The sequence below is a fragment of the Thiomicrorhabdus sp. zzn3 genome (genome assembly GCF_029767755.1).
In the GTDB taxonomy this organism is placed as follows: Bacteria; Pseudomonadota; Gammaproteobacteria; order Thiomicrospirales; family Thiomicrospiraceae; genus Thiomicrorhabdus.
On the sequence record NZ_JARUQS010000001.1, the window covers coordinates 864,411 to 1,325,783 of the forward strand.

At 48.0% G+C, this 461,373-nt stretch carries 435 protein-coding genes, 16 tRNA genes, 1 other RNA gene and 1 riboswitch (2 of these 453 running past the window's edge); of the genes, 190 read left to right on the top strand and 262 right to left on the bottom strand.

From position 1 onward, the window contains the following. The 5 genes from hflK to QCB44_RS03955 form a co-directional block, all read left to right on the top strand. Positions 1–1,134, top strand: the 3' portion of a protein-coding gene (hflK, locus tag QCB44_RS03935; protein WP_279408031.1) for an FtsH protease activity modulator HflK. The gene continues 102 nt to the left of window position 1, outside the view; 1,134 of the gene's 1,236 nt are visible here — the last part of the coding sequence; the start codon falls outside the window, past its left edge; it ends in the stop codon at positions 1,132–1,134. Next, positions 1,134–1,991 (top strand): protease modulator HflC, encoded by an 858-nt coding sequence (gene hflC, locus QCB44_RS03940; RefSeq protein WP_279408032.1) that lies wholly within the window; start codon positions 1,134–1,136, stop codon positions 1,989–1,991. The genes hflK and hflC overlap by 1 nt, the downstream gene beginning before the upstream one ends. Before the next feature lie 56 nt (positions 1,992–2,047). Beyond that, positions 2,048–2,236 (top strand): DUF2065 domain-containing protein, encoded by a 189-nt coding sequence (locus tag QCB44_RS03945; protein WP_279408033.1) that lies wholly within the window; start codon positions 2,048–2,050, stop codon positions 2,234–2,236. A 98-nt stretch (positions 2,237–2,334) separates the two neighbouring features. Beyond that, on the top strand, positions 2,335–3,504 hold the full coding sequence (locus tag QCB44_RS03950; RefSeq protein ID WP_279408034.1) for an ATP phosphoribosyltransferase regulatory subunit: 1,170 nt from the start codon (positions 2,335–2,337) through the stop codon (positions 3,502–3,504). A gap of 53 nt (positions 3,505–3,557) precedes the next feature. After that, positions 3,558–4,877, top strand: a complete 1,320-nt coding sequence (locus QCB44_RS03955) for an adenylosuccinate synthase (RefSeq protein ID WP_279408035.1) — start codon at positions 3,558–3,560, stop codon at positions 4,875–4,877. A gap of 178 nt (positions 4,878–5,055) precedes the next feature. Here the strand turns inward: QCB44_RS03955 and QCB44_RS03960 are convergent, their stop codons facing one another. After that, complete coding sequence (locus tag QCB44_RS03960; protein WP_279408036.1) at positions 5,056–5,418, bottom strand: response regulator; 363 nt, start codon at positions 5,416–5,418, stop codon at positions 5,056–5,058. A gap of 199 nt (positions 5,419–5,617) precedes the next feature. Between QCB44_RS03960 and QCB44_RS03965 the strand changes: the two genes are divergently transcribed. After that, the gene (locus QCB44_RS03965) at positions 5,618–7,522 is read left to right on the top strand and encodes a SurA N-terminal domain-containing protein (RefSeq protein ID WP_279408037.1); all 1,905 of its coding nucleotides are present in this window, start codon (positions 5,618–5,620) and stop codon (positions 7,520–7,522) included. A 165-nt stretch (positions 7,523–7,687) separates the two neighbouring features. On the opposite strand, the gene QCB44_RS03970 is transcribed toward QCB44_RS03965, so the two are convergent. The 4 genes from QCB44_RS03970 to QCB44_RS03985 all read right to left on the bottom strand — a co-directional run bounded on the left by QCB44_RS03970 (position 7,688) and on the right by QCB44_RS03985 (position 10,456). Then, a complete protein-coding gene (locus QCB44_RS03970) occupies positions 7,688–7,960 on the bottom strand; it encodes a cupin domain-containing protein (protein WP_279408038.1) in 273 nt (90 codons plus the stop codon). 41 nt (positions 7,961–8,001) lie between these two features. Next, complete coding sequence (gene hflD, locus QCB44_RS03975) at positions 8,002–8,679, bottom strand: high frequency lysogenization protein HflD (protein WP_279408039.1); 678 nt, start codon at positions 8,677–8,679, stop codon at positions 8,002–8,004. 25 nt (positions 8,680–8,704) lie between these two features. Next, on the bottom strand, positions 8,705–9,835 hold the full coding sequence (gene mnmA / locus QCB44_RS03980; RefSeq protein WP_279408040.1) for a tRNA 2-thiouridine(34) synthase MnmA: 1,131 nt from the start codon (positions 9,833–9,835) through the stop codon (positions 8,705–8,707). Positions 9,836–9,901: 66 nt separating this feature from the next. Further along, the gene (locus QCB44_RS03985; protein WP_279408041.1) at positions 9,902–10,456 is read right to left on the bottom strand and encodes an rRNA large subunit pseudouridine synthase E; all 555 of its coding nucleotides are present in this window, start codon (positions 10,454–10,456) and stop codon (positions 9,902–9,904) included. A 214-nt stretch (positions 10,457–10,670) separates the two neighbouring features. On the opposite strand from QCB44_RS03985, the gene QCB44_RS03990 reads away from it, so the two are divergent. The 3 genes from QCB44_RS03990 (at position 10,671) to QCB44_RS04000 (ending at position 15,051) form a co-directional block, all read left to right on the top strand. Further along, positions 10,671–12,896 carry an NADP-dependent isocitrate dehydrogenase gene (locus tag QCB44_RS03990; protein WP_279408042.1) on the top strand — a complete coding sequence of 742 codons (2,226 nt, stop codon included), beginning with the start codon at positions 10,671–10,673 and terminating at the stop codon, positions 12,894–12,896. 165 nt (positions 12,897–13,061) lie between these two features. Beyond that, positions 13,062–14,402: a diguanylate cyclase gene (locus QCB44_RS03995; RefSeq protein ID WP_279408043.1), complete on the top strand. Its 1,341-nt coding sequence runs from the start codon at positions 13,062–13,064 to the stop codon at positions 14,400–14,402. A 205-nt stretch (positions 14,403–14,607) separates the two neighbouring features. Then, on the top strand, positions 14,608–15,051 hold the full coding sequence (locus tag QCB44_RS04000) for a host attachment protein (RefSeq protein ID WP_279408044.1): 444 nt from the start codon (positions 14,608–14,610) through the stop codon (positions 15,049–15,051). A gap of 66 nt (positions 15,052–15,117) precedes the next feature. Here QCB44_RS04000 and QCB44_RS04005 read toward each other — a convergent pair whose 3' ends face one another. Continuing rightward, positions 15,118–15,690 carry an alkylphosphonate utilization protein gene (locus QCB44_RS04005; protein WP_279408045.1) on the bottom strand — a complete coding sequence of 191 codons (573 nt, stop codon included), beginning with the start codon at positions 15,688–15,690 and terminating at the stop codon, positions 15,118–15,120. Between the two features lie 326 nt (positions 15,691–16,016). Here QCB44_RS04005 and QCB44_RS04010 point away from each other — a divergent pair, with 326 nt between their 5' ends. The 3 genes from QCB44_RS04010 to clpA all read left to right on the top strand — a co-directional run bounded on the left by QCB44_RS04010 (position 16,017) and on the right by clpA (position 19,585). After that, a complete protein-coding gene (locus QCB44_RS04010) occupies positions 16,017–16,829 on the top strand; it encodes a DnaJ domain-containing protein (RefSeq protein WP_279408046.1) in 813 nt (270 codons plus the stop codon). A 195-nt stretch (positions 16,830–17,024) separates the two neighbouring features. Further along, complete coding sequence (gene clpS / locus QCB44_RS04015) at positions 17,025–17,342, top strand: ATP-dependent Clp protease adapter ClpS (RefSeq protein ID WP_279408047.1); 318 nt, start codon at positions 17,025–17,027, stop codon at positions 17,340–17,342. A 2-nt stretch (positions 17,343–17,344) separates the two neighbouring features. Further along, on the top strand, positions 17,345–19,585 hold the full coding sequence (gene clpA, locus QCB44_RS04020; RefSeq protein WP_279408048.1) for an ATP-dependent Clp protease ATP-binding subunit ClpA: 2,241 nt from the start codon (positions 17,345–17,347) through the stop codon (positions 19,583–19,585). A 188-nt stretch (positions 19,586–19,773) separates the two neighbouring features. Here the strand turns inward: clpA and infA are convergent, their stop codons facing one another. From infA to aat, 7 genes are all read right to left on the bottom strand, one after another. Beyond that, positions 19,774–19,992 carry a translation initiation factor IF-1 gene (infA, locus tag QCB44_RS04025; protein ID WP_279408049.1) on the bottom strand — a complete coding sequence of 73 codons (219 nt, stop codon included), beginning with the start codon at positions 19,990–19,992 and terminating at the stop codon, positions 19,774–19,776. A gap of 47 nt (positions 19,993–20,039) precedes the next feature. Then, a complete protein-coding gene (locus tag QCB44_RS04030) occupies positions 20,040–20,351 on the bottom strand; it encodes a succinate dehydrogenase assembly factor 2 (protein WP_279408050.1) in 312 nt (103 codons plus the stop codon). An 11-nt stretch (positions 20,352–20,362) separates the two neighbouring features. Further along, complete coding sequence (locus QCB44_RS04035; RefSeq protein WP_279408051.1) at positions 20,363–21,070, bottom strand: succinate dehydrogenase iron-sulfur subunit; 708 nt, start codon at positions 21,068–21,070, stop codon at positions 20,363–20,365. A gap of 18 nt (positions 21,071–21,088) precedes the next feature. Beyond that, the gene (sdhA, locus tag QCB44_RS04040; RefSeq protein WP_279408052.1) at positions 21,089–22,906 is read right to left on the bottom strand and encodes a succinate dehydrogenase flavoprotein subunit; all 1,818 of its coding nucleotides are present in this window, start codon (positions 22,904–22,906) and stop codon (positions 21,089–21,091) included. A gap of 41 nt (positions 22,907–22,947) precedes the next feature. Beyond that, positions 22,948–23,310: a succinate dehydrogenase, hydrophobic membrane anchor protein gene (sdhD, locus tag QCB44_RS04045; protein ID WP_279408053.1), complete on the bottom strand. Its 363-nt coding sequence runs from the start codon at positions 23,308–23,310 to the stop codon at positions 22,948–22,950. Further along, on the bottom strand, positions 23,307–23,699 hold the full coding sequence (gene sdhC, locus QCB44_RS04050; RefSeq protein ID WP_279408054.1) for a succinate dehydrogenase, cytochrome b556 subunit: 393 nt from the start codon (positions 23,697–23,699) through the stop codon (positions 23,307–23,309). The genes sdhD and sdhC overlap by 4 nt, the downstream gene beginning before the upstream one ends. A gap of 173 nt (positions 23,700–23,872) precedes the next feature. After that, positions 23,873–24,646 (bottom strand): leucyl/phenylalanyl-tRNA--protein transferase, encoded by a 774-nt coding sequence (gene aat / locus QCB44_RS04055; protein WP_279408055.1) that lies wholly within the window; start codon positions 24,644–24,646, stop codon positions 23,873–23,875. A 307-nt stretch (positions 24,647–24,953) separates the two neighbouring features. On the opposite strand from aat, the gene dnaE reads away from it, so the two are divergent. Next, positions 24,954–28,430, top strand: a complete 3,477-nt coding sequence (gene dnaE / locus QCB44_RS04060) for a DNA polymerase III subunit alpha (protein ID WP_279408056.1) — start codon at positions 24,954–24,956, stop codon at positions 28,428–28,430. A gap of 103 nt (positions 28,431–28,533) precedes the next feature. On the opposite strand, the gene thpR is transcribed toward dnaE, so the two are convergent. Beyond that, on the bottom strand, positions 28,534–29,106 hold the full coding sequence (gene thpR / locus QCB44_RS04065; RefSeq protein WP_279408057.1) for an RNA 2',3'-cyclic phosphodiesterase: 573 nt from the start codon (positions 29,104–29,106) through the stop codon (positions 28,534–28,536). Between the two features lie 359 nt (positions 29,107–29,465). Between thpR and acs the strand changes: the two genes are divergently transcribed. The 16 genes from acs (at position 29,466) to QCB44_RS04145 (ending at position 50,376) form a co-directional block, all read left to right on the top strand. Next, entirely contained in the window at positions 29,466–31,424 is a 1,959-nt protein-coding gene (gene acs, locus QCB44_RS04070) for an acetate--CoA ligase (RefSeq protein ID WP_279408058.1), read from the top strand. 349 nt (positions 31,425–31,773) lie between these two features. Continuing rightward, on the top strand, positions 31,774–32,085 hold the full coding sequence (locus tag QCB44_RS04075) for a DUF485 domain-containing protein (protein WP_279408059.1): 312 nt from the start codon (positions 31,774–31,776) through the stop codon (positions 32,083–32,085). An 8-nt stretch (positions 32,086–32,093) separates the two neighbouring features. Beyond that, on the top strand, positions 32,094–33,740 hold the full coding sequence (locus QCB44_RS04080) for a cation acetate symporter (RefSeq protein WP_347710091.1): 1,647 nt from the start codon (positions 32,094–32,096) through the stop codon (positions 33,738–33,740). Positions 33,741–33,894: 154 nt separating this feature from the next. Then, on the top strand, positions 33,895–35,763 hold the full coding sequence (locus QCB44_RS04085; RefSeq protein ID WP_279408061.1) for a putative nucleotidyltransferase substrate binding domain-containing protein: 1,869 nt from the start codon (positions 33,895–33,897) through the stop codon (positions 35,761–35,763). 25 nt (positions 35,764–35,788) lie between these two features. Continuing rightward, positions 35,789–36,463: a 3'-5' exonuclease gene (locus QCB44_RS04090; RefSeq protein WP_279408062.1), complete on the top strand. Its 675-nt coding sequence runs from the start codon at positions 35,789–35,791 to the stop codon at positions 36,461–36,463. A gap of 218 nt (positions 36,464–36,681) precedes the next feature. Beyond that, positions 36,682–37,134, top strand: a complete 453-nt coding sequence (gene rimP / locus QCB44_RS04095) for a ribosome maturation factor RimP (protein WP_279408063.1) — start codon at positions 36,682–36,684, stop codon at positions 37,132–37,134. Between the two features lie 88 nt (positions 37,135–37,222). Further along, complete coding sequence (nusA, locus tag QCB44_RS04100; RefSeq protein ID WP_279408064.1) at positions 37,223–38,710, top strand: transcription termination factor NusA; 1,488 nt, start codon at positions 37,223–37,225, stop codon at positions 38,708–38,710. Positions 38,711–38,732: 22 nt separating this feature from the next. Next, positions 38,733–41,213, top strand: coding sequence for a translation initiation factor IF-2 (gene infB / locus QCB44_RS04105; RefSeq protein WP_279408065.1), 2,481 nt, complete (start codon positions 38,733–38,735; stop codon positions 41,211–41,213). Between the two features lie 125 nt (positions 41,214–41,338). After that, complete coding sequence (gene rbfA, locus QCB44_RS04110) at positions 41,339–41,701, top strand: 30S ribosome-binding factor RbfA (protein WP_279408066.1); 363 nt, start codon at positions 41,339–41,341, stop codon at positions 41,699–41,701. Next, positions 41,702–42,622, top strand: a complete 921-nt coding sequence (gene truB / locus QCB44_RS04115) for a tRNA pseudouridine(55) synthase TruB (RefSeq protein ID WP_279408067.1) — start codon at positions 41,702–41,704, stop codon at positions 42,620–42,622. Continuing rightward, positions 42,622–43,485 carry a methyltransferase domain-containing protein gene (locus tag QCB44_RS04120; protein WP_279408068.1) on the top strand — a complete coding sequence of 288 codons (864 nt, stop codon included), beginning with the start codon at positions 42,622–42,624 and terminating at the stop codon, positions 43,483–43,485. The genes truB and QCB44_RS04120 overlap by 1 nt, the downstream gene beginning before the upstream one ends. A 55-nt stretch (positions 43,486–43,540) precedes the next feature. Then, positions 43,541–44,032 carry a cyclic nucleotide-binding domain-containing protein gene (locus QCB44_RS04125; RefSeq protein ID WP_279408069.1) on the top strand — a complete coding sequence of 164 codons (492 nt, stop codon included), beginning with the start codon at positions 43,541–43,543 and terminating at the stop codon, positions 44,030–44,032. Positions 44,033–44,157: 125 nt separating this feature from the next. Next, positions 44,158–44,424: a 30S ribosomal protein S15 gene (gene rpsO, locus QCB44_RS04130; protein WP_279408070.1), complete on the top strand. Its 267-nt coding sequence runs from the start codon at positions 44,158–44,160 to the stop codon at positions 44,422–44,424. A gap of 302 nt (positions 44,425–44,726) precedes the next feature. Then, complete coding sequence (pnp, locus tag QCB44_RS04135; protein WP_279408071.1) at positions 44,727–46,817, top strand: polyribonucleotide nucleotidyltransferase; 2,091 nt, start codon at positions 44,727–44,729, stop codon at positions 46,815–46,817. A gap of 205 nt (positions 46,818–47,022) precedes the next feature. Beyond that, entirely contained in the window at positions 47,023–49,941 is a 2,919-nt protein-coding gene (locus tag QCB44_RS04140) for an insulinase family protein (RefSeq protein ID WP_279408072.1), read from the top strand. Positions 49,942–50,028: 87 nt separating this feature from the next. Continuing rightward, positions 50,029–50,376, top strand: coding sequence for a hypothetical protein (locus QCB44_RS04145; RefSeq protein WP_279408073.1), 348 nt, complete (start codon positions 50,029–50,031; stop codon positions 50,374–50,376). Between the two features lie 82 nt (positions 50,377–50,458). On the opposite strand, the gene trxA is transcribed toward QCB44_RS04145, so the two are convergent. Beyond that, positions 50,459–51,322 (bottom strand): thioredoxin, encoded by an 864-nt coding sequence (gene trxA / locus QCB44_RS04150; RefSeq protein WP_279408074.1) that lies wholly within the window; start codon positions 51,320–51,322, stop codon positions 50,459–50,461. 146 nt (positions 51,323–51,468) lie between these two features. Next, positions 51,469–51,897 carry a DUF1810 domain-containing protein gene (locus QCB44_RS04155; protein ID WP_279408075.1) on the bottom strand — a complete coding sequence of 143 codons (429 nt, stop codon included), beginning with the start codon at positions 51,895–51,897 and terminating at the stop codon, positions 51,469–51,471. Between the two features lie 115 nt (positions 51,898–52,012). On the opposite strand from QCB44_RS04155, the gene QCB44_RS04160 reads away from it, so the two are divergent. Further along, positions 52,013–52,609: a hypothetical protein gene (locus QCB44_RS04160; RefSeq protein WP_279408076.1), complete on the top strand. Its 597-nt coding sequence runs from the start codon at positions 52,013–52,015 to the stop codon at positions 52,607–52,609. Between the two features lie 101 nt (positions 52,610–52,710). Here QCB44_RS04160 and QCB44_RS04165 read toward each other — a convergent pair whose 3' ends face one another. Next, positions 52,711–53,880 carry a cupin domain-containing protein gene (locus tag QCB44_RS04165; RefSeq protein WP_279408077.1) on the bottom strand — a complete coding sequence of 390 codons (1,170 nt, stop codon included), beginning with the start codon at positions 53,878–53,880 and terminating at the stop codon, positions 52,711–52,713. Between the two features lie 208 nt (positions 53,881–54,088). Then, on the bottom strand, positions 54,089–55,489 hold the full coding sequence (purB, locus tag QCB44_RS04170; RefSeq protein WP_279408078.1) for an adenylosuccinate lyase: 1,401 nt from the start codon (positions 55,487–55,489) through the stop codon (positions 54,089–54,091). A gap of 86 nt (positions 55,490–55,575) precedes the next feature. On the opposite strand from purB, the gene acnB reads away from it, so the two are divergent. Beyond that, positions 55,576–58,149: a bifunctional aconitate hydratase 2/2-methylisocitrate dehydratase gene (gene acnB, locus QCB44_RS04175; protein WP_279408079.1), complete on the top strand. Its 2,574-nt coding sequence runs from the start codon at positions 55,576–55,578 to the stop codon at positions 58,147–58,149. A 169-nt stretch (positions 58,150–58,318) separates the two neighbouring features. Here the strand turns inward: acnB and QCB44_RS04180 are convergent, their stop codons facing one another. Continuing rightward, positions 58,319–59,284: a S49 family peptidase gene (locus QCB44_RS04180; RefSeq protein WP_279408080.1), complete on the bottom strand. Its 966-nt coding sequence runs from the start codon at positions 59,282–59,284 to the stop codon at positions 58,319–58,321. Between the two features lie 60 nt (positions 59,285–59,344). On the opposite strand from QCB44_RS04180, the gene uvrC reads away from it, so the two are divergent. From uvrC to QCB44_RS04205, 5 genes are all read left to right on the top strand, one after another. Beyond that, a complete protein-coding gene (gene uvrC, locus QCB44_RS04185) occupies positions 59,345–61,288 on the top strand; it encodes an excinuclease ABC subunit UvrC (protein ID WP_279408081.1) in 1,944 nt (647 codons plus the stop codon). Positions 61,289–61,426: 138 nt separating this feature from the next. Further along, complete coding sequence (pgsA, locus tag QCB44_RS04190; protein ID WP_279408082.1) at positions 61,427–62,005, top strand: CDP-diacylglycerol--glycerol-3-phosphate 3-phosphatidyltransferase; 579 nt, start codon at positions 61,427–61,429, stop codon at positions 62,003–62,005. Positions 62,006–62,179: 174 nt separating this feature from the next. After that, positions 62,180–62,255: transfer RNA gene (locus QCB44_RS04195), tRNA-Gly, on the top strand. Between the two features lie 5 nt (positions 62,256–62,260). Continuing rightward, positions 62,261–62,334 (top strand) — tRNA-Cys (locus QCB44_RS04200). Positions 62,335–62,418: 84 nt separating this feature from the next. Continuing rightward, positions 62,419–62,505 (top strand) — tRNA-Leu (locus QCB44_RS04205). A 99-nt stretch (positions 62,506–62,604) separates the two neighbouring features. Here the strand turns inward: QCB44_RS04205 and QCB44_RS04210 are convergent. Then, positions 62,605–63,627 carry a diguanylate cyclase gene (locus QCB44_RS04210; protein ID WP_279408083.1) on the bottom strand — a complete coding sequence of 341 codons (1,023 nt, stop codon included), beginning with the start codon at positions 63,625–63,627 and terminating at the stop codon, positions 62,605–62,607. Between the two features lie 234 nt (positions 63,628–63,861). Between QCB44_RS04210 and QCB44_RS04215 the strand changes: the two genes are divergently transcribed. Then, positions 63,862–64,209 carry a hypothetical protein gene (locus QCB44_RS04215; RefSeq protein ID WP_279408084.1) on the top strand — a complete coding sequence of 116 codons (348 nt, stop codon included), beginning with the start codon at positions 63,862–63,864 and terminating at the stop codon, positions 64,207–64,209. A 68-nt stretch (positions 64,210–64,277) separates the two neighbouring features. Here QCB44_RS04215 and QCB44_RS04220 read toward each other — a convergent pair whose 3' ends face one another. Further along, positions 64,278–65,042: a helix-turn-helix transcriptional regulator gene (locus QCB44_RS04220; protein WP_279408085.1), complete on the bottom strand. Its 765-nt coding sequence runs from the start codon at positions 65,040–65,042 to the stop codon at positions 64,278–64,280. 371 nt (positions 65,043–65,413) lie between these two features. On the opposite strand from QCB44_RS04220, the gene QCB44_RS04225 reads away from it, so the two are divergent. The 6 genes from QCB44_RS04225 (at position 65,414) to QCB44_RS04250 (ending at position 71,737) form a co-directional block, all read left to right on the top strand. Further along, entirely contained in the window at positions 65,414–66,934 is a 1,521-nt protein-coding gene (locus QCB44_RS04225; protein ID WP_279408086.1) for a choice-of-anchor F family protein, read from the top strand. Positions 66,935–67,090: 156 nt separating this feature from the next. Beyond that, positions 67,091–67,498 (top strand): exosortase/archaeosortase family protein, encoded by a 408-nt coding sequence (locus tag QCB44_RS04230; RefSeq protein ID WP_279408087.1) that lies wholly within the window; start codon positions 67,091–67,093, stop codon positions 67,496–67,498. Between the two features lie 147 nt (positions 67,499–67,645). After that, the gene (gene minC, locus QCB44_RS04235) at positions 67,646–68,338 is read left to right on the top strand and encodes a septum site-determining protein MinC (protein ID WP_279408088.1); all 693 of its coding nucleotides are present in this window, start codon (positions 67,646–67,648) and stop codon (positions 68,336–68,338) included. 96 nt (positions 68,339–68,434) lie between these two features. Beyond that, a complete protein-coding gene (gene minD / locus QCB44_RS04240; protein WP_279408089.1) occupies positions 68,435–69,247 on the top strand; it encodes a septum site-determining protein MinD in 813 nt (270 codons plus the stop codon). 13 nt (positions 69,248–69,260) lie between these two features. Beyond that, the gene (gene minE, locus QCB44_RS04245; RefSeq protein ID WP_279408090.1) at positions 69,261–69,518 is read left to right on the top strand and encodes a cell division topological specificity factor MinE; all 258 of its coding nucleotides are present in this window, start codon (positions 69,261–69,263) and stop codon (positions 69,516–69,518) included. A gap of 212 nt (positions 69,519–69,730) precedes the next feature. Continuing rightward, on the top strand, positions 69,731–71,737 hold the full coding sequence (locus QCB44_RS04250; protein ID WP_279408091.1) for a hypothetical protein: 2,007 nt from the start codon (positions 69,731–69,733) through the stop codon (positions 71,735–71,737). A gap of 75 nt (positions 71,738–71,812) precedes the next feature. Here the strand turns inward: QCB44_RS04250 and QCB44_RS04255 are convergent, their stop codons facing one another. The 3 genes from QCB44_RS04255 to QCB44_RS04265 form a co-directional block, all read right to left on the bottom strand. After that, positions 71,813–72,970, bottom strand: a complete 1,158-nt coding sequence (locus QCB44_RS04255; RefSeq protein WP_279408092.1) for a GNAT family N-acetyltransferase — start codon at positions 72,968–72,970, stop codon at positions 71,813–71,815. Between the two features lie 4 nt (positions 72,971–72,974). Beyond that, positions 72,975–74,822, bottom strand: coding sequence for a cyclic nucleotide-binding domain-containing protein (locus QCB44_RS04260; RefSeq protein WP_279408093.1), 1,848 nt, complete (start codon positions 74,820–74,822; stop codon positions 72,975–72,977). 172 nt (positions 74,823–74,994) lie between these two features. Continuing rightward, positions 74,995–75,441: a hypothetical protein gene (locus QCB44_RS04265; protein ID WP_279408094.1), complete on the bottom strand. Its 447-nt coding sequence runs from the start codon at positions 75,439–75,441 to the stop codon at positions 74,995–74,997. A gap of 147 nt (positions 75,442–75,588) precedes the next feature. On the opposite strand from QCB44_RS04265, the gene QCB44_RS04270 reads away from it, so the two are divergent. The 4 genes from QCB44_RS04270 to QCB44_RS04285 all read left to right on the top strand — a co-directional run bounded on the left by QCB44_RS04270 (position 75,589) and on the right by QCB44_RS04285 (position 78,825). Then, positions 75,589–76,680 carry a DNA alkylation repair protein gene (locus QCB44_RS04270; protein WP_279408095.1) on the top strand — a complete coding sequence of 364 codons (1,092 nt, stop codon included), beginning with the start codon at positions 75,589–75,591 and terminating at the stop codon, positions 76,678–76,680. 75 nt (positions 76,681–76,755) lie between these two features. After that, positions 76,756–77,430 carry a TIGR01621 family pseudouridine synthase gene (locus tag QCB44_RS04275; RefSeq protein WP_279408096.1) on the top strand — a complete coding sequence of 225 codons (675 nt, stop codon included), beginning with the start codon at positions 76,756–76,758 and terminating at the stop codon, positions 77,428–77,430. Positions 77,431–77,462: 32 nt separating this feature from the next. Beyond that, on the top strand, positions 77,463–77,906 hold the full coding sequence (locus QCB44_RS04280; protein ID WP_279408097.1) for a YcgN family cysteine cluster protein: 444 nt from the start codon (positions 77,463–77,465) through the stop codon (positions 77,904–77,906). Positions 77,907–78,063: 157 nt separating this feature from the next. Further along, complete coding sequence (locus QCB44_RS04285) at positions 78,064–78,825, top strand: elongation factor-1 alpha (RefSeq protein WP_279408098.1); 762 nt, start codon at positions 78,064–78,066, stop codon at positions 78,823–78,825. A gap of 133 nt (positions 78,826–78,958) precedes the next feature. Here QCB44_RS04285 and slyD read toward each other — a convergent pair whose 3' ends face one another. Next, entirely contained in the window at positions 78,959–79,438 is a 480-nt protein-coding gene (gene slyD / locus QCB44_RS04290) for a peptidylprolyl isomerase (protein ID WP_279408099.1), read from the bottom strand. 101 nt (positions 79,439–79,539) lie between these two features. On the opposite strand from slyD, the gene QCB44_RS04295 reads away from it, so the two are divergent. Together QCB44_RS04295 and QCB44_RS04300 are read left to right on the top strand one after the other, a co-directional pair. Further along, positions 79,540–79,971 carry a CopD family protein gene (locus QCB44_RS04295; protein WP_279408100.1) on the top strand — a complete coding sequence of 144 codons (432 nt, stop codon included), beginning with the start codon at positions 79,540–79,542 and terminating at the stop codon, positions 79,969–79,971. A gap of 11 nt (positions 79,972–79,982) precedes the next feature. Continuing rightward, entirely contained in the window at positions 79,983–81,062 is a 1,080-nt protein-coding gene (locus QCB44_RS04300) for a sialidase family protein (RefSeq protein WP_279408101.1), read from the top strand. On the opposite strand, the gene QCB44_RS04305 is transcribed toward QCB44_RS04300, so the two are convergent. Beyond that, positions 81,051–81,566 (bottom strand): hypothetical protein, encoded by a 516-nt coding sequence (locus tag QCB44_RS04305; protein WP_279408102.1) that lies wholly within the window; start codon positions 81,564–81,566, stop codon positions 81,051–81,053. The genes QCB44_RS04300 and QCB44_RS04305 overlap by 12 nt on opposite strands. A 277-nt stretch (positions 81,567–81,843) precedes the next feature. Here QCB44_RS04305 and QCB44_RS04310 point away from each other — a divergent pair, with 277 nt between their 5' ends. The 3 genes from QCB44_RS04310 to QCB44_RS04320 are packed head-to-tail and all read left to right on the top strand — an operon-like array spanning position 81,844 to position 84,247. Continuing rightward, positions 81,844–82,275, top strand: a complete 432-nt coding sequence (locus tag QCB44_RS04310) for a RimK/LysX family protein (RefSeq protein WP_279408103.1) — start codon at positions 81,844–81,846, stop codon at positions 82,273–82,275. Beyond that, positions 82,272–83,183 carry a 30S ribosomal protein S6--L-glutamate ligase gene (gene rimK / locus QCB44_RS04315; RefSeq protein ID WP_279408104.1) on the top strand — a complete coding sequence of 304 codons (912 nt, stop codon included), beginning with the start codon at positions 82,272–82,274 and terminating at the stop codon, positions 83,181–83,183. The genes QCB44_RS04310 and rimK overlap by 4 nt, the downstream gene beginning before the upstream one ends. Then, positions 83,183–84,247 carry a succinylglutamate desuccinylase/aspartoacylase family protein gene (locus QCB44_RS04320; RefSeq protein WP_279408105.1) on the top strand — a complete coding sequence of 355 codons (1,065 nt, stop codon included), beginning with the start codon at positions 83,183–83,185 and terminating at the stop codon, positions 84,245–84,247. The genes rimK and QCB44_RS04320 overlap by 1 nt, the downstream gene beginning before the upstream one ends. A gap of 10 nt (positions 84,248–84,257) precedes the next feature. Here the strand turns inward: QCB44_RS04320 and QCB44_RS04325 are convergent, their stop codons facing one another. From QCB44_RS04325 to QCB44_RS04365, 9 genes are all read right to left on the bottom strand, one after another. Beyond that, positions 84,258–84,998, bottom strand: a complete 741-nt coding sequence (locus tag QCB44_RS04325; protein ID WP_279408106.1) for a glucosaminidase domain-containing protein — start codon at positions 84,996–84,998, stop codon at positions 84,258–84,260. A gap of 4 nt (positions 84,999–85,002) precedes the next feature. Next, positions 85,003–85,152, bottom strand: coding sequence for a hypothetical protein (locus QCB44_RS04330; RefSeq protein WP_279408107.1), 150 nt, complete (start codon positions 85,150–85,152; stop codon positions 85,003–85,005). Next, positions 85,139–85,966, bottom strand: coding sequence for a TonB family protein (locus QCB44_RS04335; protein ID WP_279408108.1), 828 nt, complete (start codon positions 85,964–85,966; stop codon positions 85,139–85,141). The genes QCB44_RS04330 and QCB44_RS04335 overlap by 14 nt, the downstream gene beginning before the upstream one ends. Before the next feature lie 3 nt (positions 85,967–85,969). Beyond that, positions 85,970–86,359: a biopolymer transporter ExbD gene (locus tag QCB44_RS04340; protein WP_279408109.1), complete on the bottom strand. Its 390-nt coding sequence runs from the start codon at positions 86,357–86,359 to the stop codon at positions 85,970–85,972. A 14-nt stretch (positions 86,360–86,373) separates the two neighbouring features. Further along, on the bottom strand, positions 86,374–86,799 hold the full coding sequence (exbB, locus tag QCB44_RS04345; protein WP_279408110.1) for a TonB-system energizer ExbB: 426 nt from the start codon (positions 86,797–86,799) through the stop codon (positions 86,374–86,376). A gap of 130 nt (positions 86,800–86,929) precedes the next feature. Then, on the bottom strand, positions 86,930–87,391 hold the full coding sequence (locus QCB44_RS04350; protein ID WP_279408111.1) for a hypothetical protein: 462 nt from the start codon (positions 87,389–87,391) through the stop codon (positions 86,930–86,932). Positions 87,392–87,473: 82 nt separating this feature from the next. Next, a complete protein-coding gene (locus QCB44_RS04355; RefSeq protein WP_279408112.1) occupies positions 87,474–88,262 on the bottom strand; it encodes an FAD:protein FMN transferase in 789 nt (262 codons plus the stop codon). A 28-nt stretch (positions 88,263–88,290) separates the two neighbouring features. Then, entirely contained in the window at positions 88,291–88,833 is a 543-nt protein-coding gene (locus QCB44_RS04360; protein WP_279408113.1) for an FMN-binding protein, read from the bottom strand. Positions 88,834–88,900: 67 nt separating this feature from the next. Continuing rightward, positions 88,901–89,740, bottom strand: coding sequence for a DUF6662 family protein (locus QCB44_RS04365; RefSeq protein ID WP_279408114.1), 840 nt, complete (start codon positions 89,738–89,740; stop codon positions 88,901–88,903). 206 nt (positions 89,741–89,946) lie between these two features. Between QCB44_RS04365 and QCB44_RS04370 the strand changes: the two genes are divergently transcribed. From QCB44_RS04370 to QCB44_RS04400, 7 genes are all read left to right on the top strand, one after another. Then, positions 89,947–90,201, top strand: coding sequence for a hypothetical protein (locus QCB44_RS04370; RefSeq protein WP_279408115.1), 255 nt, complete (start codon positions 89,947–89,949; stop codon positions 90,199–90,201). Positions 90,202–90,271: 70 nt separating this feature from the next. Then, positions 90,272–91,645 carry a 30S ribosomal protein S12 methylthiotransferase RimO gene (rimO, locus tag QCB44_RS04375; RefSeq protein WP_279408116.1) on the top strand — a complete coding sequence of 458 codons (1,374 nt, stop codon included), beginning with the start codon at positions 90,272–90,274 and terminating at the stop codon, positions 91,643–91,645. Positions 91,646–91,992: 347 nt separating this feature from the next. Continuing rightward, complete coding sequence (locus QCB44_RS04380; protein ID WP_279408117.1) at positions 91,993–92,646, top strand: peroxiredoxin; 654 nt, start codon at positions 91,993–91,995, stop codon at positions 92,644–92,646. A gap of 93 nt (positions 92,647–92,739) precedes the next feature. Next, positions 92,740–93,198, top strand: coding sequence for a hypothetical protein (locus QCB44_RS04385; RefSeq protein WP_279408118.1), 459 nt, complete (start codon positions 92,740–92,742; stop codon positions 93,196–93,198). Positions 93,199–93,316: 118 nt separating this feature from the next. Beyond that, positions 93,317–93,817: a DNA-deoxyinosine glycosylase gene (locus QCB44_RS04390; RefSeq protein ID WP_279408119.1), complete on the top strand. Its 501-nt coding sequence runs from the start codon at positions 93,317–93,319 to the stop codon at positions 93,815–93,817. A gap of 71 nt (positions 93,818–93,888) precedes the next feature. Beyond that, positions 93,889–95,403, top strand: a complete 1,515-nt coding sequence (gene yegQ, locus QCB44_RS04395) for a tRNA 5-hydroxyuridine modification protein YegQ (RefSeq protein WP_279408120.1) — start codon at positions 93,889–93,891, stop codon at positions 95,401–95,403. 17 nt (positions 95,404–95,420) lie between these two features. Next, positions 95,421–95,678 (top strand): YfhL family 4Fe-4S dicluster ferredoxin, encoded by a 258-nt coding sequence (locus QCB44_RS04400; RefSeq protein ID WP_279408121.1) that lies wholly within the window; start codon positions 95,421–95,423, stop codon positions 95,676–95,678. 218 nt (positions 95,679–95,896) lie between these two features. Here the strand turns inward: QCB44_RS04400 and QCB44_RS04405 are convergent, their stop codons facing one another. From QCB44_RS04405 to QCB44_RS04415, 3 genes are all read right to left on the bottom strand, one after another. Then, complete coding sequence (locus tag QCB44_RS04405) at positions 95,897–96,967, bottom strand: hypothetical protein (protein ID WP_279408122.1); 1,071 nt, start codon at positions 96,965–96,967, stop codon at positions 95,897–95,899. A 122-nt stretch (positions 96,968–97,089) separates the two neighbouring features. Continuing rightward, positions 97,090–97,905 (bottom strand): nucleotide-binding protein, encoded by an 816-nt coding sequence (locus QCB44_RS04410; protein ID WP_279408123.1) that lies wholly within the window; start codon positions 97,903–97,905, stop codon positions 97,090–97,092. 79 nt (positions 97,906–97,984) lie between these two features. After that, the gene (locus QCB44_RS04415; RefSeq protein WP_279408124.1) at positions 97,985–98,374 is read right to left on the bottom strand and encodes a hypothetical protein; all 390 of its coding nucleotides are present in this window, start codon (positions 98,372–98,374) and stop codon (positions 97,985–97,987) included. A gap of 334 nt (positions 98,375–98,708) precedes the next feature. Here QCB44_RS04415 and QCB44_RS04420 point away from each other — a divergent pair, with 334 nt between their 5' ends. Genes QCB44_RS04420 through QCB44_RS04450 form a run of 7 tightly spaced genes read left to right on the top strand, consistent with a single transcriptional unit; the run spans position 98,709 to position 105,675 of the window. Next, positions 98,709–99,389, top strand: coding sequence for a glutathione S-transferase family protein (locus QCB44_RS04420; RefSeq protein ID WP_279408125.1), 681 nt, complete (start codon positions 98,709–98,711; stop codon positions 99,387–99,389). Next, complete coding sequence (locus tag QCB44_RS04425) at positions 99,386–100,297, top strand: hypothetical protein (RefSeq protein ID WP_279408126.1); 912 nt, start codon at positions 99,386–99,388, stop codon at positions 100,295–100,297. The genes QCB44_RS04420 and QCB44_RS04425 overlap by 4 nt, the downstream gene beginning before the upstream one ends. Continuing rightward, positions 100,290–101,246, top strand: a complete 957-nt coding sequence (locus QCB44_RS04430; protein ID WP_279408127.1) for a prenyltransferase — start codon at positions 100,290–100,292, stop codon at positions 101,244–101,246. The genes QCB44_RS04425 and QCB44_RS04430 overlap by 8 nt, the downstream gene beginning before the upstream one ends. 43 nt (positions 101,247–101,289) lie before the next feature. Beyond that, positions 101,290–102,180 (top strand): cysteine synthase CysM, encoded by an 891-nt coding sequence (gene cysM / locus QCB44_RS04435; RefSeq protein ID WP_279408128.1) that lies wholly within the window; start codon positions 101,290–101,292, stop codon positions 102,178–102,180. Positions 102,181–102,228: 48 nt separating this feature from the next. After that, positions 102,229–102,726, top strand: coding sequence for a CYTH domain-containing protein (locus QCB44_RS04440; protein WP_279408129.1), 498 nt, complete (start codon positions 102,229–102,231; stop codon positions 102,724–102,726). Further along, positions 102,713–104,086 carry a TolC family outer membrane protein gene (locus tag QCB44_RS04445; protein WP_279408130.1) on the top strand — a complete coding sequence of 458 codons (1,374 nt, stop codon included), beginning with the start codon at positions 102,713–102,715 and terminating at the stop codon, positions 104,084–104,086. Before QCB44_RS04440 ends, QCB44_RS04445 begins: the two co-directional genes overlap by 14 nt. Positions 104,087–104,142: 56 nt before the next feature. Next, positions 104,143–105,675 carry an ABC transporter substrate-binding protein gene (locus QCB44_RS04450; RefSeq protein ID WP_279408131.1) on the top strand — a complete coding sequence of 511 codons (1,533 nt, stop codon included), beginning with the start codon at positions 104,143–104,145 and terminating at the stop codon, positions 105,673–105,675. A 69-nt stretch (positions 105,676–105,744) separates the two neighbouring features. Here QCB44_RS04450 and QCB44_RS04455 read toward each other — a convergent pair whose 3' ends face one another. Beyond that, positions 105,745–106,431, bottom strand: coding sequence for a DUF2202 domain-containing protein (locus QCB44_RS04455; protein WP_279408132.1), 687 nt, complete (start codon positions 106,429–106,431; stop codon positions 105,745–105,747). A gap of 92 nt (positions 106,432–106,523) precedes the next feature. Further along, a riboswitch (cyclic di-GMP riboswitch) is annotated at positions 106,524–106,610 on the bottom strand. Between the two features lie 186 nt (positions 106,611–106,796). After that, the gene (amrS, locus tag QCB44_RS04460) at positions 106,797–107,891 is read right to left on the bottom strand and encodes an AmmeMemoRadiSam system radical SAM enzyme (protein ID WP_279408133.1); all 1,095 of its coding nucleotides are present in this window, start codon (positions 107,889–107,891) and stop codon (positions 106,797–106,799) included. 75 nt (positions 107,892–107,966) lie between these two features. On the opposite strand from amrS, the gene amrB reads away from it, so the two are divergent. The 5 genes from amrB to QCB44_RS04485 all read left to right on the top strand — a co-directional run bounded on the left by amrB (position 107,967) and on the right by QCB44_RS04485 (position 111,753). Beyond that, positions 107,967–108,791 (top strand): AmmeMemoRadiSam system protein B, encoded by an 825-nt coding sequence (gene amrB, locus QCB44_RS04465; RefSeq protein WP_279408134.1) that lies wholly within the window; start codon positions 107,967–107,969, stop codon positions 108,789–108,791. Beyond that, on the top strand, positions 108,782–109,357 hold the full coding sequence (gene amrA, locus QCB44_RS04470; RefSeq protein WP_279408135.1) for an AmmeMemoRadiSam system protein A: 576 nt from the start codon (positions 108,782–108,784) through the stop codon (positions 109,355–109,357). The genes amrB and amrA overlap by 10 nt, the downstream gene beginning before the upstream one ends. Before the next feature lie 172 nt (positions 109,358–109,529). Then, on the top strand, positions 109,530–110,030 hold the full coding sequence (locus QCB44_RS04475; RefSeq protein ID WP_279408136.1) for a L,D-transpeptidase: 501 nt from the start codon (positions 109,530–109,532) through the stop codon (positions 110,028–110,030). Next, on the top strand, positions 110,027–110,950 hold the full coding sequence (gene nikB, locus QCB44_RS04480) for a nickel ABC transporter permease (protein ID WP_279408137.1): 924 nt from the start codon (positions 110,027–110,029) through the stop codon (positions 110,948–110,950). The genes QCB44_RS04475 and nikB overlap by 4 nt, the downstream gene beginning before the upstream one ends. Further along, positions 110,950–111,753, top strand: coding sequence for an ABC transporter permease (locus QCB44_RS04485; protein ID WP_279408138.1), 804 nt, complete (start codon positions 110,950–110,952; stop codon positions 111,751–111,753). Before nikB ends, QCB44_RS04485 begins: the two co-directional genes overlap by 1 nt. A 38-nt stretch (positions 111,754–111,791) precedes the next feature. On the opposite strand, the gene QCB44_RS04490 is transcribed toward QCB44_RS04485, so the two are convergent. Next, a complete protein-coding gene (locus QCB44_RS04490; protein WP_279408139.1) occupies positions 111,792–112,241 on the bottom strand; it encodes an MOSC domain-containing protein in 450 nt (149 codons plus the stop codon). Between the two features lie 142 nt (positions 112,242–112,383). Here QCB44_RS04490 and nagZ point away from each other — a divergent pair, with 142 nt between their 5' ends. Both nagZ and QCB44_RS04500 read left to right on the top strand, forming a co-directional pair. Then, the gene (gene nagZ / locus QCB44_RS04495) at positions 112,384–113,454 is read left to right on the top strand and encodes a beta-N-acetylhexosaminidase (protein WP_279408140.1); all 1,071 of its coding nucleotides are present in this window, start codon (positions 112,384–112,386) and stop codon (positions 113,452–113,454) included. Then, complete coding sequence (locus QCB44_RS04500) at positions 113,454–114,584, top strand: mechanosensitive ion channel family protein (RefSeq protein WP_279408141.1); 1,131 nt, start codon at positions 113,454–113,456, stop codon at positions 114,582–114,584. The genes nagZ and QCB44_RS04500 overlap by 1 nt, the downstream gene beginning before the upstream one ends. A gap of 61 nt (positions 114,585–114,645) precedes the next feature. Here the strand turns inward: QCB44_RS04500 and QCB44_RS04505 are convergent, their stop codons facing one another. Together QCB44_RS04505 and murB are read right to left on the bottom strand one after the other, a co-directional pair. Next, positions 114,646–115,302, bottom strand: a complete 657-nt coding sequence (locus tag QCB44_RS04505; protein WP_279408142.1) for an START domain-containing protein — start codon at positions 115,300–115,302, stop codon at positions 114,646–114,648. Between the two features lie 22 nt (positions 115,303–115,324). Continuing rightward, entirely contained in the window at positions 115,325–116,347 is a 1,023-nt protein-coding gene (gene murB / locus QCB44_RS04510; protein WP_279408143.1) for a UDP-N-acetylmuramate dehydrogenase, read from the bottom strand. 157 nt (positions 116,348–116,504) lie between these two features. On the opposite strand from murB, the gene QCB44_RS04515 reads away from it, so the two are divergent. Continuing rightward, on the top strand, positions 116,505–117,947 hold the full coding sequence (locus QCB44_RS04515) for a sodium-dependent transporter (protein WP_279408144.1): 1,443 nt from the start codon (positions 116,505–116,507) through the stop codon (positions 117,945–117,947). 79 nt (positions 117,948–118,026) lie between these two features. On the opposite strand, the gene QCB44_RS04520 is transcribed toward QCB44_RS04515, so the two are convergent. From QCB44_RS04520 to QCB44_RS04535, 4 genes are all read right to left on the bottom strand, one after another. Next, entirely contained in the window at positions 118,027–118,506 is a 480-nt protein-coding gene (locus tag QCB44_RS04520) for a cyclic nucleotide-binding domain-containing protein (protein WP_279408145.1), read from the bottom strand. 149 nt (positions 118,507–118,655) lie between these two features. Continuing rightward, positions 118,656–118,919, bottom strand: a complete 264-nt coding sequence (locus QCB44_RS04525) for a hypothetical protein (RefSeq protein WP_279408146.1) — start codon at positions 118,917–118,919, stop codon at positions 118,656–118,658. A 13-nt stretch (positions 118,920–118,932) separates the two neighbouring features. Next, positions 118,933–120,069 carry a succinyl-diaminopimelate desuccinylase gene (dapE, locus tag QCB44_RS04530; RefSeq protein ID WP_279408147.1) on the bottom strand — a complete coding sequence of 379 codons (1,137 nt, stop codon included), beginning with the start codon at positions 120,067–120,069 and terminating at the stop codon, positions 118,933–118,935. 91 nt (positions 120,070–120,160) lie between these two features. Further along, on the bottom strand, positions 120,161–120,502 hold the full coding sequence (locus QCB44_RS04535; protein WP_279408148.1) for an arsenate reductase: 342 nt from the start codon (positions 120,500–120,502) through the stop codon (positions 120,161–120,163). 176 nt (positions 120,503–120,678) lie between these two features. Between QCB44_RS04535 and QCB44_RS04540 the strand changes: the two genes are divergently transcribed. After that, the gene (locus QCB44_RS04540) at positions 120,679–121,578 is read left to right on the top strand and encodes a DapH/DapD/GlmU-related protein (protein WP_279408149.1); all 900 of its coding nucleotides are present in this window, start codon (positions 120,679–120,681) and stop codon (positions 121,576–121,578) included. Between the two features lie 192 nt (positions 121,579–121,770). Continuing rightward, entirely contained in the window at positions 121,771–122,136 is a 366-nt protein-coding gene (locus QCB44_RS04545; RefSeq protein WP_279408150.1) for a VOC family protein, read from the top strand. A 40-nt stretch (positions 122,137–122,176) separates the two neighbouring features. On the opposite strand, the gene glnD is transcribed toward QCB44_RS04545, so the two are convergent. Further along, a complete protein-coding gene (gene glnD, locus QCB44_RS04550; RefSeq protein WP_279408151.1) occupies positions 122,177–124,822 on the bottom strand; it encodes a [protein-PII] uridylyltransferase in 2,646 nt (881 codons plus the stop codon). A gap of 39 nt (positions 124,823–124,861) precedes the next feature. Beyond that, a complete protein-coding gene (gene map / locus QCB44_RS04555) occupies positions 124,862–125,650 on the bottom strand; it encodes a type I methionyl aminopeptidase (protein ID WP_279408152.1) in 789 nt (262 codons plus the stop codon). A gap of 238 nt (positions 125,651–125,888) precedes the next feature. On the opposite strand from map, the gene rpsB reads away from it, so the two are divergent. The 15 genes from rpsB (at position 125,889) to QCB44_RS04630 (ending at position 140,072) form a co-directional block, all read left to right on the top strand. Beyond that, entirely contained in the window at positions 125,889–126,629 is a 741-nt protein-coding gene (gene rpsB / locus QCB44_RS04560) for a 30S ribosomal protein S2 (protein WP_279408153.1), read from the top strand. A gap of 76 nt (positions 126,630–126,705) precedes the next feature. After that, positions 126,706–127,590 carry a translation elongation factor Ts gene (gene tsf, locus QCB44_RS04565; RefSeq protein WP_279408154.1) on the top strand — a complete coding sequence of 295 codons (885 nt, stop codon included), beginning with the start codon at positions 126,706–126,708 and terminating at the stop codon, positions 127,588–127,590. Positions 127,591–127,699: 109 nt separating this feature from the next. Continuing rightward, the gene (pyrH, locus tag QCB44_RS04570; protein ID WP_279408155.1) at positions 127,700–128,410 is read left to right on the top strand and encodes a UMP kinase; all 711 of its coding nucleotides are present in this window, start codon (positions 127,700–127,702) and stop codon (positions 128,408–128,410) included. 11 nt (positions 128,411–128,421) lie between these two features. Further along, positions 128,422–128,979, top strand: coding sequence for a ribosome recycling factor (gene frr, locus QCB44_RS04575; protein WP_279408156.1), 558 nt, complete (start codon positions 128,422–128,424; stop codon positions 128,977–128,979). Positions 128,980–129,155: 176 nt separating this feature from the next. Continuing rightward, positions 129,156–129,839 (top strand): polyprenyl diphosphate synthase, encoded by a 684-nt coding sequence (gene uppS / locus QCB44_RS04580; protein WP_279409185.1) that lies wholly within the window; start codon positions 129,156–129,158, stop codon positions 129,837–129,839. Beyond that, the gene (locus QCB44_RS04585) at positions 129,833–130,648 is read left to right on the top strand and encodes a phosphatidate cytidylyltransferase (protein ID WP_279408157.1); all 816 of its coding nucleotides are present in this window, start codon (positions 129,833–129,835) and stop codon (positions 130,646–130,648) included. The genes uppS and QCB44_RS04585 overlap by 7 nt, the downstream gene beginning before the upstream one ends. Next, positions 130,645–132,021, top strand: coding sequence for an RIP metalloprotease RseP (gene rseP / locus QCB44_RS04590; RefSeq protein WP_279408158.1), 1,377 nt, complete (start codon positions 130,645–130,647; stop codon positions 132,019–132,021). Before QCB44_RS04585 ends, rseP begins: the two co-directional genes overlap by 4 nt. A 58-nt stretch (positions 132,022–132,079) precedes the next feature. Then, on the top strand, positions 132,080–134,317 hold the full coding sequence (bamA, locus tag QCB44_RS04595; RefSeq protein WP_279408159.1) for an outer membrane protein assembly factor BamA: 2,238 nt from the start codon (positions 132,080–132,082) through the stop codon (positions 134,315–134,317). 58 nt (positions 134,318–134,375) lie between these two features. After that, positions 134,376–134,915, top strand: a complete 540-nt coding sequence (locus tag QCB44_RS04600; protein WP_279408160.1) for an OmpH family outer membrane protein — start codon at positions 134,376–134,378, stop codon at positions 134,913–134,915. An 11-nt stretch (positions 134,916–134,926) separates the two neighbouring features. After that, positions 134,927–135,967 (top strand): UDP-3-O-(3-hydroxymyristoyl)glucosamine N-acyltransferase, encoded by a 1,041-nt coding sequence (gene lpxD / locus QCB44_RS04605; RefSeq protein ID WP_279408161.1) that lies wholly within the window; start codon positions 134,927–134,929, stop codon positions 135,965–135,967. 44 nt (positions 135,968–136,011) lie between these two features. Then, entirely contained in the window at positions 136,012–136,449 is a 438-nt protein-coding gene (gene fabZ / locus QCB44_RS04610; protein WP_279408162.1) for a 3-hydroxyacyl-ACP dehydratase FabZ, read from the top strand. Between the two features lie 3 nt (positions 136,450–136,452). Continuing rightward, the gene (gene lpxA, locus QCB44_RS04615) at positions 136,453–137,223 is read left to right on the top strand and encodes an acyl-ACP--UDP-N-acetylglucosamine O-acyltransferase (protein WP_279408163.1); all 771 of its coding nucleotides are present in this window, start codon (positions 136,453–136,455) and stop codon (positions 137,221–137,223) included. After that, positions 137,207–138,367 (top strand): lipid-A-disaccharide synthase, encoded by a 1,161-nt coding sequence (gene lpxB, locus QCB44_RS04620; RefSeq protein WP_279408164.1) that lies wholly within the window; start codon positions 137,207–137,209, stop codon positions 138,365–138,367. Before lpxA ends, lpxB begins: the two co-directional genes overlap by 17 nt. Continuing rightward, complete coding sequence (gene rnhB, locus QCB44_RS04625) at positions 138,364–139,023, top strand: ribonuclease HII (protein WP_279408165.1); 660 nt, start codon at positions 138,364–138,366, stop codon at positions 139,021–139,023. The genes lpxB and rnhB overlap by 4 nt, the downstream gene beginning before the upstream one ends. A gap of 68 nt (positions 139,024–139,091) precedes the next feature. Next, the gene (locus QCB44_RS04630) at positions 139,092–140,072 is read left to right on the top strand and encodes a chemotaxis protein (protein ID WP_279408166.1); all 981 of its coding nucleotides are present in this window, start codon (positions 139,092–139,094) and stop codon (positions 140,070–140,072) included. 91 nt (positions 140,073–140,163) lie between these two features. On the opposite strand, the gene ykgO is transcribed toward QCB44_RS04630, so the two are convergent. Then, positions 140,164–140,289: a type B 50S ribosomal protein L36 gene (gene ykgO, locus QCB44_RS04635; protein ID WP_084205718.1), complete on the bottom strand. Its 126-nt coding sequence runs from the start codon at positions 140,287–140,289 to the stop codon at positions 140,164–140,166. 353 nt (positions 140,290–140,642) lie between these two features. On the opposite strand from ykgO, the gene QCB44_RS04640 reads away from it, so the two are divergent. The 4 genes from QCB44_RS04640 (at position 140,643) to QCB44_RS04655 (ending at position 144,891) form a co-directional block, all read left to right on the top strand. Then, positions 140,643–142,580 (top strand): ATP-dependent DNA helicase, encoded by a 1,938-nt coding sequence (locus QCB44_RS04640; RefSeq protein WP_279408169.1) that lies wholly within the window; start codon positions 140,643–140,645, stop codon positions 142,578–142,580. Positions 142,581–142,654: 74 nt separating this feature from the next. Continuing rightward, complete coding sequence (tsaB, locus tag QCB44_RS04645) at positions 142,655–143,368, top strand: tRNA (adenosine(37)-N6)-threonylcarbamoyltransferase complex dimerization subunit type 1 TsaB (RefSeq protein ID WP_279408170.1); 714 nt, start codon at positions 142,655–142,657, stop codon at positions 143,366–143,368. Positions 143,369–143,558: 190 nt separating this feature from the next. Beyond that, positions 143,559–144,017 carry a universal stress protein gene (locus tag QCB44_RS04650; protein WP_279408172.1) on the top strand — a complete coding sequence of 153 codons (459 nt, stop codon included), beginning with the start codon at positions 143,559–143,561 and terminating at the stop codon, positions 144,015–144,017. Positions 144,018–144,027: 10 nt separating this feature from the next. After that, a complete protein-coding gene (locus tag QCB44_RS04655; protein ID WP_279408174.1) occupies positions 144,028–144,891 on the top strand; it encodes a hypothetical protein in 864 nt (287 codons plus the stop codon). Positions 144,892–144,950: 59 nt separating this feature from the next. Here QCB44_RS04655 and QCB44_RS04660 read toward each other — a convergent pair whose 3' ends face one another. Continuing rightward, positions 144,951–145,238, bottom strand: a complete 288-nt coding sequence (locus QCB44_RS04660; RefSeq protein WP_279408175.1) for a hypothetical protein — start codon at positions 145,236–145,238, stop codon at positions 144,951–144,953. 199 nt (positions 145,239–145,437) lie between these two features. Between QCB44_RS04660 and ycaO the strand changes: the two genes are divergently transcribed. Continuing rightward, the gene (gene ycaO / locus QCB44_RS04665) at positions 145,438–147,159 is read left to right on the top strand and encodes a 30S ribosomal protein S12 methylthiotransferase accessory factor YcaO (protein WP_279408177.1); all 1,722 of its coding nucleotides are present in this window, start codon (positions 145,438–145,440) and stop codon (positions 147,157–147,159) included. A 124-nt stretch (positions 147,160–147,283) separates the two neighbouring features. Here the strand turns inward: ycaO and QCB44_RS04670 are convergent, their stop codons facing one another. Beyond that, complete coding sequence (locus QCB44_RS04670) at positions 147,284–148,012, bottom strand: DUF481 domain-containing protein (RefSeq protein ID WP_279408179.1); 729 nt, start codon at positions 148,010–148,012, stop codon at positions 147,284–147,286. 312 nt (positions 148,013–148,324) lie between these two features. Between QCB44_RS04670 and accA the strand changes: the two genes are divergently transcribed. The 6 genes from accA to QCB44_RS04700 all read left to right on the top strand — a co-directional run bounded on the left by accA (position 148,325) and on the right by QCB44_RS04700 (position 155,224). Continuing rightward, positions 148,325–149,281, top strand: coding sequence for an acetyl-CoA carboxylase carboxyl transferase subunit alpha (accA, locus tag QCB44_RS04675; RefSeq protein ID WP_279408182.1), 957 nt, complete (start codon positions 148,325–148,327; stop codon positions 149,279–149,281). A gap of 101 nt (positions 149,282–149,382) precedes the next feature. Continuing rightward, positions 149,383–150,894, top strand: a complete 1,512-nt coding sequence (gene tilS / locus QCB44_RS04680; RefSeq protein WP_279408184.1) for a tRNA lysidine(34) synthetase TilS — start codon at positions 149,383–149,385, stop codon at positions 150,892–150,894. 63 nt (positions 150,895–150,957) lie between these two features. Next, positions 150,958–152,583, top strand: coding sequence for a CTP synthase (locus tag QCB44_RS04685; RefSeq protein ID WP_279408185.1), 1,626 nt, complete (start codon positions 150,958–150,960; stop codon positions 152,581–152,583). Positions 152,584–152,600: 17 nt separating this feature from the next. Then, positions 152,601–153,434 (top strand): 3-deoxy-8-phosphooctulonate synthase, encoded by an 834-nt coding sequence (kdsA, locus tag QCB44_RS04690; RefSeq protein WP_279408187.1) that lies wholly within the window; start codon positions 152,601–152,603, stop codon positions 153,432–153,434. Between the two features lie 79 nt (positions 153,435–153,513). Continuing rightward, positions 153,514–154,797: a phosphopyruvate hydratase gene (gene eno, locus QCB44_RS04695; protein ID WP_279408189.1), complete on the top strand. Its 1,284-nt coding sequence runs from the start codon at positions 153,514–153,516 to the stop codon at positions 154,795–154,797. A gap of 91 nt (positions 154,798–154,888) precedes the next feature. Then, positions 154,889–155,224, top strand: coding sequence for a septum formation initiator family protein (locus QCB44_RS04700; protein ID WP_279408191.1), 336 nt, complete (start codon positions 154,889–154,891; stop codon positions 155,222–155,224). A 96-nt stretch (positions 155,225–155,320) separates the two neighbouring features. Here the strand turns inward: QCB44_RS04700 and QCB44_RS04705 are convergent, their stop codons facing one another. Further along, the gene (locus tag QCB44_RS04705; RefSeq protein WP_279408192.1) at positions 155,321–155,878 is read right to left on the bottom strand and encodes a Smr/MutS family protein; all 558 of its coding nucleotides are present in this window, start codon (positions 155,876–155,878) and stop codon (positions 155,321–155,323) included. 53 nt (positions 155,879–155,931) lie between these two features. Here QCB44_RS04705 and surE point away from each other — a divergent pair, with 53 nt between their 5' ends. From surE to QCB44_RS04725, 4 genes are read left to right on the top strand one after another with little or no spacing between them, the layout of a single operon-like run. After that, positions 155,932–156,696 (top strand): 5'/3'-nucleotidase SurE, encoded by a 765-nt coding sequence (gene surE, locus QCB44_RS04710; protein WP_279408193.1) that lies wholly within the window; start codon positions 155,932–155,934, stop codon positions 156,694–156,696. Continuing rightward, complete coding sequence (locus QCB44_RS04715) at positions 156,678–157,427, top strand: protein-L-isoaspartate(D-aspartate) O-methyltransferase (protein ID WP_279408195.1); 750 nt, start codon at positions 156,678–156,680, stop codon at positions 157,425–157,427. The genes surE and QCB44_RS04715 overlap by 19 nt, the downstream gene beginning before the upstream one ends. Beyond that, the gene (locus QCB44_RS04720) at positions 157,424–158,002 is read left to right on the top strand and encodes a DedA family protein (protein WP_279408197.1); all 579 of its coding nucleotides are present in this window, start codon (positions 157,424–157,426) and stop codon (positions 158,000–158,002) included. Before QCB44_RS04715 ends, QCB44_RS04720 begins: the two co-directional genes overlap by 4 nt. A 35-nt stretch (positions 158,003–158,037) precedes the next feature. Beyond that, positions 158,038–158,790 (top strand): peptidoglycan DD-metalloendopeptidase family protein, encoded by a 753-nt coding sequence (locus tag QCB44_RS04725; RefSeq protein ID WP_279408198.1) that lies wholly within the window; start codon positions 158,038–158,040, stop codon positions 158,788–158,790. Here QCB44_RS04725 and QCB44_RS04730 read toward each other — a convergent pair. Next, positions 158,777–159,151, bottom strand: a complete 375-nt coding sequence (locus QCB44_RS04730; protein ID WP_279408199.1) for an Mth938-like domain-containing protein — start codon at positions 159,149–159,151, stop codon at positions 158,777–158,779. The genes QCB44_RS04725 and QCB44_RS04730 overlap by 14 nt on opposite strands. A gap of 215 nt (positions 159,152–159,366) precedes the next feature. Between QCB44_RS04730 and alaC the strand changes: the two genes are divergently transcribed. The 4 genes from alaC to QCB44_RS04750 all read left to right on the top strand — a co-directional run bounded on the left by alaC (position 159,367) and on the right by QCB44_RS04750 (position 164,727). Beyond that, entirely contained in the window at positions 159,367–160,563 is a 1,197-nt protein-coding gene (alaC, locus tag QCB44_RS04735; RefSeq protein ID WP_279408200.1) for an alanine transaminase, read from the top strand. Positions 160,564–160,636: 73 nt separating this feature from the next. Beyond that, a complete protein-coding gene (locus tag QCB44_RS04740) occupies positions 160,637–161,950 on the top strand; it encodes a homoserine dehydrogenase (protein ID WP_279408202.1) in 1,314 nt (437 codons plus the stop codon). A 120-nt stretch (positions 161,951–162,070) separates the two neighbouring features. Continuing rightward, positions 162,071–163,546 (top strand): threonine synthase, encoded by a 1,476-nt coding sequence (gene thrC, locus QCB44_RS04745; protein WP_279408204.1) that lies wholly within the window; start codon positions 162,071–162,073, stop codon positions 163,544–163,546. Positions 163,547–163,662: 116 nt separating this feature from the next. Further along, the gene (locus QCB44_RS04750; RefSeq protein ID WP_279408205.1) at positions 163,663–164,727 is read left to right on the top strand and encodes a hypothetical protein; all 1,065 of its coding nucleotides are present in this window, start codon (positions 163,663–163,665) and stop codon (positions 164,725–164,727) included. 82 nt (positions 164,728–164,809) lie between these two features. Here the strand turns inward: QCB44_RS04750 and QCB44_RS04755 are convergent, their stop codons facing one another. Both QCB44_RS04755 and QCB44_RS04760 read right to left on the bottom strand, forming a co-directional pair. Next, positions 164,810–165,787 carry an SLAC1 anion channel family protein gene (locus QCB44_RS04755; RefSeq protein WP_279408206.1) on the bottom strand — a complete coding sequence of 326 codons (978 nt, stop codon included), beginning with the start codon at positions 165,785–165,787 and terminating at the stop codon, positions 164,810–164,812. A 132-nt stretch (positions 165,788–165,919) separates the two neighbouring features. Further along, on the bottom strand, positions 165,920–167,686 hold the full coding sequence (locus tag QCB44_RS04760) for a DHH family phosphoesterase (protein ID WP_279408207.1): 1,767 nt from the start codon (positions 167,684–167,686) through the stop codon (positions 165,920–165,922). 17 nt (positions 167,687–167,703) lie between these two features. Between QCB44_RS04760 and QCB44_RS04765 the strand changes: the two genes are divergently transcribed. After that, positions 167,704–168,330, top strand: a complete 627-nt coding sequence (locus tag QCB44_RS04765) for a YqiA/YcfP family alpha/beta fold hydrolase (protein ID WP_279408209.1) — start codon at positions 167,704–167,706, stop codon at positions 168,328–168,330. A gap of 73 nt (positions 168,331–168,403) precedes the next feature. On the opposite strand, the gene QCB44_RS04770 is transcribed toward QCB44_RS04765, so the two are convergent. The 4 genes from QCB44_RS04770 to dksA all read right to left on the bottom strand — a co-directional run bounded on the left by QCB44_RS04770 (position 168,404) and on the right by dksA (position 171,587). Further along, a complete protein-coding gene (locus QCB44_RS04770; RefSeq protein WP_279408210.1) occupies positions 168,404–168,625 on the bottom strand; it encodes a hypothetical protein in 222 nt (73 codons plus the stop codon). Positions 168,626–168,701: 76 nt separating this feature from the next. Next, positions 168,702–169,301 (bottom strand): hypothetical protein, encoded by a 600-nt coding sequence (locus QCB44_RS04775; protein ID WP_279408211.1) that lies wholly within the window; start codon positions 169,299–169,301, stop codon positions 168,702–168,704. A 94-nt stretch (positions 169,302–169,395) separates the two neighbouring features. Continuing rightward, positions 169,396–171,003: a bifunctional aminoglycoside phosphotransferase/ATP-binding protein gene (locus tag QCB44_RS04780; RefSeq protein ID WP_279408213.1), complete on the bottom strand. Its 1,608-nt coding sequence runs from the start codon at positions 171,001–171,003 to the stop codon at positions 169,396–169,398. A gap of 155 nt (positions 171,004–171,158) precedes the next feature. Continuing rightward, positions 171,159–171,587, bottom strand: a complete 429-nt coding sequence (gene dksA, locus QCB44_RS04785) for an RNA polymerase-binding protein DksA (protein ID WP_279408214.1) — start codon at positions 171,585–171,587, stop codon at positions 171,159–171,161. A gap of 306 nt (positions 171,588–171,893) precedes the next feature. Between dksA and QCB44_RS04790 the strand changes: the two genes are divergently transcribed. Next, positions 171,894–172,655 carry an HAD family hydrolase gene (locus QCB44_RS04790; protein ID WP_279408216.1) on the top strand — a complete coding sequence of 254 codons (762 nt, stop codon included), beginning with the start codon at positions 171,894–171,896 and terminating at the stop codon, positions 172,653–172,655. A gap of 105 nt (positions 172,656–172,760) precedes the next feature. Here the strand turns inward: QCB44_RS04790 and QCB44_RS04795 are convergent, their stop codons facing one another. Together QCB44_RS04795 and QCB44_RS04800 are read right to left on the bottom strand one after the other, a co-directional pair. Continuing rightward, complete coding sequence (locus tag QCB44_RS04795) at positions 172,761–173,111, bottom strand: HopJ type III effector protein (RefSeq protein WP_279408218.1); 351 nt, start codon at positions 173,109–173,111, stop codon at positions 172,761–172,763. 108 nt (positions 173,112–173,219) lie between these two features. After that, complete coding sequence (locus tag QCB44_RS04800) at positions 173,220–174,713, bottom strand: FGGY-family carbohydrate kinase (protein WP_279408219.1); 1,494 nt, start codon at positions 174,711–174,713, stop codon at positions 173,220–173,222. Between the two features lie 336 nt (positions 174,714–175,049). Here QCB44_RS04800 and QCB44_RS04805 point away from each other — a divergent pair, with 336 nt between their 5' ends. The 3 genes from QCB44_RS04805 (at position 175,050) to yjgA (ending at position 178,701) form a co-directional block, all read left to right on the top strand. Further along, positions 175,050–176,024: a cell division protein ZipA C-terminal FtsZ-binding domain-containing protein gene (locus QCB44_RS04805; protein ID WP_279408220.1), complete on the top strand. Its 975-nt coding sequence runs from the start codon at positions 175,050–175,052 to the stop codon at positions 176,022–176,024. A 114-nt stretch (positions 176,025–176,138) separates the two neighbouring features. Then, positions 176,139–178,163 (top strand): NAD-dependent DNA ligase LigA, encoded by a 2,025-nt coding sequence (gene ligA, locus QCB44_RS04810; RefSeq protein ID WP_279408221.1) that lies wholly within the window; start codon positions 176,139–176,141, stop codon positions 178,161–178,163. Then, positions 178,156–178,701 (top strand): ribosome biogenesis factor YjgA, encoded by a 546-nt coding sequence (gene yjgA, locus QCB44_RS04815; RefSeq protein WP_279408222.1) that lies wholly within the window; start codon positions 178,156–178,158, stop codon positions 178,699–178,701. Before ligA ends, yjgA begins: the two co-directional genes overlap by 8 nt. 139 nt (positions 178,702–178,840) lie before the next feature. Here the strand turns inward: yjgA and QCB44_RS04820 are convergent, their stop codons facing one another. The 5 genes from QCB44_RS04820 to QCB44_RS04840 form a co-directional block, all read right to left on the bottom strand. Then, positions 178,841–179,743 (bottom strand): DMT family transporter, encoded by a 903-nt coding sequence (locus tag QCB44_RS04820; RefSeq protein ID WP_279408223.1) that lies wholly within the window; start codon positions 179,741–179,743, stop codon positions 178,841–178,843. 86 nt (positions 179,744–179,829) lie between these two features. After that, the gene (locus QCB44_RS04825; protein WP_279408226.1) at positions 179,830–180,369 is read right to left on the bottom strand and encodes an asparaginase domain-containing protein; all 540 of its coding nucleotides are present in this window, start codon (positions 180,367–180,369) and stop codon (positions 179,830–179,832) included. Then, positions 180,366–180,827 (bottom strand): transcriptional repressor LexA, encoded by a 462-nt coding sequence (gene lexA / locus QCB44_RS04830; RefSeq protein WP_279408227.1) that lies wholly within the window; start codon positions 180,825–180,827, stop codon positions 180,366–180,368. Before lexA ends, QCB44_RS04825 begins: the two co-directional genes overlap by 4 nt. An 84-nt stretch (positions 180,828–180,911) precedes the next feature. Continuing rightward, positions 180,912–181,211: a YciI family protein gene (locus tag QCB44_RS04835; RefSeq protein ID WP_279408229.1), complete on the bottom strand. Its 300-nt coding sequence runs from the start codon at positions 181,209–181,211 to the stop codon at positions 180,912–180,914. Between the two features lie 16 nt (positions 181,212–181,227). Beyond that, a complete protein-coding gene (locus tag QCB44_RS04840; RefSeq protein ID WP_279408230.1) occupies positions 181,228–181,881 on the bottom strand; it encodes a septation protein A in 654 nt (217 codons plus the stop codon). Positions 181,882–182,176: 295 nt separating this feature from the next. Between QCB44_RS04840 and QCB44_RS04845 the strand changes: the two genes are divergently transcribed. The 4 genes from QCB44_RS04845 (at position 182,177) to rluB (ending at position 185,485) form a co-directional block, all read left to right on the top strand. Next, a complete protein-coding gene (locus QCB44_RS04845; protein WP_279408231.1) occupies positions 182,177–183,046 on the top strand; it encodes a PHP domain-containing protein in 870 nt (289 codons plus the stop codon). Positions 183,047–183,223: 177 nt separating this feature from the next. After that, positions 183,224–183,847, top strand: coding sequence for an L-threonylcarbamoyladenylate synthase (locus tag QCB44_RS04850; protein ID WP_279408232.1), 624 nt, complete (start codon positions 183,224–183,226; stop codon positions 183,845–183,847). Further along, complete coding sequence (locus QCB44_RS04855) at positions 183,844–184,500, top strand: site-2 protease family protein (protein ID WP_279408233.1); 657 nt, start codon at positions 183,844–183,846, stop codon at positions 184,498–184,500. Before QCB44_RS04850 ends, QCB44_RS04855 begins: the two co-directional genes overlap by 4 nt. Before the next feature lie 94 nt (positions 184,501–184,594). After that, complete coding sequence (gene rluB, locus QCB44_RS04860; protein WP_279408234.1) at positions 184,595–185,485, top strand: 23S rRNA pseudouridine(2605) synthase RluB; 891 nt, start codon at positions 184,595–184,597, stop codon at positions 185,483–185,485. A gap of 23 nt (positions 185,486–185,508) precedes the next feature. Here the strand turns inward: rluB and QCB44_RS04865 are convergent, their stop codons facing one another. Further along, positions 185,509–186,144 (bottom strand): hypothetical protein, encoded by a 636-nt coding sequence (locus tag QCB44_RS04865; protein ID WP_279408236.1) that lies wholly within the window; start codon positions 186,142–186,144, stop codon positions 185,509–185,511. 114 nt (positions 186,145–186,258) lie between these two features. On the opposite strand from QCB44_RS04865, the gene QCB44_RS04870 reads away from it, so the two are divergent. Beyond that, on the top strand, positions 186,259–186,747 hold the full coding sequence (locus QCB44_RS04870; RefSeq protein WP_279408237.1) for a ribonuclease HI: 489 nt from the start codon (positions 186,259–186,261) through the stop codon (positions 186,745–186,747). Between the two features lie 19 nt (positions 186,748–186,766). Here the strand turns inward: QCB44_RS04870 and QCB44_RS04875 are convergent, their stop codons facing one another. Together QCB44_RS04875 and QCB44_RS04880 are read right to left on the bottom strand one after the other, a co-directional pair. Next, a complete protein-coding gene (locus QCB44_RS04875) occupies positions 186,767–186,976 on the bottom strand; it encodes a SlyX family protein (RefSeq protein WP_279408239.1) in 210 nt (69 codons plus the stop codon). A gap of 29 nt (positions 186,977–187,005) precedes the next feature. Next, the gene (locus QCB44_RS04880; protein ID WP_279408240.1) at positions 187,006–188,844 is read right to left on the bottom strand and encodes a PDZ domain-containing protein; all 1,839 of its coding nucleotides are present in this window, start codon (positions 188,842–188,844) and stop codon (positions 187,006–187,008) included. A gap of 305 nt (positions 188,845–189,149) precedes the next feature. Here QCB44_RS04880 and gltX point away from each other — a divergent pair, with 305 nt between their 5' ends. The 8 genes from gltX to pgl all read left to right on the top strand — a co-directional run bounded on the left by gltX (position 189,150) and on the right by pgl (position 195,293). Beyond that, positions 189,150–190,562 (top strand): glutamate--tRNA ligase, encoded by a 1,413-nt coding sequence (gene gltX, locus QCB44_RS04885; protein ID WP_279408241.1) that lies wholly within the window; start codon positions 189,150–189,152, stop codon positions 190,560–190,562. Positions 190,563–190,827: 265 nt separating this feature from the next. Beyond that, positions 190,828–190,903, top strand: a tRNA-Ala gene (locus tag QCB44_RS04890). Positions 190,904–190,949: 46 nt separating this feature from the next. Beyond that, positions 190,950–191,025: transfer RNA gene (locus tag QCB44_RS04895), tRNA-Glu, on the top strand. Between the two features lie 2 nt (positions 191,026–191,027). Further along, positions 191,028–191,103, top strand: a tRNA-Gly gene (locus tag QCB44_RS04900). 185 nt (positions 191,104–191,288) lie between these two features. Next, positions 191,289–191,364: transfer RNA gene (locus QCB44_RS04905), tRNA-Glu, on the top strand. 248 nt (positions 191,365–191,612) lie between these two features. Beyond that, positions 191,613–193,064, top strand: coding sequence for a decarboxylating NADP(+)-dependent phosphogluconate dehydrogenase (gene gnd, locus QCB44_RS04910; RefSeq protein ID WP_279408242.1), 1,452 nt, complete (start codon positions 191,613–191,615; stop codon positions 193,062–193,064). 2 nt (positions 193,065–193,066) lie between these two features. Next, positions 193,067–194,569, top strand: coding sequence for a glucose-6-phosphate dehydrogenase (gene zwf / locus QCB44_RS04915; RefSeq protein WP_279409187.1), 1,503 nt, complete (start codon positions 193,067–193,069; stop codon positions 194,567–194,569). Next, positions 194,562–195,293, top strand: a complete 732-nt coding sequence (pgl, locus tag QCB44_RS04920) for a 6-phosphogluconolactonase (RefSeq protein ID WP_279408243.1) — start codon at positions 194,562–194,564, stop codon at positions 195,291–195,293. The genes zwf and pgl overlap by 8 nt, the downstream gene beginning before the upstream one ends. Positions 195,294–195,343: 50 nt before the next feature. Here pgl and QCB44_RS04925 read toward each other — a convergent pair whose 3' ends face one another. Next, positions 195,344–197,485, bottom strand: coding sequence for a bifunctional (p)ppGpp synthetase/guanosine-3',5'-bis(diphosphate) 3'-pyrophosphohydrolase (locus QCB44_RS04925; protein WP_279408244.1), 2,142 nt, complete (start codon positions 197,483–197,485; stop codon positions 195,344–195,346). Between the two features lie 169 nt (positions 197,486–197,654). Here QCB44_RS04925 and dusA point away from each other — a divergent pair, with 169 nt between their 5' ends. The 4 genes from dusA to arsC all read left to right on the top strand — a co-directional run bounded on the left by dusA (position 197,655) and on the right by arsC (position 201,056). After that, positions 197,655–198,716 (top strand): tRNA dihydrouridine(20/20a) synthase DusA, encoded by a 1,062-nt coding sequence (gene dusA, locus QCB44_RS04930; protein ID WP_279408245.1) that lies wholly within the window; start codon positions 197,655–197,657, stop codon positions 198,714–198,716. Continuing rightward, the gene (xseA, locus tag QCB44_RS04935; RefSeq protein WP_279408246.1) at positions 198,713–200,353 is read left to right on the top strand and encodes an exodeoxyribonuclease VII large subunit; all 1,641 of its coding nucleotides are present in this window, start codon (positions 198,713–198,715) and stop codon (positions 200,351–200,353) included. The genes dusA and xseA overlap by 4 nt, the downstream gene beginning before the upstream one ends. A 48-nt stretch (positions 200,354–200,401) precedes the next feature. Then, entirely contained in the window at positions 200,402–200,632 is a 231-nt protein-coding gene (gene xseB / locus QCB44_RS04940) for an exodeoxyribonuclease VII small subunit (RefSeq protein ID WP_279408247.1), read from the top strand. A 61-nt stretch (positions 200,633–200,693) separates the two neighbouring features. Continuing rightward, positions 200,694–201,056: an arsenate reductase (glutaredoxin) gene (arsC, locus tag QCB44_RS04945; RefSeq protein ID WP_279408249.1), complete on the top strand. Its 363-nt coding sequence runs from the start codon at positions 200,694–200,696 to the stop codon at positions 201,054–201,056. A gap of 304 nt (positions 201,057–201,360) precedes the next feature. On the opposite strand, the gene QCB44_RS04950 is transcribed toward arsC, so the two are convergent. Next, positions 201,361–201,807, bottom strand: a complete 447-nt coding sequence (locus tag QCB44_RS04950; protein WP_279408251.1) for a hypothetical protein — start codon at positions 201,805–201,807, stop codon at positions 201,361–201,363. 334 nt (positions 201,808–202,141) lie between these two features. On the opposite strand from QCB44_RS04950, the gene QCB44_RS04955 reads away from it, so the two are divergent. The 4 genes from QCB44_RS04955 to QCB44_RS04970 all read left to right on the top strand — a co-directional run bounded on the left by QCB44_RS04955 (position 202,142) and on the right by QCB44_RS04970 (position 207,050). Next, positions 202,142–203,635: an RNA polymerase factor sigma-54 gene (locus QCB44_RS04955; protein ID WP_279408252.1), complete on the top strand. Its 1,494-nt coding sequence runs from the start codon at positions 202,142–202,144 to the stop codon at positions 203,633–203,635. A 128-nt stretch (positions 203,636–203,763) separates the two neighbouring features. Then, positions 203,764–204,684: a hypothetical protein gene (locus QCB44_RS04960; RefSeq protein WP_279408253.1), complete on the top strand. Its 921-nt coding sequence runs from the start codon at positions 203,764–203,766 to the stop codon at positions 204,682–204,684. Positions 204,685–204,710: 26 nt separating this feature from the next. Beyond that, positions 204,711–205,424, top strand: a complete 714-nt coding sequence (locus tag QCB44_RS04965) for a response regulator transcription factor (protein ID WP_279408255.1) — start codon at positions 204,711–204,713, stop codon at positions 205,422–205,424. Positions 205,425–205,496: 72 nt separating this feature from the next. Then, positions 205,497–207,050 (top strand): ATP-binding protein, encoded by a 1,554-nt coding sequence (locus QCB44_RS04970; RefSeq protein WP_279408257.1) that lies wholly within the window; start codon positions 205,497–205,499, stop codon positions 207,048–207,050. A 188-nt stretch (positions 207,051–207,238) separates the two neighbouring features. Here QCB44_RS04970 and QCB44_RS04975 read toward each other — a convergent pair whose 3' ends face one another. Continuing rightward, a complete protein-coding gene (locus QCB44_RS04975; RefSeq protein ID WP_279408258.1) occupies positions 207,239–208,486 on the bottom strand; it encodes an SPOR domain-containing protein in 1,248 nt (415 codons plus the stop codon). Positions 208,487–208,577: 91 nt separating this feature from the next. On the opposite strand from QCB44_RS04975, the gene QCB44_RS04980 reads away from it, so the two are divergent. After that, positions 208,578–208,721: a hypothetical protein gene (locus tag QCB44_RS04980; RefSeq protein ID WP_279408260.1), complete on the top strand. Its 144-nt coding sequence runs from the start codon at positions 208,578–208,580 to the stop codon at positions 208,719–208,721. A 63-nt stretch (positions 208,722–208,784) separates the two neighbouring features. Here QCB44_RS04980 and QCB44_RS04985 read toward each other — a convergent pair whose 3' ends face one another. The 21 genes from QCB44_RS04985 to gyrA form a co-directional block, all read right to left on the bottom strand. Continuing rightward, positions 208,785–209,192: a YchJ family metal-binding protein gene (locus tag QCB44_RS04985; RefSeq protein ID WP_279408261.1), complete on the bottom strand. Its 408-nt coding sequence runs from the start codon at positions 209,190–209,192 to the stop codon at positions 208,785–208,787. After that, positions 209,189–210,571, bottom strand: a complete 1,383-nt coding sequence (locus tag QCB44_RS04990; RefSeq protein WP_279408262.1) for an MATE family efflux transporter — start codon at positions 210,569–210,571, stop codon at positions 209,189–209,191. Before QCB44_RS04990 ends, QCB44_RS04985 begins: the two co-directional genes overlap by 4 nt. Further along, complete coding sequence (locus tag QCB44_RS04995; protein ID WP_279408263.1) at positions 210,568–211,014, bottom strand: hypothetical protein; 447 nt, start codon at positions 211,012–211,014, stop codon at positions 210,568–210,570. The genes QCB44_RS04990 and QCB44_RS04995 overlap by 4 nt, the downstream gene beginning before the upstream one ends. Positions 211,015–211,145: 131 nt before the next feature. After that, positions 211,146–211,763 (bottom strand): NUDIX domain-containing protein, encoded by a 618-nt coding sequence (locus tag QCB44_RS05000; protein ID WP_279408264.1) that lies wholly within the window; start codon positions 211,761–211,763, stop codon positions 211,146–211,148. Between the two features lie 43 nt (positions 211,764–211,806). Further along, entirely contained in the window at positions 211,807–212,889 is a 1,083-nt protein-coding gene (alr, locus tag QCB44_RS05005) for an alanine racemase (protein WP_279408265.1), read from the bottom strand. Between the two features lie 7 nt (positions 212,890–212,896). Beyond that, on the bottom strand, positions 212,897–214,330 hold the full coding sequence (dnaB, locus tag QCB44_RS05010) for a replicative DNA helicase (protein ID WP_279408266.1): 1,434 nt from the start codon (positions 214,328–214,330) through the stop codon (positions 212,897–212,899). A gap of 199 nt (positions 214,331–214,529) precedes the next feature. Beyond that, positions 214,530–214,982, bottom strand: a complete 453-nt coding sequence (gene rplI / locus QCB44_RS05015; protein ID WP_279408268.1) for a 50S ribosomal protein L9 — start codon at positions 214,980–214,982, stop codon at positions 214,530–214,532. 16 nt (positions 214,983–214,998) lie between these two features. After that, positions 214,999–215,889, bottom strand: coding sequence for a DUF2232 domain-containing protein (locus tag QCB44_RS05020; protein WP_279408269.1), 891 nt, complete (start codon positions 215,887–215,889; stop codon positions 214,999–215,001). 28 nt (positions 215,890–215,917) lie between these two features. Further along, positions 215,918–216,145: a 30S ribosomal protein S18 gene (gene rpsR / locus QCB44_RS05025; RefSeq protein ID WP_279408270.1), complete on the bottom strand. Its 228-nt coding sequence runs from the start codon at positions 216,143–216,145 to the stop codon at positions 215,918–215,920. A gap of 3 nt (positions 216,146–216,148) precedes the next feature. Beyond that, positions 216,149–216,481, bottom strand: a complete 333-nt coding sequence (gene rpsF / locus QCB44_RS05030) for a 30S ribosomal protein S6 (protein ID WP_279408272.1) — start codon at positions 216,479–216,481, stop codon at positions 216,149–216,151. 182 nt (positions 216,482–216,663) lie between these two features. Continuing rightward, complete coding sequence (gene pyrF / locus QCB44_RS05035) at positions 216,664–217,380, bottom strand: orotidine-5'-phosphate decarboxylase (RefSeq protein ID WP_279408274.1); 717 nt, start codon at positions 217,378–217,380, stop codon at positions 216,664–216,666. A gap of 14 nt (positions 217,381–217,394) precedes the next feature. Then, positions 217,395–217,736: a LapA family protein gene (locus QCB44_RS05040; protein ID WP_279408276.1), complete on the bottom strand. Its 342-nt coding sequence runs from the start codon at positions 217,734–217,736 to the stop codon at positions 217,395–217,397. A gap of 87 nt (positions 217,737–217,823) precedes the next feature. After that, positions 217,824–218,129, bottom strand: coding sequence for an integration host factor subunit beta (locus tag QCB44_RS05045; RefSeq protein WP_279409189.1), 306 nt, complete (start codon positions 218,127–218,129; stop codon positions 217,824–217,826). 199 nt (positions 218,130–218,328) lie between these two features. Beyond that, positions 218,329–219,990 carry a 30S ribosomal protein S1 gene (gene rpsA / locus QCB44_RS05050; RefSeq protein WP_279408278.1) on the bottom strand — a complete coding sequence of 554 codons (1,662 nt, stop codon included), beginning with the start codon at positions 219,988–219,990 and terminating at the stop codon, positions 218,329–218,331. 225 nt (positions 219,991–220,215) lie between these two features. Then, the gene (gene cmk, locus QCB44_RS05055; protein ID WP_279408280.1) at positions 220,216–220,893 is read right to left on the bottom strand and encodes a (d)CMP kinase; all 678 of its coding nucleotides are present in this window, start codon (positions 220,891–220,893) and stop codon (positions 220,216–220,218) included. 2 nt (positions 220,894–220,895) lie between these two features. Further along, complete coding sequence (gene aroA / locus QCB44_RS05060) at positions 220,896–222,233, bottom strand: 3-phosphoshikimate 1-carboxyvinyltransferase (protein ID WP_279408281.1); 1,338 nt, start codon at positions 222,231–222,233, stop codon at positions 220,896–220,898. A gap of 39 nt (positions 222,234–222,272) precedes the next feature. Then, entirely contained in the window at positions 222,273–223,145 is an 873-nt protein-coding gene (locus QCB44_RS05065) for a prephenate dehydrogenase/arogenate dehydrogenase family protein (RefSeq protein ID WP_279408282.1), read from the bottom strand. A gap of 25 nt (positions 223,146–223,170) precedes the next feature. After that, positions 223,171–224,301: a histidinol-phosphate transaminase gene (gene hisC / locus QCB44_RS05070; protein ID WP_279408283.1), complete on the bottom strand. Its 1,131-nt coding sequence runs from the start codon at positions 224,299–224,301 to the stop codon at positions 223,171–223,173. Positions 224,302–224,347: 46 nt separating this feature from the next. Further along, positions 224,348–225,460, bottom strand: coding sequence for a prephenate dehydratase (gene pheA / locus QCB44_RS05075; protein ID WP_279408284.1), 1,113 nt, complete (start codon positions 225,458–225,460; stop codon positions 224,348–224,350). A 52-nt stretch (positions 225,461–225,512) separates the two neighbouring features. Next, positions 225,513–226,607: a 3-phosphoserine/phosphohydroxythreonine transaminase gene (gene serC / locus QCB44_RS05080; protein WP_279408286.1), complete on the bottom strand. Its 1,095-nt coding sequence runs from the start codon at positions 226,605–226,607 to the stop codon at positions 225,513–225,515. Positions 226,608–226,717: 110 nt separating this feature from the next. Continuing rightward, positions 226,718–229,348 (bottom strand): DNA gyrase subunit A, encoded by a 2,631-nt coding sequence (gyrA, locus tag QCB44_RS05085; protein WP_279408288.1) that lies wholly within the window; start codon positions 229,346–229,348, stop codon positions 226,718–226,720. A 445-nt stretch (positions 229,349–229,793) separates the two neighbouring features. Between gyrA and ubiG the strand changes: the two genes are divergently transcribed. The 3 genes from ubiG to QCB44_RS05100 are packed head-to-tail and all read left to right on the top strand — an operon-like array spanning position 229,794 to position 231,912. Beyond that, positions 229,794–230,513 carry a bifunctional 2-polyprenyl-6-hydroxyphenol methylase/3-demethylubiquinol 3-O-methyltransferase UbiG gene (gene ubiG, locus QCB44_RS05090; RefSeq protein WP_279408290.1) on the top strand — a complete coding sequence of 240 codons (720 nt, stop codon included), beginning with the start codon at positions 229,794–229,796 and terminating at the stop codon, positions 230,511–230,513. A 3-nt stretch (positions 230,514–230,516) separates the two neighbouring features. Continuing rightward, positions 230,517–231,191: an HAD-IA family hydrolase gene (locus tag QCB44_RS05095; RefSeq protein WP_279408292.1), complete on the top strand. Its 675-nt coding sequence runs from the start codon at positions 230,517–230,519 to the stop codon at positions 231,189–231,191. Positions 231,192–231,225: 34 nt separating this feature from the next. Next, positions 231,226–231,912 carry an SDR family NAD(P)-dependent oxidoreductase gene (locus QCB44_RS05100; RefSeq protein ID WP_279408294.1) on the top strand — a complete coding sequence of 229 codons (687 nt, stop codon included), beginning with the start codon at positions 231,226–231,228 and terminating at the stop codon, positions 231,910–231,912. A 50-nt stretch (positions 231,913–231,962) separates the two neighbouring features. Here QCB44_RS05100 and QCB44_RS05105 read toward each other — a convergent pair whose 3' ends face one another. The 7 genes from QCB44_RS05105 to QCB44_RS05135 are packed head-to-tail and all read right to left on the bottom strand — an operon-like array spanning position 231,963 to position 239,874. Continuing rightward, positions 231,963–232,490: a hypothetical protein gene (locus QCB44_RS05105; protein WP_279408295.1), complete on the bottom strand. Its 528-nt coding sequence runs from the start codon at positions 232,488–232,490 to the stop codon at positions 231,963–231,965. Beyond that, positions 232,483–233,151, bottom strand: coding sequence for a DUF502 domain-containing protein (locus QCB44_RS05110; RefSeq protein ID WP_279408297.1), 669 nt, complete (start codon positions 233,149–233,151; stop codon positions 232,483–232,485). The genes QCB44_RS05105 and QCB44_RS05110 overlap by 8 nt, the downstream gene beginning before the upstream one ends. 54 nt (positions 233,152–233,205) lie before the next feature. Next, complete coding sequence (locus QCB44_RS05115; protein WP_279408298.1) at positions 233,206–233,586, bottom strand: hypothetical protein; 381 nt, start codon at positions 233,584–233,586, stop codon at positions 233,206–233,208. A gap of 29 nt (positions 233,587–233,615) precedes the next feature. Then, the gene (locus tag QCB44_RS05120; protein WP_279408299.1) at positions 233,616–235,259 is read right to left on the bottom strand and encodes a dipeptide ABC transporter ATP-binding protein; all 1,644 of its coding nucleotides are present in this window, start codon (positions 235,257–235,259) and stop codon (positions 233,616–233,618) included. Positions 235,260–235,307: 48 nt separating this feature from the next. Continuing rightward, positions 235,308–236,651, bottom strand: a complete 1,344-nt coding sequence (locus QCB44_RS05125; protein WP_279408300.1) for an ABC transporter permease — start codon at positions 236,649–236,651, stop codon at positions 235,308–235,310. Continuing rightward, on the bottom strand, positions 236,648–237,628 hold the full coding sequence (locus QCB44_RS05130; RefSeq protein ID WP_279408301.1) for an ABC transporter permease: 981 nt from the start codon (positions 237,626–237,628) through the stop codon (positions 236,648–236,650). The genes QCB44_RS05125 and QCB44_RS05130 overlap by 4 nt, the downstream gene beginning before the upstream one ends. Further along, positions 237,628–239,874 carry an ABC transporter substrate-binding protein gene (locus tag QCB44_RS05135; protein WP_279408304.1) on the bottom strand — a complete coding sequence of 749 codons (2,247 nt, stop codon included), beginning with the start codon at positions 239,872–239,874 and terminating at the stop codon, positions 237,628–237,630. The genes QCB44_RS05130 and QCB44_RS05135 overlap by 1 nt, the downstream gene beginning before the upstream one ends. A 149-nt stretch (positions 239,875–240,023) precedes the next feature. Here QCB44_RS05135 and QCB44_RS05140 point away from each other — a divergent pair, with 149 nt between their 5' ends. After that, positions 240,024–240,803, top strand: a complete 780-nt coding sequence (locus QCB44_RS05140) for an enoyl-ACP reductase (RefSeq protein ID WP_279408305.1) — start codon at positions 240,024–240,026, stop codon at positions 240,801–240,803. A gap of 172 nt (positions 240,804–240,975) precedes the next feature. On the opposite strand, the gene QCB44_RS05145 is transcribed toward QCB44_RS05140, so the two are convergent. The 9 genes from QCB44_RS05145 to tig form a co-directional block, all read right to left on the bottom strand. Further along, positions 240,976–241,052, bottom strand: a tRNA-Asp gene (locus QCB44_RS05145). Positions 241,053–241,060: 8 nt separating this feature from the next. Then, a tRNA-Val gene (locus QCB44_RS05150) sits at positions 241,061–241,136 on the bottom strand. A gap of 102 nt (positions 241,137–241,238) precedes the next feature. Continuing rightward, positions 241,239–241,315, bottom strand: a tRNA-Asp gene (locus tag QCB44_RS05155). Between the two features lies 1 nt (position 241,316). Continuing rightward, a tRNA-Val gene (locus QCB44_RS05160) sits at positions 241,317–241,392 on the bottom strand. A gap of 149 nt (positions 241,393–241,541) precedes the next feature. Continuing rightward, positions 241,542–241,814 carry an HU family DNA-binding protein gene (locus tag QCB44_RS05165; RefSeq protein WP_279408322.1) on the bottom strand — a complete coding sequence of 91 codons (273 nt, stop codon included), beginning with the start codon at positions 241,812–241,814 and terminating at the stop codon, positions 241,542–241,544. Positions 241,815–241,931: 117 nt separating this feature from the next. Then, complete coding sequence (gene lon, locus QCB44_RS05170; RefSeq protein ID WP_279408323.1) at positions 241,932–244,349, bottom strand: endopeptidase La; 2,418 nt, start codon at positions 244,347–244,349, stop codon at positions 241,932–241,934. Positions 244,350–244,451: 102 nt separating this feature from the next. After that, complete coding sequence (gene clpX / locus QCB44_RS05175; RefSeq protein WP_279408324.1) at positions 244,452–245,711, bottom strand: ATP-dependent Clp protease ATP-binding subunit ClpX; 1,260 nt, start codon at positions 245,709–245,711, stop codon at positions 244,452–244,454. Positions 245,712–245,721: 10 nt separating this feature from the next. After that, a complete protein-coding gene (gene clpP / locus QCB44_RS05180; RefSeq protein WP_279408326.1) occupies positions 245,722–246,324 on the bottom strand; it encodes an ATP-dependent Clp endopeptidase proteolytic subunit ClpP in 603 nt (200 codons plus the stop codon). 184 nt (positions 246,325–246,508) lie between these two features. After that, positions 246,509–247,822 carry a trigger factor gene (gene tig, locus QCB44_RS05185; RefSeq protein ID WP_279408327.1) on the bottom strand — a complete coding sequence of 438 codons (1,314 nt, stop codon included), beginning with the start codon at positions 247,820–247,822 and terminating at the stop codon, positions 246,509–246,511. Between the two features lie 261 nt (positions 247,823–248,083). Between tig and QCB44_RS05190 the strand changes: the two genes are divergently transcribed. Then, positions 248,084–248,287, top strand: a complete 204-nt coding sequence (locus QCB44_RS05190) for a DUF2892 domain-containing protein (protein ID WP_279408328.1) — start codon at positions 248,084–248,086, stop codon at positions 248,285–248,287. Positions 248,288–248,383: 96 nt separating this feature from the next. Here the strand turns inward: QCB44_RS05190 and QCB44_RS05195 are convergent, their stop codons facing one another. The 6 genes from QCB44_RS05195 to QCB44_RS05220 form a co-directional block, all read right to left on the bottom strand. Continuing rightward, on the bottom strand, positions 248,384–250,360 hold the full coding sequence (locus QCB44_RS05195) for an ATP-binding cassette domain-containing protein (protein WP_279408330.1): 1,977 nt from the start codon (positions 250,358–250,360) through the stop codon (positions 248,384–248,386). 39 nt (positions 250,361–250,399) lie between these two features. Then, positions 250,400–251,086 (bottom strand): lipoprotein-releasing ABC transporter ATP-binding protein LolD, encoded by a 687-nt coding sequence (lolD, locus tag QCB44_RS05200; RefSeq protein ID WP_279408332.1) that lies wholly within the window; start codon positions 251,084–251,086, stop codon positions 250,400–250,402. Further along, on the bottom strand, positions 251,079–252,329 hold the full coding sequence (locus tag QCB44_RS05205; RefSeq protein WP_279408333.1) for a lipoprotein-releasing ABC transporter permease subunit: 1,251 nt from the start codon (positions 252,327–252,329) through the stop codon (positions 251,079–251,081). Before QCB44_RS05205 ends, lolD begins: the two co-directional genes overlap by 8 nt. Positions 252,330–252,340: 11 nt before the next feature. Further along, positions 252,341–253,009 (bottom strand): trimeric intracellular cation channel family protein, encoded by a 669-nt coding sequence (locus QCB44_RS05210; protein WP_279408335.1) that lies wholly within the window; start codon positions 253,007–253,009, stop codon positions 252,341–252,343. A gap of 143 nt (positions 253,010–253,152) precedes the next feature. Next, entirely contained in the window at positions 253,153–254,475 is a 1,323-nt protein-coding gene (locus tag QCB44_RS05215) for an FAD-dependent oxidoreductase (protein WP_279408336.1), read from the bottom strand. 237 nt (positions 254,476–254,712) lie between these two features. Next, positions 254,713–255,924: a hypothetical protein gene (locus tag QCB44_RS05220; protein WP_279408337.1), complete on the bottom strand. Its 1,212-nt coding sequence runs from the start codon at positions 255,922–255,924 to the stop codon at positions 254,713–254,715. Positions 255,925–256,124: 200 nt separating this feature from the next. On the opposite strand from QCB44_RS05220, the gene mfd reads away from it, so the two are divergent. Both mfd and QCB44_RS05230 read left to right on the top strand, forming a co-directional pair. Continuing rightward, complete coding sequence (gene mfd / locus QCB44_RS05225) at positions 256,125–259,580, top strand: transcription-repair coupling factor (protein WP_279408338.1); 3,456 nt, start codon at positions 256,125–256,127, stop codon at positions 259,578–259,580. A gap of 18 nt (positions 259,581–259,598) precedes the next feature. Then, positions 259,599–260,441 carry a CsiV family protein gene (locus QCB44_RS05230; protein WP_279408340.1) on the top strand — a complete coding sequence of 281 codons (843 nt, stop codon included), beginning with the start codon at positions 259,599–259,601 and terminating at the stop codon, positions 260,439–260,441. Between the two features lie 101 nt (positions 260,442–260,542). Here the strand turns inward: QCB44_RS05230 and QCB44_RS05235 are convergent, their stop codons facing one another. Both QCB44_RS05235 and QCB44_RS05240 read right to left on the bottom strand, forming a co-directional pair. Further along, complete coding sequence (locus tag QCB44_RS05235) at positions 260,543–261,052, bottom strand: heme-binding protein (protein WP_279408342.1); 510 nt, start codon at positions 261,050–261,052, stop codon at positions 260,543–260,545. A gap of 54 nt (positions 261,053–261,106) precedes the next feature. Further along, positions 261,107–261,445: a DUF4156 domain-containing protein gene (locus QCB44_RS05240; RefSeq protein WP_279408344.1), complete on the bottom strand. Its 339-nt coding sequence runs from the start codon at positions 261,443–261,445 to the stop codon at positions 261,107–261,109. Positions 261,446–261,599: 154 nt separating this feature from the next. Between QCB44_RS05240 and QCB44_RS05245 the strand changes: the two genes are divergently transcribed. Further along, positions 261,600–261,806 carry a DUF2905 domain-containing protein gene (locus tag QCB44_RS05245; RefSeq protein ID WP_279408346.1) on the top strand — a complete coding sequence of 69 codons (207 nt, stop codon included), beginning with the start codon at positions 261,600–261,602 and terminating at the stop codon, positions 261,804–261,806. Between the two features lie 7 nt (positions 261,807–261,813). Here the strand turns inward: QCB44_RS05245 and QCB44_RS05250 are convergent, their stop codons facing one another. Continuing rightward, positions 261,814–262,449, bottom strand: a complete 636-nt coding sequence (locus QCB44_RS05250) for a hypothetical protein (RefSeq protein ID WP_279408348.1) — start codon at positions 262,447–262,449, stop codon at positions 261,814–261,816. A gap of 34 nt (positions 262,450–262,483) precedes the next feature. Further along, positions 262,484–263,200 (bottom strand): MBL fold metallo-hydrolase, encoded by a 717-nt coding sequence (locus tag QCB44_RS05255; protein ID WP_279408349.1) that lies wholly within the window; start codon positions 263,198–263,200, stop codon positions 262,484–262,486. A gap of 291 nt (positions 263,201–263,491) precedes the next feature. Between QCB44_RS05255 and QCB44_RS05260 the strand changes: the two genes are divergently transcribed. The 3 genes from QCB44_RS05260 to QCB44_RS05270 all read left to right on the top strand — a co-directional run bounded on the left by QCB44_RS05260 (position 263,492) and on the right by QCB44_RS05270 (position 265,538). After that, positions 263,492–263,875: a CidA/LrgA family protein gene (locus QCB44_RS05260; RefSeq protein ID WP_279408351.1), complete on the top strand. Its 384-nt coding sequence runs from the start codon at positions 263,492–263,494 to the stop codon at positions 263,873–263,875. Continuing rightward, the gene (locus QCB44_RS05265) at positions 263,872–264,591 is read left to right on the top strand and encodes an LrgB family protein (RefSeq protein WP_279408353.1); all 720 of its coding nucleotides are present in this window, start codon (positions 263,872–263,874) and stop codon (positions 264,589–264,591) included. Before QCB44_RS05260 ends, QCB44_RS05265 begins: the two co-directional genes overlap by 4 nt. Before the next feature lie 158 nt (positions 264,592–264,749). After that, the gene (locus QCB44_RS05270) at positions 264,750–265,538 is read left to right on the top strand and encodes a TIGR01458 family HAD-type hydrolase (RefSeq protein ID WP_279408354.1); all 789 of its coding nucleotides are present in this window, start codon (positions 264,750–264,752) and stop codon (positions 265,536–265,538) included. Between the two features lie 69 nt (positions 265,539–265,607). Here QCB44_RS05270 and QCB44_RS05275 read toward each other — a convergent pair whose 3' ends face one another. The 8 genes from QCB44_RS05275 to QCB44_RS05310 form a co-directional block, all read right to left on the bottom strand. Next, complete coding sequence (locus QCB44_RS05275; RefSeq protein WP_279408356.1) at positions 265,608–266,900, bottom strand: APC family permease; 1,293 nt, start codon at positions 266,898–266,900, stop codon at positions 265,608–265,610. Positions 266,901–266,941: 41 nt separating this feature from the next. Then, positions 266,942–267,589 (bottom strand): hypothetical protein, encoded by a 648-nt coding sequence (locus QCB44_RS05280; protein WP_279408357.1) that lies wholly within the window; start codon positions 267,587–267,589, stop codon positions 266,942–266,944. A 73-nt stretch (positions 267,590–267,662) separates the two neighbouring features. Beyond that, positions 267,663–268,373: a DUF4386 domain-containing protein gene (locus QCB44_RS05285; protein ID WP_279408359.1), complete on the bottom strand. Its 711-nt coding sequence runs from the start codon at positions 268,371–268,373 to the stop codon at positions 267,663–267,665. Between the two features lie 7 nt (positions 268,374–268,380). Continuing rightward, positions 268,381–269,901 (bottom strand): diguanylate cyclase, encoded by a 1,521-nt coding sequence (locus QCB44_RS05290; RefSeq protein ID WP_279408361.1) that lies wholly within the window; start codon positions 269,899–269,901, stop codon positions 268,381–268,383. Positions 269,902–270,078: 177 nt separating this feature from the next. Then, positions 270,079–271,221 carry a peptidase M42 gene (locus tag QCB44_RS05295; RefSeq protein WP_279408363.1) on the bottom strand — a complete coding sequence of 381 codons (1,143 nt, stop codon included), beginning with the start codon at positions 271,219–271,221 and terminating at the stop codon, positions 270,079–270,081. 225 nt (positions 271,222–271,446) lie between these two features. Next, entirely contained in the window at positions 271,447–271,932 is a 486-nt protein-coding gene (locus tag QCB44_RS05300; RefSeq protein WP_279408365.1) for a hypothetical protein, read from the bottom strand. A 46-nt stretch (positions 271,933–271,978) separates the two neighbouring features. After that, on the bottom strand, positions 271,979–272,167 hold the full coding sequence (locus tag QCB44_RS05305) for a DUF1737 domain-containing protein (RefSeq protein WP_279408366.1): 189 nt from the start codon (positions 272,165–272,167) through the stop codon (positions 271,979–271,981). Positions 272,168–272,205: 38 nt separating this feature from the next. Continuing rightward, the gene (locus QCB44_RS05310; RefSeq protein ID WP_279408368.1) at positions 272,206–272,619 is read right to left on the bottom strand and encodes a hypothetical protein; all 414 of its coding nucleotides are present in this window, start codon (positions 272,617–272,619) and stop codon (positions 272,206–272,208) included. 192 nt (positions 272,620–272,811) lie between these two features. Between QCB44_RS05310 and QCB44_RS05315 the strand changes: the two genes are divergently transcribed. Continuing rightward, complete coding sequence (locus QCB44_RS05315) at positions 272,812–273,432, top strand: FKBP-type peptidyl-prolyl cis-trans isomerase (protein WP_279408369.1); 621 nt, start codon at positions 272,812–272,814, stop codon at positions 273,430–273,432. Positions 273,433–273,589: 157 nt separating this feature from the next. Here the strand turns inward: QCB44_RS05315 and QCB44_RS05320 are convergent, their stop codons facing one another. The 4 genes from QCB44_RS05320 to QCB44_RS05335 all read right to left on the bottom strand — a co-directional run bounded on the left by QCB44_RS05320 (position 273,590) and on the right by QCB44_RS05335 (position 276,196). Next, positions 273,590–274,039 (bottom strand): YaiI/YqxD family protein, encoded by a 450-nt coding sequence (locus QCB44_RS05320; protein WP_279408370.1) that lies wholly within the window; start codon positions 274,037–274,039, stop codon positions 273,590–273,592. Positions 274,040–274,076: 37 nt separating this feature from the next. Continuing rightward, the gene (locus QCB44_RS05325) at positions 274,077–275,177 is read right to left on the bottom strand and encodes a PQQ-dependent sugar dehydrogenase (RefSeq protein ID WP_279408371.1); all 1,101 of its coding nucleotides are present in this window, start codon (positions 275,175–275,177) and stop codon (positions 274,077–274,079) included. A gap of 63 nt (positions 275,178–275,240) precedes the next feature. Beyond that, positions 275,241–275,528, bottom strand: coding sequence for a hypothetical protein (locus tag QCB44_RS05330; RefSeq protein WP_279408374.1), 288 nt, complete (start codon positions 275,526–275,528; stop codon positions 275,241–275,243). Between the two features lie 74 nt (positions 275,529–275,602). Next, positions 275,603–276,196 carry a uracil-DNA glycosylase family protein gene (locus QCB44_RS05335; protein ID WP_279408377.1) on the bottom strand — a complete coding sequence of 198 codons (594 nt, stop codon included), beginning with the start codon at positions 276,194–276,196 and terminating at the stop codon, positions 275,603–275,605. A gap of 98 nt (positions 276,197–276,294) precedes the next feature. Here QCB44_RS05335 and QCB44_RS05340 point away from each other — a divergent pair, with 98 nt between their 5' ends. After that, complete coding sequence (locus QCB44_RS05340; protein ID WP_279408379.1) at positions 276,295–276,903, top strand: DUF938 domain-containing protein; 609 nt, start codon at positions 276,295–276,297, stop codon at positions 276,901–276,903. A gap of 24 nt (positions 276,904–276,927) precedes the next feature. Here the strand turns inward: QCB44_RS05340 and nfsB are convergent, their stop codons facing one another. From nfsB to QCB44_RS05385, 9 genes are all read right to left on the bottom strand, one after another. Then, complete coding sequence (gene nfsB, locus QCB44_RS05345; RefSeq protein WP_279408380.1) at positions 276,928–277,584, bottom strand: oxygen-insensitive NAD(P)H nitroreductase; 657 nt, start codon at positions 277,582–277,584, stop codon at positions 276,928–276,930. Positions 277,585–277,771: 187 nt separating this feature from the next. After that, positions 277,772–279,697, bottom strand: coding sequence for a diguanylate cyclase (locus tag QCB44_RS05350; RefSeq protein ID WP_279409192.1), 1,926 nt, complete (start codon positions 279,695–279,697; stop codon positions 277,772–277,774). Then, on the bottom strand, positions 279,684–280,157 hold the full coding sequence (locus QCB44_RS05355) for a nucleoside deaminase (protein ID WP_279408382.1): 474 nt from the start codon (positions 280,155–280,157) through the stop codon (positions 279,684–279,686). Before QCB44_RS05355 ends, QCB44_RS05350 begins: the two co-directional genes overlap by 14 nt. Positions 280,158–280,436: 279 nt before the next feature. Next, positions 280,437–280,853: a gamma-glutamylcyclotransferase gene (locus tag QCB44_RS05360; protein WP_279408384.1), complete on the bottom strand. Its 417-nt coding sequence runs from the start codon at positions 280,851–280,853 to the stop codon at positions 280,437–280,439. Positions 280,854–280,957: 104 nt separating this feature from the next. Beyond that, positions 280,958–281,257: a hypothetical protein gene (locus QCB44_RS05365; RefSeq protein WP_279408385.1), complete on the bottom strand. Its 300-nt coding sequence runs from the start codon at positions 281,255–281,257 to the stop codon at positions 280,958–280,960. Between the two features lie 187 nt (positions 281,258–281,444). Then, positions 281,445–281,639 carry a hypothetical protein gene (locus QCB44_RS05370; protein ID WP_279408386.1) on the bottom strand — a complete coding sequence of 65 codons (195 nt, stop codon included), beginning with the start codon at positions 281,637–281,639 and terminating at the stop codon, positions 281,445–281,447. Then, positions 281,636–282,268 carry a ParA family partition ATPase gene (gene parA / locus QCB44_RS05375; protein WP_279408388.1) on the bottom strand — a complete coding sequence of 211 codons (633 nt, stop codon included), beginning with the start codon at positions 282,266–282,268 and terminating at the stop codon, positions 281,636–281,638. Before parA ends, QCB44_RS05370 begins: the two co-directional genes overlap by 4 nt. 339 nt (positions 282,269–282,607) lie before the next feature. Continuing rightward, a complete protein-coding gene (locus tag QCB44_RS05380) occupies positions 282,608–284,734 on the bottom strand; it encodes a methyl-accepting chemotaxis protein (RefSeq protein ID WP_279408390.1) in 2,127 nt (708 codons plus the stop codon). A gap of 253 nt (positions 284,735–284,987) precedes the next feature. Further along, positions 284,988–286,616, bottom strand: a complete 1,629-nt coding sequence (locus tag QCB44_RS05385; protein WP_279408392.1) for a GGDEF domain-containing protein — start codon at positions 286,614–286,616, stop codon at positions 284,988–284,990. Positions 286,617–287,072: 456 nt separating this feature from the next. Between QCB44_RS05385 and QCB44_RS05390 the strand changes: the two genes are divergently transcribed. Next, complete coding sequence (locus QCB44_RS05390) at positions 287,073–288,440, top strand: DEAD/DEAH box helicase (RefSeq protein ID WP_279408393.1); 1,368 nt, start codon at positions 287,073–287,075, stop codon at positions 288,438–288,440. Positions 288,441–288,644: 204 nt separating this feature from the next. Next, positions 288,645–289,721: an alkene reductase gene (locus QCB44_RS05395; protein ID WP_279408396.1), complete on the top strand. Its 1,077-nt coding sequence runs from the start codon at positions 288,645–288,647 to the stop codon at positions 289,719–289,721. A gap of 120 nt (positions 289,722–289,841) precedes the next feature. On the opposite strand, the gene QCB44_RS05400 is transcribed toward QCB44_RS05395, so the two are convergent. The 4 genes from QCB44_RS05400 to aceE all read right to left on the bottom strand — a co-directional run bounded on the left by QCB44_RS05400 (position 289,842) and on the right by aceE (position 296,415). After that, complete coding sequence (locus tag QCB44_RS05400; protein ID WP_279408397.1) at positions 289,842–290,303, bottom strand: hypothetical protein; 462 nt, start codon at positions 290,301–290,303, stop codon at positions 289,842–289,844. Positions 290,304–290,503: 200 nt separating this feature from the next. Then, the gene (gene lpdA, locus QCB44_RS05405; RefSeq protein ID WP_279408399.1) at positions 290,504–292,276 is read right to left on the bottom strand and encodes a dihydrolipoyl dehydrogenase; all 1,773 of its coding nucleotides are present in this window, start codon (positions 292,274–292,276) and stop codon (positions 290,504–290,506) included. A 15-nt stretch (positions 292,277–292,291) separates the two neighbouring features. Beyond that, positions 292,292–293,617 (bottom strand): dihydrolipoyllysine-residue acetyltransferase, encoded by a 1,326-nt coding sequence (gene aceF / locus QCB44_RS05410; RefSeq protein WP_279408401.1) that lies wholly within the window; start codon positions 293,615–293,617, stop codon positions 292,292–292,294. Between the two features lie 137 nt (positions 293,618–293,754). After that, positions 293,755–296,415 (bottom strand): pyruvate dehydrogenase (acetyl-transferring), homodimeric type, encoded by a 2,661-nt coding sequence (gene aceE / locus QCB44_RS05415; protein ID WP_279408403.1) that lies wholly within the window; start codon positions 296,413–296,415, stop codon positions 293,755–293,757. 651 nt (positions 296,416–297,066) lie between these two features. On the opposite strand from aceE, the gene QCB44_RS05420 reads away from it, so the two are divergent. Next, positions 297,067–297,360 carry a helix-hairpin-helix domain-containing protein gene (locus QCB44_RS05420; RefSeq protein WP_279408404.1) on the top strand — a complete coding sequence of 98 codons (294 nt, stop codon included), beginning with the start codon at positions 297,067–297,069 and terminating at the stop codon, positions 297,358–297,360. Between the two features lie 158 nt (positions 297,361–297,518). Here the strand turns inward: QCB44_RS05420 and QCB44_RS05425 are convergent, their stop codons facing one another. Further along, on the bottom strand, positions 297,519–298,007 hold the full coding sequence (locus tag QCB44_RS05425) for an RNA pyrophosphohydrolase (RefSeq protein WP_279408408.1): 489 nt from the start codon (positions 298,005–298,007) through the stop codon (positions 297,519–297,521). Positions 298,008–298,192: 185 nt separating this feature from the next. On the opposite strand from QCB44_RS05425, the gene QCB44_RS05430 reads away from it, so the two are divergent. Then, positions 298,193–298,849 carry an HAD-IB family hydrolase gene (locus QCB44_RS05430; RefSeq protein WP_279408411.1) on the top strand — a complete coding sequence of 219 codons (657 nt, stop codon included), beginning with the start codon at positions 298,193–298,195 and terminating at the stop codon, positions 298,847–298,849. 114 nt (positions 298,850–298,963) lie between these two features. On the opposite strand, the gene QCB44_RS05435 is transcribed toward QCB44_RS05430, so the two are convergent. Both QCB44_RS05435 and ampD read right to left on the bottom strand, forming a co-directional pair. After that, a complete protein-coding gene (locus QCB44_RS05435) occupies positions 298,964–299,479 on the bottom strand; it encodes a flavodoxin (RefSeq protein ID WP_279408413.1) in 516 nt (171 codons plus the stop codon). 470 nt (positions 299,480–299,949) lie between these two features. Beyond that, the gene (gene ampD / locus QCB44_RS05440; RefSeq protein ID WP_279408416.1) at positions 299,950–300,501 is read right to left on the bottom strand and encodes a 1,6-anhydro-N-acetylmuramyl-L-alanine amidase AmpD; all 552 of its coding nucleotides are present in this window, start codon (positions 300,499–300,501) and stop codon (positions 299,950–299,952) included. A gap of 165 nt (positions 300,502–300,666) precedes the next feature. Between ampD and nadC the strand changes: the two genes are divergently transcribed. After that, positions 300,667–301,509 (top strand): carboxylating nicotinate-nucleotide diphosphorylase, encoded by an 843-nt coding sequence (gene nadC, locus QCB44_RS05445; protein ID WP_279408418.1) that lies wholly within the window; start codon positions 300,667–300,669, stop codon positions 301,507–301,509. Between the two features lie 140 nt (positions 301,510–301,649). Then, a complete protein-coding gene (locus QCB44_RS05450; RefSeq protein ID WP_279408421.1) occupies positions 301,650–303,638 on the top strand; it encodes a monovalent cation:proton antiporter-2 (CPA2) family protein in 1,989 nt (662 codons plus the stop codon). 18 nt (positions 303,639–303,656) lie between these two features. On the opposite strand, the gene pgeF is transcribed toward QCB44_RS05450, so the two are convergent. Next, a complete protein-coding gene (gene pgeF / locus QCB44_RS05455; RefSeq protein ID WP_279408423.1) occupies positions 303,657–304,442 on the bottom strand; it encodes a peptidoglycan editing factor PgeF in 786 nt (261 codons plus the stop codon). A gap of 70 nt (positions 304,443–304,512) precedes the next feature. Next, on the bottom strand, positions 304,513–305,556 hold the full coding sequence (gene rluD / locus QCB44_RS05460; RefSeq protein ID WP_279408425.1) for a 23S rRNA pseudouridine(1911/1915/1917) synthase RluD: 1,044 nt from the start codon (positions 305,554–305,556) through the stop codon (positions 304,513–304,515). Between the two features lie 287 nt (positions 305,557–305,843). Here rluD and QCB44_RS05465 point away from each other — a divergent pair, with 287 nt between their 5' ends. Then, a complete protein-coding gene (locus tag QCB44_RS05465; protein ID WP_279408427.1) occupies positions 305,844–306,698 on the top strand; it encodes an outer membrane protein assembly factor BamD in 855 nt (284 codons plus the stop codon). Positions 306,699–306,777: 79 nt separating this feature from the next. Here QCB44_RS05465 and QCB44_RS05470 read toward each other — a convergent pair whose 3' ends face one another. The 3 genes from QCB44_RS05470 to sucC are packed head-to-tail and all read right to left on the bottom strand — an operon-like array spanning position 306,778 to position 310,508. Further along, entirely contained in the window at positions 306,778–308,409 is a 1,632-nt protein-coding gene (locus QCB44_RS05470; RefSeq protein WP_279408429.1) for an NAD+ synthase, read from the bottom strand. 48 nt (positions 308,410–308,457) lie between these two features. Then, positions 308,458–309,339, bottom strand: a complete 882-nt coding sequence (sucD, locus tag QCB44_RS05475) for a succinate--CoA ligase subunit alpha (protein WP_279408431.1) — start codon at positions 309,337–309,339, stop codon at positions 308,458–308,460. Then, positions 309,339–310,508 (bottom strand): ADP-forming succinate--CoA ligase subunit beta, encoded by a 1,170-nt coding sequence (gene sucC / locus QCB44_RS05480; RefSeq protein ID WP_279408433.1) that lies wholly within the window; start codon positions 310,506–310,508, stop codon positions 309,339–309,341. Before sucC ends, sucD begins: the two co-directional genes overlap by 1 nt. Before the next feature lie 293 nt (positions 310,509–310,801). On the opposite strand from sucC, the gene QCB44_RS05485 reads away from it, so the two are divergent. Further along, a complete protein-coding gene (locus tag QCB44_RS05485) occupies positions 310,802–311,101 on the top strand; it encodes a PP0621 family protein (protein WP_279408434.1) in 300 nt (99 codons plus the stop codon). A 36-nt stretch (positions 311,102–311,137) separates the two neighbouring features. Here the strand turns inward: QCB44_RS05485 and QCB44_RS05490 are convergent, their stop codons facing one another. The 5 genes from QCB44_RS05490 to QCB44_RS05510 all read right to left on the bottom strand — a co-directional run bounded on the left by QCB44_RS05490 (position 311,138) and on the right by QCB44_RS05510 (position 314,063). Next, positions 311,138–311,623 carry a peptidylprolyl isomerase gene (locus QCB44_RS05490; protein WP_279408435.1) on the bottom strand — a complete coding sequence of 162 codons (486 nt, stop codon included), beginning with the start codon at positions 311,621–311,623 and terminating at the stop codon, positions 311,138–311,140. Further along, positions 311,592–312,833 carry a GGDEF domain-containing protein gene (locus QCB44_RS05495; protein ID WP_279408438.1) on the bottom strand — a complete coding sequence of 414 codons (1,242 nt, stop codon included), beginning with the start codon at positions 312,831–312,833 and terminating at the stop codon, positions 311,592–311,594. Before QCB44_RS05495 ends, QCB44_RS05490 begins: the two co-directional genes overlap by 32 nt. Positions 312,834–312,956: 123 nt before the next feature. Beyond that, on the bottom strand, positions 312,957–313,310 hold the full coding sequence (locus QCB44_RS05500; RefSeq protein ID WP_279408439.1) for a hypothetical protein: 354 nt from the start codon (positions 313,308–313,310) through the stop codon (positions 312,957–312,959). 64 nt (positions 313,311–313,374) lie between these two features. Then, positions 313,375–313,704, bottom strand: coding sequence for a hypothetical protein (locus tag QCB44_RS05505; RefSeq protein ID WP_279408442.1), 330 nt, complete (start codon positions 313,702–313,704; stop codon positions 313,375–313,377). A 50-nt stretch (positions 313,705–313,754) separates the two neighbouring features. Then, complete coding sequence (locus QCB44_RS05510; protein WP_279408443.1) at positions 313,755–314,063, bottom strand: hypothetical protein; 309 nt, start codon at positions 314,061–314,063, stop codon at positions 313,755–313,757. Positions 314,064–314,273: 210 nt separating this feature from the next. On the opposite strand from QCB44_RS05510, the gene QCB44_RS05515 reads away from it, so the two are divergent. After that, a complete protein-coding gene (locus QCB44_RS05515; protein ID WP_279408444.1) occupies positions 314,274–315,620 on the top strand; it encodes a glycosyltransferase in 1,347 nt (448 codons plus the stop codon). Then, complete coding sequence (locus QCB44_RS05520; protein WP_279408446.1) at positions 315,613–315,912, top strand: VF530 family protein; 300 nt, start codon at positions 315,613–315,615, stop codon at positions 315,910–315,912. The genes QCB44_RS05515 and QCB44_RS05520 overlap by 8 nt, the downstream gene beginning before the upstream one ends. Positions 315,913–315,992: 80 nt before the next feature. On the opposite strand, the gene QCB44_RS05525 is transcribed toward QCB44_RS05520, so the two are convergent. The 4 genes from QCB44_RS05525 to hrpA all read right to left on the bottom strand — a co-directional run bounded on the left by QCB44_RS05525 (position 315,993) and on the right by hrpA (position 323,879). After that, positions 315,993–316,574, bottom strand: a complete 582-nt coding sequence (locus QCB44_RS05525) for a c-type cytochrome (protein ID WP_279408449.1) — start codon at positions 316,572–316,574, stop codon at positions 315,993–315,995. Positions 316,575–316,803: 229 nt separating this feature from the next. Then, positions 316,804–317,121 (bottom strand): hypothetical protein, encoded by a 318-nt coding sequence (locus tag QCB44_RS05530; RefSeq protein WP_279408451.1) that lies wholly within the window; start codon positions 317,119–317,121, stop codon positions 316,804–316,806. 71 nt (positions 317,122–317,192) lie between these two features. Continuing rightward, positions 317,193–319,820: an ATP-dependent helicase HrpB gene (hrpB, locus tag QCB44_RS05535; protein ID WP_279408453.1), complete on the bottom strand. Its 2,628-nt coding sequence runs from the start codon at positions 319,818–319,820 to the stop codon at positions 317,193–317,195. A 12-nt stretch (positions 319,821–319,832) separates the two neighbouring features. Further along, complete coding sequence (hrpA, locus tag QCB44_RS05540) at positions 319,833–323,879, bottom strand: ATP-dependent RNA helicase HrpA (protein ID WP_279408454.1); 4,047 nt, start codon at positions 323,877–323,879, stop codon at positions 319,833–319,835. A gap of 166 nt (positions 323,880–324,045) precedes the next feature. Between hrpA and QCB44_RS05545 the strand changes: the two genes are divergently transcribed. Further along, on the top strand, positions 324,046–324,738 hold the full coding sequence (locus tag QCB44_RS05545; protein ID WP_279408455.1) for an MBL fold metallo-hydrolase: 693 nt from the start codon (positions 324,046–324,048) through the stop codon (positions 324,736–324,738). A gap of 212 nt (positions 324,739–324,950) precedes the next feature. Here the strand turns inward: QCB44_RS05545 and QCB44_RS05550 are convergent, their stop codons facing one another. Next, positions 324,951–325,133 (bottom strand): hypothetical protein, encoded by a 183-nt coding sequence (locus QCB44_RS05550; protein WP_279408458.1) that lies wholly within the window; start codon positions 325,131–325,133, stop codon positions 324,951–324,953. Between the two features lie 269 nt (positions 325,134–325,402). Then, positions 325,403–325,879, bottom strand: coding sequence for a GNAT family N-acetyltransferase (locus tag QCB44_RS05555; protein ID WP_279408459.1), 477 nt, complete (start codon positions 325,877–325,879; stop codon positions 325,403–325,405). 323 nt (positions 325,880–326,202) lie between these two features. Here QCB44_RS05555 and QCB44_RS05560 point away from each other — a divergent pair, with 323 nt between their 5' ends. Then, a complete protein-coding gene (locus QCB44_RS05560; RefSeq protein ID WP_279408460.1) occupies positions 326,203–326,709 on the top strand; it encodes a tyrosine-type recombinase/integrase in 507 nt (168 codons plus the stop codon). Between the two features lie 95 nt (positions 326,710–326,804). Here the strand turns inward: QCB44_RS05560 and QCB44_RS05565 are convergent, their stop codons facing one another. After that, complete coding sequence (locus QCB44_RS05565; RefSeq protein WP_279408461.1) at positions 326,805–327,230, bottom strand: peptidylprolyl isomerase; 426 nt, start codon at positions 327,228–327,230, stop codon at positions 326,805–326,807. Positions 327,231–327,296: 66 nt separating this feature from the next. On the opposite strand from QCB44_RS05565, the gene dnaQ reads away from it, so the two are divergent. Continuing rightward, positions 327,297–327,995 (top strand): DNA polymerase III subunit epsilon, encoded by a 699-nt coding sequence (dnaQ, locus tag QCB44_RS05570; RefSeq protein ID WP_279408462.1) that lies wholly within the window; start codon positions 327,297–327,299, stop codon positions 327,993–327,995. A gap of 77 nt (positions 327,996–328,072) precedes the next feature. Here the strand turns inward: dnaQ and rnhA are convergent, their stop codons facing one another. Together rnhA and QCB44_RS05580 are read right to left on the bottom strand one after the other, a co-directional pair. Further along, complete coding sequence (rnhA, locus tag QCB44_RS05575; RefSeq protein ID WP_279408463.1) at positions 328,073–328,516, bottom strand: ribonuclease HI; 444 nt, start codon at positions 328,514–328,516, stop codon at positions 328,073–328,075. Positions 328,517–328,554: 38 nt separating this feature from the next. After that, a complete protein-coding gene (locus QCB44_RS05580) occupies positions 328,555–329,397 on the bottom strand; it encodes a methyltransferase domain-containing protein (protein ID WP_279408464.1) in 843 nt (280 codons plus the stop codon). Between the two features lie 216 nt (positions 329,398–329,613). Between QCB44_RS05580 and gloB the strand changes: the two genes are divergently transcribed. From gloB to QCB44_RS05595, 3 genes are read left to right on the top strand one after another with little or no spacing between them, the layout of a single operon-like run. Then, a complete protein-coding gene (gene gloB / locus QCB44_RS05585) occupies positions 329,614–330,471 on the top strand; it encodes a hydroxyacylglutathione hydrolase (protein WP_279408465.1) in 858 nt (285 codons plus the stop codon). Between the two features lie 22 nt (positions 330,472–330,493). Next, a complete protein-coding gene (locus tag QCB44_RS05590) occupies positions 330,494–332,389 on the top strand; it encodes a LysM peptidoglycan-binding domain-containing protein (RefSeq protein WP_279408466.1) in 1,896 nt (631 codons plus the stop codon). After that, a complete protein-coding gene (locus QCB44_RS05595) occupies positions 332,379–334,472 on the top strand; it encodes a transglycosylase SLT domain-containing protein (protein ID WP_279408467.1) in 2,094 nt (697 codons plus the stop codon). Before QCB44_RS05590 ends, QCB44_RS05595 begins: the two co-directional genes overlap by 11 nt. Before the next feature lie 412 nt (positions 334,473–334,884). Here QCB44_RS05595 and cysS read toward each other — a convergent pair whose 3' ends face one another. Then, entirely contained in the window at positions 334,885–336,255 is a 1,371-nt protein-coding gene (gene cysS / locus QCB44_RS05600; protein WP_279408470.1) for a cysteine--tRNA ligase, read from the bottom strand. A 292-nt stretch (positions 336,256–336,547) separates the two neighbouring features. On the opposite strand from cysS, the gene QCB44_RS05605 reads away from it, so the two are divergent. From QCB44_RS05605 to QCB44_RS05615, 3 genes are all read left to right on the top strand, one after another. Beyond that, a complete protein-coding gene (locus QCB44_RS05605) occupies positions 336,548–337,147 on the top strand; it encodes a peptidylprolyl isomerase (RefSeq protein WP_279408472.1) in 600 nt (199 codons plus the stop codon). Positions 337,148–337,253: 106 nt separating this feature from the next. Continuing rightward, positions 337,254–337,757: a peptidylprolyl isomerase gene (locus QCB44_RS05610; RefSeq protein ID WP_279408473.1), complete on the top strand. Its 504-nt coding sequence runs from the start codon at positions 337,254–337,256 to the stop codon at positions 337,755–337,757. A 121-nt stretch (positions 337,758–337,878) separates the two neighbouring features. After that, complete coding sequence (locus QCB44_RS05615) at positions 337,879–338,655, top strand: UDP-2,3-diacylglucosamine diphosphatase (protein WP_279408475.1); 777 nt, start codon at positions 337,879–337,881, stop codon at positions 338,653–338,655. 8 nt (positions 338,656–338,663) lie between these two features. On the opposite strand, the gene QCB44_RS05620 is transcribed toward QCB44_RS05615, so the two are convergent. The 5 genes from QCB44_RS05620 to QCB44_RS05640 all read right to left on the bottom strand — a co-directional run bounded on the left by QCB44_RS05620 (position 338,664) and on the right by QCB44_RS05640 (position 342,587). Continuing rightward, positions 338,664–339,008: a hypothetical protein gene (locus QCB44_RS05620; RefSeq protein ID WP_279408477.1), complete on the bottom strand. Its 345-nt coding sequence runs from the start codon at positions 339,006–339,008 to the stop codon at positions 338,664–338,666. A 78-nt stretch (positions 339,009–339,086) separates the two neighbouring features. Next, the gene (locus QCB44_RS05625; protein WP_279408479.1) at positions 339,087–340,349 is read right to left on the bottom strand and encodes a dicarboxylate/amino acid:cation symporter; all 1,263 of its coding nucleotides are present in this window, start codon (positions 340,347–340,349) and stop codon (positions 339,087–339,089) included. Positions 340,350–340,434: 85 nt separating this feature from the next. Continuing rightward, the gene (locus QCB44_RS05630) at positions 340,435–340,731 is read right to left on the bottom strand and encodes a rhodanese-like domain-containing protein (RefSeq protein ID WP_279408480.1); all 297 of its coding nucleotides are present in this window, start codon (positions 340,729–340,731) and stop codon (positions 340,435–340,437) included. A gap of 134 nt (positions 340,732–340,865) precedes the next feature. Then, positions 340,866–341,363, bottom strand: a complete 498-nt coding sequence (locus tag QCB44_RS05635; RefSeq protein WP_279408482.1) for a phosphatidylglycerophosphatase A — start codon at positions 341,361–341,363, stop codon at positions 340,866–340,868. Between the two features lie 15 nt (positions 341,364–341,378). Then, positions 341,379–342,587: an argininosuccinate synthase gene (locus QCB44_RS05640; protein WP_279408483.1), complete on the bottom strand. Its 1,209-nt coding sequence runs from the start codon at positions 342,585–342,587 to the stop codon at positions 341,379–341,381. Between the two features lie 102 nt (positions 342,588–342,689). Here QCB44_RS05640 and asd point away from each other — a divergent pair, with 102 nt between their 5' ends. Both asd and QCB44_RS05650 read left to right on the top strand, forming a co-directional pair. Next, on the top strand, positions 342,690–343,667 hold the full coding sequence (gene asd / locus QCB44_RS05645; protein WP_279408484.1) for an archaetidylserine decarboxylase: 978 nt from the start codon (positions 342,690–342,692) through the stop codon (positions 343,665–343,667). Between the two features lie 2 nt (positions 343,668–343,669). Continuing rightward, positions 343,670–344,008: a P-II family nitrogen regulator gene (locus QCB44_RS05650; RefSeq protein WP_279408486.1), complete on the top strand. Its 339-nt coding sequence runs from the start codon at positions 343,670–343,672 to the stop codon at positions 344,006–344,008. Between the two features lie 161 nt (positions 344,009–344,169). On the opposite strand, the gene QCB44_RS05655 is transcribed toward QCB44_RS05650, so the two are convergent. The 4 genes from QCB44_RS05655 to QCB44_RS05670 all read right to left on the bottom strand — a co-directional run bounded on the left by QCB44_RS05655 (position 344,170) and on the right by QCB44_RS05670 (position 350,889). Continuing rightward, a complete protein-coding gene (locus QCB44_RS05655; protein ID WP_279408488.1) occupies positions 344,170–346,656 on the bottom strand; it encodes an AAA family ATPase in 2,487 nt (828 codons plus the stop codon). Between the two features lie 167 nt (positions 346,657–346,823). After that, positions 346,824–347,963, bottom strand: a complete 1,140-nt coding sequence (locus QCB44_RS05660) for a CapA family protein (protein ID WP_279408490.1) — start codon at positions 347,961–347,963, stop codon at positions 346,824–346,826. A gap of 29 nt (positions 347,964–347,992) precedes the next feature. After that, positions 347,993–349,900, bottom strand: coding sequence for an EAL domain-containing protein (locus tag QCB44_RS05665; RefSeq protein WP_279408492.1), 1,908 nt, complete (start codon positions 349,898–349,900; stop codon positions 347,993–347,995). A 77-nt stretch (positions 349,901–349,977) separates the two neighbouring features. Then, positions 349,978–350,889 carry a rhodanese-like domain-containing protein gene (locus tag QCB44_RS05670; protein ID WP_279408494.1) on the bottom strand — a complete coding sequence of 304 codons (912 nt, stop codon included), beginning with the start codon at positions 350,887–350,889 and terminating at the stop codon, positions 349,978–349,980. A gap of 313 nt (positions 350,890–351,202) precedes the next feature. On the opposite strand from QCB44_RS05670, the gene QCB44_RS05675 reads away from it, so the two are divergent. Next, the gene (locus tag QCB44_RS05675; RefSeq protein WP_279408495.1) at positions 351,203–352,072 is read left to right on the top strand and encodes an HDOD domain-containing protein; all 870 of its coding nucleotides are present in this window, start codon (positions 351,203–351,205) and stop codon (positions 352,070–352,072) included. A gap of 190 nt (positions 352,073–352,262) precedes the next feature. Continuing rightward, positions 352,263–352,955, top strand: a complete 693-nt coding sequence (locus tag QCB44_RS05680) for a hypothetical protein (RefSeq protein WP_279408496.1) — start codon at positions 352,263–352,265, stop codon at positions 352,953–352,955. An 18-nt stretch (positions 352,956–352,973) separates the two neighbouring features. On the opposite strand, the gene QCB44_RS05685 is transcribed toward QCB44_RS05680, so the two are convergent. The 5 genes from QCB44_RS05685 to QCB44_RS05705 all read right to left on the bottom strand — a co-directional run bounded on the left by QCB44_RS05685 (position 352,974) and on the right by QCB44_RS05705 (position 357,267). Next, on the bottom strand, positions 352,974–353,753 hold the full coding sequence (locus QCB44_RS05685; protein ID WP_279408497.1) for a hypothetical protein: 780 nt from the start codon (positions 353,751–353,753) through the stop codon (positions 352,974–352,976). A gap of 27 nt (positions 353,754–353,780) precedes the next feature. Beyond that, complete coding sequence (gene ntrC / locus QCB44_RS05690; RefSeq protein WP_279409194.1) at positions 353,781–355,196, bottom strand: nitrogen regulation protein NR(I); 1,416 nt, start codon at positions 355,194–355,196, stop codon at positions 353,781–353,783. A 104-nt stretch (positions 355,197–355,300) separates the two neighbouring features. Next, the gene (gene glnL / locus QCB44_RS05695) at positions 355,301–356,341 is read right to left on the bottom strand and encodes a nitrogen regulation protein NR(II) (RefSeq protein WP_279408498.1); all 1,041 of its coding nucleotides are present in this window, start codon (positions 356,339–356,341) and stop codon (positions 355,301–355,303) included. Next, positions 356,334–357,005 (bottom strand): metal-dependent transcriptional regulator, encoded by a 672-nt coding sequence (locus QCB44_RS05700; protein WP_279408500.1) that lies wholly within the window; start codon positions 357,003–357,005, stop codon positions 356,334–356,336. The genes glnL and QCB44_RS05700 overlap by 8 nt, the downstream gene beginning before the upstream one ends. A gap of 13 nt (positions 357,006–357,018) precedes the next feature. Beyond that, positions 357,019–357,267, bottom strand: coding sequence for a hypothetical protein (locus tag QCB44_RS05705; RefSeq protein ID WP_279408501.1), 249 nt, complete (start codon positions 357,265–357,267; stop codon positions 357,019–357,021). A gap of 132 nt (positions 357,268–357,399) precedes the next feature. Between QCB44_RS05705 and QCB44_RS05710 the strand changes: the two genes are divergently transcribed. Continuing rightward, positions 357,400–358,170, top strand: a complete 771-nt coding sequence (locus QCB44_RS05710) for a hypothetical protein (RefSeq protein ID WP_279408502.1) — start codon at positions 357,400–357,402, stop codon at positions 358,168–358,170. A 154-nt stretch (positions 358,171–358,324) separates the two neighbouring features. Here QCB44_RS05710 and QCB44_RS05715 read toward each other — a convergent pair. The 17 genes from QCB44_RS05715 to QCB44_RS05795 all read right to left on the bottom strand — a co-directional run bounded on the left by QCB44_RS05715 (position 358,325) and on the right by QCB44_RS05795 (position 372,815). Next, a tRNA-Lys gene (locus tag QCB44_RS05715) sits at positions 358,325–358,400 on the bottom strand. 82 nt (positions 358,401–358,482) lie between these two features. Then, positions 358,483–358,558, bottom strand: a tRNA-Lys gene (locus QCB44_RS05720). A 96-nt stretch (positions 358,559–358,654) separates the two neighbouring features. After that, positions 358,655–359,356 carry a 7-cyano-7-deazaguanine synthase QueC gene (gene queC, locus QCB44_RS05725; protein WP_279408503.1) on the bottom strand — a complete coding sequence of 234 codons (702 nt, stop codon included), beginning with the start codon at positions 359,354–359,356 and terminating at the stop codon, positions 358,655–358,657. Between the two features lie 36 nt (positions 359,357–359,392). Continuing rightward, positions 359,393–360,277, bottom strand: a complete 885-nt coding sequence (ybgF, locus tag QCB44_RS05730) for a tol-pal system protein YbgF (protein ID WP_279408505.1) — start codon at positions 360,275–360,277, stop codon at positions 359,393–359,395. A 53-nt stretch (positions 360,278–360,330) separates the two neighbouring features. Continuing rightward, the gene (gene pal / locus QCB44_RS05735) at positions 360,331–360,972 is read right to left on the bottom strand and encodes a peptidoglycan-associated lipoprotein Pal (RefSeq protein ID WP_279408507.1); all 642 of its coding nucleotides are present in this window, start codon (positions 360,970–360,972) and stop codon (positions 360,331–360,333) included. Positions 360,973–361,068: 96 nt separating this feature from the next. Then, a complete protein-coding gene (gene tolB / locus QCB44_RS05740) occupies positions 361,069–362,403 on the bottom strand; it encodes a Tol-Pal system beta propeller repeat protein TolB (RefSeq protein ID WP_279408509.1) in 1,335 nt (444 codons plus the stop codon). A 55-nt stretch (positions 362,404–362,458) separates the two neighbouring features. After that, entirely contained in the window at positions 362,459–363,502 is a 1,044-nt protein-coding gene (tolA, locus tag QCB44_RS05745; RefSeq protein ID WP_279408510.1) for a cell envelope integrity protein TolA, read from the bottom strand. Then, a complete protein-coding gene (locus QCB44_RS05750) occupies positions 363,499–363,927 on the bottom strand; it encodes an ExbD/TolR family protein (protein ID WP_279408511.1) in 429 nt (142 codons plus the stop codon). Before QCB44_RS05750 ends, tolA begins: the two co-directional genes overlap by 4 nt. A 112-nt stretch (positions 363,928–364,039) precedes the next feature. Beyond that, positions 364,040–364,732 carry a protein TolQ gene (gene tolQ, locus QCB44_RS05755; RefSeq protein WP_279408512.1) on the bottom strand — a complete coding sequence of 231 codons (693 nt, stop codon included), beginning with the start codon at positions 364,730–364,732 and terminating at the stop codon, positions 364,040–364,042. Further along, positions 364,722–365,747 carry a Holliday junction branch migration DNA helicase RuvB gene (gene ruvB, locus QCB44_RS05760; protein WP_279408513.1) on the bottom strand — a complete coding sequence of 342 codons (1,026 nt, stop codon included), beginning with the start codon at positions 365,745–365,747 and terminating at the stop codon, positions 364,722–364,724. Before ruvB ends, tolQ begins: the two co-directional genes overlap by 11 nt. After that, entirely contained in the window at positions 365,748–366,374 is a 627-nt protein-coding gene (gene ruvA / locus QCB44_RS05765) for a Holliday junction branch migration protein RuvA (protein WP_279408514.1), read from the bottom strand. A gap of 44 nt (positions 366,375–366,418) precedes the next feature. After that, positions 366,419–366,937, bottom strand: coding sequence for a crossover junction endodeoxyribonuclease RuvC (gene ruvC, locus QCB44_RS05770; protein ID WP_279408515.1), 519 nt, complete (start codon positions 366,935–366,937; stop codon positions 366,419–366,421). Between the two features lie 101 nt (positions 366,938–367,038). Continuing rightward, entirely contained in the window at positions 367,039–367,785 is a 747-nt protein-coding gene (locus QCB44_RS05775; RefSeq protein WP_279408517.1) for a YebC/PmpR family DNA-binding transcriptional regulator, read from the bottom strand. Positions 367,786–367,850: 65 nt separating this feature from the next. Continuing rightward, positions 367,851–368,927 (bottom strand): quinolinate synthase NadA, encoded by a 1,077-nt coding sequence (gene nadA, locus QCB44_RS05780; protein ID WP_279408518.1) that lies wholly within the window; start codon positions 368,925–368,927, stop codon positions 367,851–367,853. 48 nt (positions 368,928–368,975) lie between these two features. Then, complete coding sequence (gene aspS / locus QCB44_RS05785) at positions 368,976–370,757, bottom strand: aspartate--tRNA ligase (RefSeq protein ID WP_279408519.1); 1,782 nt, start codon at positions 370,755–370,757, stop codon at positions 368,976–368,978. Between the two features lie 56 nt (positions 370,758–370,813). Further along, positions 370,814–371,491: a DUF502 domain-containing protein gene (locus QCB44_RS05790; RefSeq protein ID WP_279408521.1), complete on the bottom strand. Its 678-nt coding sequence runs from the start codon at positions 371,489–371,491 to the stop codon at positions 370,814–370,816. A gap of 262 nt (positions 371,492–371,753) precedes the next feature. After that, positions 371,754–372,815 carry a hypothetical protein gene (locus QCB44_RS05795; RefSeq protein ID WP_279408523.1) on the bottom strand — a complete coding sequence of 354 codons (1,062 nt, stop codon included), beginning with the start codon at positions 372,813–372,815 and terminating at the stop codon, positions 371,754–371,756. Positions 372,816–372,969: 154 nt separating this feature from the next. On the opposite strand from QCB44_RS05795, the gene QCB44_RS05800 reads away from it, so the two are divergent. Next, entirely contained in the window at positions 372,970–373,836 is an 867-nt protein-coding gene (locus QCB44_RS05800) for an SDR family NAD(P)-dependent oxidoreductase (RefSeq protein ID WP_279408526.1), read from the top strand. Positions 373,837–373,900: 64 nt separating this feature from the next. Here QCB44_RS05800 and QCB44_RS05805 read toward each other — a convergent pair whose 3' ends face one another. Further along, positions 373,901–374,233 carry a thioredoxin family protein gene (locus tag QCB44_RS05805; protein WP_279408529.1) on the bottom strand — a complete coding sequence of 111 codons (333 nt, stop codon included), beginning with the start codon at positions 374,231–374,233 and terminating at the stop codon, positions 373,901–373,903. Positions 374,234–374,414: 181 nt separating this feature from the next. Between QCB44_RS05805 and zntB the strand changes: the two genes are divergently transcribed. Then, positions 374,415–375,395, top strand: a complete 981-nt coding sequence (gene zntB, locus QCB44_RS05810) for a zinc transporter ZntB (RefSeq protein ID WP_279408531.1) — start codon at positions 374,415–374,417, stop codon at positions 375,393–375,395. 37 nt (positions 375,396–375,432) lie between these two features. Here zntB and QCB44_RS05815 read toward each other — a convergent pair whose 3' ends face one another. The 13 genes from QCB44_RS05815 to hrcA all read right to left on the bottom strand — a co-directional run bounded on the left by QCB44_RS05815 (position 375,433) and on the right by hrcA (position 390,362). Further along, on the bottom strand, positions 375,433–376,317 hold the full coding sequence (locus QCB44_RS05815; protein WP_279408532.1) for an ROK family protein: 885 nt from the start codon (positions 376,315–376,317) through the stop codon (positions 375,433–375,435). A 17-nt stretch (positions 376,318–376,334) separates the two neighbouring features. Then, positions 376,335–377,006 carry a class I SAM-dependent methyltransferase gene (locus QCB44_RS05820; protein ID WP_279408534.1) on the bottom strand — a complete coding sequence of 224 codons (672 nt, stop codon included), beginning with the start codon at positions 377,004–377,006 and terminating at the stop codon, positions 376,335–376,337. A 5-nt stretch (positions 377,007–377,011) separates the two neighbouring features. Continuing rightward, complete coding sequence (locus QCB44_RS05825) at positions 377,012–377,812, bottom strand: ferritin-like domain-containing protein (protein ID WP_279408535.1); 801 nt, start codon at positions 377,810–377,812, stop codon at positions 377,012–377,014. 105 nt (positions 377,813–377,917) lie between these two features. After that, a complete protein-coding gene (locus tag QCB44_RS05830; RefSeq protein WP_279408536.1) occupies positions 377,918–378,271 on the bottom strand; it encodes a hypothetical protein in 354 nt (117 codons plus the stop codon). A gap of 139 nt (positions 378,272–378,410) precedes the next feature. After that, the gene (locus tag QCB44_RS05835; RefSeq protein WP_279408538.1) at positions 378,411–378,890 is read right to left on the bottom strand and encodes a DUF4149 domain-containing protein; all 480 of its coding nucleotides are present in this window, start codon (positions 378,888–378,890) and stop codon (positions 378,411–378,413) included. Between the two features lie 71 nt (positions 378,891–378,961). After that, entirely contained in the window at positions 378,962–379,438 is a 477-nt protein-coding gene (gene greA, locus QCB44_RS05840) for a transcription elongation factor GreA (protein WP_279408541.1), read from the bottom strand. Positions 379,439–379,536: 98 nt separating this feature from the next. Beyond that, on the bottom strand, positions 379,537–382,752 hold the full coding sequence (gene carB / locus QCB44_RS05845) for a carbamoyl-phosphate synthase large subunit (RefSeq protein WP_279408542.1): 3,216 nt from the start codon (positions 382,750–382,752) through the stop codon (positions 379,537–379,539). Between the two features lie 24 nt (positions 382,753–382,776). Next, complete coding sequence (gene carA / locus QCB44_RS05850) at positions 382,777–383,910, bottom strand: glutamine-hydrolyzing carbamoyl-phosphate synthase small subunit (protein WP_279408545.1); 1,134 nt, start codon at positions 383,908–383,910, stop codon at positions 382,777–382,779. A 305-nt stretch (positions 383,911–384,215) separates the two neighbouring features. Beyond that, positions 384,216–385,025, bottom strand: coding sequence for a 4-hydroxy-tetrahydrodipicolinate reductase (gene dapB / locus QCB44_RS05855; protein WP_279408547.1), 810 nt, complete (start codon positions 385,023–385,025; stop codon positions 384,216–384,218). A 58-nt stretch (positions 385,026–385,083) separates the two neighbouring features. Then, positions 385,084–386,256, bottom strand: coding sequence for a molecular chaperone DnaJ (dnaJ, locus tag QCB44_RS05860; RefSeq protein ID WP_279408549.1), 1,173 nt, complete (start codon positions 386,254–386,256; stop codon positions 385,084–385,086). A 311-nt stretch (positions 386,257–386,567) separates the two neighbouring features. Continuing rightward, complete coding sequence (gene dnaK / locus QCB44_RS05865; RefSeq protein WP_279408551.1) at positions 386,568–388,484, bottom strand: molecular chaperone DnaK; 1,917 nt, start codon at positions 388,482–388,484, stop codon at positions 386,568–386,570. A gap of 144 nt (positions 388,485–388,628) precedes the next feature. Next, complete coding sequence (gene grpE / locus QCB44_RS05870; protein WP_279408553.1) at positions 388,629–389,201, bottom strand: nucleotide exchange factor GrpE; 573 nt, start codon at positions 389,199–389,201, stop codon at positions 388,629–388,631. Between the two features lie 135 nt (positions 389,202–389,336). Beyond that, entirely contained in the window at positions 389,337–390,362 is a 1,026-nt protein-coding gene (gene hrcA, locus QCB44_RS05875; protein ID WP_279408554.1) for a heat-inducible transcriptional repressor HrcA, read from the bottom strand. 94 nt (positions 390,363–390,456) lie between these two features. Here hrcA and QCB44_RS05880 point away from each other — a divergent pair, with 94 nt between their 5' ends. Both QCB44_RS05880 and recN read left to right on the top strand, forming a co-directional pair. Beyond that, a complete protein-coding gene (locus QCB44_RS05880; RefSeq protein WP_279408556.1) occupies positions 390,457–391,332 on the top strand; it encodes an NAD(+) kinase in 876 nt (291 codons plus the stop codon). Between the two features lie 60 nt (positions 391,333–391,392). After that, on the top strand, positions 391,393–393,060 hold the full coding sequence (gene recN / locus QCB44_RS05885) for a DNA repair protein RecN (protein WP_279408559.1): 1,668 nt from the start codon (positions 391,393–391,395) through the stop codon (positions 393,058–393,060). A 371-nt stretch (positions 393,061–393,431) separates the two neighbouring features. Here recN and QCB44_RS05890 read toward each other — a convergent pair whose 3' ends face one another. The 4 genes from QCB44_RS05890 to QCB44_RS05905 form a co-directional block, all read right to left on the bottom strand. After that, the gene (locus tag QCB44_RS05890) at positions 393,432–395,108 is read right to left on the bottom strand and encodes a formate--tetrahydrofolate ligase (protein ID WP_279408562.1); all 1,677 of its coding nucleotides are present in this window, start codon (positions 395,106–395,108) and stop codon (positions 393,432–393,434) included. 102 nt (positions 395,109–395,210) lie between these two features. Then, complete coding sequence (gene glcF / locus QCB44_RS05895; protein ID WP_279408563.1) at positions 395,211–396,395, bottom strand: glycolate oxidase subunit GlcF; 1,185 nt, start codon at positions 396,393–396,395, stop codon at positions 395,211–395,213. A gap of 14 nt (positions 396,396–396,409) precedes the next feature. Further along, a complete protein-coding gene (locus QCB44_RS05900; RefSeq protein ID WP_279408565.1) occupies positions 396,410–397,369 on the bottom strand; it encodes an FAD-binding protein in 960 nt (319 codons plus the stop codon). Continuing rightward, positions 397,369–398,805 carry an FAD-linked oxidase C-terminal domain-containing protein gene (locus tag QCB44_RS05905; RefSeq protein WP_279408566.1) on the bottom strand — a complete coding sequence of 479 codons (1,437 nt, stop codon included), beginning with the start codon at positions 398,803–398,805 and terminating at the stop codon, positions 397,369–397,371. Before QCB44_RS05905 ends, QCB44_RS05900 begins: the two co-directional genes overlap by 1 nt. Before the next feature lie 90 nt (positions 398,806–398,895). Between QCB44_RS05905 and QCB44_RS05910 the strand changes: the two genes are divergently transcribed. Further along, complete coding sequence (locus QCB44_RS05910; protein ID WP_279408568.1) at positions 398,896–400,011, top strand: alanine--glyoxylate aminotransferase family protein; 1,116 nt, start codon at positions 398,896–398,898, stop codon at positions 400,009–400,011. Between the two features lie 148 nt (positions 400,012–400,159). Here the strand turns inward: QCB44_RS05910 and fur are convergent, their stop codons facing one another. Beyond that, entirely contained in the window at positions 400,160–400,567 is a 408-nt protein-coding gene (gene fur / locus QCB44_RS05915) for a ferric iron uptake transcriptional regulator (protein ID WP_279408570.1), read from the bottom strand. Between the two features lie 105 nt (positions 400,568–400,672). Between fur and QCB44_RS05920 the strand changes: the two genes are divergently transcribed. Beyond that, positions 400,673–401,083: an outer membrane protein assembly factor BamE gene (locus tag QCB44_RS05920; RefSeq protein WP_279408573.1), complete on the top strand. Its 411-nt coding sequence runs from the start codon at positions 400,673–400,675 to the stop codon at positions 401,081–401,083. A 74-nt stretch (positions 401,084–401,157) separates the two neighbouring features. Here the strand turns inward: QCB44_RS05920 and QCB44_RS05925 are convergent, their stop codons facing one another. Both QCB44_RS05925 and QCB44_RS05930 read right to left on the bottom strand, forming a co-directional pair. After that, on the bottom strand, positions 401,158–401,439 hold the full coding sequence (locus QCB44_RS05925; protein WP_279408575.1) for an RnfH family protein: 282 nt from the start codon (positions 401,437–401,439) through the stop codon (positions 401,158–401,160). Between the two features lie 179 nt (positions 401,440–401,618). Then, entirely contained in the window at positions 401,619–402,047 is a 429-nt protein-coding gene (locus QCB44_RS05930) for a type II toxin-antitoxin system RatA family toxin (protein WP_279409195.1), read from the bottom strand. Between the two features lie 208 nt (positions 402,048–402,255). Here QCB44_RS05930 and QCB44_RS05935 point away from each other — a divergent pair, with 208 nt between their 5' ends. The 3 genes from QCB44_RS05935 (at position 402,256) to ssrA (ending at position 404,156) form a co-directional block, all read left to right on the top strand. Further along, the gene (locus QCB44_RS05935) at positions 402,256–402,990 is read left to right on the top strand and encodes a hypothetical protein (protein WP_279408578.1); all 735 of its coding nucleotides are present in this window, start codon (positions 402,256–402,258) and stop codon (positions 402,988–402,990) included. An 89-nt stretch (positions 402,991–403,079) separates the two neighbouring features. Continuing rightward, positions 403,080–403,562, top strand: coding sequence for an SsrA-binding protein SmpB (gene smpB, locus QCB44_RS05940; RefSeq protein ID WP_279408581.1), 483 nt, complete (start codon positions 403,080–403,082; stop codon positions 403,560–403,562). Positions 403,563–403,801: 239 nt separating this feature from the next. Next, positions 403,802–404,156: a transfer-messenger RNA gene (ssrA, locus tag QCB44_RS05945) on the top strand. 159 nt (positions 404,157–404,315) lie between these two features. On the opposite strand, the gene QCB44_RS05950 is transcribed toward ssrA, so the two are convergent. The 5 genes from QCB44_RS05950 to QCB44_RS05970 all read right to left on the bottom strand — a co-directional run bounded on the left by QCB44_RS05950 (position 404,316) and on the right by QCB44_RS05970 (position 410,429). After that, entirely contained in the window at positions 404,316–404,852 is a 537-nt protein-coding gene (locus QCB44_RS05950; RefSeq protein ID WP_279408583.1) for a hypothetical protein, read from the bottom strand. A gap of 223 nt (positions 404,853–405,075) precedes the next feature. Then, the gene (locus tag QCB44_RS05955) at positions 405,076–407,409 is read right to left on the bottom strand and encodes a VWA domain-containing protein (protein ID WP_279408586.1); all 2,334 of its coding nucleotides are present in this window, start codon (positions 407,407–407,409) and stop codon (positions 405,076–405,078) included. 119 nt (positions 407,410–407,528) lie between these two features. Beyond that, a complete protein-coding gene (locus QCB44_RS05960; protein ID WP_279408587.1) occupies positions 407,529–408,347 on the bottom strand; it encodes a CbbQ/NirQ/NorQ/GpvN family protein in 819 nt (272 codons plus the stop codon). 290 nt (positions 408,348–408,637) lie between these two features. After that, positions 408,638–408,988, bottom strand: coding sequence for a ribulose bisphosphate carboxylase small subunit (locus QCB44_RS05965; protein ID WP_279408588.1), 351 nt, complete (start codon positions 408,986–408,988; stop codon positions 408,638–408,640). Between the two features lie 22 nt (positions 408,989–409,010). After that, positions 409,011–410,429 (bottom strand): form I ribulose bisphosphate carboxylase large subunit, encoded by a 1,419-nt coding sequence (locus QCB44_RS05970; RefSeq protein ID WP_279408591.1) that lies wholly within the window; start codon positions 410,427–410,429, stop codon positions 409,011–409,013. Positions 410,430–410,647: 218 nt separating this feature from the next. On the opposite strand from QCB44_RS05970, the gene QCB44_RS05975 reads away from it, so the two are divergent. From QCB44_RS05975 to QCB44_RS05995, 5 genes are all read left to right on the top strand, one after another. Further along, the gene (locus QCB44_RS05975; protein ID WP_279408593.1) at positions 410,648–411,574 is read left to right on the top strand and encodes a LysR family transcriptional regulator; all 927 of its coding nucleotides are present in this window, start codon (positions 410,648–410,650) and stop codon (positions 411,572–411,574) included. Positions 411,575–411,599: 25 nt separating this feature from the next. After that, complete coding sequence (locus QCB44_RS05980; protein ID WP_279408595.1) at positions 411,600–411,833, top strand: (2Fe-2S)-binding protein; 234 nt, start codon at positions 411,600–411,602, stop codon at positions 411,831–411,833. 142 nt (positions 411,834–411,975) lie between these two features. Further along, positions 411,976–412,572: a helix-turn-helix domain-containing protein gene (locus QCB44_RS05985; RefSeq protein WP_279408596.1), complete on the top strand. Its 597-nt coding sequence runs from the start codon at positions 411,976–411,978 to the stop codon at positions 412,570–412,572. A 225-nt stretch (positions 412,573–412,797) separates the two neighbouring features. Then, entirely contained in the window at positions 412,798–413,136 is a 339-nt protein-coding gene (locus QCB44_RS05990; RefSeq protein ID WP_279408599.1) for a P-II family nitrogen regulator, read from the top strand. A gap of 22 nt (positions 413,137–413,158) precedes the next feature. Further along, the gene (locus tag QCB44_RS05995; RefSeq protein WP_279408602.1) at positions 413,159–414,409 is read left to right on the top strand and encodes an ammonium transporter; all 1,251 of its coding nucleotides are present in this window, start codon (positions 413,159–413,161) and stop codon (positions 414,407–414,409) included. A gap of 82 nt (positions 414,410–414,491) precedes the next feature. On the opposite strand, the gene QCB44_RS06000 is transcribed toward QCB44_RS05995, so the two are convergent. The 12 genes from QCB44_RS06000 to purU form a co-directional block, all read right to left on the bottom strand. Beyond that, entirely contained in the window at positions 414,492–414,932 is a 441-nt protein-coding gene (locus tag QCB44_RS06000; protein ID WP_279408604.1) for a GNAT family N-acetyltransferase, read from the bottom strand. Between the two features lie 11 nt (positions 414,933–414,943). Then, complete coding sequence (locus QCB44_RS06005; RefSeq protein ID WP_279408606.1) at positions 414,944–415,627, bottom strand: type 1 glutamine amidotransferase; 684 nt, start codon at positions 415,625–415,627, stop codon at positions 414,944–414,946. A 141-nt stretch (positions 415,628–415,768) separates the two neighbouring features. Continuing rightward, positions 415,769–417,838, bottom strand: coding sequence for a methyl-accepting chemotaxis protein (locus QCB44_RS06010; RefSeq protein WP_279408607.1), 2,070 nt, complete (start codon positions 417,836–417,838; stop codon positions 415,769–415,771). Positions 417,839–418,085: 247 nt separating this feature from the next. Then, entirely contained in the window at positions 418,086–419,408 is a 1,323-nt protein-coding gene (locus QCB44_RS06015) for an FMN-binding glutamate synthase family protein (protein WP_279408609.1), read from the bottom strand. A gap of 21 nt (positions 419,409–419,429) precedes the next feature. Beyond that, a complete protein-coding gene (locus QCB44_RS06020) occupies positions 419,430–420,113 on the bottom strand; it encodes a protein glxC (RefSeq protein ID WP_279408611.1) in 684 nt (227 codons plus the stop codon). Between the two features lie 19 nt (positions 420,114–420,132). Next, on the bottom strand, positions 420,133–421,032 hold the full coding sequence (locus tag QCB44_RS06025) for a glutamine amidotransferase family protein (protein ID WP_279408612.1): 900 nt from the start codon (positions 421,030–421,032) through the stop codon (positions 420,133–420,135). An 11-nt stretch (positions 421,033–421,043) separates the two neighbouring features. Continuing rightward, a complete protein-coding gene (glnT, locus tag QCB44_RS06030) occupies positions 421,044–422,375 on the bottom strand; it encodes a type III glutamate--ammonia ligase (protein WP_279408614.1) in 1,332 nt (443 codons plus the stop codon). 3 nt (positions 422,376–422,378) lie between these two features. After that, positions 422,379–422,852: a hypothetical protein gene (locus QCB44_RS06035; RefSeq protein WP_279408615.1), complete on the bottom strand. Its 474-nt coding sequence runs from the start codon at positions 422,850–422,852 to the stop codon at positions 422,379–422,381. After that, positions 422,849–425,755, bottom strand: a complete 2,907-nt coding sequence (locus QCB44_RS06040; RefSeq protein WP_279408616.1) for a glycine cleavage T C-terminal barrel domain-containing protein — start codon at positions 425,753–425,755, stop codon at positions 422,849–422,851. The genes QCB44_RS06035 and QCB44_RS06040 overlap by 4 nt, the downstream gene beginning before the upstream one ends. Beyond that, on the bottom strand, positions 425,745–426,014 hold the full coding sequence (locus tag QCB44_RS06045) for a sarcosine oxidase subunit delta (protein WP_279408617.1): 270 nt from the start codon (positions 426,012–426,014) through the stop codon (positions 425,745–425,747). The genes QCB44_RS06040 and QCB44_RS06045 overlap by 11 nt, the downstream gene beginning before the upstream one ends. A gap of 20 nt (positions 426,015–426,034) precedes the next feature. After that, positions 426,035–427,276, bottom strand: a complete 1,242-nt coding sequence (locus tag QCB44_RS06050; protein WP_279408619.1) for an FAD-dependent oxidoreductase — start codon at positions 427,274–427,276, stop codon at positions 426,035–426,037. Positions 427,277–427,285: 9 nt separating this feature from the next. Beyond that, positions 427,286–428,137: a formyltetrahydrofolate deformylase gene (gene purU, locus QCB44_RS06055; protein ID WP_279408620.1), complete on the bottom strand. Its 852-nt coding sequence runs from the start codon at positions 428,135–428,137 to the stop codon at positions 427,286–427,288. A gap of 424 nt (positions 428,138–428,561) precedes the next feature. Between purU and QCB44_RS06060 the strand changes: the two genes are divergently transcribed. Beyond that, positions 428,562–428,852: a peptidylprolyl isomerase gene (locus QCB44_RS06060; protein WP_279408622.1), complete on the top strand. Its 291-nt coding sequence runs from the start codon at positions 428,562–428,564 to the stop codon at positions 428,850–428,852. A 74-nt stretch (positions 428,853–428,926) separates the two neighbouring features. Here the strand turns inward: QCB44_RS06060 and QCB44_RS06065 are convergent, their stop codons facing one another. The 12 genes from QCB44_RS06065 to QCB44_RS06120 all read right to left on the bottom strand — a co-directional run bounded on the left by QCB44_RS06065 (position 428,927) and on the right by QCB44_RS06120 (position 447,302). Continuing rightward, positions 428,927–430,882, bottom strand: a complete 1,956-nt coding sequence (locus QCB44_RS06065; protein ID WP_279408623.1) for an alpha-amylase family glycosyl hydrolase — start codon at positions 430,880–430,882, stop codon at positions 428,927–428,929. A gap of 75 nt (positions 430,883–430,957) precedes the next feature. After that, positions 430,958–431,860 (bottom strand): PfkB family carbohydrate kinase, encoded by a 903-nt coding sequence (locus tag QCB44_RS06070; protein ID WP_279408626.1) that lies wholly within the window; start codon positions 431,858–431,860, stop codon positions 430,958–430,960. 18 nt (positions 431,861–431,878) lie between these two features. Further along, positions 431,879–432,721: an HAD-IIB family hydrolase gene (locus QCB44_RS06075; protein ID WP_279408628.1), complete on the bottom strand. Its 843-nt coding sequence runs from the start codon at positions 432,719–432,721 to the stop codon at positions 431,879–431,881. Further along, positions 432,718–434,904 carry an HAD-IIB family hydrolase gene (locus tag QCB44_RS06080; RefSeq protein WP_279408630.1) on the bottom strand — a complete coding sequence of 729 codons (2,187 nt, stop codon included), beginning with the start codon at positions 434,902–434,904 and terminating at the stop codon, positions 432,718–432,720. Before QCB44_RS06080 ends, QCB44_RS06075 begins: the two co-directional genes overlap by 4 nt. Before the next feature lie 459 nt (positions 434,905–435,363). Beyond that, the gene (locus tag QCB44_RS06085; protein ID WP_279408631.1) at positions 435,364–438,678 is read right to left on the bottom strand and encodes a DEAD/DEAH box helicase family protein; all 3,315 of its coding nucleotides are present in this window, start codon (positions 438,676–438,678) and stop codon (positions 435,364–435,366) included. Position 438,679: 1 nt separating this feature from the next. Further along, positions 438,680–442,039 (bottom strand): DNA methyltransferase, encoded by a 3,360-nt coding sequence (locus tag QCB44_RS06090; protein WP_279408633.1) that lies wholly within the window; start codon positions 442,037–442,039, stop codon positions 438,680–438,682. 44 nt (positions 442,040–442,083) lie between these two features. Continuing rightward, positions 442,084–442,989 (bottom strand): nucleotidyl transferase AbiEii/AbiGii toxin family protein, encoded by a 906-nt coding sequence (locus tag QCB44_RS06095; RefSeq protein WP_279408635.1) that lies wholly within the window; start codon positions 442,987–442,989, stop codon positions 442,084–442,086. Continuing rightward, complete coding sequence (locus QCB44_RS06100) at positions 442,964–443,785, bottom strand: type IV toxin-antitoxin system AbiEi family antitoxin domain-containing protein (RefSeq protein ID WP_279408637.1); 822 nt, start codon at positions 443,783–443,785, stop codon at positions 442,964–442,966. Before QCB44_RS06100 ends, QCB44_RS06095 begins: the two co-directional genes overlap by 26 nt. Before the next feature lie 86 nt (positions 443,786–443,871). Further along, complete coding sequence (locus tag QCB44_RS06105) at positions 443,872–446,715, bottom strand: SNF2-related protein (protein WP_279408640.1); 2,844 nt, start codon at positions 446,713–446,715, stop codon at positions 443,872–443,874. A 274-nt stretch (positions 446,716–446,989) separates the two neighbouring features. After that, positions 446,990–447,065 (bottom strand) — tRNA-His (locus QCB44_RS06110). 31 nt (positions 447,066–447,096) lie between these two features. Continuing rightward, a tRNA-Arg gene (locus QCB44_RS06115) sits at positions 447,097–447,173 on the bottom strand. Positions 447,174–447,225: 52 nt separating this feature from the next. Then, positions 447,226–447,302, bottom strand: a tRNA-Pro gene (locus tag QCB44_RS06120). A gap of 267 nt (positions 447,303–447,569) precedes the next feature. Here QCB44_RS06120 and folD point away from each other — a divergent pair. Then, positions 447,570–448,430, top strand: a complete 861-nt coding sequence (gene folD, locus QCB44_RS06125) for a bifunctional methylenetetrahydrofolate dehydrogenase/methenyltetrahydrofolate cyclohydrolase FolD (protein ID WP_279408643.1) — start codon at positions 447,570–447,572, stop codon at positions 448,428–448,430. 75 nt (positions 448,431–448,505) lie between these two features. Here the strand turns inward: folD and QCB44_RS06130 are convergent, their stop codons facing one another. From QCB44_RS06130 to plsX, 13 genes are all read right to left on the bottom strand, one after another. After that, positions 448,506–450,329 carry an ABC transporter ATP-binding protein gene (locus tag QCB44_RS06130; RefSeq protein WP_279408645.1) on the bottom strand — a complete coding sequence of 608 codons (1,824 nt, stop codon included), beginning with the start codon at positions 450,327–450,329 and terminating at the stop codon, positions 448,506–448,508. Positions 450,330–450,331: 2 nt separating this feature from the next. After that, positions 450,332–451,114: a TatD family hydrolase gene (locus tag QCB44_RS06135; protein ID WP_279408646.1), complete on the bottom strand. Its 783-nt coding sequence runs from the start codon at positions 451,112–451,114 to the stop codon at positions 450,332–450,334. Positions 451,115–451,175: 61 nt separating this feature from the next. Further along, complete coding sequence (gene holB / locus QCB44_RS06140) at positions 451,176–452,165, bottom strand: DNA polymerase III subunit delta' (protein ID WP_279408647.1); 990 nt, start codon at positions 452,163–452,165, stop codon at positions 451,176–451,178. A gap of 3 nt (positions 452,166–452,168) precedes the next feature. Beyond that, a complete protein-coding gene (gene tmk / locus QCB44_RS06145) occupies positions 452,169–452,828 on the bottom strand; it encodes a dTMP kinase (protein WP_279408649.1) in 660 nt (219 codons plus the stop codon). A 76-nt stretch (positions 452,829–452,904) separates the two neighbouring features. Further along, a complete protein-coding gene (mltG, locus tag QCB44_RS06150; protein WP_279408650.1) occupies positions 452,905–453,957 on the bottom strand; it encodes an endolytic transglycosylase MltG in 1,053 nt (350 codons plus the stop codon). Next, on the bottom strand, positions 453,954–454,862 hold the full coding sequence (pabC, locus tag QCB44_RS06155) for an aminodeoxychorismate lyase (protein ID WP_279408651.1): 909 nt from the start codon (positions 454,860–454,862) through the stop codon (positions 453,954–453,956). The genes mltG and pabC overlap by 4 nt, the downstream gene beginning before the upstream one ends. Further along, complete coding sequence (locus tag QCB44_RS06160; protein ID WP_279408653.1) at positions 454,862–456,319, bottom strand: aminodeoxychorismate synthase component I; 1,458 nt, start codon at positions 456,317–456,319, stop codon at positions 454,862–454,864. Before QCB44_RS06160 ends, pabC begins: the two co-directional genes overlap by 1 nt. A 32-nt stretch (positions 456,320–456,351) precedes the next feature. Beyond that, positions 456,352–457,590, bottom strand: coding sequence for a beta-ketoacyl-ACP synthase II (gene fabF / locus QCB44_RS06165; protein ID WP_279408656.1), 1,239 nt, complete (start codon positions 457,588–457,590; stop codon positions 456,352–456,354). A gap of 132 nt (positions 457,591–457,722) precedes the next feature. Further along, entirely contained in the window at positions 457,723–457,959 is a 237-nt protein-coding gene (acpP, locus tag QCB44_RS06170; RefSeq protein WP_279408657.1) for an acyl carrier protein, read from the bottom strand. A 163-nt stretch (positions 457,960–458,122) separates the two neighbouring features. Then, the gene (fabG, locus tag QCB44_RS06175; protein ID WP_279408659.1) at positions 458,123–458,863 is read right to left on the bottom strand and encodes a 3-oxoacyl-ACP reductase FabG; all 741 of its coding nucleotides are present in this window, start codon (positions 458,861–458,863) and stop codon (positions 458,123–458,125) included. 46 nt (positions 458,864–458,909) lie between these two features. Continuing rightward, entirely contained in the window at positions 458,910–459,833 is a 924-nt protein-coding gene (gene fabD, locus QCB44_RS06180) for an ACP S-malonyltransferase (RefSeq protein WP_279408660.1), read from the bottom strand. Positions 459,834–459,895: 62 nt separating this feature from the next. After that, positions 459,896–460,873: a ketoacyl-ACP synthase III gene (locus QCB44_RS06185; protein WP_279408662.1), complete on the bottom strand. Its 978-nt coding sequence runs from the start codon at positions 460,871–460,873 to the stop codon at positions 459,896–459,898. Between the two features lie 68 nt (positions 460,874–460,941). Then, positions 460,942–461,373, bottom strand: the final stretch of a protein-coding gene (plsX, locus tag QCB44_RS06190) for a phosphate acyltransferase PlsX (protein WP_279408664.1). Its footprint extends 597 nt past the window's final position; 432 of the gene's 1,029 nt are visible here — the last part of the coding sequence; the start codon falls outside the window, past its right edge; it ends in the stop codon at positions 460,942–460,944.

Below are 461,373 nucleotides of genomic sequence, written 5' to 3' on the forward strand. Positions count from 1 at the left end.
GATTCTGACATTGATGCCTTGTTAAAGAAAGCCCAGAGCATGCTTGGAGGCGCCGGTGATAAATTTGGCGGTGGCGGCAGTGGTTTTGGAAGCATTGGCGGCGGTATCATCGTTGCTGTAGTTGTCGTAATTTGGCTGCTCTCCGGTATTTATATCGTTGATCCTGCCGAACGTGGTGTTGTCACCCGCTTTGGTGCTTTTGTTGAAGAGACTAAAGCCGGACCTCACTGGCATCTTCCATACCCGATTGAAACGGTTCGTATTGTTAATGTAGATCAGATCCGTACCGCTGAAATCGGCTATCGTTCCGATACGCGAAACCGTGCCGGAACCGTGCCGAATGAATCCTTAATGTTGACTAAGGACGAGAATATTGTTGACCTCAAGATCGCGGTTCAATACAAAATCGAGAGTGCCAACCAATATCTGTTTGAAGTGACGGATCCTGATTTGACTTTGAGAGCGGTAGTGGAAAGTGCACTGCGTGAAGTGGTCGGTCAGAACCGAATGGACTTTGTGTTGACGGAAGGTCGAAATGAAGTCGTTTCTAAAGTTCAGCAACTGGCCCAGGCGAATTTGAATGATTATCGAACAGGCCTGGTTATTACCAGTGTGAACCTTCAGGATGCGCAACCGCCCGAGCAGGTTCAAGATGCCTTTGCGGATGTGGTTAAAGCTCGAGAAGACCGCGAACGTTTGATTAATGAAGCGGAAGCTTACGCCAATGATATTTTGCCGAAAGCACGTGGTAAAGCGGCTCGTGAACTGGAAGAAGCCAGTGCTTACCATGATCGCGTCATTGCTCAGGCAAAAGGGGAGGCGGCCCGCTTTACCAGTATCGTGAAAGAGTACCAAAAAGCACCTAAGGTCACGCGTAGCCGTTTGTACATAGATGCGGTTTCCAATGTGATGGAAAACAGCAGTAAAGTCTTTGTCGGTTCAGAAAGTAGTAATAACCTGCTGTACTTGCCTCTGGACAAAATGGTCGGTGGACAAGCAACCGTGCCGTTTAAAGCGGTAGAGCCTGCAACCAGCAGTACGCCGGCTTCAAATGCCAATGCAACACGCACTAATAATAGCGCTTCGCAAAGAACCAGTATTCGTGACTATCTGAAAAACAGGGAGCTACGTTAATGAAATCCGTATTATCCATATTCGTTGCCGCAGTTTTGTTTGTGGGCAGTAGCTCGGTATTTGTGGTTAACCAGTGGGAGACGGCGGTTGTCTTGCGACTGGGGGAAATTGTTAAAGCGGATGTGCCCCCAGGCCTGCATTTTAAGACGCCGTTTATTAACAATGTACGTAAGTTTGATGCGCGTATTCAGACGCTGGACTCCGCTCCAGAGCGTTTCTTAACCAGTGAAAAGAAAAACCTTGAGGTGGATTCGTTTGTTAAGTGGCGCATCAAGGACGTTGAAAAATTCTATACCACTATGAATGGCGATAACCGCTTGGCGGGTATGCGTTTAGGGCAAATCGTTAAGGATGGTTTACGTGCCGAATTCGGTAACCGTACAGTTAAGGAAGTAATTTCCGGTGAGCGTGTCGAAATTGCACAAAAAATTAAAGACACAACGGCTGATGCAGCAAGCTCTTTCGGTATTGAGATTGCCGATGTGCGTATTAAACGTATCGATCTGCCTAAAGATGTGAGTGATTCGGTTTATCGTCGTATGGAAGCGGAACGTAACCGTGTTGCCAAGGACTTGCGCTCCAAAGGGGCGGAAGCGGCTGAGAAAATCCGTGCCGATGCCGATCGCCAGCGTGTCGTTATTTTGGCTGAAGCCTACAGTGAAGCTGAAATTCTTCGCGGTCAAGGGGATGCGAAGGCTGCTGAGATTTACGCAAAAGCCTACAACCAGGATGCGGAGTTCTATGCCTTTTATCACAGCCTGAATGCCTATCAGAAAACCTTTAAAGATAAGTCTGACATTTTGTTGGTAGATCCAAAATCAGACTTTTTCATGTACTTTAATGATGCCGTTAAATAAAACGCTGACAGGATAGGAGTTAAGAAGGTGGGGCAACCCACCTTTTTTATGGAAGCATGTTAGAAAACACTCTTTTTGCTGCAATCGCCTTGGTATTTATTCTGGAGGGCTTGTTACCGTTTGCTTTTCCTGAATTGTGGCGCAGGATGATGAGTGAAGCCGTCACCCTGTCAGAAAAGCAACTTCGGTTAATGGGGCTTTTTAGTGTGGCAATTGGGCTTGGCATGTTATTAATTTTTAATTGAATTTTTTATGGGCGTTAAGGAATTGATTTAAAATAAAACGTTTCTTACCCCCAGTTTCGTTATCCCGCTTTATAGAAATAAGTAGAAAGAAGTCAAAGATGCAACAATCTACGTGGTTTACTCCGGAAGGTTTAGAAGACCTTCTCCCGCCTCAGGCCAATAAGCTTGAATTTTATCGTCGTAAATTGATCGATGGATTTCACCTTTCTGGTTACGATTTGGTTTTGCCGCCTATTGCCGAATTTACCGATTCTCTGTTGACAGGAACAGGGCGGCATATGGCGATTGATACCTGTCGTTTTACCGACCAGGAGAGCGGGCGCATGATGGGAGTCCGCGCGGATATGACACCGCAGGTTGCGCGTATTGTCAGTAATCGCCTTAAGGCGGCTGATAGCATTTCACGTCTATGCTATGTTGGAGAAGTGCTTAAAACGCGTAATAACAAGGCGAAGGGGTCTAGAAGTCCACTTCAGGTGGGAGCCGAACTGTTTGGTCATGCTGGCGTGGAAAGTGATATCGAAGTCATCGAGCTCATGCTCGAAAGTCTGAAGTCACTCGAGTTGCCACAATTGCAGCTCAGTCTGGGGCATGTCGGCATTGTCGATGAGTTGATGCGTCAGGCAAGCCTAAGCGAAACCCAGAGCGCAGACCTTTTGGACATTTTAAAGCGTAAAGCGGTGCCTGAATATAACGATTGGCTTCAAACCGCGAATTTAAATGAACAGCTTAAACCGGCATTCAAGGCGTTGATCAATTTGGCCGGTGAGGCGCAAAACGTCATTGATCAGGCTAAAAACCAATTTGATGGCTTAGGTCCTGTGGTGGATGCTGCATTAGAGCGACTGCAGACCATTGTGTCGCACTTAAACATTACCCAGTCGGTTCAGATTCATTTGGATTTGGCGGATATTCGCGGCTATCACTATCACACCGGGGTCATCTTTGGCTGTTACAGCGGTGGACGCCAACTTCAGTTGATTGCCAAAGGCGGCCGCTACGATGGCATTGGCGCTGATTTTGGTCTGTCCTTGCCGGCTACTGGGTTCAGTATGGATCTGCGTACCGCTTTGGATCTGTTGGCCCCAGTTGAAGATGTGATTAAGGGAACCGTTTATGCGCCAGCTAAGGCCGATCAGGCTTTAAAAGAAAAGATTGCAGAATTAAAAGCACAAGGTTATCAGGTGGTTTTCGTGTATGAAGCGGATACCGCTCCTGAGTCGGGAGCCAGGCTGATCGAAGTGAATGGCGAGTGGACGTTGCAATAACCCCCTTGTGAATGTAGAGATTGTTTTAAGACGTTGAGCGTTAAGAAGTAGTTATGACAAAACGAAATATTGTTGTTGTGGGCACCCAGTGGGGCGATGAAGGTAAAGGTAAGATCGTTGATCTTCTGACTGATCGAGTGGCGGCAGTCGTCCGTTTCCAGGGCGGCCATAATGCAGGCCATACCTTGGTTATTGATGGCAAGAAAACGGTTTTGCATTTGATTCCTTCGGGTATCCTGCGCGAAGAAGTTGAATGTTTTATCGGTAATGGCGTGGTGTTGGCGCCGGATGCGCTTGAAAAAGAAGTGGCCGAACTGGAATCGACCGGCCTGGAAGTAAAAAGCCGGCTAAAAATCAGCGACGCTTGCCCGTTGATTTTGGATTACCACGTCGCTTTAGATCAGGCACGTGAATTGGCGCGAGGAAATAAAGCGATCGGGACGACAGGGCGTGGAATTGGTCCGGCCTACGAAGATAAGGTGGCGCGCCGCGGTTTACGTGCGGGTGATATGAAGAACATGTCTCAGTTTAAAGAGAAGTTGGCGGAGACATTGAGTTATCACAACTACATGCTGGAAAACTTTTATAAGGTCGAACCGGTTTCTTTCGATGAGCTATGGGCAAAGTGTGAACGCTATAGCAAAATGATTGTGCCGATGTTGGCGGATATTCCGAACCTGATCGACAGCTATAATCGTGAAGGTAAGAACTTGATGTTCGAAGGTGCCCAAGGAACGCTGCTGGACATTGATCAAGGAACCTATCCTTATGTTACCTCTTCCAATACCACCGCCGGAGGTGCGGCTTCAGGTGCCGGTATTGGACCAACTCAGTTCGATTATGTATTGGGTATTACCAAAGCCTATGCGACACGTGTGGGGGGAGGGCCTTTCCCGACGGAATTGTGTTATGACGTAGCTTCTGATGAAGGTGATCCAGTCGGTAAAGAACTTGGTACGCGCGGCCATGAATTTGGTGCCACAACCGGCCGCCAACGTCGTTGCGGCTGGTTTGATGCAGTGGCATTGCGTCGTTCGGCACAGATCAACGGGATGACCGGGATGTGTCTGACCAAATTAGATGTCATGGATGAACTGGATGAGGTTAAAGTCTGTGTCTCCTATTCTAAAGAAGGGCAAACCCTGACATTACCGCCATGCAGTGCTGAAGAGTACGAATTGTGTGAACCAAACTATGTGACCTTGCCGGGCTGGAAAACCTCGACGGTGGGTATTGATTCTTGGGACGCGCTTCCTAAGGAAGCAAAAGAATATATCCAATTCCTTGAGAAGGAAGTGGGGGTTCCGGTTTCGATTCTGTCAACCGGTCCGGATCGTGCAGAAACGTTGGTATTACAAGACCCGTTTAAATAACCGCTCATATCCGTTGCGCATGAATCTGAATAAATATCATGCTCAACGGTGATTGGTTATCTAAACCCTAAAGTGGAATAGGCTTTAGGGTTTTTTTATGACCTGAGAAAAGAAAGGGCGAACCTAACGCTCAAAACTGACCAGGCCTGATCAGTTTTGAAATGCTATTGCTGGGGGGTTAAGAGCCGAGAAGAAATTCAATGGTATCGACTAATTTATCGGGATCGAAGGGTTTGGTAATCCAACCATTGGCGCCGAGCGCTTTGCCTTTTTGTTTCATTTCCAGATCGGCTTCAGTGGTCATCATTAAAATGGGAAGTTCTTGATAGGCGGGTTGCAGTCGCACTTGCTGAAGAAACTCGAAACCGTTCATGTTTGGCATATTAATATCGGAGATAATCAGGTCAAACTGAGCTGTTTCCATGGCTTTGAGTCCTGCAATGCCATCTTCTGCCAGCGTTACTGCAAACTGCTTGTTGAGAATCAAGTCCACTAGGCTGCGCATCGAGCGCGCATCATCTACATACAGTATCGACTTCATGACGGTTCTCCGAAGCGCATAGGGTTCATTCCATTCTAGCGCAAACATCAGAACCACTACATTTTTATTTATGGCGTTTTCTGGGAATAAATGATCGACCAGATAATACATAAAACTGCGATAAATCAGATGAAACCCTAAGGGGAGATTGGTATCATAGACGCTATTTTGAAAAGTTTAATCAGTTAAAGGAAAAATCATGCTTCAAGCCATTCGAGATAATGCACAGGGTTGGATTGCCTGGGTAATTGTCGGTCTGATTATCTTAACCTTTGCGCTATTTGGAATTGATCAATACGCGCGCGGTGACAAAGCGGTTGTCGTGGCCGAAGTAAACGGGGAAGATATCACTGCGACTGAGTTTCTAACACTTTACAACCGTCAGAAATCTCGTTTGGAACAGCAGTTTGGTGACATGTATGACCAGGTGGTCAAAGATGAAGATCTTCGTGAGCAGGTGCTGGATGCATTGATCGAATCCGAAGTGATTCGCCAATGGGCTAATCAGAATCATATGATGATCAGCGATCAGCAGTTGGCCGCAACCATCCATGGTGCAGAGGTGTTTCAACAGGACGGAAAATTCTCTGAAAAAGTGTATGAAGACATTTTGATGCGTAACGGCTTAAATGTCGCACGTTTTGAATACGAACAGCGCCAATTCTTGCTGGAAAACCAATACCGTGCCTTGACGCAGTCATCCAGTTTTGCAACCGCTTCAGAAGTGGCCCAGCTGGCCGCGTTGCAAGGCCAGCAACGTGACGTGAACTATTTACGTGTTGACCAGCGCCCGTTCCTGAAAACAGTGACCGTCACCCCGGAAGAGGTGGCGGCTTATTATGAGAAGAATAAGCCTGCGTACATCACGCCTGAACAGGTGACGTTAGAGTATCTAGAGTTGTCTCAGGCAGATCTGGCGAAGCAAGTGCCCGTTACCGATGAGTTGCTAAAAGCCTACTACGACGATAACAAGTTACTGTTTACGTTGCCTGAAAAACGCCATGCCAAGCACATTCTGATCGCAGTCGAAGGCGATAGCGACGAAGCGGAGGCTAAGGCAAAAGAAAAGATTGCCGAGATTCAGAAAAAACTGGCGGCAGGCGAGTCTTTTGAAGAGCTGGCCAAAACGTATTCCCAAGATCCAGGGTCAGCCCCTTCCGGTGGCGATCTAGGCAGTTTCGAACAAGGCATGATGGTGCCGGCGTTTGATGAAGCGGTGTTTTCTATGCAGGTGGGGCAAGTCAGTGAGCCGGTTAAGACCGACTTTGGCTATCACCTGATCAAGCTCGAATCGATCGAAGCCAAGCAGACACAACCTTTTGACGAGGTTAAGGAGCAGGTTACTCAGCAATATCAGATGCAAGAAGCCGAAAAGCAGTATTTCGACGTGCTTGAAAAGCTGAATACCATTGCTTACGAACAGCCTGATTCTTTGGAACCAGCCGCGGAAGCGACCGGTTTAACCATAAAAACCTCTGAGCCGTTCAGTCGTGATGGTGGTTTAGGACCGGTTTTGTCAAACAGCAAGGTGATTAATGCCGCTTTTTCTGATGAGGTGTTAAAGTCGAGATTAAACAGTGCTTCGATTGAGTTGGCGCCTAACCACTCAGTAGTGGTGCGCGTAAAAGACTTTACCGAAGCGCGTCAAAAAACCCTTAAAGAAGTTGAAGCCAGTATTCAAGAGCACTTGAAGCGCCAGGCTGCGATTGCTGAGGCGGCAAAGCTTGCAGAAAGCTTGTTGGCCAAGGTCAATGAAGGTGAAAATCCGGAATCCTTGATGGGTGACGGGGTTGAGTGGCATACGGTTGGCTGGATTGACCGAAATAACCAGCGTATTCTGCCGGAAATGACGGCTGCGGCCTTTAAAGCGCCTAAGCCTCAAGCCGATGGGGCAACCTGGCAGGCACATCAGTTGATGACTGGCGATACGGTTCTGATTCAGGTGAAAGGGGTCAAAGCCGCTGAGATTAGTGAACAGCAGAACGCACAGCTGGCCTCTGCGATGAGCGAGATGATGGCGACCAGCGAACTGGATGCACGCCTTAAAGCCATCGTTGCTCAGGCTGAGATTGTCAAAAAGACAAACTATAAAACGCTTAAGTAACGCTTTAAGAGCGAATCAAAACTCCTGTATAAATCGGGGATTTTAAGAAAACCGTTTCCATAAACTGAACAGGCCTGTTCAGTTTGGAAGCGGTTTTTTTTATGTCTTTAATTTGGGATATTGGGGATGTATGCAAACAGAGAAGCTGCTTGCTTGCAGAGCCGTTTAGCGAAATTGATAATGTTTCTTGACCGCTTGATGAATGTGCCAGCGGCACGCCATGCCTTTGGGGAAAGTGACTAGGTCTCCGGCTTTGATGTCCACGGCTTCCCCGTTTTCAGGAGTGACGGTGACTTTGCCTTCCAATAAAAAGCAGACTTCTTCGGCATCATAAAACCAGGGAAACTCGGAAGCTTGCTTTTCCCAGATGGGCCATTGACGAACTTGCAGCTGTTGCAACGTACTTTCAGAAGGGTTGGATTCGATTGTGATTTTCATCAGTTCACCTTGCTTAAAGACTCTGTCTGGCTAAAAACGAATTATTCGTCGGGGTTGAAAAACTTAGGCGGCTCTTGGTCATCGGGCTGGAATCGCGCTAGAGATTGAGCAGCACGCAGATATTTTTTTCGTGACCAGATCAGAGCCCAGCGCGAACCGCCTACTTGACGCCATAGCGTGGCGGCGCGGATGCCGGCCAGCAGTAGGGCGCGGATTTTATTGGCAACCAGAGGGTTTTGCAGGTGGCCGTGTTTACCGTTTACCATCACACGCGGATGAACGTCACTGACGTTTTCCGTATAGGTTCTTGCCAGGGAAGCTATGACATTTTCATGCAGTTCGCCAAAATGCTGCTGTTGGCTCTTAGCCGTATCCAGCATGGAATAAATGCGCTGCATTTTAGCTTCGTCACGCCCCAGTTTTTTTTCAAGAATGATCATGCTCAATACATAACGCGTGATTTCGACGTTACGATTGAGCACGGCTTGATCGGAACTCATCTGTGCGAGCAGAGTGTTGACGCCGAGCTGGATGTTTTCAACTTTGCCGCCAAACACATCCAAGGTGCTTTCAGGGTTTTCGATAAACAGAGAGCGCAAACTCGATTCAAATGCGGTTTGATTCGTTTTTCCTGTGGTCGCCAGGTCATAGACCATTTTGGCGCATTGGTAGATTCCAATCAGGCCTATCGCACGATCTTGATCCGAGTACTGAGACATGTGTTCTCCCGATAATGGTTTCTATTTAAACAGAAGGGTGTGTGACTTCATCAAGACGATGTAAGCGTTGATCGATGATTCCGCCTCCCAAACAGTCGTCGTCCAGGTAGAAAACAATCGATTGCCCAGGGGCGACGGCGGTTTGTGGCTCGTCAAACAGCACGACGATTCGATCATCATTGTGCTCGACAATTCGGCATGGCTGTTCTGCTTGGCGATAACGAATTTTGGCTTTCAGAGGCTGATTGATCGGAGGACACTCTCCGGAAACCCAGTCCAGCGTATTGGCCACGACCACAGCGTGTTGCAACAAAGGGTGTTGTTTGCCTTGCACGGCAATCAATTGATTGTTTTGCAAGTTTTTATCTGCCGCAAACCACGGGGAATTGTCTTGGCCGTGACCGCCGCCGATGCCGAGTCCTTTACGTTGTCCGATGGTGTAGTACATCAATCCATCGTGACGGCCAATAACCTTGCCCTGATCATCGACGATATCGCCGGGCTGTGCCGGAATAAAGCGCTGTAAAAATTCTTTAAACTTGCGCTCCCCAATAAAACAGATACCGGTGCTGTCCTTTTTATCGTGGGTGATTAAGTCGGCTTTTTCGGCTAATTCACGTACGTAGGGCTTTTCAAGTTCGCCAATCGGAAACATGGATTTTTGCAACTGATGCTGTTGTAACGTGTACAAAAAATAACTCTGGTCTTTATTCTCATCCAATCCTTTTAACAGGTGGCAGGTACCGTCCTCATCACGTTGAATGCGGGCATAGTGTCCGGTGGCGATGAAATCCGCACCCAAATTGAGGGCGTGGTCCAAGAAGGCTTTAAATTTGACTTCTTTGTTGCACAGAATATCCGGATTGGGTGTTCGGCCGGCTTTATATTCGGCCAGAAAGTGTTCGAAAACCCGATCCCAATATTCGTTGGAGAAGTTTTCGATATGCAAAGGAATGTCCAGCTTTTCACAGATAGAGATGACATCCTTCAAATCTTCTGCAGCTGGGCAATAATCTTCGGTGTCATCACCTTCCCAGTTTTTCATAAAAAGGCCTTCAACATCGTACCCTTGCTGCTTGAGCAGCAAGGCGGTGACTGATGAATCGACGCCTCCGGACAGGCCGACAATAACTTTGGTTTTGGAATTATTTTTCATGGGAGTATTTTAGCAAACCAGATATAAAAAGGGGCTAGCAGGCCAGCTTAATTTATGTGTAGTGGATTACACATCGATTAATAATGACTCTCCGGGTTTGAGGTGCTTTAACTGATAATCGCCTATGCGGGTACGGATCAGTCTAAGGGTAGGAAAACCAACCGCAGCTGTCATGCGTCTGACCTGGCGGTTTTTGCCTTCAGTAATCGTAAGTTCTATCCAGCTTGTAGGAATGTGTTTGCGTTCACGAATAGGAGGGTTTCTTGCCCAGATCCATTTGGGTTCGGCGACTTTGCGTGCTTTGGCCGGGCGGGTTTTGCCATCCTTGAGTTCAACGCCATCTTGTAGTTGGCGGATGGCTTGGCGGGAAATATTCCCTTCCACCTGAACCAAATAAGTTTTGGCTTGCTTGTGTTTCGGATCGCTGATGCGGTGTTGCAGCTTGCCGTCATCGGTTAACAAAAGCAACCCTTCCGAATCACGATCTAGACGGCCGGCCGCATAAAAGCCGGGGAGGTCGATGTAGTTGGCCAAGGTTTCCCTCTGCTCCGCATATTGCGGTTCATCGGTAAACTGACAGAGCACATTAAAGGGTTTGTTAAACAGTAAGATTTTACTCATAAGGGGCGGTGTTTGGATCTTTTTGACCACTTAACGCTGAAAAAGCGGTTTTTTTTGGTGTAATTTTGAGACTTCTGTAATGAGTGCGTTAAAATAACCCATATTTTAACATTTTTACGATTTATTACGCGTTTTGATCTGATCCGTTCGCTGTGAATGGTCCCTTTGGAAGGCGTATTACCCAGTTTAATTCAGGATACATCAGGACTCCCTCATGACAGAACAAGCTAAAATCATTTATACCCTGACAGATGAAGCTCCAGCGCTGGCCACTTATTCGTTATTGCCTATTATCCAATCTTTTACAGGCGTGGCAGATGTCAAAGTCGAAACACGCGATATCTCTTTGGCAGGACGGATCATTGCAAACTTTCCGGAGTACCTAAGCGAAGAGCAAAGAATTGGCGATGCTTTGAGTGAATTGGGTGAATTGGCCAAAACGCCAGAAGCCAACATCATTAAATTACCGAATATCAGTGCTTCCATTCCACAGCTAAATGCGGCGATTAAAGAGCTTCAGGCCCATGGATATGCGATACCAGACTATCCGGCTGAGGCGAATACGGATGAGGAAAAGGAGATTCAAGCTCGTTACGCTAAAGTCCTGGGAAGTGCGGTCAATCCGGTATTGCGTGAAGGGAATTCGGACCGTCGCGCGCCGGCTTCGGTGAAAAATTATGCGCGCAACAATCCGCATTCCATGGGAGCCTGGTCGGCCGACTCTAAATCGCATGTGGCGCATATGACCCATGGCGATTTTTACGGTTCTGAAAAATCTATGACGATGCAGCAAGCGGATCAATTCAAGATCGAACTGGTTAAAGAAGATGGTTCGGTAGAAATGTTAAAAGACTACGCACCACTGCAAGAGGGTGAAGTCATTGATGCTGCGGTGATGAGTCAGAAAGCGTTACGTGCCTTTTTGGCAGAAGCGATCTCCGAAGCCAAATACCAGGGTATTTTGTTCTCGATCCATATGAAAGCCACTATGATGAAGGTTTCTGATCCGATCATTTTCGGTCAAGCGGTCGCGGTCTTTTTTGAAGATGTATTCAACAAGCATGCAGAGACCTTTGCCGAGCTGGGGATCAATCCGAATAATGGCCTAGGTGATTTGTACAATAAAATCCAGACTCTGCCGGCTGAAAAACAGGCTGAAATTGAGGCGGATCTGCAAGCGGTTTATGCTAAACAGCCGGACTTGGCCATGGTGGATTCAGACAAAGGAATCACCAATCTGCACGTACCAAGTGATGTGATTATCGACGCTTCCATGCCGGCAATGATCCGTAGCTCTGGGCAAATGTGGAATAAAGAAGGGAAACAGCAGGATACCTTGGCGGTGATTCCAGATCGCTGCTATGCGGGTGTTTATGAAGAAACGATTAAGTTCTGTAAGCATCACGGTGCTTTCGATCCTACTACCATGGGAACGGTTCCAAATGTGGGCTTAATGGCACAGAAAGCCGAAGAGTATGGTTCACATGATAAAACGTTCCAAGTAAAGTCGGCCGGTACGGTGCGCGTGGTTAACGCCGACGGAGAGGCTTTGCTCGAACAGGCTGTGGAAGCAAATGATATTTTCCGTATGTGTCAGACTAAAGATGCGCCCATTCGTGATTGGGTCAAATTGGCGGTGACGCGCGCGCGCGCAACCAACACGCCGGCCGTTTTCTGGCTAGATACCAACCGTGCACATGACCACCAGTTGATTGAAAAGGTCAATCATTATCTTACCGAGCATGATCTGACGGGGCTTGAGTTGCATATAATGTCACCGGAAGAAGCGACGCGTTTTACGCTGCGTCACGTCAAAGAAGGCAAGGATGTGATTTCGGTGACCGGAAATGTGTTGCGTGATTATCTGACGGATCTGTTCCCGATTTTGGAGTTGGGAACCAGTGCGAAAATGCTGTCGATCGTTCCGCTGATGAATGGAGGAGGCCTGTTCGAAACCGGTGCAGGTGGTTCGGCTCCTAAACATGTGCAGCAGTTTATGACTGAAAATCACCTGCGTTGGGATTCGCTGGGAGAGTTTTTGGCTCTGGCGGTTTCATTGGAACACTTGGCGACAAACTTCAACAACCCGAGAGCACAGGTGCTGGCTGATACGTTGGACCGTGCAACCGGTTCGTTCTTGGAAAACAATAAGTCGCCTTCACGTAAGGCGGGTGAGCTTGATAACCGCGGTAGCCATTTTTACCTGGCGATGTATTGGGCGCAAGAATTGGCGCAACAAACTGAGGATGCTGGATTACAAACGCACTTTAAACCGATTGCCGAACAATTGGCGGCTAATGAAGCCAAGATCGTCGAAGAGTTGAACGGTGTTCAAGGTCAGGCCGTGGATATTGGCGGCTATTATCAGCCGGATTCACAGTTGGCTTCGGCTGCAATGCGTCCAAGTGCCACATTAAATCAGATCATTGCTTCGATTTGATTTTAGCTTTCAACTCTTGTGATAGAGAAATGAGTTGATCCCTAACCAAAACAGGAACCCCTGTTTTGGTTTTTTTTTGAGGCGTTAAGACGTTGGTAACTTCATCAAAATGAGTTGGTGAGAGTCAAGTGGATAAACGTCTTAAGTTGAAAAGAGTTTTCTTAAATGGATATTCTGGTAGTTGAACCCTCTGTAAGTTATCGGGCAATCGTCAAAGAGTTAATGAACCATAACGATATTCTGATTCATGAAGCGGCTTCCGGCGAGGAGGCTTTGGCGTATTTGAAACAAAATAAACCAAGCGCGATCAGTCTGGCTCATGAATTAGGCGATATGGACAGCTTTACGTTGTTAGAGAAGTTGCAAGATTTGGAGCATTTAAGTGGTGTTCCTAAGTTTTTGATTACTTCCAACATGACCAAGGATTTTAAGCGCGCGGCTTATGATGCCGGATTTACGGAAATTTTTCAGAAATCCGATATGGCAAATTTAAAACGTGCGATGAAAAGCCTGCTGCTCTACACGACGGTTAGGATTTCAGCCAACATCCTGTACATCGAAGATACCCAAAGCACGGCAGATTACACGCGATATATTATGGAAAATGCCGGTTGGGCCGTGACTCATGTTAAAAGTGGTGAGGAAGCCGCTGAGTTGCTGGAGCAGCAAGAATTTGACCTGGTGGTAACCGATTTGATTTTGGAAGGAAAAATCAGTGGTATCGGTCTGATCCACCTGATTCGTCAGGGGCGTGAAGAGATTCGCAACATGCCGATTCTGGCGGTTTCTGGATGGAATGATTTGTTGCGTCAAGTCTATGTCCTAAAACATGGAGCAGGGGATTTTATTGCCAAGCCGTTTCATGAGACAGATTTTCTGGCACGGGCGATTAATTTGATTTTAAATAAACGCCAGCTTGACGAGTCAATCGCATCTCAACGGGCCTTATATCAAAAAGCCAATCTGGATTCGGTTTCAGGGTTGAATAATCGCCACTATATAGATGAGTACGGTGAACAGTTGGTGCAGTACTCCAAAAAACGCAATGAAGCGATTTCACTGTGTGTGATGGATATTGATTATTTTAAAGAGGTTAATGATCAGCACGGCCATGCGTTAGGAGATGAGGTGCTCAGGCAGATTGGCCAGTTGGTACGTGATCGACTCCACCCACGGGATGTGGCCGTGCGCTATGGTGGAGATGAAATCATTCTCTTAATGCCGGACTGCAATAAGCAGCAAGCTCAGCAGAAAATGGAAATGTTGAGATCACGTGTTGAATCGCTGCATCCGCAAGGAGTTGCTATCACGGCAACCATTGGCGTCGCTTCCCTTGAGCGAGTAACCGGCAGCCATTTGATGGATTTAATCGAAAGCGACTCCATTGAAACCGACGAAGATATGCCGGTTAGTTTTGCGAGCTTATTTGAGGCGGCTGATCAATCTCTCTATTTGGCAAAAAATGCGGGACGTAACCGTGTCTGTGTCAATCGGAAACTGGCTTAAAAGACAGCGATAAAAAAGGTTTTTAGTTGTTTTTTAAGCTTGATTCGCCTCAATTTTCTTTATTAATTTTACTTTTTTGTGCGTAAATCACTGTATTTTTTGATCCTCTTAGGCGTAGAATGGAATTTCAGCCCAAACGTTTTGTGGAGTGAGAGTTTGAACTCCTAACGTTTTGAATAATCTATGAATTTAAGGGGTGGTAATAATGAAATCAGCATGGATTCTAGTCGCAGACAGCAGTCGTGCACGTATTTTTGAAGCTGAAAACTCTGTTGCAGAGTTGATAGAGATCGAAACCTTAGCGCATCCAGCCGGACGTCTTCATGAGCAGGAGTTAGACAGCGACTTGCCTGGAAAGGATATGGGAGGGCAAGGTGCCGGCGGACATGCTTACAGTGATGAAGTAAGCCCAAAAGAGCAAGAAGAAATTGGTTTTGCTAAAAGTGTTGCCAGCCATCTTTGTGACGAGCTGAATCAAAATAAGTTTGATCGATTATTTGTGGTTGCAGCCCCTTCATTTTTGGGGGATTTACGCAATGCTTTCTCGACGCGATTGACGAAACATGTCGTTTTCACCTTAGATAAAAATGTCGTTAGCCTTTCGCCTAAGGAAATTCGTGGCTATCTGCCGCATTCCCTGGCGTTATGAATTAGCTATTAATAGACATAAAAAAACCGCCATCGGGCGGTTTTTTTATGGGGTGCTGCAAGCGATTTAATTGGCTTTTTTCAAGTAAGCGGTCACCAAAACAATTTGCACGCCGTTCACTTTACCTTCAATGTGCTCCGGGTTGTCGGTTAGGTGGATGCCTCTAACCATTGTGCCGCGTTTGGCGGTGAATCCCGCTCCTTTGACATCAAGGTCTTTGATAAGGGTGACATTGTCGCCTTCTTGTAGGATGTTGCCATTACTGTCTCGATGTACGACAGTGTCTTCGTTATCGTTGCTCATACCCGCTTCGGCCCAAGCACGAACATCATCTTCAAGGTACATCATATCAAGCAGGTCTTGAGGCCAACCCTCAGAACGCAAGCGGTTAAGCATTCTGTAGGCCATGACTTGAACCGCCGGAACTGGTGACCACATGCTGTCGTTTAAGCAGCGCCAGTGGTTAGGGTCGGCTTGCTCAGGGTTTTCAATCTGCTGGTGACAAGTTTCGCAGATTAAAATCGCTTGATCCGCACTCCCGTCACTTGGAGCAACGTCATAAACACTTAAATTTTCTTCAGATCCGCAAAGCTCGCATTTTGAGCCGCTGCGTTCGTGCAATGCTTGTTCAATACTCATTGGTCATGTCCTTTTTTCGAGTGGGGTATTATCGCTTATATGGCGCCTTTTTTGGCAGATATTTTGATAAAACACATCAATTGATAATGATTATTTGGGTTTATGAGTGTGGCTGAATGGCTTATTGGTTTGAGTTGGTTTTGATCCTTTGGCTCTATTAGTAAAAGTTGGTCTGAACCAGGGAATTTTTATGCCTTGATCGCTTTTTTTTTGTGGGGCTTGGCGCTAGAATGAATTTCAACAAATTGAACTTAATTGAGTAAATATAATTAGATCCGCAAAGTGTCAACGCGTATTTTCGGATTTGAGTAGACTAAAATTTCTGAATGGCTTCTTATTCTCAATATTTTGATCCCACCATTGATTATTTCTCTGTTCTTGGAGTTCATCAAAACGCATGCTCGAAAACGATCAAAATAGCCTATCGGAAGCTGGCGAGACGCTATCATCCTGACGTATCAAAAATTCATGATGCCACTAAAAAATTTCAGCAAGTTGCGGAAGCTTATGAAATTTTGAGTAAACATCGTGACGCTTATTGGCAAGAGTTTATGTTGCGTAAGCGCAAGCCTACTCACAGCAAGCCGAATAGAACGGCCGCACGCAATGCCAAAGCATCAAACACCCGTTCTCAATCCTCTAATCAAGGTAGCACCGATTTCACCAGAAACTGCGGACATAAGCCGATTAACGGTAAAAATCGTGCTGTCACCTATCCGTTAACGTTACGCTATGCGATCCGCCTGCTTAGAATCGGTTATTTTTATATTCCGGGACTTAAGGTGAAAATGAAATTTACCCGTCAGGCGTTGCAGGGTAAAACCTTTCGCCTCAAGGGCAAGGGGTATAGCGGGCTTTACGGTGGCAAAGCCGGCGATTATCTGGTGCGTTTCGAGATTAAAAACGAAAATCTCCAATGGAAGCTCAAGGACGGGGATATCTATGCCACCTATGAGGTGGCGGGTAGTATGCTGACAGCCGGCAATCAATTGCACCTCTATGCACCCAGCGGCGGGTTTTCACTTAAAGTTCCGCACAACTATTCATCAGAACGTTTTATCTGCATTGAAAATATGGGGCTGCCTCCTGATGAGGAGACTGAGGCGGGCCATCTTTATGCACGCCTAATTGCGGCCTGATCACGGATTACGGTTTTCTAAACGACTTCCTGTATTTTTTACGCTCAAGCTTTTCCAAAGTCCTGGCATTTCGTATTGCCCTTGAAAAGGCTACAATAGAACCTATTAACGAATCATGCGCAAATATTTTTTAAGCAGGCCTGGTTCCATCTGTTTTTTTACGTTTAACCGACAATAATTTTATAGATTTCCACTATGCCACATTCTCAGGATTACGATGACGGAAACCTGCTGTTGGATACAGCTCGCCCTAAAGTCAAACCTCCAAAACGCTATCAGGTTGTACTGTTAAATGACGATTACACACCGATGGATTTTGTGGTGGAAGTGCTAATGAAATTTTTTGCTATGGATGAAGCGCGTGCCAATGCAGTGATGCTGGCTGTACACCATGACGGAAAAGGCATCTGCGGTGTCTACAGTCGAGAGGTGGCGGAGATGAAGGTGCATCAGGTCAATCGTTATTCGCGCCAACATCAACATCCATTAATGTGCCAATTAGAGGTAGCCTGATAGTGCTGAGTAAAGCCTTACAAATGACCTTGAGTAACGCGTTTAGCGTTGCTCACGAATATGAACATGAGTTTGTCACTCTAGAGCATTTGCTGCTGGAGTTGCTTGGCTTGCCTGAAGTTCAGGAGGTGGTGCGCGCTTGCGGTGCGGAAGTGGGTGCGATCGAAGAAGGATTGGAACGTTTTCTCGAGTCGGAAATGGTCACGCATAAGCCGGATGAGCTACAGCCGACGATGGGGTTTCAACGCGTAATTGAGCGCGCTATTTATTTAGTGCAATCAAACGGTTACCCGGAAGTTACAGGTTTGCATGTGCTGGCTTCTCTGTATTCGGAGCAGGATTCGCAAGCGGTTTATCTGCTGGAAAGTCACGGCGTTAATCGAGTCGATGTACTCAGTTATATTTCGCACGGTGTCACCACCGGTGACAATGAGGGCTATTCCGAACCGAATCAAGGGGCTGAGGCCGAAGAAGGTGCAGATGAGGAGCAGTCCGCTTCGTCGCCGTTATTGAAATATGCCACCAATTTGAATCAAGAGGTTGAAGCGGGGCGTATTGACCCGATTATCGGCCGTCAGTGGGAGCTTAACCGGACACTCGAAGTGTTGAGTCGCCGACGTAAAAACAACCCGCTATTGGTAGGCGAGCCAGGTGTGGGGAAAACGGCTGTGGCAGAAGGGTTGGCGTATCAAATCGTTCATCATAAAGTGCCTCAGTCATTGGAAGATGCGGTGGTGTATAGCTTGGATATGGGCGCACTGTTGGCTGGAACCCGCTACCGTGGGGATTTTGAAAAACGGTTTAAGGCGTTGTTGAAGGAGCTCGAACAGCAGCCGCATGCGATCCTGTTTATCGACGAAATTCATACCATTATCGGTGCCGGAGCGGTTCAGGGCGGAGCGATGGATGCGTCCAATCTGATGAAACCGGCACTTTCTTCCGGTAAGTTGCGTTGCATCGGTGCCACCACCTACGAAGAACATCGCGGTATTTTTGAAAAAGACCGAGCTTTGGCGCGTCGCTTCCAGAAAGTGGATGTTAAGGAACCGAGCAATCAGGAAACCTTTGAAATTCTAAAAGGTCTCAAAGATAAATACGAAGCGCATCACAAGGTGAAATATACCCTGCCAGCCTTAAAAGAGGCCGTTGCCTTGTCATCGCGCTATATTACTGACCGTCACCTGCCAGATAAAGCGATTGATGTGATTGATGAAGCCGGCGCCAAGCAAGGGTTGCTGCCGGCCAGTAAACGCCGTAAGCAGATTGGGGTGCATGAAATTCAATCGGTTGTGGCGAGTATTGCGCGCATTCCGGTATCGCAAATCACGCAAAAAGAGAAAGACAAGCTGCAAGATTTGGGTGAAAATCTGAAGCGTGTGGTGTTTGGTCAGGATCATGCCGTGGAACAGCTGGCGGCTGCGATTAAGTTGGCACGTTCGGGTTTGAGTGACCCGAATAAGCCGACCGCCAGTTTCCTGTTTGCCGGTCCGACCGGGGTAGGGAAGACCGAATTGACCCAGCAGTTGGCGAGACATCTTGGTGTAGAGATGGTGCGTTTTGATATGTCGGAATATATGGAACGTCATACCGTTTCACGTTTGATCGGTGCGCCTCCGGGTTATGTTGGTTATGATCAGGGAGGCTTGCTGACCGAAGCGGTCAATCGTCAACCGCATGCAGTGATTTTATTGGATGAGATCGAAAAAGCGCATCCGGATGTGTTTAACCTGCTGTTGCAAGTTATGGATCACGGTACCTTGACCGACAATAATGGCCGCAAAGCCGATTTTCGTAATGTGATTTTGATCATGACTTCCAATGTCGGCGCCGAGCAGATGTCGCGTGCCAGCATGGGCTTTACCGTCCAGGATCACACGATGGATTTTGAAGCTGAGCTGAAAAAAGTCTTTACCCCAGAATTCCGTAACCGGTTGGATGGCATTATTCAGTTTAACCGTCTGTCTGAAGCCTCAATGGAATCGGTGGTGAACAAATTCCTATATGCGCTTGAGCAGACACTGAGTGAGAAAAAGGTTTCGCTGAAAGTAACGGAAGCGGCGCGTCACTGGTTGGCTAAGCGCGGATACGATCCATTAATGGGCGCGCGTCCAATGGGGCGCCTGATCCAGGAAAAAGTTAAACAACCTTTGGCGGAAAAGTTGCTGTTCGGAGAGTTGCAGAATGGCGGTCAATTGGAAATTGATTGCCAGAATGACGAGTTGGTTTTTAATATTAACGCTTAAATTTACCCGCTATTCCCAAAACTGAGCAAACCTGCTCAGTTGAAAACCGAGTTCGCAAAACAAAAAAACCACCTGGTTCTGAAGAAGCAGGTGGTTTTTTTATGCAGACTTAGACAGCCTATTTAGGCTAACGTGCTAGCGAGTCCGCTTACTTTAAATAAGCGACGAGCACACGGTTACAATCGCGCTTATTTTCCGCGGTAAGTGATACGACCTTTAGTGAGGTCGTAAGGCGTTAATTCTACTTTTACAGGGTCGCCAGCCAGGATGCGGATGTAGTTCTTACGCATGCGTCCAGAAATGTGGGCCAACACTTGGTGCCCATTTTCCAGTTCAACACGAAACATCGTGTTAGGCAGGGTTTCGATAACGACACCGTCAAATTCAATAACGTCTTGTTTTGCCATAGGTCTAGGTAAATTCCTTAGAAAAAATTTGCGCGGATTATATCAGTTTATTTTGATGAATTCAAGTAATGGTTGCGGATGGAGTCGATTAAGGCCTGGTAATCGCTCGATGTTTTTAGGGGAGTTGGTGCGAATCGGGATGCGGAATCCGGAAAAAACCAGTTATAGAGGCTCTGGTCATTCTCCCTTAGCAAGCGTTCAAACAGTTGTTGTTGCTGTTTGGATTGCTGAAGTACGAGTGGCAGATAGTTGGTTAGCAGCAGTTCCAGCTCCAGTAAGCCGCGTTTGCATTGAAAGTGCATGCGCTTTAACCAGGCCTGTTCTGCTTGGTAAGCGGATTCAGGTGTTTCATGTGCCATTCGCCAGCTCCTTATTTATCCGTCTTGTGATGCGTGATCATGGATTTCAGTGACTGAATCGCTCGGCTCGGGTTGAGCCCTTTGGGACAGGACGCAGTACAGTTTTGGATATGGCGGCAGCGGAAGGTTTTCAGCGGATCGTCTAATTCTTTAAGGCGTTCAACCGGCTTGATGTCGCGACTGTCAATGATGAAGCGGTGTGCCGCTAACAGGGCAGCAGGCCCGAGAAACTGATCTGGATTCCACCAGAAGGACGGGCAGCTGGTACTGCAACAGGCGCAAAGAATACATTCGTAGCCTCCATCCAGTTGGCTGCGTTGCTCGGGGGCTTGCAGATGTTCTTTTTCCAGATTCAGCTCTTGGGTCTGCAATACGGGGTGAATTTCCCTGTAGTGCTGGTAAAACAGGCTCAGATCCACGATCAGGTCCTTGATTATGGGGAGACCAGGAAGCGGTTGGATCCGAATCGGGGATGTCAAGGTGTTGACGGGGGTGATACAGCTCAATACATTGCGCCCGTTGACATTGATAGCATCAGAGCCGCAGACCCCTTCCTGGCAGGAGAAACGAAAACTCAGACTTGGGTCTTGCGCGCGTACTCTGTGCAAAAGATCCAGCAGCATCAGGTCAGACGCAATTGAACCGTCTTCCAGTTCGAATTCTTGATCGTAAGGCTGATGGTCTTTCTGGGGGTCGTAACGGCTGATAAACAGTTTCATAAAAACTCCGGCATGATATCAGTAAACACGCGGTTTAGGGGGGAAGGGTGGGTGCTGTTTCGGTTGAAGGTTAACCGGCTTGTAGGCAATGCGGTTCTGCTGTTGAAAATAGAGCGTGTGTTTAAGCCAGTTTTCATCATCGCGTTCAGGGTAGTCTACGCGGGAATGGGCTCCACGACTTTCAGTACGGGATAGGGACGAGTGCACAGTGGCGAAGGCGATGGCCATCAGGTTTTCCAACTCGTAAGCCTGCAGACGATCGAGGTTGAAAACGGCGCCGTGATCGTCAAGGGTTACAGTCTGCAGGCGTCGATTGAGCGTCTCTAAGGCCTTCAAGGTCGCTTGCATGCTATCGGCATTGCGGAAAACCCCGCACCCGGTTTCCATGGTTGTTTGCAAATCGTGTTTGATGGACGCAAGCGAATCCTCACTTGGTTGCGGGGTTTGCCAGCGCTGAATGCGCTCGAGAACCGGTTTTAGAATTAAGTCGCTAGGCCTTGATTTAGAAGGAATGTCTGTTTGTAATTGGCGGTGGATGTAATCGGCCGCCTGGCGGCCAAAAACGATAATATCGAGCAGGGAGTTGCCGCCTAAGCGGTTGGCGCCGTGAACGGAAACGCAGGCGCACTCTCCTATGGCATAGAGGCCGTTGACCGGCTGCAGTTGATTGTGGTCGTTGAGCGTGATCACTTGGCCGTTGAGGTCGGTAGGAATGCCGCCCATCATATAGTGGCAGGTTGGAAAGACAGCAATCGGGGCTTCAACCGGATCAATGCCAAGAAACGTTTTGCTGATATCGCGTATTCCCGGAAGGCGTTTTTCAACCGTTTCAGCAGGTAAATGGGTTAAATCGAGCAACACATGATCCTGGTTCGGACCGCAACCCCGGCCTTGCTGTACTTCTATGGCAATCGCTCTCGCCACCACATCACGGGAAGCTAAATCCTTAACATGCGGTGCGTAACGGTGCATAAAAGCCTCACCGTCTGCATTTCTCAGTACGCCGCCTTCACCACGGGCGGCTTCGGATATAAGCATGCCTTTGCCGGCCACCCCGGTCGGATGAAACTGCCAGAACTCCATATCCTGTAAAGGCAAGCCGGCTCGCAACACCATACCTAATCCGTCACCGGTATTAATGCTGGCATTGGTGTTGGTCCGATAGAGTTGGCCGGCGCCTCCGGTGGCAATCAAAATGTGAGGGCTTTGCAGGATTTCATATTCGCCATTATGAATATTCATCACGCACAAGCCGTTGATCTCGCCTTGCTGGTTTTTGATCAGGTCGAGGGCATAGTATTCATCAAACATCTGCACGCCGGTTGCAAGCAGCTGCTGGTAGAGCGAATGGAGGATAGCATGCCCGGTGCGGTCGGCTGCGGCACAGGTGCGATGTGCCTGTTTTTCACCAAAGGATTGACTCTGGCCGCCAAAGGCGCGCTGGTAGATTTTACCGTTGTTGAGACGAGAAAAAGGAACACCAAAATGTTCGAGTTCACGGACAATATGGGCGGCCTCTGAACACATGAACTCAATGGCGTCCTGGTCCCCGAGATAATCACTGCCTTTGATGGTGTCGTACATGTGCCAGTGCCACTGATCGGGCGAGATATTACCCAGTGCAGCGTTGATGCCTCCCTGGGCCGCCACCGTATGCGAGCGGGTTGGAAAGACCTTGGAAACCATCGCTACCTTATGCCCTTTTTTACTCAGAGCCAGGGCTGCGCGCATGCCGGCACCGCCAGCCCCCAATACAATGGCATCAAACGTCTCTATCGGCAGGGAGTCATGGGGCGGGTTGCTGGGTAGTGAAAGTGGGGGTTGGGAAAGGGTCATTATTTATTGTGCCGTCATGAAATCGTTGCTATTCGAAAGCGCTATAAAGTGTCGGTAAGGCGTAAGCATAGCCAAATGACATTTAAAACGGCCAGAGCTAATAACCATTGCAAGCTCAGCAGCCAAAATCGCGTTCGTGTTCTCGGTGTATAGTCAATCAAGATATCGCGAAGCCCGATCCAGCTGTGAATCACGACTAGGCAAAAGGCCGTCAGAATCGGCAGCAGGTAGAATGGGGGTATTAGATACTGGGTCAACTCATACAGGTTGTTGAAGTTAGGGAGTTTAAGTGTGAGCCAAGCCAGGTAGGGGGTGAAAAACAGCAGATACAGTGCGCTGATACGCTGCCAGATATGGGCACGGCGCCCGCTGAGCGCATTGGGCTTGAGCACATTCAGCTTCATGATGACCAGACCTGTCGAATAATGATGATGGAAAGTACCAGCCAGGCACTGAGCATCAACCAAGCGACGCTTTGGTGGTTGATTCGGCGGTAGAGGTTTGGGTCAATAAAGTGTTCTGCCAACAAATGTCGAAGGCCGTTAAGCCAATGATAACTGAGGCTGATCCAGAAAACGGTGTGCAACAGGCGGACAAAACAGTGGTCACGAATATTAGCCAACGAAACGGCATCGTGCCAGATCAATAGATTGGCCAGAGCCAGGTAAGCGATTAGGCTGCAAAATAGGAGTATGCCGCTGAGGCGGTGTGCAATCGAAAGCCAAGCGTTGAGCGGAAAGTGAAATTTCCACAAATTTAAGAATACAGGCCGATTGCCAGGATGTTGATACATGCCGTCACCTTTTCAACCTTTCGGTTAATCGCGTCTCATGATGATTCCATTGTACTGAAAACTCAGTAGAGTGCGACCTTGACGGCAGAAAATGACTTAAAAGTTTTTAATTGCCCGTTAAGTAGCGACGAATAGTCGGTTGCTTCTAGCATTAGGCTAGTGCTTCATGAGTGCTACTCTGCGTTGTCCAGGGCGTTCTGGTAATAGCTGTGCTCAATAGCAGCTTCGAGCCAATCCATTTCCATCTGCCATTTTCTCGGAGGGAACGCATGCTGGGTCTGTTGGGCTATTAGGGATTCAAACACCTTGCGCGAAATCAAGGTCGCGCCCATGCTTTTTAAATGGGCCGTTTCCACTTGGGTATCCAGCAGTTTGAATCCCCAGGCCTTCAGTTGCATGCTTAACGCAACTAAAGCGATTTTAGAGGCGTCGGAAACTTTCGAGAACATGGATTCGCCGTAGAACATCTTGCCAATAGCCACGCCATAGAGGCCCCCGACCAGCTCTCCATCCAGCCATACTTCGACCGAGTGGGCGTGTCCGGATTGGTGTAATTGTAAATAAGCCTGGGCCATCTCCTGGGTAATCCAAGTGCCGTCCTGGTCCTTGCGCTCCATGATTGCGCACTGTTGGATGACGTCTGCAAAAGCCTGATCCAGAGTAACCTCAAAATTGGGGGTGTTATCAAGTTTTTTCAGGGTCTTACGCAGGCTACGGCGAATTTTAAGGTCTTCAATAAACAAGACGCTGCGAGGGTCAGGTGTCCACCATAAAATGGGTTCTCCCGGGTTAAACCAAGGAAAAATGCCTTTGGAGTAGGCAAGCAGTAACCACTCTTGCGTTAATGCTCCTCCCATCGCCAGCAAACCGATCGGTTCTTTGAGTGCGAGTTCGGTAGGGGGAAAGGTAACCGGAGTAGGGTCAAGCCAAAAGGGCATTTCTTGCATAGGAATGAATTTGAATTAATTAACACGGTTGAATTGTTATAAAAAATAATGGCTTATTGACAGGAGTTGAAAGCATTTTGCAGACAGATATTCCAGATTGCCATATCATTTTTGTCACACTCGAGTGCGGAGCCGTTAGAATAACATAATTGAAAATTGTTTCTTGGATTGACGATTGGCTTTTCATCCTCTCAGCAAGCCTGCAGGTGAAAAATGAACAGGCCTGTTTCCATACTGTCAGGGCCAAGGCCATGCACGTTAATCACTTTGTTTTTCGACCCTATTATCGAGTACACCTTAAACCTTTATGACCGCTTTCGTTCATCTACACGTCCATTCTGAATATTCCGTCATTGACAGTACCTTACGGGTCAAGCCGATGGTGTCGCTTGCTCAACAGAGCCAACAGCCCGCTTTGGCCTTAACGGACCATTCAAACCTGTTTGCACTGGTCAAGTTTTATACCGCCGCGATCGGCGCGGGCATCAAGCCGATTATCGGTTCTGAAGTACTGATAGAGGATCCTGATGAATCGGTTTTTAAATGCGTGTTATTGTGTCAGGATGAGCAAGGGTATCTGAATCTTTCCCATTTAATTTCATTGGGTTATTTAAAGAACCAGAAGCTGTTTCAAAACCAGATGATGCCGCTGATCAGACGTGAGTGGCTGGCTGAACATGCAGCAGGCCTGTTGGTTTTATCCGGCGGGAGAGAGGGCGATGTCGGTCAGGCTATTCTGGCCGAAAAACCGAATTTGGTCGCCAAGCGCATGAATTGGTGGCAAGCGCATTTTAAGGATCACTTCTATCTGGAATTGATCAGAACCGGTCGAGAGGGAGAAGAGACTTATATCGCCGGAGCGGTTGAGGTCGCTGCGCGTTACGAAGTGCCGGTCGTCGCTACCAACGACGTGCGTTTTGCCGCACCGGAGGATTTCGAAGCGCATGAGGTTCGAGTCTGTATTCACGACGGTTATGTACTGGAAGATCCGAACCGTCCCAAACGCTATTCGGAACAGCAGTATTTCCGCACCAGCGAGGAGATGATCGAGCTGTTTGACGATCTGCCCGAGGCGATCGAAAACACTCTTGAGGTCGCGAAACGCTGTTCACTTAACCTAACGCTGGGGACCTACTTCCTGCCGGACTTCCCGATTCCGGACGGCATGACCATGGATCAATTCTTCGTTGAAGAGAGTCATAAAGGCTTGGACGAGCGTCTGGATTTTCTATTCGGTCATCTGGATGCCGAAGCCTTTGCAAAAAAACGCGAGGAATATTATGCGCGGATTAAGTTCGAGCTCGACATTATTCTGCAGATGGGATTCCCGGGCTATTTCCTGATCGTTGCCGACTTCATTCAGTGGGCGAAAAACCATCAGATTCCGGTTGGCCCCGGACGGGGGTCGGGGGCGGGCTCCTTAGTGGCCTATGCGCTTAAAATCACCGATCTGGATCCAATCGAATACGACCTGCTGTTTGAGCGTTTCCTCAACCCGGAACGTGTTTCCATGCCTGACTTTGACGTCGACTTCTGTATGGATCGCCGTGATGAGGTGATCGATTATGTTTCCCGACATTACGGTCGTGACCACGTGTCGCAGATTGTAACTTTCGGGACCATGGCGGCGAAAGCGGTGGTACGCGACGTGGGGCGTGTGCTTGGGTTGGGTTACGGTGTGGTGGACGGCATCGCCAAGCTGATTCCGAATGAACTGGGGATTAAGCTTAAAGACGCCATTGAAAAAGAAGAAGACCTGCAGGCCAAACGCGACAATGACGAAGACGCGCGGCAGTTGCTTGAGTTGGCGCTCAAGCTCGAAGGTACCGTGCGTAATACCGGTAAGCACGCCGGTGGGGTAGTAATCGGGCCGAAGCCGTTGGATCACTTCTGTCCGGTGTTGTGTGAACCCGACGGTTCCAGCGTGGTCACTCAGCTCGACAAAAACGACGTGGAAACCGCCGGTCTCGTCAAGTTCGACTTCCTGGGGTTGCGTACCCTCACCATTATCGATTGGGCGCTGCAGTCGATCAACGGTAACAAGCAGCCCGGCGATGAAGGGTTTGTCGACATCGCCCGCATTCCGCTGGACGATGAGCCGACTTTCGATTTGATTAAAACCGGGAAAACCACCGGGGTATTCCAGTTGGAATCAAGCGGGATGCAGAGCTTGATCGTGCGTCTGCGTCCCGACTGTTTTGAAGATATTATCGCTTTGGTGGCGCTGTTCCGTCCCGGTCCGTTGGAATCGGGCATGGTAGACAACTTTATCGCCCGTAAGCACGGTAAGGAAGTGGTTTCTTACCCGGATCCGCAGTATCAGCATGAGTCATTGCAGCCGATTCTCGAGCCGACCTACGGGGTCATTCTTTACCAAGAGCAGGTAATGCAGATTGCCCAGGTGCTGGCCGGCTACACGCTCGGTGGTGCGGATATGCTGCGCCGCGCCATGGGTAAAAAGAAACCGGAAGAGATGGCCAAGCAGCGCTCCGTGTTTGAAGAGGGGGCGATCAAAAACGGCATTGACGGCGATCTGGCGATGAAAATCTTCGATCTGGTGGAAAAGTTCGCCGGCTACGGTTTCAACAAATCCCACTCCGCCGCCTATGCGCTGGTTTCCTATCAGTCCGCTTGGTTGAAAACCCATTATCCGGCCGAATTCATGGCGGCGCAGATCTCCTCTGATATGGACAACACCGACAAGGTGGTGCACATGGTCAACGAGTGTTACGCCATGGGGCTGGAGGTGGAAGCGCCGAATATCAACCAAGGTGAAATTCACTTTAAGCCGAGCGGAGCGCGCAGTATTTACTACGGTCTGGGGGCGATCAAAGGCGTCGGTGAATCGGCGCTGGAAGGTGTGATTGACGACCGCCGCCACAACGGGCCGTTTAAAGATCTGTTCGATTTTACCCTGCGTGTCGGTAAAAAGGTCAACCGCCGTGTCCTGGAGGCGTTGATTCGCAGTGGGGCGTTGGACTGTCTGCACGATAATCGCAATGCCATGCTCGAAAGTGTGCCGATGGCTCTGAAACAGGCCGAGCAGCAGCAGAAAAATGACGAACTGGGACAGAACGATCTGTTTGGCGAGATGCTTTCCGTCGAGGAAAGCGGTTCTACGCAACTGCTGAACGTGGCGGAAATGCCGGAAAAATTGCGCTTAAAAGGCGAAAAAGAGACCTTGGGGCTGTATGTCACCGGTCACCCCATCGATATTTATCGCGCGGAACTGGATGAACTGGTTGGTGTGAACCTCTCCAGCCTCAAGCCGGAGAAATGGCAGAAAAAATGGGCGGCCGGTCTGGTCGTCGGCTTGCGCGCCAAAATCACCAAGCGCGGCGATCGCATGGGCTTTATGGCGATTGACGACAAAACCGCACGTCTGGAAGTGGTGATGCGCCCGGCGGTGTATGAGGCGATTCGCGATACTATCAAGGAAGATATGGTGGTGATGGTGCATGGAGAAGTTAGTGAAGACACCTTTAACGGCGGTATCAAAATCGATGCCGAACAGGTGGTGAGTCTAGCCGAAGCACGGGTGGAAAAAGCGCGTGCGCTTAAATTGACTGTAGAATCCACCGCGCTCACTCCAAATCGCATTCAGGAACTGAAAGTGCTGTTAAGTGCTTATCATGCCGAACAAGGGCTGCCGGTGGTGGTGGACTATGCCAATGACCAAGCGCGTGTGCAAATGAAAACCCCGGAAAGCGATCTTTACTTCCCGGATGACGAACTCATCGAAGTCTTGCAAAGCGAAGGCTGGTCACCGCAGGTGGTCATCTAAGCCCTATCCAACCTCAACCACGGTTTTAACATGCTCAACGGGCCAGGTAAAAATCCTTTCTACCAGGCCTGTTGAGTTTTTATTCGGCGTTTAGCTTCTGTTTTTAGTCGTAGGTTTCCAACTGGCAGTGCGCCAGTGAGGTGTAGATCGGTGAGTTGTCGGTCAGCTCGCTTTCATAGAGTGTAATGCGATCGACTTCAAGCCAGACATCTTGCAAGTGCGCGGCAAACTCGGGCAGGTGAATCGATTCTGGTTCCAGGTCGCCGGGTATGCGCCCCAGGCTGATGTGAGGTCGAAAGGCCTTTTTTGAAGGGGTAAAGCCGAAAGGTTTGATCTGTTCTTCGATTTCCCGTACCAGAGACTGCATTAATAAAGTCGCATCCAATGCGGCGACCAGCGTATGCGGTTTTTGCGGAGTTGGGAAAAGTCGGATTCCGAGTACGTCGGCTTCGAAATGACTCATGCCTTCGGCAAACCAGTTAGGCATGCTGTCGGCAATTTTCTGAATTTTGACAGGATCGACTTTGCCGCCAATAAAATGCAGAGTCAGATGGTAGTTTTGCGGCGGAAACCAGATGATTCGTTTTCCCCATTCGGTCTGTTGAAGCTGTTCGGCTATGTGGCTCAGCGTGTTTGTAGTTTCAGTGTCGACGGGTACGGCTAAAAAAGCGCGCATGGTTACCTCCAATCTGTGTGCGTTCAGTTTAACCAGAGCGCTTGGCAAAACTCAACAGGCCTGTTGAGTTTGTTGGCAAGGTGGTTAAACTTGCTTGGTATGCTTCAGTCGCTAACTCTCTGTGAGACATCAAATTTCTGTGTTTAGGGCCATATCATTGGCTTATTGATTGTCGCGAGCATGATTTCTTTAAGAATTTCCCAAGAAATTTTCTCAGGCGCTTTAACTTTGTAGCTCAGAAGAGTAAACTTTGGGGCATTCAGGCCGACCCGGCCAAAATGCGATGTGATGAGCATTGCAATCATAGAATAATAGATATATTTGTTTGTGTGACTAATTGCTAAATAGAGAGTGTATCCATGTCTAATATCGAGTCGATCTTAACGGAAAATCGAGTATTCCAGCCGAGTGAAGCGACTAAATCCAGTGTTTCGATCAGTGAAGAAAAACTGGCGCAAATGCGAGCTGAAGCGGAACAAGATTATGTTGGTTTCTGGTCTAAACTGGCTAAAGAAAAATTAGAATGGACAAAGCCTTTCACGATTGGCGTGGATGAGTCACAAGCTCCGCATTACAAATGGTTCAGTGATGGTGAGCTAAACGTCTCCTATAACTGTATTGATCGTCATCTAGCGGATAAGAGCGACAAGTTAGCGATTATTTTTGAAGGGGACCAGGGCGATGTGGAACACCACACCTATAAAGAGTTGCACGATCAAGTCTGTCGCTTCGCTAACACTTTAACGGCTCAGGGCGTTCAAAAGGGCGATCGCGTCATTATTTATATGCCGATGATTCCGCAAGCGGTGATTGCGATGCAGGCCTGTGCGCGTATCGGTGCGATTCACTCGGTGGTTTTTGGCGGCTTCTCGGCGGAAGCGTTGCGTGACCGTATCGTCGATGCGGGGGCAAAACTGGTGATTACGACCAACGGCAGCCTGCGTGGCGGTAAATCGATTCCACTGAAATCCGCGGTCGATAAAGCACTGGAGCATGACTGTGAGCATGTTAAAAAGGTGATCGTTTACAAGCGCACCAATGATGAAGTGCCAATGCAGGAAGGGCGTGACATCGATTGGATGGATGCCGAAGCGGGCATGAGCAACTATCATGAACCGGTTGCAGTTAACGCTGAGCACCCCCTGTTTCTTTTATATACGTCCGGTTCAACCGGGAAGCCAAAAGGGGTGCAGCACAGCTCGGGCGGTTACCTGTTGAATGCTCACCTGACCAACGAGTGGATGTTTGACCTCAAAGATGATGATGTCTTCTGGTGTACTGCGGATGTGGGCTGGATTACCGGTCACTCTTATGTGGCTTACGGTCCGCTTTCTGTCGGGGCGACCATGGTGATGTTTGAAGGGGTTCCGACTTATCCGGATGCCGGGCGTTTCTGGCAAGTGTGTCAGGATCATGGGGTGACGGTATTCTATACCGCTCCGACGGCGATTCGCGCTTTGATGAAGTTCGGTGCGGATCTGCCTAAGCAGTATGATCTTTCCAAACTGCGTATTTTGGGGACGGTTGGTGAGCCAATCAACCCTGAGGCTTGGATGTGGTACCACGAAGTGATTGGACGTGGTGAGTGTCCAATTATTGATACCTGGTGGCAAACTGAAACCGGTGCGCATATGATAGCACCGTTCCCGGTTACCCCGCTAAAACCAGGTTCGTGTACTTTGCCTCTGCCGGGAATTGATGCGGCGATTCTGGATGAAGAAGGAAACGAGCTGCAAAACAATGACGGTGGTTTATTGGTGATCAAGAAGCCTTGGCCGTCGATGATTCGTACCATTTGGGGTGACGATCAGCGTTACCGTGATACCTACTTCCCGCTTAACGGCGATCAAAACAAACATTACTATGTAGTAGGGGACAGCGCCCATAAAGACGCTGATGGGTACTTCTGGATTTTAGGTCGTGTGGACGATGTACTAAACGTTTCCGGTCATCGCTTGGGGACGATGGAAATCGAATCCGCGTTGGTGTCACACGCTAAAGTGGCAGAAGCTGCGGTGGTGGGACGTCCTCATGACGTGAAAGGGGAGGCGGTTGCGGCCTTTGTGGTGCTGAATGTGGATATTCCGGAAGGTGATGAGCGTGCCGCACTGATTCAGGAGCTGCGTAACTGGGTGGCTGAGGAAATTGGGCCAATTGCTAAACCGGATGATATTCGCTTTGGGACCAACCTGCCGAAAACCCGTTCCGGTAAGATCATGCGCCGTTTGTTGAGAACCATCGCCAAAGGCGAAGAGATCACCCAAGACACTTCTACGCTGGAAGATCCGTCTATTTTGGAGCAATTCCAAAATAAATAAAGCGTTTAAAACCAAGCTGAAGCGAATACTTGAAACCCGGACTGAACAGGCCTGTTCAGTCCGGGTTTTTTTATGTATGTCATTAAGTATTTGTGACATGCATTGTTATCGGTAAATTTAATCGAAAAATGGTGTTAAAATGCGCGTCCGAAGCGGCTGCTTGTGCCGGTTTCAAGTCTGTCAGTACTCATTTGAGTAACAAAAAGAATGCTGATGAAAGCTCTCATGGCTTCGATAAAGAATTCTTATTGTTAGTTTGAATGGAATACCGACATAATAGGGTGGTTTTTTGCGGCGCCTATTGCTGTAAAACACGTAATCTATAAATACAATTATCTCGAAGAGGAGAATGGTTTTGGATCAGTCTAAGGTCGAGAAGATTAAAAGTCTTCCACAATATCATCAGCTGGTTAAAGAACGTTCCGGGTTAGCTTGGGGGCTGTCGATCGCAATGTTGGTTGTCTATTACGGCTACATTTTGCTGTTGGCATTTGATCCGGCGTTTTTTACGACAATTGTCGGTGGTGAACACATTTCAATCGGTTTCCCTGTCGGGGTTGCGATTATCGTGTTTGCGTTCTTGTTAACGGGTTACTACGTTAGAAAAGCGAATGCAGATTTTGATGAATTAACCGCACAGATCAAGAAAGAGGTTGAATAATGACGACAATGACTAAAACATTATTTGCCCTAATGGGTCTGCTATTTGCACCATTGGCATTTGCCGCTGGAATTGACATGGAAGCGCCTGCTGAGAAGGTGACCAACTGGTCGGCGATCTCAATGTTCATCATTTTCGTTGGTGCGACTTTGTATATTACCTACTGGGCCGCTAAGCGTACTAAGTCTGCTAAAGACTTCTATGCTGCCGGTGGGGGAATCACAGGTTTGCAAAACGGTTTGGCGATTGCGGGTGACTACATGTCAGCGGCTTCTTTCCTGGGAATTACCGGGATGGTTTACCTGAAAGGGTACGATGGTCTGATTTTTGCCATCGGTTTCTTGGTAGGTTGGCCGATCATTCTATTCTTGATGTCTGAACGTCTGCGTAACCTGGGTAAATATACGTTTGCTGATGTTGCCGCTTACCGCTTCCAGCAGAAGCCAATCCGTGTATTGGCGGCTTTCGGTGGGATTGCCGTGGTTATCCTTTACCTGATCGCACAGATGGTAGGTGCCGGTAAACTGATCGAATTGCTGTTTGGTCTGGACTTCAACTATGCGGTTGTATTGGTTGGTGTATTGATCATTGCATATGTGTCTTTCGGTGGAATGTTGGCGACGACCTGGGTACAGATCATCAAGGCCGTTTTGCTTTTGTCAGGTTCTACCTTTATCGCGTTGGCGGTTATGTACCAAATGGGCTTCAGTTTTGAAACGCTGTTCAAAACAGCGGTTGAAAACCGCGGTGGTGATATGAACATTCTGTACTCAGGTGGTTTCGTTTCTGATCCAATCAATGCGATCTCACTGGGTATTGCTCTGATGTTCGGTACTGCTGGTTTGCCACACATCCTGATGAGATTCTTCACGGTTCCAGATGCAAAAGAAGCGCGTAAGTCGGTTTTCTATGCAACTGGTTTCATCGGTTACTTCTATATCCTGGCGTTCATCATCGGGTTCGGTGCAATCGCGCTGGTCGTTGCGTCTGAATATATGGACGGCGCGAAGCTGATCGGTGGTAACAACATGGCGGCGATTCACTTGTCACATGTGATCGGTGGTGACTTCTTCTTAGGATTTATCTCGGCGGTCGCTTTCGCAACGATCTTAGCGGTGGTTTCCGGTCTGACGTTGGCGGGTGCTTCAGCACTGTCGCATGATATTTATGCAAACGTGATCAACCCTAACGCGACTGAACAGCAAGAAACTAAGATTGCGAAAATTGCGACTTTGGTGATTGGTGGCTTGGCGATTCTGTTCGGTATCGGCTTTAAGGATCAGAACATTGCGTTCGTGGTTGCATTGGCCTTTACGATTGCCGCTTCTGCCAACTTCCCTGTGTTGATCATGTCCATGTTCTGGAGCAAGATGACCACACGTGGTGCCGTTATCGGTGGCTGGTTAGGTCTGATCTCTGCCGTAGTCATGGTTATTTTGGGGCCAGTGGTTTGGACTCAAATCCTAGGTATGGGCGATGCAATCGTGCCATATAAGTTCCCTGCGCTATTCACGGTTGTGATTGCATTTGTGGGTATTTGGTTCTTCTCAATTACCGATAAATCTGCTCGTGCGAAAGAGGATATCGATGGCTTTGAAGCCCAGTTTATCCGCTCTCAAACGGGTATTGGTGCAGAAGGTGCAGCTAACCACTAACTGGTTGCGCTAAACCTGACAGGCCTGGTCAAACTATCCGTTTTGATCGGGTCTTCGAGTTAGGAAAAAACACTTAAAGGGGCTATGATGATATAGCCCCTTTTTTGTTTGTTTTATATTGGTTGCTTACCTATTAGTCTTTTAAGGAAAAAGTATGGCCATTCAGCAGCAAGCGGAATTTCTACAACATATCTTGCCGTTTAATGAACTCACGGATGCAGAGCGCAATTATTTGGCTGAGCAAATGGATGTGGTCTATTTTCCTGTCGGTTCTGTGATGACACCGAATCGACAGGAAAGTCATGATCTCTATTTTATTATCAAAGGGCGGGTGGCAGAGTACCAGCAGGAACAGTTGGTCGCTAATTACGGGGTGCGCGGTTTCTTCGGTGAAAAAGCGCTGCTTTCTGAGTCTTCAGAAAACGAGGGGCTGTATTTTAAAGTGGTGGAAGAGGCCATTCTTTACCGACTTTCTGGCGATATCTTTATTCCATTCTTGAACGAGCATGCCGCCTTTCGCCATCATTTTGAAGCGGGTATTGTGGAGAAGTTGAATGCCTGGCATCGATCACAGCAAGTGGCGGCCTCTACCGAGGTGATGATGGATACGGTGTGTTCTGCCCCGATCCGTCCACTGGTTGAAGTGTCGGAGGCCGCGACCCTTCAGGAAGTGGCACAGGCGCTGGTCAGTAATGAAGCCGATGCTTGCGTGGTCAAGCTGGAGACGCCGCAAGCGCAAACGGTAGAATACGGTTTGTTGACCTCGACCGATTTGGTCAAAATCATGGCGCAGCCAGAGATGCACGCCCGCTTTCCGGTTAAAGAGTATGTCAGTCAGCCATTGATTACGGTGCATGAATTTGATTATCTGTTTAATGCCCTGTTAAAGCTGACGCGTTATCAAATTGATCGCTTGGTGGTGCGTTCCGATCACGGTTTAAAAGGGTTTCTTACCCAGAAAGATCTCATGGGACTGTTTGCCAATCAGTCCGGGCTGGCGCTACTGCAAATCGAGCAGGCCTGTTCACAATCCGAGTTGCAACAAGTGGCCGAGCATGTCGATGAACTGGTCAAAAATCTACACCATAAAGGGATTAAAACGCACTACATTGCCAAGTTAGTGAATGAGCTGCACCGCAAGCTGATCAATAAACTTTTTGAATTGGTTATGCCGGAGGCTTTGCTGGATCGTGTTGCCTTGTTGGTTATGGGAAGTGAAGGGCGTTCCGAACAAGTGTTGCGTACTGACCAGGATAACGCGATTTTGTATGATCATTTGCAGCCGGCAGAAATCGGCCAGTTGCAACATGCGGCGGAACGTTTCAGCAGGGCGATGTTGGCCATCGGTTTCCCAGCATGTCCGGGAAACATTATGGTGTCCAATCCGATGTGGCGGGCCTCTTTGCGTGATTTTAAGAACCAGCTAAAAGCGTGGTTTGATCGTCCAAGTGCGGACAGCTTTATGAATTTGGCGATTTTTTATGATGCCCATACTGTTTACGGCCAAGAAGGTTATTTGCAACAGATGCGTCAGCTTCTGTTTTCGCGTTTAGACGACAATGAGATGTTTCTGCGCCATTTTGCCAAGGCTGCTCTGCAGTTTGAAACGCCGATCGGCTTCTTGGGTGGCTTTATTTCCGAGCAACAGGGCGGCAGTGACAAGATTGATCTGAAAAAGGGCGGGATTTTCCCTATCGTTCACGGGGTACGCTGTTACGCTTTGGAGGCTCGTTTGCAGCAAACGAACACCCACTGGCGAATTAAAGCGTTAATGGATTTAAATGTATTTGATGAGGAGTTTGGGATTGAGTTAGGGGAGACCTTAAACTTTTTCAATACCTTGCGCCTGCAATCAATGCTGGAACAAAAGGCACAGGGCCGCGGAGAAGGTCAGCTTGACAATAAGGTCGCTTTGCAGAGTCTGTCTCACCTTCAGCAAGATTTGCTGAAACAGGCGTTTGCTGTGGTTGATCGATTTAAAAAGCGATTGCAACGCCATTTTAAGCTACATGAAGTTGGGTAGTGTTGTGGGGAAGTGGTTGTCAAGTATGTTAGACCGTTGGCGTCGCCGCTATGGGGTAAGACGACTTAAGGAATCGGAATTTGCGTTTCTGTATGAACGGTCAGAAGCAGCCGACGGCTTCGTTTGTTTTGATTGTGAAACCACCGGGCTGGATCCGCAAAAAGATCGGATTATTACGCTGTCCGCCGTCAAGATCAAAGGTAACCAAGTGTTAGCCAGCCAGGCTTTGAATCTGACTATTGAACAGTTTCAACCGATTTCGGCCGAAAGTATTGTGGTGCATCATATTCGTAATCAGGATGTGCAACAGGCCAGTGAGCGAGTGGTTAATGAGCGAGAAGCGATGCGACGCTTTCTTCACTTTATCGGTTCCGCACCATTGGTGGGTTATTATTTGGAGTTTGATGTGGCGATGGTGAACCAAATTATTGAGCCTTGGCTTGGAATTAAACTGCCTAATCCGAAAATAGAAGTGTCTGAGCTCTATTATCAGCGTCGTCTGCAAGAGGTGAAGCATTCGATCACGCAGCCAAACATTGATCTAAGCTTTGATGTTATTTTGGAGCGCTTGGGAATTCCTAATTTTGGCCAGCATGATGCCTATAGCGATGCCATCATGACGGCACTGATTTTTCTTAAATTACAATATCCTAGACAGGATTCAAATACGGTTATTAATCATTTGGATAATGCTCAATAAAACAATGAAATAATTGATAATTTTCTTGACAAAATGGTGTTGTGGCCGTATTATTTGCGCAGATTTTTTAAAAATATTGATTAAACGTCGGCAGAACAGAGTGTCAGCAGGCGTTTAAATTTTAAAAAACCCCGTTTTTACGGGGTTTTTTGTTATTTAAACTGGGTAAATTCCAAGCTCGTTGGAATGCGGGCAGGTTAAATAGAACGGAACATTACGTGGTATTAGAGAAAAAAATAGAAGAGTTGTTAACGCCGACGATCGAAAGTATGGGGTTTGAGTTATGGGCAGTTGAGTTTATCTCGGCAGGTCGTCACTCGACCTTACGCTTGTTTGTCGATAAGGAAGGCGGGATTACGGTGGATGACTGTGCTGACATCAGTCGTCAGGTGAGTGCCGTACTGGATGTTGAAGACCCGATTGAGAATGCTTATACCCTAGAAGTGTCTTCTCCTGGGTTAGACCGTCCCCTGATGAAACCGGAACACTTTAAACGCTATGAAGGCAAGAGTGTTCGAGTAAGATCCGCGGCCCCGGTTTTGGGTCGGAAAAAATTCAAAGGGCCAATGCTGCACGTATTGGATGATGCGATTGTCGTAGAGGTAGACGGAGAAGAATATGAAATTCCGTTTAACCTGATTGATAAAGCTAACCTTGAAATAGAATTTTAATTAAAGTCTTGCATTTCTTTTGTATCTTATTGAAAAGTAATGGAAGTGCGTTGAAACGGATATCCAAATTATTTAGAGCGAGTGAATAATGAGTAAAGAAGTTTTAGCCGTTGTTGAAATCATGGCAAATGAAAAAGGTGTAGATAAAGAAATCATTTTTGATGCCATCGAAACAGCGTTGGCCACCGCGACTCGTAGAAGCCATGATGATGAACTGGATGCACGTGTTGAAATTGACCGTGTTACAGGAGATTACAAAACTTTCCGTCGTTGGGAAGTGATTGAAGACGATACGCTAATCGAAGATCACGTCGGTTGGTATATCCGTCAGATGGATGCCGTGGATATTGATCCGCACATTGAAGTGGGTGAATACATTGAAGAACCAATGGAGTCGATCGATTTTGGTCGTATCGGCGCACAGACGGCAAAGCAGGTCATTATTCAGAAAGTCCGTGAAGCCGAGCGTAAAAAAGTTGTAGAAGAGTACAGCAAGCGTGTGGGCGAGATCCTTACAGGACAAGTGAAACGCATCGATCGTGGCGATGTGATTTTGGATATGGGCGATAACGTTGATGCCGTGATTCCTCGTTCAGAGTTGATTAACCGTGAGGCGTTCCGTATTGGTGATCGCGTTCGCGCTTACTTGCAAGAAGTCACTTATCGTCCACGTGGTGCGCAGTTATTTATGTCTCGAGCCTGTAAAGAGATGCTGATTGAACTGTTCAAAATCGAAGTGCCTGAAATCAGCGATGACTTGATTGATGTCATGAGTGCGGCACGCGATGTTGGTTTCCGCGCTAAGGTTGCAGTCCGCGCCAATGATCCGCGTTTAGACCCAATCGGTGCCTGCGTGGGGATGCGAGGCGGTCGTGTTCAGGCGGTGACTAATGAATTGAACGGTGAACGCATTGATATCGTGCTGTGGGACGCAAACGATGCGCAATACGTTATCAACGCGATGGCACCGGCCGAAATCACTTCCATCATGGTTGATGAAGATAAGCACGTCATGGATTTGGCGGTAGCGGATGACCAGCTTTCTCAGGCCATCGGTAAGAACGGTCAAAATATCCGCTTGGCGTCAGAACTAACCGGTTGGGAGTTGAATGTCATGACCGAAAGCGACATGGCAGCTAAGCATGAAACCGAGTCGCGTGATCAGATCGATACCTTTATCAACGCTTTGGATGTGGACGAAGAGTTGGCGGAAGTGCTGGTTTCCGAAGGGTTCACCTCTCTGGAAGAAGTGGCCTATGTTCCAGCCGCTGAAATGCTGGAAATTGAAGGGTTTGACGAGGATATCGTTTCAGAATTAAAACAGCGCGCTAAAGATGCGTTGTTGACACAAGCTATTGCAGAAGAAGAACGTGCTGCTTTGGCAGAGCCGGCGGAAGATCTGCTGGCGTTGGAAGGCATGACCGCAGAGATGGCAAAAACATTGGCCTTAAATGGTGTGATCACTCAAGAAGACCTGGCGGAACTGGGCACAGACGAACTGCTTGAGTATTTGGATATTGATGAAGCCGAAGCCGGTGAGTTGATTCTGAAAGCACGTGCACCATGGTTCGAATAAGAAGATTAAAGGGAGAGTTTCAATGGCAGAAGTATCAATTAAAAAGTTTTCGGAAACACTCAACCTTTCTGTAGAAAAATTACTTTCACAACTGGATGCGTCTGGGGTTAAAGGTAAAAATGCAGACGATACCATTACCGAAGAAGAGAAGCGTACGCTGTTAGCGTATTTGAAAAGCTTGCATGGTGAGAGTGCTGAGGAGGCGCCCAAAAAAGTGACGCTTCGTCGTAAGCAGACGTTGAATCTTTCTTCGGGTTCCGGTGCTGGCAAACGCACGGTGAATGTTGAAGTGCGTAAGAAACGCACTTACGTTAAAAAACCAGAAGCCGAACAAGTAGAGGCGGTTGAAGAGGAAGCGGTACCGGTTCATGCTGACGCGGAACCCGCGATTGAAGCCACCAAGCAAGCGCCTAAGGCCGAAGAGACTGCGGTGACCCAAGAGCCGGTGGCGGCTGAAACTGCGCAACCGGTTGAAGAAGAAACCGTTGCCGAAAACCTGGATGTGGTCGCCCCACCGCCGGTTAAGGAAGACCACTCCAAGGCTGCGAAAAAAGGCAAGAAAACCCGCCATAAAGAGGAAGCAAAAGAAGACGACGAGAAGCCAAAAGGCAAAAAAGGACTAAAAGAGAAAAAATCTTCTCTAAGTGAAGACAATCTGCGTCGTCTGAAAAAGCGTAAAAGTCAACAGCCTGCGGCTAAGAAGCCTGTTCAATCTGAGCACGGTTTCCAGAAGCCGACAGCACCGGTTGTACGTGAAGTGAAAGTTCCAGAAAGCATTAAACTTTCTGAATTGGCTGAGCAGATGGCGGTTAAAGCGGGTGAAGTCATCAAGTTCATGATGATGAACTTGGGGACGATGGCTACGATTAACCAGGTGCTTGATCAAGAAACAGCGATGCTGATTGTTGAGGAGATGGGGCATAAGCCGGTTGCCTACAACGAAGTCACGATCGAAGACGAAGTGACCAGCCAAGAGTATCATGGTGAAACGGTACACCGTTCTCCCGTTGTGACCATTATGGGACACGTTGACCACGGTAAAACCTCTTTGTTGGACTACATTCGTGAAGCCAAAGTCGCTCACGGTGAGGCCGGTGGAATTACCCAGCACATCGGTGCTTACCATGTCGATACGGACAAGGGTGGGGTTACCTTTATCGATACTCCGGGTCACGCCGCCTTTACCGCGATGCGTGCCCGTGGTGCGAAAGTCACCGACGTAGTGGTCATAGTGGTGGCCGCCGATGACGGTGTTATGCCGCAAACCAAAGAAGCGATTCAGCACGCCAGAGCCTCTGGCGTTGGCATTGTGGTTGCGGTAAACAAAATGGATAAAGAAACCGCTAACCCAGAACGCGTTAAGCAGGAAATGGTCGCCGAAGAAGTTGTACCAGAAGACTGGGGTGGCGACGTGCAGTTTGTGCCGGTATCTGCCAAGACGGGGATGGGAATCGATGAACTGTTGGATGCGATCTCTCTAGAAGCGGAAATGTTAGAACTGGAAGCACCAACCGAAGGTCACGCCAAAGGGGTCGTGATTGAATCACGTCTGGATAAGGGGCGTGGACCGGTAGCGACGGTTCTGGTACAGAGCGGCACCCTGAAAAAAGGTGATATTGCGCTGTGCGGTATGGAGTACGGCCGTGTCCGTGCTTTGGTCAGTGACTCCGGAGAGCTAGTGGATTCGGCCGGGCCGTCGATTCCGGTTGAGATTCTGGGACTTTCTGGTGTTCCGGCCGCCGGTGACGAGATGATTACGGTCGACAACGAGCGTAAAGCGCGTGAAGCAGCGACTTTCCGACAAGGTAAGTTCAAAGAGCTTAAAATTGCGCGTCAGCAAAAAGCCAAACTGGACAATATGTTCAATAAGATGGCGGAAGGGGATGTTAAGAGTATTAATATCGTCTTGAAAGCCGACGTACAAGGGTCGATAGAAGCGATTGCAGATGCGTTGACTAAGCTGTCTACCGATGAAGTGAAAGTCAATATCGTTTCTACCGGTGTGGGTGGAATTTCTGAAACCGATGCGAACCTGGCGATTGCTTCCGATGCACTGGTGGTTGGTTTCAACGTGCGTGCAGATGCCACGGCAAAACGCTTGATTGACAGCGAAGGCATCGGCTTGAAATATTACAGCGTCATCTATGAGATCGTGGATGAAGTGAAACGTGCGATTGAAGGTAAAATGGCACCGGACTTCAAAGAAGAGATCGTGGGTGTGGCCGAGGTGCGTGATGTGTTCAAGGCGCCTAAGATCGGCATGATCGCTGGTTGTATTGTCAGTGAAGGAACGGTGAAGCGTAATAACCCGATTCGTGTTCTGCGTGACAATGTGGTGATTTACGAAGGTGTTCTGGAGTCGCTGCGTCGCTTCAAAGACGACGTTATGGAGGTTAACAAAGGTATCGAATGTGGTATCGGTGTGAAAGACTATAATGACGTTAAGGTTGGCGACCAGATCGAGTGTTACGAGCGCGTTGAGGTCAAACGTACGCTGGATTAATTGATGACACCTTAACAACCTGCCAGGCCTGACCAGTTTGAAACGCCGATTTTAGGCTTGGGAAATAGTTAGAATGTCACTAAAAATGCTCCAAACGGGGCATTTTTACGTTTAGAGAAAAAGAGATGAGTCAACAAACTGTAAGTCGCCCGACGCGGGTGGCACAAGAGATTAAGAAAACCTTAGCGGAGTTGCTGCTAAGAGAAGCGAAGGATCCGCGTTTTCAGAAAATCAATCTGACCGATTGTAAAGTGACCAAAGATTTGAGCATTGCAAAAGTGCATTTTGCTTTAATCGGTCATAATCAGGAGGATCCTGAGGTGCAAAACGTCCAGCAGGCATTGGACAAAGCCAAGGGCTATCTGCGCAGTGAACTCGGTAATCGTTTGCGCTTGCGCATTGTGCCTGATTTGCGTTTTTACTATGATTCGGTGCCTGAGCACGCCGCGTATATCGAAGATTTGATCAATAAAGCATTAAACAAATAAATGGCGCAGTATCGACGACCACCCCGCGACAATGTCAACGGCATTGTTCTGCTCAATAAGCCGGCAGGCGTGTCTTCCAATGGCATCCTGCAGAAAGTTATTCGGATTTTTAACGCTAAAAAGGGCGGGCATACCGGGGCCTTAGACCCCTTTGCTACGGGATTGCTGCCTGTCTGTTTAGGGGAAGCGACCAAGGTGTCTGGACTGTTGCTGGATGCTGATAAAGGTTATATTGCGACTCTCAAGCTCGGAGAGCAGAGTGATACCGGGGATACCGAAGGCGAGATCATTCAAACGCTTCCGATTCCAGAATTGAACGAAGAGCAAATAGAAACGGTTTTCAGTCAATTTAAGGGAGCGATTGAGCAAGTCCCTCCCATGTATTCCGCGCTCAAGCATCAGGGTAAGCCGCTTTATTACTATGCGCGCCAGGGGATTGAAATCGAGCGCCCGGCAAGACCGATTCAGATCAAGGAATTGGCGCTGATTTCGTTTGCGCCTAATCAAATCGTGTTTCGCGTCCTCTGCTCCAAAGGTACCTATGTGCGTACCTTGGGTGAGGACATTGCTAAGGCCTTGGGAACGGTTGGTCATCTGACGGCGTTGCATCGCATTCAAACCGGCAGCCTGAAAGGCGATGATATGCTGACACTTGAAGAGATTGAACAGCAGAAATTTGCTTGTCTGCAACCTTTAGATATTGCCCTGCAGCATTTGGATCGGATTGATCTGGATGCAGAACAAACCTCTTTGATCAAACATGGGCAGGCGTTGAAATTGAAGCAGCCGCCTACGGAGCTGGTGCGTTTCTACGATGATCAGGGGGTGTTTTTTGCCGTGGGGGAATGGGTTGAAAAATATCAGCTTCTGAAGCCAAAGCGCGTGTTTAATCTCGAAAGCAGCGTGAAGGAGAGCGCATAGTGAAACCGGCAGGCCTGTTTAAAGGGGACGGTATTTTGGATTTGCGCCCGTTTAATGAATTTAAGCAGGCGCATGTTCAAGAGTCCACCTCGATGCCTTGGCAAGAACTTCCGGAAAGACTCAATGAATTGCCGGCGGCGCCAGCGCAACTGTTCCTGGTTGGCGATGAACAGGCCATTGAAGAGGCGTCAGCGTTTTTAGACTATAAAGGCTATGCAATCAGTGGTTCGCTGTTGATTGACTCCTTTGAAAGTCTGCAAAAATGGGAGTCACAACTACCAGGCCTGTTTACTTCTGGCAGTCAGTCCAAACGCCTGTGGAAGCCAAATGAATTAGTCGTGCAGTTTGTGGAAACGGTTTGGTCTGCGCAACGGTCAGGGCCGAATCCGGGTAAACCGACTGCGATTGACCTTGGTTGTGGCGGTGGTCGCGATGCGGTCTATTTGGCCAAATCGGGTTGGCAGGTGATCGGTATCGATCATGAAAATCGTGTCATCAAACGTGCAAAGCAACTGGCGCAAAACAGTGGTGCCAGTGTGAAATGGAAATGTTGCGATCTTAAAAAGGAGGGTTGCCTCCCTGATAGCCAGTTCGATTTGGTGATGGTGATGCGTTTTTTGAACCGTGCGCTGTTTACCCAAATTGATGCGATGATTAAGCCGGGCGGTTTTGTGGTGTTTCAAACCTTTACCGAGGGCGCTGAAGCCTACGGTTCCCCTAAAAACCCCAACTTCCTGCTGAAAGAGGGGGAGCTTAGTGAAGTTTTTGCCGACTATCGAATCATTACTGATAAAATAGAGAAATTGCCTGACGGGCGGCCAGTGGCCTCATTTATTGCGCAGAAGCCTGTAAACAGAGACTAAAATAATTCTAATTTCATAATGACAAATAGCCCGTTGAATTTGCTTGGAGAATAATATGATTAGCATGAGCGCCAAAGAACTATTTAACTTTTTTCAGACCCATTTTATCTGTGAATCTTTAACTAAAGCCGATGTGGAAAAGTTGATCACCTACTTGCAGGAAAAAGATTATGCCGGTGGTGAAGTGATTTCGGATACAGGTGAAATTGGCGATTCGCTAGGCTTTATCATTGAAGGAAAGGTAAGGCTTTCGAGCGGTGAAGGGTCTGAAGAGGCTGAAGTCGGTAAACAGGGCGATGGTACCCTGGTTGGTGAGATGTCTTTCTTTGACCGTAAACCGCGTAATTTGAAAATGAGTGCCTGTAAGAAAGGTGTAAAAATGTTGGTGCTGACACGTCCGATGTATGACCGCTTGAAGGTGGAAGAGCCATACATTGCGGTAAACATTCTGGAAAACGCAATTGTCAGTCTGGACAACCTGATTCGTCATATGGGTGACGATATCAATGCACTGGAAAATTACGTTCACGGTTACGGTAAGCGTTAATCGGATGGTAAGTGCTTAAAACACTTGCAGTTATTGGTTAAATCCGTAAAATACTGCGTTTCAGCCCCTGTCATCGGTTGCGGAGGTTGGAATTTTGATTCAAACCGATCCTATGGAGAAAAAATATGTTTGACGCTGAAGCTAAAGCGAAAATCATTGCCGAATACGCTACGTGTGAAGGTGATACTGGTTCACCAGAAGTTCAAGTTGCTTTGTTGACACACCGCATTAAGCACTTGACTGAACACTTTAAAGAGCACAAGCAAGACAACCATTCACGTACTGGTTTGTTGCGTTTGGTTAGCCGTCGTCGTAAGTTGTTGGATTACCTTCACAAGAAAGACGGTGAGCGTTACTTGAGCCTGATCAAACGTCTTGGTCTGCGTAAGTAATAGCGCGTTCAAGTCTCTAAAAACCCTGCTTTGCAGGGTTTTTTTTTGCCTGAATATTCTTATGAACCGGGATAAACGAATACAAGTCGTTTCTGTATGCAAATTAAGCGTAATTAGCGTCGATTAAGGGTTCGCTAAAACGACAATAAAGAGTAGAATGGAGCGGATTTATGTTATTTTTCTTATCCGGCTCTGTATGGATACGTAAACCAATAGCCTGAATCCCTAAGCAAGTCATTGATTAGAAATGTGTTTAGGGATTCAGGTTTCGATCGATTGGAGCCAATATCAAAGAGGTTTTCATGGCTAAAATTACCCAGTCATTCCAATATGGCCAACATGAAGTTACATTAGAAACCGGTGAAATCGCGCGTCAGGCTGACGCAGCGGTAATGATTGGAATGGGAGATACCCGTATTCTGGTCACGGTTGTGGCATCCAAAACGGTAAAAGAGGGACAAGATTTCTTTCCGTTAACGGTTAACTATCAAGAGAAAGCTTATGCGGCAGGTCGTATTCCAGGTGGTTTTCTGAAGCGTGAAGGGCGCCCATCGGAAAATGAAACGCTGACGTCTCGTCTGATTGACCGTCCGATTCGCCCCCTGTTTCCAAAAGGATTCTTGAACGAAGTGCAGGTTATTGCAACCGTTGTGGCTTTGGACCCGGAAGTGGGGACTGAAGTGCCTGCAATGTTAGGAACCTCTGCGGCACTGTCTATTTCTGGGATTCCGTTTAATGGCCCAATCGGTGCCGCTATTATCGGTTACCGCGATGGAGAATACCTGTTGAATCCTAGCCCGGAAGCCCTGGAAACTTCTGACCTGGAGTTGAGTGTGGCCGGTACTTCCGATGCGGTGTTGATGGTCGAGTCGGAAGCGGCGGAACTGCCTGAAGATGTTATGCTTGGCGCCGTGATGTACGGTCATTTGCAGATGCAGGTGGCGATCAAGGCGATCGAGGAATTCGCCGCCAAAGTCGATAAGCCGATGATGGAATGGCAGGCGCCGGAAGAAAACACCGCTCTGAAAACGGCGGTGTTTGAGTTGATTCGTGCCGATGTTGAGGCGGCTTATCTAATCTCCGATAAAATGGAACGTTACGCGGCGTTGGATGCGGCTAAGAGCAAAGCGCTTGAAAACCTGGCTGTCAGCGATGTGAATCCAGATGGGTTTGATGCCGGCGAAATCGAAGGGATGTTCGGTAAGCTGCAAAAAGAGATTGTACGTGGACGCATTCTGGCTGGTGAACCGCGTATTGACGGTCGAGATACGCAAACGGTTCGTCCGATTGAATGTAAAGTCGGCGTGCTGCCGCAGGTACACGGCTCAGCGCTGTTTACTCGTGGTGAAACACAAGCCTTGGTGGTGACCACTCTGGGTACCGAGAAGGACGCTAAAATCGTTGATGAATTGACGGGGTCTTACCATGACCGCTTTATGCTGCACTATAACTTCCCGCCATTCTCAGTCGGTGAATGTGGTCGTGTTGGTAGCCCGGGGCGCCGCGAAATTGGTCACGGTATGTTGGCGCGTCGCGGAGTAGCGGCACTGTTGCCTACTGAAGACGAATTTCCTTACACCATCCGTGTGGTTTCGGAAATTACCGAATCTAACGGTTCCAGCTCAATGGCGTCTGTCTGTGGTACGTCCATGTCATTGATGCATGCGGGCGTGCCGATTGCTGCACCTGTTGCGGGTATTGCGATGGGGCTGATCAAAGAAGAGAGCGGTTTTGCCGTACTGTCCGATATCTTGGGCGATGAAGATCACCTGGGCGATATGGACTTTAAAGTGGCGGGTACCGACCAAGGGGTCACCGCTTTGCAAATGGATATTAAGATCAACGGAATCACAGAAGAGATTATGCGCATCGCTTTGGATCAAGCGAAAGCAGGACGTTTGCATATCTTGGGCGAAATGGCTAAAGCCATTACCTCTTCAAACGCTGAGGTGGCCGGCACGGCACCGCGCTTCTTCAATGTAAAAGTGAAGCCAGAGAAAGTGCGTGAGATCATCGGTAAAGGTGGTGCGACCATTCGTGCGTTAACCGAAGAAACCGGGTGTACGATTGAAATCGACGATGACGGTAATGTGAAGATTGCCGCGGTGGATGAAGACGCTGCCAATCTTGCGAAAGCGCGTATTGCTGAGATTACGGCAGAACCGGAAATTGGTAAAACCTACGATGCCGTGGTTAAGAAAATCGTCGATTTCGGTGCATTTGTGGCCTACATGCCTGGTCGTGAAGGTTTAGTCCATGTGTCTCAAATCGCCGAAGAGCGGGTTGAGAATGTCGAGGATTACCTGAAAGAGGGGCAAGAGATTCGCGTAAAACTGACGGACATCGACAAGCAAGGTCGTGTGAAGCTGTCTATGAAAGACGCCGATAAATAACAGCTTGGCAACAGCAGGTTGCTTTTGGGCAGGCCTGTTCAAATTGAGGCCGTTCAGTGATTCTGAATGGCCTTTTTTATAGGCTTTTTATTGTCTTTGGCGATTGAAAATTCAGTCGGCATGCCTATAAAAACTGAATACAACCTGACGTTATTCAGGCCCCCTAAACATTCATTCTGAAGAGAACTTTACGGAAAATAAAATTATGTCAAAACATCATCCGGCATTCGAATTTATTGGTCACCACACGATTGAAACCTTGAATTTAACGGTTGAGCACTACCGGCATAAGGTCACCGGCGCCGAACATTATCACATGGCGGCAGACGACCCCCAGAATGTATTTTTAGTGGCATTGAGAACCGTGCCGATGGACTCGACCGGTGTGGCGCATATTCTGGAACATACCGTGTTATGTGGGAGTGAAAAATACCCGGTACGTGATCCTTTCTTTATGATGATTCGCCGTTCGTTGAATACCTTTATGAACGCCTTTACTTCCAGTGATTGGACGGCCTACCCGTTTGCCACGGAAAACAGAAAAGATTTTCAGAACTTGTTGCAAGTCTATATGGATGCAGTATTTTTTCCAAATTTGGATCCATTGGATTTTGCCCAGGAAGGGCACCGTCTGGAATTTGAAGAGATGGATAATCCGGCGTCACCATTGACCTTTAAAGGGGTGGTGTTTAATGAAATGAAAGGGGCGATGAGTTCACCGATTTCACGTCTGTGGCAAACCTTAACCAGAGAGCTTTATCCGACCTCTACTTATCACTATAACAGTGGCGGTGAGCCGGTCGACATTCCCAACCTGAGCTATCAGCAACTGGTCGATTTCCATCAGGCTCACTACCATCCCTCCAACTCGGTGTTTATGACTTACGGGGATATCAGTGCAGAAGCCCATCAAACTCAGTTTGAAGAATTGGCATTGAAGCGTTTTGATTCGCCGGTGCCTCAAGTACATGTTGGGCTGGAAGAGCGCTTCACAGAACCGAAAAACATTGAAGCGCTGTACGCTCTGGATGAAGAAGACACCCAAAGAAAAACCCATATTGAGCTGGCTTGGTTGCTGGGACAGAACCAGGATCCGAAAGAGGTGCTCAAAGGGCAGCTGCTCTCGGCGGTGTTGTTGGATAACAGTGCCTCCCCGCTGCGCAAAGTATTGGAAGGAACCGAACTGGCTTCAGCGCCGTCGCCGTTATGCGGTTTGGAGGAGTCAAACAAAGAGATGGTCTTTGCGGTGGGGGTACAGGGTTCCGATCCGGAACATGCCGATGCGATTGAAGCACTGATTATCAATGAACTGGAACGCGTTGCCAAAGAGGGCGTGGCCCAAAATCAGGTGGAAGCGATGCTGCATCAATTGGAACTTTCCCAGCGTGAAGTGGGAGGAGACAGTTATCCATACGGTCTGCAGCTGATTCTGCATGCGTTGCCGGGAGCCTTGCATGATGGCGATCCGATCGCACTACTGGACATTGATGAGGCTTTACAGGAACTGGAAGAAGCGATTAAAGATCCGGAGTTTATACCCGGCCTGGTCAAACACTGGTTGCTTGATAACCCGCACCGTGTGCGCTTGGTCATGAAGCCAGACAGCGAGCTGGCAAAGCGTGAAGCCGAAGCGGAAAAAGCGCGATTGCAACAGATTCAAGCAGGCCTGTCGGAAGCCGAAAAACAGCAAATCATCGAGCAGGCATTTGCTCTGGAAGCACGCCAGCAACAGGTGGATGATCCAAGCATTTTGCCGGAGGTCACGAAAGAGGATATTCCTGCGGAGCTTAAAACCGTCACCGGCGTAAAAACGGCGATTGGTTCACTTCCGGTCAGCGGTTATCAATGCGGTACCAATGGTTTGGTGTACGAACAGGTATTGATGGAATTGCCGGACCTGAGCGAGCATGAAAAAGCCATTTTACCGCTGTTTAACAGCTGCTTGACCGAAGTGGGCAGTGCCGGGCGTAACTATATTGAAACCCAGGAGCATCAAGCGGCCGTGACTGGTGGGCTTTCAGCACGCTCTGCACTGCACAGTCGCGTGGGCGATAAAGAAGGCTTCCACAGTCACTTTATTTTGTCCTCTAAGGCGCTTGCGCGTAATCAGCATGCCATGGCTGAGCTGATGGAGCAGACCTTGTTTGAGGCGCGCTTTGACGAGTATGCGCGTATTAAAGATCTGATCGGGCAGATCCGCGCCAGCGTCGATCACGGCATTACCGGAAACGGACATGGCCTGGCGATGATGGCGGCGACGCAAACCTTTACCCCGATTGCAAAATGGAAGTTTGATCGCAGCGGCTTCGCCGGTATTCAGTTTGTAAAACAGTTTAACGATAAACTCAAAGAGCCGACGGCTTTGGAAGAGTTTGCATCGCAGCTGCAAACGATCCAGAAAAAACTCCAACAAGCGCCAAAGCAGGCATTGCTGGTGGCGGACGAACACAGTTATGATGAGGCGCTGAGCGGCATGCAACAGCATTGGTCGCGCATTCAGCAAGGCGTGTCGGACGACGCTCTGTTCCGTCTGGAAAGTTCGGCCAAGCAAATCAAGCAGGCCTGGGTCACCAGTACTCAGGTAAACTTCTGCGCGCAAGCCTATCCGGCGGTAGCGGCGGATCATGCCGATGCACCGAAACTGGCGGTATTGGGGGCCTGTCTGCGCAATGGCTTCTTGCATTCTGCCGTGCGCGAAAAAGGCGGGGCTTATGGGGGCGGCGCCACTTTTAATGCCGAAGCGGCAGCGTTTGTGTTCTACTCCTACCGCGATCCGCGTTTGCTGGAAACTTATGCCGACTTTGAAAAAGCCAAAGACTGGCTGATGAGCAGCGAAGCGACCCAAGCCAAGGTGGATGAAGCGATATTGAATGTAATCAGCGCCATGGATAAACCGGGGTCTCCGGCGGGTGAAGCGAAAAAAGCGTTCTATCAGCAGCTGTATGGTCGTACGCATGACGTGCGTATGGCTTATCGTGAAGGCGTTATTTCTACCACTATCGAAGAGTTGCGCGAAGTAGCCGAGCGTTATCTGAAACCGGAAAATGCGTCTTCGGCGGTGCTGACCCACAGCGGTATGAGCGATATTGTTAAAGATAATGGCTTTGAACTGTTGACGCTTTAAGAGTAAGCTTTTGGCTAGGGCTTGTTCGATGTTTCAAACAGAGAGTGCTGCGGACAGGCCGTATACATTGACTCAAAGGACACGTTTATGCCGCATATCATTATTGAGTACAGTCAAACCTCTCTGTGCGAAGAGGAACTGGCCGGTTTTATGGCTGAAGCCTATGAAGCGGTGAACTCGACTCAACTGTTTGAGGAAGAAAACATTAAGCTTCGACTGCACCCAGTGACGCATTTTCAGTTAGGGTTGCCGGATTGCGGCTTTATTCATGCGATGTGTCGCATCCATATCGGTAAAACCGAAGCGGAAAAGAAACACCTCAGCAAAACTTTGCTGGCTGCGATAAAACGCTGTGTGAAAGGGCGGATGGTGATTACCGTAGAGGTGATGGATATGGATCGATTATGTTATGCCAAAACCATTACCGCCGATTAGTAAATGGAAAGCTTACCTGGCGTATAAATAAAAAACCGGCTTGGGAATCATTCTTAGCCGGTTTTTTATCTTATGCTTTAGGTTAAAACATTAAATTTTGTAGTTTTCTGCGGTACTGCATCACCATTTCCGGCTGATCGTCTTTAAGCATCTCAAAGATTTCCAGCAGGGTCTTTTTGGCAACGCCATCCTGAAAATCACGGTCGACCATAAACAGTTTCAGTAAAGTCTGAAGTGCTTTCTCAGGGTGATTGTGTAGCATCAGATAGCCCGATAGAGCATACAGTGAATCCGGATCATTCGGATTCTCTGCCAATGTACTTTGCACCTCTTCAATCGGTGGCGCACTGGCGACAATTTCGGTGAATTTGAACAGGCCGAGCAGACCACGGCCTTCAGCCGATTCTTTGGCTTCATCCGGCAGTTTTTCCAGCAAGGCCTTGGCTTGATCCAAATGCCCACGTTGAAAATACATTTTCGCCAAATCCAAATGCACGCGGAAATTGTTTGGATTCGCTTCCGCCGCTTTTTTTAGCAGTTCCAGTGCCTTCTCATAATCATCCTCGGCAAACGCCTGATGCGCGGCCTGACGCAACTCTTCGGATTCATCCGCAGGCATATACTTTTCCAGTGCGTTCACAAAGGCTGAAGAGGGCTGGGCGCCTTGCAGTTCTTCCACCACCTGGCCCTGATGAAAAATCTTGAAACTGGGGATGCTGCGGATCTGAAACTGGTCTGCCAATTCCTTCTGTTCTTCGGTGTTGACTTTAGCCAGGATAAAACGTCCGGCCAGATCAGCGGCCAGCTTTTCCAGCATCGGCATGACTTGCTTGCACGGCCCGCACCACGGAGCCCAAAAATCCACTAACACTGGAACATGAAACGAGTTCTGGACGACCATTTCCTGAAAATTTTCGGCCGTAATGTCAATAATCATCGGTTGCATCGATTCAATCCTTGTTTTCAAACACTTCAAAATGAGACTGTATTAATTGATAGTGAATTATAGTGTAAGTGACCAATCCAACTGAGCTTATCTAGAGGCAGTGGTACATTTTTTCAAGACTGTCCGTGCCAGATTGGTAAAGAGGGCTAAGATAGGGGGTGCAAAATATCCATGGTTTTCTGGCTGCGTTCAGCGTTGCAGAATTGCTGGATGGCGGAGTTAAACAAGGTTTTGTTTTCGGCAACAGATTCAAACAGGGTCATACAGGCACAAAACTTCTTATTGTCCGGTTTGCCGAAAATCTCCATTAGTGTCGAATCCGGGTGGGCCAATACTGCTTGGGTACATTCGAGTAAACGCGGGCCTAACAATGGATGGTTTAGATAGGCCTGAGCCTCTTTAAGACTTTTGATCGAGTAAAAGCGCGTGGTTTCACTGTGCCCTAAACCGTCGATCTGCGGAAATACAAACCACATCCAGTGGGAACGCTTACGTCCTGCTTTCAGTTCCGAAAGGGCCGTAGCATAGATGTTTTCTTGGGCTTGAACAAAGCGTTCCAGGTGATAGGTCTTCATAAGAGCATACATATTTTCAACGAGAAGAAGTATAAGCAACCTCTATACGATTTAAAAAATAACGAACAGTGTTATATTGGTATTTCATTGCGTTGTAGACAAAAGTGAATTGCTTATGTTTTTCATAGAACCACAAGCTGAAAAGTTTCATATCAAGCACGAAACCCATAAAGAAACGCTTCTCAAGTTTATCGCTCTTGCGTTGATTCTGGTAGCTTATTTTTTATATGTTAGCTGGAAATATGGGAGCTCTGCGGGGTTGGCGGTCACCTTGCTGACCTGGAGTTTTTTTGTTCTATGTACCCCTATTGCCGATGGCGGCTTTATTCTGGCGTTTCCAATTCGCCTTTTGTTCAACATTAAGATGTCAATCACGCAGGTTGTGCTCTGGTTTGTAGCCGTTGGCCTTAATGCATTTATGTTGATTACGACCCCGGATTCCTACGACTTAACCTTTTTAACCCGCTTGCTTAAGCATATTCTGACGTCACCTTATCCCTATTGGAGCATTTTAATTTTAAGCGCGCTAGGCACACTTCTATCAATCTATTTTGGTGATGAAATGATGGATGTCACTTCCCATAAGGACCGGATTCAGCACCATCGTCATGGATTGAAATACCGCACCATTCTGATTGCCGGACTAGGAGTATTAACCGTGGTTGCCTACTATTATTTATTAAGCGGCTTAGGCATCTCATTACCTGCATAATGAGAAATGGCCGAAACCAGACATGCCTCGTTTCGATTGGTTGATCTCTGAAACTCAACAGGCCTGCTCAGTTTTAGAATGGGATGAATTAATGGTTTTATTTATTCAATAAACACCAAATATTGCAGTTTCCACAGATCAAACAGCAACGCTAAATTGCCTTGATGTTGAACGAGGCTGGCGAGTTCATCCTGGGTTAAAAACGACTGATTGGCGAGTTTGCGGGTCATCTCCGGCTGAGCACCGAAATCGTTCCAAATGGCACCGTTAATATACAGTGCCGGTTGGTCAGTTGTTTCAGTGTAAGCAAAGCGGCACACCGGGTCTTTGATCAGGCCGTGTTCAACCAGCAACGCGCCGGCAAAGTCTTCAATGGTTGGCGTTTCCTCTTCGCTCAGGGGTTCCGGCAGTTGCTGTGCCGCGACCTGATCGAGTTGGGTGGCAAAGCGTCCGAACCAGGTTTTGAGCAGGCCTCTGTCTTGCAGAATGGATTGCAACAGTGCCTGGGCCTGATCGACCGCCGCTTCGGTGACTTCGCCCGGATTGAGACCAGCCTGCCACTGAGGATCGACATACAGTTGTTTGAAACGCTCCATTTCCGAAAGATGATCGCCGAAACTGTCCCACAGCTCCTGGCCGCGATAGGTGCGGTAGCCGATGGAGTAGGTCATGCATTCGTCATCTAAGGCGATGCCGTGATGCCCCCATTTGGGCGGCAGGTAGAGAATATCACCGGCTGCAAACTCGTAGTCCTCTTCCACCTTGAAGGTTTTCATTAGACGCAGGTCCACGCCTTCGATGTAGTTGGTTTCGTCGCAGTCTTGAGAGGTCAATTGCCAGCGGCGTTTTCCGGCGGCTTGCAGCAGAAACACGTCGTAATGGTCGAAATGCGGGCCGACATTGCCGCCGGTGGTGGCGTAGCTGACCATAATGTCGTCAATGCGCCAGCGCGGCAGAAAATCGAAGTCGTTGAGAATGTCGGTGACGTCCGGAATCAAACGATCCATGCCTTGAATCAGCAGGGTCCAGTTCTGTTCCGGCAGTTGCGCATAGGTGGCTTCGTCGAACGGGCCTTTTAACAGTTCGTAATCCTGTTCGCCATGCTGAATGACAATTCGGCTTTCCACCTCTTCTTCCAGAGACAGTCCGGCCAATTCTTCGGCGGACACCGGCGCTTCAAACCCGGGCAGGGCATTACGAATCACCAAAGGTTTCTTTTGCCAGTACTCTTTTAAAAAAGTGGGTAAATCAATATCCTGGAACTGAATCATAAACCGGACTCACCTATTTTGATCAAATAAAAAACCCACCAGGCCTGGTGGGTTTAAAGTGGCTTTAGTTGAATCGTTCAATACTAATCACGATACTGGTCGCACTTAAAATGGCGAAGTTTCAAGGCGGAGAAAAGGGAGTGTGCAATTTGCACATGACTGTTCTCCAACACAGAAGCTTCTCATTTAAGGCGTGAACGGTGCGTGATTAGCGGCCCTTGACCATAGTCAATGCCAATTCAATGTTCGCCGCTTGCTGCGCCGCGTTACCAATATAGGTGGCCGGCGTCAGGTTACGCAGATACTCTTTGGCTTCCGCAGGCAGGCCTTCCAAACCGTCAACGAAGTTCTGCATAATCTCTTTGTTTACGCGCTGACCCCGAGTCAGGTCTTTAAGACGCTCGTAAGGTTTTTCAAAACCGTGGCGACGCATGACGGTTTGAATGGCTTCAGCCAACACTTCCCAGTTGCTGTCCAAGTCGTCCGCCATCGCTTGAGCGTTCACTTCCAGTTTGCCCAGACCTTTCATGGTGGCTTGCAATGAGATCAGTGTGTGCGCCACACCGACCCCCAAGTTACGCAATACGGTCGAGTCGGTCAGGTCACGCTGCCAGCGGGAAATGGGCAGTTTTTGGCCCAGGTGGTCAAAGATCGCGTTGGCGATTCCCAGGTTCCCTTCGGAGTTTTCGAAGTCGATTGGGTTCACCTTGTGCGGCATCGCCGAAGAGCCGATTTCACCGGCCACAGTCTTCTGCTTGAAGAAACCAAGCGCAATATAACCCCACACATCACGATCGAAATCGATCAAAATCGTGTTGTAACGCTGGATGGCGTGGAAGTATTCGGCAATGTAGTCGTGCGGTTCAATCTGAATCGTGTAGGGGTTCCAACCCAGTCCCAGGCTTTGCACAAACTGTTCGGACAGTTCGTACCAGTTGACTTGCGGATACGCGGCCAAATGGGCATTGTAGTTACCGGTCGCACCATTGATCTTACCGAGAATCTGCACATTCATGAGCTGCTTGGCCTGACGCTGCAAACGATAGGCGACGTTGGCGAACTCTTTACCGGCGGTGGTCGGTGAGGCTGGCTGACCGTGAGTGCGCGACATCATTGGAATGTCCGCCATTTCCGTAGCCATTTCCGCAATCTTGGCGATCACTTTATCCATTTCAGGAATGATGACGTTTTCACGGGCATCCTTCAGCATTAAGGCGTAAGCCAGATTGTTGATGTCTTCAGAGGTACAGGCAAAGTGGACAAACTCACTGATCGCGCTCAGTTCCGCATTGTCGGCGAAATGTTCTTTAATCAGGTATTCCACCGCCTTCACGTCGTGGTTGGTGGTTTTTTCAATCTCTTTAACGCGTTGCGCCATTTCGAGAGTGAATTCATCCACCATTTTCATTAAATGGGTTTCCGCTTCGCTGCTTAATTTTGGAACCTCGCCGATGCCCGGATGGTTGGCTAACATGCGCAGCCACAGGATTTCTACCTTAACGCGGTTTTTGATCAGGCCGTATTCACTGAAAATCTCTTTGAGGTTACCCAAGCGGGCTCCGTAACGACCGTCAACAGGTGAAATAGCGGTTAATTCCGAAAGTAACATTTTAGCTAACCCTTTTTATCTGAAATTAATGGTGTGGTATTATATCGCAATTCATTTTCTATTTTTGTTTTTAGGAGAGACCCCCTATGTTAGAAGCCTATCGTAGCCATGTCGCCGAACGTGAAGCGGAAGGAATTCCTCCGCTGCCACTGGATGCTGAACAGACTGCACAGCTGGTTGAGTTGATTAAGAATCCACCAGCCGGAGAAGAAGCGTTTGTTTTGGAGCTGTTAAGCAACCGCGTTCCGCCAGGCGTGGACGAAGCTTCTTACGTTAAGGCGAGTTTCTTGGCGGATGTCGCCAAGGGGAATGTCGCGGTGGATCTGATCTCTGCGGAAAAAGCGACCTTCCTTCTGGGAACCATGTTAGGCGGTTATAACGTTCAGCCGTTGATTGAGCTGTTGGACAGCGACAACGCGGCGGTGGCTGAAGAGGCGGTGAAAGCGCTTTCTAAAACGCTATTGGTTTACGATGCGTATCACGATGTGGCGGAAAAATCGAAAACCAATGATTATGCGATGCAGGTCATGAAGTCCTGGGCGGAAGGCGAGTGGTTTACCAATAAACCGAAGATGCCGGAAAGCATCACCGTGACCGTATTTAAAGTAGACGGTGAAACCAATACCGATGACTTGTCTCCGGCCACCGCGGCGTGGTCCCGTCCTGACATTCCATTGCATGCCAAGGAGATGCTGGCGGCACGTATGGACGATGTTCAAGGAACGATTGAGTCTTTGAAAGCCAAAGGCCATCCTGTGGCTTATGTGGGTGACGTGGTCGGAACCGGTTCTTCACGTAAGTCAGCGATGAACTCGGTGATGTGGTATTTCGGTGACGATATTCCGTTTGTGCCTAACAAGCGCCAAGGCGGGGTGGTACTTGGCGGTAAGATTGCGCCGATTTTCTTCAATACGGCCGAAGACTCCGGTTCTTTGCCGATTGAATGTGACGTCTCTGAAATGAATATGGGCGATGTGATTACGATCTACCCCTACGAAGGCAAGATTACCAATGAATCGGGTGACACGATTTCTACCTTTGAATTGGCCCCTGACACCATGCCGGATGAAGTCCGTGCTGGTGGGCGCGTGCCTTTGATTATCGGTCGTGGTTTGACTGATAAAGCGCGCAAAGCATTGGGGATGGATCCTTCTGATCTGTTTATCCGTCCGCAGGACAAGTCTGAAGCGGATCACGGTTATACCCTGGCGCAAAAAATGGTGGGTAAGGCGTGCGGTATTGAGGGTGTTCGACCAGGAATGTTTTGCGAACCGCATATGACCACCGTTGGTTCTCAAGACACCACTGGAGCGATGACGCGTGATGAGATGAAAGAGCTGGCCTGTTTGGGCTTCTCTGCCGATTTGGTGATGCAGTCGTTCTGTCACACCGCCGCTTATCCTAAGCCGGTGGATATCAAGCTGCAGCATACGCTGCCTGACTTTATGACCAGCCGTGGTGGGGTGGCATTGCGTCCGGGAGATGGGGTGATCCACTCGTGGTTAAACCGTCTGTTATTGCCGGATACCGTGGGTACCGGTGGGGACTCACACACGCGTTTCCCGATCGGGATCTCTTTCCCGGCCGGTTCCGGTTTAGTCGCTTTTGCGGCGGCACTAGGGGTCATGCCGTTGAATATGCCGGAATCGGTATTGGTGCGTTTCAAAGGTAAAATGCAGCCGGGCATCACCTTGCGCGATCTGGTCAATGCCATTCCGTATGCCGCGATTCAGCAAGGCCTGTTGACGGTTGAGAAGAAAGGTAAGATCAACTGCTTCAACGGCCGCGTGCTGGAAATTGAAGGTCTTGAGCACTTGAAAGTGGAGCAGGCGTTTGAGCTGTCTGACGCGTCTGCCGAGCGTTCTGCCAACGGCTGTGTGGTCAAGCTTGGCAAAGAACCGATCATCGAGTATTTGAAGTCGAACATGGCGTTGATCGACTGGATGGTCGAGAACGGTTACCAGGATGCGCGTACCTTGTTGCGCCGTCGTGACGAAATGCAGAAGTGGATCGACCATCCAGAGTTGTTGGAAGCGGACGCCGACGCACAATATGCGGAAGTGATTGAAATCGACCTGAACGAAATTAAGGAACCCATTGTAGCCTGCCCGAACGATCCAGACGACGTGAAACTGCTGTCTGAAGTGGCGGGGGAGAAGATCGACGAAGTCTTCATCGGTTCTTGTATGACCAATATCGGTCACTACCGTGCCGCCGGTAAAGTACTGGATGGCATGAGCAATGTGCCGACCCGTCTGTGGATTGCGCCGCCGACCAAAATGGATGAGCGTCAATTGATCGAAGAGGGCTACTACAGCACGTTCGGTAAAGTGGGGGCACGTACCGAAATGCCTGGCTGTTCATTGTGTATGGGGAACCAGGCACGTGTAGCGGATGGCGCAACGGTGTTCTCGACATCAACACGTAACTTCCCGAACCGCTTAGGTAACGGCGCTAACGTTTATCTGGGGTCTGCCGAGCTGGCGGCTGTTTGTGCGGCAAAAGGTAAGCTACCAAATGTTTCAGAGTATATGGAAGCGGTGGCGATGCTGGATACTATGGCAGATGACATTTACCGTTACCTGCAGTTCGATGAGATGGCGGATTATGAAGTCGAATCCCCTAAATCCTTGGCGGATATTGGGGTGGCGGTAGCCTAACGTTACGGTCTGTAATCTGCCACTTGGCAATAAAAACCCGCTTGGAGATCATCTCCAAGCGGGTTTTTTTATGGGCTGAAATTCAGTCACAGGAAGAGGATTAATTTTGAACAGGCCTGGTTGAATGTTAAAACCTAAAACGGATCAGGCCTGATTGTTTTCATCACGCTCAGTGAAGCGTAGTGAAGTAGAGCGCCAGCTTGCTTGAGGTTTCCGAGCTGATGTCGCCCATCAGCTCTTCAATAAAGGATTTTTCGGATTCATACACTCTGCGGTGTTTGACGCCTACGATTTCGCGCTGAACATAGCCGATGTCACCCAAACCATCGATCATGCCGTTTTCAACCGCTTCGTCACCCAACCAAACCAGGCCGGTATAGGTCAGCTCGTTCTCCTTGATGCGATCGCCGCGTCCGGCACGCACAGTTTCAATAAACTGCTGGTGAGTGCGCTCCAGAATACGCTCTTTGAAAAATTTGCGGCCTTCTTCGTCTTTGGGGGCAAACGGGTTGATGAAGGTTTTGTGCTCGCCAGCGTGCATCGAGCGGTTTTCAATCCCCATTTTGTCCATCAATTCGGTGAACCCGAAGCTGTCCATGCGTACGCCGATGGAACCGACCATCGAACCGCGGTTGGCATAGATTTTATCCGCAGCGACCGCGACGTAATAACAGCCTGATGCACACAGATCTTCAACGACAACATACACCGGTTTGTTGTACTGGTTTTTCAAACGGGTGATTTCGTCGTTGATCATGGCGGATTGAACCGGGCTTCCGCCAGGCGAGTTCGCCTGAATAATCACCGCCTTGCTGGTTGGGTTGGCAAAGGCTTTCTGTAAAAGCGGGTTCAATGTCTCGGCACTCATTTTGGAGCCGGGCATGATCGGACCTTCCAACTTGATCACCGCGACGTGCTCTTTGCCGTTAGCCAGTTCTTCCAGCTCTTCAATATTGTTCATATTGTCAATGGCGATGAAAATGAAAAACACAATATAGGCCGCAACGGCAAGTTTGAGCAAGTTGGCAAAACGCCGCGACCACCGTTCTTGCTTGACGAGAGATTCAACGGCTCCGGCGAGACGTTTAAAGCCTTGCGGGTCTTGGTCTGGGTTGTTTTGAGGACCGTATTCCATTCTGTATCCTTTATAATGTATTAATTATTCATTTTCAGGCATTTTAACTCGTTAAAACTCATGACCCAAGTCAATCACAAAGAGAAACGCCTTAATTCCGATGTGCAGGAAACCGATCTGATCAGCGCAGAGAGTCAGCATACGCTGGATGACACTAAGCGTAAAGCGATTGAAGCGTTCGATATTAACGCTTATTTGAAGCAACTGACCGAGCGTCCCGGCGTTTATCGCATGTACAACGCCGAGGGTAAGATCATCTATGTAGGGAAGGCCAAAAACCTTAAGCGCCGGGTATCGAGTTATTTTAAAAAGTCGCATGATGAGATCAAGACGTCGCGTATGGTCACACAGATCGCCTATATCGAGGTAACCATCACCGATACTGAAAGCGAAGCACTGATTCTCGAAAACACCCTGATCAAGCGTTACAAGCCGAAATACAACATTCTTTTTAGGGATGATAAGTCCTATCCTTATATCTTTGTTTCTACAGCCAAAGCCTTTCCTTCATTAAGTTACCATCGCGGCGCCAAACGTCGGGTAGGCAAATATTATGGGCCGTTTCCCAATGCGGCGGCGGTCCATCAAACCTTGCAGGCCTTGCAGAAAATCTTTCCGGTGCGTCAGTGTGCGGAAAGTGTCTTTAACCATCGCTCGCGCCCCTGTTTGCAGTATCAAATCAAGCGTTGCTCCGGCCCTTGTGTTGACGGACTGGTGACCAAACAGGAATACGACGAGGATGTACGTCATACTCTGATGTTTCTGGAAGGTAAGAGTTTTGATGTGATTGAAGAGTTGGGACATAAAATGGAACAGGCCTCGGAAGCGCTGGAATTTGAACTGGCTGCTGCTTATCGAGACAAGATTTCTGCATTGCGCGCGATTCAGAGCCAGCACCTTATTAATCAGCCCGGCTCCAAAGACATGGATGTGCTGGCGATTTCTGAGCAGGCCTCCCAGGTTTGTGTCTGCTTGATGATGTATCGCGGCGGCAATTTATGGGGAAGTGAGCATTTCTTTCCCAAACAGGTTGAACGTTTGGGCGAGTCGGCGGATGCTGATGCCGTGTTGAGCGCGTTTATTGCTCAGCATTATGAAGCGCATCCGGTACCCGCGATTCTTCTGCTGCCCATGAAATTATCCGAGCACTCGTTGCTACAGAAATGGCTTACCGATAAACGCGGCAGCCAAGTTAAGCTGCAACATCCGGTACAGCAGACCGCCAAAGGTCTGGTTCAGCTGGCCGAAACCAATGCGATTACATCGTTGAAGCAGCATTTAGGGCAAAAAGCGACGCAACAAGAACGTCTTGTCGCATTGCAGGAGGCACTTGCCTTGTCCAGGATGCCGGAACATATGGAGTGTTTCGACATCAGCCATACTCAAGGGGCCCATACGGTTGCCAGCTGCGTGGTGTTTACTGACGGAGTGCCGAATACCCAGCTCTATCGTAAATTCAATATCGAAGGCATTCAGCCGGGGGACGATTACGCTGCAATGCACCAGGCGTTAAGCCGCCGCTATAGTCGAATCAAAAAAGAGGGTGGGGCTTTGCCCGATTTGATTGTGGTGGACGGCGGAAAAGGGCAGCTGAATCAAGCGATTGAGGTATTGAAAACCCTGGAGCTGGAATCGGTACCGTTGGTGTCGGTCGCCAAGGGAGAGGGACGTAAGGCAGGTCTGGAAATTCTCTATACTCCCTACAATGAGGAGGGTATTGACCTTGAAGCGGACGATATCGCGTTGCATTTGATTAACCATATTCGCGATGAAGCACACCGTTTCGCGATCACCTCTCACAGAACGCGTCGCGGCAAGGCACAAACCAAATCAGCCTTGGAGGAGATTGAGGGGATCGGTCCTAAAACGCGTAAAAGTTTACTGCTGCATTTTGGTGGATTGAACGAAGTCAAAGATGCATCGGTGAATGAACTATCAAAGGTTAAGGGGGTCAGCCTGGACAAGGCACAAAAGATCTATGATTTCTTTCACGGCAGTGCGTAAGCCTTTAGGCGTAATCTTTCCTTTAACCGAAATAAACATGGTAGTATTAACGCGCAATTTTACAATTGTTAAAAATGAATATTAATGTCAGTAGGCCTCCAGGCCTGAGAAATCCTATAAATAGAGTAATTCAGTTCGATGAATCTTAAATCCATTCCCATGATCATGACGTGGAGCCGCGTGGTTCTGATTCCGGTTTTTCTAATCTGTTATTATGCCCCGATTGAAGATGCGCGTTTTTGGGCAGGCCTGGCTTTTATGATTGCCGCAATTACCGACTGGCTGGATGGTTATTTGGCGCGCAAGCTAGGATCGGACAGCAAACTCGGAGCCTTTTTGGATCCCGTAGCGGACAAGTTGATTGTCGCGGCAGCATTGATTGTCGTGGCCGCCGAATACCATGATAACTTGTGGGTAGTGCTCTCGGCGATCGTAATCATGATGCGTGAAGTCGGGATTTCCGCACTGCGTGAATGGATGGCTGAGAATAATGCCCGTGAAGTGGTGGCGGTGTCTAAATTGGGTAAAGTGAAGACGGCTTCACAATTAGCGGCGTTAACCTGGCTGCTTTATGGAGGGGAGCTTTGGGGGGTAAATTGGGGCGAACTCGGTTTTCCAATGCTTTATTTTGCGGCGCTATTGACTGTGATTACCTGGGTGCAATACACCAAAGCGGCATTACCCGAGATTGTGCGCTCAACCCAATCCGGTTCGTGATGGAGCCGTTTTTTTTAAGCGTAAAATGACGAAAAAGCAGGGGCTTAGCCATCCTCTAAGCCATCCAATAAATACTTGGGAATTGCGTATTTGTCACAATAAAGCCAATTTTGTAAAATTACTGCAAAATTGCTTGACCTTCAGCGTCAAAGCCCTATAATACGCCCTCATCAAGCGGGAATAGCTCAGTTGGTAGAGCGCAACCTTGCCAAGGTTGAGGTCGCGAGTTCGAGCCTCGTTTCCCGCTCCAAATATGGCGGAATGGCAGAGTGGCTATGCAGCGGATTGCAAATCCGTGGACCTCGGTTCGACTCCGGGTTCCGCCTCCATTTTTATCACCCTTTATAATCCTGTTTGGATAATCCTATTTGGTGATTCGATTTTTTATAAGTGTTTTGCACTTATATCTGTATGCCCAGGTGGCGAAATTGGTAGACGCAGGGGACTTAAAATCCCCCGGTGGAAACACTGTGCCGGTTCGACTCCGGCCCTGGGCACCATTCTTTTTTTACATCATTTATTCTGGTTTGCTGTTTTGATTGGCTCAAAATGAGCTGAGTGCTATTTCATTCTCTAAACTGGAGAAAGTAAGCGTTAAGTTAGGCTATTTGCACGTTATTCCGGTTAAGGTGCTTGGCTTGATAGAGGGCTTTATCGGTTCTTTGAAAAATCTGGTCGTAAGTATCGGTACTTTTATATTCCGTTACCCCAAAACTGCAAGTGATCTTGGCCTGATCCATCAGCGTTTGGTTTTCAATGCCCAGCCTAAGCCGTTCCGCTTTATCGAAAGCCTGCTGCAAGTTAGTATTCGGCATAATGATAATGAATTCTTCACCTCCCCAGCGCGCGATGAGGTCATATTCACGAGTATGCTCATTGAGAAAGAGGGCGAGTGCTTTTAGGATTTGATCTCCGGCACTGTGTCCAAAATCATCGTTAATTAGCTTAAAGTCATCAATATCCAATAACACCACACTCATCGGTTGGGAATAACGTTTAGCTCGGTTGATTTCGGCCTCGAGTTTTTCTTCAAAGCAGCGGCGGTTATAAAGTCCAGTTAAGGGGTCATGTCGCGCACCGTATTCCGCCAGTTTAATTTTTTCTTCAAGCTCATGATTGAGGTGCTCGAGCTCGAGAGTACGTTTTTGAATTACTTTTTCTAAATTGGCATTATCCGAGGCTAAAATCAGGTTTTTTTGCTCGAGTTCTTGTTGCGCAGTTTTGGCTTTATGGATATCGGTATGGGCTCCGATCATGCGCTTTACCTGGCCTGAATCATCGCGCTCGACAATTTTGCCGGAATCTTCAATCCAAAGATAGGAACCGTCTGCTTTTTTGCATCGGTATTGAATCTGATATTGATCCGTTTTGCCCTGGATGTAGTTTTCGAAATGGGCCATTACCGCAGGGTAATCCTCGGGATGGATAGCATCTTCCCAAGTCATCACGTTTTCTTCCAGGCTGTGGACGTCATACCCCAACATCCGATACCAGCCCGGACTCCGCTTTACTTCTCCGGTTTCCGCATTCCAATCCCAAATGCCTTCCGAAACAATATCCAAAATAAAGGAAAGGGTTTTTTCGGCTTCCGGGAGAGAAGGGTGTTTATATCGACTATCCATGTCTCAGCCTTGTAGAGCTACAGGACGCTTGTTTGCACTCCTGTCAGAATTTAATTAAAAATCCACTTGATCGATAAATCAAGTATTTGTTCACAATGTCAATGCCCTGTCTTTATATTGCTAAGTATTTATTCTCATTTTTTAGAGACAGTGCTTGACATGGGAAAAAATACCATTTCTAATATGGTCTGAGTTCTGATAAAGCTTTACTGATTATTTTTAGGAGTAAATCATATGAAAATGATAAAACCATTGGCTGCGTTAATTTTAGGGGTGGCGGGTTATGCCACAGGCGTTCATGCAGCAGATGCCGTTCAAAATCAGACCCAAATTCAATCGCAACAGCGTATTCAGGAAACGATGGGGCCTGCTGTTCCAAAAACAACACAGGCGATACAAAACCAAAACCGTCATGAATATACCTATGAAAAGCGTTATCAAATTAAAGAAAACGCTGATGCAAACGGGCGTTCTGCAATGCAGAACAATCGAACTGAACAGGGAGCTATGCACTCTCAGGGCTTTGGTTCTATGGGAGGGGGTAATAAAGGCGGTGGCAATAAAGGCGGTGGCAAACGTTAATCGCACTGCCTAGAACTTTTTGTCACTAAACAGGCCTGGTTTGACCAGGCCTGTTACTTTATAAGTCTTTAAACGTTGTTATTGATTTTATTGAATAAAGCCAGTTTCGAATTGACATGATATTTGGCAAAAATGTTTTTCATGTGTGTTTTTACCGTATTCAGACTGATATTAAGTTCGTCTGCCGTTGCCTGATAGGTTTTTGCGTGGCTAAGCAGTTTGATAATCCGTTTTTCTGTCTCTGTCAGGAGTGGCATATCGGTACAGACACGGGTGCATTTTGAATAAAAGGTTTTACTATCAATATCATACAGAGGCTGAATTAGGCTCTGAAACAAGGTGTGAATTTGATTTAACTGATCCAGTTTGGGCTGTTGGCCTTTTTGAAAGACAAACATGCTATAACCGATCTTATTTCCTTCATAGCAGAAAATAGGCAAGATATAGGCGGACTCAAATTTAATCTGCTTTTCCAGTGCCTGGCATTGTATGGAGTTAAGTTGACCTTCAAAAAAACCTTGTAAGCTCTCCAGCTTTTTATAGCTTCCCGGTTTTGTCAGAGAATCTTGAAAGCTGGCAGAAAAGTTTTTTAAATCAATGTGGTAGGGTTTTGATTTAAAACGCTTTAACCCTTTTAAAAACGTTTTATTGCTATCGAGGACAAATTCGAAATTGAGATGATTCTGTTGGGTGAGTGCAATCGCCATAATATTGCAATTTGTCACTGCTTTAATGAAAGGCACTTCTGTTTGCAATATTGCCTGCAAACTGTGTCCGTAGATCAAACATGACTGAATATGGGCAAGCTTTTTTAGAATTTCGACTTCATTCAAACTGTCAGAAAAGTCGACAGATTTCGAACAAGGCGAGTTGTGTAATTGCGTTAAGTGCGACGGCATAAAAGTCATGTTCCTAAGTAAGCGTACAATTTAAAACTAAAAACAACATAGCAAAAAAAACCGGTTTTTTCTTGAGATAAGTCAAAATTGCTCTCATCACAATGTAATTATTTTCTAATTTCCCCCAAAAGGGGGATGTTGTTTAATACGCATTATTTTATACTTAAATTGAACGACTAAAAATGAATCCATGAAATCTATTATTTATTGATTAGGTTGTCGTGAATCAATTGACTAAGAGGTACGAGATGAAGAAACAAAAGCTATTTAAATTAAGTATGATCGCGGCAGCCTGCGTGACTGCCATGAGTTCTGCCCAAGCGGATAGGATTAGTGGGATTCAGGAGACGAATGTCGGTACTCAGAGTTCCGTTGTACAGGCTTATGACTTTGATTCTTTAGTTCAATTTGGATTTGGTGGTTGGGATCATTCAAATGTCTCCGTTAAAATTGTAAATGCTGAAACGGGCGAAGAGATCACCACTAAAAGTTTTGATCCTGATACAGGCACTTACTCCGCAATGGTTGAAGGGGAATCTTTTGCCAGCTTTATTCATGACGGTACCAATGTGGATACGTCAACGGCGAAATTGACCGGTAAAGATTGGCCGGTTGGTGAACCTTCCGGGGTTAAGGTTCTTACAGATACGGATACGGTCTATATGGCTAATGGCAAGCCTGCGAGCTGTATTTTAAGCACGTCGTTTCATCCTTTTTCGGATGATGAAAAATATGTTGACGGCACTAAGACCTTGCCAGATGGAGCAACGTTGGATGACGGATTGTTAAATTCAAATGTTGTAAACCCAACCATGTGTGACAGTGCGTTCCAAACCCATAAACGCTTTAAAGTCAGTGCATTGCCAGGTTCTATTGCTGATAACGGCTCAGGTAGTCCTGTCGCTATCGATATGGTTTTCAATGTTGAAGATGCTGCGAACCCCGAGGGGGGCGACGCTACCCGTTATATGGTTTTGCAAAAGCTGAACAACTACACTGATAAACACTTGAAAGGCTTTACCCTGCAGGTGGGCAGCGGTGTCGGTACGAGCTTTGTTGCGAATACAACATCTACAGTAGAATTGTCTGATGGTGTTGGTGAAAAACCTGAAGGTGGCGATATCTGGGATGCAAATGATATGGCTACGTTCTCTGCTGGTCTGTTTGGACCAGGTGACGACAAGCATGATCCGGGCTTCTTTGATAACACAACCAGAGCCGGTTTTTATGCGGCAGAAACAGCAGTCGCGCCCAAAAATGAAATTACATCCGGTGCCGTCCTGTCGGACACCTATGAGAACCTGTTTGGCAGTAAGTGGTTGCCAAGTATTTACGAACCAAAAGGGATTTTCTACGACTTCGATAACAATCCGGCGACCGATGACCGCTTGGTTGCATGGTGGGGGGACAATCCGAATACCGCAGCAGAAGATTATATGTGGCTGAAAGGCGCGGCTGATGATTACGCTCCTGCCACTGCCGAAGAGTTGGAAGCGTGGGCCACCAGCGAGGAGCCCTATTATATTGGCGGCATTGAGGATGTACTGAACCTTGGGTTGAGCTATATCATCGATGTGGGTGATGTCACTGCTGACAATGGAACTTTTACCTTGAGAATGATTCCTTTGGTGGATGAAACCAAAACGGATTATGTACCTGGCTTTACTGAGGATGAAAACCAGCCTCCGGCTGATTTGGAGGGGTACATCTCTGACAGCGACAGTAAAGGCATTTTCAGCGCATATGACAATACCAGTTTACTGGCAACGGTTTTAGGCTTCTTGGGTCTGGGTGCTTTGGTGGCTCGACGCAAACTGTCTAAGTGATTTCTCGCTAGCGCTGCTTAGCAACAATTAAAAGGGCACACCATTCAGATGTTACGGTTTTCAATAAGCTATTTCATCTGGATGGGATTGCTCTTTTTTTTATTCTTTTTTTCCGATATCAGCCCTTTTTTTGTTATCAATGAGCTGCAAACGCAGTTGACTATATCAATTACCCAGAGCTGGGTATCCCTATTTAACCTACCTGTTTTGATTCAAGCAGATACACTGATTCTGCAGAATGGCGTGCATTTGCAAATATTGCATGAATGCAACGGTCTGACACCGTTTTTACTCTATGCGGCTGCAATACTGGCTTATCCTGCTTATACTCGGGCAAAAGTGAAGTGGCTGTTTTTCGGTTACATTTTGCTCGTGGGGATCAATACCTTAAGAATGCTTTTTATTACTTTAGTGGTGATGGATTACCCAGAACAGTTTTATCTGGTGCACGATTGGATCGGTCGTTATGCGGTGGCCATACTTACTGTTGCATTGTTTTTTTGGTTTACTGAACGTGTTCAGGTTAGAGGCGTTAATCACAATAAAAATGAGATCGTAACCTGAACAGGCCTGCTGAAAAGAGTTTTTCCCAGGGCCTTGAAAGTTTGTTTAGCACTTTTGCGTGCCTTGAATTGACAGCCTATACCCCCTCCAGTAAACTGCGTGCATTCCTCTCTTATTTGATGCGTTTCAGGTAATTTACAAAACACTATGAATAAAATTATTGACCTGAAAGGGTCTATCCTTTCCTTAACCGTTCTTAAACTATACAGCAACGATATCGAGCAAACCAAACAAGCGCTCTCCGATAAAATTAATCAGGCTCCAGACTTTTTTGTCGGTATTCCCGTGGTGTTGGAACCCCAAGTTGACAATTTGGATCCGACTTTTTTGGCGTTAATGGTAGAGTTTTTACATCAAAAACAGATGCTGCCAATCGGTATCCGTACACAAGATGAAACCTTAAAAGAGCACGCCAATTACGCCGGTTTAGCGGTGTTCGGGGAAGAGAGCCAGGTCAAGAAACGCCCTCAACAGCAAGAGTCAAAAGAGTGTGCAGAGGCACCAAGCCTTAAAACGGCGCTGGTGGTGCAAAATGCAGTACGTTCCGGCCAACAGGTCTATGCAAAGGATCGAGATTTAATTGTTCTAGGTTCGGTGAATCCGGGGGCAGAAGTTATTGCCGACGGGAACGTTCATGTTTATGGAACCATTCGCGGTAAGGTCTTTGCCGGATCTCAAGGTGAAACCAGCGCCCGTATCTTTGCCCAGAAGTTAGATCCGGAACTGGTCTGTATTGCCGGGCTTTATCAGTTAGCGGAAGATATTGAGCCAGCCCACAAAAACGGTTTTATTGAAGTTTCATTGCGTAACGATCAGTTAAATTTCAAATTGCTCGACTGATCTTACGATTATTTGTTTTATCTTTGGTATATTTGGATTTTGTTTTGAAGGTAAAGCGTGGCTTTACGGTTCAGTCAAAGAGATAAAGGAGTCAGAGTGTCTCGTGTAGTAGTTGTCACCTCCGGGAAAGGGGGCGTAGGAAAAACCACCACCAGTGCTAGTTTTTCAACCGGGTTGGCCCTTAAAGGCTATAAAGTGGCCGTCATCGATTTTGATGTCGGCTTGCGTAACTTGGATTTGATTATGGGGTGCGAACGCCGTGTTGTTTACGATTTTGTCAATGTGGTACAGGGTGAAGCGACCTTGCAGCAGGCTTTAATCAAAGACAAGCGGGTTGATAATTTATATATTCTGGCCGCGTCCCAAACTCGTGATAAAGATGCCTTGACCCAGGAAGGCGTTGAGCGTGTGATTGAAGAATTGAAAGAAGCCGGGTTTGATTACATTGTGTGTGATTCACCCGCGGGCATCGAAAAAGGGGCGCAGCTGGCTCTTTACTTTGCCGATGAAGCCTTGATTGTTACCAACCCGGAAGTCTCATCGGTGCGTGACTCAGACCGTATTCTTGGGATTTTGCAGGCTAAATCCAAGCGTGCTGAAAGCGGCGAAGGTCCCATTGTCGAACATCTGGTGCTGACGCGTTACAACCCGGCGCGTGTGGAAACAGGAGAGATGCTGTCGGTTGAAGACGTGATTGATCTGTTGAGCGTCAATCTGCTCGGGGCGATTCCGGAATCAGAAGATGTGTTGAATGCCTCCAATGCGGGTTCTCCGGTAATCATGGAGGAAAAATCCCAGGCGGCGCAGGCCTATAAAGATATTGTAGATCGTTTCTTGGGTGAGGAAATCGAGCACCGTTTCCTGACAGCTGAGAAGAAAGGGCTGTTCCAAAAGCTCTTCGGCAAGTAAGAAGGAGGGCAGCATGGCTTTACTGAATTACTTACTCGGACAGCGAAAGAAGAAATCGGCAACCGTTGCTAAAGATCGTTTACAGATTTTATTGGCTCATGAACGCTCGGAGCGTAATGCACCGGATTACCTGCCGAAAATGCGTGAAGAAATCTTGGCGGTGATTGCCAAGTATGTCGATATTGATGATGAAAAGTTGCAGATTTCAGTGGATGAAGCGGATGGTTTTGAGGTATTGGAATTAAATCTGGTATTACCTGATCATCACTGATTGAAAACGATTTTCTTATCTTTTTAAAACCCGGCTTTTGCCGGGTTTTTACGTATATAAATGTGACAGCTTCGTTACAATTTCCCTGTAAATAAAATTTACTCTTTCCTTATTGGTTTTGCTCTAGTAGTCTTTCCTCTAATTAAATTTACTTTTTAAGTTTAATAAAGTTTATTTTTAATCATCAATGTATGAGGGGATGCTTAATGCGTTTGAGCAAGAAAATTCTTTGGACATCTATGTTTTCTGCGTCACTGGGACTGACGGCATGCGGTGGCGGTTCTGGTAGTGGTACTATTGAAAATACAGCTACTCCTAGCACTGTGTCGGGTATTGTTGCTGATGGTTATCTTATTGGTGCGGAAGTTTGCCTAGATCTAAACCTTAACAAAAAGTGTGATACAGACGAACCAAGCGCCACAACCGGAGCAGGTGGTGCCTATTCATTTGAAGCGACTCAAGAGCAATTGGCGAGTGCACCGATTATCGCAAAGGTCATTCCTAATGTGACTGTGGATACTGATATTGGAGGTGTTGTAACCAAAGAGTTTATTTTATCTGCTCCAGCCGGAAAACCGGAATTTGTCAGCCCCTTAACCACAATGGTTCAGTCCAAACTGGAACTTAACCCTTCAATGACGCCTGAACAGGCTGAATCTACAGTAAAAACTGAGCTTGGGCTATCCGCCAATAGTACAGTTGATTTGTATGAAGACTTTATCGAAGCAGGCCAAGGTAATGAAGCCGATGCGGATGAATACAAAGTATTACACCAAACCGCGCAAATCGTAGCGCGCGTTTTAGCCACCTTCACTGAAACCCTAACAACTACCTTGCAAGCCGCGAATGTCACTATTAGCGATGATGATGTTAAAGAGATTCAGTTGATTGTAGCCAATGCACTTACAGCTCAACTTCCAACGATCTATTCCTCAGCCAAAACGCAAATTGAAGAAAATGGTGAAGTGGATACGGACTTTGCTGATGCAGCGTCCGCTTATGCTGATGATTCCGAACTCGAAAATATGACTGCAGATGATTTTGAGGATTCTAAAAAAGAATTCAGTTTGCTAGCCGAGTCGGAAACGATCAGTGCTGTTGATGCTTTAACAAGTGGTGGTGCAGTTTTTATGTCTGTGAATACGGATCACGACTACGATGAAACCCTACAGCAAGAAATTACCAAAGAATTTGTTGAAGTGATGGCAATGTTAGAGAGCGGTTTCTATCAAGCTAAAATCGGCTTGGAAGACGCGTTGTCTCTTGAAAGTGAGAGTTATATTGCTACACGTCTAGAGGCTCAGGATCCAGCGGATGAAATCATGCATTCTGTAGTTACGCAAAACGCTGATGGTTCTTTAAGTTTCACAACACCAGATGGTTACAATTTGCAAGTACACACTGTGGCTAAGATGTCTTTAGCCGGCAAAGAGTTTAAACTCGATGACATCATTGACGACTTTGATGGTGATGAGAATGCAACGGTGACCTTTGCAGAAGGAGACTATGCTTATCAGTTTGCATACAGTGAAACGCCACAACTTCACCTAGGCAATATCGAAAGCTTGAGCGGTTTCTCTGCCTTGTGCCCAACGGTTGAAACCAGTTCTGTCGATTCTGATGGAGAATATGCTTGTGAATTGACGTATCAATATGAGTTTGGCGGTTATGACGATGGCCAAGGTGGTTATATTGCAAATACATTCAGTGATTTTTACCTCGACGCTTCGGTGCGTGCGGATGCGGTCAACCAGATGTATTGGAATGAAGATCAGTTGAATTTCTATATCAAGAATACTGAAACCGAACAGGTTGCCGCTTGTAAATATGAAGCAGACTCTTATGGCGAACCAGTTAGAGATATGAATGGTACGATCCAGTGTCAAGCGAATACCGAAGTGTTGCTAGGGAATATTGTTACTGGAACCTTAGGGGATCAAACGCCTTATGTAGCGGTCCCTTTTGGTTTCTACGATGACGGCAAACTGGATATTGAATATCAGGTGTATACCACTGATGGCAGCAATGCATACCGTTTGGATGAAAGTTTTGAAAAAGACGACTCCATCGAAACTGGTGTTTTTAAGCCATTTAACTTGAGTGCAACCAAACGCATTATCGAAGCGAGGAGTGGAATAACTTCATCCTCAACATCTGTTGATGAAGGAACAACGACAGAAGAACCATATATCAGTGGCGCCAGCGGCGGTGAGATGTAAGTTAATTTGTCCAAAATAAAAAAGGGGCCATTATTGGCCCTTTTTTATTTTATATTGTCATATTTGATGTGCCATTTATTTATAAGGGACATGCTGAGAACATTCTTCACAGTATGCTTGAGTAGCTTCTTTCTCAGCGGTTAAAAAGTTTTGCAACGACTTAGTAAACGGATTCACCGTTAGCCAATGTGCTGAGCGAGTTTTAACCGGAACGAATCCTCGTGCGATTTTATGTTCTCCCCCCGCGCCGGGTTCGAACAGCGCTAATCCATGTTTAATGGCGTATTCGATTCCCTGGTAGTAACAGGCCTCGAAATGTAAGTTTTTAACCTCTTTAAAGCAACCCCAGTGGCGCCCGAATAGAGTGTTATCACTTCGATACATCAAGGCTCCAGCAACGGATTGGCCGCTGGTATCCTCTGCCATAATCAAAACTGTTTGATCGGGCAGGGCTTGAGCCACCTCTTTAAAAAATCCTTCGTTCAGTGTTGGGGTGCTCCATTTATCAGTAAAGGTTTTAACATAGAGTTCGCTGAAGATTGTCCAGTCTTCAGCGGTGGCGGTATGGCCATTAAGTGTGCGAATCTGCATACCCGACTGTTGGATACTGCGCCGTTCCTGAAGAATGTTTTTACGCTTTTTCGCGGTCAGTGTGGCCAGGAAGTCATCAAAGTTTCGGTAGTCCTGATTAAACCAATGAAAATGGCAATCGTGACGAACCAGAATATCTGTCTGTGATTCCAACCAGGCCTGTTGATTTTTTTCTGCAAACAAGCAGTGCCAACCACTCATGCCGTGCTGGCTGGCAAAGACTTCAATCTGCTCCAGCATCTCTGTCAGCAAGGTTACACAATCGTTTTCGGATAGATCGGGATGAGTTAAAAATCGCTGGCCAGTGACTGGGCTGTAGGGCACGGAGGTGACCAATTTAGGGTAATAGGGCAAGCCAACCTGTTGCCAGGCTTGCGCCCACGTATGGTCAAAGACGAACTCCCCATAGGAGTTGTATTTAATATACAGCGGTACTGCACCGATCAGTTTATCGTCTTGATAAACGGCTAGGTGGCTGGGGAGCCAGCCAAAGGTTTCGCCGACACACTCATGCACCTCTAATGCATGTAGGAAATGATGATTAAGAAACGGGTCGTTTTCTTTGACCAACTGATTCCACGCGATTGCATCAATCTCACCGATTCGCTGATGGAATTCAAAATGCCAATGATGGGTCGCCATGTGATTACATCATCCCTGTATCCAAAGTCTTAAACAAAACTGCCGTTAAGAATCCGATCAAGGTGACAAACCCTATAATTGATCCGCCTTTAAGATAGGCTTCAGGCAGCATGGTTTCCGCAATTACCGTCAGCATTGCGCCTGCCGCCATTCCGCTAATGACGGCAAAACTGATAAGATTGGCGCCGTTTAACAGCAAACTGCCTAGTGCCGCACCGATGCCGGTCATCAGCATAAGAAAAAACCATGCGCTGAAGACCTTGTTGAACGAGATGCCTTGCTCCCGCATACTGGCGGAGCTGGAAAGAGCCTCGGGATAGTTGGATAAAAACAGTGCAGCAATCAAACTCATGCTGATCATGTGGCCGTCGGTCATATGGGCGCCAATCATAAAGGATTCGGGGATACCGTCGAGCATAATCCCCAACCAAATGGCCAGATAGGCGGCTTTGTGCTGCCTAAAACTATGTGACAAGGCCTCGAGTGAGGGAAGTTGTCCCGGAAGCAGACGGGTAAGTGAACGTTTTAGCCATTCCTGCGCCTGACTTTCCGGAAGCTTCTGCTCCTGAATCAGGTACTGTTTGATATCAGAGGTTTTAAAATAGTTTTTAAGGTGGGTGTAAAGGGGGTCAAGCTGGCGCAAAAGGTATAAAAAATCGCTTTTGTTCAACACCCAGAATCGAACATCGGCTTTAGCGATGGCGCTGTTACTGTGCTTGCCGCCAACCACGAACGCCTTGGCACCGAAAAAATCGCCGGGCTTTAACATCTCAAAACCAAAACGTTGTAGATTGGGATCAATTAATTCAACCTCTCCCGATTCTAAAAGATAGAGGCGGTCAGCCTTGCTGCGATTGCTGAAAATGGTTTGCCCGGCATAAAGTGTTCTGAGTTCAAGCTTGCCGGCAATCAGCTCTTTTAGAGCTGCATCGCAGTGCTCAAAAAGCTCAAAACGTCGGGCGTGCATTAACCGCTTCCAAGCCAGCTCAATATCCATCGCCTCCAACTCAGGTTCGGGCAGACAACGCCTATGGAGCAGGCTGTCACAGATTGTTTGCAGGTGACTATTGGCTTGAACTTCATTCATACGATGACGGCTCAGCAGATAAGTACGCAGTTCACTATTGTACTGGACATAATTTGCAAGGATCTCAGGAAGCGTGTCCGTTTTTGAGAGAATAGTGTTGAAGGTTTGACGATCCAGCCTCCAGACCATCAGATCCGATGCCGCCTGAGCCAGCGTCGCGTTGCGTAAACTGCTAAAGAACGCCATTCGTCCAAAGGCTTCGCCATGAGACAGTGCCCGAAAGGTTTTCAGTCCGAGATCGGGGTCACGAAGTTTTACAGTGCCATGTTCAATGATATAAAACGCATTTTTGCAGTCGCTATGGTGATACAAGATGTCATTTTCAGCATAGTACTCACTTTGCAGGGCTTCTAAGAAGAGTGCTTGTTCGTGATCGGGCAGCTCCTTAAAAAACGGCAGATTATCCAATGAGTTCTGCAGGCGTTGACGTCTTTTTTTGTGGCGGTTGCGGAAATACTGAATCGTAGTGGCGGTTTTTCTTAAAAAGCCGCCTTGTTCGTTCAGTTGGTGGTTCAGAAACAGGTAGAACAGACTGCCGGTAATGGCGCCGATGGCCGATGCAAAGAAGTAGCCGTTATGAATCGCTGGGGCAAACAGATCAATGGTCACAGCCGAAAGTAGCGCCCCGGCACCAAAGGCCATAAGCCAAGCAATCGCCCGGTCACCCGGTCTCCAGATCAGGGTGGTTAAGGCGCCCAAAGGCAGAGAGGCGGCACTCAGGAGGCCGATGAAAAATGCGATGTAGACGAGTTGTTCAACAGACACGCACAGGCCTTTGTATTAATAAGATCGATTTATTGTATGGGTGAGTCGAGTAATGCGTGCCAACGCAATGAAAAGGGGCATACAGAGTATGGCGAGTTTACTTCCAAAAAACAACCAGGCCTGGTCATTTTTTGGAAGTGATTGAGTAAGGGAAAACGGGGAGGAGAGCCTGTTAGTGAGTGCGTGTATATTCAAACAGACTGGTCTGGCCCATTAATTGATCCATTTCCTGCTGACTAATACTCTTCTTTAAAGAATAAGGCGTATTCGATAGGGCTCTAGGCACCTCAAAATCAATGCGTTTAACCGCATTTTGGTTCAAGTTGTTGACAAAATTCTGCAAGGCCGAGATGACCTGAACATTAATATCACGATCAGACTGATCCAGAATCATCTCATGCAACTGAGTTACCCAGTTCATTTGGGTTTGACGCACTCGTTCCAGGTGTTCCTTTAGCTGACCGTTTTTAAGTGCGACCGGATAGGCACGGGTTAATTCTTTAATGTCTTCAATAATCACTTCCGCAATACGAATCGTCTGTTCGGAATGATTTTCCAGGCGGTCGTCGATAAATTCCAGACAACTCTGAACTTTTTGTTGCGTATTCATCTGTGGCATCATCGCCTCCTTTCAATTAAACTGCAAACTGTCACAATATTGACAGTTTACGCGGTAAAACATGTATTCAGCTTCTCTATATCAAGCGGTGTGCCAAACGGATCCGGATTATTAAAGTATTATTTAACTGATTGAAATTATTGAGATATGGCAGAAGAGTTAAAATTGGTGTTTAACCGGGAAAGTGTTGAAAAACTGGCAAGTTGTTTAGCCCAGGCCTGCCCGGATTTTGCGCCTGAACACTTTGTAAGCGCAGTGTTTGATCGTGAATGGCCACGGCGACCTTTAATGAGGAGGGTTCGGCATATCAGCGAGCAAATGCAGGTTCATCTGTCCATGCCATACCTTGAAGCCTTATCCGTCATAAAATCGGTTTCAGTGCACTTTAGTGGCCTGTTTCATTTAGTGTTTCCGGATTACGTCGCGCGTTTCGGACAGGCCTGCTATAAAGAGTCGATACAAGTGCTGGGTATGTTGACGCGCGGCTATACTTCCGAATACGCCATTCGCGTGTTCTTAAAGCAGTCTCCAAAAGAGACGTTAAAACAGATGCAGGTTTGGGCACACAGTGAAGATTTGCATTTACGGCGTTTGGCCAGCGAGGGAATTCGTCCCCGGCTTCCGTGGGCCGAACAGCTTGATTGGATTGCCGAACACCCACAGCAACTGCTGCCGATTATTGAACCGCTAAAAGCGGATGACAGTCTTTATGTTCGTAAAAGTGTTGCCAACCTGCTCAACGATCTCTCTAAAAGCAACCCACGGTGGGTGGTGGATTTGTGCCGTGGTTGGCAGGGGGAGTCCATTCATCCTCACACACAATGGATTATTAAGCACGCTTTACGGACACTTACCAAGCAGGGCAATATTGACGCTCTGGATTTACTTGGACTTAAACCGCTGGCACCAGAATGCCTGACCGAGTGGCAATGTGACTCTGAAGTCAGGTTGAATGAGACGTTGTGCTTTCGCTTCTGTTTACAAAATCTAACCCCATTGGAAAATATTAGGCTAGAGTATGCGATCTCTTTTGTGACGAAACAGTCACGTTGGTCACGTAAAGTCTATAAAATAGCCGACACTCATTGCGCTACAGACCAGCAAGGGTTTGAATGTCATCACATGTTTAAGCCGCTTAAAACTCGCCGTTATTACCCGGGGGCGCATCAGATTGAGTTGATCGTCAATGGCCGAGTGATGATGCAAAGTGAATTCTTGCTGCTGGCGGATAATCGGTAAATTATTTTTATTTCACTCAGCTTTAAGGGAGACGGATCCAAAAGGCATGACAGTTATCAACCTTGGGGCACTCAGTTGATCCCTGTAATTTACCGATGTGATCATTTTCTGGTGATCGACAAACCACCCGGACTAGGTATGCACTCTGAAATTGAAGCGGGCCTGGTGGTGCAACTTCAAAAGCAGTTGCAAGTGGATCAGCTTTATCCTGTACATCGTCTGGACAAAATGACTTCAGGCTTGCTGGTTTTTGCGCTGAACAAACCTACGGCGCAGGCTTTTCAAGCACTGTTTGCTCAGCATAAGATGCAAAAGTTTTATCTGGCAATTTCGGATCATAAGCCAAAGAAGAAACAGGGCTGGGTGAAAGGGGATATGCAACCGGCCCGTCGCGGCAGTTGGAAATTAAGTAAAACGCTGCAAAATCCAGCAGTTACGCGCTTTATTTCGACACCGCTTAATCCGGGAGAACGCCTGTTTCTGCTGATGCCATTGACCGGAAAAACCCATCAATTACGGGTCGCTTTAAAAAGCCTGGCGGCACCGATTTGTGGAGATGCACGCTACGCTCAAGCGGATGAGGCAAAGCAAGAGGATCGTGGTTATCTCCACGCTTATGCGCTGCAATTTTCTCTGTTTGGACAGGACTATGAATTTGTCTGTCCACCGAGTGTGGGGGAACGCTTTTTAACGGCTGTCTGTCAAACAGCGATAGCAACCTGGTCACAACCCTGGAACCAGTTTCGTTAAAATAGAATGAATAATAAGCTCAAATAATCAATATGAAACAAAGCCAAGCCCCGTTTTGGGAAAGTAAAACTTTGGATGAAATGACCCAACAAGAGTGGGAGTCATTATGTGACGGTTGCGGACTGTGCTGCTTGAACAAACTGCAGGACGAGGACACCGAAGAGATCGTTTATACTCGAGTGATCTGTCCTTATTCTGATGTACAAACCGGGCAGTGCAAGGACTATGCAAACCGTTCGGTCAACGTGCCCAGTTGTGTTCAGTTGACGCGTGAGAGAGTAGCCGAATTTGATTGGCTGCCGGATAGCTGTGCCTACCGCTTGCTTTATCGCGGTCAGCCACTACCGGACTGGCATCCCTTGGTTTCCGGTGATGCCGATTCACTCAAAAAAGCCAAAGTTGGGATTACGGCGATACCAGTGGTGGTGGACACAGGGGATTTGGATTACGAAGAGTACTTGATTGAGAAGCCCTAATCGAGCGTTAAAATCTCCTAACCATTTTGGGTTGATTTACCCGAGTATCTGATTCAAAATCCTATAAAGAGTACGTAGTTTTTTATAGGCCTTTCTAAGGGCACGTACTGCAATCACTGACGATTTTCCTGACAACGCCTACTCTAGGGGAATTCCCATGCAGACTCACTCTCCCTGGCTCAATCTTCCGAGCCTATCTCTATCGGTAAAAGCATTATTTACAGGCTATATTTTGGTAGTTGGCCTTGGCCTGCTCATGGCTGGGGCGCAAATCATGCTCACGCACGGTATGGCAGACGGCAAGTTTGGATTGTCGGTCGATGACATTGTTTACAGTTATTACGGCAACCGTAAGGGCTCCAAACTGGAAAGCAAGCTGTACGGCTCCATGAAAGATAAAGCCACTCCTCAGGAGAATCTCATCTTAATCAAATGGGCGCGGGAAGGAGCGCCGGAGTCCGAGTGGGAACCAACGATTAAACCGATTGTTGATGCCAAGTGCGCAATGTGCCATGCGCATATCCCGTCTTTGCCGAATATTACCCAACTGCCAACCATGAAGCAGGTGGCCGAAGTCGATCAAGGGGCAGAGGTAAGCTCATTGACACGTGTTTCGCATATTCACCTGTTTGGCATTGCCTTTATTTTCTTTTTCATCGGCCTGATCTTTTCGATGGCCGTCGGTTTTCATCCGTGGTTAAAGGCGCTGCTGATCTTTACCCCATTTGCGTTTTTGATCGTGGATATCGCCTCTTGGTGGCTGACCAAGCTTAATCCGAATTTTGCCTATTTAGTCATCGTTGGCGGGGTGGGTTACAGCTTAGCGTCAACGGTCATGTTATTTACTTCGCTGTATCAGATGTGGGTGATGCCGTGGCAAGGCAAAAAATCGAGTGAAAATACGTGGCAGGACGAGTAGAAACTATACTGGTTGGTTAGGAAAGAATGGGGGCTTACCGGAAATGCTTTTCCATGCTTCCGCTAAGACCCTGCAAGGTGATCTAAATGGATGTGTTCAGGCCCCATAAAAAGCGCTAAACCACCCAGTTAGATTAATGCTGATGACCACCTTCGCCGTGCGCATGTCCGTGATCCAACTCTTCTTCAGTTGCATCACGGACACCAACGACTTCCACGTCAAATGTTAACGGCATGCCGGCTAGCGGGTGATTGCCGTCAACCGTAATCTGGTCGCCGTCGATCGCGGTGATTTCTACCGAATGCGTACCTTGTTCTGATTGTGCCTGAAAACGCATACCGACTTCCAACTCTTCCACCCCTTGAAACATATCTTTTGATACGGTTTGGGTCAGTTCCGGATGGCGTTCACCATAAGCGTCTGCTGCAGCAATGGTGGTGGTAAATTTATCACCGACCTTTTTGCCTTCCAACTCTTTTTCCAAACCTGGAATCAGGTTGTGGTGACCGTGAAGGTAGGCTAAGGGATTACCGTTTGATGCATCCAGAGTTTCACCAGCTTCATTCGTCAAGGTGTACTCAATTAAGCCAACCTTATCTTTTGCAATAGTCATGATTTATTCCTAAGTTTTACGTTTTAATTGTTTGCAATTCCCGTATCATACAGATTGAAAATAGAAACTGCGAACGATTGCGTTAAATTGAAGGATTTTTTATGGAATTTTTCCCTTGGCTAAAAACACTGCATATCTTATTTATGATGTCGTGGATGGCAGGTATTTTTTATCTGCCACGCATTTTTGTGCACTTTGTCGAAGGTAAAGAAGCGGGTGAGGACGTTCGCCGCTTGGCGGTTATGGCGAAAAAACTGTATGGCTTTATGACCATTATGATGATGCTGGCCATTGGTACCGGGCTTTGGTTGTGGCTCGCCTATTTCCCATTGGCGCAAGGCATGGGCTGGTTGCATGCCAAAATCGTTTTTGTCATTTTATTGCTGGTCTATCACATGTGGACCAAAGCGCGCATGAAAGAGATGCAAGAGGGCCATTTGGATCACAGCGGTGTCTACTACCGTTGGGCGAATGAGATTCCATTGCTGCTGGCGATCGCAATTTTGATTTTCGTTGTGGTTAAGCCATTTTAAATGCCTTGATTATGATTCGTTACGACGAGATTCCACTCAACTTTCAACTGGCACCGAAGACGGAATCTGCGGTATTTCTGCACCCCAAGGTGACGCCGCTCGAAATTGAACCCTTGGGGCCGTTTGCGCGTAATGCAAGCGGCGAATTGGTCGGAATTCATGATGAACAGGCCTGGATTTCCGCCGATGACGGTAAAACCTGGCAGGCCTACCCCATTTTCCGATCATCCAACTTCTCCTGCAGTAATTCGCGCTCGCTGGTATGTTTGCAATCCGGTGTTTTGCTGCTGTCTTTTGCCAATACCGCCCAGTACCATTTTAACTGGCGACGAAAAGTCAATCGTCCGACTAAAAACGCCTATCTGCATCATTGGGTGGTGCGCAGTTTAGATGGAGGCCGCAGTTGGCAGGAACCGATTCCGGTTTTAAAGGGGTATGCCGCGGCGATGACCACAGCCATACAGCTCAGTAGCGGTGAAGTCGTTTTGACCACTCAGAATATGGATTACGATAACGGCCGACACTATGCCTTGTCGCTGGTGTCTCAGGATGAAGGGCTGACGTGGCAGGCCAGCAACCATTTGGATATTGGCGGGAGAGGGCATCATGGCGGCTGTTATGAGGGTACATTGACCGAATTGAAGGACGGACGCCTCTGGTATTGCATTCGCACCAATCACGGCTGGTTTTGGGATGCTTATTCGAGTGACAAGGGGCTGAGTTGGACAACCGTGCAGCCCGGGCTGCCGGCTTCAAGCTCACCGGGGATGCTGACCCGTCTGCAATCGGGCAGGTTGATGTTGACCTATAATCCGCTGACTCCGCTGCTCAGCGATCGAGCCCTGGATGCGAGACACTTTCGTGACGGGCTTTTCTCCGAAGTCAAGGCCTCCTGGTTCCGTGAAGAACTGGCCGTACGTTTCTCCAATGATGACGGACGAAACTGGTCTGACCCGGTAGTGGTGGCTCAATGTGAAGGGGCTTGGTTATCTTATCCCTATGTGTGTGAAGTCCGTCCCGGCGAGCTCTGGATGACCACCATGCAGAGTGAGCTGAAAATTACGTTTAAAGAAGATCAGTTACTTGGGTAGCTTGACTTCAATTTCAATATGCTGCACTTCGGTTTCGTCGTCGCCTTTTTTAATTTGGGTTTTGATCGTCACATCGTCTTTTTGCACTCCTAGCATCAGCTGGTGCTCTTCTTCAGGTGTTTTGCCTTCATAGCCATACAGTAATTTTTGTGAAGCGTCTTTATCTTTTAGCGAAGTGACTGGGTCATTGGGATTGGGGTCATTATTCTCTGGATTTTGAGGTTTGACAGGGCCAATCTCCTGGGAATAAGATGGTTCCGAGAGCTGCAAATTCTCCAGATTGAGAATAAGCGGTTTCTGAAGCGGGGCGTTTTCCTTTGAAGCTTTATCGGTAAGAGTGGCGGCGGATTTATCTGCTTCAGATTCGATCCCATTTTTTAAATCAATTGTTTCTTGTCCAGTTTTCTCTGACGCAGACTGTTTTGAAACGCTGAACCAAGATAACAGCAAGGCTGCGAATAGCAGGCTTAATAGCAGGCCTGTCCAGATTTGAAACGGTTTCATCTTGTTGGGTTACTCACGGTTGTAATGGGCAGTTTACAGAGTGCGTAAAGTGGTTAAAAATCGATTACGCTTATCAATAAAATACTTTAAACTTGCGCTTTTTAAAATGTCAGAAAATGCGCACCAACGCATCCGTTGAGAGAATGGGATTCGCGCAGCATTCTAAGACAGTGTGTACCGACTGCTAACCATTGTAAAGTCATTGGTAGAGTTTGTATGAATGAATTTGAACAGAAGTCGAGTCTCGAGTAACCTTATTGGAAGGGGCGTCTAATTTATGAGTGAATATGTCGGCTGGCGTGAATGGGTGGCATTGCCGGAATTAGGTATCCGGCGCTTAAAGTGCAAAGTGGATACCGGGGCAAAAAATTCGGCGCTGCATGCCTTTGAGCTGGATGCCTTTGATCGTGATGGTCAAGAGTGGGTGCGATTTTCTATTCATATTGATGAGCATGATCTGTCGAAAATCCAAACCTGTGAAGCGTTGGTTCAGGATCGCCGTAATGTAACCGATTCAGGCGGCAATGTGACCCATCGCTATTTCATCGAGACTCTATTGGAAATCGGAGAACATCATTATCGAATTCCCATTTCACTGACAAGCCGGGATACCATGGCTTTTAAAATGTTATTGGGTCGCACGGCACTGCGTAAAGGCCATTTTATTGTCAATCCGCGCAAATCATTTTTACAAGGAAATTCACTATGAAAATTGCGATTCTATCCAGAGGCCCTAATTTGTATTCTACTCGCCGTTTGGTTGAATCGGCGCAGGCGCGCGGACACGAAGTGCAGATCATTGATGTATTACGTTGCTATATGAACATCAATTCGGTCAACCCTGAAATTCACTACAAGGGCAAAATTCTCGAAGGTTTTGATGCCGTTATCCCGAGAATTGGTGCCTCAGTCACTTTTTACGGTACCGCGGTTTTGCGTCAATTTGAAATGATGGATGTATTTCCGTTAAATGAGTCGGTGGCGATCACGCGCTCGCGCGATAAGTTACGCAGTTTGCAACTGTTGTCACGTAAAGGCGTAGGGTTGCCGGTCACCGGTTTTGCACACTCGCCGGATGATGTTGACGACCTGCTGAAAACCGTGGGGGGTGCACCGGTTGTCATCAAGTTGCTGGAAGGGACTCAAGGCGTGGGGGTGGTTCTGGCCGAGACGCATTCGGCGGCCACCAGCGTTATTCAGGCGTTCAATGGACTGAAAGCCAATATTCTGGTGCAGGAATTTATTAAGGAAGCCGGTGGGGCGGATATCCGTTGTTTTGTTGTCGGTGGCAAAGTGATTGCCGCTATGAAGCGTCAGGGCAAAGAAGGGGAGTTCCGTTCCAATCTGCATCAAGGCGGCAGCGCGAGACTGATTAAAATCAGTGCAGCGGAAAGAGCGACAGCGGTTAACGCCGCAAAAATCATGGGCTTGAATGTGTGCGGGGTGGACTTACTCCGCTCCAATCACGGTCCAGTGGTGATGGAAGTGAACTCTTCTCCCGGTTTGGAGGGAATTGAAGGGGCCACTGGAAAAGACATTGCCGGGATGATCATTGATTTCATCGAAAAGAACGCCCATAAAAAACGCAATCGCACCCGCACCCGAGGAACCGGGTGATGCCAAAGCGTAATCAACCCATTACAATCGGCGGCATTGAAGTGGCTCCTGGTGAGCGCAAAACCATCGATCTGGCTATTGGCAAGCTTTACACCCACAGTGAGTTGATTATGCCGGTTCAGGTGTGGTGTGGGCGCCAAAGTGGCCCGACGTTATTCATTAGCGCTGCGATCCATGGCGATGAACTCAATGGGGTCGAAATCATTCGCAGGTTACTTAAGGTCAAGTCATTACAGCGTCTTAAGGGGACTTTGATTACGGTTCCCATCGTCAATTTGCATGGCTTTATTAACCATAGCCGCTATCTTCCTGATCGGCGGGATCTCAATCGCAGCTTTCCCGGTTCGAGTTCAGGCTCCATCGCCGGGCGACTAGCCAATATTTTTCTTAAGGAGATCGTTAAGAAATCGACGCACGGCATTGATCTTCATACCGGTGCGATTAATCGCAGCAATCTTCCGCAAATTCGGGCGGATCTCGATCATCCTGAAACCCGAAAAATGGCAGAAGCTTTTGGTGCGCCACTCATGCTTAACTCTACTCTGCGAGATGGCTCCTTAAGAGCGGCTGCGGTCAAAAAAGGCATCCCGATTTTGTTGTATGAAGCTGGTGAAGCACTGCGTTTTGACGAAGTAGGGATTCGTGCCGGTGTTCGCGGCATTATTAATGTCATGCGAGAGTTGGGTATGTTATCCAAATCGCGTAGAAAACAGGAACGTAAAATTCAACCGGTGCTGGCACGTTCCAGTTTCTGGGTCAGAGCGCCACACAGCGGTATTTTCCGTTCATTGGTGAATGATGGGTCGCGGGTTCATGCCAATAAAACGCTGATTGGCGTCATATCGGATCCGTTTGGTGAGAGTGAAGTGGAAATATACTCTCCTAACAGCGGCATTGTGATCGGTCAGATGAAAATGCCCTTAGTCAATGAAGGGGAAGCGCTCTATCATATTGCGCGTTTTGCGCGCAGTGATATTGCCGAGGGCAAAGTAGAAGAATTTCATGAGGAAATTCTCGATGAATCGATGCTTCCTTATCCGACTGAAGACATCCCTGCACTTTAAAGATCGGCCTTTAGCTGTCTAACAGTACCAGTTGATTGGTACGGATCATGGAAGCAATAGCATTGACGTAATCGTGCTTCATCGCTGAATAGGGCAGCAACCCATGCACCAGCATGAGTCCGTTAGGCAAACGCTGTTCTCTGCGTGCACTTAAACGCGCGTCGCGCAGCGGCTTAAAGGCCGGATGACTGTTTAGCATCAGCATATAGCTTTTGATCGATTCCAGTGCCGATTTAAACTTCTTTACTTCGTGGTTATCTCCCGGTTTTCGGCGTAAAGGTACCAGGCCACAACCTTTGGTAAAACACCACTGACCAAAATAATTGTTGGCCTGACGGGCAAAGCGCGAAGTGCCCCACGATGACTCGTTCGCTGCTTGAGCCAATGCTAGAGAGGGCGGAATAATGTCTACTTTTTTCAGCAATGTTTTCTGCGTTTGCGGGGTGATTTCCGTGTATTTCAGACGGTATTTCTTCACCAGTTGAGCCACATTGAGACGTTGGCGAGCATTAAGGTGTTTAAAGTCTAAACTTTGAATATAGCGGCGCTCTTCCAGAATCGCCTGGTTGGCTTGTTCGACAAACGGCGATAAATACTCGAAAAAAGCCTGTTTTTTCTGTTTAACATCCTTCATGCTGGCAAAGTCAGGAGTGGATTTAGGGTGTGAAGACTCAGCCCACGCATAGGTGATGGCCGCAAGTCCAAACAGTATAGAACCGATTAAACCGAGTTTTTTCCCGATTATTTTCATTTCCTTACATCCCTAAACTAAAGTCGAGCATTATAACTGTTTTAGGCAGGAAATAACGATAAGAGTCGAGTTCTAATGCACGTGTCGTGTTTGAAACCTGGCAGGCCTGTTGATTATTGGTGTGTGAGAAAGGCGATCCGTTATCTAAGTTCATAACGGATGGGCACCTGGATTGGCCAATGACTGCGTGTGACTTCTTTAGGAAACGGTTTAAAACGCGCGTGCATTTTATCGACAATGATTTCTAAAGCGGCTTCGTCAAGAATGACTCTGCCAGATGATTCCAAAACCGCAGCATCACTGATCCGCCCATTGGGAAACAGCGTGAACGAGAGGGTGACAGTGCCTTCCCAGCGGCGACGTTTGGCGCGTTTAGGGTAGGAGTCTTGAGCAAGCTTCGCCAATTGGGTTGCCAGCGCACTCAAATAAGCTTGTTCAGCGGCTTCGATTTGCTGATCCGAATAAGTGGGGTTTGCAGGCTTAACCGGTTCGCTCACCGCTGGTTTTGGTGGCGCCGCTACCGTTTTTGTTTCTGCCTGTTTGACAGGCTCAAGAACAGGCTCTTTTTTAACCTTTTTAGGCTCTACTTTGGGTTCAGTCTTAGGGGTAACTTTTGGCTCGACTTTTTTAGGCTCTTTTTTCGGTACCGGTTTAACTTCTTTTTTTGGCAAAGGCTTCGGCTTCGGTTTTGGTTCGGGAATCGGTTTAGGTTCGACGATCTCTTGCGGAATAGGTCCTTCTATCGGTTGCTTGATTTCGACCGGTGGTTGAGGAGCCGCTTGAACTTCCGGTTGCGGCTTCGGCACTTCAAACATAGATAGGGTAACCGGAACACTTTTGACAGGCGCAACGGTCTTGTCCGGAGTGGAATTCATCAAGAGGAAAATCCCCAATCCCAAGCCGGCATAGATCAAAATGGTTATGAAAAAACTGGTTGCATAGCGCATCATGTCAGAAATGGAGCTCAAGAGTTATTCAGCCTTGGTCAGAATGCTGAGATTATTCAGTTCATGGGCTTTGAGTGCGTCGATCAATTTTACAAAATATTCAAATTGCGCTTTTTTATCGACTTGAATCACAATCGGCTGGTCTTTGTCTAAGGGACTTAATTTCTGAGAAAGGGCGGCATATTCAAAAGGGGTTTCGTCCAAGAAAAGCTGGTTTTGGCCATCAATGTTAAATGTCATTGGCGGCTTGTCTTTTGGCGGCACATAGGTTTGCGTGTTTTGCGTTTCCGGCAGATCAATCTGTAAGTTGTCCTTAACGATGAAACTCGCAGTGGTGAGGACAATCGCCAATAAAACCAGCATGACGTCAATCAGGGGAATGACATTGATGGTGTCAAAACGCTTCATTTGCATGGGTTGGGCTGCCTTTATTGATCCTGCTGTGCTCGGTATTGGGCACTGATAACATCGACTTTACGCATCAATCCGTTATACGCCATAATGCTTGGAATCGCTAAAGCAATCCCGGCCGCCGTGGCTTTCAGCGCCAAGGCTAAACCAGTCATAATCGCACCGGTGTCAATGGTTTCCAACTGGCCTAGCTCGTAAAAAGTGATCAAAATCCCGAGCACCGTTCCCAACAGGCCTATATAAGGCGCATTAGAACCAATGATGGAGATCGGGGTCAGGTTTTTGGTCAAATCCACCTGAAGCAGTTCAAGATGCGCATAGTGTTCAATTTGGACTTTACGATAGAAAAGGATGCGTTCAAGGGTAAACCACAGTGCAATAAAGGCCATCAGCCCCAGCAAACTGAAAACGGTCAGATCTAAATAGGTTTTCAAAAGCTCCACAATCGTAAATCCTGTATAAAAAAACTGGCCACTATTTTAAAGGGTTTGCAGATAGTTTTGCAGGCAAACCCTGACTAAAGCCTTAAGACGATTAAACTGTAAGCTGGGGACAACTGAACTAATGTAAAGTTCAAGATTTAGCCAAGGCATGCTGCCCGCCCAACCGGTGCAGCCAAACGCCAAACGGAAGCATCAAGCCAAGACCGGTGTGAACCATGCCGCTGTAAAACGACCAATCCGGGTCACCAAAATAATAGATCCCTAAGCTGCTGACGATCAGCATAAACCAAAACAGAGTGAAGATCGCCCCATTCATTCGATTTTCATTTCTGCGCCAGTGTGTACGCATATGAATGGTCCAGAGTGTGCCGATGAACCAAACCGTTATCCAACCTGCGATCGCGTGAGTCACGGTTACAGCATGGCGCAAGCCGCCTTGTGCAAGTTGGGATAAAGGACCATCAAACAGCCAGTTGTATTCCATTTCAAGACGGAAAAGCAGTACGGATGGCGTTAATAATATGCCGCTGGCAAACAGTAAAAACGCCAAAAAAATGAGGAGATAAATGAAATGTTTTGGATAGCCGGCCATAGTGTTTCGTGAGTAGTATCTTCTAAATTTGATAAAAAACTGGGACTGGGTTTCTTAATGGTTTTGTTAACTGGGTGTTATTTCACACCTTAAGATAATTCGCGCCAAACTTTTTCGCAATCGCCTCTCTGTCGTTTTCCGGTGTGAGTGCCAGAACCTTAGTTAAAGCGTCGGCGATCCAAGCGCTCGGAGCGGTAACACTGATCGTTCCCGCCTCAGGCGTTTGGCCTTTATGATTGACAATCACTCCTGGAAAACTCGGGTCAGCATAACGGTTTGCCCGTGACGTCGCAAGGGCTTGATCTTTCAGCTTGGTTAAACTTTGATAGCCGTGTTCGTTGCGTTGATGAATAGGCATTTCAAGATTGCCAAAGACTCTCAGGTCGCCGCCCGCATTGACCCAGCCGGATTCAACCTTTTCTTCGATCAAATAATTAATGGCTTGGTCAACGGCGAATCCTTTCGCAATACCGTCCAGAGTAATTAATATCGGTCTGTTTATGCGCGCAGAAAGGCCATTCACTTCAAAATCATCACCGCTGCCGATGGGCTTGTAATCATGACTGAAATGAGTGGGGAGAATGTTTTGATCCACCAAGTGGCCTCCAACCGTGCAATTGAAGAGGCCATTACTTTCAAAATAAAGGGATTGTGCTAAATGAAGCAGATGAATAGTTTCACTGGGCAGATCCACCCATTCACCGGGCGTTTTATTGAGCCTTGAAAGATCGCTGTTCGGGTTGTGAAAACTCATTTGAGATTGAATGTTTTCAATCTCGGAAAAGGCTTGTTCGATTCGCCGCTGATCCATTTCTGAATCGCCAGAAGCGTTAAAGCCGATTTCTACAAAAGTGCCCAAAAGGGGACGCATGCGCTTGATCATAGTGTTATTAAAACGGTTAATTGTCTGCTTGTAGCACAGTATTATGCAAAGCCAGTAGGCGTTTAACGCCATTGGTGACATTGCGGCATGAAAGGGTGGCACCACTGATGTTTTGAATGTCTTGGTTAAGTTTGAGTGGACTCTTCAAATCGACGCCTACAAATTGTTTGCGCCAGTTTTCCTGGCCAACTTCACCGCCATAGGTTTCCCGATAATCCATGATTTCAATGCCGATGACATCGCCATTCATATCGATCGCGGCGGCATAAGTGATAAATTCATGCTTGCCGATCACCTTGTCGACAATAAACCAGCCAACCTGTTGATCAGCCTGCATCGCTTTCCAAACTTTTTGTTTTTTCCAGCGTTGACGAACATCGCTTAATGCTTCGATCTGATCGCGTTGATCATCATTCAATTGCACGAAATTTTCTGCAAATGCGCTGGCTTGTGGAAATAAGGCCTGCTGTGCCTGTTCCACTGTCATATATTGAATCCCATAGGCCGGTGACGTAATGGCGGCTACGGGAATGGCAAATAAAGGAAGATAGGATTTCATAGTCTCTCCAAGTTGGAATGACAGGCCTGATAAACAAACCTGCCACTTGAAAATTCAAGAATGAGTTTTAAAAGTTGTAGCCTACTTTTAAGCGAGCTTCATATTTTTCATGGTCAGCCAAGTGTAGACCGTTTGTGTTGTCATCGCTCTCATCCGTACCGGAAATCTGTTGTGCATAGGTAAGGGTCCACCACCAGTGTTTTGAACCGTAGTGTACGCTTGGTCCAGCAAATACATCCCAATGGTCAAACTCCCAAGAACCGTCAGCAGGATCTAACATTTCCTGATCTACCCAGCCTTCAGCACCGATAGACCAGTTTGGTGCTACGCGATAAGAAACCCCAGTTCTTAATCGTGGAGCAATAGCGTATTCTGTTCCTGATTCACCGTCGGCTTTCCAGCTTTCAGCTTCAAGTTCCAAGTTGGTCATCCATTGCAGTTGGCCGTCCATATAAGGTTTTTGCAAGATGACCTTACCTTCGATAGCCCAGCCGGTTCCATTTTCGCCTGTGATACTGTCAACAGTGTCGTAAGTCACTTCCCCGTATACGGCTACACCAATATCTGCACTGTAAGGGGAGGCGATCATGTGCAGAGCTTCTAGAGAAACCCCGCTGAATTGAATATCAGATTTTTTTCCCGAAATTTCTTCATCCCCGACCGGTCCGGCGCAACCAGCACCACAGTCATAATCATGGCGGTAGCCATTAAGATAGGCAGCAACGGTAGTACGGTCGGTCAACCCATACTCAAATTCCGCACGAATTTGTTGAGCTTGGTAGTCTCCACGACGTTTATCACCTTTATGCGTAATCCAGAGATAAGCTTCTTTAGCGCCTTTTGGTAAAGATTCCGCTCCAAGGGTGTAGCCTAACAAGCTTTCACCAGCCGCGGCATTGGTAGTCATTGATAGCGCGGCTACGCCTAAGATCGCAGAGGTTAGCAGGGCATTGTTTTTATTCATTTCGTGCAGTCCTTTTAAATTTAAAATCAAAACGTATCTCTAAATACAAATAGAAATAATTAACATTTGCGGTATAATACCTTCTTAAAGGATATTGTCAATGCAAATGGTAATAAATATTATTTAGAATAATGTATGAGGTGGCGGTTATGACAATGAAAGTAGAAATGGATGCACGCGTACTCGAAGTCTTGTTTAAATCTGGTTTGGTTCATCCGAGCGATGTGCGCTGTCTAGATCATGAAACTAAAGATGCCGTAAAGCAGATGTGTCTTGAGTTGTGCCAGCCCAGCCGTTGTCATCAATGTGACCGCAGAATGCAGTGCGCTCACGTTGTATTTGATGGAGTGCAACCGCAGCGAGGCCTATCTTCAAACCAGGTTGAGTATTCAGCTTTGAAATAATCCTTTGAGCCCTTTGGTGCGGTTTGATAATCAGTTAAAATAGTGTGATTTTAATTCTGAGAGTCAAATCATGTCTAAAGAGCAGCCAACGGTCGGTGTTGTCAGTTTAGGGTGTCCTAAAGCAACGGTTGATAGCGAACGCATTCTTACGCAACTGAGAACGGAAGGGTATCACCTGACCAATTCCTACGAAGACGCGGATGCGGTGATCGTTAATACTTGCGGCTTTATCGACAGTGCGGTACAGGAATCGCTGGATACCATTGGCGAAGCACTGGAAGAGAATGGCCGTGTGATCGTCACCGGCTGCTTGGGGGCAAAAGAAGATCAGATTCTTGAAGTTCACCCTAAGGTGATGGCGGTCTCCGGACCGGCTGCTTACGAAGAAGTGGTTAAGGCCGTGCATCAGGCCGTGGCACCGCCACGCCATAATCCTTATGTGGATTTGGTACCGCCCCAAGGCATTAAACTCACCCCGAAACACTACGCTTATCTAAAAATCTCCGAAGGCTGTAACCACCGCTGTACCTTCTGTATTATTCCATCCATGCGCGGCGATCTGGTCAGCCGCCCGGTGTCCGACGTTTTGGCCGAAGCTAAGCGCCTTAAGGACGCCGGTGTTAAGGAATTGCTGGTGGTTTCTCAAGATACGGCCGCTTATGGTGTGGACGTTAAATACAAAATGGAATTTGCCGACGGCCGCCCAACCAAAACCTCTATGATCGGACTTTGCGAAGCCCTGGGAGAGTTAGGTGGCGTGGATGAATTCTGGGTGCGCCTGCATTATGTCTATCCGTATCCGAATGTCGAAGAAGTGATTCCATTAATGGCACAAGGCAAAATTCTGCCGTATCTGGATATGCCACTACAGCATGCCAATCCACGTATCCTCAAGGCAATGAAACGTCCTGGCAACATTGAAAAGACCTTAGAGCGCATTAAGAAGTGGCGCGAGCAGGTGCCGAACCTGACGATCCGCTCGACTTTTATTGTCGGCTTTCCGGGAGAAACCGAAGAGGAGTTCCAGGATTTGTTGGACTTCCTTGAAGAAGCGCAGCTGGATCGTGTCGGCTGCTTCCAGTACTCGCCGGTGGAAGGTGCGGTCGCCAATGAATTGGCGCCGCCGGTTCCCGACGAAATCAAGCAGGATCGCTGGGAACGCTTTATGGAAACCCAACAACGCATCAGTCGCGACAAGATGCAGGCCAAGGTTGGACAGGTCATGCAGGTGTTGGTAGACGAGATTGACGAGCAGGGTGCGGTGGCACGTTCCATGGCCGATGCCCCCGAGATTGACGGTTTGGTGTTCATTGAAGACGGGCATCATCTGGAAGCCGGTCAATTCGTCAAAGTCGAAATTGTGGCCGCAGATGAATACGACCTGTGGGCTCGTCCGGTTGAAGAGTTTGTGGAGCAGGAAACCGCTTATATTGAACTGGGGTGATTGATCCTTAACACAATCATTTTCCAAAGGCCGCAATGCGGCCTTTTGCTTTTTATTAACGCGCCACCCGTTTAGATTTTTTAACCCACATCAACTTTTCCACCTTTAATTTACTTTGTCATCGATTTGTCATTGATACCGATAACGACAAGAGTAAGATCAAATACTTAGTTTAATCGTCAGGTTTAAACGCCAACCGCAGCATTGAATAATAGAAAAAAACTATTGGTTAGTTGAAAATAATCAATTGGATTAAAGAGTCCGTGATCGATATAGTTACACCCAAGCATTAAATATGCTTGTGTATGAACAAATAATATTTATTAATACTCATTAGGAGAATTAAGATGGAAAACCAAGAAGCACAAGTCATCTCTTTACCACGTTTGAATGAACCAGCACCTGCGTTCGATGCCGTGACTACTCACGGTCGTAAGACGCTTGAAGACTACAAAGGTAAGTGGTTGATCCTTTTCTCTCACCCTGCGGACTTTACTCCGGTTTGTACTACTGAGTTTATGGCGTTCCAGGCGCGTAAGCCTCAGTTTGACGAGTTGAACTGTGAGCTTTTGGGGCTTTCTATCGACTCTCACCACTCACACAACGCTTGGGTATTGAACATTAAAGAAAAGTTCGGCGTAGACATCGAATTCCCGATCATCGCTGACCTGGATATGAAAGTGGCGACCACTTACGGTATGGTTCACCCGGGTGCGGCCGATACGTCTGCCGTACGTGCAACGTTCATCATTGATGACAAAGGTGTTCTTCGTGCGATGATGTACTACCCAATGAGCAACGGTCGTTCCATGGATGAGTTCGTCCGTTTGGTGAAAGCGATGCAAACTTCTGACGCACACGCATGTGCCACTCCAGAAGCCTGGCAGCCAGGTGACAAGGTCATCGTTCCACCGCCAGCAGACATCGAAGAAGCCAAACGTCGCATGACTTCTGGTGAATATGAGTGTGTTGATTTCTACTTCTGTAAAAAATCAATCTAATACTCAGCTAAGTTAATGCAAAAAAGCCATTTGAAAAAATGGCTTTTTTTATGCATGCAATTTATTAAATCCCTTAATAGGAGGTGATTAATCATGTTAAAAAAATGGCTGTTATCTGCGTTACTGATGAGCTTCAGTCTGCTGGCTCATGCGCAAACCCTGCAAGCACACACGTTTGAAGACCAATGGAAAAAACCGCAAGTGCTCAATGCACAAACCCAGTGGGTCATTTTTTCCAGCCACAAAGCCGGCGGAGAGTGGGTTAAAAACGCTTTAAGCACTTTGGAAACTACCGATCTCGCACAGAAAAACTGGTTGTATGTGGCGGATATTTCCGCCATGCCAAGCCTGATCAGTAAATTTGTGGCGATTCCAAAGATGCAAGATTACAAATTTGCCATTGCGCTTGAAAAAGAAGGCGAGGCCACGAAAGACTGGCCCAAACAGGATGATAAGGTCAGTGTCTATAAACTGAATGCTTTAGAGGTAGTGGATACCACTTTTCTGGATTCCGAAGAAGCGGTAATCGATTTCTTAAAATCGATTCAATAATCCGCTTCACGTCCTTTCCTACCAGGCCTGTTCATTTTCAACAGGCCTGCTTACTTTAAAAGCAATTCCCTCCAGCTCTGTTAAAATAACGCCATATTTTTCTCTGCCGTGATTATTTATGTCTGTCTGTAGCGGTTTTGCACCGATCGAACCCGAATCTGCGCACCTTTTAATTCTGGGCACCATGCCGAGCGTGGAATCCTTGAACCAAGCGTTTTATTACGCCCATCCGCGCAATGCCTTCTGGCCGATTATGGCAGAGTTGCTGAATCGTCCGCTGCAAACTGTTGAACAGAAAACCCAAGCGCTGCAACAAGCGGGGATTCTGTTGTGGGACGTGCTCGCTGCCTGCCAGCGCGAAGGCAGTCTGGACAGTGCCATTCAATCGCCACAAGCCAATGACTTTACTTGGATTTTTAAAAAACATCCCCATTTAAAAACCGTCGTATTCAATGGCAAATCGGCGGAAGCCTTGTTTAAACGTCATGTGCTCAAACAGCAAGATCTGCCAAAGGATCTCACTTTTTTGAGTCTGCCATCCACCAGTCCGGCCAACGCCCGTTTAAGTCTGCAAGATAAATGCTTGTTATGGCAAGAAAAACTGGCTGATCTGGTGTAAAATAAGCGATTAACTTTTTTTCATCAAACTTATCGAGTCCTTTGCGGACTCTACACTTTAGGAGATTTGCCTTGGAAGCAGATAAGCTAAAGACACCTGTTGTCTCGGAACTTTTGTCCCCGGCGGGGACGCTTAAAAACATGGAATACGCCTTTGCGTACGGTGCCGATGCGGTTTACGCCGGCCAACCTCGTTATAGTCTGCGTGTGCGCAATAATGAGTTTGATGAAGAAAATCTGGCGAAAGGGATTGCCCGCGCCCACGAACTGGGCAAGAAATTCTACGTGGTGTCCAATATTGCCGCGCACAACGCCAAGGTCAACACCTACATGAAGGACATTGCGCCGATCATCGCCATGAAGCCGGACGCCTTGATCATGTCCGATCCCGGCCTGATTGCCATGGTGCATGAGCAATATCCGGAGCAGGAGATTCACCTTTCCGTTCAGTCCAATGCGGTCAACTGGGCCACGGTCAAATTCTGGTACCAGAACGGCGTGCGCCGAGTGGTGTTGTCGCGTGAGCTGTCTATTGCCGAAATCCGTGAAATCCGTGAAAAAGTCCCGGAAATGGAACTGGAAGTCTTTGTTCACGGCGCACTGTGTATCGCCTATTCGGGCCGTTGCCTGTTGTCCGGTTACATCAACAAGCGTGACGCCAACCAGGGTACCTGCACCAACGCCTGCCGCTGGAACTACAACACCTACGCCGCCAAAGAGGACGAATCCGGTGACGTAGTCGGCATTCAGGCGGAAAACATTACCGACCTGACCGGCACCACAAACCGCGCAGCACCGGAGAAGAATATTTATAACCCAACACTGGGCGAAGGCGAAACCACCGATCAGATGATGCTGCTGGAGGAAGAAGGGCGTCCGGGTGAACTGATGCCGGCGTTTGAAGACGAGCACGGCACCTATATTATGAACTCTAAAGACCTGCGTGCGGTTGAGCTGATTCCGGAACTGGTCGATATGGGCGTGCACTCGTTGAAGATCGAAGGGCGCACCAAATCGCACTACTATGTAGCGCGTACCGCTCAGGTTTACCGCAAGGCAATCGACGATGCTTTGGCCGGCAAGCCGTTTGACCGTTCGTTACTGGATGATTTGGAAAGCTTGGCCAGCCGCGGTTATACCGAAGGGTTCCTGCGTCGTCACGTGCATTCCGAATACCAGAACTACGAATACGGCGTGTCCAAATCCGAACGTCAGCGTTTCGTCGGTGAAGTGGTGGATATTGTCGAACGTGACGGCCGTTCCATGCTGGAAATCGACGTTAAAAACAAATTCTGTGTCGGTGATTCCATCGAGATTATGACTCCTGCGGGTAATGTCTCCATGGTGTTGGATCACATGCAAACCCATCACGACGAAGTGGTCGATTGCGCCAAAGGTTCCGGTTGGTTGGTTCGTATTCCGAATCCGTTCAAAGACATTGACGAGTCGGTATTGCAATACGGTTTGATCATGCGTAACGAATCCTGGGGTGGTGACGTCAAACGCGATGCCGCAGCGCGTAAGGTCAAAGAACAGCAAAACGAAATCGATGCGGCTAATCGCGCCAAAGCGAAAGCCACGGCGTAAGCGGGTAAGGAACGCTTATGGCATTAAAAATCGTCAAAGGCTGCATTAACTGCGACATGTGCGAGCCGGAGTGCCCCAACAAGGCAATCTACATGGGTGACAAAATCTATGAGATCAATCCGGACCTGTGTACCGAATGCGTCGGTTACTACGACCAGCCTACCTGCATTAGCGTCTGCCCGTTGGATTGCATTATCACCGATCCGGATCGGGTAGAAGACCAGGAAACCCTTTACGAAAAGTTCAAAGAACTGGTGAAAGCCGACAAGATTTGAACTTTCAATAAATTAAAGCGCCCAAACTTATGTTCGGGCGCTTTTTTTATGCCTGTAAACTGAACAGGTCTGCTAAAACAAAATGGCTAAAGGGGGGGGCTACTGAATTAGTGGTGATATTCAGGATTTCCTTAGAGTCATAACGCCTCAATAACCGGCGCAGCTTTGCTGCGTCCGGCGCCGAAGGCGCGAAGTTGATTGATTTGTTACATGCGGCCTCATGATCTAGTTGATTTTATTAGCTTTACAATTTGTTCTACACCATCGTAAGTTGATGGCAAGTTACCATCTTCGGTTACAATTCCAGAAAATATAATGTTTTCAAACTTCGCCAAGGATTCTGAGTCTTGTTTCTTAATTTCACTAGAGTACTCAGAATAATGCTGAATAAACCTACAAAGAGTCTTTCGTAAATCAATTTGCAATAGCTGCGATTTTACTGATTTATAGTTAAAGAGTAGGACCCTAAAATAGTAAATTGCAATGGCAACCAAGGATAGCGCTGGGAATATTGAAACGATTAAACCATCTTTAATGGCTGATATGTTGTCAATATTTTTATAAATTACCACGAGCTCTGCTAACAAAGGTGAAACTATAAGCACAGACAATACTTTAAGCCAAAAGAGTATATTGTCACGTTCTTTCGATTTTTCCGTAGCTAGATCATCGAACCCTTGAAAAAGACCAACAAAATTGAATCCATTTTCATACTCTGATAAAGATTCCTTTAGTTTATTTACTCTGTCTTCTCTAGCTGATAGATCTTTTTCCCACTCTTCTTTTAACTTCTCTGCCTTTGTTGAAATAGCGTTAAAATCCTTGATACTTTCTATCGAGTCACTGTTGGATATTGCCTTAAATATATTAATTGGCATATCACGTATAGCGTATTCAATCTGTTCTTTAGCATGATGTTCAAAGGAATCAACATTATTAACTACAAAGCGTCTTGCTGCTTCAAACTCCATTGAAAGGTTATTTTTCGTCGACAGGTATAGCTCAAATAAAAATCTAAAGCACATTGAACAAATATCATCGAGGCGTTCTTTATCAAGCTCTTTTTCTTCATCTGAAAGCCTACTTATAAATTGATCGCCAATCCATTCGATATTTATTTGACAGAGGCTATCCCATTCTCCAGGCCTATTTTCCATTGCACCAACAACTAACCGAATCAAACTGTTCCTTTGCTTTTCAAAATCGTCAGAAGGAACTAGTCCATCAATTTTGTGTTTGAATTTGATAAGAACAGTTTTGCTCTGATTTGTATCAAAAAGTACTTTCATTTGATTTCCATGTTGTACGTTTTAGGCATGTAACGGGTTGGCGATAACCTGCTGCCGCTGGTATTTAAAAATTTCAATTTTTGAATATTGGGTAGGTCTGGTTTAGCGCATTGTTAGGCGAATTATATTAACGATCGAATGTTATAACCGCATGCCTTTAGTTCCCTAGAGACTTCATTTTTCCATGCCCCTAATTCATCTAAGGGGACATAAACAACACCACTAATATCATTGGGGGTTTCAATATCTCCTTTGACTAATGAACAGACATTTTCTCTACCCAGTTTAGCCATTAAATAACCATGCTCAAAAATAACGTTTTGCCTAGCTCTGTTTTTTGGAGGTATATTGGATTCGTGAACACCCCGACCATGATCGCATGCTGTATATAAAACCAACGCAAAATCTGCATCATTTGAATAATGTTCAATTTTTTCAATAATCGTCATTCCTGAGCTAGCTTGTTCATGCAATATAATTGCTTCAAGACCAAGGTTTTCGATAAACCGACTTACTTCCTGTTTGGCAGAGTTGTCTCGACCGTGAACGATAAAAACCTTTCTTTTGTTTCGTGTGACTGGGCTATTTGGTGTTTGTATTTGGGGTGGGGGGCCTGATGATATGTGCTGTTGTGGTGTTACGAATGTCTCTTCAAATTCCAACGCGTCTAATGCTGCTGTAAATTCTTCTGAGATGAATGTCCTACGTTCTGCATATGTGGGGAACTTCGGTTGAATAAAGCCCCAGAAAGAATCAAGGCTTCTATGTTGTCGTAACCATTGTGGGAGCATTTGAGCTACTTGCGGGTTGCTAAGCAGTTCTTGTCTCAGTTCAATGAATTCATTGTCATCAGCGACTAAGCCAGTAGCTCGTGCGGTAAGAAGGTTTGCAAGATAATTAACTTTATCAAAGTCTGTTTGAAGAAATTCAGTGCTCAAGTTTGAATCCTTTTGAATAATTTGCCTAACGACCAAGCTAAGCGAGCTGCGCGTGAGCGCAGTCCGCTTGAGTGCTTTGTTAGGCATCATCTTCTAAAATGCAAATATCAAATTTACTTGAATCTAGTAGTTCACAATCTATGCTTTCTAGAGTCAAGTTGCTAGGTATTTCAAAACCTAATTCTTGAAAATAATCTGCATGTCTTTTAGGTATTTCAAAACCTGAGAACCCATCATGACCTGAACCATCAATATTTACTGAATACAATTCCTTACCTTTTCCATGAGGTTTTGCATAAACATGGGCATGTTTTTGTGTTTGTGAATTTGTATTTTGTGAATCAAGGCGATATGAATTTCTTGTACCGGGTATTTGTTTATACGTTTGGTGTTCTAATGCTAAAGATAAAGTTTCTAAATTATCAGTTCGTTTTTTTTCTTTATTAAAAAATGTCTTAAATGAATCCATTATTCAGTTCTTCCAACTTATTAATACCTAACATTTAGTATAAGGCAGTTATGCCTTGGTATCCGCTATCTGTATTTAAAACGGGTATTTTCGCTTGGTTATCGGTTTTATCTGTCAATTTGCACATTTAAACGCTATTACCAAGCACTTCCTGTTAAAAATACGTATCAATTGTTTTCTATGCTACTTTAAAAAAACGGTGAGGGCTAGGTGAAATGAACAAACCGTTCCTTTTGTTTGAAATCAATTTTTTATGAAATAAACGGAGAGGGCGTTGCAGTTGTTTTCTGAGTCAGTATGATGAAATCTTCGTACTAAATCAGAGGAGTTCGCCATGCAGCCTAAACTGGAACTGATCAGCTTTAAACTCTGTCCGTTTGTGCAAAGAGCGGTGATTGTGCTGAAAAAGAAAGCGGTCGATTTCGACATCACTTATATCGACCTCAACAATCCGCCGGAGTGGTTTAAGGAGATTTCCCCGCTTGGACAGGTGCCGGTGTTGAAGGTCACGACCGATCAGGGCACGGAAGTGTTGTTCGAGTCGTCGGTGATTCAGGAATATGTCGATGAAATCACGCCGCCGAGCCTGCAACCGGACGATCCTCTGATCAAGGCCAAAAACCGTGCCTGGATCAGCTTTGGTGCTGACATTCTGTTTGCCATGCACGGCTTTATCACCCATCCCGATCAACTGGTCTGCGAGGAGAAAGAGGGCGTGATTCGCCAGAAGCTGAAACAGCTAGAGTCGGCTCACTCGGGCGGCGACTACTTTAATGGCGAGACCTTTAACCTGATTGATGCGGCCTATGCGCCGATGCTGATGCGTATGAGCTTTATTAAACAGTTGTGCGGTTCCGATCTGCTGTCGGACACGCCCAAACTGGCGCATTGGTCGGAGTGCTTAATGGCGTTGCCTTGCGTCAAAGAATCGGTGGTCGATAACCTGCAACAGATGTATGCCGGTATGGTGAAAAACATGAACGGCCACATGGCTAAACAGTTTAGCGATTCGTGATTCCGCCGTTCAACCGCCTCTTTCACTACCCATTTACACAGGCCTGTCTGTTTTCAGCAGGCCTGTTGCTTTTGCCGTTTCCGGCACCTTCCGCACAGGTGGATTCAGTTTCCGATTCCGGTTCCGGTTCTCTCATTTCAATTGCATCGCTTTCGACGGACGATTATCAATGGATCGGCCAACGCATTTACCAGAACGAATGTGCCGGACAACCGCGTTATCTGACCCACTGGGGCAAGGGCGAGGAATTTCCATCACTGGGAATCGGCCACTTTATCTGGTTGCCCAAAGGCGTTGAAGTGCCGTTTGAGCAAACCTTTCCCAAACTGTTCGATTTTGTTTCCGCATCAAAGCCGGCACCGGCTTGGCTTGAAGTCTTACGTAAACAGAGTGGTTCTTCCGCCGACTTCTACGCGCCTTGGTCGAATCGCCAGCAATTTGAACAGGCCTGGTCAAGTTCCGAGCTCAGTTCTTTACGTGACTGGCTGTTGCAAACCCAAGAGCTGCAGGCGCGTTTTATTGTGCAGAGTTTTGAGGCGCGTTGGGATAAGGCACTGCAATCTCTCGATAGCCATGAGCAACAGATTTTGACTCAAGAATTATCGAAGCTAACCGCTTTTAAACAAGGACAGTTTGCAGTAATTGATTACTTTAATTTCAAAGGGATAGGCGGTAATTCTAAAGAGCAATACCAGGGCGAAGGCTGGGGGTTGATTGAGGTATTACACAACCTCAATCGGAACTATGATTCCGCCAGTTTAAACGAGACACAACGTCTTCAAGCCTTTGTAGACAGCGCCAAACAGCGTCTTGAATTACGGGTTAAATTGGCACCGAAAGAGCGCAAGGAATCACGCTGGATTACCGGCTGGTTTAAACGTCTGGACGGGTATTTGATGAATGAATAAAACCGCACAACACACATTGGAATCGAATATGCAGAGTACCGCGTTGACGGTATTCCACACCATGCGCCCGAATTTTTTACTGTTAACCCTGTCGGTCGTGGTACTGGGCAGTGCCTTGGCGCTGTATGACGGCGCGGCTTGGTCCACCTCTTTGTTTGGATTGATTTTAGTCACCGCTCTGGCCGGGCACGCGTTGGTGAATATGCTCAATGAATATCAGGATTACCATTCCGGTTTGGACGCCATCACCCAGCGCACGCCGTTTAGCGGCGGCAGCGGCGCTTTGGTGAATAACCCGCAAGCGGCTAAAGCGGTGTGGCGCACGCTGATTGTTCTGTTAGGGCTAACGATTGTGCTCGGCAGTTATCTGCTTTATTTAAAAGGGCTTTGGCTGCTATTGCTCGGTGCAGCCGGCCTGCTGTTGGCGCTGTTTTATACTTCGCACATTACCCGCTGGCCGTGGCTCTGTTTGCTGGCACCCGGCACCGCGTTTGGCCCGATTATGGTGTTGGGAACCTATGCGGTTTGGAGCGGTGAACTCACCTGGCAGGCCTGTATGGTTTCACTGGTGCCATTTTTTCTGGTGAATAATCTGTTGTTACTGAATCAGTTTCCGGATGTGCAGGCGGACCGGCAGATCGGGCGAAACAACGTCATTATCCGTTACGGCAAATCCTTTTCAGCAGGCCTGTTCAGCTTGATGGCGTTGGGCGCGTTATTTGTTGCGGCGGTAGCTGTTGTTGTGGCGAACTTGCCGATTCAGACGCTGCTTGGGTTTGTTTTACTGCCGCTGTTTATTAAAATGCTGCTGATTGTTTGGCATCAGTCGGCGGATAGTGAACAAAATGTCGAGAAACTGCTGCCGGCCTTGGCAATGAATGTCATAATTAACCTTTCCATGCCGCTGCTGATTTCAGCAGGCCTGCTGTGGGCGCTGTGGACGGCATGAACCGATTTTTAAAAAAACATAACTAACTAAAGCGGATACTTGCATGTCTTACCCGACTTTAATGGATTTTGTCGGCAATACGCCGTTGGTACGTTTGCAGAGAATGGTCAACCCGAACACCAACAGCGTGGTATTGGCCAAGCTGGAAGGGAATAACCCGGCGGGTTCGGTCAAAGACCGTCCGGCGATCAATATGATCAAGCAGGCCGAAAAACGCGGCGACATTAAACCCGGTGACACTTTGATCGAAGCCACCAGCGGCAATACCGGGATTGCCCTGGCGATGGCCGCAGCACTGATGGGCTATAAAATGAAGCTGATCATGCCGGACAATATGAGCATGGAGCGTAAAGCCTCCATGGCGGCCTATGGCGCGGAACTGGTTACGGTCACGCCGGAACAGGGTATGGAAGGCGCCCGCGATTTGGCGGATGCCATGCAACAAGCCGGTGAAGGCATTGTCTTGGATCAGTTTTCAAATCCGGACAACCCGTTGTCTCATTATTACTCTACCGGCCCGGAAATCTGGCGCGATACCCAAGGGAAGGTGACGCACTTTGTCAGCGCCATGGGCACCACCGGAACCATTATGGGCACCTCGATGTATCTTAAGGAACAGAGTGCCGAGGTGCAGATTGTGGGCGTGCAGCCGGAAGAGGGCGCGTCCATTCCCGGCATTCGCCGCTGGCCGACCGAGTATATGCCGAAAATTTATGAGTCAACCCGCGTCGACCGCATTATCGATATGTCGCAACAGCGCGCCGAAGAAACCATGCGCCAGCTTGCCAAGCAGGAAGGCATTTTCGGCGGCGTCTCCTCGGGCGGTGCCTTAGCGGCCGCGTTACAAGTCGCAGAAGAGAGCGAAAACGCGGTGATTGTCACCATTGTCTGTGACCGCGGTGACCGTTACCTTTCCACCGGTGTTTACAATTAATATTGAACCCCTTCATGGTTGATGAACCAGGCCTAACAGGAAATCGCGATGGCAAGAGAGATTGAACGAAAATTTTTAATGAAAGGCGATGCTTGGAAAGCCTTGGCGTTTCAGCAGACCCATTTTGCCCAAGGTTATCTGAATGACATTTCCGATAAAACCGCCAAAAGTTCGGTGCGCGTGCGTATTGAAGGTGAGCAGGCCAATCTGAATATTAAAAGTCTGGAAATCGGTCTGAGTCGTGACGAATATGAAGTTCACCTGCCGCTTGAAGACGCCAAAAAAATTCTCGCCACGCTGACCGTCGGCCCGGTGATTGAGAAAATCCGTTACCTGGTGCGTTATGCCGATCATATTTGGGAAATCGACGAGTTTCTGGGTGACAATGCCGGCCTGATCATTGGCGAAGTGGAAATGGAAACCGAAGAAGACCATGTGGTTTTACCGGAATGGGCCGGTCGTGAAGTGACAAACGAAGCCCGTTTTTATAATATCAGTTTGAGTAAATATCCGTTTAAGGAGTGGAGTGCCGATGAAAAACAATAAACGCCCAATATTCTCTCCAAGTTCCACTTTGGCTTCAGCTTTATTGGTGGTTTGCGTCGCTTCCGCTTCGGTTGCCAATGCCAGCAGCCCAGGCCTGTTGGATATTTATCAGATGGCGGTACTGCATGATGCCCAGCTCGCGCAGCAGAAAGCGGTATATGAAGCCAGCAAACAGGGAGTCGCTCAAGCTCGCTCGGCTCTGTTACCGCAAATTCAAGCCGATGCCTCATACAGCATTAACGATAGCGATCTTCCTGCCGACAGAGGAGACGTCAAGACTCGTCAACTTTCATTAACACTGAATCAATCACTGTACGACCATGCTTCATGGGCGCGCTACACCCAATCGGAGCAATCGCTGCAACAGGCGGAATACACCTTTAACAGCGCGGAACAAGATCTGATTACCCGCACCGCCGACCAGTACTTTAAAGTGCTGCTGGCGCAGGAAGATGTGGCGCTTTCAGAGGCTCAGGAAGAAGCCGATCGCGTACAGTGGGAACGTGCCAAGGCGTCTGCCGAAGTCGGCTTGGCGAGCATGACCGACGTGCTGCAGGCCAAATCGAGTTACGACCTGTCGAAATCCAACCGTATCAGTGCGGAAAATGCGCTGGATGTCGCTTATGAAGAACTGATGAAATTGACCGGCAAGCCGGTAAAGCAATTAAAGACATTGATGCTGCAGGTGAAACTGCCTGAAGAGTCGCTGGATTTAAGCGAATGGGAACAGCGAGCGCAGAAAAACAACCTCTCCGTTCTCCAACTTGAAATGCAAAGCCAAGTGGCGGCGGAAGAGATTGAAGTGCAAAAATCCGGCCATTGGTTTACCGCTGGCTTGCAGGCCAAAATCGTAGATACCGACTATTCCGATTACGCGGCCGGAAGCATTACCTATAACGACAATCGATCAAATAGCATCGGTGTCAGTGTGAGCCTGCCTCTGTATTCCGGTGGCGGCACCTCCGCTAAGGTGACCGAAGCGCGCTATAACTATCAATCCGTGAATGAAGCACTGCGTGACAGCCGAGAACAGGCGCGTCTGAATGCGCGTGTGCAGGTGCGTAGCATTGAACGCGGCCAAAGCTTGATTGCCGCGCTACGCGAAGCGGTCAAATCCAATCGCGCCTTTTTGGAAGCGGCCGAAGAGGGCTACAAAGTCGGTTTGAAAAGCTTGTTGGAAGTGTTGACGGCCCGTTCCAATTTTTACAATGCACGTCGTAATCTGGTCGAAGCCTTACATGCGCAAATTCTCAACCGCTTGGCGTTGGAAGCGACCGCCGGGGACCTGAAAGCGGACGACCTCGTTACTTATGATGCGCTGTTAAGCGAACCTGAAATGAACGATGCAACAAACTCTTAAGTTCTTATCCATTCATTTAGAGCCTTTCATTCTTATGGCTCTAACTACCTGAATCCATGACGATACCCGCTACCAAGTTTACTCCCCGCATCAGTCGGCGCAGACTGTTACAAAGCTCGGCGCTGCTTTCTCTGCCGGTGCTGTCGGCGTGTTCCCCTCAACAAGCCACCGAGACGATTCGGATGGGGGTCAACGGACGCCCGCGCATGTTAGACCCGCGCAAGGCGACCGATGCCCTATCGAGCCGGGTCAACCGCTTGATTTATCGCCAATTGATCGATTTCGATGCGAGTTTCAAGCCCGTCGCAGACCTTGCCAGCTGGGAGCAGATTAATCCAACGCACTATCGTTTTAGCTTGCGCGAGCAGGCTGTGTTTCATCACGGCAAGCCGCTAACGGCAGATGATGTGGCGGCGACCTATCAAAGTGTTTTGGATCCTGCGACCGGCTCTGCACACCGCGGATCACTGAAAGCGATTCAATCGGTAGAAGCGATCAATACTCAGCAAGTGGATTTTAAGCTCTCCGAACCCGACCCGTTATTTGTCGGCCGCTTGGTGATCGGCATTTTGCCCAAAGATTTAATCGAAGACAGCCATCCATTTCATACCCAGCCGATCGGCAGTGGGCCATGCCGTTTTGTCGCTTTAAGTGAACAAAAGCTCACGCTGCAGCGCCCGGATAAAGCGTTAATCGAATTTATACCGGTCAAGGATGCCACAGTGCGGGTTTTGAAACTGCGTAAGGGCGAATTGGATCTGGTGCAGAACGACCTTTCGCCGGAACTGGTGCACTATTGCAGCCAACAGCCTGATCTGCAGGTGGATTGGCATGGAGGCAGTAGCTTTGGTTATATCGGTTTTAACTTTGAAGATTCATTGCTCTCGCAGCTGCCTATGCGTCAGGCGATTGCTTATGGAATTGACCGCCAGGCGGTGATTGATGCGATGTTTGACGGCCATGCGCGTTTGGCAGGCGGCCTGCTGATTCCGGAACATTGGTGTGGGGTGAAAAAGATTGATGGCTATCCTTACGATCCTGAAAAAGCCCGTGAACTGCTCAAATCGGTTGACATCCCATCAGGCCTGCTCAATTCCGAAGGCTTGATTGAGTTGAGCTACAAGACTTCTAACGATCCGACACGGATTCGCTTGGCGACGATCTACCAGTCTCAGCTGAAAAAAATCGGGATTCAGCTCAAGATTCAAAGCTATGACTGGGGAACCTTTTACAGCGACATTAAAAAGGGTCGCTTTCAGCTCTACAGCTTGGCGTGGGTTGGCGTTAAAAGCCCGGACATTTTCCAATATGTGTTTGCCAGCAGTGCGATTCCCCCCAAAGGGGCCAATCGCGGCCGTTATCGGGATGCCACGGCAGATGCATTAATCGAGCAGGCGGCTACAGAAAGCTCATTGGAGGAACAAGCGAGAATTTACCGAGAGTTGCAAATTCATCTACAGAACAGTCTGGCGGCGCTGCCGTTATGGTATGAAGACCAGTATGCGGTGAGTCGTAAAGCGATTTCCCATTACCGACTGTTTGCCGATGGGCGCTATGACGCGCTGGTGAATGTGCAAAAGAGTGCATAGAGTTTCAAAATAAAAAAGCCGGTCTAAAACCGGCTTTTCCATTATGAGACCCTGTGAACCGGATACGACTCAGTTGATATTTCCAGTTTCCATCTCCGAGTTCACAATCGCATCAAACTCTTCCTGTGTGATATGCTTAGGTGTATATTCGAATCCGCCTTCGACCACCAGGCTGTAAAAGCTACGCAAGTGGTTTCTTGAACCTTTCAATAAGTTATTGTATGCGTTAACAATATCTTGCTTGTTAATTACATTAATCTGCTCATTCAGATCAGCGATATCCAACTCTTCAATTTCGGTTCCCACCATCAGGGCCGCTTCGTAACTTTGCGATCCAAGGTTAACCAGTGCCGTAAATAGTTCGCTAAAGGCCGGATCGGTAAAGGCGCCAACTGAATCGTCTTTTACCGGATCTTCAATGCCGTATTTTGCCAGCAGCGCGGCGATGGTATTGGTATGCTGCTGTTCCGATTCAGCAATGTTGGCAAAAATTGGCACTCCCCACCGCTCATACAGAGTCAGATAGACATCTCGCGCCAGCTTTTCTTCTTCACGCATGAATTTAAGGCTGGTGGATTCAAAGACAGTTAACTGACTACTGGTTTCAGTTACCGTCTGAGTTTGTGAGCTATTGCTTCCTGAATTTCCACCATTACCCAATTTACCGCCTTTTCCACCGGCTTCAACCGGCGCAGCGACAGCGAACGAAAATGCAGCAAGTGTAACAGCAGTGGTTTTGAGAATTGTATTGATCATTTTAAACCTTCCTTTTCAAAGCTTGAAACAAACTAAAATGAAGGCACAAAAATGAGCGAAGAGGGCATATTAGAACCGATAAGGTTCTATTATTTGGCAACCGGCTATCTTGTCGATTTGAATCTTCAAGACCCTTGGCTTTCCGTCCTTGCTTCACAACAAGTTTGGCACAACAAATAAACAGTTAAAGAACAAAATTGGAGTAAGCAACCAGAGTGTTTATGCTGTTTGCTTCGTCCTTGGTTTCTATTTTATGGTCCTGATAGATCACTTTCATCACCCGTTAGTGTGATTTTTTACCATTTTGCCCATAAGTTTTTTATGCTTACAAATATGGTATTTTTATTGATTTGAAAATATCAGGTTCAAAAGCTGTTTAATCGCACCGGTAGACGACGATTTCCCCAGGTTCCTGGGCGATCGGCAAAAATTCCGTCAATTTTACAGCCACAGTGTTCGCAATGCCCCTGATGCAGATGCCATTCACTGATTTCATAATGGCGGCGGCCAATCAGTTTACGCTGACAGCATGGGCAATAGGTAGCTTGACCTTCCGGGTCGACGACATTTCCGGTGAAAACGTATTTAAGGCCGGCACTCATGGCGATTTCTCGGGCCTTTTCCAGGGTGGAGGCCGGGGTAGGCGGGTTATTCATCATCCGGTAATCCGGGTGATAGGCGGTAAAATGCAACGGAACTGATTCTCCACAATGCGCCAAAATCCATTCGCTCATTTTGCCAATTTCCGTTTCCGAATCGTTCTCTCCGGGTATAAGCAGTGTGGTCAGCTCCACCCAGCAGTCGGTTTCATTCACCGCATATTCGATCGTCTCCAGCACGGGTTGCAGTTTGGCTCCGGTCAACTTTTCATAGAAGCGTTCATTAAACGCCTTTAAATCAATATTGGCGGCATCCATCGATTTAAAAAAAGCTTCACGCGGCTGCTCACTGATGTAACCGGCGGTCACGGCGACATTTTTAACCCCTTGCTCGCGGCAGGCCTGGGCGGTATCCAGGGCGTATTCGTAAAAAATAACCGGATCGTTGTAGGTGTAGGCCACAGAGGCGCAGCCATTCTGCTTGGCGGCTTGCGCCAACGCTTCCGGAGCCGCCTGATCCAGCAATCGATCCATATCTCGCGCTTTGGACATATCCCAGTTTTGACAGAATTTACAGGCCAGGTTACAGCCGGCGGTGCCGAATGAGAGTACCGAAGAACCGGGAAGGAAATGATTGAGCGGTTTCTTTTCGATCGGATCAATACAAAATCCGCTGGAGCGTCCATAGGAGGTCAGCCACATTTGATTGTCTTTACGTCCACGCACAAAACAGAATCCGCGTTGTCCTTCATGAAGTTTGCACTCCCGGGGACACAGGTCACATTGAATTAGACCATTATCCAGCGCATGCCAGTGCTCCACGGGAATGACTGAATCTTCTTGAAGATTAACGTTTTTCACTTTGGTTACCTTGAAATCTTAATAGGTTATCTCCATATATGGTTGTAACTTAATCCTTTTTCAAGGTTGATCATCATGTTTGAAACCGGCAATAACATCAAGCAGGCGGCCGTAGCCGGTTCGTTTTATCCTGAACAAGCTGAACAACTGCAAGGGATGTTTGCTGAATGGATGAACCATAACCAGACAAACAGAACCGATATTCCCAGAGCGTTGATTGTGCCGCACGCCGGTTATATTTATTCCGGAGAGACCGCCGCGAAAGGTTTTGCTTTGTGGCGCGATGCGATGGGGCCTATCAAAACCATTGTCGTCATCGGTCCGGCGCATCGTGTGCCGTTTAATGGCATGACCACCATTGATCATGATGCGGTGGCTACTCCGCTAGGCAGCTTAAACATCGATACCGATTTACGTGAGCACCTGCTTGAGCAGTTTGATTTTCTAAAAGTATTCAATGCCGCTCAGGCACAGGAACACAGCTTGGAAGTGGAATTTCCCTTTATTAAGCATCTTCTGCCGAAGGTCAAAGTACTGCCGCTGCTGAACGGTCGCATTGATCCCCACGCGGTTAGACAAGTGTTTGAAGCGCTTTGGCACCAGGAAGGGGTTTATTTTGTCATCAGCAGTGATTTAAGCCATTTTCACGATTATGCTACGGCTAATTTCATTGACAATGAAACGGCCCAGATGATCCAGTTGGGTCAATGGCAGTCGTTAAGCGGGGAACGGGCCTGTGGTTATAAAGGCATTCAGGGTCTGTTGGCATGGGCGGAGTCTTATCCATTGCATATTGAACCGATCGAACGCATCAATTCCGGTGACACCGCCGGAGATAAACATCGCGTGGTTGGCTACGGCACCTGGGCGTTTTATGAGGAGAAAGTGCAATGCGTTTAAATGACCAGCAACAAGGGCACCTGCTACAGATTGCGAAACACAGTATCCGATCCGGATTAGCAAATGACTCGGTCAAACAGATCGAATCGACGGATACAAAACTTAATCGGCAAGGGGCGAGCTTTGTCACGATTAATCAAAAGGGACAACTGCGCGGTTGTATTGGCACGCTTGAGGCCCAGCGTCCACTGATCGAAGACGTCGCTGCTAACGCCTATTCTGCGGCCTTTCGTGATCCGCGTTTTTCTCCGCTTAATATCGAGGAAGTCGTTAATGTAGAGCTGCATATATCGGTGCTGTCACAGCCAGAATTAATGCATGGCTGTGAACGTCAAGCCGACTTGCTTGATCAGCTGGTCGCTTATGAAGACGGGCTGATCATTTCACAGGGTATGCGCCGCGCGACCTTCTTGCCTTCGGTTTGGGAGCAGCTTCCGGATAAACAAGCGTTTGTCAGTCATCTGATGCGTAAAGCGGGTATTGTTCACTGGGACAAGGTTGTCTGTGAACGTTATCGTTCGTTTTCATTTGGCGCGCACTGGCAGGCGATTGCAGAAACGCAATGACACTGATTTTCAACAGGCCTGGTCATTCTGAAGGAATTGATGCCAAGCATATACTTGCCCATGAGAAATCGCATGGATAAAACCTGAAATCCTCCGGAAACGGGGTTAGAATAGTGGCTAATTTGATCTGTATTTAATCACTTTATTTAGCACTATTAGCCCCGAATTCATTTTGTCACAGCCAAGCAGCCACACTCTGTCCATTCGTATTTCTGTCGCCGAACAGCGTTTACAGTTGTTAAACGGTTCTGCGCAACTGATGAGCTGTCCGATCAGCACGGCGGCCAATGGCATTGGTAGCGAAAAAAACTCCGGTAAAACCCCGTTGGGAAAACATATCGTCCGCGCCAAAATCGGAACTGGTCTGCCCATTAACGCGGTATTGGTCGGCCGGCGTCCTACCGGTGAAATATACGATGAAAACCTCGCAGCTCAATACCCAAGTCGAGATTGGATCCTAAGTCGCATTCTCTGGCTTTCCGGACTGGAAAGGGGACGCAACCGTCTGGGGAATGTCGATACTATGCAGCGCTATATCTATTTACATGGTACGCCCGACAGCGAACCGATGGGGATTCCTAGATCCCATGGCTGTATCCGTATGCGTAACGCTGATATTATCGAACTGTTTGACCGCGTACCCGTAGGCACACCGGTGGAGATCGTAGCATGATTGGTTATCTGTTGCGGCTGTTAGGATCGGTCCTGTTTGTTTCCTGGATCGTCGGCACTTTGGTATTCTTTCTGATTCATTTGGTACCGGGGGACCCGGTGGCCGTTATGCTTGGTGATTGGGCCAGTCCGGCGGATGAAACCGCACTTCGCCAACAGCTGGGGCTCGATCAGCCTATTTATGTGCAATATTGGCACTATCTGCAAGGTGTTTTTATCGGGGATTTTGGTCAGTCGCTGTTTTTTCAGCAGCCGGTCAGCCAGCTCATCGCCGAACGTTTTCCCATGACCTTACAGCTGGCATTGATGGCACTCGCGGTCGCCGTATTGCTTGCGTTTCCACTCGGACTCTGGGCCGCGTTAAAAAGAGGGCAGTGGCCGGACCAGCTCTCAATGACGGTCTCTCTCATCGGTGTTTCCATTCCCAATTTCTGGCTGGGGCCGATGCTGATTTTGCTGTTTTCACTGACCCTGGGCTGGTTTCCGGTAAGCGGCGCTGAACAGCCGTTTTCTTGGTTCTTGCCCGCCATTACTCTAGGGACGGCACTGGCCGCGATTTTAGCGCGTATGCTGCGCGCTTCGTTACTGGAAGTACTGCATGAAGATTACATTCGCACCGCTCAGGCCAAAGGGTTGTCCGGTTTTAGAGTGTACGGACAGCATGCACTAGCTAACGCCCTGCTGCCGGTGGTGACTATATTGGGGCTGCAACTGGGTACCCTTCTGGGAGGGGCGGTGATTACCGAGGTTGTGTTTGACTGGCCCGGTCTGGGACAGCTGCTGGTGGAATCGATCCAGCGCCGCGATTATCCGGTGGTGCAAGGTTGTATTTTGGTCATCAGTGTCGCCTACATTTCCATTAATGGTCTCACCGAACTGGTGTACGCTTGGCTGGATCCGCGTATCAGGGTGGCCAGCTAATGTTACGTTATTTCAGTTACCTCATCGTCTCGCTGTGGTTGATCATGGCTATCGCCGGGTTTTGGATCGGTCCGCAGGCCAATGAAGTTCAATTGGATCGACTGCTGTCACCGCCAGGCGGAAGCTTGATGTTCGGGGCAGACGAGCTTGGACGCCCGCTTCTGGAAAGGGTGGTGTTAGGAGCGCAAACCTCACTGTTTGTGGCCGTCGGTGTCGTGTTTTTTTCGTTTGTAATCGGTACCGCTATCGGTATCTACAGCGGTTATATGGGTGGTTGGACGGATCGTATTATCACCAAGGTAATCGATGTCTTCCTGGCTTTTCCCGGTTTGCTTCTGGCGATTGCCTTAGCGGCCATATTAGGGCCGGGCATTGAAAACGTTATTTTCGCTTTGGTGGTTGTCGGCTGGGTCGGTTATGCGCGGCTGGCACGAGCACAAACCTTGAGTTTGCGCAGCCGTGAGCATATCTTGGCCGCACGTGCGCTCGCGGTGCCGACCTGGCGTATTTTGCTGCGTCACCTGCTGCCGCTGTCCTTGGCTCCGCTTGGCGTTGAAGCGACCTTTGGCGTTGCCGGCGCGGTGATTTCCGAGGCCGGCCTGTCCTTTTTAGGGCTGGGCGTCCAGCCACCGGATGCGTCTTGGGGGAACATGATCAAAGAGGGGACACGCTATCTGCTGGTCGCGCCTCATTTGGTACTCGTGCCCGGTATGGCACTCATGCTGGTGGTGCTGGCGGTAAATCTTATTGGTGATCAATGGCGCGATTACTTGGATGTGCGTTCACGCCAATCGAATCGCTGAATTTATGCGAGAAGCCTTAATAACGCCTGAAAAGCGTTTTAGAAGCGTTTTAGAAGCTGAACCTTGTCGCCTAGCTGAATTTCGCCTTCGCGTAACACCTTACAACGCGCGCCACCGCGCCAATTTGGAGTCAGGGCGCCTTTCAGACCGGGTTGCAGAGCCTCCATGCGTTTACAAGGATCGGTTTCGCAGGTAATCTCCAACAGCACCGAACCGATTTGGACTTGTTGGCCGATCATGCTCTCGTCAAAATTCATGTCGTCCACCAACAGATTGGCACGGCGCTCTGTCCAATCAATCTCGGCATTCACTTCTGAGCAGGCCTGCTGCCAGCTTTTCTGTGACAGTATCGTCACCTGTTTGCTGCGATTTTTAGCCCCTTGGAAGTCGCCTTGCAAACCGCTTTCACGACTGACCCAGATACGTTCGTGAGTGGTAATAGGGCCTTTGGATTCTTGATGCGTTGCAATTCCAATTAACTTAGCCACGCGCTTTTCTCTCATCTCTGTGTATTCCAGTAAAGTGTAATCGCCAAGTATGACAACTATTTGAAACTGTCACATACCATTTCAGCCTGTTTTTTGGTTATCATAGCGTCAACTTGAAATAAATGCAGAAAAGGAACCGAGCATGAATCAATCGGCTGGCGAAGCCATGTCACTGGGAAGCCTGATGATCGATGTTGAGGGTACAGAGCTTCAGCCCCATGAAATAGAACGACTGATGGATCCTCTCGTTGCCGGTGTCATTCTGTTCTCACGTAACTTCGAATCGGTTGAACAACTTCAGCGCCTAACCAAATCGATTCATGCCTTGCGTCATCCACGCCTGCTGATTGCCGTGGATCATGAAGGGGGCCGGGTTCAACGTTTTAAAAACGGCTTTACCCGTATACCGCCGATGCGTCTGTTTGGCCAGCTCTATCAGGAAGATGCCAAAGCCGCCTTGGATGCCGCAGAAAAAGCCGGATGGCTATTGGCATCGGAACTGCTCTCGGTTGGCGTCGACTTCAGTTTTGCGCCGGTAGTGGATCTGGATTATGGTGGCAGCAAGGTCATCGGCGATCGTGCTTTTGCGATGAATCCGGTCACAGTCAGCAAATTGGCCTTCCAATTAATGAAAGGGATGCGCAGAGCGGGTATGGCATCGGTGGCCAAACACTTTCCAGGCCACGGTTTTATTGAGGCCGACAGCCATTATGAAGTGGCGGTAGACGAGCGTCCTTACGCAGAAATCGAGCAGAAAGACATGCAGCCGTTTATCAGTTTGATCGAAAACGGCGTAGATGCGGTGATGCCTGCCCATGTGATTTATTCAAAAGTCGATTCGTTGCCGGCCGGCTTGTCAAGTCATTGGCTGCAAACCGTTTTGCGTCAGCAATGCCATTTTGAAGGCGCGATTATCAGCGATGATATGAGCATGCAAGCAGCGGCGGCTTACGGCAGTGCTCCAGAGCGCGTTTTGAAAGCCTTACAAGCCGGCTGTGATTTGGTGCTGGTGTGCAATGATCCTGTGGCGGCAGACGAAGTGCTTTCTATAATACAGTGGCATGCCGGGCCTTTATCACATGCCCGTTTGATTCGACTGCACGCGCATGAAAAAGTGGAGTATGCAAAGTTGCCTTATCATCCGTTATGGCAGGCGGCGACAGAGACGCTTAAACGACTTAATCAAAGACACGATCAACAGGAGTTAATTTAATGGCGTGGATCGCTCAAGGTTGGGCCGATTTGGTGGCCCTGTTTGGAGGCAATGTTTGGATATTGATGGTCAGTGGCATTTTACTGGTCACGACTACGATCGATATCATTCAGCGCTGGCTGCTGAGAGCCATTCATGAGCGCTTAATAAAAAGAAACAAAGTCTGGTTGGACAGTTTTGTGGATGCCGCCAGATCACCGGCGTCATTCTTTATCTGGGTCAACGGCTCGGTATTGGCGCTGATTACCGTGATTACCCACTTTGAAGTCTATAGCGGCATGGTGCCGTTTATTCAGTCGTTTAAATCGACCATCCTCACGCTTTCATTCGGTTGGTATGTAATCCGTTTGGTGCAACGTTTGGAATTGCATTTAAAAGAGTACGCCAAAGAGAACGACAACCTGGATGAAGTCACGGTGGAAGCTCTGGCTAAGATCATCAAATTGCTGGCGTTTGTGTTTACCGGCCTGTTCTTCCTGAATGCGTTTGGCGTGAACTTAACAGGCCTGCTCGCTTTCGGTGGTGTCGGCGGGATTGCTGTCGGTTTTGCTGCGAAAGACCTGCTGGGCAACGTATTTGGCGGTTTAATGCTATATATGGACAAGCCGTTTACGGTGGGGGATTGGATTCGTTCACCGGATAAGGACATCGAAGGCACGGTGGAAAACATCGGTTGGCGCATGACCACGGTGCGCACGTTTGACAAGCGTCCGCTCTACATTCCGAACGGTATTTTTTCCAATATCGCCATTGAAAACCCGTCGCGCATGACCAACCGCCGAATTAAGGAGACGATGGGCATTCGCTATGCGGACGTACATCAAATGCGTTCGATCACCGCTGCGGTCAAAGAGATGCTGCGGGCCCACCCGGAGATTGATCAAAACCAGACCATGATTGTGAACTTTAATCAGTTCGGCGCGTCTTCACTGGATTTTTTTATTTATACTTTCACCAAAACTACGGATTGGGTACGCTTCCATGAAATCAAAGAGGATGTGCTGCTGAAGATCAGTGACATTGTCGAAGCACATCAGGCAGAGATGGCCTTCCCAAGCCGTACTCTGTATTTCGATACTCAGGAAGCCCCCATTCAGATTGAACGCCGTTTAAAAAACGACAGCGAGTGATTGGGCTGATAGCAAACTGAACAGGCCTGTTGCGTTTGTCAGCTCGATCATTCAAATGTATTTACGGCGAAGGGTAGATGGATTCAACGCGTGTTTTTAAGCGGGTCAAGCTGTAGTAGGGCATCTCCACAACCATCACATTCGCCAGCCAGCTGGGAATTTGTCCACCCGGTTCGGTGGCTATCTGCAGTATAACCTGAGTTTGCCCCTCTGAGATCGGGCGTAACTGCCAAAAGCCGTCGAGTCTTGGAATCCGAATGCGGTTTGGCTGTTTGGGATACGCATCGGGGCGCGCTTCAAGCTCAATGGTTACAATGCCATCCTCACTTTTGTGTACCGTAGCCAACGTCACCGAATCCCGGTCGCTCACCGGCCAGGGAGCGGAGGTAACGGCATAATTTAACGCCTGGTGTTTGTTTAGGCGTTTGAGTTGACGCGCCTCCAGAGTTCGGTAATACCATTTAGGCACGTTTTGGGTATCGCGAATCACGGAAAGAATTTGATCGATGGAGGCATTAATCACGACTTCACCTTTAAAGGCGTCAAAATCACTTCCGGGAACCTTTTGCGTCCAGACGCGCACCGGTTCCTTCTCTTCGCCGATCCAGACTTCATCCCAAGCGGCCGCCGAGATGGGGTAGAGGACAGCGTTTAGGGTAAGTAGCAGCTCAAACAGCGCCTGAAGCGGCCTGCTTGGTAGATTAAGAATGCGCACCATGCTCCTCCTGCTAGCAGAGGATTTAAAGAATAATCACCTCAGGATCCAGGTGAATGCCGAATTTATGATCAACCGCTTCTTGAACCATATTGGAGAGTTCCACGATGTCTTGGCCGCTGGCACCTCCACGGTTCTCCAGCACCAAAGCATGTTTTTCGGAAACACCGGCACGCCCATGTCTTTGACCCTTCCAGTTAGCCTGTTCAATCAACCAGGCGGCCGGAATTTTATATTGGCCATCCAGAGTACGATGGTGGGGGATATCCGGATATACCGCCTTCATTTCTTCAAAGTACTCTTGATCCACTACCGGGTTCTTAAAGAAACTTCCGGCATTGCCAAATACCGCCGGATCTGGAATACGCGACTTGCGCAAAGCGATCACGGCGTCGTAAATCATTTTTGGAGTAAGTTCAGATTTGTGAATGTCGGATAAGGCGTCTTTAAGCGGTTCGTAAACCAGGTTAGGATTTCCGGCGTGCAATTTTCTTAAGCGAAAGGTGACGCGGTGTACCAAAAGTTTGTCGGCATACTCCTGTTTAAAAATGCTGGTACGATAGCCAAAATTGCATTCTGCATTACGAAACTCGATGCGCTGTCCGGTATAAAGGTTAAGCGCTTGAACTCGAGTGATTGCATCTCGTGCTTCCGCTCCGTAAGCCCCGACATTTTGTACTGGGGCGGCGCCAACCGTGCCTGGAATTAAGGCCAGGTTTTCAAGTCCCCACAGGTCGTTTTCTACCGTATAGGTCACCAGGTCATGCCACTTCATACCGGCACCAACGGAAAGCCAAATGTTATCCGCATCTTCTTTAACCACCTTAAGCGCCTTATAGCTGCAATGTACCATCACACCTTCAAAGTCGTGGGTAAACAACATATTGCTGCCGCCACCGACAATACGCCAAGGTAGAGAGGCCAAAGTCAGATCAGAGCGTAGAATGTTGATATCACTCTGCCGGAAAATCTCCACATAGTATTGCGTTTTGACATCAATCTGAAATGTATTGTGGTCTTTAAGCGAATAGTTGGCCTGAATGTGCATTTTTGTCTTTGCTATAATGAGTCTAAATAACAGTGGAATCGGCTAAATTAGGATACTCATACGGATTACTTATAAACATTACAACCAATCCGTCAGCCGTTCCAAACAAACTGTAAAAAGTAATCAGCATTATATAGGAAGATACAAAGGAAGATACATGAGTCAGTTAAAACTTTCTACTGAAGGTTGGTCAAATCAGTCACTGTTTATTCTGGCTGCTGTCGGTTCCGCTGTAGGATTGGGAAATATTTGGAAGTTTCCCTATATCACTGGAGAAAATGGCGGCGGCGCTTTTGTTTTAGTTTATCTGGCTTGTGTTCTGTTAATCGGCATACCTGTCCTGCTTTCCGAAATTGCACTGGGCAGAGCCGGCAAGGCCAATCCGGTTCAAGCCATGGCCAACCTCTCCCGCGAGCACTCTGCAAGCTCTTTGTGGTTTCTCTTGGGCTTAAACGGGGTTCTGGCCGGAGCACTGATTCTTTCGTTCTATACGGTGATTGCCGGCTGGGGAGTCTCTTACTTTTTTGAAAGTATGAAAGGGGCTTTTATCAACATCGACTCCGCAGGGGCCAGCCAACACTTTAATATGCTGGTATCCAATCCTTATGAGCTGTTGTTTTGGCACAGTGTGGTCTCACTGTTTACGGTAATCGTAGTGGCCAAAGGGGTTAAAAGCGGTATTGAACGTGCCATCAGTTACATGATGCCGGGATTACTGCTGATTCTCCTGATCCTACTCGGCTATGCCACCACAACCGGAGCGTTTGGACAGAGTTTTAGTTTTTTGTTTTCCCCGAATTTTTCTAAACTCAGCTGGGAAGCGGTCTTAATCGCCATGGGGCACGCCTTTTTTACCTTGAGTATCGGTTTGGGAACGATGATGGTTTACGGTTCTTATCTCTCTCAAAAACACTCCATTGTTAAGGCAGGGTTATGGATTGCCGCGGCCGATACGCTGATCGCGCTGTTAGCCGGCCTGGTCATTTTTTCGGTGGTGTTTGCCAATGGCTTAGAGCCGGGGGCTGGCCCTGGGTTGTTATTTCAAACACTTCCGATTGCGTTTGGACAGATGAGTGGCGGCTGGTTTTTTGGCACCTTGTTCTTTGCCTTAGTGGTCATGGCCGCATTGAGTTCGACCATCTCCTTAATTGAACCTGCAGTCAGTTGGTTTGACCAAAACTGGGGGATTAAACGTTTGCATGCAGCCTGGATTTTGGGTGCATTGATTTGGTTAATCGGTATCGGTACGGTGCTTTCTTTTAATGCCTGGTCAGATGTGCACTTTTTAGGTGAGCGAACCTTCTTTGACAGTGTTGACTTTATTACGGCCAATATCATGTTGCCGATGGGTGGATTGCTCATGTCGATGTTCGTTGCTTGGGTGATGACGAAAGAGCAACGCCAACAAGAAATTGAACTGAGTTCAAATTGGATGAAGTGGTATCTGCTTGACTTGAAATGGTTTGCACCGGTAGCGATTTTGATCGTATTTGCGACCAATCTGGTTGAAGCTGACAGTGTTTGGATGATGGTGGCCGTGGCGCTGATCGCCTATGCTGTCTATGTGATTAATGCGATTCGCAATGGTCGCAGCCTATGAACCTGAATCAATAATCTCTGCTACATAAAAAAGAAGGCCATGCCTTCTTTTTTATGTAGCCCATCCACCAACGCGTTTGTTAATATTGAGCGGTATATTGGTTCTGAATCATGCGATGCATCTCGAGGTATTTTGCATTCATTTTACGCTGCAGGGTATGCGAATACCGTAAAATTGAACGCATCACGTGAAAGGTTACTAAAGGGTGGCTCTCAACCAGAGATTCGAATTTATCGCGACGCAACATCAGTACCTCGCTCTGATTTTTTGCAATCAGTCGCAAAGAGTGGGGGACGCCGTCCAAAAAGCTGAGTTCTCCCGTCATGCTTCCGGTTTTCAGGGAGTCGATTGAAATCGATTTGTCCGGTGTTAACATCTTCAGGACTTCCAATTTGCCGGTAATCAGAATGTACAAGGTGTCATCTTGTGATCCTTCATAAAACAGTACCTCGCCTGGTTCAAGTTGGCGGTGTTCAACCGCAGATGCAAGAATTTCACACTCCTCTTCGGTGACATCTTGGCCCAGAACGGAATTGGCAATCTTTTTGGCAACGGACATAGTTAAACCCTTTAGCTGAATGGATAATCTTTACGATAAGGTGAAGGCTTATTCTCAATTCTACGCATTAAGAAAGGGGATTTCTATATGCTTGCGCTATTTGTGCAAGATATCAACTCCACGATCCTTGGCTCGATTGCAATATCGGTTTAGGGGATTGAAGGAGGCTTAGGTCCGTCGATACGCTCTACAGGGAAAAAAGCATCAAAGAAACTGCTTAGGCCGAGAACAAACAATAGGATCAAAACAAACACCACTAAAATAGATAAGGCTTGTTTATTTTCGACAAACTTGGCTTTCCAGCGTTCCCCTTTAATCTGCGGCCAAATAAAGTACAAAAACACGCCAACAGCCACTAACTGCAGTGCAATCAGCAAATATTGAAGAGTAGGGGGTAGGTCGCTCTCAACCATAGATCAGGCCTGCTTATTTTTGTATCAACAAATTAACCAAAATTTGATAGTAAATCTCGGTTAGGTGGTTTAAATCCGTCACACTGACACATTCATTGACTTTATGGATCGTAGCATTGAGCGGACCGAGCTCAATAACTTGTGCTCCGGTGGTTGCGATAAAACGTCCGTCAGAGGTTCCTCCCCCAGTAGAAAGTTTAGGTTCATAGCCCATGACAGATTGTGTTGCCTGCTTCACCGCCTGAATCAACTCACCTTCTGCAGGAGTAATAAACGGCAGTCCGGAGAGATTCCATTGCAAATCATAATTTAAATTGTGATGGTCTAAAATGGCATGTACCCCTTCTTTCAGGGTTTCCGGGGTGTGCTCGGTTGAAAATCTGAAATTAAACTGCACTTCGACATGACCGGGTATCACATTAGTCGCCCCAGTACCGCCATTAATATTAGAAATTTGCAAAGAGGTCGGAGGGAAATACTCATTGCCGTGATCCCACTGTACATGCACTAACTGTTCGAGCGCTGGTGCGAGTGTATGAATTGGATTTTCCGCCAGCTCGGGATAGGCGATATGCCCCTGAATACCTTGGACGGTGAGCGTACCGCTCAACGAGCCTCGGCGTCCGTTTTTGATGGAGTCGCCTAATTTTTGGTCGCTGGACGGTTCCCCAACCAAACAGTAGTCAAATTTTTCTTGGCGTGCTTCCAGCGCTTCGATCACTTTGACGGTCCCGTCAACCGCAGGACCTTCTTCATCACTGGTAATCAAATAACCAATCGAACCAGCGTGATCTGGAAACTTTTCAATAAAACGTTTAGACGCGACCATAAAACAAGCAATGCTGCTTTTCATGTCCGCTGCGCCACGGGCATAGAGCATGTCACCATCTATCTGGGCGGAAAAGGGAGGGTATTTCCACTCGTTTTCAGGGCCAGTTGGCACCACATCGGTATGCCCGGCGAAAACAATAAAAGGACCTTCAGATCCTTTACGCGCCCAGAGGTTGCTAACGTCACCAAAAGGCATATGTTCTATGCTGAACCCAAGCGGTTCAAGGTAGTTGCCAATAAGTTGTTGGCAACCTTTATCGTTTGGTGTCACCGAATCAATCCGAAGCAGTTGTTGGGCAAGCTGAATGGTTTCGCTCATGGGCACGAAATTCCTATTGGTTAAAGAATGACAATGAAAAAATGACCTTACGGTGTTGTTTACTACTCAAGGTAAATGATTTGACAAGCAATTACTCTATCAATGATTGGTACGTTTTCTCGTCAAACCCGACCAGCACGTGGTTATTCACCTCTAAAACCGGACGTTTTATCAGAGTTGGCCTATCCTGCAAAATCGTTAAATCACCGGCGGCCATCAAGGCCTGTTTTTGCCCCTCATCCAACTGCTTCCAGCTGGTACTACGCTTGTTAACGAGTTTTTCGAGTGGTTGTACTTGCAGCCAGGATTCAAGTAATGGCATGTCCAGACCTTGCTTTTTGAAGTCATGGAACTCATAACCGATTTGGTGCGCATCTAAAAATTTTCGGGCTTTTTTAACCGTATCACAATTCGGGATGCCGTACATTTTCATAGATTTTTAATATCCAGTTAGACCTAAGAAGCTTAATTATATCGATAAACTGGATGCATTTGTTCAGAAGAGCTTTAGCCAGCCTAAAAACCACTCAGGAGTTTTGTATCTGCCATGCCAAGAAGGTATACTTCTCGGTTTACTTATTCTTAACACTTTTCAACGAGAATGAAATTATGACGATTAAGCGAATTGGACACCGTTATAGTGATGCTAAAACCGGTGTAACCCTAGATGTATGGTTTCCCCGTTCTAATAAAGAAATTGCCCGTAGCTGCTTGGCTTTAAAAGCAGGCCTGATTAAAAGTGATTTCGTTACGGTAGAAATCGCTTCGGTTGATGATGCGCCGAAATCTGCTGAAGATGCTTATCTTCGACTGCATTTGCTATCTGAATGCGCTTACAAGCCTCATGATGTCAATTTGGACGGTGTATTCGGACTGTTAACCAATGTTGCCTGGACGAGTGCGGGTCCGGTGTTGCCATCAGAGGTTGAGAATCTGCGTGAAGCGATTGCCGGAGAAGATGTTCAGTTTAACGTCACTTCGATTGATAAGTTCCCGCGTATGACGGATTATGTAATTCCTGAAGGCGTGCGTATCGGGGATGCGGATCGTGTAAGACTGGGGGCCCACTTAGCTCCGGGGACAACCGTTATGCATGAAGGCTTTGTCAATTTTAATGCTGGTACGCTTGGTAATTCAATGGTTGAAGGCCGTATCAGTGCCGGTGTGGTCGTCGGAAACAACAGTGACATCGGCGGTGGCGCTTCGATTATGGGCACACTTTCCGGCGGCGGTAAACAGGTCATTTCAATGGGTGAGAGAAACCTGTTGGGTGCCAATGCGGGCCTTGGTATTTCACTAGGGGATGACTGTATTGTTGAGTCAGGCCTCTATTTGACCGCCGGTACAAAAGTCAAAATGCCGGACGGTTCGGTTATTTCTGCACGTGAACTGTCAGGGCAGTCTAAACTATTGTTCAGACGCCACAGTCAAACAGGTCAAGTGGAGGCTATTGTTACAGATGGCTCTGTATGGGGTGGTCTAAACACTATGCTGCATAGCAACGACTGATCACCACCGTTCACGGCTAAATTACCCAGCGTGCCTGGCTGGGTAATCTCATTTCTGATCTTTTCTTCTTTTATGTTTTTATTTAAGGGTTTTCCCCTACGTCCCCTTTATTTACCGTTGATTGCCGTTAAAATATTGGATTTAATTTCGATCACTTTTAGGGCATAAATTCAAATGGGAAAAGTTTTAGGAATGGATCACGTCAGCATTATCGTGAGCGATGCTGAACGTTCTTTAAAGTTTTATCGGACACTTCTTGGTCTTACCGTTTTACCGCGACCGCACTTGGGATTTCCTGGTTATTGGCTAGACCTGCATAACGGTCAAAGCCTACACATCATGCAACTGGACAATCCAAATAAAAACACTCAACGCCCTGAGCACGGCGGCCGCGACTATCATTTTGCGTTACGTATCGATTCAGTTTTGGATTTTGCCAGTAAGCTCGACCGAATGAATATCCGTTATACATTAAGTCGTTCTGGAAGAAAGGCGTTGTTTGTCAGAGACCCAGACCAAAATGCCTTTGAGTTATTTGAATATTCAACGCACCATTGAAAAAGCCTAAATGGCTTTAGTTGCCTACGCAGGGAGAAACTCACGCATCCTTCTCAATTAAAGTGAGTAAGGCCTGGGTTAACTCTTCCTTTTTATGTGAATCGGTAATGGCGTGATTTTCTGTATCACTGATTAGGAAAACATCTTCTGCTTTTTCACCCACCGTATTGATTTTGGCATCGTGCAGACGGATATTGCAGGTTTTCAGCGCATAACCAATTCGTGACAGCAAACCGGGAATATCCCTGGTATGGATAGTCAGTTCCGTCAAGTGTTTATTCAACTTGTGATAAGTAATTTCAGTCGGCGTTTCAAAACAACGAATACGGCGATTTGCAATCATCATCTGCACCTCCGCAGGCTCCATCTCCGGCTGTTTAAGCTGCGCTCGAATTTTTTCAATAATCGCATTAACGATTTGATCGTCGGAAACGCGGTGTAGATCATTATCTAAAATATAAAGCACGACCAGGGTCATCCTTAATGAGGTGGAATAAATGCGCGCTTCCATAACATTGAGATGCAACTTATCTAATGCATGCGTAATATGCGCAAACAGGAAATCACGGTCCGGCATATAGAGCACCAATTCGGTCGCCCCTTTTTGCGGCAGGTTATGCAAATAGATATGCGTCTCTGAGAGGTCGGCTTGATAACACAGCTGGGTAATCCGCGCGACATCTGCCGGGGTTTGACGGCTGAAGAACTCCGTTTTTAACAAACTGTCCCACAAGGGTTGATAGCGGGCCGAATTCAAGCCGTGTTTACTTAACAAGTCTTTAGCACGCTCCTGGGTTTGCAATGCTTTTTTGGCGCGATTTTTCGGCATACTGGATTTTTCATCCAATACCTTGCTGGTTTCGTTGTAGAGCTCCAGGAAGAGCGCATTCTTCCAGTCATTCCAGACATCGTCTGAGGTCGCACAAACATCTGCAACCGTCAACAGATAGAGATAATCAAGATGCTGCTGATTTTTTACCAACTCGGCAAATTGATGAATTACCGCAGGATCACTTAAATCTTTCTTTTGCGCCACTCCGGAAAAATCTAAATGGTGACGTACCAACCAGCTGATCATTTGGACATCGGTTTCCGGTAGATTGTGATTTATACCGAATTCAACCGCATCTTCCGCCCCTAAGACTTCATGATCGCCACCCCGACCTTTGGCGATATCATGAAACAGTCCAGCTAAAAACAGGACTTCGGGTTTGCAGACCTGCTTGGCAATTTGATGTGCCGTTGGGTATTCATAAGCGTACTCTTCAACAAAGAAGCGGCGTAAATTGCGAATAACCAGGATAGTATGGTCGTCCACCGTGTACGCGTGAAAGATATTGAATTGCATCAAACCGGTTATGCTTCTAAATACGGGGAGGTAGGCACTTAAAATGCCATAGCTATGCATGCGACGCAGCGCCGCATTAACCCCTTTAGGCTGTCGGAAAATTTCGATAAACAGCGCCTTGTTGATGGGATCATTGCGAAAATCTTCGTCAATCAAGCCCAAGTTATCACGAATGGAACGAATCGTATTGGAGCGGATTCCTTCGATTTGCGGGTAGTGCTGCAAAATCAGAAAAACCTCGAGCAGAGCCGTCGGAAAAACTTCAAAGACATTGTCTTGTGCAATATCCAGATAATTATCCACGAGTTTGAAACGGCTGTTTAAGCGTTCGATAATCGGCTGATTCGTGTTGAAAATCTCTTCACGAAAATGTTGCAATAAAATCTCATTAAGCTTAACCACGCTTTGAACATTTCGATAGTAGCTGTTCATGAACTGCTCAACCGCCATCTTTTCCGGAGTATCTTGATAGCCAAACTGTTCAGCAAGAAACTGTTGATGATCAAATTGCAGACGGTCTTCACGGCGTTTCTTCATGCGATGCAATGCAAAACGTACGCGATTTAAATACTTGTAAGCGGCTTCCATTTCCCGAAACTCTTCCGGAGTCAAGAAATGTTTTTGCACCAGTTGGTTAATCGAAGAGGCCTTAAAATGGCGCTTAGCCACCCAGTAAATAGTCTGGATGTCACGCAAACCGCCCGGACTTTCTTTGACATTGGGCTCTAATTGATAGGTGGTGTCGTGGAAACGGTGATGACGTGCAACCTGTTCATCGTATTTGGCTTGAAAAAAAGCCTGACTCGGCCAAAACGTTTTATTGTCCCAAAAAAGAGTAAGACGTTGATAAAGTTCATAGTTTCCGGTAATCCAGCGTGCCTCCAGAAGGTTGGTGGCAGTGGAAACATCTTCCAAACCAGCGTCAAAACATTCTTGTACCGTGCGTACCGCGTGACCTACATCAAACCCCAAATCCCACAAAAAAGTAATGAACTGCGAAAAGGCCTCTTCATTCTGATTATTCTCATCAACCAATATCAAAACATCAATATCGGAATAGGGGTGCAGCTCCCCTCGACCGTAGCCGCCAACCGCCAACAAGGCGGCTGAATTAGAGTCGGGAATAAAGCGTTGCCAAATCTTTTTGATGATTTGATCGATAAAGGTCGCGCGTTCTTTTACCAGTTCGGCGACGGCCGTTCCCTGATCAAATTGCTGAAATTGATAGTCACGAAACTGGTTCAGTGTTTCTCGGCCGGCTTTGATTGCGTCCAAAGGTCGCTCGGCATGATCCAGAGCCTCGACAAAGCAAGGAGGGGAAACACTCTCAGAGTTCATATCAATAAGGCCTTTTGTCAAACTGTTTAAAGGGAGGCTTTAGGATTTGGGCAGCATAGGCATTTCATCTTTACGCAATGTAAAGATCTCATAACCGGATTCCGTGACAACCAAGGTATGCTCCCATTGAGCTGAAAGCTTACGGTCTTTTGTTACAACCGTCCAGTTATCGCCCAACAATTTCACCTCTTTTCTACCCAGATTGATCATAGGCTCAATCGTGAACACCATACCTGGCTGTAAAACAATCTCTTTTAACTCCGGAGCAGCATAGTGCAGTACCTGAGGCTCTTCATGAAAATCGGCACCAATGCCATGTCCGCAATATTCCCGAACCACTGAAAAATTATGTTTTTCAGCGTGCTCTTGAATAGCCAAGGCAACATCAAATAAAGTGGCTCCAGGTTTCACCTGTTCAATACCCAGCCACAAACACTCACGCGCCACTTCGCATAGACGGTGGGCAAACGGCTTAACCTCACCAACCTCAAACATCATGCTGGTATCGCCGTGATAGCCATCCTTGATCACCGTTACATCAATATTGACGATGTCGCCTTTCTTCAGTTTTTTGCCGTAATCCGGGATGCCGTGACAAACCACATGGTTAATAGAGATGCAGCTTGAAGCCGGGAAACCGTGGTAATTCAAGGTGGCCGGAATAGTTCCCTGTTGTTCTACCATAAAATTATGCATGCGCTCATTAAGCTCACCAGTGGAAACACCGGGAACAACATAAGGTGTAATCATATCCAGTACTTCAGCCGCCAAACGGCCTGCTACTCTCATTTTCTCGATTTCGTCTGCGGTTTTGATTTTAATTGCCATGTAGAGATCACTTTTTGAAATGCACTTGAAAAGTACGTTTTTTTGCTTTTTTACCGATTTAAATTGTGAAGTTTTATGAAATATGGTATAAATGCGGCGCCTTTCGAATGAGAGGAATTTTAACAGAAAATCCACACGTTTACCGAGACATAAAACGGGGTGCTTGAAACAGTGAACAGTGTTTTAAGTTCGTTTTATATGGGTAAGCGGAGGCTTAACCCAAAATGGAGAAAAAACCATGGCTAAAGTGACTATGCGTCAAATGTTGGAAGCCGGTGTTCACTTCGGACACCAAACTCGCTACTGGAACCCTAAGATGTCTGAGTACATCTTTGGAGCGCGTAACAAAATCCACATCGTTAACTTAGAAAAAACACTACCGATGTTCAATGATGCGTTGAACATGATGGGAAGCATTGCTGCAAACAAGGGAAAAGTAATGTTTGTAGGAACTAAGCGTGCTGCACGTGATATCGTTGCTCAAGAAGCGCAACGTTGCGGTATGCCTTACGTAAATCACCGCTGGTTAGGTGGTATGCTGACCAACTTCAAAACCATCAAACAATCTATCAAGCGCCTAAAAGAGCTTGAAGCAATGGAACAAGATGGAACTTTTGAAAAAATCACTAAAAAAGAAGCGCTAATGCTTAGCCGTCAGAAAGACAAACTGGAGTTGTCTTTGGGCGGTATCAAAGATATGCGTGCCATGCCTGACGCAATCTTTGTGATCGATACTGGAAATGAATCTATTGCAATCCAAGAAGCAAAAAACCTTGGTATTCCAGTGATTGGTGTTGTTGATACCAACAATGATCCACGCAATGTTGACTACGTTATTCCTGGTAACGATGATGCTATCCGTGCTATCAGCCTATACCTGAGCTCTGCTGCTGATGCAATCATCGAAGGTAAAAACACAATTACAACCGCTGTTGAAGGCGATGATTTCGTAGAAGCTGAAGAGAAAGCTGCGGAATAATTTGAACAGGCCTGGTTACAAGCGGGCCTTTTCATTCATCACAGATCAAACAACGTAATTAATTAAGGATTTAAACATGGCAATTACAGCTGGAATGGTAAAAGAACTGCGTGAAATCACTGGCGCAGGGATGATGGATTGTAAAAAAGCATTGTCTGAATCAGATGGTGACATGGATGCAGCGATTGAATTCCTACGTAAAAAAGGGATGGCCGGTGCAGACAAGAAGGCTGGACGTGTCGCAGCAGAAGGTGTGATTGCGATCGCCGTTTCTGATGACAAGAAAAAAGCCGCCATCGCAGAAGTTAACTGTGAAACAGACTTCGTGGCCAAAGGTGACGAATTCAAGGACTTCGCAAATGAAATCGCACAAATTGCTTTGAATACAGGAACCACTGACATTGAAGCATTGATGGGCGAAAAAATGGCAAACGGCCAAACCATCGATGAAAAACGTCGTGAATTGATTGCAAAAATCGGTGAAAACATGGCGGTTCGTCGTTTAGAGCAAATTGAAACGACTGGTCAAATCGGTCAATACCAGCACGGTGAAAAAATCGGTGTGGTTGTTGACATGACAGGTGGTGACGATGCATTGGCTCGTGATGTCGCTATGCACATTGCTGCATTAAAGCCAACTGCGGTTTCTGCCGATGACGTTGACCAAGAAGTCGTTGAAAAAGAGCGCAAGTTCCAAATTGAACAAGCTCAAGAAAGCGGCAAACCAATGGAAATCATCGAGAAGATGATCGAAGGGCGTATGCGTAAATTCTTGCAAGAGATCACTCTTCTAGGGCAATCTTTTGTAAAAGATCCAGACCTGTCTGTTGAAAAACTTCTTAAAAACAATGATGCGACTGTAAGCAACTTCATTCGTTTGGAAGTTGGTGAAGGGATCGAGATCGAAGAAACAAACTTCGCGGATGAAGTAGCGGCGGCAGCTAAAGCTGTAACTGGCTAATCTCACTCTGAGTCCACGAAGCCATAGCCTATTTGGCCTTCCTTGCTTGAAGGTCAATGGCTATGGCTTTTTTGTATGTAAGCGTTAATTGAATAAAAGGGGAAAGAGTATGGCACTGCAATATAAACGTATATTATTAAAATTCAGTGGCGAAGCTCTTATGGGACAAGGTGAGTTTGGCCTCGACGCTGAAACTCTTCGAAATGTGGTTTCTCAAGTTAAATCTCTACGCGATCTAGGGGTTCAGGTTGGTATTGTTGTTGGCGGTGGCAACATTTTACGTGGCGCGCAAATTCAAGGTGCCGGTATTCAACGTACCACGGGTGACCACATGGGTATGATGGCTACGGTGATCAATGCCTTGGCGCTACGAGATGTCATCGAGAGCATGGGAATGCGCTCTCAAGTACTTTCAGCCATGGCGATTGAAGGGATTTCCAGCGGTTTTAACGCCAACCAAGTCAAAAAACAGCTTGAAGAGGGTGAAGTGATTGTCTTTGCCGCCGGAACTGGCAGCCCTTTCTTTACCACGGATACCGCCGCGGCCTTGCGTGGCATAGAAATTGATGCGGATATTGTGCTCAAGGCGACCAAAGTAGACGGTATTTATACAGCCGATCCAGTCAAAGACCCAAGCGCAACACGATACCAGTCTCTTTCTTATGAGGAAGTGATTCAAAAGAACCTGCAAGTCATGGATCAAACTGCGTTTGTATTGTGTCGTGATCACAAAATGCCGATTCGAGTTTTTGATATGTTTAAAGATAATGCCGTTGTTCGCATTGTCCAGGGTGAAGACGAAGGCACCTTGGTAAGTTAAGGAGAAAGAGTATGATTAATGAAATTCGTGCCGACGCTGAACAGCGTATGTTGAAATCTTATGAGAATCTGGAAACCAACTTTGCCAAGATTCGCACCGGGCGTGCACACCCGAGCATTTTGGATTCCATTACTGTTGAGTATTACGGTTCTGAAGTGCCAATCAGCCAGGTGGCCAACATCAATGTGGAAGATGCCCGTACCTTAACCGTTCAGCCTTGGGAGCAGCCTATGGTCGCAGTCGTTGAAAAGGCGATTATGACCTCTGACTTAGGGGTTAATCCGGTGACAACAGGCAATCTAATGCGTATCCCAATGCCTCCTTTGACTGAAGAGCGTCGGCGTGATTTAACTAAAGTCGCACGTTCTGAAGCCGAGCAGGCACGCGTTGCGATCCGAAATATTCGTCGTGACGCCAACGGTGACATTAAAGCATTATTGAAGGATAAAGAGATCACGGAAGACGAATCTCGTCAGGCTGAAGATCAAATTCAAAAAATCACCGATCAGTATGTCTCTAAAGTAGACGCATTGCTTGCTGAGAAAGAAGCGAGCTTAATGGAAATTTAAGTCGATATTTACGCCGTTTTACGGCATAATTTACTGGTTTTTCCAATAAAACGGCCAAAACATAACGGGAAAGCTCTCGTTATTATCGGCCGTTTTTTATATCGCAATTTCCGGGGTTTGGTTTGGTTCAGAAACAAAATCAACAGCTTAAGAGGCCAAAACACATTGCCATTATTATGGACGGCAATGGTCGCTGGGCGAAAAAGCGCCTACTTCCCCGCTTCATTGGTCACCAAAAGGGCTTAAACGCCGTTAAGCGAATTGTCGCTCACTGTGCTGAACAGGGTATAGAGGCATTGACCCTGTTTGCATTTAGTACTGAAAACTGGCGACGTCCGGAAGAAGAAGTGACCAAACTGATGGGGCTGTTTCTTAAGGCCCTGAAAAAAGAGATTCACAAACTTGACGAAAACAATGTTCGTTTACAGATTGTAGGTGAGCGCTCAGCTTTCAGCGAAGAAATTCAGCATTACATCGAGGAGGCAGAGCGCAAAACCGCCTCTAATTCCGGCCTTACGCTAAATATAGCCGCCAATTACGGTGGGCGCTGGGATATCATTCAAGCGGTAAAACAGTGGCAAGCGGACAATCCTCGACTATCAATTTCCGATCTTAATGAAGACGCCATCAATGCTTATATCAGTTTATCGAATCTGCCTGAACCTGATTTATTGATTCGTACTGGTGGTGAACAACGTATCAGCAACTTCCTAATCTGGCAAATGGCGTACACGGAGTTCTATTTTACGGATACCCTATGGCCTGACTTTGACGAAAAAGCCCTAGAACGTGCGCTCGACTCTTTTGGTTCTCGTGAACGCCGTTTTGGACAAACCGGAGATCAAGTCAAGCCATGCTAAAGCAAAGAATTATTACCGCATTCATTCTTGCGATTGGGGCCATTGTGGCTCTTTACGCCGCATCCAACACAGCATGGATGCTTCTCATCATGGGCCTGACGCTACTTGCCGCCTGGGAATGGAGTGGCTTTGCGGAAATCTCAAACCGGGCCATTAAGGGCGGTTACGCTTTGGCCACCGCACTCAGTGTTTATCTTGGCCTGTCTGTTTTAGAAACCTCACACATTATCCTGCTTACACTTGTGGAACTGGCCATCACATTTGGGGTCGTAGGTCGCTATCAAGCCTCACACTCCACTTCAGGAGTTCACTCCAAGTGGCTTATTTTACTGAGCGGCTGGTTGCTCATTGGTCTGTTTGCACTCACGATGATTCGTTTCCGCGAAGAGCTATCAGCCGGTTGGCTATTACTGAGTTTACTAATGGTTTGGGTAATGGACAGTGGCGCCTATTTTAGTGGGCGCCGTTTTGGTAAGCGTAAACTCGCACAGTTTGTCAGTCCGGGAAAAACCTGGGAGGGCGTATGGGGCGGCGCACTTTTTGTATTGATCGCTGCCTTGGTAAGTCTCTCTCTTTTAACGCCAGATTTAAACATGCCATTATGGCTATTTGCTCTGTCACTTTCCGCTATAGCACTCTATTCAGTTGTTGGAGATTTGTTTGAAAGCGTGCTTAAACGCCAAGCGAATTTAAAGGACAGCGGAACAATCCTTCCTGGTCATGGTGGCGTTTTAGATCGTATTGACAGTCTGTTAGTCGCCGTGCCTGTATTTTATTTACTTTGGTGGTTCGGGAGCTTGCACGCGTGACAGTTCTTTGGTCAATTCTCGGTTTTATCATCGCCATTGGGGTACTCGTTACGATTCATGAGTGGGGGCACTATCAAGCCGCACGTTGGTTCAATATTAAAATCACCCACTTTTCAATCGGCTTTGGCCGCCCAATCTGGGTTAAGCAGGGCAAAGAGACGCGCTTTCAAATCGCAATGCTTCCGCTTGGCGGCTACGTTAGGTTTGCCGATGAAGCAGAGGGGCCTGTCGATGAGGCCGACCTGCCCAGAGCTTTTAATCGCCAATCAGTTTACAAGCGTTTTATCGTAGTAGCCGCAGGGCCACTGATTAATATTGTCTTTGCATGGGCACTGTTTAGCCTCATTTACATGATCGGTGTTAGTGGTTTAAAACCGATTTTCGAACACGCACAACCTGATAGTGCACTTGAACAGGTTTTACCGAAAAAGGAACAGGCCTGGTTGATTACCGAAATAGATCACCATCCTGTTCATACCTGGCGTTCAGTACATGAACGTTTGCTAAAGGCTTTAGTTGCCGACCAAACCACTATTCATTTGACACTCGAGAGTCTTCAAAGTGGTGAACACTATCAAATTCGAGAATTGTCACTTAACGCCTTGGATTTAAACAATCACAAGCAAAGCTGGCTTTCCGCTCTTGGGTTTCAACCCTATGCGATTCCTATCGCGCCCGTTATCGGCACCGTGTCCGAGAACAGTCCTGCGCATCAGGCTGGACTCAAAGCCGGCGACAAAATACTCGCTATCAACCAGAGTGCAATTGCCGAGTGGCAGCAACTGGTTGAAATGGTTCGTCAACACCCCGGTCAAACCATCGAACTATCATTTGAACGTAACGGTCAACCATTAACCAAGTCTGTTACCTTAAACCAAATTACGTTGAAAAACGGCCAAACCGTTGGTCAATTAGGGGTTGGCGCTCAACGCGACTCCGAGGCAATGGCCCCTTTTATCTCGACTGAACGCTATGACTTTCTCAGCGCACTTGAGCTTGGCGCTTTAAAAACCCTGGAATTGTCCGAAATGAGCATGGTTATGCTTAAAAAAATTGTGTTCGGTGAGGCGGCACTTGAAAACCTATCAGGCCCGGTCAGTATCGCTCAGTTTTCAGGCCAAGCGTTGCAAACTGGCCTCATCTCATTTTTAAGCTTATTAGCTCTTTTAAGTCTTAGTTTGGGGATTTTGAACTTATTGCCAATTCCTGTTTTGGACGGCGGGCACTTGGTTTATTATATGGTCGAAGCGGTTAAAGGCTCACCGGTCAGTGAGGGCACTATGCTGGTAGGGCAGAAAATCGGGTTATTCCTTATCGTCGGTTTAACGATACTGGCGCTGACAAACGATATTTTAAGAATTGCAAATGGTTAATATGAAAAACAGACAGTCTAAATACGGTGTAATGAGTGGCTTACTTCTAGGTATGGCAATGCACGCCACATCGGCGCACGCTTTCACGGTTGAAAAAATCGAAATCGAGGGCGCTCAACGTATTGGCTTTGAGACCATTAACAGCTACTTACCGGTCAGCGTTGGTCAGGAGATCGATAGAGCTCAGGTTCAGCAAGGGATTCAAAAGCTTTATCAAACCGGTTTCTTTCAGGATGTCTCATTCTATGAGCGTGACTCGGGGACCCTGGTGATTAAAGTTGTCGAACGGCCCTCTATTACCGAGATTGAAATCAAAGGTAACGAACTGATTGATACAGATGATTTCATGCAAGCCTTAGGGTCGCTTGGGATTAAAAAAGGGCGTATCTACAACGAGGTTGAACTGGATCGAGTCATCGTCGACTTAAAACGACGTTATCAAAACCAGGGTTACTATGCCGCAGAAGTAAAAATCATCTCCGAATCGCTGCCAAGAAACCGTGTGATTCTCAAAATTGAAGTAGAAGAAGGGGAACCGGCAACCATCGGTGCCATTAACCTGGTCGGCAACCAAACCTATACCGATGATCGCTTAAAACCCCTGCTTGCACTAAACGAATCCCCGTTATTCGGCTCTGGAGATAAGTATTCCAAGCCCAAGCTTCAGTCCGACCTAGAAACCTTAAAATCTTATTACATGGACCGTGGTTTCGCAGAATTCAAAGTGCGCTCTTCGCAGGTCAGCCTTTCGGCTGATAAAACCAAGGTGTTTATTACGATCAACCTCACAGAAGGGCCCCAGTATACGATTGAGAAGGTGCATTACACAGGGGATAAAAAATTAACCGATGAGGAGTTAGCCCAACTCCAGAAGGTCCAGACAGGCGAACTGTTTTCCAGAGGAGACATCATTGCCACCCTTAATGCGATTCGCGACCGTTTAAGTGAGGAGGGCTATGCCTATGCAGAAGTTAAACCGGATACGGAATTAAACAAACAAGCACGGACTGTTGCGGTTAAATTTGACATTGAGCCCAAAGAACGCGTGTATGTCCGCCGGATTGAAATTGAAGGTAATACACGAACTCGTGATGATGTTATCCGTCGTGAAATGCGTCAATTAGAGAGTGCCCCTTATTCTCTTCAACAGGTTCGCCGTTCGACGACTCGCTTAAACCGACTTGGCTTTTTCACCAAAGTGGATATTGATACCCAAAGAGTGTCTGCTGACGAAGTCGACTTGATCGTTAAAGTGGAAGAACAATCTACCGGCTCCTTTACCGCCGGGGTGGGTTACTCGCAAATTGACGGGGTAAGTTTTAATATCGGGGTTTCGGAAAGAAACTTTATTGGGAGCGGTAATCAGCTTGATTTTAAAGTGAACACCTCAAGTGCACGCAAAACCGCTGATGTTGGACTCACCAACCCTTACTTTACTCCGGACGGGGTAAGCTTTGGTGCCGGTTTTTATCTAAGTGAAATTGACGCTAATGAACTCGGGGTCTCGGACTACACCACCAATAATATGGGGGTTCGTTTATCACTAGGGTATCCTTTGAGTGAATACAGTCGAATCAACTATGGTTTAAAATTTAATAACCAAAAATTGGTTTGTGCGGATACGTTTAATGTCTGTTCTGACTACATAGTCGACAACGAAGAAGAATACAATTCCGCCATTTTAAGCATGGGGTGGAGTTACGACACAAAAAATGCTTTCTATTTCCCGACCGAAGGCCAACGGTTTTCCGTATCCGGTCAATTGGTCGCACCGATTTCGTCTGATGTCTCTTTTTACAAGCTATTTATGGACGAAAAGTGGTATTATCCGTTATCGGACAACTTTACCTTTAAGTTTAATCTGGGAATGGCATATGGTGATGGACTCGGTTCTAACGATGATCTGCCTTTCTTCGAGAAATTTTATGCAGGCGGTATAAGTTCAGTACGAGGTTATGAACCAAACTCACTGGGTGATAACTATGATTATGTTACTGATGGAAGTGATCGCCCGATTGGTGGTTCAGCCAGATTGCTGACCTCGGGTGAGCTGGTTTTTCCAATGCCATTCATTGAAGACTCAAGCAATATGCGCTTGAGCGTATTCTTTGATGCAGGTAACGTGTTCCCAGACATTGAATCGGTTGAGCTTGGTGAGCTCAGAACCTCAGCGGGCTTAGGACTTTCTTGGATCACGCCAGTTGGTCCTCTATCGTTCAGTTTTGCTAAGCCGATTACTTATACGGATGATGATGAACTGCAAAGCTTCCAGTTCAACTTAGGTATTCCAATGTAAAGGCTTAAACGTTCAATAACAAAAACACCGACAGAATAATACAACTCAGGATAGCTTCATGTTTCGAATGACAAAAATTGTTTTAGCCACTTTTTTAATGTGTTTTACATTGATCAGTTCTGCAGAGGAAACACCGGTTAAATTAGGTGTGGTCAATGTTGGTCTATTGTTAGAACAAGCCCCCCAAGCCAAAGATGCCAGTGCAAATTTAGAAAAAGAATTTGCCCCGCAGCAAAATGAACTAAAGGCACTGGCCAGCAATTTAGAAAAGAAACAAAACGACTATCAAAAAAACAAAGCCGTGATGAGTGAAGCTCAAAAGGTTACCAAAGAGCGTGAGCTGTCGATGATGACCCGAGAGATTCAGCGTCGTCGTAATGATATTCAGGAGCTGTTAAACCTTCGCCGCAATGAAGAGCTGGCTAAATTGCAAACCCTGGTTAACGAGGCGATTAAAACCATTGGTAAGCAGCAGGGATTCGACCTTATCCTATATGAAGGGATTGCTTACACCAACAACCGTGTCGATGTTACCCAAGATGTTTTAAAGTACTTGCAACAGGTAAGCAAAAAGCAACGTTCAGACTTCAATAAATAAGACACCCTGACATGCTGCTTCAAGAAATCATCCAACATTTACGTGAATCGGGTATTGAGGTTACATTTCAAGGGAATGAACAAACCGAAATAGAACAAGTATCGAGTCTGGTAAATGCGACTGATCGGAGTATTAGCTTTTTTTCCGATCGTAAACGCCTGCCTGAGTTGCAAAAAACCCAGGCAGCAGCCGTGATCGTTAATCAGGAGTTTGCAGAGGCCTGTCCTAAAAACGGCTTGATAGTACAAAACCCCTATCACGTGTATGCACTTGTCGCGCAATTACTTAACCCACCGGAGCAATTTCCAGTAGGCATCCATCCTACCGCTATTGTTGACGACAGTGCCCAAATTGGTGAAAACGTCGTGATTATGGGACATGCCGTCATTGGTAAAGAGTGCCAAATCGGTGACAATACGGTGATTATGGCCGGTACAGTGATTGGAGACTACAGCACTATTGGACATGATTGCCGTATCGCACCAAATGTCGTGATCATGCATGATTGTCACCTGGGTAACAACACGACAATTGAAGCGGGGACAGTAATCGGCGGCGATGGCTTTGGTTGGGCAAACCACCAAGGAAAATGGATTAAAATCCCACAAATTGGCCGAGTGATAATTGGCAGTTACGTATCTGTCGGTAATAACTGTGCGATCGACAGGGGAGCCATTGAGGACACAATTATCGAAGATCATTGTATTATCGATAACTTAGTTCAGATTGCCCATAATGTTCATATTGGCCGCGGCAGCGCGATTGCAGGGCAAGCAGGCTTTGCCGGTAGCACGATTTTAGGTAAAAACTGCACAGTAGCAGGGCAAGCAGGTTTTGCCGGGCACCTTACTGTCACAGATAAAACCCATATTATGGCAAAAGCAGGTGTCACTCATGACCTTAACGAGCCAGGTGCCTATGCAGGTTTTCCAGCCATTTCAGCGAGTGAGTGGCACAAGCAAAGTGTTCGCAGCAGACAGCTTGACAAGATGGCTCGAAAAATGAAAGAACTCGAAAGAGAACTGGCAGAAATCAAGGACTTAGCCAATTAATTTAATCAAACATTTAGAATCATAAACCTTGGATAATAATAAAGATGATGGAAGTTAAAGACATTTTTGACTATTTACCGCACCGCTACCCGTTTTTATTGGTAGATCGTGTTACTGACTATGTTCCTGGTGAATCCCTTAAAGCTTACAAAAACGTTACCTTTAATGAACCCCAATTCACCGGTCACTTCCCAAATAATCCTATCATGCCAGGGGTTATGATCATTGAAGCCATGGCTCAATGCACTGGGATATTGGCCTTCCGCAGCCAAGGTGTTAAGCCGGATGGTACCTCCATGTACTATCTTGCGGCTGTCGATAATTGCCGATTCCGTCAACCCGCTGTTCCAGGTGATCGTCTCGATTTCGAAGTCAAAACTATGGGCAATAAACGCGGTATTTGGAAGTTTGAGTGTGTAACGAAAGTAGATGGTAAGGTGATTGCTTCTGCCGACTTATTGTGTGCTGAAAGAAAGGTATAAACATTGATTCATCCAACAGCCATTATTGACCCTGCTGCTAAAATCGCCGAGGGCGTCAAGATTGGACCTTACTGCATTATTGAAGGTGACGTGTCCATTGATGAAGGAACTATTCTGGATTCCCATGTCGTTATTCAAGGGCCGACTCAAATCGGTAAAGGCAACCGTTTTTACCCTTTTGGGAGTATTGGCGCGGCTCCGCAAGATAAGAAATACGCTGGTGAAGAGACCCGTTTAATTATAGGTGACAACAATACCTTCAGAGAAAACGTCACCATTAACCGGGGCACCATTCAGGACTTAAAAGAAACCCGTATCGGTAACGATAACTGGATCATGGCGGGCGTTCATATCGCGCACGACTGTATCGTCGGCAACCACTGCATTTTTGCGAATGCAACCGCCTTGGCGGGGCACGTTACCGTTAATGATTGGGCCATTCTCGGTGGCTATACCCTGGTGCATCAATTTTGCCAGATTGGTGCACATAGCTTTTGCGGTATGGGCAGCGTGATTAACCAGGACGTACCCGACTTTGTCGTAGTCTCGGGTAATTTAGCCATTCCTCGCGGCATCAATTTAGAAGGGTTAAAACGCCGTGGCTTTACCTCAGAACAGATCAACCTAATTAAAAAAGCCTACCGTTCACTTTACAGAACCGGGAATAAATTGTCAGATGCCATTGAGCAACTGCAAGCGTTTAACGACCCTTCCAACACACTCAGCTCACTTATTCAATTTTTGAAAAACTCAAATCGTGGTATCGTTAGATAAGCAATCACCGGTCATCGCTATGGTGGCCGGTGAAGCCTCCGGAGACATTCTAGGAGCAAGCCTGATTTCCAGTCTAAAACAGCGTTATCCCAATGCGCGCTTTATTGGCATAGGCGGCCCAAAAATGCAATCATCGGGCCTTGAAAGCTGGTATCCAATGGAATCACTTTCGGTCATGGGGTTCTTTGAAGTCCTTAAACACCTAAGGGAATTACTTCACTTGCGAAAAGAGCTCATCCGGCGCTTGCTTGAACTCCGTCCCGATGTTTTTATCGGAATCGACGCCCCTGACTTCAACTTTACGGTTGAGCGCACTTTAAAACAGCACAAGATCCCAACCGTGCATTACGTCGGTCCTTCTGTCTGGGCCTGGCGCGAAAAACGTTTAGAAAAAATCAAGAAGTCAACCGACGGCGTTTTAGTATTGTTCCCATTCGAACCACCTTATTATGATCGATATGACATCCCCGTCCGTTTTGTAGGCCATCCGTTAGCGCATCGCTTTCCTGAACAGCCTGACAAGCAAAGTGCTCGCTTACAGTTAAAACTGCCTTTAGATGCCCCGATTACAGCCATTCTTCCCGGTTCGCGTATGAGTGAAATAGAGCGCATGATCGATCCTTATTTACAAGCAGCTGCCATTATGGCTCAGGATTATCCGCAAATGCAGTTCGTTATTCCCTGCGTACATGCAAAAGCGAGACAGCGCATTGAACTGGCCGTAGAGCGATTCGGAGACGCTCTGGCTATTCACCTTATCGATCAACACTCGCAGCAAGTGCTTGAGGCCTGCGATCAGGTCATGGTCACCTCCGGAACCGCCACTCTGGAATGTGCACTCATGAAGAAACCGATGGTGATTTCGATCAAACTACACCCGGTCTCTTACTGGATTATGAAGCGATTGGCCACCACCCAATGGATCGGGTTGCCCAATATTTTAGCCGGCAAGTCTCTTGTCAAAGAGCTCATTCAGGAGGAGGCTTCGCCTGAAAACATTGCGAATGCAATGCTTCAAGTCATTAGCGACAGTAACTTGAGACAGAAACAAATTGCTGCTTTTGAGGAGCAGCACCAACAGCTCAAGCTCAATGCATCTGAATTGGCGGCTGATGCCATTCAAAAATGGGCAGGCCTGTCATGAAGATAAACAGACAATCTTCACTGTTCGAACTTTCTGAGCTAGATGCTTTGCAGCCGGACGGTGCCATCATTGGTGTGGATGAAGTCGGAAGAGGGCCCTTGATCGGAGAAGTCGTGGCGGCCGCAGTTGTGCTGCCGGATTCATGCACATTGCCTCTTGCCGACTCAAAAAAACTCAACGAGTCACGCCGCATAGAACTGGCGGAACAAATCAAAAATGAAGCCATCGCCTATTCCATCGCCAGTGCCACTCCCGAAGAAATTGATCACTTAAATATTCTTAATGCCACGATGCTGGCCATGCAGCGTGCGATACGAGCCGTTGCATGTCAAGTTGAAAGCGTAAAAGAGATTCTTGTGGATGGGAATCGATGCCCCAAAACCACGTCTCCATGCCGTGCCATTGTCAAAGGCGACGATAAGGTCGCTCAAATCAGCGCCGCTTCCATTCTAGCCAAGGTGTATCGTGATCAACAGATGATGGAGATGGATCAACGCTACCCTCAATATGGATTTGCCCAGCATAAAGGCTACCCCACCAGCAAACATCTCGAAGCGATTCAAGAACATGGTCTTATAAGCGGCTATCGCAAATCATTTAAACCGATTAAACGCCTGTTGGAATCGACTCACATAGCCCCACGAAATCGCCCATAAATAAAGTGGGCATCCCTAACATTAGGCTTTATAATCTCAATAATTTCCTTCCTTAGACGGACGCCGACATGAGTACGACCTTAGAACAAGTCGAAAAAACCGCACAACTAAGTAAAAACAACCAACTGAGCTTAATGATCTTTCAAGTCCAGTTCCCATATGACGACTATCAGCCGCCATATTACGGTATTAACGTCTTTAAAGTGCGAGAAGTCCTTGAGGCACGCCTATTCGATATTTCGCCTATTCCTGATGCCAACCCTCTGGTTGAAGGTATGATCGAACTTCGAGGGGAGTATCTTCCCGTCATTGACCTCCCCAAATGGATGGGCTTGGAAATGACAGAGGAGCAACGTGAAAAATCAATCATCATTGTGGCCGATTTCAGCCGTAATTATGTCGGTTTACGCGTTTCACATATTCACGGTGTTGAAGAAAAAAACTGGACCGACATTCATCCGGCTGGAAACTATAAAGTTAACGTCAATACCAATCAGATCGTCAATCATACCTATCTCGACAACAGCGAAACACTCTGCTTTATTTTAGATATCGAAAAACTGCTTATTGAAGCCATGCCCTCTATGGCGCAAAAAATCTTTTCATCGGCCAAATCGATCGATAAGGAAGCTCATGAATTGTCGCCACAAATGTATGCGAAAACCATTCTTTTTGCGGAAGACAGCCAGTCCATTCAAAAATACATGGGCATGGTGTTTGATCAGCTCAATCTGAAGCATATTGGCTTTGACAACGGCCGACTGTTGCTTGACTACATCCAAGGCTTAGATACATTGGATGACGTTGCGATGGTCTTCACTGATTTGGAAATGCCAGTTGCATCGGGCCATACGGTAATCAAAGAACTTAAAGAGGACCCTAGAACACGTACTTTGCCTATCGTGGTTCACACTTCCATGACCAGCGACAATAACAGTCGTGAAGTATTAGCTATGGGTGCGGATTATTTTATTGGTAAAGTGGATACCGATCTGATTTTAGAAACCGTGTGCAAAGTCGATCAAGCACGCTTTTCGGCGGGTGTTTAAGAGATTTTAAAGAAAAAAGGGCACGCCTATTTTTTGGCAATAAAAAAGGCGCATGATCAGTGCGCCTTTTTCACTCCAAACACAAACTCGATTAACGTTGACGAGCTTTGAATTTTGGGTTTGTTTTATTGATTACGTAAACCTTACCGCGACGCTTAACAACCTGACAGTCTTTATGACGCGTTTTAGCAGATTTTAAAGAAGATAAAATTTTCATTTTTTCAATTCCATAATTATGGTGGTATATAAAAGCCAGCTAACGGCTTTAGCTCAAATTTGAAGCGCCGTATGTTACATCTTTATCCGTCTATTGTCTAGGGCTAAATCCACTAAAACCCAATTATTACGCCAATTAAGCCTGTTTTTCTAAGGTTAGATTTAACGATCTTCCCGTCTTACATAAAAAAACCTTAAACGAGCTAATCATAGACATACCGAAGCAGCCTTTATTTTAACGATCAGAAAATTAACAGGCCTGATACCTCCGCAAAACCGATGTGATAAGCCACACTTAAAACAGCCACTTCCAGTATAATCTGACTATTTAATCCGCAGGGAAGCAACCCACTTATGGCAAGCCAAGTTGACGCTAAAACCATTCTGACCATTGACCAAGTAATGGGAGAGAAGGGCAGCTTGTCTGAAGCCGTTGAAGGCTACCACCCTCGACAATCTCAATTGGATATGGCTTATGAAGTCGAAAACCTGATTGAAAGTGATGATACGCTGCTTGCCGAGGCCGGAACAGGGACCGGGAAAACCTTCGCCTATCTCGTTCCTGCACTGCTGTCCGGCAAAAAGGTCATTATTTCTACTGCTACCAAAACCCTGCAAGAGCAACTCATACAGAAAGACCTGCCGATTCTGTTAAAAGCCTGCAATATCAAAGGCAAAGCGCGCCTTCTTAAAGGACGGGATAACTACCTGTGTCCGCAACGTCTGGAATTGACCGAAACCACCGAACAACATAGCAAGGAAGACTGGCAAAAACTGGCACAAATCCGCGACTGGTCAGAAAAAACGCTGCACGGCGACCGAGCCGAATTAGAGCTGATTAGCGAAACCGATCCGATTTGGCGCAAGGTCACGGCTCGACTGGAATTCTGCCAAGCCGCATCGGACTGCACGCGTGAAAACGGTTGCTTCTATCCTCACGTCAAAGAACTCGCAAACGAAGCGCAAGTACTGGTGGTGAACCACCATTTATTCTGCGCCGATCTGGCCCTTAGAGAGCAAGGCTTTGGCGAACTGCTGCCAGAAGCGGAAATTTACGTGTTTGACGAAGCCCACCAGCTACCGGATATTGCCGCCCAATTTCTTGGCTTCTCCATCAGCCGTACTCAACTCGAAGAACTCGCTCGAGATGTTCGCCACGCGCAGAAAATTGAATCACCGGACAGCAAAGAGATCAGTGATGCGGCTCTGCTGTTTGACGAACAGATCAAACAGCTCAACAGTGCTTTGGGAAAATGGGAAAAACGCTGGACTTGGGAACAGCTCGAAAATGAACAAGCTTTCCAAAAATCGATCATTCGCCTGCATAATCAGCTTGAGCAGTTGATCGATAAAATCAAACCGGTTACAGAACGCGGCAAACAGCTCAGTGCCGTGTATAAGCGGGCAAAGGAATACCAGGCTCAATTGAAAGAATGGAGCAGTCATCACCCTGAAAACAAAATTCGCTGGATAGAATCTTCTCAAGCGCGATTTAAATTTAACCTGACGCCGCTCAGCGTAGCCAGTGCTTTTAGCCGGCAACGCGAAGACATCGGCGGTGCCTGGCTGTTTACCTCCGCCACTTTAAGCGTTAGAGGGCAGTTCGACTATTTTGCAAACCGTCTCGGCTTAAACGACGCTAAGACGGTTTGCTGGCCCAGTCCATTTGATTATGCTCAGCAGGGCGTTATATATCATCCAATTGGCTTGCCGGATCCAAAAGATCCCAATTACATTAAAATTTGTCTGCGTGCCGCTTGGCCCCTGCTTCAAGCCAGCCGGGGACGGGCTTTTATGCTGTTCACCAGTCACCGTGCCATGCAGGAAGCCCATGCGATTCTCAAGCAGCACTGGCCAGGGCAACTCTTGCTGCAAGGGGAGAAACCGAAACTCACATTGCTAAATGAATTTAAAGCGGGGAACCAAGTCATTTTGCTTGGGACCAGCAGTTTTTGGGAAGGTGTTGATGTTAAGGGTGAGGCCTTAAAACTGGTCATGATTGATCGAATTCCGTTTGCCCCGCCTGATGATCCAATCGTACGGGCACGAGAGGCCTACTTAAAAGAAAAAGGCTTAAATGGATTTACCCATTTTCAACTGCCTGAAGCGGTTATTGCCATGAAGCAGGGTGCCGGTCGACTGATTCGTGACATTCACGATCATGGTGTGTTGATGCTGTGTGATCCGCGCCTAAGCGGTAAAGCCTACGGCAAGACGATTCGTGACAGCCTTCCAGCCTTTCCATGGGTGTATGAGCCGCAGAGTGCAATTGAAAAATTACAAAGTGAATGAAGCACAATTCAAGCAACGAATCATTTATAGGCTGTAACAGAAGTAGTAAGATATTTTAAAAAAGTATTTAGATTATGAATAAAACCATTTTAGCGGTCGAAACCGCAACGGCAGCCTGCTCTGTGGCCCTGTTGCACCAGGGAACACTTGTTGAGCGCTTTGAAATTCTCCCGCAGAAACATGCGCAACGCATTCTGCCAATGGTGGATGAAGTGCTTAATGAAGCACAAATCCTCCCGCAGCAGATCGATATTTTGGCCTACGCAGAAGGGCCGGGGGCTTTTACCGGTGTTCGTATTGCTTCTGGAGTCATACAAGGGCTTGCTCTTGGCTGGCAAAAACCGGTTATTGGCATCTCATCACTGGAAGCCATGGCTTTTTCTTACTTAAAAAGTCGCCAACACAACGAAGATAAGGCTGTTCACTGGATCGCGTTAATGGATGCGCGCATGGGCGAAATTTATTTTCAAGCCGGATGTTTTCAAAATGATCACTGGCACGTGGACAGCCCTCTGCTCTTATCACCTCAGGAGGTTGAGAAGCGTTATCGAGAAATAACCGAAGAACAGCCAATAATCGTGGTCGGGGATATTGAGAACAGCTACCCAAACCTGATAGAGAAATTTACTATTTGGCAGCCAAGCTTACCCACTGCAGTGGCGGTCGCCAAACTGGCTCAACGTAAAAACGATCAAGCCAAATTGATCAGTGAATCGCTACCACAACCCCTATATTTGAGAAACCATGTGGCGGATACGATTGAAGAACGCAAGGCCAAACAGCGTTAATCGATCGTTAAAACGATCGTCAAGAAGCGCGGTTAAGGACAACTGCTTACAAAATAGGCAAGTTAACAAAAGTTTAAGACTTTATTACATTTTTTTGATTTGAACATGGTTTACACACATTTTTATCCACAGTATTTGTGAATAAAATAACAGGCCGACTTTATCCCAAACTGGTCATTAGGAGCGAACGATGCACAACTACCAAACCATACTGGTTGCCACTGATTTCTCGGCACACAGTGCAGAAGCCTTAGCGAGAGGGTTGCAGTTGTCGCAAGTTTATCATGCCGCATTACATGTGCTCCATGTAGTCGAAATCCCAACCTATCCGGTGCTGGAGGATATCGCCGTGACAGGCCTGCCAGGAATCTGGGATCCGGAACTGAGTGTCCAAATCACGGAAGAATCCAATAAACAGCTGCATCGGTTATTGGAACAGGCTGGATTATCCCAAAAACACGGGCATATCCTTCAGGGCATCGCCAGCGAAGAGATTGTTACTTACGCCAACCACATTCATGCCGAATTGATTGTCATGGGTAAATACGGGGTCAGCGGTTGGAAACGGCTACTCGGCTCCACCACTGACAGCGTTCTGCACCATGCAGACTGTGACGTATTAGCCATTAAACTGGAAAATGAAAAATAAGGATTTATTCATGCTCAAAGCCTTCCTCTGTCGCACCTTAACCAAACAACTCGTCTTGTTGGCTTCGATATTTACCCTCAGTGTATCGACCACCGTGATGGCCTCCCAATTTAGTGTCGGTGAAACGGTCTTTGTTGCTTTTCCAGCAGGCAACATCAAAGACGATGCTTTTATCGTCGGCAAAGTCACCAAACAGACCGAAAAAGGGGACTACCAAATTGCGGTTTTAGATTATGTGGAAGGCCATGATTACGGCTCTTCCTGTGTTCCAATCAGCAAACACACTCAGGATCAGGGACTAGGAAGCGGCTGGGAACTTTGGCAGGACACCACTAAGCTGGACACTCAACAGCTGGAATACATCGTTTCTAAGAAATCGGTGATGCCGCTGGATGTCGGTAAACACTACTTTGTTGAACGCAATAACGTCTATATCGTATTTGGTCGCTGGAAATCAGATGCGCCAATGCTGACCGTCGACCGCATCGACCGCGTCATTCGCGAAGCTAAAAACGCAGGATTAAAGGAGATGATTCCGGCGTTTGAATTGGTTAAGCTTCATCGCGAGAGCTATTATGGCGAGTATGGCCGCCCACTGATGGCATTTGAAACCATTGAACCACTTAATCGCACCTTGGAAGGCGTGCTTAAGGTATTTGCTCAAGATCCTAAACTGGAAACCATCTGGCGTAGCAAGCAACGTGATTGGCAGGCGATCTCCAACTCCACACACGATTATTTTTTAATCGAGGCAATTGATAAAATCGTTGCCGATGCCAAGGATCAACTGTACGAAGACGGAATTGAGAACGCTGACCCTCAAAGTCTCGAAAGCTTTAAGCAAAAAATTGAAAAGCTTCAACGCAGTAACTAATCCCAGCCCAATAAAAAAGGAGGCGAAAGCCTCCTTTTCAAAAGCGTTTAGTCAATTATTTACGGCTTTTCAAACTTGTAATATTGGCTGTTCAGGTAATCTGCAATCTGCTCAACCTCATCCTCCCAATAGCCGGTATTTAAGTTGTCATTGCAAAACTGCACCGCTTTTACCAGTTTTGGATAGCTTGTCGTTTTTTGTGGGTTATAAGGTTTTTCGGCGTGACACTTCATGCAATTTGCTTTATCGTGCAGCACCTTACCTGGATGGGGTTCGGCACTGGCACTAAACGGCGCCAAAAGCATTCCGGCACTTAATGTCCAAGGAACTACGGGTAGACGATTCATATTAAGCCCTCTCGCTGGGTTGAAATAAGTATCAACCATTTCATTTTACTGAGACTAGGCCTGTAGAGAACCTAAAATAATTTATTGAAATATCAGAATTTTATATTCTTAAAGCGATTCATAACTTGCACAATAAGCGCTTTAAGACGACGTGTTTACACTTTAGCAAAAACACGCCACCAACAGGAGACCTATTGAAATGAGTGAATTGACTTTCATCAAGGGCAAGGATGCCTGCCTTGAAACGTCCATCGAGAATATGCAGACCATCCTCAAAAAAGCGGGGTTTGACATAGTTGAGGCCTCCTGGCTCAATCCGGTACCCAATGTGTATTCATTGCATATTTATGACCAAAACTGCCCAGGCCTGTTTACCAACGGTAAAGGAACCAGTCGAAAAGCCACTTTGGCCAGTGCGCTGGGCGAGTTTTTGGAGCGCCTCTCCACCAATTACTTTTTCTCGGATTATTGGCTGGAATCAGACCAGACCAAGTCTGTGGACTGGCTTTACTACCCTGAAGAACAGGCGTTTGAACTGCAGGATTACCAAAACGTACTTTCCGAGTCGCTTTGGCAGCTCTACGATTCAGAGCAGGCCTACCAGCCTGAAGACCTGCTCAGTTTCAACGACAGCTCAATGAAAATCCGCTGCTTACCACTGGAAGAAGTCCGTAGCGGCAAAACCGTCTATTTCCCAATGAACTTGCTCAGCAATCTCTATGCGAGCAATGGCCTTTCAGCGGGCAACACCATGCTGGAAGCCAAGGTGCAAGGGCTATCGGAGGTGTTTGAACGCTGGGCTAAAAACCGAATTATGCGTGAAAACATCTGTCTACCGCAAATTCCTGATGTGGTCGTCGAGCGTTACCACAGCGTTGTTGAAGCGCGTGATGCGTTGATCCAACAAGGCATCGAGCTTTCGATCCGCGATGCATCGTTGGGTGGCCATTTTCCGGTTGTCAATGTTACGCTGTTTGAGCGCAAAACCGGACGCTGTTTTGCCTCATTTGGCGCTCACCCTATTTTTGAGGTCGCTCTGGAGCGCACTCTGACCGAATCACTCCAAGGCAGACAGCTGAATGATCTAGACGGTTTCCAAACCCCGGTATTCGATGAACAAGCCGTCGCAGACGACGAAAACATTGAAAACCACTTTATCGACTCCAGCGGTCTGATTCATGCGCGCTTCATCCGCTATGAGCCGGATTATGAATTTGCTGAATGGGACTTTTCCGGCACGACTGAGTTTCAATGGCAGCAATTGGTTTCTCTGGTTCACCAGCAAGGAACGGATGTGTACGTAGGTCATTATGAGCATTATGGTTTCCCTGCGTGCCGTATCATCGTACCAGGCATGTCAGAAATCTATCCGTGTGACGAATTGGTTGAAAGCAATCAGAATATCGGTCGCGTGCTGCGCGAACTGTTGTTCAGCATCGATACAGAGACCGACTTCGCATCGCTTTTGGAGGAAGTGGAATCCCTAGGTTTAAGTGAACACCAAGGCATTGCCTCTTTGATTGGTTTAATGCCCGATCCGGGAAGTTTTTGGGCACAACAGAAAGTCAGCGACTTGAAATTATGGTTAGCCCTGGCTTCAGGCGATCACGATCTCGCTCTGGAAATGGTACAGGAGGCCCTCTACTTTGTAGATCCACTAAGCGAGTGGGGCACACGCTATCGCGCCATCGATTACTGTTTGCAAATGACGTTGGAAAACCAACTATGCATTAAATCGGCACAACTGCTTTTTGGTGAGCCACTCATCGAGCAAATTATGCGCCATCTAAATGGTACTGAACGCTTCTGGTCTGCGCCGATGGGTCAAGACATTTTCAAGTGTTCTGCCAGACATCAGGCCATGCTTGAAATTTACCGCCAAACCCAAAGGGTAAAGCAGAGCCATGCAAGCCAAGCATAAATTCATTAAGCGAAACAAACAGGCCTGTTCAGATCTGTACCTCCTAATCTGCATCTTTCAGGCGACATAAAAAAACCGGTCCAGAAGTGATTCTAGACCGGTTTTTTTATATGTACGATTTCCATTAGAAGTCGTACATCAAGGTGATAATCGTTTGTGTATCCACTTCTTCAACCCCAGGTGCAGGATCACTGTTGCTACGATACTGGTAAGCGGCTTTCAGGCTTAGGTTCCCATTCATCTTAACCTTAACCCCCGTATTACTTTCCAGCTTGGTCTGCTCGCTACCGCTGTAAACAACGAGGTCCTGAGTGAATTTAACGTTTTCATTAAACTGATAACCGAATTCACCCTTAACGCGTGCGATCACCTGATCCTGATCTTCCGCTTCCACGTAGTTAATGGACTGGTAACCCAAACCGGCTTCGCCTTTCAGAGTTGTTTTGTCATCTTTAATGAAGGTTTTACCCAGACCAACGGTATAGAGAGAGTCCAGATCTAAATCGGCAAAATGATCCTGCTCGAAACGTGCCTGCACGAAGCTGTAATAATTTCTGTCTTTAGCATAAAAGCGATTATATTGAAGATCGCCCACGTAACGTTCTTGGGTTTGATCACCCTCTTCAGACTTGTTGCTGATTTCAAATGCGGATTTAAACTCATCCTTAAGACGCAAGTAATCTACTTTCAAAGCACCGTAAATGGTAGTGCTTTCCGTATTACCGGTAGAATTGCTGTACCCCAATTCACCTGCACCTTGCAACCCGAGCTTATCTTCAGCCCAAGCCGATTGACTTAACAGAACCGCTCCAACTAAGGCACTTGTGCTTAAGATTTTTTTCTTAGAATTCATGTTTCTCTCTCTTTCACTGTTAGTTTTTAACCAGCCAAGCGATACCGCTATCAAACCTAATCAAACCAGGTCCAACTCAATGATCCGAACGTCGCAACCATATCACTTGCTGCCGTCACTCTTGCATAGCCATTTATGACTATCAAATCAGAAACGTCAAAAAGGCCGGATTATAACAGACTCAGAGAGCCAAGTAATTGAATCCAGAAAATCTAAGAAAACCCGATAAAAGCGATTAGATAACGCTTTATAGAAAATAGAACTTTGTTAGAATAGGCGATTATTTATCAGAACATTAACGAGAATTTAAGAATGAAGTTAGATTTTTTAGATTTTGAACAGCCGATTGCCGAACTTGAGGCCAAAATTGACGAATTACGTCATCTTGACAATGGAGACATGGATCTTCTTCAAGAGGTTGCGGCCCTGGAAACCAAAAGTAAAAATCTAACAGAATCTATTTTCAAAAACCTCACTGATGTACAGGTTGCGCAATTGGCACGCCACTCGCAAAGACCTTACACTCTCGATTACATCAAAGAAATCTTCACCGATTTCAAAGAACTGCATGGTGACCGTGCCTTTGCGGATGATCTGGCGATTGTTGCTGGTCTAGCCCGCTTAGACGGTCAACCGGTCATGGTCATCGGCCAAGAGAAGGGGCGCGACACCAAAGAGAAAATCCGCCGCAACTTTGGAATGCCTCGCCCAGAAGGGTATCGTAAAGCATTGCGTCTGATGAAAATGGCAGAACGTTTTAACCTGCCAATCATTACTTTCATTGATACTCCAGGGGCCTACCCGGGAATTGATGCCGAGGAGCGCGGACAAAGTGAAGCGATTGCACGTAACCTGATTGAAATGGCTGAATTGGAAGTGCCTATCATCTGTACCGTCATCGGCGAGGGGGGATCCGGTGGTGCCTTGGCAATTGGTGTTGGCGATGTCACCATGATGATGCAGTACAGTACCTATTCGGTGATCTCTCCGGAAGGGTGCGCGTCGATTCTATGGAAAAATGCCGCTAACGCCAAAGAAGCGGCTGAAGCACTGGGGATTACGGCACCACGTTTGAAATCCTTAGGCCTGATTGATCATATCATCCCGGAACCACTTGGTGGGGCGCATCGTGATCCGAAAACGGCTGCGGCTAATCTCAAACAGGCGTTGAATATCCAGCTATCTCAGCTCACGCAAACCCCAATCAACGAGTTGCTTGAAAAGCGCTACCAGCGCTACATGGACTATGGCAACTTTGAAGTCGCTTAAACGTCAAAACAGACTCCGAGATTAAAATATAGCAATCACTGTCAGGCACTCGTTTGACGGTGATTTTTTATTTTATCCATACCAAAAAGAGGCCTGACAGGGTGGCTGACAGAAAATCACAATCGGATTCGTCTTACCAATCCACTATCGATTCCGCAATCGAAGTCTGTCGTGTGCAATTTGACGCTGCGCCTCGCATCATTGTCGCTTATAGTGGCGGGCTCGATTCTTCTGTGCTCCTCCATCGTTTGGCATCGGAAGTGGCCTGGAAAGCCAAGTTGCTGGCGATTCATATTGACCATCAATTACAGGCCGAATCCACTCAATGGGCCTTGCACTGTGACAAGCAGTGTCAACACCTTAACGTAGCCTTTAAAAGCATTAAGGTTGAGATCCAACCTCAAACTCGAACAGGGACTGAAGCGCTCGCCAGGAATGCGCGTTATAACGCGCTGCACCACAGTTTGGAGAATGGCGATCTGCTCCTGACCGCTCACCACCAGCGGGATCAGGCCGAAACCTTTCTTCTCAACCTCGCGCGTGGCAGCGGGGTTAAGGGTTTGAGCGCCATGCCCGCGAGTAAACACATTCGTCTGCCCATGCAAGTCCAAACTAAACCCCAAAGGGCATTGCACTTAAGACCGTTTCTAAGCGTTCCTTATGCGGATCTCGTCGCCTACGCCCAACAGCACCAATTGCAATGGATCGAAGACCCGTCCAACCAAGACACCAACTTACGCAGAAACTTCATTCGCCATCAAGTGTTGCCCGCATTCAAACAGGCCTGGCCGCATATCGAAAGGCACATCGCACGTTCTGCACACTATATGAGCGAAGCAGAATTACTGTTAAAACGCATGGCGCAGCAACAGCTTAAAACGTATGGTTTTCTCAGTTTTGCGCTTGACCTGAACCGTTATTCTCATCTTGACTGGCTGGAATTAAAGAACGTCCTGCGCCACTGGTCAGAAGATTCAGCACAATTCACACTAGGCCACTCCCGGCTTGAATGGATCAAACAGCACACCCATGAAAAGGAGTGCCCCCAGGCCTGCTTAAAACTGAATCGCGGCGAGATCAGGCTTGATCGTAAAAAAATTTACTACATTCAAGCGCCTTATCTGCCTTATCAAATCGACTACAGCATCCTGCAAGATCGGCTGGCAGAGCTAGCTCAAAATAACTGGGCAAAACGCTACCAACTGGATTTGCCATTCACACTGAACGAACCTGATCTTAATCATTTGCACATCCGCTGTCTGCAACCTCAAGATCCCGTGAACCGTACCAGCTTGAAAAAATGGTTCCAAACGCAGAACATTCCGGCCTGGCAACGAGCCTTCTGGCCGGTAATCAGTCTCAAGCAACAGTTTGTAGGCGTATTAGGGTGGCCCAAAAGTCTTGTAATTCCTGGCGACCTCGTTGAAACCTCAGAGTCGGAAAAAAACGCATCCGCACCAGGCCTGTCTATTTCATTGGACGAAGAAACCATTCATATGCTCGCCAGCGGACAATTTTCAAGCCAAGCCATTGAGGCAAAACAAAAGCCAAGCATGAATTTAAGGAGCATCGAACCTGTAATTAACATTGATGAAAAGCCGCATTTAAGCTAAAATACGGTTCCATTCTGAAATATCAAATTCTTGATTTCCAACCTTTCAAAAAAGTGTGCATAAATGACTAAATTTATTTTTGTGACAGGTGGGGTAGTATCGTCCTTAGGTAAGGGGATTGCCGCTGCTTCATTAGGTGCCTTGTTAGAGGCGCGCGGACTCAAAGTCAGCATGTTAAAAATGGATCCGTATATCAATGTTGACCCAGGAACCATGAGCCCGTTCCAACACGGTGAAGTATTCGTCACCGACGATGGTGCCGAAACGGATTTGGATTTAGGTCATTATGAACGTTTTGTTCAGCGACACTTTACCAAGCGTAACAGTTTTTCTACCGGACAAGTCTATGAGCGCGTGATTCGCAAAGAGCGCCGCGGAGACTATCTTGGCGGAACGGTGCAGGTGATTCCGCATGTTACCGATGAAATTAAAAACCGTATCCAAGCTGCAGCGGCCGGTTATGATGTCGCATTGGTCGAAGTCGGAGGTACCGTCGGTGACATCGAATCCTTGCCGTTTCTGGAGGCGATCCGCCAGTTGAGCATTGAAGTAGGGCGTGACCGCGCGCTGTTTATGCACTTGACGCTGCTGCCGTATATTGCGGTTGCCGGCGAGGTGAAAACCAAGCCAACTCAGCACTCGGTTAAGGAACTGCGCTCTATCGGGATTCAACCCGATATCTTGATCTGCCGTTCCGAAATCCCGCTGGCGGAAACTGAAAAACGCAAAATCGCCTTGTTTACCAATGTGGAAGAGAAGGCGGTTATCAACTCTTTGGATGCACGCACCATCTATGAAGTACCGCGCATGCTCCATGAGCAAGGGTTAGATAATTTGGTGGTCAACCGTTTCCGCCTTGACGTACCGGCGGCCAACCTTTCCGATTGGGATGCCGTCGTAGAAGCGCAATTGAATCCGGAAAAAACGGTTGAAATTGCCATGGTTGGAAAATACGTGGATCTGACCGAAGCTTATAAATCTCTGATCGAGGCTTTGGTTCACGCCGGTATCCATACAAAAACTCAAGTTAATATTCACTACATTGATTCTGAAGAGATTGAAAAGAGCGATACCTCCTGCCTTGAAAAAATGGATGCGGTTTTGGTTCCGGGTGGATTCGGTGAACGCGGTGTAGAAGGAAAGATTGCCGCCATTCAATATGCCCGTGAGAACAAAGTGCCATATCTGGGCATCTGCTTGGGCATGCAAATGGCGGTAGTTGAATACGCACGTCATGTTGCCGGTTTGGAAGGGGCGCACAGTACGGAACTAAACGCACAAACGCCTCATCCGGTTGTGGCGCTGATCACCGAATGGACCGATGAAAACGGCCAGACAATCGAGCGTAACGAAGAGACCGACCTGGGGGGAACCATGCGTCTAGGCGGACAACAATGCCGTCTAAATGCAGGATCTAAAATCGCGGAAATTTACGGAAACACCGTGATCAATGAACGCCATCGCCACCGCTACGAAGTCAACGACGGTTATGTTGCCAAACTGGAAGCGGCCGGGTTGATTTTTGCAGGCCGTTCGGATGATGGAAGCCTGGTGGAAACGATTGAAATCGCCGATCATCCATGGTTTGTAGCCTGTCAGTTCCACCCGGAATTTACTTCAACACCACGTAACGGTCATCCGCTATTCTCCGCTTTTGTAAAAGCAGCGTATGAGCACAAACAAGCTTAATATTGAGAAGACACTGAATGAAACTTTGCCACTTTGAAGCCGGTATCGACCAACCTTTATTTCTGATTGCGGGCCCCTGTGTCATCGAATCAGAGCAGCTGGCGATCGATACCGCGGGACAACTTAAAGAGATGACCTCCGAATTGGGCATCCCTTTTATTTTTAAATCCTCCTATGATAAGGCTAACCGAACCTCTACCAATAGCTTTCGCGGTTTAGGGATTGAAGAAGGGCTGCGCATTCTACAAAAAGTCAAAGACGAAGTGGGCGTACCCGTGCTAACGGATGTCCATGAAGATACACCATTGAATGAGGTCGCCTCGGTGGTTGACGTACTGCAAACCCCGGCCTTTTTAGTCCGTCAAACCAACTTTATTCAGAATGTCTGCCGTCAGGGCTTGCCGGTCAACATTAAAAAGGGCCAATTTCAAGCGCCATGGGACATGGATCAAGTGGTTGCCAAAGCCAAAGAAGTTGGTAACGACAATATTATGGTCTGCGACCGCGGTACCTCTTTCGGTTACAACACGCTGATCTCAGATATGCGTGGACTGGCAAGTATGCGCCGTACCGGCTGTCCGGTGGTATTCGATGCGACCCACTCGGTCCAGCAGCCTGGTGGGCAAGGAAGCTCTTCAGGCGGACAGAGAGAAATGGTTCCCGTCTTGGCGCGCGCCGCTGCGGCCGTAGGGATTTCCGGTCTGTTTATGGAAACCCATCCAGACCCACAAAACGCCTTAAGCGATGGACCCAATATGTGGCCGCTGGCTAAATTAAAACCGCTACTTAGCACATTAAAACAACTGGATGATTTGGTTAAGAAAGAAGGCTTCATTGAGACCTTGGATTAAATGTAAAGTGTCATCCACTTGTTATATAACCGATTTATAATTCAACCGTTTTAAATTTTAAGAGTAAATAGGAAAAACAATGTCATTGATTAAAGATATTAAAGCGCGCCAAGTGATCGATTCACGTGGTAACCCGACTGTTGAAGCCGATGTCTATCTAGAAGACGGTTCATTTGGTCGTGGTATTTCACCTTCTGGAGCCTCTACCGGTTCACGCGAAGCCATTGAGCTTCGCGATGGCGACAAATCAAAGTTTGGTGGAAAGGGCGTTTTAACTGCGGTTAATAACATTAACACTGAAATCAAAGCAAAATTGATCGGCATGGATGCAACGGATCAAGCAGCGATTGATAACGCCATGATCGCTCTTGACGGTACGGATAATAAGGGTCGTTTAGGTGCCAATGCCATCCTTGCGGTCTCTATTGCCACCGCTCAAGCCGCGGCCGCTTCTAAAGGGTTGCCTTTGTATGCCTACTTGAAAACCGATGACTACAAAATGCCGGTGCCGATGATGAACATCATCAACGGTGGTGAGCACGCAGACAACTCTGTGGATTTCCAGGAATTCATGATTATGCCGGTTGGCGCACCTTCTATGTCAGAAGCGATTCGCTACGGTGCGGAAGTCTTCCATGCTCTGAAAAAAGTATTGCACGACAAAGGCTACAACACTGCGGTAGGTGATGAAGGTGGGTTCGCACCAGACCTTAAGTCAAACGAAGAAGCGATTACCGTTATCCTTGAAGCGATTGAAGCGGCAGGTTACAAAGCCGGCGAAGACATTATGATTGCGATGGATGCCGCCTCTTCTGAACTGTACAAGGATGGGAACTACTACCTGGCTTCTGAAGACAAAACTCTGACTTCTGCCGAAATGGTCGACTTCCTAGGGGAGTGGGTCAACAAATACCCAATCATCTCGATTGAAGATGGCTTGGATGAATCTGATTGGGACGGCTTCAAATTGCAAACTGAAAAATACGGTGACCGCCTACAAATCGTCGGGGATGACTTGTTCGTCACCAACCCTAAGATCTTGAAAGAAGGGATTGAAAAAGGCATTGCTAACTCTATCCTGATCAAAATCAACCAGATCGGTACTTTGACAGAAACATTTGAAGCGATCGCTATGGCGAAGAAAGCGGGTTACACGGCCGTCGTTTCTCACCGTTCCGGTGAAACCGAAGATACCGTCATCGCCGACATCGCGGTCGCAACCGGTGCAGGCCAGATCAAAACCGGTTCTCTATCGCGTACCGACCGTATCGCCAAGTACAACCAGTTAATTCGCATTGAAGAAGCTTTGGGGTCTGAAGCGGTATATCCTGGTAAAGACGCGTTCTACAACCTAAAAAAATAATTACTTAAAATAATTACTTTAAGTACGCCGGCTTCATCTCTAGGTGAACCGGCAGTCAACGGGAAATTCAAAAGGGAATCTTGAGCAGTTTATGAAAATCCTTTTTATTATTCTCGGAGTAGTTATTTTTATTTTTCAAGCTCGCTTGCTCTCCTCGGAAGGGGGGATCGGCGAGCTTTTTGCGTTACAGAACAAGCTCGACACCTTGCAATCCGAACTCAGTGAACAGCAGCAGAAAAATGCTCTACTCAAACAGCAGGTTCAGGATCTACAAACCCGTGACAGCGCCGTGGAAACCCTCGCCAGACAAACGCTGGGAATGATCGGCAAAGATGAGGTGTTTATCGAGGTGATTGAGTTAAAACCAACTCGCCAACCTGCTGAGTTTGATGACAATACGCCTTCACCCCCCATCCCGGCCGAGTAGTTTCATCCATTTTAGGTAAATACAAACGCCACTCTTTTAACCGTCGTTTTTTTGAACAGGCCTGCTGTTCCGTTTCAAACTATTCTTAAAACGTTTCTATCGGCTTTTCAGCAACACATAGACACTGCCAGTGCCGCCATCTTTTGGCAGGGTACTACAAAATGCCAGTACGCTCTTGAGTTGGCGCAACCGCCTATTTACCAGGTTTTTCAGTACCGGAGCTGAAGTCTCCGAGTTATACCCTTTGCCATGCACCACAATCAAACAGCGTTTACCGCTCTGATAACTGCGTTCGACAAATAACTGCAACGCTTGATCCGCTTTATCTTCAGTCATGCCATGCAGATCCAGCTGCCCATCAACCGGATATTCGCCTTTTTTCAAGCGGCTTAAATCCTGGAGTCGAATGCCTTTGCGATGATAAAGCATGGACTCAAACGCACCGACTGGAGAAAGCGAGTCGGCTAGGCGTAGTTCAGGCAATTCGAGTTGCGGGTCGTACTGCTTATTACGCAGCTGCCTCAAGGTCTCGCGTGAACGTTTTTTGACCTGTTCCGGCTGGTATGCGGTTACGCGCTCGGTCCCCTTTAAAGGTTTTACGCCCTGCATTGCATCCGCAAATAAGGATTTCTCTTCTTCTGACAGCTTAGACACTATATAATCTTTTGATAACTTTTATTAAAAATGCTTAACCGCTATTTTAACCGATGAAAATCTTACTCTCCAATGATGACGGTTACCTGGCTCCAGGAATCCGCACCCTTTATGCGGCATTGCAGGAACACATCCCGTACCAAACATTAATGATGCTGGCACCGGATCGTAACCGCAGTGCCGCGAGCAATTCACTGACACTGCTGGATCCGTTGAGAATTCAAGACCATACCCCTCAGGACAGCCCTGAAAACGAACGGATTTATGCCATTAACGGCACCCCAACTGACTGTGTGCATTTAGGCGTTAATGGTGCGCTGGACTTCCAGCCTGACATGGTGCTTTCCGGAATTAATGAAGGGGCCAATATGGGCGACGATGTTCTTTACTCCGGCACCGTGGCTGCAGCAACAGAAGGTCGCTTTTTGGGCAAACCGTCCATCGCGATCTCCCTCTGCGGCGATACTCACTTTGCAACCGCCGCCCATGTTCTGGTCACCTTTTTAAAAGAACTGCCACCGATTTCTTCCGACACCATCATCAATATCAATGTGCCGGATGTGCCATTAGCGGAATTAAAAGGCCTTAAAATTACTCGACTGGGCAAGCGCCACTGTTCGGAACCGGTGGTCAAGCAGATTGATCCGCGCGGCAAGCCCATTTATTGGATCGGTCCGGCAGGAGAAGCCGCTGATGCAGGCGAAGGTACAGATTTCCATGCGGTAGAACACGGCTACGCTTCGATTACCCCTCTTAAAATCGACTTAAGCCACTATGAAATGATGGCCACGTTAAATGAATGGGTACAGCAACATTGAAATCATTTTTCATCACCTCGCCATTTGATCTTCTGGATACCCCCGCTGAATACCCGAACAATGCGTTTTTTAAAAGCCAGGGGGTCGGCATGACTTCACAACGCACGCGTGACCGTATGATTCGTACACTGATCGAGTCCGGCATTCACGACACCAGGGTATTAAAGGCGATGCGCGTTGTTCCTCGGCACTGCTTTCTTGACGAAGCTATGGGAACTCGTTCTTATGAGAACACCGCGTTACCGATCGGTTACGGACAGACCATCTCCCAACCTTTAGTGGTTGCCACCATGATTCAATGGCTGCTTTCCGGTCAAGACGCCCCCCAACTCAATCGGGTGTTAGAGATTGGCACCGGATCAGGCTATCAGACGGCCATTCTTTCCCTGCTCTCAAAACAGCTGTACAGCGTTGAGCGTATTACGCCATTAATGATACGTGCCCAGTCCGCCATCGAAGCGCTGGAACTGAATAATATCCACTTTGAAATCAGCGACGGTCACTGGGGACTGCAACATCAAGCGCCGTTCGATGCGATTATTTCTGCGGCCGCTCCAGATGAACTCCCTGAAGAACTACTGGGGCAATTAAAGACAGGAGGGCGCCTAATCTTGCCGATCGGAGACCAAAAACAACGGCTTTACGGCTACGAAAAAACGGCCAATGGCATTCAAGAAACCTGTCTAGGAGAAGTCCTGTTTGTCCCCATGAAACAAGGGATTGAACCATGAGCCTATTTTCCTCTTTGTATCAAAAGACCTTGCAATGGGCCCAACACCCCAAAGCGCCATGGTATTTAGGTGGAATCAGCTTTGCGGAATCCTCATTTTTCCCAATTCCTCCTGACGTCATGCTGATGCCAATGGCTTTAGCCAAACCGCAACAAGCATTCCGCTATGCCTGGATTACCACACTGTTTTCACTCTTGGGGGGATTACTGGGTTACGCCATCGGTTATTGGTTGCTTGATGTCATCTGGCCTCTGATTGAATCCCTGAATTACGTCGACAAGTTCCGCCAAGTAGAAGACTTTTTTGCGAAATATGGTGTCTGGATCGTATTTGCGGCCGGTTTCAGCCCCATTCCCTATAAGCTGTTTACCATTAGCGCCGGGGCAACGGGCATGGCGCTATTACCCTTTATCGTTGCCTCTTTCGTGGGGCGTGGGGCGCGGTTCTTCCTGGTCGCCTGGATCATGAAAATCGGCGGCGAACGCTACGAAGACAAAATCCGCCAGTGGATCGATTGGCTAGGCTGGCTTGTGGTGGCTTTGATTGTGATGTATCTCGCGGTTAAACTGTTATAAGCACACTACCGGAGATTGAAAGGGCATTCTGAACAATGAAGACAAGCATCCTATCTCAGATATTCCGTGTTACGCCTTTAGCCGCAGGGCTGACTGCATACATCGTTCTTTCAGGCTGCTCCTCCACACCGCAGAATACGTCCAGCGATTTACAGCTCATCCACGGCGATGATCCGTCAGCCGATTCTCGATCGCAGATAAAGACAGCAGGGCGCTGCCGCAACCCATACCGGGTGCACAGTGGCGATACCTTGAGTGGCATCGCCGTCAAATGCAACGTCAATATGGATCAGCTGGCCTATGCCAACAACCTGTTGCCCCCCTATACAATTTATGCCAAACAAAAGCTTATCCTGCCTGGCAGTCATCAAGCGGCACGGGACGCTTTTGAAAAACAAAACCAAAAACGTAAACAGGCCTCGTGGCAATGGCCGAGTGATCCCAAGCTTCAATATCGTTTTATTACCGACCCTAACGGACTGAATGCGCTGGAAATTTATGGTTTACCAGGTATTGAAATTACTTCGGTCGAAGAGGGTGAGGTTGTCTATGCCGGCAATGGCATCGCCCATTACGGTTTACTGGTGATGATCAAGCACACCAGCGGTTATATCAGCACCTACGCCCACAACAGCCGCCTCTTAGTCAGGGAAGGCCAGAAAGTGAAAGCGGGTGACCCTGTGGCCACCCTAGGGGCGAGCGGCGATACGCCACGCCCTAAGCTCTATCTCGAAGCACGCTACCGTGGCCGTAAAGTCGACGTCAAAAAACTGCTTAAACATCCATAATTAACGCCAAAACAACTTCGCGATCCTCTGTGGTCAGAACATTGTATGTGCGGCATGCCGCTGAGTTGTTCATCACTTCAAGGCCGATCCCTTTTTGAGCGCAATAAGCGAACAGTTTCGGCTCAGGAAACACCTGCTGTTCACCCGTACCTAAAATAATCACTTCAGGATTAAGGGCAAACAAAGCATCCAGGCGTTGGCTATCAAGCTGCCCGATATGATCACAAGGCCAGTGCTCAACCAGTTGTTTCTGGTTGAGAAAGCAACTGTTTTGCAACTGACGATCGTTAATTTTGACCAGGCCTGGTTCATAATGTTTCACCACCAATACGTTGGAATCACGGTGTTCGGTAAATTTCATAAATCACTGTCTCATTTTTCATCGCGGCCATGCCTTGAAAATCTGCCATAAAACGGAAAACATAAACAAGCTGCAAATCGCCAAATAATGGGCTATTAAAGCGGATTTACTCAACTTTTTCAATTGACGAATTTTTTTGTTTCTGTATCATTAGTCGTTTATAAAAAAATTCTATTTTACGCTGTTTTTGCGTGTCTTACAGAAGGCTGAATTTTGTGATCGAAGATTTCCAGAGAATTAAACGACTTCCCCCTTATGTCTTTAATATTGTTGGCGAATTAAAAGCGGAAGCGCGTCGCCTCGGGGAAGATATTATTGATTTTGGGATGGGGAACCCCGACCAGGATACTCCAAAACACATTGTCGACAAACTGATTGAGGTCGTACAGCGTGAGGGGACCCATCGCTACTCCGTTTCCCAGGGGATTCCTCGTTTAAGAAAAGCCATCTGTAACTGGTATAAAACGAACTTTGACGTGGATCTTGATCCGGATACTGAAGCCGTGGTCACCATCGGTTCCAAGGAAGGCTTGGCCCACTTGGCATTAGCGACCGTAGATAAGGGCGATACTGTATTGGTGCCCAACCCGGCTTATCCGATCCACCCCTACGGGTTTGTGATTGCCGGTGCGGACATTCGTCACGTACGCATGACGCCAGACGTCGATTTCTTTGAAGAGCTCGAAAAAGCGATTAAAGATTCCTGGCCGAAACCCAAAATGCTGGTTTTGAACTTCCCTGGCAATCCGACCACACAAACAGTGGAGTTGGACTTCTTCGAAAAAGTCGTTGCCATAGCTAAAGAACACAACATCTGGGTGATTCACGATTTGGCCTATGCCGACATCGTATTTGACGACTATAAGGCTCCGTCCATTATGGAAGTGGAAGGTGCCAAAGACATTGCCGTCGAATTTTACACGCTATCAAAGAGTTACAACATGCCGGGTTGGCGGGTTGGTTTTATGGTTGGCAATCCAACCTTGGTCAATGCACTCAAGCGCATGAAATCTTACCTGGATTACGGCACCTTTACGCCAATCCAGGTGGCAGCGATCGCAGCCCTTGAAGGGCCACAGGAGTGCGTTCAAGAAATTTGCGACATGTACAAATCGCGTCGTGACGTCCTGTGCCAAGGCCTTAACTCGATCGGCTGGAAGGTCACTCCACCTAAAGCCACCATGTTTGTCTGGGCGCCGATTCCTGAAGAGTACAAGGCGATGGGATCGATTGAGTTTTCCAAAAAACTGCTCGCCGACGCTAAAGTCGCGGTTTCACCGGGAATCGGCTTTGGGGACTACGGCGATGACCATGTGCGCTTTGGTTTGATAGAAAACGAGCATCGTACCCGTCAAGCGATCCGCGGTATTCGTGACATGTTCCGCAAAGATGGACTGATTAAACAAGATTAATTAACCAGAGACATTCCGCTATCGCTTTCCGGCAGCCGTCTCTGCATAACCAACAAACAGGATTAACAACCATATGAAAGCAGTCAAAGTAGGTCTATTGGGATTAGGAACCGTCGGCGGGGGCACCGTTGAAATTTTGCAAAACACGCTTCCTGAGATCCAACGCCGCCTGGGACAGACGATTGAAATTTCAATCATTGCGGTTCGTGACTTGAACCGACCTCGCGCAGTGGACACCAATGGCATCGAACTGACCGATCAGCCTGAAAAGGTTGTCAACCATCCGGATGTCGATATCGTGGTCGAACTGATGGGCGGGACCGGACTCGCTAGAGAGTTGCTGGAAACCGCCATCCGCAACGGTAAGCACATCGTCACCGCTAACAAGGCCTTGATCGCAGAACACGGAAACTTCCTGTTTGCTTTGGCGAAAGAGCACAATGTTATTGTCACCTATGAGGCGGCTGTTGCCGGCGGAATTCCCGTAATCAAAGCGTTGCGAGAAGGCTTGGCCGCCAACCGCATTGAATGGGTCGCGGGGATTATTAACGGGACAGGAAACTACATCCTGACCGAAATGAAACAGCCCGGCGCTGACTTTGACAAGGTGCTTAAGGTGGCCCAGGAATTAGGCTACGCGGAAGCCGATCCAACGTTTGATGTTGAAGGCATTGACGCGGCCCATAAACTAACCATTTTGGCCTCGATCGCTTTTGGCATAGAACTGCAATTTAACAAAGTTTATACCGAAGGCATCAGCAAAGTCTCTGCCGATGACATCCGTTTTGCCCAACAACTCGGCTACGAAATCAAACACCTTGGAATTGCCAGCCGCACTGAAAACGGTTTCTCACTGCGTGTTCACCCGACACTTGTCCCTCAATCAGTACTGATTGCCAATGTAAGCGGGGTTATGAATGCAGTCATGGCCTATGGCAATCATGTTGGACCAACTATGTACTACGGACCTGGAGCCGGCGCCGGCCCCACTGCAAGCGCCGTCGTTGCAGACATTATTGACGTGATTCGCTGGCAGAATCAGCCACAAGCTGATCGCGTACCGGAATTGGCTTTCCATACAGATCAATTGCAGAGTGCCCCGGTAGTCTCCATTGATGAAATCGAAAGTGCCTACTATATTCGCTTCTTTGCTCAGGATCATGCCGGTGTTTTAGCCAAGATCACCACCATTCTGGCCGACTGCAATATCAGCGTCGAACATATGCTGCAAGAACCCAGCAAAAACAACAGTGACGATGCCACCTTGGTGATGATCACGAATGTCGTTAAGGAAGTCGATTTGAACAAAGCCCTAAAGGCTCTTCAAGGACTGAACGAAGTAGACGGCGAAATCATGCGCATTCGTGTGGATGCACTCGGCGCCTGATTTTCGAATACTTCCCCTGAAATCAGCCGGCCTGTACCAATGACTGCAAACAGGCCGCGTAATACAGAAATCTAATAAAAATCAAATAGACGCACCATTTTTCTAAAATTTGGAACAGTTATGAACTTTATCGAAACCCGTGGCAACGACGGCCAATATCCACTTGAAATCACCTTTTCCCAGGCTATTTTGAGCCCAATGTCTTCCTTCGGCGGCCTATACTCACCAAAAACACTGCCTAATTTGGGTCAGGCTTTCCTGGACAAGCATCTACACTCTGATTACAAGGCCCTGGCAACAGCTATCCTTGCGGAGTTTGAAGTGGATATCGATCAGTCTATTATTGACGAGGCCTTAAGCCTATACGACCAGTTTGATGATCCGTCTAACCCGGTGCCCGTGGTAAAAGTAAAGGACGATCTGTATGTCAGCGAACTGTATCATGGACCGACTCGTGCTTTTAAAGACATGGCCCTGCAACCCTTTGGAACGGTACTCTCCGCCGTTGCACAGGCTAGAAATGAAAAATATTTGATCTTGGCGGCCACCAGTGGCGATACCGGCCCAGCCGCGCTCGACACTTTCCGCAACAAAGAAAATGTGCAAGTGGCTTGCCTCTATCCTCAAGGCGGCACCTCTGATGTACAACGCCTGCAAATGGTCACGGAAAGCGCTGACAATCTCAAGGTCATTGGCATCAAAGGGGATTTTGATGATGCCCAAAGCGCACTGAAAACCTTGCTAACCTCCGATTCGTTCAAAGCGAAGCTCAAAGAGAACCATATCCAGCTTTCTGCCGCCAACTCGGTGAACTTCGGGCGTATTATTTTCCAAACCATCTATCATGTGCATAGTTACCTGGAACTGGTGCGTCAGGGCGCGATCGAGATGGGAGAAAAGGTTTATCTGAATGTACCAAGCGGTAACTTCGGAAACGCCTTAGGCGGTTACTACGCATACAAAATGGGCTTGCCGGTTGAGCAGATTCTGATCGCCTCCAACCAGAATAATGTCTTAACCAAATTCATCAATACAGGGGAATACGACCTACGCGACTTGGCCGTAACGCCAACGACGTCACCGGCCATGGACATTTTAAAATCCTCCAATATTGAGCGTATTCTGTTTGACCTGTTTGGAGCCGAACGTACCAAGGAATTAATGTTTGCCCTGGATAATGAACGTCATTACGCCCTGAATGCGGAAGAGCTAGCGGAACTGCAAACCATTTTCGCAGCCGACTTCTGTACCGATGAAGAGGGCGAAGCGTATATCAAACAGGCCTTTGAAAGCGGCTATCTGATGGACCCACATACCGCCACCTGTTTTAAAGCCTATGAAACCTGCCGCAAGCATCCGCAATTGAAAACGATTGTTTATTCCACTGCGGAATGGACGAAGTTCTCACCGGTCATTGCTTATGCGATCACAGGTAAAGACGGGCTGCACGACCTGGAAGCGCTGAAAATTATTTCCGAAACGGCAAACACGCCAATTCCAGAAAAAATCAATGCGTTGTTCGAACAGAAGATTGCTCAGGACACCGTGATTGATAAAACCGAAATTGAGCAAGAAATCCTGTCCTTCTTAGGATAAAAACCCTTTAAATCCAACAAGATAAAAATGACAGTAAATAAAACCGGGCCCAGCCCGGTTTTTATTTCCCGCTAAGAGCTATTCATTAGGTCCGAAATAACCAATGCGAGGCAACCATGAGCAAAGCAGTGACTTTCTGGCTACCAGGCCTGCTGAATCCGCAACGTTTAAATGAAGCCGCTGACGCTTTTGAACAAGTTTCGTTACCCAACCTGCAAACCCTGCTTAAAAAGGCCGACCGTTTCCCGCTTATGGAGGTTAACGGTCAAAACAAGCGCGACTTTTATGCTACGGCCAGCCAACTGTTCCACCAAACCGGTACCTTGCCAGTTGCCGCATGCACGGCTGCAACCTGTTTAACCGATTTTGATGCCTCTGCCTTTTGGATTAAACTCGATCCGGTGCAACTGATTCCCGATCGCGATACCTTGGTACTCTTTCCGGCCAATGAGCTGGCGATTGAAGAGTCGGAAGCCAAAGCATTGATCCAGACCTTTAACCACCACTTCGAACAGGATCGAATCGAAATTGAATACGGCACCCCCTCAGACTGGTTCATGCGTATTCGCCAGCCGGTAGACATCCACAGCCATACGATCGATCAAGTCGCTTATCAATCGATAGAGGGTTTTTATCCTAGCGGTCATGCCGCCCAACAATGGCGTCAACTCCTCAATGAAGCTTCCATGCTGTTCTTCAATCATGAAGTCAATGAGAAACGCCGCCTGCAAGGCTTGCCTGAAATCAACGGGCTTTGGCTGTGGGGAGAAGGGCAGTTGCGTTTGAACGAGATCATCCAGCGTCCTCAAGCGGTGATCTGGTCGGAAAACCCCTATCTACAAGGGATGGCAAAGCTTTGTAACTCAACAGCTCAACCATTCCCACACACTGAACAGGCCTGGTCAGAAGCCGGATTAAAAGAATGGCTTGCTAGCGGTGACCACCATCTGTTTATGCCAGAATCTCTGCACCAAACATTACACCAGCAGACCCAGCAAGAGTGGCTTGAAAGCTTGCAGTGGTTAGAGAAATACTGGATGACGGCTTTACTGAATATGGTTAAAAGCGGCGCGATCAGTTCGCTTCTCCTCGAAGTAGGTGATGGGTATCGCTATCATCTGAAGCCTGCCCATCTTAAACGCTTTTGGCGCATTCGCAACCGAATTAAAGCCAACCTTTAAACCGCTCTGCTTACAGTGTGCTAGTAAATAAAAAAGCCTGTCCAATGACAGGCTTTTTTGATCTTATCGGAAGATTTTCAAATCAGTGCTCGGGCGTACATACCTTCTGCGCCATGACCGCTTTCATGGTTTTGAAAAATAGCCACGTAATAAGGATACCCAAGAGAGTAAGAATAGTCATGCCCAACCAGGCGTACCCCATACTGTCCGTCAACTTTGCCATGAGCAGTGACGCGATGGAAATGGCGGCCAACGGGAAGGTATAGGCCCACCACGAAAGCGCAAAGCTAGTTCCACGAAAGCGGTTTATTGAAAACACTAAAAACACGGTAAAAAACAGCGCAAAGAAATACAAAATCTTAGCAAAGGCATCAATTTCACCGTAATTCAACGCCACATAAGAGATAAAGCCGACCGCCGGTGGGGCTATGAAAATAAACAGGGTCGGTACCAGCTTATCGGGTAACGGCGGATGGAAAATAATGCGATAGAGCAAGACGGTTTTAATCATCGGCCAGAAGACAATGCCGATGGCAAAGAAAAACCAGCTGATGTCGGCCGGTGCATGATGCACCCCCGCAATTGGAACGATAATGTTCCCCACAATGGGAATAAACCAAGCCGGATTAGAGTGCTCGATCTTAAAGAAGTCGTGGTGAATCCAGTGATACAGTACCCACAGAGTAAAAATAAATTGCAGAGAAGTTCCTAACAGCCATAAATTAAAGGACGTTTTAACCTGTTCCAACTCCCAGAAGGCAATGCTCAACAGCAGCAAGGAGATAGCAATCGTTGCCATAAAGTTCATCTTTAAAGGATGCCGCATGTCCTCCCAAAAAGCAGACTTGAAACGCACCATTTTATAAAGGTAGCTGGCCAACAGGACAAGAAACATCACAATCACGGCCATCAGCAATCCGCCGCCAATTTGAACCGGCCAGCCAAACAGGGATTCCACTTTCAATAAAGCAATACAAAAACCGAGCATCCCCATAATCATGCCAAAAAAGCCGATTGGGAAATACTGCAGTTTAGCCAACCTAGACTCTGAGTGACTCATCGTTTTTCCTCTCAATAAAAACTTGCAAATACGCGTAATAGGGCAGTAAAGATCATTACTCAGATATTATAGAAGAAGCCCGAATACAACAAACGCTTTTGATTCAAAAAGACCATCAAACCTTTTAATTGTCTAATTGATATTCTGTTTATGCATCCACTGAATTTTCAACTGCAGCTGCGTGCGGCCAGCAAAGTGATTCAATCCTGGCTGATAAACGCAATAGACTCTCTCCCCGGCTTGAAACGGGGTAGGGGCCCCTTCCTGCTTGGCATTGAAATAGATGGCTTGAATCGGTTTACCTCGTAAACTGCGCAGGCGCATAGAAAAATGATTACGCTGTTGCCCCACCTCTTTCAAATGAACGATCTCGAACTCGCCGCTGAACGTGGCCTGGGGCCATTCACGCCCAAACGGCTCCAGCACGGACAAATGCTCAATTAATTCCGGCACTAATTGATGGTCTTCCAGTTCGCCATCTGTTTCTAGAGTGGGAGTCGGCGGCGCGTCTCCCAACTGTAACTGCACGGCCTGCTCAAACAGAGATTCGAAAATTTCAAATTTTCCGATCGGAATCATGCAACCGGCGGCGCCTTTATGTCCTCCCATCGAACGGAAAAGATCCGCATCTTGTTCAGACATCCATTGAAAGGCTTGGCGCAGGTCCACATCCGGCACAATACCACGCCCGCTTCCGGCGAGGAAGCCATCTTCCAGGTCGGTTAAGGCCACCGTGGGCAATCCAAACTTTTCGCCGATACGCGTGGCAATAATGCCTTGAATCCCGGCATTACCCTGTAAAGGAATGGCTAAGCTGAATTTCTGATCATGGTAACGCTGCTTGGCCAATTGCAATGCATCTTGCAGCATCGATTGCTGTTGGGCACGGCGCTCCTGATTATCGGCATCTAATTGATTGAGATAGCCCAGCGCAGTGTCTGGGTCCGCCGCATTCAAAAAATGGAACGCGGTGGTCACATCGCTGACACGGCTGGCGGCATTGATGCGTGTCGCCACTTGAAAGGCGAGGTATTCGGCATTAAACGCCTCCCCCTGATTATCGTTTAACACTTTCATCGCCTGCCATGCCGGGTTATCAAACTGGTTAATTAGCTGCAAACCCGCGCGGACAATGGCGCGGTTATTGGGACTTTGCAGGCTAACACTGTCGGCAATGGTTCCTAAGGCGACATTCAGTGCCAGGGTTTTTAAAGAGGGGCTGTTTGCGTCCAGATAGCCCCGTTCAATTAGAACCTGCCTGACTTGCGTCATAACCAGAAAAATAACGAAGCAGCCGGCCACGGTTTTATCGTATTCGCACCCCGTCTGCTGAGGGTTTACCGTGCATTCCGCGCTTTCTGGTGCGCCTTCAACCGGCATCTGATGGTGGTCGGTGACACACACTTTGATCCCGGCCTCTTTTAAACGACGGATCCGCGGTTCGTCACTCGACCCCTGGTCGGCGGAGATCACCAGAGAGACCGGGTTGGGGATCGCCAAAATGCGCTCACACACCTCATCGGTAATGCCGTAACCGGATTTACGCTCTCCAATCACATGTTCCACACGGGATGACGGCACCTTAAAGAAATCCACCAGGGCGGTCATCGCTACCCACGCCGAGGTCACGCCGTCGGTATCGTAATCGGTTGCCAAGACTAAGACGCCATCCGACTGAATCGCATCGGCAATCAGTTCGGCCGCCTGACGCGAGTTTTTTAAAGCGTCCGGATGCTGAATATGCTTTAATTGAGGGAACACCGTTTCGGTGAGCGATTCCGTTGTCTGCTTGCGTTGTGCAACCAAACGTGCCTGAAGATCGGATAACCCGAGTTGTTTGCAGGCATCAAAAACGGGTTGGGAAAAAGGACGGGGAACAATATTAGGCGTTTTAATCATAAGGGAATTTTAGCAGAATGACGCTCTGGCAGTGCACCTATCTCCACGGCTTTTTAAGCAGTGGCCACAGTGTGAAGGCAAATTGGTTTGAAGACAAATTTACGGCCCTTTCCAAGGATGCACATCCGTTGGAAACCCGCTATGAGTTGCTACGTCCAACCTATCCGCAACTTCATCCGCAACTAAGCATCGATTTTCTCAGACGCTTTCTGGATGAAACCCTGAAGCAAACAGAACAGGCCTGTCTGATCGGCTCATCGCTTGGCGGCTTTTATGCCCGTTTTCTGGCGCAAGAGTATCAGCTGCCTTATATCCTGATTAATCCTGCGCTGGACCCGGTTAGATTGCTGTCTGATTTTCAGGGCGAATACACCAACCCCAATACCGGTGAGACGCTGAATGTCGATATGAGCTACGCAAATGATTTAAAACGACTCTATATCGAGAGTGGTGAAACCGCACCCGGCTTATTGCTACTGGATCGCGGGGACGAAGTCATCTCTTACGAAGAGACATTGACACGGTTTAACACCGATGAGAATCATCCGGTTCGTCTGTTTGACGGTGGGGATCATGCGTTTCAGCATCTTGACCAGGCCTGGTCAGACATTGAGGGGTTTCTGCATCAGCACAGAAAAGATTAATCTCAAAAGAGAGAGCGGCAAAAGAAACAACTAAAAAATAGCTCTGCAAAATCTAAGCTATTGCAATGAGAGTTTATGCGGTCACATCCAGCAGGGTACCGATCATATCGTCATAGGTTTTAAGTGCTTTGGTCGAGGCTTGAACCTGTTTCTCAACCAGAGTATTGTCCACCAAAGCCTGCAGCTGCTCCCCGCTGTTTGGATTGGCAATTTTTTCACTGTTTTGCCCCAAGCGTTCAAACCCTTGGTTAATGCCGTAGAGGGAGGCCGAGACGGCAGAATGAGTGACATTCATGACTTGTTTCCGTTTCCTTTACAGACCACTTCAATCTCAACAGGACTGGTCCGTTTTTTGGGGGGTCTACTTCTAACTAAGGGGCTGCTTGAGCCACATCATACTCAGACTGAGTTTTCACCTGATATTCAACAAAGACGTTACCCAGCAACTCACTGCCTTCACGATCAACTGTTATTTTCATCTTATCATCTTCCCAGATAAAGCTGGAATACGATAAGGTGCCACCCCAGCCCTTACGCATCACTTGATGCGGCTGACCGAGTTCTGCAATCAGCCCTAGCGCGACTTCTCGAGTCGAAATCGCCGTACGCCGGTTGCTGGCCTCAATGGAATAAGGGCGATACAAACGTTTCGCCGAGGTCACTTTCCCAGCATGGTTATAACGAAACTCGACATAATAGCTGTCACGCAGCCGTGACCAGGTAAAAAACTTATCGATATTACGCTGCCGTACCGTAGACCGCGCTTGTTGAAACCCGCCAATATCCCACAGGTGCTGGCGTACTTGATTCAATCCCGCGTCAGAAAGCTTGATTCCAAGCAACTTTACCTCATTCAAATCCAGCGTTTTGCCGGGCGCAGTTTGTCCTTGGGCGTTGAGCGGCAACCACAAGATCAGTAGCCCAGAAAGCGATAACCAGAATTTCAAAAGCGCGTGTACTCGATCCATCATGCGTTAAAACAACACTCAATAAAGTAAAGCCTATCGTCCGAATAAATAAGCATCACTGTGCGATCTGACTCTAGCTCCGCCAAGCGCACCACAATTATTCGTACCCATTAACTGGCTTATCGGCCACAACAGGTGATAACTTTAGAAAAGCTTGCAGTGTTTCTCGCGGAAACACCTTTCGTAACTGATCGGCCTGAAGCGTCAAGGCCGGTTCGTTGTCAAGCGGCGCCTCCAGCCACTGCATCTGATTGCGCATCACCTCGACATCCGCGTCGGAAGGACTGTTGCCATCCAGTAAACGCTGATGAATGGCTCGTTCAGCCGTCTCAAGGTTGGTTTCAACATAGATTAAATACGCATCGACCTTTCTGCGCTCAGCGACCTTCCAGAAGGCTTGACGGTGCTGTGCTTTCAGAAATGTTGCATCCACAATCACTGATTGACGCTGACGCAGTAGCTGCTCGGCCAAATGGCGCAGGTGTTCATAGGTTTTTCGGCTCATTTCGGATGAATAAAGCTGCTGTTTCGCATCCTCATCCACTCGTTCGGTAGGGGCGATACCAAACAGTCTTTTTCGCTCAATATCCGAACTGATGACAATCGCATCCAGTTCATCCAAAAGCTGCTGTGCCAGGTGGCTTTTGCCGGAACCTGAAACGCCTTGAAGCAGAATCAGCTTGGGCACAGAATCTTCATAAGCATAATTTTCAGCCTGTTGAATATAGCTTAAAGTCATTAATCTATATTTTTGATATTCCAGTGAGTTTTTATCCAACTGCTGCAATCTCAGCGCCGAAATTTTGGCACGCACCATCGAGCGGTAAACCTGATAAAAACGCAACAAATCCAGTGCCTCATACTCTGCGGTAATACTGAGGTAGTGATTCAAAATACGACGGCGCAACGCGACTCTTTGCTGATAATCGAGATCAATTAACAAAAAAGCGAGATCGCTGATGACATCAATCCAACGAAACTCGTCATTGAATTCAATACCATCAAACAGGGTCGGAACTTCATCAATCAATGCAATATTATCCAGATGTAAGTCGCCATGACACTCACGCACATGCCCATGTTGTTTGCGCTGAGCCAAGGCCTCATAATGGGTTTCATACTGTAACCAGGTCCATTCCAAGAGTTTGCGTAATCGAGGTTGGTAGGGATGCTGACACCACTTAAACAGAGTAGGGAAGTTATCCAGCATCGGCTGCAAAATGGTTCGAGGCTCCCCAAGATGGCTCTGCTTATCGACCACAGCCGCATTCTGATGCAAATCGGCAATGCGCTCCGCCAAAAGCTGCTCTTGCCGTTGATCAATCATGTGCTCAGCCAGGTAACGCCCCAGTACCTGATTAGGGTCAAACTGGTTCATCCTCAAAAGGTAATCCAGTGGCGATTGATCCTTGTCGGCATGAAAAGTGACTGTGCCGTCTGCAGCGCAGTAAATCGGCACAACTTCAAGATAAAGGCTCGGCGCTGTTCTCCGGTTCAAACGCAGCTCTTGCTCACAAAAGTGCCTTCTGGATTCCCGCTTTGTAAAATCTAAAAATCCGAAATCCACCGGTTTTTTGAGTTTATAGGCATAATGCCCCGTCAAAAATACAACCGAAATATGCGTTTCTATCGTAGTAATCACTTCGACGGGGTGAGGATAGGTGTCCGGCTGACAAAGAAAGTCTATAAGCTGTTCTGTATTCAAAACGACATCCAAAGGGGAAGGGCGGTTAAATAAACGAAACAAAAAAGCCAAGTCGGATAACTTGGCTTTAAAAGGTTGCGGTTTGATGCGCTAAGGTTAAGCCATCAGCCAAACACTCACTTCATCAAATATTGAAAACAAGCGGATTATGCAACTTAAGCTACGCCTTGTTTTTCGCGGATCTCTTGCTTACGCTTCATTTCAACCGTTAAGGTCGCCGTTGGACGCGCTTCCATACGCGCTAAACCAATCTCTTCGCCACTCATTTTGCAGTAACCGTATTCACCGCTTTCAATGTCACGTAATGATTTATCGATTTTGGAAATCAACTTACGCTCACGGTCTCGGGTACGCAACTCTAGAGCAAACTCTTCTTCTTGAGAAGCACGATCATTAGGATCGGCCGGCGTTTCCGAATCCTGCTTAAGATGGCTAACCGTTGAATTAGCCTCTTCCAACAATTGCTTTTTCCATGCCAGCAGCTTGTTTTTAAAATGTTCCAACATACGTGGACTCATGTACTCTTCACCCTCTTCAGGAACATAGGCAGGGTAGTCCTCAATAAAATCAGAATGAATATCCATGATTATTCTCCTAAGACAATGGGCCTTTATTATTAATGTTATCCATTATTGTTTATTGGCCCTTAAAACAACACCGCAAACAGGCGTAGCGCCTATCAACCATGTCAGTAAAAATTTCTTAACCGCAATTTATAGCAGTTTTCATTATGGGCAACAAGCAATTTTTTTTGATCGATCAATCATATAAATTTTTTTAATGGAACAAGGTTGAATTTCTTGCTATTTGCCCCCATATCCATCAGAATTCCCTACTAATTTAATCAAGTAATCAAATTTAATTATAAAAGATAAAAGAGGAAACACCCTATGGCAGAGCTAAAAGCCCTCCTGTTTGATGTTGACGGAACCCTGGCCGATACCGAGAAAGACGGCCATCGTGTCGCGTTTAATTTAGCCTTTGAAAAAGCAGGGCTTGACTGGCACTGGGATGAGGCCTTATACGGCGAACTGCTGGCTGTCACCGGCGGTAAAGAACGCATCAAATACTATTTGGATAAATTCAATACCGATTTTGAAAAACCGGACGGTTTTGATGAGTTTGTTAAAGGTCTGCATGCGTCAAAGACCGAGTTTTACACTAAACTGTTAGCCGAAGGGGCGATTCCATTACGCCCTGGTGTAGAGCGCCTAATCAATGAGGCACGTGAAAAAGGGATGCGTATGGCCGTAGTGACCACGACTACGCCGGCTAACGTCACCGCTTTGCTCGAAAGCACTTTGGGACCCGACTCCGAGAGCTGGTTTGAAGTCATTGCCGCCGGGGATATCGTTCCAGCCAAAAAACCGGCTCCAGACATTTACCACTGGGCGCTTGAACAGATGAACCTAAAACCGGAAGAGACCATTGCGTTCGAAGACTCGTCTAACGGCATTCTGTCTTCAACCGGCGCGAACGTGAAAACCATCATTACCATCAATGATTACACCCAGGAAGACGACTTTTCAGCCGCCGCCCTGGTACTCGATCATCTGGGTGAAGCAGACCAGACTTTCAGCGTGATTGCCGGTAATGATCACGGTCATACCTTCCTTGATCTGGAACTGGTTGAAAAAGTTCACGCCAATTAATCAATACCCAGTTAAAAGCGCACATCCACTTTTAACCTTATAAAAAGCCTTTGTATCTTTTGGATTCAAGGGCTTTTTTATTTTCATAATGCGGTTTTAGCCTTATTACGATTTTGCCGCCAAGGCGTCACGGTCAAACTGAATTCCCTGCCAGCCGTACTGCATGAAGTTGCGGATATTCTGATGATCTTCCGCCTCCGGATGCTGCAAGACATCCACAGTATAAAAATCTCCAAAAGCATTTAAAGTAGCCTGCTCTGAAAGCTGATTAAGCTTGGCAAATGCGAAAATTTTGCACGAACCGTTGTTACTGCCAGCTTCATTCACCGTGTCACCGTTTACAAAACGGGCTGGAGAAAATTCATAATATTGATCAATTACTTGCATCACTTGATCAAAATCGACAGCACCTTGGTTTAAGGCTGTGATCAATTCAGAAACAGACATAACACTCATCACTTTTCCTTCTTATATTTTGCAAAACGAAAAAACCAACCAGGCCTGTTCGGTTTAAATCAGGCCTCAAACAGTCACTACAATAGATGGGCTTGATTGCAACAGCAATCAAGCCACGGATGAATTCTGAAACTCATCAACCAACCGGGTGACGCCGTATGACGCATCCAGCGAGTCCGGCTGCGCCATCTCCACACCTAAATAGAGTTGTCGCAAACTCTGCCAGGCCGGGTTTTGCGTGCCACCGCCAACCGCATAAACTCGACGTAAGCGGGGCGCACCCAACTCTTTCAAACGTTGATAGCCCAACTGTTCGATATGACTCAACCCCTGCAACAAAGCCAGCATCAACGCCTGATTCGCCTCATCTTGATGGCCGCCAGACGGAGGGTTGCTTTGCGGCAATTTAGGCGGGAGATTTGGATCACAAACTGGAAAACGCTCCCCGCTATGCAACAGCGGATAATATTGGTCACTCACCGGGTTTTCTATTTGGCCACTCTGAAGGCGTTCAGCCAAGGCGTTCGCGGATCGCTGCAACACCTCCAGCTCAAAATATTTCAATAACACCGCGCCGCCGGTATTAGAAGCACCGCCTACTAGCCAAAAAGAACCGAGTTTATGACTGTAAATGCCGTATTCGGGACTAAAAAGCGGGGTAGTGGAAATCAACTTAATCGCAATCGTCGAACCGAGTGATGTTACTCCATCTCCCTGCTGACTGGCGCCGGAAGCCAAGAAACCTGCCATACTATCAGTTGTGCCTGCGTGGACCCGGATCTTGGACGATAGCCCCCAGCGCACGGCCAGTTCATTCGCCAAACCACCTAAACAACTACCAGGCCTGACCACTTTTGGCAATTCAATCTCCACGCCAGCGCGATTCGCGGCTTGCTGTAACATCTCCTCAACCCAGCCAGGCCAGTTTTGATTAACACTGTCATATCCCAGTTTGAGGGCATTGTTTTCATCCGTCGGGCAGGGGAGGACAGCGAAATTTCTGGAGCCTCCATGCATAAGCCAATGGTTAACAAAATCGATTTGATGGTAGATTTGAACCCGGCTGTTTGGCGGTTTTATTGTTTGAAGTGTCGACCCTGTTGGCTGTTCATCTCCAGACAACTGCTTTAACATAAACAGAACTTTTGCCAAGGTGCTGCTTGGACCCTGAGCACCGCTATAAAGGCCTTCTTGCTGCAATCGCGAATCAATTTGTTGCGCTTCGACTACGGCCTGACGATCATCGTACATCATCGCATTGGGTAAAATTGACTGACCAGAGGCGTCACACAGTAACACCGTCGAAGAGGTCGCATCCACAATAATGTGCTCTACAGATGCCCAGTCAGCATGTGCAGACAATTTGCCAACCAGAGATTCGATCGCTTCGATCCACAGGGCAGGGGATTGCACACTTTTACCGATCACCGGATCGCGTACCGGCCCCTCTAAGGAGACCTTTTTACTGGCCAACACGACTCGCTGCGGGGCGCTTTCAGGTAACCGTCCTTCTGAAGCAGGCAAACAACAGGGGACCTTCACCAGGGTTCCGCGAACCCCACTGGTACCAACATCAATCCCTAAAATTACTTTTGCATCCATAACCGCAGCCGTTTTATTTTGAATTACTGTGATTCTTTACAGCCGCGTAGTTTAGCAAAATCTCAATAAAACCCCACAAAACCATTCAGAACCCGATTTTTCATTAATAAATAACACGTAAATTTCACGCTCAATGACTGGAAATTTTAAACCTATAAAAGGTACAATCATTCTTATTTTGTCAAACTCCTGCTCAAGCCTAGTTGAGCTGAAAACAGTCTGTTATAAACAAGATATACGCCGTAAAACTGATTCGGTTAAACCAACCGATAACCATAAAAAGACAGGCACGTATATCGCAGATTGTTCTAATCAAGTGCAATTTGGAGCCGTTTCATGAATGAACTACAGCAAGTCTTGCTGGTATTTGCAGTCATCGTTATTGCCGTTCTCTATTTTTTAAGCAAAAAAAGATCCCAAGCAAAATCTAAAACGGATACTTCCAAAGCCTCTGCCGACACGCCAAAAACCGCTCAGGCAAACGGGTCTGAACCCTCAATTTCAAAACAGCATGCTTCAGAAGCGTTAAACAACCTTGGCGACGAACATCAGCCATTGTCCCCCCAAACCCAATCTCGTCTGACCATGGAGCAATCTGACCTCGCCAGCGAGGAAACATTGGAACAACCTCAAATTCCAGAAGGCCAAGCGTCCTTACCGTTCGGTGACGAGTTTGAAATCGCCAAACCAGAAGCAGCGCCGGCCACTTCAACCGTTTCTGAAGGCGACGCCATCAAAGCGCAAAATGGTCCCAAGCACCATATTTTAGAAGTCGAAGAACTGCTCACCATTGAAGAGGTCGGAATGCCGATGGATAAAGAACCGACGGTGAATTTCGGCATTCCAGAAGAAGAGAAGGGAGCCCCTCCTGGAATGACTCAAGGCGAGAAAACCGAACCGCAAATTTTTGCGCTATTGGTGTTGAGCACAGGCGGTTCCGCTCAAGAATTCACGATGGATGCGGTCAATCAGGCGTTATTGGGCGTCGGACTTCGCTATTCGCCTAAAAACATCTATGTCACCACCGATTCTAAAGGCAATGAAATCATTCGCGTTGCCAACATCCTTGAACCGGGCACCTTCCCAAGTGAAAACCTGGCTTCCCACGCAACGCCGGGAATTGCACTCATATTACAACTGCCCACAACCGTGCGCGCGCCGGCAGCCATGCATGATCTGATCATGATGGCGCGTAAGGTGTCTCAGCGTTTAAATGGGCGGTTGTATAACATCGAACGCCACTTGATTAAAGAATCAGACCTTCAGGCGATGCGTGACGCAGCGGTCGAATACGAGTCCAAACCGTTATAGTCACAACAGACGCAAACCGCATAATCGTACCCGGCCTGTTGATTTCACAAGAGAGTCCGTCCTCCAAACTGTTTTTTTGCATGGACTCTATTCGGATAACAAAAATTAAAAACTATGAATTCCGTTGAACAAAAAATCCTGGCGCTGCGCGAAGAAATCGCACGCCATAACTACGCTTATTACGTCCTTGACGATCCACAAATCAGCGATCCGCAATACGATGCGCTCTATTTCGAACTGGTGAAACTTGAGAAAGCGCACCCAGAATTAATTACCCCCGACTCACCGACACAACGGGTAGGTGATCAACCCCTTAGTGGCTTTAAGTCGATCACGCACGCCGTTCCTATGTTTTCTTTGGAAAATGCTTTCAGTCAAGATGACTTGGCAAGTTTTCAAAAACGCATCCAGGAGCGATTGCCCAAGCTGGATCACATCGAATACGCGGCCGAACCCAAAATGGATGGGCTCGCCATCAATTTGCGTTACGAACACGGTCTTTTGGTTCAAGCGGCCACCCGTGGCGATGGCACCGTCGGCGAAGACGTCACTCACAATGTGCGCACGATTCAATCCATTCCTTTAAAACTACTGGGGCAAGGCTGGCCGGCTGTACTCGAAGTGCGCGGCGAAGTGTTTATGTCCAAACAGGCCTTTAACCGTTTAAACCAGCAACAACTTGAGAAGGGCGATAAAGCCTTCGCCAATCCGCGCAATGCCGCCGCCGGCACACTGCGCCAACTGGATCCCAAAATTACCGCCAGCCGCCACTTGAGCTTTTATGTTTATGGCTGGGGAAAAACCAGTACAGAATGGCAACGTCCGAATCAATATGCCGAGGTGATGCATCAGCTCCGTGCGTGGGGCTTGCCGACCAATCCCGATGCGCAAGTGGTCTCAGGCATTAAGGGGATGGAAGAGTACTACGAAACCTTGCTGGCAAAACGCCCTCAACTGCCCTATGAAATAGACGGTATCGTCTACAAGCTCAATGCCATCAACTATTATGAGGAGTTGGGCTTCACAGCAAAATTTCCACGCTGGGCGATTGCACGCAAATTTCCCGCAGAAGAAGTCTGGACCGAGCTGCTCGGCATTGACGTGCAGGTAGGACGCACCGGCGCCTTAACTCCAGTAGCGAGACTCAAGCCGGTTGCGGTTGGTGGCGTCGTGGTTTCCAATGCCACACTGCACAACCAGGATGAAATTGTCCGTAAAGATGTCCGCATTGGCGACACGGTCATTGTCCGTCGTGCAGGGGATGTCATTCCTGAAGTGGTGGGGCCGGTGCTGAGCAAGCGTCCCAACGAAACTCAACTATTCAGCATGCCGACAAACTGTCCCGAATGTGGTTCCGAAGTGATTAAGGAACACGACAAAGCGGTCTACCGTTGCAGTGGCGGTTTATTCTGCCCGGCACAGCGCAAGCGCGCTTTACAGCATTTTGTGTCACGCAAAGCCTTTGACATTCAGGGATTGGGAGACAAGCTGATTGAGCAGTTGACACAAAAGGACTGGGTGAAGCATCCCGACGACCTGTTCCACTTAACAGTCGAACAGTTAGCGGGACTGGAACGCATGGCGGAAAAATCGGCGCAAAACGTAATTGATGCGCTGGACAAAGCCAAACAAACCACCTTACCGCGTTTTATCTACGCCTTGGGCATCCCGGAAGTAGGGGAAGTCACTGCCAAACACCTGGCGCAACATTTTCAATCTCTGGATGCCTTAATGGCTGCGGACGAAACCCAACTGTTAGAAGTATCGGATGTTGGCGAGATTGTTGCAGAACAGATCCAAACCTTTTTTAACCAGCCGCATAACCGGGAAGTCATTCAAGGACTCCTCGATGCCGGCGTGCACTGGCCTCAGCCGGAGGACAAGGATCCGGTTTCTGATTCACCGTTTAATGGTAAAGTAGTCGTGCTAACCGGCACTTTGCAGCAGATGGGACGCAGTGAAGCCAAACAAAAACTCGAAGCCTTGGGCGCTAAAGTCACCGGCAGTGTATCCGCAAAAACGGATTTTGTGATCGCTGGTGAAAAAGCGGGCTCAAAACTGACCAAGGCGGAATCGTTGGGCGTTGCCGTATTGGATGAAGCTCAATGGATTGAAATGATGGGAGAAGACCATGGTTAGACCACGTAATGTCAACCGCACTAAAGCGACACTGGAGGTTCCTGACTGGGAACAGGAAGAGTTTGAAAGCCGCACACAGATCAAAAAGGCGGCTCAAGCGGTGACCGAATTAGGTGAGCAACTCGCTGAATCAACCGAGTCCGAAATTCAAAAGATGCAGCTTCCGGCAGAACTGGAAAAGGCGATCTTGCTGTTGAAAAGTCTCGACAAAGGTCCGGCTATTAAGCGCCAGCGTGCTTTTGTAGGCAAACTGTTGCGCCAGAATGAAGAGTGGATTATCGACATTAAGCAGAAATTGGCGGAAAAAGAAGCCAAAATCAAACAGCAAAATGCCCATTTTCATAAACTGGAACAGTGGCGAGATCGCATGCTGGAAGAGGGCGATGAAGCGATGAATGCATTTATGGTGCAGTTTCCGCACGCCGATCGTCAACAGTTACGCCAATGGATTCGCAATGCGCAAAAGGAGAAAACGGACAACAAACCGCCTAAATCCGCACGCTTGTTGTTTAAGTATCTGCGCAGTCTCGAGTGGTAAGCGCCACGTTCATGAAATCAATACCAAATTGAACAGGCCTGGTCAAAAAAGATGATGAAATCCCTTTCAGGATTTGATTAAAAAGCCGCCCCCGTTTAACAGGCCTGTTCCGCGCTTTTAGCCGCTTTAAAACAGTGGCTTACCGTCGTTTCCCACCCCACAAGGTTTGCAAACGCCATTCAAACAGTACCAATCCAAACAACACCAGTCCAGCTCCAGACCAGATCGCGGCATTTAACGGCTCCTCATTCAGAAAATGCCCTAACAACAACCCAAATACCGGGGTGATCACCGGAATCAGCGATACCTTAACCGCATCAATATTTTTCAACAGATAGAAATAGAGCAAAAAACCTACCACCGAACCGATGCTGGCCGCATACACAATCGCTGCCGCTTCACGAGAAGTAAGTGCCGGCCAAGACAAAAGCGCCGTTGGCGACAACATCAGATGCCCCAGAACCGACACCCATAAAGCACCCACCACGACATGCACCGGCGATACCGAATCGTTCACACGTTTTACCAACACCGAACCATAAGAGTGGAAAAAAACCGAAATCAGCGCCGCACCGATAGCCAGAAGTTGCATTTCAGTCTGCTGTGCCGACATATTAGGCACAAAAATAATCAACAGGCCTGTCAGGCTGATTAACACCCCTAGGATTTTCCTGACACTCAAACGGCTGTTAGGTAAGCAGAAATGCGCCAAAATACCGGTCATAACCGGATTCAAAGCAAACAAAATCGCAATCCACCCCGACGGCAGATATTGCGCCGCCCAGTACATGAAAGTCATGGCCCCCAATATCGGCAGGCTGGCCGCCAAATAGACGCGAACAGCAGGCCAATCCAACGAAAAACGGGCTGCCGTTTGCCTGCGCCAAACCAGCCACCAGGCAACAGGAAGAATGAGCAACGCCCCCAGAGCCGTGCGAGCAGCCACACCAAAAAACCAATCGGTTTCACCACTCCATTTAATCGCCAACGGCGTGGTCGCCCAAATGGCGACCACGCCCAAATAGGCCAGTACGATGTTCATTCAATGATCCATAAAGAGAGAAAAGCGTGCTAAAGAATTTGCAAGAATAGGAAGCTGAAGCGGTTGAATAAAAGTAAATAAAGGTATTATTCCAACGCTTCGAAAACACCCAGCTGGCGGTTCTTGCGCACCGAACCGGCATGAAACAAACGTCCGTTCATGCAGAGATAAACACCAGGAGCGGCCAACTGAACGGCCATGAATGCCGCGCCGACATTAAACGCGGCATCGGAACCGCCTAATCGATAAGGACGCATCGCCCCCACCAAAACAATTTTTTTACCTTTAAGGCCATCACAATTTTGCAGAACCTGCGCCGTTTCCACCATGGTATCGGTGCCGTGGGTGATCACAATGTGATTTTGCCTTGCCTTGAGACAGGCCTGTTCAATCTGCTGACGATCTTGATCCGTCATGTGCAAACTGTCCTTTTGCATCAGCACCTTGTGCTCAATCGGCAGAGTGGAACGTGCCTCATTCAACAAGTCAGGCAGGGCCGACGAAGGAAAACCAAGCTCTCCGCGGATCGGATCATACTCTTTATCGAGCGTACCGCCAGTAATCAGCAAAAGAATCGGAGATAACCCTGCTGAGCTGGAAGCGTCCAATGCGATCGACACACTCATGGCTGACGCAGAATACCGGTAACGATCCCCAGGATCTCAATCTCTTCGTTTTTCAGAAAGATCGGTTCCATCTCGGCATTCGCAGGTTGCAGACGTACACCGCCTTTTTCGATGTAGAACTTTTTCATGGTCACTTCTTCATTATTGATGCGCACCACGACCGACTCCCCGTTTTCAGCGGTAGAGCGGCGCTCAATAATGACGATATCCCCATCCTCAATGTTCTCATCGATCATCGAGTGACCTTTAACACGCAAGGCAAAGGTCTCTTTTTTGACCATTGAGCCCGGCACCGAAACCGTATCGTAATCCAATTCCATCTGAATCGGTTCACCCGCCGAAGTCCAGCCGAGAAGCGGAATCTCTACAAACTCTTCTTCCAAATCCTGTAATGGATCCGTCGGATGAAGATGCAATTTTTGATTGCGTGTTGGGATCAAATAGGCGAGGTTACTCATGATTTACTATCCTTACGCTCAAGACGCCTGACTGAGTTAACCTAAAAGGCACTCAGGCCAGGTTGTAGATACTTATAGGTGTGTTTAAGGTAGCACTTTTTTAAAGGGTTTGACAATCACTTTTTCATACACGCCGGCATGCAGATATGGGTCGTCATTCGCCCAAGCCTGTGCGGCGTCCAAGGAGTCAAACTCGGCAACAATCAAACTGCCGCTGAAGCCGGCTTCTCCGGGCTCATTAGAATCCACGGCCGGATTAGGCCCGGCCAGAACCAGCTTCCCTTGCTCAGCCAAGGCATTCAAACGGGCAATATGGTCAGGGCGGGCTTGGGCGCGCAATGGCAAACTGTTGGCAACATCAAACGCATAAATGGAATAAAGCATATCAACTCCTTTTCAATTATCGTTCTGAGGATCTGGTTGGACTCTCAGCGGCGATCCCTTTGCTATCAGTCATCTTTTGCTCTTCAGCTGAATGGATAATTTCGCCGCCATCCATCAATTTGTCGGCTTCCGCTTCAGAGTCGGACTCTTGGATATAGCGGCTGATATAAACCCCCTGCAGCACAATAAAGACCAACGTCATGCCCATCAAACCGAATAGTTTGAAGTCAACCCAGGTATCCGTGTCATAGTTAAAGGCCACATACAGATTCACAATACCCGAAATGACAAAAAAGGCGATCCACATGGCGCTCAAACGCACCCATACCGGTTCGGGAAGATGGATGGCCTGCGCCATCATACGCTGAATGATCGGCTTGTTGCCAATAAAGTGGCTACCTAAAAAGACCAGGGCAAAGCCCCAGTTAACAATCGTCGGCTTCCACTTAATAAAATCTTCATCTTGCAAAATCAGCGTAAGCCCACCCAATACCAGGATTAAAGCCAATGTAATCAAGTGTATTTTTTCTACACGTTTATGCTTTAAGTAAACATAGCCGACTTGAACCACAGTCGCAGCGATAATCACCGCCGTGGCCACATAGATGTCGTAAAGCTTATAGGCAATAAAAAATAGAACGACTGGAAAAAGATCAAATAGTAATTTCATTAAACTGACTTTAAATTAAATAGGTAATCAATTGTTTTAATTAAATTAAATAGCAAAAAATCAAAAGGCTCGACCGACCAGGCCTGTACAAACACACATGTCATTTAAGCTTCTGCGTTGACGACTTTCTCGCCATTTACTGGAAACGCTGTGAATGCGACTCTTCTGCCGGCTAAAGCCACAGATGGTACAATGTTATTTTCGGATCGGGCATTTCTTTTCTAACGAATCAGGGATTCTAGCCCCGATTGACGAAGATTTAAAGCGTGATTCAGCAAAACCCGGTTAAAACCTTATGACCTCAACACCTAAAGTCGACTTTCATTGCCACACGACAGCCTCAGACGGCGCACTTTCTCCACAGCAACTGATTGAACTGGCCCATACCCACCAAATCACTCACCTGGCAATCACCGACCACGATACCACGGCAGGTTACCAGCAAGCGCTCAAGCATGCGCAACAAAAGGGGATTCGCTTAACCAGTGGCGTAGAAATTTCCTGTGAATGGCAGAAGCAGACGATTCATATAGTGGGCCTCGACTTTGATGCAACGCATCCAAAGCTGCAACAAGGCTTGGCTGACATTCGCGCATTGCGTTGGAAACGGGCTAATGAAATCATCGAAAAACTCTCTGCTCGTCCTAACCTGGCCAAGCTGGATATAAAAACGCGGTTAATGGAACAGGTTGGCGAAGGCGTTGTGGGGCGGGGTCACTTTGCCCAACTATTGATTGAAAGCGGTTATGTGAAAAATACCCAACAAGCATTCGATAAATACCTCAAAAAAGGACGCGTCGGCTTTGTTAAAAGTGAATGGCCGCCGTTAGAGGAAGTGGTTCAATGGATCGTTGAAGCCGGTGGGATCGCCGTTCTTGCGCACCCGGGCTTGTACAAATTGACCAGTGGAAAATTAAACCGGCTGATCGAAGCGTTTATTGAGGCGGGGGGACGCGCAATTGAAGTGGTCAACAAACCGCGTCACAGCGCAGAAATTATTGGCATGGCACAACGTGCCGAACGTTTTGGTCTGCTGGCCTCTATGGGGTCTGACTTTCATCGTCCGGAGCATACTTGGCGAGGTCTCGGCTGGCTCGCCCCCATGCCGGAAGAGTGCCATCCCGTCTGGCAGCATTTCAAAGCGCTCGTGCCAGCTTCCTCCTGACCACACAAAACTCATGTCTACTAGCCTTGTTGCCTGCCAACAAGTGCTATAATTAATTTTATTCAATACAACTCATGTTTTAAACGTTGCAACTGCAGCAAATGAAAAAATTAATTTCTGTTTGAAACTCCTATTGAATGAACCATTATATTAAGCAAATAGAGTTTACAAATCATCGTGCGTAAAGAGTGCCAATACATTTCAGTCCATCCCGACAACCCTCAATCACGCCTGCTAGAACAGGTGGTTGATATCCTGCATAAGGGCGGGGTGATTGCTTACCCGACCGAATCAGGGTATGCGCTTGGCTGTCTGTTAGACAATAGTGAAGGGGCTAAACGCATCCGAGCGATTCGCAAACTGGATGAAACACACAGCCTGACTCTGGTTTGCCGCGATCTGAGCAATCTTTCCGAATATGCCAAGGTCGGCAACACGCAATTCCGATACTTAAAAAGTCATTTACCCGGCCCCTATACCTTTATTTTGCCGGCCAGCCGCGAAGTGCCGCGTCGCTTGCAGAATCCTAAGAAAAAGACCATCGGCTTGCGCGTCACCCCAAATGTGGTTACCAATGCGCTGTTAAGCTATTTTGACAAGCCGTTATTAAGTTCGACACTGATTCTACCCGGTGAAGACCATCCCATGACCGATGGCTGGAGCATTCGTGAGGAGTTAGGTCACGCCCTGGATGCAGTTTTGGATGGCGGATTCAGCGGATTTGAGCCCACGACGATCATTGATTTCACTGACGACGAACCTATTCTTATCCGCCAAGGACAAGGGACATTTGCAGAATGAATGAATTGACTTTGATTCAAAAAATTTCTGTGTGGGCCATTCCGGTCTTGCTCGCCATTACCGTACACGAAGTAGCCCACGGCTGGGCCGCGTCTAAACTGGGCGATCAAACCGCTAAAATGCTGGGGCGCTTGACGCTTAACCCATTAAAGCATATCGACCCGATTGGCACCGTCATTGTACCTCTGGCTCTGCTGTTATTAGGCGGCTTTATTTTTGGATGGGCCAAAGCGGTTCCGGTGACCGCCAAAAACTTTAAAAACCCGCGCCGTGATATGGCATGGGTTGCCATGGCAGGTCCCGCTTCCAATCTGATTATGGCTGTCGGCTGGGCGTTGATTGCGAAACTGGGTGTCATACTGCAAGCCAGCTCACCCGATATCGGCCTGTTTCTGCTTTACAGCGGGCTCGCAGGAATCAGCATCAACTTGATCCTGCTGGTTTTAAACCTGTTGCCAATCCCACCTCTGGACGGTAGCCATGTGCTCTCTGCATTACTACCGCCAGCACTGGCGTGGCAATATAACCGTATTGCGCCATTTGGCTTTGTAATTCTGCTGGTCTTACTGATTTCCGGCTTCTTAACCCCAATACTGATCGGGCCATACAGCTATCTACAACACGGCCTGTATGCGCTGGTCGGCATTCAGTAACACAGCCAGTTTATGAAATACATACAAAACCATTCATCCGTTATACATTCAAAGCGGATCACTAATAAACAACCTAGATAATAGAACAGATACTATGAGCGACACACAGTCACCGCATGGCGAAAAACTTCAAAAAATCCTGGCCCGAGCTGGATTTGGCTCCCGACGTTCCGTCGAATCTTTGATCTCCGAAGGCCGAGTTAAACTGAATGGGCGCACCGCTCAGCTTGGTGACCGCGCCACCGAGAACGATCAAATCAAAGTCAATGACCAACCGGTCAAACAAACCCGACTCTCCAAGCAGCCGACTCAAGTTATTCTTTACAACAAGCCAGAAGGGCGGGTCTGTTCTCGGCGCGATGAAAAGGGGCGCGATACGATCTTTACCCAACTGCCACGTATTTATAATGGTCGTTGGATCAGCATTGGCCGCCTGGATTTGAATACCAGTGGTTTATTGATCTTGACCAATAACGGTGAACTGGCAAATCGCCTGGCCCACCCTTCCTACGAGGTGGAGCGTGAATACTTAGTGCGCGTCTTTGGAGAAGTCTCTGACGAAGTCGTCAATCAATTACGAAAAGGAGTCATGCTCGAAGATGGCCCGGCTAAATTCGACAAAATCAGTCGCATGCCATCGGACGATGAATCCATGAACAGCTGGTTCCGCGTGGTTATTAAAGAGGGGCGCAACCGTGAGGTACGTCGTATCTGGGAATCACAAGGCGTGCAAGTCAGCCGTTTGCAACGGGTGCGTTACGGCGAATTCCAGTTGCCTCGAAATCTCAGAAAAGGCAAAACCCAGCCACTCACCTGGAAACAGGTCAATCAGCTACTTAAAAGTGTCGATTTGCCGGAAGAAGCGCGGCCAGATCAACGTGCCGCACCCGCTGGAAAGAAAGGCTATGTTAAAAACTCCAAAACCGCCCAGCGTGCGCTTTACGGCCGTAAGAAAAAGACGATTCACAATCTAAAAGAAAGATAGTAATCGCTTACGACAACATCAGGTTAAGCCGGCTCCGCTAACAGCGGAGCGGTTTTGATGACATCAAATTCCTCTATCCAGAAAACTTCGGATGAATTATCTCCACTGTCCATCAGAGACATTGATGTTTTCCAGACCCAGCCATCCTCTCCTTTGACATTTACCAGCTTTCCGTGCAAATAAATAATCTCGCCATTGCGTATCGCTTTTAATCGCTCAGCAAGCGCTTCTGTCGAAGGCACCAAATGCAAGTTTTCACTCTGACCGAGTATTTCAATCCGTCTCATAGGCAGCCGGTGACCGGCGCTAGGCCCCCAGGCATACCAACGCAAACTTTGACGAAACTCAAACTGATCCACCACCTCTTGATCTGAAAGGGCTTTCCAACCCAATACGATATCCACTGGCGAAATTTTGGCGCCACGATCAAAATAATAGGGCTCCTGCGCCAACACTTTACCGGTAATCTCCATCTCCGCAACAGGTGTCAATTGATGTTGCTTGAATTCAAACGGTTCGGCATAAGGCGTCACATAAATCTGCGGTGGCGAAAACACTTCCACGCCCGGCTCAAAACGAACCGCTTCCGGCGGATGAAAATAATCCCAGACTAAATAGGCCGCGACGGCGAGTATGACAAGTTTTATCAGCTTTTTCATAATGCCATTCTAGCACCGGAAAACGGGGAAACAAACCGATTTTACGTAAAAATATCCCATTAAAACAGACGCTTCCTTTGATAAAATCAGCAAGACTTTATCTGCTCGGATACTATGACGGACTCATCTTACTTACATATTTACACTGACGGTGGCTATGTCGCAAAAGACGACATGGGCGGCTGGGGTGTCATCATCACTGAATACGTACAAAACTGCAAAACCATCCATCAGTACAGTGGCCGTCAACGCCATACCTCCAGCCTGGAAATGGAATTAATGGCGGCCGTCCAGGGATTAGAACAAATTATTGAAAAGTGGAAGGGACAACAGCCAGCTATAAAAGGTGAACCGTTTAACATCACCTTATATACCGACTCCAAAATTCTTCTTGAAGGATTGGAGGGGAAAATCGAACGCTACCGCCAGCAAAACTGGATGCATAAATCCGGAAGACCTGTGGCCTCTCGTCGCCTCTGGGAACGTCTACAAGAACTGACCCAGACATTGAATGTGCAAGTGAAATGGATCAAAGGCCACAGCCGTCATGAAGGCAATCTACAAGCCGATGCTTTGGCAAGATCGGCCATTCGACAAGCCTGATTAACCCATGGGGCTAACATCAATAATGGGGCGGGGGGACCTCATGACTTGGATCACGTACAAATTCTTCACGCAGTGTTTTCAGGTATTCCGACAATACTTTTAACTGATGACGCAACTCCTGAATTTCTTGATGCTGTTCCACAACAGTTTTTTGCAATGCTTCCAGGGCATCGTCCTGAAAGGCCTGCGTAACTTCAATGGCGTGCAATTTTTCTTCGATATTCATAAATATAATTCTGTCTTTTACGATTTAATTCAGGCCTTCACAGGAGAGTTCAGCGTTAACCATTCTGAACAGGCCTGTCCACTTTGAACAAGCTGAACCCGATCTTTTACCGCAGGATTCAATTGAATAACGGTTTCGCGCAACTCATCACGCCGGAAATAGTGACAGCGCCAAACAACCGTCTCCTCGGCAGCTGGATTCATCCGCTTTAATTGCTTTTCAATGGCTGACGCACTCCCTGTTTTCAGACCGTTGATTGCCACTATTTCATCGCCAGCCGCCAAGCCTGCTTGATACGCTGGCTGACCATGCCAAACATGCGTTAGCTTGACAGTTTGATGTTCACTGTCAGCCAAATTTGCTCCCAAGTGGCTTGCCAATGGCGGCGTTGCGTTTTCTCCACCCAGATCCTTTAAACCGACTGCGGGGCGCAATTCAAATTCAATATTTTCCCCGTCAAACAATTCAGCAAACGGCAGGTCTTCGGTGCCGTACAAATAGCGTTCAAAAAAGTGATCTAATTCAACACCGGTGACCTGAGAACAAAGACGTTCAATTTCGTATTCCTCAAGGCCCTGTCCAGTCTGGCCGTAATGATGCCACAGGTGCAGTAGCACATCATCCAAAGAGTGCTGATGGCCCGTTTGCTGACGAATGGTTAAATCCAAGGCCAAGGCGATCAGGCTTCCCTTGGTGTAATAACTGATAATCGCGTTCGGCGCGTTTTCGTCCTGCTGGTAAAACTTGGTCCACGCCAACCAGCTTGATTCCGCAACCGACTGTTTGAAACGTCCCGGCATGCGATAGACACGCGTCATCTGCTGGGCGAGCAACTGCAAATATTTTTTCTGATCAATCAATCCTGCTCTGAGCAAGATCAACGCGTCATAATAAGAAGTCACCCCCTCAAACCACCACAACTGGTTGCTGTAAGCCGGTTCCCGAAGGTCACTCTGTTGAAATACCTTAGGCTGAATGCGTTTTACATTCCATAAATGGAAATATTCGTGGCTACACAACTCCAAAAACTGAATATACTCATCCGTCGCTTCCGTCATGCCATGATAGGGCAAATCATCACGTGAACAGATCAGCGCAGTTGAGTTTCGGTGTTCCAACCCACCATAATCACTCCCCGTCACCATCACTTGAAACAGGTAATTGTCCATCGGTGCCGGCTCGCCAAACAGCTTGATCTCGGTTTCACAGATTTTGATTAAATCCTGCTTAAGGCGTTCAACATCACACTCAAACTGACCGCTTAACACCATGGTATGGGGCACGCCACACGCATCAAAATGAATCTCTTGATAGGTTCCCATTTCGACCGGATAATCGATTAAAGCGTCATAGTCTTCCGCGCAATAGAGACCGAACCCGAATTCATCCGTATCCACTTTAGGCAGACCCGTCGCCACTTTCCAGGCCTGCTTACGGCAGAACGCATTCGCCTCAATCGACACAAAACAGGGCAGGTCGCGCAGACCATCCACCGCCAGAAAGACCGATGTGCCGTTAAAAAAGCCATGGGTTTCATCAAAGTGCGCCCCGCGCACGGACAGATCCCAGGCGTAAACCTGATAGCACACCTCTACGGGCTGGCCATTACTTTCAAATTCCCACGTCGATTTATCAACCGCATTGACAGGGACCCGCTCTTCAAGCTGCTCACCGTTCAGATTAAACACTTCGACACTAATGACATGTTTGGCGAAATCCCGAATCAAGTAACTTCCGGGAATCCAATTTGGCAGTGACAAGCTTTGTACTGGCTGCTTAGGCTGAGGGATCCGTAAACGAACTTCATAGAGATGCCCTTTAGGATCAGCAGGTGTTAAGGTATAACGAATGGAAGGGGAACTATGCATCATTGAACTCATAAATAACCACTATGATTTGAATTAGATGTAACAACATTTTCTTTTATCAGATTCATTTAATCGGGTATTAAATCACAGCTGTAAGCCGAGTTCACGAACACCGCCGAGCTTTTGTCAGCAACCCGTGTGATTTAAGGCTCGAACGTTTATAATATCCCTCTTTAATGGATGGTGTCTCGAAATCCCAACATAATAGCTGCATATAATGGCTGAATAATGGCTTCGAGTTCATCACCATATTGCTCACATTAATCAGCAACTTGCACAGAACCTAAACGAATAAGGAAACTTTTGTGATTCGTACTCGATTTGCGCCCAGCCCAACAGGCTACCTCCACATTGGTGGCGTTAGAACCGCCTTGTTTTCCTGGCTATACGCTAAAAAACTCGGTGGTGAATTCATTCTCAGAATTGAAGACACTGACCTGGAACGTTCCACCGAAGAATCAGTCAATGCCATTCTGGAAGGCATGAGCTGGCTGGGGCTCGATTACGATGACGGACCGTTTTATCAGACCCATCGCTTCGAACGCTACAAAGAAGTCATCGACCTTCTGTTTGAAAAAGGCCTGGCTTATTACTGCTATGCCACACCGGAAGAACTGGATGCCATGCGCGAGGCGCAAAAAGCCGCCGGCGAAAAACCGCGTTACGACGGACGCTATCGTGATTTTGACGGCGAGCCGCCGGAAGGGGTCAAACCGGTTATTCGCTTTAAAAATCCCACCGATGGTGAAGTTGTGATTGAAGATATGGTCAAAGGCCGTGTTGTCATCGCCAACCGTGAACTGGATGATCTGATCATTGCGCGTTCAGATGGCACCCCGACCTATAACCTAACGGTTGTGGTAGACGACTGGGATATGGGCATTACCCACGTTATCCGTGGTGATGACCACCTCAACAACACCCCGCGTCAAATCAACCTGTATAAAGCTATTGGCGCTGAAGTGCCTAAATTTGCCCACATTCCAATGGTATTGGGAGAAGATGGCAGCCGCCTTTCCAAGCGTCACGGAGCGGTCAGCGTGCTGCAATATAAAGAAGAAGGCTATCTTCCGGAAGCGCTGCTGAACTACCTGGTGCGCCTAGGGTGGTCTTATAAAGATCAGGAAATCTTCAGTATTGACCAAATGATTGAATTCTTCGACTTGGATGCCGTCAACAGCGCGCCATCGACGTTTAACGCGCCTAAGCTGACCTGGATTAACGAACAACACATCAAGTCTGCACCAGCAGAACACCTGTCACGCCACCTTGCGCCGTTTATGACCGAACGAGGCTGCGATCTTTCTCAGGGTCCAGATTTAGCTCTAGTCGCCAACCTGCTGCGTGAACGTGCCAAAACCTTTATCGAGATGGCGGATGCAGCAGGCTATTTCTATCAAGACTTTGAAGAGTTTGAAGCCGGGGCCGCCAAAAAGCATCTGCGTCCAGTGGCAGAAGACCCCCTGAAACTCTTATTAACCAAGCTTGAAGCGCTGGATGAGTGGAATGCCCAGGCGATCCACCATGAAATCAATGCCACCGCTGAAGAACTTGAAGTCGGTATGGGTAAGGTAGGCATGCCGCTACGCGTGGCCATCACTGGAGGTGGGCATTCACCGGCCATTGACGCCACTGCGGAGTTAATCGGCAAACCGCGTTGTCTGAAACGCATTCAGATGGCATTGGACTTTATTGAAACCCGTAAGGAAAATCCGTAAGGCTCGATTAAGTTTTTTACCTGAACGCTATATCAATTCATAAAAGAGGACCTTGCGTCCTCTTTTTTATGTTCAGACTTAAGCCATTTTTAAATTTGTAATCGGTCAAAAATGATTGGCGTGCCGTTTGATTTTTAACCTGGCTTGCCAAAAATCAAATGCTTAGCGAGCAAACACACAAAATGTCAAAAAAGTATCATATTTTTTCATCTAAAGGCTTGACCGCGCCAACCATATCTATATAATACGCATCCATCAGCTCAGGGGGGCTATAGCTCAGCTGGGAGAGCGCAACACTGGCAGTGTTGAGGTCAGCGGTTCGATCCCGCTTAGCTCCACCAAAAGTTGATAAAAAAGTCCTTGAAAAAGGCAACGCATAACAAATGCGTCCCGTTCGTCTAGAGGCCTAGGACACGGCCCTTTCACGGCTGTAACAGGGGTTCGACTCCCCTACGGGACGCCACCGCGGGAATAGCTCAGTTGGTAGAGCGCAACCTTGCCAAGGTTGAGGTCGCGAGTTCGAGCCTCGTTTCCCGCTCCAAATTCCTGTTGGATGATTAGAAACAATCGAGTCATCCAATTAAAGTTAGAAGACAGCTAACTTATAAAACGGATTTCGATTTGATTTTACTTAAGGTCAAGGCGGAGCAAGGGAGTGTATAAACCATACACGACCGAACGACAACGCAGAGATTAAGTCAAAGCAAACGAAAGCGTCTAAAATTTGTCCCGTTCGTCTAGAGGCCTAGGACACGGCCCTTTCACGGCTGTAACAGGGGTTCGACTCCCCTACGGGACGCCATCTACAAAAGCCTGCGACTCTGCAGGCTTTTTTTATTTCTAGCCTTTCTTATTTCTGCTTGGTAAACTGAAAACAGTTTAATTTTATACATTCCTGCCTACAACGAAGTAGCTGGCCGGCTGATGTTTAAAACAACATCTCATTCGTCATCTTACTTATATCCTGACACTTTCCGGTCATAATCATTAGATACAATGCAGTCTCATAGCCTAACTTTAGTCATTCATTCTCAATTTCAGGGGGGAATCATGTCACAAGCGGATATCGGTCTCATCGGCCTGGCAGTCATGGGTCAAAATCTGGTCCTTAATATGGCTGACCATGGATTTACGGTCGCGGTTTACAACCGCTCACCCGACAAAACCAGAGCCTTTTTAAACGGTGAAGCGGCGAGCAAGAGCATTATTGGCACCGAATCACTTGAAGAGCTGGTTAGCAGTCTAAAATCCCCGCGAAAAGTGATGCTGATGGTCAAGGCCGGAGAAGTGGTTGACCATTTTATTGAGCAGTTGATTCCACTGCTGGATGAGGGCGATATCATCATTGATGGCGGCAATTCACTTTACACCGACTCTACGCGTCGCACCCATGAACTGAAAGAAAAGGGGCTGCTGTTTATTGGCACAGGCGTCTCCGGAGGCGAAGAGGGCGCCCGCCACGGCCCGTCCATTATGCCGGGTGGAAATCCACAGGCCTGGCCGGCGGTCAAACCGATCTTCCAGGCAATTTCCGCGAAAGCAGGTGAGGAACCCTGTTGCGACTGGGTTGGCGACGCAGGTGCAGGACACTACGTTAAAATGGTGCACAATGGCATTGAATACGGCGACATGCAGCTGATAGCCGAATCCTATCAGTTGATGCGCGAAGGACTCGGCATGAGCGCCGATGAATGCCATCAAGTCTTTGCCGAATGGAATAAAGGCGTACTGGATTCCTATCTGATCGAAATCACCGCCGATATTCTGACCTTCAAGGATGCAGACGGCGCGCCTCTGATTGATAAGATATTGGATGCCGCAGGACAGAAGGGGACAGGGAAATGGACCGGCATCAGCTCTCTGGAAATGGGAGTGCCTTTAACCCTGATTACTGAATCTGTTTATGCACGTTGCCTGTCTGCACTCAAAGACGAAAGGCTAACCGCCTCCAAGCGCTTTCCAAGGGATGTTGGAACCGCCATGAGCGCAGACAGAGAAACGGTTTTGACCGCCATCCACGACGCACTGTACGCGTCCAAAATCATCTCCTATACCCAAGGCTACATGCTGATGCAGGAAGCGGCCAAGCACTTTTCATGGGATCTCAACTATGGCGGAATCGCCCTGATGTGGCGAGGAGGATGCATTATTCGCAGCACCTTCCTGGGCGAAATCAAACGCGCCTTTGATGAGCAACCGGACCTGAACAATCTGCTCATGGATAACTTTTTTGAACAAGCCATTAAAGCGACCGAAGCAAACTGGCGCAAAGCCATCATCTTCGGGATTGAACAGAAAATTCCAACCCCTGCGCTGAGTTCGGCACTGGCCTTCTTTGACGGTTATCGCAGTGAAACGGTCTCCGCCAATATGTTGCAAGCGCAGCGTGATTACTTTGGCGCCCACACTTATGAACGCGTGGATGCCCCACGGGGCGAACGCTTCCATACCGACTGGATCCAATCCGGAGGTAACATCAGCTCAACCAGTTACGAGGTGTAATGATGTCCAACAGCCACACTCCTTGTACCTATGTTATCTTTGGAGCCACCGGCAATTTGTCACTGACCAAGCTTATGCCGGCGTTTTATCATCTCGAAACAGAAGGCCGCCTTGACGAGGCCGTCAAAATCGTCGCCATCGGACGTCGCGACTGGGATGACGAGCATTGGAAAGGCGTCATTCACGAAGCGATGCAAAAAGCGGCGCGCGGAGGATTATGCGAAGAGACCTTCAGCCACTTCGCCCAACGCCTGTGTTATTTCAGAATGGATATTAACGACAAAAAAGCCTATCCTCAACTAAGGGAAATGATTTCCGAAAAGGGGTGGCCGAGTAACATGGCATTCTACCTCTCCATGAGCCCTTCGGATTTCGGCCCCGTCGTCAAGCATCTCGGCGACAGCGATTTACTGGATGAAAGTCTCGGCTGGAAACGCGTGGTTTTGGAAAAACCCTTTGGCTATGACAGCGAATCCGCCAAGGCATTGCAATATCAATTGAATCACTATCTAAAAGAAGAACAGACCTACCGCATTGATCATTACCTGGGCAAGGGCATGGTGCAGAACCTGATGGTTTTCCGTTTTGCAAACCTCCTCATGGAACCCTTGTGGAATCGAAACTACATCGACCATATTCAAATCTCCCATTCCGAAGACCGTCCAGTTGGCAGCCGCGCAGGGTATTACGACAACAGCGGTGCCATGCGCGACATGATTCAAAGCCACCTATTACAGCTTTTGGCGTTGATTGCCATGGAACCACCTGCCTCAATGGAAGCCGAAGCGTTGCGGGATGAAAAGGTTAAGCTGCTCAAATCAATCCGCCCGATTCATAAAAACAGCATTAATGCCCAAGCCTACCGTGCCCAGTACAGTGAAGGCAGCGTCAACGGCCAGCCGGTTAAATCCTATCTGCAAGAAGAGGGGGTTGCCGAAAACAGCGTCACCGAGACCTATGCGGCCTTAAAACTGTATATCGACAACTGGCGCTGGGAAGGGGTACCTTTCTACTTGCAGACCGGAAAAAACCTGGCTAAAAGCCAGACCTTGATCTCCATCTGCTTCAAACACCCCCCGCAGCAGTTCTTTAAAGACTCTCAAGTCAAAAAAATGGAGCCGAACTGGATTGTCTTCAGCATTCAGCCAGAAGAAGCCATTAAGGTGGAAATGACTGCCAAACAACCCGGATTGGAGATTAAAACCCGCCAAATCAGCCTGGATGCGAGCCTGTGCGATTCTGACGGGGACTACAATGACGCCTATGAAGAATTGCTTTTGGACGTGATTAAAGGCGACCGTTCCCTGTTTTTGCGCTATGACGAGGTCAAGGCTGCCTGGAGCGTGGTGGATCCGGTGATTCAAGCTTGGGCGGCTAATACCAGCTATATCGATACCTACCCATCCGGCAGCTGGGGACCGCACGATTCCAATAAACTGTTTGACCAGCCCGGACAAGAGTGGCGTCACAGCGTCGCGCCTGCGGAGGGCAGTCATCTTGAATAGCGCACCGAAAATACTGAAGAACGGTTGGCTCTGTTTTGATAACCCTTCAGAATTAGCCAGCTATGCTGTGCAAACCATTGTCGACACGGCCAAACTGGCCATTCAATCCCGCCACGCATTTCATTTCGTCACCGCTGGAGGAACGACTCCCCTGCATATATACAAAAAGCTGGCAGAAATCGAAGCAAACGCCGCATGCACGGATATGGCATGGGAAGCCTGGCATGTTTATATGGGAGACGAACGCTGTTTACCCGCAGATGACCCTGAATTGAACCGAACCGCTTTAGAGGAGGCCTGGTTAAACCACAGCGCCATTCCGCTACAGAACCGGCATCTTATGAAAGGGGAGTTAGGCGCCATACAAGCTGCTCAAGATTATGAAAACTGCGTCAAAGACACATGGTTTGACATAACACTCCTTGGCATGGGAGAAGATGGGCATACCGCCAGCCTGTTTCCCGGCCACTCTCATGCCCATGAAGCAGACCGTCTGGTGCAGACAGAGTTTAGCTCTCCTAAACCTCCAGCGGAAAGAATTACCCTTTCAGCAAAGTGTTTAGGGCACAGCCGTCAAGTCATTAAAATCGTCACCGGAAGTGGCAAAAAGGAGGCCGTGAAAGCTTGGCTAAACGGAACCGATTTACCGATCGCACAGATTCACGGGGAAAACACTCAAGTCTGGATCAGCCGTGAAAGCTGGCCCAGTGAAAATGACCTCTAAAAATGGCATTTACATTCTAAACAGGCCTGGTTAAACCTAGCGTAGCGGGGTCAGATTTTAGTGATCGAAGCGGATTCAATATTCTGAATACGCTCAATGTTATCCAAAACCTGGCCCAAATGGGTATCCGCATCCACCTCAAGGGTCAATTTCATGGAGACGGTACGATCTTCGCTGTCGGTATGTGTCTGGGAGTCGATCAGGTTAACATCCAAATCCGTCAAAACCCCCATCACATCACGCAACAAGCCTTTGCGGTCAAAGGCCGTAACCGACAATTCAGCGGTAAAGCTGGCTTTATCCGCTTCTGCATAGTTCCATGAGACCTCAATAATACGCTGCAACTCTTCGTGGGTTAAATTGAGAATATTGGGACAATCGCTTCGATGTACGGTAATCCCGCGTCCACGTGTCACATAACCGACGATGTCATCGCCTTTTTGCGGATGACAGCAGGGCGCCAACTGAGTACGCAGTTTCGGCGCACCCACCACATAAACCGTTTGGTCCTCTGGAACCGTTTCCTGTTTGACAGCACTTTTAAATCCAAAAGACTTCTGCTGAGGTCGCAATTTCTCCTGAATGGCATTAGCCAGCTGGCGTTCGTTGACCTGCCCTTTACCCAAGGCCTCAAACAGTTCGGTATCCGATTCCAACTTGAAGCGTTCGACAATATCCGCCACCTTGACCTGAGCGGCATGCAAACGCCTTATTTCGCGATTGAAAAGGGCTTCACCCGCCTGAATATTTTGTGCCCGATTCTGCTTATTAAACCAACTCTTAATTTTAGTACGTGTGCTACTGCTGTTGATATAACCTAAGTTAGGATTCAACCAATTGCGGCTTGGGGCACCGTTTTTGACCGCCAACACCTCAACCTTGTCTCCGGTTTTAAGTAGTGTTGACAAAGGTTGAATCCGTCCATTGATCTTAGCGCCGCGGCAGCCGTGACCAAGCTCAGTATGAATGTTATAAGCAAAATCCAATGGCGTCGCGCCCTGGCGCAAGGTCACGATCTCATTTTGTGGTGTCAGCACGTAAATATGCTGGCTCAACAGCTCCGTACTGATCTCTTTGAAGATCTCCGGATCATCGCCGTTTTCCAAAAGCTGGCGTACATTGGCGATGCTTTTTTCCAGGTTTTGGTCAATGCCTTTACCACCTTCTTTATATCGCCAGTGTGCGGCCACACCATATTCGGCATGATGATGCATTTCATAGGTTCGAATCTGAATTTCAACCGTTTTACCTTCCGGACCAATAATCACGGTATGAATCGACTGATAACCGTTGTCTTTTGGAGTCGTAATATAGTCGTCAAATTCGTCTTTAATGTAACTCCAGTGGCTGTGAATCAATCCCAGCACCTCATAACAGTCTTTTACCGTATCCACATAAATACGCACGGCACGCAGGTCATACAGCTCATCAATTGGCAGGTTTTTACGCTTCATTTTACGCCATATGCTGTAGATGTGCTTAGGGCGACCGGTGATTTTGCCTTCGATATTCTGCGAAGCCAGTAGCGTTTTTAAAATTTCAATGACCGACTCAATATACGCCTCGCGCTGGCCGCGCTTGGACGCTAACTGACTGGCAATATCTTTATAATCATCCGGATGAAGATATCGGAACGAGAGGTCTTCCAGCTCCCACTTCAATTGAGCAATCCCTAAGCGGTTAGCAAGAGGTGAGAAAATAAGTTGCGTTTCTTCAGCAATCTGCTGACGAACGGAAGGCTCTTCAAATTTGAGATGACGTAAACGAGCCACTCGATAAGCCAACTTGACAATCATGATGCGAATGTCGGAAGTCATCGCCAACAGCATCTGGCGTAAACGTTCGTTTTGCACATCGGAACGATGGCTGAGGTCAAAATCTTTAAATTTGTTTAAACGCCGAATGCCGTCAACCAGTTCTGCCATAGGCGCGCCAAATCGCTCCTCGATAAACGCACGATCGTAAAACTCTTCAATATTGGCATCACTTAACAGGGTGGCCACCAAGGTTTCATGATCCACCTTAATCGCGGCAAGGATCTCGGCCACATCCACACTGCGTATCAAACTCTTTTCTGGTAGATTCAGCGCTTCAAGGGCAATAGTACAGGCCAGCTGGCATTTTTCCAGCTCAGGGCCGTCCAATTCTTCGGAACGAAACAGTTGTTTAAACAATTCTACGGGGGTGGTCATCGGTCTTAGTCAGCTATTTTTCTTACCTCAAGCGACTATTTTATAGTCTTGGTCAGGATAATCCATAGTTTTACGCGCTTTTACTCCATCACCGAAGCAAACATGACCTCAACAAAACAGTAATACAAGGTAAAATAACGCAAAAATGCCACCTTTATAATAAAAAACAATGTCAGAAACAATACAAGCTAGCAAGCACCCCCTATCAAGTGCCTCACAATTCAGTGTCGCTCCTATGCTCGACTGGACGGACAGGCACTGCCGATATTTTCACCGTCAACTTTCCCAACAGGCCTGGTTGTACTCCGAAATGGTTACTACCGGAGCATTGATTTACGGTAACAACTTGCCGCGCTTTCTTGGCCACCATCCGGATGAAGCCCCTGTGGTACTCCAACTGGGCGGCAGTGCACCGAAAGAGCTGGCTCAATGCGCGCAACTTGGCGAAGAGTGGGGGTATACGGAGATCAATTTGAATGTTGGCTGCCCCAGCGATCGGGTACAAAATAACATGATCGGTGCCTGTTTAATGGGGCATCCGGAACTGGTGGCTGAAAACGTCAATGAAATGAAAGCGGCCACCAAACTGCCCGTCACAGTGAAATGCCGTATCGGCATTGATGACCAGGAATCGTTTGATTCCCTCTATCAGTTTTCCGCAGGGCTGGTTGAAGCCGGTGTCGACGGTTTAATCATTCATGCCCGCAAAGCGTGGCTGCAAGGACTTTCACCCAAAGAAAACCGTGAAATCCCACCATTACATTATGACTGGGTGCATCGTATTAAAGCTGAATTTCCGGATCTTCCGATTGCCGTCAATGGCGGTATCACCTCACCGCAAGAAGGTTTGCGCCACCGTCAAACCTATGAAGGCCTTCCGGCCGTCGATGGGGTCATGCTTGGCCGCGCCATCTATGAAAGGCCTTATCTGCTCAGCGAAGTGGATGCGCTCTACTACAACCGCCCCACAACAGTGCCGAGTCGAGAAGAGATCGTTGCCAAAATGCTGCCGTACATTGAGAATCATTTATCCTCTGGTGGTAAGTTGATTCAGGTCACCCGTCATATGTTAGGATTATTTCACGGACTGCCCGGCGGGCGCATGTGGCGCAGACATCTGTCGCAAAACGCCTTTAAAGCCACTGCGGGTATCGATGTAGTAGAGCAAGCCTTAAAACTGGTTGAGGATGAACTTCAACGCATGCAGGAACGACAGGCACAGGAAGAATGACAGCCACCATGACTTTTTTAGACGTTCCCTTTAAAGAGAAAGACCAAGCGAAAGCACTTGGTGCTCGCTGGGATAATATCAGTCGAAAATGGTATGTGCCGTCCGAGCTGCATGAGCAACTTGATCAATTTGCACGCTGGCTGCCACAAAGCCAGACAGGCACTGCACCGCAACCCCTCCCTGCCAATCCAAGCTCATTGAATCTGAACTTGAATCCGGATAATGAAGAAGAGAAGGGGACGCGACTTTCGATTGTGCTCCGACGCATCCAGAATGCTCTGCGTTCACAATTTCCCGGAGCCATTTGGGTCATTGCCGAAATTGCCAATCTCAACCAGAATCGCGGCCATATCTATTTGGAGCTGAGTGAAACCAATGAGCAGGGACAAACCCTAGCGAGCTGTCGTGCCATGATCTGGCAAAGCCAGGTACAACGTTTACTGGAACGTTTCCAACAAGAAACCGGTTCGCAACTGGCTGTAGGACAAAAAGTTCTGCTTTTGGCCGAAGTCAACTTTCACGAACAATACGGCTTCTCGCTGGTCATTCAAGATATTGATCCCAGCTTTACTCTTGGAGAGCTGGAAGCCAATCTGAACGCGATTCGCAAGCAGCTAATTGCAGAGCAACTTTACAATCTCAACAAACAATTTAGCCTGCCGGATGATTTTTTTCGGATTGCGGTCATTGCGCCTCCCGCAGCAGCGGGCCTAGGTGATTTTCGGGCGGATGCAGACGCACTGCAAAAAGCTGGCGTGTGTGAGTTCAAATACTTCTACAGCGCCTTTCAGGGCGAACAGGTTGAAGCCGAATTCCTTGCGGCGTTTGACGCCATTGCTGCATTGCATGCTACCAATCCGTTTGACGCACTGGTGATTATCCGCGGAGGCGGCGCCAAACTGGATTTAAACATGCTCAATCTGTATGCCGTCGCACGCCGGGTTTGTGAAGCTAAACTACCAGTGATGACAGGTATCGGTCATGAGCGAGATCACACTATTTTGGATGAAGTGGCGAGCTGTCGCTACGACACCCCCAGTAAAGTCATCGCCGATATTCGTCATCATATTTTCCAACAAGCGCAGTCTGGCAAACAACACTGGAAACAGATTGAACAGGCCAGTCAGCTTTTGGTCAAACGCTATCTGCATCAACTGGACCAACTGGACCACACCATTCAACAAAACAGCCGCTCCAGCCTTTACCTGTGGAAAGACAAACTCACTTCGCTGAAATACCAGTTACAACAGCAGGGACAACGCAAACTGCAGACCACCGAACAGAAACTGCAACAGCTGCAACAAACCCTAGAAAATCAAATCAGCAATCAGCTTAACCAGTTTAAAAACGTGATTGAACAACAGCAAGAAAGAGTCCATCAGGAAGCAAAGAGGGCGCTAAAACACAATCACAACCAGATCATTCAATGGATCGCCTTTGTGCTCAGCTCAGGCCCTAAAACACAACTTAACCGTGGTTTCGCAATTGTTAAAAACCCTGAGGGCACCCCGATCAAGACCGCCCACGAAGCCAAAAAATCGCAACATCTCGAGCTGCAATTTATTGACGGCAACATACACGCAGTAGTACCTAAAGACGCTGAAGTGCAGCCCAATAAAAACGATCTGAAAAGTTAGATACAATTAAAATTCAAACAGTTAACCATGAAACCTAAAGAGGATTATATGAGCGAAACAAGTCCATCAGCCGAAAGCTTCAAAGCTAATTACGCCAAGCTCCAGGAAATTGCACAAAAACTCTCCAATACTGAAGAGGTCGATATTGACGAACTCGTCCCCATGGTCGATGAAGCAACACGCGCCTATCAACTGTGCAAATCGCGGATCGAAGCGGTTGAAAGCGCACTGAGCAAACGTCTGGAATCCAGTAGCGAGAATTCAGACACCAAAGACTAACGACCCTATATATAAATATTGATATAAGCAAACACATACGAAAACAACAAGAAGCGCAAAGATGACCACTGCAACTATCTACCACAATCCTCGCTGCTCAAAAAGCCGCAACAGCCTAAAACTGCTTCAGGAACACGGAATTGAAGTCAATGAAGTGCGCTATCTGGAGTCGCCGCCAAACAAGAAAGAACTTAAGGAACTGTGCGACATGATGCAAGTCAAACCGCTTGACATCACTCGTAGCGGAGAAAGCCTATTTAAAGAACTCGGCTTAAGCAAAAGTGATGATCGCACTGACGATGAATGGCTGGAGATTCTGGTTCAAAACCCGAAACTGATTGAACGCCCGATCGTGCGCATGGCTGACCGAGCTGTTATGGGCAGACCACCCGAAAACATTTTAAAATTGCTTAAAATTAATTAACCCATATCGTCGACAAACACACCGGATTCTCTCTATATCAGCAGGCCAGCCCAATCCTTCAATTTTCAAATCTGAACAGGCCTGCAAGCAACAATCATAAACTCTCGAAATCGCTCGAACACCAAAACCGACAAAAGCAGTAGAGGTGCTGTGCACACCACATAAACCACACTCAATACAATTTAACATAATATATATTATGCGAACATATATTCAGACTAGCATTTCAAACCAGGGGATATTTTAGGCATAAAAAAACCGGGATCGACGCTCCCGGTTTTGATTAACGCAATCTCTGCTTAACTTAAGCGCCACTGACTGGCAATGCAACGAACAAAATCAGCTCAATCACACCAACTACCACTGGATACCATGCTTTTTCAACATGCTGGCTCATCGCCTTCAACCCTAAAGCGATCCCACCAATCGCCAAAACATAAGCCACCGGCGCCAGTAGAATGGATATAAATAACAATGGTGCCAAGGCAACTAACACCCAGCTTGCAGTCACACTATTATTTGGATTATAGGTTTTGGTATTACGCATATCATCAGGCGTAGAACTTGATGACTGCAAACGGGCAAAGATCGTATTCACGTCCGCATCACTTAATTCATCCTGAACCACTTCAATATCTGTCATCCCAGTAGTAATTTTTTTATTTTTATACAAGGACTTAACCAGATCATCCCACACTGCATCGTCGGGCAATTGATCAACCAGTTGATGCGCTTCTTCTTTAATAGACATTGTGCTCCTCCAAGCGATTTAACTAAGGTTCAGGCAAAAGTTTATGTGCGTTACTACCGGCACAATCTATGCCAGATAGCACTATAATATTCATTAAACAGGTTTTGCATCGACTTTTTCTGATATTAAATATCACAATAAAGCCATTGAAACGCCCGATAACATTACCTTTTAAGCCATTTTCGATTATTATATCTTTATACTTTAAATTTACCAGATGGCGATCATTATGATGCTATAAGTTATAAACTTAGTCATTTTAAATTAATAGTCTCGCCCTCTTTCTCTAACTCAGACGTACCTTAAGGATGTGTGTAATTAGGAGTTTCTCTGCATGGCACTGATGCCGGGTTTACAAATCAATGTTGGCCAACAGCTCAAGCTAACACCACAGCTGCAGCAATCCATTAAAATCCTTCAATACTCTGCGCTTGAAGTTCAGCAGACGATTGAAGCGACGCTGGAAACCAACTATATGCTGGAGGTGGATGAAGACACACTTTCTGAAGATGATTTACTGGGCACAGAAGACAAGCCTGAAACGGAGTCCACAGACACCAGTAGCGATGAACAACCGTTAGATATCAATAATGACAACAACCTTTCTGAAGATTTGGAGATCGATTGCAACTGGGATGAAGTTTACAGTGATTTCAGCTCAGCAAAACCCACCACTTCAAGCGAAGAATTTGTCAGCGCGGAAAACTACACCTCGGAAGAAACCTCTCTTCACGACCACCTTTATTGGCAATCTGACATCTACCCTTGGAATGAACCAGAAGACGTCATCGCAGACTTTATCATCGACGACATTAATGATGAAGGCTACCTGAGCACTCCGCTTCCTGAGTTACTTGAGGCGATTCAAGCACAATACTCAGGCACTGAATTTACGCTTGAAATGCTGGAAAAGGTTCTGCAGGTTATTCAACAATTTGAACCGACCGGCGTTGGTGCGCGTGATGTACAGGAGTCTCTGCTTTTACAACTGGCAAATATGGCACAAACCCCCTATGTTGTGACCGCCAGACAGCTCATTAGAGAGCATTTCGACTGGCTGTCATTCCATGACCACAAACGTATTAAGAAAATGTACGGCCTTAACGATGATGAGCTCACACAACTGCTTAAACTCATCCAGTCGTTAAATCCGCGTCCCGGGCGTGATTTCTCTCCTGAAAGCTCAGAAATCATCATTCCAGATCTGCGCCTTAAACGCACCAAAGAAGGCTGGTTGGTTGAACTGAACAGCGATGCCTTTCCGCGCCTAAAGGTTAACAGCACCTACATTGATTTGACCAATAATTTGGATGACAGCGAGCAATCTAAAAAGATTAAAGAGCAGTTGCTCGAGGCCAAAGGGTTAATTAAAAGTATCCACAGCCGTGGTGAGACCCTGCTTAAAGTGGGCAGTTTCATTGTTGAACGACAGCAGGCGTTTTTTGAAGAAGGCGAACAAGCGATGCAACCGCTGGTGTTACGCGACGTTGCTGAACATCTTAATCTGCACGAATCGACCATTTCACGTGCCACCAACCAAAAATATATTCAAACCCCGCGTGGCACCTTTGAATTGAAATATTTCTTCTCATCCGGTGTCAGCCAATATGGCAGCGCTGATCAATCCGCTACCGCGATTAAAGCGCACATTAAGTCACTGATCGACCAGGAAGACCCTAAAAAACCGTTAAGTGACAGCAAATTAATGCAGCTTTTAGAAAGTGAAAAAGACATCAGTGTCGCGCGTCGCACCATTGCCAAGTACCGAGAAGCATTGGGAATTCCATCCTCAAGCGAACGCAAAAAACTTAATAAGTTCAAGCTCTAATCCCGAGTGTTTTACTTGGAAATAGAGTGAATTTTTCTTACTTTCACTCTATAATCTAGGGCATTCAATCAAGATTAATATTAACAACCAAACTGTTTAGTTTTAAGGGGTTCAGCCGAATGAATCGCATGAATGTAGAACAAATTCAACAAGCCGCTCAACAGCAGTGGGAACAACAAGCCGACTTCAAAGAATACATGTCGGCGGTCAACCCGCCAATGCCAAAGATCGATGTTGTTAGTTACGCGAGCAGCCTGCATGAACAGGGTGACACACGCATTATTCCTTTCGATCTGTCAAAACAGTTAGAGTGCAACTACCCTGCAACCTCTCCCAACCTGTTGGCCAATTTTATCCGTATTTGCGATGGTGATTCCATAAAGACCGCAGCCAAAGCCACCTCGCAAATGTTTTACGTGATTCGCGGCAACGGTAAAACGCAAACCAAATTCGGAACCATTGAATGGAAAACGGGTGACCTCTTTACCCTGCCTGCCGTTCCAGACGCTTTACACCATGCATCAAGTGACACGGCTATCTACTGGGTAACTGACACGCCATTGCTTAGCTATCTGGGTGTTCAACCTACCGAAGAACGTTTTACTCCGGTTCTTTACACCAAAGAACGCTTAGATAATGAGCTGGCAGAAGTTCGTAAAGAAGGCTTGGGGCGTAACCGTACCGGCGTTCTCCTTGCCAACCCAAACTTTCCATTAACGATGACGCTAACTCATACCCTATGGTCTCTCTATAACGCACTCCCGGCCGGCGTAAATCAAAAGCCACACCGCCACAACTCAATCGCTCTGGATTACTGCGTAGCCGCAGGACCAAATACCTATACACTGATAGGTAAAGAATTGGATGAAGACGGCAATATTGTGGATCCGATTAAAGCCATGTGGACCCCAGGCTCTGTTTTTATCACCCCTCCTGGCTGGTGGCACTCTCACCACAACGAGTCTGATGAAGACGCGATTGTATTGCCTATCCAAGATGCGGGGCTTATCATGAACATGCAAGTTCTGGATTTCCAATACGTACGTTAACCCAAACAACGTCAGGCAGGTTGCAAATGCAAAATACCGATTACACTATTGCTGTTATTGAAGACGATGCCATTCAACGTGAAACCTTAGTGACCGCTTTGGAACAGCAAGGTTTTCATGTCCAAGCTTTTGCCGACAGAGTATCGGCTGAAACTTATTTTGACCAAACTCTGCCTGATTTAGTCATTTCAGACATCATTTTGGGACAAGAGATGGACGGTGGGTTTGACCTTGCAAAGCACCTGCTTAGCTTTAATCAACCCATCCCGATTATCTTCCTCTCAGAAAGACAATCTGAATTTGACATCTATACCGGTCACGCATTAGGCGCCATCGACTATCTGCCCAAGCCAATCAGCCTCAATGTGCTGATCGTGAAGGTCAAAAACCTGCTTCGAATCACCACCCCTTCCAAAGACAATGCCGCAAACCATGAAAAATCGGCGATTGAGAATTTGGAAATTGAACCCAATCAGTTCAAAGCCTATTGGCACGGAAAGCAACTCGATCTGACCGCTACCGAATTTGAAATGCTAAAGCAGTTTGCTGTGGCAGGAGAAGGCGGTGTTGTCACTTACGACACCTTACAATCATCAACCCAAGGCGTGGTAGAACGCAACACCATCAACACCCATATCTGCCGAATTCGTAATGCTTTTAAAAAGATCACGCCAGACTTTAATTTGATTCACAACGAATATGGCCGAGGTTATAGCTGGGAAAACAAACAAGAAAATTAAAGCCTTAACTTTATTTTATCTTGCTACTTCTACCAGCTCCGCCACCCTGCTGATTCAAACAAGGGACATGCAATGCCCGATTTAGGCTTAAGACTCTCGATCAGGACACGCTTTTTTCTGCTCCTGCTGATTCTCACCATTCTGCCGTTCTTAGCCTACCGCTTTGCGATTGACCTACACCGCCTGCTGCTCAACAATCAAGCCATAGTTCAAAAACAGACCGTTGAAAACCTCGCATTGATTTTGCAAAATCGTACCGACTTATGGGCATTGCAGATTCAATCTGGCGACCCGACCCGCCTTTCACACCTTAATCTCAAAAACTCAGTACTTTGGATTGTCAATGAATCTGGACGCACTACCTATGTGGTTGGCAACCTGCCCTCTGGAGAAATGCACCTGCCAAACTCGGATGTTTTCACTGGCATTGGACGCACCTTGATTAAAACCCTAGCAACCTTCCTCCCCTACTCTCTGCCATACCCCTACCCGCAGAGCCAGACACCAGAACTGAGTTTAATTCGCGGAGCCTTGGGCGGAGCGACCATCCAGCAATATCGGATGGATGAGAACCAGCAACCGATCTCTCTGATGTCGGCAACCCCACTGGTGTTCAAAAACAATATAATTGGCGGCTTGGTGCTTGAAGAGAAAATGGAAACGCTCTTCAGTGAAGACTTGAATTATTTCTACCGCTTGATCGGGATCGGCGCCATGATTTTCTTGATTGTAACGATTGGCGCCATTGTCCATACCGCCTCTTTATCCAATAGAATCATAAGATTAGATAATGATGTTAAACGCACATTCAACCTTCAAGGTCGCTTAAAGTCGCTCGATTTTCCAGATCGAAAACAGCGCTATTACTATGATGAACTTTCCGATCTACGTCATCACATTCACGAAATGTTGAGCCAACTTTCGGCCTACGAACGCTACCTCAAACAACTGCCCAAAACCCTGCGCCATGAGTTGCACAACCCTCTTAACCGCTTAGCAATGGCGCTGACTCTACTTGAAGAGGAGACTCAACATACCCAGCTTCAATACGCGCAACATGCGGTACAACAGCTGCGGCAAATCATCGCTTCGCTCTCCGAAGCCAATAGCATTGAGGACAGCCTGAACCAGCATGAACCGGAGGCCTTTCCTATCGGCATCATGCTCACTCACTATCTGCAGAACAGTCAAACCCTGCACCCTGATTACCATTTACAATTTGATAACCGCATTCCCGACTCTATTCAGGTATTGGGTGACGGTTTTATGATCGAACAACTCATGGATAAACTGCTAAGCAATGCCAAAGATTTCAGCGACGGTAGAAAACCAATTGAAGTCTTCTGTGAAGTGTTCGGAAACCATGTCAAAATCAGCGTGCAGAACAGCGGCCCACCTCTGCCTGCCGGTCATGAAAAACAGATTTTTGACGGCATGACGTCGATACGAACCCTTAACCAGGATGAGCAAGCCCACTTAGGGTTAGGTCTGTATATTGTCCGCCTGATTACCGACTACCATCATGGAAATGTCAAAGCGGACAATGTCGTCATCGATCCAGTCAACAATATCTCTGGAGTGCGTATCACTGTCGAACTGCCAATCCTTTCTGGAAAAATAACCTGACATACTTAATCGATACAGCAGATTCTTAAACTTAAACGAGAAAAGAACAGGCCTGTTCCGTTTTTTGAACGCCTTATCAAGCGACGGCCTCATAGAGTGAGTCAAAAAGCATGGCAAAAGCACGAAATAAAAAAGCCGAGTTTTATCACTCGGCTTATTTTTAAATTGTTTCACTTTCTTAGAAAAGCTTAAGGAAGCTTAGGCGTTAAATCCTTAGCTTTGCGAATCCAAGGAGAGATTCCGAACTCGTCTTTAATCTGCTTTGCCTTTTGATCCGCCTCTTTGCGACTTGCGTAGCTACCGGTCAATAGCACATAGCGCTGATCATCGCCACGCTTCTGCATGACAATTTTAGTATCTGCCAATCCTTTGCGTTTGACCATATTCATCAAGGCCTGCTGATCCGCCATGCTCGCCAACTGTAAGATATAGTGTTGCGCCGGCTGATCCAATAGCCATTTAGCATCCGCACTAAGTGCAACATGTGGTTCTACTGTGACTTCCGGTTCAATCGGCTTTTTAACCTCTTCTACCAACTTGACCAGTGGCTGCTCAACACGTGGCGCTTCAACCTCAACTACTTCTGGCTCTGCTGGGGTTGCCACTTCGGCTTCCGGCTGTTGCATACCCTTGACAGTTTCCCCGTCGGAATCGCCATTAAGCAAGACTTCTGACTTCAAAGCTTCATCCGCCTTGCCATGCGTCAAATACTGGAGAATTTTTTCCAGCTTCTCATCAATACGTTTTTCAAGCTGTGAGGTATAAGCCTTTAATTTTTCATCTAAAATCGATTCAGTGACCACTTGATCAGCAGAACTTGCCACTGATGCGGAGTGGACCTCTGTTGCTGGCATGTTTTCAGCCGCCTTAACAGCAGATTCTGCCGCCACTTGACCTGAAGCTTGAATAGGAGACTGCTCCAATCGCGCTAACAGGCGTTTTTGCTGCTCCTGAATGGCACTTAACTGACCTTCCAGATCAAGAACACGCTGCTCAAGCTGAGTAAACGCTTCAGGCTGACCACCGGAAGCCAGATTCTTTTGCAGCTCATCCATCGATTGCTGCAACTTAAGCATTTCTTGTTTTGAGCTTTCGCGCACCTCAGCCACTTGCTGAAGTTCTTTATTGATCGTGGTGTAAGCAATATAGAGGACGCCCAGAATGGTAAACAGCAGGGTCAACAGAATGACCACACCAAAAAAGGAGGTTTTATTGGCATTCGGCTTATTGTTTTTATCGCCTGACTGAGGCGCAGATGACGTTGTCTTGGTTTTCTGTGGGGTTGGCATGACTTCCTCAGCGGCATTTAACCAATCTTTTAAAGAGTGTTCTTTTTCTTCACCGTTTCGATTGGCCGACATTTGTTGGGCCTGGGCCTCAATCGCCTTGAGCAGTTCGGCGCGTTCTTTTTCAAGATCTGAAATTGTTTGGGCCATAAATTAAGACAATATCCGGGGCAAAATTAAAAAATATTGTAAAATGCTTTTGCTTAAAAAGATACATCAGATAGAAAAGGATTCGTAAAAAATGCCCGATTTAGACAGTATCAGTTCCGCACTCTTACTCACCTTAGGATTGTTGGGCGCATCGATCCTTATTGTCGCTCTGCTTATGTGGTGGCTCTATCGTGTTTTCCATAATCGCGATGAAAACCAAGGACACGATTCGTAAATGCGTTTCGCCAAAATCTGAAATGGAACAGGCCTGGTCAAAAGCCTTACCCCACCCCTTCAACTAAATAAATTCGCCATCCACATACAGCCAGCGCCCTTGTGCATCTTTTCGGAAACGACTCTTTTCAACGAATTTAAAACGCTGCAAACCGGCCTGGTATTCAGCACAAAAAGTCACCCACCCTTTCTGATCCCTGACACGACCTTTTTTCTTTTCAAGAATCGTGAGTTTTTGCCAGCTCATGGCAGGATCAAACGCCACATCTTGTGGGCGGGTCTCAGGTGCCCAAGTTTGTAACAGATAGCCTTGCAACTGCAGAACAAATGCACTGTAACGGGAACGCATTAACTGCTCGGCCGTTTGTGCAAATTCGACACCTTGATGCAAAGGCTGACAACACAAGCTATAGGGCTTGCCTGAACCGCAGGGACAGGTCTGTTCAGTTTTTCGAGTCGTCTGCTCTGTCACTGAAAGCCTCCTGATTCACTCATACGCACGCGATATTGCTGCTTTAGACGCCATAGCAATAAGATGGCTGCAAGACTTAACCCAAGCACAATCCCCAACCAAAAACCGGCAACCCCCATCGGAGCTTCAGTAAACCAGTCGGTATAAGCCAATGCATAACCACCCGCCAAACCAAACATCCAGTAACTGATAAAGGTCACCACCATAGTGACTCGAGTATCATGAAAGCCTCGTAAAGCACCTGCTGCCGCGACTTGAACTGCATCAAACACCTGGTAATAAGCGGCAAATACCAAGAGTGCCGATGCCAATACCAAGACTTCGGAATCACGGCTATAAAGCGCCACGATGTAATCACGTAACAGAAAGGTGAAAACAGACAGGCCTGCTCCAATTGACAGCGCGATACCGAGTCCTACATACAAGCTTAATTTGACGGCAGCGGCGTCTTGAGCTCCGTAACCACGACTGACCCGAACCGTAATGGCCATCGCCAAACTCAGCGGTAACATAAAAGCCAAAGAGGTAAAACTAATCGCGATCTGATGGCCCGCGATCACCACCGAACCCAATTGAGCGATAAACAGGGCAATAAAACTGAACAGACTGACCTCAAAAAGCAACGCTAAGGAGTTTGGAAAACCGATATGCAAAATATCTGCCATACCCCCATGCCATTGCGGCCATCCCAAACGAGATAGCGCAACAAACGGTCGACTAAGCGGAGAGCGATAGACATACAGCAACCCTAAAACAAACATTAACCACATGACCAGCGCACTGGCCACCCCGCAACCAGCGGCCCCTAATGGCTCAACCCACCCCTCAAAGCCATAGATAAACAGCGCATTTAAAGGCACATTCACCATCAAAGCCACAAAGCTGATCCACATGGTTGGCAAGGTTGTGCCCAACCCCTCCCAGAAAAAACGCAACACCTGATAAAAAGCCACGCCCGGCAAGCCCCAGGCAATATAAAAGAGGTAATCTTCGGTTAATTGATAGACTTGCGGTGACAGCTCCAATTGAACCAGCAAATATTGCAGGTTCATCAGCAAGACCATGGAAAACACGCCTAAAGGCAGTGCTAGCCACATTCCTTGATTCAAATAAAGAGGAAGCTTATCCAGCTGTTTGGCCGCATATTGTTTTGACACGAGAGGGGTCAAGGCCAACAGAATGCCGGTTCCGAAAATAAAGACCGGCAACATAATATTGGAACCGAGGCCGATCGCGGCGAGATCATCCGTACCGACCCAACCGGACATAATTGTATCGATGACGCCCAGAGCTGTCAGCGCCAACTGAGCCAAGAAGATCGGCAGCGCCAACCGAAACAGCTGCCGGATTTCATGGCGTGCAACAGCGGCAGAAGTCATGACCGCTCTGAATCGACCGAAACAGAGCTAGAGGGTTTTTGACTGTCTTCGGAGTTATCTAAGGTGCTATCAGCACTTTGCCGCTGGGCGCCTCCCACTCGACGTGTCACTGAAGAGCGTTTGGAGTCTGGAACATCAGCCTGATCCAAATTTTCCCAATAACGCTCGCCATAAGTCTCCTCCAGCGCTTTATGATTTTCGTCCAACTGGGCATCATGCTCAGACTCTGCTGGAACAATGGCTTGAGGAAGAAACACCACCACGAGCAGTTTCAACAGCCAGTACAGGGTCGCATACACCACGACGGCGAGCATCAAAACCAGTGGCAACCCCAACAGCAAATCAACCAATAAGGCTTCACCACTGAATAACTTGCTCCAAAGGGCCTTCTCGATAAACGCAAAATAGAGCCAAGCGGCTACAGCTAGCCACGATATCACCATCAAATAGCGATTTAAACGGGGGTGAACATGGCTATTTTTAAACAGACACAACATATATAAAAAACTTTAACAAATTGAAAAAACGGGATTTCACCTTTAATGCAGGCAAGATGACAACCGCACCGGCTCTCTCAGCCCTTTACCGCCTTATGCATAAACAGCCACTGCAAAGCGATAATCGTGCTGGCCACATTAAATTGCCCGGCCTGCAGTTTGCGGCTCGCTTCATCAAACGGCAATGGCACGATTTTAATATCTTCACCATCTTCATCCAGCCCCGCATAATCAGGTAAATCTTCGGCATTCACTTCAGCAGCAAACAAATGCAAAATTTCATCACTGCCACCTGGACTGGGATAAAACTGACAGACATATTCCAAAGAGAGCGCTTCTACACCGGCCTCTTCTTTCGCTTCGCGATGAGCGGCCTCTTCAGCGGTTTCACCAGCATCAATCATTCCCGCCACCGGTTCAAGCAACCAGGCCTGTTCAGTTTTGCCGGAATCGAGAGCATGGCGCAAGGCACCCGCTCGACACTGCTCGACCAACACCACAATCTGTTTTTGGAGATCATAAAGCAACACCACCACAGCCTGACCACGACCAAAAAGCTCGCGCTGAATTGAATGTGACCAGCCTCCTTGATACAGGGTGTGCTTAAAATCAAGCAGTTCTATCTTAAAAAAGCCATCATATCCGCTTTCTATGTGATTGATTTTAATGTCTTTGCAACTGCCAGTACTGCCCATAAAGCTCCTTAAAACAAGGTGTCCATCGCATTTCATTTCAAATCTATTGAACTTCAATCATCGGAACCCGCTTAGTGACTCCACAGAGCAGTTCATAACCGATGGTACCGGCAAATTTAGCGACCTCATCAACACTGAGAAGATCCGTTCCCCATAAAATCGCCTCATCACCAATAGCAACCTGATCCGCCAGATCGGTTAAATCGACGCAGACCATATCCATAGAAACGCGACCAATCAGAGGAACGCGTTGGCCACCCACTACCACTGGCGTGCCGCTCGGAGCGTGCCTAGGATAACCGTCTCCATAGCCGATGGCGACCACCCCAACAAAAGTGTCTCTTTGTGCCTGCCAGGTATTGCCGTAGCCGACATACTCGCCCTGTTTGACCCACTTTAAAGAGGTGATTTCCGATGCCAACTTCATCACCGGTTTTAAATCGGCCTTACAACTTGGACAGTGACCGGCTCCGTACAACATAATCCCTGGACGCACCCAGTCGTAATGCGTTTCTGGATAAAGTTGCAGAGCGGCTGAATTCGCCAGGCTGGCTGGAAAAGAGTGTGCCTTCACTATTGGGTCAAAGCACCCGATCTGCTGTTGGGTAAAGGCATCGGATTCATCCGCTGACGCTAAATGCGACATCACATGTATTTGCAAGGCTTTATCGCTACTTTGCAAACGGTTTATAACCTGGGGAACAACTTCCGGGTCAAAGCCAAGACGATGCATACCGCTATCGACTTTAATCCAAACATTCAATGGTCCGGTATAAGGTGACTCCAGCAGCCAGTTCAATTGAAGTTCCGAGTGCACTACCAGATCAAGACGATGCTGATAAACAAGAGGAATTTCCGCTTCGGAAAAAAGTCCTTCCAGTAGAAGGATACGATGCAAAAACCCCTTTTGACGAAGGACAATAGCCTCATCAATACACGCCACACCGAAACCGTCGGCGCAATTCAGCTGGTGTGCCACACGATTGATCCCATGCCCATATCCATTCGCCTTAATCACCGCTAACACCTTACTTTTCGGCGCCAACCTTTTGACTTCCTGCAAATTATGGCGTAGTGCTGGCAAGTGGATAAAGGCTTTGGCAGGTCGGTACATGGATTTTCTCATAAGAAACTTAGTAGTGCGCTTCTTCAGGTGCATAAGCAGCATGGTTTTCAAAACGAGTGTATTCACCGATAAAGGTCAAACGTACCGTCCCTAAAGCCCCGTTACGATGTTTACCAAGTATGATTTCAGCAATCCCTTTATCTTCACTTTCCTTGTTATACACCTCATCACGATAGATAAAGATGATCAAGTCCGCATCCTGCTCAATCGCTCCGGACTCACGCAAATCGGACATGACAGGACGTTTATTCGGACGCTGCTCCAAACTACGGTTAAGCTGAGACAAAGCAATAACAGGGATTTCCAACTCTTTAGCCAAAGCCTTAAGCCCTCGGGAAATTTCTGAAATTTCATTAACCCGGTTTTCGGCTCCGGCAGAACCGCGCATAAGTTGAAGATAATCGACCACAATCAGTCCGAGCCCCGTCACTTTGGAGTCTGGATCTTCCACTCCAGCCTGAATCGCCTCCTTACGTTGCAGGTCACGAATATCTTTATCGATACGTCGCGCACGCGCACGAAGCTCGGTGATCATCAATGCTGGCGTGTCATCAATATAAACCTTGGCTTGAGAAAGAATATTGATGGCTTTATTAAGCTTTGGCCAATCTTCTTGCTGAAGCTTACCGGTACGCATCCGTCCAGCATCAATCCGTCCGATCGAACTGATCATACGCATAGCCAGTGCTTCACCCGGCATCTCCATACTGAAAACGGCTACGGGAGTATTGTTCTTAGTCGCAATATTCTCGGCCATATTCATCGAAAAGGTGGTTTTCCCCATCGACGGACGTCCAGCAACAATGATCAAATCGCCACGTTGCAAGCCGGAAGTAATTTCATCGAATTCAGTCAGGTGTGTCGCTTCACCGGTAATCGTACCCTCGGTATTAAAAAGCTCGTCGATTTTATTGATGGCCGCTTCAAGCAACACATCCATAGTTTTATACTGGCGCTCTTTGCCCTCACCATGTTCCGCAATGGACATGATTTTGGATTCAGCAATATCCAATACTTCACGGATATCCTTTCCTTGTGGAAAATAGGCGGTTTCCACCACCTCGTTTCCGGCTTGAATCAGGCTGCGTAAAATGGATTTGTCACGGACAATTTTAGCGTAATACAGAATATTGGCTGAACCTGGGGTGTTCTTAACCAAATCGGCCAAATACGCCTTGTCACCAGCTTGCTCAAGCTGACCCACCGACGCCAAATGCTCGACAACGGTCACCAGATCAAAAGGCCTGTTATTACGACTCAACTCAACGATACTAGAAAAGATCGAGCGGTGTTGCTGGGTATAAAAATCGCTTTCATTAATGATGACAATCACATCTTCGAGAGCGTCATTCGAGAGCATTAAGCCCCCCAACACCGATTGCTCAGCCTCAATGGAGTGCGGAGGAACTTTAAATAAAGTTTCTACATTTTTTTCTGACATAGAGCTCTTTTGTGATGGGCGTTCAGCTAGGTTCATATAAAGCGTAATAAAGTGACATGATAGAGCAAATTATTATAACGAAATGTAAAACGGTTGTGACTTGAAGTACACAGAGAATCCAAGTTACCTCAGGAACAAAAAAAGCGACGCACCCCTAAATGGAATACGCCGCTTTTGTAAAAGTTAAACGCTTAAGAAATTATTCTTGAGTCGCTTTAACTTCAACAGTAATTGAAGCTACTACATCAGTATGCAACTGAACGTCGATCTCGTAAGTACCTACGAAACGTAGCGCGCCTTCTGGCATACGTACATTACGACGCTCGACTTCAAAGCCAGCTGCAGCCAGTGCATCAGCGATATCTTGTGTTCCAACAGAACCAAACAATTTACCTTCATCACCCGCAACAGATTCAATCGTAATGACCTGACCGTTCAAGTTCTCATAGATACCCTGTGCAACTGCCAATTGTGCAGCCGCCGCTTTTTCAAGCTCAGCGCGCATTGCTTCAAACTCAGCAATATTTTCTTTTGTAGCTGGCTTTGCTTTACCTTGTGGAATCAAGTAGTTACGTGCATAACCTGCTTTCACTGAAACCTGATCACCCAATGTTCCTAAGTTTTGTACTTTTTCAAGCAGAATAACATTCATAGCTTAAACCTCTTGTTTATTCTTGCGACCATCGGTCTCTAAAGTTAGCCCATGCGTCCAACAGACCAATCGTCGCCAGTATCAGCATTGCTTGAGGAAACAGAAATAACATTACATAAAGTGTCACAAGCCATGCTTTATGAAGCTGCTTAATTGCTACAGTCTGGTGCGCAATCGCCAATCCCTGAAACATCAGTCCGGCTACCAATACGCCGGAAAGATCGTAAACAATTCCGGATTCTGTACCGGCTAGTAAACCAGCTATAGCCAATATAATCGCGACATAAGCAGTCGACTTAGGCAATGCCATCTGATAAAAATCAGTCTGGAACTGTCCCGGATGGAATAAAGCTCCCTGCCACCAGCGCGCAATAACCACAATGGAAAACCAAAGTATGACTGCAAACATGGCGAGTAACATGGTGACCATTTTCACCAGTGCTTCAACACCTTCCGCCTGATACTCCACGCCGGAGTTCTCAAGCAAAGGTTTGACCTGTTCATTAAACAGGTGCATCCACCACTCCGCTGGATTAGGTACGGCCAAATGTAATAACACCACACCCAATCCCGCGATCATCATCGCTGTCTGTAACGACAGGGCCAATGAATTAGTATTTCTCAATACCACAGACATCAGCCATACTGGCACCATGTATTCAATAACCGCAATGATCGCTGGCAGATAACTGCCGCTCAACATCATGGTTAGACCGACTTGCGCCAGCACACTCCATACAAGCACTTTCAAGCCTTCGGCTACACCTACTCTTAGGGTAACCAGGCCGATTACCGCTCCGACAACTAAGCCAAAAGGGGCAATCCATACACTTAATGCCGAAAACAGAACCGCGGCTATCAGAGCCTGCATCGGCCCTTTTAGAACATAATTCGCGATTCCCAGCATCGTTCTGTTAATTCTGAATCTTCAAAAATTATTTGTGTTGATCAGTATAAGGCAACAACGCGATGTAACGTGCACGCTTGATCGCAGTTGCCAATTGGCGCTGGTACTTAGCACTTGTTCCCGTAATACGGCTAGGAACGATCTTGCCAGTCTCAGTGATATATGATTTCAAAGTATCCAAATCTTTGTAATCAATCTCTTTAACGCCTTCTACTGTAAAACGACAGAATTTTTTTCTACCAAATCCTCTAGCCATCTCTTACTCCTTAGACTCTTTTTTACCAACCATAACAGAAGGCTCAGTGATTGCTTCTTTACGCTTGATAAACATGCTACGAAGAACCGCATCGTTGTAGTAAAAAGCATTATCCAACTCATCAAGAGCTTCTTGATTACATTCGATATTCATCAGGATATAGTGTGCCTTGTGTACCTTGTTGATGAGGTAAGCAAGTTGACGACGACCCCAGTCTTCTAGACGGTGGATTTGACCACCAGACTGCTCGATGATCGCGCGATAACGTTCTAGCATTGCAGGAACCTGCTCAGATTGATCAGGGTGCACTAGAAACACGACTTCATAATGACGCATTCATATTCTCCTTATGGATGTTTAAACAGTCTCCCAAAACATTTCATGCCTGGTGAGACAAGGAAATTCAAACACTTAGTCTGAAAGGCGCGAATTATAACCGAATAACAGTTCCAATTCAAACTGTTATATCTCCTTGGTAGCACTTGTATTTCAAACCAGTCTGAGTAACAAGCAAATGCTTAAGCCAGGCTTTGATTAATAGCCTGCAAAACACATTTGGGGCTTTCAGCCTGAGTAATAGGGCGCCCCACCACCAAATAACTGGAGCCGGCTTTAATCGCCTCTTGCGGTGTCATAATACGTTTTTGATCATTAACAGCGGCCCCTTCAGGGCGAATACCAGGCGTGACTAAATAAAAGTCTTTACCCACCTCTTGACGCAGCTCACTTGCTTCCTGAGCAGAACACACAACCCCATCCATACCGGAAGACGCTGCCAACTTAGCCAGCCTTATCACATTCTCTTTTGGCGAGCCAGACAAACCCACTTCCTGCAGATCCCCCTGCTCCATACTGGTTAACACGGTCACTGCAATCAGAATCGGTTTTCTTGGCATATCCAATTCTTTCAATGCCTGCTTAGCTGCCTGCATCATTTTTCGGCCACCTAAAGCATGGACATTCACCATCCAAACCCCCATGCGAGCCGCCGCCTGAACGGCTTTTGCGACTGTGTTTGGAATATCGTGATACTTTAAGTCCAAAAAAACATCAAAACCCTTTTCGACCAAGGATTTGACAAATTCAGGCCCAGCTACTGCAAACAGCTCTTTCCCAACCTTCAAGCGACACTCAACAGGTTCTAGCTGAGACACAAACGACAAAGCCGCATCTGCATCCGCATAATCGAGAGCAACTAATACTTTTGGGTCAGGCATATTAATATTATTTTCCATTCATTCAACCTGCTTTATTCGGCATTCTCTTTTTTAATTAATAAGTTACGATTACCTTCCAATGTGGTTAACGAGCTTACATATTGTTTTTTTAACTCCACTACTTCATTGGCCTGCTTTTGAACCTGGCGTTTTTGACGCACGAGCTGCCATTTTAAACGGGTAACCTGCACCAACATAATCGAAGCACCAATTAGCATGCCTGCAATAAAGACAATCGCCATGACAACACTTAGCGCAACATTAAACTGCCACCAGAAAAGATCAATTTGAATCGGCTGGGGATTTAAGACCCCGAGTGTTACTCCCGCTACAAGAAACAGGGCAGTAAACAACAATGAAATGAGCTTCAACATAAGACACGTCTCAAAAGACAATAGAAGAAGAAAATTATAGAAGATAAATAAAAAAGGGGCCAGCATATGCTGGCCCCTTTTCTTGGTTTAACCAATGATATCGGTCGAATCCTTTGATGCGTCTACCCGCTCTCTTAAAGACTTTCCAGGCTTAAAGTGTGGCACACGTTTATCAGATAATTTTACCGTTTCACCTGTTTTAGGATTACGCCCAATACGAGCTTTTCTATGATGCAAACTAAAACTCCCAAAACCGCGTATTTCGATTCGCTCGCCCTGAGAAAGAGTATGAATCATAGAATCCAGAATTTTATTTACTGCAATTTCAACATCCTTCTGACTAAACTGAGTCTGTTTTCTTGCAATAAGTTCAATAAGTTCTGACTTGGTCATAGGAACTAGCTCTATATCTTTTTTATTCTCGAAAAGAGATATTTCAAACAAAAACTGACCGCACCCCCAACCTAACTCAGGCTTGATATAAAACATGTATTCAGGATAAGGACGGGGTCAGAAAGACCAAAATGCGATGCCAAGACAACATCACAAACGCAATGGCCCAATCAACTTTGCTGGGCCATTGCTAGTCAGATTACATTTTGTCTTTGAAAAGATCACCCAAAGTGCTTGAAGCAGATGGCTGCTGATCCGTGTAGTCACGAATAGCATTCGCTTCTTCTTGAGCTTCTTTAGCCTTAACAGACAAAGAAACAGAACGGTTTTTACGATCAATATTCGTAATCTTCGCAGAAACCGTATCACCTTCTTTCAATACTGACGAAGCATCACGGGTATCTTCAAGCAACTCAGAAGCACGCAGGTAACCCTCTACTTCTGGAGCCAACTCAATCACAGCACCTTTTTCGTCTACTGATTTCACAGTTCCTTCAACAATACTGTTTTTACCGTGATCAGCAACATATTGACCGAATGGATCTTGCTCCAACTGCTTCAAACCAAGAGAGATACGCTCGCGCTCTGGATCAATAGAAAGGATAACCGTTTCAAGCTCATCACCTTTTTTGAAGTCACGAATGGCTTCTTCACCAGGCTGATTCCAAGAAATATCGGTTAAGTGAACCAAACCGTCAATACCACCTTCTAGACCGATAAAGATACCGAAGTCAGTAATAGACTTGATGCTACCGCTGATTTTGTCACCTTTCGCGTGAGTCGCAGAGAAGCTTTCCCATGGGTTAACTGTGCACTGCTTGATCGATAGAGAGATACGGCGACGCTCTTGATCAACATCCAGAATCTTAACACGCACTTCTTGACCCAAGTGAACCACTTTAGATGGGTGAATGTTACGGTTTGTCCAATCCAATTCAGAAGTGTGGACCAGACCTTCAATACCATCTTCGATCTCGATGAAGGCACCGTAGTCCGTGATGTTAGCCACTTTACCTGCTGTCTCAGCACCAATTGGGTAACGAGCAACCATATCTGCCCATGGATCTTCTTCCAACTGCTTAAGACCCAGTGATACACGGTTACGCTCTTTGTCGAACTTAAGAACCTTAACTTCGATTTCATCACCAACCTGAACGATTTCAGATGGGTGGTTAACACGACGCCAAGCCATATCCGTGATGTGAAGAAGACCGTCAACACCGCCAAGATCAATAAACGCACCGTAGTCAGTCAAGTTCTTAACAATACCTTTCAGTACAGAACCTTCTTCCATGTTCGCCAATAGTGCTTCACGTTCAGCCGAGCTTTCTTGCTCAATCACCGCACGACGAGAAACAACCACGTTGTTACGCTTACGATCCAGTTTAACTAGCTTAGTCTCAACTTCTTTACCTTCCAAGAAGCCGAAATCACGGATAGGACGTACATCCACAAGTGAACCAGGCAAGAAACCACGAACACCGTCAACATCAACCGTCAGACCACCTTTTACCTTACCGGTAACCATGGCGGTAACCACTTCACCTTTCTCCATAGCCGCTTCCAACTTATCCCAAGTTTTAGCGCGCTTAGCTTTTTCACGAGAAAGACGTGTTTCCCCCATTCCGTCTTCCAAAGACTCAAGGAAAACTTCAACCTCATCACCAACAGAAACCTCTAACTCACCGTTAGCGTTCATAAATTGGCTCTTAGGAATTGCTGACTCAGATTTCATACCTGCGTCAACCAATACAGTCTCTTTGTCGATGCCGACAACAGTCCCGATAATCAGAGAACCTGTGTTAAATTTGTCTTGCTGTAAAGACTCTTCAAATAATTCAGCGAAAGATAATTCACTCATGGATAAAGTACCATTCATCGTTGTACATAGCCGACTGTCACTTTCAAATTGGGATTTCAAACGACAACCGGGTCAGTTAGTAATGTGCCAACCCCCCAAACGGTCAGCAGAAAAAAACAAAATCCCTGCCCCGAATCGCAGGGCAAGGATCAATAATTTTAACTAATTCAACATGTTAGCAAAAACAACTAATTCATTAAAGAAGTTTTTTATGATGAGTTAAGATTACATCAATAATCCTCGCTCCCACAGTAAAGACTCGGCTTTACGACAGACTTGCTCAACATCCAAATCACTGGTGTCAATCACAATAGCGTCATCGGCCGGTTTCAAAGGCGCGGTCGTTCGATTCGAATCCCGCTCATCCCTTTCTTTAATGTCTTGAATAATTTGATCAATATTAGCATTAACCCCTTGGTTTTTCAACTGCTTAACCCGTCTTTCTGCACGAACTTCAGCTGAGGCGGTTAAATACAACTTTAAATTCGCTTGTGGAAATACCACTGTCCCCATATCTCGTCCATCAGCCACCAGTCCTGGTGATTTTGCAAATGCTTTCTGGCGGGCTAATAATGCCGCCCTAACCTCGGGAATCGCCGCTACTTTTGAAGCTACTGCAGCCACCTCTTCGGTACGCACACTCGAGGTCACATCATCACCTTCAAACAAAATACTGGTTGCAACAAATTCAACCGGTAGAGATTCCGCCAATTTAACCAGGCCTGCAACGTCTGACAGATCAACGGCATGCTTAATCGCACCAAACGCCAGAGCACGATAAATAGCACCACTGTCCAACAGGTGAAAACGCGTTTTACAGGTTAAATATTGCGCCAATGTTCCTTTTCCAACGCCGCTCGGCCCATCGATCGTAACCACCGGAACTGTTTGCGAAGTACTCATACTCACTCCTTAACCGATTCAACATTCATCCCAACCGCATTGATCAACTCAATAAAAGTCGGGAAGGAAGTGTTTACGTTCGCACAGTCGTCAATCACCAGTTCGGAAGCCGCATTCAAACCGGCCACGGTCATCGCCATAGAGATACGATGGTCGTGATGACTCTGAATTTCAGCATTTTGCGGCTGCTGCTGCCCCCCATTAATAATCATGCCGTCCTCAGTCGGCTGGGCATCAATTCCAACGGCCTGCAAAGCATCCGCCATTACCTGAATACGATCCGACTCCTTAACACGCAACTCTTCCGCGCCTGTCAATACCGTCTGACCTTCTGCACAGGACGCAGCGACAAACAACACCGGAAACTCATCAATCGCCAATGGCACCAATTCCTCAGGAATCTGGATGCCTTTAAGCGGTGCATAACGCACACGCACATCCGCAACAGGCTCACCGCCAACTTCATGAGGATTTTCCAAGGTAATGTCCGCCCCCATCAGCTTCAGAATATCCACCACACCGGTACGTGTTGGATTCATGCCGACATGTTCAATAACCAGATCGGAGCCTTTGGAAATGGCTGCAGCCACCATAAAAAAGGCCGCTGAAGAAATATCCGAAGGCACATCGATATGACGCGCCGTTAACTTACCGCCACCACGCAAACAGGCTTTAGTGCGCAAAGCATCGAGCTTTTCAGAGTGCACCTCATAACCAAAACCATTTAACATGCGTTCAGTATGATCCCGGGTTGGAGCCGGTTCCAAAGCACAAGTCTGCCCTTCAGCATAAAGCCCTGCCAATAAAACACATGACTTCACCTGTGCGCTGGCCATCGGCAAAACATAATCCATCGCTTTTAACGGCTCACCGGTGCCAAATATTTTCATCGGCAAAGTACCGCCTTCAGCGGTTTCAATCTTAGCCCCCATTAAAGCAAGAGGATCTGTGACTCGCTTCATAGGGCGTTTAGATAAAGAAGCATCACCAACCAGCTCACAATCAAAATTTTGCCCCGCCAAAATCCCCGCCAATAGACGGGTGGACGTTCCGGAATTCCCCATATCCATTGGTTTTTGAGGTTTTTTTAATCCGAGTAGACCTACACCATGAATGGTGACATTGCCGTTTTCAGGCCCCTCAATTTCAACCCCCATGTCTTTAAACGCCTGGAGAGTTGCTAATGCATCGGCCCCTTCCAGAAAACCGGTGACGGTTGTGGTTCCTTCTGCAATCGCACCCAGCATAATACTACGATGAGAAATCGACTTGTCGCCTGGTACACGTACACGACCTTTAATGGTTCCCCCGGGCTGAACTATAAACTTTACATTTGCCATAAACTTAATCTTTAACTTATTGAATTCAATAGAAACTTATCAACTTTGCTTGTTGACAATATGTTTGTCGCGCGCAGTTTTAGCTTCATGAAACAACGCATACAAACCCTCACCATCTTGTTGCTCTACCAAATCGATCAAATGCCCAATCGATTGTTGGTAGTACTTAAGCCACTTCGCAATAGCGATCGAATTATTGACTGCAATATCGCGCCACATGACGGCATCACTGGACGCAATGCGGGTAAAGTCACGGAAACCGCCCGCAGTATACTGAAAGACGTTGCCCAACTCTGGGTGCTCATTCAGCATTTCCACCAGAGTAAATGCCAGCATATGGGGTAAATGACTCGTTGCTGCCAACACTTCATCATGATAATCCGGCGCCATATTGACTACTTCCGCACCAAGCGCTTGCCACAATTCGGTTACTGTCTGCAACGCTTCGCAATCCGTTTCTGCTGTAGGCGTTAAAATCACACGGTGATCGACAAACAGTTTTTCACAAGCCGCAGTGACACCGCTTTGTTCTTTTCCTGCAATTGGATGCCCAGCAACAAAATGTGCAGGCAACTCACCAAAAACCGATTTTACCGCCTCAATCACACTCATTTTAGCGCTGCCACCATCGGTAATGATGGCACCTTCCTTCAAAAACGGACGCATGGCGTGTAAAACTTCTTGCATAGCCCCCAAGGGAACACCCAGCATAATAAGGTCACTGTCAGCCACCGCTTCTGCCATGTCGGTTGTAAAATCGTCCACCACGCCAAGCTCAACGGCTTTTTTAAGATTTGACTCATTGTGGCCATAACCGGTTACTTGATCAACCAAGCCGCTTTGTTTCAACCCTTTGGCAAAAGAGCCTCCAATAAGCCCCACACCAATAACTGTTACTTTTTTTAACTTCATTTTTTTTCATTATTCTATTTAAGTATTAAAGCACCGCCTCGAGTGCTTCAATCAAATGAGTATTCTCTTCCTTGGTGCCGATCGAGATGCGAAGGTATTCAGCCATACCATAATTGGCGACCGGACGGACAATCACTCCTTGCTGCAGCAATGCATGATTCACTTTCGCGGCGAGATCTGCTTGACCGCCACCGCAGCGATCTTCAAAACGCACACAAACAAAATTACCGGCGGAAGGAATGTAACTCAACCCCAGCGCATCTAATGCTGAACAAATTTGCAACATTCCTTTGCGGTTCACCTCAACAGCTTGTTGAACAAACTCTTGATCTTCAATGGCAGCGATCGCTGCCACCTGGGCGTAATAATTGACATTAAAAGGGGCTCTCAACTGATTGATATACTGAATAATTTCTTCACATCCAGCCATATATCCAATCCGTAGCGACGCTAGACCGTAAGCTTTTGAGAAGGTTCTGGACACCAATAAATTTGGGTAATCATCAAGATAGTTCAAACCATTTGGATAATCCGCATCTTCACAAAATTCCAAATAAGCCTCATCCAGTACCACAACCACATTCTGTGGAACTTGCTCAATAAAAGCTTCCCATTCCATCCTGCCAAATACAGTCCCGGTCGGGTTATTCGGATTCGCAATATACACCAGTTTTGTTTTATCGGTAATGGCACCCAACATGGCTTGTAAATCATGACCGAATCCGTCTGCCGGCACTTCCACTCCGGTCGCTCCTACCACCTGGGCCGAAATCGGATAAACTGCAAACCCGTATTGCGAATAGACAATTTCATCACCAGGCCCGGCAAAAACGCGTGCAGCAAGCTCTAATAGCTCATTGGAACCATTACCGATCACCAGTTGCGCCTCTTTTACCCGCAGAAAATTCGCCAACACCTGCTTTAAGGCGTAGGCACTGCCGTCGGGATAACGCGCAATCTCTTTGAGTTCGTTATGAATCGCTTCAGTCACTTTCGGGCTGGCGCCCAACGGATTTTCATTGGAAGCCAGCTTTGAGATTCGGGTCAAGCCAAGCTCACGCTGAAGCTCTGTGATCGGTTTTCCCGGAATATAAGGAGAAATATTGAGTATTTGTGGCTGCACACGGTCACAAAAAAGTTGGGAATGGAATGTCATTATCACACTCACGAAAACATTAAAAACAGCAATCAGCTAGAAAGCATCAAGCATCAAATGGGGAAACAGGGAACGAACCTAACAACTTAAAGAAAGCCGCTTTTTCTTCCACCTCTTGCAAGGCTTCACGCACATTCTCATCCTCCCGGTGCCCTAAAACGTCAATAAAAAAGAGGTAATCCCATTTTTTATCCGTAGCCGGCCGAGAAACAATGCGCGTCATACTGATATCTCGCTTGGAGAAACAAGATAGCAACTCCAATAAAGCACCCGCTTTATTGGCAATCGATACAATCATCGCCGTCTTATCTTGCCCGCTCGGTTGAGTCATCTCACGGCCAATCACCCAGAACTTGGTGGTATTATCACGACGATCTTCGATATTCGATTCCAAAATATTCAAACTATAAAGTTGCGCCGCCTGTTCGGAAGCAATTGCCGCTAAACCGGATTCCTCTTGCGCCATCTTAGCAGCCAGCGCATTGGAATCCACCGCCTCTAATTCTGCCCACGGCATATTGTTTTTCAACCACTGCTGACACTGCCCCAACGCCTGACTATGCGCCACCACCTTGCGCACTGACTCAACTTCCGAACTTTTCGAAAGCAAGCAATGATGAATCGCCAGATCCACTTCACCAGAAACCGTCAGTTTAGTATGAATTAACTCATTTTCAGTGGCTTTCACCACACCTTCGGAAGAGTTTTCAACCGGAACGATGCCGTAATTAGCATCCCCCTTCTCAACTGTCGCAAACACTTCTTCAATCGACGAAACCGCTAATGGATGAGCAGAAGAACCAAATTGTTTAATGACACTGGCATGCGAATAACTGCCCTCGGGACCTAAATAAGCGACAGAAATCGGCTGCTCTAACGCCAGACAGGCGGACATAATTTCTCTAAACAAACGTGCCATTTCATTATCCGGAAGCAAACTGTGATTACGTTCCTTTACCGCACGGAGCACCTGTGCTTCGCGTTCTGGACGATAAAAAACCGCTTCCACTTTTCCGCCTTTAGTTTTAATATCGGCCACTTTCTGTGCGCACGCCGCCCGTTGACCGATCAACTCCTGAATTTGCGCATCAATGGCATCAATCTGGTTACGAATTTCGGTCAACTGCTGCTGTTCGTCTGTCTGTTTCGTGTCTGTCATCAGTTCAATAGTTCTTTTATCGATTAGGTGGCAAAGGAAAGTCGCTTTTAAATTAAGCGTGTTGTGCCTCAAACTTGCGCATAAACTCAATTAACGCATCCACACCGGCTTCTGGCATGGCGTTGTAGATGCTGGCACGCATACCGCCAAAAGCCTTATGCCCTTTCAAACTGAGCAGGCCTGCCGACTTCGTCTCTTCCAAAAATACGCTATCCAATTCGCTTTTTGCCAAACGAAATGTCACATTCATCCAGGAACGGTTTTTTGGCTCAATACGGTTGGAATAAAAATCGGAGGCATCGATAAAATCGTACAGTTTTTGTGCTTTAGACTGGTTGATCTTGGCAATTTCGGACACGCCGCCGATCTCCTTCAACCACTCAAATACCAACCCGGCCAAATACCAGGCAAACGTCGCCGGAGTGTTAAACATCGACTCATTATTAGCGTAAGTTTCCCAATTCAACAGGGTTGGAGTGATCTCGCGCGCTTGACCGATCAAATCTTCTCTAACAATGACGATGGCCAGCCCAGCCGGCCCGATATTTTTCTGTGCACCGGCATAGATCATACCGTATTTACTGACATCAACCGGACGACACATAATATTGGACGACATATCCGCAATGACCGGTTTGCCTTGGGCAAAAATGGGCTCCAGATCTTCTTCTTTAAATTCAAGGCCAGTGATCGTTTCGTTGGAACAGATATGAATGTATTTAGCGTCTTCACTGAAACGCCATTCAGATTGTGGCGGTAATGCGGTTGGATTTGTTTCATCGCCTCCGGCGACTGTATTCACATTCACATATCGACTGGCTTCTTTAATCGCCTTGGTTGACCAGACGCCGGTATTGAAATAATCCACGGTATCTCCGGCCTGAGTCAGGTTAAGCGGAATCGCCGCAAACTGCAAAGAAGCGCCACCGTGAATAAACAGCACTTTATAATTATCCGGAATTTCCATGACATCGCGCAAATCTGCTTCCATTTTTTGGGCAACCTCCATGTACTCTTTACTGCGATGACTCATCTCCATCACCGACATCCCGGTCTGATTCCAATTTAAAAACTCAGCAGACGCTTTACGCATGACGGCCTCAGGCAACATGGCTGGCCCAGCACTGAAATTAAAAGCACGTGTCATTCTTTTCTGGCTTCCTTAAGCTTGTTAATACTTTGCATAAAAAACAGGGCGACCCGATCCATTGACCGCGATCACCCTTGATCATTTCAGGATGTTAAAAACAACTGAACTTATTCAGACTCATCTGCACTCGTTGAGTCAGCAGCCTGTTCAGAATCTTGAACAGTCTCCGGATTAGATGATTCTTCCGACATCTCTGCCGGCTCATCATCTTCCTCTTCGATATCGACCACGGCCAAGCCTACAACCTGCTCGCCTTTGCCGACATTGATCAGTTTTACCCCTTGGGTATTTCGACCGACCACTGAGACTTCTGCGACACGGGTGCGCACCAAAGTCCCCTTATTGGTAATCAACACAATTTCTTGCTCTGGCGTCACCGAAACCGACGAGACCACATCGCCATTTCGTTCAGTGGTTTTAATCGAAATCACACCTTGACCACCACGATTGATCGTTGAATAATCTTCAACCGGCGTACACTTACCGAAACCGTTAGCGGTCGCAGTCAAAATCAACGAGTCAGGCTGAGCGATCTGCATACTGATCACATGCGCGCCTTCCGGTAACTTCATACCACGAACACCACGCGCCGTTCGCCCCATGACTCGGACATCACTTTCTTTGAAACGGATCGCTTTTCCGACATTGCTAAACAGCATCACATCTTGATTACCGTCGGTTAAGGCGGTCCCGACCAGTTCATCATCGTCCAACAGATCCACCGCAATAATCCCATTGGCACGTGGGCGAGAGAAGTCTTTCAGTGCAACACGTTTAACCACTGAATTACGTGTTGCCATAAAGACCACACGCTGTTCATCAAACTCATCGACAGGCAATACCGAAGTAATGTATTCGCCCTCTTCCAAAGGCAGCACATTCACGATCGGTTTACCCCGGCTGCCACGGCTCGCCAGTGGTAACTGCCAGGTTTTTTGCCAATAGAGCTTACCGCGGTTAGAAAAACACAGCAGCATATCGTGCGTACTGGCAACAAAAATTTGCCCGACTTCGTCTTCTTCTTTCATTGCCGTGGCCGACTTACCGCGCCCGCCGCGTTTCTGAGCACGATAATCGCTCAATGGCTGCGTTTTGATGTAACCGTCTTGCGACAGAGTCACAATACGGTCTTCAACTGCAATCAAATCTTCGGCATCCAGGTCCTGGTAACTGTAATCGATCTCAGTGCGACGTCCGTCACCGAACGATTCGATCACTTCCTGTAACTCTTCTTTAACCACTTCAGTCAAACGATCCGGGTTGCGCAGAATTTCCAGGAATTCCGTAATCTTCTCGATCAGACCTTTGTATTCTTCAACAATTTTGTCCTGCTCCAGACCGGTCAAACGGTGTAGACGCATCTCCAGAATCGCTTGCGCCTGTGCCGGCGACAACTTGTAAACATCGCCTTCCGATCCAAAACCTTCCGGCAAATCTTCCGGGCGAATGTCACTCATGTCGACACGTTCCAGATAATCCAGAACGGAACCGATGGTCCAGGATTTCTCCAGCATGCGCTCTTTCGCCACAGCTGGACTTGGAGAAGCTTTAATCAGCTCGATCATTTCGTCGATGTTGTTCAACGCGATGGTCAAACCTTCTAAGATATGTGCTTTCTCGCGAGCCTTACGCAGATCGAAAATCGTGCGCCGCGTCACCACTTCACGACGATGCTTCACAAAAGCTTCAATCACTTCTTTTAAGTTCAGAAGCTTAGGCTGACCATCAATCAACGCCACCATGTTAATACCGAAAACGGTTTGCATCGCAGTCTGCTTGTAAAGGTTATTGATAATGACCTCCGGTACCTCACCTCTGCGCAGTTCAATGACGATGCGCATACCGTCTTTATCCGACTCGTCACGCAGACCGGTAATGCCTTCGATTTTCTTCTCCTTAACCAGTTCGGCAATACGCTCAATCAAGCGGGCCTTATTCACCTGATAAGGAATTTCATTGACGACAATCTGGCTCTTGCCACTTTTATCGGTCTCAACACTGGTTTTAGCGCGAATTTGCACGCGACCGCGCCCGGTTTCGTAGGCTTCGCGAATCCCCTTGGTGCCGTTAATAATACCGTGCGTCGGAAAATCCGGACCAGGAAGATGTTCCATCAACCCAGCAATATCAATTTGAGGATTATCGATATAAGCGAGACAGGCATTAACCGTTTCAGTGAGGTTATGTGGCGGAATATTTGTTGCCATCCCCACCGCAATCCCGGAAGAACCGTTTACCAGAAGATTAGGAATGCGAGTTGGCAGAACAACCGGTTCGCTTTCAGAACCGTCATAGTTCTCAGCAAAGTTAACCGTTTCTTTATCCAAGTCGGCCAATAGATGGTGAGCGATTTTCGCCATACGGATTTCGGTATAACGCATCGCGGCCGGCGAATCTCCGTCCACCGAACCGAAGTTACCCTGTCCATCAACCAACATATAACGCAGCGAGAAAGGCTGTGCCATACGGACGATTGTGTCATAAACGGCCGTGTCACCGTGCGGGTGGTATTTACCGATGACATCCCCGACGATACGCGCCGATTTTTTATACGGTTTATTGTAATCGTTGCTCAATTCGTTCATCGCGTATAAAACACGACGGTGTACCGGCTTTAAACCGTCTCTTACATCGGGAAGTGCCCGCCCCACAATTACGCTCATGGCATAACTGAGATAGGATTGCTCCATTTCCTCTTCTAACGAAATGGGAATAATTTCACGTGCGAACTCAGACATCAATCATCCAATCTATTTTTAACTCATAATAAAGCCAACATTATAACCAAACTCTTCGTTTAAAGCGACATTATTCATCATCCCGCTTAAGGCGCCACAAGCGGTTTACAAGGCTTATTTCCCTCATTCCACCAGTGGATTAATCTGTCTTATAACCACTTAAAAAATATTCGTAAAAAAGCGAAGCCGGAATCTTTTAAAAAACCTGCCCGGCTACATAGAAATTAAGACCACAGAAAACACCTTAAAAAGGTATAATTTCCGACCATATTTGATTGTGCCTTCCCTTTTATATAAGGGACTTAGCCTGCGGGATTCCAGTCCTTTGCATTGTGAAACTCGCAACAAACTTAACAGGCCTGCTACGTACTGAAATGCGGATCATCGGGTCTAGGGTTTAGGGCCTAGCTGCACAATACATCCAAACACCTTAAAGAGTTTTCCTATGAGTGAATCCACGTTTAAAGCCGGCAATGCCGATCAGGCTGAATTAGACAACTTCAACCGCCTGTCTAACACCTGGTGGGATATGGAAGGCGATTTTGCCGCCCTGCATAAGATCAATCCATTTCGCTTGGAATTTATTGAGCGCTTTACCGCCATCAAAAACAACAGTTGTTTGGACATCGGTTGTGGCGGTGGCATTCTCTCGGAAGCACTGGCACAAAGTGGTGCAACCGTCACCGGGATCGATCTGGCCGAAGAGGTATTGACGGTGGCCAAATTGCACGGTTTGGATTCCGGTATTAAGGTCGATTACCAGCTGATCTCGGCGGAAGCCTATGCGCATGACCATGCGGAAAAACACGATATTGTGACCTGCATGGAGATGCTTGAACACGTTCCTGACCCCGCCTCGATCGTTCAAGCGGCGGCAGACAGTGTCAAACCCGGTGGCTGGGTCTTTTTCTCGACCTTGAATCGTAATTATAAAGCCTATCTGCTCGCTATCCTCGCTGCAGAAAAGGTGCTAAAAGTGGTACCGGAAGGCACTCATACTTACGACAAATTCATCACTCCGGCCGAACTGGACGCCATGGCGCGCCACGCCAACCTCTATCTTCGTGGCAGTGCGGGAATTGAATTCAACCCTCTGTTAAACCGATATGGTTTATCCGAAGACGTAGAGATTAACTACCTGCTAGCCTACCAAAAGGGACTCTAACGAATGAGTGTACAATGCATTCTGTTTGATCTGGACGGCACTTTGCTGGACACCTCTTATGATTTTGCCTATGCGCTTAACCAAACATTGCAAGACTTCGCTCGGCCGCCGTTACGCTATCAGGATATCCGTAAAACGGTTTCCCAAGGCGGACTAGCCATGACGCAACTGGGCTTTCCGGATTTGAGCGGTGAAGCACTCGAGGAGAAGCGCCAGCATTTCCTTAAAATCTACTTTGAAAATATCGCCAACCACACGCAAATTTTTCCAGGCCTGCTCAATGGCTTGCAGATTTTGGCAGAGCGTCGGATTCCCTGGGGCATCGTCACCAACAAACCGGCCTGGCTAACGGAAAAACTGCTGGAACACATTGTGTTTCCATCCGCGCCATTAAGCGTTGTCAGCGGTGACACGCTAGCGGTTCGTAAACCCAACCCGGAACCGATGCACTTGGCTGCAGAACAGTGTGGCATGAAACCGGAACACTGTCTTTACATCGGTGACCATCCGCGTGACATTGAAGCCGGCATTAATGCCGGCATGCAGACCGGCGCCGCCCTGTTTGGCTATCTTCCGGAACATGAAACGGATCAGGCCTGGCCGGCGGACCTGTTCTTTCATACTCCAGTCGAAATCAGCCGCTATATCAATCAGCTGGAAATACCTTCAGCCAATTAACCCGATCCCCCCCATCATTCAAACGAGTAAAACCATGAGCATCTATCTAATCACCGGAGCCGCCAAAGGACTTGGCAAAGCGTTAAGCACCCAGTTGGTTGCCGCAGGACATGAAGTGATCCTGCTAGACAAGGACCAAAAAGCCCTGAATGCACTCTATGATGAACTCAATTCCGAATTGGTGGCGCTCTACCCTATAGATCTGCTTGGTGCCAACATCGACCACTACAAAGAGATGCAGCGCATTTTGCATGACCAGTATGGTCACCTGGATGGTGTGTTTCTTAACGCCGCACTGCTACCGGCCTTCACCCCCATCGCGCATTTTGACTACCAGCAGTGGTACGAAGTCTTGCACACCAACCTCAACGCCAATTTCCACCTGATTCAAAACACTCTGCCATTACTGGCAGAATCAAAACAGGGGAAACTGGCTGCCATCAGCGATGTCAATTTTGATCAAAACCCGGCTTTCTACGGTGCTTATGGCGTGGCCAAGGCGGGACTGGAACAAATGATGAAAAGCTTGGCGGCGGAAAACCCGGCCGCCTCAACCGAATTTTATTTGGCTAAACTGCCGGCATTTGCCTCTGAAACCCGAGGGCGTCTTTTCCCTGGCGAAAACCCGATGGGTTTGCCACAGCCAGAAACCATAGCCGAACACATTCTGGAAATTGTCTTGCAAGGACTGAATTCCGAGAATGTATTCAAACTGCATTAACAACCGCACTCAGCGGTAAATCCGACCAAGGCTTCGCGAACGAAAACCGATTAAAAATCGGTTAATTTTTTGGCGTCATACTTGCGCTTTAAAACCCTTGCCAAGTTTTCAATATCCCGGTTTTGCTGATCCGAACTCCGGTTCTCCAGCTCATATCGCCATCCGGTAGTCGCCTGAATGGAAACCGAAAACCCTTCGTATTCGTCCTTTCCAGTCACCGTAAACAGCGGCTTTCCTGAAAGCTGGCTGTAGGAAAACTCAAACTGTTTGAGTTCAGGAAACCGAAACACAACCCGTTCGCCTTTTTTATCGTAACGACTCTGCGGGATTTGCTGTAATACACGCTGCCGAATCTGCTCATAGTTAAACGCGTAATAGATTCGATAAATGGTGAGTATCTTGTCTCCCAAACGCTCAGCCACCTGTTCCGCGGCCAATTGAGACTGTAACAACTTAACCTGCTCTTTAAGCTTGATATTTGCTAAGCGCTGCTCTTTGATTTCATTCAACAAATGAACAATCTGTTTCTGCGGCTTTCTTAAAAAACATCCCAACAAATCGGTTAAATAATTAACCACCTACGCTTCCTTTGTTTTCTTTAAGTGATCGTTTACTCGGCCTTGCCTTCGAAGAATCAGAAGAGGTGACCCCGGCCGTGAGCGCAAAACGCATCGCTTCTTCCATACTCATATCCAACGGTGTTAATGCAGAACGCGGCACCAACACTGCGTACCCGCCAATCATATAACTTAACGGCAGGTAAACCAGTACACTATCGTCGTCGTTGAACCCTTCGGGCAATTTTTCCGGCAACGCCTGGGTCACAAACCCGATCGCTTTGATCCCAGCCTGACCTTCGGCGCCGAAATTGACCGCTACGACCTGGGAGTACTCCTGCTCCTCATGCGGCTTAAAATAATCAAAAAAATCACGCATTGCACGATAAATGGGTTTCACAACCGGCAAACGCGCCAACAGGGCTTCCAGCTTATTGAACAGAACACGCACTACATAGGCATGCATCAACACCCCGATCAAAAACAGAACAATCAGGCCTGCTATTACTCCCATGCCCGGCCAGTAATGCGCCTCCGGAAAAAAGGCGCGCAGGCTCTCGCCCAACCAGGACTCTGCCGACACCGCCAGCCAATAAAACAGATAGACGGTCAACACTACCGGTAGCACGGTAATCAAGCCGGTCAAAATATTACGACTGATAAAACCAAACATGCGTTTCATTTCCTTTCCCAAGCTGAGCAGACCTGTTCCGTTTCAACTTGAAATCTTTAAAGGTTAAAGCCCTTGATAGACCGCATAAGGCAGTAGCAGAACCGCCAACAAAACCAACGGCCAGACCCGCCCCTGGAACAGGTTGTAGTCATGCAACAGGGTTTGCCAACTGTGCTTGACTACCCAGTGACCGAATCCAAACTCAAACACTAGCGTCATCACCAACCACATCGCCCCGATTTGCCAGGCCTGACCAATCGATCCAATCGGCCAGGACTGGTGCAACCAGTGCGTATAAACATAAAACAGAAACACCCCCGTCAAGGATGAAATCTGATGGGCTCGTAATGGTGCAAACCGTTTTTCCAGCACCGACTGGCGCAGTATGCCATTCGCAATCGCCATCAACACCATGGGAAACCAGGCAAAAAAATAGGTCCACATATCCTCCTCCAGTGTACCGGCGACCTGTATCAAGCCGTGAGCATCTGTTTTACCAACTTCGGTGCCGAATTCAGCAGCTTTTGCGTATAGGGATGTTGCGGCCGTTGCATCACCTCATCCACACGCCCCTGTTCGACGATTTTGCCCTGTTGCATCACCGCGACCTGGTGGGCAATTCCCGGAATAATCGACAGGTCATGAGTGATGAACAGATACGACATCTGATAGGTTTGCTGCAACTCTTCCAGCAGTGCCAACACCTGAGCACGGACCGAAACGTCCAAGGCACTGGTCGGTTCGTCACAAATAATCAATTCCGGTTCCACCGCCAAGGCACGTGCAATGCCGATACGTTGGCGCTGGCCGCCGGAAAATTCGTGCGGATAGCGGTGTTTATGCTCCGCCGCAAGGCCAACCTGCTCCAACAGGGATTCAATGCGTTTTTCTTGCTCCGCTCTGTCTTGCGGACCAACCTTCAAACTCGTCATCCCCTCGCGGATAATGTCACAGACCGTCATCCGCGGATTCAAAGCGGAAAACGGATCCTGAAAAATCACCTGCACTTTTTTGCGCAATGGGCGCATATGACGTTCGTTCAGTTTGGTCAGATCGATCGATTCATCGCCGTTCTGCAATAAAGCAACCTGCCCGGCGGTGGCATCCACCAACTTCAAAATGGCTTGGCCGATCGTGCTTTTGCCGCTGCCCGATTCGCCTACCAACGCCAGGGTTTGTCCTTTAGGAATGCTTAAAGTCACACCGTCAACCGCTTTGACATAACCGACGGTACGCTGAAAAAGGCCTTTTTTAATCGGAAAATGCACTTTCAAATCCGCCACTTGTAACAGAGGGGCGTTGGGCTGTTCAAATTTGCGCGCCCCTTTAGGCACCGCATCGGCTAGAAGCTTTTGGGTATAGGGATGTTGCGGATGAGCAAAAAAGGCGTTTTTTTCGGCTTGCTCGACAATTTTACCGTGCTGCATCACCGCAATACGATCCGCCATCTCATTCACCACACCCATATCATGCGTGATAAACAAAATGGACAGACCTCGCTTCGCCCTTAACTGCTTAAGCAGTTCCAATACCTGAGCCTGAATGGTCACATCCAAGGCCGTCGTCGGTTCATCGGCAATCAACAGGTCCGGTTCGCAAGCCAGCGCCATGGCGATCATCACCCGTTGCTTCTGACCACCGGAAAGCTGGTGCGGATACCAGTCATAGCGACTTGTTGCTTCCGGAATGCCCACCTCTTCAAACAGCTCGACAACGCGATTACGCGCAGCCTTACGATCCAGGTTCAAGTGAACACGCAATACTTCAGCCACCTGCTCCCCCACCTTCATCACCGGATTCAGTGAGGTCATCGGTTCCTGAAAAATCATCGCCACCTGACGCCCTCTGACCCTCTGCATCTCAAATTCCGGCAACGGAAACAATGCTCGGCCGTTAAGATGGATCTCCCCGCCACTCACCTGCAAAGCTTCCGGCAGCAAGCGCATAATCGCCAGACTGGTCAAGGATTTGCCACTGCCAGACTCTCCCACCAGTGCAAAAATTTCACCGCCTTTAATTTCAAAATCAATGCCTTTGATCAGAGAGGTCTCCCCTACCTTAACCTGAAGGTTGCGAACCTCTAAAACGGTTTGCGATGTCTGCATCTTGGATTTCATGATTCTGTTTTACCTTAAACGAAATTTTTAACCACCAACCGAGGCCTTCTATTTATGACTTTTCGGATTCAGTACCCATTGCACCCGGTCGGAAAACAGGTTGGCCGCCAACACCAAAACAAACATAAACAGAAACGCCGCCAGCAGTGACCACCACACCATCGGTTCGCGCGCCATTTCTAATCGTGCCTGGTTGATCATATTCCCCCAGCTGTGCATCGTCGGATCCACCCCGACGCCAACATACGACAGTACCGCTTCAGCCAGAACCAGACCGCTGAAATCAAGCACCACGGCAATCAATACAATATGCATCACATTAGGTAGAATGTGGCGGCCGATAATACGCATGCGGCTGACGCCGAACGCACGCGCTGAGGTGACGTACTCCACCTGACTGATCTTCAAGGTTTCCGCACGCAGCAGACGGCACAAACCGGTCCAGCTGGTCATCCCTAAAATCAACACCAGGAACAGCAGACGCACGTCAGCACGCTCCTCAGTGGTCGCAAACCACTCAGGATGATTGCTCATCAACACCTGCATCATCAAAACGGCGGCTGCAATCAACAGCACGCCCGGAATTGAATTCAACGTGGTATAGAGGTACTGAATCACGTCATCCACCCAGCCTTTGAACAGGCCTGCCGAAATTCCCAGCAGCAAGGCCACCGGCAGCATCACCAGAGTGGTCAATACCCCAATCAGCACTCCGGTGCGGATACTTTTCAAAGATTCATACAGCACATCTCCGCCGACCTTGTCGGTTCCAAGTACATGATAGTGATGGCTGAGCCAGTAAAACCAGACAAGCACCCCCAGCACCAGCCACACGGCAAAATAAGCAGTTTTCCAGGGCAAAACAGTTTCACCGCGCCACACCTGGCTCGCATAAGAGAATAGTGGCTGGCGATGATGCTTGGCTCGCCAGATCAAGTGGCCAGCAACCAACACCGCTGTCATCGCGCTACTGGCCAGCCAGGACCATAAAGAGTGCAAAGCAATCGAGACCTCTCCATTGACATGCATCAACGGCAGCTGCTGCATCACCACTTCGCCACTCTCCAACACCTGCATTGAGCGGTTGTACTCCACCAGTGCAAACGGTGCCGAATAGGTACGTTCCGCATTTTGCGCCAAGTGCACCAGTAACAGATCGAGCAGGCTATGCGTGCCACTTGCATCGTCTAAAATAAAGTGCAGTGAATCCAACAGTGCAATCAGCACATAAAACACCAAGACGATGGCGGACACCATCGCCACTTTGGAGGCGAACACCTGCACCCACTGCTTTTTGACCTGCGGGGATTGACTGATCACCCGGCCCCAGATCGCCAAAGCGATCACCAGACCCCAAATCATGATATCCGTCCAGAGCCACGTTAAACTCATGCGTTCAACCTCACTCTCGGATCAAAATAGGTGTAGGATAGATCGGTGAGAATCAGGCCGATGATGTACAGCACCGATCCCAGAAACACCATCGCTTTGACAATCGAAAAGTCCTGGGCGTTGATCGCATCGATGGTGTAGCTGCCCAGGCCGGGAATGCCGAAAAACGACTCCATGATCAGGCTGCCCATAAACAGCGTTGGAATCACCACAACCACCCCGGTTAAAATCGGCAACAGCCCGTTTTGCAAAACGTGGCCGAACAGCACTTTGATTTCCGACAGCCCTTTGGCGCGTGCAGTACGCACATAGTCCTTGTGAATCTCTTCCAAAAACAGGCTGCGATACCAGCGCATGCCGCTGCCTAAACCAGCAAAAACCCCGATCAGGATCGGCAGAATCAGAAATTTAAGCCCGTCCCAACCGCTCTCAAAACCGGAAATCGGCACCCAGTGCCAGACTTTACTGAACAACACCTGCCCGGCAATGATGTAAAACAGACCGGAAATTGACATAATGGCCACCGCCACCATCATGGTGACACTGTCGAGTACTGAACCGCGGAACAAGACAATCAGCAGCGCCAAGGCAATATTCGTAACCAGCCCGATGATGAACGTGGGCAAAGCCAGCGCCAGACTCGGCCACATACGCTCATAAATATCCGCCGATATCTGCCGCCCGGAATCGGACTGACCAAAATCGAATACAAACAGCTTCAGCGACTGCTCAACAAACAAGGTCTCGGTCAAACTCGACAGGCCTGGTGATTCGGCATTGTAAAACAACGGCTTGTCATAACCGTGGTCCACTTTCCAGGCCTCAATCATCTCCGGCGTGGTCTGTTTGGCTCCCAGTTGCGCCCGCGCCATATCATCAGGTGTATTCACCATAAAAAACAAGGCAAACGTAATCAAATTCACTCCGATCAGAATCGGAATCGCGAACAGCAAACGACGCACAATATAGGCAAACATCAACGCTTCCCTCCGTCAGAATGCCTAACGGTTGCACTTTGACGATTGCGATAGGCACGCAGCAGAGGATAAATACTGCCCACCAATACCATAACAAACAGTGCCAGTGGCCAGACCACCGGCTGATTCCACTGTTTTTGCATTTCAAAACGGCTTTCAGGATCAATCCGCTTGTATTTGAGCGTATTATTAGCCAAAGGGTTGGCCCACACATTGTGGTACCAGCCGTGATAAAGCGCCAATGATTTTGGATGGAACCCCCACACCCATGGCGCATCCTGCTGAGCAATTTTGACCATTTGCTCGATCAGTTGCATCCGTTCTTCAGACGGCGGCATGGTTTTAATGCGCTCAAACAAGGCATTGAATTCGGGATTATCATAGTTGGCACTGTTAATCCCAGCACCATTGGTGTGAATCGCCGCATTACCGCCATACAACAGGAACAAAAAGTTCTCCGGATCCGGGTAATCTGCGTTCCATCCCCACATAAAAATCTGCGCCTTGGCGCCACGAACTTTATCCTGGAAGCGATTATAGTCGGTAGCCCGAATCACTAACTCGACACCCAACTTGGCAAACTGCTTACGGAACCAGTTCAGCATCGCTTTACTGTCCGGTCCGGTGGCCGGCGTATCAAAATAGAGGGTTAATGGCGTGCCGTCAGCATTGCGTCCATCTTTATATCCCGCTTCGGCCAACAAGCGTTTTGCCTCTTCCAGTGTCTTACGCTGCATTTGCCCATTGTGCCAGTCGTAAACATAAGAATTCATGCCCGCATGTCCACTTTGATAACCGCTTACCCCCGGTGGAATCGGACCTTGCGCCGGAATACCTCGCCCATTAAGGAAAATCGAAATATACTCCTCATAGTTCAACGCAATGCTTAACGCCTGTCTCAGTTTCTGCTGTTTTGACGTATAACCACCGACCACCGGATCAGCCATATTAAAGCCGACATACATAATCGTCGGCTGCACCATGCTCAAAAACTGAATCCCTTTTTCCTGCATCTCTGAAGTCAATTCCATAGCGCCTCCGACGGTCACGGAAACCGCCTGATCAAAACTGTCGGAACTGACGCCGGAGGCGTCATAGTAGCCCTGCAGAAACTTATTCCATAACGGCACATTCTCTTTTTCCAGTGAATACACTACCTCTTTAATCAGTGGCAGACGTTTTCCAGCATCGTTCAGCAAGCTTGGATCCGCGCCTTCCGCCAAACCGTCTGTTGGATAAAAGTCCTCATGATAGTTGGGATTAGCGGCAAGACGCATGCGTTTGTTGGGATTATTTTCCACCAGCCAATAGGGGCCGGTGCCGACAGGGGCCGTATCCAAAGTAATGTTTTTTTCGATCAGGCCGGGTTGCTTGTAAAACTGCACCGCTTCCCAGGGGATCGGGGCAAAGAAATTCATGCTTAGCCAATATAAAAACTGCGGGTACTTGCCGTGAATACGAATCACCAAATGATCGGGAGCAACAGCTTGAACACCACTAATGGAATAGCCTCGCAGATCAAAAAAGCGATTTTTGGCTGTCGCATCCTGCTTAATGCGGGCCTGATAATCCGCATTGACGGTTTCGGAATACTCATGCAAACCAACAATGTAGTGTGCCATCGAGTCCAAGATCGGTGAATGGTTGGCGCGCAACCCCATACGCTTGATGGCATAAACATAGTCTTCAGCCTGTAGTTCACGCGTAGCGGTCTGCTCAAAATCAGTCAAAGAAGAAATTTCTTCCAGTTCTTCTGCTGTTAACCCTAGGTACTTTAAAGAACCATCAGGATTTTTCACAAACGCCGGATGCGGTTGATAGCGGATATTAGGTTTAATGAACAAATGATACTCACTGTAAACGACTTCGCCCTCTTCAGTGACTTCTTCACCTTGAGCGTCCAAATAGCGAATTTGCGGCATGGCTTTAAGAGTAAGAGGCTCCAGCGTATAAGGCTGTTTTAGATAGTGATACTGTAATGGCGGCTCATAGATCTGTCCTAAGATCGCCCACTCGTTTGAACTGTACGAAACCACCGGATCCAGATGTTTTGGAGGTTCGGAAAAGGAACTAAACAGGGTGGATGAACGAATCTGCTCAGTCGGATAAGGCTGATTCCACAACCCTCTCTCGCAGCCTGCAAGCAAAGTAGCAAAACAAGAGAACAGTACAACCGTTAAAAAACGCACCTGCCAGGAATGGGTAAAAACATGAACGGATTGGGTACGCCATGAAAAACGTGTCACACCAAACTCTGCTTTCGTCACCCTCAGCTGCTCCAGTTCCCGTAATCTTTCAAATCAAGAACTGCCATTATAGCGAATAATTTCAATTTATTTAGCGTTATAATGCCCCTACAAAAATCGAAAAACGTCATACAACAATGGAGAACAAAATGGGATTTCTGAGTGGAAAAAGAGCTCTGATTATTGGGGTAGCCAACAATAAATCCATCGCCTACGGCATCGCCAAACAAATGCACGAACAAGGGGCTGAAATCGCCTTAACCTATCAAAACGAGAAGCTCAAAGGGCGTGTAGAAAAAATCGCCGAAGAACTAGGCTCCTCCATTGTGCTGCCACTGGATGTGGCCAAAGACGACGAAATTGAAACGGTATTTGCCGAACTGGGCAAAACCTGGACAGACGGTCTGGATATTTTGGTCCACTCGGTTGCCTTTGCCCCGCGTGAAGAACTGGAAGGTCGCATGATTGACGCCTCGACACGTGAAGGCTTCAAGATTGCCCACGACATTTCCGCTTACAGCCTGACCGCATGCACCAAAGCCGCTTACGAAATGTTAAAAGCTCGCAACGGATCGGTTCTGACGGTTTCTTACTTGGGCGCGGAACGTGCCGTGCCAAATTACAACGTCATGGGGATCGCCAAAGCTTCTCTGGAAGCGACAGTACGTTACTTGGCAGCAGACCTCGGACAGGATGGTATTCGCGTTAACGCCGTCTCAGCCGGCCCAATCCGTACCCTGGCCGCTGCAGGTATTAAAGACTTCCGTACCATGCTGGACAAAGCGGCCGCCTCTACACCGTTACGCCGCAATGTCACCATTGAAGAAGTTGGAAATACCTCAGCTTTCCTATGCTCGGATCTGGCTTCAGGAATTACCGGTGAAATCACTTACGTAGACGGTGGATACAACATTACCGCTTCCAACTAAGAGTGAGACGGCTTAATAATAAAAAAAACCGCACCAAGTGCGGTTTTTTTATATCGACTAAAAGTCAACAGGCCTATTCAAGTGCATAACTCAAGTACATAACAAAGGGGTTAGGCTTGTAGAACAGAAATAAAAAAGCCGCGAACGAAAACGTTAGCGGCTTTTTAAATAATGGCGGAGCGGACGGGATTCGAACCCGCGACCCCCTGCGTGACAGGCAGGTATTCTAACCAGCTGAACTACCGCTCCGAATTGTATGGTGGGTGATACTGGGCTCGAACCAGTGACCCTCGCCTTGTAAGGGCGATGCTCTCCCAACTGAGCTAATCACCCAGGATAACAACCGGAATGTCTTACAGATTGCATCCGGTTTATCTATTGCAAACTCCTGATGATTTGCAATAAAAAAGGCAGTTATAAACTACCTTTTAAATATGGCGGAGCGGACGGGATTCGAACCCGCGACCCCCTGCGTGACAGGCAGGTATTCTAACCAGCTGAACTACCGCTCCGTGGTGGGTGATACTGGGCTCGAACCAGTGACCCTCGCCTTGTAAGGGCGATGCTCTCCCAACTGAGCTAATCACCCAATTAAACATCTGATTGCCTACTTGCAACCCGCGTGGTTAAGCCGTTTGGCGTGTCTCACGCTGCGTTCAATTGATGTGGCGTATTATAGGGCGTTGGGAGAACTTGTCAATTAAATTTGTCTGTTTTTTTACAAATTTTTGACGAATCTTAGTTCACAGCGTCTTTTAGGGCTTTACCTGCTGAGAACTTAGGTACTTTAGCCGCAGGAATCTGCATTTCAGCACCAGTTTGAGGGTTACGACCAGTACGTGCAGAACGCTCACCAACTTTGAAAGTACCAAAACCGATGATCGCTACAGAATCACCTTTGCTTAGCGCACCAGTGATAGCTGATACAGTGGCATCCAATGCACGAGCGGCATCCGCTTTAGTTAGACCAGCTTCTTCTGCAATTGCACTTACTAATTCAGTTTTATTCATTGTGTTATCTCCATGAGTACCATTTTTTTGTTTGATTCTAGCGCCAGTAAAGGGCTAGAACCATTTATAGCAATCCTTAGTTTGCAGTGTCAAGTAAAAATCAGGGAAATTACCAAGTTAATGGCGTTTAGAGCCCTTTTCTGTGGTTTTTACCTTATCCTGCGCCGATAAAGAGGCAATTTCACCGGTTTCTTTCAAAGGCACCGGTTGACTCTCCAAAGCGACCTCTAAAACCTCTTCCACCCATTTTACTGGACGAATATCCAACTGTTTTTTGATCTCATCAGGAACATCTGCGAGATCACGCACGTTCTCATGCGGAATCAAAACGGTTTTAATTCCACCACGCAAAGCGGCCAAAAGCTTCTCTTTTAAGCCACCAATGGGTAACACTTCACCACGTAATGTAATCTCGCCCGTCATCGCCACATCGGCACGCACCGGAATTTGCGTCAAAACAGAAGTAATTGCTGTACAAATCGCAATCCCTGCACTCGGACCATCTTTTTTGATCGCCCCTTCCGGGAAGTGAAGATGGAGATCCAGGTTTTCATAGAAATCCGCTTGCAAACCTAACTGAGCTGAACGGCTGCGAATCACACTCATCGCCGTATCTACCGATTCTTTCATCACGCTGCCTAACTGCCCGGTGCTTGAAAGCTTGCCTTTACCCGGCATCGCTGTCGCTTCGATACGCAACAAGTCACCACCGACACGCGTCCACGCCAAACCGGCGACCTGACCGATTCGATTCATCTCATCCGCCAGACCGATGCGATAACGCGCTACCCCCAAGTACTCTTCCAAGTCAGCAGGAGTGACAACGATCTTGCCTTTAACCTCTTCTGTAACCAATTTTTTGACCGCTTTACGGCAAATTTTGGCCAACTCTCGTGCGAGAAGACGCACACCCGCTTCACGGGTATAGGTTTCGATGATCGCTTTCAGCGCATCCTCGCTAATTTCCAACTCATCTTTTTTAATCCCGTGATCTTTGCGCGCCCTTGGCAATAAGTGCTCACGTGCGATATTGAGTTTTTCCATCTCGGTATAACCGGAAAGATTGATCACCTCCATGCGATCCAGCAACGCTTCCGGGATATCCATGGAATTGGACGTCGCAACAAACATCACGTCAGAAAGATCATAGTCTACTTCCAGGTAGTGATCATTGAAGGTGCTGTTTTGTTCTGGATCCAACACCTCAAGCAAGGCACTAGCCGGGTCACCACGCATGTCGCTAGACATCTTATCGATCTCATCCAACAGGAACAGCGGATTCTTGGTTCCGGCCGTACTCATTTTCTGAATGATCTTTCCGGGCAAGGCACCAATATAGGTTTTACGGTGTCCGCGAATCTCAGCCTCATCACGCACCCCTCCTAATGACATACGCACGTACTTCCGATTGGTGGCTTCAGCAATCGAACGTGCCAGTGACGTTTTCCCCACACCAGGAGGCCCAACAAGACACAAAATAGGCCCTTTCAACTTGCGCACGCGTTTCTGCACGGCCAAATATTCAACAATACGCTCTTTAACCTTTTCCAAACCGTAGTGTTGACTGTCGAGAATCTGTTCAGCTTTATTCAGGTCATTCGAGACACGACTGCGCTTTTTCCAGGGAATCTGCAACAACCAGTCGAGATAATTACGTACCACAGTCGCCTCAGAAGATTGCGCCGGCATCATTTTGAGTTTTTTCAACTCGGCATTCGCCTTCTCTTTCGCCTCTTGGCTTAACCCGACGTTTTCGATTTTTTCGGCGAGTTGATCAAATTCATTCAGCGCTTCTTCATCCCCACCAGCCAATTCAGTATGAATGGCTTTAATTTTCTCGTTCAAATAGTACTCGCGTTGCGTTTTATCCATCTGCTTTTTGATGCGCGTAGTAATGCGCTTTTCAGATTCCAGCAATTCACGCTCGGTTTCCACCACCGTCAACAAACGTTCCAAACGCTGATTGACTGCAGACATTTCCAGCAACTCTTGCTTATCGCTGACCTTTAGATTAACGTTGGCAGACACAAGATCCACTAAACGATCTGCATTCTCTTCTTTCTTAACCGACGTCTGCACTTCAGACGGGACTTTCTTTTTCAATTCAGCGTATTTAGAGAAACTGTCTTTAAGAGCGCGAATCAGTACTGTCGTTTCACTCGGATTCTCCTCTTCAGAGACAAATTCACTGATATCCCCCATTAATACATTGGTTTCGTTATTCAGTGCCAACAATTGGAAACGTTGCACTCCTTCTACCAATACCTTAACGGTGCCATCCGGCAATTTAAGCAACTGCAGAATATTGGCCATAGTGCCCACTGAATAAAGATCTTCTAGCGTCGGGACATCCTGCTCCGCTTTCTTCTGCGTGACCAAAAAGATCTGCTTATCGCCCTCCATCGCCTCATTCAGCGCCTGGATCGATTTTTCTCTACCGACAAACAGCGGCATAACATTGCCCGGAAAGACAACAACATCTCTCAATGGCAATACTAAAACATTCATTTTCATTGTTACTTGGTCAAGTTCCATGTTATTCCTTCACTTAAGGGGCAAGAAGCCACTTTAACGCCTAAAAAAATACCCAGCCGGGCTGGGTATTTTGATAAGACAAGTCAACCGCACTATCCTCTGTTATTCACTGGAGGCTTTTTTGGGTTCGTCTTCTTCGTACACCATCATAGGTGGCTTCTTACCTTGAACGACTGCTTTATTAATAACGACTTTATCGATATTTTTCAAGCTTGGCAGATCATACATTGTGTCAAGCAGCAACTGTTCCATGATGGATCTTAGTCCACGCGCACCCGTTTTACGTTCAATCGCCATATGCGCGATCTCATGCAGCGCGTCTTTACGGAATTGCAGTTCAGCCCCTTCCAACTCAAACATTTTCTGGAACTGTTTCACCAAGGCATTTTTTGGCTCGGTCAAAATCTTAACTAAAGCTTCCTCATCCAACTCTTCCAAAACAGAGATCATCGGCAAACGCCCGACAAATTCCGGAATCAAGCCAAACTTAATCAAATCTTCCGGCTCAATGCTCAGGAATTTTTCAGAGAGTGTCTTTTTCTTATCCGCCGATTTCACTTCGGCAGAGAAACCGATGCCAAGATTGGTTTCAGTACGCTGATCGATAATCTTATCCAGGCCTTCAAAAGCCCCCCCCACAATGAACAGAATCTTGGAGGTATCGACCTGAATCATATCCTGGTTTGGGTGTTTACGGCCACCTTGAGGAGGCACTGACGCCTGGGTTCCCTCGATCAGCTTCAACAAAGCCTGCTGAACCCCTTCACCAGAAACATCGCGCGTAATCGAAGGGTTTTCAGATTTGCGGGTAATCTTATCGATTTCATCGATGTAGATAATACCGCGCTCTGCCTTTTCCGGATCGTTATCGCAACGTTGCAACAGTTTCAGTACAATACTTTCGACGTCTTCGCCGACATAACCGGCTTCGGTCAACGTAGTTGCATCGGCAATTGCAAAAGGCACATCCAAAAGACGTGCTAGCGTTTGCGCCAAAAGGGTCTTACCGGATCCTGTTGGACCAATCAGCAAGATATTACTTTTGGTCAATTCCACATCATCTTTTACATGCGCATTCTGCAAACGCTTATAGTGATTATAAACCGCTACAGAAAGCACTTTTTTGGCCTGATGCTGACCGATGACATAATCGTCCAGAATCTGGCTGATTTCATGGGGCGTCGGCAAGTTTTCCAACTCAAAGTGGCTTAACTCTTCAGCGCCAAACTCTTCCTGAAGAATATCGTTACAGAGCTCAACACACTCATCACAGATATAGACCGATGGGCCGGCAATCAGCTTTCGGACTTCATCCTGCCCTTTCCCGCAAAAAGAACAGTACAATGTTTTTTCATCGCTCATTCGCTTCTACCTATCTTTGAGTCAGAACCTGATCCACCAAACCGTAATCACACGCTTCTTGCGCGCTCATAAAATTATCACGATCGGTATCACGTTCAATGGTTTCGATATCTTGTCCTGTATGGTCAGCCAGCGCCTGATTCAAGGTCTGCTTGATTTTCATGATCTCCTGCGCGTGGATTTGAATGTCACTTGCCTGACCTTGAAAACCGCCAAGTGGCTGGTGAATCATCACGCGCGAATTGGGCAGAGCAAAACGTTTCCCCTTAGCCCCGGCTGACAGCAAGAATGACCCCATACTTGCCGCTTGACCGATACACATGGTACTCACATCCGGCTTGATAAAGCGCATGGTATCGTAAATCGCCATACCGGCCGTAACACTCCCACCTGGAGAGTTGATATAGAGATGGATATCTTTATCTGGATTTTCAGATTCTAAAAACAACATTTGCGCCACAATCAGATTGGCCATCTGGTCTTCTACCTGACCGACCAGAAAAATCACTCGTTCTTTTAATAAACGGGAATAAATATCATACGAACGCTCTCCACGGCTCGTCTGCTCAATCACCATTGGAACTAAAGCGTTTTGAATCAAATTACTGTCCATTCTGTGTCCATATCCTCGTTTATTATGATTAATCTATCGCGTTTATAGCGCTATCTTAGCCTTTTCTTGGCCAAAAAAAAACTTAACCCCCAAAGAGAGTCCAAAATTCTCTTCAGGGGTTAAGTTTTCGGATCCCTGTTATTTAGGCCAGTTTGACTTAAACAACCGACTCGACAACAACAAATTAAGCAGCTTGCCCGATCACTTCGTCAAATGACTTTTTGACTTCTTTGACTTTAGCTTCGCTTAAAATTTTCTCAGCCACTGCGTTTTCAACCACAATCGCTTTAATTTCGTTCATCGCTTGAGGGTTTTTCTTATACCAGTCGATGACTTGCGAAGGGTCTTCATAAGAAGAAGCTTGTTCTTCTATAAACGCATTCACCGCATCATCAGACGCCTGGATATTGTTCGCGCGGATAATATCGCCCATAATCAAGCCCAATTTGACGCGTTTTTCCGCATCACTCTGGAAGTGATCTGCAGAAATATTAACGTCTTCTGGTTTCATGCCTTGCTGCTGCATGTTTTGAATCATGCTGTTCATTAAATTTTGAACCTCTTGATCCACCAACGCTTTTGGCAACTGAACATCAACAACCTGCTCTAGAGCATCAAGTACGGCCGTGCGGTTTTTGCTTTCGATGGCACGCGCTAACTCTTTTTGCATGTTCTCTTTGATTTCGTTGCGCAGCGCTTCTTCAGTGCCTTCTTCAATGCCGAATGACTTCACAAATTCTTCGTCGATCTCTGGCAATGTTTTCGTTGAAATCGAATGCACGGTGATATCAAAAGTCGCTGTTTTACCTTTTAATTCTTCAGACTGGTACTCTTCTGGGAAAGTGACTTCGATGGTTTTCTCTTCACCTTTTTTCATCCCGATAATGCCGTCTTCAAAACCAGGAATCATACGCCCACTTCCCAGTTCCAATGGAACATTCTCAGCGGAACCGCCTTCAAACACCTCACCATCCAACTTACCAACGAAATCGATGATGACCTGCTCACCTTTTTTCGCTTTCTTGGCGGCACTCTTGGATGGCTTCCAAGCAGTACGTTGTTCACGCAGACGCTCAATCATGCTGTCAACATCTTTATCTGTGACTTCAGCGGTGATTTTTTCAACCTTAACACCGGAAAACTCCGGCAATTCAATTTCAGGATAAGTTTCAAAACGTGCCGTGAAAGTGATCTGACCGTCCTTGTCATCCAACTCATCAAACATTGGGTAACCAGCCACCTTCAGGTCTTCTTGAGTCACAGCATCATAAAACTTCTGCTGGACCTGCTCACCCATGATCTCTTGCTTAACCTGTGCACCGTGGCGTTTTTTCACTACGTTCAAAGGCACCTTACCAGGACGGAAACCGTCCATTCTGATGGTACGACGAATTTCGTTCAAACGCTTCTCGATTTGACCGTTTAAATCATCTGACGGGAATGTGACCGTAATTTTATGCTCAAGACCTTGTTCTGGCTTTTCTACAGTTACTTGCATGTTCTATTCTCAAAAGTTGGTTTGTAAAAAGAAGCTACTGTCTTCAAACACACTAGCTTGAAATAAGGCCAAAAATTATACTTTTTTATGAAGATAAATTAAAGAAAAACAAAGAAAAACTCTCAGTTTTTATGGATAACACTTTGTCGACCCTTGAATAAATGATAAAATTTGCATTAATTTTTCATATGAATACATACGGAAAACTAACCGTAGCAACCTCAAAAACAACTCTGCAATTTACATTCGAAGGACACCATTATGACCATTGAAAAAATCATTTTACTGGTAGCCGGAACCATGGTTCTAGCCAGTACCATTCTAAGTGTGTACCACGCCCAAGAGTGGCTATACCTAACCGGATTTGTTGGAGCCAACCTGCTTTTCGCCGGTGTTACCGGCTTCTGCCCAATGGTTAAGATCCTAAGAAAGTTTGGACTTAAACACGGTATCGCTTTCCGCTAAGCGTTCATTATTTAAAGTCAAAAGCCCAAAACACAACAGGCCTGGTATTCACCAGGCCTGTTGTGTTTATAAACGCATCTTGCAAACTCAATACAGTTAATTTGCTTGCTCAAATTGTTCGGTTAACGACTCAATTTCCTCTTGAAGCGACAACCACTCCATCTCTGACTCTTCAATATGACATTCAAGCTGCGCCTGCTGTTTTAAGATTTCGGTCAAACGCTCTTTATTCTCCGCTTCATACAGAGAAGCGTCTTCCATCAAGACATGCAATTCAGCCAACTTCTGCTGTGCCGATTCCAACTGCTTTTCAATCTTTTTCAACGACTGCTGCTGAGGCTTCAACAACGCATCCAGCTGTTTGCGCCTTTGAGCGTTCTGCTGTCTTAACTGCTTGCGGTTTAACGTCGGTTCATCGCCCCCACCCCCTTTTTGCGCCTGCGCGAGTCGCTCCTGCTTTAATTCAGCATTGGCCTGCTTCAACACCTTCAGGCGGGCTTGCAGATAACCGTCCAAATCTCCTTCATAACGAGTGACGGTGCCGTCATGCACCCACCAGAACTGATCCGCAATACTCGCCAACAAGTGCTTATCATGCGTCACCAGAATCAACGCGCCCCCAAATTCCTGCAGCGCCATATCCAGTGCATCTCGGGTTTCCATATCCAAATGGTTGGTCGGCTCGTCCAAAATCACCAAGTTCGGCTTTTGCAAAACGATCATCGCCAGTGCCAGTCGCGCTTTTTCCCCACCGGAAAAGCGCTCCACAACACTCAAGCTCTGCTCGTTAGAGAATCCGAATCGCCCCAAAAAGTCTCGCGCCTGCTGGTCCGTCAAAGGTTCATCCAGCTCTTTACTTAAGGCCAACATGTGCTGCAACGGACTTTGATCCAGCTGTAAGGCTTCCAACTGATGCTGGGCAAAATAGCCGATGCGCACCCCTTTACTCATTCGAACCAATCCCGAATTCGGATTTAATTCCCCGACCAATAACTTAATTAACGTCGACTTACCGGAGCCATTGACTCCAACCAGACCGATACGGTCTCCAGCACGCAAAACCAAATTGACGCCGGCAAACAGTGCCTTGTTTTGATAAGAGAAACTCACCTCTTCCAGATTCATCATCGGATCCGGCTGATGCGGAGGCGTTGGAAATTCAAAATGAAACGGATTGGTTGCCTGCACCGCCGCAACCTCTTCCATGCGCTGCAATGCCTTAACCCGGCTTTGCGCCTGCTTAGCCTTGGAAGCTTTTGCCTTAAACCGTTCGATAAAGGTTTTAAGATGCTGCATCTGCTGCTTTTGCTTGTCGTGTAACGCCTGCTGTTGCATGAGCTGCTCATTGCGCTGGCGTTCAAACGCTTCGAAATTACCTGAGTAATAGCGAATCTTGTGCTGTTCGATATGGGCAATCCCCTGCACCACTTGATCAAGAAAATCACGATCATGGGAAATGATCAGCACCGCGCCCTGGTAGCCTTTAAGCCACTGAATCAACCAAGCCACCGCCTCAATATCCAAATGGTTTGTCGGCTCATCCAGAAGCAACAAGTCCGAACGCTGCATCAAAGCGCGTGCCAATTTCAGTCGTACCTGCCAACCTCCTGAAAAGGATTCAATCATGCGTTCGAAATCTTCATTGGTAAAGCCCAGGCCAGCCAAAAGCTGCTTCGCACGGTTGGGCACTTCATAACCACCGATACGATCCATTTCATCGTGCGCATCAACCAATTGCTGATGAGATGTATCGTCACTGTCACCCTGCTCCGCTTGACGAATCTTTTCGGCCAGCTGTGCATATTGAGTATCGCCCCCGCAGACATAATCCAACACCTTCTGACCTTGGCATTGAGCTTCCTGTTCCACATAACCGATCACCCAGTTGGACGGCACGGAAATTTGCCCGGCTTCCAGAGGAACTTCTCCCATAATCGTTCTAAACAGCGTGGTCTTACCTGCGCCGTTAGTGCCGATCAAACCGATTTTATGTCCAGGATGAACGGTTAAGGAGGCCTGTTCAAAAAGGGGCTTGATGCCGGCGCGAATAGAAACGTTTTGAATTGCTAACACTCGAAAACCTTATGCAATAATCTGTTCGAACAACTGCGATTATTCGGCGTGTAACTGACCGTCGCGCAAATGCAATTGGCGGTTCATGCGCTTAGCAAGATCACGATCATGGGTCACGATTAACAGTGCAGTTTGCAGCTCTTGATTCAATTCCTGCATCATTTGAAAGACCTGCTCGGCGGTATCATGATCCAGATTACCGGTAGGCTCATCCGCCAAAATCACCGCCGGACGGGTAATTAATGCACGCGCGATCGAGACTCTCTGGCGCTCACCGCCGGAAAGTTCACTGGGCTTATGTTTCAAGCGGTGTCCCAATCCGACCCGTTCCAGCAAGGCTTGAGCTTGCATCCGCGCACTTTGGGCGTTTTCACGGCGAATTCGCAAAGGCATCATCACATTTTCCAGCGCTGTCAGCTCCGGCAACAGATGATGAAATTGATAGACAAACCCCATATGCACGTTACGCATCTGTCCGCGCTTGACGTCACTGAGTTCTGAAAATGGTTGATCATTGAGCTTCACTTCCCCCGAAGTGGGTTGATCCAAACCGGCCAGCAGATGCAACAGGGTACTCTTGCCGGAACCGGAAGCCCCGACAATTGCGACCATCTCACCCGCCAAAATATCTAAATTGACGTCGGTCAACACCCGGGTCTCAATAGGCCCTTCCTGATAGATTTTTTGCAACCTTTGTGCCGAAAGCACTGAATTCTGATTACTCATAACGCAACGCCTCCGCCGGATGCACTTTGGAAGCCTTCCATGCAGGATAGAGCGTGGCCAACAAGGTTAAAAGGAATGCCAGTCCGGTGATATACCACACATCGCTCCATACCAGCTTAGACGGCACCTGACTGATGTAATACACATCCGCGGGGAAGAACTTAAAGCCGAGCAGATGTTCAATAAACGGAATAATGACATCAATATTCAAAGCCAGAGACACCCCGCCAATCAACCCTAAAACAGCCCCACTCAAACCAATGATCAACCCCTGAATGATAAACACATACTGAATACTCATCGGCGTTGCCCCCAGCGTTCTCAATACCGCAATGTCACTCTGTTTATCGGTCACCACCATAACCATGGTCGAGACGATATTAAAGGCAGCGACCATAATAATCAGCGCCAAAACAATAAACATCATGCGTTTTTCCATATCGATCGCTCTAAAAAAATTGGCATGTTGCTGTGTCCAGTCGCGCACATAGTAGATGCCGTTCAACTGTTCACCCAACTGATGGCGTACATCAAACACCTCAAACATGTCTTTGATTTTAAGCTGCAGCGCTCCCACCTCGTTACCGTACTTAAATACCTTTTGCGCATCCTCAATGTGAATAATCGCCAAAGCACTGTCATACTCATGCATACCGGCCTCAAACAGTCCTGTGACGGTAAAACGCTTAATCCTTGGCACCATCCCGACCGGGGAAAAAGTCCCCTGAGGTGCAATCAAGGTCACTTTGTCCCCCACGGATACACCTAAACTTACTGCCAGTTCAGACCCCAGAACCACACCATACTCTTTAGGCTTCAGATCATTTAGGGAACCGCGAACCATTTTGCTTTCGATATCGGCCACTTCGTTCTCGTAGGCCGGATCAATCCCGCGAACCGCCACGCCTTTAACCTCACCGCTACGCGTCAACATGCCCTGCTCCATAATATTGGGCGCGGCACCGACCACTTCAGGGTTTTTTTTAACCTCGTGATAGAGTGTCGACCAGTCATGCAAACGCTGATCACTTTCCGTCAACGTCATGTGTGCAGTCATCCCCAAAATTCGATCGCGCAATTCCTGTTGAAATCCGTTCATAATGGAGAGCACGGTAATCAACGCGGTCACCCCCAAGGCGATGCCGATCATGGAAGAAAAGGTAATAAACGAGATGAAGCCATTGCGACGTTTCGCACGGGTATAGCGAAAACCGAGTAACAATTCAAACGGCGCTTTAAACATAATAAACCTAATTAAGAGTGATGATTATCCCGGTCCTCGGGACGCATTTGAGGAGGTTGAGGGGCTTTATAAGAGATAAACACCGGCAGTTCGATATTATACATAATGGCACCCACACGCATTGCCAAGGTAACAATAATTGCCACCGCTACCGCTAAATCGGTCGCGACCTCCCATTGAACCAGCAACAGCAGCAAACTGGCCCCCACAAAAGAAGCGGTCGCATAAATTTCTTTACGAAAGACCAGGGGAACCTCCCCCACCAGCACATCGCGAATAACACCGCCGACGACACCGGTCATAATGCCGGTCATAATCGCAATGGGATCCGAGAACCCCAAAGCCATGGCTTTTTGCGTGCCAATGACGGTAAACACGGCCAGGCCCAATGCATCTAAAAACAGGAGCAACTTGACAGGCAACCGCCTAAAACGGGCTAAAAAGAAGAGCAGCAGCGCAGAAATCACCACCACATAAATATAAAGGTCTTCCTGTGTCCAAAAGACTGGCACATCAATAATCAGATCGCGAACCGTTCCACCGCCAATCGCGGTCACCATGGCAATGACGATCGCACCGAACAGGTCTAGCTGCTTACGACGTGCAGCCAACAACCCGGTAATGGCAAACACTACCGTGCCCAACAGATCCAAATAATGTAATATCAGCGCCAAACTCATAGGCGCATTATATAGGATCAATAAAATAAGAAAACTGTAATATGTCCATTCTGTAATTAAGGAAACTAATCCGTCCCCTAAAACAAAAAACGCCCTCAATTTAGAGGGCGTTTACGCTTTGGTATTAACGTTTCAGGTCCGACTTATTTTTTCGCGTCAGACTTCAAACGGTTAATCCCCAACATCTTCATAATGTACTTCTGGTAAATCGGTTCAGAGTTACCCGCCTTCATGTTACGGATAAAGTATTTCTCAAACGCGATCTTGGCCAAATGCACCCACTTCCCTTTTTTCGCCCAAGTCAGGTTACGAGGCGGGATCTGAGGCAAGGCTACGAATGCCGCTCCCGAATCCCCCATATCGGCCAAACACACCGTATTCCAGGTTGGTTCCTCATGAGGCTCCTTACCTTCAATATTGGCTTCGATATTGTGGCAAATCGCCGTCACCATCGACTCGATCATCAATCCGGTTTTTGGTGTACCGCATGGCACTGGACACTTGGTATCCACCGGAGGAATTGCAATCCCAACACCCAACGCATAAATATTGTGGTAAGTCGGGTTACGGCTGAATTGGTCAACTTTGACGAAACCACGTGGGTTAACCAATGGCCCACCCATTTTTTCAGGATCTGGATCCACCATCTCCTGCAGGAACTTAGACCCTTTAAAGGCCGGCAACATCATCGCATATTTAAATGGCAATTCGTGTTGATCGATCACCTCACCTTTGTTGTTGTGCTCGTCTACATACATAATGCCATCGGCGATTTTGGTGGTTTTTGCATTACAGATCCAGTTGATGTGACGGTTACGCAACTCGGATTCCATCAACCCTTTAGAGTCCCCTACCCCCCCAAGACCAAGGTGTCCGATGTAAGGTTCTGCGGTGACAAACGTCATCGGAACCTGGCTACGAATCTTACGCTTACGCAGATCCGTTTCCATAATCATGGCAAACTCGTAAGCCGGACCGAAACAGGAGGCACCTTGGACCGCACCGACAATGATTGGCCCTGGATCTTTACAGAACTCTTCCCATTGCTCATGCGCTTCAACCGAGTGCGGCGTAGTACATACCGATACCGTGTTACCACCGTGACTCTTAGGTCCGAACCCTTCAACCTCATCAAACGCCAGTGCCGGACCCGTCGCCAGAATCAGATAGTCGTATTCCATTTCAGAACCGTCATCCAAGGTGATCTTGTTGTTCTCAGGATCCAAGCCGGTACAAGTATTGTGATAAAACTCGATGCCTTTGCGAGTCAGATAAGGCTCCAATTTGAATGAAATATCTTCAGGCTTTCTCCAGCCGACAGCAACCCACGGGTTCGATGGAACAAAATTAAACTCATCAATGGCATTTACGACCTTAATCGTATGACCTTTATCAAGGTGCTTACGAATGTCGTAGGACATAGGCAATCCGCCTGTACTCGATCCAACCACAACAACTGTTGCCATACTTCTATCCTTTCTTGTTCTTCAAGTGATTTAATTATTTAATAATGGCCTATAAGGCCCATTTATTAAGGGTTCTGCGACCCAAAAGTGGGTTCAATAATGGACTAAAGAATCCCAAAATAACAATAAAATTTACATATCACTCATCAATTAAATTAATTAATCACTAAAATTTTCCCTTATGAAACTTTACCCATGCCCATAAGCATTAAATACACTGATAATTAACCATCAATTTTACTGATTCGTCCGCCTCACCAAATAAGCTGGAATTAACCATAAAATCACCGCCGTCGCGGTCGCCAATGACAGCAGGGTCACCCAAGAAGCCTGTTGAATATCATCATTGCTACTCAACAGCAATACGCCAACCCCTAAAAACAGTGTCCAGCTGCTTAACCAGATAGGACGTGCGACACTGGCCATGGCATACCGTACCGCCGAGTCGTTATCACGAAACAACCCTTGCTTGGCACGGACATAGCGCGAAAAAAAATGAATGCCGTCATCGACAATCAATCCCATCGGCACCATCAACCACAATAACGGTAAACTTGACGGAGCAACCAGCCAAACAAATAGCGCAAGAGCAAACAATAACGCGGCAAAATTCGCCAAAGTATTGAGCAGTGCTAAATGCACACTGTGCCAGAAAACCACAAACAACAGCGCCAGCACCAGCAGCATCCCCCACATATTGGCCATGGCATTCCAGATCATCGGCTGACTCAACACCAACCCCAATAGAAGCGTTAACATCCCCAGCGTCAACGCCAAACTCAAACGCGGATAGCGCTTCATCCAATCCAGTACAAACAGGTAGCCGTGACGATCAGATGGATTCCCCACCCTGAACTCCAATAACCAACTCAGCAAAATAAGCGGCAACCAGCTCAGAGTCACGGCATAACTTAAAATGGCGCCTAGCGTCACCACGACCGCCATCGATTGCAGTTGTGGTTCATACCAGGCCGCAAAGACAAAGCCCAGCAAGGTCGTTAAATTGGAGAGAAAGATCGGGCGGTGATTCAATTTTAGGGCTTCCGCAACAGCATCAAATTGAAACAGACCACGCGCCATTTCGCGTAACAGACTGCTTAAGACATGAATCAGATTACTGGTCATCAAGGTCATCACGACCACCAGACCCAATACACTGTTCGCATCCAAAACCACCCCCAACCAACCAAGGCCGCCAAGTGTCATCAACAGAATGTAAAGACCCAATCCCAACTGAACCAGCGCAGTTCTAACCGACGCCAACAACCAGGCCAAAGCCGCAGACATCACCACCAATGACGAGGCCGATATCCCCCAGGCCTGCCAGGAAAGACGACTTTCAAAAAAAACCAATCCCGACAGACACATTGCAGATAACAACGCCAGCAAGGCCCCTAGCAGCTTTTTATGGTGCGCCATAATCTGTACCCAATTAAATGCCCAGTTCATGTCTTATCCTTTATGTCCACTGGTTTAAACAACAACTCACCTTGAAAGCGTCGAACTCAATAACCTGCCGCTAAACAAGAATTCAAAGCGTACGGAATAGACGCCACTTTCGTAAGCCAGACGCGTAGTTTAAAATAGTGCGCTTTAATTGATAAGCACAACCGCGAATCAACCCATCACTGCAACTACCCGCATCTGACATGACAAACAAACGTTCACTTTTCGATCTTAATGCCATTTCCCTTCAAGGGCACCGCTCCTATTGGGCTAATCTAAACTCCGCCGAACAGAGTCTGGCCATTGCCCGCCACTGCCAAAACGCAACAGGCCTGGTGGTGGTGATCACCCCGGATTCCCAAAGCGCAAGTCGCATGATGGACGAAGTGCGATTTTTTGCCCCTGATCTGCCGCTGATGAGTTTTCCGGAATGGGAAACGCTGCCCTACGACCGTTTTTCCCCGCATCAGGACCTGATTTCCGAGCGTTTAAAAACCCTCTATCGCCTGCCGCAGACTCAGACAGGCCTGCTGATTTTACCGCTCGCCACGCTGATGCAACGCGTCGTACCGCACGATTACATTCAAGCGTTTACCTTTCTACTCTCTACCGGTGAACGCCTTGACCTGGAACAGTTTGCACAAAAACTTGAAACCGGCGGCTATCAACGCGTCAGCCAGGTGATGGAGCACGGTGAATTTGCCATTCGCGGCTCCATTATCGACCTCTACCCGATGGGCAGCCGCCTACCCTACCGCCTCGACCTGTTTGATGATGAGATCGAAACCATCCGCAGCTTCGACCCGGAAAGCCAGCGTTCCATCGAACAGATCGAACGCATCCAGCTGTTACCGGCCAAGGAGTACGATTTTACCCCGCAGGGGATTGAGCGCTTCCGCCAGAAATTCAAACTCGCCTTCGGTGATGACAGCCGTCACTGCCAGCTCTACCAGCAGGTCAGCGACGCCCAAGCAGTCGGCGGACTCGAATACTACCTGCCGCTGTTCCATGAACACCTGACATCACTGTTTGATTATCTGCCGGACAATACCCAATTTTTTGATCTTGATGATCTGCAGACCACCTTGCAACAGGTAGAGCACGACTACAACGAGCGTTACCAGATCGGCCAGCACAATCCCGATTACCCGATTCTGCCACCCCAGGAACTGATCCTGGGTGAAACCGAACTGCTGACCACGCTCAAACAGTATCACCGCATTACCTTGCAAACAGCGGTCAATAGCAAAACCACCGTTTCGTTTGACACCCTGAACCTGCCTGATCTGAGTGTGCAGCCGCAGAGCGACTATCCGCTGGCGCGCCTGAACGCCTTTTGCGATCACTATTGCGGTGAAAACCAAGGACGTGTGATTTACAGTGCCGAAAGCACCGGGCGCCGTGAAACTCTGATGACTCTGCTCGGCAAACACAAACAGCATCCGCATATCGTGCATAGCTGGGAGGAAGCCCTAAAATCCGATCAGGCCTATACGATTGTCGTCAGCCCGCTGGAAACCTCGATTCACACCCCGCACATCAGCGTCATTTGCGAAGCGCAGATTTTCGGGCAGACCGTGGTGCAAAAACGCCGCCGCAAACGCAAGCACAGCGATTTCGACACCGCCATCAGCAACCTCATCGAACTCGATATCGGCAGCCCGATTGTCCATATCGACCACGGTGTCGGCCGCTATCAGGGATTGCAAACGCTGGATGTCGGCGGTGAAGAGCGCGAATTCCTGACGATCGAATATGCGGGTGAAGCCAAACTGTATGTACCGGTCACCTCACTGCATTTGATCAGCCGCTATACCGGAGCGACCCCGGAAACCGCCCCGCTGCATAAACTGGGCAGCGACAAGTGGGACAAAGCCAAGCGCAAAGCGGCGGAAAAAGTCCATGACGTCGCCGCCGAGCTGCTGGATATTTATGCGCAACGCGAAGCCCGCCCCGGTTACGCCTTCCAAACCCCGCAAGAAGCCTATCAACGCTTTGCCGCCAGCTTCCCGTTTGAAGAGACCCCCGATCAGCAGGCGGCGATTGAAGCGGTCATTGACGACATGCACAGTGCCAAGCCGATGGATCGCTTGGTGTGTGGTGACGTCGGTTTCGGTAAAACCGAAGTGGCCATGCGTGCCGCCTTTGTCGCCGCCTATGACGGCAAACAGGTCGCCGTTCTCGTGCCAACCACCCTACTGGCACAACAGCATCTGGAAAACTTCCGCAATCGTTTTTCCGACTGGCCGGTGCGTATCGAAGTGCTGTCGCGTTTCCAGACCGCCAAGGAACAGAAGCAGGTTCTCGCCGACCTCGAAGAAGGCAAAATCGATATTATCATCGGCACCCACAAGCTGATTCAAAAGGACGTCAAATACGCCCATATCGGCTTGATTATCATCGATGAAGAGCACCGTTTCGGCGTGCGCCAGAAAGAGCAGCTGAAAAAACTGCGCGCCGAAGTGGACGTGTTGACCATGACCGCCACGCCGATTCCGCGCACCCTGAATATGGCGATGAACGACCTGCGCGACCTGTCTATCATTGCCACCCCGCCGGCCAAGCGTCTTGCCGTGCAGACGTTTGTCCAGGAGTGGAACGAGGAGGTGGTACGCGAAGCCTGCCTGCGTGAAATCCGCCGCGGCGGACAGATTTATCTGCTTTACAACAACGTCGACAAGATCGAGAAGATGGTCGAAGACATGCAGACGCTGATTCCGGAAGCCAAGGTCGATTACGCCCACGGTCAGATGAACGAACGCGAACTGGAAACCGTGATGGAGAACTTCTACCACCGCCGTTTCAATATTCTGGTGTGTACTACGATCATTGAAACCGGAATCGACATTCCAACCGCCAACACCATTCTGATCCACCGCGCCGACAAGTTCGGTCTGGCGCAACTGCATCAGCTACGCGGCCGTGTCGGTCGGTCGCATCATCGCGCCTACGCCTACCTGTTTACCGCCGGCAAATCGCTGCTCACCGCCGATGCCGAAAAACGCCTGACTGCAATTGCCAAGCACGACACTTTGGGTGCCGGTTTTATGCTTGCCAGCCACGACCTGGAAATTCGCGGCGCCGGGGAACTGCTGGGGGACGGTCAGTCCGGACAGATTCAGGAGATCGGTTTCGGCCTCTACAGCGAACTGCTGGAACGCGCCGTCAAGGCCTTAAAGTCCGGTAAGCAGCCGGAACTGACGACCTCATTGCATACCGGCAGTGAAGTGGATTTGGGGGTACCGGCGTTGATTCCCGAAGACTACCTGCCGGATATTCACAGCCGCTTGGTCTTCTACAAACGCATTGCCAGCGCCGATAACGACGATGCCTTGCATGAACTGGAAGTGGAGATGATCGACCGCTTCGGCCTGCTGCCGGATCAGGTTAAAAACCTGTTTGCCGTTACTCAGGTCAAATTGCTGATCGAACCGATCGGCATCACCAAACTGGATGCCAGCGAAGCGATGATTCGCGTGCAGTTCAATAATCAACCAAATATCGACCCGTTAAAGCTGATTCAGTTGATTCAGGCCTATCCGAAGAACTACCAATTAAAAGGTCAGACCGAGCTGAAATTTTTCGATACAATGCCAACATTGGAATCCCGAATCGCAGCCATTGAGTTGATGATTCGCTCGATAAAAGCGGACGCTTAAGGTACAGTCAATCGCACTATGAACTCTTCTTATTTAAGAACCGACAAGATGAAATCGGCCACACCAACCTTTATTCAGCAGATAACGCGCACCTTTTTGATCGGCAGCCTGGCTTCATTGAGTTTTGTCGCGCAAGCCGCAGACAAGGTAGAAGTGATGGGTATAACCAATGCGGTCGAATCGACGGCAGAGGCACAACCTGCTCTGCCCCCGCCGCCTCCGAAGTTTACCCAACCCGCCAACGGTGAAGATGCCATTCCCAACTACACCTTGGAAGTGATTGTATTCGAGACCTTTGCCCTCAAAAGTTGGACCGAAGAGTATTGGCCGGAAGACATTGAAGAACCGGAAATCGAGTCGGCTTTCTCTTTGCAGGCACTATTAGACGGGCAGCAGGATAGCGGTGACATGCAAGTTAAACCCCAAGCCAACGCCCTCACCGATCAAGCGGCGCGTCTCAGCCCCAAAAAAGGTTATCGCATCTTGTTTCATCAGGCCTGGTCACAAAATACCGCCGGCGACCAGGAAATGCCGAAGATCAGTATTGAAGGTGCTTACGGCACCACCAATGTTTATGGCACCGTTAAGCTCTATAAAAGCCGCTATGCCCATGTCGATTTCGACCTGAATCTGGAGCGTCGTATCCCGGATCGCATTATCGATGAATTTATTGACCATCAAAAGCTGATGCCAACCAATGAAAACGGCTACGCTGAGAATGCGCCTTTCGTCGCCCCGGAGTATTGGTCTTTCAAACTCAAAGAAGCCCGCAAGATTCGCCCGAATCAGCTTCACTACCTGGATCACCCACAATTCGGCGTTCTGGTGCAACTGCGCTATAACGGCCCCGCAGAACTTTAAGCAGCTATTAAGAAAAGATTTCGACAACTCCCTTAAAAAGCAAACAGGCCTGCCAGGAGTTATTTCCGGCAGGCCTGTTCAGTTTCAAAGAACCGAAAAACTTAAAACGCCAATCGATCTTCCAGCTTTTCCAATGCCTTGAGGGCACACGCCTCATCCTTTTCGCCACCGGGCGCACCGCTGACACCGATTGCCCCAACACGTACCCCGCCGCTGATGATCGGTACCGCACCGACCATCATTAATACGCCATTCACATGATTCAACTCCGGACGGATATCGCCGCGCTGGGCACGGAAGTCACCGGATTTCAGCCCGGACATAATGGTTGAATTGGCTTTCTCCTCGGCGATTTGCAAAGTAAACTTGGAGGCAAAATCATCACGCAACGCCACACGTTGATTACCGTGGCGATCCACCACTACCGCACTGACAGAATAGCCTTTTTCACGGCACGCCGTAATCGCTTCACTTGCCAGATCGCGCGCCAGTTCCATGCCAATATTACGTTCGTCCACTACATCTTCGGCAAACGCCGCGGGCGTGGCACTTAACATCCCCAACACCAACAACATAGCTGATCGAACGGTTTTTGCACCCTGTAATCTCACATCGAACTCCTTTTGCCATGAAGGCCTAGCAGGCCTGTTCAGTTTAATCTGCGTTTATTTTTTAGGGTTGCAGAGGTAAACATCAAATACCATCACCCCGTCTTTCACCGGGGCACGCGGCACAATGGTGTCCCCGCCCATCAACGCGGCTTCGTTTTGTGCTAACGCGGTCAATTCTCCGGTCATTTTGTCTGCATCACGCTCAATAAAACCGATTTTGTGTTTAACCAGCGAGCGCGTATAACCGAGTTTCTCGCAGGACGCTACCTGCTCATAACTGCTGACGCTCACCTGCGCGCCCTGCTCACTGACCTTTACCCAACTGCACGCAGACAGTGTCGCCACAGCTGTGGCTGCAACCAGTGCTCTGACCCCTGCCGTCACCTTTTTCATGATCTTCTCCTTTAGCCCTTAGCGGGTTAGATTGAAATCGTTAACAGATCTCTTTACCCTGTCTATAATGCAAACAGATCGCAAATAGATCAACCTGTTTGCAATCTTTTCACAAAAGGGGTCAAAGCCTTGTAACAAATGGATAGACGCAGCTATGGCTTCAATTTTAATTCTCATCGGATTGCTTTTGGTAGTGATCGGCGTCATTGTTAAATGGGCACCGGGTTTACTAAGCTGGTTTGGCCAGCTGCCCGGCGACATTCACATTCAAACCGCCCGTGGCGAGCTCTTCATCCCTTTTACCTCGATGATCCTGACCAGCATTGCCATCAGTTTAATTTTGAACTTCTTTAAACGCTGAAGACTCCTCAGGCCTTTAACGGTTTGACGTTCAGCAAAGAAACGAACAGCGAGATCACGATAGTGCCGAACATAAAACAAAATAGGCCATGCGACGTCAAAACACCCCAGGTGAGCAAATCAGCAGGCACAAACGGCGGACTCAGCGCAAACTGGGTATGCATGGCTTGCATTAACGGCGCTTGCCACGCACCCAGCAAATAATCAGGAACTTCGGCAAAGGCGCCCACGATTTGATAGACGCCAGCAAACAAAAACATCGCCGTCAGGTAATTCACCATGGCGAGCACAATCACCCGCCCGGTTGCCGACACGGCCGTGCCTTCGGTGATTTTACAGATGCCAAACAGGATCACCCCGAGTTCTTTATTAAGAATACCGATAATGCGCAACCCTAATAACAACGCAATCCATTGCGGCAGAGAAAAAAGACTGCTTAAAATAAACAGGCCTGCTGCCAAAACCAGCCAGCCCACAATGTAAAACTCCGACAGGAACAGGCGCCGGTTGCGCAGTTGTTGCCAGGAATCAGACTCCGGTTCAAATGCGAATTCCCTGTTTTTAAAATAACGATCCAGCCAAAAATAAGGGGAAAGCGCATAGATCCAGCGTATCAACTCCTTAACAACAGCCGCAATATTCATACTTTTATCATCCTCACGCAGAGATTTTGATCGATTAAAACTCTATACGATCCCCGGGCAACAACAACGGCCAACCTTGTTTTTTCTGCACCCGCACATGCGTCATATCCAAACCGTGTCCAAGAATATAACGCCCGGCTTTCAACCAGGGCTTGACCTCGTCAAAGCTGGCATGCCAGGCATTGGCTTTTGGGCGTGAATCGATTATAAACACACCTGCCGAATCCAATTGAGAATACAGCGCTTCATCAAGCTTACTGTCACCGGTATAGGCTAACCGAGGCTGACCGTCAATTGACAGCAGAAATCCACAGCTGAACTCGGAGTGTACACCTTCAAAAAAGGTCACCGCTACCTGATCGTCCACGGCAATCGCTTCACCGCTGGAAGCGGTCTTCCAGCTTGCCAACTCCTCGGCACTCATCAAACTCAAATGCTCTGCGAGACGATGGGTTTTCAGACGATGGGCGACCTCCTCTTGGGCCAAGACGGTCAGTTTGCGCCCCTGTGCCTGCTCCACACGTAACACCACCGGCAGCTCCGCCGCATGGTCACTGTGATTGTGAGTAATCAAAATATGCTCCGGAAAATGGCCAAAATAAGAGAGCACCTGCTTGCCGACACACAAGCCAAGATCCACCAGACAAAACGGTTCATTTTCTCGCAGCAACATAAAACTGCTGCTGACCAGACCGTCATAAATGGAAGAAGCGCCCGAGCCACAGCCCAGTACCACCAGTTCATATTTCATCTGTGCTTCTCCTTTAAGATTTATAGAATGCCGTTTACATCACGAAGAAACGGCCCCTAATTGTAAGCAATTCCCCGTGATAACTTATAAAATTTTCCTATGATTAGGCTAATCGATTGAAAACCGCTTATCGATCAAACGCTGCTATCATCCCTAAGTTCGCACGGTTTTTTAACGCTTGATTTGAATAAAAATTACCTATATTCTTGGCTAAAAAGCCGAATGTATTTTCAAAAATTTCAAATAATTAAAACCGATTGTCCCAAGCGAAGAGTCCTATAGAAAAGCCCCATGTCGTTTTTGTCTGTGATTACCCTGTTGCTGGTCTACCAGCTGATTGGCGAACTGATTGTTCTGCAACTGGCTCTGCCCGTACCCGGTCCGGTGATCGGCATGCTGTTATTGCTATTGACTCTATTGTTCAAGAAGCCGCTGGCGCTGAAAATGGAACCCACCGCGCAACAGTTTCTTGCGCATCTTTCACTGCTGTTTATTCCCGCCGGGGTCGGGGTGATGGTGCATTGGGAACGCCTGCAAACCGAATGGCTGGCTATTTTGCTGGCTCTGCTGATCAGCACGATTTTAGGCTTACTGGTGACCGCCGGAATCATGCTATTACTCATGCGCTGCTCCGGTCACTCGCCATCTCAGCCTGATTCTAAGGAGACACCATGATGTCACCGTCGGCCATTTGGGTTTATCTGCATGCCAATCCACTGTTTGGTCTGACCCTGACTTTGGTGTGCTATCTGGTGGCATGGCGCTTTTATGAATGGGGGCGCTACAACCCGATACTGAACCCGGTAGCCTGGGCAATCGTGATCATTATTGCGTTGCTGTGGGCGCTAGATATGCCCTATCAAGACTACTTTTCCGGTGCGCAATTTATTCACTTTTTGCTCGGACCTGCTACCGTAGCCTTAGCCATTCCGCTCTATTTTCAGCTACGCAAACTCAAAACCATTTGGTTGCCGTTAACTGTGGCACTGATCATCGGCATCAGCTTTTCCGGTGTCAGTGCGTACTTTATCGCCCAATGGCTTGGTGCCAGTGAACAGACCATGCTTTCGATGATTCCTAAATCTGTCACCGCTCCGATTGCCATGGGGATCAGCGAACAAATCGGCGGACTTCCTACCTTAACCGCAGTGTTTGTGGTGATTACCGGCGTTCTTGGCGCTGCCATCGGCACTTGGCTGTTACGCAAATTCAGAATTGAGGACGAATCGGTGAAAGGTGTCGCCATGGGGGTGACAGCTCATGGGCTAGGCACCGCGCGGGCTTTCCAGATCAGTCCGCAAATGGGCGCGTTTGCCGGATTGGCAATGGCCCTGTCCGCTTCCATTTCGGCATTTGTCTTACCGCTGGTGCTCACACTGATCAGCGCTTGATCGAGGCTCTGCCATTCTCAACAGGCCTGTTCGATTTCGTCTCGCAAAGCATGCGACTTCCTTGTTAAAGCGGTAAGATAAACATCAGAAAAGCGTTTAATCAGCGCTTGCCTTTTTTGATCGAAGTCGGCCTCACTCTGCTATTCAGGAGAATCATCGTGCCCCCTGTACAGTCCCATTCTCACTCATTGTCCGAGATCAAAGTCGTTCTGCTCGACTTAAGCGGCGTTTTGTACGCAGGCGACAATCCGATTGCCGGAGCGACGAAAACCCTGAGCTGGTTGCGCCAACAGGGGTATGTGGTGCGTTTCGTCACCAATACCGCCACCGAATCGTCCACACAGATCCTGCACAAACTGCACTCTATGGGATTTGAACTGGACGCATCGGAACTGTTTACCGCGCCTATGGCTGCCAAACATTATCTGCAAACGCACCAGCTCCACCCCTTTTGTCTGTTGCACCCCAACCTTCTAGCGGAGTTTGCCGACCTGTGCAGTGATAAGCCCAATTGCGTTCTCCTCGGCGATGCACAAGACGACCTCAATTACGCCAATCTCAATCACGCTTTCCAGTTATTAGAGCAAGGCATGCCCTTGATCGGCATCGGCAAGAATAAATACTTTATGAGCCACGATGGTTTACAGCTGGATGCCGGTGTCTTTATCCACGCCTTGGAGTGGGCCAGCGGTAAAACGGCGACAATCATGGGCAAGCCGGATGCCCACTTTTTCTCTGAAGCGGTGCTCTCCACTGGATTCAGCGTGAATGAATGCCTGATGATCGGGGATGACGTGCAAAGCGATGTTCAAGGTGCGATGGATGCGGGACTTCAGGCGGCCCTGGTCAAAACCGGCAAGTTCAAAGAACGTGATCTCGAACAGTTACCGAAATCAGCCTATTTAATCGATTCTATTCAAGGGCTTCCCAAGCTGCTGAAGCCCTAATTCTATCTGCTGCTTTTAACCGGCCTGCCCGGTTTCTACCGAATCCAAGACAATCTCATTAACTTGCTTTTAGAGCATACGCGGTTTCACTTCGCGTTTATGAATTTTCTGCAGCAAAAATTCGCTGACAAACGCCGTCATTAAAAACGCCAATAGAATCCATATCACATGGTTCGACTGCTGGAAAACATAGCTCACCGCCAACCCAATCGCCAGCGACGACAACCCAATCGCCATCCCCACCCATAACCTGGAAGCTCCGGTTTGCTTAATGATTTTCAAATGGCCGATATGGGTAATAGCGTGTACAAACAGCACTGAGATCGAACCGATGGCGGCAATCTCGTTTAAATCGAACAGCAACGACATCACTATGACCAGCACCCCGCTGATGACCAAGCCTTCCCGGCTGTGCGCAATCGGCACGCCGAACGCCTGCGGCAGTTCGCCCTCCTTGGCCAACTGATAGGTCACATTCGTCACCGCGTAGAGGTTGGCGTTAATCGCCGATGCCGTGGCAATCATCGCAATCACCGTCACCACGGTAAAACCAATCGAACCAAATACCGGTAACGCGGCCTGAGCCAAAGCAAAATCCTTGGCCTCAATCACCGATTGCACCGGCAAATTGCCAAATACCGCAAACGCAATCCCGACATACAGCAGCATAACCAACAACACCGCCGTCATCATTGCTCTGGGCAAGGTTTTGGCCGGATCAGGCATGTCTTCAGCGGTATTGGTAATTACCCTAAAGCCTTCGAAGGCAAAAAAGGTCACCGCCAAACTGAAAAAAATGTAACTGGTCGGAGGATAATGTTTGGGTGACAGCAGTTCTGGCTGTAACACCATGATCCCGGCAATCGCCAACACGCATAACACCAGCAGCTTCAGGGCCACCGTCAGCCGCTCCCAGAACGCCACATCCTTGGCCCCTTTTAAGTTGATGAGCACAAAGAGAATGACAATGGCAGACGTTAAAACCGGGTGCCAAATCGGCGACGCGTGTTGTGGTAGAAAAGTGATGGTGTAATTGGCAAAAGCCTCGGCAATCAGGCTTAAGGACACCACGGCGGCAAAATAGAGCATCACGCTCATGGTGCCGGAGAAATAGCCCACGCCGTAGGCTTGAGTCAAATACTCAATCATGCCTCCCGAAGATGGAAACGCCGCGCCGAGTTTACCCAGTGAATACGCGCTCGACAACGCAATCAGCCCACCAATGATAAATGAGAGGTATACCGCGCTGCCAGCAATGGCACTGGCCTCCCCGAGTAGTGCAAAAATGCCGGCGCCGACCATAGCGCCGACTCCCATCGAAACGGCCGACCAAAATCCGATTGGTTTTTGCGTGACATGCATGACCTTAACCCATAGCGTTTATCGTATTAGCAAAGGGGCGCTTATCGCAGCAAGAGACTTTTTCTTAAACCGAGCCATAAAAGCGCAACCCCAACCATTTGCATCACATGGTAAACACCATTGTGGTCAAATGGCCAGATAAAACTGAATGTAAACTCTTTACCCGCTTGAACCATCGCGGCTAACAGAGAGACAGATACTCCTGCAACCATATACCAAGCACCAGAACGCCTTTTCGATAACGCCAGCCAAATATAGCCAAATAGCGCCAACACCATCCCTACGGCTTCATAGATAATAAACACAATGAATTCAGACCTGAGCAGATGCACAAGAAAAACCATTATAGCCAACCCCACAGCAAGAGGAATAAACCGCCGTGCCATGCGCTCCCCCCAAATCTCATAAGCCACAGCCAGCATAAACAGCGCGATCACGCCATCCAGTGCCAGATAGAGTAGAGACCAGATCAATGTTTGCTGCGCTTCGGTTAATTTAAAACCATGAGCACTTGTTCCTAGTAGACTGGCGGCAGCGAGCAGTGAAAATACCCAGAACCAAAGCTTAATTTTAAAAGGCTCTGCCTGGCTGATCCGTTTGAGGTAGAGCGCACTGAACGCCGCCGCCATCGCCAGCAAAGCATCGGTAACGGCGGTGGTTTGTTCGGTTGGAATATCAATCCATTCCACTTAAGCGCATCCCCGTGGGTTCAGCCCTTGAGAGATGGCTTTCTTGCAGCAGCAGAAATTTAAACAGGCCTGTTCAGTGTGCAAGACGGCTACCCTTGATCAACAACCATAAACACAAAGCGAGCTCGGTCATCAAAGGAATCCCATAAAGCGGTTCAATCACTCCCAGGGCTTCGGCAAAGAGAAACCGGCTGAAACTGCCGAGCAAATACACCGCCGCTGCGGCAATCAAGCCATAACCCAATAACTTAGGAAAATAACTGGATTTAATCATCAAATATCCAAGGATCAAACTGGAAACACCAAAGAAGATCAACCCCAAGTCATAGCCGTGACCATGCACATCCAGAGTCATCAACAACAGGTTCTGAACTTGACTATCCCCCAACCCGCCTTCGGCATTCATGCCATAGCCTGCGCCGTTCAACAGCAACATCGCTGCATAATAGCTCAATAGATTAACCCCGATAATGGCGGCCTGCATAAGGCGAAACGCGGCGGCCATTAGCGATAGTGTTTGATTGACCGGTTTGAACATCAGATAAAACAGCACGGCAATCGCCACATCACTCAACAGCATAATTGCATCGGCGGCAAAGCCTAATCGGAATAAACCTTGCGACCCTAGGATGTTCGTTGTGGTCGCCGCGGCATCCCCAGCCACAATCAAATTGGAGCGAATAAACACTTCGCTGCCAATACCGCAGACGATGATAATCAAATAGAGAATACCGGCTAACCGGGCGTACTGCAGATAAGGATTCATCTCGGCTTTTGTCTCCATCAAAGGCTCACTCCGAAATGTAACGGTTTCTTCCGGACGCTTTCGCCTTATATAGCAGTGCGTCTAAACGGTTCTGTAATGAAACCAGACTGTCATCTGGGCGAATTTCAGTTACCCCGATGCTGATGGTTAGCTCTATTCTATTCGTCCATGTGTGTTCAGCGACTTTAACTCTAAGCTCTTCGGCTTTTTCAATCGCTTCATTTAATGAGGTGTTTTGCAACAGCAAACAAAACTCTTCCCCTCCCCAACGGAATAAGAGGTCATCATCACGCACACGGCTTCTCACAAAAGCGGACAGACTTTTAAGAATTTCATCCCCCACCAAATGGCCGTAATCATCATTAATCTTTTTAAAATAGTCCAAATCGAAAAAAATCACGGAATTGTAATGTTCTGCCTGCTCGCTGCCTTTTTCGGTAAGCTGCGTCATAATTTTATTGAAATAACGACGGTTGTACGCATGCGTCAACTCATCCCGATAACTGCTATGCGTAATCTCCTTCTGCACTTTTTTTGATACCTTGAGAGCCTGAACAGCAGTAATTAATTTCCGGTGATAACGGTTGAAAATCACGTAGAGAATGGTAAAGAAAATTGAAAACAGAGCGACATTCATCATCACATGGAATTGCAATTCATAACGGTGCTTTTCACTGAACTCAGTCACATCTTCCAGAATCTGAAAACGCACCAACTCCCTACCATCGTACGTCTTGAGATAAACGTCTGAAATAATCAGATAGGTACGGTCGTCATAGTCGACAAATTCATCATCTTGATGCACCCCCAGCTTGATCTGTTTAAATAAGTCGTCGGTATAAATAATCGAATAATCGCTGATCTTCTCAAAATGTGTTTCATAACTTAAGTTCTTCAGGCTGTCGGTCTTCACGAGAATACGCGACTTAATATCAAACTTTTGCCTGAGAGCATCGACAAAATATTGGGGACGAATACCAAACTCCAGCGCCCCTATGTGCTTGGAATTGCGGTCAAACATCGGGGTGGTAATACGATAAGTAACGCCGTTTTTTCCGCCTTCGAATCCACTGGCCTGCTTTTTGTTGCGGTTGACATAGGCCACAATCGGTCTTAACTGAGTGAGGTCATCATCGAAGCTCTGGGGCTTATGCATGCGCAAAATGGTGATGTTTTCAGGGTCAAAAAAATGCATTACATACAAATGCGGTTCAAGCCTTTTAAGCATCAGATAATCAGAAGCGACCAAATCATAAAGCTTCAACCGATCCCTTGTAGCAATGGCCTGAGTTATGGCCGGCATCGAACCGTAATGAGCGACTAAAAAACTGAATTCACGGTTTAACAGTTCAAGAGAATCTTGAAACGTCGCCTGAACCCGTGCTTTAACCATGTTCAGTTTGGATTGATACAAGGTTTGCTTGTTTTGGACACTGAAGTAGAGATTGGTACCGAAACCAGCGGCACAGAGAAACACAATTAAGGCAAAGATTGAACCTATCGACGGAATATCTATTCGGTTATGTTTCTCAGCAGATTTTGACATGCACTGCCCACCCTCAAATTGTTTCAACTCACTATTTGCTGAAACTAAAGAAAGATCAACTTCTTGCAATCATACGACGGTTAAGCCTAGAAAAAAAGCTTAACGCTGGCTGTCAACCAAAACCGTTACCATGGTTAACCGTAAGACCCCCTTTCCAGTGAGGTAAAAACCGATCGGTTATGGCCCGTTAAGTGCATTGATTTCAATGTGACGCAATAAAGTCAAAAAAGCCCGAGACGCCGCAATCGACGCCGTTTCATTCATAGTGTGGTAACCCGTCGTCGGAATCTGCAAAGTGGTACCGTGCACCAATCCATTGGCATTGGCACAGATACGGCCAAGTTCGGTGCGACCCAGTGGTTGACGCGACTGTCCGGATCCGACACGTTGCTGATTTAACTGTTCGATGTAATGATCTTTGAAACCAAATGAAATATCCAGCTGTTGACACAGTCGTGCGAGATTCTGTGTGGTTTCGACATGAAATTCCGCATGCTCGTCGCGGTTGCGCAGGGTCACTAACTGCTTGTCAGCCTCTTCCCGGTTACGGTATGGACTCGTATCCAGTACATAAAGCTGGTTGGTGGATTTACCGAAACGGCGATACCACTCGAGCAGATAACGCCAACTGCCGCCACACTCCTCTTCCGCAGTAAAAAACGCCGTGCCCTGATAGCCTAGACTAAACAGATGCACCAGCATGGCCGCAGTGAGGACATTATCCAGCTGCCCGGAAAGCAGCCCCTCTTCCACTTTCAGTTTGTCGCTGAACCCGACCGGCGTACCGGCCACCAAATGCTCCAACCCTTCCACCTCAAAAATCAGGTTATTGCGATACTCGCAAATATAAGCGTTATCGATCAGGCCTTTGCCGCGATAAGCCCCTGACCAAGGTTCATAAGCCAGTACCGGCGTGTTTTCAAACCGGTTCATCAACGTCAATTTAATTTCTTGATCCACATCCGTACCCAACAGATCGGTACGTTTGCCAGAGACAAAAGCAGCAAACTGAAACTCGTTAGGCCCGGTACAGATCAAACCGTGACGGTCAATATGGCTGGAAAAGTGGCAACTGTCCGGATTATTCCCCTGTGCCACCAACAAACCTTCATACCAAGTCACCTTGGCGCCGCGCTCTTCCAGTTCGCGCTGCAACACTCGGAAAAAGGCGTGCTCCGCTCCTACCACGCTCGGTTGGCGAATCAGCGCTTTTAATAGATCCAGAAACTCGTCAAACTGATTCTCATCGGTTTCTACTTCGGCTTCAACTGGATCAGGGAGTTCAACAGCAATTTCAGCAGGCTGCATCGTAACAGGCATGACGGTTCTCACAAACAAGGCAATAAAACAGAGGTACTCAAACGCGCACCCATGGAACGATTTGAATTCAATTTATAAGTTGTTTATCTGCCTTTAATTTGAATTCAAATTTTTGTCATTATACGCCGCACAAAACGATCTTGTTTTCTTTAATAAGATCAAACGACTACTTACTTAACTCACCGACCATCTAGCATCGATGAATATGATTTTCGGAAGGTCAAATTAACCTGGGCGTTTTTTAAAATCTCCATGTCGCCAGCGCCACAAGAAAAGCACTATCAATCCTGCAATGTTGGAATACCATACCCAAGGATGACTCCATGCAACGCCGTCATAAAATGACGTTGAAACCGGCCATAAAAACTGCGTAGGGAAAAAATCGGCTGTATGGAACGGAATATCCAACAGGATATGAAACGGCCAGGCCAGCATCGCAAAGGCCACGTCTTTTCGCCATAAAGCCACGAGACCGATCACGGCAAACGCGATCAGAAGACTATGAAACAGGTTATATTGAACAACAACCCAATCAGGAATCAGTGCAAGACCAGGTTTGCCAAATTGAAACCCATTGGTCAGTAAATGGGCGGGCAGCCATAAACCAAAAGAAACCAGATCCGGTAAGGCACCGAAAAGCATGGCTAACATAAAGCGGCCACGTTTTCCGAAAAGAGCGGCGCCCCACAGGGTATGGCTCAGCGTATCCATAACAGACCGAAGTGCAAATAATTTCTGTTATTACTCAAAGATGTATCTAAGAGTCCTCATGCTCTTTTGATTTTAAAATCACCGCTTGCGCTGCAATCACTTGTTCACCATTAAAGGTCAATGCCGGTGAACCGTAGAGCTCATAACCTTCATTAAGCAACTGGGTGACTCTTTCACAAAAGGAAGCGTCATCCGGCCCGGTGATCAATTTGTATCCCACAGTTTGCTGCATCATTAAATATCCTTCAATTTTGAAAACCGTTATTATGTTATTCAATCCAGGTTTACTTTGATAAACCATTTGGGCTGCATACGCCCAAAATCGGTTCTGACATGATTTTTCAAACTCTTTTTCGAATCAAGTACATAGCTGCCATCACCATCACGAACAAACACGACCCAATGCCAATAGGGCTTGCTATTGTCCAAATGCCATTTAATGGCAAGCAGAGCACAATCGGGCAGGGCCTCCCAGGACGAAAAGGGGGTGGTTTGCGCCTCTACACTGACTCCAAGCCGTCCAAGCAGCCTTAACATATGATCCGTTTCAGACCACAAAGCATCGTCTTCTGCATAGATGCCTAATCCATTGGCTACCGATTTAGCGTGCTGATAACTGATTCCTGCCACAGCGGCGGCAGAGGCGATGGCGCAACCTGTTTTTTGTTCCTGAATGACCGGTTTCATAACATCATTATCAATGGATTAAGGCACAATTATGTCAATTTCTACAACCATAGACGATTAGCCCGCCATAGCGCAATAAAATAATCGAAACGGCTGGACGTCGATTTACATAAAACCCATCGCGGCCGCAAAAACCAAACGCCATATATGTTAAAATCCCGCTTTTTACTCTCGACTTAAAGGACGACAGAAATGTCACAAAAATATACCACCTCGGCTGAAATTGTAAGCTATAGCCTGGGCCGCCAAATGGGTGATCAGTTTGCCGCCGATCCGTTTGACGGTATTGATGCCAAGGCCATCGCTGCCGGTGTCATTGACTCTCTATCAGGCACTCCTAGCCCGATCAGCCAAGACGATTTTCAAAAAGCGTTTCAGGAAATCAATGAAATCATGCAAGCCAAAGAAGCAGAAAAAGCGCAAAAGGCGGCGGCCGAAGGTGAAGCTTTCCTGGCTGAAAATGCCAAGAAGGACGGTGTCATGGTTACCGATTCAGGATTGCAGTACGAAATTCTAGAAGCCGGAACCGGCGAAAAACCGACTGCCGAATCGGTGGTTTCTACCCACTACCACGGAACCTTAATTGACGGCACTGTATTTGACAGCTCGGTTGAGCGTGGTCAGCCAGCACAATTCCCGGTTAACCGCGTAATCGCCGGCTGGACCGAAGCGCTGCAAATGATGCCGACCGGCTCAAAATGGCGTCTGTACATTCCGCATAATCTGGCCTACGGCCCACAAGGCTCCGGTGGGAAAATCGCCCCCTACTCTGCATTGATCTTTGATGTAGAACTATTGGACATCGTGTCCTAAAAAATACAAGCGGGGCCTAAAGGCTCTGCGTTGCATTCTAGAAGCACTAAACTTTTAGCCCTTGTCCGGCTTTCTCTAATTCCATTAATCACCACTGAGCTGACCAATCTAACCGCAAGCGGTTGACCGGTCAGAGACTTGTAATCTATTGAGAACCTTATCGATTTTGCACTAACCAGCGGTCTAACTGATTGGCAAAAGCCTGGCGGTCTCTTTGGCTTAACGCATCCGGCCCACCGGTTTGAACTCCGCTGGAACGCAAGCTTTCCATAAAATCACGCATATTAAGGCGTGCGCGGATATTGCTTTCGGTATACAACTCGCCGCGCGGATTGAGGGCCAAAGCGCCTTTGGCAATAACTTCCGACGCCAGTGGAATATCTGCAGTAATCACCAGATCATTGGCTTCGCATTGCTGCACAATCCAATTATCCGCGACGTCAAAACCGCCTTCTACCTGGCGAAACTGAATCAGCTTTGACGGCGGTACGCGTATGGCGTGATTGGCCACTAAGGTCAATGGGGTTTGCGTACGTTGGGCCGCTTTAAACAAGATTTCTTTAATCACCACCGGACAGGCGTCCGCATCCACCCAAATTTTCTTCATTGCATGCTATCTTTTAAACAAGTTCGATGCGGCTATTTTAATGCTTATTAGAATGGGTCAAACGATAAATATTGCCAGAATCGGTCCCGATATAAATTCGTCCCTCTTTATCGATCGCCAGACTGCGCAGGCGCTGATTGAGGGGTTGCAAATAGCGATTTTCTTTCACCGGCCGCTGTTGGGCATTTAAAACAATGTGGTTCAGGTGCTGCAGTTTCAGGGCACCGGTTAACAGGTCACCTTGCCAGGATTTAAACTCCTCACCGTCATAGACCTGTAAATCACTCGGGGCAATGGACGGTATATACACCTTAATCGGTTCTTGCATCCCCGCCTTATGCTTTACCCCTACCGCAAAATCCGAAAAATATTCCAGACCTTGGGACACCACCGGCCAGCCATAGTTGCGCCCTTTCTCAATCAAGTTGATCTCATCCCCACCTCTCGGTCCATGCTCAACCTCCCAAAGTCGATCCGTTTTCATATCGTAAAACAGACCTTGCGGATTACGATGGCCGTAGCTCCAAATTTCATCCAACGCTTGTGCATGATCTACAAACGGATTATCCCTGGGCACACTGCCGTCCATATTCAGACGAAGAATACTGCCGGCATGATTGGTTAAGTCCTGCGCGTTGGATCTCACCCCGCGATCGCCAATCGAGAAAAACACATGCCCCTTGCCGTCAAAGGCGATGCGACTGCCAAAATGAATATTGCGTAAACTGGCCGAATCGCTGACCAACAGATCCTGCCAATCCGTCAAAGCGTTATTTTTCAATTTAGCCCGCGCCAACGTGGTTCTCGCCTGAATCAATTCCGGCTTACTGTAGGTAAAATAAAGCCAGCCTGTTTCCGCATAATCCGGAGGAACCGCCACATCCAGCAACCCACCTTGATTTTGCGCATGCACCTCCGCCACACCGGATAACCAGATCACACGGTGATCTGACACATCCAACAGGCCTGCCTTCCCTCCCCGTTGGGTAAAAATGATTCGGTCGGAATCCACAAAATCCATTCCCCAAACCACGCCCAAATTGCTGGCCATTTTTTCAATCTGGATAGACTTATCATTTGCCACAACGGCTTGAGAGAACAAAACGAAAAACAAAACAAACGATTGGCACAGGCGCATGGAATACTCCTCTCTTCAGAGTTTCACCCATTCTAATCTGAATTAAAGAGATAACCAAACCCTCTAGGATGAAGGGTTCCGGCAAGCAAGATAGCCAATTAGCCAGCCAACACAACCCCACATTCCGGCATTAAGGGCAATCGAAACCAGAAGGATCGCCACATTAAACTCCCCTTCCGTCGCTAGCAGCAGAAAACCTGACAACCAACCAACTTCACACATTCTGAGCAGGACGACTGGTTCAAACTCCATGATCAGACAAACCAATGGCAACATCACACCCATCGCCGCAAACCTGCGCGCCCACTGATTACCACGAGCTCTTTTGTGTTTCTCTAAACCACTTATCATCTGATTCCATCCTCTGTTTAGGATTCATTTATGGTACCTATCTTGTTCCTCATAAATCAAAAAAGACGAGCTAATCATGAACAATCCTGATCAAAAACCAGTTCGGCAACTCGCTTTTGCAGAGCTGGAAGCATATTCTCTTCAAACCAGGGGTTGTTGATAAACCAGCGAACATTTCTCGGACTCGGATGCGGCAGCGGCACTTGTTGGGGCCAGTAGGCCTGCCAGTTTTTCACGCGTTCGGTCAAAGACAAGCCGTCTTTTCCAAAATGGTAATCATGGGCGTAACGGCCAATCACCAACGTCAATTCAAGCTGAGTCAGCTGTTCCAAGAGAGCTTCACGCCAGGCAATGGCGCACTCCGCTCTGGGCGGAAGGTCGCCATTGGCCCCTTTTCCAGGATAACAAAACCCCATCGGTAGAATCGCAATGGCGCTGGCATCGTAAAACATATCACGAGAGAGACCGAGCCAGGCGCGCAGCCGATCGCCACTGGCGTCATTAAACGGCATGCCGGATTCATGCGCTTGGATGCCTGGCGTCTGCCCGGCAATTAAAATCTTAGCTTGCGGATCAAACTGCAACACCGGCTTCGGCGGATACGGCAGAGCCGCTTTACAGATTTCGCAATGGCGGATGTTATTCAGCAGAGTCGAATCAGAAACCATAAAAAAACCTAAACGGCAGCGAGGATAAACCCCGAATCCCGTGCGTTTGCATTATAATCCAGTTCAATTCGATCAATCCGATAACGACGAGTTCAGACGTGTCATTACAAACCTCACTCAACAAGCCCTTTGCCCAATCCTGCGAAGAGAACAAACAGGTCATTTTGCAAGCTATTCAGGGCTTTTTAACCGATCGACAAACGGTATTGGAAGTCGCCAGCGGTACCGGACAGCACGCCGTCTTTTTTGCCGAACAGATGCCGCACCTGATTTGGCAGACTTCCGATCTGATCGAGTCGCATGACGGCATCAAGCAATGGATTGCCGGTGCACAGCTCAACAATATCCTGCCGCCGCTATGTTTGAATGTATCTGAAGATGAATGGCCGTCGAGCACCTACGATGCCGTCTTCAGTGCCAATAGTTTTCATATTATGGCCAAAGAGAATGTTGAAGATTTCTTTGCCCATATCGGCCAGGTGCTGAATCCCAACGCACTGGTAATAATTTACGGTCCGTTTAACTACCATGGAGGTTTTACCAGTGAGAGTAATGCGCGCTTTGACGAATGGCTCAAACGCCGCAATCCGCAAAGCGGCATTAAGGGTTTTGAGTGGTGCAATCAGCTTGCAAAACAAGCCGGGCTAAGCCTAATTGACGACATTGAGATGCCACAGAACAATCGAATTCTGGTGTGGAGAAAATAATTCTCCGTACCAAGCTATGTAGGTTTATTTTAAGACGGTGAAAAGAGTCTCTTCCGGCAATCGGGATTTTGGCAAACGGGCATTAAAATCACCCTCATCGTGATAACCCAACGCCACCAGGGCCACGGCGGCATAACCTCGATTAATAAGATCAAACTCTTCATTCAACACCTGTAAATCCACCCCTTCAATCGGCACCGCGTCAACACCCAATACGCCCGCTCCTAACAGAACGGTGCCGATATTCAGATACACCTGTTTCTGCATCCAACTCTGGGTATCGCCGAGCGTTTTACGATGCAGATCGGCATAAAAGGTGCGCACCTTGATGGCCATCTCTTTGGCTTCTGGGGTTGGAAAACGGCCGTCCTGATCTTCCTGATCGGTGATTTGCTGAATATAACCATCATCCATCTCGGTTTTGGCACAAAACAGAATCACATGTGATGCATCGAGTATCTTAGGCTCATTGGCACTGTACACACCCTGCGCCGCTTTGCTGAAACGCTTTTTACCTTCCTCACTGTCCGTAATGACAAAATGCCACGGCTGAGAATTCACACTGGATGGACTTAATCGCAGCAACCCTTTGATCTGTTCAAACACCTCATCCGGAATGCGTTTGCCGGCATCAAATTTTTTGGTCGCATAACGGCTTTTGGCGGCTTCAATTAAATTCATCAGTCCTCTCCTCTCAATCCAATTTTGTGTCTCTCTATGATAATGGAGTCGTTTCACTGCGAAAAGAGGCGCGAGGTAAAACCATGTCAAAAAATAAAAATCCGCATTCCAAGCTCACACCATGTGCGGAGAGGGGAAAGATAAACCAAACAGGCCTGCTCATTATTCAAGGTGTCTGAACGGGAAGCTAATTCACGGTTCGGTTACCCGTTGCCTTAACCTGATACATGGACTGATCCGCCATACGAATCAGTTTCTGGACATCTTGTGCATCTTTAGGGTAAACACTGAAGCCGATACTTGCGGAAACGTTCAGTTTCAAATCATCCACCACAATAACGGGCCGAATCGCTTGGTAAATCTTATCAATGACCCTTTGCAAGTGATCCTCATGTTTCAAATCCTTGATCACCGCCAAAAACTCATCTCCCGACAAACGCCCAACCAGGTCGTTTCGTCTCAGTGCCTGTCGAATGCGCAGCCCACTCTGTTTCAGCACTTCGTCTCCTACCTGGTGACCAAAGCTGTCGTTAATCGGTTTAAATTCGTTCAAATCAATAAACAGCACCGCCAATCGACTCTGATGACGTTTGGCATCCGCCAGCGCCTCTCTCAACAAGCTTAGAACCAAAGCGCGATTTGGCAAACCGGTCAAGTCATCGTAATGCGCCGCCTGATAGAGTTTCTCTTCCATTTCTTTTTCGGCGGTAATGTCTCTGGCCATACAGATCACGTGTTTGTGATTTTTATCTTCGGTTTCAATCGGCATATTGGCCCAGTTGCACAGCAGTTCATGGCCGTCTTTACGAATATTCAGGTTTTCCGAATAAGTGGTTTGATTGCTCTTCCAGGCAGAGGTAATCATGGCGTCAACCGAACCCGCGCGATGTTTAGGTACGAGCAGGTCGAGCGCATTCTGCCCCACCGCTTCTTCAGCACTGTATAAAAAAGTATTCTCGGCCTCACGATTCCAGTTATGAATAACGCCTTTTTGATCGACTTCCATCAAGCTGATCGGCGCATTTAAAAACAGGGTTTCAAACTGTTTTCTACGCAGATTGGCCAAACGATAAAGTCGATAAAAAATGGCGGCCATCAGCATCACCACCAGCAGAACGGCCAGTGCCCAGTAAAACTGTTGTTTTAACTGCTGGTAGGCGTGCTCCTTATCCAACTGATAAAGCATGCCGTCCACCTTAAACGTTTCCGGCAGCAGCCCCAATTGAACGTAGGCATGGGCCATAGATTGCCAACGTCCGGGATTGATATAACCGATCTCAACGAAATCCGGCTCCATCAACACTGACATCTTTTCTGCTTCATAACGTAAGTGCGCGCGAGTTTTGCGCTGCGAATACTTGGAGACAATCAGATCAATCATCTCTTCCGGATGGCGTATGGCATATTTCCAGCCTTTAAGAGAGGCCTGTCGAAAAGCGTCAACCAGCTGGGGATCTCGATCTATCAACGACTGAGTGGTAAACAGGTTATCGCCGTAAAAATCAATGCCGCTCATCGACGGACGAAAGAGCTGATAGTCAACACCTCGGTTTTCAAAATCAAACGTCTCATCGGTAGTGTAGATTGACATCGCTTCGACCTTACCATCGATCAAGTCCTGAGTATGATGGCTGTGTTCAACCAATCTCAAACGCTCAAGTTCAATGCCCTCATTTTTCAGGTAAGCAAACAGTTCTGACGAGTTGGGTTCGATCATCAGTGTCTGACTGGCAAGCTGGTGGATATTGGCAATCCCGGAAGCTTTCAAAGTCGCCAGTGCCAGCGGTGAATGCTGCATAATCGCCGCCAGAACCACAACTGGATCGCCATGATAATAATTCACCATCAACTCACTGGTGCCGACCCCGAATTCCGCTTCTCCAGCCAATACAGCCTGAATCGAATCCGTACCCACATCCGCCTCAACGAGGGAGACATCCAATCCGGCATCCCGGTAAAATCCTTTTTCCAGCGCTGCGTAATAACCGGCAAATTGAAATTGATGCTGCCATTTCAACTGCAGCTTTACCGGTTTGAGCGCCGCCGGAGAGGCATATACACAAACACCCAGCAACCAGCCCGCAAACAAGATCGACAGTTTAATGAGGCGCATCACACTCACACTCTCCAATGTCCTCATTCCAAATATCCGGTCGCTGCTCAATAAAACGGGCCATTAATTGCATGCATCGCGGATCGTTCAATTCCACCACTTTAACGCCTGCGTCGCGCAACCAATCTAGATGGCCGGCAAAATTCGTCGACTCTCCAACCACAACGGTGCCGATATTGAACTGACGAATCAAGCCGGAACAATACCAGCAAGGCGCCAGGGTCGTCACTAGAATTTTGTCGCGATACGTTTTTTGACGCCCTGCTTTACGAAAGGCATCCGTTTCACCATGAATGGAGGGATCCTCTTCCTGAACGCGTCGGTTTCGGCCCACGCTCAGCAGGTTGCCCTCGGCACCAAAAAGCGCCGCCCCTACCGGAACACCACCTTCTTCAAAACCCAGTTGGGCCTGCTCCAATGCGGGTTCAAGCAGAGCCGCAAAATTTATTAATCCACTCACCATCAATAACTTATAACATTAGGACATTCTTATAATAAGGGCTACATTTAGCCATAAATATTCTTAACAATCAAATAAGTAATAGTTTGTACTAATGAAATCTGTTTATAAACAAATGTTTGAATAAAAAGCCATTTACCAGTAACCGTTATGGTTCTAGCGATCACTATCCTGAACCGTAACCAATAACGGATAAGAAGAGGGCTTCGAAAAAACCGGACAAAATAAACCGAACAGGCCTGTTCGGTTGTGCGAAAGGGTGCGCCTTAGTGTAAGGCTCTACTTCAGACTTCCATCATTTCGATACTCATTCTGGAATGCCTGTTTGCGGTCATGAAGAAAATCCGCAAACGACCATGCTGTTGATTCCAGACAGGAAACGAACTCGGGGCGAACAAGGTAGGTCTCTGCCAACAGGATTTTGCCATCGGCGAGTTCAACCTCAACCGGATGGCGCATATACACCTCCCCTTCATAGTGATCCAAACGCGTCCATGCCCGCTCAGAGACATCAAGATAAACAACGCCTTCAACCCGAGCGCTTTCATGTGGCACCATACCGGGGTAATACTCGCCTTTCACACGCAAGCGAGTAAACCCCGATACCCAGCCTGAAACTGGCTGAAGCGGTTCACCACAGACTTCATCCATAATGTCTTGACACATCAAAGTTCCGTAGGTGAAACAGGGGATCATGGGGTATTGTCTGTCTTTACTGGTATTCGAACGAATTATAAACTGAACAGGCCTGGTCAGTTATCTGAAGAATCAAGCAATTCTATCCTATCGAACAGAAAAGACTATACTAAATGCTCACAAATTAACGTCTTTACAAAATTCTCATCAAAACTGCTGCTCAATACATCATCCAGCCAAACCGGCTGAGGCTGATACTCTTCAAAGAAGGCAAATCCCACTTTATACTCATCGCCAAATCGCGCCAACATAAATTTGAACTTATTGCCGTTACTATTGTTCTGCATCACACAGGAACCATTGTCAGCGATTTCAAATTTAATCGAAACCTGGTCATTGTTTTGCAAATATTGCTCTATTTCAGAGGTAATCAGTTTATGTAAATCGTTGTAAGTTTCGATCACCGTTTTCTCCCGCAATGCCTAATATCAACGGGAATTATTATCGGCTATTTATGAAAAAATCGGCGGCTGAATTGAAAGGAAATCCCTATACAATCCATAGAACATCTCAATAGATTAGAGCGTCACCTAGCCTATATCGATAACACTTCACCTATTCAAAAGGCACCGTGCATCTCGACACACCCCACTAATCCGGCCAAACGCGATGGCATGGCATGGCGGTGATCGTTTCCCGCTCATGAATCGTTTTTTGCGTTTGCGTGTTTACCAAAGCGGTACTTGCTGTGGTTGCAGGCGTCACTTGTTTTGGGTTAGCCTTTGCGCGGCGTACGCTATTGGCTAATTTTGAACCGGTCGTGCTTCTTGGTTTTGCGGTTGTCATAAAACCTCCTCGATAATGTCGTCTATTTCTTGTGCCGCCGACTGTCCGCGCTTGCCGATGCAATAAACGCTCAACCCTTCTATGGCCGCATTACGATAGATGGCCCGGCGACGAACCCCGCCCTGCAGCGCAGGAATATCAAATTCCTCCAACGCCTCTTTCATGGCGGTAGACAAAGCACTTCTTGGCTCCAACTGATTCACCACAATATAGGGTTTGAGTGATCGATTACGGATTCTGGCGTGCTCAACCGCATCCGTAATCCGGATACTCGCCCATAAATCCACCGGGGACGGTAAAACGGGAATCAAAACCGATTCCGACACACTCAAAGCGGACTGCATCACCCCGGTTTCTAAGGTGGGCGGACAATCAATCACAATAAAATCGTAATCCTCGGCAAAACGCCCTACTTCCCGTGACAACTGACCGCCGACCGAAATCACCGAAACCGGAAACGGCTTATCGTTCGAAGACGATCGGCTCCAATGACTCGCCGACCCCTGTGGATCGGCGTCAATCAACAACGCCCGCCCCCGCTGCGCCAAGCCTGCGGCAAAGTTCATGCTCAAGGTCGTTTTACCGGTTCCGCCCTTTTGGTTGGCAATAGAAAAAATACGTGCAGACATCACCCTTCCAAACTATTCAAAAATACAAATACGCGCGGCTTTTAAGCCAAGCCGTCTAAAAGATTTAAGTATTGCAGATTGAAAGAGGTTTAACGGAGTTCTTCCAGTTGAATATCCAATCCTGCGGCGGGGAAAGTGAGAAGAATTCCTATGAATGTCACGATGGCATAACAGAGACCATATCGATTGAGAGACTCAAAAGACCACTAAACAAAGAGATAAGAGGATAAGAGCAAACAATAAAAATAACAAACCCGCGCTTTCAGGCACGGGGCTTCAATATAAAAAAATTTTACAATTCGCCTTTTATTGCAGGCTGCACTGGGTTAACAATGATCCTTATTCTGACCCTGCTGAAATCTTAGGAATGAGGAGCGTATCCACGTGGGCACCAGTTGATTTAATTTTGAAAAAAGCCATATCTCTATCGAGACGTTCGGCCTGTTCACTCATGCTGTCGGCGGCGGCGGCAGTCTCCTCTACCAAAGCGGCGTTTTGTTGGGTCACACCATCGATTTGGCTGACCGCTTTATGCACCTGGTCGATTCCTTCCATTTGTTCACTGGAGGCTTGTTCGATCTGTTCAACCACCTTCACAACGCCATCAATCGATTGATTGATAGCCGACAGCACCTCACTGGATTCAGATGCCAGCTTCGTCCCTTGATCTATACGCTCAACACTTTCCGAAATTAAGGTGCTAATTTCCTTAGCCGCATCGGCTGACTTTTGAGAAAGGGAGCGAACTTCACCGGCTACAACGGCAAAACCACGTCCATGTTCCCCGGCTCGGGCTGCTTCAACCGCCGCATTGAGCGCCAATAAGTTAGTTTGGAATGCAATACCATCAATCAAGGTAACAATGTCGGAAATTTTATGGCTGGACTCTTGAATCGCATTCATGGCTTCAATGGTTTGTCCCATTACTTTAGATCCGGTATTGGACTGGCCTTGCACTGTACGCACCACCTGTGCGGCCTCTTTAGCATACTGTGCATTATTTTTGACACTGGAAGTAATTTCTTCCATTGTGGCGGAGGTTTCTTCAATGGCGGCAGCCTGCTCCTGTACACGCGAGCTTAAATCCATCGCTCCTTGTGCAACTTCTTGGGCCCCCTGAGAGACAATCTGCGAAGCTTGGGTGGTTTCATTAATAACAGCCGACAGTTTCGCGACGGTGTTATTAACCGTCTGTTTAAAGTCACCCAATTGGCCTTTGTAATCTCCATTGACTGTTTTGGTTAGATTACCCTGCTCAATTTCCATCAAAACACTCATGGCTTCATTCAGCGGCTGCACTATACCAGAAAGAATGTGGTTAACGCCGTCTATCATCTGTTTCCAGTCGCCTTCAAACTTATCGGCATCAGCGGATTTACTAAGCTCCCCATTGGCAACGGCCTGGACCAACATATTGGTATCATCGGCAATCGCTTTGAGGTTACCGCGCACGGTCTCAATCGTTTCGTTGATAAACGCTTTTTTGCCCGGCAGTTTTTCGATATCGGCATCAAAGTTGCCATTACCAAAAGACTCAAATACGGCAATGGCTTTTTTCTTGACATTAATATGTTCACGGACCATGTCATTGATTGCGGCCGCCATTTTTTGATAATCGCCTTGGAATTTACCTTCATCTACCACAACATCAATATCACCGGCACTGTGTTCTGCGGACATATGATGCATGTCATGCAAAAGCAATTGAATGGTATCTTGCATGCGTTTCATCGAATTTAACAGCTGGCCCGTTTCATCCTTTGCATCACTCTCAATCGTATTAGAGAAATCGCCTGCTGCAATGGCATTGGCGGCGTGGATGGTTTTTTGTAGCTGTCTGGAAATATTTCTCGGAATGGAGTAACCAAGCCATAGCGCACCGAGCAGGATCAGACCGATGATGACAAGAGCGATGGTTTTGAATTGATCCAATTGCTGTGCCAGGTGTTCGCGCATTTCTACGGATTTTAATAAGGCCGCTTCTCCCGCTTTATCAAGATTGTCACGCAGTGCCGAAAACCTCTGTTCTTCTTCCTTGCGTAAAGCTGCAATCTCTTTTTGATCGGCTTGACCAATCGCTGCAACCAACCTGTCCGATTGATTTTTCCAGGCCTCAAAGTCAGACTTGAATCCCTCTGACTTAGCCAGCACATCAGGGTAATCCTGCATGTTTTGCGTATATTTAGCATAGCGATCCGAAACCTGTTGGGCATTTTCAAGTCGCGAAGCCTCATTTTTCTCTGCTGAACCATAGTGAGCCAATAAGTTTAGCTCTGCCACTTTTGCCTGATAAAGATCGCGATCCGCATTGAGCGTAAGTGAAATGGATTGAACAAACTTATCCGCCTGCAACTTGATTGAATGCTCCTGCATTTTTAGCATCCAGTAAGCGGCTACTAGCACAATGACCATTGAAATCGCCAATGTCACCGTAGGAATTGAACTTTTGATTCGAATACTATTCATTTTTTGGTTGTTAAACATAATTGATGCCCTTAATTTTGACGGGCATTTTACGCTAAAAATGCCCCACCATACATTGAATCGTTTTCTTTACCAATCAATTGGACTGATGCCATTTCAGGGCAAAGTTATTAAATCCACACCTTTGGGCGTAAGCGCAGGACAAACGGCTAAAGTTCTCATTCTGATTCTATGCAATTGAATAAAATCGCATTAACAACAAACATTTTTGAGCAGGCACGACCATCTCCGCATATTAAAACGGTGATGGTTTTTCGCTTTTACGTTGCTGCTTGTTTTCGTACATGCGGATATCAGCCAAGTGTTTCAAATCCGAGGTGTTGGCCGCCTCATGCATAAAGGCCGAACCCGCGCTGACGCCAGAATGATCAAAACCGAGTCGATGCATTTCCTCAATAACGCTTTCTATGAGTTTCTGCACCCTGTAGGTATTACCATCCGGACAGGTTACCGCAAATTCGTCACCGCCTATCCGATAAATAGTGCCCTTAGCTCCTAACCCCTGCTTCATCAGTTTGGCAAACACGGTTAGCATCTCATCGCCCTTCGCATGCCCAAAACGGTCGTTGTAAAACTTCAGGTTGTCCATATCAATGTAGGTTAAAGAGGCGCTTTGTCCGAATGACGCCAATTCCATTTCCAGTGCATAACGATTTGGAATATCGGTAACGGCATCGGTATGAGCCATTTTTTTACTGTGATCGAGGCGAAGCAGTATTCTCATGCGCTCACGGTAAAGCTCACCAACCTGATAGGTGAGCACCAGTGCAAGCAGAATCACCTCCATCGCAATGGCCGCCAGACCATAGTGTTCAACATAGATGGTATTTGAACTCAAGCGCGTCGGTATCGTCGCCATACTGGCAAAAGCAATAAAGCTCACTAGAGCAACCAGGTACAAACGCGCCACAATACTCCCCTGCATTGAACGGATCACCCCTGCCACTAACCCATACAGCAGAAACCCCCATACGCCAAAACGCGCCATCTCATTAATCCAGTGAGGCGACAGCATGGCAAACAGCGCAAATACCGCCAGCAATGACAGCATCACGACACCCATGGCGTAGAGCTTTTTATTTTTTGCCGGATGAATCTCCAAAAGCCGCATCACAAAGAGCACATAAATGAAATTGGAAAACAGGATAGGGAAAGAAACCAGATAAAAGTTATGCCAGTTAAAGAGTTGCGCCAGAACCTGGTGTGCACCGGCATTAAACAGCAGGTTAGAGAAAATGAAAAGCGCATAAAGAATCTCGGTATTACGCGAGCGTGCAAAAGAGAGCGCTCCATAATAGATCCCCATAGAGAGAAAGATGCCAAGCCCGACCAACACAACGGCATTCCCCAGTTTGATCTCCTGCTGGTAAGCGTCGAGCGTATTAATATAGGGAACTGGCTGGGCGATAAAATAAGGCGAAGACACTTCCGCCAGCAACTGATAGTGCCCGGCGTTTAAATGAAAGGTGCGCCCGTGGCGAAGAAAAAACGGGTTGGGTTCAGGGCTCCCAATCCCTCCGGAAGCACTGGCGATCAGGTTGTTCTGCGGATCGTAAAGATAAAAGGAAAAGCGGTCTATCGCCGAGGTGTTTTTGAAATCGACCACATAAAAGCCATCCTGATCAATACGGATCTCTTCAGCATAAAGATAATGGCCGCCAACCAACGAAATATCCTTTACCTTTTTCAGCTTGGTTCGCAACTCCGGCTGCTCAGGATCAAAATATTGGCCCTCTTCAATACTATACAGTTGCCAAGCCATATTTTCGGCTTGCGCATAGGCTTGACTAGACAACACAAGGCCGATTAACCAAAGAGTAAACAGCAGTGCCTTGTAGGTTCCAAAATCTCTGGCGTGGTACATTTCTACCCCTTAAGCAAATTGGGAACAGCAAAACGCTATTCCCTAGGCATATCAGCCTGCCATACATCTATCGGAATTGAGCGGCCTCAATTTAAGCAAAAATAACAGGTGATTACTATTTTTTCTAATCAACAATCGTTATGGCAGAAAAAACGAACAGGCCTGTTCAGTTTTAAAATTCGATTTTATTTCATCGCTCTGCGCCCATTGCTCTGAGCTCTTTCATCAAGAAAGCTGTGCCGATCTCTATCTTAAACAGATGGCAGTTAAGCAGATTTCGGAGCCTATAAACCGGAAATAGCCGCGAGGATTGACAGGTAATCCAATATCGGGAAAAAAAACCTTTAAAATACACCAAGTTCCGTTTTATTCTGAACCTGATTATTCCAACCCAACAAGTGTACCCAACCATGGCGTTACCAAAGCGCTGCCACTGGTTTTACCAATTGAGACCCAATGAAATTTACCGAACTTGGCTTAAATGCCCACATCACCAAAGCTGTCAGTAACACTGGCTACACCACCCCTACTCCAATCCAGGCCCAGGCGATCCCTGCTATTCTGGATGGCCATGACCTCATGGCAGCCGCGCAGACAGGCACCGGCAAAACCGCGGCTTTTACCCTGCCATTGCTCGAAAGACTCTCGCAAGGCCGCAAAGCCAAATCCAATCAGGCCCGCGCCCTCATCCTCACACCAACGCGAGAGCTTGCCCTTCAAGTGAGTGAGAGTGTTGAAACCTATGGTCAAGAGCTGTCTTTAAGTTCCACCGTTGTTTACGGCGGCGTCAAAATCAATCCGCAAATGATGCGCCTGCGCAAAGGCGTCGACATACTGGTGGCTACGCCTGGCAGATTGCTTGATCTTTATCAGCAAAACGCCGTGCGCTTTGATCACCTGGAAATGCTTGTGCTGGATGAAGCTGATCGCATGTTGGATATGGGCTTTATTCGCGACATCAAAAAAATTCTGACATTACTGCCTAAACAGCGCCAGAACCTGCTGTTCTCGGCCACCTTTTCCAACGAGATTCGTGAACTGGCCAAAGGGCTGGTGCATAACCCGGTGGAAATTTCGGTCACGCCCAAAAACTCCACCGCTGAAACCGTAAAACAGAAAATCTATCCGGTCGATAAAGCGCAAAAAACCAAATTACTGATTCAACTGATGAAAGACCAGGCCTGGTATCAGGTGCTCGTTTTCACCCGAACCAAGCATGGCGCCAACCGGCTTGCTACCCAATTAGACAAAAGCGGCATTAAGGCGAGCGCGATTCATGGCAACAAAAGCCAAAACGCCCGGGTGCGCGCCTTGAATGAATTTAAAGGCAATAAACTGCAAGTGCTGGTGGCCACGGACATCGCCGCACGCGGCATTGATATCGACCAGCTGCCTCACGTGGTCAATTTCGATCTGCCGCACGTGTCCGAAGACTATGTTCACCGCATCGGCCGCACAGGACGTGCCGGAGAAAGCGGCGAAGCCGTGTCACTGGTGTGTGCTGAAGAATTCAAAGAGCTGGTCAGTATTGAGAATCTGATTAATCAGATTCTGCCAAGAGAGATCGTTGCAGGCTTTGAACCGCACAACCCTTTAGGCGAATCCAAACTCGGTCTGAAAAAAAAGAAACCGAAAAAGCCTAAAAAGCCGAAAGTATTTGCAGAAAAGTCGGCTGAACAAAAGGCCACTGCAAAAGAAAACACTGAAAAGCCTGCCAACAAGCGGCCGCCACGCCATCGCCAAAAACCACCAGGACACCCCCCTCGTAGACGAAGCCGAAAACTGCAGACTTCAGGCCGTGATAACAGCAATCGTCAAAACTAGATAGTCCAACCAGGTTATGGAGCTCATTCCACAACCTGGCGTATGCCTGTCCATTCAACCCTCTCGACCCTATTGATAAATAGAGCATTTTTCTTATAAAAATCAGCGTAAGATGGATAAACCTCAACCTTATGATTAGAATGGAAAAATGTTCGTACTATCTCAATAGTGCCCCAGACTTCCCCATGAAGAAGGAGACAGCCCATGCCAACCGAGACGACTCCCCTATTTCAACCCGTAAAACTGGGTGATCTATCCATTCCGAACCGCTTTGTTATGGCACCGCTCACACGCTGCCGAGCTCTCCATCACCTTCCCAATGAGCTGATGGCAGAATACTACTCACAACGGGCAAGCGCCGGATTGATCATCAGTGAATGCACCATGGTCACACCGCAAACCTCAGCATTTGGCAACGATCCCGGCATTTACAGCCAGGAACAGATTGACGGCTGGAAAAAGACAACCGAAGCGGTTCACAACGCAGGGGGACGAATATTCTTGCAAATCTGGCATGCTGGCCGAGCCGCGCATCCTCTGCTCAATAACGGTAAAGATGCGGTCAGCGCAAGCGCGATTGCCATTGAAGGTGAAACACACACACCAGAAGGCAAAAAACCCTACACCGTCCCCCATGAACTGACCCAAGAAGAGATTTCCAGTATTGTGGAAGATTTTCGTAGAGCCGCTGCCAACGCCATTGCTGCGGGCTTTGACGGGATTGAAGTCCACGGAGCCAATGGTTATCTCATTGACCAGTTTCTGCGAGACGGTTCCAACCAGCGCACTGACGAATACGGCGGTTCTTTAGCAAACCGGGCGCGCTTCCTGACCGAGATCCTAACGGCTGTCACCAATGAAATCGGCAGCCAACGCGTCGGCCTTCGCCTGTCGCCACTCAACAGCTTTAATGATATGAAAGACAGCGATCCGGAAAGTTGGATCCGCTATCTGGCAGAGCATTTGAATCAGTTTGATCTAGCCTACCTTCATGTAATGCGCGCCGATTTCTTCGGCATACAACAAGCGGATGTCATTCCCATTGCCCGTGAGCACTACAAAGGGCATTTGATGGTAAACATGGGGTATTCTCCGGAAGAAGCCGCTCAAGTCATCGCCAATAATATGGCCGATTCAGTGGCATTCGGCACTGGATTCCTGGCCAATCCGGACCTGCCGGCAAAAGTCAAAGCAGGAGCCGAACTAAATGAGCCCGATCCTGATACGTTCTATACATCAGGACCCGAAGGCTATACCGACTACCCATTTATGGAACTTTAATCAAAAATAAAGGCAGACGGATCAAACCGTCGAAAACCTGCCTCGTCAATAACGCTTAAATCCAACTAAGCTTATAAAAAACCCACGTTTTTGGGCGTGGGTTTTCAATAATAGGCCGGTTTATTTGTCTCCCTCAACGCTGAGGCTTAATTTTTGGTAAATACCCAATGCTACAATCGAAATTGAGGAAACAAAAATAAGGGCCGCAGGATAGAGCAAAAGCTCCAAATTCTCTGTCCCCGCCTTAAATATGTAGACCAGCCCTTCAATACTCACCGCAATTGAAATGATGACGATGATTTTGGTGACCGTCTTACGCGCTTCTTTAGGGTCACGAAGCTCTTTGTCTTGAAACACTTCTTCTTCAATCATGTATTGCGCAACATCAATGATTGCAGCCGCAATAATAATAGCGCCGACAGACTGCAGTATTAACGGTATAAAGGCTTCCTTGCTCTCAAACATAAGGTTTGAAAAAATCTCATAAACCGACCAGCCAATGGTCACCAACGCTATTAATATGAGTATTAAAGCGGCTAAAAAATGAATGGCCGTTAGAAATTTATTACTGATATTTTCCATGTTCATCCTTCTTCATTATGATGAGTTTTCGCATAACAATAGGGGTGAGGGAGAATGAATATCCAAACCATAGTCTTGCATATCCAGACTCATCTTAATGACCGCTAAGAACATCAGAACGGTATCTTTAAAATAAAAAACCCGCGTTCTAAGCCAACACTTAGCGCGGGTTTCATTTAAGCAAAAACAAGTAATGATTACTATTTTTTCTTCTTCGGAGGCATCAGGTCAGTAATCGTCCCTTCGGCCATCTCTGCGGCGAAGCAGATGGTTTCCGATAACGTTGGGTGAGGATGGATGGTCAGACCGATGTCTTGCATATCCGCGCCCATTTCAATCGCCAGCATGGCTTCAGCTACCAATTCACCGGCGTTTGGCCCGACAATACCGCAACCTAGCAGACGATGGGTTTCAGCACAGAACAACGCTTTGGTCATCCCTTCGTCACGTCCCAAACTCAAGCTGCGTCCGGAAGCGGCCCATGGGAAAGCGCCTTTCTCGTACGCCACACCTTCGGCTTTAAGCTGTTCTTCCGTTTTACCGGCCCAAGCCACTTCCGGATCGGTATAAGCCACCGATGGAATGCCCATTGGGGTAAACGCGGATGGCATGCCGTTAATGACTTCTGCCGCCACTTTCCCTTCGTGAACCGCTTTGTGCGCCAGCATTGGCTGCCCCACGATGTCACCGATGGCGTAGATGTGATCGACATTGGTTTTCTGACGTTCGTCGACTTCAATGAAGCCCCAGTCGTTAACGATGACACCGGCCTTTTCAGCGTCGATCAGTTTACCGTTTGGCGTACGCCCTACCGCGACCAAAATACGGTCGAAGGTATCGGTTTCCGGGCAGTCTTTGCCTTCAAAGGTCACCACCAGTCCATCTTCCTTGGCTTCCACATTGGTCACCTTGGATTTCAGATAGATGTTCTCGTATTTCTTTTTGATCTTTTTCAGTAACGGCTTGGAGATGTCTTTATCCGCACCCGGAATGATGGTGTCGCCCAATTCCACCACTGTAATACTGGCACCCAGTGAATCATATACCTGCGCCATTTCCAAGCCGATGATACCACCACCGATCACCAACATGCGCTTTGGAATCTCTTCCAGCTCAAGGGCATCGGTTGAGTCCATGACGCGCGGATCGTCATGCGGAATAAACGGCAGTTTCACCACACGTGAACCGGCGGCGATAATGGCGTTGTCAAAGGAGATGGTTTTAGTCCCACCATCAGCCAACTCAACCGTTACCGTATGAGACGAGCTGAACTTACCGTAACCCTGCACCACTTCAACTTTACGCGCTTTGGCCAGGCCTGCCAGACCGCCGGTCAGTTTACCGATTACAGAATCTTTGTAGGCACGCATTTTGTTGACGTCAATTTCCGGCTCTTGGAAAGTGATACCGTGCGCCCCCATTTCACGGGTTTCGTTCAATACCACCGACATGTGCAACAACGCTTTAGACGGAATACAGCCGACGTTCAAGCACACCCCACCGATGTTTTCATAACGCTCGATCATGACCACTTTTTTGCCCAAATCCGCCGCACGGAAAGCGGCCGTATAACCACCAGGACCGGAGCCCAAAACCAACACTTCACAGTGCATGTCGGCTTCAATCCCTTCCGCCGAAACGGCTTTTGGGGCGTCAACCGCTTTCTCATCTTCAGCCGGAGCGGCAGTGGCGGCCACGCTTTCTTCCACATTGGCACTGACGGATTCGACATCGGCAATTTCCATGCTGCCGACGATCGTCCCTTCAGAAACCTTATCACCGATAGCAATGTTCATCGCTACAATTTTACCAGCGTGCGGCGCTGGAATTTCCATGGTCGCTTTGTCCGATTCCAACGTCAAAATGGAGTCGTCCTGAATCACTTCGTCACCGGCGTTCACCAACACTTCGATGACGTCTACTTCGGCGAAATCGCCAATATCAGGAATTTTGATATCTACAATACTGCTCATTGATACGACTCCGGATTACAGCAACAATTGACGCAAGTCAGTCAGGTATTGACCAACCGTGGTGGTGAATCGAACCCCTTCAGCCCCGTCGATCACGCGGTGATCGTATGAAACGCTGAATGGCATAATCAGGCGCGGCACAAACTCGTTTCCGTTCCAGACTGGCTGCATTTTCGCTTTGGATAAGCCCATAATCGCCACCTCTGGCGCATTGACGATTGGCGTAAATTGCGTGCCGCCGATCCCGCCCAAGCTGGAAATCGTGAAGGTACCGCCGGACATATCCTTAGGCCCCAACTTGCCATCACGCGCTTTGGCGGAAATTTCCATCAATTCGCGAGACAGTTCAAAAATGCCTTTTTGATCGACGTCACGCACCACCGGCACCACCAGACCGTTTGGCGTATCGACGGCAATACCCAGGTTGTAGTAGGATTTTTTGATCAGCGATTGCGCATCGGGACTCAAAGAAGCGTTGAAGCTTGGGAAGTCTTGCAACGCTTTGACCACCGCCTTCATCACGAAGACCAGCGGCGTCAGTTTTACTCCCTGCTTCTCGGCATTGGCTTTCATCTCTTTACGGAACTGATCCATCTCGGTGATGTCGCACTCGTCGAACTGGGTGACATGAGGAACGTTCAACCAGCTGGTATGCAGGTGCTTACCGGAAATCTTCTTGATACGGCCCAGCTCTTCGGTTTCGGTTTCACCGAACTGGCTAAAGTCGATTTGCGGCATTGGTGGAATGCCCATGCCACCCTGTGCTCCGGACGCGCCCGGCGCCGCTGCTTGACCTTGCATCACCGATTTAATAAAGGCTTCCACGTCGGTTTGCTGGATACGTCCTTTTGGCCCAGTACCGGAAACCGCCGTCAAATCGGCACCTAATTTACGTGCAAAGGCACGTACAGATGGAGAAGCGTGGAACGCAGCCCCCATAGGCTGCTTATTGATTGGTTTTTGTTCTGCTGGCGCCGCCGCAGGCTGAGGAGCCGGAGCAGTAGGTGCTTCCGCTTTTGGAGCAGGCGCTGCAACCGGTGCCGGCTTCTCTTCTGCCGATTTTTCTTCCGCTGGTGTTTCGGCTTTTGCAGCCGCGGCTTCACCAGCAACCTCAATGTCGCACACATAAGTGCCTTCGGAGACGCTGTCGCCAACCGAAATCGCCATTTTGGTAATGGTTCCGTTCACCGGCGACGGGATTTCCATCGTCGCTTTATCGGATTCCAAGGTCAGAATAGAATCGTCTTCACTAACCGTATCGCCTTCTCCCACCAATACTTCGATGACATCGACCGAATCGAAATCCCCGATGTCTGGGATATGAAATTGCATTGTTGCCATAGTAAGAATTCCTTTTATCAACGCACCGACGTGGTTTAGGTTAAGTTGTCAGTGCTTGTCAGACCAGGCCTGTTGGGTTTTAGGCCGGGTTTGAGTCAATACAAAACCGCCCGTGATCAAGACGGGCGGTGTGTTTATTACACGTGTAACGAGAAGGCGGTTTCGCCTGAGATGCCGTATTTTTTCATAGCATCCGTTACGACTGACACGTCAACCTTGCCTTCGTCTGCGAGTGCTTTAAGCGCAGCCACTACAATGTGATAGCTGTCCACTTCAAAGAACTTACGCAGTTGCGCACGCGTATCGGAACGACCGAAACCATCGGTTCCCAATACGTGGAATGCGCCCGGCACATATTCACGAATACGGTTCGGGTAGTCGCGAATATAATCGGTTGCTGCAATAAAAGGACCTTCTACTTGAGAAAGGACTTCAGTGACATAAGGTACTTTCGGCGTTTCGGTTGGGTTCAACATGTTCCAACGCGTCACTTCCATACCGTCACGGCGTAGCAGGTTGAAACTTGGTGCTGCCCAAATGTCAGCGGCCACGTTCCACTCTGTTTCCAGCATTTCTGCTGCTTTAATCACTTCAGTGAAGATCGTTCCAGAACCCATCAATTGAGCGCGGGCTTTGGCTTTAGACTCCGATTTCTTAAACGGATACAGACCTTTGATGATGCCCTCTTCGACGCCTTCCGGCATCGCCGGGTGGCTGTAGTTTTCGTTCATCGCAGTGATGTAATAGAAAACGTCTTCTTTATCGTGCATCATGCGCTTGATGCCGTCACGCATAATCACTGCCATTTCATAGGCAAATGTTGGGTCGTATGACATACAGTTCGGCACAGCGTCAAACATAATCAAGTTGTGACCGTCCTGGTGCTGCAGCCCCTCCCCTTCAAGGGTAGTGCGTCCTGCGGTGGCCCCTAATAGGAAACCGCGTGCACGCGAGTCACCGGCGGCCCAGGCCAAGTCACCGATACGCTGAAAACCGAACATCGAGTAATAGATGTAGAATGGAATCATCGAGACGCCATAGTTGGCGTAAGCGGTCGCCGCGGATACCCATGAAGACATCGCACCGGCTTCGTTGATCCCCTCTTCCAGTACCTGGCCATTGGCCGATTCTTTGTACCACATCAACTGATCGCTATCCATTGGCTGGTATAGCTGACCGGCCGGATCGTAAATACCGACTTGACGGAACAGACCTTCCATGCCGAAGGTACGGGCTTCATCCGGAATGATCGGCACACAACGCGGCCCCAAGGTCTTGTCACGCAACAGGATCGATAGAATGCGCACAAACGCCATGGTGGTCGACATTTCGCGGTCACCCGTACCGTCAGTCAACATTTTGAACGCGTCCATTTCAGGAACCGGAAGCGGCTCAGCGTTATCTTGGCGGCTTGGAATGTCGCCACCCAGTGCTTCACGCTTGGCTTTCAGATAAGACATGATCTCGGAGTCCTCATCCGGACGGTAGAACGGGATGTCTTTTTCCAATTGTTCGTCAGAAATCGGAATCGAGAAACGGTCACGGAAATATTTCAAACCGTGAATATCCAGCTTTTTCTGCTGGTGAGCGGTCATCGCCGCTTCACCGTATTCACCCATTCCGTAACCCTTAACGGTTTTCGCTAGGATGACCGTTGGCTGACCTTTAGTTTCGGTGGCGGCTTTATAGGCTGCATACACTTTACGTGGCGAGTGGCCACCACGTGTCAGACGGAAAATCTCATCGTCTGTCATATCGGCAACCAAAGCAGCGGTTTCTGGATACTTACCAAAGAAGTGTTCGCGAACGTAAGCACCATCTTTTGCTTTATAGGCCTGGTATTCACCATCGACCACTTCGCCCATACGCTCGATCAGCTTACCGGTGGTGTCTTTAGCCAGCAGTTTGTCCCAACCTGAACCCCAAAGTACTTTTAGAACGTTCCAACCGGCACCGCGGAAAACACCTTCCAACTCTTGAATGATCTTGTCATTACCACGAACCGGTCCATCGAGACGCTGCAGGTTACAGTTGACTACGTAGATCAGGTTATCCAGTTTTTCGCGCTTAGCCAGCTGAATGGCACCACGTGATTCCGGTTCATCCATCTCACCGTCACCGAGGAAAGCCCAAACCTTACGCCCTTCCGTTTTCGCCAAACCGCGGGCTTCCATATACTTCATGAAGCGTGCTTGATAGATCGCCATCAACGGTCCTAGACCCATCGATACGGTTGGGAACTGCCAGAAGTCCGGCATCAACCAAGGATGCGGATAAGAAGACAGACCGTTACCGTCTACTTCCTGACGGAAGTTTTTCAGTTGATCTTCAGTCAAACGCCCTTCCAGGAAGGCACGTGAATACATACCGGGTGCGGTATGGCCTTGGAAGAAGACCATATCAGCGCCTTGCTCATGATTTGGACCTTTAAAGAAGTGGTTCATCCCCACTTCATAAAGCGTACAGCTTGAAGCGTAAGAAGCAATGTGTCCCCCGACGCTGGTGGTTTTGTTAGCACGCACCACCATCGCCATCGCATTCCAGCGCAGAATAGCGCGTAACTTTTGCTCTAGCGATAAGTCACCAGGATAGTTGCTTTGCTCTTCAGGTGGAATGGTGTTGATATAAGGGGTGTTGGCTGCATAGGGAATATCGATGCCGTGAACACGGGCTTTTTCGATCAAATGCGCAATCAGGTGTTTGGCTTTTTCAGAGCCTTCATATTCGACGACGGCTTCTAACGCATCGATCCACTCTTGCGTTTCTTGTGGATCCTGGTCAATAAACTGTTCGCTCATAATGTGTCCTCTCGGGTTGGTTCGAGTTCTTCAGGTGCTGGGTGGGCCTGAAGCAGAGTCAGTACAGATAGGTCGTATCGGTACCGCCAACATAATTTTTTAAACGTCTAGGGTTCCAGCTACTTAGTATTCCAAGACGCTGAACAAAGGATCAGGAATATGCTCAAAAGCATTCAGCCACTTTGCTGCACTGGCTTTTCGGGACTCAACAAGGACTCAAAAAGGCAGAATAACTGAATCACAGGGTTCATTAAAGTCGGAGCATCATACCACTTTTTTACGCATTTTTCATTCAATGCAACGGTAACTAAAGCCTCTCGCAGAGACAAATACGCTAAGCTCTTGAAAGCGCAAACAAAGCGGCCACAGGATATTTTGAAATCTTTTAAGCTTCCTGTTTATCGCAATGTCATGAACAATTACACTGAATGCTTAAGCAAATAACAGAATTTCACTTTGAAAATCATAAGCGTAGAATCAAAACCAAGGGTGAATGATTATCTTTTATTAAGCAACCAAAAGCGATAACCTTTGTAGGACGACAAACGGGCGCTGTTTCAATGCGTTCCTCTATCGCTTCTATTCATCCTTGGGCACGGACGCAGCGCCCATTTGCTCTTAGGATGTGTTCGACGCATCAAGGAGTCAGGCATGAATCTTAGAAACATGCTATTGATAGCAAGTCTGCTTGTTACAAGTCCGCTTGCCTACGCCAATCCCGTGAATGTGAACACGGCGAGCCCGCAAGAAATTGCCCACTCACTGGACGGGGTTAATCCAAACCTGGCAAGAGAAATTTCGCTACATTGCGGGGCCACAAACTGTAAGCAGCCAAAGGATCTGCTGCATGTTTACGGCATGAGCCCAGACCTGTTGCATCATATTAAAGGAGACTTACGTTTTCATGATATGAAGCCGGAAAAGGATTCAAATGACGATTGCTAGACGGTCTTGTTTGACCTAAGGTCAACGTACGGCTTTACACACGGGGTAAACAACCCGCCGCTACGTTATTACTAACCTCCTAGCAGAGACAACAAAGCCCCTTAATCGGGGCTTTGTTGGGAGGTGCAACAGTCCATATTCACATAAACTATCAACTATTATTTAGGCAGCCAAAATTTGTCCAGAAGCTCTTGCAGTTCAGTCAGTGCCTGATGATACACAGACTGTTTGAAGCAGACCACCTCTTGAACCGGGCGCCAATAATCCACCCAAGTCCAATCTTCAAACTCAGGTGTCTCATGGTGGCTCAAATCGATACGTTCAGGCTCGCTTTCCAAACCGAGCATAAACCAAATCTGCTTCTGACCAATACATAAAGGTTGGCTGTACTGGCGAATCAAGTGCTTGGGAAGGTCGTAGGTTAGCCAATCTTTAGTACGCCCTAACACACGCACATCCGAAGGGTCTAAACCGACTTCCTCTTTCAGTTCACGAAACACCGCTTGCTGCGGCGTTTCATTTTCTCGAATTCCCCCTTGAGGAAATTGCCAAGCATCTTGTTGAATTCGTTTACCCCAGAAAAGCTTCCCTTCCTTGTTTACAATAATAATACCGACATTATGCCGATATCCGTCTTTATCTATCACGAATAACCTTAAAACTTAAATACAAATATCGCTTATTATTGCCTGATTTTTAGGATTTTTTCAATCAGAAATTTTTTGGTGCTGCCCTAATCGGTTTTCAACACAATTTCAGGTAAATGCAGCTTGTGACTTAACAATCAATCGTTTAGGATTGTGCGCAAAATTTTGATTCGGGACTTTTTAACGTGGCTTTAGCAATTTTTGACTTGGATAACACTCTAATCGCCGGCGACAGCGACTACCTATGGGGAAAATTTTTAATTCAAAAAGGCGCTGTGGATGCCGTCTTTTTTGAAGCGGAAAACGACCGTTTTTACGAAATGTATAAAGCGGGCACGCTGGATATCATGGAGTACCAACGTTTTTCACTAAAACCATTGACTCAGTTCGACATGGCAACGCTGCAAACCTGGCATGCCGAATTCATGCAGACCATGATTGAACCGATCTACCTGCCTAAAGCTCAGGCACTGGTGGACCTGCACAAAAACCAGGGAGATGAGCTGCTGATTATTACCGCCACCAATAGCTTTGTGACCCGCCCGATTGCAGAACGATACGGTATTCGCAACCTCATCGGGACCGATCCGGAGGTCGTAGACGGCCGCTTTACCGGCGAAGTGGATGGCACTCCTTCCTTCCAAAACGGCAAAGTGATTCGCCTGCAGGAGTGGTTAAAAGCTCACGACCAGAACCTGGAAGGCAGTTATTTCTATTCTGATTCGCACAACGATCAGCCACTGCTTGAAGTGGTGGACAACCCGGTAGTGGTGGATGCCGATGCGACCCTGTTAAAAACAGCCGCGGAAAAATCTTGGCCATCGATCACGCTGCGTGATTAAGCCTCATCATCTGACAACCGAACAGGCCTGTTCGGTTTTTTAACCGGCAGCTCATGTCTTTCAGACATAAAAAAACCGCAGTAAAGCGGTTTTTTATGTCAGCGTCTCTAACGATCAAATACCAAACTCTTCTTTGACCTGTTCGACCCAGTCATCAACCCGTCCGGCAGTCAGCTCGGGTTGCTGATCTTCATCAATCCCCAGCCCAACAAAGAATTCTTCGTCTTCCGTTACCGCCTTGGATTCGTCAAACTCAAACCCTTCAGTAGAAGTATAGCCTGCCGGGGTAGCCCCATTTTCTACGGCAATATCATGCATCATGCCCATCGCGTCCAGAAAGTATTCTGAATAGTCAGCCTGATCGCCTAATCCAAAGCAGGCAACCGTCTTACCGGTAAAATCAATGCCTTTAAAATCTTCCCAGAAATCATCCCAGCTGCTTTGCAACTCACCGTAATACCAGGTTGGCTGTCCAAGAATGATCTTGTCGTATTTTGCAAAATCGTCCGCGCTGGCAGTCGCCACATCGTAAACATCCACGATGTCCGCGCCGATCTTGTCCTTGATCATATCTGCAACACGCTCGGTATTACCTGTATCCGTTCCGTAGAATAGGCCGATCTTACTCATGTTTATACCCTTTTAAATCAAAATAACAGTAAAATGAATTCCATTAGCGATCATTAAAACACGATTGTTAATGCAATTTCCAAATCCTCAACGTCTAAAATAGACAAATGAAATTGGTTTAAAATGCGTCACCCTTTGCACTTTACGCATTTTCTTCTAAATTATGGCGCGAATATTAGCACAGCCTAATTCGAGAAAAAATTCACTAATTTTTATCCTGTTTTATGAATAAAACTAATCCTGTTGACTGTTTTAAATGCCGTTACTTCTACATCACCTGGGACGTCAACAATCCAAGAGGTTGCAAGGCATTTGGATTTAAAACCAAAAAACTGCCTAGCCAGGTTGTCTTAGAAACATCGGGGGAAGTATGTCTGAAATTTTCCCCCAAAGAAGACAAATCGCCTCCGTCCAACTCCTCAAAAAAAGGCTGGATTGCTTAACATTAACAAGCTTAGTTCTGGTCATTTCTAAGCCAGCAGACGTTCCAGAGCCGACCACTGAAAATAGGCTCCAGGATCGGTTTTGCGCCCGGGTGCAATATCGCTGTGTCCAACGACCTGATGACTTTGCAAGCCAGGATAAGCCTGCCATAATCCCTTAATCAACTCGGCCAACACTTCGTACTGCTTGGCGGTATAGCAGGTATGATCGGTCCCTTCCAACTCAATTCCAATGGAAAAATCGTTACAACGTTCGCGACCGTTAAACTCGGACACCCCGGCATGCCAAGCGCGGCAATGAAACGGCACATATTGAATCAAATGTCCGTCTCGTCGAATGAGTGCATGCGCTGAAACCTTCAGGTCTTTAATCTTGGCGAAATATGGGTCTTCATGTGGATCCAGGGCGTTAGTAAACAACTTGGTGATGGCTTCTCCACCAAACTGCGCGGGCGGCAAGCTAATGCCGTGCACTACGATCAGTTCCGGCAGACACCCTTGCGGACGCTCATCATAATTAGGACTTTTTATATATTCGGCTTGCTGACACAGACCCGACTTTGGATCAACTTGGTACACGAATTAAGCTACTCCACTTCTATCTCTACGCAATCAACTCTTAAGCTTAAGAACGACTCGCTTAAGGTATAATACATAACTATCGTTTTTCAATCCCACTCTTTCATTCAAAATTTTCAATCGTCAACGAATGAAATCGAGTTTGAATTTAAAGCCGAACTGACTATGCAAACAATCGATTACTTTTTAAACCTCAGCGAAACCGTCCGTATTGCACTGGAAGAAGATCTCCGTGATGGCGACTTGACCGCCGATCTGGTCCCCGAAGCCAACCAGGCTACCGCCACTATTATTTGCCGGGAAGCGGCCGTCATTTGCGGGCGTCCATGGTTTAATGAAGTATTTCGGCAAATTGATCCAAAGATTCAAATTGAGTGGGCGATCGATGAAGGACAAGCGGTTGAAGCCAATCAACTGTTGTGCACTCTCAAGGGGTCGGCACGCGGGATTTTGACAGCGGAACGTACCGCATTGAACTTTTTGCAAACGCTTTCAGCAACCGCCACGGTCACCGCACGCTATGTGGCTCAATTGAAAGACAGTCGCACCCAACTGCTGGATACCCGTAAAACGATTCCTGGACTGCGTCTGGCGCAAAAATATGCGGTGCATTGCGGCGGAGGCACTAATCACCGTATCGGCTTGTTTGATGCCATTTTGATCAAAGAGAATCACATTATGGCAGCCGGAGGCATCAAAGAAGCGGTATTTACCGCTAAAACGTACCATCCGCGGACAACGGTAGAAGTCGAAACCGAAAATATGGATGAGGTCCGTCAAGCCCTGGAGGCCGGTGCCGACATCATTATGCTGGATAATTTTACGGTTGCGGAAATGCATCAAGCTGTCGCTCTGGTTAATGGCCAGGCTAAACTCGAGGTGTCGGGCAATGTCGAAATCGATCATCTCAAGGAACTGGCGACCACACAGGTGGACTTTATCTCTACAGGCGCGATCACCAAACATATTCAGGCAATTGATCTCTCAATGCGCTTTCAAAGCCAGTAAGTTCCTGATATAAAATAACTCCATACCGAATAATGCTGATTCATAGACAAAGTAAGCGACAAATCGATTACTAACTGCAACAAAGACGTTGTTTAATCAGCATTCACCCGCGAAACAAATCAAACCGATCAAGGAAAACCGTGAACGATCACCTGCTGCTACACATCGTTTTATTATTAGGAATTGCGGTGGTTACCGTATCTGTTTCCCGCCGCCTGCATTTCCCACCTATTCTGAGTTACATCATTGTGGGGATCATTGTCGGCCCATTCGGCTTCGGCTGGATTCAGAAAGAAGAAAACATCACCCTGCTGGCAGAGTTTGGGGTGGTGTTTCTGCTGTTCTCCATTGGCCTGGAATTTTCCCTGTCGCAGATGATTGCCATGCGCAAGCTGGTATTTGGCTTGGGAAGCGCTCAAGTACTCGGCACCGGGCTCATCGTCTACGGAATTGGCTGGGCGGCCGGTTTAGACACCAATACCAATATTGTCGTGGCCTGTGCCTTCGCCCTTTCCTCCACCGCCATTGTTATCAAGCAGCTCACCGAGCAGACGGAAATTCAGTCACGTCACGGGCGTGCCGCAGTAGGGATATTGATTTTCCAGGACATTATGGCGATTCCACTGCTGATTCTGATTCCTGCTCTGGCGATGACCAACCCGGAAGAAAATGCCCTGGCCATGTCGTTATTAGTCGCTTTTGCCAAGGGGATCGTCATCGTGGTTATCATGCACGCCATCGGTCGCTATCTCCTGCGCCCGCTGTTTAATGAAGTGGCCTCGGCAAAGTCGTCCGAACTTTTCACCTTGACCGTTCTGCTGGTGGCATTAAGCTCCGCAGCGTTAACTGAAGAGATGGGGCTTTCGATGACGCTAGGAGCCTTCCTCGCGGGAATGATGCTCGGCGAAACTGAATATCGTCACCAGATCGAGTCAGATATTCGTCCTTTCCAGGACATTCTGCTTGGCCTGTTCTTTGTGACCGTGGGGATGCTGATCTCCCTCGAAAGACTGATGGAGCATTTCTGGATTATTCTCGCCGTCACAGCAGCCATTATTGTGGTCAAGGTGGGCGTTATCTACACCATTGCCCGCCTGTTTGGCAACGAACCTGGTGTCTCCACCCGTACCGCGATCTCTTTGGGTCAAGTTGGTGAGTTCGGCCTGGTCTTAATGACCCTCGCCTTCACCTACCGCTTGCTTCCTGAAGACACCGGCAATATCCTGCTGACCGCCGCGGTCATCAGCATGGCGATATCACCGTTTATGGTGAAATTTAATGGCCAGATCACGCGCTTTCTGCATCGAGGCAGTTATTCGCAAAGCCATGCCGAATTTGAGCGCTCGATTGCCGAAGATAATGTCTACCTCTCCAATCATGTGATCCTTTGCGGCTTCGGTCGTGTCGGGCAAACTGTCAGCCGTTTTTTACATAAAGCCAACGAAAACTTTGTCGCTCTCGACATGGACATTCGCCGGGTTAACGAAGCCCACAATGCCGGGGAAAGGGTCTACTATGGTGATGCGGCGAAAGAACGCATTTTGCACGCCGCCGGAATTGATAAGGCTAAAGCGGTTATTATTACGTTCAGTGATTATCACGCTTCCATGAAAATTCTGAAATCGATACGCCAGCACCATCCCAACATTCCCATTCTGGTGCGGACGATCGACGATGCTCACTTGAATGAGTTTTTGGAAGCCGGGGCCACCGAAGTGGTACCCGACACCTTTGAATCAAGCATCATGCTGTCGTCCCATTTGCTGTTAATGATCGGCCAATCGCCCAGCAAGGTGCTGCGCGAAACCCGTGCCGCCAGAAAGGATCGCTACAAACTGTTGGAAAACCTCTATCCTGGGCAGGACGACAATCTGCTCGATGAACGTCATGTACCCGGCGGGGTCATTCACAGTGTGGTAATGGAAGAGAAGGCCTATGCGGTAGGCAAGCGCCTCAAACAGCTGCCTTTCGAAGAACTGAATGTTCATGTGGACGCCATCGCCCGAGGTCATGTGCGTGGTGAAAATCCGGATCCGAACACGATGATCCGGGTTCAGGATCACATTGTCATTTCAGGCACGCCGGAAGACGTTGAAAAAGCGGACTACTTCCTTAAAACCGGCCACTGACAAGGTCGCACGTATCTACTACTGCGCCAGCCAGATCAGGCTGGCGATGCGCCCGGTTTGGCCATCGCGCCGATAGGAATAAAAGCGCGATTCATCGGCATAGGTACACAATTCACTATCGTAAATCTGTTCGACCCCCAATCCCGCCAATTCCAATTTGAGCAGGCCTGCCAGGTCGGCCAAATACTTGCCCTCACTGTCTTTTATCGCTGTGAAACAGGCCGTATTGTGCGTATTTAACTCGGCAAACGCATCGTACACATCCTGCCCGACTTCAAAGTAAGGCTGGCGAATATGCGGGCCAATCCAAACCAATAACGCTTCAGGAGATTCAGGCAGTTGTTTAACGGTTCTACTGACAATCCCCTCCGCCAAGCCACGCCAACCAGCATGAATGGCGGCCACTAACGTGGCGGAACGGTTAGTGATCAAGATCGGCAAACAGTCGGCGGTCATCACCACCGCCACTTGATTCGTCTGTCGACTCCAAGCCGCATCGGCAATCGGGGCCTGCCAATCTTGCTGATCAAAAGAGTCCAAATTGACGACCTCAACCGTATGCTGTTGATTGAGCCAATACGGTGCACAAGGCAAATCGCCCTGCTGTTGCAGACAACGACGGTTGCTTGTCACATTTTCGGGGTCATCGCCAACGTGCAGGGCGAGATTAAAATCGTCGTAAGGCGGCAAACAGGCACCGCCACAGCGGGTTGTGCATAAGGCTTTAACCGATGCCTGTACCGGCCAGCTGGGGATAATAAACTCCGAGTGTGGACAGCTTAGCGCTCGCGTGGGCTTATGCATTCAACCAGGCCTGTTCAGTTTTAAAATGCATTCGGACGCACGCATCGGCCTGATTGCCGGAAACAGGCACTTATTCCGGAATATCGTCATCGGTCACCCACTCGACTTCCACACCGTAATCGTAATCGAACTCGTCATAGCCTTGATGCATCGCTTCAAATTCGTCAATATCATCCCGCAAGGTATCGATCAGATTGAGCATGTCTTCCGGCATATCGACCTTCCACTTCATCTTTTTACCGGTCACCGGATGCGTCAAACTCAGAGCACCGGCATGCAAGGCCTGACGCTTAAAATTGCGCAGCACTTCGATAAACTCTTCAAGCATCTGCTTAGGGATTCGCATACGCTTGCCATACAGAGGATCCCCCACTAATGGAAAACCGATGGAGGCCATATGTACGCGAATCTGGTGAGTGCGCCCAGTTTCCAGCTTAACGCGAATACGCGAATGCTCTCGAAAATGTTCCAACACGCGGTAATGACTGACCGCCGGTTTGCCGCCCACCGGACGAATCGCCATTTTTTTGCGATCCTGCGGATTGCGGCCAATCGGCTTATCCACCGTGCCGCCAGAAATCATCTTCCCCACGACCACCGCATCATAAATACGCTCTACGGCATGACGCTGCAACTGTTCCACCAGATGGGTCTGTGCCGGTACAGTTTTGGCCACCACCATCAAGCCGGAGGTGTCCTTGTCCAAACGATGCACAATGCCGGCGCGCGGCACCTCTCGCAGGCGCTTATCATGAAACAACAGTGCGTTCATCAGCGTTTGATCGGGGTTGCCCGCACCTGGATGGACCACCAGGCCAGCCGGTTTATTGATGACCAGAATCGCATCGTCTTCATACACAATATCCAGCGGAATTTCTTGTGCAGGCGTATCCAGACTCTCTTCAATATCGGCCTGCAGCTCGAGCTTTTCACCACCTAAAACTGTGTGGCGTGGTTTGGTGCACACATCACCATCCAAGGTTAATTTGCCCTCTTTAATCCACTGCTGAATGCGGTTTCTGGAATAATCTGTAAAAAGATTGGCAACCGCCACATCCAAGCGTTGTCCGAGACTTTCCTCTGGAATTTGGGCATTTAATGTCTGTGTACTCAATGCGATACCTGCGTTTAAAAAATAGAAGAAGTTATTGCCATGCGCTGTATTTTACGGCGTTTTTTATCACTTTCCATCCAAAGCCGTCACTCTCTTTACAAGCACAACAGCAATAATGGCCGAAAAGTCAGATATAACCGAATCAACAGGCGCGTAATCCAATTAAAAAAATCGCTTGGATTCTTGGTTATTCAAAGGGTTTATGAAAAATAGTATGCTACAATTTTGATCTTATTAATCTTAATATGGATCTTGGCTAAGATTCTCAAATATTGTAACGAAGAAATATGAAAAAATCGCTGCTAACCGCCGCTCTGGCGCTCACATTTTCTTTGCAAGGCTGCTCTTCCCTCATTGAAAAACCCGATTCCGAAATGACCGTAGAGGAATTCTACGAGGAAGCAACGACAGCATTCAGCGACGAAAACTGGGATACGGCGATTCAATATTACGAAAAGCTCAAAGCCTATTTCCCTTACGGAAAGTATGCTGAACAGTCTTATCTGGAGCTGGCCTACGCCTACTACCGTTACGATGAACCAGAATCCGCCATTCGTGAATTGGAAGAGTTCATTAAACTCTACCCAAAACACAAAGAACTGGCCTACGCCTATTATTTGCGCGCCCTAGCGGCTGACTCAGTTAACCAAAGCTGGCTGGATCGCTGGATCACCGACCCGGCGACTCGCGATGTAATTTCCAGCAAACGTGCTTTCCGCTACTATCAGGAACTGATTCACCGCTATCCGGATACCGACTATGCACAAAGTGCCAAAACGCGCCTGATTATCATCCGCAACCGCCTGGCTCGTCACGAATACCAGGTGGCTAAATTCTATTATGACCGTAAAGCCTATTTAGCTGCGGCCAACCGTTGCCGTCAGCTTTTAGAAAATTACCCACGCTCGGTCATGAACTTGCAAGCGCTGGACATGATGAAGGACAGCTATGCGGCTTTGGGCATGGAACAAAACTACCAGGATACGCTTAAAGTGTATGAACTGAACCGCACGCTCCAGCAGGAAGCCGAAGCTCAGGCCGAAATGGAGGAACAACCAGCCCAGGCACAGCAAACTCCAAAAGCTAAAGAAGACAAAGGCTGGTGGGAGCGCTTTAGTGACAGCGTAACTAGCTGGCTTTAAAGTTAATACTAAAAAAGTCACCAATCAAAAAAACGCCGCAGATTCATTAAGAATTGCGGCGTTTTTTTAGGTTTTACTTTTATTCACTGTAACGACTGGTAATCGGATAACGACGATCACGCCCAAAGGCTCGATGGGTAATCTTAATCCCCGGAGCGGCCTGGCGGCGTTTGTATTCGCTACGGTCGATCATGCGAATCACGCGTCGCACTTCGGTTTCATCATAGCCCAACGCAACGATCTGCGCCGGCGTTTTATCTTCTTTGACATACGCCCTGATAATGGCATCCAAGGTATCGTAATCCGGCAAGGAATCCTGATCTACCTGGTCCGGACGCAACTCCGCCGACGGCGGGCGGGTAATCACCCGTTCGGGAATGACCTCTTCTGACAAACTGTTTCTGTAGATCGCCAGACGATAGACCAGCGTTTTCGGCACATCTTTCAATGGCGAAAAACCGCCCACCATGTCGCCATACAGGGTCGAATAACCGACCGCAACTTCACTCTTGTTGCTCGTCGCCAGCACCATACTGCCGGTTTTGTTGGACAATGCCATCAGCAAGGTGCCACGAATACGGGCCTGCAAGTTTTCTTCCGTCACATCCGCTTCATAGCCGGCAAAATCTTCGGCGAGCGCAGACTCGAAAGCTTGATACATCGGTTCGATCGGTTTGACACTGTATTTAACGCCCAAAGTCGCGGCCTGTTTTTCAGCATCTTCCATGCTGATTTCCGCCGTATAACGAAACGGCATCATCACCGCCTCAACACGATCTGCTCCCAGCGCATCCACCGCTAACGCCAAGGTCAAGGCCGAATCGATCCCGCCGGACAGTCCTAGGATGACACCGGGAAAACCGTTTTTTTCCACATAATCGCGGATACCCATCATCAATGCATGATAAACACGGGCTTCATCCTGATGCAGTTCTGCCTGCTCACCCGGCAACATCACTAAGGCATCCGCCTGCTTCATCAGTTTCACCGGCGTATAAGCTTCACTGAACTCGGGAGCTTGCACCATCACTTCGCCTTCACCGGACATGGCGAACGAGCAGCCATCAAACACCAATTCATCCTGCCCGCCTACCTGGTTGACATAGATCACCGGACACTTCACTTCATTAACACGGCGCCGCACCACATTCAGACGGTCCTGATGTTTTTCTTGTGAAAAAGGCGAGGCATTTAAGTTCAGCAGAATCTCAGCGCCCGCCTCTACCGCTTGCGCCGCTGGTGAAATTTTCCAGATGTCCTCACAGACCAGCAAACCGAATTTTATCCCTTTGTAGTCCACGACACAGGGCTGCTTGCCCGGCGAAAAATAGCGCTGCTCGTCAAACACGCTGTAATTGGGCAAGTTCTGTTTGATATAGCTGCCCTGTATCTGACCATTTTCGATCCAGGCCGCCATATTAAAGCGTTCACCCAGTTCATCCATCATTGGATACCCGACCACTACAGCCATATCCTGAATCTGTTCACACAGAGTCGATAAGGCCTGATCAATTTGCGGGTAGAGCCCTTCTCGCAACAACAGATCTTCCGGCGGATAACCGGTTAAAGTCATCTCAGGAAACACCACAATATCCGCTTGATGATCGGTTCTAGCGGCATTCGCAGCCTCGATCACTTTTTCGACATTGCCGTTAATATCTCCAACCACGGCATTGATCTGTGCCATCACAAGGGTTACGTTCTGGGTCATAAACACGGTTCCTTAAGGCTCTGCATAAAATGGCTAATAATGCCTGAATTAGCTTAACTGCTTAAGCATGGCATCTCCGAGATCCGCCGGCGAGCGAACCACGGTGACACCAGCCGCTTCCAGCGCCGCAAATTTTGCCTCAGCCGTACCTTTACCCCCGCTCACAATCGCCCCGGCATGCCCCATGCGTTTTCCTGGAGGCGCGGTGACACCGGCAATGTAAGCGACAACCGGCTTGGTGACATTGGCTTTGATAAAGTCGGCGGCATCTTCTTCCGCCTGACCGCCGATCTCACCGACCATAATAATCCCTTCGGTTTGCGGATCTTCCTGGAACAGACGTAAGCAATCAATAAAGTTCATGCCCTGAATCGGATCGCCGCCAATACCGACGCAAGTCGATTGGCCTAAACCATTATGGGTGGTTTGGTGCACCGCTTCATAAGTCAGCGTTCCCGAACGCGAGACCACACCGATTTTACCTGGCAGATGAATGTGTCCCGGCATAATACCGATTTTGCAGCCTTCGCCGTCCACGCCTGGACTAATCAAGCCTGGACAGTTCGGACCGATCAAATACGCATCCGACTTGTCCAGTACGGCACGCACTTTGAGCATGTCCGCCACCGGAATCCCTTCGGTAATACAGGTAATGACTTTGATGCCGGCGTCAATCGCCTCGATAATCGAGTCTGCAGCAAATGGCGGCGGCACATAAATCATCGACGCTTCGGCACCGGTTTGTTCCACCGCCTCGCGTACCGTATTGAAAACCGGCAGTCCCAAATGCGTTTGCCCGCCTTTACCGGGGGTCACCCCGCCCACCATTTTAGTACCATAGGCAATGGCTTGCTCTGAGTGAAAGGTTCCCTGTTTGCCGGTAAACCCCTGACAGATCACTTTGGTGTTCTTATCGATCAAAATACTCATTACGCTGTTACTCCCGCTGCCTCAACCACTTTCTTGGCCGCATCCGCCAAACCATCTGCCGTGATAATGCTTAAACCACTCTTCGCCAGTTTCTCTTTACCCAGTTCCACATTCGTGCCTTCCAAACGCACCACAACCGGAATCGTTAAGCCGACTTCTTGAACCGCCTGGATAATCCCGTCGGCAATCAAGTCACAGCGAACGATTCCGCCAAAGATATTCACCAGAATCGATTTCACCTGGTCTGAAGAGAGAATCAGTTTAAAGGCTTCCGCCACGCGCTCAGGCGTCGCACCGCCGCCCACATCGAGGAAGTTGGCCGGTTCACCACCATTGAGTTTGATCAAGTCCATGGTCGCCATTGCCAAACCGGCTCCATTAACCATACAGCCAATATCGCCGTCCAACGCAATGTAATTCAGTTGGTGCTCTGACGCTTTGGCTTCGCGTTCGTCTTCTTGAGAAAAGTCGCGCATTTCCACCAGCGCCGGCTGACGGTAAAGCGCATTGGAATCGATATTCACTTTGGCATCCAGGGCGATCAATTCGTTATCCGCAGTACGAATCAACGGGTTGATCTCCACCTGGGCCACGTCCTTGTCCAACGCCAGTTGATAGAACCGCTGCATCAGTTGGCCGATCTGTTTAAAGGCGGTGCCAGTCAACCCCAAGGCAAAGCCGACTTCACGGCACTGATACGGCATCACACCTACGGTCGGATCGATATGCACCGTTAAAATCTTTTCCGGAGACTGCTCGGCGACTTCTTCGATGTCCATGCCGCCCGCCGCAGAGATAATAAACGTATGCGTCCGGCTGACACGATCGACCACCAAGCTCAAATAAAGCTCTTCTTCAATCGCCAGGGTTTCTTCAATCAACAGACTGTTAATCGGCAAGGCTTTACCGGCCGTTTGAATCGTCGCCAAGGCACTGCCCAACAGTGAAGAGGCCACTTGCTGAGCTTCTTCACGACTTTTCACCAACTTAACCCCACCGGCCTTACCGCGTGCGCCGGCATGGATTTGCGCCTTGACCACCCACGCATCACCGCCCACCTTCTGCATGGCCGGATCCAGTTCGCTTAATTCGGTAATCAGCACCCCTTCTGGCACGCCGATCCCATATTCCTTAAATAACGCCTTGGATTGATATTCGTGTAAATTCATCTAAAAACCCGTCTCCGATTTTCCGTGTCCGTTTTATCAAATGCATTCATCGCAGATATTTCAAAGGAGCACGAAATGTTCAATAGCCGTAAAATCCCCAATATTTTTCTGGCCGACATCCTATTTCAAAGCGACCAACCTACGCCTTAACAGACCCAATCAAACAGGCTGTTACAGGCGGACTTTACGCAGATAAAAAATTGCTTTTATTGTATGATTTTTGGACAATGTTTGCACCAACAATTCATCGGACACCCCCATTCTTATCGGGCCTGTCCCTCTAGAGAAACGATATGAGAGCAATTGTATTTCTGCTGTTTGTGATTCTGGTCTTTTTGATCCTGCGTTTTACCCTTAATCGAATCATCGAAATTCGCCGGCAAAACCGAGAGAAAAACGCCTCGCAAACGCAACAGGCCTCCTCACTGAACCCGGAAGAGCAGCCTATGGTGCGCTGTGCAGAATGTGGCGTACACCTGCCGCAATCAGAAGCCTACTTTGACGGTCAACATACCTTTTGCAGCGAAGGCCATATGCAGGCCTATCATCGTAAACAGCAAGAAAAACACGAACAAGACTCGGCTGAAAACTGAACAGGCCTGTTCCGTTTAATGCCACTGTTGTTCCGGCTAGGAATGAATCGCTTTGATTGTCGCCTTAAAAACAATGGTTTGACCGGCCAGAGGATGGTTGAAGTCGATCACAATCCGATCCCCTTCAACCTGATGAACTTTTCCCGGAATCTCTTCACCCGCCGGCGTATTAAAGCCGATCACATGGCCTTCTTCCAGCGGCATATCGGCCGGAAAGTCACTACGGGAAAAGGTCTGTAAGTTGGCCGGATCAGGCTGGCCAAACGCCTGCTCGGGAGGTAAGGTAAAGGTTCCTGTGGTACCCACTTCCAAACCGATTAACAGCTCGTCAAGTTTGTTTAAGAAGGTGCCATCCCCCACGGTAAAGCGGAAGGTTTCGCCCTCTTCGGTCTCTTCAACCAGAGTGCCGTTCGCCATCGACAACTGAAATTCAATTTCAATCTCGCTGTGCTCGCCGACCACCTTTACCTTTTTTTTCTCTGCTGCGGTTTCAGGCGCTTTTGCGTTTGCGGATTCTTGCACTTTTCTGTCCCTTTTTTATCGATTGACTCACCGGATCACCAAAGACGACCACGCGATTGCGCCCGCCCTCCTTGGCCTGATACAGCGCCTGATCGGCTGCCTTAATCACTTCTTCCGGTGATTTGTTTTCTTTGTTTTTACAAGCCACCCCCATGCTCACCGTCACTTTGGTGGAGGTTTCCTTGCCTTCGTGTTTAAAACTCAAATCGGTTTCTTCAACCTTTTTGCGTAGTTCGTCCATCACCGGGCGCACCTCTTCTGGAGTTTTACCGGCAAAGACCACGGTAAACTCTTCGCCACCGAATCGGTACGCTTTTCCGCCCGATCCAACCTGATTCAGTACTTTACTAACCGTACGCAGGACCAAGTCGCCAATATCGTGGCCGTAGCGATCATTAAACGATTTGAAGTGGTCGATATCGATCATTACCACCGAGTAGCTGCGACTCATTCCCATAAAAGACTCAAACAACGCCCTGCGCCCCGCCATCCCGGTCAGCTCATCTGTATAGGCAATGTGGTGCGCATCAAACACCTGGGACAAAAGCACGATCAATACGGCAGTGGACGCCATCCAGGCCAACACCCCATACTGCTGACCGCCGTTCAAACCAAACGCCATCAGCAGCAAGACAAACAGAATGGCCAGATCCAAAACCCGAATTTTGCGTAACAACGCCAGCCGCATCGCCAACGCCGTGGCGCTCAGTAAAAAGACCACACTGCCCATCAGCGGAATCTGTACCGGAGAATCCAGATCGGTACTCATTGGACGCGAAAGATAACTGATCCACTGCAACGGCAATTGATGGATGGTCCAATAAACCAGCCAACCTAAGGCGCCGAACAATGCCAGCAAAAACAAATTATAGACGGCATGCTGAACGCCCTTTTCAGGCAGAGAAACCCACAAAATCAGGCTCAGAGGTAGGAGAACACTCAAAGTTGGGAAAATCAATTCCAACGCCGGAGAAGGCGTTTGCGTTGGCAGATAGTCATTAAGAAGCCAGACAACAATCAACAGCGCCACCGTAATCAAAATCGGCTGCATGCGATTCAGATAGAGGCTGACAAACACCGTAATCGCTCCGATCGCATAGGGAGCATAGGTCAGTAAATTCTGCCACGCCAGTGGCCAGCTATGAATTTGATCCGCCTGCCAAATGGCCAGAGCGGACAGCGAAATCAACCAGAAATAGTGTTTTGCCAATTGCGATGCCTTTATAGCTTTTGCACTGCTTGAAATATCATAACAAGTGCCTGAAAAAGGCCGATGTGGAAGTCAACACCGCCTCTCGTCTCAGGCAAGCTTAGTTAACAATCGTTACAGAAATTAGGTTCTACCAAAGATCGAGAATTTTTCTTCTGGGCGTTCTACACAGCGAATGCGCCATTCCAAAGCATAGCTGCAATCTTTTTCACCCAAACACTGAAAATGCTGCTTCGCAAACTCTGATGGCTTGCCCGCCTTGCGCAACAGGTAATCATAACCGGTCGGACACAGCTCTTTAGCTTGACGGCGTAACGCCCAGCTTTCAAAATCCGTCAAAGGTTCACTGTAATACTCGGTCAGATAATACGTTTCATCATCCACTTTATGCGTTTGCGCAGTCGAACAGGCGCTGAGATTGAATACGGCCAGAGCAACAGCCACCAGGCCTGCTGAGTTTAAGACGGGTTTGATCATGTATAAAAACTCTATAAGGTTTATTCAGTGCGAAATGATTTAGACATCAAAACAGAGTCGAACCTTACTTAACCGAAATCGACGGCAGTCGCTCTTGCAACGGTTCTTCCTTGATGCCTTTTTCCGAAATAATATAACACATATTGGTATGCAGCTTTTTGCCGTTCACCAGTAAAGAGGCACCGTAGTTGTCTTCGGGATTCAGACGGATGTCGCCCTTATAGACCTTAAGCAGTTTTCCGCTCATACAGCTATAGACCTCCACCGTACGATCCAGGCCAATCCAATCCGATTGGATATTTTTAGCGCTGTTGGTTACCTTTTCGCAACCACTCATCAGCACCATCACGCCGATCAAACTCAGGCCTAAGCCCATTTTTCTACGACTTAGCATCGTCACTCTTCCCTCTGTTCAAAATCCGTCTGAATCCAGAAAGGCACTTCTTAGTCTGGAATGCCAGACTCGTCTGTTTCCGCCTTTTCCGGGTTCTTGAACGCGTGTTTAATCTCTTCCCAGGTGCTGGTGTAGGTATCCTTCTCACCGAGCTTTTTGACCTCTTCCATGCCGTGCTTGCTGCCTTCAACCACATCATCCGAAATGGCTGACGCGGTTTCTTTAGTCGACTCCCACGCTTCAGCGGCATCGGCTTTGACCTCATCCCAAAAACCGGCTTGCGCAGGCACAACATGCGCAGAAAGAGCCAAGGCTAACACTAGTGGCAAAGACGGCATAACCGCACAGATCGCTTTCATCCAACACTCCAAAATTCGTATTTATAATTTTAGCTCCGGTTTCAACACCAAATAACGCGCCATAAAGACGGCACTGCAAAGAATTAATAGGGACTTTCTCTACACTTTCAAGCTCATTACGAGCAACCAAAGCGAACACAGTTTAGCACGCCTTTTGCGCACTTTGTTGGTACTATAGGGCGCAATTAATTTGTATGCCGTATCCTAACTATGATGACCCCTGCTCAAGCCACACCACCTTCGTCTCTCAAGTTATTGATTATTGGTTACGTCTGGCCCGAGCCGGCTTCTTCTGCCGCCGGCGTGCGCATGACGCAACTGATTCAACTGTTTCAATCACACGGCTGGCAGATTACCTTTGCCAGTCCGGCCAAGTTGGGCGATCACCGTTTGAACCTGCAACAACTAGGCATCCATGAACAACCCATCGAGCTTAACAATGCCAGTTTTGATGCGTTTATCGACAACCTGCAGCCGCAAGCCGTGCTATTCGACCGCTTTATGATGGAAGAACAGTTTGGCTGGCGGGTGGAAAAACAGTGTCCACAGGCACTGAGAATTCTCAATACCGAAGACCTGCACAGCCTGCGGGAGAGTCGTCACCGAGGCTTAAAAGCGCTGCAAAAATCCAATAGCGGTATACTTTCCCCTTTATGGGAAAATGCACCGCAAGCACTCTATCAGCGAATGGCCGAGCATGAGCTGACACTGCGTGAAATCGCCGCCATACAGCGTAGCGACCTGACGCTCATGATCTCCGAGTTTGAAAGCCGACTCCTAACCGAAGCGTTTCAGGTGCCTGAAGACTTCCTCTTCACCCTGCCTTTTTTATACTCACTGAATGAAAAACACCCCTTAAAAGAGACGGTTAAGCCCTACTCAGAACGCGAACACTTTATCTTTATCGGCAACTTCCGTCATGCCCCCAACTGGGACGCGGTATTATGGCTCAAGCAATCGCTGTGGCCACAAATTCATCGTCAATTGCCGCACGCCGAACTGCATGTCTACGGCGCCTATCCGGCCAAAAAAGTCACCGATCTGCACAACCCCAAACAAGGTTTTTATATCAAAGGTTGGGCACCGCAAGCCAAGCCGGTATTCGAAAACGCCAAACTGCTGCTGGCGCCTTTACGCTTCGGCGCCGGGATTAAAGGCAAGCTGGCCGAAGCCATGCTGTATGGCACCCCTAGCGTCACAACCCCAATCGGGGCGGAATCCATGATTGAAGACAACGACCAGTGGCCGGGCGCCATTGCACAAACCGAAGCGGAATTTGTCGCTCAAGCGGTCGAATTTTATCACTCACCAGAAAAGTGGCACCTGGCTCAGAAACGGGGAGTTGAAATAGCTCAGGAACGCTACCTGAAGGCCGAATTGGGCGAACAGTTGATGCAACGGATAGAAGCGATCAGGCCTCGGCTTAATGAACACCGCAAGCAAAACTTCACCGGCCTGCTGCTGCGTCATCACCACCACAAAAGCACCCAATATATGGCACAATGGATTGAAAGCAAAAACCGTTTAAGAGAGATCACAGCAGCCGATCATGAGTGACCACACCTCTAGCAAGCCGCGGCCACAGCGGAATAACCCGTTGCATGGCATTACCCTAAAAACGATCGTCACAGAACTGCACGCCCATTACGGTTGGCAGGGATTGGCTGAAAAAATTCCGGTTCGCTGTTTCCAGAACAATCCCAGCATCAAGTCCGCGCTCACGTTTCTGCGAAAAACACCTTGGGCCAGAGAAAAAGTGGAAAACCTCTATCTGAAAGCCAGTCGTAACTGGGGACAATACAAACGCCGTCCCGGCTATGCAAAGAGATCAGATCAGGAAGAGAAATAATAAGAAAACGGACAATTCCGCGACAATAAAAAAGGCTGAACAAATCAGCCTTTTTATCCAAGCTACGCTTGCTAAACGCGCTACAGAGTGGTGATGTATTCGGCGACCGCCTGAATATCGTCTTCGCTCAAACCGCTGACAATCGGCTGCATCATCGCCGTCATCGGTCCAATCTGTTCACCCGCTTTATAACGTGTCAGCTTGTCTACCAAGGCGTCTTTAGACTGCCCGGCCAGTTTGGGGCCAACCCCGCCTTCGCCTGAACCACCGTGGCAGCCCACACAAGTCGCGTAGATGCCGGAACCGGACTTAGCCGTAGAAACCGCCGCCGCTGCTTGTTCTTCAACCTGCTGTTGAGCGCCGTCTTCAGCCTGCTGCTTGATCGCATCCAGCCTTTCATCCACCGCCTCTTTAATCTCTTGTGCATCAGCCGGTTCAGCCACTTGCGGAGCCGGTTCTGCCTGAACAGGCTGTTTGACATCCGCCGCACTCGGTTGCGAAGGCGCCGGCGCGCTCACGCCCGCGCCACTTTCGGAGCTGTAGGTTTCAGACTCATCCTTCGAGCACCCTGACAATGCCAGAACCGAAACCATACCCGCTACCAGCAACGCACGGCCAGTAACTGTTTTTTGGCCAAACAATGATTGTGTTAATTGATTCATCACCCTCTCCTTGATTATTCCATCGTTTCATTCGTTCGACATTCAACAACCTTTGCGTTCAAAACCAGCTTAAAAAACAATCTTGCGGAGCACAAACGTTGTTTTGCGTAATGCCATTATGCACACATAACCGCGGCAATCGCAACGTTAATCAAAGTGATGCCCATCACAACACTACCCAGTAAGCCGATGACAAAACGGCGTTTTTATCCGCCTGCACCTCGTGGCTTTATAAAAACAGGTCGCCAAAGCCCCAGATCAAGGTGCCCGCCACGACGGTGACGTGTGTCAGCCACACTTTTTTGCGATGCCACTTGGAAGGGGTTAAATCCGGCATATCGTCCTCAGCGTGCACCTTCTCCAACCGTCGATACAGCACATCCAGCTCGCCATGCAATAACGCATACTCGCTCATCACCGCAAACAGCACCACCAAGCTGCCAAAGCGGGCAAACCAGATCGGTTCCAGCAACAGGCCGTTAACCAAGCCGATGCCTCCCATTACCCAGGCGGCCACCAATAAGACACCACTGCGTTTTTGAATCATGCTTTTTTTCCTAGTACAAACTTTCTATTCGTTTAACCTTCAAACGTTATCCCACCCTCTTAATTAAGAGTTTACCTGGTTCGCGGCCGTGCTTTAATCGATCGGCCCGCTTTTTCCTCCAGCGGCTTTTCCGGCCAGCGGTGTTTGGGGTAGCGGCCGCGCATCTCCTTGGCGATCTCAAAATAGGAGGTCTGCCAGAAATTGGCGAGATCGGCCGTAACCTGAATCGGCCGACGCGCCGGCGACAGCAACTCAAAGGTCAAAGGCACCTGCCCCCACGCCAAGCGCGGGGACGCCAGCTCTCCAAATAACTCTTGAAGCTGCACCGACACCGTCGGATTTTGACCAGTCGCGTAACGAATGGAAACTTTCTTGTTGGACGGCGTCACATACACTTCCGGCGCTTGCTGTTCCAGTTCCTGCTGTTGTTCATAATCCAGCAAGCTCAACAACGCATTTTTCAGATCGACTTTTTGCAAGGCTTTAATGGAGTGAATTCCGTTCATAAAAGGCCCCAGCCAATTGGGCAGATTGGCTTCCAACCAGGCCTGTTCAAAACTCGGCCACTCCGAATTATGACCCGCCAGCCAGCGCACCCGATTTAACCAGGCCTGTTCGGATTCACGCCACGGCAAGACCTTTAGTTTGCTCTGCCGAATCACCTCCAACAAACAGGCCTGCAACGCCGATTCGTCCATCTCCGGCAACGGTTTTTCATCCAGCACCAGCGCACCGTAGCTGCGCTGCTGAACGCCTAAAATCTCATTGCGCTGCGGCTCATAGCGGTACACCGCTTTCGATTCGATATGCTCGGCAAACAGCGCGTCAATCTGCTCGCGTAGCAAGGGGGCCGCCAGAAAAACCCGCCCCTCTCGCGCCTGACCGTCTATCTGCGCAATCGCCAGCGCCTCGGTCAGTCCGAGTGCATCGTTTTCCGCCAGCACCGCGCCCTTGCCGTTGGCCATCTGATAGCGCGTCGGTGAAGTGTGTTGCCCGCCACGGCGCAACGCGAGCCGATCCGGAAACGCCTGCGCCACCAAACGGCCACTATTGTGCTGCAACCACTCGGACGACGGCTCGGCAGTAGACACCGAATCGACGCCCAATTGTTTCTGCCAATTACGGCTGTTTTTCAAAGCCTGTTCCGCCAAAGAGGCAATCAGCGGATAATCCGCACAGGCCTGTTTGCGATTCTGGCGATAAGCTTGCAACGCCAGCACCCGGTAGATCAGATCGGCGCCAAAAGGGTCGTCCGCACGCCCGGAACGAAAAATATCCCGGTCGGAAAGAATCGCCGCCAGATCACACGCCAACCGCTGATTCTGGGGTTCCTCGGCCTGCGCCGACAGCAACATTTTCGCCAAGCGCGGTTCGCTACCAAAGCGCATCGCCTGCTCACCCAGTTCGCTCAAACGCCCTTTTTCGTCCAGCAGATCGAGCTGCTGCAACAGGCTCTGCGCACGACTGAAATGCCTGGCCGGCGGCGGCGTCAACCAGTTCAATTCCTGCGGCTCATGCACGCCCCACTGCGCCAGCTCCAGACACACTCCGCTGAGATCGTTGACTTCAATCTCCGGCGCATCAAACGCTTCCAACTGCCCCTGCTGGGGTTTGCTCCACAAGCGGTAACAGACCCCGGCCTGCAAACGCCCGGCACGCCCTCTGCGTTGCTCGGCCGAAGCGACGGAGACGCGCTGGGTCTGCAAACGAGTCATGCCGCTGTTAACGTCATACAACGCTTTGCGCGTCAAACCGCTGTCGACCACGCAATCAATGCCTTCAATGGTCAAACTGGTTTCAGCGATATTGGTGGTCAGAATGATTTTGCGCCGCCCATGCGCATCCGGCAGAATCGCCGCGTCCTGCTGTTCGGGCTTGAGGCCGCCGTACAGCGGCAGAACCACCACATCAGCAATGGCGTTTGCATTTGAACAGGCCTGCTCAGTTTTAAAACGTTCCAGCAAAGCCTGCTGTGCTTGCATGATCTCACCCTGGCCGGGCAGAAACACCAGCATGTCTTTTTGCGAATTCTGATAAGCCTTCACGACCGTTTGCATTAGCAACGGCAGCAATTCGCGGCGAAAAGGTGCATTGGCGGCGACCGGTTGAGTCGCATAATGGGTTTCCACCGGATAGCTGCGCCCTTGCGAGCGCAGCACCGGCGCCTCATTGAGAAAACGGCTGACCCGTTCGCTGTCGATGGTCGCCGACATCACTAACAGTTTCAGGTCGTCACGCAGGGCGGACTGAATGTCCACACACAGGCTCAAGGCGAGATCGGCGTGCAAAGAGCGTTCATGAAATTCATCGAAAATCACCAGCGCTACATCGCTCAATTCCGGATCGGATTGAATACGCCGCGTCAGAATCCCTTCGGTGACAATCTCCAACTGCGTCTGCTTGGAAATGACCCGTTCATTGCGCACCTGGTAGCCGATGCGCTCGCCGACCTTTTCATCCAACTGTCTGGCCAGATAACGCGCGATGGAGCGCACCGCCAAACGCCGCGGTTCGAGCATAATGATTTTTTTGCCGCGGTTTTCGGGCTTCTGAAACCAGTCGGACAACAGAATCGCCAGTGGCACGGCGGTGGATTTTCCCGCCCCCGGATCGGCCTGCAACACCACATTGAGTTCCGCTTCGAGCGTCTCCATCACCTTAGGAAGCAATGGCGTAATCGGTAAATTATTCAACAACATAGAAAACAAATCTTACAAAGATTTTAGCTGCTTCTGCAGGCGCTGAATGGAGACCGGCTGCAGGGTTTTCAACGGCTGAGCAAACAACGAGATGCGCAGCTCTTCGATCAACCAGCGAATTTCCAACAGGCCTGGGTGGTGCGCATAGGCGCTGTTTTCTGCGACCGCGCGATATTGATCCAACAACGGCTGCAGTTGACGGATCGCCACCTGATCCTTACTTGGATCCTGATCGATCTTTTGCAGGCGTTTTTCCAGCGCCTGCAAGTAGCGCGGCAGTTGCGCCAGCCACGGGTCGGGCGTATTGGCGACAAAGCCCGCGCAAATCAATTCGGAAAGCTGGTCTTTGATGTCGCCGATGGAAGCCAGCCAGCGTGGATTAACCCGCCCGCTCACCTGCTTGGCAATTTTCTGGTGGGCGGTCAGAATCTCGTTGACCAGTTTGGCGAGCTTCTGCGCGTGATTGACCCATTCGGCGCGCAAGGTCTGCAAAGCCTGCTCAAACGCCTGCTGGGTTCGGATGGTCTGCGGTTCTGGGATCAACTGCTTTAAGGCGCGTTCAATCACCTGGGTTTTCAGGCTTTCACAGGTGCCGTATGGCGAATAGATCAGACACGCTTTTTGCATCGGCAGTTGTTTTTGCAGATACTTCACTTTATCGTGCAGAGTGCGTTGCAGCAGTGTCCACACCGCCTCGCGATGCTGTTGCTCAGACTGCTGCGGATCGGCCGCCACCGTCAAGTACATGTCGTCACCTTCCAATGCTAAGCACGGATAAACCTCCAGCTGGTGATGGCGGTTCTTAATCGTCTGCCTGTCGGCCAAGTCACCAAAATCCCACTCGCTGATCCGTCGTTTTTCAATGCCTTCGGACGTGCCTGCCCCAGCGTTTTCTTTAGCCTGTTGCAGCTTTTGATCCACCAACTGATCCACCAGATGCTGATACTGTGCTTTCAGCTCATTCAGGTCGGCGCCTTCCGCAATCTTGCGGCGTTTGTCGTCCAGCAGAATAAAATACGGGCGCAGGTAATCCGGCAGCCCCACACTGCCTGTTGCGCCGCCGAAATCCTCAGCGGAAATTTTCTGTGCCGCATGGCGGTTTAACGCTTGCACCAACAGCATTTCAAAATCCGCCGAGTGATCCGGACTTTGGCTTTCCATCCACTGCAACGCCTGTTCCGCTACCGCCGGCGCCGGCACAAACTGTTTTCTAAGTTGTTTTGGTAATGCTTTGATATAAAAAACAATCTTCTCTTTCAAAAACCCTGGAGTCAGCCACTCAAACGCGGCAGGCTGCAACAGGTTCAAGGTGTGCAGAGGGACTTTAAACACCACGCCATCACGCTTTTTGCCCGGTTCAAAACGGTAATCCACCTTCAGCGGCAACTGGTTTTGCAACTGAATCTGATCGGGAAAATCGTGATTCAGATCGACATCTACCGCCTGCTTCAACAACTGCTCTTCGGTCAGGTAAAGTGCTTTTTCTTCGCCCGGTTTGAGTTTGTTCAGCCAGGTTTCCAATGCCGGCTGATTATAGATGTGCGCAGGGATACGCTCGTCGTAAAAGCGGTACAGCACCTCGTCGTCCACCAGATAATCCGGGCGGCGCAGTTTGCTTTCCAGCTTTTCAATCCCGCCGATCAACTGCTGATTGTGACGAAAGAATTTGGCACGACTGTTCAGCTCTCCCTCCACCAAAGCGTGGCGAATGAAAATCTTGCGCGCCTCTTTCGGATTGATCGGCCCGTAATTGCAACGCCGCTGGTTCACAATCGGCAGACCGTAGAGGGTGATCGATTCATAAGCGCCCACCTGCCCGGACTTTTTCTGCCAATGCGGATCGTGGTAACTGCGTTTGATCAGATGCTTGGCCAACGGCTCCACCCAGCGAATGTCAATCGCCGCATTGGTACGCGCATAGAGCTTGCTGGTTTCTACCAGTTCCGCGGAGAGCATCCACTTCGGTTTCTGCTTGAACAACACCGAACTCGGGTGAATAAACAATTTGGTATTGCGCGCCCCCAGATAGGACTTCTCGTCGTCGCGCATGGCGACATTGCCGAGCAATCCGGCCAACAGCGAACGGTGCACATTAATGCTGTGCAGATCGCTCAGACGCTCCTTCACCTCCTTGCCTTTTTTGACCTCTTCAAACAGATGCAGCGGCGGCACCTCAATGCCACTGCGTTTCAGGCTCTGTTCCAGCTGCATATAAAGTTCGTGCCACTCCTTCATGCGCATATAGGAGAGAAAGTTGGTCTTGCACAGTTTGCGCAGCTTGTTTTGCGACAGGTGACGGCGCTGGTGCTCGTAAAAATGCCACAGATTGAGGAAAAACAGAAAATCGGAACGCTCATCCTCAAACGGCTTATGCGCCTGACGCGCCGCCTGCATGGTCGATTCATTCATATCGCGCGGATCCTGAATACTCAACACCGCGGCAATCACCAGCACTTCGGCAAGCACATTATTGCTCTGTGCCTGCAGAATCATCTTGGCAATGCTTGGATCCACCGGCAGTTTGGCCAGCTGGCGCCCCTCTTCGGTCAAACGACGCTTGTCGTCCAGCGCGCCCAATTCATGCAACTGGCGGAAACCGTCGTTAATCGACTTGTCAGTCGGCGCCTCAATAAACGGGAAATGCTTAACTTCGCCGAGCTTAAGCTGCGCCATGGTCAGAATGATTGAGGCCAAGGAGGTACGGTGAATTTCGGGATCGGTAAATTGCGGACGCGCGTTAAAATCCTCTTCCGAGTAGAGGCGAATACAGATTCCTTCGGAAACACGCCCGCAGCGCCCTTTACGCTGATTGGCCGAGGCCTGGGATATCTTTTCCACCGGCAGGCGTTGCACCTTGCTGCGCACGCTGTAACGGCTGATACGCACCAGTCCGGGGTCGATCACATACTTGATGCCCGGCACCGTCAACGAGGTTTCGGCGACGTTGGTACTTAAAATGACGCGGCGTTTCTGCGAGGTTTGGAAGACCTTGTTCTGCTCGGCCAGCGACAGACGCGCATACAGCGGCACGATTTCGGTGTTCTTGAGCTGATGTTTACGCAGAGCTTCGGCGGTTTCCTTGATGTCGCGCTCCCCCACCTGAAACACCAGCACATCGCCAAACGGATCTTCCTGCGAAAGTTCATCCAGCGCATCGACAATCGCCGTTGGCAGATCCTGCTCGATCTCATTACCGGCATCATCTTCGTAAGTCACCAGCGGACGGTAACGCACTTCCACCGGATAGGTACGCCCGGAGACCTCAATCACCGGCGGACGAATTCCATTTTCCGTAAAGTGGTCGGCAAAGCGCTGGGTATCGATGGTGGCCGAGGTGATAATGACTTTCAGGTCGGGACGTTTCGGCAACAGCTGCTTGAGAATCCCCAGCAGAAAATCGATGTTGATGCTGCGTTCGTGCGCCTCATCAATAATGATAGTGTCGTACTGATTGAGGAAACGGTCGTTCTGCACCTCGGCCAGCAGAATTCCGTCGGTCATGACCTTTATCAGGCTCTGCGAATGCACATGATCCTGAAAACGTACCTGATACCCCACCAGATCGCCCAGTGTGGAACCGAGCTCTTCCGCCAAGCGCTCGGCGACACTGCGCGCGGCGAGACGACGCGGCTGGGTACAACCAATGCGCCCAAATACGCCCTGCCCGGCTTGCAGACACATTTTCGGAATCTGTGTGGTTTTACCGGACCCGGTTTCCCCGGCAATCACCACCACCTGGTGCTGTTTAATCAGCTCCACCAGCTCTTCGCGTTTGGCCGCCACCGGCAAAGCGGAATCGAACTCAATGTTTTCCGGCACCGCTTTTTGATTGGCTTCGACCTGCTCAATCGACTTTTCCACCGCCTGACACCATTTCAACCAGGCCTGTTGAGTTTTATCCGCACGCGCTTCGTTATTTTCCTTACCCCCGTGTTCAGCGGGCTGCGCCACTTTTTTCAAATCGATCGCAGCCAACTGACGGCGCAAACGGTGACGATCTTTAATCAAACACCGCTCTAAAAGTGTGGATAACTGCTTCTTGTCACAAGGGAAATGCATATTGACGTTGCTACTCAAATCTGGATAATGGACCAATATTAGAAAAAACTTATATTGATATAAATTATATTTATCCAATATAAATTCAGCCTATTAATGCCTTTGCACGTGCCGGCGGCGCCCGCAAAGGTCGCATTATAACAAACAACGCCAAAGGGCTTTGATTATGAAGATTCGCCAACTATTTGATTACGATACCTGGACCTACACCTACTTAGTCTGGGATGAGGCCACGTTGGAAGCGGCGGTGATTGATTCCGTACTGGAACAGGTCGATCGTGACATGCAACACATTGAAGAGCTTGGTCTGAAGGTCAAGTACCTTCTGGAAACCCACATTCACGCTGACCACATCACCGGTGCCGGCCCCATCCGCAAGCGTACCGGCGGTAAAATCGTCGTGCACACCAATTCCGGTTCCGAATGCGCCGACATTCTGGCCGAAGAAGGCGATGTGTTTAAACTGGGTGAGCAGGAAATCCGCGTGATGCACACCCCGGGTCACACCAATAACGACATCACTTACCTGATCGACGGGGCCGCGTTTACCGGTGACACCCTGTTCGTGCGCGACTGCGGCCGTACCGACTTCCAATTGGGCAGCAACGACCAGATGTATCACTCACTGACCGAAAAATTGTTCAAACTGCCTGAAGACACCATGGTCTTTCCGGCGCACGACTACAAAGGGATGACACAATCCACCATCGGTGAAGAGAAAAAGTTCAACACCCGTGTGGGCAACGGTAAATCGTATGAAGATTTCTGCACCATCATGGACGGCATGAATCTGCCCAACCCAAAACGTTTGGACATCTCAGTACCCGGCAACTTAAAGTGCGGTAACCTGGACGACTGATCCAAACCGTCGCATAAAAAATGCCTAATAAAAAAGCGCCTACGTTTTCTTGAGGCGCTTTTTTATTATCCGAATTTCAAGTGAAATTTAATTTACTCTGATCCCAATTATTACTTTCAGGGTTACTGCGCTTATCGCTTTTGGAATATAACGTCCAATCTAAGCAGCTGCGCGCTAGCGCAGTCCACTCGGTGTGGTTATGATTTAATTTTTTAAAAGCGCCCCATTCCGCCGAATATGCCACCAAAAATACCAGCTAAGACTGCAAAAATAATCCACAGAATAATTATTGCTGGAATGGAAGCTATGGCCGCTTTAACCATAAACATAACCATTGACCAAAAAGGCATTTTAATATCAGTAATTTTTACTTCATTTGGGCTGTTATTTTCCATTTTATTTTGAACTCCATACAGGTTGAAAATTTAAAAATGCATTGAAGGCATAACGGGGTGGCGATAACCTGCCGCCCCCGCCATTTAAAAATTTTAATTTTTGGATGGTGGGTAGGTCAGGTTGATTGCATTGTTATGAGGCGCGCAAACGGCTCAGGGCAATGCGATCTATTATCGCCACCCCGTTATGAGCGGCCGCTTACGGGCGCTCATAACGCCCTGGCTCACTGGAGAGCGAACTCAGTAAGCGAATCCAGTGAAGCCCATTGTTAGGCATTTTTACGCTCAAGCGAGAGCTCCATGGGAATATATGTGATTCCATTTTCTGTTGTCGCATTTCCCGTATTACTAAAACCCATCTTTTGGTAGATCGGCTGGGCGTAAGGTGACGAATGTGCAATTAGCTTCGATAGGCTAGGGTTTGAAGTGCGCGCTTTATCTATAGATTGAGCCAATAACTTTTTCGCAATTCCACGGTGCCGTACGGTAACAAATAATAACGCCACGATATTGGGAGAAAAAAACTCCAACATGCCCACTATCGTGTCATTTTCTACGGCAACCGTCACAAAGCCATTTGATTGCATACGCTCTTTCATTGCTTCTGGATTAGCAAAACGAAAGAATTCTTCTATACCGTCTTGCCCATAATCCGAGGCTACAAACTCATTAAACACCTGAGTCACCATGTCGCAAACAACCTGTTCTTCTCCGGGGACCATCTCTCGGTAAATTATGGGTGCCATTGGGTTTTGCCTTATTTATGCCTAACATTTAGTATTGGGCATTTATGCCTTGTTATATGGTATTGCGATTCTTTTCAGGTTATTTTTCTAGAATATTGAGAAAAACTGTAATATTGCCCGACTATACGATATTACCGTTTAAACCGATCATAACCTGAAAAATCGCTTTATGAATCCTACCTCAAAAAAACCCACTTTACTAGATAAAATGCGTAGCAAAATGCGTCGGGAAGGTTATGCGTATTCGACTGAAAACAGTTATTGTGATTGGGTGAAGCGATTTGTGAAGTTTCATGGATTCGACCGTCGTGATGCGATGTTGATTGACTCTGCTAATAAAAGTGGATCAGTTTTTAACCTATCTGGCTGTAGATCAGAATGTGGCACCATCTAATCAGAACCAGGCGTTGAATGCGAAGGTGAAAAGCTTGCATCAACAGGATCTAGAAAAAGGCTACGGTTCCGTCTATTTGCCTTATGCATTGGCTAAAAAGTTCCCTAATGCCGACAAAGAACTCGGCTGGCAATATGTTTTTCCCAGTCGAAACTTAGGAGTTGATCCGCGTTCCGGTATCACACGTCGCCACCATATAGACCAATCCGTAGTCAATAAAGCCATCAAGCGCGCTGTGAAACAGTGCGGTATTACAAAAAAAGTCAGCGCACATACTTTTAGGCATTCGTTTGCGACACATCTATTGCAAACGGGCACGGATATTCGCACGATTCAAGCCTTGCTTGGGCATGCGAATCTACAGACCACCATGATTTACACCCATGTTTTAAAACAAGGCGGTCAAGGCGTTACCAGCCCTTTTGACCACTTGTAAAGTGCACACTGACCAAGACAAACAACCAAACATAAAAAAAGCGCCTCAAGGAACAACCTGGGCGCTTTTTTATTGCTTGAAGATCAAGTCGGAAATTAATCGACCGAAACCACTTCCACTTTATAGTCGAGGGTCTTACCGGCCAGTGGGTGGTTGCCATCCAGATAGACTTTGTCTTCGTCGATTTCGATGATTTTGAAGATGACGGTATTACCGTCCGGGTCTTCGGTCTCTACGGTTGAACCGATTTCGATTTCAACATCGTCGTCAAAGTTGTCCGGACCGGCGTACACAATCAGATCATCATTCACCGGACCATAAGCTTTTTCCGGTGGCAGCGTGGTTTTGGCTTCAAACCCTGGCTCTTCACCTTCCATCAGTTCTTCCAAACCTGGAATGATTTCGCCTTCGCCTTGAATGTAAATAACCGGCTCGCCATCAAATGTGGAATCGATTACCTTGCCGGATTCGTCACGCAGTTCGTAATGAAACGCGACTCGACTGCCCTTTTTAATTTTCATAGCCATCCTTTTTGATTCGTTTTGCTTTACAATAATTTGCGACATTTTACAGTAAAGAGAGAGCGAATGCGTCAGATTATCCTCGATACCGAAACCACCGGGGTGGACCCGTTAAACGGCGACCGCATCATTGAAATCGGTGCGGTTGAATTGGTGAAACGCCGCCTGACCCACAACAATTACCATCAGTACATTCAGCCGGAGCGCGAAGTGCCGCAGGACGCGATTGAGGTTCACGGCATTACCAATGAATTTTTGGCGGATAAGCCGGTGTTTGCGCAGGTGGTGGATGCGTTTATGGAGTATGTGGCCGGCGCGGAATTGATTATTCACAACGCGCCGTTCGATGTGGGCTTTATCAATATGGAACTCTCTTTGCTGCCGGATAATCGCTGGGGCAAAATCGAAGACCACTGCACCATTACCGACACGCTGAAAATGGCGCGCAAAACCTATCCGGGGCAGCGCAACTCGTTGGACGCCCTGTGTAAACGCTTGATGGTGGACAACTCCAACCGGACGCTGCACGGAGCCTTGCTGGATTCGGAGATTCTGGCGGATGTGTATCTGGCGATGACCGGGGGACAAACCAATTTACTGCTGGGCGGCGAAGAGAGTGACTCGGATGCAGAAGGGGCGGTGAAAAAAATCAGCCGCGACCGTTTGCCGTTAAAAGTGCTGTACGCCACGGATGACGAATTGACTCGCCATCGCAGCAAACTGGAAGAGATCAGTCAAAAAAGCGGCCAAACCATCAGTTGGTAGCGCCCTGTTGAATCGTTGCTTTTTCGTTTTTTAAACGAAACAGGCCTGGTCATGTCCAGGCCAGGCCTGAATAACGCCTATTGTGACGCCAAGAGCTCATCAATCGCAAGATTGGCCAGCTCATCGACACGTTCGTTTTCCGGATGACCGGAGTGCCCTTTTACCCAATGCCATTCCACTTTATGCGGAGCAATCGCGGCATCCAAACGCTGCCACAGCTCCTTATTTTTGACCGGCTTGTTGGCGGCGGTTTTCCAGCCTTTCTTTTTCCAGCCGTCCATCCATTGGGTAATGCCGTTTTTTACATATTGCGAATCGGTGGTCATAATCACATGGCAAGGGCGGGTCAAAGCTTCAAACGCCTGAATGGCCGCCATCAGCTCCATCTGATTATTGGTGGTGTGCGCGTCGGAACCTTTTAACTCTTTAATGTGTTCGTTGTAACGCAACAGCGCGCCCCAACCGCCCGGCCCGGGATTGCCCCGGCAACCGCCATCGGTAAAAATTTCAATGGTTTGCAACAGCTTACTCTCTTTAAAATTGATAAAAAAACAAAAAATTAACGGTGGTAACCGGTTTTACGATGCTGACGATTGGCGGCTAACGGCCCGGCCTTGCCCCAGTTAAACCAGCGCTGACTTTTCCATGAAAGACCGACCAAACGCGGCGAATCGACCCGTTTGCGCGCGACGATGCAGTAAACATTGCCAAACTGCAAGCCTACCCGGTTGAGCACGGTTTCCATGCGTTCCAGCAATCGCCAACCTAAAAACGAATGGTCGTCGGCGCTGTCGGCATAGCAGGAGATGGTGCTGAAGTTGACCTCTTCCACTTCGTACCCCAGCACCTCCAACCACTCGATCACCCGTCGGCTGTGCACCAGATTGGCTTGGCGCAAGGACTTTCCCTGTTTGCCCAGTCGGTTTTTAACTATCCCGCAGGCATAAGGATTAAATCCGGTGAGCACCACATGCCCTTCCGGCACCAAGGCGCTGTCCACCTGGCGCAACAGATAATAAGGATCTGACACGCTTTCCAAGGTATGCGGCAGCAGCATGACGTCAATCGACTCTTTGGCTAATGGCAGATAATCCAAATCTGCCAACGCAAAATGCACGCTATGATTCTGCGTATCCTGCTGGCTGTCCGGGTTGTTTTCCACAGCTTTCTGGCGGTTATACACCTGGCCCGCCAGCACTTCGTCCAACACCAGTTTTTGGGAAACCCGGCTCGCTTGCAGCCAATCGAGCTCGGCTGGGCAACCCAGTTGCACCAGATAGTAACCGAACAGCTGACGAATGCCTTTTTCCAGCAGGCGTTTTTCCTGCTGATAGAGCAAGCGCCCGGGCGGTGTTTCATACCACTGCCGTAAAAATTGCTGCAACCCCTGATTCACCGACACCACCCCACTGATTATGACTCCGATTTGCGCCCGTTTTTCCCCAAAAAGCAGGCGCCATCTTTGTTAAAATAATGTCACTTCTGATTCGGTCACTCTAAAGACTAAATCAGAGGTTCCGGCTAATTATAACAACTGCAAGCGCTCGCTCAATGATTACCACCAAGCATAAACCAGGCAAGGTAACACGAGCGCGCCCAGGATGTGAGATAACACTTTATGAAAACTATTGGCCTTGCGGCTCTGCCAGAAACCTATGAAAACTACATTTGGGTGCTTTATGAAGAAGCCGCCAATGCGTCTTCGGAAACTGGGCAGGCCTGGGTGGTGGACCCGGGTGAATCGGAACCGGTCTTAGGTTTTCTGAAAGAGCACCATCTCAGCTTGCAGGCGATTTTAATCACGCACGGCCATCACGATCATATCAGCGGCGTTGAAGATCTTAAAGCGGCGTTTCCACAAGTCACCGTTTACGGGCCTAAAGTGGCCAATCTGCCACTGGCCGACGTTCATGTTGAAGAAGGCGACAAGATCACGCTGACCGATACGCTGACGCTCAAGGTGCTTAACACACCGGGGCACACCCAGGATCATATCGCCTACCTGAGCGACGCCGACAGCAAAATGCTGTTTTGCGGTGACACCCTGTTTACTGCCGGTTGCGGACGTCTGTTCACCGGCACCTTTGCCCAATTTGCCGAATCGATTTTGAAGCTGCGTGAACTGGCGGACGACACCAAGTTTTATTGTGCTCATGAATACACCATGAGCAATCTGAAATTTGCCTGGCTGGTGGAACCGGAAAATGCCGCTTTGCGCCAGCGCATTCGCGACACCCACATCAACTACCCTCAACCGTGGCAAGGCGCTCAGTCCAGTCTTGGCCTGGAAAAAGCCACCAACCCTTTTATGCGTTTTGACACGCCGTCGATTCGCAGTAAACTGATAGAACGAGGCGCACAGGACACACCTGAAAGCCTGTTTAAAACCCTGCGTCTATGGAAGGACGAATTGGATCAGTCCGGAGCACTCAATCAGGTTGATTTGAGTGGCGTCCCGGAGCACACAACCTTCTGATATGCAGAGACCCGAAAGCAAAATGAACAACCATTCGAACACCTTATTCCCCTCCCGTTTTCAAGCACGCCGTTCAACCAGCGAAACCGTTCTCAAGTCTTTGCCTTTTTCGGCATTGAATCGCCCGTTGTGGCAACACAGCCTGGTGTTATCAGGCCTGTTCAGCCTCAGCTTGCTTTCCGGCTGTTCACATTTGAACAGCCAGAAAACGGCTTCGCAGGATTTACAGGCAACCGTGTTTTCGGATGCACCCCATCAAAGCAGCGAAAATGGCGCTTCACACTCCCCTCTGGTTCACGGTTCGCACAATGCAGACAACCATGGCGTTCCGGTGGTGGTCAAAACTGATGATCCGTTGGCGGAACTGCAAAAGCAACCGCTGGCGCATTACGACAATATTTGGGACGAACTGGCCGTCAACATGAGCATGGGGGATCGTCACCTTGAGGATTTCGTCGGCTATCTGAACTTTTATCTGCGCAACCAAAAGCACTTGGCCCGTGTTTCGGAGCGCGCCAAGCCTTATCTGCACTATATTCTCAGCGAAGTCAAAAAACGCAATATGCCTTATGAGATTGCCCTGCTGCCGGTGATTGAAAGCGGCTTCAGGCCGGATGCGCATTCACACCAAAGTGCGATGGGGTTATGGCAGTTTATTCCGCAAACCGCTCACCTTTACGGCCTGGAACGCAACTGGTGGTACGACGGGCGACGCGACATCGTGCAGAGCACTCAAGCGGCCCTGAACTACCTGCAAAAACTGTATGAACTCAATGATAACGACTGGCTGCTGGCGTTAGCCTCCTACAACGGCGGCATCGGCAATGTGTGGAAAGCAGCCAAACGCTACCAAAAGAAAAACAAAACCGACGCCGATCCGGATTTCTGGCAGTTGCGCCGCTACCTGCCCAAAGAAACCCAGCATTATGTGCCGCAATTGCTGGCGGTGGCGCACGTGGTCAAACACCGCGCAGAACTCAATATTCAGCTTGAACCGATTGAAAACAAACCGTTTTTTGAAGTGGTGGAAATCGACAAGCAGATTGCACTGAATCAGGTGGCTTCCCTATCGGATACCCCCAATGATCTGCTTTCCCTGCTTAACCCGGGCTATCTGCGTGCGGCCACACCGCCAAACGGCCCGCACCATATTGTTTTACCGCTGGAAAACTCATCGCAATTTCAAAACCAACTGAATGAGAATCCATCTGTATTTGACATTCAATGGACACGCCATAAGGTCAAAGCGGGCGATACGCTGAGCGAAATTGCCGCCAAATACCACACATCAAGCTCGGCGATTCGCAAGCTTAACGGCATGAAAAGTTCGACTATACGCATCGGCAAAACCCTGCTGATTCCGGTTCCCCAAAATGTCGCCATCGCTCAGGCCACTCAAAGCCGTAAAAAAATGGCATACAAAGGCCCGAAATCGATCCATACGGTACGCGCCGGTGAATCCTTGTGGACCATTGCACGCTACTACAATGTCAATACCAAAACACTCTGCAACTGGAATAACATCAGTGTCAAAACGCCACTTAGAGTCGGACAGAAACTGGAAATCCGTTCCGATCAGTATGGCCACCAAATCCGTTATACCCTCAAAAAAGGCGATAGCCTATGGACCGTCGCCCAAAAATTCGGCGTCACCACTTCGCAACTGAGCGGTTGGAATAAAATTTCCCGCCAGGAAGTATTGCAACCGGGAATGGAACTGATTGTCTGGCAACCAGGAGAGCGTCTGGGACACCGTAAATATGTGGTGAAAGCCGGCGACAGCTTATGGGACATTGCGCGTGCCAACAACCTTTCCACCCAGGAAATTGCGCGTTACAACCAAATGACGGAAAACGATTATCTGCAGCCTGGCCAGGTGATCAAAATCCCACATAATCGTCACGATCATGAGACTTAACCAGCTTGTTGACAACATGGCGTTTCATCGGGCGTTGCCGATCGCGGCCCCCTTGCAGATTCAGCGCAACGCGAACTCAACAGGCCTGTCCAGTTTGCAAGGCCAAAAAAAGACTTGGGGTGCTTCTTCAAAACAGGCTCTTACACGGCTATTGGCTGCGGTTGGCGTTATTCTGCTCTCCTTTTCCGCGAACAGTTTTGCCAAAAATAGCCTAACCGAACCGCAGCAAGCCTTTTTAGATGCGTATGATGCGATTAAGGCGAATGATCGCCCGGCAATTGCCAAATACAAGGCTCAGCTTCAAGACTATCCGCTCTACCCTTATGTGCTCTATCACGATTACCGGCTGCATTTTGACCATACACCGACTCGCCGCATCGTGCAGTTTATCAAGGACAATCAGAACAATTATCTGGGGGATCGCCTATACACCCACTGGCTGACTCACCTGGGAAAAACCAAGCAGTGGCAAAGCTACCTCAAGCATTACACACCTCAAGAAAGTCGTGACCTGCAATGCTATTTAGCACGTGCCCAAGCCCAGCACAATCAACTCGACGCAGCGCTTAAGCGTGCCAAAACATTATGGGTGAGTGACCGTAAACTCAGTAAAGCCTGCCGACCTTTGGATGCCCTGCTGCGCAAACACAAACAGCTCACCGGCTCGATGATTTGGCAACGCATTGAATTGGCGATGAAGAAAAACCGACTGTCGCTGGCGAAACAACTCAGCAAGGATTTATCGCGTTCCGAACGCGCCATGGTGGAACAGTGGATTAAGGTCTATAAAGAACCGCAGCGGGTGACGGATCCACTGCCAAAAAACATGAGTCCGGTGGTGAGAAAACCGGTGTTTATTCAGGGGGTGAAACGTCTGGCCAACCGCGAACCCGAGCTGGCACTGAACAGCCTGGAACGCTTTCATGCACAGTACGGTCTATCAAACAAACAGTACAACGAATTGAAACGCTCGATTGCATTACGCAGTGCCTATCGCTATAACCCGAAAGCCAGCGAATACCTGCAAGCGGTCAACGGCAATGGCGAGGCAACCGAAGACAGTCTGCGCTGGCAGGCGCAAATCGCACTAAAAGACTCTAACTGGTCGATGCTGCTCGATACGATTGAACTGATGGATAAAGAACAGCAAAATGAAACACAGTGGCAATACTGGAAAGCGCGCGCACTCGCCGCCAGCGGGGATGAAACATCAGCCAAACGCCTCTATCGCAAGCTGGCGAAACAAAGAAATTTTTATGCCTTTTTGGCCGCCGATATTCTTAAATCAGATTACCAGTTCAACCCCGATCCGGTTCAGCCTATTGACAGCGCAACACTGATTAAGAAATATCCTCAGCTCCAACGTATGCAGGAACTGTTGGCGATTGACTGGCTCACCAGCGCCAAACGCGAATGGTACAGTCTTTTGGATCAACTGGATGCTTCAGAGCTGCATGCCGTCTCCATCCTGACCAGTCAGTGGGAACAACATTCGATGGCAATCACCACGGCCGCGAGAGCGCAAAAATGGAATGATCTGCAGGTACGCTTCCCGACTCCGCATAAAACTCCGGTGATGCAAAGTGCCAAAAAACATAATGTGGATCCGGCTTGGGTCTATGGCGTGATCCGCCGGGAAAGTGCTTTTTCCCATACCATTCGCTCATCAGCCGGTGCCATTGGCCTGATGCAGCTGATGCCGCAAACCGCCAAATACATAGGGCGAAAAATTGGTATCCGCAAACCCTCTCGGCAGATGTTGACGGAACCTAAATCCAATATAGAACTGGGCAGCGCCTATTTGAGTTACCTGTATAAAAAATACGACGGCAACAAGGTCTTGGCGACGGCGGCTTATAATGCCGGGCCTAAACGCGTGGACAGCTGGATTCCTGACGACCGAAGCTTGCCGGCGGATCAGTGGATCGACTCGATTCCTTTCACCGAAACCCGCTCCTATGTCAAAGCGGTGCTGGAATACACTACGATTTTCAAATCGCTGCTCAATAAAAAATATGATCGCCTTAAGGATGTTATGCCGCCTATCGGGCCAACGAACGTTGCATCAAAATCCGCACAGTAAAGCTTTCAGGCGCTTTACCTTGATGGTCAAGACACGATTTGAACAGGCCTGTTCAGATTTTTCACTTCTAACACAACCCTATCCAGAGCCATTGACGGCCAACCGCTTTTAACAAGAGTGGATAAATTCAGGACAAAAAAAACCCCGGTGGACAAACCGGGGTTTAAACATTATCTCATATAGAAATAATCAGAGGAGGATACTCATGAAGAAACATGATTAAGGTGAATCATATTAGAACTTTCTAATCTTGTCAACTTAATTCTCCAGAATTTTTCAAAAAAGTTGTGATTAAACAATGATTTTTCAATCACTTATAAAATATAAGGAAATTGTTATTTCCGTTTTTCTCCCCCGAAAGCGCGCAAAAAAACTTAGCGATTTAACCCTTAAAGCAAACGTCTAAAATGGCTTAACTGCGGCGCCAACTGGTACCTTCGGCGGTATCCAGCAATTCAATCCCCTGCTCTGCAAGCTGATCTCGAATCTCATCGGAACGGGCAAAGTTTTTCTCCGCACGTGCCGTACGACGTTCTTCAATTAACGCTTCGATTTGTTCGTCACTCAATTCCGAATCAGAAGGTTGCGATTTAAAAAAGGCCTCCGGCGTTTGCATCAACAAACCAATTTGATTCGCCAGTTTCACCAACAGACCGCACAAACCGGCCTCTTTGGTTTTGTTCACTTCCTTGGCCAGCTCAAACAGCACCGCCATTGCCTTCGGCGTATTAAAATCGTCGTTCATCACTTCCATGAATTCCGCTTCAAAAGGCGAGTTTTCCACCGGCGTTCCCGGAGCCACCGCCTCAACCGCCGAATACAGTCGTCCCACACTGGCTTTGGCAGCTTGCAGATTTTCTTCCGAATAGTTCACCGGGCTGCGATAGTGGCTGGACAGCAGGAAGTAACGAATCACTTCCGGATGATACACTTTTAACACTTCGCGGATGGTAAAGAAATTATTCAATGACTTCGACATCTTCTCATCATCAACACGGACAAAACCGCAGTGCATCCAGGTATTCACATAGTGTTCGCCGGTGGCACATTCCGATTGAGCGATTTCGTTTTCATGGTGCGGGAACGACAGATCCATGCCGCCGCCGTGGATATCAAAATGATTGCCCAAACACTTGGTGGACATCGCCGAACATTCGATATGCCAGCCCGGACGCCCCTCTCCCCAAGCCGAATCCCAAGCCGGTTCGTTTTCCTTGGACGCTTTCCAAAGCACAAAATCCATCGGATCCTGTTTAATGTCATTGACCTCAACACGAGCTCCCGCTTCCAATTCTTCCAGGTTTTTACCCGATAGACGGCCATATGCTTTAAACGCTTTGACTTTAAAGTAGACATCGCCATTGCTGGCCGGATAGGCAAAGCCTTTATCGATCAGCGTCTGGATCATATGGCGAATCTCGTCCATATATTCCGTCGCTTTCGGTTCCATGTCGGGGCGCAACACATTCATGGCCGTTTCATCGGCATGCATTTCGTCGATCATGCGGCTGGTCAAAGCCTGAATGGATTCGTTGTTCTCTAAAGCACGTTTAATGATTTTGTCGTCGATGTCGGTGATATTGCGAACATAAGTCACATCGTACCCCAGACTGCGCAGATGGCGCACCACCGTATCAAACACCACCATGACACGTGCATGACCGATATGGCAGAAGTCATACACGGTCACGCCACACACATAGAGCCCAACCTTTCCTGGCTGGATCGGAGTAAACAGTTCTTTTTGTCGGGTTTCGGTATTGTAAATATGCAGTGCCGTCATGGTGTATGCCTAGTTTTTCGAGTAATTTAAAATTTCTGTTTTATTTCAAGGGGTTAGACATTCATTTTAACGAATTCATGACCCAATACCATCCAGTAAACTCAACATTCACACGTCATTGTCAAACGCCTTATGTCGCAGAGTAAAACACAAAGTGTCGAAAGGCGCCGGTAAACGGTTCAGCTTAAGTCTGGCAGATGTTAGAATGGCGCCTATTATAACTTATCCACGACCTTATTTAGAGTCGTAATAAGAACCATAATCTATAGCGTCTTAACCGGAGACATTCCCTATGATGAGAAGAGCGTTTTTAACTGTTTCACTGGCGTTGGCAGCTTTGTTTATCGCACCTGTAAGCTGGGCACAATCCGACACCGAATCCAAATCGGACAACCCGCAAGTATTGATGGAAACCAACTTCGGCAGCATTTTGATTGAGCTTTACCCTGACAAGGCACCGGAAACCGTTGAAAACTTCCTGGCTTACGTTAAAGAAGGGTTTTACGACGGCACCATTTTCCATCGCGTTATTCCTAACTTTATGATTCAAGGCGGTGGCTTTACTCCGGATATGAATAAGAAACGCACCCGTGCGCCAATCAAAAACGAAGCGGACAACGGCTTGCGCAACCAGATCGGCACCATTGCCATGGCGCGCACTAACGACCCGCATTCGGCGACCGCCCAATTCTTTATCAACGTGGCACAAAACAGCTTCTTGGACTTCCGTGAAAAAACCGCACGCGCTTATGGTTATGCGGTATTCGGTCGCGTGATCAAAGGCATGAAAGTGGTCAACCAGATCCGTCAAGTGAGAACCGGGTTTAAAAACGGTCACGGTGACGTTCCACTGGAACCGGTCATCATCGAAAAGGTACGCCAAATCAAATAACGGACCGCCTGCTCCGGCGTTATTTCACTCCACAAAAAGCCGCTCTATCCCAAGGCGGCTTTTTTCAACTTACTTAAGATTAATTGTTACCGTTAAAGGAATCGACATGTCAAAAGTGATTATTCACACCACAATGGGCGACATTACTGTTGAATTGAACGATGAAAAAGCACCGATCGGTGCAGAAAACTTCATCCACTATGTCATGGAAGGCTGGTATAACGGCACCCTGTTTCACCGTATTATCCCTAACTTCATGGTGCAAGGCGGCGGGTTGCTGCCTGGAATGGAAGACAAACCTTCCGGGGATCCAATCGAAAACGAAGCCGATAACGGCTTGAAAAACGAGCGCGGCACGATTGCTTATGCACGTACCATGGATCCGCATTCCGCCACGACGCAGTTCTTTATCAATCTTAAAGACAACAGCTTCTTGGATCATACCGGCAAAAACACCCAAGGCTGGGGGTATGCGGTGTTTGGAAAAGTCGTCGATGGCATGGATGTAGTGGATGCCATGGCACAGGTTGGAACCACCAGTCGCCGCGGCCATCAAGACGTTCCGGTGGAAGACATTATCATCACCAAAACCACCTTGATTGAAGACTGATTGACCGTTTTCTTAAACCGACTGAACAGGCCTGTTCAGTCGGTCTTTTAATGCGCACCTCCCCCTAATTTCAAGCGATTTCCTCACGCATTTTTTAGACAAGCTCTGCTACAATCTCACCATGGATAAGCAAGCTGCCACACACACTCTCTCATCAACCGCTCCCTACACACTGTTTATTGCAGACGTCCACCTGCAACCGGATTTCAGTGACCCCATCAATCAAGCCTTTATGCGGTTTCTCAAGGAAGAAGCCCCGCTGGCTCAGGCGCTATACATTCTGGGCGATCTGTTTGAAATGTGGGTGGGCGACGATGTGGGATTGGAGCTCTATGCCCCGGTGATAGAACAGTTTGCACAGCTTTCTCAAGCCGGACTGCCGATTTACTTGCAGTACGGCAATCGAGACTTTTTGATGCGCCATGAATTTTGGAAAGCGAGCGGCATTCAAAAACTCAAAGAGCCCTACGCAATCACACTTCACGGACACTCCCTGCTGTTAATGCATGGCGATACGTTATGTACCGACGACAAGGAGTATCAGAAAATGCGCCGTATTCTGCGCAACCCTGTGGTGACCTGGAGCTTTCTGCACCTGCCGCAACATAAGCGTCTGCAGATCGGCCAGAATATGCGTGAGAAATCGAAGAAATACAGCAGCAATAAGGCGGAAAACATCATGGATGTCAGCAACAAGGCGGTCACCGCTCTCTTCAAGCGCTATCCTGATGTGACACATTTGATTCACGGCCATACTCACCGCCCCGCGCATCATGCATTGACGATTGAAGAACAAACCAAACATCGTTGGGTGTTAGGGGATTGGCGTCCACAGAGCAAAATTCTCAAAGTCAGCACCGAAGGGCTGACATTACTTTCCTATCCGTTTGACGTTTAGAGCAAACACTAAACGTCAAATTTCAAAAATTTAAACTCCACCTCGCCGCCATCATTTAAGGTAAAACGCACTTTTTCGGTCACACGGCCGGCTTCTTGCGTGCCCGAACAGGTCCAAGCAATGTGCCAGTCATAGGAATAGTCGCAGCGATAAAGGTTGTCTCGCAGGTGTTCTATCCGATCCACCGCCATATTGCCGGCATAGACAGCCGCCGTACTGATATGCGATAGGTCCTGCACGAAAGCCTGCTCCATCTCCGGCATGACTGACTGAATCAAGCCTTTCAGTTGCGCGGCCTGTACCTCACCATGTTCCATCTTCTCATGCGCCAGCTGACTAAATCGCTTTTTCACACTTATTCTTTCCTACTGTTAAATAAAAACTGAACAGGCCTGTTCAGTTCTCAGTTACCAAAATCTCAAACCACTGGTTTAGAAATGTTTGCTGGCCAAAACATCCTTCTCGCCTTCCGATTTGGCAATCACCACCGCACCGACGGAATCACTGAAAATATTGACTGCGGTGCGCATCATATCCAGCAGACGATCCACCACCAACAATAGACCGATCGCTTCGGCGGGCAAACCGACCGCCACGAGGATAATACTGATCGCTACCAGACTCGCCGAAGGAATCCCGGCCACGCCAATGGAAGTGGTCAGGGCGATGACGACAATCAATAACTGCGTGCTCCAATCCAACGGCACGCCAAACAGTTGCGCGATAAACACCGCCGCCACACATTCATACAGTGCGGTTCCATCCATATTCACTGTCGCCCCCAAAGGCAAGACAAAACTGGTGACGCGGTTGGATACCCCGGCACGCTCTTCCAGAGAGCGCATCGACACCGGCAAAGTGGAAGACGAAGAGCTGGTGGAAAAGGCGGTCAACAAGGCCGGTGCCATGGCCTGATAGTGCAGCCACGGATTACGCACGCCGCCTACAAAACGCAGAATCAACGGCATGACTACGAGCAAATGGATTCCCAATGCCAGTACGACGGTCATAAAAAACAGCGCCAAATTACCAAACTGATCAAAGCCGGTTTTGGCGACTGACGCGGCGACGAGCCCAAACACCCCGATCGGGGCAAACTTCATCACCCAGGCGGTCATCAGCATCATGACATCGAACACACCCTGCCAGAAGTCCATCATCACTTCCCGTGGCCGCCCTTGAATCTGAGTCATAAAATAACCGAACAGCAAGCTGAAAAAAATCAGTCCCAACATCTGCCCGCTGGCGGCGGCATCGACAATATTGGTTGGAATCATGCGTAGGAACACATCCACCACATCCGCCGCAGACTTGCCCTCTACCGCTTGAGAAACATGCTCATTGGCCTCAATCACCGGCGGCGGATTGTCCGACACCCCCGGTTGAATGACATTGACCAAAACTAAACCGACCATAATGGCGATAAAACTGGTCAGCACATAATAGGAAAGGGTTTTCGCGCCCAAACGACCGAAGCCGCCCTGGGCGCCGATATTGCCGATACCGGTAATAATGGCGGAGACCACCAGCGGCACCACAATCATCTTCAGTGCATTTAAAAACAGCGTACCAATAAAGGTATACACCGCCAGCCAATGAATTCCCATCACCGTGCCTTCGGTGCCGGTCAGCGTTCCCATGACCGCGGCCAATAAAAGCGCGATCAGAATTTGCCAGTGCAGAGCCAGTTTCATACGATTTCCTTGCTGTAAATTCTTCTTTCAATCAGTTATAAAAAAAGCGCCAATAAGGCGCTTTCAATCGTTCGTTTGCCGCCGTTTAAATGTCCGGACACTGGTTCCAAGACATAAACGAACCCAAGTTATAGACTTCATCGAAGTTTTGTGACAGCAGAATTTGCATCGCCATATGAGAGCGTTGTCCAGAACGACAGAAAACAATCACTGGCAGATCTTTATCCAACATACTTTCACCGACACGATCGATGTCCTGTAAAGGAATATTAACCGCACCAGGCAGTTTGCTCATCGCAAATTCTTCAGGGGTACGCACATCAACCAGTTGTGCATTTTTTTCTTTAATCAGACGCTTGGCGTCTTCGCACGGAATGAACATCGTTTATTTATACTCCAACCTGTCGAGACTTTATCCAAACCATCGTACAACGCTGTACATCTTGAAGGCTTGATCAAAGCGCTCTTATCATTTTTACAGTGATTTTTAATGGTCCGTAATATACCGCATGAATTTTAAAACAACAAATTCAAACTCATTGTTGTTGCCCAAATAAAACCTATAGCAAACAGAGCGGCTAAAATATCGTCAAGCATGATGCCGAAGCCGCCTGTTACGCGCTGGTCAGCCCAACGGATCGGCCAGGGTTTGGCGATATCAAATACCCGAAAAGCCGCAAACGCCAAAAGCCAATACCCCCAACTCTGATCAGGCAACGTCAAGAGCACCAGCCAAATTCCGACGAACTCATCCCAGACAATGCCGCCGTGATCATGCACTCCCAATTGCTCGGAAGCCCGACCGCAGATCCATGACCCGAATAAAAGTCCGACTAAAAACAGAATTAAGGCGACGGTTTCATTGCAGAGCAACAGTGGCACAAACAACAACATACCCAGCAAGGTTCCGGCGGTTCCCGGCCCTTTTGGGGCAAGGCCTGAACCGAAACCAAACGCCAACAACATCGTTGGGCTTTGCATCAGCGCTTTAAAACTGGGAGCGGATTGTGCCATAACAATCGGCTTGGATTATGAACGTTTTTTTGCAGCGGTTCTTAAACGCAATGCGTTTAATTTAATGAAGCCTTCCGCGTCTTTGTGGTTGTAGGCGCCACCGTCTTCTTCGAAGGTAGCAATCGCTTCATCAAACAGACTGTTATCGGAGGTACGTCCGACGACAATCACGTTTCCTTTATAGAGTTTCAGGCGTACGTGGCCAGAAACATTTTCTTGAGATTTGTCGATTAGCGCCTGCAGCATTTCACGCTCAGGGCTAAACCAGAATCCATTGTAGATCATTTCCGCATATTTCGGCATCAACTCATCTTTCAAGTGCGCGGCATTACGATCCAAGGTCAAGGATTCCATCGCACGGTGGGCTTTCAACATAATGGTGCCCGCAGGGGTTTCATAACAGCCGCGAGCTTTCATACCGACAAAACGGTTTTCCACGATATCATCACGCCCGATACCGTTTTCACCTCCCACCTTATTCAGGTACTCCATCACCGTGGCCGGTGTCATCTTTTCGCCGTTAATAGCGACAATATCACCTTTTTCGAATTCAATGTCTAGATAGGTCGGTTCATCCGGTGCATTTTCCGGAGAAACCGTCCATAACCACATATCTTCTTCCGGCTCATTGGCAGGATCTTCAATAATCCCCCCCTCATAAGAGATATGCAGCAGGTTCGCATCCATTGAATATGGCGACTTTTTCCCTTTTTTCTTTTCAATGGCAATATTGTGCTCTTCAGCATACGCCATCAATTTTTCACGTGACAGCAGATCCCATTCACGCCATGGCGCAATGACTTTGACATCCGGCATCAGGGCATAAGCATTCAATTCAAAACGCACTTGGTCGTTCCCTTTACCAGTCGCACCGTGAGAGATGGCGTCCGCCCCCGTTTCTTGGGCGATCTCAACCAAACGCTTGGAGATCAATGGACGTGCAATGGAGGTCCCGAGACGGTACTCACCCTCATAGATAGCGTTGGCGCGCATCATTGGAAACACAAAGTCGCGGGCAAACTCTTCACGCAGGTCTTCAATATAGATCTCTTTGATGCCCATGGCTTCCGCTTTGGCGCGAGCAGGTTCCACCTCTTCGCCCTGACCAATGTCTGCCGTAAACGTAACGACTTCACACTGATACTCTTCCTGTAACCACTTTGCGATAATAGAAGTATCTAATCCACCCGAATAAGCCAAGACGACTTTTTTGACTTCAGACATATGTTTGTTTCCTTAAAGCGTTTATTGCGTTTTAACTATTTGCGATTTGCGCGAATTATACATTAAAATCACTTCTTTAGACGAACAAAAAGAAGCCTAAGCATGAAGTTATTTGACTTTTTCAAAGTCGCGCCCCAATACCTGATTCCCAAGCATTTGCTTTCCGAGTGGATGCACTGGTTTATGCAGGTAGAAACTCCGTGGATTAAAAACACCACGATCAAGCTGCTCAGCAAGCTATACAAAATTGATGTCAGTGAAGCCATTGAAGAAGACCTGGAGGCCTACCCGCACTTTAACGCCTTTTTTACCCGCGCTTTGAAGCCGGAACTGCGCCCGGTCGACGCGGATCCTCTAACCTGGGTCAGCCCAGTCGACGGCCTAATCAGCCAATCCACACCGATTGAACAGAATCGCATCATTCAGGCCAAGTGCCACGATTATACGGTAGAAGCGCTGGTCGGTGGCGACATTGAATACGCCAAGCAATTCCATAACGGTGAAGCGGCGGTGATCTACCTCTCACCCAAAGATTATCACCGCATCCACATGCCTGCAGATGGCAAATTGGTGTCAATGACCTATGTGCCAGGCGACCTGTTTGCGGTTAATCCGGCTACGGTGCGCAACATCGATGGACTGTTCGCACGAAACGAACGTGTGGTGGTGCGTTTTGAAAACGACCACGGTCCTTTCTGTCTGATTATGGTCGGAGCGGTTTTCGTCGGCAGTATAGAAACCGTCTGGGAAGGCAAAATCACCCCCGAATACGATCCTGTACTGCGTCATTGGGATTATCAGCAACAGAATTTACACTATCGTAAAGGCGATGAAATCGGACGCTTTAATATGGGCTCAACCGTGGTATTATTAACCCCTGAAGGTCAACTGCCGGAGCTAGGACAGATTCGCCAGAATACGCCTATCAAAATGGGAGAAAAAATCGCCCGTTATCCAACGCCGGATAATGCCAGCGACCCCAATCACGCAGATAAAGTGACAAATGAAGCACATTCTGCGGCTCCGGAAGCCGCTCACTCTGAGACGTCTACCGAATCCAAACTTTCAACTGAGGAATAAACATGAAACAGATTACTGCCATTATTAAACCTTTCAAATTGGACGATGTTCGCGATGCCCTTCATGATATTGGCATCCACGGTATGACAGTAACAGAAGTCAAAGGGTATGGCCGTCAAAAAGGGCACACCGAAATGTACCGCGGAGCGGAATACGTAGTGGACTTCCTACCTAAGTTGAAATTGGAAATTGCGGTAGCCGCCAGCACGCTGGACGCAGCGGTTGAAGCCATTATCAATGCGGCGCAAACCGGTAAAATCGGGGATGGTAAAATCTTTGTCACCGACATTGAACAGACCATTCGCATCCGTACCGGCGAGACCGGTGAAGAAGCGTTGTAATCTCTCATTGCTGAAACTGAACAGGCCTGTTCGGTTTTAGCGAGATGCAGAATAAAAAAACCGCAAAGGGGTTAAGACTTTGCGGTTTTTTTATGCCTTGTTTACACCTATCCGGTTCGGCGTTTTGATCAGGCCGGCTCACGTTTACATCGGTACTCTGTTCAATGGTGCGAGGCTTTGTCCTCTGCATCATGTACAGCATGGTGCGCTTCATCATAACGCTCGCGCAGCTCGGTCAGTTTCGCTATTCGCCGCTCGATCAGCTCATTCACACTGCCTTTGGGATAACGCCCTGAGGCATCCGCCACCCCCATCTCTCTTCCTGTCAACAAGGTCATTACCTCATCGATGGTTTCTACGGCATAAACATGAAACTTCTGTGCTTTGACTGCATCCACTACAGCCTGTTTTAACATCAGGTGAGCGACATTCGATTTTGGAATGATAACGCCCTGCTCACCGCTTAATCCACGTGCTTCACAAATATCAAAGAACCCCTCAATTTTTTCGTTGACGCCGCCGATCGCCTGAATCTCACCATGTTGATTGACCGATCCGGTGATTGCCAGACTTTGACGCAGCGGCACCTCTGCCAAAGCGGAGAGCAGCGCACACAGTTCGGCCGCTGAGGCGCTGTCCCCTTCAACCATGCCGTAGGACTGCTCAAACACCAGGGTGGCCGACAACGCCAGAGGGCGCTCTTTGGCATAGCGATAGGCCAAATAAGAGGAAAGGATCATCACTCCCTTGGAATGAATCGCTCCGCCCAATTCCACTTCGCGTTCAATATCGACGACTTTGCCGCTTCCCAAACGAGCGGTAGCGGTAATCCGTGAAGGCCGGCCGAAGGCATAACTATCAAGCTGTATCACACTCAAACCATTTACCTGCGCGATCTTCTCACCGTCGGTATTAATCAAATAAATGCCGCGTAGCACCGTCTCTTGAACCTTTTCACGCAATTGATCCATGCGATACAGGCGCGTATCAATGACTTTTTGTACGTCATCTCGACTCACGGCCTTGTGATCAGCCTGTCGAGCCCAGTAGTCAGACTCTTTGAGCAGGTCGGACAGATTTCCCATATGCAGCGACACCTTTTCGCCATCTTGCGCCATACGCGAACAGTGCTCGATGATGCGTTCCACCGCTGCTTTTTCCAGAGGCAACAACTGGTTCTGCTTCTGCAAGGTCGCAATCATGCGCGCATAAAGCGTCATGCTGCTCTCGTCACGCTCCATCTCTTCTGAGAAGTCGGCTGCGACCTTAAACAACAGATCAAATTCCGGGTCATACTGTTTTAACAGGTAATACAACAGGCGACTGCCAGTCAATACCACCTTGATGTCCAAAGGAATCGGCTCAGGTTGCAGCGAGGTGGTACTGGCCAGACTCATAATCTGTTCGATCGATTCGATTTTGATCTCACGCGCACGCAGCGCACGCTTAAGTCCCTCCCAGGCGTACAAGGAAGTGAGCACCTTGCGTGCATCCAACACAAGGTAACCGCCATTCGCCAAATGCAAGGCGCCGGGTTTAATCAGTGAAAAATCGGTCAACAAAGTCCCGAACTGAGCAATATGCTCAATACGGCCAATTAGGTTCTGGTAACTTGGGTTATCCTCAAACACCACTGGAGCCCCTTCGGTTTCACTATTGTCTACCAGAACATTGACCTGATAGCCCACAAACTCTTCCGCCACTTTGGATGGGTTTGGGGCATGGGATTTTTTCTCTGCCGCATATTTACGAAAACGCTCTACATTATCGATAATGTCGCATTTAGCCTTCTCGATAAAAATTTGTACCGTTTCAAGCTCTTGATAGCCCCGGCGCAAATCATCCGCATAATGCGTGACCGTCATCAATGTCACTTCTCGATCAAGCTGCTTGACTTTTTCACGCGTTTCTTTCTGCCAGACCGGTATTTTCAGCAGCAGACTTTTCAATTCATCCTGAATCTCTTCCACCACCCGGCCAATGACCTGTTTCTCTTCATCCGGCAATTTTTGGAACTCTTCCGGCGTCATCGCCTTGTCCCCCATACGCGGCCCCAGATTCCAACCGCTCGGCGTACGCACCATCAAAATATTATTGCTTTCGGCCTTGGCCGCAATCTCTTCCAATGCCTGGTCTTCGCGCTTCACATAGTCGTCATGAATGGTTTGAAACGCGGCTTGATATTCGTCACTTTCAAACGCCGCCGGAATCGCCACCAAAATATCCAACACAAACTGCTGCATATCCTGCTGAAGTTGATGCCCGGTTCCTTTTGGGAGCTTCAACACCACCGGCTTGTGGGAATCCTCAAAATGGTTGACATAGCACCAGTCAAAGGGCCCTTCTTCTTCATTCTGGCCAGACTGTTTCTGTTTGGCTTCAGTTTCCAAAAGCTCTTTCACCGTGGTACGTTTCCCCAGCCCACTGGAACCGGACACATAGAGGTTATACCCTTCATGCTTAATGCCGATGCCGAACTTCAACGCCTCCATCGCACGCTGCTGACCGAGGTGTTCATCCAACTCTTCCAGCTCGTCACTTTGTGCAAACGGCAGATGGGAAAGATCGCAAATATGGTATAAATCAGCGAACGGGACTTTGAAAGGTGTGGCGAGCTTCTGGAACGAATGGGCAACGTTTTTTTTCATACGATACTCTTAAAAGAGGCTAAAGAGGTGGATCACAAAAACAAACAATTCGTTTTTTTACCCACTGTACTGAAAGAGTGCTAGAGGATGCAAATTTTTTACCGACCAAACCACACAAAACACACTGTTCAGGGCTGTTCAGTTTAAGCCGCTCCAATCGGTGTGGCTCAGACAGACGTTTTTGCCAATATTTTAAACACTCCGTCCTCACTCCGAGTGACCTGAGTATTTAATTTACCGCACTCTCGCAGTAACGTCTGCAGCAACCAATCGGAATCTCCTGACGAAGCGCGTTGTACTTGAAATTTACGAATGCGCGTCGGCACCAACTCAAGCTCGAGTAATTTGCCACCTTCGGGACACATCCTTACAAAATACATTCCTCCCAATTCGCCACGGTACACTTCATAATGACCAATTCCCTCATAGTCATTTAAAAAATCGCCGCAGCCATAGAGGATTGGCTTGCCGTGATAAATTTCAACCCCTTTGACGTGATGCGAAGAGTGACCATAAACGACATCCACACCGGCTTCATCAATCAGAGCCTGGGCAAAAGCGCGCTGTTCTGCGGGGATTTCATATCCCCAATTACCACCCCAATGTACCGAAAAAACGACCAAATCACCCTGCTGTTTATGGAATGTAATTTGTTCGCAAACCTTATTTAGACTTGCTTGCGTTAAGTCGCTTAAATAATTAATGCCAGGACGATCCGAACAGGCCTGCCAAGATTCTGGAACCCCACTGGATGCCATGCCATACGCAAACACCAGCACCCGCCCTTTGCCCCTGATAGCGATTTCAGCCGGTGCTTGGGCTTCACAAAGATTTTGCCCGGCCCCACAAAATAGCAGGTGTTTCGACTTTAATGTCTCCAAGGTCTCATTCAGACCTTGGCTGCCCCAATCCATAACATGGTTATTGGCCAAAACGCAGCAGTCAATCTTGGCGGAGGTAAGACAGCCCGCATTTAACGGATGCAAGCGGTAATGAATGCCTTTATCAGGCCACGGCGTGTCCGAGGAAGTGACGCTGGTCTCCAAATTAATAATTTTAACCTCCGGACAACGGGCTTCAAGCTCGGCCAGAACGTCGCCCCAGATATAATGCTCATCAACCTTTCTGGGAATCGATCCATTTATGCGTTCTGCCAGCCGGATATAATCTCGGGCATCTTTTACATAAGATTCATACAAAACCGGTTTGTTCGGATGTGGCAGGATCTGATCAATCGCCCTGGCTGGCATGACGTCACCGCAAAGAAAAAGTTGGATGCCACCATGCTTCTTGGAATGAAAGCTCAAACCCATTCTCCCGGATTTTGTTATTTAACTTATAGCCAATCAGACAATGGTTTAGGCTTGCCTAAATGATAGCCCTGCCCGTAGGTGACCCCTATTCTTTTCAACACCATCACATCTTTTTCCGATTCGACGTACTCAGCAACCGTTTCCTGGCCTCTGAGACTGGCAATTTCCTGAATATACCGGATCACCGCTTTATCGGATGGGTCTTTGTGCATGTCACGAACAAAAGAACCGTCAATTTTAACCACGTCAAAAGGCAAACTTTTTAAGTATTCAAAAGAGGACATACCGGTGCCAAAATCGTCTAAAGCCAAACCGATGCCGGTACTTTTTAACCAGTCGATAAATTGGTTAGCCCGATTAAAATTCCCGATGGCGGAAGTTTCTGTAATTTCGAGCTCCAGTTTGTTCCATGGAAAATCAAAGTGTTGAATGGCATCTTGAACGCATCTTTGGAAATCGGGGTGGTTCAGCGACGACCCTGCTAAATTGATATGGGCTTTTCCCAAATTCTCTATGTGTTCGGGATGGTCTGTGACGGTTTGCAAATATTTCCACAGTACAAAACGATCAATTTCCGCCATCAATTGATAACGTTCTGCCACCGCCAAAAACTGATCAGGGGCAATCAACTGGCCATCAGCGTTCCTTAGGCGCAATAAAATCTCATAGGAGGCCTGCTTACTTTGTTCTTGAAACGGAACGATCGCTTGCGCGAAAAGCTCAAAATGCGCCGGACCATCCGATAGTGCCTCCTTCAAATACCCTGCCGTGACAACCTGCTGATTGTAGTTTTGTGCGGCTTCATCACCGGGAGTGAAAACGCTTAATTTATTTCGGCCCGCACTTTTCGCCTGATAAAACGCGGTTTCAGCCGCCTTGCTGAGTTCTTCCATGGTGTATTGATTGGGATGAAAATGCACCAATCCCATGGACGCGGAGATGGAATAGGCCTGTCCTTCCCAACTGAAGCGAAAATCATGCAACAGTTCCAATAAATCCTGCGCCCATTTTTCAGCTTCTGCCAAGGTCACTCGTTTAAGCAGAATATAAAAATCATCCCCGCCGATTCGTGCCATACAGGCTTTTTTAGGGAGCTTGATTTGACACTCCCGAGCGACCATTTTCAACAGTTTGTCGCCCGCTGTCGTCCCTGCGGCATCGTTGATCATTTTAAATTGGTCTAAATCCAGATAAATCAAGGCATGTTGCGAAGATCGCTTGCCTTTCATTGCTAACAGGATCTGCTGTTCAATATAGTAGCGATTGAACAAGCCGGTTAACTGATCGTGCTCAGACTGATAACGCATTTGCTGAGTGGTTTGAGCAATTTGCGTCATCATCTTTTGGTAGCCATCGTAGAGCTTTAGCACCTCATTTTGCGCTTGCGTTTTGAGCTTGGGAAAGCGGTTATGGGTCGGATCACTCTGTTCCATGGCATGCGCCAACTGCAAAAAAGGTTCTGAATAACGGCGGCTGATACGCGATGCCAGCAACAAACCGCCGACCATCAGAACCGGAAACACCACAACATAATATGTCAGCTGCTCATTCAGCTGGGTCTGGAAGCTCTTCATATCAATGATAAACGTCACATAACCATAGGTCTGCTCTTCGATGGTCAACGGACGCCTAATATATAAATCATCCCCACTAAATTGCGCGGTGTCGGTAGCTGAAGCGATTAAATGATCGTAATTCTTATCATTGGCCTTAAACTCATATACCGCCTCCCCTTTTTGATTAACCAAATACACACGGTCTAACGATGGGAAATTGGAAAGCCGAAAAGAAAGGTTCGCCAGAACATCGGCTCGGTGCGTTACCGAAGCTTGCAGCATATCGTAACTGAGCGCTTCATTGAGGTTGTTGGCGAGCTCTAAAGCCAAAGCTTGTCTCTGCTTGAAATCGAGCCAGAAAGAGAGACTAAGCATCAAAAACATCACAAGCAGCAATAACGATGAGGTTAAAATTGAAAGTTGGGTACGAATGCTAAGCCGAGACCAGATCACTACTTATGCTCTCCTAAAGGACTGGAATTCACCTGAGTAATTTGAGCCGGATCCCCCTTTTCCACAGGCAATGAAAAATCGTTCGCCCACTCTTTCCATGAGGCATCGTAATTGGCCACGTCATAACCCAGTTCACGCAAGGCCAGATAGTTGGCGGCTGAAATCCGGCCAATCGCACAGTAGGTAATGACCTTATGCCCTTTAGGCAAATCTTGATAGACTTCTTTTAATTTCTCTAAACTCTGGAAATGGCTGTCTGTTTGATTCGTATCGATATTGTGAGATGCCGGGATATTAATCGCTGTTGGAATATGCCCAAAGCGCTGTGCGGAAGAAACCTCGCCAATATAGGCGTTGTAAGGGCGTGCATCGACAATGGTTTGAAACGGGTTGAGCACCGCTAATTGAGTGGTAAATTTACTCGCTAAACGCTTGTGATTAATCTGTACGGTATATTGGCTCGGTTCTATTGATGCCTGGTGATACTCAACCGCGAATCCCTGTTTTTGCCAGGCGGCATAGCCGCCATCCAACACCATGACCTGTTTCAAGCCAAAGACCTCTAACACCCAAAACGTCCGCGCCGCATCCACCAGCTTACCGTCATCATAAACCACCACTTGGCTGTCTGCAGTTAGGCCGGCACTACGCAGCAACTGCTGCATTTTGTGTGGTGAAGCCAATTGACCGTCCACCCTCTTATGTTGATAAGTCCACTCGACCGGAAAAGAACGGGCTCCCGGGATGTGATCGTCTCGATAGGCCTGCTCGGAACGAGTATCCAGTATGACGATGTTGGCTGCTTTTTCATTTAAAACGGTCTTCAGTTCTGAAGGCTGTATTCTCAAGGTATCCGCCAGCACGGGTTGCGCAATCATTAACAGTGCACCAAGCAAAAAGAGTTTTCTCATGACGCAAAACTTCATAATAAGCCACTCGCAACAGGGAAAATAAGGGGGTGATTAAGCCTAAAATCCAACGTTTCAGATACCGGGGGCGACAGCCACCAAAGTTTCTTGATCATAAACACCCCCTCCTTTGGCCTTGGTCACAAAAAACGAACTAACTTCATTGACTTAATGTACCAGAGCCTTCTTTCTATCCACATAGAAACTTTAAATGCCACATTTGTATTTTTGATATAAAATCGACTCTTAACTAATCACAACGTCGTGTTCAACTTACTCACCCTTCTACTCTTAACTTATTGATTGAACATATTGTATGAAACATCACTTAGCGGTGGCGGCGACTATCTTAGGAAAAGTAAAGCTACCAAAAATTTCTAACGAAGTCGCCCGACTCCAAGAAGAGTCAATGAAAACGGATCCCGACGTCAACGTAATCACCGATTGCATTAATCGTAACCCGAGACTGTTCACTAAATTCTTGGCCATTGCCAGCTTCATCTCTAAAAAAGAGGTGACTTCCGCCCGCCAAGCCGTGGATATTTTGGGTACCAAAGGCATCTTTACCGTTTTCTTCTCAAGTGCCATTGAATTCAGTTTTCAATCGGATAAAGAAAGCGAAGCGATTATTAATCATGCCAGCCACATTGCGGCGGCCATGTCAGAGCTTTCCAGCCGCATTCAGGAAGTCAAAGAGAGTGATGCCTATCTTTATGGTCTGCTCTACAACATTGGCTATATTGTGCTCAATCTGTACAATCCAACCGCCAGTAAAAGTTGCTACACCACCAATCTATTAACGCCTTCACAATCCGAAGCCAAAGAATTGGATCTTTTCGACACCACCAGTAATTACATCGGCGTCTATGTCGCGAAAAAATGGCGGGTTAAAAATTCTGTGTACTGCGGTATTCTCTTCCAGAATAAAAAAATTGAAAAATGCCCTGAAGGCCAACACCTGGCTTACGAATTGATCAACCTGCTCAATGTGGCTCGAATGGTTGTGGCAGAAACCGAAAACAAACTTTATGTTACCGAAGAGATTCGCAATGCGGCACTTGAGTCCATGAAGCGCTTGAATCTGACAAACCAGGACTACATTCGCGCGCAAAAGAAAGTACAGCAGTTGGTCAAAGCGATGAAGGCGTTTCCTGACAACTTTATGGATGAGGTTGCACAGGCCTAACAATCTAGCCGTCTCCTGTGCTTATTTTCCTTGGGCTGGCGTATACCAGCCTTTCATGACACTTCTTTTATCGATTAAACCTTCAACGCTTACTGATAATTTACGCGCATCGCCGATGCATAAGGTTTATGATGTCCTAACTGACTTGTGTGGAAAAAACCACTCTCACCTTTGACAAAGCGAATCCCTTATGAGCAAAGTGCATGATCTAATGACCGAAATCAAACGACTTGAAGCTGAGTTATTAGACGAAATTCAAGAACAGGAAAAGCGCTTTCTCTATAAAACAGAAAACAAAAAAGTCGTTTTTGATAAAGAAACCCGGAAAACCCATCAGGCCCAAGCCACCAATGTGTGGGTATACCTTTCCGAAGCGCCTGTTCTAAATATTTTGACCTTTCCCATTATCTGGGCCTGCATCATCCCGGCACTCTTTTTAGATGCGGTAGTTAGCTTTTATCAGTGGGTGTGTTTTCCGGTCTACGGCGTTAACAAAGTCAAACGTGGTGACTATATTGTGATTGACCGCCATCAATTACGCTACCTCAACGCGATTGAACGCCTGAACTGCATTTATTGCGGCTACTTTAACGGCTTGTTAGCTTATATTCAGGAGATTGCGGCGCGTACCGAGCAGTATTGGTGCCCAATTAAACATGCACGTAAATTGGCCACCATGCATCACCATTACCCTCAATTTCTGGAGTATGGCGATTATCAAGGCTATCAAAAAGAATTGGGACGCATTCGGCAACAATTGCGCGAACAGGACATGGATCACTCTAAGGAAATGCTTCAACCGGCTGTAGAAGAATCTGAACAAAGCTCTACAACAAACAGGCCTGCCAGCAAAAAACCATCGGTTGCAAACCGCCGCGACTAGCCATTCACACAAGCCGTATTACCAATAAGTCACGCCAACGCAATGCGTTTGACTGTAGCCAGCCGATACTTCACCCAACGGCATTAACGGCCAAAACCACTGTCTTTCGGTTTTAGGGACCTTCTGCCCCCACCACAAATCAAAACGTTCAATCTCCTGTCCTCGAGTATCGAAACGCTGCGCATATCGGTCCGCGATCAAACACACCTTGGAGCCACATTGCGCAAACTGCCGCAAATAATGAAGGTGCTGAGAAATCAACGCTTGCGCCATGCGTTCAGCTTGCTCATCTGAAATAGAGCAATGTCGAGTCAACCAATCAAAAGGGAGCAACGGCAATTGGGTAGTTAAATTGAGTGAAACAACCAGATCGATCTCAGAGTCATCAAGCCAGCGTTTTGGAGAAGCGAGCTTGGACTCACACCGATAGAGAGATAACAGCGATTCGGTTACGTCCCATTCGACTAGATGAACATTGCGATAGGAGGCAATCTGGCTGCGCGCAGAACGCAAAAAAACCAAATCGACCAACAGGATCTCATCGAACCTCTGACTGAGTTGAGCGAGAGGAATGTCCTGTAAAGTGCCCGCACCTAAGATAAGCAGCTTGCGTTTTGACTCAACTCGTTCACAGGCTTCCAGCACAGCTTGTTGACAAGCCTGATAGTGGGGTTGCCACTGCCTTTGACAACGCTGACTGCGTGCGGCCATGGCGATCGCTTCACGCAGAAAGCCCATTTTTTTCGCATAGGGCAAGGTGATTGGCGTTGTCAGATACTGCCAAGCTTCCCAAATCACGTCACAAGTTACCAGGCCTGTTCACAATCATTCATCCATTCCCAACGCCTGGGTTTTACGCGTCAGGGTATTGCGTCCCCACCCCAGCAGAGCGGCCGCTTTTTGACGGTGGTTATGGCTCATTTTCAAAGCCTCTTCAATCAACACCTTCTCAAACATCGGTTCCGCCACAGTGTGCAGTCCCTCACGGCCAGAAAGCAGGAAAGATTCCGCCCAACGACGCAAAGGCACCTCCCAATCGTCGCCTTCGGCATCGCTACAAACGTTTTCTGTCGGATTTCGCAGTTCTAGGGGCAGGTCTTCCATATGCACCGTCTTATCCGGCGCCATAATCGTCAACCAAGTACACAAGCTGCGCAATTGGCGCACGTTTCCAGGCCATGGCAGCCCACCCAAGAAGCGTTCAACCTCTTTGCTTAGCTGCTTCTCTTCTAAGCCTAATGCCTTGGACTCCTTATCCAGATAAAAACGCAACAACAAGGGAATGTCTTCACGGCGCTCGCGCAGCGCCGGCACTTTAATGCGGATGATATTTAATCGGTACAGTAAGTCTTCACGAAAACGCCCTTCACGAACCAACTGTTCCATGTTCTGGTGGGTCGCGGCCACAATCCGTACGTCGGTTTTAATCGGGTTTTTACCGCCCACGCGATAGAAGCTGCCATCATTCAGCACCCGCAGCAAACGCGTCTGTAAATCCACCGGCATATCCCCGATTTCATCTAAAAACAGCGTACCGCCGTTGGCTTGTTCAAAACGCCCAATACGTTGCGAATGCGCACCGGTAAAGGCGCCCTTTTCATGACCGAACAGTTCCGACTCCAGCAGTTCACGTGGAATGGCGGCCGTGTTCAATGCGACAAAAGGCTGATCTGAACGTGGGCTGAGTTCATGTAAGGCTTTGGCCACCAACTCCTTACCCGTTCCCGTCTCCCCGTTAATCAAGACCGTCACATCCAGCTGGGAAACGCGTCCGAGCACACGGAAAACCTCCTGCATCGCAGGTGCGACCCCAATGATGTTCAGTGGCTGCTTTTCCGTCGCACGCTTACGGCTGACGCGCTTAACGCCACCGGAAAGCTTGCGCTTAATGGCACGTTCAATCAACCCGGTTGCTTCGTCAATATCAAACGGTTTTGGCAGATACTCAAATGCTTTACTTTGATAAGACTTAACCGCTGTATCCAAATCGGCATGCGCCGTCATGATGATCACCGGTACATTTTTATCTTTTTCATGTACCGCTTCCATAAACGTTAAGCCGTCCATATCCGGCATGCGCACATCACTTACGATCACCGTCGGTGGGGCCTGATCAAAACTTTTCAGCGCCTGCAGCGGCGAATCGTACGCTTTGACCACGTAAGGTTTGTCTTCTAAGGCGGTTTCTAATACCCAACGAATAGACGCATCATCATCCACAATCCAAACTACGGGTATCATTTCATCTTCATTCTGCACAGTTTGCATCCTCTGTCGTCGTCACGCTCCTCTAATTGGAATGGCCTGACGATTTTTTAATTCTTTCAAAATACGCTTACTTACGCCTACACGTCCAAAGGTAGGTAGACATTGAATACGGTTTGTCCCGGCTCGCTTTCGGCCACAATCAGACCGCCATGCTGGCGCAATACATTCTGGGCAACCGGGAGCCCCAAACCGCTTCCCTCTTTTTTGCTGCTGACCATGGGATAGAAGATCGAATCAAAGACTTCATCAGGAATCCCCTCCCCTTCATCCATAATGCTGATCACAGCCACAAGCGGAAACGTTTTGGTCCCCAAGGTAAATTTACGCTCAACACGGGTTTTAATCGTTAACATACCGCCGTGTTTTTCCATGGCTTGAATGGCGTTTTTAACCAGATTCAATATCGCCTGCACCATGGCCTCAAAATCAATATTGACCTCCGGAATACTCGGATCATAGTCGATTTTAATGACTATATTGTCCGGTTTTTCACCCTCTATAATCTGCAGCACATAACGAATCAATTCATGGATATTATGCGGTTCTTTATTGGCATTCTGTCTTGGCCCCAACATGCGATCAACGAGATTCTTCAAACGCGAAACTTCATTGGCGATGATGTCCAAAAAAGCCTGATCTTTGTCGTCCGGCGAATGGCGCTTTTGCAATAGCTGCGTGGCCCCCAAAATGCCCGCCAACGGATTTTTCACCTCATGCGCAAGAGTGCGCACCAGTAAATTTCCAGCTTCATATTGATGCCAACGTTCATCCTCTTCCACAATACGATGATGACGCTCGGTGTTAAAAATTTCCATCAGCCAGCCGTGCTCGAAATTCACTTCATAGGGCGACAAGGTACAGCTGACGCGCACCTTGCTGCAATCCGGCAAGGCAACCGCATATTCGTGAATGGTGAGTTTCTGCTCGTCGGCCTTATGCAGATCGTCGATCAGACCCGGCAAGATCGAACTCCAGTGCGTCCCGACAATCCGGCTGGTACTGGTTTGAAACAGTTCGCCAGCAGCAATATTCATATAACCGATGGTTTCATTAGAACGCACCCATACAACGGCGGTTGTCAAGCCTTCTAACAGATCCTGAAAAGCCTGTTCATTCATAATCGGAATTCACCATTAAAGCCAACGCCAACCGGTAATCGATGGCATTCAACTCTGTTTCATTAATTTCAACTAACAAGGGGCCGTCCAGCGGCGCCCTGTTTTTGATGACCACTTTGACCCCGGTTGTCAGTCCAATGGAGGCTAGGTATCGCAACTCCTCAGGACTACGATTTTTGATCCGCTTGATCGTCACTTCCTTCTGCAAAGGTATTTCAGTGAGCGGCACCCAATCATGTTGTTCCACCACCCCTTCAGCCGATGGAATCGGAGACCCGTGAGGATCATGAGTCGGCCTGCCCAAATCTTCCCACATCCGATTAGCCAACTTATCGGAAATGGAGTGCTCCAACACCTCGGCTTCTTCGTCGACCTCATCCCAAGAGTAACCAAGGCGTTCGACTAAATACTGCTCTAAAATACGGTGTTTACGCACCATATTCAGTGCTATTTTTCTGCCGGATTCGGTCAGGCTGACACCATAGTAAGGTGCGTATTGAATATAGTCTCGCTCCGCCAGCTTTTTAATCATATTGGAGACAGAGGCCTGCGAAATCGCCAGCCTTTCAGCAATCACCGACGTCTGTACCCCTTTATCTTCCGGGGTATGACCTTCCAGCTTATAAATAATCTTCAAATAGTCTTCGAGCGCCTTAGAAGCCATAGAGCGGTCAACCTTAGTTCGCCATCATCTCACGGATGACATCCGGTTCAGGGAAGGCAAAAACATATAGAACGGCAAACAGCACCAAAAAGACAAAACGGCCAACGCCTTGAAACTTAAGGACCGGATGACACAAAATGGCAAAAGCAATCGCCGACACCACGCCGCCAATCGAGCCGACTGTTCCTGCCAACATCGCCATCAAGGCCCCAAAAGCCATGCCATAGTAGTGCCAGGTAAACTTTGCTTTTTGTTGATTCACTGCTAATATCCTGTGCTAATTCTTATGCGCACTATTCTATCAGTAATTTCAGAATAAAAGGGAAAGGCATTTCCATTTTGGTGCAAAACAACATTCATTACAATTTAAGAAAAAAGAAATGAGGTCCCCATCATGAAAGATCCCATCATCGTTATTGGATTAGGTGAGCTTGGCAGTGTGTTTGCACGCGGCTTTTTAAGAACCGGCTATCCGGTCTTCCCGGTTACCCGCGACATGGACATGCACAATGCCGCTAATGCGTATCCTACTCCCAAAGCGGTACTGGTTGCCGTTGCGGAAGCGGATATTCACGATGTGCTTGCACGCTGTCCAGAAAATTGGAAAGACAGATTGATTCTGCTGCAAAACGAATTGCTGCCGCGTGACTGGAAAGCCGCCAATATCAAAGAACCAACCGTGATCTCGGTCTGGTTTGAGAAGAAAAAAGGCATGGACAGCAAGATTGTACTGCCTTCACCGATCTACGGCCCGCATGCGCGACTGGTTTTCGATGCGCTTGCCAGTCTTGAGATTCCAAGCTATCTGGTCGACAGTGAAGATGAGTTGGCCTATGAACTGGTACGCAAGAATCTCTATATTCTCACCACCAACATTGCCGGCTTGGAAGTAGGTGGCAATGTCGAAGGTTTAATGAATCAGCATGCCGATGTAATGAATGCCGTCGCCGCCGACGTCATCGACATCCAAAACTGGCTTACCGGCGTAGAAAACGATCGCCAACGCCTAATGGAGGGTTTGATTGAAGCCATTCATGGAGACTTGGAGCACGGTTGTATGGGACGTTCTGCACCAGCGCGCCTAACACGCGCACTCGGTTTCGCCGACCAAGCAGGCCTGGCGGTCCCTAAGTTGCGTGAAATTGCCGACGCCCACCTAAAATAACGAGGCATACTCACGCTTTGTATGTGGGCAAGAGCTTACCTTAAAAAGCAAAACTTCTAAAAAAACCGAACAGGCCTGCTCGGTTTTTTATTTCTAACAAGGTACAAATAATAAAAAACCCCGCAGGGCGAACCGTACGGGGTTTTCTTTATAATGGTGGGTCGTGAGCGATTCGAACGCTCGACCAATTGGTTAAAAGCCAACTGCTCTACCGGCTGAGCTAACGACCCATGTTAGGGTTGCTTTTAAAGATAATTTGCTATCTTTAACAAGCGGTTCAGCTGAACGGTTTTTTTCAACTGATTCAGAATATGGTGGGTCGTGAGCGATTCGAACGCTCGACCAATTGGTTAAAAGCCAACTGCTCTACCGGCTGAGCTAACGACCCTTTCGGAATGGGGCGTATTATACAAGGCTGACCGTTGTGTGCAAGCCTTTTTTCGGCTTTTTTACCGTTTTTTTACACCAGGGGGAATCAGTCTGATCAACAACCATCCGATACACAGGCGTCTTGATAAAGCGTTGGATCTTCGACCCCTGCGGAGGCAAAGCCCTGTTTTCTTAAACGACAGGAATCACACACCCCGCAAGCACGGCCTTCAGAATCCGCCTGATAGCAGGACACCGTCAACGCATAATCCACTCCTAGACGAGAACCGGTACGAATAATTTCGGCCTTGCTTAAATCGATCAGCGGGGTCCGAATATGTAAATGACGGCCTTCCACGCCCACCTTGGTCGCCAAGTTCGCCATCTTTTCAAACGCCTCGATAAAGGCCGGACGGCAGTCAGGGTAACCGGAATAATCCACGGCATTCACGCCAATGAAAATATCATCCGCGCCGATTACTTCAGCCAACGCCAGCGCATAAGAGAGAAACACCGTATTGCGTGCCGGCACATAAGTGATCGGAATTTCATTTTCCTCAACCCCGGAGGTGGGTACATCAATATTGGTATCGGTGAGTGCAGAACCACCGATCTGGCTCATATCCACCTGCACAACACGATGAGAGGCCGCCCTCAGCTGTTTTGATAGCGCGGCGGCAAAGTCCAGCTCCGCCTTGTGGCGCTGACCATAATCAAAGCTAATGGTATGGCACTCGTAGCCCTCCGAGGCCGCTATCGCAAGCACGGTCGCTGAATCCAAACCGCCGGAGAGCAGAATCACGGCTTTTTTTTGCATCGGTGTCCCTTTTTTATTCCATCCAAATAAGTCAAATCAGCTGCTTTGCAGGCGTTTTTGGGCGCTCTTAGCCGCACGGGTTTCCGGGAAACGTTCAATCAACTGTTGATAAAGCGCCTCGGCCTCTTTAGGCTTTTGCAGATTTTGCAAGGCGTCCGCCGCACGCAGCATGGCATCCGGTTCTTTCGCTGAACCCGGGTACTGCTTCATCACAATCTCAAAAGCATTGAGCGCTTTATCGTAGGCCTTTTTAATCAAATACCCCTCACCAGCCCAATAACTGGCATTACTTGCCAAGCTGCTTGCGGGATACTTCTGCAAAAACGCTTCAAACTGGGAGATGGACTCCGAGTATTTGGCGGCGCGCATCATTGCAAAAGCGCGCTGATACGCCTGATTTTCCTCCGCCGTCGCCGCATGAATCCCCCTTTTTGGGGAAGGTTGAGCTGCAGAAGAGACAGCGCTCACGGTTGGCATGGATGCTGGGGAGGAATCCGCTTCCTGGCCCACGGCAGGTGCAACTTGCGGCGTCAGCTGAGTTTGAGGCATTGGACTACTTGGAACGGAACCGGGTACAGCACCGCCCTTGAACTGTTTAAGCTGGGTTTCCAAATCACTGATACGCTGATCGGTTTCAGCATCTCGCAAACGCGCTTGCTCTAAAAACTGACGTTGATCACGCTTTAATCGATCCATCGCATCCTGTAGACGTTGAATTTCACGCTGCTGATCGGCGAGGCGCTGGTTCATCTGCAACAAAACCGGATTGTCTGCCATGCGCTCCAATCTTTGTATACGCTCTTCAATGGAGCCCGTTGGCGCGGCTTGAACGGCCGCAGCCGACATCGTCATCATGATCGCCAACGGCAGAATGAATCGGCTTAATCGCTGAGATTGCATCATTGTTTGGGTTAAATTCATTTTAAAAAAACCTACAGTCATTCAAAAGGGGGATCGAATCTTCAATCGGTATCTCAATGAATTTTGATTTCTACGCGACGATTCATCGACCAGGCCTGTTCGTTATGTTCAAGCATAACCGGTTGCTCTTCACCAAAACTGACCACTTCAATGCGCGAAGCCTCAACACCAAACAACATCATGACCTGCTCGACGGCTTTGGCACGTTTTTCCCCCAAGGCCAAGTTGTACTCCGGACTGCCGCGTTCATCGGTATTCCCCTGCAGAGTCACCTTTTTCTCGGGGTGGTCAACCAACACCTGGGCATAATGTTTCACCGTATCGGTGTTCTCTTCACTCAATTCAGACTGATCGAAGTCAAAATAAATAACCGGCTGGTAGGTTTTGGCGGCATCACCATTCAGATCGCTCGCTTCTCCAAGGGTTTCACCACGAGCCACACCATCGTCGATTTCTACCCCTTGAATCTCAACCCCTAAGTCCAAAAATTCACCGTTCTCTTTCGGTTTGCCGTCTTCACCACGCTCATAGCTGTCCAATGGCTGCAAATCCGTGTCGCCTGAACGCTGAGCATCACCGGTACCGCTACAACCGCCCAATGCAACCAAAGAGGCCATCATTGACGCGATTAATACACGCTTAACCCCGATGTTTTGAATGACTGTCTGATCAGTGAAACCTTTTAACATTCGCATTGTTTAGCCCTTTAACCTTAAATATGGGTTGGTTTATCTGTTTGAAAACAGTATAGACCGATTCCTTTTCTGTAGCGTAGCATTACGCTGTCTAATTTAACGATCTAAAAATGGTCCCCAAGCCGGTTCACGCACCTGACCGTCCTGAACGCTCAGGGTTTGCGACGTTTTACCATCAGGAGAAACCACCGCCAACTTACCGCGACCATTTTGATTCATCGCATACAGAATCATTTCTCCATTAGGGGAAAAGGTTGGCGACTCATCCAAAAAGCTCTGCGTCAGCACATTAAATTGATTGGTTTTCAGGTCCAGAAGGCCGATATGGAAACCGCCTTGCCCATGCACCATCGCCACATAACGTCCGTCCGGAGACACTTCTGGATTAGCGTTATAACGCCCTTCATAGGTCACACGCTGCACTTCGCCGCTGTCTAAAAAGACTTGGAAGACCTGGGGCTGCCCACGACGGTCGGAATTAAAATAGATCGAACGTCCATCCGGTGCCCAAGCCGCTTCGGTTTCAATCGACCAGTGGCGCGTCAAACGCTGCAATTTACGGGTTTTAAGATCCATAACATAAATATCCGCACTGCCGTCCTTGGAAAGGGTCATGGCCAGTTTGTTACCATCCGGAGACCAGGCCGGCGCTCCGTTAATCCCTTTAAAGCTGGCCACGGTTTCGCGGTAAGTTCCGTCCAAACTCTGAACGATGATATGAGAACGCCCTTTTTCAAAGGAAACATAAGCCAGTTTGCGGCTGTCCGGAGACCACGCCGGGGACATGATCGGGAAAGGGGAACGCAAAATCGGTTGCGGGTTAAACCCGTCCGCATCGGCCACTTCCAAAGTATAGCGGCGCTTGCCATTGACGGTTTTCAGGGTAACGTAAGCAATTTGGGTATTAAAAGCGCCGCGCAGTCCGGTAAGCTCCTCATAAATCAAATCACTCATAATGTGTGCGACTTGACGCAACTGTCTACCGGGAATGTTGCTCCAACGCTTGCCGATCACCTGCTTTTTACGCAATACATCCAGAAAGCGCATGTCAATCTGATAACGGTCATTGCCCTGATCGGTGATGCTGCCGATCAACAAATTATCCACATCCAGCGGGCGCCACTGAGTGTAATCCACCTCTTCGGGCAAGGTAGGACGTGCCGGCAACTCGGCAGCCGGAATCGGCTTAAACTTACCGCTACGGCGTAGATTTTGGCGAATCACCTCTGCCAAGTCTTCAGGTGGCTGTTGAGCCTGCCCTTTCCATTGCAATGGCACGATGGCGATCGGCAAGGCATTCTCATAACTTTCACTGATCTCAATCGTCAATTTGGCATGAGCCGAGACAGACCACATCCAGCTGAAAATGAACAGGCCTGTGTAAAAAACACTTTTTCTCAAAATACCGTTACGGTTCAACATAGACTTCATTTCTCTATTCTTTACTGTTCAATTTAAACTCAATTTTGGCGGCTATCGCCCTTAATTAAGGCTTAAATACAAAACGGATGTTGCGTTCAAATAGCTCGGGCACTGGCGGTTCCGGCAGCGGCTCAGAACGATAGACCGCTTTTTCGGCCGCTTCCTTAAACTGCTCATTGGCAAACTGATTACAATTCACCACTTTCACACTGGTCACCCTGCCACCCGGCGTTTGCGTAATATCCAGTTCACACTGCGCCTGCTCGGAAATGCGGGCCGGTGTGCGCCAATTGTCTTTGACTTTAGCCGAAATGGAAGAAATATAAGTCTCTTTTAACGACATCAGCTGCTGACGCTTTTGCTGCTCACGGCGCATGGCTTCTTCTTGCGCCAACTGCTGCTCCAAGCGAGCCTTGGCTTCTGCTTGCTCTTTTGCCAACATGGCTTGCAAGGTCGCCTCTTGAAGCTTCTGCTTTTCCGCAGCCTTAGTTGCAATTTCGGCCTCTAAAGCCTTTTTCTTCTCTTCTTCCAGTTTGCGCTGCGCTTCCGCCTTAGCGATCTGCTCTTTTGCCTGCTGCTGTTTCTTCTCGGCTAACAACGCTTGCTGACGCGCTTTTTCCGCTTTGGCCTTTTCCGCTTCTGCACGTTTTTTGGCGGCCGCGACTTTTTGACGTTCGATTTCAGCCAGGCGTTTGGCTTCAGCCGCTTTGCGTTTTTCGGCCTCGGCCTGACGTTTTTGTTGTTCCGCTAAGCGTTTAGCCTCTTGGGCTTTTTGCTCTTCAAGTTGTTTTTGTTTTTTGATTTCGGCTAAACGAGCACGTTCCTTATCCGCCTGCTGTTTCAAGCGTTGCTGTTCCGCTTTTTTAGCGGCTTCTTCAGCCTTAATGCGAGCAATCTGCTCCTCTACCGCTTTGGAATCCACCGCAAACGTCTTCATCGTTTCCATGGTTTTCACTGCCTGAGTCGTCTCTTCGGACGGTTGAGCTGACGAAATAGTCATCACATGCGGCGTGCTTTGCCACTGGACAACCACGCCGATTGCTACGGCAATATGAATCAATACTGCTAACAGAACCGAAAATGGATGGCGCACAATAAATTGAATCATCGAGCGGCTCCTTCGTTCGTTTCAGGTTCTGTCATTAAAGAGACATTAGCGACGCCGTTGGCTTTAAGCAGCGTAAACAGGTGCACAACTTTACCGTAAGGCGCGGCACGATCACCTTGAATATAAATCGGCAGTGCGGCATTGAGCTGACTTCGTGCCACCACCTCTGCGACCAAGTCGGCGAGTTCTTTATTGCTTAAGGTTAGATCCGGATTTTCAGACGTTCGATAAAGCCCGTCTGCCGTAACCGTAATCACGAAGGGAGTCGGTTCTTCAGAAACGGATTTAGACTTTTTTTCACTGATTTCCGGTGTTTGTGGAAGTTGCACGCTAACTGCCTGTTGCACAATCGGCGCCGTCACCATAAAAATAATCAGCAACACCAGAGTCACATCAATGTAGGGCACTACATTGATTTCGGCCATGAGGCGTTTTTTTTGTCGACTGCTTCTAAACCCAGTATTCATTTTAATCTTTTTGCTACCGTTATGATTCGTCGCTATCCGTTGATAAACGCTTGATTAAATTCATCAGCCATTAGACTGCATTCTGTTTTTCAAGCGAATGCGCCTGACGTTGCAGGATGGTTAAAAACCCTTCGGCAAAATTTTCATATTCACCCAATAGACGATCCGCACGATGGGACAGGCGGTTATAGGCAATAACGGCTGGAATCGCGGCGAACAGACCGATCGCCGTTGCGATCAAGGCTTCGGAAATCCCTGGCGCCACCGCGGCCAGGGTCGCATTTTGCACATTGCCGAGTGATTGGAAGGCATGCATCACCCCCCACACCGTTCCAAACAAACCGATATAAGGAGCAGAAGAACCAACCGTGGCCAGCAAAGGCAGACGATTCTCAAGCCGATCGGATTCTCTTGAAAACGCAATTTTCATAGCGCGTTGCGTCCCGGCCATCAAATCATTGGTATTGGTTACCCCTTGCTTGCGTAAGCGCACAAACTCTTTAAATCCGGCCTCAAACAAAGAAGCCATGCCTCTGCGCTTTGATTCGTCTTCCTGACTGACTTGATTAAACAAATTGGTCAGCTCTTGCGTATTCCAAAACAGTTGATCAAATAGCTTGGCTTGTTGCGATGCACGGCGAATTTCGTAAGACTTAGCGAATGCAACGGCCCATGCTGCAATCGACATCAGCGCCAAAATCAGCATGACGGCCTGCACCACAGGGCTGGCCATTAATACGATATCAATCAAATCACTGTTCATTCTCATTTCCCTTTTGAGGATAGATTTTGCCAAAATGTTCATACGCCCTACGGGTCGCCATACGACCGCGAGGACTGCGAATTAAAAACCCTTGCTGAACCAAAAACGGTTCAATCACATCTTCAATGGTGCCGCGTTCTTCACCGAGCGCCGTTGCCAAGCTATCGATCCCTACCGGACCACCGTCAAACTTATCGATCAAGGTTTCCAAATAGCGGCCATCCATCTTATCTAGCCCTAACCGGTCTACTTCCAATAGGTTCAGCGCCAAATCGGCGATTTCCGCGGTAATAATGCCGTCACCTCGTACTTGAGCATAATCGCGCACTCGGCGTAATAAGCGATTGGCAATACGCGGCGTGCCACGAGAACGCCGGGCAATTTCCAGCGCGCCACTCGACTCGGCATGCATGCCTAAAATATTCGCAGAACGCGTAACGATTTGTGTCAACTCTTCGTCCGAGTAGAACTCCAAGCGTTGCACCAGACCAAAACGATCCCTCAGCGGAGAAGTCAGCAGGCCTGCCCGGGTGGTCGCCCCCACTAAGGTAAAAGGTGGTATGTCAATTTTAACGCTTTGTGCCGCCGGACCGTCGCCGATCACAATATCGATCTGGAAGTCCTCCATCGCCGGGTATAGCACCTCTTCGACGATCGGACTCAAGCGGTGAATTTCATCGACAAATAGGACGTCATGCGGTTCAAGACGCGTCAGAATTGCGGCCAGATCGCCCGGTTTTTCCAGCACCGGGCCGGAAGTTTGACGCAAGGTCACTCCCATCTCCTGGGCAATAATATTGGATAAGGTGGTTTTCCCCAAACCCGGAGGGCCATACAGCAAGACATGATCTAGCTGCTCACTGCGCATCTTGGCCGCATCCATAGACAACTGAAGCTGCTCCCTGACCGCCTGCTGACCGATGTACTCCTGGATCTGGGTTGGCCGAACGGAAGGCTGTGCGTAGATGTCATCCTCAGCGGCTTGTGCCCCCACTATACGATCAGTTTCAATCATCTACAACTTCACTCCCTGCAGGGCGCGCTTGATCAGCTCTTCCAAGGAAACCCCTTCTTCATAGACGGACTGAATCATCTTCTCGGCTTGCGGCGCTTTATAACCTAACGCCATCAACGCATCACAAGCCGACTGTTGTACGCTGCTTAAGGTGGCAGACACGGTTCCCATTGTTCCAACCCCATCAATGGCCGGTTCGTAACTGAGCAGGCCTGATTCGAATATCGGTTTCAAACGATCGCGCATTTCAATTAACAAGCGTTCCGCCGTTTTCTTACCGACTCCAGGAATGCGCGTTAAGGCGGTCACATCACCAGCATCCACATAACCGCAAAACTCATTCACCGACATCGCTGACAAAATACCCAGTGCCATTTTTGCGCCTACGCCATTGACCTTAATCAAGGTCTTAAACAGGGTACGTTCGGATTCACTCGCAAACCCATAGAGCAACATAGCATCTTCGCGCACATGCATATGAGTCAGGATCGTCACCTCTTCCTGAGTGTGTTCCAACTGGTAAAAGGTCGACATCGGTGCTTGCACCTCATAGCCCACCCCATGAACGTCAATCACCAGCATAGGCGGTAACTTTTGTACCAGACGTCCCCTTAAAAATCCAATCATCCAGCGTGATCCTTTCTGTTTCTGGTTACGAACATCAACTCTATCTAGAAACGCGTTCCTTTGGAAATCGCTTCCGGGTCAATGCCCAGCGTCATATAACGGTCGTGACACAAGGCGCAAGCTAAGGCATCCGCAGCATCTTCTTGTGGCGCTTCCGTCAGTTTCAACAAGTTCTGAATCATAAACTGAACCTGACTTTTCCCCGCGTGCCCTTTGCCCACAACCGTGCTTTTAATCTGTGTAGGAGTATATTCCATTATGGGCACATTTTTAATGGCTGCGGCACAAAGAATTACCCCTCGGGCTTGCCCAAGTTTAATCGCACTGTTCGGGTTTTTATAGACAAACACTTTTTCAATCGCCATCACGCTCGGCTGATATTGATCGATAATCTGACAAACCGATTCAAAAATGGTTTTAAGACGCTCTGCACCAGAGAGTTTTTCAACTCGAATGACGCCGCTGACCAGATAATTGGGATGATAACGCCCGGATTCAATCAGACCGAAACCGGTCTTTCGTGATCCTGGGTCTATCCCTAATACGCGTTGGATTTCGGCCAAAACAAACCTCGGAATTCCTTCAACAGGTCAAGTCAAAAGGGAAATCAATATGGAGAATGAAACGTGTTAACGAGCATAGCGGTACAAAACGCACACTGGCCTTAGCCCATCAATTGGTTCATCACCTCTTCGGAAACATCGATATTGGAATAGACGTTCTGAACATCATCCAGATCTTCAAGCGCTTCGATCAGTTCCAACGCTTTTTGAGCCTCCTCGAACTCCAGACTGACTTTGACATCCGCTTCCATAGCGACATCAGCGGATTCCGCTTCAAACCCACTCTCCTGCAAAGCCGTTTTGACATCCATAAAGGTTTCGGGCGTAGTAATCACATCGATCGAACCGCCATCCGTGACCACATCTTCGGCCCCCGCTTCCAATGCCGCCTCCATAATCGCATCTTCGTCGGAACCCTCAGGAAAACTGATCGTACCCTGTTTATTAAACATATAGGCCACCGATCCGGAGGTACCCATATTGCCACCGCGCTTACTGAGCACAGTGCGTACTTCCATCACCGAACGATTCTTATTATCAGTCAAACAATCGATAATCAAAGCGATACCGTTTGGCCCGTACCCTTCGTAACGAATTTCTTCATAATTTTCGCCTTCTCCGCCTCCGGCACCGCGGGCGATGGCTTTATCAATAGTGTCGCGTTTCATATTGGAACGCAAGGCCTTATCGATACAAGCTCTTAAAGTCGGATTATCATCCGGATTGGAACCGCCCTGCTTAGCGGCGACCACTAACTCTTTTATCAATTTGGTAAAGATCTTGCCGCGTTTCGCATCTTGTGCGGCTTTGCGGTGTTTAATGTTTGCCCATTTGCTGTGACCAGCCATTCTCTCTCCCAAAGGAACTCAACAATATGGAAACAGTATTGAGTTCGTGTTTTACTTCAATGTTTTTACTCTTTCGCCTTGACCAAGCCATGCTTTCTGGAAAAATTCAGCATGCGCTCCAAAGACGCCAGGGCTTTTGCACGAACCGCCTCATCAACCTGGATTTCACCGGTTTGCTTCTCCAGACATTCTGCCAGATTTTTCAGGTTGTTCATCGCCATCCATGGGCAATGGGCGCAACTGACGCATTGATGCTCACGATCAGCGGTCGGCGCAACAATCAGGTTTTTCTTCGGTGCGGCCTGCTTCATCTTATAGAACAAACCGTAGTCGGTCGCAACGATAAAGGTGTCGTCGGGCAGAGTCGTCACCGCATTTAACAGCACTTTGGTCGAACCGACCACATCGGCCATCGCCACCACATCGGCAGGCGATTCCGGATGAACCAATACCTTGGCCTCAGGATGTTTCTTGATCAACTGCTCAAGCTCATAAGCTTTAAATTCGTCATGAACAATGCAGTGTCCCTGCCAACGTAGCATTTCGATGCCGGTCTGTTTTTCGATCCAATCCCCCAAATGACGATCCGGAGCCCAGATAATTTTTTTCCCCTGCTCCTTAAGGTGGCTGACGATCTGCAAGGCGTTACCCGAGGTCACTACCCAATCGGCAATGGCTTTTACTTCGGCACTGGTATTGGCGTATACCACGACCGTATAGTCCGGATGCTCAGCACAAAACTCCGCAAACTCTTTAGCCGGACACCCCAAATCCAAAGAACAGGTGGCTTCCAGGTCCGGCATCAAGACGGTTTTTTCAGGGCTCATGATTTTGGCCGTTTCACCCATAAAACGCACACCACAAACGACTAACTCTTGGGCATCCGAATGGGCACCAAAATTCGCCATTTCCAGAGAATCGGCAACGATGCCCCCGGTTTCTTCCGCCAAAGCTTGCAGATCGGCGTCGACATAATAATGGACAATGAGTTGCGCATTGCGTTCTTTCAATAGACGCTTGATCTTATCGCGAAGCGCCTCTTTTTCGGATTCGCTCAAAGGCGGCAGAATATTGGCATTTTCTGCCAAGCGGTTAATTCGAGTCTCCAAGCCGACAGGAATATCATGGGATTGTTCAGACATAACTGACCTCACAAATTTGATTAAGGGGCGCAAACGCCCCTTTTAATATCAGGCTTTTTCTTGACCGAACTTTCTGAAACGCAATGCCAGTTCCGCTAACTGCGCATCATCAACCATGCCTGGAGCCTCAGTCAATGGACAAGCGGCCGATTGGGTTTTCGGGAAAGCAATCACGTCACGGATCGACTCGATCTTACCTAGGATCATCACCAGGCGATCCAAACCGAATGCCATTCCAGCATGCGGAGGGCAACCGTATTTCAGTGCGTCCAGCAAGAAGCCGAACTTGTCCTGAGCTTCTTCATCGGAAATACCCAGCAGTTTAAAGACCGCGGCTTGCATCTTGGTATCGTGGATACGCACCGAACCACCACCGACTTCAAGGCCGTTAATCACCAAATCGTACGCCTTGGAAAGCATCTGGTGCGGTTCAGCGTGATTCAAAATCTCTTCGGTCGTTGCCTTTGGCTGGGTGAACGGATGGTGAATGGCTGTCATACGAGCCGTCTTCTCATCTTCTTCAAACATCGGGAAGTCAACCACCCACAACGGCTTCCATTCACCGTTTAACATACCAAGATCTTCACCGATCTTAACACGTAACGCCCCCAACGCCTCATTCACCACCTTGGCCGTATCGGCACCGAAGAAGACAATATCACCATCCTCTGCCCCAACACGTTCCATAATCTCCATCACCTGATCCGGGAAGAACTTCACAATCGGCGATTGCAGACCATCAATACCGGCGGATAGATCATTCACTTTGATATAAGCCAAACCTTTCGCGCCGTAGATTCCGACGAACTTGGTGTATTCATCAATCTCTTTACGAGACATGGTGGCGGCACCAGGCACTTTCAAGGCCGCAACACGACCTTTAGGATCTTTAGCCGGCCCTGCAAACACTTTAAAGTCGATATCCTGCAATAGATCAGCTACGTCAACCAACTGCATGTCGATACGCAGATCCGGACGATCGATACCGTATTTCTGGATCGCTTCGGCGTATGGCATACGCGGGAAATCATAATCGAATTCGACACCAATGGTTTCCTTGAAGATGGTTTTCGTCAAACCTTCCATTAGCTTCATGACGGCATCTTCGTCCATGAACGAAGTCTCGATATCCAACTGGGTAAATTCAGGCTGACGATCGGCACGCAGATCTTCGTCACGGAAACAGCGCGTAATCTGATAGTAACGGTCGAAACCCGACATCATCAGCAACTGCTTGAACAACTGCGGAGACTGCGGCAAAGCAAAAAATTTGTTTTCATGCGTACGGCTCGGCACCAGGTAATCACGCGCCCCTTCCGGCGTCGATTTGGTCAGAATCGGGGTTTCGATATCCATGAAATTATTGTCATCCAAATAACGACGCATCGCTCGGGTGACCTGGTAACGCAACATCAATGTCTTTTGCATCTCTTCGCGGCGCAAATCGATGTAGCGGTATTTCAAACGGGTCTCTTCCCCCACATTCTTCTCATCCAACTGGAATGGAATCGGCTCCGCCATGCTCAACACATCCAATTCGGTCGCAACAATTTCAATCTTACCGGTCGCCATATTCGGATTGATCGTACCTTCGGTGCGTGGAATCACTTTACCGGTGACTTTCAATACACATTCCACACGCAGACGTTCAGCCTTGGCAAAAATATCAGCAGTATCCGGGTTGACCACAACCTGCACCAATCCTTCACGATCACGTAGATCAATGAAGATAACTCCACCGTGGTCACGACGACGATGAACCCAACCGGCTACCGTGACCTGCTGATCAATTAACGCTTCTGTTACCTGCCCACAATAATGTGTACGCATAATCTTTATTACCTTTCAATCCGTTGTCATTCAGTTTAAAACTCTGGCCCTTTAGCTCAAAGTTCGTTTTGTCTAGAATTCTGCTCAACTGCCAAAAGGGGTGGCGTTGTTTCAGAATCGGTGTGTTTAGGATGCCACGGCGGGACGACCACCCCACCTGAAATCACCATTTTAAGAGCTTCATCCACACTCATATCAAGCTCAATAATTTCATTGCTGGACGCCATAATAAAAAATCCTGATGTCGGATTAGGCGTCGTCGGTACAAACAGGTTTACCACCTCATTGATACCGGTTTTACTCTGCGCTTCACCTTTTTGCTTACTGGTCTGAAACGCTAAGGTCCATAGACCGTTACGCGGATATTGAATCAGATACACCTTCTGAAACGTCTGTTCTCCCGATCCAAAAACCGCTTCCGCGATCTGTTTAACCGCAGTATAAATCGAACGCACCAGGGGAATCTGTGCTAAGAAAGATTCCCACAACTTCACCAACTTGCTGCCGAGGATATTCGCAACCAGCATCCCGGTGAGTAAAATCAAAGCCAAAGACAGGACAATTCCCAAGCCGGGAATATTAAAGCCGATCAACGCTTCAGGACGGTAGTGTTCGGGAAGCAATAACAAGCTACGATCAAAAAAGTTGACCAAGAAAAGCAAAGCTGCGATCGTCACCCCAAGAGGAAGCCAAACTAACAAACCTGCAATCAGATAACGCTTAAAAATGCCCATGCCGCACCCCGACGGTTAACCAGTCCTGTATTCCAGACCAAACACGATATTATAAATGAATTTAAAGGCTTTTTGACAAGGAAAGTCACTAAGAAAGAAAGCGGTGATAAAAAGAAGCAGCTCTGAAACTGCACGCCGGTTTTACAATCCAGGTTTGACAAACAAAAAAGTGAACAGGCCTGTTCACTTTCTTAAAGACGGTTTGAAACAAACCCGAAGGCAAGACGGATTGCCATCAGGGATCATTTCAAAAAACGTCTCATCAAGGAACATTGACAACGCGTGTCAACTCATGCTCATTACCCGTGGCATCAATCACTTTCAGGCGAATCAAATAGGTTCCGGCAGTGACAATCGGCAAAACCGTGGTGGCAGATTCCACCGTCAGGCGATAGATCGGCTGAGGCGCTGTCGAGTCCGTCTCGGCATCCGTCTCGGCCGTCGTTGCGGTTGCCGTGTCATATACCTCCCAGACATAATGATCAACGCCTGCTGCGACCGTACTGCTTGAAGCATCCACACCGATATTTACAGGAGCCGCACCACTGACAGTGACGCTGAAATCCGCCTCCAAAGCCTGCTCACTGCTCATAACAATGGTCTTCTCTACCATCGCCGTTTTCTCAGCATCATCTACCAACGTCAGTCTTACCACATAAATGCCGTCATTATTTAATGTTATGGAAGTCATTGGGGTGTGCATCTGAATGGTGTCAGTCCAATTCGTATTTTCATCATCCTGCTTTAAACGGACCTGCCAGGTATATGTATCTATATTGCTTAAAGCCAAGGTTGACGGAGTTGCATCAAGTTCCAGATCATAAGGGGTTGCCGGGTCAACGGATCGTGCATAATCAAAATCCGCAATCAAATAGGTTTCACTCGGTTTGACAATGACAAATTTTTGGTCCTCAGCAACCATGGAATTGGCATCTGTAGCGGTTAATTTGATGCGGTATACGCCGGCACCATTACTCAGAATGAACTGATCTTCCCCGCAACCAAGAGAAGTATCCACCACACTGTCATTAAAAGACAATGAGGTGGAACAGGTGATAGAACTTCCCATAGAGCCGGTCGCTGAAGCGTTATAAGTCAGAATAGTATTTTCCGAATAATATCCCAACGCATCCGGAGTGGAAGTCGCACTTGTAAGCGTAACAGAGGCGGATGCCGCCGATGAATCGCCCGAATCAGGACTTACCCCTCCGTCACTATTGGCCATATTGCATCCACTCAACAAAACAGCCCCACACATCAACGCCGAGGCCGATAAGAACAAGGTACCGCGGCAAAAAATTCCTTTTCCGAATCTTAATGTCATTTTTTTTCCTAATAAAACAGTCTTCAACCTAGCAACCCCACCCTTAAAGCAATATACATGCCCATAAACCAGATGATTGCCGAATAAAGACCCGATTGGCTAAACGCTTAATTTACTTTAGACTAACGCCAACTCAAATATTAAGGATGCCACCATGCAACTGCCTCCTCCCAGCACCCTGTTGATCACCGGCTGCTCCAGCGGCATCGGCTACCATGCCGCCCATGCCCTGCACAAATTGGGCTATAGCGTTATTGCCAGCTGTCGAAAAGCGGAAGACGTCACCCGGTTACAACAGGAAGGGTTAACCGCCGTGCAATTGGATTTAGCGTGCAGCGACTCGATTCGAGAAGGTTTGCAAAACGCCCTGAAAACGTCAGCAGCAACCGGCAATGGACGCATTGACGCCCTGTTTAACAATGGCGCTTTTGGATTGCCAGGCGCGGTAGAAGACCTCAGCCGTGACGCCATGTTGCATCAGTTTCAAACCAATGTCTTCGGTACTCAGGAACTGACCAACCAGGTCGTTAAAATCATGCGCCGGCAAGGCGGCGGCAAGATTATCTACAACAGTTCCATCCTGGGATTTGCCGCCATGCAGTACCGCGGCGCCTATAACGCCAGTAAATTCGCCATTGAAGGCTTTGCCGATACACTGAGACTGGAAGTCAAACAGGATAATATCCAGATCAGCCTGATCGAACCCGGACCGATTCTGTCCGACTTCAGAAAGAACGCCTACGCGCAATTCAAACAGTGGATTGATCCGCAACACAGCGCGCATTCCGCCAATTATCAGGCCATGATCAACCGCTTGGAGACCGTTGGCCCCAGCGCCCCATTTACCCTTGGACCGGAGGCGGTCACCGACTGTGTGATTCACGCGCTACAGCACAGGCAGGCCAAAATCCGCTATCGCGTCACAACCCCAACCAAAGTATTTGCCGTACTCAAACGTCTACTGCCGAACCGTCTATTGGATCGCTTATTGATTAAAGCCGGCGGGGACGGCAAACGCTAGTCAGAACGGTAATCAATTTTAAACTCCGGCAAACCGAACAGGCCTGTTCAGTTTGCCGAATGGTTTATTCATCAAACATCATCGAATACGGTCTGGCCATATCTTCAATGACCTTAGGCACACTGAAGCTGCGCACTTCCTCGATGAAGCGCTGGCCACCAAAATAGACCTGCAAGGTTGGCAAGGTGAACACGCCATGCTGAGCACAGATGTCGGTGGTCACATGACAATCCACATAACACTGCGTTACCTTGGGATAGTGTTCGCTCAATAAAGCCTCCAGTTTAGGCTTAATCGCATGACACACATTGCATTCCTTGCCGCCAAACAAAATCAACAAAGCCTCTGCTTCCTGCTTTAAACTTTCCAACGCTTCCAAACCTTCAACCGTCTGCATCTCGCCGTTCCTTAACATATCGACATCAAAAAAATCCTATTTTACCTCTCAGCATCCGCCAAATTCAGTAAAATCAAACTCAATAAAACCGGATAATGCTAAAACATTCGGCTTAAACCGCTATCATCTAGCCAACACTCAATCTCCAACGTTATTTACGATCTACATAGGAGAGTCAAACATGAGCCAACACCCCCAACAACCGGCCGGACTGAAACACGCCTTCCTACTCAGTGCAACCTCGCAGGCCTCCTTGAACTGGCAGCAGATTGAGGCAGCAACATCCACGATGCCGGCCTGGCTGCACTTTGACTATACCGATCCGAAGAGCCGGGAGTGGATTATCCATCAAAGCGGACTGGACCCGCTGGTCGCCGACGCTCTGCTGAGTGAAGAGACCCGACCGCGTACCACGGCCATCGGCGACGGCGTACTATTGGCGCTGAGAGGGGTCAACTTGAATCCGGGTTCCGATCCGCACGACATGGTCTCTATACGTCTTTGGGCCGACCAAAACCGCATCATCAGCACCGGACGACGTGACTTGCATTCAGTAAAGGAAATCGTCAAAAGCTTCCAACAGAACCAAGGACCGACTAGCCCGTCTGAATTCCTCGTCGAGCTCTGTGACCGGCTGGTATGGCGAATGAGCGATACCGTCGACCAACTGGAAGATCGAGTCGATGAACTGGAAGAATCCGTGGTCGACAGCCATCAAGCGGAATTACGCTACCAACTGGCTAATTTGCGCCGCCAAACCATCGCCTTAAGACGTTACCTTTCACCACAACGTGAAGCCATGAACCGCTTGGCTTTGGAAAAATTAAGCTGGCTGAATGACTCTCAACGCATTGAGTTACGCGAAGTGAGTGATCGCCTGATTCGGCATATTGAGGACATTGATGCGGTGCGTGAACGCGCCAATGTCACCCAGGAAGAATTGATCAGCCGCATGTCCGAACAGCTTAACGAACGCATGTACATGCTCTCGATCGTCGCCGCGATCTTTCTGCCGTTGGGCTTTTTAACCGGACTTTTGGGTATCAATGTCGGCGGCATCCCCGGAGCGGATTCCCCGCAGGCATTCTGGGTCGTCAGCGGCTCAATGCTGATCGCCGTCATCCTGCAACTTCTGGTATTTCGCTGGAAACGATGGCTTTAAACCCAACAGGCCTGTTCAAAAAATGCAGCGCGAGACATTAAAGCCAAGCTGCGCCGCGCACGCCGCTGGAATCGCCGAACTTTGGCGCCACCAGGCGCGTGGAAACCTGATCGCTGAAGACCCACTGATCCCACCGTTTAGGCACTTCAGTATAGAGCGCTTGGATATTTGACATGCCGCCACCCAAAACGATGACATCCGGATCAACGACATTGATCACGCTGGCCAGCCCTTTGGCGAGCCAATGATAATATCGTTGCATCATGGCTTGCGCCTGGCTGTCGCCCTGTTCGCTGAGTTCCACAATCTGTTCGGCACGCAGTTCCTTGCCACTCTGCAAACGGTAATGCGCTTGAAAACCGCTACCGGAAAGAAAGGTTTCATTGCAGCCTTTTAAGCCGCAATAACACTCCAGCATTGGGTCTTCGGGTTCAGCCCAAGGCAAAGGGTTGTGCCCCCACTCCCCGCCAATGGCATTGACACCATTTAAAATCTGCCCGTTGACGACAATGCCGCCGCCGCAGCCGGTGCCGATAATCACCCCGAATACGACCTCGGCTCCTTGGGCCGCGCCGTCGACCGCTTCGGACAAGGCGAAACAGTTGGCATCGTTCGCCAGTTTTACCGGGCGCGCTAATTGGCGTTGCAGATCGCCTTGCAAATCTTCACCAATCAACCAGGTGGAATTGGCATTTTTGACCCGCCCGGTTTTATGCGAGACTGCCCCCGGAATACCGACACCGACCGAACCAGTCTGCCCCAATTCCTGCTCTGCCTGACGCACTAAACCGCACATCGCCTCAACCGTCCCCGCATAATCACCTTTAGGCGTGACCACTCTGCGCTGAAGCAAGGTTTCTCCCTGCTCATCCAGTGCAATAATTTCTATTTTCGTGCCACCTAGATCAATTCCTAAACGCATCACCAACTCCCTAAACGCTACTTATGCAGATAAACGGTAAAATCGTTTTCCAGATAGCCTTCCTGCCATCTGACTGTGTGTGCAAAACCCTGGCAGTAAGTCACCATCTCGTCAGGCAAAAAACTTTGTAAATCGACACGACTTTTCACCCACGGATGCCGGGCATCCAGCAGATTAAAGGCAACACCGAATCGGCAGGCCTGATACATCCTCCGAATCACCGCCTTGGCATAACGACCTTGGAATTGTGCGGTCTGTTCAACCTCGGTTTCCACGACTTCATTCAACGCGCCGGACAAAAAAACGACATCGAAACTGGCGTCGTCTGGATCAAAATCGAACAGATCTCCCTGATGCACTTCAATATTCGGGTGTTGAAAACGCGCGCTTTGTACCATGTCTGCAGACAGGTCAATTCCACAATACTCAACCGCAATGCCATGTTCATGCAAAAAGCATCTCAAATCCGCAAACCCGCAACCGACATCGAGTATTTTCCACGGCCGTTGTACGTCCTGCTCTTCACAGAAAGGGGCAGGCAAAATTTCGACCAATTTTTCAAAGCGGATCTGCTGGATCTCACGATTGCTCCAGAACAGCGCTTGCGGTTGATAGCCGAACTGTTCAATCGATTGCTTGTGGCGCGTCTGAATACGCAGACGCTGTTTCTCCGACAACAAGGACTTCATGTTTATCAACCGATGCTTTTCAGCCAGTCCAGTTCTTCTTCGGAAAAACCCGCTTGAGCACGCGCTTCGTAATTGAAAGGCCCTCGTAAATCACCGTGAAAATACCGGTCGATAATATATTGAAACTGTTTGAATGGATTGAGATTACGCTGTGCACATAAATAGCGGAACCAGCGCGTACCGACTTCCACATGCCCGATCTCGTCGCGCAGCAAGATTTTCAAAATCTCCACACCACGTTTATCCCCAATTGCACGCAGTTTTTGAATCATTGGCGGCGTCACATCCAAACCTCTCGCTTCCAGAGTTCTCGGCACCAAAGCCATGCGTACCAATGGATCATGATCGGTTTCATAGGTGGTCAGCCACAGGCCATTGTGCGCCGGCATATCACCGTACTCATACCCCAAATGGTTCAGGTGTTCGCGAACCATTTGAAAGTGATAGGATTCCTCGCCGGCCACCCCGAGCCAGTCACGATAATACTCATAGGGCATGTCCTGGAATCGGTAGACGGCGTCCAAAGCGAGGTTCACCGCATTGAATTCAATATGCGCAATCGAGTGCATCAGAGAAGCGTGACCTTCCGGCGTCCCCAATCCACGGCGAGGCAACTCTTTGGGAGAAACCAATTGTGGCTGATCCGGGCGCCCCGGATCAGGGATTCTGACAATCTCTTGGGTAGGCGAAAAGTCAAAGCGGTCTTGTGACCAGTCTTCTTGTAATTGCGAGAGCAACTGCACTTTGCCGTTGAGATTGTTTTCCATCAAACACTGATAAACGGATTCAAACAGATTCTTTTTCATAAAATCCAACAGGGGAGATTGAGAATGATCGAGGAGGCTTATTTTAGGCTAAAAATAAAAAAGCCGGTAAAAACCGGCTTTTTAGAACGACTGTCGAACAATCGATTAACGGTAGTAAGCCGCCATGTTGTAACGCGTACCAGTGAATTTCTTAGCATCCACCGCATCGAACAACTTAGCCCACTTCGCACGATCTTCTGGAGTCATTACTGAAGAAGGGTTACGAGCGATTGTTTTGTCACCGTACTTAGCTTCGATTTTAGCCAATTCAGCCATACATGCTTCAACAGTAGTTTTTTGTTCTACTTCACGAGCAGCGGCACCGCCGTTCGCTTTAGCAGCTGCGATAACCGCTTCTGCATCTGCCAAGCATTGCTCATAAGTATCTGCCGCTTGAACGTTCAGAGAAACTGCCGCAAAAGCAGAAATAAACAAAGCTTTTAGTGTTAAGTGTTTCATTAATAAACTCCAGGTTTGGTTTGTCTCTATAACGGGTCAATTCTGACGTTTTTCAATAAAAATTGCAACCCAATCAGGTTAGAAAATAATTAAATGCTTATAAACTTTTTTTATTGAGTTTTCTGTGATGAATCAAGCCTTAGCCAAGGGGCGCTGAATTGTGGTTGATCATGGACTTCAAATTCAACCATGCCCAGACAAGCAGAATGACAATCAACGCCAAAAAAAGCAGCTGGTAAATACCATGCCACATCATAAAACTCTGCCAAGGCTCCGATGGTGGTGACAAGCCTTGTGGGTGCAGCGCTTTAATCGCTTCCATCTTCGGCGTCAACCAGAACTCGCTCACTGCGATCAACACCCCACTCAGCCACAGTAGACTCAAATGATGTAAGCCAACACTCTGTTTCTTGCGTCCGGCCAAGTTTATCAGCAAGACTATCGTCAGACCAATCAGGCCAATCCAGTTACCAATCGTCAATAAGCGACCAACTAACTGGCCGGCCGTGACAGAATCCAAGGTATCAAACAACAAAGGGGCCACGACATAACCCGTCACGCTCAACCATGTCACCAATGCAATGGCAAATACCGCCGCTAATATTCGCAACCACGCCATGTTTCCCCTACTTCGAGACACATAGGCCTGCAAATAAGCAGGCCTGTTAGGTTTGAAACGATCAATCTTAATTAGATATATTGAATCTCGATCACTTCATAATCGATATTTCCGCTCGGTGCTTCAACCACAATCTCATCACCTTCTTGCTTGCCAATCAACGCTCGAGCAATCGGAGAATTGACGGAAATCTTGTTATGCGCTATGTCGGCTTCTTCATTACCAACGATCTTATAAGTCAATTCTTCGTCAGTATCGACATTCAATACCGTGACCGTGGCACCAAATACCACTTTACCGCCCGGATTCAACTTGGTGACATCAATGATCTGCGCATTGCCCAAAATACTTTCTAGCTGCTTAATACGCGCTTCAACCAAACCTTGCTGTTCACGTGCCGCATGATATTCTGCATTCTCTTTTAGATCGCCATGCTCACGCGCTTCGGCAATAGCCTCGGTAATACGCGGACGATCTTCTTTCTTAAGCTTATTCAATTCTGCCTGAAGCGCTTCAGCGCCTTCTTTTGTCATTGGATGCTTATTCATACTACATTCCTTAAACTGACAACACTTATGTGCCACTATAAATACAAACGCCAAAGCCCGTCAAACAAGCTTTGGCGTTATCAATTAATGGAATAACTTTACTGCAGGTCTTGCAGACGGCTAACCGGCTGGTCTTCCAAGAAATCCATTGCCGCAACCATTGCAAACGCACCAGCAATCGTCGTGGTATAACAGGTTTTGTGCATCAAAGCTTCACGACGGATGCTTGAAGAGTCTTGAATACTGACAGAGCCATCGGAAGTGTTGACGATCAAATCAATCTCTTCATTGACGATGGAATCGACGATATTCGGGCGCCCTTCAGTCACCTTATTAACCACTTCACACTCAATCCCGGCTTCAGTCAATGAACTGGCTGTACCGCGTGTCGCAACAATCTTAAAGCCACGTGCAATCAGCTGCTTGGCCAACTCTACAACACGTACGCGATCCGCTTTGCGCACACTTAAGAAAGCCGTGCCGGAACGGGGTAAAACGGTACCTGCCGCCAACTGAGCTTTTGAATAGGCCTGAGCAAAGCTGTCGCCAACCCCCATAACCTCACCGGTTGATTTCATTTCCGGCCCCAGAATCGGATCCACGCCCAGGAACTTGATGAATGGGAAAACCGCTTCTTTCACCGAGTAGTGTGCAGGCTTGATCTCATCGACAAATTTCTGCTCTTGCAGGCTTTGACCAACCATACAGCGCGCCGCAATTTTAGCCAACGGACGGCCAATCGCTTTCGACACAAAGGGGACCGTACGTGAAGCACGCGGATTGACTTCCAATACGTAGATCTCATCACCTTTGATCGCAAATTGAGTATTCATCAACCCAACCACGCCCAAGGCTTTTGCCATCTTCTCAACCTGAACACGGATTTGATCCTGAACATCAGCAGAAATACTGTATGGTGGCAATGAACACGCCGAGTCACCGGAGTGAATCCCCGCCTGTTCGATGTGCTCCATGATGCCACCAATCACCACTTGTTCACCATCGCAGATCGCATCCACATCCAATTCCACGGCGTCATCCAAGAAACGATCCAATAACACCGGAGAGTCATTAGAGACCTTCACCGCTTCCGTCATGTAACGTGACAGGTCGGCATCTGAATAGACAATTTCCATCGCTCGCCCACCCAATACATAGGAAGGACGTACTACCAATGGATAACCGATCTCATTCGCCAATGCCAGCGCTTGCTCTTCACTGCGTGCGGTACGGTTAGGCGGTTGTTGCAATTCAAGGCTGTGAAGCAGCTGCTGGAAACGCTCGCGGTCTTCCGCCAAGTCAATCGACTCCGGTGATGTACCTACAATCGGCACACCCGCCTCTTCCAGGGCTTCCGCTAGTTTCAACGGCGTTTGTCCACCGTACTGAACGATCACCCCTTTCGGTTTCTCGACTTCTACGATTTCCAAGACATCTTCCAAGGTTAACGGCTCGAAGTACAGACGATCGGACGTATCGTAATCGGTTGATACGGTTTCCGGGTTGCAGTTCACCATAATGGTTTCATAACCGTCTTCGCGCATAGCCATCGCCGCATGCACACAGCAGTAATCAAACTCAATCCCTTGACCAATACGGTTCGGACCACCGCCCAGCACCATGATCTTGTCTTTATCGGTCGGATTCGCTTCGCACTCTTCATCGTAAGTTGAATACATGTAAGCCGTTGAGGTTTCAAACTCCGCTGCACAGGTATCTACGCGCTTGTAGACTGGACGGATGTTCAGAGTATGGCGGAACTTACGGATAAACGCAGCATCAGTATTCAACAGTTGAGCGATACGGTTATCCGAGAATCCTTTGCGCTTCAATTGACGCAATAGCTCCTCATCCAATGCATCCAGACCGCGCTGCTTCAGATCGTCCTCGATATCAATCAGGTCTTTAATCTGTGACAAGAACCATGGATCGATCTTACAGGTGTCAAACACTTCTTCAAGCGTCCAACCGGCACGGAAAGCGTCCGCTACATACCATAGACGCTCAGGACCAGGATTGCGTAACTCCTGACGCAGTACATCCTTGATCTCTTTCTCGTCCATCGTCGCCAACGGCATGATTTCATCGAAGCCGTTTTTATCGGTTTCCAAACCGCGCAACGCTTTCTGCACCGACTCCTGGAAGTTACGCCCCATGGCCATGACTTCACCCACCGACTTCATCTGTGTCGACAGACGCTGTTGTGCTTGTGGGAATTTTTCAAACGTGAAGCGAGGAATCTTAGTCACAACGTAATCGATGGTCGGCTCAAATGACGCCGGTGTCGCACCATTGGTGATGTCATTCTGCAACTCATCCAGCGTGTAACCCACGGCCAGTTTCGCGGCCACCTTGGCAATCGGGAAACCGGTCGCTTTTGAAGCCAGCGCAGATGATCGTGATACACGCGGGTTCATTTCGATAATGATCATGCGCCCGGTATCAGGGTTGATCGAGAACTGAACGTTTGATCCACCGGTCTCAACACCGATTTCACGCAGCACCGCCAACGAAGCATTACGCATGATTTGATATTCTTTATCCGTCAACGTTTGTGCGGGGGCCACTGTAATTGAGTCACCGGTATGCACCCCCATTGGATCCAGGTTTTCGATCGAACAGACGATAATGGCGTTGTCGTTTTTGTCACGAACCACTTCCATTTCGTACTCTTTCCAACCGAGAATCGATTCTTCAATCAACAGTTCATTGGTCGGAGACAACTCCAAACCGAATTTACAGATCTGCTCAAATTCCGCTTTGTTGTAGGCAATACCACCACCGGAACCACCCAGAGTGAAAGAGGGACGAATAACGGTTGGGAAACCGACTTCCGCTTGAATTTCCCACGCCTCTTCCATATTATGAGCTACCGCCGATTTCGGCATATCCAAGCCGATTTTTTGCATGGCCTGACGGAAACGGTCACGGTTTTCCGCTTTATCGATCGCATCGGCATTTGCACCGATCAATTCAACGTTGTACTTTTCAAGCACACCTTTATCGTGCAGGTCCAATGCACAGTTCAGTGCCGTCTGCCCCCCCATAGTCGGCAGAATCGCATCAGGACGTTCTTTGGCAATAATCGTTTCAACCGTTTTCCATTCGATCGGTTCAATATAGGTGGCGTCCGCCAACTCTGGATCGGTCATGATCGTGGCCGGGTTAGAGTTGACCAGAATAACACGGTAACCCTCTTCTTTCAGTGCCTTACACGCTTGCACACCCGAGTAGTCGAACTCACAGGCCTGGCCGATAATGATAGGGCCGGCACCGATGATCAGAATACTTTCAATATCAGTTCTTTTTGGCATTTCTTATTTTCCTACTCTTATCGGTTATGCTTGTTTATAGGCTTTGATGTTGTCGATAAACTGATCAAACAGTGGCGCGACATCATGAGGTCCCGGACTGGCTTCAGGATGACCCTGGAAGCTGAATGCCGCTTTATCCGTACGCTGAATCCCTTGCAGGGAACCGTCAAACAACGATTTATGCGTCGCTTTCAGGTTAGCAGGTAACGTATTCTCGTCAACGGCAAAACCATGGTTTTGCGACGTAATCATGACATGCTTACTTTCGGTGTCCTGTACAGGATGGTTAGCACCGTGATGACCAAATTTCATTTTTACGGTTTTGGCGCCGCTGGCCAGGGCTAATAATTGATGCCCCAAACAAATACCAAATACCGGCACATCGGTTTCCAACACTTTCTGGATGGCTTCGATCGCGTAGTCGCAAGGTTCTGGATCACCAGGCCCATTAGACAGAAACACACCGTCCGGATTCATCGCCAACACCTCTTCTGCAGGTGTCTTTGCAGGCACTACAGTCAGTTTACAGCCGCGATCCGCCAACATGCGCAAAATGTTACGCTTAATACCATAGTCAAAAGCGACAACATGATAATCCTGGTTAGCCGAACAGTCCTGATGGCCTTCACCCAACTTCCAGGTGCCTTCGGTCCATACATACGTCTCAGCGGTCGTCACTTCCTTAGCCAGATCCAAGCCTTTGAGCCCGCTGAATGCCTTGGCTTTGGCCACCGCATCATCCGCATCGATATTGTCACCGGCTACAATCACGCCCGACTGTGCCCCTTTATCGCGCAAAATACGCGTTAATTTACGGGTGTCGATATCGGCAATGGCAACGACATTTTGCTCTTTCAGATATTCAGGCAGAGATTTTTCGGCACGGAAGTTACTCATCAACACCGGACAGTCTTTAACCACCAATCCTTGCGCCATAATGCGAGGAGACTCTTCATCTTCAGAGTTGACTCCCACATTACCAATATGCGGATAGGTCAGTGTCACAATCTGTTTATAATAGGAAGGATCGGTCAGAATTTCCTGATAACCGGTCAGAGAGGTATTAAATACCACCTCTCCCACGGTCTCTCCTTCTGCACCCAGTGATTTCCCCCAGAATAGGGTTCCGTCTTCTAAAGCCAGTAAAGCCTGTGTCATGTAATGTGTCCGCCTGAGATAGATCTGTCTTGGTTTAACCGATAATACGACAATCACGTTCAAGGAGTGGAAACAAATTTCGCATATAAAAAAACGGAGCCAGCCCCCTTTCAAGGACTCACTCCGTTTTTTAATGAGCTAAATGACTGTCAGTCATCTCTGCGAAATACCCCGTAACCACCACTAAACATCGTAATTTAGTCGCAAATTTGAATTAGCGGGATTGTACTTGATTTGAGGCAAGTTGTCTATCCCTGACCGCCCTCAATTCGAGTAAATTTTATACATCGATTATTTTAATTATATTAACGTAAACTCAACACATCCTGCATATCGTACAGGCCTGTTGATTTTTCCTGAATCCACAAACAAGAACGGGCCGCCCCTTTAGCAAAGGTCATGCGGCTTGACGCCTTATGGGTAATCTCTACACGCTCACCTTCAGTGGCAAACAACACGGTATGGTCACCTACGATATCGCCGGCACGAACCGTGGCAAATCCGATCGTATTTGGATCACGCTCACCGGTAATCCCTTCTCGTCCATAGACAGCACAGGTTTTCAAATCACGCCCCAAAGTATCGGCCACAACCTGCCCCATACGCAAAGCGGTACCGGAAGGCGCATCCACTTTATGACGGTGATGGCCTTCAATCACTTCAATGTCGTAACCTTCATTCAGCACTTCTGCCGCTTGTTTTAACAACTTCAAACACAGATTGACCCCCACACTGAAGTTCGCGGCAAAAATCACCGCAATCTTTTCAGCCGCACGATCAATCGCCGCCAAACCTTCGTCGTCAAACCCGGTCGTACCAATGACAATCTTTTTATTGTGTTGCACGCAGACGTCCAAATTGTGCACCGTGGTCGCCGGCGTCGTAAAATCGATCAGCACATCAAAATCGTCTACCACCTCTTCGATATGCCCGACAATCGACACGCCAATGCGCCCGATCCCGGCAAGCTCACCGGCATCTGCACCAATCAAACTGCTTTCGGGACGCTCAATGGCGGCGGCCACTCTCAAACCTTCTGTCTGATTAACCGCATCAATCAGGTTTTTTCCCATTCGGCCGGAGGCACCGATCACCGCCACTCTGTATTCACTCATGCTTGAATTCCTTTTAACTTCTCACTGTCTCAATCACTTCACCACCTAACACCTGGCGTTAACCGTTCCAAGGACCGTCCTGGTCTTTATCAGACTTCTTCTTTTCCTCTTCTTCACCGGTAAAGAAGGATTTTACCGTATCGAAGAATGAGTGTTCTTTCGGGCTGTGCTGTTTATAGTGCTTGCCTTTCAAGCTGGCATCAAACTCTTCAAGCAACTCTTTTTGACGCGCGGTCAACTTGACCGGCGTTTCAATATTCACCTGAACAATCAAATCACCGGTGTAGGAAGAGCGCACTGATTTGACCCCCTTGCCGGCCAACTTGAAGCGCTGACCGGATTGCGTACCAGCCGGAATCTTCAAACTTGCCTTACCGGCCAAGGTAGGCACTTCGATCGAACCGCCCAGAGCAGCGGTTGCGAAACCAAGCGGCATTTCACAGTAAAGCGTATTGCCGTCGCGCTCGAAGATCGCATGTTTTTTTACCCGGATGCGTACATACAAATCGCCACGTGGCGCACCGGGTTCTCCGGCTTCGCCCTCGCCTTGCAGACGAATACGGTCACCATTGTCGACACCGGCTGGAATCTTGACCGATAAGGTTTTATTGCTATGTGTATAGCCTTCGCCGTGACATTTTTTACATGGCGTTTTAATGATCTTGCCTTGTCCATGACAGGTTGGACAAGTGCGGTTTACTGCAAAGAAACCTTGCTGCATACGCACTTGGCCCGCTCCATGACAGGTTGGACAGGTTTGCACATCCGATCCCGGTTCGGCACCGCTGCCGTCACAGGCGTCACAAATATCTTTAGTTGGAATACGAATATCGACGGTCGTACCGGCTACCGCTTCTTCTAAAGAGATTTCCAGCTCATATTGCAGGTCATTACCCGGCTGCGGGCCGCGATGCCCACCAAAGCCACCGCCGAACATCTCGCTGAAAATGTCACCGAAAGCATCACCAAAACCGCCGCCAAAGCCACCGCCATGCCCGGCCTGCCCATCAATCCCAGCATGGCCAAATTGGTCATAAGCGGCACGTTTCTGTGAATCGGACAATACTTCGTAAGCTTCTGAGGCCTCTTTAAATTTATTTTCCGCTTCGGCATCATCCGGATTACGATCCGGATGGAACTTCATCGCCAGTCTGCGATAGGCTTTTTTAATCTCGGCTTCGGAGGCGGTTTTCGACACGCCCAGAACGTCGTAATAATCTCTTTTGCTCATAATGGATTTCGTATTATCAGAATCAGTGAATTAATATTCAAAAAGCTAAAACTGAACAGGCCTGCTCACTTTAAATTTTTGAATAGTAACTAAATTTAAGTTAAATAGAAAAACGGGCAACCGTTAAAGTTGCCCGAATTATACAGAGTTTTTAGCTCAACTGAAAAATCAGTCACAGCAAAAAAACTGCCGTTGGATAGTCGTTTCATAGTGGAGCGAATTCAAGGCGGCACATGTGAGGCTACACAGAGTAGCTGACCATTTGCCAACAAAGAAGTCGTCCGCTATGGACAGACTAGGCAACGAGCAGATTACTTTTTATCGTCAACCTCTTCAAACTCCGCGTCCACGATATCGTCGTCATCCGCTTTGTTCGAACCTTGTTGATCAGCCTGCGCACCACCTGCTTGCTGCTGAGCTTGCGCTTTCTGAGCAATAGATTGGCTGGCTTCGGCCATTTTTTGCACTTTTTCTTCAATTGCAGCTTTGTCATCACCCTTAATAGCGTCTTCCACTTCTGCAATCGCTTTTTCAACCGCTTCTTTTTCCGCTGCGTCAACCGAGTCACCGGCATCCGTCACCATCTTGCGCGTGGCATGCACCATCGCATCCGCTTGGTTACGTGCTTCAACCAGCTCTTTCATCTTCGCATCTTCAGCCGCGTGCGCTTCCGCATCTTTCACCATCGCTTCAATCTCTTCTTCAGACAGGCCTGAAGAGGCTTGAATGGTAATATGCTGCTCTTTTCCGGTATTCTTGTCTTTTGCAGACACATTCAAAATACCGTTCGCATCGATGTCAAACGTCACCTCAATTTGTGGCGTTCCACGAGGCGCTGCTGGGATCTCATCCAGGTTGAATTGACCCAATGACTTATTGCCCGAAGCCATTTCACGCTCACCTTGCAGGACGTGAATGGTCACCGCAGACTGGTTATCTTCCGCCGTTGAGAATACTTGCGACTTACGCGTTGGGATCGTCGTGTTCTTCTCGATCAACTTCGTCATCACACCGCCCATGGTTTCGATCCCAAGAGAAAGTGGGGTAACGTCAAGAAGAAGCACGTCATTGACATCACCGGACAGAACACCACCTTGAATCGCTGCCCCCATGGCCACCGCTTCATCCGGGTTCACATCTTTACGAGGCTCTTTACCAAAGAACTCTTTCACTTTAGCTTGTACCATTGGCACACGCGTTGACCCACCGACCAGAATCACATCATCAATATCAGAAGCTGACAGGCCTGCATCTTTCAGCGCAATACGGCATGGCTCGATAGAGCGCTCAACCAAATCTTCAATCAATGATTCGAACTTGGCACGGGTAATCTTCATATTCAAGTGCTTAGGACCGGTTGCGTCCGCCGTCACATAGGGCAAGTTAATGTCCGTTTGTTCACGTGAAGAAAGCTCGATTTTAGCTTTTTCCGCCGCTTCACGCACACGCTGCAGGGCCAGCTTATCCAAACGCAAGTCTACGTTCTGATCTTTTTTGAACTCTTCCGCAATGTACTCAACGATCACATTATCGAAGTCTTCCCCCCCAAGGAAGGTGTCACCATTGGTAGACAAAACCTCAACCTGCTTTTCACCATCCAGATCGGCCACTTCGATAATCGAGATATCAAACGTCCCCCCACCGAGGTCGTAAACAGCGATTTTGCTGTCGTTGGAAACCTTATCCATTCCATAAGCCAGCGCGGCCGCAGTCGGTTCGTTGATAATACGCTTGACTTCCAAACCAGCGATTTTACCGGCATCCTTAGTCGCTTGACGCTGAGAGTCATTAAAGTAAGCCGGAACCGTAATAACCGCTTCAGTCACTTCATGGCCAAGATAATCTTCCGCCGTCTTTTTCATTTTCATCAATGTACGCGCAGACACTTCTTGAGGAGACAGTTTTTTATCCGCAACTTCGACCCATGCATCACCGTTGTCAGCGGCAACGATCTTATATGGCACCATATCTTTATCCTTGGTGACCACCGCATCATCTGCACGACGCCCGATGAGACGCTTAATCGCAAACAGCGTGTTTTCAGGGTTAGTGACCGCCTGACGCTTGGCCGAATCCCCAACCAGGATTTCACCATCCGCGGTATAGGCAACGATAGATGGAGTAGTACGCGCACCTTCCGCATTAGGAATAACTTTGACTTCTTTACCTTCCATAATGGCCACGCAAGAGTTGGTGGTCCCTAAGTCAATACCAATGATTTTTCCCATTTCATTTCTCCAGAATAGAAATTTTGATTTTTGAAATTAAAAACTTGTTGGATTTATAGGGCTGTGATTTTGCTTTTCAAGCCCGGTTGCATATTTTTTTCGTATTTTTTCTAAGCGCTTTTTTGGCAGCCCGTTGACAAACAATTACTGGGCGACAATCACGCGAGCAGGACGCACCAAACGCTCATTCAAGGTGTAGCCTTTTTGAATCACCTGCATCACCGTATTGGAATCATGCTCCGCAGACGGCACCATAGTCATGGCCTCATGCAACTGAGGATCAAACGCTTCATTCAGCGGATCTACGCGCTCTACATTAAAGTTTTGCAAGATGTCGACCATTTGCTTGAACGTCATCTCCAAACCTTCGCGAATACTTTCAACACTGGCTTCTTCCTTTTGCGCCGCTTCCAGCCCCATCTCCATCGAATCCATTGCCGGAATCAAGGCATCAACAAATTTTTCCAAAGCAAACTTATGGGCATTTTCGATATCGATACGGGTACGACGGCGCAGGTTTTCCATATCAGCTTGCAAACGCAGCGCCATATCCTTATGCGCGGCCGCTTCTTCTCTTGCCTCTTGCAGCATCGCCTCAATATCTTCTGCCACCGCTTCTTCAGCTTGCTCTAACGTCTCCTCTTCCACAGCTTCTGCTGCTTTAAGTACTTCGTCTTGAGCATCCATATTCTGTTCAGTTGTTTTGTTTTCTGCCACGATACGTTTCCCTATTAAATTGATGCCGGCCATAAACCTGAACCGGCTACGGTGAATAAAATACGTTTTTAATTCGGTTATCAAGCACGTTTTCAACGCACTTGTGTTAATGCCTAGTTGCTTAAGGGCGCGCCGTTATTTTTTCAAGATGGAACTCAAAATTTTTGCGGTCACGTCCACCTTTGGCACCACTCTTTCATAGTGCATACGACTCGGGCCGATCACCCCCAGCACCCCCAACACGTCACCATCTACTTCGTAAGGGGTCGTCACCACACTGAAATCCTGATAGAGTTCGCTACCGCATTCGCCGCCAATAAAAATCTGCACGCCACGCGCTTGCATACTTTTATCCAGCAGTTTCAGCACATCGGAATGCTGTTCAAACGCTTGATACAACGCACGCAATTTATCGCCATTGGCCAACTCCTGGAAATTCAGCAAATTGGTTTTGCCTGAAATCAAATACGGAATTTTCTGCTCAAGCTGCTCACCGAGCACCGAGTCGGTCGCCTCGATCACCGAAAGCATCAACTCATTCATGCTCTGGCGGATGAACTGCATACGCTCAACCAGTTGCCGTTTGGCTTCGGCCAGCGGCTTACCGACAAACTCTTTATTTAAGTAGTTGGCAATCTGTTGCAACTCGCCAGAACTCACGGGCGTATCCAGCTCGATAATGCGGTTTTGCACGTCCTGATCGTTAAACACCAGGACCACCAACAGGCGCTTCTCGGCTAAAGGAATAAAGTCAATATGTTTCAAACGCTCTCGTTCCTTGTTCGGCATTAACACCATGCTGGTCAAGCCGGTCATCCCGGAAAGCACTTTGGAAGCGTGAGACAGCAGCTCATCCTGATTCAGATTCGGCGACAGTTGCTGCTGAATATTGGCAATGGTCTGCTTCGAGATCGGCTGGTACGTCAACATCGCATCAACAAACAGGCGATAGCCTTTTTCTGTCGGCACACGACCCGCAGAGGTGTGCGGTGACGCAATCAGCCCCATGCTCTCGAGGTCGGCCAAAACATTACGGATGGTAGCGGAACTCAAGCCGATCTCCGGCAACTTCGCTAATGTCGTAGAGCCTACCGGTTTACCCTCATTAAGGTATAATCCCATTAAGTTTTTAAACAAAAGTTGTGAACGGTCGTTTAACATTTCAGCACTCTCATAGCTTGAGTGCTAAATTATAGGAACGCAAACGGGTTATTCAAGTCCCGACAGCCACTTTTCTGAATACACAAGGTGACAGATGTTTAACAAAATCGGTATTTTTGGCAAATATGTGGGGGATCAGTGCTGGGATAACATTGAGGCGCTGATTCAGTTTTTACAATCCAAGTCAAAAACCGTTTTTTTGGATGACACTTCCTGCCACAACTTCCCAAGCCAGCAGTACAACATCGAAATCGTCCCGCGCAAACAGCTTTCCAAAAAAATCGATTTGGCGATTGTGGTCGGCGGCGACGGCACCTTCCTCGACGTGGTGCGCAGCATTGTGGATGACGAAGTGCCGATTCTGGGCATCAACCTCGGGCGTCTCGGCTTCCTGACCGACATTTCTCCGGCGGACATGCTTACCAAGCTGGAAGAAATTCTCTCCGGCCATTATCAGGAAGAGCAACGTAACCTGCTTAAAGTCACCATTTATGAAGATGACAAAATCATTTTTGAAGAACGCGCGTTTAATGATGTGGTGATTCATAAAACCGACTCACCACGCATGATCGAATTTGAAACCTTTGTCGACGGCCGTTTTTTAAACAGCCAGCGCTCCGACGGCATGATCATTTCCACCCCGACCGGTTCCACGGCCTATGCTTTGTCCGCCGGCGGACCGATTCTGGATCCGGATCTGGATGCGATTTCCCTGGTATCCATTAATCCGCACACCATGAGCACACGCCCTTTTGTGATCTCCGGTGACAGCGAAGTGGAATTACGTCCGCATGAAGAGTGTAACGGCACCGCGCAAATTATCTGCGACGGCCAACTCACTCACACCATCTCTTCGATCAATCGGACCTTTGTGACAAGAAACCCCAAGTACATTAAAATGTTGCATCCGATTGGACACGATCATTTTGAGCTCCTTAGAGCGAAATTACGCTGGGGCGACAAACTCTAAGAGTTTAATTAAGTGCTAGACCAAGCGAACAGTTACATAAACGGTTAAAAGGACGCCTGCATGCTGCTGGAACTTTCGATTCAGAACTTAGCCCTGATTGAAAAACTGACCCTGAACTTCCATTCCGGTTTTACTTCCTTAACCGGTGAAACCGGTGCCGGTAAATCCATTCTGCTGGATGCGCTTGGACTGGCTTTGGGGGACCGTGCCGACAGCTCTCTGGTACGTCACGGCACCGCACGCGCCGATGTCAGCGCCCAGTTCGATATTGAAAAGCTTCCAAAGGTTCAACAGTGGCTGGCCGATCAGGAATTGGACGACGACAACCTGTGCTTGTTACGCCGCACCGTCAACCCGGAGGGGCGTTCCAAAGCCTATATTAACGGCTGTCCGGTTCCTGCCAGCAGTCTGAAAAGCCTCGGCAACCTCCTGGTCGACATTCATGGACAGCATGAACACCAATCTCTACTCGCTTCGCAGCAACAGCTCAACCTGTTAGACGCCTATGCCCAGCATGCCGATTTACTGGAACAGAGCAAACAAACCTACCAGGCCTGGTCTAAACTGCAAAAGCGCTATGAACAGCTGCAAACCGAACAGAGCGACTACCAAAGCAAAGTGGATCTGCTGGAATTTCAAAAAAGCGAGTTTGATCAGGTTGATCCGCAGCAAGGCGAATTTGAGGCCCTTTCCGAAGAACAGGGGCAATTGTCACACGCCAATGAGATCAAACAGGCCTGCCAATCCGGTTACGAATCCTTGGAAGGCGAGCAAGGCGCCACCGACTGTGTTCAACACGCTATCCACGCCCTGGAAGGCATCATCGAATACAGTCCGGCGCTGCAGCCTCTTCTAGAACAGCTTAACAGCGCATTGATCGACATTCAGGAAGCCGCCGGGGAGATTCAAAACCATGCGGAACGCATCGAACTCGACCCGCATCAACTGCAAGAACTCGATGAACGTCTGCATAAGCTGTTCGCTTTGGCGAAAAAATACCATTTGGAACCCGAACAGCTGGTAGAGAAACATGAGCAGATTCGTCAGTCTCTTGCCGACCTGCAACATTCCGATGTCGAATTGGAAAATCTGCAACAGGAAATTGAACAGGCCTGGTGCGATTACCAACAGGCGGCGCATAAATTGAGTGAATCACGCCACAAAGCGGCGCAAAAACTGAGTCGAATCGTCACCGAAGGCATGCACACCCTGGGCATGCCCAACGGTATTTTTGAGGTCGCTTTAACCGAAAACGCAACGCCTTCTGTCCACGGCATCAATAAGGCCGAGTTTCAAGTGACCGCCAATAAAGGCCAGCCTTTGCAGCCTTTGGCCAAAGTCGCTTCCGGAGGAGAGCTGTCGCGCATCAGCCTGGCGATTCAAGTGGCCACCGCCGAAGTCGCCAGCCTGCCTACCCTGATTTTCGACGAAGTCGATGTCGGCATCGGCGGCGGCATTGCCGAAGTGGTCGGTCAGAAAATGCAGCAGCTCGGTGCGCACAAACAGATCCTTTCCATCACCCATCTCGGCCAGGTGGCGGCGCACGGTCATACCCATCTTAAAATTGAAAAGCAGACCGAAGGCGAACAGACCTTTACCCATGTCTACGAACTGGATCATCCAGCAAGAATTGAGGAGCTGGCGCGCATGATGGGCGGTCTGAAACTCACGCAACAGACCTTAAACCATGCCAAAGAGATGCTGGAAACCGCACAGGCCAATCAATAAGTCGTAAAACCGTTTTGGCAGCGATGACCAGCAGGCCTGTTTGTTTTTTAAAAGCGCTTCTGACTTGAGGGATTGGCGAGCTTCTCAAATTTGCACAGTATCTTCCCCTTCTAAAACGTTCGTGATGACGGTTAGCAAAGGGCGCGGTAAAAGTTTGCGTTGTTCGAGTGCGTAGCGCGAGTTCGCAAACTTCCGCGCACAAGCCTAGCGCCATAGAACGGTTTAGCAGGGTGCCTTTTTTCTGGTTACTCTTTTTGGGCACGCAAAAAGAGCAACAAGGGCATTGAACAAATCTCCGAGTTTAAAACAAATATTAATAATGTCCTTAGGATCAACAGACCTGTTCAGTTTAAATTGATCAAGACTGCAAACTAGAACAGTCCGGTAATCACTCCTTCGTCGGAAATATCAATTTTCTCTGCCGTCGGCACTTTCGGCAGTCCCGGCATGGTCATCATATTGCCGGCAATGGCGACGATGAACCCGGCTCCATTTTCCAATTTAACATCGCTGATCTCGACCACATGCCCGCTTGGCGCACCACGTAACGTGGGATCGGTTGAAAATGACATCTGCGTCTTCGCCATGCAGATCGGCAAATCGCCGTAATGTTCTTGAAGACGGTCGATCTCTTTTTTCACCTTGGCACTGGCGACAATTTCCTTGGCGCCATACAACTTGGTGGCAATGGTTTCGATTTTGTTCCAGATCGGCAGTTCGCTGTCGTAGAGATACTCGAAATCCGCTTCGCGGTTATCAGCGATTTCCAGTACCGCCTGCGCCAGCTCCTCAGCTCCGGCACCGCCTTCGGCCCAGTGTTTGGAAACCACACACTGAACCCCCAACTCGGCACACTTGTCCATTAACAACTGGGTTTCATCATCGGAATCGTAGGTAAAATGATTGATACACACCACGGCCGGCAAGCCGTAATTCACGGTGACATTATAAATATGACGTTCCAGGTTGGCGAAACCGGCTTCCAAGGCGGCGAGATTTTCCTGGTTCAAATGATCACGCTCAACACCACCATGGTATTTCAACGCGCGTACCGTCGCCACCAACACGACCGCGGAGGGTTTCAGCTTGGCAGAGCGGCATTTGATATTGAGAAATTTCTCAGCGCCCAGGTCGGCGCCAAAGCCAGCTTCGGTCACCGCATAGTCGGCCAGTTTCAATGCCGTTTTAGTGGCGGTCACCGAATTGCAACCATGGGCAATGTTGGCGAATGGGCCACCGTGCACAATCGCCAGATTATTTTCCAACGTCTGCACAATATTCGGTTTAATCGCATCTTTCAACAAAGCGGCCATCGCCCCGTGCGCCTTCAGATCACTGGCATAAACCGGGGTCACACCATCGTTTTTGTAACCAATAATAATGCGGCCCAAACGCTCCTTAAGATCAGCACGGTTGGTCGCCAGGCAGAGAATCGCCATGACTTCTGAGGCGACCACAATATCAAAGCCATCTTCACGTAGAAAACCGTTGATCACACCGCCCTGACCGACGGTAATCTGACGCAACGCGCGATCATTCATATCCACCACACGCTTCCATTTGATACGTCGCGCATCAATGTCCAACGCGTTGCCTTGATGAATGTGGTTATCGATCATCGCGGCCAACAGATTGTGCGCCACACCGATGGCGTGGAAATCTCCGGTAAAGTGCAGATTGATGTCCTCCATCGGCACCACCTGGGAATAACCGCCCCCGGCCGCCCCGCCTTTCATACCGAAACACGGTCCCAGAGAAGGTTCACGCAGGCAGATCAGGGTCTTTTTGCCCAGCCGGTTCAAAGCGTCACCCAGGCCAACGGTAGTGGTGGTTTTCCCCTCTCCGGCCGGGGTCGGGCTGATCGCAGTCACCAGAATCAATTTGCCCTCTTCCTTTTTATGCGACAGGTTGTCGACGTATTCCAAGGAGAGCTTGGCTTTATAGTGGCCGTATGGATCCAGGTGTTCAGCAGGAATGCCAAACGCTTCATTCGCCAATTCAATAATCGGTTTCATTTTGGCGTTTTGTGCAATTTCAATATCCGACATAGGTTGTCCTCGATTGCTGTTACCTCAGCCCCCCGAAGCCGAGCGATGGTTAACATTTTGAAACCTCAGTTTCAAACTTTAAATGGTTTTAAGTGGCAAACTTTATAAAAGTTCAATCCAGTGTTTAACCGGCGTTTTTGTGCCTTTTTGCAGATGCATCAAACAGCCGATATTGGCGGTGACAATGACGCTGGGTTCGTGTTCATGCAGATTCTGTAACTTGTTGTCACGCAGCTGTTCGGAAAGCGACTTCTGAAAAATGGAATAGGTTCCCGCCGAACCGCAGCATAGGTGAGCGTCTTTCACCGGGCTGACTTCAAACCCCAAGGATTTGAGTGTGGTTTCCACCAGGCCTGCCAGTTTTTGCCCGTGCTGCAAGGTACACGGCGACTGAAAGACGATCTTCTGATGTTTACGGCGCTGCAATGGGGTTAAATCCTGTTTCAGCAGGTACTCGGAAATATCCTGAGTATGCGCAACAATCCGCCGGGCTTTTTCGGCATACTCGGCGTCGTCTTTCAACAGGTGCGCGTAATCCTTAATCATCACCCCACAGCCACTGGCATTAGAAATGATCGCTTCCACGCCGTGATCAAGCTCAGCGCACCAAGCGTCAATATTTCTTTTCACCTGCTTCAGCGCATCCTGACTGCCGGATAAGTGATGATCAATCGCCCCGCAACATTGGGATTGAGGGGTTTCAATAACCCCAATACCGAGCTTGTGCAATACATTCCGTGTCGCCAGATTAATGTTTGGCGCCAAAGCTGGCTGCACACAACCGCTGACCAGCAACACCTGCTTTTGAAATGGCTGTTTACTCGCTGCTTCGACCAATTTCTTCAATTGAGCATTTTCTAAAGAGTGTTTGGCAAACGGCCACAGCGCGGTCAAGGCATTAAACAACCACGGAGTGCCTAAAGTTTTGCGCAACGACCAACGAAACAGACGCTGATGCCAAGGACGCGGACTCTTTTCTTCGATCAAATCCCGTCCAATATCCAATAAATGCCCATACTCCACCCCCGATGGACAAGTGGTTTCACAGGAACGACAGGTCAAACAGCGATCCAGATGGATCAGAGAGTTTTCGGATACAGCATTACCTTCCAGTGCATTTTTAATCAAATAAATGCGTCCGCGCGGTGAATCCAGTTCATCTCCTAAAATCCCATAAGTCGGACAAGCCGACAGACAGAAACCGCAATGCACACAGGAGCGCAGAATTTTATCGGCAGTTTGCCCCTGTGGGGTATTGAGTAAATCAACGGGAATATGAGTTTGCATGGTAAAAAATAAAACTATAGATCTTTAAAGACGTTGTGCGGATCAAACACCCGTTTTAACCCGCTCTTGATTCTGGAAATCGCCGGCGTATCGTTATGACGGGCGGCAAAATAGCTCTGCCACAAGGTGGAGTATGGCGCCGGAGGCTCATCACTCACCACCCAACGACGCTGACCACACATCCCCACTGCAATGGTGTTTGGAATCGACGGATGCGGCCCTTCGGTATCCACGCGCCAAAGCTTTTGATTATGCCCCAGTTTAGGCTGGAACGGATTCAAAGTCAGCCAAACACTGTTATCGCAGGGCGTGGCATCATACTGTTTAGGATGCTCTCCAAAAACCCGATAATAAAAACGTCCCTCAAAGTAGGCGCAGCCGGACAGAGGCAAGGTCGTCCCCGCCATCTTGTTCATCAGCACAATCGCCTCGTCTTCTGACATCTCTTTATAGTAGGTGACCTCATCCACCAGCGGAATGACGCGCAGGCTCAGCTCGGTCACCACCGCCATTGAACCTTTGGAACCGGCCATCATGCGCGATACATCATAACCGGCAACGTTTTTGATCATCTGGCCACCAAAGGTCAGTTCCTGTCCGCGTCCATCCACCATTTTAGTGCCGAGCACAAAATCGCGCAGCACCCCACGGAATGGACGAGAAGGCCCTGTCAATGCACAGGCGTAAGTGCCACCGATGGTTGAATCACCGTAATCCGGCGGCTCAAAACCCAGCATTTGATTGTGCTCGGCCAAGGCCGCTTTCAGGTCGGTGAGCTTGGTTCCAGACTTGACCGTCACCACCAATTCCGAAGGTTCGTAGGCGACAATCCCGCTGTTTTCCTGCATGCAGATCAATTCCGCCTCCGCCTCTACGGGCACTTTACTGCGGCTGCCTGCCACCTGCAGGGTACGCTTTTCGGAAATAGCTTGCTTGATCTGTTCGGACACCTGTTGCGTGAAAGGGGTACTCATTAGAAACGCTCCAGTTCCGGGAAAGGAAGTTGATTATTGTGGACATGCATCTGACCGACTTCAGCACAACGATGCAACGTCGGTACGGCTTTCCCCGGATTCATCAGACCACTGTCGTCAAACACGGCTTTGATCGCATGGAAAATCTCCAGCTCCGGCGTCGCAAACTGATGACACATTGAATCCAGTTTTTCAACCCCTACACCGTGTTCTCCGGTAATGGTTCCTCCCACTTCCAGACACAGTTTCAGAATTTCCGCACCGAATTTTTCCGTCTCTTCCAGTTCGCCCGGCTTGTTTGCATCATACAGAATCAACGGATGCAAATTACCGTCTCCGGCATGGAATACATTCGCCACCTTCAAGCTGTATTTCTGAGACAGCTTTTCAATTTCTTCCAATACGTAAGCCAGACGCTTTCGCGGAATGGTGCCGTCCATACAATAATAATCAGGTGAATAGCGTCCTACCGCCGGAAAGGCATTCTTACGCCCCTGCCACAAAGCAATACGCTCGGCTTCGTTTTGCGACACGGTAATCGAGGTCGCACCGCTGTTCTTTAAAATATCGGTAATGCGCTGAGTATCGACTTTGACCTGATCGAAACTGCCGTCCACCTCGCAGAGTAGCAAGGCCTCGGCTTCCAGCGGATAACCGACCTGCGCATACTCTTCGGCCGCCTTGATGGAAAAATGGTCCATCATCTCCAGGCCGGCAGGAATAATCCCCTCTTCCAACACGTGCGTCACGGCATCCGCACAGGCCGTCACCGAATCAAACCCGGCCATCACCAGCTGAGCGGTATCCGGTTTCGGCAACAGCTTGACCTTCACTTCAACGATCACGCCCAACAGGCCTTCTGAGCCATTGAGCAGCGCCAACAGGTCCACACCATCGTCTTTCTCGTCGAGGATCAGCATTTCGCCGTCCATATTGACCACGGTAATGGATAGCACATTATGGACGGTTAAACCGTATTTAAGACAGTGAACGCCGCCGGAATTCTCCGCGACATTGCCGCCAATCGAACAGGCCACCTGAGAAGAAGGGTCCGGTGCATAGTAAAGTCCGTAAGGCTCAACCGCCTGGGTCACAGAAATATTGCGCACCCCCGGCTGAAGAATCGCGGTACGTGCCAAGGGATCAATATCCAGAATTTGATTCATTTTAGAAAGGCCAAGAACAATGCCATCTTTCAACGGCAAAGCCCCCCCGGCCAAGCCGGTGCCAGAACCGCGCGTGATCACCGGAACCTTATGTTGCTTACAAATACGCAATGCCGCCCTGACTTCTTCGACATTGGCCGGCAATACAACGGCCAATGGTTTTTCCCGATAAGCGGAAAGCCCATCGCATTCATATGGTGTACACTGCTCTGTGTCGGCGATCACACTGCCTTCTGTAAAGGCTTCGATCAGTTCTTGTATAACAATCATGGTTGAGATTATAATTGATTTAAATCAAGTTTCATCTAATTTTTTTATAACCCTACATAAATAGTAGGAATTAAATTTAAAGGGCATATTATGCAATCATTCAACCCTCCAATTCGCACCTTGATGGGTCCCGGCCCATCTGATGTTCACCCTCGCATTCTGTCTGCAATGGCGCGCCCAACGATTGGCCACCTGGATCCAGAATTCGTCGGCATGATGGATGAAGTGAAATCCTTGCTGAAATATGCCTTCCAAACTGAAAACGAAATGACCATGCCGGTTTCCGCTCCAGGTTCAGCGGGAATGGAGACCTGTTTTGCCAATCTGGTCGAACCAGGTGATAAGGTTATTGTGTGCATCAACGGTGTCTTTGGCACCCGTATGAAAGAGAACGTTGAGCGCACCGGCGGTATCTGCATTGAAGTACACGACGACTGGGGAAGCGCGGTTTCTCCTGACAAAGTGGAAGCCGCTTTAAACGAACACTCAGACGCTAAAATCGTTGCTTTCGTACATGCAGAAACCTCTACCGGCGCCTGCTCTGACGTCAAGGCGATCTGTGACATCGCACACAAATACGACTGCTTAACGATTGTTGATGCCGTGACCTCTCTGGGTGGCGTTGAACTGCGCGTTGACGACTGGGGGGTGGATGCGATCTACTCAGGTACCCAAAAATGTCTTTCTTGTACCCCTGGCCTGTCTCCAGTGAGCTTCAACGAACGCGCTTTGGATAAAGTTCGCAACCGCAAGACCAAAGTGCAAAGCTGGTTCCTGGATCTGAACTTGGTGATGGGCTATTGGGGAGAAGGAGCCAAACGCGCTTACCACCATACCGCGCCGATCAACGCACTGTATGCGTTGCATGAATCATTGGTCATGTTGAAAGAAGAAGGGCTAGAAAACTCTTGGGCGCGCCACGCCGCCATGCATGAAAAGCTGAAAGCCGGCCTTGCCGAAATGGGCATTGAATTTGTTGTTGATGAAGCGGTTCGCTTGCCTCAACTGAACTCAGTCTGGATTCCGGAAGGCTTTAACGATGCTGAAGTGCGTGCCGAACTGTTGAACACTTACAACTTGGAAATCGGTGCCGGGCTGGGCGATTTCGCCGGAAAAGTATGGCGTATTGGTCTAATGGGCTTCTCCGCCAAGGAAGAGAACGTTCTCTTCTGCCTATCTGCCCTTAAAAAGGTGTTGGGTAAATAAGCCTTCACCGCCCTTCTCATCAGGCCTGTTGAGTCTTGAATCCAACAGGCCTGATGAGAAACAGCCTAAACAGGCAATAAAAAAGCCGCTATTGAAAGGATTCAATAGCGGCTTTTTTATTGACAGCTAAGAGCCAGCCGTTTGGTGCTTACTGCTCTTTTAGCGTACCGTAGACCACCAAATTGTGGCCGGACACATCGTAACCGTTTTCCTTGGCAATCTCTTTAATGCGTTCTTCAATAATTGGATCCACAAACTCTTTCACTTTGCCACTTTTCAGACACACCAAATGATCGTGATTATCCCCGGTATCCAGTTCAAAGATTGAGATGTTATTTTCAAAATTGAGGCGACGCACAATGCCTGCCTGTTCAAACTGAGTCAGCACGCGGTAAACGGTCGCCAAACCGACTTCTTCACCCTGCTCCAACAGAATTTTATAGACATCTTCTGCCGTTAAATGGTGATCTTCCCCTGCGCCTTCCAGGATCTCCAAAATTTTCAATCTTGGCAAGGTGACTTTCAAACCTACCTTTTTCAGTTCCGCTCCGCTCATTTAAACCTCGATACTTAACTCATTCTTGTTATATTATTGGTCAGACGCATCCACATCTCGGAATAGAGTGTATAATAAACTATTTTAACGCCAACTAGAATATTAATGAAAATGATTCCAACCTGTAACTCGGCGACCCCATTCATTCAATCCCTCAAACAGCTTGGCAAAAGCTTTAAACATCCGATTTTGGCAATCGGTTTCAGTGCAGCCATACTCAGTGGCTGCTCTTGGCTGGAACCTTATAAAGCGACTTTAACGCAGGGAACCATTATTCCACCGGAGTCAATCGAGCTGTTGCAGGAAGGCCTGACGAAAGATCAGGCACGTCAACTGTTTGGACCGCCACTTGGCGAAGACCCATTCAATCCAAACCACTGGGATTACGCTTTTTATACAACCGACGATAGCTTCCATCCGAATGCCATCAAACGCCTGTCGATCACTTTCGACAAGGACAATATGATTAAATCCTGGACCATCTCGGACAAGCCGATCGAAATTCAGCGCGACTAAAAGAGCCATCCCCTCGGCCGAACTGAATATAAGACGCTAGATTCGGCGGAGAACATATCGATCACGCACAACATTCAAGATTTTACGCTACGGCGCTCGTTCTCGACCTGCTTACGGCGCCGCTCTCGTGGATCGGCTTTCAGCGGCCGATAAATCTCAATACGATCCCCTTCTCTAAGCTCCGTCTCTTTAGAGACCGGTTTGCCAAAAATACCCACTTTATCGGTATTGATGTCGGGCATCTCCTTAAGCAACTTGCATTGCTGCAAGGCCTGTTCTACGGTACACCCTTCTTCCACCTCTTCTGTGTAGAGGAACTGTTCTTCCGGCAAGGCATAAGCCACTTCAATTCGCATACATGATTCCTTTACAGAGAGCTTTGCATGAGTGGGACGCGAAGAAAAAATGTGACAAAATTTGGCTGCTTGAGGCGAACAATGCAGCTAATAGCTGGCTATTAGCAAGTTTTTTAACAAGAAGCAGGCGAATTTTAGCCATTTTTACTCGTGTATTCATCTCGTACAAAGCTCTCTTACTAATAAACCTGCTTCGCGCGTTCGCAAAAAGCGTCCACCAAGGTATTGGCGATCTGTTCAAAAATCGGACCGATTGCGGCATTCAACAATCCGCTGCTGACCTCAAACTCGACTTCAAACAGAATCTTGCAAGCATCCACATCCAAAGGTTTAAATTGCCATTCACCACGTAGAGATTTAAATGGTCCGTCAACCAAGTGCATCTCAATACGCTGACCGGGCACCAAATGATTCCGGGTTTCGAATGTCTGAGAAATACCGGCTTTGGCAATGGTCACCTTCGCCTGCATTTCCAGATCGGTTTGCGACACCACTTCGGCTCCACCGCACCATGGCAAAAACTCTGGGTAAGCGGCGACATCATTGACCAAGTCATACACCTTTTGTGCAGAATAAGGCAATAGTGCGCTGCGACTGATTTTTTTGATACTCATTAACTCGTAAACTCCAACTCGCGAATTGAGAGCGCCTCGATGTACCCCAGGTTGAATTCCGCGAGGCGCCCTTGAGTCTATTTCTAATTTGTCGAGCATTATACCAGAGGCTTAGGTCGGCTCATGGTATCCCGTTCCACGAATGCTATAATGCGAAGAGACCGCATTACTCAGCGTGGATGATGAGCAAGGGAGAAGCGCAATGAATCGTATGGCTAAATACTCGGCAACGGCCTGTTTCTTAAGTCTGTTTGGCAGCGTACACGCTGGCGACTATCGCGAGATCGAACACCCCCCAAGCGGCACGAGTAAACTGATCAAAGACAGTTACGTGGTTGAGTACAGCGCCGACGACTTTACCGACAAAATAGAAGAAGCCAAAGTGCTGTTTATTCCCCAGGATTTTCGCAGCCAAGCCGCCTTTTTTCTGCGCTGCCGTCCCTACTACACCAATTTCAGCGTGCAGTTTCTGGAACGGGAAGACGCCTTAAAAAACAGGGACGGCTCGCTCACCAACGAATCGGCCAAATTCGCTAAACACGGTTATGTCTATAACACCAAGCACGATCTCAAGCTCATTAGCAGCGGCAACAGCGCCACCATTGACGCCGATGTCGGAGGACAGACTAACCACCTTACCCAGCTCTTCAAAACCGATGTGGAAAAAACACCAGGCCTGCTGGGAATGAGCTTTCACTTTACCTTCAACTACACGGAAATGCCCGATTTCCGATCGGCCTCCAACACCTCTGCGGCCATAACCACTTTTAACATTCTGACACAGGCCATCCAAAGCGGCGAGACACTGACCCTACAACTGGACGGCCGCCGAGGCCCCGATCGCACCTTTATTCTGGATACCCAAAGAATGCGCAGCGCCGTTCCACAGGAAGTGCTTGAATTCTGTCTGCTGAATCGCCAGTTAATTGATGACTGATTTACCCGAGCGCAATCACCGGAGCGTTTAAGAATTCTGGTATAATGCGGCGTTTACTAATCCATTGATAACAGGTCGTCAGATCGTTTATGGCCAAGAAAAAGACTAAAAAGGACACCTCCAATCAAATCGCGCAAAACAAAAAAGCGCGCCACGATTATTTTATTGAAGAAGTCCACGAAGCGGGCTTGTCCCTGCAAGGCTGGGAAATTAAAAGCATCCGCGCCGGCAAGGTGAATATCAAAGAGAGCTATATCCTACTCAAAGATAATGAAGCTTGGTTGTTTGGTGCCCAGATTACGCCTTTAATTACCGCATCAAGCCATAGCGAACACGACCCGCTTCGCCTGCGCAAACTGCTTCTGCACCGCCGTGAACTGGATCGTTTGATGGGACAGGTAGATCGCGGAGGTTACACCATCGTCCCGCTGGACATGCACTGGAGCAAAAACGGTAAAGTGAAATGCGACATCGGTCTGGCCAAAGGTAAAAAGCAGCACGACAAACGCGCCACCGAAAAAGAACGCGAATGGAATCGTGACAAGCAGCGTATTCTGAAAATGGCGCGTTAAATTTTGTCAGATTCAAATTTGTTAGATTGAAACTTGAAAAACAATTTGGCAAACCCTATATAATACTCAGCCGATGATCGGAATTGAAAAAACGCTCATCGCGCTAAACGCTCTTTGACAATTTGGAAACCTTTTTATTCTAAATAAAGGTTTCTCACGACTTGAAACCATCACGGCCGTTAATATTGAACAGGCCTGATGTTCGTTTCGAGTCACGTCAATCGACACATACCCGATTCGGGGGTGTACTGGTTTCGACGGGGAGACTGAAGTTTAAAATGCATGTCGTGCCTGAGCGATGCACGTAAATCTTAGTTCATTTAGTTATAGTTGCAAACGACGATAACTACGCTCTAGCGGCTTAATCCCGCTGGTGCAGCACAGGCCCGTTGCCTATGGCCCCTGCCGCTGTATCGACTTACATAGGATCGTATTGAGTACGTGTTTGGGTGCTTGATATTAAACTTTACAAACTCGTCGGTTGTGATCCCTGCTGGTCGGGCAGCAATCGGTTAAATCAATAGACCAAATAAACATGTAGAGTTTTAGATGGATGCTTTCCGGACGGCGGTTCGATTCCGCCCACCTCCACCAAATTAGCCGATTAAACGCACACTATCTTCTGTATTTCAGATCATAGTGAACGCTTTAATTTACCCTCATAAATCAGACTGTTTTTCTAACATAAAAAAAGCGATCCGAGCGCAACCCGAACCGCTTAAAATCATGCTCGAAAAATCGCTTGGTATTGTTTTATTCAATGCAACTGAAACGGCAGACGTTGACACTGATGTATTCTTCATAAGCCGTGCCGGACTGAACCCAGTTTTTCACTTTATTGCTGATCGCTTGCGGCAACATTTTTTCTTTGAGGTGCAGGTTAAAGCCATACTTAAAACGTGGGCTTTCAGGGCCTTCCGCAACCAATTTGCCATTCTCGCAAAACAGTTTTAATTTTGCCTCTTGGCCTGGCATGGAAACAAAGGCGTTTTCGTCATTTTCATTGATGAGATCCATCAAAGACTGATTAAAAAACATCTTGCTCAGCGGGTTGTACTGATAATACTCTTGCAGCATTTCTTCTGCCTGCTCAAGCAAATGGGCTTTGAGCGCATCTACACTATCGAATTGGTCGTCACCCAATTCATAAATCACATACGCTTCATCGGGTTTACCAAGCGTCAAAGCCTTATCTTGAAAAACAACCAACGCGGCATCGTCTTCCAAGATGGCCTGATAATCGTCGTTTGACAGCTCGTTTAATGCTTGTTTATAGGTTTCAACATTCATTTATGTGCGCTCCTAATTTTCAGTGTGCTTATAGTAGCCGATTCTGAAAATTGAAATCATAGGTTTCTTTTATACACATCATTACCGTTAGTATTACGATACCTAAACCGCAATAGGACAATGACGTTCTAAAAATAAAAAAATCCCCAGTGGAAAACTCCACCAGGGATTAAAGCAGGCCTGCTCAGTTTTATGAACACGCCTTTGAGACTTACAATGCCAATTAAGTGGTTAAGTTTGCAAACAGGGTCGGCAGTTTTTCCGGCAGACGCATCACATCATCTACAATCGCGTAACGGTTCTGACCGAAAATGTTCTGCACGTACTTGTCGGCATACTGGTCAATGGTCAAACAGTAAGAGTAAATGCCTTTGGATTGCAGCTCTTCGACTGCTTTTTTGGCATCTTGTTTGAGGTATTGACCATCTTTTTCATCAATATCTGCCGGCTCACCATCGGTAATCACCAACAACAATTTCTGTTTACTGGACTGATGTTCCAGATAATGACCGGCATGACGCATGGCTGCCCCCATACGCGTGGACAGTCCGCCCTGCATCCCTGCCAATTTAGCATGTACATCGGCATCAAACGGTTCATCAAACTGTTTGAAGCGTGTGTACTGCACGTCATGACGTCCGTCAGACGAGAAGCCGTGCACTGCAAACTGGTCACCGATACCGTTAATGGCATGCGAGACCAGAATCGCGGCTTCCTGGGTCACCTCAAGAATGGTTTTCTCTTCTCCACCCACAAACTCATTGGTCGATTCTGACAAATCAAGCAGAATCACCACCGATACTTCTCGGGTACGGATCACATTCTTCATGGTAATACGCGGATCCGGCTCTTGCCCCATGCGAATGTCGGTAATCGCTTCCACACAGGCGTTCAGATCCAGTTCGTCACCATCTTCCAGACGTCGAATTCGTTGCAGACCAACCGCCTGAAGCTTATCGACAATCTGTTTGATACGGTGCGCAATCCCTTTATTGGCTTCCAAAATACGATCGTAAATTTCCGGGTCGCCTTTCTTGGCACGATGCTCGTAAAGCGTTACCCAGTTCGGACGGTGCAACTGCACACGGTAATCCCACTCATGGTAGTGGAACGGATCGGAAATCGGTTCCACCCCTTCCATTTCGTTATAGGAAATACCGTTGTCTTCGTACGGGAAGAACTCAGAGCCCAACACCCAAACTTCATCATGGTCAACGTCCACCATTTCGGAGTCGATCTCATTGATCATCTCCATCACCGACACGTATTTACGCACGGTTTCTTTATAACCGCTTCCGCCGCCATCCATTTCGGCCCACTCTTCGGAGGCCCACACCAGACGGTTGTCATCGCGGTAGGCAAAACGCAGACGGCTGATCTCCGTTAACGATTCCCACTTGCTGGTAGCTTGGTTAAGAACGTTGTACAACAAAATCCCTAAATCCCAAGACCACTTTTCATTATCCAGGTTGTCTTCAATCTGGCTATGGAAGCGCTCTGCCACCACTTCCATTTGTGGATCGTCGAGTTCGAACTCTGGATCCATTAGCGCCAGTGCCAATTGCTCCAAGCGCGCGGCCGTGGAACGCGGATCCAACTCACGCTCTTCCATACTCGCACGAATCACTTTCATCCACAGGTTCTTCAATCCAGGGAAGTTCTTAATGGCGTTATATTCAACACGCGCATCCTCAATCAATTCAATAAAGAACATCTGCTGAGGGTTCAACTGTTCCATGGAAATCGCATCTTTGGTGTAAGCAATATGCGAAGCCAGGTGAGCCGCCATGGCACGGTACAAATCCACCCCTTTGATGTCACCCAAATCATTTAGGGCATCCGGAAGGTGCAGGGCCATTTTTTCAAAATAAGGCTTAAAGTCATCATGATCCGCCGCTGCTGGACGAATAAAGAAATCTCTTGCCCAAAACGCACGCAGATAGAAGTTGATCGAACGGTGGTGATCAATAAACAGAGAGCCTTTACGCTGCTGCTGAAAAACTGCCTTGGAATCTTCTGATTCCAGTGCGAAATACTTGAGCTGCGCTTCAAAATTACGCGCATGCGCCTGTGCCCCCCATTGCGCCCAGCGACGCAGACCGGATACCGTCAGCTTAGACATCAAATCGTCAATGATATTCAACATCGGACGCAGACCGCGCGGCGTTTTGGAACCGATCTGATAAATCAGCGCCAAATATTGTCTCAGCAGATCAATGTCTTGCGTTCTTTCAGCGATCAACGGTAAAGAATCCAGCATCAAAGCGACCACTTCACCGGACGTCACCGAGGAAAGCTTCATGATGGTTTCCAGAATATCATCCAGAATTTCATCTTCGACTTTAGAAATCACTTGCGGCACGGCTTCCAGATAACTGATAACTACCTGCTGCCCTTTGCCCAGATAAGCAATCCCCTGCGCATTTTGCAGCCAAGTCTCACGCGTCGCCTCGTTCATGTAATGAGAGGCTTCTTGAATCAGTGAGTCCAGCATCTCCTCAAGCTGAGGTACGCTTTCATACAAGGAAGCTTTTACTTCTTCTAGATCAAAACTCATAGTGCTTTCTCTTATGTTAGGTAATAGTTTGCATTGCCTCCACCCTTTAGAACTGGCCTGTTAGGTTTCGTTTTCAAGGAACAAAACCATGCTGCCAAAAGCGTGTGGTCATCAAGCTATTACTCGAAGAAAGTATCCACTGTAGTCAATAGAGTATCCAGAATGTCATCATCATCTGTCAGTGGAGTGATCAGAGCCATCGTACAGGCTTTCTTAGGATCAACACCTTTATTGATTAGCTGTCCTGCGTAAACCAATAGACGCGTTGAAATCCCTTCATCCAGTCCATGCCCTTTCAGGTTACGAGAGCGTTGCGCGATTTGCACCAGTTTCTCAGCAATACCTTTATCGATTCCGGCTTCTTTGGCAACGATATCCGCTTCTACCGCTTCTTCAGGATAGTCAAACTTGAACCCACCAAAACGTTGTTTAGTCGATTGTTTCAGGTCTTTCATCATTGACTGGTAACCAGGGTTATAAGAGATAACCAACTGGAAGTCAGGGTGCGCTTCAACCAATTCACCTTTCTTATCCAAAGGCAATACGCGACGGTGGTCGGTCAACGGGTGAATCACAACCGTCGTATCTTGGCGGGCTTCAACCACCTCATCCAGGTAACAGATCGCACCGATACGTGCTGCGACCGTCAAAGGACCATCCTGCCAGCGAGTCCCGTTGATGTCGATCAGGTAACGACCAACCAAATCCGATGCCGTCATATCTTCGTTACACGCTACGGTGATTAACGGCTTGCCAAGTTTGTGTGCCATGTACTCAACAAAACGTGATTTACCACACCCTGTTGGCCCTTTAAGCATGATCGGCATGCGTGAAGCGTAGCCCGATTCAAACAGCTCAACTTCATCCGCTACCGGACGGTAAAAAGGTTCTTCTTTAATCAGATATTGTTGTGGATCAAGAGCGTTGATTTCAGACATCAGATTTCTCCATTTTAAAGTCACTTAGAGTTGCCGACTTATCAGTCAAATCAGCAAGTCTAAATTTATTTGTTATATCGAACGGTTCATTTACTAAACGTCACCGATTCGTATATAAAAAAGGCCAACCGGTTTCGGGGCCGGTTGACCGTTTTTACCCGGGCAGGAGGTAAGGGTCTGCCCAAGTAAACGGGCTTATAAACAAGGGAAATTCTCAATTGAATCCCCTCATTTAAAAATTCGGTTAGGTGCACAGCAGTCGGGGAACCGCTGCGCAACCTTAGGCAATATTAGATATCGCCGCGCTTGACCAACATGTTCGCACCTTGAGATTGTGCGAAGTTGTCATAACCAATCAAACGAACGTGGTTGTTTGGGTTGGCTTTGATACAAGCGTTTACTTCTTCCAATACCGCGTCAGCAGAAGTTTCACCGAACATTGGAAGCTTCCACATATACCAGTAGTAACCGAAAGCGTTCTCTGGCTCAGTGTGCTCGATAGCAGGGTTCCAACCTTTGCTGATGATGTACTCAACCTGAGCTTTGATTTGCTCGTCAGTCATCTTTGGCAGGTAAGAGAAAGTCTCAGCCTTACGTGACTTAGGATCAGAAAGGCGTGATGGGTAATCTTGAATACTCATTTATATTTCTCCTAAATTCAAATTACTTATGCTTAACGTCAAGCTTGTCAACAGTATCGAATTCGAACTTGATTTCTTTCCAAGTTTCCATTGCGATCTTAAGCTCTGGGCTGTGTTTAGCCGCTTCAGTCAGCACTTCTTTACCAACTTTCTCAACTTCTTTACCTTCGTTACGTGCTTGTACACACGCTTCCAAAGCAACACGGTTAGCAGCCGCACCCGCAGCGTTACCCCATGGGTGACCTAGAGTACCACCACCGAACTGAAGTACAGAGTCATCACCAAAGATGTTAACAAGAGCAGGCATGTGCCATACGTGGATACCACCAGAAGCAACTGGGATAACACCTGGCAAGTGACCGAAGTCTTGGTCGAACATGATTCCACGATCACGGTTCTCTGGGATGAAGCTATCACGCATGATGTCGATCCAACCTAGAGTTGCTTCACGGTCACCTTCAAGCTTACCAACAACGGTACCTGAGTGCAGGTGATCACCACCAGATAGACGCAATGCTTTAGCCAAGACGCGGAAGTGGATACCGTGCATTGGGTTACGGTCGATTACACCGTGCATCGCGCGGTGAATGTGAAGTAATAGACCGTTCTTACGGCAGTAGTTAGCCAAACCAGTGTTCGCTGTGAAACCACCAGTCAAGAAGTCGTGCATGATGATCGGAGTACCGATCTCTTTAGCGAACTCAGCACGCTCGTACATTTCTTCTGGAGTACCAGCAGTAACGTTTAGGTAGTGACCTTTACGCTCACCAGTTTCTGCTTCAGCTTTCTCGATCGCTTCTTGACAGAACATGAAGCGATCTCTCCAGCGCATGAATGGCTGAGAAGTAACGTTTTCATCATCCTTAGTGAAGTCAAGACCACCACGCAGACACTCATAAACTGCACGACCGTAGTTTTTAGCAGATAGACCTAGCTTAGGCTTGATAGTACAACCTAGCATTGGACGACCGTACTTATCCATTTTGTCACGCTCAACTTGGATACCATGTGGAGGTCCACCACAAGTTGTTACGTAGGCTAGTGGGAAACGGATATCTTCAAGACGGCAAGAACGCAATGCCTTGAATCCGAATACGTTACCTACCAAAGAAGTCATAACAGAAACGATTGAACCTTCTTCGAACAGGTCTAGTGGATAAGCGATGAATGCGTAGAATGCAGAGTCGTCACCTGGAACGTCTTCGATTCTGTAAGCACGACCTTTGTAGTAGTCAAGGTCAGTCAACAAGTCAGTCCATACAGTAGTCCACGTACCTGTTGAAGACTCAGCCGCTACCGCAGCCGCACACTCTTCACGAGGAACACCTTCCTGTGGAACAACTTTAAAACACGCCAAAAAGTCAGAATCTTTAGGCTCGTAATCTGGCATCCAATATGTTTCGCGGTATTCTTTTACACCGGCATTATAAGTCTTAGCCATCTTTTACCTCTTTGTAGATTGATAGTAAAAATGAGTCTGAATTAGCAATCTGCTAAGGACCGAAAAAAATCCTTGCTTGCCTTCAGTGGTTTGTATCTTAGGTCAAAGAATCTATGGAATCTCACACGGTTTGTAATACAATTTATATACATTTGTTTATTCAAAAACAAAATAACCTTAAATAACAACAACTTAATTTTTGCCGAGTTCAGAAAAAAATGCAAAACTTACACATCACCGCACAACAAATTCGCATTTTTGAGGCCGTAGCTCGCCACAAAAGCTTCACCAAAGCAGCCGAAGAACTCAACCTAACCCAACCTGCTGTTTCTATTCAAATCAAAAGGTTAGAGGAAAACAACGATATTAAGCTGATCGAGGTGGTGGGAAAAAAACTCTTCCTAACTCGCCCCGGCAAAGAGATGTATAAAAGTTGTGAAAAAATTTTAGGTGAATTACGCGAACTGACCACCCATATTAGAGCGCAACAGGAAAAGGTCGAAGGTGAGCTGGTACTCGCGGTAGTGACCCCGGCCAAGTATTTCATGCCCTATATTTTGAAATCGTTTTTAAACCGCTATCCGGGTGTAGTTCCCAGAATTACGGTAATCAATCGCCGCCGCATTATCGATGAACTGAAAACCAATCAATACGACCTTTCCGTTATGGGTCGCGTGCCGGAAGAACTGAAGATGGAGGCCTATCCATTTTTTAAAAGTGAGCTGGTCGTTGCTGCCCCACCTAAACACCCGCTCTCCAGGCAGAAAAATATTCCCCTCAAACAGCTGGCCGATGAACCCTTCTTGATTCGAGAAAAAGGTTCAGGAAGCCGAATGGCGATTGAAGAACTGTTTCATAAAGAGGACATCGAAATCGAGCCTTTTATGGAGCTAGGAAGTACTGAATCGATTAAACAAGCGGTAATGGCTGGCCTAGGGATTTCGGTACTGCCAAAACATGCCATTCGCATTGAAACCAAGTTCGGCTATATTGAAACCTTGGATGTACAAGGCTTTCCACTTAGCCGAGACTGGTATGTAGCCAAAGGCCAGGACCGTGCCCTGCTCCCACCGGCCGCTGCTTTCCTCGAGTTTTTACAAACGGTGGATATCAATAAACTGTTAGCCATGTCCGACACCCGCTAACCAACAATATAGCCTCATACACTTAATGACTGTAGACGAAGCCTTAAACTTGCTGCCCGAAATTCTAAAGCGCAACTTAGAACGCAACCTTTGCGTTTGCAACGAAGTGCCTAAAATCAATGTAATTAAAGCCATCACGGAAGGTGCGGACACCCTGGAAAAAGTACGCGCCAAAACCTATGCTTCAGATGGCAACGGCTGTTGCCGACGCCAGATTGAAGACCTATTAGAATGCTTGGTGCCAGAACATGACAGTTGACGCCATACACCTTTCTATCTAAACCGCCTCCCTTTCATGTATAACAAATATTAATAAACAAGAAACGATAACCGTTTGCCCGGGGACGATCCCATACGATGTGGTATATAATTTATTCAGACACAGTATCGAGAACGAACACATGACTGAAAAAGAACATCACAGCCTAGATGTATATATTGGCAAAACCATCAACACAGTCAGAAAAAAACAAGGTTTGACGATTGCTGAAGTATCCGAACAATCCGGTATCAGTCGAGGCATGCTCAGCAAAATTGAAAACGGCCAAGTCTCGCCAAGCCTAGATTCTTTGCTGAAAGTATCTAAAGCCCTAGGCATCCCCATTTCCGCTTTTTTTAAAGAATTTGATACTGAGGAAGGTGGGGCGCAACACATAAAAGCCGACGAGCGCTTGGAAGTTGTTCGACGCGGCACCAAGGTTGGACATACTTACCACCTATTGGCCTATGACAACGGGCCGAAAAAACGCTTTGAGCCCTTCTTGATCTCTCTCGACAACCAAAGTGAAATCTTTCCCTCCTTCTCACATGAAGGCTACGTTTTCATGTATTTACTGGAAGGTGAAATGATTTATCGCCACGGCAAACAGACCTACCATATGAAGCCGGGAGACTCTTTGACCTATAACGCGCAAATCTCACACGGCCCGGAAGAACTTATTCAGGTACCGATCCGTTTTCTCAATGTCATCGTCTACGGAGAAAATGCACCAACATAGATCATTCGGTGCACTCATTCATTAACGAAATCGCCCAAATACCCGACCCTTTCGACATTAAACACCCCCATCCTATTGTTTTAAAATAAAAAAAAATTACTGGCATTAAACTATCTTTCCTTGGTAATCGGTATTTGTTCCATACCAATACGGCCAAATCACTTTTTCGTTTTAAGGTGATTTGGCTCCTTATTCTTTTCTAAATTAAAACGTGGGGGTCGCAACATGAAAATAATTCAAGCGATCATCAACCCTTATGCACTTGATAACGTCCGGGAAGCCCTATCTGAACTTGGGGAATTCGGCATGACAGCAACTGAAGTTAAGGGTTATGGTCGTCAGAAAGGTCACACAGAAACCTATAGAGGAACCGAGTATGAAATTTCTTACGTTCCTAAAATAATGATCGAAATCGCTGCTTCAGATGATCAAGTTGATGACATCGTACAGTGCATAATCGGAGGAGCCAAAAGCGAAAAAATCGGTGCAGGAAAAATCTTTATCTTACCGTTAGAGGAAGTCGTGAGAGTTCGAACCTCTGAAACGGGTGATAGCGCCATTTAGCTTTATCAACACGGAGTAAATCATGGAAGGAAACATTCTACAATTATCCTATGCATTGGATACTTTTTATTTTCTAGTCAGTGCCGTCCTCGTCATGTGGATGGCGGCTGGTTTTGCTATGCTGGAAGCGGGTCTTGTCCGTAGCAAAAACACAGTTGAAATCCTAACCAAAAACGCACTGCTTTACAGTGTGGCCTGCACGATGTACCTGATTGTTGGTTACAACATCATGTACCCTGGCGATCCTATTAGCGCTTATCTGCCAAACCTAAGCTTCTTCCTGGGGGCGGACAACACAGTTGACGCGGTTATTGCCGGTGGTGATGATGCACCTTACTACTCAGGCATGTCAGACTTCATCTTCCAAGCGGTATTTGCTGCGGCTACCATGTCTATCGTTTCAGGGGCGATTGCCGAACGTATGAAACTATGGCCATTCCTGGTATTTGCCGTTGTTATGACTGCTGTTATCTACCCAATGGAAGGTTACTGGAAATGGGGCGGAGGCTGGTTAGATCAGCTTGGCTTCCAAGACTTTGCAGGTTCTGTTGTGGTTCACATGGCCGGTGCCTCTGCTGCTTTAGCCGCAGTTATTATGGTTGGTCCACGTCTCGGTAAATACGGTGAGAATGGAAAAGTCAACGCTATTCCAGGTGCAAACCTACCAATGGCCACCCTAGGTATGTTCATCCTGTGGATGGGATGGTTTGGTTTCAACGGTGGTTCTGAACTGATGGTTTCTAACGTTGATGAATCTAACGCTGTTGCTGCTATCTTCGTCAACACCAACGCCGCGGCAGCGGCCGGTATGATTGCGGCTGCACTTTTAGGTCGCTTCATGTTCGGTAAAACGGATTTGACCATGGTCATCAACGGTGCCCTAGCTGGTCTGGTTGCGATTACTGCAGAACCGCTTGCGCCAACGCCTGGTCTGGCTCTGTTTATCGGTGCCGTGGGTGGAATCATCGTGGTGCTTTCAGTGGTATTCCTGGACAAACTAAAACTGGATGACCCAGTTGGTGCCATCTCTGTACACGGTACTGTCGGTATCTGGGGTATCTTCGCTGTCTTGTTCAGCAACTCAGATGCAACATTCTTCGGCCAGTTGGTTGGAACCGTGGCCACCTTTGCATGGATGTTTATCGCTTCCCTGATTGTTCTATTCATCTTGGATAAAACAATGGGACTACGTCCAACCAAAGAAGAAGAGTTGGAAGGTATGGATATGAAAGAGTGTGGTATGGAAGCCTACCCTGAGTTCGATCAAAAATAATTCGAACTTATCCAAACTTTTCTCAAAAAAACCGCATCCAATGATGCGGTTTTTTTATTTTAAAAGCCTCAAAAAAGATAACTTACATCCGTTTTCTTAATGGCATCATAGACGAAGTTTCAAAACCGTGACGCGCATAAAACTTCTGCGCACCTACATTGTCTGAATCGGTTAATAGCGTTGCCCTCAAACACCCTTTTTGCTTAATAAATTCCAGTGCAAAACTGAGCAACTCGGAACCTAACTGCTTTCCTCTATAGGCCTGATCAACGACCATATCTTCAATCAACGCTACCTCACCCCCCAGTGCCGTGGAGACCGTGTAGAGTGCGCTCACCATCCCCACTATCTTGCCTTCATGCTCTACCACAAAAAGATGACCTATGCGTTCATCGGCAAGAATTTCAGCCAACGCCTTTTCATGTAGTGCCCTATTAGGCTGAAATTCCACCTCTTGGGTAAACAGGGAGATTAACAGCGGCATCAGAGCTTCCAAATCTTCCACTGTGGCGACCCGAACCATACATCTTCTCCTTAAGAAACCAGATAATCCAATAAACGCTCCATCGCCTTCTGTGAATCTTCATAAAAAGCTGCCGGCGTTTTCTGTAACTCTTCAACAGACTGAATATAAGGGCCTTCTGGGAGCTTACCGTCAACATCCTTTAGCCAATGATCAATGGTCTCTGGAATCACCTCTAAATGATATTGCAGACCAATAATCTTATCTCCCAGCTGAAAGGCCTGATTTTCACAGGCGCGACTGCTCATTAGTCGGATCGCACCTTCGGGCAGATAAAAGGTTTCGCCATGCCAGTGAAACACGGGCTTAGACAACGTGATCTGAATACCTTGACCATTGGATACATTGTCCACCGGATACCAGCCGATCTCCTGATGCTCGCCCTGAACCACATCCGCGCCCAACACATTGGCAATCATTTGCGCCCCCAAACAAATCCCCAGCAAAGGGATTCCATCTTCAACCACTTCTGCCAGGCAACTTTTCTCCGTTTTGAGCCAAGCATAATCGTCTTCGTCATTAACGCTCATCAGACCGCCCAAGACAATCACCAGGTCGAACTCCTTGACAGGCGGAAACTCCGGATTTGGCTCAAATAGCTTCACATAGGTCAGATCAGCCTGATGCGATGCCATCCAAGACGCCATATTACCAATACCCTCATTAGGCTCGTGTTGAAACACCAGAACTTTCACGTTTAAAACTCCAAGTTGTTGTATTAATTAAAAATAACATTACCAAAAAATGCAAAACGCCAATGAGACCAGTCTCATTGACGCTAGAAAACTTCAAAACCTGCCCCAGGATGGGCTTAACGACGTCCTCACATAAAAACGCTACAACCGAATCGCTTCCATATTCTTTTGTAACTCGTTTGCACGCTCGATCACCGAGTGCGTTAACTGATTAGACTGGTCCGATAAGGCCGCATTCTCTTGGGTAAACTGATCGAGCTGCGCAATCGCCTGGTTAACGTGCTCAATACTGGTGATCTCTTCTTCCGCTGCAGAGCGAATGGTTGAAACAATCTCGATCAGTTTATCCATATTGTCGTTAATGTCTTCCAAGGCCTTGGTCGAATCTTGAGAAAGGCTTTCACCATGACTCACCAAGGCCAAATTTTGCTCGACCAGCTGGCGAATCTCACCGGAAGACTCTGCGGCTCTCATGGCCAAATTTCTGACTTCTCCGGCTACCACGGCAAACCCTCTACCATGCTCTCCAGCGCGCGCTGATTCAACCGAGGCATTCAGAGCCAACAGATTGGTTTGGAACGAAATCCCTTCCATCAATTCCACAATGCCTTCAATTTTGCGACTGGCCTCATTGATTTGCCCCATCGCTTCACGCGATTGATTCACAATGTCACTGCCTTTAACGATGTGATCTTTGACTACCTGCCCAAGCTCCATGGCCGTGTTGGATTCATGAGAGGTATTGCGGATGGTGTTTGCCAGTTCCTCCATACTTGCAGCCGTTTGCTCCAGCGAGGCCGCTTGCTGCTGGGTTCGCCCATTAAGATTCTCATTGTCTTTACCCAAAGCTCCCATGTTCTGAACCACAATGCGACTGGTGTCCGCCGTTTGCGCCAGCAACCCCCTGAGGTTTTGCATGGCTTGATTAATCCCCGCCTTCAAACGCTCCAGATCTCCCTGGTAGGCTCCAAGAATGGTTTGTGTCATATCGCCTTGGGAAAAGGCCTCCATCACCTGATTAATCTCTTTAAAGGCGCCATCCAGTGAAGAAGCACTGTCATTGACCGCCCCTTTAAGGTCAGACAAGTCACCCGGTAACGCCTCTTCAACCCGATATGAAAATTGTCCGTTCGCCATAAAGAACATCACCCTAGTCACCGCTGCCAACGCACTTTTAATAGTCAACATCGACGCGACCCCCTGTCTGACCGTTTCAGCCTCCTCTTCACTCAAGCCAATTGACAAAGCATCCAAATGCTTGGACAAAGAAATATCAATACCGGCCACACCCACGACTTTTCCTTGATCGATAATCGGTGTGACCACGCTGGTGATCAAGAACTCTTGGTCCCCGACCGGATACATATACGGATCCACCACTTGTGGCTGTTGCGTTTGCAGCGGTTTAAGATAAAAGTCCCCCAAACCGGGCACTTCGTAATCCACCAAAGGCTCCAGAGCCAGCTGACCGTTTTCTCCACGCCCCCAGAAAGGCATAAATCTGCCCGTTGAATCATGCCAATCAACGCTCTTAAACTGCTCGTCTTTGCCATCAAATGCGCCGGGTTCCCAACCGCTCCAACAGGCCAGAAAGTTTGGATGGTCTTGCAGTTTGCCATGAATAAGCTGCAACGCTTCTTTTCGTGAAGCGCCCTGACGACGAGACTCCAATAACGCTTGCGCCATCTCAGCCACCACTTGCTGCGCCTGCGCAATGTCATCCGTCGCTTTGGCTAAAGTTAATTGGCCACCAAAGTCTCCGTCTTGAATCGCACCGACCACCTGCTTGATCACCTTGCGTGCCTGTTTATTTTGACGAATGGACTCCGCCAACTTCTCTTTGAATTCATCGGGAACCGCTTGATCAAGCTCATGAATGCGGCGCTCACTCTCCTGCTTCATCGCCAGCCATAATGCATCAAACACCTCTGTGTGTGGTTTTTGCTCACGTAAAAGCGACTCCAACTCTCTCTTCACCCCTTCTGGAAACGTTTCCGGTAGAGTACCCTCGGCCAAATACTGTTGAACAGCAGCCTGATGGACTCGAAGCAGACGAGTATAAAAAAACACCACCGAAGCCAAAGAGGTCAAAACGATCGCAGCCATCAGCCCCCCGCTATCGATCGGCATTTGCGCACTTTTCTCCCAGAGCAGTGCACCGCCGACGACCAGTAGATTGATGACTATGACACCTAAAATCGCAAGCTGCATTTTCACCCTCAATAAAATTTATTTCTTTTCCAACTAATAGCAAAGGCTATTCTGAATCTGAAAAGTCTTTAAAAATAAAGCAAATAGCGTCTTTCCTATTGTTTTATTTAAGAAAAATTAAAATAACTGATTCACTTTGGTGCGATAAAAAACAGGCCTGTCAAAATGGAACAGGCCTGGTAAGTTTGCAGAACAAGCAAGCCTGAGCTGAAACTGATCAGGCCTGATGAAATCAGAAATTAAAAAATCAATAAGAATGTCTGCCCGGAATCCAATCGGTTCCGGCAAGCGGTACACCGGCCATCGCCGCCGCTTCCACATTCAATGCCACCAAATCTTCCGGTTCCAAGTTATGCAGATGGGATTTTCCACACGCTCTCGCCAGCGTTTGCGCTTCCATGGTCAATACATTCAAATAATTGGCGAGACGGCGTCCGGCCAGCTCCGGATCCAACCTTGCAGCCAGCTCCGGATCTTGGGTAGAGATCCCCGCCGGACATTTACCTTCGTGATAATCGTCGTAATACCCCGCGGCAGAACCGATCTTTTGATACTCTTCATCCCACTTGGGATGATTACAACCCAATGCAATCAGCGCCGCCGTTCCAATGGCGACCGCATCGGCGCCCAGCGCCATACACTTGGCCACATCGGCCCCGCTGCGAATCCCACCGGAGACGATCAGCTGCACTTTGCGATGCATATCCATCTCTTGCAAGGCACGTACCGCCTGAGGAATCGCCGCCATCGTTGGAATCCCCACATGTTCGATAAAAACGTCCTGCGTCGCCGCAGTACCGCCTTGCATACCATCCAGTACGATCACGTCCGCCCCGGCTTTCACTGCCAGTTTGACATCATAGTAAGTACGGGTCGCGCCGATCTTGACGTAAATTGGCACATTCCAGTCAGTGATCTCTCTCAGTTCCTGAATCTTGATGGCCAGATCATCCGGCCCGGTCCAGTCCGGATGACGGCAGGCACTGCGCTGATCAATACCTTTTGGCAAGTCGCGCATTTTGGCCACACGGTCGGTGATTTTCTGCCCCAGCAACATACCGCCGCCGCCGGGTTTGGCACCTTGCCCCAAAACCACTTCAATCGCATCCGCTTTACGTAAATCGTCCGGGTTCATACCGTAGCGAGAGGGTAAATATTGATAGACCAGAGTTTTGGAGGTTTTACGCTCTTCCGGAGTCATTCCGCCGTCTCCGGTCGTAGTTGAGGTTCCGGCCATATTCGCGCCGCGTCCCAAAGCTTCTTTGGCATTGGCCGACAAAGCACCGAAACTCATCCCGGCAATAGTCACTACCGTATCCAGTTTGATCGGGTTCTTGGCAAAACGCGTGCCCAAAGTCACGTCGGTACCGCACTTCTCACGATACCCCTCCAGAGGGTAGCGCGACATACTCGCCCCCAAAAACAACAGGTCGTCAAAATGCGGAACTTTGCGCTTGGCGCCGAACCCTCTAATGTCGTAAATTCCGGTATCCGCCGCCCGTTGAATTTCGTTGATGACATCGCGACTGAACGTGGCCGACTCAATTAATCCTGGCTGTTTCTCACTCATAACCGATTCCTTCTGCTTAACTTAGTACGCTGATGCATTATCAACTTTGAATGTATAGAGCTGACGGGCTGATCCGTAGCGGGTAAATTCAGCCGGATCATCCTCACAGCCTGCTTCTTTTAAAAGCTGACTCAACTCTTCCAGGTGCTCCGCACGCATCTCTTTTTTGACGCAGTCCGCTCCTAAAGATTCCACACGGCCTTTGACATAAATATGCACTTCATACAGCGAGTCCCCGAGGGCTTCACCGGCATCGCCGCACACAACCAAACACCCGGACTGTCCCATAAAGGCACTCATGTGGCCGACCGAGCCTTTGACGACAATATCGACCCCTTTCATGGAAATGCCGCAACGTGCCGCGGCATCGCCATCAATCACCAGCAGGCCGCCATGAGCGGTTGCTCCGGCGGATTGACTGGCATTTCCCTTTACATGCACCTTACCGGACATCATGTTCTCCGCCACACCCTGACCGGCATTACCGTTGATAACCACTTCGGCTTTCTGGTTCATCCCGGCGCAGTAATAACCGGCATGTCCGTTCAGATTCACGCTAATCGGCTGATCCAGACCCACGGCGACATTATGTTCACCCATCAGGTTATCCACGTTAATTTCGTCCGTTGCGTCCTTTGGTAAATCGTGCAAGGCTTGATTTAACTCTCTTACCGTCTGTTGTTTCAAATCAAATTTCATCGTCATTCCCTCTTACCTCAACCCCTTAATCACGTCCCCAGAAATAGACTTTTCCCGGATCAGGCTCCCACAAATTGGCTTGTTCAATACCCGGCAAGGTCGTTAACGCATGGTATTCGGACGACATGGCGACATAGTCGTCGGTTTCCGCAATCACCGCCGGCTTGCAGGCGATCGGGTCGCGAATCACCGCAAAGCCGTTACGCGTGCCGATAGTGAAAGTAAAGAAGCCGTCCAAATCATCAAGTGCGGCCGTCAGAGCTTCTTCCACGCTGTCTCCGGACTGCAGGCGATGGGTCAGATAACCGGCGGCCACTTCGGAGTCGTTTTCCGTCTCAAAGACAATGCCTTTTTTCTTCAACTCTTCACGCAGACGGTTGTGGTTGGAGAGAGAGCCGTTGTGCACCAGACACAAATCCATGCCGGTTGAAAACGGATGTGATCCCTCCATGGTCACGCCACTTTCTGTTGCCATACGCGTATGGCCGATGATGTGCGAGCCTTTCATTCCCTTCAGATTGAATTTGCCCGCAATCTCTTCCGGTAGACCAATCGACTTTAAAATCTCAATCGAATGGCCAACACTCATGATTTTCACGTCAGGCGCTTGATCGGTAATGAAGCCGCGCACGCCGGCTTCGTCGGCGTTGATCTTAAACACCGCGGCATTGGCGTTATGGAGTACCGACACAGAGGCATCAAATGCTTCTTCCAGCTGACCGGCCAATTCATGCCAGTGGTAATGAGGATCTTCGTGCTGCAAGGTCAGCTTCACCATGTCCTCACCGACTTCATCCCCGTAAATGGCAAAGCCAGCACTGTCCGGACCGCGATCGGTCATCGCAATCAACATCGGTTCGAACAACGCACCCAACTGATCTTGCAGCGCATCATTTTTCAAATAAAGGCCCACAATTCCGCACATACGATTTCTCCTTAAAAATATTCGGCGTAACGATCCACTTCCCAGTCAGAAACATGTCGCTGGTACTCCACCCACTCCATGCGTTTGATCTCGATGAACTCTTTGACGAATTTCTCGCCGAACTGTTCGTGGAAGAGCGTGCTGTTTTCCAGCTCGTTTATCGCCTCTGAAAGCGATTGCGGCAAGGTATCGATGCCCAACTCTTTCAGTTCGTCAAACGACAGTTTGTAGTGATTTAAATTACGCGGTTCACCCGGATTCATTGTTTTCTCAATTCCGTCCAGGCCGGCGGCAATAATCGCAGCCGTGACCAGGTAAGGATTGCATCCCGCATCGGGAAGACGGAATTCCAGGCGCCCGTATGGCACTCGAACCATCGCCGTTCGGTTGTTGTCGCCATAGCTGATAAAGGCTGGCGCCCAGGTAGCACCGGATAATGAACGCCCAACCACCAGACGCTTGTAGGAGTTCACCGACGGCGCGGCAAAAGCACACAACGCTTTGGCGTGATGCATCAATCCGCCCAGGAAGTGGTAAGCCATTTCCGACAGGCCGAGGTTATTGGGATCGGCATCGTCACCAAACAGGTTATTGCCCGCTTGGTCGCAAACCGAAAGGTGGAAGTGGAAACCGTTACCGGTTCGGTTCGGATTCGGTTTCGGCATAAACGAACAGGTCAACCCCATCTCATTGGCGATTTCACTGCCGGCCATTCGCACAAAGGTGATACGATCTGCCGAGGTTTTGGCATCGGTGTAGGTGTAGTTAATCTCAAATTGGCCGTTGGCGTCTTCATGGTCAATCTGGTAAACATCAAATCCGACCTGCTGCAGCGAATCGACAAACTTTTCCAAAAACGCGCGTGAGCGTGACAATCCCTTGTAGTCGTAACAGGGCTTATCCAAGGTGTCGGTGTCGTCATAAGGCACCAGTTTGCCGTCACTGCGTTTCAACAGGCTAAACTCCGGCTCAATCCCGGTATTCAAGGTCCAACCCTTTTCAGACAGGCGTTCAATCTGCTGGAGCATAATGTGACGCGAATCAAACTCATAGGGTTCATCATTGACATAACCGGTACAGGCGATTCGGGCATACCCTTTCTGCCAAGGCACCAGACTCAGCGTGCTCAAATCCCCTCTGGCCATATAGTCGGCTTCATGCGGTTCAAGCCCTAATCCCCACACGGCAAATCCGGCAAACCCGGCACCGCTTTCCACCACATCTTCCAAACAATGTGCCGGAACCGATTTGGTTTTGGCGACACCGTGAATATCGACAAACTGGGCCAAGATGAACTTAACGTCGTTCTCTTTGAGAAACTGTTTTGCTTCTTCCAAGGTCATTTTTTACACTCCAATTTTCAGAAAGGGGGATGAATCGATCTGTTTCTGTAGCGTCGTTAGCAGATAATGGCCATAGGTCGGATCACAGCCGACAACCAACGGGGCATCATCCGAAATGAGCATCCATACTGAAACGCCTGCGACGGAAACCATCACAAAATCACCAGGAGAGGCCTGCCTGAAATCGTAAATACATACTTCGGACATCAAGGCGCGCCAGTCACCTGACAATTCAAACACCACATCCCCTCGTTGGAATGCATACTGTTTTTGATTTAAAACTTTGGAATCAAAGTTATTGAGATTGATTAAAAACTCTTCGACACCCAAACGGGCAATAAACTGATGGGTCGCAACCTTGCGATAAGAGAAAACCAGCATTTCATCTCCGCCCTCCTCTGTCAACGCCTGTGATATTTTCTGACCTCTTAAATGCAGCAGGCCTGGCATCGATAATTCGGTTATCTGTACGCTCATGCTGCGGCTCCTTTCGGGTTTTCGACCGGGTGCTGCCTGCTGCCATCCGGGTCATAAAAAGGCGTTGCCACCACTGAAGCGGAGACAAACGAACCGTCAGTCAACTTGATCTGGAATGAGCTCCCAACATCGGAAAGATCTTGGCGAATATCCGCCAAACCGATCACTTTTTGCAGTGCCGGACTGAATCCGACACTGGTGACGCGCCCCACCATCTCGCCTTGTTCGATAATCAGGTTGGATTCCAAAGGCCTGCGGGCAGCATCGTTGACCTGCAACTCAAACCCAACCAAAGTCCGCGAGGTGGACTGTTTCAGTTTGGCCAGACTTTTCTTGCCGATAAAATACGGTTTCTTCAGGTGAACCGCCCACGGCATGCCCGCCTCAAACGGGTTCATCAAGCCATCGGTATCCTGACCGACAATGATATGGCCTTTTTCCAGACGCAACAGACGCTGCGCCTCAACCCCGAAAGGCTGAATGCCATAGGCTTTACCGGCCTGCATCATCGCCTGCCAAACGGTTGCGGAGTCGTTGGCATTGACATGGATTTCATAGCCCAACTCACCAACAAAGCCCACGCGGATCAAAGTGGCCTGGCAACCGGCCACTGGAGCCTGACGCATCGCCAGATAAGGGAAGCCATCGTTGCTTAAATCAATGTCCGTCAGCTCGGCCAGAATTCTGCGGCTGTTTGGGCCAGCCAGATTCATCGCCGCCAACTGCCCGGTGCGATTGACCACGGTCACGTTCAGCCCCCATTCCAGGATCTTTTTCTGAATCAGGCGGTAAGCGGCATCCGAGGTGCCGGTGGTGGTGGTGACATAAAAGTGTTCTTCTGCATAACGCACCGCGACGCCGTCATCGGTAATAATGCCGGCATCGTCCACCATCAGCGCGTATCGGCTGCTGCCCAACTTCATATTGGACATATTCATGGTGTAAAGACGATCCATTAACGCCGCCGCATCTGGCCCAAAGACTTCCAGCTTACCTAAGGTGGAGACGTCTACCAGGCCTGCCGAACTTCTCACCGCACTCACTTCCGCTTCGACACAGGCCTGCTTGGTTTCGGCGGTTTGATAATATTCCGGTCTCAGCCAATTACCTGCTTCCATGAACTTGGCATTGGCTTCGCGGTGAAAATCGTGCAACACCGTCATACGTTCCGGTCTGAAACGCATGCCCGCCAGATGCGAAACCGGCACCGGATGGAACATCGGGCGCGCGGTGGTGGAACCGGTTTCATCGATACTCTTAGCGGTTAGACGCGCCAGAATACGAATCCCGTTCATATTGCTGTGTTTGCCTTGACTTGGCCCCATACCGATCGTCGAAAAGCGCTTCATCAGTTCGATATTGTCAAACCCCTGGGCAATGGCGCCTTTCAAATCTTTAAGCTGAATATCCTCGTCAAAATCGACAAAGTTTTTACCTTTAGGGTGTTCCCAAATCGGGTAATGATGCGAGTGAGCGCTCACTTCTCGATATCGAGTCACCACCGAATTTTCGCTCTCGGTTTTAGAAGTCCCGTGGGAAGTGACATACTGAGCCGCCATTTCACCCGCCAGTTTTCCGTCTTCGATCTGGTGGCCGATTTCATGCACGCCGTTAAGGCGTCCACAAGCAAACATACCGTCCGGCAAGACGCTCGGCAATAACTGGTGCGCAGTCGCGTCATAAGAAAACTTGCCTCCGGCCTGATAAACCAAAGCACCCGCCGGTGCCCAGCCGACACTCATTAGCAAACCGTCACATGCAATTTCGTATTCACCGCCCGCGGCTTTAAATACCAATCCTTTAAGTTGTTTTTTACCCAGTGCTTCAACAATTTCCGCATATTTATATACTGGGATTCCTTTGGTTAGAACTTTTTGGACCCACTTATGAGAGACCTCTCCGGTATCGACAATGGCGCCAACCTCCACGCCGGAAGCGAGCAAATCCAAAGCCGCCCGATAGCCTTCTGGATTGGAGGTTAACACCACCGCTTCTTTGCAAGGCGCCACCCCATAACGCGCAATCAGGCGTTGTGCCGCACTGGCGTTCATCACTCCGGGCAGATCGTTATTTCGGAATACCGCCGGTTGCTCAAACACGCCCGTTGCCGCTATAACCGCTTGCGCAGACAGTTTGATCAAACCTTGGGAAGTATTGACCGCCAACCAGTGATCGCCGTAATAACCGGCCACCGTGCTGTCAGTAAGCACCTGTATGTTGGGATGGCTGAAAACCGCGGCCTTCAAACGGTTACGGCTGGCGAACACGGTTTCTTCATTGGCAAACTGATAATCCAGACTGCCGCCGATAAACGGATTTTCATCAATCAGGCAGACCTCCACTCCGTTCTCGGCCGCTTCCAACGCCGCAGCCATACCGGAAGGCCCGGCTCCGACCACCGCGACGTCACAGTAGTGGTAACGCTTGGGCTGACGCTGCTCGCTCCAACCGGTATCGACAGTACCCAATCCCGCCATATGTCTGATCAGCGATTCCCACTTAGGAAACAAGAACCTGGGCGAATAGAACGCGCGATAATAAAAACCGACCGGCAGGAATTTACCGATCCATTCCACTAGCGATCCCTTGTCGGATTTGAGCGAACCGAAGGTATTGACCGCTTGCAAAGAGTGGTTTTCGTCAATTGTCACCACATCACCGCGTACATTCGGGCGGTCTTGCCCCTGGAACAACGCGTTCACATCGTGGTTGGCAAAACTGAGCAGGCCTCTCCGGCGGTGATATTTGAAGCTGCGCCCAAGCACCTTAACACCGTTGGCCCACAGTGCGCTGCTGATCACATCGCCTTTGAAACCGGTATAGGTTTTACCTTCAAATTCAAACGACACCGTTTCGTTGCGATCGATCCATTCCAAAGGTTGTGGAGGCAATCTAAGCGTCATTGACAGCTCCTTTCTGTGCCATACGGATCGACTCAATGCGATCCGTCAGGGTATCTCTTTCAAATACAAACCATATACCGGTCGGGCGGTGATACCACCATTCGAATTGAATCTGGGGATCACTGTGGCGGTAAAAAACAAACTGGGCCCACTCCCGATCCGTCACCGATTCCAAATCCGGTTCGGATTTGACTACGCCGCCATAGGTAAACTCACTCAACGCGCGCTTACCGATTAAAGGACAATTCACAAATTTCATAATCGATCCTCAACGCCTCTCTAGTGCCCAACCGAAGCCGCGCCTTTTTCACCCACCAACTTGAAATTCTCAAACCGGTCTAAGGCAAAAGGTTTAATCAGTTCGTGAACCTGGTCATGGGCTACGGTATGCGCCATGGTCTTGCCGCTGATCGGCGTCGCCTTAAATCCCCAGGTTCCCCAACCGCTGTCCAGATAGAATCCCTCTACCGGCGTTTTTCCCATAATCGGCGCAAAATCCGGAGTAATGTCACTCATGCCGGCCCATTGACGCATGATTTTCAGGCGGCTGGTAAACGGAAACAGGTCCATCATTTGATCGGTCAGCCCTTCGACAAAATCAAGCGTGGAACGGGTAGAGTGCAGCTCTGCCGGATCCACCGACGCCCCCATCACCAGCTCACCGCGTGACGATTGACTGACATAGACGTGCAAACTTCCGGAAACCACAATCGTATTCATAAACGGCTTCACCGGTTCGGTCACACACGCTTGCAGCGGAAAGACCTCAATCGGGGTTGGAATGTCAAGCATGCGGGTAATGCGCGGCGTAGAACCCGCCACCATCGAGATCACCTTATTGGTTTGAATATCGCCGCGGTTGGTCTGCACGCCTACGACCTTACCGCCCTGGGTTTGGATGCCGGTAACCTGAGTTTTCTGGTGAATCTCCACCCCGCGCAGTTGCGCACCGCGTGCATAGCCCCAGGCGACCGCATCATGACGGGCCACCGCGCCCGGTTCGTGATAGAGTGCGCCCATAACCGGATGCTGACCGTTGCATTCCACATTCATATAGGGAATGTCTTTTTGAATGGTTTCCACATCCACGACGTCACTTCTGATGCCGTGGTGCTTATTCACTTCCGCGCGCCAGCGCATGGTACGCATTGCGCTGTCGGTATGCGCCAAGGTAAAGTGGCCGCGAGTGGAATAGAAGATATTAAGGTCAAAGTCCTCGCTCAAATCTTCAAATAACTTGAGACTGGCATCATAAAACTTGACCCCTTCCGAAGTCAGGTAGTTGGAGCGTACAATCGTGGTATTGCGCCCGGTATTGCCGCCGCCGATATAGCCCTGTTCCAGCACGGCGACATTGGTTATGCCATGCTCTTTCGCCAAGTAATAGGCGCAGGCCATGCCATGTCCGCCACCGCCGATAATCACAGCGTCGTAAGACTGTTTAAGCGGTTTCTCGCTTGGAAAAAAGCGCAACTCCTCTTCCGGTTTCTTCCAAGCGTATTTCAACAACCTTAACGGCATACTCCACTCCTAGGCGAATACAACGGTTTTATTGCCGGTAACAATGACGCGGTCTTCAATGTGATATCTGAGACCACGCGCCAAGGCATTCTTTTCAACGTCTTTCCCGAGCACCACCATCTCCTCGGCCGATTCGCTGTGCGAGACGCGCGCGACTTCCTGCTCGATAATCGGCCCCGCATCCAACTCCTCGGTCACATAATGACAAGTTGCACCGATAAGCTTCACCCCTCTCTCATACGCTTGGTGATAAGGTTTAGCCCCGATAAACGAGGGCAGGAAGCTGTGGTGGATATTAATGATCTGTCCTGGGTACTTCTGGCACAGGTCGGGAGGAATAATTTGCATATAACGCGCCAACACAATGGTGTCCGCCTCATAGTGTTCGACCCACTTGACCACTTCCGAAAATGCAAAAGGCTTATTCTCTGGTGTCACCGGAATGTGGATATAAGGAATGCCGTGCCATTCAACCAGTTCCTTCAGATCAGGATGATTGGAAATCACGCATGGAATCTCAAAATCCATCTCTTTGGATTTCCAGCGATACAGCAGGTCATACAGACAATGGTCCTGCTTACTGACCATAATCACCACACGTTTTTTCCTATTGAGCGGGGATAATTTCCAATCCATGGAAAACGCTTCGGCAATTTCAGAGAACTTATCCCTGAACTCCTCCTCAGACATTTGCATATCGGAAATTTCATTGCGCATAAAAAAACGTCCCAGATCGGCATCGGCATGATGGTTGGCCTCCTTGATCATGCAGCCGTTATCCGCCAGAAATTTAGACGTACTCGCCACAATCCCCACCACATCCGGACAGGAAACAGTCAACACAAACGCGTTATCGCTCACCGTTAAGATTCCTTTAATGAACTTTTGATTCTTATAATACACCTCAATTATTTCATTTCAAGAAAATTATTTTATTTTTATTAACTTTTTTTTAAACTGAGTAAAAAAATCATTTTCTACAGAACCTTATTTTTGAGCGCAAACCGATAAAGTCGCCAACGCCGGGAACAAAAAAAGCCCGCCACGTCCAAGACGAGGCGGGCCTATCCACTCTGATTATTCTAGTTGCAGCTTTAATGCAGCTTAAACCAATCCAAAAACCAAATATTCAAATAAATTCAAAAAGTTACTAACACAAACAGCCAATCAGGGCACTGTGACAAACAGCAATCTGTTTAACTCCTGCACCAAAAGAAACAAATATTGACCAAATTCGATTCAAAATTCTTATAATTTTCAAAACCTTAAAGCCAAGGAAGAATCCATGTTTTCTAGTGACCAACGAGCCCGTGCTTACCACATCTTGGTAGATGACGAATCGCTCTGCCAACAAATCAAAGAGCAAATCCACCATTTTGAAGACTTTGACCGATTAGCGAGAGAACATTCACTATGCCCTTCAGGAAAGGTTGGCGGGGACATTGGAATCTTTGGTCCGGGAAAAATGATGCCCGAATTTGATAAAGTCGTCTTTAACGAAGAACTTTGCCAAGTGCATGGCCCGGTCAAAACTCCCTACGGCTACCACCTAATCTGGATTGCCAGACGCAAATAAAGGCCTCAGCGCACTTTAGACCAAGAAAAACCGTCCAAAATCCAAAAGCCACTGCCACTTAACAAAGGTGTCAATTACATTTCGCGCAGCCAATAAAAACTGAAGCTCGGTATCACCAGGGTGTTGTTATAAATTTCAGGTTGTTGACGAGTGTGTAGATCGAACAACTGTCCTTGAGCGTAACTTCCCCAGCTGGTTACATCTTCCAAGTCCAACTTTTGCGGTTTATCGTTAAAGTTAGCCACTACCAAAACGCGGTCGTTCGATTTTTGAGGATTGAAGCGACTGAAGACAAACAGGTTCGGATTCCCCACATCAACCAGTTCACGGTTATTGAAATCGGCAAAGACATTGATCTCCTTGCGGATCGTAATCATTTTTTTAATCCCGCTGAAGATCTCGTATTCAATCGTGCCGGGGCTATGCCGTTTTTGGGCTTTTTCCCAATCTATTTGGGGACGGTGAACCCAACGGTTATCATTGACCTTATCGGGATCATCCAGGTAGGAATCATCATTCAGTGTGCCAATTTCGTCCCCGTAGTAAAGCAAGGGTATTCCGCCGAACGAAAGAATCATACTGTTTAGCAATAGAATCAGTTTAACGGCACTCTCTTGTGCTTCGATATCACCCGATTCAATCGCATACTGCAACCCCACCAGAGAGGCTAATGAACCTGAAATCCGCGAATCCCCTGTTTTGAAATTTTCGGCAAAAGGCAAGCCCCTTGCATGGGAGTTGTCGAAACGTCCGGTTAAGTAATCGATTAAAAAGCGTCGGTGGGCTTGCGGTTCATAGCCCGCCTGAATAATATCTTTATCGTCAAACCCCAAGCCGATGTCATCATGACAACGAATATAATTCAACCAGGTAGCGCGTTCCAATTTAACCGGTAGGTTTTTTATCCCTTGGGTCAACAGCTTGGCGTTTTTGGTCGCCACTGCATCCCAAAGCAGGGCCATCAAGGTGGCGTTGTAAGCAATCTCACACTCTTTGGCAATGACCGCATCTTCCCCGAAATACTTGGTCACCTCAGACGGCGCCACAATCGCTTCCGCAATAAAAAGTACACCTGGCGCGGTCACCTGGCAACAGTCCTTCATCAACTGTAAAATCAGATGCGCTTCATGTTCGTTCTGGCAGGTACTGCCAAGCTTCTTCCATAAAAACGCGACCGCATCCAAGCGCAGTATGTCCGCCCCCTGATTGGCCCAATAAAGGATTACATCAAGCATTTCAATAAAGACCGCAGGATTGTTGTAATTTAAATCCCACTGATTGTGATTGAACACCGTCATGACCCAACGCTGCATTTTTTCATCCCAGGTAAAATTTCCCGGCGCCGTTTCGGGAAAAACCTCCAGCATGCTTTCTTCAAACATATCCGGGATGTTGCGGGATTCAAAGGTGTAATAATAATCTTGATAAGTGGGGTCCCCTTCCCGGGCTTTTTCCGCCCACTCATGCTCATCGGAGGTATGATTTAAAACCACATCCAAAGCCAACAGCATTTCGCGTGAACGCATCTCTTTTGCGAGGTTTTGCAGGTCTTCTAATGTCCCGGCACGCTCATCGACTTCACGGAAATCACTCACTGCATAGCCACCATCACTCTGCCCTTTCGGGCACTTCATAATCGGCATGATATGGACAAGGTTAACGCCAAGTTCCTGAAAATAGCTCAAGTGGTCCTGCATGTCTTTCAGGTCTTCTGCAAAACCATTGACATATAACGCCATGCCCACCCATTTTTGATGCAGAAACCAGTTGTGATCCCGCTCACGCTCCAAATCCAGCTGTTTTAATTCGTCCGGGCGTTTAATATATTTCCTCGCCATGGTTTCGACTAATTTTTGTGCCTGCTGGTCAAAGTCCGGCCGATTCCCATACAACTTTGCAAATAAACCGTGAATCGCATAAAAGTTTGCGCCCAGTCGGGTATAAAAGTGACGTAGGTCTTTTTTATAAATATCCGGTTTGATCTGATTAAGGATATCGTTTAACAGTGAATGAGATATTTGCTCGTACATAGGCCAAAAACTTTAATAATGGATTTAGGTGTTAAAGTATTGCGGGTGATTTTTGCTGTTTATACTCAATCAAAGTTAACCGAGACACTGATAAAAACTTTGATCATGAGGTGTCGCACCGCGAATACCCACCACTTTGCTGGCAAACGTCTGTGCGGTTGAAAGCGTTTTCTCAATAGGCCAGTTTTTGATTAGGCCGTGAATATAAATGGCGGTAAAAGCGTCTCCAGCCCCCACCGTATCAACAAACCGATCCACTCTTTCAGGCTTTATGCCGAAAAAGCCGGTTGGCGTCAGCACCAAAGCACCATCCGCTCCCTGGGTCACAATGACCTGCTCACAACCAAACTGGCCCATAAAAGCGTGCATCGCCAATTTGAGATCAGGTTGCATAAAGCCCAACTCACGAAGCTCGTCAACATTCAGCTTGATCCACCGAGCCTGTCCTAACCACTCAAATAGAGACTCCCGATCCCACCAAGGGGCTCTTAGATTGACATCCACAAACATCTCCCACTGACCGGCTTCAACCAACAAACGAAATTGCTGTTTGGCATAATCGCTTCTTAACGCGAGGGAGCCATGATACAGAATGCCTGTTGCCTGATTCAGCTTGGTACAGGCCTGTTCAATAAAATCGTAGGCGCTGTCCGCCTTAATATCATAATGGGGTTCATTATCGATTAAAGAGACTTGAACCTGTCCGGTCGGGTGCTGCTTATCCTGTTGAATATTATCCGTTGAAATTCCCCAGGAGCGGGCCTGTTGCAAAATCTGTTCACCGAGTTGATCTTCCCCGACACGAGAAATAAAAATCGGTTGGTCGCCTAGCGCCTGCAAATGCCAACAGACGTTAAAAGGTGCGCCGCCCAGCACTCGTTCAGCTTGATCGGCTTGCCCCGCCCGCTCACTGCGGTTAAAACAGTCAAATAAGACTTCGCCATAGATGGTAATTTGCCTTGTCTGAGATTCAGTCATATCATTTGTCTCTTCAGATTAATTCCCCGTTGACGAAGGCTTAAGTTCAGGCAAATAATGAAACACGCCTTGTAAAATGCCAGCGCTGTAATTGCCATCGTTGTTTGATCGGTTTTGCGCCTGATAGAACTGTTGTTGCGTGCCTTGCTGTTTTGCCAACTGCACCGCTTGTCGCTTCACCGCTTCTGTCGCATTCGCAACCAAAACGGATTGAATCGGACTCACCAAAACAGGCAGATCATTACCACTGTCACCGGCAAAGACAACCTCTGCCTCCCCATAATGCAAAAATTGCTTAAGAAATTCAATGGCATGCAGCTTATTGGCTTTGGGTGGCAAAATATCCAGCAGGCCTTTATGGCTGGTTTCATCAATGCTCCAAATCAAATTCGATTGGATCTTTAAAGAGGCCATCATGGCCTCCACTAATGACAAACAACGGGGTTCATCCAACTGATCCAAGTCAACATAAAAACTCACTTTATGCGCATTCTGTTTTTCCGCTTCCTGCAGCTTGAGTCCTTTGACATCTGCCAACAACTCAATGATCTGTTTCGGTTCGACATTCAACCAGGCCTGATCAATTTCATTTTGCCAGCCACTCATTGAATGCCACCGGTTCTCTCTTTGGTGATAGATACGGGTTCCAACATCGGTAATGGCGTAATCCGGCTGCGGTAATTGGAATTCCTGTATCGCCTCTTGCATCAGCGCAAGGTGACGACCGGTGACATACACTAGAGTAACCCAAGGCTGGGCGCAAAACTCAGCAAACGCTTGACGGGCGTTAAGCGCCTCCTCCTGCCGGCCGTTTGGAATCACCGTTCGATCCATGTCCGTGCACAAAAGCAGCCTGCTCATATTGCCTCTTTTTTGCCTGCCAACGGGTCACTGTTGTTGGTTTCTGGTGAGCAACATGCTCCAAAGAAGTCGTAGTAGTCAATCGCTTCGAGAATCCCCTCTTCATAGCTGCGTTCGGCAAAATAAATACGCTCTATATCCGTCAATTGAAACAGCTCTTCATCATGGCGGTTGGCGACGACGGCTGCCAACGTATTGCCGCGCATCATATCCTCATCCGACCCGGAGCCCCCTGCAACCAGGATTCTTTCCAATGGAATCTGCCACCGATCGGCAATGTAACGCAAAGCCATTCCTTTGGAAGCACGTATCGGCAAAACATCCAAATATTGACCAAATGAAAACTGCACATTGGCGGTCAAATCTTCCTGAAGCAGCTGAGCTTTAATCTCCTCGACATCCGTAAGGCGGGTATCCAGAAGATAACTGATCTTGAAATACGTCTGCTCGGATTTGGGCTGCAAAGTCAGGCCAGGGTAATCATCCAACAGATTACGCACCTTATGGTGAACCCAGTGGTAATCAATATGTTTTTGCCAATGGGTATCCGTCGTAAGCTTGGGGGCATAATGGATTTCGGCTCCGCCACTGGTCATCAGCACATCGGGTTCGGGAATATTGTAATGCTTTAACAGACGCAGAGCCGAATCCAGCCGCCGGCCAGTGGCCACAATAAACAGTGTGGACTTGCGATGCTGTTTCAGCAAAGCCAACAGCTTGCTTAATGCATCCGGACACCCCATTAAATTTTGATCCAGACTGGTGACCAATGCCCGATCTTTATAGAGTGCGGAACGTCGGGCAATCGGTCGTCTCGGCAAACGTTCCGATTCCTTGATAATCGGGCAAATTAATTTCAGATAACGTTCGGCATGTGCCTGCCAAGCATAGTGCTCCTGCACTCCTTTTAGGCCACGCTCGATCATCTGCTGCTTTTGGGCTTCGTCCCTAAAAAGGGTTAATAAGGCGTCCGTGATGGTTTTAGGTTCCAGCGGGTCGATCAAAATCCCATTCTGACAGTTCGCAGCAATGTCCCTTGGACCGCCATCTTCGGTCGCCACCACCGGCAGACCGGAAGCAATCGCTTCAATAATCGTCAATCCGAACGGTTCAGTGAGCGCCGGATTAACAAAAACGCCTCCGGAAGCCGCAGCTATTCGATAAATAAACGGCACCTCGTCGCGGCTATGATGTTTAGGCAGTGCCACTTTTCCATAAAGGTCATAACGATCAATCGCCAACCAAATTTCATGAAATACCTGCTGGGCACCAGACTCTAAATCGTCTACATCATCCCGGTTTCCGGCCACGATCACCAGATTGGCCTTCTCTTGCAGCTCCGGGGATTGGCCATAAGCGACGATCAAAGCGGTGATGTTTTTGCGGGTATCGGGACGGGAAAGCGCCAAAATAATGGGTTTTTGTGGACTGGCAAGCGAATAGGTAAGGCGTCGAAAAAGTAAGGAGCTTAGCTCCCCCCCTAAGGGTGGTTTAAATTGACTCAGATTGGTTCCGGGCGGGAGCACGCGCATTTGCTCGGGGTGGTAAAAATCATAAATTTCGTATTGTTCTTCAATCTCTTGATGCGTGCTGGTAATCACCCTTTCCGCCGTTGCCAACACATATTCTTCGGCGTCCACCCGCCTGATCATGTTATAGCGGGTATCAATTTCCTGTGGAGAGACACCGTTAGCAATTAAGCGCGCCCGTTTAACCCGACCCAATGAATGGCCGGTATGAATCAAGGGGATCGATAATTGATTGGCTAACTGACTGCCCACATAACCGGCATCCGCGTAGTGACTGTGCAAAATATCCGGATAACGATTCCGCTGGCGGAAATAATCCACCATATTGTCAGAGAAAGTGTCCAGATGGTCCCAGAGTTGTTCCTTAAAAATATACTCTTCAGGCCCCGCCTCAATCCGCACAATCGTCAACTTGTCAGAGACCTTCTCAATGGGCTGGGCATAATCCGCATCGACCGATTCATCTTTCACCAAACGAGTAAAGAGTTCTACCCTGCTCACCTCAGGTTTTTCGGCCAAAGCCTGTGCCAATTCAAGCACATACAGCGTTTGACCACCCGTATCGGCATCTCGACCCAATTCCAGGTTTTGACCACGAATCAGCCCATGGACGCTGATTAAGGCAATAGAAATATCACCTTGCTGTTCATTCATATCAATCTCGTTTGTCTAAAACAGAATCGTCAATTCAAATTAGACAGAGTTGCAGAAACCAGAAATTATTTTTTGTTTTAATCGCTTAATGTCTTCTTAAGAGACTCAAAAACAAAGATATTTTCGTAAATACATTATTTACTCTACTTATATGAACAGCAGAAAACAAGGTGAGTTCTATAATCTCAATGACATTACCTCTATAGTACAAGGTCTGTCAGAACATCAAAATAGACCATATCAGCCGCATGCTCAGCGCTATTTCAGAAGAAAGGTCAACCCACCAGTTCACTGAATTATTTACCGCCATCGGTTTTTTGCGAAACAGTTGGCATGAAAAATCTCATCGAGGCTATGGTACTAATTCAGGGGAAGGTCACCAACTCTCACCAGTTGAATTCGAGAAGCAGTACGAAATGAGGCTAAAAAGTCTCTAGGATTTTAGTGGCGATTCAAACCTTACCTAAAAGTATTCATTAGCTTCTGAATATAAGATGGATCTTCAGCAAACAGAATATTCCAACTTTCCATCAATTCCTGTGTTACCGGTTGACCTTCAAACTCCCAGTCACTTTCAAGCGCTGCTGCCGGAGTATTTGATATTAAAAAGGCATCCAGTTGAACATGGTTTTCCGATGGTGATTCTTTATGTAAAAGTGCTTCTGTCTCTTTAATTTTTTCAAAAAACCGGACCTTAGAGCTATTTGGTGTCAAATTCCGCAGCCCTTTTGGATCAATAAAAACGATATGCTGCTTGTGGTCGTTTTTCAGCCAAAGAATAAAATCTGGCTGGAATCCGCCCTCTATAAAGAATCCGACAGCATCCTGACCAGAAACATTACGCAACAAGAAAACATCAAAACCATCAAAAACACCTGATGCAAACGCCGCTTGTATGTCTTTGACAAAATCCATTTCACCTTTATTTAACTGAACCGGTGAAATCTTGATTCCATCTAAACCTTGAACTGCCGCTATCAGTGGTTGATAAGCATGCCTTTCGCACCACAAGAACTCCATACCTTCAATCACGCGGTTATGCCAGGCAACGTCATCTACTTTAATTTGCTCATTCAAATCATTCAGTTGAGTGATGACATGCTCGTGGCGTACTCGATCCAAAGTAATATGGTGCGCCCCATTTGGCGTAGCTTTTGACTGATTCGGCAAATAACGCTGATCTTTGGTTAAGCTCACAAACTCAAGCTTATCCGATTCCCATTGCTTTCTTCTGAAGGTATAGAAAGCTTCAACATACTTTTTAAGCAGCGCGACGGCTATCTGATGCCAGATTCGTTGATTGATTAAACCTTTCAATTCAAATATTTCTGGAGGAGCATAGAGAACATACCAACCGACATCATTCAATAGGTTTTGAAGCGTCTCTAAATCAAAGTTCAAATTGTGCCAACGCTTATCTCTCTTGAAGCCCTGTAGATCAAAATAAACCCTATCCCAGTCCAGCATGGCTAAATGCAAACTCGATAATGTTTCACTATTCTGTCTTACTTCATTTTTGCCTGATCCATCAGTGGCAAAGCCTTTCACCTGTGGAAACCAATCCAATACAATTCTTGCCGGGTTAACAAAGTAACCTTTTTCGGCTGTGGTTGATAACTGGTTTGGTGTTTTCAATAAAACCTGTTCTGCCAACTGGCTAAACGCACTTCCCTGACCACCAATGGCTCGTCCGTTAATATCTTCTTTCAAACGAATCACATTCAGATCACTTGGAATACCGCGCATCGGCTTCAAAGGAACAACAAATTCTTCTAATCCTTCGTTGACTGGAATCTCTTCTTTTTCCAGCTCTTTTTTAAAGTCTGCAACATAGTCTGCATTCACACCAAAAATGTTTAGCGTCTCAAGAAAATAAATAGACTTTGGTCTCTCAATCTTGGCCTTAGTCAAATCAGTCATTAACTCAGCTGAGCGCTTCAATGAAGACTGCCAACCTTTTAATCGAACACCCCTACCAAACAACTGGATAATTTGTGCGCCATTATTCTTGCCCACATTAAGCAAGGTCATACAGCTAACACGCCATGAGTTCCACCCCGCACTAAAACGTTTAGAGCCAAATAAAAGGTTAACCGTTGAGTCTTTGTCTTTAATTGAATTGAATAGAGAACCTTTAAAACGACAATCCTGGCTTGCTAAGCCATGTTCTTCACATAACTTAATGAGCTTGGCATCATCGCCCACATTAATCACACCAAACACCTTGTCTGATGTTCCTGCGCGCAATGCGATTTCCCCCGCCTCACCGACAATATTTTCAAGATACAAGTGTCCACCTGCACTATTGAATACTCGCTCGAGTAGATCGTCGTAAATCGCCTGAGCTGATTTAGATAAACCTTTTAGGTAGTTAAAACGCCCATGCAGATAGTCAGTACCACCGGCACCTTGAAAACCATGGGTTAGAATTGAGTGGATTGCTGTTTCTGAAGCGTTTCGATCCGTCAAAACCTGATTGATAAACTGTAACGCCAGCACCATATCGTTTGCTTCTTTGGTATCAAAGCCCTTGGTGACACTCGAACTGACAAACACCCACAACGGCTTTTCAATATTGAATGGTTTTAGCTCTGTTTCATGGTCGCTAAACACTACAAGCTGCTGATAAAAGGCTAACAGTGAAGCCATATGATATTTAAAATCCTGACCTTTCACCGTGCCTTTATCAATATTCAATATTTGCGACTGCTTACCGTAACCATCGGCATAAAAGTGGCGGTAGGAATAATCAAAAAGAATCGACTTTGTATAGTCTTGACGTATGTTTTCGTTCTTAAGTGCAGACTGAGCAAAGGTCGCCGAATACTCAAAGCTAAAGCCTTTTTCACATAACGCATTACGCTGTTTCAGCCATTTGCCACCACCGCTCGCCGTCCCTAGATGACCTTCATCAACCAGAAGCAGATTATTGGATAGTAAAGAAGCGGTACTGATTGTTTTATCTTTACCCTCGTCTTCGAGCTTGTGAATATCAATCACAACCACTTCAGACTTAAACATCTCACCCTGATTAGCTCGAAACTCACTGGCATTGATACCAGATAACTCAAACTCTTCTAAGTGCTGACGACTTAAACCTTCATTAGGAGTAAGTAGGATGACTTTGTTAATGTCTTTAGGGTTTGCATAGGTTTTTAAATAATGCAGATACTGCAAGATATTGGCGTGCATAATCAGCGTTTTACCCGAACCGGTCGCACTCCAAAAAGCGACTTTATTCAGCTGATATTTAACTTCTTCAGTATCATCAAGCTTCTCAATTGGTGAAACTTTTGCTGTTGCCTTCCAATCCCCAATTTTTTCATTCCAAGCATCGATACGTTCATTAAGTGCCTGCAACAACGCATCTGGACGATTAAAAAACCAATCCAAATAGACCTCAGTAAACATCAACATCAAATACTGAAAGTACTTCCATTCAAATGCGTCAGAGCTATGTTCTTTGCGGCTTTCATTTAACCTTTCAGTAATGGCTTTGATATTACGGTCATATTCTCGCAACTGATCTTCGGTAAGCTTTAGATCACTCGCGCCATGCTGCAAAATTTGCATTAAAACTTCGTGTTCACCGGTGGCTTCATCACGTTTTGAGGCTTCACCGACAATCTGAAAACGCTCACGGAACACTTCCAAGATCGGCGCTTCTTTTTTATGTGCTTCCAGGCGACCATTTAAAGAGTCTAAGCCAAACAATGACCAGATCCACTGATTAAGAACAAGTTGATAACTAAATGGTAAATTCTCTTTAGCCATATCAAATCAACCCTTCATCTGTCGCAAACATTAAACGATGGAATGTTTCTTCAATATTCTGCACACGCGCTTGTAGCAGTTCACCATCTTTACGTTTAGGCACCGTGATATTGTGGTCGCCATTCACATACACCAACTCAATTTCATCATCCGGGCTTTCCGTTAGGCGTACTTTAAGCTTATCCAGCATCACCGCTTCAAGAACAGCATTGTCCAAAACCAAACCGTTCTCTTTACCTGCAGCCGTTTTAGGTAAGTTTCGCCATACCACAAGAACTGTTTGCCCTTTTCGATTAACCCCATAAACCGTTCTAAACCACCATTGACCTTCAGAGGATCGTTTAACGCTTGCTTGCCAACGCCCTAAATCCGTTTGTTCGAACTCTGCCTCAAAATAAATTGGCGCAGCGATATGTTCAACCTGAAGACCAAGCAACCAGTTAAAGGTTTCAATCAAATCGACATTGACCAACTTAGTCTCGTCACCTGATGCTGAACGCACTTTTAATTGATAGGCCATTGGATCGGTAAATTGAGTGATATTCAAAAGAGAAGCAGAACCACGGCTTTCTACTTCAAGCATATAGTTCATTAAATAATCTTCACGAGCTGAATCCAAATCAGGATTTTGTGAATTAAACATGTCTGATTGAATTTGAGCTGGACGGTTTAAGGCCAAATTACCCAAAGTGTCTTCATAGGATTCAAGGCGAATGTATTTAAAACACTGTGAAACACCATTGACGCGTCCTTCTTTATCAGACAACGGTTTACCGCCTTTCCAATCTTTTGAATAAATAACTTTTTGAATGCGTGGTTTTGTTACCGAATCAAAATAGGCACCCATTTCACAAAGGATGTATTTTCGGTTACCTTGGTCTTCACGGTTTAGGTTGATAACTGCATGACCTGTTGTTCCTGAGCCCGCAAAGTAATCTAGGACTAAACCATTTTTTTGGTTAGTTAAAGCAGCGTCAACGCAGTCTAAGACGTTATAAATAGATTTAGGATATGTGAAAGGATTACCAGGCATCATGTTATTTAACACAACACTTCCCCAACTGTTTGCACTATATCTTTTATCAGACCAGTTGGATTTGTATCTGAACCTAACTTTCCGCCTTAAAATATCCCAATGACCCTTTGTAGTGTTATATTCGGCTGATAATTCATTAAATATTGATTCGACGCTATCTCGAGCAAAAACCCACTTACTTTCTACTCCAGATGGATCAATCGGGTAAACAGCAATTGAGCCGTCAGCTTCTTCAATATTTATGTCATCTGGATGAAAATCTTTGTCGCAAACCTCTCCAAAACCAACTATATTTCCATCTTTCACATAAATAGGATAAAAACAGTTGGCACCTGATTCTCTTAGATGATTTTTTCCAGAAGAAACATTTCTCAAAGGCCTAACATCTGGTTTAGATTCTCGATTTTCATCATCTCGATCCTCCAAACCTATACAATCAAGGCCTGTTGGATAAATAAAATGTGCGAATTCATGAGTAAATGAAAAATTCTTTCCCTGCTGACCAGTTGGATTGTGAACGACGGAGACAGCAACATCATCATGATTAGGAAAAACAGCCTTAACCAATTGTGCTAAGTTATCATTCTCCACTTCATCTATTGCAATGACCTTTATTCCATTTGGATTTAGGAGAGGCTTAGATTTAGATAGCCTGTTTTCCATCATGGAAATCCATGACGAATGTTTAAACGTATTCTTGTACAAGATTTCGCTGGATTGAGCGTTATAAGGAGGGTCAATATATATACACTTAACCTGTTCTTTAAATCGATCGTGGATTAAATTCAAAGCTTGAAAATTCTCAGAGTGAATAAGCAAACCATTCATTTGCTCATCTAACTCATCAAGTGAGGAAATCAGTTTTTCTTTGAAGTCTTGCCCATAAGAAAAATTACCCTGCAGGTCTTTGCAACCTGTATCAATCACCAAGTAACGATAATTTGGATGCTCCAAAACCGCATCAACACCCTTGGATTTAACCTTGTCTAACTCGGCCAAATCAACATTAAATAACTCAACCCATTCAGATCTTTGATCTTCATTATTCAGCGCAATTTCTACCAGGCCTGGTGATTCTTGCAGCCTGTCCAGCGTAATGCAGTATTGTGTTTCAGTCACAAACTTTTTCTTTAGCCAAAGTTTCTTTTGAAAATCTTCAAGCTGAGCCAAGAAAGTAATAATGGCCTCGCCCAATTGACGAATCACTTCGATTTTTGAAAACATTGGCCCTAATTTGGCAAAGTTGGCTTTATTCGCGGCAATATCTTCCCAACGCATTAACTCGTTCTTGATATAAAAGTCGAGTTCTTGACGCAGAAATTTTCCTAAGTCTTTATGAATAAAGTAATCAAACTTATTGGCTTTGGTGTAGTTATTAAGTTGACCTTGCAACAGAGAATAATCCGCCGTCTCACCATCGGCCTTTACATATTTATTAGAGAGGGGTTCTTTCCATTTTTCAGGTAAGTTTGAATCTTCTCCAATTAACAACTCAACGGCAATTTGGCGTAAATGGTCTTGGGTAGGCGGTTTCTTTTTGGCAGCCGCAGTGGCGGATGCTTTAACCGATTCCGTCCAGTCATTTTCGGTTGCTGCTCGGAATTCAAAATAGATTTCTAACTCGGTCGTTTCAGTATTACCATTTTTTACCGTAACTTCTGACCAAGCTGGTTGCTCTTGGGACTGGCGTAATACAAATACCCGGTTCTTGCCTTCAGCTTCTTTATTGTTATTGCTTGCACCGGCTTCGGCATCCACCAACTTGAAATGCACACGCATTGGATTTTCGTCATCATGCGGGTTTAAACGAAAGGCATAGTCACGCAAGTTCTCAGAAGATTTAATGTAATACTGATCTTTATTGGCCCAGTGAAGCACCACTTCTTCACCGTTATATGGAATGGCGTAGGTGCCATCCTTATAAATACGACGCGAAATAAAATCCCCTTCATCGTAATAACGGTTAAAGAAGGTAATTAATGCATCATAAACTTCACCCTCTTCACGAGTTAAATCCACCTTAGCATTGTATTGCTGTTCTAGCTCTTGAACCTTAGGTGACTGACTCGGATCAAACCCAGCGGCAATAGCAGCCTGCTTTGCCTTCTCAAGCTCTTCAGCAACCTGCTGTTTATCCATTCCTTCAAATCCAGCAAACGCTTCAGTGATCTTCTTTGGCAAATCCTGCTCAATAAAACGATTAATGTCATCTTTACGCGCATGCATAATTCGATAAATACCAAAATCCAACTCCGGCTGATCGAGTTGAAACATTTGCTGTAAAAGAGAAGTGAATTTGGATTTTAACTCTTGCGTCGTCGCCATGTTTGTTCCGCTTATTTCTTAGGATTAATAGTGATATTTATGTTCTAAATATTTTGTAAAAATTGTTCTAGCTTTTCTGCTGCTTTATTGTGAGCATCCTCTGGCATTTGTGCCAGGTTGTGTACCTTCCATTTTATTGCCGGAAGGTTTGCCACTTCGGGATAAACAAATTGACTCCAATCCGCCGAACGCTTTTTGACACTTAATAAAAACGCTTTGTCTGCATCGGTTAGAGCTTGTCGGATTTGTTGAACCAATTGGGTTCTTGCCTCTAGCAATTCAGCTAGTTCGACTCTTTCCCTTGTCATGTTCTCAAACTCGTTGGCATAAATGTCGGTTATATCCTTAAAGTTTGGATTCAGTAACTCATGCATTGGCCGACCATGACTCATCAAATACACCAAAAAGGTATCTTTTAACTTTTCAGAGATACCTTCATTCTCCAATAGGGCTTTAACATCATATAAATCTCTAGGGTGCTGACGATCAAGTGCTGCACATATTTTTCCTGCATAGAGATCTTCAAAGCTCAGTGTTTGTACTTCCGCATAACCAAATGTGTCTTCAACTCTCGGACTCACCGGCCTATTCTGTGCGGGATGCACCGTACCCCGTAACACGGGTGATGTCTCTATCTTGATTTGTACTTCGCCGTTTGAGACGGTTAAGCGGGTCGTATTATTTGGATCGTTTTTTTGTACTCTTAACCCCTGACTGTCCAACTTCTTGGCTATTTGAGACAGGTTTTTATTGATATCTGCCATGCTTTCATCGCGGTTTTTAACCGGTTCATAAGCCAAGTCGATATCAACGGATAATCTGGGTAGGTCACGCACAAACAGATTAATGGCCGTGCCACCCTTCAAGGCAAAGACAGGATGCCCTTCTAAAACAGGCAATATCCTTACCAAGAGCGCCACTTGTTTAAAATAAGGATTGTTCGGGTCCAAAACCATCTCCGTTCACATTCTGTTCCATCTCTTTTGGGACCGTTATTTGCCATTTTTTGTTTAGAGAGCCGCCTTTTATGAATGCTCTTTTCCCTTTACCCAAGTCTAGTGATTCCCAATTTATCCGTTTCGACCAAGTATGATTGTGTCGGTCGCAAAACCAGCCAAACAAACGTTTTGTTTGGATTGTTCCACAGCACTCTAAGGTCTTTTGTAGTTTATTAGGGCTCAGTGTTGTCAGCCCTTCAAATACAGAATCGATTGCCTGCAGATCGGATACCGTTTTCGCATCACTCAGCCACTCAACCACGGCCAGCTCCGGTTGAGCAGTTTTTATTGGCCAATCCCAACTGCCAAACGGAATGGTCGTAAATAGCTCAGGTGGAGCTTTATTCAACCACTTTTTGCAGTGCAAAGAGAATACAAAATTACTGTTATGTTCTTCTCTCCAACGCTCAAGCCACTTAGGAAGTTTTGTAGCGCTATAGATCTGGATTTCTCTAGACCTCAACTCTAAATAATGAGCAAAGCCTTTTTCTGCGAGGGCTGTCTTGCCTCCAACGTGCGAATGATACCCGATTTCCTGCAGTGAATAGGCTATTTGCTGCCACTTCAATTCTGCACCTGGCTTACGGTAAAGCCCACGCTTAACTGGTTGCAAGTAGCCTGCTCTTAAGTAATAATCGATATCAGGTCTTGAAAAGCCTTTTTTTTCTAACCAGGCACGCCCTATCACCAAGCCTTCAGGCAAGGTATTCATCAGCTCCATTTTTTTAGAAAAATGTTCAGAATTCATAATCAAAAGACTTTTGGTTTAAAAAAATTAGGTTTTGCATAGATATTTTATGCAAAAACAATAAAAAATAAACCATCTTATCTAAATTAATTTAAACTCCAACGTACTCTGAACACTTTTTGCGTGACTGACTTTTGATGAAGCTGGTTTTCAAGTGCTTCAATGAGTTGATCACGCTTCGCCTCAATTTCATCTTCTACATCAAAAATACTTTGACGTTGGCGGCGCTGCTGTTTTTCAAGTTGTTTAATTTTTTCCAACCATTCTTTCTGCTGTTCAAGCGTTTCTGCTTGACGAGATTGGCGTTTAGCATCACGGATTTTCAACCTTGTGTCTTCTAACTGCTGCTCGGCAGATTTCATTTGGTCATCTGCCCAGTTTTCGAGCTTATCTCTTGCTTGCTCAAAATAAACGTTATTTTCTTCTAATGCTTTATTAAGTTGAACATGAAGTTGATGCTGCACCAGTTCATTGAATGCATCAGCAGCTTTTTGATCAGTCGTTTTTTCTAGGATTGCGGATAAATTAAATAGTTGCTCACAAGCCTCTTGATCTAGCGTTGCTCCGTTATCAGTTTGTGCTGAAAACACCAGGTGATCTTCTTCTTGAAATGAATAAAGGGTAATCTGGTTTAACTCCAACCAACCGGATTGACCTTTAAACTGTTCAAGCGCAGAAACTTTGTAATCATGTCCACTTAAATTGAACTTAATCATTTCCGTAGGCGTATCTAGACGTCTACCGGAATCCAAAACATATTCCCCTAAAGGATGCCCTAGCCGATAGATATGTGCGTGATTGGGGATATCGACCCCTTTTTGCTTCAGTCGGTAGTGGCCCGAAGGAGCAAGGCCAATTGCTTCGTTTAAATCAAAACTCAAGTTTGATGTCTGAAAAACAGCCTTGCCTTGGAGAATAAAGTTTGTCAGTCGCCAAAATAGACGACCAATTTTATCGAGCTGCTCTTCCGCTCTCTTCTTTCTAGTTTTAAGTAGTTCATGAATATTCTGATCGAAGTGTTCAAACAGCTTTTGCTCTGTCTCTGACATGCGTTGCTGAATGGTGTCTTCCAGTTCTTTTTGCAGGGAATCAAATGCAGCAAGAATTTCTCCTGGATCTCGACTCTGCTCATAGATAGTAGCAATACGCTTTTCAATATCGATACCAGATTCAATTCGACCTAAGATTTCATCGGATGCACCAAACAGACCATCAAACAGTTGGAACTTATCTGTTAGGAGCTGCAGAACTCTTTGATCTGCTTCATTACGCTGATTTAGGAAATTAACCACAACCACATCAAACTTTTGTCCATAACGGTGGCAACGACCAATTCGCTGCTCAACTCTTTGTGGATTCCAAGGAAGATCGTAGTTAACGACTAAATTACAAAATTGAAGGTTTACACCCTCCGCGGCAGCCTCAGTAGCAATTAGAATCTGAGCCTTATCTCTAAAATGATCAATGATGGCAGTACGTCTATCAACCGCAGGCGATCCAGTAACGCGGTCACTGCCAGCATGCTGTCTTAACCAGGCCTGATAAATGTTGTTTAATGATTGGCTGTTATTTGTACCGCTGAAGGTAACCACCTTATTAGCAAAGCCGTTTTGCTCTAAATACTCCGCAAGGTAATCTTGAGTACGCCTAGATTCTGTAAATATAACGGCCTTTTGGGGTGAACCTAGCTCAACCATTTTTTCAAAGCCCTGCTGAAGCGCTTTAAGTAAGGCGTGGCTTTTCTCATCAGATTTAATGTTTTTCGCTAAACCCAAGTAGCTTTCGAGCTCGGCAATCTCGCCTCTTAACTGAGTTTTATCTATCTGCTTTAACTCTTCAATCTGTTCAATATGATCTTCAAAGTACTCATTCTCAATTTCTTCTTGAGTTATTAGCTCTTCAATCCAGTTGTCTGAACTAACGACCTCCTGTTCTAAATCCTTTAAACGCTTGAGCATGGTCTCCAATGTTTGAACCACTGCGGAAGTAGATGATGCTAAAAGTTTGCGAACGATTAGAGATACCAAATGCTTTTGTCGTTGGGGTAAAGCATAAGATTCATCGCGCTGAAGGAAAGCAGAAACTAAATCATAAAGCCTTATTTCTTCGTCTGATGGTCTAAAGGGAACAGTAATCGGCATACGTTTGGTATAACGAACATATTCAAGAACCTGAGAACGTAGCGTTCTCTGGGTAAACTCTTTCATACGCTGTTTGAGACCAAGCAAATCATATCCATCACGCATGAATTGCACACGGAAACTGACAGCATCACCAAACAGATGTTCATCTATGATGGTACTTAATCCATAGACTTCCATGAGGTTATTTTGTAGTGGAGTAGCAGTCAGTAGTAATTTTTTAGAACCGGCAAATGCACGTTTAATCGCTTGCCCGGTTTGATGAGATTCTCTATATGCATTTCTAAGCTTGTGAGCTTCATCAATAACCACCAAATCCCATGGGATTGTTGAAAAAACCTGTTCATTTGCAGAAACAAAATTATATGAAAGGATACTCACTACTTCTTTATCTAAAGGATTGTAAACGCCGTCTTTTTGCTGTTGCTTGTAAGTTCTACCATCAATGACTTGTGTTGGAAGGTTAAACTTTTCTGCCAGCTCATTCGCCCACTGCTTTCTTAACGCTGCTGGACAAACTACAACGATTCGACGCTTTCTCTCAGCCCATAACTGGCTAATTACCAAAGCCGCTTCAATTGTTTTTCCTAAACCAACTTCGTCAGCGAGGATAACGCCTTTATTGAGTGGGTTTTGCAATGCAAACAAAGCAGCATCAATTTGATGTGGATTGAGGTCGACAGATGAATCAAATAAGGATTGAGATAAACGACTTTCATCTTCTCCTCTGCGGCGTCTAGTTAATTCGTAGGCAAAATACTTGGCGTGATATTGGGTGATTGCTTGCATAATTGACCTACCATTTTTTGTAAGCAATCATACTTAAGATAAAAACGTTTTACAAAAAGTTATTGTAAATGTGGTTTCTCAGAGCAATAACAAGAAACTTAAAGATTGATTCCATTATCAAACAAAAAATGCAAAGAAGTTGTACTAGATTCATTCAAACAAGATATGAAACTTTTGTATGAAAACAAATCGGGCACAGCGGGGTCACGGATAAAATCTAGATAAAACAATCTATAAACGTGATTTTGCAAGACATTCAAAAACAAGGGGGAAATGGGGCGAATGACGGGGATCGAACCCGCGACAACAGGAATCACAATCCTGGGCTCTACCAACTGAGCTACATCCGCCATAGTGGTATGACGGGCATACCATAGAAAATGGCACGCCCATCAGGATTCGAACCTGAAACCCTCGCCTTAGAAGGGCGATGCTCTATCCAGTTGAGCTATGGGCGCTCTATCGAAACCTGGAAATTTGCCGACTTGTATGGCACAAGCCGGCGGAAACTGGTCGGAGTGGAGGGATTTGAACCCCCGACCACCTGTACCCAAAACAGGTGCGCTACCAAGCTGCGCTACACTCCGTAAAAGATGGGCGTATTGTATAGATGGCCCCTAAACCTGTCAACTGCTAATTATGAATTTTTGGCTATTTTTTTATGACATCCAGCCCTGTTCATTCTAAGTTATTGAATCTTAAAAATCCCTTTCATAATATCCTTAATAAAAAAGCGTGCAATTGTGCCTGAACCGCAGTAAATCGAGTATCATAATGGTTTCATTTTTTGGCTAGACGGTTGATCACACCAACCCTGGCACGCTTTAACAACCTGAGGTGAAGTAGGAGTACATATGTCTGCAAAGATTCTTGACGGCAAGGCCATCGCAGAAGAGTTACGTGAATCCATTAAACAAGAAGTTGAGCAACAAGTGGCTCAAGGTAAAAACCCACCCGGCCTGGCGGTGATTATGGTCGGTGAAGACCCTGCTTCACAAGTTTATGTTCGCAATAAAAAATTAGCCTGTCAGAAAGCGGGCTTTAATGATGTTTCGGAAGTGCTGCCTGTGGAAACCTCTCAAGAAGAGGTGTTGGCGCTGATTGACAAGCTGAATGCCGACGACAGCGTGCACGGCATTATCGTCCAGCTGCCGGTGCCAGATCACATTGATCCTGAAGCGATTATTGAACGTATTTCGCCTTGCAAAGACGTTGATGGTTTCCACCCTTACAACGTCGGCCGCTTGGCCACGCGCATGCCGCAATTGGCACCTTGTACACCTCACGGTGTCATGACGATGTTGGCGAAAACCGGTATTCCACTGCGCGGTTTAAATGCCGTAGTGGTCGGCGCGTCTAATATTGTGGGGGTTCCCATGGCGCTGGAACTGTTGAATGAACGCGCCACCGTAACGATTTGCCACAGTGCCACCAAAGATCTGCCACAAAAAGTGGCCGAAGCGGACTTGGTGGTTGTCGGCGTGGGTATCCCTGAAATGGTCAAAGGCGACTGGATTAAGCCAGGCGCGATCGTGATCGACGTGGGGATTAACCGTTTGGACGACGGTCGCCTGGTGGGTGACGTGGAATACGAAGTGGCTAAAGAACGCGCCAGCTGGATTACCCCGGTACCGGGCGGCGTGGGGCCAATGACCATTGCCACGCTGCTGCAAAACACCCTGCAAGTAGCTTATCGCTTGGACTGTAAAGCGTAATTTAACGCTTTACCGCTTCAACCAAAAAACCGACCAGGCCTGGTCGGTTTTTTTATGTCTCAAATTCCATTACTTTTAGCGGTACAGCTTATGATAAGTGCCCTTTTGCGCCATGAGTTCATCGTGACTGCCGCTTTCAATAATATGCCCATCCTCGAACACCAGAATGCGATCGGCCTGACGAATCGAACTCAAACGGTGCGCCACAATCAGCGTGGTACGCCCTTCAAGGAAGGGGGCTAAATCCTCATACAATTGACGCTCGGTTTCCATATCCAGTGCCGAGGTGGCTTCGTCCATAATCACCACTTTCGGATCTTGCAGAATCATGCGCGCAATCGCCAAACGCTGGCGCTGACCGCCGGAAAGCTTAATGCCGTTGCGCCCCACTTCGGTATCCAGCTGCTGCGGCTGCTCGCGCACCACCTCATCCAACTGGGCTTCGCGCAACGCCTCCCACAGGCGGGACTCGTCAATCTCCTGCCCCAACGTCAGATTGAAGCGGATACTCTGATGAAACAGCACCGGCTGCTGCAATACCGTGGCGACATGCTGACGTACCACATTCTGGCCGATCTCTTCAATTGGCTCGCCGCCGTACAGCACTTGCCCGGAATCCGCCTGATAGAAACCGAGCAGCAATTGTACGAGCGTGGTTTTTCCGCCACCGCTAGCGCCGACCAAGGCCAATTTTTCACCCGGATGAATCGCAAAACTCAATTGATTCAACACCGGCTCGGATTTGCCCGGATAATGAAAACACAGATCACGCACTTCCACCGCAATCGGGGAGGCCTGTTCAAAAGGATTCACGCAGCTTTTGAACACCGGTTCCTGCTTCAAATCCAAGACTTCATTAATGCGCTGCAAGGCCCCGCTCGCCGCACTGTAGCTGTACTGGATGGTCAACAGCTCCTGAACCGGTCCCATCATAAACCACAGGTAACCGAATACCGCCATCATCTGCCCGATACTCAGATCCGAAAACACCACCATCAGCATACTCACGCCGCGGAACACATCAAACCCGACCAGAAAAATCATAAAAGAAAAACGGCTCGCCGCCTCGCTCTTCCAGGTAAAGGCCTCGGAGTGCTTTTTGATTTGCTGGGCGTGGCTGCGCACCCGCTTGAAAAAGCTTTGGTCCTGATTGGCGGCACGCACTTGTTGCAAGGCATCAAGCGTTTCCGTCAATGCCTGCTGAAATGCGTCCACCGCGCTGTTTTCGTCTTTTTTCAGCGTCTTCACCTTACGCCCCATGCGCATGGTGAAATAGACCACGACCGGATTCAACAGCAGAATAAACAGCGCCAACTGCCAGTGCAACCACAGCAATACCAGCGTCACTCCCACCAGAGAAAACAGCGCCAGAATCAGCTTGCCGACGGTACTCCCCAGAAAGGTATCGATGCTGTTGACGTCATTCACCATGGTCGCGGAAACACTGCCACTGCCCAACGTTTCATACTGCGCCATGGAGACGCCCTGCACCCGCGCCAGTAGATCGCGACGAATTTGATAGGTGACCTCTTTGGCGATGACGGTGAACTGCTGCACCTGCCACACCCCAAAGGCCAGGCCGAGCGCACGCAAGACGATGGTAATGACGGTAATCGCCACAATATAATAGATCGGGCCATACCAGGATTCCGGTACCAACGTCTGCAAAGAGGCGACAATCCAACCCGGCTGATTAAGCAGCACCTCATCCACCAAAATCGGCAGCAACAGCGGCAACGGCACGGTGGCAAGCATCGCCATCAGCGCAATGATGTGCGCCTTCACCAGTCGCGGCTTATGGCGCATTACCAGGTCTAAAATACGCTGCCAGGTATAAGACCGCTCTGACAAAGCGCGTACTTTGGTTCGACCGGAGGGTGCGTCGCCAAAGGAACGCATGTTTAGAACGCCACCCTGAACAGGCGTTTGAAATTATCGGTGGTGGCTTCCGCTACCGTTGCAAACGGCAGCTCTTTGAGACGCGCAATCTCCTCGGCCACATAACGCGTGTAACCGGGCTGATTGGTTTTGCCGCGATAAGGTACCGGCGCCAGATAAGGCGCATCGGTTTCCACCAAAATGCGCTCCAGCGGCACCTGCTTGGCGACCTCTTTCAGTTCCAGCGCATTTTTGAAGGTGACAATCCCGGAAAAGGAGATGTAAAAGCCGATCTTCATCGCGCGCTCGGCGGTGTCGATATCCTCGACAAAACAGTGCATAATGCCGCCGATTGCTTCGGCGCCCTCTTCTTCCAGAATGCTCAAACAGTCCGGCGTGGAATTGCGGGTATGGATAATCAGCGGTTTCCGCAACTGCTTGGCAATGCGGATATGCTGACGAAAACGCTCATGCTGCCAACTCATATCCATCTCGTCGGCATTGAAATGGAAATAATCCAGGCCGACCTCACCGATGGCAATCACTTTGGGATGCGACGCGGCTTCTATGAGTTGCTCGTCGCTCACTTTCACTTCGGGATCTTCACACGGATGCACGCCAATGGCGGCATAAACTTCTTCATAGCGTTGCGCCAATTCCAGCACCTCGTGCCACTGTGCCGGATTGATCGACACACACAGAATGCGCGTCACGTCCAACTCTTTGGCCTTGGCAAGCACCGTATCGATATCGCCGACTTTCTCTTCGGGTAGAATGTTTAAATGGCAGTGTGAATCAACAATCACCTTGTTTCCTCGGTTTTATTCTCGTTACTGGTTATTGGTTATTGTTTAGGTATGTGTAAATTTAAATGAATGAGGCGCGCTCGGCAAACACGCTGTTTAACGATTCGCCACTCTGCTGGATTTGCAGCCATTCAAAACACAACGCCTCCAGAACCAGCTGTTTATTGGCGTTTGCCTGCCAGTTCTGCTTCGCTTTTAGGCAGGCCTGTTGAAAACGCAGCCAGTTTTGCACCTGCTCTCGGCTAAACCCGCTCTCAGCCTGATAATTGGCCTGGCGAACGGCGGCGACGCTCCATTGATAGAAATAATCGAACACCTGTAGCGGATCGGCCCATTTCAGCCACTGCTCAACCAGTTGCGATACCGTTTTCTGGCCGCTTTGCATCTGCTTCAACGCGGTTTTCCATTCGGCATCCTGTTCAAACCCGCCGGCAGCAATCCAGTTCTGCGCTTCAATCGGCGCGCCCCAATTCAAACGCAAGGCACGTTTGACCAAGGCTTCATCCGCCTGCGGGTTTTGCTGCTGCAACCAGGCCTGTGCGGTTTTTAAATCCGGCGCCGCAAAACTCAGTTTCTGGCAGCGGCTGACAATCGTCGCCGGCAAACGCGCCAACTGATGCGTACTCAAAATAAACAGGGTGCGCTCTCCGGGTTCTTCCAGCGTTTTCAGTAACGCATTGAACGCCGATTGGTTCAGATACTCCGGCCCTTCCACCCAGGCCACTCGGTAACCGCCCTGATGTGAGGTTTCATTGAGTTTATACACCAGCTCACGCACCTGATCGACGGAAATCTCTTTTTTCTCCTCCTGCAACGCCAGGTGAAAAAAATCCGGATGCTGGCCACTGCTGAACAGATGGCAGCCGCTGCACTGCCCGCAAGCTGTATGCTGGTCACACAACAGTGTCTGCGCAACCTGTGAGACAAACCGCTCAATACCGATGCCGTGAGGCGCGGCAAACAAGTAAGCGTGTCCCAAACGTTGCTGCAGGCGTTGCCACTGCTGCCAAGGCGCTTGTAACCAGGGATAAAGCTCTGCATTCTGAGTCATGACTTATCTGCCTGCACTTGAATCTGAGTCTGAACCTTGCGCTTCCAGCATAGCGGTTAACGCCGCAACAATCTGCGTCTGGACCTGATCCAGGTTTTGTGAAGCATCAAGCACCGTATAGCGTTGCGGAGCCTGTTGCGCGCGCGTCAAATACGCCTGACGCACACGTTCAAAAAACTCATGCTGTTCCTGTTCAAAACGGTCGGTCTGTCCGCCGCGCTCGGCCACACGTTGCATGCCGATCTCAATCGGCAAATCAAACACAAAGGTACGATCCGGGTAGACGCCCTGCTGCACCCATTGTTCTATTTCAGCGATGCGCTCAAACCCCATGCCGCGCGCACCGCCCTGGTAGGCATAAGAGGCATCGGTAAAACGATCGGAAATCACCCATCTGCCCGCCTCGACCTCCGGCAGAATTTTCTCGCGCAGATGCTGGGCGCGGGCGGCGAACATCAACAACAGTTCGGTATCGGCATGCATCTCACTGAATTCGGTATTCAACAAAATGTCACGCACCGCTTCGCCAATTGGCGTGCCTCCGGGTTCCCGGGTGGTTACCACCTCGATGCCGCGCGCCTCCAGCCACTGTTTAATAAACGCTAAATTGGTGGATTTTCCGGCGCCTTCGGTGCCTTCAAGGGTAATAAACTGGCCTTTCATTCAGAGTCCGTTTGTCATGTTTATTCGTTCGAAACGTTGCGCCCAGTTCTTAAAGCGAGCAGCAACCTCATAGCCATTATTGTAACTGGTATTTGCGCACCGCACGGTTGTGTTCGCTGAGCGTATTGGAAAAATAGTGTTCGCCATTGCCTTTGGAGACAAAATAGAGCGCTTGGGTCTTCGCTGGATTCAGCACCGCATCCAGGGCTTGCGCACTCGGCAACGCGATCGGCGTCGGCGGCATGCCGTTGATGCGATAGGTATTATAAGGGGTTGTCGTCAGCAGATCACGTTTACGGATATTGCCGTCGTAACCGGAACCGATACCATAAATCACCGTCGGGTCGGTTTGCAAGCGCATACGTTTTTTAAGGCGGTTGGTAAACACCCCGGCAATCAGGGTGCGCTCTGCCGGAACGGCGGTCTCTTTTTCCACTAGCGAGGCCATGATTAAGGCTTCATAAGGCGTTTTGTAAGGCAGTCCGGCTTCTCTTTTTGACCAGGCCTGCTCCATTTTATTTTGCAGCGCTTTGTGCGCTCTCAACAGGATATCCACATCCCGATCACCCGCTTCATACAAATAGGTTTCCGGCAGAAAACGCCCCTCCAGACCGGCATAAGGATAACGCTTGGCATCCAAGGTGGCGACGGGATTCAGATTAAACGCTGCGTACAGCGTCGGCAAATCCTTTTCATCCAAGGTGTGCTGGAGTTTGGGCAGAGTTTGCAACTGCTGCAGCGTCTGCAAAAACGTCTGCCCGGCAATCAAGGTCGCGGGATATTTCACGGTCTCGCCGCGAATCAAGGCTTCGGTGAGCTCGGCGACTGTCCAACTTGGATCAATGCGCATCTCCCCGGTCTTGATCTGGGCGTGCTTGTCATGGTAGCGCAAGTACCAGACAAACCATTTTGGCGAATCCAGCAGGCCTGCCTGATGAAGGGTTTGCGCCACCTTTGCGGCCGTCGCCCCCGGTTTGATCTCCACAATTTGGGCATCGCTTGCCGAAGTCGCAATCGGCAATGACACAAACTGCTGCCACTGCCAGGTTAAAAGCCCTAACGTGGACAACAGCAGCAAAACCAAACCCAGCACGGTGCGTAACAGAATGCGTTTCAGAAATGGCTTCACAGCGCCACCTCTAAGGCATTGTCATTCTGCCAATCTGACCAGGCCTGCTGAATCTGCACCACCGCTTCGACTTCATAAGTGGCAACGTTCACGCCGTTATGGACCAGATGCTGTACCGGCATGATGCCGCGCACCGCATTGCTGAAAAACAGCGCTGGGGCATCTTGCAGATGCTGGAGCGTCAACCGCTGCTCTTGCCAAACCAGTCCTAAGTGCTTGGCTAAAAACTGCAACTGGTAGCGGGTAGTGCCTTCGACACCGCAACGCGTCAGCGGCGGAGTCAACATAGTCTGCCCCTGAATCACAAACACATTCGACTGGGTGCCCGAGATCACTTCCTCATCTGCATTCAGCATGATCCCTTCGCCAAAAAACGGGGGCGCACTGGCGGCCAGTTCGGCTCTGGCGAGCACATTTTCCAAACGGTTCAAGTGTTTCATGCCCGCCAATTGTGGCTGTATGCCGGCTTGCGTCTGACAAATCATTGCATCAATAGGTGGTAAAGGCGCCCTCAACTCATTTTCAGTTCGAAACAGCGGATGCGGCATCAGCTGAATAATGACCCGGCCAACGGCTTCCGCGGGTGGCTGATAGCCAATCCCGCCCGCACCACGGCTGACAATGATTTTAAGCACACAAAACGGCTGCGTTGGCCGCAGCTCGACGGCTTTCTGCAAAACCGGACGCAACAAAGACAAAGCCTGCACTTCGTCCAACGTGGCAAACCCAAGACGCTCAGCACTGCTTTGCAGACGCCGCCAGTGCGCCGACCAGTTAAAGAGGCGATTGCCACTGACCAGCATGGTGGTAAAAAAGCCGTCTCCATACTGCAGCGCCCGGTCGGCAATCTCGATCTGATTCTGCGGCTGACCGTCCACCCAGGTAAATACCGTCTCCACCGCCATCAGCGAAAACGCTCCTGACTGCTTAAGGCATGAATCAGCCCTTTGGCCTTATGCCGAGTCTCGGTCAACTCGTTTTGCGGATCCGAATCGGCGACAATCCCCGCGCCAGCACGGAACTGCACCACCGGGGCATTTTGTTCATCCTGAAAATGAAGCATGGTGCGGATCAGAATATTCAAATCCAAAGAGCCGTCTCGGTTAATGTAACCGAGGGAGCCGGTATAGGCTTCGCGCGGCATCTGCTCGAGTTCGGCGATGATCTCCATGCAACGGACCTTAGGGCAGCCGGTAATGGTGCCGCCCGGAAACAGGGCATGCACAATGTCCAGCGGATCCAAGCCTGGCTGCAACTGACCGCGCACATTGGAAACAATGTGATGCACGTGTTCGTAGCTTTCCACCACCATCAGTTCATTCACCTCTACCGTACCCGGTTGGCAAATGCGTCCCAGATCGTTACGCTCCAAGTCAATCAACATAATGTGCTCAGCACGCTCTTTGGGGTGAGAGATCAGCTCTTCCACCAGAGCGCGATCTTTGGTTTGATCGGCATCGCGCTTACGCGTACCGGCAATCGGGCGAGTTTCCACCCAGGGGGCTTGGTATTTCACCAAACGTTCCGGAGAGGAGCTGATAATCGACCAGGCCTGCTGAAAATCATTTTGGCCAAAGGTGGTGACTTGCTCTTGATCCGCATGCGCCATATCAAAATGCGCCAAAGCCGCAAACGGTGCTGGATTATGCCGCCGTAATGCACGGTACACATCCAGATTGCTGTACTCACTCGCCAAACTCACCTGCCATTGACGCGACAGGTTCACCTGAAACACATCACCCGCCAGAATGTACTCTTTGATCGCTTCGACCCCACTCAGATATTTGGCCTCTTCCTCTTCCTGCGCCTCCAGGATCTGAATCGGCGTGTGCGGAATCGGTTGTGTCGATATCACCTGTAGATCGGCTTCAATCTCCGCGATCTGTTGACGATATTCCGCTTCGGCGACAATAAACACAGCCTGGTTGTGGTGATCACGCACGACCGCCGCCGGCACGCGCGTTAACGTCGCTAACGGAAAACGCGATGGCGGAACCTGAAGCGATGGCTCAACCACTTGGGCGTAATCGTAACTGAAATAGGCGAACCAACCGCCGTGAAAAGGCAAGTCACAGCGGATGTCCGGTTGCGTATGGGCTTCAAACGCCTGCTTGGCGGTCGCTGTAAAAGCGGCCATCGCATCGCGGTCAGCACCTGATCCTAGCTGGAGCGTTTCCTGTGGAAAGGCAAACAGAATGTCATAACGTCCAAGATGGCCCTTGGCGACACTCTCTAATAGAAAAGGATAACGTTGCGGATCGCGTTGATGAAGCAGGCTTAAATCGACCGCATAGGCATCAGAAAGCGAAACAGGCTGTACGATGACAGCCTGTTCAGAGTCGGAAGAAATTCTTCTTTCCATAAAGTCGCTTCTCATAAAGGTGAAAAGCGTGATTATACTTTACCTAATACCAAGCTGGCATTGGTTCCGCCAAATCCAAACGAATTGGAGAGTGCATAATCGATGCTGGCATCACGCGCCTCGTTGGCGACGTAATCCAAGTCACACCCTTCTTCCGGATTTTCCAGGTTAATCGTAGGCGGCAATTTCTGCTCATGCAGAGCCAGCGCGGTAAAGACCGCTTCCATCGCACCGGCCGCTCCTAACGCGTGACCGGTCATCGATTTGGTTGAACTCATGGCTAAATTATAGGCGTGATCACCGAATGTGGATTTCACGGCCATGGTTTCACAGACGTCCCCGGCTGGCGTTGAGGTTCCATGCGCATTGATATAACCGATTTTAGACTTATCCAAGCCGGCATTTTGTAAAGCCGCTTGCATGCAGCGTGCCGCCCCTTCACCGCCTTGTGCCGGTAGCGTCATGTGATAGGCGTCGCCACTCATGCCAAAACCAAGCACTTCTGCATAAATTTTGGCGCCACGCGCTTTAGCGTGTTCATACTCTTCAAGGACAACCGCACCCGCACCGTCACTGAGCACAAAGCCGTCACGATCTTTGTCCCAGGGACGGCTTGCCGCCTGCGGGTTGTCATTACGGGTCGACAGGGCACGAGCGGCCGCAAAACCACCCAGCCCCAGCTCGGTGGTGGCATATTCGGCCCCACCGGCCACCATGACATCTGCATCGCCAAACTGAATCATGCGCGCTGCATCACCGATGCTGTGCGTACCGGTCGCACAAGCGGTTCCGATCGCCATATTCGGTCCTTTTAGGCCGTACATAATCGACAGGTTACCGGAGATCATATTGATGATCGCACTCGGCACAAAAAATGGTGAAATGCGGCGCGGTCCCGACTTTTGGTAAACACTATGCTGGGTTTCAATCGATCCGATACCACCGATTCCGGAACCGATGGAGACACCGATGCGGGTCGCATTTTCTTCGGTGACCTCAAGCCCGGAATCTTGAATTGCTTGCACACCGGCCGCAATACCATAGTGAATAAAAGGATCCATTTTCTTCGCTTCTTTAGGCGCAATATAATCGGACGCCTCAAACCCTTTCAATACGCCACCAAATTTGACCGCGAACGCTTCCGTATCAAACTTGGTAAAGTAGTCGATTCCGCTTTTCCCTGCCAACAAATTGTCCCAGGTTTCCGCAACCGTCAGCCCAACAGGTGTTAACACCCCAAGACCCGTAATCACAACACGACGCTTAGACAAAATGCACCCTCATCCATTTTAGGAAAACCCTCAAACCATTTAAGAACTCGATGGGTTTTCTGAATTTTATACACAAAAAAAGCCGTAACAAGACGGCTTTTTTCCTCAATCAATGCTGAGACAAACTCCGGATTAGTCCAAGTTTGCTTCGATATACGCTTTTGCTTGAGCTAGAGTCGCGATTTTTTCAGCTTCTTCGTCTGGAATTTCGCAATCAAACTCTTCTTCCAAAGCCATAACTAGCTCAACAGTGTCAAGAGAATCCGCACCTAAGTCATCTACAAAAGATGCATCAGGAGTAACCTGATCTTCTTCTACACCTAATTGTTCAACAACAATTTTCTTTACGCGTTCTTCAATACTGCTCATGGAATTCTCCAGTCTTATTTATGTGTTTAAAAAAATAGGTTAAATAATTTTTCGTATTTTCGCTCTATCTGTCAGGATTATCAAGTTTAATTCGCGCCTTTTATTGACATACGTCAGAATTTCAAGACTTTTCAACGCCATTTAAACCCATTGACAGACCTTACTAGACCATGTACATCCCGCCATTGACGTTAAGCGTCTGGCCGGTGATATAAGATCCCCCCTCACCCGCCAGGAAGGTCACCGCCTTCGCAATATCTTCCGGTTCCCCCAAACGGCTCAAAGGAATTTGTGTCGTTAAGGCTTGACGCTGCTCTTCTGGCAATGCACGTGTCATGTCGGTATCGATAAAGCCAGGAGCAATCGTATTCACTGTGATATTACGTGCGCCCACTTCGCGCGCTAATGACTTGCTGAAACCGATAATGCCGGCTTTGGCCGCCGCATAATTGGTTTGTCCCGCATTCCCCATCACACCGACAACGGAAGCGATATTAATAATACGTCCACCTTTGGCTTTCATCATGCCACGTAGACACGCTTTGCTCATACGGTAAACCGAATTCAGGTTGGTCTGAATGATGTCATCCCACTCTTCGTCCTTCATGCGCATCAGCAGGTTATCACGGGTAATACCGGCATTATTCACCAGAATGGTTGGCACACCATATTCCTTGGTGATTTCCGCCAGGACTTCGGCAATCATCTCCGCATTGGTCACGTTCAGACACTTGCCGGCCCCTTTAGCACCCGCTTCAGATAGATAGTCACTAATGTTTTGCGCGCCACTTTCAGAAGTAGCCGTACCAATGACTGTAGCACCTTGTGCTGCCAAATCCAGTGCGATGGCTTTTCCGATTCCACGACTGGCACCGGTAACCAGTGCAACTTGACCTGCTAACATAAATACTTTCCTTATTCGCGATAGATTCGATTAACTTGCGGTTATTCTATAAACTTGAAATGGCTTTTTCCAGTGTCGCATTATCATAAACCGCGAGCGTTGGCATTTTACGATCGATACGTCGATTCAGCCCCATCAACACTTTGCCTGGCCCGAGTTCAAACAACTTCTCAACCCCGCTCTCTTTCATCGTCTGCACGGTTTTCACCCATTGAACCGGTTGATATAACTGCTGAACCAAAGCTTGTTTAATTTCCGCCTCATTGGCTGAAACCGCGACATTGACATTATGCAGCACCGGTGTCTGCGCTTCTGCAAACGTCATTGCAGCCAACTTATCCTGCAATGCATCCGCGGCCGGCTTCATCAACGAACAATGCGACGGCACACTGACCGCCAGCGGCACCACTTTGCTCGCACCGGCTTCGGTAGCCGCTTCCATCGCCGCATCCACCGCCGCTTTTTCACCGGCAATGACCACTTGCCCAGGTGAGTTAAAATTAACCGCTTCGACCACACCATCAACCGCATCGCATACCGCGACCACCTGTTCGTCTTCCAGCCCTAACACAGCCGCCATTGCGCCTTGTCCGGCCGGCACGGCCGACTGCATCAGACGGCCACGCTCGGCAACCAGCTCGATCCCCTGGCTCAGCGTCATCACGCCACTGGCGACCAAGGCGGTATATTCACCTAGTGAGTGCCCTGCCATGTAACGTGGAGACAACTCGGCCTGACTCGCCAAAGTACGGTAAACAGCAATCCCTGCTGCCAGCATCGCCGGTTGAGTCACATCCGTTTGATTGAGTTTGCCGTCCGCATCATTCTGCACGACATCCCAAAGGTCATACCCCAATACATCCGACGCTTCGCTGTAAACCTCTTTGACCACAGCATACGATTCGGCCAATTCGGCCAACATTCCTACCGACTGAGATCCTTGACCCGGAAAAATAAAGGCATATGACATAAAACAATTTCCTAAGTGATTCGATTCTTATTATGAGTTATGAGTTGAGCCATGAATAGGCATTAATACTTGATCAGCGCAGAGCCCCAGGTAAATCCGCCACCAAAGGCTTCCATCAGTACGGTCTGGCCGCGCTGAATGCGTCCATCTCTGACCGCTTCATCCAACGCCAAAGGAATAGAGGCACTCGAGGTGTTAGCGTGCTTATGCACCGTTACCACCGTTTGATCATCACGCAGTTTCAGCTTTTTGGCGGTCGCTTTAATGATACGAAGATTCGCCTGATGCGGCACCAACCAATCCAAATCTTCTTTTTGCATTTGATTGGCCTCCAGTGTTTCACTGGCAATGCGGCTCAAGGTATTCACCGCCACCTTGAATACTTCATTGCCTTTCATCGACATGGTACGCTCGGCCACCTCGTCGGTCACCGGCACTTTTGAAGGGCCTGATGGCACATGCAGCAGCTCTTCGTACTGGCCATCGGCGTGAATATGCGTCGAAAGAATCCCGGGGGTTTCGGAAGCCTGAAGCACGACCGCACCGGCACCATCGCCAAACAGCACACAGGTGTTGCGGTCTTGCCAGTTGGTAATACGCGACAGGGTTTCCGCACCGACCACCAGGGCACAGTTAGACATACCCGTCTTCACGAATTGATCTGCCACACTCAGTGCGTAGACAAAGCCGGAACAGACCGCTTGAACATCAAAGGCCGGGCAGCCTTGAATGCCTAAACGTTGCTGCAAAAGACAGGCGGTACTGGGAAAGATTTTATCAGGGGTTGTCGTCGCGACAATAATCAGATCAACATCTGTCGCTGGAATACCGGCCATCTCAATCGCTTTCAAAGAGGCCTGTTCAGCTAAATCACAGGTGGTTTCACCTTCAGCCGCGATATGGCGCTGCTGAATGCCGGTACGTTCCCGAATCCATTCATCGCTGGTCTCGACCATTTTTTCCAAATCAAAATTGGTTAAGACCTTTTCTGGCAGATAACCGCCGGTTCCTATAATGCGACTATAGATTTTCTGACTCATACGATTTTTCTTTATGCTCAACTCTTTCTAAACAGGCCTGATAACTCCGTTGTTATCCACGCCTTGTTTCAATCTTTGGGAGTTGAGGATTGATGTTGGATTAATTTGGATACTTCTTCTGAGATCAGAGCTGGAACATTTTTAATCACTTCCAGACGGGCTTCCGCAATGGCATGCATAAATGCGAACTGATCCGCTCCGCCGTGACTCTTAATCACAATTTTTCTCAAACCAAGAAGAGAGGCTCCATTATACCTTCTGGGATCCACTTTATCCTTAAAGGATTTCAATACTGGATAGGCCAGCAATCCCACCAACTTTGTTAACAAATTCTTTTTAAAGGCTTCTTTCAGATAAAAAGAGATCATTTTGGCGACCCCTTCACTGGCTTTCAGGGCAATATTACCGTCAAAACCGTCGCAAGAGACCACGTCGGTATTACCTTTATAAATGTCGTCACCCTCAACGTAACCGACATAGTTGATCTGTGTATTCTGCAA

Excerpts from the sequence above, each read along its gene's own strand:
- clpP (WP_279408326.1), bottom strand. The coding sequence starts at position 246,324 with ATGGACAGTAATTTGATTCAAAACGCTTTAGTTCCAATGGTGATTGAG.
- QCB44_RS05985 (WP_279408596.1), top strand. The coding sequence starts at position 411,976 with ATGACTGAAAAAGAACATCACAGCCTAGATGTATATATTGGCAAAACC.
- cmk (WP_279408280.1), bottom strand. The coding sequence starts at position 220,893 with ATGAGTACTTCGCAAACAGTTCCGGTGGTTACGATCGATGGGCCGAGC.
- glnL (WP_279408498.1), bottom strand. The coding sequence starts at position 356,341 with ATGAATGAACAGGCTTTTCAGGATCTGTTAGAAGGCTTGACAACCGCC.
- rpsO (WP_279408070.1), top strand. The coding sequence starts at position 44,158 with ATGTTTGACGCTGAAGCTAAAGCGAAAATCATTGCCGAATACGCTACG.
- QCB44_RS05615 (WP_279408475.1), top strand. The coding sequence starts at position 337,879 with ATGGATAAGCAAGCTGCCACACACACTCTCTCATCAACCGCTCCCTAC.
- QCB44_RS05040 (WP_279408276.1), bottom strand. The coding sequence starts at position 217,736 with ATGTTGAAGCTCATTTCATTGTTGTTTACTGCCCTGTTTCTTGTAGCG.
- dapB (WP_279408547.1), bottom strand. The coding sequence starts at position 385,025 with ATGAGTGAATACAGAGTGGCGGTGATCGGTGCCTCCGGCCGAATGGGA.
- QCB44_RS05115 (WP_279408298.1), bottom strand. The coding sequence starts at position 233,586 with ATGTGGACCTATTTTTTTGCCTGGTTTCCCATGGTGTTGATGGCGATT.
- QCB44_RS04285 (WP_279408098.1), top strand. The coding sequence starts at position 78,064 with ATGCAGACTCACTCTCCCTGGCTCAATCTTCCGAGCCTATCTCTATCG.
- QCB44_RS04520 (WP_279408145.1), bottom strand. The coding sequence starts at position 118,506 with ATGTCCGTTGCCAAAAAGATTGCCAATTCCGTTCTGGGCCAAGATGTC.
- QCB44_RS05925 (WP_279408575.1), bottom strand. The coding sequence starts at position 401,439 with ATGCGAATTGAAGTGGCTTATGCCTTGCCGGAAGAACAGTTCCTCTAC.
- QCB44_RS04445 (WP_279408130.1), top strand. The coding sequence starts at position 102,713 with ATGAAAAACAATAAACGCCCAATATTCTCTCCAAGTTCCACTTTGGCT.
- QCB44_RS04870 (WP_279408237.1), top strand. The coding sequence starts at position 186,259 with ATGACGGACTCATCTTACTTACATATTTACACTGACGGTGGCTATGTC.
- QCB44_RS05605 (WP_279408472.1), top strand. The coding sequence starts at position 336,548 with ATGATGAGAAGAGCGTTTTTAACTGTTTCACTGGCGTTGGCAGCTTTG.
- ycaO (WP_279408177.1), top strand. The coding sequence starts at position 145,438 with ATGAGTGAATTGACTTTCATCAAGGGCAAGGATGCCTGCCTTGAAACG.
- QCB44_RS05515 (WP_279408444.1), top strand. The coding sequence starts at position 314,274 with ATGATGACCCCTGCTCAAGCCACACCACCTTCGTCTCTCAAGTTATTG.
- QCB44_RS05880 (WP_279408556.1), top strand. The coding sequence starts at position 390,457 with ATGTTTAACAAAATCGGTATTTTTGGCAAATATGTGGGGGATCAGTGC.
- QCB44_RS05800 (WP_279408526.1), top strand. The coding sequence starts at position 372,970 with ATGCAACTGCCTCCTCCCAGCACCCTGTTGATCACCGGCTGCTCCAGC.
- pheA (WP_279408284.1), bottom strand. The coding sequence starts at position 225,460 with ATGACAGACACGAAACAGACAGACGAACAGCAGCAGTTGACCGAAATT.
- QCB44_RS05260 (WP_279408351.1), top strand. The coding sequence starts at position 263,492 with ATGTCGTTTTTGTCTGTGATTACCCTGTTGCTGGTCTACCAGCTGATT.
- QCB44_RS05315 (WP_279408369.1), top strand. The coding sequence starts at position 272,812 with ATGTCACAAAAATATACCACCTCGGCTGAAATTGTAAGCTATAGCCTG.
- fabG (WP_279408659.1), bottom strand. The coding sequence starts at position 458,863 with ATGTTAGCAGGTCAAGTTGCACTGGTTACCGGTGCCAGTCGTGGAATC.
- QCB44_RS03950 (WP_279408034.1), top strand. The coding sequence starts at position 2,335 with ATGCAACAATCTACGTGGTTTACTCCGGAAGGTTTAGAAGACCTTCTC.
- folD (WP_279408643.1), top strand. The coding sequence starts at position 447,570 with ATGTCTGCAAAGATTCTTGACGGCAAGGCCATCGCAGAAGAGTTACGT.
- acpP (WP_279408657.1), bottom strand. The coding sequence starts at position 457,959 with ATGAGCAGTATTGAAGAACGCGTAAAGAAAATTGTTGTTGAACAATTA.
- QCB44_RS04370 (WP_279408115.1), top strand. The coding sequence starts at position 89,947 with ATGACAATGAAAGTAGAAATGGATGCACGCGTACTCGAAGTCTTGTTT.
- QCB44_RS04215 (WP_279408084.1), top strand. The coding sequence starts at position 63,862 with ATGAAAATGATAAAACCATTGGCTGCGTTAATTTTAGGGGTGGCGGGT.
- ligA (WP_279408221.1), top strand. The coding sequence starts at position 176,139 with ATGAATTCCGTTGAACAAAAAATCCTGGCGCTGCGCGAAGAAATCGCA.
- pal (WP_279408507.1), bottom strand. The coding sequence starts at position 360,972 with ATGCGAATGTTAAAAGGTTTCACTGATCAGACAGTCATTCAAAACATC.
- arsC (WP_279408249.1), top strand. The coding sequence starts at position 200,694 with ATGACCACTGCAACTATCTACCACAATCCTCGCTGCTCAAAAAGCCGC.
- QCB44_RS05980 (WP_279408595.1), top strand. The coding sequence starts at position 411,600 with ATGACTGTAGACGAAGCCTTAAACTTGCTGCCCGAAATTCTAAAGCGC.
- QCB44_RS05095 (WP_279408292.1), top strand. The coding sequence starts at position 230,517 with ATGAGTGTACAATGCATTCTGTTTGATCTGGACGGCACTTTGCTGGAC.
- QCB44_RS04455 (WP_279408132.1), bottom strand. The coding sequence starts at position 106,431 with ATGATCAATACAATTCTCAAAACCACTGCTGTTACACTTGCTGCATTT.
- aat (WP_279408055.1), bottom strand. The coding sequence starts at position 24,646 with ATGCAAGAAATGCCCTTTTGGCTTGACCCTACTCCGGTTACCTTTCCC.
- QCB44_RS05290 (WP_279408361.1), bottom strand. The coding sequence starts at position 269,901 with ATGTCAAAATCTGCTGAGAAACATAACCGAATAGATATTCCGTCGATA.
- QCB44_RS04385 (WP_279408118.1), top strand. The coding sequence starts at position 92,740 with ATGTTAAAAAAATGGCTGTTATCTGCGTTACTGATGAGCTTCAGTCTG.
- zntB (WP_279408531.1), top strand. The coding sequence starts at position 374,415 with ATGAGCCAACACCCCCAACAACCGGCCGGACTGAAACACGCCTTCCTA.
- sdhA (WP_279408052.1), bottom strand. The coding sequence starts at position 22,906 with ATGACCCTTTCCCAACCCCCACTTTCACTACCCAGCAACCCGCCCCAT.
- QCB44_RS06070 (WP_279408626.1), bottom strand. The coding sequence starts at position 431,860 with ATGACTGAATCTCAGACAAGGCAAATTACCATCTATGGCGAAGTCTTA.
- QCB44_RS05955 (WP_279408586.1), bottom strand. The coding sequence starts at position 407,409 with ATGAGTTTTGATCTAGAAGAAGTAAAAGCTTCCTTGTATGAAAGCGTA.
- QCB44_RS06050 (WP_279408619.1), bottom strand. The coding sequence starts at position 427,276 with ATGCCGTTAAGGTTGTTGAAATACGCTTGGAAGAAACCGGAAGAGGAG.
- QCB44_RS05310 (WP_279408368.1), bottom strand. The coding sequence starts at position 272,619 with ATGAAACCGGTCATTCAGGAACAAAAAACAGGTTGCGCCATCGCCTCT.
- clpX (WP_279408324.1), bottom strand. The coding sequence starts at position 245,711 with ATGAGCGATGAAAAAACATTGTACTGTTCTTTTTGCGGGAAAGGGCAG.
- QCB44_RS05255 (WP_279408349.1), bottom strand. The coding sequence starts at position 263,200 with ATGAAATATGAACTGGTGGTACTGGGCTGTGGCTCGGGCGCTTCTTCC.
- nadC (WP_279408418.1), top strand. The coding sequence starts at position 300,667 with ATGCAAACAATCGATTACTTTTTAAACCTCAGCGAAACCGTCCGTATT.
- slyD (WP_279408099.1), bottom strand. The coding sequence starts at position 79,438 with ATGACTATTGCAAAAGATAAGGTTGGCTTAATTGAGTACACCTTGACG.
- QCB44_RS05700 (WP_279408500.1), bottom strand. The coding sequence starts at position 357,005 with ATGGCTTCTAAGGCGCTCGAAGACTATTTGAAGATTATTTATAAGCTG.
- QCB44_RS06040 (WP_279408616.1), bottom strand. The coding sequence starts at position 425,755 with ATGACGCTTAGATTGCCTCCACAACCTTTGGAATGGATCGATCGCAAC.
- QCB44_RS05555 (WP_279408459.1), bottom strand. The coding sequence starts at position 325,879 with ATGGCACCCATAATTTACCGAGAGATGGTCCCCGGAGAAGAACAGGTT.
- QCB44_RS05665 (WP_279408492.1), bottom strand. The coding sequence starts at position 349,900 with ATGCTTAGTCTCTCTTTCTGGCTCGATTTCAAGCAGAGACAAGCTTTG.
- QCB44_RS05775 (WP_279408517.1), bottom strand. The coding sequence starts at position 367,785 with ATGGCTGGTCACAGCAAATGGGCAAACATTAAACACCGCAAAGCCGCA.
- QCB44_RS05370 (WP_279408386.1), bottom strand. The coding sequence starts at position 281,639 with ATGACAACCGCAAAACCAAGAAGCACGACCGGTTCAAAATTAGCCAAT.
- QCB44_RS04865 (WP_279408236.1), bottom strand. The coding sequence starts at position 186,144 with ATGAAAAAGCTGATAAAACTTGTCATACTCGCCGTCGCGGCCTATTTA.
- hisC (WP_279408283.1), bottom strand. The coding sequence starts at position 224,301 with ATGACATTCCATTCCCAACTTTTTTGTGACCGTGTGCAGCCACAAATA.
- QCB44_RS03970 (WP_279408038.1), bottom strand. The coding sequence starts at position 7,960 with ATGAAAATCACAATCGAATCCAACCCTTCTGAAAGTACGTTGCAACAG.
- fur (WP_279408570.1), bottom strand. The coding sequence starts at position 400,567 with ATGAGCGGAGCGGAACTGAAAAAGGTAGGTTTGAAAGTCACCTTGCCA.
- glnD (WP_279408151.1), bottom strand. The coding sequence starts at position 124,822 with ATGAACTCTGAGAGTGTTTCCCCTCCTTGCTTTGTCGAGGCTCTGGAT.
- QCB44_RS04225 (WP_279408086.1), top strand. The coding sequence starts at position 65,414 with ATGAGTTCTGCCCAAGCGGATAGGATTAGTGGGATTCAGGAGACGAAT.
- infA (WP_279408049.1), bottom strand. The coding sequence starts at position 19,992 with ATGGCAAAACAAGACGTTATTGAATTTGACGGTGTCGTTATCGAAACC.
- QCB44_RS05975 (WP_279408593.1), top strand. The coding sequence starts at position 410,648 with ATGCAAAACTTACACATCACCGCACAACAAATTCGCATTTTTGAGGCC.
- parA (WP_279408388.1), bottom strand. The coding sequence starts at position 282,268 with ATGTCTGCACGTATTTTTTCTATTGCCAACCAAAAGGGCGGAACCGGT.
- QCB44_RS05530 (WP_279408451.1), bottom strand. The coding sequence starts at position 317,121 with ATGATTCAAAAACGCAGTGGTGTCTTATTGGTGGCCGCCTGGGTAATG.
- QCB44_RS05350 (WP_279409192.1), bottom strand. The coding sequence starts at position 279,697 with ATGCGCCTCATTAAACTGTCGATCTTGTTTGCGGGCTGGTTGCTGGGT.
- QCB44_RS03990 (WP_279408042.1), top strand. The coding sequence starts at position 10,671 with ATGACAGAACAAGCTAAAATCATTTATACCCTGACAGATGAAGCTCCA.
- rimK (WP_279408104.1), top strand. The coding sequence starts at position 82,272 with ATGAAAATTGCGATTCTATCCAGAGGCCCTAATTTGTATTCTACTCGC.
- uppS (WP_279409185.1), top strand. The coding sequence starts at position 129,156 with ATGGACGGCAATGGTCGCTGGGCGAAAAAGCGCCTACTTCCCCGCTTC.
- clpS (WP_279408047.1), top strand. The coding sequence starts at position 17,025 with ATGCCACATTCTCAGGATTACGATGACGGAAACCTGCTGTTGGATACA.
- QCB44_RS04585 (WP_279408157.1), top strand. The coding sequence starts at position 129,833 with ATGCTAAAGCAAAGAATTATTACCGCATTCATTCTTGCGATTGGGGCC.
- QCB44_RS06035 (WP_279408615.1), bottom strand. The coding sequence starts at position 422,852 with ATGAGCGTACAGATAACCGAATTATCGATGCCAGGCCTGCTGCATTTA.
- QCB44_RS05000 (WP_279408264.1), bottom strand. The coding sequence starts at position 211,763 with ATGGGCAGTACTGGCAGTTGCAAAGACATTAAAATCAATCACATAGAA.
- QCB44_RS05545 (WP_279408455.1), top strand. The coding sequence starts at position 324,046 with ATGAAGATTCGCCAACTATTTGATTACGATACCTGGACCTACACCTAC.
- QCB44_RS04670 (WP_279408179.1), bottom strand. The coding sequence starts at position 148,012 with ATGAATTCTAAGAAAAAAATCTTAAGCACAAGTGCCTTAGTTGGAGCG.
- QCB44_RS05510 (WP_279408443.1), bottom strand. The coding sequence starts at position 314,063 with ATGAAAGCGATCTGTGCGGTTATGCCGTCTTTGCCACTAGTGTTAGCC.
- QCB44_RS05275 (WP_279408356.1), bottom strand. The coding sequence starts at position 266,900 with ATGCATGTCACGCAAAAACCAATCGGATTTTGGTCGGCCGTTTCGATG.
- minC (WP_279408088.1), top strand. The coding sequence starts at position 67,646 with ATGAATAAAATTATTGACCTGAAAGGGTCTATCCTTTCCTTAACCGTT.
- bamA (WP_279408159.1), top strand. The coding sequence starts at position 132,080 with ATGCACGCCACATCGGCGCACGCTTTCACGGTTGAAAAAATCGAAATC.
- QCB44_RS04715 (WP_279408195.1), top strand. The coding sequence starts at position 156,678 with ATGGGTACAGCAACATTGAAATCATTTTTCATCACCTCGCCATTTGAT.
- QCB44_RS04660 (WP_279408175.1), bottom strand. The coding sequence starts at position 145,238 with ATGAATCGTCTACCCGTAGTTCCTTGGACATTAAGTGCCGGAATGCTT.
- nagZ (WP_279408140.1), top strand. The coding sequence starts at position 112,384 with ATGAATCAATCGGCTGGCGAAGCCATGTCACTGGGAAGCCTGATGATC.
- QCB44_RS05910 (WP_279408568.1), top strand. The coding sequence starts at position 398,896 with ATGCAATCATTCAACCCTCCAATTCGCACCTTGATGGGTCCCGGCCCA.
- QCB44_RS06160 (WP_279408653.1), bottom strand. The coding sequence starts at position 456,319 with ATGGAAAGAAGAATTTCTTCCGACTCTGAACAGGCTGTCATCGTACAG.
- QCB44_RS04160 (WP_279408076.1), top strand. The coding sequence starts at position 52,013 with ATGTTTTTCATAGAACCACAAGCTGAAAAGTTTCATATCAAGCACGAA.
- QCB44_RS05295 (WP_279408363.1), bottom strand. The coding sequence starts at position 271,221 with ATGCCTGTTACGATGCAGCCTGCTGAAATTGCTGTTGAACTCCCTGAT.
- ykgO (WP_084205718.1), bottom strand. The coding sequence starts at position 140,289 with ATGAAAATTTTATCTTCTTTAAAATCTGCTAAAACGCGTCATAAAGAC.
- QCB44_RS05360 (WP_279408384.1), bottom strand. The coding sequence starts at position 280,853 with ATGATCCCCTGTTTCACCTACGGAACTTTGATGTGTCAAGACATTATG.
- QCB44_RS05890 (WP_279408562.1), bottom strand. The coding sequence starts at position 395,108 with ATGTCGGATATTGAAATTGCACAAAACGCCAAAATGAAACCGATTATT.
- QCB44_RS04270 (WP_279408095.1), top strand. The coding sequence starts at position 75,589 with ATGGCAGAAGAGTTAAAATTGGTGTTTAACCGGGAAAGTGTTGAAAAA.
- tmk (WP_279408649.1), bottom strand. The coding sequence starts at position 452,828 with ATGAAAGGCCAGTTTATTACCCTTGAAGGCACCGAAGGCGCCGGAAAA.
- fabZ (WP_279408162.1), top strand. The coding sequence starts at position 136,012 with ATGATGGAAGTTAAAGACATTTTTGACTATTTACCGCACCGCTACCCG.
- QCB44_RS04305 (WP_279408102.1), bottom strand. The coding sequence starts at position 81,566 with ATGAAACCGTTTCAAATCTGGACAGGCCTGCTATTAAGCCTGCTATTC.
- QCB44_RS04280 (WP_279408097.1), top strand. The coding sequence starts at position 77,463 with ATGAAACAAAGCCAAGCCCCGTTTTGGGAAAGTAAAACTTTGGATGAA.
- QCB44_RS05470 (WP_279408429.1), bottom strand. The coding sequence starts at position 308,409 with ATGACCCAGAACGTAACCCTTGTGATGGCACAGATCAATGCCGTGGTT.
- QCB44_RS03995 (WP_279408043.1), top strand. The coding sequence starts at position 13,062 with ATGGATATTCTGGTAGTTGAACCCTCTGTAAGTTATCGGGCAATCGTC.
- uvrC (WP_279408081.1), top strand. The coding sequence starts at position 59,345 with ATGACCCAAGTCAATCACAAAGAGAAACGCCTTAATTCCGATGTGCAG.
- QCB44_RS04320 (WP_279408105.1), top strand. The coding sequence starts at position 83,183 with ATGCCAAAGCGTAATCAACCCATTACAATCGGCGGCATTGAAGTGGCT.
- QCB44_RS05900 (WP_279408565.1), bottom strand. The coding sequence starts at position 397,369 with ATGAGTACCCCTTTCACGCAACAGGTGTCCGAACAGATCAAGCAAGCT.
- QCB44_RS05680 (WP_279408496.1), top strand. The coding sequence starts at position 352,263 with ATGAGCAAAGTGCATGATCTAATGACCGAAATCAAACGACTTGAAGCT.
- QCB44_RS04630 (WP_279408166.1), top strand. The coding sequence starts at position 139,092 with ATGAGTACGACCTTAGAACAAGTCGAAAAAACCGCACAACTAAGTAAA.
- QCB44_RS05650 (WP_279408486.1), top strand. The coding sequence starts at position 343,670 with ATGAAACAGATTACTGCCATTATTAAACCTTTCAAATTGGACGATGTT.
- QCB44_RS05610 (WP_279408473.1), top strand. The coding sequence starts at position 337,254 with ATGTCAAAAGTGATTATTCACACCACAATGGGCGACATTACTGTTGAA.
- QCB44_RS04325 (WP_279408106.1), bottom strand. The coding sequence starts at position 84,998 with ATGAAAATAATCGGGAAAAAACTCGGTTTAATCGGTTCTATACTGTTT.
- QCB44_RS04805 (WP_279408220.1), top strand. The coding sequence starts at position 175,050 with ATGAATGAACTACAGCAAGTCTTGCTGGTATTTGCAGTCATCGTTATT.
- QCB44_RS05265 (WP_279408353.1), top strand. The coding sequence starts at position 263,872 with ATGATGTCACCGTCGGCCATTTGGGTTTATCTGCATGCCAATCCACTG.
- mfd (WP_279408338.1), top strand. The coding sequence starts at position 256,125 with ATGACAAACAAACGTTCACTTTTCGATCTTAATGCCATTTCCCTTCAA.
- QCB44_RS04980 (WP_279408260.1), top strand. The coding sequence starts at position 208,578 with ATGCCCGATTTAGACAGTATCAGTTCCGCACTCTTACTCACCTTAGGA.
- QCB44_RS04760 (WP_279408207.1), bottom strand. The coding sequence starts at position 167,686 with ATGATTAAAACGCCTAATATTGTTCCCCGTCCTTTTTCCCAACCCGTT.
- QCB44_RS04360 (WP_279408113.1), bottom strand. The coding sequence starts at position 88,833 with ATGAAATCCTATCTTCCTTTATTTGCCATTCCCGTAGCCGCCATTACG.
- QCB44_RS04845 (WP_279408231.1), top strand. The coding sequence starts at position 182,177 with ATGACCTCAACACCTAAAGTCGACTTTCATTGCCACACGACAGCCTCA.
- QCB44_RS04955 (WP_279408252.1), top strand. The coding sequence starts at position 202,142 with ATGGCACTGATGCCGGGTTTACAAATCAATGTTGGCCAACAGCTCAAG.
- QCB44_RS03945 (WP_279408033.1), top strand. The coding sequence starts at position 2,048 with ATGTTAGAAAACACTCTTTTTGCTGCAATCGCCTTGGTATTTATTCTG.
- QCB44_RS04140 (WP_279408072.1), top strand. The coding sequence starts at position 47,023 with ATGTCAAAACATCATCCGGCATTCGAATTTATTGGTCACCACACGATT.
- QCB44_RS05065 (WP_279408282.1), bottom strand. The coding sequence starts at position 223,145 with ATGAAGTTAAAAAAAGTAACAGTTATTGGTGTGGGGCTTATTGGAGGC.
- tolA (WP_279408510.1), bottom strand. The coding sequence starts at position 363,502 with ATGATTCAATTTATTGTGCGCCATCCATTTTCGGTTCTGTTAGCAGTA.
- ruvB (WP_279408513.1), bottom strand. The coding sequence starts at position 365,747 with ATGATTGAAACTGATCGTATAGTGGGGGCACAAGCCGCTGAGGATGAC.
- QCB44_RS05140 (WP_279408305.1), top strand. The coding sequence starts at position 240,024 with ATGGGATTTCTGAGTGGAAAAAGAGCTCTGATTATTGGGGTAGCCAAC.
- recN (WP_279408559.1), top strand. The coding sequence starts at position 391,393 with ATGCTGCTGGAACTTTCGATTCAGAACTTAGCCCTGATTGAAAAACTG.
- QCB44_RS06185 (WP_279408662.1), bottom strand. The coding sequence starts at position 460,873 with ATGAGTCAGAAAATCTATAGTCGCATTATAGGAACCGGCGGTTATCTG.
- QCB44_RS04725 (WP_279408198.1), top strand. The coding sequence starts at position 158,038 with ATGAAGACAAGCATCCTATCTCAGATATTCCGTGTTACGCCTTTAGCC.
- sdhD (WP_279408053.1), bottom strand. The coding sequence starts at position 23,310 with ATGAAGCTGAATGTGCTCAAGCCCAATGCGCTCAGCGGGCGCCGTGCC.
- sucD (WP_279408431.1), bottom strand. The coding sequence starts at position 309,339 with ATGAGTATTTTGATCGATAAGAACACCAAAGTGATCTGTCAGGGGTTT.
- QCB44_RS04505 (WP_279408142.1), bottom strand. The coding sequence starts at position 115,302 with ATGGTGCGCATTCTTAATCTACCAAGCAGGCCGCTTCAGGCGCTGTTT.
- QCB44_RS03985 (WP_279408041.1), bottom strand. The coding sequence starts at position 10,456 with ATGAGTAAAATCTTACTGTTTAACAAACCCTTTAATGTGCTCTGTCAG.
- rpsB (WP_279408153.1), top strand. The coding sequence starts at position 125,889 with ATGGCTAAAGTGACTATGCGTCAAATGTTGGAAGCCGGTGTTCACTTC.
- QCB44_RS04330 (WP_279408107.1), bottom strand. The coding sequence starts at position 85,152 with ATGAACTTAGATAACGGATCGCCTTTCTCACACACCAATAATCAACAG.
- tolQ (WP_279408512.1), bottom strand. The coding sequence starts at position 364,732 with ATGAACAGTGATTTGATTGATATCGTATTAATGGCCAGCCCTGTGGTG.
- QCB44_RS04090 (WP_279408062.1), top strand. The coding sequence starts at position 35,789 with ATGTTAGACCGTTGGCGTCGCCGCTATGGGGTAAGACGACTTAAGGAA.
- QCB44_RS04265 (WP_279408094.1), bottom strand. The coding sequence starts at position 75,441 with ATGCCACAGATGAATACGCAACAAAAAGTTCAGAGTTGTCTGGAATTT.
- QCB44_RS04145 (WP_279408073.1), top strand. The coding sequence starts at position 50,029 with ATGCCGCATATCATTATTGAGTACAGTCAAACCTCTCTGTGCGAAGAG.
- accA (WP_279408182.1), top strand. The coding sequence starts at position 148,325 with ATGAAGTTAGATTTTTTAGATTTTGAACAGCCGATTGCCGAACTTGAG.
- QCB44_RS04525 (WP_279408146.1), bottom strand. The coding sequence starts at position 118,919 with ATGGTTGAGAGCGACCTACCCCCTACTCTTCAATATTTGCTGATTGCA.
- infB (WP_279408065.1), top strand. The coding sequence starts at position 38,733 with ATGGCAGAAGTATCAATTAAAAAGTTTTCGGAAACACTCAACCTTTCT.
- QCB44_RS06075 (WP_279408628.1), bottom strand. The coding sequence starts at position 432,721 with ATGAGCAGGCTGCTTTTGTGCACGGACATGGATCGAACGGTGATTCCA.
- nadA (WP_279408518.1), bottom strand. The coding sequence starts at position 368,927 with ATGTCTGAACAATCCCATGATATTCCTGTCGGCTTGGAGACTCGAATT.
- QCB44_RS05595 (WP_279408467.1), top strand. The coding sequence starts at position 332,379 with ATGAGACTTAACCAGCTTGTTGACAACATGGCGTTTCATCGGGCGTTG.
- QCB44_RS04995 (WP_279408263.1), bottom strand. The coding sequence starts at position 211,014 with ATGGTGATATCGTGGCTAGCTGTAGCCGCTTGGCTCTATTTTGCGTTT.
- glcF (WP_279408563.1), bottom strand. The coding sequence starts at position 396,395 with ATGCAAACTCATATTCCCGTTGATTTACTCAATACCCCACAGGGGCAA.
- QCB44_RS05210 (WP_279408335.1), bottom strand. The coding sequence starts at position 253,009 with ATGAGTTTGGCGCTGATATTACATTATTTGGATCTGTTGGGCACGGTA.
- cysM (WP_279408128.1), top strand. The coding sequence starts at position 101,290 with ATGTCTTACCCGACTTTAATGGATTTTGTCGGCAATACGCCGTTGGTA.
- QCB44_RS04440 (WP_279408129.1), top strand. The coding sequence starts at position 102,229 with ATGGCAAGAGAGATTGAACGAAAATTTTTAATGAAAGGCGATGCTTGG.
- lexA (WP_279408227.1), bottom strand. The coding sequence starts at position 180,827 with ATGAGTAACCTCGCCTATTTGATCCCAACACGCAATCAAAAATTGCAT.
- QCB44_RS05525 (WP_279408449.1), bottom strand. The coding sequence starts at position 316,574 with ATGAATCAATTAACACAATCATTGTTTGGCCAAAAAACAGTTACTGGC.
- QCB44_RS05385 (WP_279408392.1), bottom strand. The coding sequence starts at position 286,616 with ATGTACCACGCCAGAGATTTTGGAACCTACAAGGCACTGCTGTTTACT.
- QCB44_RS05965 (WP_279408588.1), bottom strand. The coding sequence starts at position 408,988 with ATGAGTATTCAAGATTACCCATCACGCCTTTCTGATCCTAAGTCACGT.
- hflC (WP_279408032.1), top strand. The coding sequence starts at position 1,134 with ATGAAATCCGTATTATCCATATTCGTTGCCGCAGTTTTGTTTGTGGGC.
- amrB (WP_279408134.1), top strand. The coding sequence starts at position 107,967 with ATGTTTGAAACCGGCAATAACATCAAGCAGGCGGCCGTAGCCGGTTCG.
- QCB44_RS06065 (WP_279408623.1), bottom strand. The coding sequence starts at position 430,882 with ATGTACGAGCAAATATCTCATTCACTGTTAAACGATATCCTTAATCAG.
- ubiG (WP_279408290.1), top strand. The coding sequence starts at position 229,794 with ATGAGTGAATCCACGTTTAAAGCCGGCAATGCCGATCAGGCTGAATTA.
- QCB44_RS04030 (WP_279408050.1), bottom strand. The coding sequence starts at position 20,351 with ATGGCACATGAAACACCTGAATCCGCTTACCAAGCAGAACAGGCCTGG.
- QCB44_RS04755 (WP_279408206.1), bottom strand. The coding sequence starts at position 165,787 with ATGAGTCACTCAGAGTCTAGGTTGGCTAAACTGCAGTATTTCCCAATC.
- QCB44_RS04355 (WP_279408112.1), bottom strand. The coding sequence starts at position 88,262 with ATGCGTCCCCTTTTGGGCACTTTTGTAGAAATCGGCTTTAACGCTTCT.
- xseA (WP_279408246.1), top strand. The coding sequence starts at position 198,713 with ATGACAGCCACCATGACTTTTTTAGACGTTCCCTTTAAAGAGAAAGAC.
- thrC (WP_279408204.1), top strand. The coding sequence starts at position 162,071 with ATGAACTTTATCGAAACCCGTGGCAACGACGGCCAATATCCACTTGAA.
- QCB44_RS06010 (WP_279408607.1), bottom strand. The coding sequence starts at position 417,838 with ATGCAGCTTGCGATTTTAGGTGTCATAGTCATCAATCTACTGGTCGTC.
- xseB (WP_279408247.1), top strand. The coding sequence starts at position 200,402 with ATGAGCGAAACAAGTCCATCAGCCGAAAGCTTCAAAGCTAATTACGCC.
- rpsF (WP_279408272.1), bottom strand. The coding sequence starts at position 216,481 with ATGCGTCATTATGAAGTCGTGTTTCTAGTGCACCCTGATCAATCTGAG.
- QCB44_RS05670 (WP_279408494.1), bottom strand. The coding sequence starts at position 350,889 with ATGAGAAAACTCTTTTTGCTTGGTGCACTGTTAATGATTGCGCAACCC.
- QCB44_RS04310 (WP_279408103.1), top strand. The coding sequence starts at position 81,844 with ATGAGTGAATATGTCGGCTGGCGTGAATGGGTGGCATTGCCGGAATTA.
- QCB44_RS04640 (WP_279408169.1), top strand. The coding sequence starts at position 140,643 with ATGGCAAGCCAAGTTGACGCTAAAACCATTCTGACCATTGACCAAGTA.
- QCB44_RS04005 (WP_279408045.1), bottom strand. The coding sequence starts at position 15,690 with ATGAGTATTGAACAAGCATTGCACGAACGCAGCGGCTCAAAATGCGAG.
- QCB44_RS05790 (WP_279408521.1), bottom strand. The coding sequence starts at position 371,491 with ATGGGCATTTTTAAGCGTTATCTGATTGCAGGTTTGTTAGTTTGGCTT.
- QCB44_RS04925 (WP_279408244.1), bottom strand. The coding sequence starts at position 197,485 with ATGACCACCCCCGTAGAATTGTTTAAACAACTGTTTCGTTCCGAAGAA.
- QCB44_RS05485 (WP_279408434.1), top strand. The coding sequence starts at position 310,802 with ATGAGAGCAATTGTATTTCTGCTGTTTGTGATTCTGGTCTTTTTGATC.
- QCB44_RS05390 (WP_279408393.1), top strand. The coding sequence starts at position 287,073 with ATGAAATTTACCGAACTTGGCTTAAATGCCCACATCACCAAAGCTGTC.
- aceF (WP_279408401.1), bottom strand. The coding sequence starts at position 293,617 with ATGGCAACAATGCAATTTCATATCCCAGACATCGGGGATTTCGATTCG.
- QCB44_RS04545 (WP_279408150.1), top strand. The coding sequence starts at position 121,771 with ATGGATCACGTCAGCATTATCGTGAGCGATGCTGAACGTTCTTTAAAG.
- QCB44_RS04210 (WP_279408083.1), bottom strand. The coding sequence starts at position 63,627 with ATGGATAGTCGATATAAACACCCTTCTCTCCCGGAAGCCGAAAAAACC.
- greA (WP_279408541.1), bottom strand. The coding sequence starts at position 379,438 with ATGAATAAGCATCCAATGACAAAAGAAGGCGCTGAAGCGCTTCAGGCA.
- gloB (WP_279408465.1), top strand. The coding sequence starts at position 329,614 with ATGAAAACTATTGGCCTTGCGGCTCTGCCAGAAACCTATGAAAACTAC.
- cysS (WP_279408470.1), bottom strand. The coding sequence starts at position 336,255 with ATGACGGCACTGCATATTTACAATACCGAAACCCGACAAAAAGAACTG.
- pyrF (WP_279408274.1), bottom strand. The coding sequence starts at position 217,380 with ATGGAAAATAATATTAATATGCCTGACCCAAAAGTATTAGTTGCTCTC.
- QCB44_RS04835 (WP_279408229.1), bottom strand. The coding sequence starts at position 181,211 with ATGCTTTATTCCATTTATGCGTTTGATGTTGCCAACAGTTTGCCATTG.
- gyrA (WP_279408288.1), bottom strand. The coding sequence starts at position 229,348 with ATGTCTGAGTTCGCACGTGAAATTATTCCCATTTCGTTAGAAGAGGAA.
- QCB44_RS03965 (WP_279408037.1), top strand. The coding sequence starts at position 5,618 with ATGCTTCAAGCCATTCGAGATAATGCACAGGGTTGGATTGCCTGGGTA.
- QCB44_RS05655 (WP_279408488.1), bottom strand. The coding sequence starts at position 346,656 with ATGAAAAAAAACGTTGCCCATTCGTTCCAGAAGCTCGCCACACCTTTC.
- dnaE (WP_279408056.1), top strand. The coding sequence starts at position 24,954 with ATGACCGCTTTCGTTCATCTACACGTCCATTCTGAATATTCCGTCATT.
- QCB44_RS05335 (WP_279408377.1), bottom strand. The coding sequence starts at position 276,196 with ATGGTTTCTGATTCGACTCTGCTGAATAACATCCGCCATTGCGAAATC.
- aceE (WP_279408403.1), bottom strand. The coding sequence starts at position 296,415 with ATGAGCGAACAGTTTATTGACCAGGATCCACAAGAAACGCAAGAGTGG.
- QCB44_RS04035 (WP_279408051.1), bottom strand. The coding sequence starts at position 21,070 with ATGAAACTGTTTATCAGCCGTTACGACCCCCAGAAAGACCATCAGCCT.
- QCB44_RS04685 (WP_279408185.1), top strand. The coding sequence starts at position 150,958 with ATGACTAAATTTATTTTTGTGACAGGTGGGGTAGTATCGTCCTTAGGT.
- serC (WP_279408286.1), bottom strand. The coding sequence starts at position 226,607 with ATGACACGTGCTTTTAATTTCAGTGCTGGGCCAGCCATGTTGCCTGAG.
- QCB44_RS04430 (WP_279408127.1), top strand. The coding sequence starts at position 100,290 with ATGAATAAAACCGCACAACACACATTGGAATCGAATATGCAGAGTACC.
- ntrC (WP_279409194.1), bottom strand. The coding sequence starts at position 355,196 with ATGATACCCGTAGTTTGGATTGTGGATGATGATGCGTCTATTCGTTGG.
- thpR (WP_279408057.1), bottom strand. The coding sequence starts at position 29,106 with ATGCGCGCTTTTTTAGCCGTACCCGTCGACACTGAAACTACAAACACG.
- QCB44_RS05750 (WP_279408511.1), bottom strand. The coding sequence starts at position 363,927 with ATGGCCGAAATCAATGTAGTGCCCTACATTGATGTGACTCTGGTGTTG.
- QCB44_RS05285 (WP_279408359.1), bottom strand. The coding sequence starts at position 268,373 with ATGGAGACAAAAGCCGAGATGAATCCTTATCTGCAGTACGCCCGGTTA.
- QCB44_RS04820 (WP_279408223.1), bottom strand. The coding sequence starts at position 179,743 with ATGAACATCGTACTGGCCTATTTGGGCGTGGTCGCCATTTGGGCGACC.
- gnd (WP_279408242.1), top strand. The coding sequence starts at position 191,613 with ATGTCACAAGCGGATATCGGTCTCATCGGCCTGGCAGTCATGGGTCAA.
- QCB44_RS05110 (WP_279408297.1), bottom strand. The coding sequence starts at position 233,151 with ATGAAACGCATGTTTGGTTTTATCAGTCGTAATATTTTGACCGGCTTG.
- QCB44_RS04960 (WP_279408253.1), top strand. The coding sequence starts at position 203,764 with ATGAATGTAGAACAAATTCAACAAGCCGCTCAACAGCAGTGGGAACAA.
- QCB44_RS05220 (WP_279408337.1), bottom strand. The coding sequence starts at position 255,924 with ATGAACTGGGCATTTAATTGGGTACAGATTATGGCGCACCATAAAAAG.
- QCB44_RS05215 (WP_279408336.1), bottom strand. The coding sequence starts at position 254,475 with ATGGCAACAGTTGTTGTGGTTGGATCGAGTACAGGCGGATTGCCTATG.
- dnaJ (WP_279408549.1), bottom strand. The coding sequence starts at position 386,256 with ATGAGCAAAAGAGATTATTACGACGTTCTGGGCGTGTCGAAAACCGCC.
- QCB44_RS05325 (WP_279408371.1), bottom strand. The coding sequence starts at position 275,177 with ATGCGCCTGTGCCAATCGTTTGTTTTGTTTTTCGTTTTGTTCTCTCAA.
- QCB44_RS04380 (WP_279408117.1), top strand. The coding sequence starts at position 91,993 with ATGGAAAACCAAGAAGCACAAGTCATCTCTTTACCACGTTTGAATGAA.
- carA (WP_279408545.1), bottom strand. The coding sequence starts at position 383,910 with ATGACACAGGCTTTACTGGCTTTAGAAGACGGAACCCTATTCTGGGGG.
- QCB44_RS04880 (WP_279408240.1), bottom strand. The coding sequence starts at position 188,844 with ATGCATAGTTCCCCTTCCATTCGTTATACCTTAACACCTGCTGATCCT.
- QCB44_RS06060 (WP_279408622.1), top strand. The coding sequence starts at position 428,562 with ATGTTTTCTAGTGACCAACGAGCCCGTGCTTACCACATCTTGGTAGAT.
- QCB44_RS05550 (WP_279408458.1), bottom strand. The coding sequence starts at position 325,133 with ATGGAAAATAACAGCCCAAATGAAGTAAAAATTACTGATATTAAAATG.
- rpsR (WP_279408270.1), bottom strand. The coding sequence starts at position 216,145 with ATGGCTAGAGGATTTGGTAGAAAAAAATTCTGTCGTTTTACAGTAGAA.
- QCB44_RS05320 (WP_279408370.1), bottom strand. The coding sequence starts at position 274,039 with ATGAAGAAAATTTGGGTGGATGCGGACGCCTGTCCGGTGGTGATTAAA.
- QCB44_RS05625 (WP_279408479.1), bottom strand. The coding sequence starts at position 340,349 with ATGAAACTGGCTCTGCACTGGCAAATTCTGATCGCGCTTTTATTGGCC.
- QCB44_RS05565 (WP_279408461.1), bottom strand. The coding sequence starts at position 327,230 with ATGAAAATTAAAAAGGGCAGTCGAGTCGCGTTTCATTACGAACTGCGT.
- pabC (WP_279408651.1), bottom strand. The coding sequence starts at position 454,862 with ATGGCGGTGGAGACGGTATTTACCTGGGTGGACGGTCAGCCGCAGAAT.
- QCB44_RS05500 (WP_279408439.1), bottom strand. The coding sequence starts at position 313,310 with ATGATCAAACCCGTCTTAAACTCAGCAGGCCTGGTGGCTGTTGCTCTG.
- frr (WP_279408156.1), top strand. The coding sequence starts at position 128,422 with ATGATTAATGAAATTCGTGCCGACGCTGAACAGCGTATGTTGAAATCT.
- QCB44_RS05960 (WP_279408587.1), bottom strand. The coding sequence starts at position 408,347 with ATGTCTGAAATCAACGCTCTTGATCCACAACAATATCTGATTAAAGAA.
- rpsA (WP_279408278.1), bottom strand. The coding sequence starts at position 219,990 with ATGAGTGAATTATCTTTCGCTGAATTATTTGAAGAGTCTTTACAGCAA.
- QCB44_RS04840 (WP_279408230.1), bottom strand. The coding sequence starts at position 181,881 with ATGAAATTACTATTTGATCTTTTTCCAGTCGTTCTATTTTTTATTGCC.
- QCB44_RS04420 (WP_279408125.1), top strand. The coding sequence starts at position 98,709 with ATGCAGCCTAAACTGGAACTGATCAGCTTTAAACTCTGTCCGTTTGTG.
- QCB44_RS04010 (WP_279408046.1), top strand. The coding sequence starts at position 16,017 with ATGGCTTCTTATTCTCAATATTTTGATCCCACCATTGATTATTTCTCT.
- QCB44_RS04600 (WP_279408160.1), top strand. The coding sequence starts at position 134,376 with ATGTTTCGAATGACAAAAATTGTTTTAGCCACTTTTTTAATGTGTTTT.
- asd (WP_279408484.1), top strand. The coding sequence starts at position 342,690 with ATGAAGTTATTTGACTTTTTCAAAGTCGCGCCCCAATACCTGATTCCC.
- QCB44_RS04825 (WP_279408226.1), bottom strand. The coding sequence starts at position 180,369 with ATGAGTGTGTCGATCGCATTGGACGCTTCCAGCTCAGCAGGGTTATCT.
- QCB44_RS05130 (WP_279408301.1), bottom strand. The coding sequence starts at position 237,628 with ATGTTTGCCTATATTGTGCGTCGTTTGCTGTTCGCGATTCCGATTCTG.
- QCB44_RS04975 (WP_279408258.1), bottom strand. The coding sequence starts at position 208,486 with ATGGCCCAAACAATTTCAGATCTTGAAAAAGAACGCGCCGAACTGCTC.
- QCB44_RS04365 (WP_279408114.1), bottom strand. The coding sequence starts at position 89,740 with ATGACTACCAATGCCGCGGCTGGTGAAAGCTTGTTAGGCTACACCCTT.
- acs (WP_279408058.1), top strand. The coding sequence starts at position 29,466 with ATGTCTAATATCGAGTCGATCTTAACGGAAAATCGAGTATTCCAGCCG.
- QCB44_RS05205 (WP_279408333.1), bottom strand. The coding sequence starts at position 252,329 with ATGTTTAAAGCGCCGTTTGAATTGTTACTCGGTTTTCGCTATACCCGT.
- QCB44_RS04255 (WP_279408092.1), bottom strand. The coding sequence starts at position 72,970 with ATGGCGACCCATCATTGGCATTTTGAATTCCATCAGCGAATCGGTGAG.
- QCB44_RS05165 (WP_279408322.1), bottom strand. The coding sequence starts at position 241,814 with ATGAATAAAACTGAATTAGTAAGTGCAATTGCAGAAGAAGCTGGTCTA.
- QCB44_RS04740 (WP_279408202.1), top strand. The coding sequence starts at position 160,637 with ATGAAAGCAGTCAAAGTAGGTCTATTGGGATTAGGAACCGTCGGCGGG.
- dusA (WP_279408245.1), top strand. The coding sequence starts at position 197,655 with ATGTCAGAAACAATACAAGCTAGCAAGCACCCCCTATCAAGTGCCTCA.
- QCB44_RS03955 (WP_279408035.1), top strand. The coding sequence starts at position 3,558 with ATGACAAAACGAAATATTGTTGTTGTGGGCACCCAGTGGGGCGATGAA.
- QCB44_RS04295 (WP_279408100.1), top strand. The coding sequence starts at position 79,540 with ATGGAATTTTTCCCTTGGCTAAAAACACTGCATATCTTATTTATGATG.
- QCB44_RS06090 (WP_279408633.1), bottom strand. The coding sequence starts at position 442,039 with ATGGCGACGACGCAAGAGTTAAAATCCAAATTCACTTCTCTTTTACAG.
- ybgF (WP_279408505.1), bottom strand. The coding sequence starts at position 360,277 with ATGAATTTAACCCAAACAATGATGCAATCTCAGCGATTAAGCCGATTC.
- dnaK (WP_279408551.1), bottom strand. The coding sequence starts at position 388,484 with ATGGGAAAAATCATTGGTATTGACTTAGGGACCACCAACTCTTGCGTG.
- QCB44_RS04770 (WP_279408210.1), bottom strand. The coding sequence starts at position 168,625 with ATGAATGTCACTCATTCTGCCGTCTCGGCCTCCCTCTACGGCATTAAC.
- ruvA (WP_279408514.1), bottom strand. The coding sequence starts at position 366,374 with ATGATTGGATTTTTAAGGGGACGTCTGGTACAAAAGTTACCGCCTATG.
- glnT (WP_279408614.1), bottom strand. The coding sequence starts at position 422,375 with ATGACCTTGGAAGAAGCAAAACAGTTTCTCAAAGAGAACGACGTTAAG.
- QCB44_RS04500 (WP_279408141.1), top strand. The coding sequence starts at position 113,454 with ATGGCGTGGATCGCTCAAGGTTGGGCCGATTTGGTGGCCCTGTTTGGA.
- kdsA (WP_279408187.1), top strand. The coding sequence starts at position 152,601 with ATGAAACTTTGCCACTTTGAAGCCGGTATCGACCAACCTTTATTTCTG.
- QCB44_RS05045 (WP_279409189.1), bottom strand. The coding sequence starts at position 218,129 with ATGACCAAGTCAGAACTTATTGAACTTATTGCAAGAAAACAGACTCAG.
- QCB44_RS05590 (WP_279408466.1), top strand. The coding sequence starts at position 330,494 with ATGAACAACCATTCGAACACCTTATTCCCCTCCCGTTTTCAAGCACGC.
- tolB (WP_279408509.1), bottom strand. The coding sequence starts at position 362,403 with ATGAAGTCTATGTTGAACCGTAACGGTATTTTGAGAAAAAGTGTTTTT.
- QCB44_RS04990 (WP_279408262.1), bottom strand. The coding sequence starts at position 210,571 with ATGACTTCTGCCGCTGTTGCACGCCATGAAATCCGGCAGCTGTTTCGG.
- QCB44_RS04390 (WP_279408119.1), top strand. The coding sequence starts at position 93,317 with ATGTCTGTCTGTAGCGGTTTTGCACCGATCGAACCCGAATCTGCGCAC.
- QCB44_RS04655 (WP_279408174.1), top strand. The coding sequence starts at position 144,028 with ATGCTCAAAGCCTTCCTCTGTCGCACCTTAACCAAACAACTCGTCTTG.
- QCB44_RS05635 (WP_279408482.1), bottom strand. The coding sequence starts at position 341,363 with ATGGCACAATCCGCTCCCAGTTTTAAAGCGCTGATGCAAAGCCCAACG.
- QCB44_RS05520 (WP_279408446.1), top strand. The coding sequence starts at position 315,613 with ATGAGTGACCACACCTCTAGCAAGCCGCGGCCACAGCGGAATAACCCG.
- nikB (WP_279408137.1), top strand. The coding sequence starts at position 110,027 with ATGATTGGTTATCTGTTGCGGCTGTTAGGATCGGTCCTGTTTGTTTCC.
- QCB44_RS04720 (WP_279408197.1), top strand. The coding sequence starts at position 157,424 with ATGAGCCTATTTTCCTCTTTGTATCAAAAGACCTTGCAATGGGCCCAA.
- QCB44_RS04650 (WP_279408172.1), top strand. The coding sequence starts at position 143,559 with ATGCACAACTACCAAACCATACTGGTTGCCACTGATTTCTCGGCACAC.
- aspS (WP_279408519.1), bottom strand. The coding sequence starts at position 370,757 with ATGCGTACACATTATTGTGGGCAGGTAACAGAAGCGTTAATTGATCAG.
- alr (WP_279408265.1), bottom strand. The coding sequence starts at position 212,889 with ATGAGAAAATCCATGTACCGACCTGCCAAAGCCTTTATCCACTTGCCA.
- QCB44_RS04515 (WP_279408144.1), top strand. The coding sequence starts at position 116,505 with ATGAGTCAGTTAAAACTTTCTACTGAAGGTTGGTCAAATCAGTCACTG.
- QCB44_RS05825 (WP_279408535.1), bottom strand. The coding sequence starts at position 377,812 with ATGAAAAAGAATCTGTTTGAATCCGTTTATCAGTGTTTGATGGAAAAC.
- QCB44_RS05970 (WP_279408591.1), bottom strand. The coding sequence starts at position 410,429 with ATGGCTAAGACTTATAATGCCGGTGTAAAAGAATACCGCGAAACATAT.
- mnmA (WP_279408040.1), bottom strand. The coding sequence starts at position 9,835 with ATGAAAAATAATTCCAAAACCAAAGTTATTGTCGGCCTGTCCGGAGGC.
- QCB44_RS04350 (WP_279408111.1), bottom strand. The coding sequence starts at position 87,391 with ATGGCCGGCTATCCAAAACATTTCATTTATCTCCTCATTTTTTTGGCG.
- QCB44_RS05420 (WP_279408404.1), top strand. The coding sequence starts at position 297,067 with ATGAATCTTAGAAACATGCTATTGATAGCAAGTCTGCTTGTTACAAGT.
- QCB44_RS04965 (WP_279408255.1), top strand. The coding sequence starts at position 204,711 with ATGCAAAATACCGATTACACTATTGCTGTTATTGAAGACGATGCCATT.
- QCB44_RS05465 (WP_279408427.1), top strand. The coding sequence starts at position 305,844 with ATGAAAAAATCGCTGCTAACCGCCGCTCTGGCGCTCACATTTTCTTTG.
- QCB44_RS05830 (WP_279408536.1), bottom strand. The coding sequence starts at position 378,271 with ATGAAACACTTAACACTAAAAGCTTTGTTTATTTCTGCTTTTGCGGCA.
- QCB44_RS04855 (WP_279408233.1), top strand. The coding sequence starts at position 183,844 with ATGAATGAATTGACTTTGATTCAAAAAATTTCTGTGTGGGCCATTCCG.
- QCB44_RS04730 (WP_279408199.1), bottom strand. The coding sequence starts at position 159,151 with ATGAAATTTACCGAACACCGTGATTCCAACGTATTGGTGGTGAAACAT.
- dnaQ (WP_279408462.1), top strand. The coding sequence starts at position 327,297 with ATGCGTCAGATTATCCTCGATACCGAAACCACCGGGGTGGACCCGTTA.
- QCB44_RS04340 (WP_279408109.1), bottom strand. The coding sequence starts at position 86,359 with ATGCAAATGAAGCGTTTTGACACCATCAATGTCATTCCCCTGATTGAC.
- QCB44_RS03960 (WP_279408036.1), bottom strand. The coding sequence starts at position 5,418 with ATGAAGTCGATACTGTATGTAGATGATGCGCGCTCGATGCGCAGCCTA.
- QCB44_RS06130 (WP_279408645.1), bottom strand. The coding sequence starts at position 450,329 with ATGCGTTCCTTTGGCGACGCACCCTCCGGTCGAACCAAAGTACGCGCT.
- tig (WP_279408327.1), bottom strand. The coding sequence starts at position 247,822 with ATGCAAGTAACTGTAGAAAAGCCAGAACAAGGTCTTGAGCATAAAATT.
- QCB44_RS04075 (WP_279408059.1), top strand. The coding sequence starts at position 31,774 with ATGGTTTTGGATCAGTCTAAGGTCGAGAAGATTAAAAGTCTTCCACAA.
- QCB44_RS04540 (WP_279408149.1), top strand. The coding sequence starts at position 120,679 with ATGACGATTAAGCGAATTGGACACCGTTATAGTGATGCTAAAACCGGT.
- QCB44_RS06080 (WP_279408630.1), bottom strand. The coding sequence starts at position 434,904 with ATGAATGAACAGCAAGGTGATATTTCTATTGCCTTAATCAGCGTCCAT.
- QCB44_RS05400 (WP_279408397.1), bottom strand. The coding sequence starts at position 290,303 with ATGGAAAATATCAGTAATAAATTTCTAACGGCCATTCATTTTTTAGCC.
- QCB44_RS05230 (WP_279408340.1), top strand. The coding sequence starts at position 259,599 with ATGAACTCTTCTTATTTAAGAACCGACAAGATGAAATCGGCCACACCA.
- holB (WP_279408647.1), bottom strand. The coding sequence starts at position 452,165 with ATGACTCAGAATGCAGAGCTTTATCCCTGGTTACAAGCGCCTTGGCAG.
- acnB (WP_279408079.1), top strand. The coding sequence starts at position 55,576 with ATGTTAGAAGCCTATCGTAGCCATGTCGCCGAACGTGAAGCGGAAGGA.
- queC (WP_279408503.1), bottom strand. The coding sequence starts at position 359,356 with ATGCAAAAAAAAGCCGTGATTCTGCTCTCCGGCGGTTTGGATTCAGCG.
- rbfA (WP_279408066.1), top strand. The coding sequence starts at position 41,339 with ATGAGTCAACAAACTGTAAGTCGCCCGACGCGGGTGGCACAAGAGATT.
- QCB44_RS04775 (WP_279408211.1), bottom strand. The coding sequence starts at position 169,301 with ATGATGGATCGAGTACACGCGCTTTTGAAATTCTGGTTATCGCTTTCT.
- QCB44_RS04700 (WP_279408191.1), top strand. The coding sequence starts at position 154,889 with ATGAAAATCCTTTTTATTATTCTCGGAGTAGTTATTTTTATTTTTCAA.
- QCB44_RS06015 (WP_279408609.1), bottom strand. The coding sequence starts at position 419,408 with ATGAGTGAGAAACAGCCAGGATTAATTGAGTCGGCCACGTTCAGTCGC.
- rimO (WP_279408116.1), top strand. The coding sequence starts at position 90,272 with ATGTCTAAAGAGCAGCCAACGGTCGGTGTTGTCAGTTTAGGGTGTCCT.
- QCB44_RS04450 (WP_279408131.1), top strand. The coding sequence starts at position 104,143 with ATGACGATACCCGCTACCAAGTTTACTCCCCGCATCAGTCGGCGCAGA.
- pyrH (WP_279408155.1), top strand. The coding sequence starts at position 127,700 with ATGGCACTGCAATATAAACGTATATTATTAAAATTCAGTGGCGAAGCT.
- QCB44_RS04750 (WP_279408205.1), top strand. The coding sequence starts at position 163,663 with ATGAGCAAAGCAGTGACTTTCTGGCTACCAGGCCTGCTGAATCCGCAA.
- QCB44_RS05950 (WP_279408583.1), bottom strand. The coding sequence starts at position 404,852 with ATGAATGTTGAAACCTATAAACAAGCATTAAACGAGCTGTCAAACGAC.
- QCB44_RS04485 (WP_279408138.1), top strand. The coding sequence starts at position 110,950 with ATGTTACGTTATTTCAGTTACCTCATCGTCTCGCTGTGGTTGATCATG.
- lpxD (WP_279408161.1), top strand. The coding sequence starts at position 134,927 with ATGCTGCTTCAAGAAATCATCCAACATTTACGTGAATCGGGTATTGAG.
- QCB44_RS05240 (WP_279408344.1), bottom strand. The coding sequence starts at position 261,445 with ATGAAAAAGGTGACGGCAGGGGTCAGAGCACTGGTTGCAGCCACAGCT.
- QCB44_RS05815 (WP_279408532.1), bottom strand. The coding sequence starts at position 376,317 with ATGCGTTTAGGAATTGATCTAGGTGGCACGAAAATAGAAATTATTGCA.
- QCB44_RS05935 (WP_279408578.1), top strand. The coding sequence starts at position 402,256 with ATGAATCGTATGGCTAAATACTCGGCAACGGCCTGTTTCTTAAGTCTG.
- nusA (WP_279408064.1), top strand. The coding sequence starts at position 37,223 with ATGAGTAAAGAAGTTTTAGCCGTTGTTGAAATCATGGCAAATGAAAAA.
- QCB44_RS06000 (WP_279408604.1), bottom strand. The coding sequence starts at position 414,932 with ATGGTTCGGGTCGCCACAGTGGAAGATTTGGAAGCTCTGATGCCGCTG.
- minE (WP_279408090.1), top strand. The coding sequence starts at position 69,261 with ATGGCTTTACTGAATTACTTACTCGGACAGCGAAAGAAGAAATCGGCA.
- QCB44_RS04000 (WP_279408044.1), top strand. The coding sequence starts at position 14,608 with ATGAAATCAGCATGGATTCTAGTCGCAGACAGCAGTCGTGCACGTATT.
- QCB44_RS06105 (WP_279408640.1), bottom strand. The coding sequence starts at position 446,715 with ATGCAAGCAATCACCCAATATCACGCCAAGTATTTTGCCTACGAATTA.
- pgsA (WP_279408082.1), top strand. The coding sequence starts at position 61,427 with ATGAATCTTAAATCCATTCCCATGATCATGACGTGGAGCCGCGTGGTT.
- QCB44_RS04875 (WP_279408239.1), bottom strand. The coding sequence starts at position 186,976 with ATGAATATCGAAGAAAAATTGCACGCCATTGAAGTTACGCAGGCCTTT.
- QCB44_RS04165 (WP_279408077.1), bottom strand. The coding sequence starts at position 53,880 with ATGATTCAGTTCCAGGATATTGATTTACCCACTTTTTTAAAAGAGTAC.
- hflD (WP_279408039.1), bottom strand. The coding sequence starts at position 8,679 with ATGTCTCAGTACTCGGATCAAGATCGTGCGATAGGCCTGATTGGAATC.
- pnp (WP_279408071.1), top strand. The coding sequence starts at position 44,727 with ATGGCTAAAATTACCCAGTCATTCCAATATGGCCAACATGAAGTTACA.
- lpdA (WP_279408399.1), bottom strand. The coding sequence starts at position 292,276 with ATGAGCAGTATTGTAGATATCAAAATTCCTGATATTGGCGATTTCGCC.
- map (WP_279408152.1), bottom strand. The coding sequence starts at position 125,650 with ATGGCAATTAAAATCAAAACCGCAGACGAAATCGAGAAAATGAGAGTA.
- QCB44_RS05835 (WP_279408538.1), bottom strand. The coding sequence starts at position 378,890 with ATGGCGTGGTTGCGAATATTAGCGGCGGTATTTGCCATTGCATTGGTG.
- QCB44_RS06085 (WP_279408631.1), bottom strand. The coding sequence starts at position 438,678 with ATGGCTAAAGAGAATTTACCATTTAGTTATCAACTTGTTCTTAATCAG.
- QCB44_RS05380 (WP_279408390.1), bottom strand. The coding sequence starts at position 284,734 with ATGAATAGTATTCGAATCAAAAGTTCAATTCCTACGGTGACATTGGCG.
- QCB44_RS04765 (WP_279408209.1), top strand. The coding sequence starts at position 167,704 with ATGACGCTCTGGCAGTGCACCTATCTCCACGGCTTTTTAAGCAGTGGC.
- QCB44_RS06100 (WP_279408637.1), bottom strand. The coding sequence starts at position 443,785 with ATGAATTCTGAACATTTTTCTAAAAAAATGGAGCTGATGAATACCTTG.
- QCB44_RS05190 (WP_279408328.1), top strand. The coding sequence starts at position 248,084 with ATGACCATTGAAAAAATCATTTTACTGGTAGCCGGAACCATGGTTCTA.
- QCB44_RS04415 (WP_279408124.1), bottom strand. The coding sequence starts at position 98,374 with ATGGATTCATTTAAGACATTTTTTAATAAAGAAAAAAAACGAACTGAT.
- QCB44_RS05505 (WP_279408442.1), bottom strand. The coding sequence starts at position 313,704 with ATGCTAAGTCGTAGAAAAATGGGCTTAGGCCTGAGTTTGATCGGCGTG.
- pgeF (WP_279408423.1), bottom strand. The coding sequence starts at position 304,442 with ATGCATAAGCCCACGCGAGCGCTAAGCTGTCCACACTCGGAGTTTATT.
- QCB44_RS04400 (WP_279408121.1), top strand. The coding sequence starts at position 95,421 with ATGGCATTAAAAATCGTCAAAGGCTGCATTAACTGCGACATGTGCGAG.
- QCB44_RS05245 (WP_279408346.1), top strand. The coding sequence starts at position 261,600 with ATGGCTTCAATTTTAATTCTCATCGGATTGCTTTTGGTAGTGATCGGC.
- QCB44_RS05630 (WP_279408480.1), bottom strand. The coding sequence starts at position 340,731 with ATGTTCATTCCGTGCGAAGACGCCAAGCGTCTGATTAAAGAAAAAAAT.
- QCB44_RS05640 (WP_279408483.1), bottom strand. The coding sequence starts at position 342,587 with ATGTCTGAAGTCAAAAAAGTCGTCTTGGCTTATTCGGGTGGATTAGAT.
- QCB44_RS06020 (WP_279408611.1), bottom strand. The coding sequence starts at position 420,113 with ATGACGATGAAATTTGATTTGAAACAACAGACGGTAAGAGAGTTAAAT.
- QCB44_RS05905 (WP_279408566.1), bottom strand. The coding sequence starts at position 398,805 with ATGATTGTTATACAAGAACTGATCGAAGCCTTTACAGAAGGCAGTGTG.
- QCB44_RS04970 (WP_279408257.1), top strand. The coding sequence starts at position 205,497 with ATGCCCGATTTAGGCTTAAGACTCTCGATCAGGACACGCTTTTTTCTG.
- QCB44_RS04795 (WP_279408218.1), bottom strand. The coding sequence starts at position 173,111 with ATGAGTGTTATGTCTGTTTCTGAATTGATCACAGCCTTAAACCAAGGT.
- sucC (WP_279408433.1), bottom strand. The coding sequence starts at position 310,508 with ATGAATTTACACGAATATCAATCCAAGGCGTTATTTAAGGAATATGGG.
- QCB44_RS05675 (WP_279408495.1), top strand. The coding sequence starts at position 351,203 with ATGAAACATCACTTAGCGGTGGCGGCGACTATCTTAGGAAAAGTAAAG.
- fabD (WP_279408660.1), bottom strand. The coding sequence starts at position 459,833 with ATGTCATATGCCTTTATTTTTCCGGGTCAAGGATCTCAGTCGGTAGGA.
- zwf (WP_279409187.1), top strand. The coding sequence starts at position 193,067 with ATGTCCAACAGCCACACTCCTTGTACCTATGTTATCTTTGGAGCCACC.
- rplI (WP_279408268.1), bottom strand. The coding sequence starts at position 214,982 with ATGAATGTTATTCTGCTTGAAAAAGTACAAAACTTAGGAACATTGGGT.
- QCB44_RS05995 (WP_279408602.1), top strand. The coding sequence starts at position 413,159 with ATGGAAGGAAACATTCTACAATTATCCTATGCATTGGATACTTTTTAT.
- QCB44_RS05795 (WP_279408523.1), bottom strand. The coding sequence starts at position 372,815 with ATGACATTAAGATTCGGAAAAGGAATTTTTTGCCGCGGTACCTTGTTC.
- QCB44_RS05395 (WP_279408396.1), top strand. The coding sequence starts at position 288,645 with ATGCCAACCGAGACGACTCCCCTATTTCAACCCGTAAAACTGGGTGAT.
- QCB44_RS04180 (WP_279408080.1), bottom strand. The coding sequence starts at position 59,284 with ATGGAATACGGTCCTCAAAACAACCCAGACCAAGACCCGCAAGGCTTT.
- surE (WP_279408193.1), top strand. The coding sequence starts at position 155,932 with ATGAAAATCTTACTCTCCAATGATGACGGTTACCTGGCTCCAGGAATC.
- QCB44_RS05805 (WP_279408529.1), bottom strand. The coding sequence starts at position 374,233 with ATGCAGACGGTTGAAGGTTTGGAAGCGTTGGAAAGTTTAAAGCAGGAA.
- QCB44_RS04125 (WP_279408069.1), top strand. The coding sequence starts at position 43,541 with ATGATTAGCATGAGCGCCAAAGAACTATTTAACTTTTTTCAGACCCAT.
- QCB44_RS04300 (WP_279408101.1), top strand. The coding sequence starts at position 79,983 with ATGATTCGTTACGACGAGATTCCACTCAACTTTCAACTGGCACCGAAG.
- tsaB (WP_279408170.1), top strand. The coding sequence starts at position 142,655 with ATGAATAAAACCATTTTAGCGGTCGAAACCGCAACGGCAGCCTGCTCT.
- QCB44_RS05100 (WP_279408294.1), top strand. The coding sequence starts at position 231,226 with ATGAGCATCTATCTAATCACCGGAGCCGCCAAAGGACTTGGCAAAGCG.
- QCB44_RS04155 (WP_279408075.1), bottom strand. The coding sequence starts at position 51,897 with ATGAAGACCTATCACCTGGAACGCTTTGTTCAAGCCCAAGAAAACATC.
- dnaB (WP_279408266.1), bottom strand. The coding sequence starts at position 214,330 with ATGTCAGAAAAAAATGTAGAAACTTTATTTAAAGTTCCTCCGCACTCC.
- QCB44_RS05710 (WP_279408502.1), top strand. The coding sequence starts at position 357,400 with ATGAAAGATCCCATCATCGTTATTGGATTAGGTGAGCTTGGCAGTGTG.
- tsf (WP_279408154.1), top strand. The coding sequence starts at position 126,706 with ATGGCAATTACAGCTGGAATGGTAAAAGAACTGCGTGAAATCACTGGC.
- aroA (WP_279408281.1), bottom strand. The coding sequence starts at position 222,233 with ATGGCAAATGTAAAGTTTATAGTTCAGCCCGGGGGAACCATTAAAGGT.
- carB (WP_279408542.1), bottom strand. The coding sequence starts at position 382,752 with ATGCCAAAAAGAACTGATATTGAAAGTATTCTGATCATCGGTGCCGGC.
- QCB44_RS04405 (WP_279408122.1), bottom strand. The coding sequence starts at position 96,967 with ATGAAAGTACTTTTTGATACAAATCAGAGCAAAACTGTTCTTATCAAA.
- QCB44_RS05020 (WP_279408269.1), bottom strand. The coding sequence starts at position 215,889 with ATGCTGGGAATCGCGAATTATGTTCTAAAAGGGCCGATGCAGGCTCTG.
- nfsB (WP_279408380.1), bottom strand. The coding sequence starts at position 277,584 with ATGAATTTAATTGAAGCCGCCAAAAGCCGTTATGCGACCAAAAAATTT.
- dksA (WP_279408214.1), bottom strand. The coding sequence starts at position 171,587 with ATGGATATTCATTCTGATTTTATTGAGGACTACCCTGCCTATGTTCCT.
- rluB (WP_279408234.1), top strand. The coding sequence starts at position 184,595 with ATGAGCGACACACAGTCACCGCATGGCGAAAAACTTCAAAAAATCCTG.
- dapE (WP_279408147.1), bottom strand. The coding sequence starts at position 120,069 with ATGAGCGAAACCATTCAGCTTGCCCAACAACTGCTTCGGATTGATTCG.
- hrpB (WP_279408453.1), bottom strand. The coding sequence starts at position 319,820 with ATGTTGTTGAATAATTTACCGATTACGCCATTGCTTCCTAAGGTGATG.
- smpB (WP_279408581.1), top strand. The coding sequence starts at position 403,080 with ATGGCCAAGAAAAAGACTAAAAAGGACACCTCCAATCAAATCGCGCAA.
- QCB44_RS05920 (WP_279408573.1), top strand. The coding sequence starts at position 400,673 with ATGAAAATGATTCCAACCTGTAACTCGGCGACCCCATTCATTCAATCC.
- purB (WP_279408078.1), bottom strand. The coding sequence starts at position 55,489 with ATGTTACTTTCGGAATTAACCGCTATTTCACCTGTTGACGGTCGTTAC.
- QCB44_RS05300 (WP_279408365.1), bottom strand. The coding sequence starts at position 271,932 with ATGGATACGCTGAGCCATACCCTGTGGGGCGCCGCTCTTTTCGGAAAA.
- QCB44_RS05990 (WP_279408599.1), top strand. The coding sequence starts at position 412,798 with ATGAAAATAATTCAAGCGATCATCAACCCTTATGCACTTGATAACGTC.
- QCB44_RS04085 (WP_279408061.1), top strand. The coding sequence starts at position 33,895 with ATGGCCATTCAGCAGCAAGCGGAATTTCTACAACATATCTTGCCGTTT.
- eno (WP_279408189.1), top strand. The coding sequence starts at position 153,514 with ATGTCATTGATTAAAGATATTAAAGCGCGCCAAGTGATCGATTCACGT.
- QCB44_RS04950 (WP_279408251.1), bottom strand. The coding sequence starts at position 201,807 with ATGTCTATTAAAGAAGAAGCGCATCAACTGGTTGATCAATTGCCCGAC.
- QCB44_RS04535 (WP_279408148.1), bottom strand. The coding sequence starts at position 120,502 with ATGAAAATGTACGGCATCCCGAATTGTGATACGGTTAAAAAAGCCCGA.
- QCB44_RS05305 (WP_279408366.1), bottom strand. The coding sequence starts at position 272,167 with ATGATGCAGCAAACTGTGGGATACAAATTGATCACCGGGCCGGATGAC.
- yjgA (WP_279408222.1), top strand. The coding sequence starts at position 178,156 with ATGGTTAGACCACGTAATGTCAACCGCACTAAAGCGACACTGGAGGTT.
- hrcA (WP_279408554.1), bottom strand. The coding sequence starts at position 390,362 with ATGTTAAACGACCGTTCACAACTTTTGTTTAAAAACTTAATGGGATTA.
- lon (WP_279408323.1), bottom strand. The coding sequence starts at position 244,349 with ATGGAACTTGACCAAGTAACAATGAAAATGAATGTTTTAGTATTGCCA.
- QCB44_RS05820 (WP_279408534.1), bottom strand. The coding sequence starts at position 377,006 with ATGAAGTCCTTGTTGTCGGAGAAACAGCGTCTGCGTATTCAGACGCGC.
- QCB44_RS06045 (WP_279408617.1), bottom strand. The coding sequence starts at position 426,014 with ATGAAATTTGTGAATTGTCCTTTAATCGGTAAGCGCGCGTTGAGTGAG.
- QCB44_RS06025 (WP_279408612.1), bottom strand. The coding sequence starts at position 421,032 with ATGTGCGGAATTGTGGGCCTTTATTTGAAAAATGATGCGCTGCAAGAT.
- QCB44_RS04790 (WP_279408216.1), top strand. The coding sequence starts at position 171,894 with ATGGCAGAGCTAAAAGCCCTCCTGTTTGATGTTGACGGAACCCTGGCC.
- truB (WP_279408067.1), top strand. The coding sequence starts at position 41,702 with ATGGCGCAGTATCGACGACCACCCCGCGACAATGTCAACGGCATTGTT.
- amrA (WP_279408135.1), top strand. The coding sequence starts at position 108,782 with ATGCGTTTAAATGACCAGCAACAAGGGCACCTGCTACAGATTGCGAAA.
- murB (WP_279408143.1), bottom strand. The coding sequence starts at position 116,347 with ATGCACATTCAGGCCAACTATTCGCTTAAAGACCACAATACATTTCAG.
- QCB44_RS05120 (WP_279408299.1), bottom strand. The coding sequence starts at position 235,259 with ATGAAATCCAAGATGCAGACATCGCAAACCGTTTTAGAGGTTCGCAAC.
- trxA (WP_279408074.1), bottom strand. The coding sequence starts at position 51,322 with ATGCAACCGATGATTATTGACATTACGGCCGAAAATTTTCAGGAAATG.
- QCB44_RS04080 (WP_347710091.1), top strand. The coding sequence starts at position 32,094 with ATGACTAAAACATTATTTGCCCTAATGGGTCTGCTATTTGCACCATTG.
- hrpA (WP_279408454.1), bottom strand. The coding sequence starts at position 323,879 with ATGCATTTCCCTTGTGACAAGAAGCAGTTATCCACACTTTTAGAGCGG.
- QCB44_RS05330 (WP_279408374.1), bottom strand. The coding sequence starts at position 275,528 with ATGATAAGTGGTTTAGAGAAACACAAAAGAGCTCGTGGTAATCAGTGG.
- sdhC (WP_279408054.1), bottom strand. The coding sequence starts at position 23,699 with ATGTATCAACATCCTGGCAATCGGCCTGTATTCTTAAATTTGTGGAAA.
- QCB44_RS04800 (WP_279408219.1), bottom strand. The coding sequence starts at position 174,713 with ATGGATGCAAAAGTAATTTTAGGGATTGATGTTGGTACCAGTGGGGTT.
- QCB44_RS05250 (WP_279408348.1), bottom strand. The coding sequence starts at position 262,449 with ATGAATATTGCGGCTGTTGTTAAGGAGTTGATACGCTGGATCTATGCG.
- lolD (WP_279408332.1), bottom strand. The coding sequence starts at position 251,086 with ATGAGTAATCAGAATTCAGTGCTTTCGGCACAAAGGTTGCAAAAAATC.
- QCB44_RS05125 (WP_279408300.1), bottom strand. The coding sequence starts at position 236,651 with ATGAGTTTAACGTGGCTCTGGACGGATATCATGATTTGGGGTCTGGTG.
- rnhB (WP_279408165.1), top strand. The coding sequence starts at position 138,364 with ATGAAGATAAACAGACAATCTTCACTGTTCGAACTTTCTGAGCTAGAT.
- QCB44_RS05435 (WP_279408413.1), bottom strand. The coding sequence starts at position 299,479 with ATGAGTAAGATCGGCCTATTCTACGGAACGGATACAGGTAATACCGAG.